The following is a 448,616-nucleotide window of genomic DNA, read 5'->3' on the forward strand; positions in this document are numbered from 1 at the left end:
GGTGCGGCAGGAACCGGCTCTCGTCGTGCTCGATGCCGCGAACGGATTCGGCCAGACGGCCGCCAATGCAGCGACCGATCGTGCCTGCTCGATCGCCGAGACGATGGGGGCGGGGACGGTGCTGATGCGCCGCTCGGGACATGTCGGACGCCTCGGCGCCTATGCCGAGCGCGCCGGGGCGAAGGGCTTCGCGACCATCATCCTCTGCAACGCGCCGCGCCCGGGCGGCGGCGTGATCGCCCCCTGGGGCGGGCGGGAGCGTCGCCTCGGCGCGAACCCGATCGCGATGGGCATGCCGCGGCCGGGAGCGCCCGCGTTCATCCTGGACTTCTCCACGAGCTACTATGCCGTGGGCAAGCTCCGCGTGGCCCGGAACAGGGGCCAACTCCTGCCGGAGCCGGCGATCATCGCGGCCGACGGAACGCCGACGCGCGACCCGAACGCCTATTTCGGCCCGCCCGAGGGCGCGATGATCCCCTTTGGCGGCCACAAGGGCTACGCGCTCAACGTGTTCACAGACCTGCTGGCCGGCCTGCTCTCGGGCGGCGGCGCCGATTATCCGCCTCCCGGAACGGACGAGCAGGGCGGCAACAACCTGCTGATCCATGCCGTCTCGGTCGAGGCCGCGGTCGGCGGCTCCGGCGCCCGGGGTCTCGCCGAGGCGATCGCGGCCTATGCCGCCTGGGTCACCTCGGCCACCCCGCTCGACCCGGCCCGGCCCGTGCTTCTGCCGGGCGAGCCGGAGGCGCGGGCACGGGCCGAGCGCGCGGCGGGGATCGCGCTCGATCCGCAAACGCTCGCCCAGATCGCCGAGGCGGCATCTCTCGTCGGGCTCGGAGACCTGGGCCTGTAGCGGGGCAGGGTCGCGCAGGCGTGACGGCACCGATGGTTGCCGTGCGGTGCCGGCCTGCTAGACTGAACCTTGTTCAGTTTCGCCGATGGCCGCCCTCACGCCTCCTCACGGGCGAAGCGCGGCACCATGACGGGGCAAGCATGCGTCGGCTGATCGTCGCCCTTGCCGCTCTCGGCCTTCTCGCCGCGGGCGGCGTGGGGCTTTGGCAGTTTCGCGAAGCCGCACGCCAGGGCGCCAACGCCGCGCGCGGGCCGGGCGGGCCGCCCGCGGGGTTCGCCATCCCGGTCGAGGCCGAGCCGGTGACGATCGCCCGCATCGCGGAGGAGATCCTCGCGGTCGGCACGCTGAAGTCGAACGAGAGCGTGCTGCTTCGCCCAGAGGTCGCCGGCCGGATCGCCGAGATCGGCTTCGCCGAGGGCACGCCGGTGAAGGCCGGAACGGTGCTCGTGCAGCTCGACGACTCGATCCCGCGCGCCGAGCTCGCCCAGGCAGAGGCGAATCTCGCCCTCGCGCGGGCCAACGCCGCGCGCGCGCAGGAGCTCTACGCCCGCGGCGCGGGTTCCGCTGCGAACCGCGACCAGGCGACGGCCGCGCTGCGCACCGCCGAAGCCGCGGTCGATCTCGCTCGCGCCCACCTCGGCAAGTATCGCCTCACCGCACCGTTCGACGGCATCGTCGGTCTCCGCCGCGCCTCGCCCGGGGAGTTCGTCAATGTCGGGCAGGAGATCGTCAACCTCGAGAGCATCGACCCGATCAAGCTCGAGTTCCGCGTCCCCGAAGTGGCCTTGCCGGCGCTGCGCGTCGGCCAGCGCATCACGGTCCGTGTCGATGCCTATCCGGATCGTTCCTTCACGGGCGAGGTCTACGCGATCGACCCGGCTGCCGATGCGGCCGGCCGCTCGATCGCGGTCCGCGCGACTCTCCCGAATCCTGAGGGGCTGCTCCGCCCCGGCCTGTTCGCCCGCGTCGTTCTCACCGTACGGGAGGAGCCCGAGGCCGTGCTCGTGCCAGAGACGGCGATCGTGCCCTTTGGCGGGCGTATCCTCGTCATGAAGGTGGTGGAGGGGAGGGCGCAGCCCGTTCCCGTCACGCTCGGGCTCCGTCGTGACGGCATGGTCCAGGTGATCTCGGGTCTCGCGGCGGGAGATGTGGTGATCACCGCCGGCCAGATGAAGGCGCAGCCGGGGGCCGCCGTCGCCGTGATCCCTCCGTCCGGTGCCGCCGGCAGCGGTCCTCCGGAGGCGCCGCGCCCGGCGGGAGGCTGAGCTGTGACGCTCTCGGAGCTCTGCATCCGGCGGCCGGTGCTCGCCACTGTGATGAGCCTGATGATCGTGCTGGTCGGCCTCGTCTCGTACGACCGGCTGACGGTGCGCGAATACCCGAACATCGACGAGCCGGTGGTCACGGTCGAGACGACCTATCGCGGCGCTTCGGCCGAGATCGTCGAGAGCCGGATCACCACCCCGCTCGAGGAGAGCCTCGCCGGGATCGAGGGGATCGAGGTCATCTCCTCGATCAGCCGCCAGGAGCGCAGCCAGATCACGCTCCGCTTCCGCGTCACGCGCGACCCGGACGGCGCCGCCAACGACGTGCGCGACCGGGTGGCGCGCGTGCGCGCCCAGTTGCCGGCCGAGATCGACGAGCCGGTTGTGCGGAAGGTGGAGGCCGATGCGCAGCCGATCATCTATCTCGCGTTTTCGTCCGACCGGCACAGTCCGCTCGAGGTTACCGACATCGCCGACCGGCTTGTTAAGACGCGGCTTCAGAACCTGCCGGGGGTGGCGAATGTGCGCATCTTCGGCGAGCGGCGCTATTCGATGCGGATCTGGCTCGACCCCGTGCGGCTCGCGGCCTACGGGCTTACGCCTGCCGACGTAGAGGATGCGCTGCGCCGGCAGAATGTCGAGATCCCGACGGGCAGGCTCGAGAGCGGGAATCGCGAGTTCAATGTCGTCGCCGAGACCGATCTGCGCAGCCCTGCCGAGTTCGAGCGGCTTCGCATCCGCGAGGTCCGCGGCTATCTCGTGCGGCTCGCCGATGTTGGCCGCGCCGAGATCGGTCCGGAAGATGAGCGCGTGGTCGCCCGCTTCAACGGCGAGGCCGCCGTCGCGCTCGGCATCATCAAGCAGGCGACGGCCAACCCGCTTGATGTCTCGGCAGCCGTGCGCGAGGCGTTTCCGGCCGTGCGCGCGCTTCTGCCAGAGGGCATGCGCGTCGAGGTCGGCTACGACAGCTCGGTCTTCATCGATCGCGCCATCCGCAACGTGTTCAGGGTGATCGGCGAGGCGATGCTGTTCGTACTCGTTGTGATCTTCCTGTTCCTGCGCTCGGTGCGCGCCACCCTGATCCCGCTCGTCACCATCCCGGTGAGCCTGATCGGCGCCTTCGCCTTCATGCTCGCGCTCGGCTTCTCCATCAACACGCTGACGCTGCTTGCCTTCGTTCTCGCCGTCGGGCTCGTGGTCGACGATGCGATCGTGATGCTCGAGAACATCGCCCGCTATATCGAGCAGGGAATGGAACCGATCGCTGCGGCCATCCGAGGGGCGCGCGAGATCGGCTTCGCCGTGGTGGCGATGACCATCACGCTTGCCGCAGTGTACGTTCCGATGGCGTTCCAGACCGGCCGCACCGGCCGCCTGTTCGTCGAGTTCGCGCTCACCCTCGCCGCCGCCGTGATCGTTTCGGGGTTCGTTGCGCTGACGCTCTCACCGATGATGTGCTCGCGGCTGCTCACGCATGAGCCGAAGCGCGGGGCACTCTACCGGTTCGGCGAACGCGCTCTCGACGCTCTTACCGCCGGCTACCGCGCGGCGCTTCGGGCCGCGCTTGGAATCCGCCCCGTCGTATTCGCGCTCGCGCTGCTGCTGGGGGGCTTCTCCTGGGTGATGCTCGGCCTGATCCGCTCCGAGCTCTCGCCGACGGAGGACCGCGGCATCATCGTCGGCATCGCGATCGCGCCTGACGGGGCGACGATCGACTACACCCAGCGGTGGCTCAGGCCGCTCGAGCGTGCGTTCGCCGAAACGCCGGAGGTGACGCGGCATTTCACCGTCGCCGGATTTCCGGTGGTCAGCCAGGGAATCATGTTCGCAGGCCTTTCCGACTGGTCGCAGCGCGAACGCTCCTCGGCGGAGATCGCGCAGTCCCTGTTCCCGCGCTTCTTCGCCACCCCCGGCGTGCTCGCCTTCCCGGTACTTCCCCCCTCGCTCGGCCAGCCGCCGATCGACAAGCCGGTGCAGTTCGTGCTGCAGACCTCCGGCCCCTACGAGGAGCTGCAGCGCGCGGCCGAGGCAATGCTCGCAGAGGCGCGGCAGATCCCGATCCTCACCGGCCTCGACAGCGACCTCAGGCTGAACAAGCCGCAGGTTCGGCTCACGATCGACCGCGACAAGGCGGCCGCACTCGGTCTCTCGGAAGAGCGGATCGCCCGCAGCCTCGAGACGCTGCTCGGCGGCCGCAAGGTCACCACCTTCAAGATGAACGGCAAGCAGTACGACGTGATCGTGCAGGTCGACCCGGCCGAACGCACGCGCCCGCAGGATGTGCTCGACATCTTTTTGCGCACGCCGTCGGGGGCGGAGGTGCAGCTTGCGAACCTCGTCCGGCTCGAGGAGACGGTCGCGCCGCGCGAGCTCAACCACTTCAACAAGCTCCGCTCGGCGACGATCAGCGCCACGCTCGCGCCGGGCGCAACGCTCGGCGAGGCACTCGCCGCGCTCGAGGCGGCGGCCGCGCGCGTTCTGCCGCCGACGGTGCAGGTCGACTATACCGGCGTCTCGCGCGAGTTCCGCAGCACCTCCGCCTCGCTCGCGCTCACCTTTCTGCTCGCGCTCGCGTTCATCTATCTCGTGCTCGCGGCGCAGTTCGAGAGCTTCGTCGATCCCCTCGTCATCATGCTCTCGGTCCCGCTCGCGGTGGGGGGCGCGCTCGCAGCCCTTTGGCTCAACGGCATCACCCTCAATGTCTATTCGCAGATCGGCCTGATCACGCTCATCGGGCTGATCACCAAGAACGGGATCCTGATCGTCGAGTTCGCGAACCAGCTCCGCGAGCAAGGGCTAGAGATGCTCGATGCGGTGGTCGAGGCCTCGGCGCTCAGGCTTCGGCCGGTGCTGATGACCACCGCCGCGACCGTGCTCGGCGCGACACCGCTCGCGCTCGCGGAAGGAGCGGGGGCCGAGAGCCGGCAGGCGATCGGCTGGGTGATCGTCGGCGGCATGACGGTTGGCACCGTGTTCACGCTGTTCGTCGTTCCTGCCGCCTACACGGTGCTCGCGCGGCGCCGGCGCGTCGCGCTCTCCGAGGCCGCTCCGGCGCCGGCGGAGTAGTGGCGGCAGGTTGCCGAGGAGCCGCGGCGGCGCGAGACTGCACGCGGTTTTCGCGCTCGACGTTCTCCGGGGAAACGCCGCATGCTGCCGTTCCTGCGCTCCTTGGCCGAGCTGATCCGGTCGCTCGCGCCGTCGGCCGGGTTCGTCATCCCGATCGGCTCGGTGGAACGCCGTCGGCCGACCGGGCTCGACGGCACTGATCGCCATCGCCTCCGCATGGCTCAGCTGGACGGGCGCGCGAGCGGCACGCCGGGGGTGCCGAGGGGCACGCACGGCCGAACGCTCCAGATGGCGGCGGTGCGCCACCCCGCTGAGTCGTGGCCATGCGTCACGGCGTGTCCGTGACCGCGATGGCGCCTTCGCCTCGGCCCTCGATCGGGCGGCTGTTCGTCACCATCTCCCTGCCGCTCTCAGCCGGCGCGGCGCTCAATCAGCTCAACCGGGCCGTCACCGCCGTCATCGCGCCAGTGCTCGCGGACGCGTTCTCGCTCACGGCCTCCGATCTCGGGCTGATGGGAGCGGTGCTGTTCGCGGCGTATGCGCTGGCGCAGCTTCCCGTCGGCGCGGCGCTCGACCGTTACGGCCCGCGTCGGGTTCAGGCATCGCTGATGCTGGTGATCGCTTCCGGAGCGCTGGTGTTCGCCGCGTCTGACGGGCTCGCGCAGCTTCTGGTCGGGCGCGCGCTTCTCGGCATCGGCATCTCGGCGGCGCTGATGGCGCAGCTGAAGGCGACGCGGCAGTGGTTCCCCGCCGGGAAGGTCGCGACCGTGGCAGGCTGGACGGTCGCGTTGTCCTCGCTGGGCGGGATCGTCGCCACCGTTCCGGCGGAATGGGCAGCGGCGCATTTGGGCTGGCGCGGCGTGTTCATCGCCGTCGCAGCCATCGCCCTTCTCGCAGCGGCCTGGATCTGGCTGCAGGTTCCTGACGTGCCGTGGCAGGGAGTCTCATCCGGCGGGCTGTCGGCGGAAGCGGCAACGCTTGCACGCATTCTCCGCCACCCGGCCTTCGTCCGCCTCGTTCCCTGCGTGATCTTTCTCTCGGCTCTGAACTTCACCTGGCAGGGGCTCTGGCTCGGGCCCTGGCTGCGCGATGTCGCAGGCCTCGACGGGCCGGGGCGGGCCGAGGTTCTGCTGTTCTACGCGCTCGGCTTCACCGCCGGATCGTTCTTCTCCGGTATCGTGCAGGCGCGGCTGGTCGCCGCCGGAGCGCACCCGATGGCGCTGATGGTTGCCTGCACGCTCGGCACGATCGCGCTGTCGCTCGCCTTCGCTCTCGGCCTCGGCCTGCCGCTCTGGCTCGGCTGGTCGCTCTGGCCGTTCCTCGCCTCCGTGGGCCCTGTCGGTTACACCCTCGTCTCGGCGCGGTTCCCCGCCTCGGAGACAGGGCGTGTCTCGACGGCGATCAACGCGGTGATGCTCGCAGTGGTGTTCGCCGAGCAGCAGGGGATCGGCGTGATCCTCGACCTCTGGCCGCGCACCGAAGCCGGTGGGTGGGACCCGCGGGGATACGCGGTGGCGCTTGCTCTGTCTGCGCTGCTTCAGGCCGGCGGGCTTGCGTGGCTGCTTCTCAGGCGGGAGGAGCGGGCGCCCTGAGGTGCCAGTCAGTCACGTTCTGGAAGGCGTGGCCAAGGCGGAACAGGGTCGGCTCGTCGAACGGGCGGCCGACGATCTGGTGCCCTGCCGGCAGGCCGTTGCGTGTGAAGCCGGAGGGAAGCGAGAGCGCGGGCAGGCCCAGATAGTTGAACAGCCGCGTGTTGCGCGGGATCGTGGCCTGCCAGCGCGCCCCGGTGGGAGCGCCGGCGTCGCTCTCGGCGATGGTCGGAACCGGGTCGAGAAGAACGGGCGCGAACAGGGCGTCGCAGCGGCTGAACACGGTGCGGCAGAAGGCCTCCGTGAGAGGTTTGCGCGCCCGAAGCGCATCGAGGTAGGTTGCGGCCGGAATGGCGAGGCCGGTCTCGAGCCGCGTGCGGACGGCTTGCGTGTAGTCGTCGGCATGGTCGCGGAGCTGGGCGGCGTGCAGGGCGGCCGACTCGGCGAGGATGATCGTGCCCACGAGCGTGCGGATCTCGGCAAGCCCGGGCGCCTCAACCTCAACCACCGTCGCTCCCGCGGCCCGCCAGGCGGCGAGCGCGTCCTCGAGGATCACGCGCACCTCCTCGTGCACGCCCTCCCACAGGAAGCCGCGCGCGACGCCGATCACGAGACCCCGCGCGCCGCCCTCGATCGTGGCGAGGAAGTCGGGCGCGGGGCGTGCGGCGCAATCGGGATCGAGCGGGTCGGCGCCCGCGATCGCCTGCGTGACCAGCGCGACATCGTGCGCCGAGACGGCGAGCGGGCCGACCGTGTCGAGGCTTGCCGAGAGCGGCATCGCGCCGTGTCGTGAGACGAGGCCCCAGGTTGGCTTCAGACCCGTGATGCCGCAGATCGCCGCCGGCAGGCGGATCGAGCCGCCCGTGTCGGAGCCGAGCGCGGCAAGGGTGGCGCGTGCGGCGACGGCAGCGCCTGATCCTGACGACGACCCGCCGGTGATGTGCGCCGGGTTCCAGGGGTTGCGGACGTGCCCCGTGTGGTCGTTGTGGCCGGTCGGGTTGAAGGCGAACTCGGCCATGTTGAGCCAGGCGACCTGGACGGCGCCCGCGGCATCGAGGCAGGCGAGGGCCGTCGAGGTCGTCGCCGGCACATGGCCACGGCGCAGCTTCGCGCCGCATTCCGAGAGCTCGCCTGCGCGGTAGAACATGTCCTTGTGCGCCATCGGCACGCCGGCGAGCGGGCCGACGGGCTCGCCGCGCGCGATCGCCGCATCGATCCGCTCGGCCGCAGCAAGCGCCGCCTCGCGCCTCGGCCGCGCGACGGCGTTGAGGTGCGGCTGCCAGCGCTCGAGGGCGGCGAGAGAGGCCTCGGCTGCGGCGACGGCGCTGATCTCGCGTTTCCGGATCGCCTCCGCGAGCCTGCCGATGCCGAGGCCCAGGATTCCCGCCGAGGTCATGCCGCCCCCGCCTGTTCGCCGCATTGCCACCGCACTATAAGGGCAGCACGTTACGACCATAAGCCAGGGAACACGACCACGATGGCGCATCTCGAAGCACGGCCTGCGGAGGGCGCGCGCGCCGGCGGCGCACGGTTGGCTGGGCGGCCGGGAGGGCGGCTGCTTGCCGACGCGCTGCGCGCCCAAGGGGTGACGCACGTGTTCCAGGTTGCCGGCGAGAGTTTCCTCGGCCTGCTCGACGGGCTTTACGAGAACCGATCGCATATCAGAACGATCACCTGCCGGTTCGAGGGTGCTGCGGTGAACATGGCCGAGGCGCACGGCAAGCTCACCGGCCGGCCGGGGGTGGCGATCGTCACGCGGGGCCCCGGTGCCTGCCACGGGTCGATCGGCATCCACATCGCGCAGCAGGACAGCACGCCGCTCGTGCTCCTCGTCGGCCAGATCCCGCGCGGCGACACCGACCGCGATGCTTTCCAGGAGATCGACTATCGCCGGTTCTTCGGCGGCATCGCGAAATGGGTGACGCAGATCGACGACGCCGCGCGCATCCCCGAGCTTATGCACCACGCCTTCCAGGTCGCCCTGTCGGGCCGGCCCGGCCCCGTCGTGGTCGCGATCCCCGAGGACATGCAGACCGACATCGCCGACGTTCCTGACCCGAGGCCGGCGGTGGCACCGCGCATTCTGCCCGACCCGGCGGCGATGGCGGAGCTGAAGCGCCTGCTTGCCCGCGCGCGGCGACCGCTCGTGATCCTCGGCCAGGGCGCGCACTGGACGGCCGAGGGCAAGGCAGACCTCGCGGCGTGGCTGATGGCGAACGAGCTTCCCGCCGCCGTCGGCTTCCGGCGCCAAGCGATCCTCGACAACACGCTCCCCGTATTTGCGGGCGATCTCGGCAATGGCGGCGACCCTGCCCTGTTCGCCAAGGCGCGCGAGGCCGATCTCGTCATCGCTGTGGGGTCGCGCTTGGGCGAGCCGGTGACGCAGGGCTACACCGTGTTCACGCCGCCAAAACTCGAGGTGCCGCTCGTGCACGTGATGCCCGATGGCGGAGAGCTCGGCCGCGTCTACCAGGCCGATCTGCCGATCCAGTCCGACCTCAACGCCTTCGCTGCAGCGGCGCGCGCGACCGTCACGGTCGAGCCCGCTTGGCGCGCCTGGACGCGCGAGATCCGCGCCAACCGGCTCAAGTGGTCGGGAGAGGTTCCCGCCTACGAGGGGCGGCTCAACCTCGGCGCGGCTATGAAACAGCTCGAGGCGATGCTTCCCCCCGATGCAATCGTGACCACCGATGCCGGCAATTTCTCCGGCTGGGGCGTGCGATTCATCAACTACGGCGCCGGACAAGTCCTGATCGGACCCTGCTGCGGCGCGATGGGATATTCGGTGCCGGCGGGGATCGCGGCGAAGCTTCTCTTCCCGGAACGGACCGTCATCAGCATGGTCGGCGATGGCGGGTTCCTGATGAACGGCCAGGAGATCGCGACCGCCTTCCACCACGGCGTCAACCCCGTGATCCTGGTGTTCAACAACCAAATGTATGGCACGATCCGGATGCATCAGGAGCGCGACTATCCCGGCCGCGTCTCCGGCACGGCGCTGACCAACCCGGATTTCGCGAAGTTCATCGAGGCCTATGGCGGCCACGGCGAAGTGGTGCAGGAGACGGCAGAGTTCGCCCCGGCGATGGAGCGTGCTCTCGCTTCCGGAAAGCCCGCGCTCGTCGAGCTCCGCATGAACCCCGACCAGATCACGACGCGCACGACGCTGACCGCCATGCGCGCCGCCGCGAAACCGCAGGCCAAGCCGGCCCGGCCCAACAAGAAACCGGCGAAGCGAGCCGCGACTGCGCGCGGCCGCGCCGCTAAGCCCGCCGCCAAGCCCAAGAAGCGCTAAAGCAGGGTCGAGACGGCACCGGCGACCGCCCCAGCGGCGAGAAGCAGAAGCGGGTGCACGGTCGTCATGGCCGAGACCACCGCGACAGAGGCGACCACGAGCAGAATGAGGCCTCCCGCCCCGAGGCTCGACGTGATCAGGACGCCCGATGAGGCGACGAGCGCAACCGAGAGGGGCAGGAGCGCGGCACGGAGCAGCGTCTGCCGCGCGGGGGGGATGCGCGCGGCCCAGGAGCAGACGGCGAGCACCGAGATCACGCTCGTCGGGCCGACGAAGGCCGCCATGGCGGCGAGCCCTCCCACCCAGCCGCCGAGCCTCCCCCCCCCATGACTTCCCAGCCGATCAGCGCCACGATCATCGCGTTCGGCCCGGGCGCGAACTGGCTGATGGCGTAGAGCTCGGCGAACCGCGCGGGCTCGAGCCAGCCGTTCGACACGACAGCGATCCGATAGATCTCGGGCACGATCGCGATCGCCCCGCCGACCGCGAGCAGCGACAGGCCCAAGGAGACGGCCATCACGTGCAGCAAGAGCAAAAATCTGGCCGGAGCCTCCCGAACGCGCCGTGCAGGGCGAGCGAGAGCGGGATGGCCGCAAGAAGCACGAGCGCAAGCAGCAGGCGAAGCAGCGCGACCGCTCCGAACACGCCGGCGAAGACGAGGAGGCCGAGCGGGCTGCTGCGGATCGGCTCTCCCATGCGCCACGCGGTTCCGAGCAGGAGCCCCGCCGCCGCTGCCGCCATGCCGAGAAGCGCACCCTGCATCGCGGGAAGATGCGTAAGCGCTCGCAAGCGTGGCGAGCAGCATCGCGATCAGCACCGGCACGACGACCATTCCGGCGACGGCGGCGGCAGCCCCGCGCGCGCCGCCATGGCGATCGCCGAAGGCGGCAGCGAGGTTGATCACGTTCGGCCCGGGCAGGATCTGCCCGAGCGCAAGCAGCTCGGCGAACTCCGGGCCGGTGAGCAGGCGCCGGCGCTCGACGAGCTCGCGCCGGGCGAAGGGGAGCGTGCCGCCGAAGCTCTGCACCGAGATGCTCAGAAAGAGAAGGAAGATCTCCCGCGGTGCAAGCGGCGCCGGCCTCTGACCGTCCAGTTCCATCTCAGCGGCCGACGGCATAGCCCTGCATGCCGCGCGGATTGGCCCCCGCCTTCAGGAGCCCGTTCTCGAGCCGCGCCGCCGAAAGCCTTCCCTCGCTCCACGGACCGCCGACCTCGACGTCATGGCCGCGGCGGGCGAGCGCCTCCGCGACCTCCGGCCCGAACCGCTCCTCGATCACCACCCGCCCTGGCCGTGCCGGCCGTGGCCAGAACGAGGACGGCCAGTGCTCGCAGTGGAAGGCGGGAGCGTCGATCGCCTGCTGGATGTCGAACCGGTGGTGGATCATCCGCAACAGGAAGGCGAGCGACCACTGGTCCTGCTGTTCGCCGCCGGGCGTGCCGTAGGCCATCCAGGCCCTCCCGTCCTTCAGCGCCATCGAGGGCGACAGCGTCGTACGCGGCCGCTTCCCAGGGGCAAGCCCGTTCGGATGATCCTCGCGGAGCCAGAACATCTGCCCGCGCGTGCCGAGCGGAACGCCGAGCTCCGGGATCACCGGGCTTGACTGCAGCCAGCCACCCGAGGGCGTGGCGGAGACCATGTTGCCGTGACGGTCGATCACGTCGACATGGCAGGTGTCACCGCCGATCGCACCGAGGCGTGCGACCGTTGGCTCGCCCGCGCCGGTGTTGGAGCCGTAGCTCGCGGCATCGCGGTGCCGCGCCGCGTGATCGACCCACGGGGTGACACGGCCGGGCACCCTGCCTGGGCGAAGCTCAAACGAGGCGGTCTCGCCGATGAGCCGCCGGCGATGGTCGTTATAGTCGTCGGAGAGCAGATGCGCGAGCGGAACATCGACGAAGTCCGGGTCGCCATACCAGGCCTCGCGGTCGGCGAAGGCGAGCTTCTGCGCCTCGATGATGCAATGGAGAAAGTGGGGGTCGAGCGGTGAGGTGGCATCGAGGTCGAAACCCTTGAGCAGGGCGAGCGTCTGGAGATAGGCGGGCCCCTGGCTCCACGGCCCGCACTTGAGCACCGTCACCCCGCGATACGTGTAGGCGAGCGGCTCCTCGTAGCGCGCCTGCCAGCGTGCGAGGTCGTCGGCGGTGAGCAGCCCGCGATGAGTTCGGCCGGAGACGTCGAGCACGTCCGTTCCGCGACAGAACCGGTCGATCGCCTCCGCCACGAAGCCGCGATACCAGGCGCGACGCGCGGCCTCGATCTGCGCCACGCGATCAGCGCCCGCCGACTCGCCCTCGCGCAGGACCCGCTCGTAGGTCTCGGCAAGCGCTGTGTTGCGGAACAGCGTGCCCGGCTCTGGCACTTCGCCGCCCGGAAGGAACACCGCGGCCGAGCTGGTCCAGGCAGCGGTGAAGAGCGGCTGCATGGTGCTGATCGTGGCGCTGATCCGCGGCACCACCGGAACGCCGTGGCGTGCGTAGGAGATCGCGGGCGCGAGCGCCTCGCGCAGGCTGATCGTTCCCCAGTCGCGCAGCATGAGCATCCACGCATCGAAGGCGCCGGGAACGACAGCGGGCAGAAGGCCGGTGCCCGGGATCAGCTCGTGGCCGAGCTCGTCGCGCAGCTTCGCGATTGTCGCGGCTGCGGGGGCAGGCCCCTGGCCGCAGATCACGCTCTGTCGGTTCTCGGCGGCGCTGTGGAGCAGGATCGGCACATCTCCGAGGGGCCCGTTGAGGTGCGGCTCCGCCACCTGAAGCACGAAGCCCGCGGCGACGGCGGCATCGAAGGCGTTGCCGCCGCGCTCGAGCACGCCCATGCCGGCGGCGGAGGCGAGCCAATGGGTGGAGGCGACGACGCCGAACGTGCCGAGGATCTCGGGGCGGGTGGTGAAGGTCGGGGACCAGCTCATCGGTGTCCTCCGTGCGCGCCCGGCCCCTATAGTGCGCGCCCTCCTCCCTGGCCAGGGGAAGGGCGGTTTGACGCCGCTCGTGCGCGCGCCTAGCGTCCGGCTGTCTTCGGGAGCGTTCCGCGGGAATGGAGACCCTCGATCTCTCGCCCGTCGTCTCGGACGAGGTGACGTGCACCACGTGCTACATGTGCGCCTGCCGCTGCGGGATACGGGTTCATCTCCGCAACGGCCAGGTCCGCTACATCGAGGGCAACCCGGACCATCCGGTCAATCGCGGCGTGCTCTGCGCGAAGGGCTCGGCCGGGATCATGAACCATCTCTCGCCGGCGCGTCTGAGGAAGCCGCTCAAGCGCGTGGGCCCGCGCGGCGAGGGCGCGTTCGAGGAGATCGGGTGGGAGGAGGCGCTCGGCCTCGCGCAGTCCTGGCTTTCCGAGGTGCGCGCGAAGGACCCGGCACGGCTTGCCTTCTTCACAGGGCGTGACCAGAGCCAGGCGCTCACCGGCTGGTGGGCGCAGGCCTTCGGCACGCCGAACTTCGCCGCGCATGGCGGGTTCTGCTCGGTGAACATGGCGGCCGCCGGCCTCTACACCCTCGGCGGCAGTTTCTGGGAGTTCGGCGAGCCGGATTTCGAGCGCACGAAGCTGTTCCTGATGTTCGGCGTCGCCGAGGACCATGACAGCAACCCGATCAAGCTGGGGCTTGCGCGGCTGAAGGCGCGCGGGGCGCGGTTCGTCTCGGTCAACCCGGTGCGCACGGGCTACTCCGCGATCGCCGACACCTGGCTTCCGATCCGCCCCGGCACCGACGGCGCGCTCGTGCTCGCCCTGATCCACGAGCTGTTCCGGACCCGCAAGATCGACCTCGCCTTCCTGCGCGCCTGGACCAATTCGCCCTGGCTCACGATCGATGCGCCGGGAACGGCCGAGCACGGCCTATTCGCGCGCGGGGAGGACGGCAGGCCGCTGGTGGCGGACGGCGACGGCCGCCTGCACGCCTGGGACGCGCCGGACGTGTCGCCCTCTCTGACCGCCTCCGTGACGCTCACCGACGGCCGCCGCGCGCGGCCCGTGTTCGTCACGATGGCGGAGCGGTACCTCGACCCCGCGCTCGCGCCTGAGCGCGCCGCGGCCGTGACGGGTATCGATGCGGGGCGGATCCGCGCGCTCGCGGCGGAGATCGCGCGCGTCGCCTTCGAGGAGGCAATTACCGTCGAGACGCCCTGGACGGACTGGCGCGGCGTCCGGCACGAGCGCTTCGTCGGAAGGCCCGTGGCGTTCCACGCGATGCGCGGCATCAGCGCGCACGCCAATGGCTTCCAGACCTGCCGCGCTCTGCATCTGTTGCAGATGCTGCTCGGCGCCGTCGATTGCCCCGGCGCCTGGCGCTACAAGTCGCCCTATCCGCGGCCCACGCCGCCGCCGATCCTGCCGGGGGGCAAGCTCGGCGAGGTCGCGCCCGGTGCGCCTCTTCCACGCCCGCCGCTCGGCTTCCCGACGGGGCCGGACGACCTCCTCGTCGACGCGACGGGGAGGCCGCTCAGGATCGACAAGGCCTATTCCTGGGAGGCGCCGCTCGCCGCGCACGGGATGATGCATCTCGTGATTCGGAACGCCTGGGCGGGCGACCCCTACCCGATCGATGTGCTGTTCCTGTACATGGCGAACATGGCCTGGAACTCGGCCATGAACAGCGCTGGAACGGTGCGGATGCTCACCGATACGAACCCGGACGGGTCATACCGCATCCCCCGCATCATCTACGCCGATGCCTATGCGTCGGAGACGGTCGCCTACGCCGATCTCGTCCTGCCTGACACCACCTATCTCGAGCGCTACGACGCGATTTCCCTCCTCGACCGGCCGATCGGCAGCGCCGAGGGGCCGGCCGATGCGATCCGCCACCCCGTCGTGGCGCCCGACCGGGACGTGCGCCCTTTCCAGGATGTGCTGCTTGACCTCGGCGCGCGTCTCGGCCTGCCCGGCATGGTGCGCGAGGACGGCACGCCGCGCTACCCGGGCGGCTACGCCGACTACATCGTCAACCACGAGCGTGCCCCGGGGATTGGCCCGCTCGCCGGCTGGCGGGGAGAGGACGGACGCAAGGAGGGGCGCGGGGAGCCGAACCCGCGCCAGCTCGAGCGCTACATCGAGAACGGCGGCTTCTGGAAGATGCGCCTTCCCGAGCAGGCGCTGTTCATGAAGTTCGCCAACCGCGCCTATCTCGAACACGCCGTGGCGATGGGGTTCCTCGCGCGGCCGGAGCCTGTCGTTCTGCAGGCCTATCTCGAGCCGCTGCAGCGGTTCCGCCTCGCCGCAATGGGCCATGGCGACCGCCAGCCGCCCGACCACCTGCGGGGGCGGATCATCGCCTGCCTCGACCCACTGCCGGTGTGGTACCCGCCCTTCGAGGGCGAGGCGGTGGAGGAGGCCGACTTCCCGCTGCGGGCGGTGACGCAGCGCCCGGCCGCGATGTACCACGCCTGGGGAAGCCAGAACGCGTGGCTGAGGCAGATCCACGGCGAGAACCGGCTCTATATGCACCGCGGCACCGCCTCCCGCCTCGGCATCGCCGACGACGACTGGGTTCACGTGACGAGCCATCACGGGCGGATCACCGTGCAGGTGCGGCTGATGGATGGGGTCGAACCCGGAACGGTCTGGACCTGGAACGCGATCGGCAAGCGCGCCGGCGCCTGGGCGCTCGACCCGCGGGCACCGGAGGCGACGCGCGGCTTCCTGCTCAACCATCTGATCAGCGAGCATCTTCCTGGCGGGGAGGGAGAGGCGCGGCTGAACGCCGACCCGGTGACCGGCCAGGCCGCGTGGTACGACCTCCGGGTGCGCGTGGAGAAGGCGGAAACAGGCCGTTCCGTGACCGAACCGGCGCTGCCGCCGCTCGCGCCCCCGCCCGGAATCGCCGCGCCGAAGGGGCCGCTCCGCTTCGGCGCCGCTTTCGGACGTTCGCCTGAGAACCGGGCCAAGGGGCGATGACGAGCCTTCCCGACACCCAGCCCGCGAAACGGCTCGGTCTTGTGATCGACCTCGACACCTGTGTGGGCTGCCATGCCTGCGCGGTGAACTGCAAAGAGTGGAACACGGGCGGCCATTCCGCTCCGCTCACCGACCTCGACCCCTACGGCGCCGATCCGAGAGGGGTGTGGTTCAACCGGGTGCACAGTTTCGAGGCGGGCGAGGGGGAACGGGGAAGAACGGTGCACTTCCCACGCTCCTGCCTGCACTGCGACGAGCCCGCCTGCGTTACCGTCTGCCCCACCGGGGCGAGCTACAAGCGCGCCGAGGACGGGATCGTGCTCGTCAACCCCGACACCTGCATCGGCTGCAAGCTCTGCTCCTGGGCCTGCCCCTATGGTGCGCGGGAGTATGACGAGGACGAGGGCGTGATGAAGAAATGCACGCTCTGCATCGACCGGATTTACAACGAGACCCTTCCGGAGGCGGAGCGCGTTCCCGCCTGCGTCTCCACCTGCCCGGCCCAGGCGCGCCACTTCGGCGACCTTGCCGACCCAGCGAGCGCCGTCTCGCGCCTCGTGGCCGAGCGCGGCGGCGTCGACCTGATGCCCGAGCTCGGCTACCGGCCGGTGAACAAGTACCTTCCGCCGCGGCCGCGCGCTGGGCTCGCTCCGGCCGGCGACGACAGGAGTCCCGAAACCACGCTTTCGGGATTTCTGGGCTGGGTGGATCGGATCCTCTCGCGGTGAAATGAACCCTGCCCCCTCCGTCATCGTCTTCACCGTCGGTTCCGGCGCGGGCTACGGGCTTCTCGCCGCGCTCGGGGTGCTCGCGGCGTTCGGGCTGCTTCCGCCCGGGCCGGGCTTCGCGGTCGCGTCGTTCGGCCTCGCGCTCGGTCTTGTCACGGCCGGGCTTGCCTCCTCGGCGCTTCATCTCGGCCACCCAGAGCGGGCGTGGCGCGCCTTCAGCCAGTGGCGCTCCTCCTGGCTCTCGCGCGAGGCGGTGCTGGCCGCAGCGACCTATCCGCCGGCGCTTCTGCTTGCCTTCCTGTCCGCCTCGGGAGGCAGCGGTGCTGCGCTCGCGGCGCTCGGCGTGCTCACCGCATGCCTCGCCGCGGCAACCGTGGTCTGCACCGGGATGATCTACCGTTCTCTCAAGCCGATCCACGCCTGGGCGAACCGGCTGACCGTTCCGGGATATCTGATCATCGGCGCCGCGACCGGGCTCACCCTCGCCTTCGCCGTGCTCGCTGCCTTTCGTGCCCCGGCGGCGTGGGGCGCGGGGGCGGCGGCGCTCGCGGCGCTGGCCGGGGGCTTCCTGCACAAGCGCGCCTATTGGCGGTTCCTCGACACAACCTCGGGGCCCGCCACGCCCGAATCGGCTACAGGGCTTGGCGGCATCGGCCGCGTGCGCCTCATCGACCCGCCGCATACGGGAAGGAACTTCGTGATGCGGGAGATGGGGTTCGTCGTCGCCCGCAAGCATGCCGAGGTCCTGCGGCGGATCGCGCTCGGCGCGGGGTTCGTCGTCCCAGCCTGGGCGGTCGCGGTCGGGCTCGGCCTCGGCGGCGACGCCGCGCCGTGGCTCGGGGCGGCCGGGGCGCTGTCTGCACTCTTTGGCGCGCTCGTCGAACGGTGGCTGTTCTTCGCCGAGGCGCGACACGCCGCGATGCTGTATTACGGCGCCGCCTCAGCCTGACCGGCACCAGACGCGACCGGGACGTCACCAGCAGCTCCGACACCAGACCCAAGGGGGCCTCATGCCGAAATTCGCCGCCAATCTCTCGATGATGTTCACCGACAGCCCGTTCCTTGACCGGTTCGCCCGCGCGGCGGCGGCCGGCTTCGATGCCGTCGAGTTCCTGTTTCCTTATGACTACACGCCCGCTGAGATCACGGGCGCGGCCCGCGCCGCGGGCGTGAAGGTCGTGCTGTTCAACACGGTGCCGGGGGACTGGGCGAAGGGGGAGCGCGGCCTTGCTGCCCTGCCCGGGCGGGAGGAGGAGTTCCTCGAGGGCGTGCGCAAGGCGATCGACTACGCGACCGCCGCCGGCTGCCCGCGCATCCACGCCATGGCGGGCCTCGTGCCAGAGGGAGCCGATCGCGCCCTCATGGGCCGGGTCTACCGCGACAATCTCGCCAAGGCGGCGGCGCTCGCTGCTGCCGCCTCGCTCGACGTGGTGATCGAGCCGATCAACACGCGCGACATCCCGGGTTTCTTCCTCAACCGGACGGAGGAGGCCGCAGCGGTGATCGCCGATGTCGGGGCGCCGAACCTGAAGATCCAGTTCGATATCTACCACCGCCAGATCATGCAGGGGGATCTCGCGCGCGCGATCGCCGATCACCTGCCGCTGATCGGCCACATGCAGCTCGCAGACAACCCGGGCCGGCACGAGCCGGGAACCGGCGAGATCAACTATCCGTTCCTGTTCGGCGAGATCGACCGGCTCGGCTTCGACGGGTTCATCGGCTGCGAGTACAAGCCGAAGGGAGAGACGGAGGCGGGGCTCGATTGGTTCGCGCCTTACCGGAGCTGAGTGGTGCAGGGCGCTGACTGCAAAGCAACTTTACTGAGGGAACACGCGGGAGAGACGACGCGATGAAGGTCGGTTTCATCGGACTTGGGATCATGGGGCGCCCGATGGCGCTCAACCTCAAGGCGAAGGGGCACGAGCTGTTCGTGCCCGAACGCAAGAGCCTCACCGACGAGCTCCGTGCGGCGGCGACCGTTCTGCCCGACGCCAAGGCCGTCGCCGCCGCGGCCGAGGTCGTGATCACGATGGTGCCCGACACGCCGGACGTCGAGCAGGTGCTGTTCGGCCCGGGCGGCGTGGCCGAGGGGTTGAGCCCCGGCAAGCTCGTGATCGACATGTCCTCGATCAGCCCCACCGCGACCAAGACCTTCGCGAGCAGGATCAACGCGCTTGGCTGCGACTACCTCGATGCGCCCGTCTCGGGGGGCGAGGTCGGGGCGAAGAACGCCACGCTCACCATCATGGTCGGCGGCCCGAAGCGTGCGTTCGACCGGGCCTTGCCGCTCTTCGAGGCGATGGGCAAGACCATCACCCTCGTCGGCGAGGAGAATGGGGCGGGCCAGACCACCAAGGTGGCGAACCAGATCATCGTCGCGCTCAACATCCAAGCCGTATCGGAAGCCCTTGTGTTCGCGGCCAAGGCGGGGGCAGATCCGGCGAAGGTTCGGCAGGCACTGATGGGCGGTTTCGCCAATTCGCGAATTCTCGAGGTGCATGCCGAGCGGATGATCAAGCGAACCTTCGCCCCGGGTTTCCGGATCCGCCTGCATCAGAAGGACCTCAACCTCGCCCTCAGCGCGGCGAGGGACCTCGGCGTGGCGCTGCCCAACACGGCGGTCGCGCAGCAGATGTTCAGCGCCGTCGCCGCCGCCGGAGGGGCCGACCTCGACCACTCGGCGATGGTTCAGGCGCTCGAGGCGCTCGCTTCCCACAAGGTCGCCGAGGGCTGATCGCGCGGCTGGACCGTCCCGCGTCCGATCCGGGGCCGCCATGCTGGTGCGTGCCGGCCCCTGTTCCGCTCGTCACCTTGTCTTTCCTCGATCGGTGAAGACGACGGCGGCGTGGTCAGGCCTCCCGAAACAGCCGCCTTGAATTCGGCTCAGCCGGAGGGTAGGTCTTACTGCACCGTGACCGTTCACGGTTTATGAGACGATTCGGGGCGTGCGAGTGCTCGCCCCGGGCGTGGAGGACCCGATGCGCTTCACCGAGATCGGCCAGCAGCTTCGGCAATACCGTCTGGAGAGCGGCCTGCGCGCTGAGGAGATCGCCGCCAGGTTGGGTGTCTCCCGAGCCGCTCTCTACCGATACGAGAAAGGTGAGGTCATCAAGCTCGACACGATCAAGCGGCTTGCCGAGCTTCTGAAGATCTCGCCGCTCAGCCTGCTCGGGATCGGGGTCGAGTACTTCTCCCGCGCCGTCGCCTATTTTGAGCGCGTGCGCGCCCTCGAGGAGACGACCGACCAGATCCTGCAGGTCGCCGGCCCGGTCAGCTATCTGATCACTTCCGATCTGTTCGACCAGGCGCTCGCCGAGATCTATGCCGAGGCGGCCGATCTCGCGGGCAGCGATCGTGCCGCCTGGCGGGCGCAGGGCGACCAGCTGCTCTCGGTGCTTGCCGCGCGCAAGCGGATGTACCAGCAGCGTCGGCCCTCGATCATCGCCATCATGACGGTTGGCTCGCTCAGGCGCTTCCTCGAGCTCGGCGTCGGCGGGGCCGTGCTGATGTCGGAGCGGATGCGTGCCCAGGCTCGGGATGTCGCGGCCTCTGAGTGCGAGACAATCGCGACCCTGATGGAGACGGAGCCGATGGGCATCCAGCTCGGTCTGATCGCCGGCGCCGAGCCCAATGGGAACTTCAAGATCCTGCGTAACCGCGAACGCGCCCATCTCGCGATCAACCCGTTCCGGCTCGAGTCCCACCCGACGGCGCAGACGGGGGTCGCGCTGATCACCGGCGCGGACGAGGCGGTCGCGATGCACCAGAAGGTCGCCGAGGGACTCTGGCGCGAGGCGCTGAAGGGAGCGACGGCGGCGGCGAAAGTGCGCGAGCTCGTCGCCGCAGTGCGCGCCTCCGAGCCGGCCTGAGGGCCCGCTCAGCGGCCCTGTCGTTCCGGTTCCGTGCCGAGATCGATCACAGCGACCATCACCTCCGGGTCGTGCCCGCTCGGCGTGACGGTGAAGCCGAGCCGGCGGACGAAGGCAAGCATCGGCCCGTTCTCGGCCAGCACCTCGCCCGTCACTCGGCGCAAGCCCGAGGCGCGCGCCCAGGCGAGACCAGCCTGCATCAGCTCCGTGCCGAGGCCGCTGCCCTTGATGTCCGAGCGCACGACAATCGCGAACTCGCCCTCCTCGCCGGAGCGGATGATCCGCACCACCCCGAGCGTCTCGGCCTGTTCGTCGCCGGCTGCGCCGGTGGTCGCGATGATCGCCATCTCGCGGTCGTAGTCGATCTGCGTCAGCCGCGCGATCTGTTCCGGCGAGAGGCTTCGGATCGGCGCGAAGAACCGGAACCGGACGTCCTCGGGCGAAAGCCGCGCGAAGAAGGCGGCATGCGCCTCCGCATCCTCGGGTCGGATCGGCCGAAGCGTCACGGCCCTGCCGTTGCGGAGCGTGACCTGCCGTTCGAGCTCGGCCGGATAGGGGGCGATGGCGAGATGGTGCGTGCCGCTTGCGGGCTCGGGCGTGATCCTGATCCACGCGTCGAGTGCCATCACGCCGCTTGCGCTTGCCGCGAGCGGGTTGACGTCGACCGCGAGCACGTCGGGGAAATCGACGGCGAGCTGGGCGAGGCGCACGAGCGTCTCGCGGAGCGCCTCGAGGTCGACTGCGGGGTGGTCGCGGAAGCCGGCGAGCAGAGGGGCGATCCGGCTGCGCGCGATCAGCGCATTGGCGAGCGCGCGGTTCAGCGGCGGAAGCTCGACCGCGACGTCGCCCGCGAGGGCGGCGGCGGTGCCGCCCTGGCCGAAGCCGATCGCGGCACCGAACAGGGGGTCGCGGCCGAGGCGCAGGAAGAGCTCCTGCCGCCCGGCGCGGGCGATCTGCCGCTGCACGAGGAACCCCTCCTGGCGCGCCCCCGGCGCGAGCCGGGCGACACGTGCTGCCATCGCCTCGGCCGCCGCCCGAACCATGTCCGGGGTCTCGAGGTCGAGCACCACACCGCCGACCTCGGTCTTGTGCGGCAGGTCCGGCGAGCGGATTTTGAGCACCACCGGGAAACCAAGCGCCCTGGCCGCCTCGGCCGCGCTCGCGGGATCGGACGCGACGCGGAAGGGAGCGGTCGGAATGCTATAGGCGTTGAGCGCCGCTCCCGCCTCGTCCTCGGTCAGGGTCAAGCGGCCTGCCTCTCTCGCCCGCGCAAGGAGGCGGCGGACGGTCTCTCGATCGGGCGCGACGGCGATGACGGTGCGCGGGGGAAGCTCGCGCGCCGCGTCGCGCGTGCGCCGCTCGTGGAGCAGAAGTCTGAGGGCCCGTCCCGCCGCCTCGAGGCTCGGGAAGGCCGCGATCCCGGCTGCGGCGAGGCGTGAGCGCAGGCCTGCGGCCTCGGCTCCGCCCGGCACGGCGGCGATCACCGGCAGGCCGCGTGCGGCCGCCTGGGCGGCGATCAGGGCCTCAATAGCGGAGGTTGCGGCTCCGCCGTCGCCGGTGGCGGCAAGCGCCGCGATCGCCGCATCGGCGGAGCCGCTCCTGGCCGCGCGGGCGAGGAGCTCGCCGATCCGCCCGGTCGGTGCTCCGGGCGGCAAAACGAGCGGGTTCGCCGCGGCCGCGCCGTCGAGCAGCGGGGCGAGCGCGTTCGAGGCCTCCTGCCAGGGCTCGGCCAAGGTAGCACCGGCGGCGCGCGCCGCAGAGGCAGCGAGCACCCCGAGCGCAGGCGAGGCGGCGGCCACGATCACCCTGTCGCCGCGCATGCGCCTCGGGCGTGCGAGGGTCGTCGCCGCGTCGAGCAGGTCCTCGAGCCCGCCGACATCGACCACCCCCGCCCGACGCAGCGCCGCGGCGAAGACGATGCCCGGAGGCAGCGAGACGTCCGCGGCCGGGTCCGGTCTCGGGGCAGGGGCGGTGCGGAGCGCGACCACGACCCTGCCGCGCGCCACCGCCCGGGCAGCCGAGAGGAAGCCGCGGCGGTCCTTCACCCGCGACACCTCAAGCAAGACCGCTCGCGTGGCTCCGTCGCGCGAGAGCCAGTCGAGGACCTCAGTGAAGCCGAGACCGTCGCACGCCCCGAGGGAGACGACGTGGCTGAGGCCGATGCCTTCGCCTGCGGCGTGGTCGAGCACGGCGGCGGCGATGCCCCGGTCCTGGCAGACGAGCGCGAGCGCTCCCGGGGCGGGTAGGCGAGGGAAGAGCGAAGCGTTCAGCCCGAGCGCGGGCGAGATCACGCCCGACGAACGGGGGCCGATGACGGGAAGCGGCGCGACGCTCGGCGAGGCGTCACCGAGCAGCACCGCCGCGCCCGCGCCGCGCGCGGCGAGGGCGGCAAGACCGGGCGCCAACGCCTCGCCGCGAAGATCGACGAGGGCGAGATCGGGCGCCTCCGGCAGGGACGCGACGTCGGGGAAGGCGGCCATGCCGTTTCCTGGCTCGGGGGCGGGCGAGACAACGGTCACGGATCCGCGGAAGCCGCCCGAGCGCAGGGCGGCGAGCACGCGGGCGGCGAGACTCTCCCCGGCGACCTCCCCGATCACCGTGACCGAGCGCGGCCGAAACAGACGCTCGACCGGGGAGGGGGGAGAGAGAGGGCTCATGGGAGGGTCTCTGCTGCGGTGCAGCATGACAGGTCGGTCGCGTCCGCCGCAAGCGGAGCGCGAACCGGTTGGGGGCGGCGGAGCGTCCCGGATCGGTGCAACGCACCTGCGGGGCGGCGGCACGGAGGTCCGCGCTTCAGCTTGACCGGTCTAAGCTCGGCCCGCTCACCAGCCGACGCGGGGAAGGCGGCCGCGCGGCATGACGTCCGAAACGCAGGTTAGCCTGAGCAAACCGGCGCCTGGATGTCGGTCGATCGGTGTGGCGGTGCGGAGATCGGGACCGGGCCGCGGTGGCTCCCCGAGCTGGGCTCGAACCAGCGACACGCGGATTAACAGTCCGCTGCTCTACCAACTGAGCTATCGGGGATCAGCCGCCCGCGAGCGGTCTAGCGCAGCGCCGCGGCGCGATCAAGCACGCCCGCGCCGGCAACGCGCTTCGCCCGGGCTTGGGAGACCCTGTCGCTACCGAAGCCGCGACGCGCCGCCTCCGCCGCCGTTGGAGGCCCGAGCCGGAATCGAACCGACGTCCGGGGATTTGCAGTCCCCTGCATGACCACTCTGCCATCGGGCCGCGCGACACCGCGTTTCGTTAGGGCCACGCCCGGTCAGGGTCAAGCGGCGGCCTTAAACCGGGCGTCTTGTTGCACCGCGACAGCAGGGCCAATATCCGGCACGCCCAGCGGAAGGGGGATCAGACAGCCGCATGGATTTCGCCAAGGCACGATTCAATATGGTCGAAGGCCAGCTCCGCCCCAACCGGGTGACGGACCCGGGCCTGCTCGACGCGATGGCGGAGGTGCCGCGCGAGTCGTTCCTGCCCGAGGCGAAGCGCCCGCTTGCCTATGTCGATGAGGACATCCCGCTCGGCGGCGGGCGCTTCCTGATGGAGCCCATGGTGTTCGCCCGCCTCGTCCAGGCGGCTGGGGTCCGGCCAGGGTGCCGCGTGCTCGTGGTCGGAGCGGGCGCGGGCTACGGCGTTGCGGTGCTGTGCCGGATGGGGGCGCGCGTGGTTGCGCTCGAGACCCCGGGAGCACTTGTGGAGTCTCTCCGCTCAAGGCTCTCCGATATCGAGGGGGCGACGGTCGTGGCCGGGCCGCTCGTGGAAGGCTGGGCCGCGGCGGCACCCTATGACGTGATCCTGATCGAAGGGGCGGTGGAGGAGATCCCCGGAGGCCTGACGGAGCAGCTCGCGGAAGGGGGGCGCCTCGTCACGGTGCGTGCCTCCTCCCGCCCGGGCGTGCTCGGCCGTGCCGTTCGTCTGCTTCGCGCCGCCGGGACGGTCACGGAGGTGGTGCTGTTCGAGGCCGGCACCCCGACCTTGCCCGAGTTCCGCCGCGCCCCGGCCTTCGTGTTCTGAGGCGCGGCGTGGCCGGCCCGTCCTTTCCCCTGCCGATCGAGATCGATGTCGCCACCCTGGATGCCTGGCGACGGGACAGCGTTCCGCATGCGGTTCTTGACGTGCGCGAGCCGTGGGAGGTCGCGATCGCGTCTCTCGCCGGCTCGCTCACGATTCCGATGGCCGAGGTGCCGGAGCGGACCACAGCGCTGCCGCGGGACGTGCCGGTCGTCGTGCTCTGTCATCATGGCGGACGGAGCCTGCGCGTCACCCTCTGGCTTCGGGCACGAGGGTTCGCCAACGCGGTCAACCTCGCCGGCGGGATCGACGCCTGGGCGGCGGAGGTGGACCCGTCGCTGCCCACCTATTGATCGGCGCACGGGGGGCGCGGCGTGGCCTGCGTCGTTCCGCCCTTGCACAGCGATGCGCAATGGCGGCAGCCTAGCAGCCTAGGTGCTGCGTCGCGGAGTTGGCGGCCAATCCGGGCCGCAGCGGCATGCACGTCGCAAGACGTTGGCGAGGAGAGCGGTGGACCGGACGATGGGTGATCAACAGCGTGGCGTGGGCGGAATGATCGGGCGTTGGGGAGGGGCGGCGGTGCTTGCGGCGTGCGTCCTCCTTCCGGCTTATGCCGCCGAGGCGCAGACGCTGCGCGAGGCGCTGGCGCTCGCCTACGCCAACAACCCGACGCTGCAGGCCGCCCGCGCGCGGCTTCGTGCCGTCGACGAGAACGTTCCGCAGGCGCTCTCCGGCTGGCGTCCGGTGGTGACGCTTCAGGGGCAATACGGCTACGCCGACGGAACGCAGACGGGAGCGCTCCAGCCCAACGGGCTGCGCACGCGCACCAATCTCGAACGCAACCCCCTCTCGGGCAGCGCGACCTTCGTCCAGCCTCTTTATCGCGGCGGCCGCACCGTCGCGGCGACGCGGCGTGCCGAGAGCCAGGTGCTCGCCGAGCGCGCCAACCTGCTCGCGACCGAGCAGAGCGTGCTCGCCGATGCGGTCAATGCCTATGTCACGGTGATCCAGAACCAGGAAGTCCTGAGGCTGACGACGAACAATGTGCGCGTGCTCGAACGGCAGCTCCAGGCGGCGCGCGACCGGTTCCGGGTCGGCGAGATCACCCGAACCGACGTCGCCCAGGCAGAGGCGCGGCTCGAGCGCGCGCGTTCGGAACGAAGCCGCGCCGACGGCGATCTGCAGACGGCGCGGTCGAACTTCGAGCGCCTGATCGGCGAGCCGCCGCGCGCGCTCACCGCACCGCCGCCGCTTCGGCCGATCGCGCGCGACGCCGAAGAGGCCGCCCGGCTGGCCGAGGCGAACAACCCGAACGTGCTGCGCGCTCGGTTCGAGGAACAGGCCGCGATCCACAACATCGACGTTGTCTTCGGCGAGCTTCTGCCCACCGCCTCGCTCCAGGGCAGCGCGTTCCGAAATGACGACAACTCCCTGCGCGACACCCGCAGCACCGGCGGGCAGCTGGTCGGGGTGCTGTCGGTGCCGCTGTACCAGGGGGGGCAGGAGCATGCGCGCGTGCGCCAGGCGAAGCAGGAGGCGCAGCGGGCGCAGGAGGTGCTGAACGAGGTTCGCCGCCAGGTGGTGGACAATGCCCGGCGCGCTTGGGAGACGCTTCAGGCGGCGCGTGCCGAGGTGAACGCACGCACGGCGCAGATCCGCGCCAACGAGATCGCCCTCGATGGCGTGCAGCGCGAGGCGCTCGTCGGCAGCCGGACGACGCTCGACGTCCTGAACGCCGAGCAGGAGCTTCTTGATGCCCGAACCGCTCTCGTGCGCGCCACGCGCGACTACCTGATCGCGACCTATGCGCTCGCCGCGGCCGCGGGCAGGCTGACAGCGCGCGACCTTCAGCTTCCGGTCCAGATCTACGATCCGCTCGAGCACTACACCTCGGTGCGGAACCGCTGGATCGGCACGGACGTGCCCCCCGCACGGCCGCTGCCTCTGACCCCGACGGCGTCGCGATGAGCGCCGAACCGCCCAAGCCCGCCGCGCCGCAATCGCCGGTCGGGCAGGACGCCTCGATGGAGGACATCCTCGCCTCGATCAGGCGGATCCTGGCCGAAGATCAGGCCGCGCCGATGCCGGCTGCGACCACGCCCGAGCCAGGTGGCGCCCCGGCCGACGACATCCTCGACCTGACCGAGCAGATGCTCGTGCCCGAGCAGAGGGCACCCGACGCCGCCGCGTCGCGGCCTTCGGGGTCGCAGGCCGAGATCGACGCTCTCCTCGCCGGCGCGCCCCAGTCCTCGGCTCCGGCGCCGATGTCGGAAGCGGAGATCGACGCGATGTTCGCCTCTTCCTCCGCCGGGGCCACTCCTGCGCCGCAGCCGGAAGCGGGCGCCGCCCCGTCCGCCGTTGCCGGTGTCGAGGAGGGGCTGATCGGCACGGCCGCCGCCACCGCCACCGCCGCCTCCTTCGCCGCGCTGCGCGCCGCGCGCGGGCAGGGGGAGATGCCGCGCCAGGCCGCGGCCGACATCGCTCTCGGCAACGGTGCGGTGACGCTCGAGCAGATCGTGCGCGAGGAGCTTCGCCCGCTTCTCAAGGCCTGGCTCGATGCGAACCTGCCCGGGCTCGTCGAGCGTCTCGTGAAGGCGGAACTCGAACGCGTCGCGCGCGGCTGAGCCTCGGTGGGGGCGCTTGACGGGGCAGTCCGCTGCCCGCCCAATCCGCGCCCGTGACGCTGCTGCACCCCCTGGCCGGAGCCATGCTGGACAAGACCTTCCCCCACGCCGACGTCGAGGCGCGCCACTACGCGCGCTGGGAGCGTTCGGGCCTGTTCGGCGCCAATCCTTCGAGCAGCGCGCGCCCCTTCTGCATCGTCATCCCGCCGCCGAACGTCACCGGCAGCCTGCACATGGGCCATGCGCTCAACAACACGCTTCAGGACATCCTGATCCGCTGGCGCCGGATGAAGGGGGACGATGTGCTTTGGCTCCCCGGAACCGACCATGCGGGGATCGCGACGCAGATGGTGGTCGACCGAATGCTCGCCGCCGAAGGCATCCGGTCGCAGGAGCTCGGCCGCGAGGCCTTCATCAGCCGCGTGTGGGAGTGGAAGGCGCAGTCGGGGGGCACGATCACGCGCCAGCTTCGACGCCTCGGCGCCTCGCTCGACTGGACGCGCGAGCGGTTCACCCTCGATGAGGGCCTCTCGCGGGCGGTGACGGAGGTGTTCGTCCGGCTCTACCGCGAGGGGCTGCTCTACCGCGCCAAGCGGCTCGTCAACTGGGACCCGAAGTTCCACTCCGCGATCTCCGACCTCGAGGTCGAGAACCGCGAGGTGAAGGGCACACTCTGGCACATCCGCTATCCGATCGCCGGCGAGGAGGGGCTCTCGATCACGGTCGCCACCACCCGGCCGGAGACGATGCTCGGGGACACGGCGGTCGCGGTTCACCCCGATGACGCGCGCTATCGCCACCTCGTCGGGCGCGAGGCGATCCTGCCGCTCTCCGGCCGGCGCATCCCGATCATCGCCGATGCCTACTCCGACCCGGAGAAGGGAACCGGTGCGGTGAAGATCACGCCCGCCCATGACTTCAACGACTTCGAGGTCGGCCGCCGGCATGGCCTGCCGCTTCTCAACATCTTCGACCCGGATGCGCGGCTTGCCGACATCCCGGAGGTCCCGGCCGCCTATCGCGGGCTCGATCGCTTCGCCGCGCGGCAGGCGATCGTGGCCGACCTCGAGGCGGCCGGCCTGCTCGCGAAGGCCGAGCCGCACACCCACATGGTTCCGCACGGCGACCGTTCCGGAGTCGTGATCGAGCCCTACCTCACGGACCAGTGGTTCGTCGATGCGAAGGCGCTTGCGGGGCCGGCGATCGAGGCCGTCTCGAGCGGGCGCACGGTGTTCGTGCCGCGCGCCTGGGAGAACACCTTCTTCGCCTGGATGCGCGAGATAGAGCCCTGGTGCGTCTCCCGCCAGCTCTGGTGGGGGCACCAGATCCCGGCGTGGTACGCGCCGGACGGCCGTATCTTCGTCGCGCATTCTGAGGAGGAGGCGAAGCGCGACGCGGCCGAGGCCTATGGCCACGAGGTCGAGCTCACGCGCGACCCCGACGTGCTCGACACCTGGTTCTCGTCCGCTCTCTGGCCGTTCTCGACGCTCGGCTGGCCGGAGCGGACCGCGGAGCTTGCGCGCTACTACCCGGGCGATGTGCTCGTCACCGGCTTCGACATCATCTTCTTCTGGGTCGCCCGGATGATGATGATGGGGATCCACTTCATGGGCGAGGTTCCCTTCCGCACCGTCTACGTGCACGGGCTTGTGCGCGACGAGCGCGGGCAGAAGATGTCGAAGTCGAAAGGCAACGTCATCGACCCGCTCGATCTGATCGAGGCCTATGGCGCCGATGCGCTCCGCTTCACGCTCGCGGCGATGGAGAGCCAAGGGCGCGACGTGAAGCTCTCGCGCGAGCGCGTCGAGGGCTACCGCAATTTCGGCACCAAGCTCTGGAACGCGGCGCGTTTCTGCCAGATGCATGCCTGCGCTCCCGTGCCGGGGTGGGACCCTGCTTCGGCGCAGATGACGCTGAACCGCTGGATCATCGGCGCGCTCGCGGAGGCCGGCTCGGGTGCAACGCGCGCGCTCGAGGAGTTCCGCTTCGACCTCTACACGGGCGGGCTCTACCAGTTCGTCTGGGGAACGTTCTGCGACTGGTATCTCGAGCTCGCCAAGCCCGCGCTGATCGGGCCCGACGGGCCGCAGAAGGAGGAGACACGGGCGACCGCCGCCTTCGTTCTCGACACGGTGCTCGCGCTGCTGCACCCGGTCCAGCCCTTCCTGACGGAGGAGCTATGGCACGCGCTCGCCGACCGGGGCCCCGGCGCCTGCGAGGGGCGGCGCACGCTGATGACCGAGCCGTGGCCGGACGCGGCGTCGCTGCCGCGCGACCCGGCCGCGGAGGCGGAAGTCGGGTGGGTGATCGCTCTCGTCTCCGAGCTCCGCGCCATCCGCTCGGAGATGGGGGTGCCGCCCGCGCGCGAGATCACCACCCACCTGAAGGATGCGCATGGCGAGACGCTTGCGCGGCTCGAACGCTGGAAAGAGCCGATCCTGAGGCTCGCGCGCCTGTCCGACATCACCCCGCTCGAGGGCGAGGTGCCCAAAGGTGCCGCCCAGGGCGTGGTCGGGGAGGCGACGGTCGTGCTGCCGCTTGCCGGGGTGATCGACCTCGCCGCCGAACGCGCCCGCCTCGGCCGCGAGATCGCGAAGCAGCGTGAGGAGATCCGCAAGCTCGACCAGAAGCTCGCCAACCCTGCCTTCGTCTCGCGTGCGGCGGAGGAGGTGGTGGAGGAGACGCGCCGCAAGCGCGCCGCGGCGGAGGCGACCGCAGCGCGGCTCGAGGCAGCGCTTGCGCGGATCGCGGTCTGACAGGATACGGAGAGGGAACGACTCGTGAGCAAGATGACCTGGGACAAGTCCCGCCTGCCGAGCAGGCATTCGACCGTCGGGCCCGACCGCGCGCCGCACCGAAGCTACTACTATGCGATGGGGCTGACGAAAGAGGAGATCGCCGCCCCGTTCGTCGGTGTGGCCACCTGCTGGAACGAGGCCGCCCCCTGCAACATCGCGCTCTCCCGCCAGGCGCAGAGCGTCAAGCGCGGCGTGGCCGAAGCCGGGGCGACACCGCGCGAGTTCACCACCATCACCGTGACCGATGGCATCGCCATGGGCCACCAGGGGATGAAGTCGTCACTCGCCTCGCGCGAGGTGATCGCCGACTCGATCGAGCTCACGGTGCGTGGCCACGGTTATGACGCGCTCGTCGGGCTTGCCGGCTGCGACAAGACGCTTCCCGGCGTGATGATGGCGATGGTGCGTCTCAACATCCCCTCCGTGTTCATGTATGGCGGATCGATCCTGCCCGGCACCTGGAGGGGCAGGGACGTGACCGTGCTCGACGTGTTCGAGGCGGTCGGCCAGCACGCGGCCGGCAATCTCACCGATGCCGAGCTCGAGGAGCTCGAGCAGGTCGCCTGCCCGGGCGCCGGCGCCTGCGGTGGCCAGTTCACCGCCAACACCATGGCCTGCGTCTCGGAGGTGATCGGCCTCGCCCTGCCGGGCTCTGCCGGCGCGCCCGCTCCCTTCGAGGAGCGCGACGCCTTCGCGGTGAAGTCGGGCATCGCGGTCGTCGAGCTCCTCAAGAACAACATCCGGCCGCGCGACATCGTCACCCGCAAGGCGCTCGAGAACGCGGCGATGATCGTCGGCGCCACCGGTGGCTCGACCAACGCCGCGCTTCACCTGCCCGCGATCGCCCACGAGGCGGGGATACGCTTCACCCTCGAGGACGTGGCGCGGATCATGCGCGCAACCCCGCACATCGCCGACCTCAAGCCAGGGGGGCGTTATGTCGCGCTCGACGTGCACCGGATCGGCGGCGTTCCGGTGATCATCAAGGCGCTGCTCGATGCCGGGCTGTTGCACGGCGACTGCCTGACCGTGACGGGCCGCACGCTTGCCGAGAACCACAAGGACGTGGTGTTCCCGACCGACCAGGACGTGGTGCGGCCGGTCTCGAACCCGATTTCGACCACGGGCGGGGTCGTCGGGCTCAAAGGCAATCTCGCCCCGGACGGGGCAATCGTGAAGATCGCCGGGATGAAGAACCTCCGCTTCGAAGGCCGCGCCCTGTGTTTCGACTGCGAGGAGGACGCCTTCGCCGCGGTGCGCGAGCGCGCCTACCAGGAGGGGGACGTGATCGTGATCCGCTATGAAGGGCCGAAGGGCGGCCCTGGCATGCGCGAGATGCTCTCGACCACCTCCGCGATCTATGGCCAGGGGATGGGCGAAAAGGTGGCGCTCATCACCGACGGGCGCTTCTCCGGCGCGACGCGCGGCTTCTGCATCGGCCACGTCTCGCCCGAGGCGGCCGTTGGCGGGCCGATCGGCCTTCTGCGCAACGGCGACCGGATCGTGATCGACGCCGCCGCCGGCACGCTCGATGTGCTGCTGACAGACGCCGAGCTCGCCGCGCGCCGGGCAGCGTGGAAGCCGCGCGAGACCATTTACCGCTCCGGCGCTCTCTGGAAATACGCCCAGCTCGTCGGCCCGGCGCATGAGGGGGCGGTGACGCACCCCGGCGCGGCGCAGGAGGGGCACGTCTACGCCGACCTCTGAGGCGGCGTCGCGCACCCGCGGCGGGCGCCCGGAGGATCGGTCCGCCGCGGCCGTGCCGGCGCGCCCGCCGAAGACGAAGGCGGCTCGCGCGGCGCTGACCTGCGCGCCGCAGCCGCGCGCCGTCAGGCGGTTCTTGCGCCCGTCTTGGAGACTTGGAGACGAGCCTCCGTGAGGGCTGCCGCCTCGCTCATGGCGCGTCGTCGAGCACGCACCAGACGGGGGTGTGGTCGGAGGGGCTGTCCCAGCCGCGCGGGGTGCGGTCTACCCCCGCTTCCGTGAGGCGCTCGGCCGCCGTGGGGCTCAAGAGCAGGGCATCGATCCGGAGGCCGTGATCCTGCTGCCAGGCGCCGCCTTGGTAGTCCCAATAGGTATAGCCCCGCGCGGGAAGAGGGTTGAGCGCCCGCCACGAATCGGTCCAGCCCTGCCAGAGCAGCCGCCGCCATGCGGCGCGGCTCTGCGGCTGGCACAGCGCATCGCCCGCCATCGCCCGCTCGTCCCACACATCCGCCTCGGTCGGGCAGATGTTCCAGTCGCCGCCGATCACCACCGGGCGCTCGGTCGCGAGCAGCGCCTCCGCATGGCGGGCGAGGCGGTCCATCCACGCCTGCTTGTAGGCGAACTTCTCGGTGCCGACCGGGTTGCCGTTCGGGCAGTAGACGCAGGCGATCACGAGCGGGCCTGCCTCAGCCTCGAGATAGCGGGCCTGGGCATCGTCGTCATCCCCGGGCAGGGAGCGCCGACGCTCCGCCAGAGGTGTGCGGGAGAGGATCGCGACACCGTTGTACGCCTTCTGGCCGTGGACAAGGGCGTGATAGCCGGCCGAGCGGACCTCCAGCAATGGGAAGCCCTGCTCCTCGACCTTCAACTCCTGCAGCAGCACGATGTCTGGGGCCTCCGGCCGGCCCAGCCAGTCGAGCAGGTGCTGCCTGCGGGCGCGCACGCTGTTGAGGTTCCAGGTGGCGATGCGCATGTCCAAACGCTTCGGCATGCTGTCCGATGTTCCGGCGCTGCCGCTGGAGAGTAGTGCGCTTTGCTCCCCGGCGGAAACCGCTCCCGCGCGCCGCTGTTGCGGTGGAGTCGGCGCCTGCCATCCTAACGGTCTGATCTTCCTGAATTCGGCTCGGGGCGGCGGCTTGACGCGCCGAGACCCGCGCTGGTAACGTCATCGCAAAGACTTACCTGCGGCAACGGTTATCCTCGGCGGGGGCGGCATGGCGGGAAGCACAGTCACACGCGCGCAGCTCGCCCAAGCGGTGTACGAGCAGGTCGGGCTTTCCCGGAACGAATCGGCGCAGCTCGTCGAGATGGTGCTCGAGATCGTCGCAAGCGCCCTGGAGGCTGGGCAGCCCGTGAAGATCTCCTCCTTCGGCACCTTCGCGGTCCGGCAGAAGGGGCGACGCATCGGCCGCAACCCCAAGACCGGGGTGGAGGTGCCGATCCTGCCGCGCAAGGTGCTGGTGTTCCGGCCGAGCCAGGTGTTGAAGGCACGGGTCAACGGGCAGGCCGCGCCGGCAGAGGACGATGCATGAGCGCGGACCCGCCGGCCTTGCGCGGGAGCGGGCGCAAGGCACCGTCCGCCTTTCGCACGATCAGCGAGGTGGCCGACGATCTTCATATTCCGCAGCATGTCCTCCGGTTCTGGGAGACGAAGTTCCCACAGCTCAAGCCGCTGAAGCGCGGCGGCGGCCGTCGCTACTACCGACCCGAGGACGTCGAGCTTCTCCGCAAGATCAGTGACCTGCTCTACATCCAGGGCTACACGATCAAGGGTGTGCAGCGCCTTCTTCGCGAAGGCGGCGAGGAGGAGCGGGCGCCGGCAGAGGACATCGGCGAGCCGCAGGCGGAGGCGGTGGAGGAGAAGCCGCAGCTCGCTCTCCCCGGCATGCCCGCGGGCAGCGCCGAGGCCGAGCGAAGCCGCAGCGTCAAGCCGGTGATCCGCGTGCGCGCCGAACGCGCGGTGGCTCCGGCCGCGGCCGAGGGCCGCGAGGCGAGGCTTCGGGCTGTGCTCGCCGAGGTTCTGGCGGAGCTGAAGGCGATCCGCGCCCTGATCGATCGGCCCGCTCAGAGCGAGTGAGCTGCGACGAAGGGCGCCTGCCGAAGCGTTGACAGGCTTGCCCCGTCGCGCCATTGCTCCCGCTGTCGGAGCGTAGCGCAGCCTGGTAGCGCATCAGTCTGGGGGACTGGGGGTCGTGGGTTCAAATCCCGCCGCTCCGACCACCTCGGGTGGCCAGCCGATTGGCGCCGTCAGTGGTCAGCCAGTCAACGGCTCAGTGCCAGCACCCGGCTCAGGCGGGACGATGGCGCCGTAACGCCCTCACGTCCCGGCACGCCAGACAGAAGACGTCAGCGTCTCGACGTCATTCTGCTGCTGCATCATCCGATACTTCACGAGATCGCGGATCGAGATGATGCCGGCTGGTTTGCCGTCCCGCATCACCGGAAGGTGCCGGAAATAGCCGCGGTCCATCATCTCCATGGCCTCGCCCACGGTCGTCTCGGGGGTCGCCACAACCGGGTTCGGCGTCATCAACTCGGCCGCCGTCAGGCTCAGCGCCTTCTCCCGGTGACGGGCGATCGCCTTGACCACGTCCCGCTCGCTGACGATGCCGAGCAGGGCGTTGTCGTCGTCCATTACCACGAGCGCGCCGATGCGCTGCGCGGCGATGATCTCGGCGGTCCTGACGCAGGGGGTGGTGGGGCCGACGGAGATGATCGATTCGCCCTTCTGCTTCAGCACCGCAGCGACGGTCATGCCTCTCTTCCCTTGCAGCCGCATGCCCTCGCGCTGGGCCGAGACACCCGCTCCGACGCCGCAGCGCAGCACGACGGCCGACCGGGTGCCTTCTCCCTGAGCATGGAACACTACTCGGCGCCTTGGCCGCGAGGCAATCATGCGGCGCTTCGGGCGCGGTGCCGCGACCGCGATCAGCGCGCCTGGGAACTGTCATCGAAGCTTCATCAGACTGCAATCTTGGTGTCTCGGAGCGGTCGATAGAGTGGCGTTGGCACTAAGGGCGGGGGCGGCATGCGACCTCCCCAAGTGAGCCACGCACACAGCAGCCGATGGAGGACCTGAGGTGAGGAGAACCCTGCTCGCGGCCGTGGCCGCAACCGTCTTCTCGACGGGCGCGATGGCCCAGGCCATCCAGATCGATCCGGAGCTGCCGGTCTACCGGCCGGTGCCCGGGATCTCCGGAAATCTGAAGTCGATCGGGTCTGATACCCTGAACAACCTGATGACCCTCTGGAGCGAGGGGTTCCAGGCGATCTACCCGAACGTTCGGATCGAGATCGAAGGCAAGGGAAGCTCGACGGCGCCGCCGGCGCTGATCGCGGGCACCGCGCAGTTCGGCCCGATGAGCCGGCCGATGAACCAGCGCGAGATCGATGCCTTCACGCAGCGCTTCGGCTATCCGCCGAGCGCGATCCGCGGCGCCGTCGACGCACTCGCCGTCTATGTCCACAAGGACAACCCGATCCAGTGCCTGACGATGCAGCAGGTCGATGCGATCTTTTCGAAGACGCGTCGCGGCGGGCACCCGACCGAGATCAACACCTGGGGGCAGCTCGGGCTCACGGGCGAGTGGGCGAACCGGCCGATCAGCCTCTATGGGCGCAACAGCGCCTCCGGCACCTACGGCTATTTCAAGGAAGCCGCGCTCTTCAACGGCGACTACCGCGACAGCGTCAAGGAACAGCCCGGGTCGTCGACGGTGGTCCAGGGCGTGGCGTCGGACCGTTTCGCGATCGGCTACTCCGGCATCGGCTACCGAACCGCCGACGTGCGCCCGGTGCCGCTCGCGGCGCGTCCCGGCGCGACCTGCTACGGCGTCGAGCCCGAGAACGTATACTCGGGTGACTATCCGCTGAGCCGCTTCCTCTACATCTATGTCAACGTGAACCCGAACCAGCCGCTCGATCCGCTGCGGCGGGAGTTCATCCGGTTCGTCTACTCCCGCCAGGGCCAGGAGGCGACCGTGAAGGACGGCTACCTGCCGGTGACGAACGCGATCGCGCAGGAGGACCTCCGCGCCAAGCGCATCATCGAGTAGTGAACGTGGCGAGGGGGCGGGCTGTCGCCCCCTCGCGACGGCCCGGTCGCGGGTTGGGTGCGGGCCCTCGGGCGCGCGCGGGGTGGTGACCGGGTCGGTCCGGATGCTGCGGGTTTGCTAGAGCGTGAGCGAGGGGTTGGATGAGCGACCAGGCGACCGTTGATGTGCCCGCCACCCGCGCGCGCCCGCCCATACGGCAGAACCGGCAGACACGACGCAGCGTCATTGTCGTCGATCGTCTCGCCGACTGGTCGATTACCGTCGGCGGGCTGTTCGTGATCTTCGCCGTCGCCGCGATCATGGTTTTCCTCGCCCAGGTGGTCGTACCCCTCTTCACCGGCGGGCGGATTGAGAGCGCGCGCAGCTTCACGGTTCCCCTCGCGCCGACCGGCGTGCTGATGGCCAATGTCGACGAGCACAAGACCGTCGCGGTCGTGCTCGCGGGCGACGGCAGCATCACCGCCTTCCATGCCCAGACCGGCGCGCCGATCGAGGCGAGGGGCTTCGACTTGGGGGGGCGCGTGCCGACCGCGTTCGGCCGCACGCTCGCGCGCGACAATCTGATCTTCGGCTTCGCCGACGGAACGATCCGCTTCGCCACGCTTCGGTTCACGACCGCGATCCTGCTGCCCGATGCCGTGCCGGCCGGGCTCAGGCAGCTTGACGAGCGCGACGGGACGAACGGATCCGCCGTGTTCTCGCGGATCCCCGGCAATCAGTTCCGCCGGGTCGAGGTCGCTGCCACGCTCGATGCGCCGCAGAAGATCTCGAATGCCGCGATCGTCGCGGCCGATTACCGCGTCGGCGGCACGGTCGAGCGGCCGACTCGCTCCTTCGTCACCGCCGATGCCGACGGCATCATCCGGCTGTCGCGCGCCGAGAGCCGGATCAACATGCTGACGCGGCAGGTGCGCACGACGGTGACCAGCGCCACGCTGCCGGAGCTCAGCCCTGGCCTCGAGATCAAGGGCATTCTGTTGACCGAGAAGGCCGACCAGGTGCTCGTCGCCACCCGGGAGGGGGTCGTCTACCGCTACGACACGCGTGACTTCAACGCGCCTCGGCTTGCCGAACGGGTTCGTGTCCTGGCCGAGGGCGAGGAGCTCACCGGCTTCTACTTCCTGATCGGCGAACAGACGCTGATCGTCACAGGCTCGCGCGGCACGGTCGATGCCTGGTTCACGCTCGAGCGTCGGGATGCCGGCACGAGCGACGGCTATGCGCTCGTTCGCGCCCATGTTCTCGAGCCGCACGGCAACGCGGTGCGCGCCCTCTCGGCCGGGCAGCGTGGCAAGAGCTTCGTGACGGCGGACGCCGACGGCGCGGTGTGGCTTCGTCACACCACCTCGAACCAGGTCCTGCTCCGCCTCGACAAGGACCGCCCCGCTGGCGGCTATGCCGCGCTGATGCTCACCCCGCGTGCCGATGGCGTTCTCGCGATCGCCGCCGACGGCAGGACGAGCTTCTGGAACGTCGACGTTCCGCACCCGGAAACGACGCTGCAGACGATCTTCGGCAAGGTCTGGTACGAGGGGTATCAGGGACCGACCTTCACCTGGCAGTCCTCCGCCGGAACCGACCAGTTCGAGCCGAAACTGAGCCTCGTGCCGCTGATCTTCGGCACCGTGAAAGCCACCGTCTATGCGCTTCTGTTCGCGCTTCCGATCGCTCTGATGGGGGCGATCTACACGAGCGAGTTCGTTGACCCGCGCGTGCGTGCCGTGGTCAAGCCGGCGATGGAGATGATGGCCTCACTTCCCTCCGTCGTGCTCGGCTTCATCGCCGCCCTGATCCTCGCGCCGATCGTCGAGCAGTGGATCGCGGCGGTGCTGATGATCTTCGTCGCGCTGCCGATCTCGCTGCTGCTCGCGGCCTATGCGTGGCAGGTCCTGCCGCGGTCGATCACGCTCCGCTTCGGGGGCCTGCCGAAATTCGTGCTCATGTTCGTCTTTCTCGCCATCGGCTTCCAGGCCTCGCTGTGGCTCGGCGATGCACTCGAGGCTCTGGTGTTCGCGGGCGACATCAAGCTGTGGCTCGACGGCACGCGCGGCGACGGCATCGGCTTCACGACGATGATCCTCACCCCGCTTGGCGTGTTCCTCGCGAGCTGGCTGACGCGGCGCTTCCTCGAGGACCGGATCGCGGCGCTGGTCGGCGCCGGAACGCGGCTGCGTGTCGGCGGCTTCGCCTTCCTGCGGTGGGTGTTGATCCTCGCCGCCGGCGTTACGCTCGCCTGGGTCGTCGCGACCCTGCTCGCCTCTTTCGGTTACGATCCTCGTGGCGGGATCGTTGGCACCTACGTGCAGCGCAACACGCTGGTCGTCGGGTTCGCAATGGGGTTCGCGGTGATCCCGATCATCTACACGATCAGCGAAGATGCGCTGAACAGCGTGCCGGAGCACCTCCGCGCCGCCTCGCTCGCCTGCGGTGCGACGGCGTGGCAGACCGCGACGCGCGTGATCCTGCCCACCGCCGCAAGTGGCGTGTTCGCCGCGGTGATGATCGGGATGGGCCGGGCGGTCGGCGAGACGATGATCGTGGTGATGGCGGCCGGCAACACGCCGATCATGGAGTGGAACATCTTCAACGGGCTACGTGCCCTCTCGGCCAACATCGCCGTCGAACTGCCGGAGGCGGTGCGTGACAGCACGCTCTACCGGATGCTGTTCCTCGCCGCCCTCGTCCTGTTCGCGATGACGTTCGTGATCAACACCATGGCCGAGGTGATACGCCAGCGCTTCCGCCGCCGCGCGGCGAGCCTCTGAACCAGGGAGGGGGAGCAAGCCCGATGGCGATGGATGCCATTGTCACGACGGCCCGAACGCAGGCGGCCGCCCGGGCGGCGGTCGCGGAAGCGCGCAAGGCAACAGCCGGAGCGACCCGCCCCATCGACCTTCAGAACCAGGGCGAACCCTCGCTCTGGTTGCTCGGCGGCGCGCTTGCCCTCGGCATCGTGATGATCCTCGCCTTCCTCGTGCTCGTCTTCTGGAACGGAATCGTGACGTTCTGGCCGAGGCCAATCGAGGTCGTTCGGCTCGCTGACGGAACCATGGTCGCGGGCGAACCGACCCGGAGCCAGGTGTTCCGCCCGGGGCCCGAGGTGCTCGACACCCTCTCGCCAAGGCAGCGCGAGATCATCGCCCAGGCGGGCGGTCTTGCGGAGCGGACGCTTCTGCGCACCGGCAATTTCGACCTCTATGGCGACGACTTCCAGTGGGTGCCGGCCTACGAGCGCGCCGAGACGAGACGTCCGCCCGAGATGATGCTCGCCGAGCGGCAGGAGTGGGGCGTCTTCGTCGGGACGATCCGCTCCTTCAGCCGCGATGGCCAGACCGTGACCGTCACCTCACCGCGCGACCCGGCGCTCGCGGAGGCGCATCGCGCTGCACGCGAGCGCTGGGCCGAGATCAGGCGGATCGAGCGCGGCGAGATCGGCACGGTGAACCACTATCTCGAGAAGGAGCGCCTCGCGCTTCGTCGGGTCCAGCTCCAGAACCCAGAGGGCGGGCCGGTGGTCGAGGCGGCGGCGCGTCGCTTCGCCGAGCGTGAGGCGGAGCTGCAGCGGCAGTACGAGGCGCTCGCCGCCCGAGCGCAGGCGCTGCGGCGCGCGCACGAGGCGGACCTGATCACCTTCGTCGAGGTGAACGGGCGGGAGAAGACGCAGCCCCTTGGCTCGGTCGTTCGCATCGTCGCCTCGAACGACCTGTCGCTTCTCGGCAAGCTCGGCGTCTATCTCTCTCGCTGGGCGGAGTTCATCACCGACGAGCCGCGCGAGGCGAATACCGAGGGCGGGATCCTGCCCGCGATCTTCGGCACGGTGGCGATGACGCTCCTGCTCGTGATCGTCGTCACGCCGTTCGGCGTGATCACCGCCCTCTATCTGCGCGAATACGCGCGCCAGGGCCGGCTCGTCTCGATCGTGCGGATCTCGGTGAACAACCTCGCCGGCGTGCCCTCGATCGTCTATGGCGTATTCGGCCTCGGCTTCTTCGCCTACATCGTCGGCGGCTCGATCGACCAGCTCTTCTATCCCGAGCGCCTGCCGAGCCCGACCTTCGGTACGGGCGGCCTGCTCTGGGCGTCGCTAACGCTCGCCCTGCTCACCGTGCCTGTGGTGATCGTCGCGACCGAGGAGGCGCTCGCCGCCGTGCCGCGAAGCATGCGCGAGGGCAGCCTCGCCTGCGGCGCCTCGAAATGGCAGACGATCCGCAACATCGTGCTTCCCCGCGCGATGCCGGGGATCATGACCGGGATCATCCTTGCGATGGCGCGCGGGGCGGGCGAGGTGGCGCCGCTGATGCTGGTTGGCGTCGTGAAGCTCGCGCCGGAACTCCCGATCGACGGGTTCTTCCCGTTCATCCATCTCGAGCGCAGCTTCATGCATCTCGGGTTCCACATCTACGATGTCGGGTTCCAGAGCCGGAACAGCGAGGCCGGCAAGCCGATGGTGTTTGTCACCACGCTGCTTCTGATCACGCTCATCTTCACGATGAACCTCACCGCGATCGTTGTGCGAAACCGGCTCAAGCGCCGGTTCGCCGGGGCGCAGTTCTGACCAAAGTGGAGGACAGTCCGCGATGCCAGACGCCGAGGTGATGGAACGGCCGCAGGGCGAGACCTTCCCCCAGACCGTGTACCATCTCAAGACGGCTGGGGGTCCACCCGCGGTCGAGATCAAGAACTTCAATCTGTGGTATGGCGGAACGGCTCAGGCGCTGTTCGACATCACCATGTCGATCGAGAAGGGCCTCGTCACCGCGCTGATCGGCCCTTCCGGCTGCGGCAAGTCGACGCTTCTGCGCTGCCTCAACCGCATGAACGACCTGATCGACGGCATCCGCATCGAGGGGCGGATCTCGATCGAGGGGAGCGACATCTATGCTCCCGGGGCGGACGTGATCGCGATCCGCAAGCGGATGGGCATGGTGTTCCAGAAGCCAAACCCGTTCCCGATGTCGATCTACGAGAATGTCGCCTACCCGCTCCGGGTCGACGGGATCCGCGACAAGGCGCTGATCGACGCGACCGTCGAACAGAGCCTGCGCGGTGCTGCCCTGTGGGAGGAGGTGAAGGACAGGCTGAACGAGAGCGCGCTCGGCCTCTCCGGGGGGCAGCAGCAGCGCCTGTGCATCGCGCGTGCGATCGCCGGCAGCCCGGAGGTTCTGCTGATGGACGAGCCCTGTTCCGCTCTCGACCCGATCGCCACCGCCAAGATCGAGGAGCTGATCGACGAGCTCCGCGGCCAGTTCACCATCGTCATCGTCACCCACAACATGCAGCAGGCCGGGCGCGTCTCCGACAACACGGCCTTCATGTATCTCGGGCGGCTGATCGAGTACGGCGAGACCGCGACAGTGTTCACGCGGCCGCTTGCGCAGCGCACGCAGGACTACATCACCGGCCGCTTCGGCTGATCGAGAGGAGCGCGACATGGCGGGCCATACCGTACGATCCTTCGACGAGGAGCTCCGGCACCTGCGCGACATCATCGCCCGCATGGGAGGCATGGTCGAGAGCCAGCTCGCGCTCGCGACCACGGCGATGGTCAAGCGTGACGTCGCGCTCGCCACGCGCGTCGTCGAGACCGACCCGCAGGTTGACGCAATGGACCGCGAGGTCTCGCACCACGTCGTCAAGCTTCTGGCGCTTCGCCAGCCTATGGCGGGCGACTTGAGGCTGATCGTGGGCTCGATGCGGATCGCCTCCGATCTCGAGCGCATCGGCGACTATGCCGCCAACGTCGCGAAACGATCGCTCGTGCTCGCGCAGAACCCCCCGTCCGTCTCCTATGGTCCGATCGAGCGGATGGGCCGGATGGTGCAGGAGATGCTCAAGGACACGCTCGATGCCTTCGCCACCGACGATGCGGCGAAGGCGATGTCGGTCTGGCGCCGCGACGAGGCGGTGGACGAGATGTATTCCTCGCTCTTCCGCACGCTGCTGACCTACATGATGGAGGACCCGCGCAACATCACCCCCTGCACGCATCTTCTCTTCATCGCCAAGAACCTCGAGCGGATCGGTGATCACGCGACCAACATCGCCGAGACGATCCATTTCGCCGTGGTGGGCGAGGAGCCGGAAGGGGAACGGCCGAAGGGTGACACCTCGTCGCTTGCGGCTGCAGACGTCGGAGGATCGAGCGATGCGTCTTGAACCTTCGCAGGCGACGGCAGCGACCATCTCGAGCATGCTGAAACCGCTGATCCTAATTGTCGAGGACGAGGCGCCGCTCGTGACGATGCTGCGTTATAACCTCGAGAAGCAGGGCTTCCGCGTCGAGGAGGCGAGCGACGGGCAGGAGGCGCTGACGAAGATCGCCGAGGCCCGGCCCGATCTCGTCCTGCTCGACTGGATGCTCCCCGCGATGTCCGGCATCGAAGTGTGCCGCCAGATACGCCGCAAGCCGGGAACGCGCGACCTGCCCATCATCATGGTGACCGCACGCGCGGAGGATGCGGATGCGGTGCGCGGCCTCAACACCGGGGCCGACGACTACATCACCAAGCCCTTCCAGATGGACATGCTGCTTGCGCGTATCCGCGCCCTGCTGCGCCGCGCGGGCGCCACACCGGCGAAGGGCACGCTCAAGTTCCATGACATCACAATGGACCTCGCGGCCCATCGCGTTCAGCGTCAGGGGCGTAGCGTCCATCTCGGCCCGACCGAGTTCCGCCTGCTCGAGTTCTTCATGCAGCATCCGGGGCGGGTGTTCTCGCGCGAGGAGCTGCTCGACGCCGTGTGGGGGCCCGACATCCATGTCGAGCCGCGGACGGTGGATGTGCACATCCGCAGGCTGCGCAAAAGCCTGAACGGGCCGGGCGAGATCGACGTCATCCGCACCGTTCGGGCGGCAGGCTACGCGCTCGACACGGAACCATCAGGTTAGCGCGCGAGCGGCGGCCCCTGGCACCCAGGCCCACCGGCCGGAGATGGCGGAACGGCTGGCGCCGTCGCGGCGCCGCTCAGGCGGAGGCGAGGCGGCGAAGGGTCGCAAGAAGCGCGGCCGGATAGGGGATCCCTTCCGCCCGGTGCTTCGCCCTCAGTGCGAGACGCCGGTCCCCGGGAAGACGAACACCCGGCTCGGCGAGAATCCGTTCCGTGATCGCCCGCACACGCTCGGCCACGGCCTGGGCCGAGGCCCCCAGGGCGCCGGGCGCGATCGCGATGAAGGCCTGGCCGATCCGTGGCGGCCCGCCCCGATCGTCGAAGAAGCTCGAGGCCTCGAAGCCGGCGTGGCTTGCGGTCAACGCCGCTGTGAGCAGTTCGACCGCGAGCACAAGCGCCGCTCCCTTCGCGCCGCCGATCGGCAGCATCGCGCCGGCAAGAGCGGCGCGCGCATCGGTCGTCGGCCTGCCCTCGGCATCGACCGCCCATCCCTCGGGGATCGGCTCGCCCTTCTCCGCCGCGACCATGATTCTCCCCCGCGCAGCGACGGACAGGGAGAGGTCGATCACCAGTGGGTCACGCCCCGGGACGGGGCAGGCGAAAGCGACCGGGTTGGTTCCGAACAGGGGCGTGCCCGAGCCGGCAGGCGCGATCGCGGCCGGAGAGTTCGTGAAGCCAAGGGCGAAGGCGCCCGCCACGCGCGCGAGGTCCTCGACGAACAACCCCATCGCGCCGGCGTGGTGACTGTTGCGCACGCCGAGCGCCACCACGCCCTGCGCCGGCAGGAGCGAGGCCATCCAGGAGAGCCCGAGCGCGATCGCCGGATAGGCGAGCCCGTCATCGGCATCGACCGCCACGGTCGCGCTCGATGGTCGCGTGACGGACGGCACGGCCTCGCCTTTCACCTTGCCGCAACGGAGCTGGGACGCATAGGCCGGAACGCGTGTGAGCCCGTGCGAGGCGATGCCGTCGAGGTCAGCGCGGGCGAGCATGCGCGCGGTGTGTCGTGCGGCCTCAGCGCCTGCGCCAGCGGCACGCAGCGCGGCAGCGGCCAGCGCCTGGGCTGCGTCAAAGGGGAGTGTCTCGGTGCTCATGCTGTCCGTTCGAGTTCGGCGGCGACACGCTCGGCGATCAGGGCCGAGACGCGCCGGTTGCTCTCCTTTGTGACGCCGGCGATGTGCGGCGTGAGGAGAAGGTTTGGCACGCCGGCGAAGCGTTGCGGCGCCTCGGGTGGCTCCTGCTCGAAGACGTCGAGCACCGCACCGGCGATCCGCCCCTCGCGCAGCGCTGTGACCAGGGCCGCCTCGTCGACGATGCCGCCGCGCGCGGTGTTGATCAGCACCGCATCGGGCCGCATCGCGGCGATCCGGCGCGAATCGATCAGCCGGCGGGTCGTGTCGTTCAGCGGCACGTGCAACGAGATGACGTCGGCCGCGGCGATCAGCGGATCAAGCGTCATCGGTTCGACGCCTGCGCGGCGAATCTCGTCTTGGCCGATCGCCGGATCGCAGGCGGCCACCCGCATCCCCTGCGCCGTCGCGCGCCGCACGATCCGGCGCGCGATGTCGCCGAAGCCGACAAGGCCGAGCAGCCGGCCCTGTGCCTCGCGGCCGGTGAGTGCCGTGCGCGGCCATTCGCCAGCGGCGATGCGTTCGGTCGCGCCGAAGGCGCCGCGCAGCAGGATCAGGAGTGCTGCGATCACATATTCCGCCACCGCATCGGCATTGGCGCCCGTCGCCGGGATCACGCGGATATCGCGCTCGGCACAAGCCGCGACGTCGATGTTGTCGAGGCCAACGCCGAGCCGGCCGACCACCCTGAGCCGCGGCGCCGCCGCGAGCAGCGCCCCGCGCACCTGGGTGCGATTGCGCACGATCAGCGCCGGCGCGTCGGCGAGCGCGTTGGCCAGACGGGCCGGGTCGTCGGGAAGCGCGGCGTCGTAGAGCACCTCGAAACGCGCGGCGAGCGCAGCGACGGCGTCCTCGTCCATGAACTCGGAGATGGCGATCCGGTCACGCCTCATGCGGCTGCCTCGCGCAGCAGCGTTTCGCCAGGCGCAACGATGTCGAAGCGCACGGCTTCGGTGGTGACGGCGAGCGCGTCCCCTGTCAGACGCACCACCGTGTAGCGGCTGGCCGCGAGGTCGCCGGTCGCGGGGAAGTCCTCGCGCCAGTGCGCACCGCGGCTGTCGGTGCGGGCCATCGCCGCCGTCGCGATCGCGCGACTGACGAGAACGAGGTTCTCGAGGTTCAGGCGGTCCTGCCAGGTGAGGTTGTAGCGGCGGTCACCGTCCGGAACGCCGCAGGCCTCGACCTCCGCCGCGAGAGCGTCGAGTGCGGCGATCGCGCGCCCGAGCCCTGCGGCATCGCGCAGGATGCCGACATCCTGCCACATGACGTCGAGCAGGCGTCTGCGCAGGCCGAACAGGTCGCCGGCCGGGCGCGCGAACGGGGCGAGTGTCTTATCGATCGCCGCCTGAAGGAGGGCAAGGTCGGGTGGTGCGAATGCGCCGTGCCGCGGCACCCAGGCGGCCATCGACTCCCCGGCGATGCCGCCGAACACGGTCGAGTTCGCGACGCCGTTGCCGCCGAGGCGGTTCGCGCCGTGCACGCCGCCCGTATCCTCGCCGGCGGCGAACAGCCCGGGCAGCTCTGTGCTGCAGTCCGCCTCGAACACGAGGCCGCCCATCATGTAGTGCGCGGTCGGGATGACCGGCACATGCCCGCCGGCAAGATCGAAACCGCAATCGGCGCAGCGCTCGACCATACCCTTGAACTGGCGCCGGACGTTTTCGGGGCCGAGATGCGCCATCGCGATCCACACCCCGCCTTCGGGAGTCGCGCGGCCCTCGCGGATCACACCCATGATCGCCCGGCTCACGACGTCGCGCGTCGCCCGTTCGCCCTTTGAGTCGTAGTCGAACATGAAGCGCCGTCCCGCGCCGTCGAGCAGATGGCCGCCGGCGCCGCGCAGGCCTTCCTCGATCACCGTGCCGGTCATGCGCGTCTCCTCGCCGGCGAGCAGGCCGGTTGGGTGGAACTGCACCATCTCCATGTCGCGCAGCGGCAGCCCCGCCCGCAGAGCCATCGCGAGCCCGTCGCAGGACTTGTCGCCCGAAGGCGTGTGGTAGCGGTACATGGTCGGTCCGCCGCCGGTCGCGAGCAGCACGGCTTTGGCCTGGACGAAGCGGAACGTTCCCTCGCGCATGTCGAGCAGAAGCACGCCTGAGAGGCGCGTTCCGTCAGCCGCGGGGATCAGCGCGAGCGCGCGATGGTCCTCGAGCCGGCGCACGTCGCGCGCGAGAACCTGTTCGGAGAGGCGGTTGATGATCTCGATCCCCGTCAGGTCGCCCTTGTGGACGGTGCGGTCGAAGGTCTGGCCGGCGAAGGCCTTCTGGTGGATCGTCCCGTCCGGGTTGCGGTCGAAGAAGCAGCCGATCTCGTTTTCGAGTTCGCGGATCCGCTTCGGTGCGGTCTCGCACAGGATCCAGGCGAGATCCTGGCGGTTGAGCCACTTGCCGCCCTCGATCGTGTCCATGAAGTGGCGCTCGACCGAATCGCCTGGGGCAAGAGCCACGTTGTAGCCCCCCTGCACCATGCGCGTGCAGCCGCACTTACCGACCAGGCCCTTCACCGCGAGGGTGACGTCGAGCGCGGGGTTGGCGCGCTTGGCGTGCAGCGCGGCGAACAGCCCCGCGCCGCCTGCGCCGACGATCAGGATGTCTGTGCGCAGCGTGTCGATGCCGCGTACGGCCATCGGCTCAGTCCTCCGCGCCGAGGGCGGCGAGGGCGGCGGCGCGTCGCGCGGCGACGCGCTCTCCCACCGTCGCGTAGAGGCTGCCGCCGTGGCTGTCCATCGCCACGAGCAGCGGCCCGAAGCGCCTGATGCGGAACTTCCACAGGCTCTCCGGATGGAGGTCGTCGAGGTCGACATCCTCGATCGCGGTGATCCAGGTCGTTTCGAGGGCGGCGGCGCCGCCGACCACCGCGAGATAGGCGCCGCCGTAGCGCCGGAACGCCTCGGCCGAGGCGGGGCCGAGCCCGCCCTTGCCGATGACCAGACGCACGCCGTGGTCGCGCATCAGCGGTTCGGTGAAGCGCTCCATGCGCATCGAGGTGGTGATGCCGATGCAGAGGGGCGCGTAGCCCGCCGGCGCTTCGGGCGAGGGCGGTACGCGCTTCACGTTCGGCGCCGTGTGGATGACGGCATGGCCGCGCAGGTCGAGCCGGATGTTCCGGCCCCTGTCGAACATCGCGATCTGGGTCGCGTCGCGGATGCCGAACAGCCAGTTCTCGAGCGTGACGGTGTCGCCGACGCGCAAGCGACGCACCGCCGCCTCGTCGCAGGGCATGGAGAGGACCTGGTGCGTCATGGCTCAGAACCCGAACGTGACGCCGCCGGGCGTGATGGTGGCGCGCGCGCGCCGCGCCGAGTGGCACTGGATGTTCACCGCGACCGGGTTCATGGTGATGTGCGTCGCTGCGGTCTCGACATGGACGGCGAAGGCGGTGGAATCGCCGCCGAGACCCTGCGGACCGATCCCCAGCATGTTCACGGCTCTGGACAGCTCGCTCTCGAGCGCCGCCCCTTCCGGGTCGGCGCAGACGGAGCCGAGCGGCCTCGTCGCGGCGATCTTGGCGAGATGCATGCAGAGATCGGAGGTGCCGCCGATGCCGACGCCGACGATGGTGGGTGGACAGACCTTGCCGCCCGCCTCGATCACGCGGTCGATCACGAAGCGCTTCACCGCCGCCACCCCGTCGGCCGGAACGAGCATGCGCAGGAACGAGCCGTTCTCGCTGCCCGAGCCCTTCGGGATCATTTCGATCTCCACCGTCTCGGGACGGTCGTCGAAGTCGATATGAAGTACCGGAACGCGGATGCCGCAGGAGGTGTGCTCGTTGCGGCGCGTGATCGGATGCACGACCGAGGACCGCAATGGGTGCTCGCGCGTCGCCCGCTCGCAGCCGCGGCGTATCGCCGCCTTGAGCGCGGCGCCGTCGAAGGAGACGCCGCGGCCGATCGTGATGTTGTAGATCGGGATCCCGGTGTCCTGGCAGAGCAGGTTGTCGTCGCGTTCGGCAACCGCGATGTTCTCGACCATCGTGGCGAGCAGGCTGCGGCCGGTCGGGTCGGTCTCGGTGCGCTGCAGCCGGACGAAGCCCTCCTTCACGTCGTCCGGCAGCAGCTTCAGAGCGCGGATGTAGAGGAGCTTGGCGATCTCCTCGATCTCTGCGAGGTCGAGTTGCATCCTGTCCTCCGTCAGAGCAAGAGGGCGGCGCCGGAGACGGCGATCATCACTGCGAGCAGGCGCTGGAATTGCCGCTCGTTCAGGCGTCCGTAGAGACGATAACCCAGCCAGCCGCCGACCAGCAGGGCCGGGAGCGTGACCGCGAGTAGGAGCGCGCTCGTCCGGTCGAAGGCGAGCCCGCCCACAAGCACCAGCGTGGCGAGATGAATCGCGAGGATGAAGGGCTGGTAGACGCCGCGCGCGCGCTCCTTCGGCCAGCCGCGCAGCTGCGCCCAGATCGTCGTCGGTACGCCTGAATAGCCGCCGAGCCCGCTCATCATGCCGCCGACCAGGCCGACTGCGGCATCGGCGCGCCGCCCGCCGGCGGTGACGTGCGGCAGCGCCGGGGCGAGCAGAGCGTAGCCGCCGTAGGCGACCATCACCGCGCCGAGCATACGGCGCACCACGAGCGGATCGACGACGGTCAGGAGGGCGACGCCGATCGGTACGCCGATCAGCCCGCCGATCAGGAAAGGCGCGAGCCGCGCGCGGTCGATCATCGCGCGCATGCGCCAGACGAGGATCGTGTGGAGAAGCCCGCCAGAGGCGACCACGAGGAGCGCGGAGCGCACAGGGTCGATCACGTGCAGCCAGATCGCCGAGGCCGTGAGGGCGAAGGCGAAGCCGGCCGCGCCGGCCGAGACCGCGCCGACGAAGGCGCCGAGCGAGACCAGCGCGATCGTGCCGGCCGAAAGCGTCAGCATCACGCGCTCAAGTTCAGCGCGAACAGCAGCGCGACCGCGACACCGATGCCGAAGCAGGCGGCGACGACCGTGCGCGTGCGGCTCTCGGGTCGTGGGAGGAACTCGAGATGCAGCACGCGCAGGCCGAGGGCGAGGTGCAGCGCGAGCGCCAGCACGAGCCCGGTCTCGGCGAGCTTGACCAGCGGGCTCGCGGTCAGATCGAGGAAGCGGTCGAGCGCGTCTGCCCCTTCAAGCGCGGTGCCAAGGGCGAGGAAGTGCAACGGCAGGAAGACCGCAAGCGCGAGGCCCGAAAGCCGGTGCAGCAGGGCGGCCCACCAGCCTGGGTGGTTGCGGTGCGCGCGGATCATGCGGCGAAGACCGCCCAGGCCGCGCGCAGCCCGAGCAGAAGCAGAAGGGCGGCGAACAGCGCCATCGCGACGTCGCAGGACCAGCCGCGCCAGCCCGCCCATTCGCGCAGGATCGCGCGCAGCCCGATCGGCGCGTGGATCGACGCCGCGACGACGAACAGCACATAGAAGGCGAGCCAGCCGAGGTTGCCGGCGGTGCGGCCGAGGATCTCGCCGGCGGTGAGCCCGCCGCGTACCGCGACCAGGATGGTGACGAGATGCACCAGAACCGCAACCGCCAGCACGGCGGCAGAGGCGCGCTGCAGCAGGAACAGACGCGCCGGGCTCACCTCAGGCCCCCCCGTGCAGGGCGGCGCGCAGCACCGCCCGCTTCAGCCCGGCGATCGAGGCGGTGGGCGAGAGCGCCTTCGGGCAGTGCCGCGTGCAGGAACCGTGGCTGTGGCACGCACGGCAGCCGGCATCCCCCGCGACTGCGGCGAGGCGCGCGTCCTGCCCACCGTCGCGCACGTCGTTGACAAGGGTCCAGGCGCGGTTCAGCGCCGCCGGGCCGAGATAGTCGGGCTCCCAGGCCACCACGTCGCAGGCGGCATAGCAGACGCCGCAGCCGATGCACTCGACGGCGGCATCGGCGGCGGCGCGGTCAGGGGAGGCAGGGGGGACGACGGCAAAGTCAGCGCCGAGATCGGCGCGCGGCGTGAACACGCCCTTCGCCTGAACCCACTTGGCGAAGAACGGGGCCATGTCGACGACCAGGTCCTTCACCACCGGCATGTTGCGGAGCGGCTCGAGCGTCAGCCGCCCGTCGGGCGCGACCGTCTCGACGCGTGTGCGGCAGGTCCAGCGCGGCCTGCCGTTCACCGTCATCGCGCAGGAGCCGCACATGCCGACCCGGCAGGCGAAGCGGTAGGCGAGCGTCGGGTCCGCCTCGCGCTGGATCCACGTCACCACGTCGAGCACCGTCTGCGCAGGACGACGCGGCACCTCGAAGCGGTCGAAGCGCACACCGCCTGTTCCGCGATGCACCGCGACCGACAGCATGTCGGTCATCGCTGCATACCCCAGCGGTTCACCGTTCGCGCCTCGATGGCGCGGAAGATCACGCTCTCGACCGTGAGCCCGATCACGATCACCACCAGCAGGCCGCCGAACACGGTCGCAGTCTCGAGCTGCGCGCGCGCCTCGAAGATATGCCAGCCGAGCCCGCCTTCGCGTGCGGACGCGCCGAACACGAGCTCGGCGGCGATCAGCGTACGCCAAGCGAAGGCCCAGCCGATCTTGAGCCCGGCGAGGATCGCCGGAAAGGCGGCCGGGATCAGCAGCAGCGCAACGTAGCGGACGCCGCTCAGACCGACGTTGCGCCCGGCCATGCGCAGCGTTTCCGGCACCGTGCGGAAGCCGGTGTGCGTGTTGAGCGCGACCGCCCAGAGCACCGAATGGATGATCACGAACACGAGCGATGGCACGCCGAGGCCGAACCAGATCAGTGCGAGCGGCAGCAGCGCGATCGCCGGCAGCGGATTGAACATCGCGGTCAGCGTCGCAAGCAGGTCCGTGCCGATCCGGCTTGACACCGCGAGCGTGGTGAACACCGCTGCGATCGCCAGTCCGGCCGCATATCCCAGCACCAGTACGTTCAGCGAGGTGAGGGTGCGCCGGACCAGGAGGCCACTCTCGAGGTCACGCACCATCGCCTCGAGCGTCTCGGTCAGCGACGGTAACAGCAGCGGATTGGCGAGCAGCCGCGCATAGGCCTCCCAGGCCAGAGCGAGCAGGACCAGAAGCACCGTGCGGCGCAGCGCCGTGCTGTTCCAGGCCCGTTCCCACAGCGGCAGCGGCCGCTCGACCGGATCCTGGTTCGAGAAATCCTCGGGGCTGCGCTCGAACTCCGGCCGCGAGGAGAGATCAATTGCGGTCACGTCGGCGTCCCCCGGTCCTCGAACAGCAGGCGGTGGATTCGCTTCGAGAGCGCGCCGAAGGCGGCCTGGTCGACGTTGCCGTGGTGGAATGCCTCCGCGTTCAGCTCGGCACGGACCTGTCCCGGATGAGGCGACAGCACAAGCATCCGGCTGCCGACCAGGATCGCCTCCTCGATCGAATGGGTGACGAACAGCATGGTGAAGCGGAGCTGATCCCACAACCCGAGCAGCTCCTCTTGCATCCTGCGGCGCGTCAACGCATCGAGCGCAGCGAAGGGCTCGTCCATCAGCAGGATATCGGGCTCCATCGCCATCGCACGCGCGATCGCGACGCGCATCTTCATCCCGCCCGAAAGCATATGCGGATAAGCGTCGGCGAACTTCGCCAGCCCGACCCGCGCGATCATGTCCCGCGCGCGCTCCATCGCCTCGCGGCCGCGGAAGCGCCCTGTGGCGCGCATCGGGAACAGGACGTTGCCGAGCACCGTCTTCCAGGGCAGGAGCTGCTCGAACTCCTGGAACACCATCATCCGATCGGGCCCTGGTTGCACGATCGGCCTCCCGTTGATGGTCAGCCGCCCCTCGGCCGGCGCGAGGAACCCGCCAACCGCCTTGAGCAGCGAGGACTTTCCGCAGCCGGAGGGGCCGAGCAGGATGAAGCGGTCGGACGGAAGGACGTCGAAATCGACGCGCCAGGTGGCGGTGACGATGTGGTGCGGCGTGCGGTATTGCAGGGTGACGCCTCGCGCCGAAAGCAGAGGCCTTGGCATCGCCTGCTGCCCCGCCGCCGCGCTCCGGGCCGCGGCGATCGCGTCCGCCTCCATCCGCTCAGGATCCCAGCAGGTGGGCGATGTCCTCGACATAGACGTCCTGCCACCGCTCCGGCCTGGCGCGAATGCTGCCGTTGCGGTGCATGAACGCCGCGAAGGCCATGATCTTCTGCGGCGTGGTCGTCCACGCGATCTCGGGGTCACGGATGATCTTCACGGCATCGTCCTTGCTGAGGCGTGAGCCCTGGTCGGCGATCCACAGTTCCGCCATGCCTTCGGGGTCGTCCTTGATCATGCCCATGGCGCGATCGAGCGCGGCGATGAAGGCGGCCATGATCTCGGGGTTGCCCGAGCGGTAGCGGCCCATCGCCCAGACGCTGTTGAAGGTGTGCGGGCCGCCCAACACGTCGTAGCTGTTGAGCACGCGGCGCACGCGCGGATCGGCGAGCTGCTGGTACTGGAACGGCGCGGAACTGAAATGCGCGGTGATCTCGCTCCGCCCTGACAGCATCGCGGCCATACCGTCCGGGTGCGACATCGACACGGTGAGATGGTCAAGCCGCGTGTGGTTGCCCGGACCGAACGCCTTCTCAGCCGCCATCTGCAGGATCACCGCCTGGATCGACACCTTCACCGCCGGCAGCGCGATCCGGTCCTTCTCGGTGAAATCCGCGATCGTCTTCACGTTCGGGTTGATCGTGTTGAGGTAGAGCGGCATCGAGTTCAGCGCCGCCACACCTTTGACGTCGAGGTTTCCGCGCGTGCGCGCCCAGATCGTCAGCAGGGGGCCCACGCCTCCGGAAGCGAAGTCGAGATTGTCGCTGATCAGCGCCTCGTTCATCGCCGTGCCGGAGGCGAAACGAACCCAGGCGGTGGTGACCTCGACCCCGCGCGCCCGGGCCTCCGCCTCGAGCAGCTTGCGCACCTTCATGATGCTGAGTGGCAGGTAGCCGATGCCGAACTGCTCGGCGAGCCGAACTTCGCGCGGCTGCGCCCGCAACGCAGGTGCGGCGAAACCGGCGGCTGCTGCACCACCGAGCCCGACGATCAGTGTCCTTCTGCGCATCCGAGTGTCCTCCCGTTGGTGATGCGGGGGGATCTTCGTGTCCCCCTCTGTTGGCGCGTCGAACAGGGTGCCGCGGCACCCAGCCGTCACACGAGGCGATCCGGTCGAGGGATGTCAGCCGGTCCTTGCGGTGCTTGCGCGCCGCGGCGCCCGTCAGGCGCGCGTCGCGGAGAAGCGGCCCGAGCGGGAGCAGGCGTTCGCCGGTTTCGTCCACGGTCATCTCGCCGCGGACAAGGCCTGAGAGGTCGAAAACGGTGCGCGGCGGCGTGTGTCGCGCAGGGCTTCGATGCGCGGCGACCGTGATCACCCGGTCGGTCGGGTTGACGGTCGCGTTGCCCCGGCTGATCGGGAACCCGTGTCTCGCACGCCCCAAGCCCCTCTGCGGCCCGACGCACTCGGCCGAAGCCGAGAAGGTGTCCATCAAGGAGAGCGCGGCCCCCGTCACCCAGTGTTCCGCAAGCGTCAGGACGTCGCCGTTGCGCCTCTTGTCGCCGGTCTTCCGGATCCAGCCGGACGCGTCCTCCTCGACCCTAGGCGGGGCGCCCGCGATCAAGCGGGCGATCGGCCGGAGACGGATCGAACGCGGTCGTCTCGACCGTCCCTCGCTGTCCATGACGCGGAGCCTCCGCTTCCACCTGGCCGAGGTGAACGCTGTCGCGGCGACCGTGACGGTTGCGGCACGACCCTCGACGAGGAGGTGCGACGCGCACAGGCATCGAGCTCACTTCCTTCCGCTGCGGTCAGTGCGGCGCTTCCCCGTTGTCATTCCCATGCCAGGCTGTCCGTGGGCGCATTGCGCTGTCACTCGATCATTCGTCATTTATAAGACCGGATGATGTCAAAGGATCTTCCGCGCGCCTGTCCGGCCGTCACGGCGCGGCCGCTCTACCAGCAGGTGCATGACTACCTGCTCGGGCGAATCGTCACCGGCGAGTGGCAACCTGGCGACTACCTGCCCTCCGAGCAGCGCCTTGCGGCAAGCCTCGGTGTCGCACTCGGCACGGTGCGTCGGGCGCTCGACGAGCTCGCCGAGGCCGGCGTAGTCGAGCGCCGCCAGGGCCGCGGCACCGCCGTGCTGCGCCACAGTTCCGATCGCGCGCGCTTCCGCTTCTTCCGCCTGGTCGGACCGGACGGAGCGCGCATCGTGCCGACAGGGCGCGTGCTCGCGGCGCGCAGACGCGCCGCGCGCGCTGGGGAGGCGCGCGCGCTCGGCCTCTCGCCTTCGGCACTGGTGCTGGGTCTCACCCGCGAGCGCCGCGTCGGTGGGCGTGCGCTCGTTCACGAGACGATCGCGCTTCCGCTGCCGCTGTTCGCGCGGCTCGACCTCCCGGTAGGGCAGGATCTCGCCGAGGAGCTCTACGTGCTCTATCAGCACGATTGCGGCGTCACGGTTGCCCGCGCCGAGGACCGGATTTCGCCCGAGGCTGCCCCTGTGGCGGTCGCGCGCAGCCTCGGCATCGCTCCCGGCACGCCGATCCTGCGCATCAGGCGGATCGCCTTCGGGCTCGACGGCGTGGCGGTGGAGCACCGTATCAGCCGTTCCGCGCGGCTCGACTACGCTGTCGCGATCGAGTAGCGGGATGGAGAGGGTGGCTCTGCGTACGGCGGCGGTGACCCGAGGTGCTGCGCGGCTTCTGGCCGCCCTCGGCCATGCGGTTCTGCGCGAGGTGCCGCTCGCCGACGGACGGCGTGCCGACCTCGTCTGCCTCGGCGCACGGGGAGAGATCACGATCGTCGAGGTGAAGTCCTGCGCGCGCGACTTCCTCGCCGATAACAAGTGGGAGGAGTACCGCGCTTGGTGCGACCGGCTCTACTTCGCCGTCGATCACGACTTCCCGCAGGGGCTCATCCCGGCTGATGCCGGGCTGATCGTGGCCGACCCCTGGGGCGGGGCGCTGCTCCGGGAGGCGTTGGAGCACAGGCTCGCCCCGGCGCGTCGTCGGGCGGTGCTGCTCCGCTTCGCCCGGCTTGCCGCCCGCCGCGCCGAGGCGGCCGCCGACCCGGACGGTGCGGCGGACACGCTGTCGCCCGACTGAGGCTGGCACGAGGCTTGCTGAACCTTGGGTGATCGGTCGCGCGACTTTGGCGCGATCGGTTGCTAAGCCTTCCTCAACCTTGCCTCGCGGGGCCTGACGAGCGGTCGGCCCCGCGTTTTTTTGCCCACGGAGTTGCATTCTGCACTGCATTCTGCGGCTTGGTCGGATCGCGTCAGGGTGCCCGACGTCCGACCCGTTCCGCAGAAAGTGTCGAAAATTTTACAGAACGCGAGGGCGTGTCAGAAAAACCGTTTTCCATCAATACGTTAAGACTTGGCATGGAGAGTGCCACGCGCTCGACCGCCGCCGGGGCCGGTCGGCAGCCGGGACGCCGGCGCCCGAGGCGACATGTCAGATGTGTGCAAGGGACTGACGACGAATGCGACTGACACCTGTTATCTCGGCCGCCACGATCGGGCTGGCGCTCGCCGGCCCGGCAACCGCGGCGCCCATCAGCTGGACCGACTGGCAGACGGCCGGCACGAACTCCGCCACCGGCCAGATCACGTCCGGCTCGACCACCATCACGGTCACCTACAGTGGGCCCTACCGCTTCGTGCAGACGGGGAGCGAAACAAACGACATGGGCCCGCCCGGGATCTTCACGAGCCCGCTTGTGCCGAACGCACCGCCGCCACGCGAGATAATCGCGCTGGACGAGGGCGGGACGAAGACGATCACCTTCTCGCAGCCGGTGGTGAACCCCGTGCTTGCCATGGTGAGCTGGAACGCCAACATCGTCGACTCCGGAACGCCGATCCAGATCCTGAAGCTCGGGCTGCGGAGCGTTCAGGTGTGGCAGTCCGACCCTGAACTCCGCCGGGACCGGGTTCAGCACGCCCGGGACCTTCAACGAGTTCCACGGCACGAGTCGTCTACCCGGAACCTTCTCGAGCATCACCTTCACCGACCAGAACGAGGGGTGGCACGGCTTCACCGTCGGCATCACGGCTCTCGCCCAGAACGACCCCGACCCGCAGCCTGTGCCGGAGCCCGGCACGCTCGCCCTCATCGGGCTCGGGCTCGCGGGCCTCGCCGGGCGCGCACGGCCTAAGAGCCAGGCGGCAGGCCACCTTCCGGACGTCACGCAGGCAGCAGCACCGTCGCCGCTGCCTGCGCGGCGATCCCTTCGCCGCGGCCGGTGAAGCCGAGGCGCTCGGTCGTCGTCGCCTTCACCGACACGGCCGAGACGGAAACATCCAACAGCACGGCAAGCCGCTCCCGCATCGCCGCGGCGTAGGGGCCGATGCGCGGACGCTCGCAGATCAGCGTCACGTCCACATGGGCGATCCTGCCGCCCCGCGCCGCCACCCGCCCGGCCGCGTGGCGCAGGAAGACGGCGCTGTCGGCATCCTTCCAGCGCGCCTCGGAAGGGGGGAAATGGGTGCCGATGTCGCCCTCAGCGAGCGCGCCATAGAGCGCATCGCACAGCGCATGGATGCCGACATCGGCATCCGAATGCCCGGCGAGGCCAACCGGCGAGGGAATGGCCACGCCGCAGAGAACGAGCGGCCGCCCAGGCACGAGCCGGTGCACATCAAACCCCGTGCCGGTTCTGGGAACGAGCGCCGCGCCGATGAGCGCGGCGGCGCGCGCGAGATCGCCCGGGAACGTCACCTTGAGGTTCTCCTCCGCACCAGGCACGAGCCGGACGGGGATGCCCGAAGCCTCGGCCACCGCGGCGTCATCGGTGAGAGACCCGCCGGCAGCAGCGCGATGCGCGGCGAGGATGGCCGGGAAGCGGAAGCCCTGCGGCGTCTGCACGCGCACGAGCCCCTCGCGCGGCACCGTCCCCGCCACGAGCCCTGACCGTTCGCGCTTGAGCGTATCGGTCACCGGCAGGGCGGGGATCACTGCCTCGGCCCCCTCGGCGAGGGCTGCGAGCACCGCGTCGATCACCGAGGCCGGCACGAGCGGCCGTGCGGCGTCGTGAATCAGGACCGCGTCCGGCGGGTCCGACGCAAGCGCCTCGAGGCCGGCGCGGGCGCTCTCCTGCCGGCTCGCCCCGCCCGGGATCGCGGGCGGAACGCCGAGCCCCGCAAGCGCCGCGGCGCAGGGCTCCGCCGGGCCGACCACACGCACCGAGGCGACGCCCGGATGGCGCAGGAAGGCAAGCGCCGCATGGCGAAGCACCGGCGCCCCCGCGAGCTCGAGGAACTGCTTCGGCATCGGCGCGCCGAGCCGCTCGCCACGCCCCGATGCGAGGATCAGCGCCACGGTTCGCATGAGCCCGGAGGCTAGGGGGGATCGGCCCTGCCTGCAAACCGACCACAAACGGTGGCGGAGTGAGCCCGAGGCGCATTGCGGAGCACCCCGGCCGTCGCTACTTTGCCCAAATCATGAGCAGCCAAGGGACCTCGCCCGACCGCCCGGCCCGAGCCTGCGCAGACGACGCGCCGGAGGAGCCGCCGCCGCGCCTATCCCGCGCCGACCGGCCGCAGCGCCCGCCCGGAGCCCTTGCGCCGATCGTGCTCGGCCCCGCCACACGGATCGACCTCCCCGTGATCCTCGCGCCGATGTCAGGGGTGACCGACCTTCCGTTCCGACGCCTCTGCCGCCGCCTCGGCGCAGGGCTCGTCGTCTCCGAGATGATCGCGTCGTGGGCGATGATCCGCGAAAACCGCCAGACGCTAAGGATGGCGGAGACCGATGTCGGCACCGAGGGCTCGCCGCAGGCGGTTCAGCTCGCCGGCTGCGACCCCGAGGCGATGGCGGAAGCCGCGCGGATGAACGAGGACCGCGGGGCTGGGCTGATCGACATCAATTTCGGCTGCCCGGTGAAGAAGGTGACGAACGGGCAGAACGCCGGCTCGGCGCTGATGAAGGACGAGCTGCACGCCGCGCGCATCCTGGAGGCGACCGTGCGCGCCGTGTCGATCCCGGTCACGCTCAAGATGCGCATGGGCTGGGATCATTCCCGCCTCAACGCCCCCTCGATCGCGCGGATCGCCGAGGAGTGCGGCATACGCATGGTCACGGTGCACGGTCGGACGCGGCAGATGTTCTACACAGGCCGAGCCGACTGGGCCTTCGTGGCGAAGGTGAAGGCGGCGACACGGCTGCCCGTGATCGTCAACGGCGACATCGTCACGCCCGAGGACGCGGCGGAGGCGCTTGCTCTCTCGGGCGCGGATGGAGTGATGATCGGCCGCGGCGCTTACGGCCGGCCCTGGCTTCTGGCCCAGGTCGCGCATTTCCTCGCCACCGGCGAGCACCTGCCGGACCCACCGCTTGCCGACCAGCTTGCGATCCTCTGCGAGCATTTCGAGGCGATCCTCGCGCACTACGGCGAAGCCCCCGGGGTGCGTCTCGCGCGCAAGCATCTCGCCTGGTACTCGAAGGGCCTGCCCGGCTCGGCCGAGTTCCGCGCCGCCGTCAACCGCGCCGAGACGCGGGCCGAGGTTCTGGCGCTCGTGGAGGGGTTCTGGCGGCCGCTGATCGAGGCAGAGGTCGAGCCGCGGCGGCTTGCGGCGTAAGTGTTCGGTCCGCTGGGGGGCGGCCGGACGGAAGCGGGGGGCAGGACATGGGCAACGCGCTCGAGGGGGAGAGGGGGCGATGAAGGCCAGTCGAGGGCGACGCGGCCTCGCCGTACTGCGCGGCATCGGCGAGGCGATGTCCGGAGGGGGGGCGGAGGCGCCGGCGCGTCTGCTTCGTGCCGTGGCGCCGCCGGCGCCCGAGCCGCAGGCGATCCTCGCCGCACTCGCCACTCCGGTGGTGGTGGTTGACCGGCTCGGCCGCTTCCGCTTCGCCAACCAGGCTGCGGAGGAGTTCTTCGCTCTCTCCGCCGCCTCGCTGCGCGCGACCCGGCTCGCCGAGCTCGTGCCAGAGGACAACCCGCTGCACCAGCTGATCGCCCAGGTGCTCGACGGCGCGGTGAGCGTCTCCGACTACGACCTCACGATCGAGAGCCCCCGCCTCTCCAAGCGCGGCATCACCGTGCACGGCGCGCCGGTGTCGGAGGCGCCCGATTGCGTGGCGCTCACCCTGATCGACGGCTCCACACCGCAGAAGCTCGAAAAGCAGATGGGGTTCCGCAACGCTGCCCGGTCCGTCACCGGCATGGCGGCGATCCTCGCCCACGAGGTGAAGAACCCGCTGTCGGGGATACGCGGCGCGGCGCAGCTCCTCGAAAGCTCGGTATCGGAGCAGGACCGGGAGCTCACCCAGCTGATCCAGGACGAGGCCGACCGGATCCGCGCCCTCGTCGACCGGATGGAGTGCTTCTCCGACCGACCGATCGAACGCGGCGAGGTGAATATCCACCAGGTGCTCGAGCATGTGCGGCGGCTCGCGCAGAGCGGCTTCGCCCGGCACGTGCGCTTCATCGAGACCTATGACCCCTCGCTGCCGCCGGTCTGGGGCAATCGCGACCAGCTCATCCAGGTGATGCTGAACCTCGTGAAGAACGCCGCCGAGGCGATTCCGGAGGCGCAGGGCAGGCCGGGCGGGGTGATCGAGCTCGCCACCGCCTATCAGCACGGGGTGAGGCTCGCGGTTCCGGGAGCGACACGGCGCCTGCACCTGCCGCTCGTTGTGTCGGTGCGGGATACGGGCTGCGGCATCCCCGAGGAACTCAAGCCGAATCTGTTCGACCCGTTCGTGACCACCAAGCGGCAGGGCAGCGGGCTCGGGCTCGCACTCGTCGCCAAGATCATCCGCGACCATGGCGGGCTCGTCGAGTGCGACAGCGTTCCCGGCCGAACCATCTTCCGCCTGCACCTGCCCGTGCATCCGGGCAGTGCCGGAACGGCACAGGAGGACGAGACAGCATGACCGCGACGATCCTGATCGCCGACGACGACCGTTCGATCCGCACCGTGCTCGGCCAGGCCTTGACCCGCTCTGGCTACCAGGTGCGCACCACCGGCACGGCCGCCACCCTGTGGCGCTGGGTGGAGGACGGGGAAGGCGACCTCGTGATCACCGACGTGGTGATGCCGGACGAGAACGGGCTCGACCTCGTGCCGCGGATACGGCGCGTCCGCCCCGATCTCCGCGTCGTGGTGATGAGCGCCCAGTCCACCCTCACCACGGCGGTGAAGGCGACCCAGCGCGGCGCCTTCGACTACCTGCCCAAGCCCTTCGACCTCAACGAGCTTCTCGCCGTGGTCGGGCGTGCCCTCGCCGCCCCGCCCGCCGCCGAGACGGTGGAGGGAGAGGCGTCGGAGGAGGAGAAGCTGCCGCTCGTCGGCCGCTCGCCTGCGATGCAGGAGATCTACCGAACCGTCGCCCGCGTCACCGCCACCGACCTCACGGTGATGATCACCGGCGAAAGCGGCACCGGCAAGGAACTGGTCGCGCGCGCTCTGCACGACTACGGCACGCGCCGCGCCGGGCCCTTCATCGCGATCAACATGGCGGCGATCCCCCGCGAGCTGATCGAGAGCGAGCTCTTCGGCCACGAGCGCGGCGCCTTCACCGGCGCAACGAGCCGCACCCAAGGGCGGTTCGAGCAGGCCAATGGCGGCACGTTGTTCCTCGACGAGATCGGCGACATGCCCCCGGAGGCGCAGACGCGGCTTTTGCGCGTGCTCCAGGAGGGCGAGTTCACCTCCGTCGGCGGCCGCGCGCCGGTTCGGGTGAATGTTCGGATCGTCGCCGCAACGCATCGCGACCTCCGCGCCCTGATCCGCCAGGGCCTGTTCCGCGAGGATCTGTTCTACCGCCTGAACGTCGTGCCGATCCGCCTGCCCCCGTTGCGCGAGCGGGCCGAGGACATCCCCGCGCTCGCGCGGCATTTCCTCGCCGCCAACCGGCAGAAGGGCCTGCCCGCGAAGACGCTGACCGAGGGCGCGATCGAGCGGCTGAAGGCCTATCGCTGGCCGGGCAATGTGCGCGAGCTCGAGAACCTGATGCGCCGGCTTGCCGCGCTCTACCCGCAGGAGACGATCGGCGAGGAGGTGATCGCCGCCGAACTCGCCGAGACCGCCTCCGCGGAGCCCGTGGCGCCGACCGGCGAGCCCGAGACGCTCGCCCAGGCCGTCGAGCGTCACCTCCGCGCCTATTTCGCCGGGCACAAGGACGGGCTGCCGAGCCCAGGCGTGCACGAACGCATCATCCAGGAGGTGGAACGGCCGCTGATCCAGCTCACCCTCGCCGCCACGCGCGGCAACCAGATCCGGGCGGCGCGCGTGCTCGGGCTCAACCGGAACACGCTGCGCAAGAAGATCCGCGAGCTCGAGATTCCGGTGATCCGAGGCCTCGGCTGAGCGCGGCGATGGCCGCGGGAGCGATGGCCGAGAAGCTCGATGCGGCCGAAGGTGCTGCCGCGCGGCGCGGCGCGCTCAGGCGCGCGCTCGACTGGGTTGTGGTCGGCCGCGCCGGGCGGTGGCTCACCCTCGGCATCGCGCTTGCGGCGATCGCGGCCGGTGTCGTCACCTTCGCCGCCGTCACCGGAACCGGCGCACTCGGCCTTCCCCCCGGCTCGATCCTCTGGCTCGTCAACGTCAACCTCGCCCTGCTCCTGATCCTCGCCGCTGTGCTTGCGGTTCGGGTCGTGCGCGTGTGGGTGGAGCGTCGCCGCGGCTCGGCGGGCTCCCGTCTGCATGTCCGGCTCGTGCTCCTGTTCGGCCTCGTCGCGGTGACGCCGACGATCATCGTCACGGTGTTCTCGGCGGCCTTCTTCAACCGCGGCCTCGAGAACTGGTTCAACCAGCGCGTCCGCACCGCTCTCGAGGAGAGCCTCGCCGCCTCCAAGGCCTATCTCGAGGAACACCAGCGCACGATCCGCGCCGATGCGCTCGCGATGGCCAATGACATCAACCGCGCCGCGCCGATGCTGCTCACCCAGGGGCCGACCGTCTTTTCGCTCCTGCTTGAGCGGCAGATCGCCTTCCGCGGCCTGACCGAGGCGGTTGTGTTCAACCCCGCGACCGGCCGGCCCGTCGCGACCGCCGGCCTGCTCGTTCCGCCGGTAGGCGACACCGTCCCCGGCTGGGCGATCGACTTCGCCCGCACCGGCGAGGTGGCACTGCTCGAACCGACCCGCCAGGACAGGGTGCGGGCGGTCGTCGCCCTCGACCTTCCGGGCCCGCTGATGCTGCTCGTCGGCCGGCCCGTCGACGCCGACGTGCTCGGCCACATGGAACGGACCGAACAGGCAGTGGCCGAGTATCGACGGCTCGAGGCGAGCCGGTCGGGGCTCCAGATCACGTTCGCGCTGATCTTCTCCGTGGTCGCTCTTCTGATCCTGTTCGCCGCGGTCCTGGTCGGGCTCGTCATCGCGGGCCAGCTCGCGCGCCCGATCTCCTCGCTCGTCTTCGCCGCCGAGCGCGTGCGCGCGGGCGACCTCGCGGTGCGCGTGCCGGAGCGCCACTCGGACGACGAGATCGGCGTTCTCGCGCGCGCTTTCAACCGAATGATCGGCCAGCTCTCGGCCAACCGCGACGAGCTGATGGACGCCTACCGCCAGATCGACGAACGCCGGCGTTTCACCGAAGGCGTGCTCGCTGGCGTCTCGGCCGGCGTGATTGGCCTCGACGGGGAGGGGAGGATCAACCTGCCCAACCGCTCCGCCTCTGAGTTGCTCGGGGTCGATCTCGTCGCCCATCTCGGCGAGCGGCTCGCCGATGTCGTGCCCGAGTTCGCGCCGGCGCTTGAACGCGCTGCCGCAAGCCCCCGCGGCACGGCCGGGATGGAGGTCAGGATCGGGCCTGCCGCGTCGCGGCGGACGCTCGTGCTCCGGATCGATGCTGAGCGGGCGGAGGACAGGATCAGGGGCTTCGTCGTCACCTTCGACGACGTCACCGCTCTGGTCGCCGCGCAGCGCCAGGCGGCATGGGCCGACGTGGCGCGCCGGATCGCGCACGAGATCAAGAACCCGCTCACGCCGATCCAGCTTTCCGCCGAGCGGCTGAAGCGGAAATACCTTCCCGAAATCCAGTCCGATCCCGAGACATTCCGTCTCTGTACCGAAACCATCGTCCGGCAGGTCGGCGACATCGGCCGGATGGTGGACGAGTTCTCCGCCTTCGCGCGCATGCCGCAGCCAGTTTTGCGGCAGGAGGATCTCGGCGAGATCGTCCGCCAAGCCGTGTTCCTGCAGCGCAACGCCCACCCCGAGCTCGCGTTCGAGCTCGCGATCGAGGAGCCGGCGCCGGTGGCGCAGTGTGACCGCCGGCTGATCGGCCAGGCGGTGACCAACCTGTTGCAGAACGCAATCGACGCGGTGGCGGCGCGGCCGGGGGCGGGGCAGATCAGGGTCGCGCTCGCCGCCCGCGACGGTTGGGCCGAGATCACGGTCGAGGATGACGGCGAAGGCCTGCCGGCGGAGGGGCGCGAGTCGCTCACCGAGCCCTATGTGACGCGGAAAACCAAGGGAACCGGGCTCGGCCTTGCGATCGTGAAGAAGATCATGGAAGACCATTTGGGCCGGCTCGAGCTGTTGGACCGGCCGGACGGCAAGCCCGGAGCGCGCGTCACCCTGTCGCTGCCGCTCGCCGTCCCGGCGGCCGAGCCCGTGCCGTCGGTCGAGGCGGGGATGCAGAAGGCGGCGCATGGCGCATGACATCCTGATCGTCGATGACGAGCCCGACATCCGGATGCTGGTGACCGGCATCCTCCGCGACGAGGGCTACGAGACGCGCGAGGCGGCCGACAGCGACTCGGCGATCGCCGCGTTCCGCGCCCGCCGCCCCTCGCTCGTGGTGCTCGATGTCTGGCTGCAGGGCTCCCGCCTCGACGGGCTCGGCATCCTCGAGGTGCTGCACCGCGAGGAGCCGCAAGTGCCGGTGGTGATGATCTCCGGCCACGGCACGATCGAGACCGCGGTGCAGGCGATCCAGCAGGGCGCCTACGACTTCATCGAGAAGCCCTTCAAGGCCGACCGGCTTCTGCTCGTCGTCCGCCGCGCGATCGAGGCAGCGCAGCTGCAGCGCGAGAACAGCGAACTGAGGCTGCGCGCCGGCGCCGAGACCGAGCTGATCGGCACGAGCCCGCAGATCCGCGAGCTCCGCTCGGCCGTGGAAAAGGTCGCGCCCACCGGCTCGCGCGTGCTCATCACCGGCCCCGCTGGAGCCGGGAAGGAGGTGGTCGCGCGCATGCTGCACATCCGCTCGCGCCGCGCGAACGGGCCGTTCATGGTGCTGAACTGCGCCACCCTTAACCCGGCCCGGCTCGAGGACGAGCTGTTCGGCGTCGAGGCAGGGGCGGATCCGCTCACGAGCCCACGTCGCGCCGGCACGCTCGAACATGCCCATGGCGGCACGCTCCTGCTCGACGAGGTGGCCGACATGCCGCTCGAGACCCAGGGCAAGATCGTGCGCGTGCTGCAGGACCAGGCCTTTGAGCGCATCGGCGGGGCGACGCGCGTCAAGGTCGACGTGCGGGTGATCGCGACCACCAACCGCGACCTCGGCGCCGAGATCCAGGCCGGCCGGTTCCGCGAGGACCTGTTCTACCGGCTCAACGTCGTGCCGCTTCGGGTGCCCGCGCTGCGCGAGCGTCGCGAGGACATCCCCGCGCTCGCGCGCCACTTCCTCGCCCGCTCCGCCGAGAGCTCCGGCCTGCCCTTGCGCGACCTCTCCGAGGACGCGCTCGCGGTCTTGCAGACCTATGACTGGCCCGGCAATGTCCGCCAGCTGCGGAACCTTATGGACTGGCTCCTGATCATGGCTCCCGGCGAGCCGCGCGAGCCGATCCGCGCCGAGCACCTGCCGCCCGACATCGGCGCCGCCGCGCCCACCGTTCTGCGCTGGGACAAGTCGGCCGAGATCATGGCCCTGCCGTTGCGCGAGGCGCGGGAGCTGTTCGAGCGGCAGTATCTGCTCGCCCAGCTCAACCGTTTCTCCGGCAATATCAGCCGCACCGCAAGCTTCGTCGGCATGGAGCGCAGCGCGCTGCACCGCAAGCTCAAGACCCTCGGCGTGCATGCCGATGACCGGGTCGCGGCAAACGGCAATGGCTGAGCCCAAGCCGCGCCCGGCCCCCGGGCCGGTGGCGTCGCCTCAGGAGGGCGGCTCGGTCGCGCGCGTGCGGGCCGCGCTCGCCGCTGCGGGGCACCCGGACACGATCCGCGCCTTCCCGGAAGGCACGCGCACCGCCGAGGATGCCGCACGGGCGGTGGGGTGTTCCGTCGCCGAGATCGCAAAAAGCCTCGTGTTCCGGCAGAAGGGGTCGGCCCGGCCCGTGCTCGTGATCGTCTCCGGCGCCGATCGCGTCGATCTCGACCGCCTCGCTGCGATCCTCGGCGCCCCGATCGAACGGGCCGAGGGGCGCTGGGTGCGCGAGGTGACGGGCTTCGCGATCGGCGGTGTGGCGCCTCTCGCACATCTCACCCCACCTCTCGTGCTGATCGACGCGCGGGTGATGGCGCTCAGCCGCGTCTGGGCGGCGGCGGGAAGCCCGGCGCATGTGTTCGAGATCACCCCCGAGCGCCTGCTCGCCCTCTCCGCCGGGCGGGTAGTCGAGGTCGCAGCGGAGCCTCGGTGACCGACGCCGCGATCCGCCCCTTCGCCGACATCGACGGCGAGGCCTTCGCCGCTCTCGCAGCGGCGGCGCGCGCGGAAGGTCACCACTTCCTCGACCGGATGCTGGCCGACTGGCATGCCGGCATCACCCGGTTCGACCGCCCCGGCGAGGTCGTGCTCGCGGCCTGGGTCGGCGACACGCTCGCGGGGCTCGTCGCGCGCGGGCGCGACCCGCATTCGAACGACCCGACGGTCGGCCGACTGCGGCACCTCTATGTGCGCCCCGAGATGCGGGGAAAGGGGATTGGGCCGATGCTAGCCCGCGCGGCGCTTGCCGGGGCGGAGGAGCAGTTCCGGCTCATCCGCGTCCGGCTTGGGCCCGATCATGCCGCGGCGGCGGCGATGTATCTCGCTCTCGGCTTCGTCCCGATCGCCGGCGACCCGTTTGCGACCCATGCGCTCGCTCTCCGGCCCGGGGCCTGATCGGAGCGGGCCCGGCTGCGCGATGCCGTGGCGGGCCGGCGGTCCGGAGAGTGAGGAGGCCCGCGGCCGGGAGCAGGTTGGGCATGGGTTCCGCCCTTACCCCCGTTTGCTTTACGCTGCCTGCCACGGGAGATCACGTGCGATGAAGGGGCTGATCGCGGCCGTCGCCGTCATCACGATTGCTTCGGTTGGCGTGGCCTCGGCGCAGATGGGCGGCGCCGGGCACGGTGCGTTCGACGGCGCGTGGGTGATCGATGTCGTGACCGACCAGGGTCCCTGCGGGCGCGGCTTCGCCGGTGACTACACCATCTCGGGCGGGCAGATCTCGGGCAGGTTCAGCGGCGCGGGGGGCATCAGGCCGGTCACGGGAAGTGTCGGCCCCGATGGCACGCTCGTGATGCGGATCGGCGGCAGCGACGGTCTCGTCCTGCGCGGCCGTCTTCAGTGGCGCGTGGGCTGGGGAGAGTGGGAAAGCCCCGCCTGCTCCGGCCGATTCATGACCAACCGGCGCTGACCCAACGTCGGTTCAGCCGACCGAGAAGGAGCTCCCGCAGCCGCAGGAGGATGTGGCGTTCGGGTTTCGCACCGTGAAGTGCGAGGCCATCAGCCCGTCCTCGTAGTCGACCTCTGCGCCGCCGAGGAGCTCGAGCGAGGTCTCGTCGACCACGAGCCGTGCGATGCCAGCGTCGAACACCCGGTCGTCCTTATGGACGGCCGTATCGAGCGAGAACCCATACTGGAACCCCGAGCAGCCACCGCCCGAGACGGTGAGGCGAAGCATCAGAGCGGGGTTGCCTTCCTGCGCGACGATCTCCGCCACGCGCCGCGCCGCGGCAGGCGAGAGACGAACCTCGCGCGCCGAGGCGGCCGGTGCGGCCGTCGCGGGGGCAGGGGCAGGAGCGGCGTGATCCATCTGCGAACCTCTCGCACCAAGATCGGCGTCCGCCGCCCTGATGTCAAACCTCGACGGTTGCGGCGGAGGGCCGCACCGGCGCACCCTGACACGGATGCCCGACTCGGCCAACTATCCGCATCCGCTCGCTGCCTATGCGGTGCCGCATGACCGCACGCGCGGCCGCCTTGTCGCTGAACCCTGCTCGGGAACACGCGGGCCGTTCCAGCGCGACCGTGACCGGATCGTGCACTCGACCGCCTTCCGGCGCCTCAAGCACAAGACGCAGGTCTTCGTCGCCGCGGAAGGCGACCACTACCGCACGCGTCTAACCCACTCGCTCGAAGTGGCCCAGATCGCGCGCAGCATCGCCCGCCTGTTGCGTCTCAACGAGGATCTCGCCGAGGCGCTCGCGCTCGCCCATGACCTCGGCCACCCCCCCTTCGGCCATGCCGGGGAGGAGGCGCTGAACGCCGCGATGCAGCCCTTCGGCGGCTTCGACCACAACGCCCAGGCGCTGCGCGTCGTCACCCTGCTCGAGCGTCGCTACGCTGCCTTCGACGGTCTCAACCTCACCTGGGAGACGCTCGAGGGGCTGGTCAAGCACAACGGGCCGGTCACCGACCCGCCGGCCTATGTCGCCGCCTTCGCCGCCCGCTTCGACCTCGACCTCGCAAGCCACGCCTCGGCCGAGGCGCAGGTGGCCGCACTTGCCGACGATCTCGCCTACGTCACCCATGACCTCGATGACGGGCTTCGCGCGGGGCTGTTCACGCTCGCCGAGGTCCGCACCCTGCCGCTCGTCGGGGAAGCGGTCGCGGCGGCGGAGGCAGATTGGCCCGGACTCGCCCCGCCGCGGCTGCACCACGAGACGATCCGCCGGCTGATCGACCGGCTGGTGCGCGACCTCGTGGCCGAGACCGCGTCGCGGCTCGAGGCGGCCGCGCCGCGCGATTCGGATGCCATCCGCCGGCTCGGCGCCCCCGTGGTCGCCTTCTCGCCATCGGGGGCGGAGGCGGTGCGCGTGATCAAGGCGTTCTTGGTCGCCCGCATGTACCGGCATTTCCGGGTCAACCGCATGACGCTGAAGGCGCGCCGCGTGGTCCGCGAGCTCTTCGCCGCCTTGGTCGCAGAACCCGCCTGCCTGCCCACCGAGTGGCAGGAGGGAGCGGGGGCCCCCGGCTCGGACCGCACCGCGCTTCAGGTCTGCGACTACATCGCCGGCATGACCGACCGCTTCGCCCTTGACGAGCATCGCCGCCTGTTCGACCTGAGCGCGACTGAGACGGCCTGAGGGCCACGCTTCCTCCGCCCGGAGTGTGCATGAACATCTTCTCGACGTTCCGCGAGGTCGTGCGCGAGGCCGTGCTCCGCCTCGCCCCGGACGTGCCGGCAGAGCTCGTCGCAGCGATCGGCGTCGAGCCGCCACGCGATGCCGCGCACGGCGACATCGCCACCAACGCCGCGCTGGTGCTCGCGAAGGCGACTCGGCAGAACCCGCGCGCCTTCGGCGAGCGCCTCGCTGCCGAGCTCGCGCAGCATCCGGCGGTGGCGTGCGCCGAGGTCGCGGGCCCAGGCTTCGTCAATCTTAGCCTCGAGCCCGGCTTCCTGCGCGCACGGCTTGCCGACATCCTGCATGCGGGCGCCGACTACGGTTCGAGCACGATCGGCGGTGGCGAGCGGGTGAATGTCGAATACGTCTCCGCCAACCCGACCGGGCCGATGCATATCGGCCATTGCCGCGGCGCCGTGGTGGGCGATGCGCTTGCCGGGCTGCTCACCAAGGCCGGCTTCGCGGTCACGCGGGAGTATTTCGTGAACGACGCCGGCGCGCAGGTCGAGGCGCTCGCCTGGGCGGCCTATTGGCGCTACCTCCAGGCGCTCGGAACCCCCCTGACCGAGGCCGAGTTCGAGGCGCTCGTCCCGGGCGGGCTCCAGTATCGCGGCGCGTATCTCGTCCCGGTCGGCGAGGGTCTCGCACGGCGCCATGGTCTCTCCCTGTGCCGCGAGGGGGCAAGGCCCGCCGAACCGTCCGTGTGGATGGAAACCGTTCGCGCGGAAGCCGTCGCAGCCATGATGGAGACGATCCGCGACGACCTCGCCGCCCTTGGCGTTCGGCATGACGTGTTCGTCTCGGAGGCCGAACTGGTCGCCTCGCGGCGGGTGCACGAGACGCTGGAACGCCTCACGGAACGCGGCCTCATCTACACGGGCGTGCTTGATCCGCCGAAGGGCCAGAAGCCGGAGGACTGGGAACCGAGGCCGCAGACCCTGTTCCGTTCGACGGCCTTCGGCGACGACATCGACCGGCCGCTGCGCAAGAGCGACGGCAGCTTTACCTACTTCGCCAACGACATCGCCAACCACGCCGACAAGCTCGCGCGCGGCTTCCGACGCATCGTCCAGGTCTGGGGCGCGGACCATGCCGGCTATGTCAAGCGCATGGAGGCGGCCGTCCGCGCCCTCGACGAGGGCGCCTCGTTCCGCGTCCTGCTCTGCCAGATCGTGCACCTGATGAAGGGCGGGGAGCCGGTGCGTATGTCGAAGCGCGCCGGAACCTTCGTGACCCTGCGCGAGCTGATCGACGAGGTTGGCCGCGACGTCGTCCGCTTCATCATGCTCACCCGTCGGTCGGACGCGCAGATGGAGTTCGACCTCGACCGAGTGCGCGAGCAGACCAAGGACAACCCGGTGTTCTACGTGCAATATGCGCATGCGCGCTGCCGGTCGGTGCTGCGGCATGCGGCAAGTCTCGGTTTTGACGTCCACCCGGCGGCGCTCGCCGCCGCACCGCTCGATCATCTCTCCGACGAGGCCGAGCTCGCGCTGATCCGCACCCTCGTCGCCTGGCCGCGGGTGGTCGAGCAGGCGGCGGTCGCGTACGAGCCGCACCGACTCGCGTTCTATCTGTATGATGTGGCTGCGGCGTTCCATGGCCTTTGGAACCGCGGGCGCGACGAGGCGGAGCTCCGCTTCATCCAGCCCGAGGCGCCGGAGCCGACGCGGGCGCGGCTCGCGCTCGTGCAGGCGACGGCGACGGTGATCGCCTCGGGCCTCGAGACGATCGGGGTGACGCCGGTCGAGGAGATGCGCTGAAACGGCCACGGTCAGGGCTATGCGGGACGGGAGCGGGGATCAGGCGTCGGCGATGGGCGGTCAGGGGCGATGAACGGCAAGCTCGACATCCCGGAGGCGGGCGGCTGGGCGAAGCCACCGGCGACGGCGGTGGCCGATCCCGCCTGGCGTCGCCGTGACCGCAGGCGCTTCCGCTGGGCGTTCTGGCTCGGCGGCCTTGCCCTCGTGTCGCTTGCGGGCGCTGTGGCGATGCAGCTTCTCGGCGGCCTGCCGCAGGACGGTGACGAGGCGCCGCTGATCTCTGCCGACCCAACGCCTGTGCGCGTCCGACCGGACGACCCGGGAGGGATGCGCGTCGCTAATCTCGACAAGGCGGTCTATGACCAGCTCTCGCGTGCCGCCGTACCGAGAAGCGGCGGGGGCGAAGGCACCGGCCAGCGCGTGGAGAGCCTCCTGCCGCCGCCCGAGGCGCCGAAGCCCGTTCCGGTCGCTCCACCCGCCTTGCCGGCCCAGCGCGCCTCCCTCGCCGAGAGCGAGACGCCCCGCGAGCAGGCGACGCCGGCCGAGCGAGCCGCCGCTCAGCCGGAGGCCGGCACGGCGCCGAGAAGCGGGCAGGCCCCGCCTCCTCCCGCCGCCTCCTCGCCCCCGGTCACGCCTCCCTCACCCCAGCCCTCGGCCCAGCCGGCAACGTCGTCCCAAGCCGCGGCGGCGCCGCCGGGTGGTACGGGCAGTATCCAGGTGCAGCTCGCCGCCGTGCCAACGGAGGCCGCGGCCCAAGCCGAGTGGGAACGGCTTCGTCGCCGCATGCCGGACCTGCTCGGCCCGCTCCGCCCCTCGATCAGCCGCGGGGAGCGCGACGGCCAGCCCTTCTTCCGGCTGCGCGCGGGCGGGTTCGCGACCAACGCGGAGGCGCGCAGCTTCTGCGACCAGGTGCGGGCCCGCGGCGGGTCCTGCTTCGTCGCCCCGGCGGGATGACCTTGTGGCAGCCGCGGCCCCTCGCGCAGCGATCATCGGCGTCTCCGGCCCCGAGCTCGGCGCGGCCGAAGAGCGCCTGTTGCGGCGCCGCCCGCCGCTCGGCCTGATCCTGTTCGGCCGGAATATCGTCGACCCCGCCCAGGTGTTCGACCTCACCGCCGCCTTCCGCCGCGCCGTGGGGCGCGAGGACGCGCCGGTGCTGATCGACCAGGAGGGAGGGAGGGTCGCCCGGCTTCGCCCGCCGCACTGGCGACATCCGCCCGCCGCCGCCGTGTTCGCCGCGCTCGCCGCGCGCGACCCCGCTGCCGCCCGGCGCGCTGCCTTCCTCAACGCGCGGCTGATCGCCGACGATCTGTTCGCGATCGGCATCACGGTCGATTGCGCTCCGGTGCTCGACCTTCCCGTGCCCGGCGCGCACGAGGTGATCGGCGATCGTGCGCATGGCAACACACCGCGCCTTGCCGCAAGCCTCGGCCGCGCAATGGCACGCGGCCTGCTCGCCGGGGGCGTGACGCCCGTGATGAAGCACATCCCCGGCCACGGACGGGCGACCGCGGACAGCCACCACGCCCTCCCCGTGGTCGAGGCGACGGAGGCCAAGCTGCTCTCACGCGATGCAAAGCCATTCGCCGCTCTCTCCGGGCTGGTTCCCTGGGCGATGACGGCCCATATCATCTATGCTGCCCTCGACGATGCACGCCCCGCCACGCTCTCGCCTGCCGTCATCCGCTTTATCCGGCGCAAGATCGGGTTTCGCGGAGTGCTCGTGACCGACGATCTCGCCATGGGCGCGCTCGGCGGCGAGCCGGGCGCCCTTGCCCGAGCGGCGATCGCCGCCGGCTGCGACCTCGCGCTCGAGTGCCCGGGCGATCTCGCGCGCACGGAGGCGGTTCTCGCCGCGGTTCCGGAGCTCTCCGCCGCCACTGCCCGCCGGCTGAAGGCGGCCGCGCGCGCCGCCCTCTCGCCGCGACGCTTCGACCGTGCCCGTGCTGAGCGGGCGCTTGCCGCCCTGCTCGCATGATCGAGGCGATCCTCTGGGGGTTCCTGGTGATCGCGCCGGGGGCGCTGGTCGCGATCGTCCTGCACGAGGTGGCGCACGGGTGGGCGGCCAATGCCCTCGGCGACCCGACCGCCCGGCTGCACGGCCGGCTCTCCCTCAACCCGGTCCGGCACGCCGACCCGGCGGGAACCGTCGCGGTGCCGCTGATCCTGTTCGCCGCCCAGATGCTGACGATCGGTCGCGTCGAGGTGATGTTCGGCTGGGCGAAGCCCGTGCCGGTCGACCCGCGCCACTTCCGCAATCCGCGCGCCGGCATGGCCTGGGTGGCCGCGGCGGGGCCGGCGATCAACCTCGTACTCGCGTTCCTGTTCGCGCTGGCGGGCCACCTTGTCGACCCCCTGCCGCGCTCGCTCGCCGAGTATGCGGTGCAGCTGATCCTGTTCGCGGTTCTGATCAACCTTCTCCTGATGCTGTTCAACCTGTTGCCGATCCCGCCGCTCGACGGCGGGCGGATCCTTGTGGGCCTGTTGCCGGAGCGGCCGGCGCGGGCGCTGGCGCGGCTCGAGCCGGTGGGCTTCCCGATCATCATCCTCGGCTTCTTTCTCGTGCCTGCCCTGTTGCGCCAGGCGGGCATCGCCTCCGACCCTCTGGGCGCGATCCTGTGGCCGCCACTCGCCTTCTTCCGGCGGCTGGTCTTCGCCGCCGCCGGGTTCTAGAGAGGCGCGATGAGCGCCGCGACGGTCCCCTTCGCAGAGGACGAGCCGCGCCGCGAGGCTGGCGGCGACACGCTTGCCGTCGCGGTCGAGGGGTTCGAGGGGCCGCTTGATCTTCTGCTCGCTCTCGCCCGCGAGCAGAAGGTCGATCTCGCGCGTATCTCCGTGCTTGCCCTTGCCGAGCAGTATCTCGCCTGGATCGCCCGCGCCCGCGCGCTTGATCTCGAGCTCGCCGCCGACCTTCTGGTGATGGCCGCCTGGCTCGCCTATCTGAAGTCGCGGCTTCTCATCCCCCCCGCCGAGCGGTCCGAGGACGAGCCGTCGCCCGAGGCGGCGGCCGAGGCCCTGGCCTTGCGGCTACGACGCCTCGAGGCGATGCGCGAGGCGGGGGCGGCGCTGATGGCGCGCGAGCGGCTTGGCGTCGACGTCTGGCCGCGCGGTGCTCCAGAGGCTCTGGTCGAACGCGTGCCGGGGGGAATACGGCTCACCCTGTCGCAGCTGATCGCGGCGTATGCGGCGGCGCGGCGGCGGTCCCTCTCGGCACGGAGCTACGCCCCGCCTCCGCTCGACCTCCTCTCCGTCGAGGAGGCCATGCAGCGGCTTGCGCGTCTGGTCGGGCGCGTGCCCGGCTGGGCGGTTCTGTCGAGTTTCCTGCCCGAGGGGCTCGCGCGCGGCCTGCCCCTGCGGGCGGCGATGGCCTCGATGCTCGTCGCCGGGCTCGAACTCGCCAAGGCAGGCACCGTGGCGCTGCGGCAGGACCAGCCCTTCGGACCCATCTATGTGAAGCCAGCACGGGCAGAGCCCGATGGCGCGGCCGCTGAGGAGGCATGAGCACGCCGAGCGAACACGAGAACGGTTGCGCCGACGAGCTTCCGCTGTCGGCGCCCGCGGTCGGCGCCGATCACGTCCGGCTTGCCGAGGCGCTCCTTTTCGCCGCGGCCGAACCGGTGACGGAAGAGGCGCTCGCCTCGCTCCTTCCCGCGGGCGTTCCCGCCGCCGCCGTGATCGCCGCTCTCGCCGAGAGTCTCGCGGGGAGAGGGGTCGAGGTGGTGGCGGTGGCGGGGGGGTGGCAGATGCGCACCGCGCCCGACCTCGCGCCGCTCCTGCGCCGACGCTTCGAGGTGCCACGGAGGCTCTCGCGCGCAGCCGTTGAGGCGCTCGCCATCATCGCCTACCACCAGCCGATCACACGGGCCGAGATCGAGGACATCCGCGGTGTGGGGTTGAGCCAGGGAACGCTCGATTCGCTCCTCGAGGCGGGCTTGATCGAGCCGAAGGGGCGACGGGAGACCCCAGGCCGCCCGGCGACCTGGGGCACCACCGCGACGTTCCTTGCGCATTTCGGCCTCGCCTCGCTCAAGGATCTGCCGAAGCTCGAGGAGCTGAAGGCCGCCGGCCTTCTTGACCCGCTGCCGCCCGCCTCGCCTGAACGCTCGCCCGAGGAGCCGCTTTCGCCCGGGGGCGGGGAGGTCGAGGAGGAGAGGCCGCCGCCGCTTGACCCGAACGGCGGCGAGACTGCATGGAAGGTGCGCGGCTGATGACGCTCAGGCTCGAGGATATCCACCACCGCTTCGGCGCGACGGAGGTGCTCAAGGGGATCTCCCTCCACGTCGCACCGGGCGAGATCGTCTGCCTGCTCGGGCCGTCAGGGGACGGCAAGACGACGCTGCTTCGGATCGCCGCCGGCCTCACCCCGCTGCAACACGGCCGGGTGCTGGTCGGCGGGCGGGTCGTCGCGGAGCCGGGGCGTGAGGTGCCCCCCGAGGAGCGTGGCGTCGGCCTCCTGTTCCAGGACTTCGCTCTGTTTCCCCATCTTTCGGTGCTCGAGAACGTCGCCTTCGGCTTGCGGCGGCTTCGCTCAGCGGAGCGTCGCGCCCGGGCGATGGAGATGCTCGCGCGCGTGCAGATGGAGCAGTTCGCAGACGCGATGCCCCACACCCTTTCTGGCGGGCAGCAGCAGCGTGTGGCGCTTGCCCGCGCGCTCGCGCCACGGCCGAAGGTGCTTCTGCTCGACGAGCCGTTCTCCGGGCTCGATGCGCGTCTGCGTGACCGGGTGCGCGACGATAACCTGCATGTGCTGCAAGAGGAGGGGATCGCCGTGCTGATGGTCACCCACGATGCGGAAGAGGCCATGTTCATGGCCGACCGCATGGCCATCCTGCACCGCGGCGTGATCGAGCAGGAAGGGCCACCCGCCGAGATCTATCTCCACCCCGCCACCCCCTTCATCGCAACTTTCCTCGGCGAGGTGATCCGACTCTCGGGACAGGTGCGGCTCGGCATGGTGGCAACACCGTTTGGCCCCGTTCCAGCGCTCGGCCGGCGTGAGGGCGAGCGCGTCGAGGTCCTGATCCGCCCCGAGGCGATCCGCCTTCTGCCGCTTGCCGAGGGAGAGGCCTGCCACGCTCGCGCGCGTGTGGAGGCGGCACGGCTCTTGGGCCGAACCTCGATGGTGCATCTGTCGGTTCGCGAGGGCGGGTCCGAGGTTCATGTCCATGCGCGAATCCCTGGCGAATACCTGCCAGCGCGGGACTCCGAGGTGGCGGTGGCGCTCGACCCGACGCGCGCCTATGTCTTCGGCGCTGGGGAAGCGGCGTGAGGGCCTCGTTGCCGCGAACGGGACGCTCTGGCAATCTGGCGGGCTGTGCCCGACGGCAGAGGTGAGGGCGGCAAGAATGCCGGGGCAAGGTGGGGGAACGAGATGAGCATCGGCATCTGGCAGATCGTCTTGGTCGCCCTCGTGCTGCTCCTGCTGTTCGGAAGCCGCAAGCTGCCCGCTCTCGGCGCTGAGCTCGGGCGCGGCTTGCGCGACCTGCGCGGCCATCTCGCCGCAAATCGCACCGCGGCGGCTGAGGACGCGCCCTTCGACGAGCCCTCGCCCGGCGAGCGGGGCGGGCTCCGGCACTAGGGGCTTGCCACCGCGCGCGCGGCGGCCGAGAGAAAGGCATGTTCGATCTCGCCTGGTCGGAAATCGCGCTGATCCTGCTCGTCGCCCTGGTAGTGATCGGGCCGAAGGACCTTCCGCACGCCATCCGCGGGGTTGCCGACTTCATCCGCAAGGCGCGGCGGATGGCGGGCGAGTTCCAGGTTCACGTCGACGAGATGATGCGCGAGAGCAAGCTCGACGAGGTGAAGCGCCAGATCGACGAGGTGCGCACCGGCATCTACGACATGAAGCGCGACGTCGAGCGGCAGATCGACGAGCAGGGTCTGAGGGACGCGTTCAAGGACCCGTTCGCCGATGCCGCAGGATCCTCCTACGGAACGGCAAGCTGGAGCGCGACGCCGGCGCCCGCTGAGGCCCCTCCGCCAGCCGCGTCGGCCGCGTCCGCCGACTCCACGTCGACGACACCTCCGCCAGCCGCTTCTCCCTTGGTCGCCGAAGGGCCTCCCCCGTTCGTTCCGCCCGGGACGCTCCCTCCCGCCTCCCTTGCCGCTCCTGCCCAGGCGCGCGACCCGGTCTGAGCACGGCCCATGCGCCCGGAAGAGGACACAATCGACGACAAGCCGATGCCGCTGCTCGACCACCTGCTCGAGCTCCGGCAGCGCATCCTCCTCTCGCTCGGCGGCTTCGTGCTCGCCTTCATCCTCTGTTATGTCTTCTCGAAAGAGATCTATGGCTTCCTCGCCGCCCCGCTCGCCACGATCCTGCAGGAGACCACGGGGGCGGAGCGGCGGATGATCTTCACCGCCCTCTACGAGGCGTTCTTCACCTATCTCAAGGTCGCTCTCTGGGGAGGCTTGATGATCAGCTTCCCCTGGTGGGCGACGCAGCTATGGCTGTTCGTCGCGCCCGGGCTCTACCGGAGCGAGAAGCGCGCTGTCGCCCCGTTCCTGATCGCCACCCCGTTCTTCTTCACCGCCGGTGCGGCCTTCTGCTACTACTTCGTCATTCCGGCAGCGTGGCGTTTCTTCCTCTCCTTCGAGAGCCCGGCGGGCCCTGGCGAGTTGCCGATCCAGCTCGAGGCGAAGGTCAACGAATACCTCTCTCTCGTGATGCGGCTCATCTTCGCCTTCGGCTTCGCCTTCCTGATGCCGGTTGGCCTCGTGCTGCTTGCGCGCGTCGGCATCATCACGCCCGAGGCGATGGCCTCGAAGCGTCGCTACGCCATCGTTGGCATGTTCGTGCTCGCCGCCATCATCACCCCGCCTGACGTGATCAGCCAGGTCGGGCTCGCGCTGCCGCTGATCCTGCTCTACGAAGGCTCGATCCTCGCGGCGAAGCTTCTGCGCAAACGCGACCAGCAGGCGGCCGCCACCTGACCGGACCGTTCCGACATGCATAACATCCGCAGGATCCGCGAGGATGCCGCAGGCTTCGATGCCGCGCTCGCGCGCCGTGGCCTCTCCCCTGTCTCGGCCGGGCTGCTCGCGCTCGACCAGCGCCGGCGCGCGAGCCTTGCCGCCTTCGAGCAGATGCAGGCGGCGCGCAACGCGCTCTCGAAGCGTATCGGCGAGGCCAAGGCGAGGGGCGAGGATGCCGCCCCGCTGCTCGCGGAAGCCGCCGCCATGGGCGAGGCGATCGCGCGCGAGGAGGAAGAGGCGCAGCGTCTCGGCGCCGAGCTCGACGCCGCTCTCGCCGCACTTCCCAACCTGCCCGACCCCGAGGTTCCGGACGGGTCGGGGGAGGCGGACAATGTCGAGCTCCGGCGCTGGGGCACGCCGCGCGCCTTCTCCTGGACACCGTTGCAGCATTTCGAGCTCGGCGAGCGGCTCGGCCTGATGGATTTCGAGACGGCGGGGCGGATCGCGGGCGCGCGCTTCACGGTTCTCAAGGGCCCGCTCGCGAGGCTTGAGCGCGCGCTCGGCCAGTTCATGCTCGACCTGCAGACGGGGCAGGGCGGCTACATCGAGGTCTCGCCGCCTCTGCTCGTCCGCGAGGCCGCCGTCTTCGGCACCAATCAGCTGCCGAAATTCGCCGACGACCTGTTCCGAACCACCGATGGCCGCTGGCTGATCCCTACGGCAGAGGTGCCGTTGACCAATCTCGTGCGCGAAAGCGTGCTCGACGAGGCCGAGCTTCCCCTGCGCGTCACCGCGCTCACGCCGTGTTTCCGCTCGGAGGCGGGGGCGGCGGGGCGCGACACGCGCGGGATGCTGCGCCAGCACCAGTTCATGAAGGTCGAGCTCGTCTCGATCACCCGGCCCGAGGACAGCGAGGCGGAACATGCGCGCATGACCGCCTGCGCCGAAGCGGTGCTTCAGGCCCTCGGCATTCCCTATCGCGTGGTCGATCTCTGCGCGGGCGACCTCGGCTTCGGCGCTGCGCGCACCTTCGACATCGAGGCCTGGCTGCCCGGGCAGGGCGCATGGCGCGAGATCTCCTCCTGCTCAAACTGCCGCGACTTCCAGGCACGGCGCATGGACGCGCGCTGCCGCGCCGCCGGGCGCAAGGGCACGCGCTTCGTACACACGCTGAATGGCTCCGGCATCGCGGTGGGGCGCGCGCTGATCGCGGTGATGGAGAACTACCAGGAGGAGGACGGGTCGATCACGATCCCCGACGTGCTCCGGCCCTACATGGGCGGGATGTCGCGAATCGGCCCGGCATGACCGCTCTCGGCCCGGTCGCCGATCTCGCGTCCGCCCGCATCCTCGTCACGAATGACGACGGGATCGGTGCTGCGGGCCTGCGTGTGCTCGAGCGGATCGCACGCGGGCTTGCGCGCGAGGTCTGGACGGTCGCCCCTGAGACGCAACAATCGGCCGTCAGCCACGCGCTCACGATACGCCGGCCGCTGCGGCTCACCCGGATTGCGCCGCGTCGCTTCTCTGTCGACGGCACGCCGACCGACTGCGTTCTCCTCGGCGTGCACGAGGTGCTGGGCGGGCGGGGGCCGGATCTCGTGCTCTCCGGCATCAACATGGGCGCCAATCTCGGCGAGGACATCGGCTATTCCGGCACGGTCGCCGCGGCGATGGAGGCCTGCCTGCTCGGGCACCGAGCGGTCGCGATCAGCCTTGATCTGCCACGAAACGGGACAGTGGCGAGGGCTCCGCGCTGGGAGACCTGCGTGCGCTGGCTGCCGGGCATCCTGCGCACCCTCGCCGGGTTCTCCTGGCCGGAGGCGACGCTCATCAACGTCAACATCCCGGACCTGCCGCACGGGGCGGTGAGCGGGATCCGCGTGGCTCATCAGGGGCGGCGGAAGGAGGGGCTGAGGCTCGAGAAGCGGCTCGACCCGGAGGGCCGCCCCTATTGGTGGATCCTCGACTACTCGAAGGAGGAGAGGCAGACGCGCGGCTCGGACCTCTCGGCGATCAACCAGGGCGCGATCGCGATCACGCCGGTGACGATCGACGTCACCGCGCGCGCCGCCCTGCCCGAGCTCCGCGCGGCCTTCGCCTGAGAGGGGAGGGCGGGCGATGCCGACCGACGCCAACCGCATCCGCCTCGTGCTCGCCTTGCGCTCGGCCGGCATCACCGATGCGGCCGTCCTTGGCGCGATCGAGAGCGTGCCGCGCGAGCGGTTCGTGCCCGAGACGTTCCGCGACCAGGCGTGGGAGGACATCGCGCTCCCGATCGGTCTCGGGCAGACGATCAGCCAGCCGCGGGTGGTGGCGATGATGACCGAGGCGCTGCGCGTCTCGAAGCGGCACCGCGTGCTCGAGATCGGCACCGGCTCGGGCTACCAGGCGGCTGTGCTCGCGCGGCTCTGCCGGCGCCTCTACACGATCGAGCGCCACCCGGCCCTGCTTGCCCGCGCCGAGTCGATCCTCAAGGAGCTCGGCTTCACCAACATCGTCTTCCGCGCGGGCGATGGCATGCAGGGCTGGCCCGAGCTCGCGCCGTTCGACCGGATCATCGTCACCGCCGCGCCGGCGGAGGCGCCCAAAGCCCTGCTCGACCAGCTCTCGCCCGAGAGCGGGATCATGGTCATCCCGATGGGGAAGACGGCCGACAGCCAGCATCTGTGGCGGATCACCCGGCAGGGTGACCGCTACGACCGCGAGCAGCTCGCCGCCGTGCGCTTCGTTCCGCTTCTGCCCGGTGTCGCCGATGACAGCGGCGAGGAGTCGAGGCTGCCGCGCCTCTGACGCGCCCGCCTGCGACCGCTGGTCACGCCTGCGGCACGGATGCAACACCGAAGACGCTGGGAAACCCGCCCGACGACGACGAGATTGCGTCGCGATGTGAGAGCACGCTAAGGCTGCGTGGGATGAAGACGCCACGTCGCCCGGGCCCGTGCGCCTTCCCAGGACGAAGCGGAGCGTGGCTCCTCGCGCTCGGGCTGGTCGCCGCCTGCGCGAGCGAGCCTCCACCCAACCTGCCGACACGGGCGCCGGAGCCGGTCACCATCGTGGTCCGGAGGGGGGACACGCTGCTCGGCATCGCGCGTGCCCAAGGTGTCACGCTCCAGGCCCTCGCGTCCGCCAACGGCCTCGCCCCACCCTACCGGATCCACCCCGGCCAAGTGCTGCAGGTGCCGCGTTCCCTGCCGCCCCCGGTGCCGGTCGCGCCGTCCCTTTCCCCGGTGGCACGCGCCCAGCCGGCCGGCAGCTTGCCGCCGCCGGTGCTGCCGCACGGTATCGACGAGAGGGCGCCTGACGTCCCGTCCGCCCGCGCAGTGATCGCCGAGCCCCTGCCGCCGCCGGATGCGGCGCCGCCCGAAGGCGCTGGCGGCGCGACGCCTGGGCAGCAGGCCTCGCTCCCCTTGCCGCCCCCGCCACCGCCATCGTCTCCAGTTTCTTCCCCCGACCATGCGTCGGGGGGACCCTCCCTCCGTTCCGCCGCCGCCCCGACCCCTCGGCGCCTTCCGCCCGGGCGCTTCGTCTGGCCGGTGCGCGGTCAGGTGATCTCTACCTTCGGCACGAAGGGGGGTGGCCTCGTCAATGACGGGATCAACATCGCCGCGCCGCGTGGCGCGCCGGTGCGCGCCGCTGCCGACGGGACGGTGATCTATGCCGGCAACGAGGTGCGCGGCTTCGGCAATCTCGTGTTGATCCGCCACGAGGGAGGCTGGGTCACGGCTTATGGCCATGCCGAGCGCGTGCTGGTTCGCCAGGGCCAGGCGGTGCGGGCGGGCGAGCAGATCGCCGTGGTCGGCTCCTCCGGGGCGGTCTCGACGCCGCAGCTCCACTTCCAGGTTCGGCGCGACGGCAGGCCCGTCGACCCGGTGGCGCATCTCGACCGGGCGATCGCGAACCGCTCGCCCTGAGCAGGCGCGACAGGATCACGCGGGGAGGGTCACGCCGAGCCGCCCGGCAAGGTCCTGCACGAACTGCCACGCCACGCGGCCCGAGCGCGACCCGCGCGTGACCGACCATTCCGCTGCCTGGCGGCGCAGCTCCTCGGGCGGGACGGCAAGCCCGTAGGCCGCGGCATAGGCCTCCACCATGGCGAAATAGGTCGACTGGTCGCAGTGGTGGAAGCCGAGCCAGAGCCCGAAACGATCCGACAGCGACACCTTCTCCTCGACCGCCTCTCCCGGGTTGATCGCCGAGGCGCGCTCGTTGTCGATCATGTCGCGCGGCAGGAGGTGGCGGCGGTTCGAGGTGGCGTAGAACAGCACGGTCGGCGGCCTTCCCTCCACACCGCCCTCGAGCACGGCCTTGAGGCTCTTGTAGTCGGTCTCGCCCGGATCGAAGGAGAGGTCGTCGCAGAACAGCAGCGCCCGGCGCGGCAGGCCGCGCAGGAGCCTCAGCAGGGCGGGAAGGGTGCGGATGTCCTCGCGATGAATCTCGATCAGCGCAAGCCCGCCCAACTCGCGGGTCTCGGCGTTCACCGCGACATGCACCGCCTTCACGAGCGAGGACTTGCCCATGCCACGCGCGCCCCACAGCAGCGCGTTGTTGGCGGGAAGCCCGCGCGCGAAACGCCGCGTGTTCTCGAGCAGTGTGTCGCGCTGGCGCTCGATCCCCTGCAGGAGCGAAAGCGGCACGGCGTTGACCGCCGGCACGGGCGTGAGCGTGCCGCGGTCGGCGTGGTGCGGGTCGGCCTGCCAGACGAAGGCGTCCGAGCCGCTGAGGTCGGGCGGGGGAGGGGGCGGCGGCGCGAGGCGGTCGAGCGCATCGGCGATCCGCGCGAGCAGGCGGGGGAGGTCGTGTGGTGAGTCGTTCATGGCGGCGTGCGTGTAGCCCGCCGGATCGAGGCCGTCACCCCGCCATCGCGAACCGGCGCAGCCGCGACGGACGACCCGGAAGCAACAGGGCGATCGGCGCCGGGATCGCCGCCCGCCGCCGTCGCGCCATACCGCCCCTTTCCTCGCGCGCCAGGGCCGCGTAGGAAGCCCCGTACCGGGGGCGGGCGGTTTCGCGGCCCGCCACTCCGCCGAGACGACAGACGACGAACCGGAGCGCGACGATGCTGATTTCCCCCGCCTATGCCCAGGCCGGAGGCGACCCGACAGGCGGGCTGATGAGCCTTCTGCCGCTCGTCCTGATCTTCGTGGTGTTCTACTTCATCCTGATCAGGCCGCAGCAGAAGAAGGCGAAGGAGCACAGGGCGATGCTCGCCGACCTCAAGCGCGGCGACCGGATCGTCACTGGCGGAGGCATCGTCGCGACCGTGATCCGGGTCACTCCCGATAGCGACGAGGTGATCGCCGAGATCGCGCGCGACGTGCGGGTGAAGCTGGTCAAGGGAACGATCCAGACCGTGCTGCGCGAGCCGGGCGAGGAGGTGCCGAAGCCCCAGGCGCAGGACAACGAGCCGCGGCAGAAGGGGGAGGCCCGGGGCAGGGGGGCGAAGCCGGAGGCCGCAGAGCCTGCGGAGTCCAAACCCACCACCGATGGCTCGCAAGGGGAGGCAGCGCCCCCGAAGCAGGGCTGAGCCCGCGATCGCGGAGCAGGACACGCGAGCGCCGGCGATGCGAAAGGGGCGGGATCGCGCGACCCCGCCCCGTTCCCGCTCGGCCCGGATCACCACACCCGCCCGGCGCCGCGCGCCCGGCGGCGACGCCGCTCAGGCCTTCGCGAGCAGGCTGTCGACATACTCCCAGTTCACGAGCCGCTCGAGGAAGTTCGTGAGGTAATCGGGGCGGCGGTTGCGGAAGTCGAGATAGTAGCTGTGCTCCCAGACATCGACGCCGAGGATCGGCGTGCCCGTGCCTTCCGCCAGCGGGTTGGAGCCGTTCGCCGTCTTGGTCGTGGCAAGCTTCCCGTCGCGGCCGACGACGAGCCACGCCCAGCCCGAGCCGAACTGGGTGACCCCGGCCTGCTTGAACGCCTCCTTGAAGGCGTCGACCGAGCCGAAATCGGAGACGATCTTCGCCTCGAGCCGGGGCGGCATCGCGCCGCCGCCATTCGGCTTCATGCAGGGCCAGAAGAGGTTGTGGTTCCAGTGCTGGCCGGCGTTGTTGAACACGCCCGCCATCTCCGGCTTGCCGTATGACATCCGCACGATCTCGTCGAGCGTCTTGCCCTGAAGAGAGGGGTCCTTCTCGACGAAGCCGTTGAGCGCCGTGACATAGGCCTGGTGGTGCTTGCCGTGGTGCAGCTCGAGCGTCTCCTGGCACATGCCGAAGGCGGCGAGCGCATCGTGGGAGTAGGGGAGGGAGGGAAGAGTGAAGGCCATGAGGGCTCTCTCCGGTGTTTGTTGTCACGTCGGCGAGTGGCCCTGACCTAGGCGGGGGCGGACGCGACGTCAACCACGCCCTTGGCGCCTGCGCTCCGCTCTGCCCATCTGGTGTCGGGTGAGCGACCTCTCCCCTCTCATCGCCTCCCTGCGCGAGGCGGATCCGGATCGTTTCCTCTGCGTGCTCGCTTCGCCCGCGCCGGCGCGCGAGACGCTCGCCGTCCTCTACGCCTTCAACGCCGAGCTCGCGCGCATTGCCTTCTCGGTCACCCAGCCTGGGCTTGGCATGCTGCGGCTGCAGTGGTGGCGCGAGGTGGTCGAGGAGGGCGCACGCGGGCGAACGCGTCGGCATCCGGTTGCCGAGCCGCTCGCGCGTCTTGTCGCCGCGCGCGGGCTTGATCCGTCGCTGTTCGACGCGGTGATCACCGCGCGCGAGCTCGAACTCGACGAAGCCGGCGTGCCCGACCCGCTCGCGCTCGAGGCCTATGCCGCCGCCTCGGCGGGGGGGCTGATGCGAATCGCGCTCGATGCGCTCTGCGTCACCGACGCGGCGAGCCGAACGGCGGCGAAGCACGCGGGAACGGCGGCGGCGCTTGTGGGCAGCCTGCGCAATGCCCGCGCTCTCGCCCTGCGCGGGCGGACGATGCTGCCGCGCGCGCTTCTGCAAGATGCAGGCGCAAGGGTGGCTGATTTCGCGCGCTCGCCTCTGCCCGAACCGGCGCGACGTGTCGCGAGCGCGATCGCGGAGATGGCGGCGGACCACGTGAGGCTGATGCGGCAGGCGCGGCCGGCTCGGGCGGCCCTGCCCGTGCTTCTGCCGGCCGTGCTTGCCGCGCGGGTTCTGGGGCGCCTCGCACGGTTCGACAACGATCTGGCCGACCCGCGGGTCGAGGGGCCGCGTCTCGGGGCGCAGTGGGCGGTGTTCCGCGCCGCGTTCACCGGGAGGATCTGATCGGGTCGGTCGAAGCCCGGCGTCTCTCCGCCGCGTCCGTTCGCGGGTCAGGCCGCCTCGCGCGGCGCGGGCAGCACGTGCGGCCGCCCCGCCCAGGCATCGGCGGCGGCGAGCGCACGCTCGCAATAGGCGCGCTTCCGCTCCCGTCCTTTCGGTCCGTCCGGCAATGGCGGAAAGAGGCCGAAGTTGATGTTCATGGGCTGGAACGTTTCGGCGTCCGCGCCCCCGGTGATGTGGGCAAGCAGCGCGCCCATCGCCGTCTCGGGCGGCGGGGGGATGGGCGCCTCGCCCTTCGCCTCGGCGGCGGCGAAGCGGCCGGCGAGCAGGCCGATCGCCGCACTCTCGACATAGCCCTCCACGCCGGTGATCTGCCCGGCGAAACGAAGCCACGGCGCGGCCTTAAGCCTCAGCAGCCGGTCGAGCACGCGGGGGGAGTTGAGGAAGGTGTTGCGGTGCATGCCGCCCAGCCGCGCGAACTCCGCGCGTTGCAGGCCGGGAATGGTTCGGAAGACGCGCACCTGCTCGGCATGTTTCAGCTTGGTCTGGAAGCCGACCATGTTCCACAGCGTGCCGAGCGCATTGTCCTGCCTGAGCTGCACCACGGCCCACGGCCGGCGGCCGGTGCGCGGGTTGCGCAACCCGACCGGCTTCATCGGCCCCCAGCGCAGCGTCTCGAGCCCCCGTTCGGCCATCACCTCGATCGGCAGGCAGCCGTCGAAATAGGGGGTGGTGCGCTCCCACTCCTTGAAGCTCGTCTTCTCGGCGGCGAGCAGGGCGGCGACGAAGGCTTCGTACTCGTCGCGCTCCATCGGGCAGTTGATGTAGTCGGCCCCCCCACCCTTGTCGTAGCGGGACTGCATCCAGGCGATGTCAAGGTCGATGCTGTCGCGGTGCACGATCGGGGCGATCGCGTCGAAGAAGGCGAGGCTCTCCTCGCCGGTGCGGGCGCGGATCGCCTCCGCCAGAGCGGGAGCGGTGAGCGGGCCGGTGGCGACGATGACGCTGCCCCAGCTTTCGGGCGGCAGGCCCGTGATCTCCTCCCGCACCACGGTCACGAGAGGGTGGGAGGCGAGAGCGTCGGTGACGGCCGAGGCGAACCCCTCGCGATCGACCGCGAGCGCCCCGCCGGCCGGAAGCCGGTTCGCGTCCGCCGCACGCAGGATCAGGCTCCCCAGCCGGCGCATCTCCTCGTGCAAGAGGCCGACGGCGTTGTGCAGAGGATCATCGGCGCGGAACGAGTTCGAGCAGACGAGCTCGGCGAAGCGGTCGGTCGTGTGCGCCTCCGTCATCCGGACGGGGCGCATCTCGTGCAGCACGACCGGCACGCTCGCGGTGACGAGCTGCCACGCGGCCTCCGAGCCGGCGAGGCCTCCGCCGACGATGTGCACGGGAGCTGTCATGCCTTTGACATAGGCCGCCGCAGCCGGCGGCGCTACCCCGCCGCGCGGCGTCGCTTCACCGGGGGGGCGTCACGCGCGAGAACCGGGGCGAGGAAGCGCCCGGTGTGGCTCTCCGGAACGGACGCGACCTCCTCCGGCGTGCCTTCGGCGACGATCCGCCCGCCCCCTTCGCCGCCCTCGGGGCCGAGATCGATGATCCAGTCGGCGGTCTTGATCACCTCGAGATTGTGCTCGATCACGATTACGGTGTTGCCGGCATCGACCAGCGCGTGCAGCACCTCAAGGAGACGCCGCACGTCCTCGAAATGCAGCCCCGTGGTCGGCTCGTCGAGGATGTAGAGGGTGCGCCCAGTGGCGCGGCGCGAGAGCTCCTTCGCGAGCTTGACGCGCTGCGCCTCGCCACCCGAGAGCGTGGTCGCCGGCTGGCCGAGCGTGACGTAGGAGAGTCCGACCTCGGCAAGGGTGCGCAGCTTGTCGCGGATCGCCGGCACGGCGGAGAAGAAGGCGAGCGCGTCCTCGACCGTCATCTCGAGCACGTCGGCGATCGACTTGCCACGATACTGGATCTCGAGCGTCTCGCGGTTGTAGCGCCTGCCTTTGCAGGCATCGCAGGTGACGTAGACATCGGGCAGGAAGTGCATCTCGATCCGCGTCACCCCATCACCCTGGCACACCTCGCAGCGCCCGCCCTTGACGTTGAAGCTGAAGCGGCCCGGCCGGTAGCCGCGTTGGCGTGCTTCCGGCAGTTCCGCGAACCAGTCGCGGATCGGGGCGAAGGCCCCCGTGTAGGTGGCCGGGTTCGACCGCGGCGTGCGCCCGATCGGCGACTGGTCGATGTCGATCACCTTGTCGAGGTGCTCGAGCCCGTCGATCCGCTCGTGCGGGGCGGGCGCCTCGCGCGTTCCCATCAGCCGGCGCGACACGGCGCGGTAGAGCGTGTCGATCACGAGCGTCGACTTGCCGCCGCCCGAGACGCCGGTCACGCAGGTGAAGGTGCCGAGCGGGAAGCGTGCGGTGACGTTCTTGAGATTGTTGCCGCAGGCGCCGACGACGGTCAGCAGGCGCGAGCGGTCGATCGGCCGGCGGCGCTCGGGCAGCGGAATGCGACGCCGTCCCGTCATGTAGTCGGCGGTGAGACTGTTCCGGTTCTCAAACACCTCCGCCGGCGGCCCCATCGCCACAACCTCGCCGCCATGGGCGCCGGCGCCCGGGCCCATGTCGACGAGCCAGTCGGCGGCACGGATCGCGTCCTCGTCATGCTCGACGACGATCACGGTGTTGCCGAGGTCGCGCAGCCGCTTGAGGGTGGCGAGCAGGCGTTCGTTGTCGCGCTGATGGAGGCCGATCGAGGGCTCGTCGAGAACGTAGAGAACGCCCGTCAGCCCCGAGCCGATCTGGCTTGCGAGCCGGATCCGCTGGCTCTCGCCGCCCGAGAGCGTGGCCGAGCCGCGCGCAAGCGTGAGGTAGTCGAGGCCGACATCGTTGAGGAAGCCGAGCCGTTCGTCGATCTCGCGCAGGATTCGGCGCGCGATCTCCATCCGCTTCGGGGGGAGGTGGTTCGGCAGGTCCTTGAACCAGCGGGCCGCCTCGCGGATCGAGAAGGTGCACACCTCGCCGATGTGCAGGCCGCGGATCTTCACCGCGAGCGCCTCCGGCTTGAGGCGATGGCCGCCGCAGGCGGAGCACGGCACCTCGTTCTGGTAGCGTGCGAGCTCCTCGCGCACCCAGGCGCTGTCAGTCTCGCGGAAGCGCCGCGCGAGGTTGGCGAGCACGCCCTCGAAAGGCTTGCGCGTCTCGTAGGCGCGAAGCCCGTCCTCGTAGCGCATCGTGACCGGCGTCTCGCCCGTGCCGTGCAGGATCGCGTCACGGGCCGCCTTGGGCAGGTCCTTCCACGGCGTCTTCATCGACACCTTGAGGTGCCGGCAGAGGCTTTCGAGCGTCTGACGGTAATAGGGTGAGGAGGTGCCCTCCCAGGGCGCGATCGCGCCTTCGGCGAGGGACAGGCGGTCGTCCGGAACCACGAGCTCTGGGTCGAAGAAGGTGGTCACGCCGAGGCCGTCGCAGGCCGGGCAGGCGCCGGCCGGAGCGTTGAAGGAAAACAGCCTCGGCTCGATCTCGGGGATGGTGAACCCCGAGACGGGGCAGGCGAAGCGGGCGCTGAAGATCGTCCGTTCGGGCGGCGAAGCGGGCTTGGCATCAGCGTTTTCGACGATCGCGATCCCGTCGGCAAGCGCAAGCGCGGTCTCGAAACTGTCGGCGAGCCTCGGCGCGATCGTAGGGCGGACGACCAGGCGATCGACCACGACCTCGATGTCGTGCTTGCGCTTTCGGTCCATCGCCGGAACGGCGTCGATCTCGTAGAGCGTGCCGTCGATCTTCACCCGCTGGAAGCCGCGCTTCTGCAGCTCCGCGAGCTCCTTGCGGTACTCGCCCTTGCGTCCGCGCACGATCGGCGCGAGCAGGTAGAGCCGCGTTCCCTCTGGCATGGCGAGCACGCGGTCGACCATCTGGCTCACCGTCTGCGCCTCGATCGGCAGCCCGGTGGCGGGGGAGTGGGGAACGCCGACACGCGCCCAGAGGAGCCGCATGTAGTCGTAGATCTCGGTGACGGTGCCGACGGTCGAGCGCGGGTTGCGCGAGGTGGTCTTCTGGTCGATCGAGATCGCGGGCGAAAGGCCCTCGATGCTGTCGACGTCCGGCTTCTGCATCAGCTCGAGGAACTGCCGCGCATAAGCCGAGAGGCTCTCGACATAGCGCCGCTGCCCCTCGGCGTAGATGGTGTCGAAGGCGAGCGAGGACTTGCCCGAACCGGAAAGCCCGGTGATCACGGTGAGGCTGTGGCGGGGGATCTCGACATCCACCCCCTTGAGGTTGTGTTCGCGCGCGCCGCGGACGCGGATGGGCGAGGTCATCGCAGGACCACCATGGGGCACCTCGTCGGGGGAACAGGCGGCGAACAGAACCGAAATGGGGGCAGGCGCGCAAGCCGCCAGAGGGGCGGAGCCGTGCCGCCGGAGGGGAGGGGGCGGTGGCGGCATCGAGGAGCCCGTCCTACACTCGCACCCGGTTCAAAGACTCGACACCGGGAGGGCCGACCATGGCCGGAAGCGTGAACAAGGTGATCCTCGTCGGCAATCTGGGCCGCGACCCGGAGGTGCGCAGCATGCAATCGGGCGGGCGGACCGTGTCGTTCTCTGTCGCGACCTCCGAGACCTGGAACGACCGCACCACCGGCGAGCGGAAGGAGAAGACGCAGTGGCACCGTGTGGTGATCTTCAACGAGAAGCTCGGCGAGATCGCCGAGAAGTACTTGCGCAAGGGCTCGAAGGTCTATGTCGAGGGGCAGCTCGAAACACGCAAGTACACCGACAAGGACGGCAACGAGCGTGACATCACTGAGGTGGTGATCGGCCGCTTCAAGGGTGATCTGACGCTGCTCGACAGCCGTGGCGGCGGAACAGCAGAGTTCGAGGACGAGGGGCCCGCAGTCCAGCGTGGAAGTGCTGCCCGGACGGCGCCCGCCCGCCAGGGCGGCGGCTGGGACTCGAGGCGCGAGCTTGACGATGACATCCCATTCTGAGGAGTGGGTGGCGCGGCGTCGCGCCTTGGCCTCCGCGGCGACGCACGGGGCTCGTCATAGGGGCTGCGCGTGGTGGGCTGGACGTCGAGCGCGAGCGAGCCGCCGCGGATGAGCGGACCGGCACCGCCTGGCCTTCGCCCCTGGCGGCCTGCGATCACTGCGGCGGTTCTTGTCCTTGCGTTCTCGGGCTGCCGAAGCGTCGTCGTGTCGCCGGACGGGGAGGCCCTTGGAGGCGGCCCGCCGCTCGGCCAGGCGCCCTGGCTCGCCCTGCCCGGTCCCGGCTGGGTGCTGGTCGTGCCGGAGTCGGGCAATGCCACGGTGATGCTGTTCGAACCCTCGCTCGCGGCCGAGCGGAGCGCACGCAGCGCCCTCATTCTGATCAACCACATCCGGCCGGTGCAGCGCTTCGGCGGCCGGCCGGTGCGCAGCGAGCTCGCGCGGATCGAGGCCGATTGCGACGAGGCGAGCTATCGCCTGGTCGAACGCAGGCTTCACCAGAACCACGGCGGCACCGGCGAGCCGCTCGGCGCCGTGTTGGCCGATCCCCTCGCTCCCCTGCGCCCGGTCCAGCCCGGAACCCTGGCCGAGGACGTGCTCGCCGCCCTCTGCCGGCCGAACACCGAGCCGTCGACCCCCGGGGCCTGAGCGGGGGGCTTCCGGCCGGCGCGGCGCGCGCTACCATCCGGGGTCGCCGGAGGGGACGCGCAGATGGCCGAGACAATCCACTGCTTCTACACGCTCTCGAGCCCGTGGATGTATCTCGGCGGCCCAGCGCTTGCCGACATCGTCCGACGACACCGCGCGACCCTTCTCCTCAAGCCGTATGATTTCCTTGCGGTCGTTCCTGACAACGGCGGGGTGCCGCTGCGGACACGGCCGCGCGCGCGTCAGGACTACCACGCTCTCGAGCTCGACCGCTGGCGACGCTTCCTCGGCCTGCCGCTCAACCTCCGCCCCCGTTTCTATCCGCCCGAGGACCAGCGGCCGGCAGGGCGGATGGTGATCGCCGCCCAGACGCAGGGCCTCGATGCGATGCGTCTGTCGCACGCGATCCTGCGCGCGCTCTGGGTCGAGGAGCGCGACATCGCCGACCCTGCCGTTCGCGCCGCGATCGCCGAGGAGAACGGCATGGATGGGGCGGCTCTGGTGGCGGCCGAGGAGGCCCCGCAAACGCTCGCCGCCTGGGAGGCGAACAACGCCGAGGCGCGCGCCCGCGGCGTGTTCGGCAGCCCGACGATCTTTTGCGGCGAGCTCTGGATCTGGGGCCAGGACAGGCTGTTCTTCCTCGACCAGCATCTCGCCCGGAAAGGGGAAAGACCATGCTCTCGGTTGCGGTGATCGGCGCCGGCGCGGTCGGCGCGGCGACCGCTTTGATGCTCGCCCGCGAGGGCCACCGCGTGACGCTGATCGAGCCCGGGGAGCCCGGGGGAGAGCAGGCCGCGTCCTACGGCAATGCCTGCTGGATCAGCCCCGAGAGCGTGGTGCCGATGAGCCTTCCCGGCGTGTGGCGCAAGGTGCCGGGCTGGCTTGCCGATCCGCTCGGGCCCTTGACCATACGCTGGCGGCACCTGCCGGCGCTCGCGCCGTGGTTGATCCGCTTCCTGCGCGCCGGGGCAAGCCCCGAGCGGGTGGAACGGACGGCGCGGGCGCTGCGCGCGCTTCTCCACGACGCGGTGGAGCGGCACGAGGCGCTCGCCGCCGCTGCCAGCGTGCCGGAGCTGGTGGTCCGCCGTGGCCATCTCTATGTCTGGCGTGACCGTGACGCCTTCGAGGCGGAGGGGTTCGCCTGGGCGTTGCGTCGTGACGCGGGCGTGCGCTGGCTCGAGCTTTCGGCCGAGGAGCTCCATCAGCGCGAGCCGGCGCTCTCGCGCGACTTCGGCTTTGCCGTCCTGGTCGAGGACGGGGCGCATGTCACCGACCCCGGCGCCTATGTCGCGGCGCTCGCCTCCGCTGCCATCGCTCGCGGTGCGATCCATCGCCGCACGCGCGCGACCGGGTTCGACATCCGGGGCGGCAGGCTCCAGGCGGTGCTCACAGCCGAGGGGAGGATCGCGGCCGACCGGGCAGTGATCGCCGCCGGAGCGCATGCGCGGCCGCTCGCCGCGGCGGTGGGAGACCGCGTGCCGCTCGAGAGCGAGCGCGGCTATCACATCGTGATCGAGGCGCCCGAGGCCTCGGTGCGCACGCCGATCATGGTGGGCGAGGCGAAGGCCCCGCTCACGCCGACCGCCCATGGCCTTCGTGTGGCCGGGCAGGTGGAGCTTGCCTCGCTCGAGGCCGAGCCGGACTGGCGCCGCGCCGAAGTGCTGCTTTCGCTCGCACGGCGGGTGCTCCCTGACCTACCAGCCGAGATCGACCCGGGCCGGGTTCGCCGCTGGATGGGCCACCGGCCCTCGATCGCCGACGGGCTTCCGGTGATCGGCCCGGCGAGCGGCTGCGCCGATGTGGTGCATGCCTTCGGCCACGGCCATGTCGGCCTCGCGGCGTCGGCCAAGACGGCCGCCCTCGTCGCCGACCTCGTGCTCGGCCGCCCGCCGGTGATCGACCCCGCCCCTTACGACGCCGCGCGCTTCCGCTGAGGGCCGGAGCGGCGCGGCGGCCGGCGTCAGCGCGTCAGCCGGACTTGATCTCGATCCGCGAGGACGGCTTCGGCGCTTCGGGCGGGCGCGGCAGGGTGATGGTCAGCACACCCTTGGAGAAGGTCGCCTGGACCGCATCCGCCTTCGGCGCGAAGGGAAGCTGCAGCGACCGGGCGAAGCTGCCGTAGCTCCGCTCCTGGATGTGCACGCCCTTCTCCTCGCGGGTCGTCTCGGCCTTCTTCTCTCCCTTGATCGTCAGCACGTCATCCTCGAGCGAGAGCTCGACGTCCTGTTCCGTGAGCCCGGGCAGCTCGGCGGTGACGGTGAGCCCCTCCGCCGTCTCCTTGACGTCGATCGCCGGACGCCAGTCGGCCTTGAAGACGGGGGTGGGGAGGCCGGAACCGATCGCCTGCTCGAACTGCTGCTGCAGTCTGCGGAGGTCGTCGAACATCCGGTCGAGCACGGACTGATTGCCGAACAGGCTTGGCAGGAGCGCCATGATGTCCCTCCTCGTTGTGTGCTTTCTGATCTGTTGCCGGGGCGGGCGTCGTCGCACCGCACGCGAAGGAGGATAGAGAGGCGTGCCGTTGAGGCGATGACGCAGATCAAGCCCCACGCATTAGATAGTGCCACACCGAGGCGGGGGGAAGGTTGAGCGGCGTCCAGGCGAGGCGCCGTCCCTCGAGGCCGAGGGCGTTGCGGTCGAGCGGCGAGGTGATGCAATAGGTGTAGTGCAGGAAGCCGCGCCCCGGGGCCGCCACGGCGCCGATGCACTCGATCAGCGCCTGCTGCCGCGGCTTCGGCAGAAGGACGAGCGGGATTCCGCACACGACGGCGCCTATCCGGCCGAGCAGGTCGGGGCAGATCAGCTCGGACAGGTTCCAGGCATCGCCGCAGATCACGGTTACGCCCGGAAAGGTGGCGGCCAGCACTTCTGCCATCTCCGGCACGATCTCGACGACGGTCAACCGCGCCGGGGGGATGCCCGCCTCGAGCAGGGCGCTCGTGATCGCGCCTGTTCCGGCACCGAGCTCGACGACCGGCCCGCCGGCGGCGATCCGCCGTGCCGCCGCCGCGACGAGACGCCCGAGCGCCGGAGAGGAGGGAACGATCGAGCCCATGGCGAGCGGGTCGGCGGCCCAGCGGCGAAGGAACAGGAGCGTGCGGGAAAGCGGGGAGGAGGAGGGCGAGCTGGAGGTGTGCGCGTCGGCGTGCAGCATGGAGGTGACCAGTCCGGGGTCGAAGGGGAAGAAGGGGTAGGCTCTCCCTCGAAGCCTGGAAACGATGACGCGTCCATCTCGGTTCGATGACGGTTTCGGGTCCTGGTTGCCGATGGCGCGGGTTTTCGGGTGCGGCATGGGCACGATCCGTTATTCTTCTGCTCGGATCATCCCCTCATGAGTGCCCGAATCCTGGTCGTCGACGACGTGGCGGCGAACCTCCTTCTCCTGGAGGCCAAGCTCACCGCCGAATACTACGAGGTGCTGGCTGTGCAGGACGGCCAGCGCGCGCTCGAGGCTGCCCGCGCGTGGGGCCCCGATGTGATCCTCCTCGACGTCATGATGCCCGGGATCGACGGCTACGAGGTGTGCCGGCGCCTGAAGGCGGAACGCGAGACCGAGCACATTCCGGTGGTGATGGTCACGGCGCTTTCGGAGATCGCCGAGCGCGTTCGCGGCCTCGAGGCGGGGGCGGACGACTTCCTGACCAAGCCGGTCGATGACGAGACGCTGATCGCGCGCGTCCGTTCGCTCGTGCGGCTCAAGCGCTTGCTCGACGAGTGGCGGCTGCGGGCGGAGACGACGCACCAGCTCGGTGTCGGCTCGGGCGCGCTGCCACCCTCCGTGCGCGGGGCGCGCGGCCTCGTGATCGCCGATGACGACGACCTCGTGGCCCGGATCGCCGAGGCTCTCGCGGCAGAGGGGATCGAGACGTCGGCGGCACGGGAGGTCTCCGGCGGCTGGGATTGGCTGGTCCGCAGCCCTGCCGATCTCGTGATCGTGAGCCTACTCGGCGGCGGCGATGACCCGCTTCGCTTCGCCTCGCGGCTCCGCGCCGACACCGCGACGCGCGAGGTGCCGCTTCTCCTCGTCGCTGAGGAGCAGCATCGAACCCTTCTTCACCGGGCCTTCGAGCTCGGCGCGAACGACTACATCCTCGCCCCGATCGACCCGAACGAGCTCCGCGTGCGCGCGCGCAACCAGATACGCCGCAAGCTCTACCAGGACAGGCTGCGCGCCGACCTTGCCTACTCGATCTCGCTCGCCCTGACCGATCCGCTGACCGGCCTGCACAACCAGCGTTATCTGCGCGGCCACCTCCGCTCGCTGGTCGCCTCCGTGCGCTCGGCGGGCGGCGCGGTCTCGGTACTGATGATCGACCTCGACCACTTCAAGCGGATCAACGACCAGTTCGGGCATCCGGCGGGCGACGCCGCGCTCAGGCTCGTCGCCGGGTGCATCCGCAGCAATGTGCGGCTGTTCGACACGGTCGCGCGCTACGGCGGCGAGGAGTTCGTCGTGATCATGCCGGGCGCGAGCCAGGCGGACGCGTTGGTGGCGGCCGAGCGGCTGCGTCGGGCCATCGCCTCGGTGTCCTTCCGCCCAGGAGCAGACCAGGCGCTCCTGCCGCTCACCGCCTCGATCGGGGTGGCGACGCTCGCGACGCCGACGGATTTCGCCGGGGATGCCCCGGATGAGCACCTGCTTCAGCTGGCCGATGCCGCCCTCTATGAAGCCAAGCGGGGTGGCAGGAACCGGGTCGTGGCCCTCCCGGGCGAGGGAGAGGCGGCCGAGGCGTGAGCGCGAGCGTCGCCTGACCGGCCTCTCGCTCGTGATGGCGAGACGTCGTCGCCTCCCCGAACACCCCCGGCGTCTCCGGCCCGCCCGAAACGACGGGTGTCGCCATGGCGCTTGGTCAGACCCGCTTTGGGTCGACGAGGGTCGAGCAAAGCCGAACGTCAGGCGGGGCGGGCAAGGCGGCGACTGCAGCGCGAAACTCCTTCTCGCTGTTCAAGACGCTGCCGCGTCACCCGGCCAAGGGCCGAACGCCGGGCGCACAGCTCATGACGGAGCTCGCTCCGACTGACGACCGGGCGATGGTGCGACTGTGCGGTGGGCGGCCGGCCCGTCCTCCGCACGCGCTCCTTATTTGATCTTCGCCTCGCGGAAGACGACGTGCTTGCGCGCGACCGGGTCGTATTTCTTGAGTTCGAGCTTTCCGGTGCTCGAGCGTGCGTTCTTCTTGGTCACGTAATAGTAGCCGGTATCGGCGGTGCTCACGAGCTTGATCAGCACGGTATTCGACTTCGCCATCGTCAGATCCTTCCGACCCAGTGCGCCGCCGGTGCGCGGGCGTTACGCGTGCCCGACGTCGCGTTCGGCACCTCGCTCCGATCCAGGCCCGGCAAGGCCGAACAGGATCAGCGCAGGTGGCTGTCGCCGGCCTCCAACGCCGCCGCCGCGCGTGGCCGCAACAGCCACAGAGCGGCATGGATGTCAAGCGCGCTGCCCACCGCCGGCGGGCAGGACTCGCGATCGCCCAACGCCTCCGCAAGGGCCGAGAAGGGCGCCCTGTCCGGTCCGGTCGCGGCGAGAAGACGTGACGCCGCCGCGCGCGCGAGCCCGTCGCCGCGGCTCGTGCAGAGGTGGGGCACCACACCGCGATCCTGAAGCGGCTGCCCGTCCCGACGCAACAGCCGCGACCAGCTGATGTGGAGTTCGCTGCCATCGGGCAGAGGGTGGACGAGCTGGATCAGCCCCTTGCCCCGCGTCGCGGAACCGACGATCCAGGCCCGACCGAGATCCTGAAGCGACGCCGCGACAGCCTCGGCCGCCGAGGCGGTGCCGCCATCGACGAGCACGACGACCTGCATCCCTTCCGCGAGATCGGCACCGCCAGCGAGCCAGGTGCGCGAGGCCTCCGGATGGCGGCCGCGCTGGTGAACCACCTCGCCTCCGGCGAGGAACACATCGGCCACGCCCACCGCCTGCGGCAACAGCCCGCCGCGATTGCCCCTCAAATCGAGGATCAGCGCCTGCGGCCTCGGCGTGCGCGCGGCGAGCCCCGACACAAGCCGCGCCACTGCCTGATCGGTGTCGCGGCTGAAGGCGGTGACGGCGATCACCGGCACCTCCGCCGTCCAGGCGAGCCGCGCCGTCTGGGCGACGGTGGCGGCACGGACGATGACGAGACGCCGCGGCGCCCCGCCATGCCGTGACACCGAGAGGACGACCGGCGTTCCCGGTTCGCCCGCCAGCGCTTTTGCCAGCGCCTCCGGATCGAGGCCACGGGTCGTGACGCCGTCGATCTCGACCACTCGGTCACCGAGGGCGAGTCCGGCACGCCAGGCGGGCCCTTCCGGCTCCAGCCGCGCGACGCGGGCGCCGCCCGCCTCGGGCTGCAGCGTGAGGCCAAGGCTGCCCGTGCCTATGCGCGCGGCGCGCAAGGCCTCCGCTTCGCGAGCGGGAACGTGGCGGGTATAGGGGTCGAGGCCGGCGGCCAGTTCCGCGAGCACGAGGCCGCGCCGACGCTCGGGATCGAGAGCGCCGAGCCGCTGCGACGCCGCGGTGGCCGCCGCAACGGCCTGGGCGCCTGCCCGGCCCCAGGACGTGGCGTCGGCGTCCGGCGAGAGCGTGAGCGCGAACGGAGCGCCGGACCCGATCCTGACCTCGAGCCGTCCGCGCGAGGCCGTCACCTCGAGCGCTGGGTCGGCGGAACGCAGTCCACGCAGCCCCGCAACCATGCGCTCGCCCGGGCGCTGAGGCTCGATGTGGCGCGATTGGAGTGCGGCGAGCGCGGCGGCGAACACCGCCGCGTCGGTCGCCGCGTTCCCGTTCGCCGCGGCCGGAACCGCCAAGGCCTCGGCGGCCGCGAAGAGCGCGGCGGCGAGACTGGTCGCGAAAGGTGCGGTGATGGCCACGGCGACTCGCGAAGGCATGTCCTGCCGCTCAGTGTGGTGCAGCGCTCTTGCGGTTTCGAGGCCGGACCGAAGGCGCCGGCGCCCCCGTTGCGTCCCGGCTGCCGACGTTCACCCCGCCGTGGCGCGGCGCGCCGGCCGGCGACCCGCCGGCTTCGCGGCCGCGGGCCTGGCCGACGTCGCCTTGCTGCGCCCGCCGCCCCCTGCGAGCGGCTTGCCTTTCTCGGCGAGCAGAGACACGGCTTCGTCGAGCCCGACCTCCTCGATCGCCATCCCTTTCGGAAGGTTCGCCACCAGCGTCCCGTGTTGGACATAGGGGCCGAAGCGGCCGCGGCGAAGCGTCACCTCGCCGCCCTTCGGATGGGTGCCGAGCAGCTTCACGCTGTCGAGCTTCTTCGCGAGCAGCACGACCGCGCGATTGAGCCCAATGCTGAGCACGTCATCGTCACGCTCGAGACTGGCGTAGACGGGACCGAGCCTGACATAGGGCCCGAACTGGCCGATCCCGGCATAGATCGGCTCCTGCCGTTCGGGGTGGATGCCCACGAGCCGCGGCAGGGACAACAGGCCGAGCGCCGTCTCGAGCGTCACCGAGGCAGGGTCCATCCCCTTCGGCAGCGAGGCGCGCTTCGGCTTCGGCCCACCCTTGCCCTTCGCCCCCTTCTTCGCGCCCCTCCGCCCTTCCGATGCGTAAGCCTCGGCGGGCGGGGCCTCGCCGAGCTGGACATAGGGGCCGTATGGCCCCGGCCGGAGCGTCACAAGCTCCCCCGTCTCCGGATCGCGGCCGAGCACCCGAACATCGTCTGCCCCCGCGGCCGGGTTGCCGCCGACGTTCCGGGTGTAGCGGCACTCGGGATAGTTCGAGCAGCCGATGAACGCCCCGGTCGCGCCGCCGATCCGCAGCCCGAGACGACCGGTGCCGCAGCGCGGGCAGGCACGCGGGTCGGACCCGTCGGGCCGGTCGGGGAAGAGATGCGGGCCGAGTTCGCGGTCGAGCGCCTCGGCGACGTCGGAGATCCTGAGCTCCTTGGTGCTCTCGACGGCCTTGACGAAGTCGCGCCAGAACGCGCCGAGGACCTCTCGCCAGGCAGCGCGGCCGCCAGAGATGTCATCGAGCTGCTCCTCGAGGGCGGCGGTGAAGTCATAGGCCACATAGTGCTCGAAGAAGCCGACGAGGAAGGCGGTGACGAGCCGTCCGCGATCCTCCGGCACGAAGCGTCGCGCCTCGAGCCGGACATACTGGCGATCCTGCAGCACCTGCAGGATCGACGCGTAGGTGGACGGCCGGCCGATTCCGAGCTCCTCGAGCTTCTTCACGAGCGACGCCTCGGTGTAGCGCGGCGGCGGCTGGGTGAAGTGCTGCAGAGGCGTGACCGACTTCAGCTGCGACCGTTCTCTCTCCGCCATGGGCGGCAAGAGGCGCCCGTCCTCGTCCTCGGACTCGGGCCCCGGCGCTTCGTCACGGTCCTCCCGGTAGAGCTTGAGAAACCCATCGAAGACGATGACGGAGCCGGTTGCGCGAAAACCGATCCGACCATCCTCGGAGGCGATGTCCACCGCCGTCTGGTCGAGCTCGGCCGAGGCCATCTGGCTCGCCACGGCCCGCTTCCAGATCAGCTCATAGAGCCGCCGCTGGTCGTCGGTGAGAGCGTGGGCCACCGCCTCGGGCGTTCGGGTGACGTCGGTCGGGCGAATGGCCTCATGGGCTTCCTGGGCATTCTTCGCACGGGAGGTATAGAGCCGCGGGGTGTCGGGGAGGTAATCACGGCCCGAGGTAGCGGCGACATGGGCGCGGATCGCGGCCACCGCTTCAGCCGCCATCTGAACCCCATCGGTTCGCATATATGTAATGAGACCAACGGTTTCTCGCTCGATCTCGACGCCTTCGTAGAGTTGCTGTGCGGTCCGCATCGTGCGGGTGGCGGAGAAGCCGAGCTTGCGGGCGGCCTCCTGCTGCAGTGTCGAGGTGGTGAAGGGCGGGGGCGGGTTGCGCCGGACCCGTTTCGTCTCGACCTTGGCGATGCGCCAGCGCGCCGCCTCGACCCGCGACACGATCGCCCGCGCGGCGGCCTCGTCGGGAATGTCGAACTGGCCGAGCTTCCGACCGTCGAGGGAGGCGAGGCGCGCTGTGAACGGAGCCGCGCGCTCGGTAAGGAAGGCGCCCTCGATCGTCCAGTACTCGCGCGGGCGGAAGGCCTCGATCTCCGCCTCCCGCTCGCAGATCAGCCTGAGCGCGACCGACTGGACGCGGCCCGCGCTCCGGCTTCCGGGAAGCTTGCGCCAGAGCACCGGCGAGAGGGTGAAGCCGAAGAGATAGTCGAGCGCCCGGCGGGCGAGGTAGGCGTCGATCAGGTCGGCATCGAGATCGCGCGGATGCTCGAGCGCCGCCTTCACCGCCTTGCGCGTGATCTCGTTGAAGGTGATCCGCCGCACCTCGATGCCTTTCAGCGCACGGCGTGCGGCGAGCATCTCGCGCACATGCCAGGAGATCGCCTCCCCCTCCCGGTCGGGGTCGGTGGCGAGGTAGAGGCGTTTGGCTCCTTTCAACGCGGCTGCGATGGCGCGAAGCTGTTTCTCGCCCCGCTCGTCCGCCTCCCAGTCCATCGCGAACCCCTCCTCGGGGCGGACCGAGCCGTCCCGTGCGGGGAGGTCGCGGACATGGCCGTAGGAGGCGACAACGGTGAAGTCGCGACCAAGATAAGTGTTGATCGTCTTGGCCTTGGCCGGTGATTCGACGACGACGACGTCCATCCTTCTCACCCTAGCGCCCTGCCGGGGCGGCACGTAGCCGGGGCGCGAGGTCAGGCGCGCTTGAGCGCCACGCGGTTTCCCGGCAGGCGGTCGAGGCGCCCCTCGAGGTCGAGATCGGAGAGGGCGGCATTGACCGCAGCGGCGCTACATGGGCAGCGGCGGAGCACTTCGTCAACCGAGACGGGAGCGGGAGAGAGCAGGGTGACGAGATGGCGCCGCGCCAGGGCGACCTCGTCATCGGTCTCCACGTCGAGCTCCTCGGGGTCGATCCCCGCCGGCTCCTGCTCCTCTAGGAAGCCGGGCAAGGGCGCGGCGTGGCGAGAAGGCGGCGGGGCGATCGGCCCCGAGGGCAGGGCGGCCAGCACGTCCTCCGCCGTCTCGACCAGGGTCGCTCCCTGGCGGAGGAGGTCGTTCGAGCCGCGCGCGCGCGGGTCGAGCGGCGAGCCGGGAACGGCGAACAGCTCGCGGCCGGCCTCGACCGCAAGCCTCGCGGTGATCAGGCTGCCCGACTTCAGCGCCGCCTCGACGACCACCACACCGCGGGCGAGGCCGGCGACGATCCGGTTTCGGCGCGGGAACAGCTTGGCCATCGCCGCGGTGCCCAGCGGCGCTTCGGCCACCACCGCACCGGTTTCGGCGATCCGCGCCTGGAGCGCGGCGTTCTGCGACGGGTAGGGACGGTCGAGCCCGCCTGCGACAGCGGCGATCGTCACCCCGCCTGCCGCGAGCGCCCCCTCGTGCGCCGCCGTGTCCACACCGCGCGCGAGGCCGGAGACGATCGCAAGCCCGCTCTCGACAAGCTCACGCGCAAGCCGCTCGGCAATCACCCGCGCCCCGGCGGAGGCGTTGCGCGCGCCGACGATCGCGACCGACCGGCGCGACAGGAGCGCCGGATCGCCGGCGACGGCAAGAGCAAGCGGCGCGTCGGGAAGGGCGGCAAGGGTCTCGGGGTAGAGAGGGTCGGTGTCGAGGAGGAACGCAGCGCCGAACCGGGCGAGCGACTCCTCCTCGCGCCGGATCGCCTCCTCGGCCGGCAGGGCGACCGGACGGCCGCCGGCAAGGCGGGGCAGGTCGGCGATCGCGGCTTCGGCGCTGCCGGCGCGGGCGATGAGGGCGCGCACCGCCGCCGGCCCGATCCCTTCCGCCCGGGCGAGACGAAGGCGTGCGAGACGCTCCGCCTCGTTCATGCGTCGCTCCCGCTGCTTCGTCGTCCGATCCTCGGCTCGGTTCCGTCGAGCAGGCGCCGGATGTTGCCCTGGTGACGCCAGATCACGAGGGCGGAGATCACGAGCAGCGCAAGCGCGGGCGTGGTGCCGCCGAAGCCCCAGGCCAGGGCGGGCGCAAGCAGGAAGGCGGCGAGAGCCGAGGCCGAGGAGATCCGCGTCACCGCCGCTGTGGCGAGCCAGACCGCGCAGGCGCCAAGGCCGGCCGGAAAGGCGAGCGCGAGCAGGGTGCCGAGCCCCGTCGCCACCCCCTTGCCTCCCTGGAAGCCCAGCCACGGGGTAAAGAGGTGGCCCAAAACCGCGCCGACCCCGGCTGCTGCGGCAGCGGCCGGGTTCCACAGCACGCCCGCGAGCAGCACCGCCGCCGCCCCCTTTCCGGCATCGAGCACGAGCGTGGCGGCGGCGAGGTCCTTCCGCCCGGTGCGCAGGACGTTGGTCGCCCCGATGTTCCCCGAGCCGATCGTGCGGATGTCACCGAGCCCTGCCGCACGGGTGAGGATGAGGCCGAACGGGATCGAGCCGAGCAGCGCCCCGAGCAGGGCAGCGAGAGCGAGGCTCACCATCCCCCCTCAGCCGAACACCCGCACGCCCGCCTTCCAGGTGCCGAGCACCCTGCCCTGCATCGGGCGGCCGTCGAAGGGGGAGTTGCGGGCACCGACGAGCGACTCCTCGCGCACCTGCCAGGCGCGGTCGGGGTCGAACAGGACGAGATCCGCCGGCGCCCCTGGGCTGAGCCGGCCGACGGGAAGGCCGAGAAGATCGGCGGGGCGGCAGGTGAGAAGCGCGAGCGCCGCGGGCAGAGTCAGTGCGCCCCCGTGCACCAGCCCAAGCGTGACGGAAAGCAGCGTCTCGAGCCCCGCCCCCCCGGGCTCGGCCTGAGCGAAGGGGAGGCGCTTGGCGTCCGTGTCCTGCGGCTGGTGGTCGGAGGCGATCGCGTCGATCGTGCCGTCGGCAAGTGCCGCGACGACCGCCTGGCGGTCCTCCTCCGCCCGCAGCGGCGGCGAGAGCTTGGCATAGGTGCGCCAGCCGCCGACCGCCGTCTCGTTCAGATCGAAATAGGGCGGGGCGGTGTCGCAGCTAACGCGCACGCCGCGCGCCTTCGCCTGCCGGATCAGCCCGATCGCCTCTGCCGTGGAGACGTGGCCGAAATGAATGTGCCCCCCCGTCAGCTCGGCGAGGCGGAGGTCGCGCGCGACCATCAGCGCCTCCGCCGCGGCAGGGATGCCGGGAAGGCCAAGGCGGGTCGCGAGCTCTCCCTCGTTCATCGCACCCCCCGAGGCGAGCGAGGGCTCCTCCGGGTGCTGGACGATCATCGCCCCGAAGCCGCGGGCATAGGCAAGCGCGAGCCGCATGGTCCGCGCCTCGGCGATCGCGCGGCGCCCATCCCCGAAGGCGACCGCTCCCGCCTCCTTGAGCAGCCCCATCTCGGCGAGCTCGCGCCCCGCGCAGCCCTTGGTTGCGGCGGCGCAGGGCAGGACCGTGACCGAGCCGAAGGCGGCGGCGCGCCGGGCGACGAACTGCACGAGAGCGGGTTCGTCGAGCGGCGGGTCAGTGTCGGGGAGGGCCATCAGCGTGGTGACGCCGCCGGCAGCGGCCGAGGCGGCGAGGCCGGCGAGGCTCTCCTTGTGCTCCTCGCCTGGTTCGCGCAAGCCCACGCGGATGTCGACAAGGCCAGGGGCAAGCACCGCACCATCGCACGCGATTCGCTCGGCCCCGGAGGGGACATCGGATCGTATGCCCTCGATCACCCCGTCGCGGACGACGAGAACGCCCGGCCCGTCATGACCTGAGGCGGGGTCGACGATCCGGGCGCCGGTGAAGGCGAGGGTGGTCATGCGCCGCCCGTCACGCGTTTCCTCTCGCCTCGCGCGTGAGAAGGTCGAGCACCGCCATGCGCACCGCCACCCCCATCTCCACCTGCTCCTGGATCACGCTGTGCTGGAGGTCGTCGGCCACGGCCGAGGCGATCTCGACGCCGCGGTTCATCGGCCCCGGGTGCATCACGAGCGCATCCGGCTTGGCGCGCGCGAGCTTCGCCGCATCGAGCCCGTAGAAGCGGAAATACTCCCGCGCCGAGGGCACGAAGGCGCGCCCCATGCGCTCCTTCTGCAACCTGAGCATCATCACGATGTCCGCCCCCTCGAGGCCGGCATCCATGTCGGTGAACACCTCCACGCCCAGCGCCGCCACGCCAGCAGGGATCAGGGTGGGGGGGGCGATGATCCGAACGCGCGAGCCCATGGTGGTGAGCAGGAGGATGTTGGAGCGTGCGACTCGCGAGTGCAGCACGTCGCCGCAGATCGCCACGGTGAGGTTCTCGAGCGTTCCCTTGTGGCGCCGGATCGTGACGGCATCGAGCAGAGCCTGGGTCGGGTGCTCGTGGGTGCCGTCTCCGGCATTGATCACCGCCGCGTCGAGCTTCTGCGCGAGAAGCGCCGCCGCCCCCGACTGGTCATGACGCACCACGAGAACGTCGATGTGCATCGCATTCAGCGTCATCGCCGTATCGAGCAGCGTCTCCCCCTTCGCGACCGAGGAGCCTGAGGTGGACATGTTGACGATGTCCGCCCCGAGCCGCTTGCCGGCGAGTTCGAAGCTCGTGCGCGTGCGCGTGGAGTTCTCGAAGAACAGGTTGACGAGGGTTCTGCCGCGCAGGACGTCGCGCGGGCCCCCCTTGCGGTTGAGAGAGATGTAGGTCTCAGCGAGGTCGAGAGCGGCGCGTATCTGGGCGGGGTCGAGCCCAGCGATGCCGAGGAGGTGTCGCCGCCTGCCGGCCATCTGCCCGAATCCGTTCAAGGCGCCCTCCCTGAGCTCCGCAGCGGGTGAGGAGGGAACGCGCGCGCGTCAGCTCCGTCAAGCGCTCCGGAGCCGCGCCAACCGCGCTGCCGATCTCGCCTCCTCCCGCCTGCCGCTGCGCGAGCCGGTGAGGTGCTCACGGGCCGGCTCATCTCCGCGTCGCGTCGAGCGCCGCCTGGAGCATCCAGGCCGCCGCCGCCTTGTGCACGACGCGGGCGCGGCGGGCGCGCGTGAGGTCCGCCTCGCCGATCAGCATCCGGTTCACCGCCGCCGTGGAGAGCCGCTCGTCCCAGAGAGCGACCGGCAGCCCCGTCGCGCGCGCGAGCGCCATCGCCCAGTCGCGCGTCCCTTGGGCGGCAGGTCCTGCCACGCCGTCCATCGACAGCGGATGGCCGACGACGACCCCGCCCGCTCCCTCCTTCGCCGCGATCGCCGCCACTTCGGCCGCATTCCGCGCGAGCTTGTCGCGCCTCAACGTGCCGTAGGGGCTTGCCACCATCAGAGACACGTCGGACAGCGCAACCCCGATCGTGCGCGCGCCGAGGTCGAGCCCGATCAGCCGGCTTCCCCGCGGCAGGGACGCGCGCAAGGCGGCCAGATTGGCAAGCGTCATCGGCCGATGCTACCACCCTCGCACCCGCGCGCACCCCCGAAGCCACCGAGGAGTTCCCGGCGCATGTCGCTCGACGCCGACACGATCCGACGCATCGCAAGCCTCGCCCGGATACGCCTCTCCGATGAGGAGGCGGCGACGCTTGAGGGAGAGCTCAACGGCATCCTCGCCTGGATCGATCAGCTCAACGAGGTCGACACCGAGGGTGTGGCCCCGCTCTCGGGTGTGGGGCGGATGACGCTCCGGATGCGCGAGGACGTGGTCGACGACGGCAATATCCGCGAAAAGATCCTCGCCAATGCGCCAGAGCGCATCGGCCCCGATGGAGCGTTCTTCGCCGTGCCGAAGGTGGTCGAGTGATGGCCTCGCTGACCGACCTCACGCTCGCCGAGGCCGCGGAGGCGCTCGCGGCGCGGAAGATCTCCGCCACCGAACTTGCGCGGGCGCATCTCGAGGCGATCGAGCGCCTAGCCTCTCTCAACGCCTTCATCCTCACGACGCCCGAGCGCGCCTTGGCGGATGCGAGGCGTTCGGACGAGCGCCTGGCGCGTGGGGAGGCACGCCCGCTCGAGGGCATTCCGGTCGCGATCAAGGATCTCTTCTGTACCGCAGGCATCCAAACCACGGCGGCGAGCCGAATTCTCGGCCGCTTCGTTCCGCCCTACGAGAGCACCGTGACGGCCAATCTCTGGCGCGATGGGGCGGTCTGCCTCGGCAAGACCAATCTCGACGAATTCGCGATGGGCTCGTCCAACACCACCTCGGCCTATGGGCATGTGATCAACCCCTGGAGGCGGCGCGGCGATAACCGCGATCTCGTGCCGGGCGGCTCCTCGGGCGGATCGGCGGCGGCGGTGGCAGCGCGGCTCTGCCTTGGCGCTACCGCGACGGACACGGGAGGCTCGATACGCCAGCCGGCGGCTTTCACGGGAACGGTCGGCATCAAGCCGACCTATGGGCGCTGCTCGCGCTGGGGGATCGTCGCCTTCGCCTCCTCGCTTGACCAGGCGGGGCCGATGGCGCGAACGGTGAAGGACTGCGCGATCCTTCTGCGCTCGATGGCGGGGTTCGACCCGAAGGACAGCACCTCGGCCGACGTTCCGGTGCCCGACTTCGCCGCCGCGGTGGGCCAAAGCGTGAGGGGGCTCAGGATCGGCGTGCCGAAGGAGTATCGCCTCGATGGCCTCGCCCCAGAGATCATCGCGCTCTGGGACCAGGGCATCGCTTGGCTCAGGGAGGCAGGCTGTTCGATCCACGAGCTCTCCCTGCCGCACACGAAATACGCTCTTCCGGCCTATTACATCATCGCGCCTGCGGAGGCGTCGTCGAACCTCGCGCGGTATGACGGGGTGCGGTTCGGGCTGCGCGTGCCTGCCGATAGCCTCGACGAGCTCTACGAGGCGACGCGCGGCGCGGGCTTCGGCGCCGAGGTGCGGCGGCGGATCATGATCGGCACCTACGTGCTCTCCGCCGGATACTACGACGCCTACTACCTCAAGGCGCAGAAGGTGAGGGCGCTGATCGCGCGCGACTTCGACGCGGCGTGGCAGGAGGTGGATGCGATCCTGACACCGGCCACCCCGACCTCCGCCTTCGCGATCGGCGAGAAGCAGGACGACCCGGTGACGATGTATCTTAACGACGTGTTCACCGTGACCGCGAATCTCGCCGGGCTTCCCGCGATCTCGGTGCCGGCGGGGCTCGATTCGGAGGGGCTGCCCTTGGGGCTTCAGGTGATCGGGCGGGCGTTCGACGAGGAGACGGTGTTCCGTGTGGCCGCCGCTCTCGAGGACGCCGCCGGGTTCGATGCGGTGCCGCCGATCAGGGCGGGGGCGTGAGCATGGGGTACACCATCCAGGGGGCGACGGGCGCGTGGGAGGTCGTGGTCGGCCTCGAAGTGCACGCGCAGGTGATCTCGAAGGCGAAACTGTTCTCGGGGGCGGCCACCGCCTTCGGCGCCGAGCCGAACTCGCAGGTGAGCTTCGTTGACGCTGCTTTCCCGGGCATGCTCCCGGTTCTCAACCGCGAATGCGTCGCCCAGGCCGTGCGCACGGGCCTCGGCCTCAATGCGACGATCAATCTCGAGAGCCGGTTCGACCGGAAGAACTATTTCTACGCCGACCTTCCCGCAGGCTACCAGATCAGCCAGTACGAAAAGCCGATCGTCGGCCGAGGCACGATCATGATCGACCTCCCCGACGGCAGCACGAAGCCGATCGGCATCACCCGGCTTCATCTCGAACAGGACGCCGGCAAGTCGCTGCACGACCAGCACCCGACGAAGAGCTGGATCGACCTCAACCGCGCTGGCGTGGCGCTGATGGAGATCGTCTCGGAGCCGGACATACGCTCGCCTGAAGAAGCCGGCGCCTATCTCACGAAGCTGCGCCAGATCCTCCGCTACTTGGGCACCTGCGACGGCAACATGGAGGAGGGCTCGCTCCGGGCGGACGTGAACGTCTCCGTCCGGCGCCCGGGCGAAGGCTTCCGCACGCGCTGCGAGGTCAAGAACGTCAACTCGATCCGCTTCGTGATGCAGGCGGTCGAGGCGGAGGCGCGACGCCAGATCGCCATCTGGGAGGAGGGGGGAACGGTCGAGCAGGAGACGCGCCTCTTCGACAGCGCCCGCGGCGTCACCCGGCCGATGCGGTCGAAGGAGCATGCGCACGACTACCGCTACTTCCCCGACCCCGACCTGCTGCCGCTCGTTCTCGACCCGGGCTGGGTGGAGAGCCTCAAGGCGAGCCTGCCCGAACTCCCTGACGCGAAGGCGGCGCGGTTCATCAGGGAGTACGGCCTTTCCGCCTACGAGGCGCGTGTGCTCGTCGCCGAACGGGCCACGGCCGACTACTACGAGGCGGTCGCCAAGGGGCGGGACGGCAAGCTCGCCGCCAACTGGGTGATGGGGGACCTCTTCGCCGCGCTGAACCGAACCGGCTGCACGATCGAGACGAGCCCCGTCTCCGCCGAGGCGCTGGGGCGTCTCCTCGATCTGATCGCCGATTCGACGATCAACGGCCGGATCGCCAAGGAAGTGTTCGAGGCGATGGTCGAGACGGGAGAGGACCCGGTCGCCATCGTCGACGCGAGGGGGCTCAGGCAGGTGACCGACCCTGGCGCGATCGAGGCTGCGGTGGCGGAGGTGCTCGCGCGCAACCAGGACAAGGTGGCCGAGTATCGCGCAGGGAAAGAGAAGCTGTTCGGCTATTTCGTCGGCCAGGTGATGAAGGTGATGCAGGGCAAGGGCAATCCCGCCCTGGTCAACGAGGTGCTCAAGAAGAGTCTCGGCTAGGCGGCCGAAGTATTCGCGAATGACAAGATGCCATCTCACGATGGCGTGAGGTGGGTCGTACGTCGCCCAAGTTTGGGCTAGACCTCGCGCATGTCGGGTGTCGTTCCGGTTCCGCCACGCGGGATTGCGCGGCGGATCGCCGTGTTTCTCGATTTCGACGGCACACTTGTCGAGATCGCGCCTCGCCCTGACGCGATCGTCGTGCCGCTTGGGCTGTCGCGACTGCTCGGCGATCTCGCGCAGGCGACAGGCGGGGCGACGGCGCTCCTCTCGGGGCGGCCGATCTCTGATCTCGATCGCTGGCTCGCGCCGCTTCGCCTGGCCGCTGCCGGCTGCCACGGAGCCGAACTCCGCCGCCGGCCCGATGGCCCGGCCGAGCCCGCCGCCGCTCCGTGCTGCCCCGACCGCTGGCTCGAGCTGGCGACGAGGCTCGCCGCGCGCCATCCGGGCGCTCTGGTCGAGCGCAAGCCCTTCGGCTTCGCCCTGCACGCCCGCGCCTGCCCGGGCGCCCTGCCAGAGTTGCGCGACGCCCTCGCCGCCCTTGTGGCCGAGGACCGGCGCTTCCGCCTTCTGCACGCGCACATGGCGGTCGAGGTCCTTCCCCGAGGGGTGCACAAGGGGGCGGCGCTCGCGGCGCTGCTTGACCAACCGCCCTTCGCCGGGCGCGTCCCGATCGCGATCGGCGACGATGTGACGGACGAGGACGCGCTGGCGGAAGCGCGCGCCCGCGGCGGCCATGGCTACCGGGTCGGCGAGAGCTTCCGTGATCCCGGCGCCGTGCGTGCCTGGCTTGCTGCCGTGGCGAGGGAGGCGGGCCATGCCCCAGCCGCTTGATCTCGCGGTCGCCGGCAATGGCACGGTCGCCGCTCTGATCGAGCCTACGGGCCGGGTCGTCTGGATGTGCTGGCCACGGCTCGATGCTGACCCGATCTTCTGCGCCCTCCTCGACGGCACGAACCCCGAGGCCGGGCTCATGGAGGTGGCGCTCGAGGGGCGCGTCACGGCGCATCAGCGGTACCGGCGCAACACCGCCGTGGTCGAGACCGAGCTCGCCGACGGGGCAGGCAACGCGCTCAGGATTACCGACACGGTGCCGCGCTTTCCCCGCTTCGGCCGGATGTTCCGCCCGCAGATGCTCGTGCGCCGGATCGAGCCGATCGCCGGCCGGCCGCGCATCCGGCTGCGCATACGCCCGCGCTTTGCCTGGGGAGCCGAGGCACCGACGCTGCGCACCGGCTCGAACCATCTGCGCTGGCTCGGTCCGGGGGAAGCGCTGCGCTGCACCACCGATGCGCCGGTCGGCTTCATCGCCCACGAAACCGCCTTCGCGCTCGACCGCCCCCTCGCGCTCATCCTCGGCGCCGACGAGCCCGAGCCCGAGCCGCCGGCGCGGATCGCGCGTCAGTTCGAGGAGGAGACGACGGCCTACTGGCAGGAGTGGGTCAGGCTGCTCTCGGTGCCGTTCGACTGGCAGGAGGCGGTGATCCGCGCCGCGATCACGCTGAAGATGTGCGCCCATGACGACACGGGCGGCATCGTCGCGGCCCTGACCACCTCGATCCCCGAAGCCCCGGGCACGGCACGCACCTGGGACTATCGCTTCTGCTGGCTGCGCGATGCCTGGTTCACCGTCCAGGCGCTCAACCGCCTCGGCGCGACGCGCACCATGGAGCAGTTCATCCGCTATCTCACCGTCGCGGTGATGGACGAGACGCCTGAGCGGCTTCGCCCCGTCTATCCGCTCGTGCCGAACGTGCCGATGACGGAGGAGGAGGCGCCGGCACTCGCCGGGTTCCTGCACCACCGGCCGGTCCGGATCGGCAACGCCGCGGCCGACCAGCGCCAGAACGATGCCTGGGGAAGCGTTGTGCTCGCCGCGGCGCAGATGTTCTTCGATGAGCGCCTGCCCAATCCGGGGGACGCTGGGTTGTTCCGCCAGCTCCTGCCGCTTGCCGACGTCGCGGCGCGCGAGGCGCTGACGCCGGATGCGGGGATCTGGGAGTATCGGGGCCGGGTGAGGGTGCACACCTTCTCCGCGGCGATGTGCTGGGCGGCCGTCTATCGCCTCGCGCGAGTCGCTCAGCGCCTCGGCGAGCACCGCGAGGCGGACCGGCTGCGCGGTCTCGCCGCACCGATCCGCGATGCGATCCTCGCACGTGCCTGGAGCGAGAGCCGCAAGAGCTTCGTCGAGAGCCTCGACGGTGACGGTCTCGACGCTGCCCTGCTGCTGTTGCCGGAGCTCGGCCTTCTGCCGCCGACCGACCCGCGCTTCGTCGCCACCGTCGAGGCGATCGAACGCGAGCTTGCGCGGGACGGGCTCCTGCTCCGCTACGCCGCTCCGGATGATTTCGGCGTGCCCGAGACCGCCTTCCTCGCCTGCAGCTTCTGGCTCATCGATGCGCTCGCCGCGATCGGCCGCAGCGAGCAGGCGAGGGCGCTGTTCGAGCGGATCCTCGCCTTGCGCAACCATGTCGGCCTTCTGTCGGAGGACGTCGATCCGCGGACCGGGCGGCTCTGGGGCAACTTCCCGCAGACCTACAGCCAGGTCGGGCTGATCCTGTCTGCGATGCGTCTGTCGCGGAGCTGGGAGGAGGGATTTTGGCGCGCCTGGTGATCGTGTCGAACCGCGTGCCCCTGCCGCGGCCACGCGGCGGGACGCAGCCGGGCGGCCTCGCGGTGGCGCTCGCCGAGGCGTTGCCTGGGCAGGAGGTGTTATGGTTCGGCTGGTCCGGCGAGACGGCGCCCGAGCCCTCGCCGCCCTCCTTCGTCACCCACGGCAGCACGAGCTACGCCACCGTGCACCTGACGGAGGCCGAGAGGCGCGGCTATTATGCCAGTTTCGCCAACGCAACGCTCTGGCCGCTGTTGCACTGGCGCATGGGGCTTGCCGAGTTCCGCCGTGACGACCACGAGACCTGGCGCGCCGTCAACGCGCGCTTCGCCTCCCTGCTCGCGCCGCTGTTGCGGCCCGACGATCGCGTCTGGGTGCACGATTTCCACCTCTTCCCCTTCGCCGCTGCGCTGCGGGCCGCCGGCTGCCGCCAGCGGATCGGCTTCTTCCTGCACGTGCCGTTCCCGCCGCCCTCGCTGTTCGAGGCGCTGCCGCAGGCCGGGCGTCTGCTCGCCGACCTCGGCGCCTACGATCTCATCGGCACGCAGACCCGGGCGGATGCCGAACATCTCGCCGCGTCTCTCGCTGGCATCGGCGCGTCGGTTCCGGTCGCCGCCTTCCCCGTCGGCGTGGATGCGGCGTCCTTCGCGCGCGAGGCGGCCCGGGCCGTCGGCTCGCCCGAGGCGCGCCGGCTTGCCGCGAGCCTCGGCGGGCGGGCGCTGATCCTCGGGGTGGACCGCCTCGACTACTCCAAAGGCCTGCCGCAGCGCTTCCGCGGCTACGCGGCGCTGTTGCGGCGCTTTCCGGAGCATCGACGCCGCGTGACCTTCCTCCAGGTGGCGCCGGTGAGCCGGAACGAGGTGGCGCTGTACCGCGCCCTGCGGCGGGAGCTCGACGAGCTTGCTGGCCGGATCAACGGCGAATGGGGCGAGATCGACTGGATCCCGATCCGCTGGATGACGCGCGCGGTGCCGCGCGCCACGCTCGCAGGCTTCCACCGGCTCGCCCGCGTCGGCCTCGTCACGCCGCTGCGCGACGGCATGAACCTCGTCGCCAAGGAATATGTCGCAGCGCAGAACCCGGAGGACCCGGGCGTGCTCGTGCTGTCGCGCTTCGCCGGAGCAGCCGAGGAGCTTCGGGGCGCGATCCAGGTCAATCCGCACGACCCGGACGAGATCGCCGAGGGGCTCGATGCCGCTCTGCGGATGGATCTTCCGGAGCGTCGCGCCCGCTGGGCCGCCGACCATGCCGTGATCGCGACCAACAGCGCCGCCGACTGGGCGCGGCGCTTCCTCGCCGCTCTCGAGGCCCTCGCACCGGCCGAGCGGGCGGCCTGAGGCGGTTTCCCCGCCGCGTGCGTTCCTCTAGCGTCCGCCCTGCAGCCATGCGGCGAGAACCATGATCGACCTCTACAGCTTCGACACGCCGAACGGGCGCGAGATCAGCGTCGCGCTCGAGGAGATGGGCCTGCCCTACCGCGTGCACGTGGTGGACATCACGAAGGGCGAACAGTTCCATCCCAACTTCCTGAAGATCAGCCCGAACAACAAGATCCCGGCGATCGTCGACCCCGAGGGCCCGAACGGGCGGCCCGTCAGCGTGTTCGAGAGCGGCGCGATCCTGCTCTACCTCGCCGAGAAGACCGGGCGCTTCCTGCCGCGCGATCTTGAGGCGCGTATCCCCGTCTGGGAATGGCTGATGTGGCAGGTAGGCGGCTTCGGCCCGATTCCGGGCCAGGTGCATGCCTATCTCCTTGTCCAGGACGAGGCGGCGCGCGCCCACCCGCTCGAGCGTTTCCAGAAGGAGACGAACCGGCTCTACGGCGTGCTCGACCGGCGCCTTGAGGGGCGCGAGTTCGTCGCCACCGAAGGCGAGCCCTCGATCGCCGACTTCGCGATCCTCGGCTGGGCCTGGCGGCATGAGCGGCATCGGGTCGATCTTGCAACGGTGCCGAACGTCAAGGCGTGGTACGAGAGGATGATGGCGCGGCCTACCGTGACGCGCGGCTTCGCCGTGCCGATGCGCCACCCCGTTGCGGCCTGAGCGCGCGAGCCGGGCAAGGCGCCGAGGAGCGGGGCGTCGATGCGCGCACGCTCGGCGCTGAGGGGGCGTCGCCGTCGCCCTGATCGGCGCGCTTGCCGTTGCCTGCGCGCTGATCCTCGAGCCGTTCATCACCCCGATCCTGCTTGCCGGCGTGCTCGTGCGCGCGACGTGGTTCGGCCAGGCGTGGCTCGCCCCTCGGCTCGGCCGCGCCTGGGCCGCGGCGGCGATGGTGACCCTTGCGGCGCTCGTCCTCGTCTCGTCCTCGTGGTGCCGCTCGCGCTCGTGGTGCACGGGCTTGCCGCCAACCTCGCAGCGGCAGGCGATGTCGGGCGACGGATCGCCGCCTCTCTCCCTGCCGAGCCGCCTGAGTGGCTCGCGGGCCTGCCGTTCGTCGGCGGCGTGATCGACGGGATCTGGGCGGAGGTCGCGCCGGCTGTGGCGGAAGGAGGGGAGGCGCTGCGTGCGCTCATCGAGCCTTACGCCTGAACGCTCGGGCGGCTCGCGCTCGCCTTCGCCGTCTCGGTCGGCGAGGGGTTGTTGCAGCTCCTGTTCGCGCTGCTCGTTGCGTTCTTCCTCTATCGTGACGGCGAGGCGCTGATCGAACGCCTGAGGCGCGTGGCGGAGCGTGTCGGCAGCGACCGTGCCCTCGAGCTTCTCGACCTCACCGGCGATACGGTGCGGGGCGTGGTGTGGGGGCTGATCGGCACCGGGATCCTGCAGGGCGTGCTCGCCTGGAGAGGGTTCATGATCGCGGGGGTTCCGGGCGCCGCGGTGCCCGGGTTCATGACCGTCCTGCTCTCGATCGTTCAGATCGGTGCGCCGATCCTCTGGGCCTCGGCCGCTGCCTGGCTGTTCGCGGAAGGCGAGCCGGGCTGGGGCCTGCTCATGCTGATCTGGGGCGGTGTCGCGGTGAGCTCGACCGACAATGTGGTCCGCCCGTGGTTGATCAGCCGCGGCGCGAAGCTGCCGTTCCTGCTGATCGTTCTCGGCGTGATCGGCGGTCTTCTCGCGTTCGGGTTCCTTGGGCTGTTCCTCGGCCCTGTGCTTCTTGCGGTCGCGTGGCGGCTCGTCGAGCGATGGACGCAGCGCACCGCGGCCGGCGAAGGCGTCGCGGGTGGGGGTTCGTTGACGTGAGGGGGGTGGGCGGCTAGAAGCGCCCTCGCATATGCCGTGTATGCACCGCTCTGGGCGGAGGGGTGGCCGAGCGGCTTAAGGCGGCAGTTTGCTAAACTGTTGTACGGGGTTAACCCGTACCGTGGGTTCGAATCCCATCCCCTCCGCCAAGTCTTAACAAGGACTTAGCAGATCCAGGGCCTCCGGGCCGCCGATCCAGCGGCGGGCGGGAATGGCGCACCTGAGTGCGACACCTCGCCCCCGCCAAGCGCGAGGGCGCGGGCATGGGCGGCCGGGTTCATCTATTGGCAAGGCTGGGGCGGTTCTATTGGCGGGCGCGCCTGCCGCTGGCGCTAGCGAGCCGGATCGGTCGCAGCCACTTCGGGATCGCCCTGAGGACGAGCGACCGGGCGCTCGCGCGGCGCCTTGCGACGCGCGCGACCGCCGCCATGGAGAGCCTTGCCGAGGCCGTTGCGATGACCGCCCAGGAGCCACAGCAGCCCACAGACGCCGAACTGATGGAGATCCTGCGCGAGATGTTCGTCGGGATCATCGCGAGGAGCGAGCGCGCGCACCTGCACCGCGCCGAGGACTTCGACCCCGACGCCATCCGCGACGACGACACCGACGAGGAGGCGCAGGCGAAGGCCGAGGCCGACCCGATGGAGAAGGCGACCTACTGGCGCGGCGCCATCACGCGCAACGCGCTGGAAGAGATCCGGCCCTTCACCCAGGCAGCTCTGCGACGCCGCAACCGCGCCGCACCTGAGCCGGAGGAGCGGCACCGCGCGTTCCTCCGGATGGCGCTGGGCGTCGCCGCCGAGGCGCACGAAATCGGCGGCGCGCGGCGCGTCGGGCATACGCGGCCCGCCGTCTTCCCCTTCGAGGGCTGGCCCGGCCCCAGCGCGATCGCAGACGCCGAGCATGCAGGCCCAGCGCGCCCGAGCGTCTCGGCGCTGTTCGCGGATCACGCCGAGCGGAAGCGGTGGAGCCCGGCGAACCGGCAGAAGGCCGCCGTAGCGGTGCGGCTGTTCTCAGGCCTCGTTGGAGACCGAGCCGTTTCGGTCATTCGCAAGACCGACGCCGCCGACTTCAAGCGACAGTTGGAGAAGATGCCCGCCGCCTGGGCGCAGGCGGCGATCTACCGCGACGCCGCCGCAGCGGGCGATCTCCGCGCCGTGATGGAGACCGTCAAGAAGCTGCGCGACACTCTGGCGGCGACGAAGGATCCCACGATCACGCTGCCCGATGGCTCGACCGTGCCGCGCGAGCGCGCCGAGGTCTTGGCGGCGCCCATGCATCCCAAGACCATCAACATCCACCTGGAGTTCTTCTTCTCCGCGTTCCGCCGCTTCATCGCCGAGGGCGAGTTCGTCGGCGAGAATCCCTTCGCCGCGCTGCGCTTCGACAAGCGCGAGCTGCGCCACAGCGCCGACGACGACAACGGGCGCGACGCCTGGCCGCGTGCGCAGCTACAGACGCTCTTCGATTCGCCGCTCTGGACCGGCTGCAAGGGCGCCACGCGCCGCAAGGAGGCGGGCCCGGTGGTGATTGAGGACGGATGGTTCTGGGCGCCGCTCATTGCCCTCTATGCCGGCCTCCGGATGGAGGAGGTGCTCCAGCTCCGCACCGCCGACATCGCGAGCATGGACGGCCTGCCCGTGATCCGCGTCGCGTGGTCGAACGAGCAGCGCAAGAAGTCGCGCTCCGCGCGGCGCGTCGTGCCGATCCATTCTCACCTCATCCGCGTTGGCCTGCTCGACTTCGCCGAGGAGGCACGCACGCGCGGCGTGCGCCTGCTGTTCCCCGAGCTGCCGAAGACGCAGCCGCGCAATACGCTACAGGCCTATTTCTCGCGGCGCTTCGTGGTGCTGCGACGCGAGCTCGGCATCCCCGACCGGCACGACTTCCACGCGCTGCGAACGACCTTCGACACGGCCCTCGAACGGCAGCCGACGACCAACACGACGCTGGTTCGAATGGCGATGGGCCACAGCCTCGGGCGCGATATGGCGAGCCACTACGCCAAGATCACGCCGCCCGACTTCGCGCCGCTGATCCAGTCCCTCGACTTCGGCCTCGACCTCACGGCGCTGATCGCCTCACGCGGGCGCCGCCAGCGCCCCTTCGAGATCCACCCGACCCGCGAGGAGGACCAGGCGAAGCCCGACGCCGACCAGTAGCGGCCCCCGCCCGGCGGTCCCGTCCGGGGTCCCATCGCGGCACGCCGCGATGAGTGCCCCGGAAGGCCAAGCCGCCTCCGGCGGGGCACCCGTGCGGGCACCGCCTTAACCGGCCCGGCGAGAGGCGGCGAGGGCCCGGGGTGCGCGCCGCGCAGCGGCACGCCCGAGGCGGGCCACCTCACACGGTTCGCCTTGCGCGACCGCTCATCGGCCCGGTACCGTATTTCAACCGTTGGGGCCGAGTCGTGATCGCCGGGATCCTGCTGACCAAGTTCTCCGCGAGGGGCTGCGCGAGACGCCGGAATGGCAGGCGCTGGACCCCGCCAACCCCTGCACATTCTTGCTCTCTTTTCAATGTCCTGTTATTATAATCTACGTAACGACACCATGACAAACATACGGATAATGCAGAGATGAACTTACCAGCCAAAATGATGGGAGCTTTTGTCGGCTTCTTTGCTGGATCATTAGTACTACTCCTGCTTTTTTACTTTATTCAGTTTACAATGGAGCTTTTTGAAATTAGAAGAGCTAGAATTGCGGTTCCAGTCAAGCTTTTTGTCCTCCCATTGATAACAGCTTTTGTCGGCTTTAAGGTCGGACCCACTTTGTCTGTTGTCGTCCAGGACTATCTTGGGGACTCAGGTCCATTGACGCGTTTTTTGTTTGCAGCGCCGATTTTTTGGGCAGTTGTAGTTTTAGGTTATGTTCAAGTTTTTGAGCCGTTTGGCCGCTGGATATCAGAAGACGAGTGGATTTTAGTGGCAAAAATCATTTTGTTTCCGATTGGCGTCTTATGGGCTGGGGCGCTCTTCTTTATGAAGTTCGTTTTTCGTGAGTAAGACCTTGTTTCTTGTGTTCTGAGTAGCGGTGGTAGAGCAGTATTGGTGACAGGCGACGCCGAGAGCCGGATCGCGGCGTAGGATCCATACTCCTGTCCGCGCGGCGCGCGCGCAACACCTCGGACGCCCGCGCCAACGCCTTGCCGCGCAAGCGTTCCGCGCCGTGTGCGCAATGTTGCGCGACAGATTCGCCGTGGCGGATTTCGCGCCCTATGTGACGTCCAGACGCTACACAGGGAGAGCGACCATGCAGAAGTCCGCCACCGCCAAGAACACCAGACAGAAGCCCGCGCGCAAGCCGACGCCGAAGCAGCGTGCACAGCCGCGCGCCCCGCTGACGCCCGACCAGCTGGCCGCGCTCGACGTCCTGTTCGACGCCGCCACAGAAGGCGGCCCGCCCCGTGCTGATCTTGATCTTGTGCGCCGCCTCGCGGTTCAGGCGATGGATAAGGTTCCGCGCGAAGGTGAAGGCCTGGCCGCGCGGCGCCGCCTGCCAGCAAGCGCCGGTCCATCGCAACCACTGCCCGGTGTCCTCGACGTGGCGCAACGTGTCGGCGTGCTGCGCCTCGAACATTCTGGCGACGCCATCCTCGGAAAGCTCAAGGTCGAGCGGCGCGGACGGCGCGGCGGAAAGTGTCTGCGGCGCGGACACTTTCGCGGCACGGCGCTGGATGGCTGGCTTCCACCCGTTCTGTCGCGCCTCCCAGAACAGCGTGCCGACCGTCACCTCCGGCGGCGAGGTCCGGAAGCTCTCCCACTTGCGTCGCGTCTCCGCCGGATCGTGCTTCGGCGACTGCGCGGACCAGGCGTAGAACAGCTCGGCGCCGTCGTCGCCCAGCGCATCCCAGATGGCCGCGCCGATACGGAACCAGCCGTGCCAGTCATGCGTGTTCGGGACGTGGCGAAGCGCGTCTTCTACCGCAGCCCGCGTGGGAGGCGGCCAGCCGCCCGGCGGCGGGGCGCTGGGACGTGGCGGCGGCGTCGCGGGTGCCGAGGATGCGGCCGAGCCCGTGGCGGCCTGTGCGGGCTTCCCACGGCCGCCCGTGAGGCGCCCGGCGGCGGCCAGTATCGCCTCGGCCGATGCCAGGAATTCGACCAGCGCCGCGGGCGCGGCGAGCGGCAAGTCGGCAAGCGGCACCACGTCGAGCCCGCCGCCATGCCATTCGTAGTCGCGGCCGGCGTCCGGATGCACGCCGTAGGCTACGAACTGTTGCCCGGAGCCGAGGATTTCCACTTGCGCCTTGCTGCCATCGGCGAGTGTGTATTCGCCGGTCAGCAGCTTCTTACCGGCCTCGGCGGCGCGGTAGGGGATCAGCAGCTTCGGCGGCCTGCCGATGCGGCGCAGCGGGTTGGCGCCGATGACCCGCTCGGCCTCGGCGGCCAGGTGCTCGGCGAGCGCGGCGTCGAGCACGTCGATATCAACGGCCCGCACCTCGTCGGTCCTGACGCCGGTGTTGTCGGCATCGCGGAGACGCTGCCAGGCGGCGATGCGCTCCGCCGTGACGGGAAGAGATTGCCACCCGTCGAGAACCGGGCGCTTGCCGCGGACCGGAATCGGGCAGTAACCGTTGTTGAAGAGGACCAGTCGCAGCGCGGTGACGGCGGCGTGGTGCGGGGTGCCGGAGGCGTCAGGCATGGTCCGCCTCCCCGGCGAGACGGGCGCGAACAAGGCGATGGAGCCGGAACAGCTGCGCCGCCTGCTGCCAGGTGATCCGCTCGTATCCCCGGCACGCCATATGTTGAAGCCAATGCCAGCGGGCTTCGTCGTTGATGGTGTTGGAGTGCTCGGCGGCGAGGTCGCAGGCGCACTCCCAGGCGCGCCGCTGGATCGTCTGCGGCGGCGGGATCAGGGCGGTGAGCGGTGCCGAAACTTGCCGTTCCGGCTCATACTCTGGTAGAACGCGATCAGCACGCATCGTCTGCGTTTCCTTGCTGACCGCGTGCTAGGTTTTGCGTGAGCGCGCCGCCCTATGCTGCTGGAAAGGCTTGGCTTCTACAGCCTTGCCAAGGTTGGGGTCGAGGGTTCGAATCCCTTCGCCGGCTCCAATTGCCGCGTATCCAACCCTTCTCCCGACCGGTGACCGGCGCCGAAAGCCGCAGGTTTCCCGCGCCGTTGCGCGCGGACCTTGAGACTGCGCAGGCGGAACGAGGGCCGTTTTCGCTCTCCGGACGGCGGATTCTCTCAGAACCTTGATACTGGGCCGATTTAGTCTACAAGCTTAACGCTTTGATCTGACAATGTATTCCGTTGGGGTTACGACACCGAAGTTCGCATTTCGACCGCCCGAGCGGTCGCAGCGCGGTGCCGAAAGGTGGGCGACTCGCCCCCGAGCTCATCGCCCTATCCCGCTTCCGCGTGGCCCCTGGACCCTCCGCTCGTGCGCAGCGCTTCCCACAGCGCGCCGGGACCAAGCAGCATCGAGATCAAGCCCGCCTGAATCGCCTCCGAGTTCAGCGCCTGGCGGCTCATGCTGCCGTGTGCCTCCATCGTGGCGATGATCGCGTTCAGCAGCTCCTCCCGCAGATTCGGCGAGTTGCCGAACTGCTCGCGCGTGTTCGCCGCAGCCTGGGCACGCAGCGTGGCGCCCTCCATCATCTTGGACCGCAAGCTCTCAGCGAAGGCGACCCGGTCGCCATCCGTCAACTCCCCCTCGAAGAGGTCGTTCAGCGCGCGGATGATCTCGCCAAGCCGCTGCTTCTGCCGATCCTGCACCTGGCCCGAGCCGACCTCGGTCGGCGGCTTCAGCCCCTCGGCGGGCTCGCCGCCGGCAAGCTTTAGCCGCTGCTGGCCGAGGTCGCGCATGCGGTGATGCGTCAGCCGCAGCGCCGAAAGATCCACCCCCTCCCGCTCCCGCCCATAGTCCAACAACGGCAGCAGCATCTTGCTGAACAGGTAGAGCTTCTCGAAGTCGGTGTTCCCGTAGTCGAACATCTGCCCGAGGAACTCGTACAGCCGCACATAGCTGCCGAGGTCGCGCTTGAAGAGCAGCAGCACCTCCATCTCGGCCTTGGCCGCCTCGCGCGCTTTCGTCCCGTCCGCCCCGGCCCTCGAGGCCTGCTGTGCCTGCCGGAAGCGGGTCAGCAGCCGGTTGCTCACCGGCCCGATGGCGGCGTCCAGATCCGCCGGCGTCGCCTTCGGCTTCACCGCCACCTTGGCCACGCGCTCGACCTCGAAGCGGTCGTAGAGGCCCATCGCATCGAGCTTCTTGCGGAGATCCAGCACCACATTGGGGTCGCTGACATCGGCGAGCTCGGCAGTGCCATGGTACTGCCTGAAGGCGGCCAGGATCTCCTCGGGCTCGTTGACGAAGTCGACGATGTAGGTGGTGTCCTTCCCCGGATGGGCGCGGTTGAGGCGCGAGAGCGTCTGCACTGCCTGGATGCCGGCAAGGCGCTTGTCGACATACATGGCGCAGAGCAGCGGCTGGTCGAAGCCGGTCTGGAACTTATTTGCCACGAGCAGCAGGCTGAACTCCGGCGTAGCGAAGGCCTCGCGGATGTCGCGCCCGCGCAAGCCAGGGTTCATGTTGGCCTCGGTGAAGGACTCGGAGCCCATTTCCGGGTCACTGACCTCGCCGGAGAAGGCGACTAGCACTCCGATCGGGTAGCGCCGCTCGCGGATATAGGCCTCCATCGCCGTCTTCCAGCGCACGGCCTCCTTGCGGCTCGCCGTGACCACCATCGCCTTCGCCCGGCCGCCGAGCAGATGCGCGACATTCTGTCGGAAGTGCTCGACGACGATCCGCACCCTTGCCGCGATGTTGTAGGGATGCAGCCGCACCCAGCCCAGGATGCCCTTCTTCGCTTCGCTCGCATCCACCTCCCGCTCGTCGAGCTCGCGCCCCTCATGCGTCAGGCGGAAGGCCATGCGGTAGGAGGTGTAGTTGCGCAGCACATCGAGGATGAACCCCTCCTCGATCGCCTGGCGCATGGAATAGACGTGGAAGGGCGCGGGCAGGTTCTCCCTGCCCGCGGGGCGCGAGGGGTCGGGGCGGCGGCCGAACAGCTCGAGCGTCTTCGCCTTCGGGGTCGCGGTGAAGGCGACATAGCTGATGCCGGCATCCTGCGCCGCGCGGGCCTTCATCTCCGCCGCCAGCAGGTCTTCCATATCCACCTCGCCGCCATCCTCAAGCGCGGCGATCTCCTCGGCCGAAAGCGTCGCCTTGAGCTTCGCCGCCGCCTGGCCTGTCTGGGAGGAATGCGCCTCATCCGCGATCACCGCGAAGCGCTTGCCCTGGGTGGCCGCGAGCCGCCGCACCTCAGCCAGCGCGAAGGGGAAGGTCTGGATGGTGCAGACGACGATCTTCTTGCCCTTGGCCAGCGCCTCAGCGAGTTCGCGGCTCTTGGAGGCACCCTCGCCGGTGATGGTCGCGACCACGCCTTGCGTGCGCTCGAAACCTTCCACCGCCTCCCGCAACTGCCGATCCAAAACGTTGCGATCGGAGACCACGAGCACCGTGTCGAACAGCTTGCGGTCCGCCGAATCGTGCAGGTCGGCGAGGAAATGCGCCGTCCAGGCGATGGAGTTGGTCTTGCCCGACCCTGCCGAGTGCTGGATCAGGTAGCGCCCGCCTGGGCCTTCCTGCAGCACCGCCGCGAGCAGCTTCCGGGTGGCATCCAGCTGGTGGAAGCGCGGGAAGATCCAGCCCTGAAGGCGCTTCTTCTCGTCCTTCACCGGCACGAGATAGCGGCCGAGGATGTCGAGCCAGGAATGGCGCTCCCACACCTCCTCCCACAGATAGGCGGTGGGGGCGCCGTTGGGGTTCGGCGGGTTGCCCGCACCCCCCTCATGGCCGCGGTTGAAGGGGAGGAAGCGGCTGTCCGCGCCTTCAAGGCACGTGCACATCCGCACCTCGCTGTTGGAGACGGCGAAATGCACCAGCGCGCCGCCGGGAAAGGCGAGGATCGGCTCCGGCGTGTTCCGCCCCGGCAGCCTCGGCAGGCGGTCGAAGCGGTACTGATCCACCGCATCCTCGACGCGTTGGGTGTAGTCCGACTTGAGCTCGGCGGTGGCGACGGGGATACCGTTGAGGAACAGCACGAGGTCGAGGCTGTTCTCGTGATGCGGCGAGTAGCGAAGCTGGCGCACCACGCGCAGGCGGTTGGCGGCGTAGCGGGCGGCCAGCGCCTCGTTCATCGCCAGCGCCGGGCGGAACTGGGCGAGCTGGATCGGCCGGCGCAGCCCCACGACATCCAGGCCGTGGCGCAGCACCTCCAGCGTGCCCTGCTTGTCGAGTGCCGCACGCAGCCGGTCAGCGAGCATGGTCGCCGCCGCCGGGCCGTGCGTCTTGGTGAGCGCCTGCCAAGCCTCGGGCTGGGTTTCCTGCACCCAGGCGGTCAGGTCCTCCGTGAACAGGCCGCGGGCGCGGTCGTGGCAGGCGGCGGCGCCGGGGTCATACAGCCAGCCATGGGCAGAGAGGTGGGCGCAGATTGCCTCTTCCAGCCGGGCTTCGCGGTGGAGGTCGGTCATGGCAGGGCCGCGATGCGCTGGCGAAGCGCGGCATCGAGGCGGATCATGGCGTCGACCAGGCGTTGATGGATGGCCGGCCACTCCGCCTCGGGCGAGCGATAGCCGCCTTCGATCTCCTGGTAGATCCGGCATTGGCGGACGCCTTCCTTCTCTTCCCAGACGAGAGGGGCACCGAACTCGGCCTCGATCGCGGCGCGATCCTGCGACAGCTGGCGAAGCAAGTCCTTGCCATCGTCACGCTGGAACAGAACTTCAACCCGGGACTGAAGCCGCCCGACCACATAATTGATGCTCGCCCCGGCCTTGCCGATGGCACGAGAGAGCACGCCAAGAGCGACATACGGAGTGCGCTCGGCATGAAGCGGCGTGCGTGTTCGCGCGCTATCCATGAGCCCGGCGAAGAAGCGCTCCAGCAGCCGGCTGCGTTCGCCGCGCTCCTTCCTCTCCGCCGCCTGCTTGGCGCCGATCTGCGTCTGGAACTCCGCTGCTTCCGGCAGCGGGATCAGGGGCTGGATGTCGAGCAACAGCCGCCCATCGGGCATGCGGTGCGGCCTCAAGCGGATGCAGCGGATGTCGAGGCCGTAGCCCTCGCGCAGCCAGAGGACGGTGGTGGTGATCTCCTTCCCGAAATCCACGGCGGCGAGGATGATGCGCGTCTCCTGCGCGAAGGCTTCCTCGTCCGGTTCCGTCCAGCCGAGATGGGCGAGGATGGCGGCCTTGGCTGCGGCGGGATCGGGAGCGGCCGGGTTGCGGTAACGGGCAAGGGCCTGCGCCGCTTGCTCGAAGGTCATGGCCGAGACCATGGCGGCGTAGCGCAGCGCCTGCAGTTCCATGTGGCCGCCGCTCTCGTCGCGCTTGAGTTCGACGACGACGAGATTGGCGCTGCTGTCGAGGCAGAGGAGGTCGATGCGCCGGGAGCTGTCGGCCCAGTCGCCGAACTCCTCGGCGAGGACGAGCAGGCCGTCTTCCAGCGCCTCGATGTGGTGGGCGAGGAGGCGCTGCAGGTCGGCCCTCTCCTTCATCCCGAGGGTGGCGAAGCTGGTGGCGGGGATCGGCGTCAGCGTGCCGGCGGAGGCGTCATAGATCGGCATGGCGGGAGCTTGGCGTGCGACGGGGTGGGCGGGGGGTCATGCAGCGGCGGCCTCCTCGGCGGGGACGAGGCCGCGGACGTCGATCTTGCCGGTGACAGCGGCGGAGATCAGCGCGGCGCGGCGTTCCTTGAGCAGGGCGATGGCGCGTTCGGATTCAGAGATGAGGGTATCGATCTTAGCGCATTCGCGGTCGAGGAAGGCGGCGATGGCGCGCTGTTCGGCGGGGGGTGGGAGGGGGATCGGGAGGTTGCGGATGAACTCCCAGCTCGCGCGCGGCATCTTCACGCCATAGGTCGAGCCGTCGATGAGCAAGATCACCTCGGAGGACAACAAAAGGCGCTGAAAGAACTCGGGCCGATTTGGTGCCGGGACCCGGATCACATGGAAGTCGCCGACCGCCTCGCCGGGCCGGTCGGCAAGCCACGCCTTCGCCAGATAGGGGCGCAGCTTGCCGAACAGGATGTCACCCGCGCGGAACGAAATGCCCTCCCCTTCGAAGTCGGCCTCAGTCTCGATGAGTCTGCCCGACCAACTTTCCACGTGTTCCAAGCCAACCGCAAACGACCGATCCGCGGCGCGTTCCGTGACGAGCCGTGCAACCCGCTTGAACGGCAGCACTGCCCACCCCGCCGGCACCTGGCCGATCCAGGCCACGCCGGAGTCCTTCATCGGCGCGGAGGGGTCGAGGCCCTTGGTGACGGCGTGGGAGATGACGGCCTGGCGCTTCTCCTTCAGCAGCGCGATCAGCCGCTCCTGCTCGGCCACCAGCGCATCGATCTTGCCGCATTCGCGGTCGAGGAAGGCCGCGATGGCGCGCTGCTCGGCGGGGGGTGGGACCGCCACGACGAAATTGCGCACGAACTCATCGGGCACGCGCTTCTGGCCGCCCGCGCCATACATCGCGGCCGTCCCCGCGTTGCGGAAGTCGGGTCCCACGAACAGCCACTGCAGATACGCTGCGACCGCTCGGCCGGGCAGCGGGCGCACCACGATCAACTCCGTCGTGCCGAAGCCGATGCCGCCAAGCAGCCCCGCCGCTAGCGCGCCCTTTCCGTTCTCGAAGCAGGGCGTAATCTTCGCGATCAGCAGGTCGCCATCGCGGAAATAGGTGTAGCCTTGCTCCACCGCGCTCAGCGGGCGCGTTGCATCGAGCCGCAGTGATCCGTCGTCCCCGATGGCGTCCATCGGCAGGAAGCTGACCTCGGTCTCCGGCGGCAGGCTTCCGATCTCAGACTTGGAAGGGTTAAAGTGCGCTATGAAGCGAAGTCGTGTCAGGTTCCAATGCGCCGGCACGCGCCCGAGCCACGGCACGCCGCTCTCCCGATAGGCCGGATAGGCAGGCAGGCTCATGCCGCCAGCCCCTCCAGCATCGCCTTGATGCGCGCCGTCACCTCCCTCAGTTCCGCATCGATCGCCTCCAGCGGTCGCGGCGGCTCGAAGACGTAGAAGAAGCGGTTGAACGGGATCTCGTAGCCGATCCTCGTCTTCTCCTCGTCCACCCAGGCATCGGGGGCGTGCGGCAGCACCTCGCGCGCCATGTAGTCGGCGATGTCCTGATCGAGCGGCACGCTCTCCGTGTCGCGCAAGGCAGGGTCGGGCAGCGGCTTGCCCTTCTGCTTTCCCTTCTGGCCCAGCACGATGCGCCCCGCCTCGTCGCGCAAGGGCCGCTCGACGGTGATCTGCCGATAGCCGAACACCTCGTTGCGCAGCAGGCGCGAGAGCGGGGCGACCTTGACGCGCCCGCCTTCCGGCGCGGCCGGCGGCGCCTCGCCCGCGCGCAGGATGACTCGGCTCGTCTTGCCTGCGGCGTCTGTGATCGTGGCGAGGTCAGCCTCCGCCGCATCCCCGAACAGGCGGGTGACGGCGGCGATGTCCTCCTCGCCCATCTCCTTGCGCTTCGAGCCGAGGCTCCGGCGCATCTTCTGCCAGAAGGCCGAGGCGTCGATGAGCTGCACCAGACCGCGCCGTTGGGGCGGCTTGCGGTTGGTCAGGATCCAGACATAGGTCGCGATGCCGGTGTTGAAGAACATGTCGGTCGGCAGCGCGACGATCGCCTCCAACAGGTCGTTTTCCAGCACATGGCGGCGGATTTCGCTCTCGCCCGAACCGGCGCCGCCGGTGAACAACGGCGAGCCGTTGAGCACGATGCCGATGCGGCTGCCGCCCTCCTGCGCCGGGCGCATTTTCGAGAGCAGATGCAGAAGGAACAGCAGCGAGCCGTCCGAGATGCGCGGCAGGCCGGGGCCGAAGCGCCCCGCGAAACCCTTTTGCTCGTGCTCGCGCCGGACCTCCTTCTCGACCTTCTTCCACTCCACGCCGAAGGGCGGGTTGGAGAGCATGTAGTCGAACTTCTGCGTCGGGTGCCCATCCTCCGAGAGCGTGTTGCCGGGGACGATGTTGCGCACGTCCTGGCCCTTGATGAGCATGTCTGCCTTGCAGATGGCGTAGCTTTCGTCGTTCAGCTCCTGGCCGAACATGGTCAGCCGCGCAGCGGGGTTGTGCGCGAGCAGATGTTCGGCCGCGACCGAGAGCATGCCGCCGGTACCGGCGGTCGGGTCGTAGATGGTGCGCACCGCCGGGGTGCCGGGGGTAAGGATGTCGCTGTCCTCGATGAACAGCAGGTTCACCATCAGCTTGATCACGTCGCGCGGCGTGAAGTGCTCGCCGGCGGTCTCGTTGGAGATTTCCGCGAATTTGCGGATCAGCTCCTCGAAGACGAGGCCCATGTCATGGTTGCTGACGGCGGCGGGGCTGAGGTCGAAGCCGATGAAGCGTTCCGTGACCTGGTAGAGCAGGCCGGCCTTCTACAGCCGGTCGGTCTGCTCGGCGAAGCGGAGGCGTTCGAAGATGTCGCGAACGCGGGCGGAGAAGCCCTGGACATAGGCGGCGAGATTCGGCCCGATATGGTCCTGGTCTCCCATCAGGCGGGCGAGGTCGAGCGAGCAGGTGTTGGCGAAAGGCACGCCGGTGATGCGAGCAAGAAAGGGCTCGGGATTGAGACCCTGCTTCTGGCACTCGGCGACCTTGGCCAGCACCTGCGCCTTGGTGGGCGCGAGCACGCAGTCGAGCCGCCGCAGCACGGTGAAGGGCAGAATGACGCGGCCGTACTCGGAGGGCTTGTAGTCGCCGCGGAGCAGATCGGCGACGGACCAGATCAGGGAGGAGAGGGACGCGTGACTCATGCAGCGGGCTCGATGTGGATCCTGGGGGCGCGCTGGCGGACGCAGGGGCGATTCAGCGAGCCGTGACTGTGCCCGGACATCTCGGGCCTGTCATCCGCGATGCGCGGGCGGGCGGAGAGTCGGCGCGTGGTCGCGAGACCCAGCCAGCACGGCCCGCTGCACCACCCACGCCACCGCAAACGGCTCCATGAGCCTCGGCAGCGTCATCCCCTCCGTCTTTTTCCCCTCGACGATCGCCTCGACGAGATCCGGCGCGAGCAGGGTGAGTTGCAGCAGCCGTCCGAGGTAGCCGCGGTCGAGCCTCTCCCCGGCCGCCATCTCGCTGATCGAGGCGTAGCGCCCCTCGTCGAGCATGCGCTGGTAGCGGAAGGCGCGGGCGAGCGCCTTGAGCAGCGCCGGATCGGCGCGCGTCGTGGTGTGCGTTGGCAGCCCGTAGACCACCGGCGTGACGACCGTCCTGCGCCCCGGCCGCCGACGGATCCTGAGCGGCACGCGGACGGTGATGTGCGTGGGCGCGGTCACGCCGCGACTCTCTCTGTACCGACCAGCCCGAGGTCGCGCACCAGGCTGGCGAGCCCCTCGACGCGGAGGCGGATCTCGGCGCCATCCAGCCCGACCGTGACGCGCTCGACCAGCGAGCGGACGATGCGCTGCTGCTCTGCGGGGAACAGCTCGTCCCACAGCGGCTCGAGCCGATCGAGCGCCTCGCGCACGTCAGCTTCTGTCAGGTCCGGATCCTCCGCCTTCGCCGCCACCCACGTCCCGACCACGACCTCCGGCTGCCGCAGCAGGGCGCGCAGCTGCGTCATCACCGCCGCCTTGATCTCCCCGGCGGAGACGCGCCGGACGATGCCGTCGTCGGCCTCACCCTTCAGCGCCCGCTGGGCCACGTAGTAGCGGTAGAGCCGCCCGCGCTTCCGGCTGTGCGTCGGCGAGAGCGCGCGTCCGTCGGTGCCGAAGATCAGCCCCTTCAGCAGCGCCGGGCTCTGCGGCCGATTTGCCTTCGCGCGTGCGCGCGGACTCACCTGCTGGAGCGCGTGCACGCGCTCCCACAGCGCGCGCGATACGATCGCCGCGTGCTCGCCGGGGTAGACGTGGCCCCGGTGCGCGACCTCGCCGACATAGGTGCGCAGGTTGAGGATCTTGTACACGTCGCCCTTGTCGATCGGGCGCCCTCTCCGAGTGGTGATCCCCTCCGCGCGACACCGGCGCACGGTCTCAACGCCGGAGCCGGTCTCGGCGAACACCTCGAACACCCGGCGCATCCGCGCGGCCTCGCGCTGATCGACGATCAGCTTTCGGTTCTCGACCCGATACCCGAGCGGCACCTTGCCGCCCATCCACATCCCCCTGGCCTTCGAGGCGGCGACCTTGTCGCGGATGCGCTCGCCGATCACCTCGCGCTCGAACTGGGCGAAGGACAGCAGGATGTTTAGCGTCAGCCGGCCCATGCTGGTGGTCGTGTTGAACGACTGTGTCACTGAGACGAAGGTGACCTCGTGGGCGTCGAACACCTCGACCAGCTTGGCGAAGTCCATCAGCGAGCGGGAGAGGCGGTCGATCTTGTAGACCACCACCACGTCGACGAGATCGCGCTCGATATCGGCGAGCAGGCGCCTGAGCGCGGGGCGGTCCAGGCTCCCTCCCGAGAAGCCGCCGTCGTCGTAGCGGTCGGCGACCAGGGTCCAGCCCTCGGCGCGCTGGGAGGCGACGTACGCCTCGCAGGCTTCGCGCTGGGCGTCGAGGGTGTTGAACTCGCGGTCGAGGCCTTCCTCGGTGCTCTTTCGGGTGTAGACCGCGCAGCGCTTGCGGATGACGGAAGCCGGCAGGTCGGGGAGCTTGCGCCGGCTCACGGTGCACCCCGTGGATTGCGAATGCCAAAAAATTGCCAGCCGTTCCAGCGCGTGCCGGTGATGTGGCGGGCGATTGCGGACAGGGAACGGTATGGCCGGCCTTCGTACTCGAAGTCATCCGGCCGCACGGTCACCACATGCTCGACGCCCCGCCACTCGCGCAGCAGCCGCGTACCGGGGAGTGGTCGGCTGTCCGCACGGATGCGGCGCAACACCACGTTGCCGCCGTCGAGCTGCTCGCCCAGCGCCTCGAGCCGAGCCCGCGTCTCCGGCTTCAGCCCGCCATAGGCGAGTTTCTGGATCCGGTAGGCGAGCCGGCCGACCAGATAGGGTCGGTTAAAGGGCGGCGGCTCCTTGCCGAACAGTGCGCGCCACTGCTGCTTCAGCTCCGCCGTGGTCGCGGTCTGCAAGGCCGCGAGCCGCGGCAGCACCTGCGCCGGCGGGATGGTGGGGAACGTGGGCGCCGGCTGCGGTGGGCAGGTGGGGGTGTGGAGTTGCCCCTATCAAACCGGACAGCCGGCATGGGTTGGTGACTGTTGTGAGACGAAATCAGGTGGCGAGCGCATTTGCAAGCCGCTGTGAGGATGGATGGTGTTGTAGTCCTCGAACCATTTGGGCAGGCGCTGGAGGACGGACATGGCGTCTGGCCTTGGGTTCACGCGGACGTAGTCGCGCTTGAAGGTCTTCACGAAGGCCTCGCAGACGCCGTTGCTCTCGGGGCTGCGGACGGGCGTGAAGCACGGGATGAGGTTCAGGGCGGTGGCGAAGTCGATGGTTTCGCCGGCGGTGTAAGGGGAGCCGTTATCGGCGAGCCACTGGACAGGTTGCGGGGCGCGCAGGGCATTGAAGCGCCGTTCGACGCAGTCGAGCATCATGTCACGGATCATCTCGCCGCTGATGCCGCCGGCGGAGGTGCCGGCCCAGGCCATGACCTCGCGGTCGTGGGTATCGAGGGCGAAGGGTGAGGCCAGAGCGCCACCGGTCCGAGCGAACGGCCGAACCGGACGACCTCGCCGTTCCAGCAGGGGATTTCGAAGCCGTCGGAGGCCCAGCGATGGTTGGAGGCGGGTGCGACGACAGTGCCCTCGTGGGCGCGGATGGCGCGCCGGCCAGTTTGTGGCTGCAGGAGCAGGGAAGAGAGGAGCATGAGGCGAAAGACGCGCTTGTGGTTGAGTGGTAGCTTGCCCGAGCTGCGCCGCGCGCGGTTGAGCAGCGCCGTGACGCGGCGGTAGCCGTAGGTTGGGCGTGCGTCGGTGATGGCGCGGATCTCGGCCAGGATGGTTTCGTCTTCGGTGCGGTAGGGGCCGCGCCGGGGCCGGTCTGGCTGACTGGTGGCGGGGAAGGCAGGGTGGGAGGCGAGTTGCTCGACCAGGTTGGACCTGGCGACGCCGAGGGTGTCGGCCACGGTCTTCACCGGGAACCTGCCGGTGGCGGCGAGGGCAAGTGCAAGGCGGGTTTTTTTGGGCGTGCCTGCGCGAGGGCCTCGCGCAGGATCTCGGTTTCCATGGTCTTGCGGCCGAGCAGGCGCTCGAGTTCGCGGACGCGGTTTTCGAGTTCCCGCACGCGGCTGATGGGGACGACCTCTTCGTCGGCCCTGATTGCCTCCTGGCCACCCTCTGTCATGCGCCGCCTCCACTGGAACAGCAGGCTGGGCGAGACACCGTGCAGCCGGGCGACGGCGGAGACCGTCATGCCGGGCTGCATGGTCTGCTCGACCAGCCGGACCTTTTCCTGGGCAGTGTAGCGTCTCCGGCGCTCGCGGCCGCTGATGATTTCGACGCGTTCGATGGGCTTCGACATAGGCGTACGCCTAGGCTTGCGCCTAGGCCCTCTGGGCTACGCCGAGTGTCCGGTCGAATTGGGGGCCAATCCAGGGTGGAACGACTCGTCATGCGTCCTCCGTGTCTCGAGGGTTCGCATGACGGCGCTGGTGGGGAGTCGAGTGTAGCGAACTCTCTCCGCACTCCCGAGCTTCCGGGTCGATCGCGGTGAGCTGGCCCTTTTTTCCTTGGACATCCATTTGTCGAAGGACGCCCGAGGATGGCTGCTTCCGAGATGCCGAGACGAGAGACCCCGGAGCGGGGTGATGGGGCTGAGCGGCGCGCCGGCGGCGGGGCCGCTCGCTCCGGGGCAGCGCTGGAGCGTGGCGCGCAAGCGCGCGGTGGTGCTGCGCCTGATCGCGGGCGAGCCGGTGGAGCTTGTGTCGCGCGAGATCGGCGTGCCGGTGTTCAAGCTCGAGCGCTGGCGCGAGCGAGCCGAGGCCGCGCTGGAAGGGGCGCTCAAGGAGCGCGAGGCCGACGGCGAGGGCCCCGAGCTGGCCGCCGCGCTGCGTCGGATCGGCGAGCTCAGCATGGAGGTCGACCTCCTGCGCGCGAAGATGGGCCAGTCCCCCGGCCCTTTGGCCCGGAAGCGGTGGCGGTGATGGCCGGGTCGGTCTCTCCTGCCACCGGCCGCGCCTACGGCGTGGCGCGGGTGTGCGCGGTCTGGGGCGTGCCGCGATCATCGTTCTACCTGGCCCGGCAGGCGGCGCAGGGCTTGGCCCCCGCGCGGCCGACCGGCCGCCGCGGGCCGAAGCCCGCGGTTCCGGACACCGCCCTGCGGGCGGCGATCCGGGCCGACCTCGCCCGCTCGCCCTGGTCGGGCGAGGGCCATCGCAAGGTCTGGGCGCGGCTGCGCGTCCGGGATGGGCTTGCGCATCGCGCGCAAGCGGGTGCTGCGGCTGATGCGCGAGAACGCCCTCCTGTCGCCACACCGCGCCCGCCCACGCCCCGCCGACGACCATGACCGGAAGATCATCACCGACGCGCCGAACGTGATGTGGGCCATCGACGGCACGCAGGTCGCCACGGTGCGCAACAGCAAGGTCTGGCTCTTCGCCACGGTGGAACACTGGAACGCGGAGGCGCTCGGCTGGCACGTCAGCAAGCGCGGCACGCGCCGCGAGGCGCTGCAGGCCATGGGCATGGCCGTGCGCCAGCAGTTCGGCCATCTCGGCCGCGACGCCGCCCGCGGCGTCCAGCTGCGCCATGATCACGGCAGCTGCTTCATGGCCGAGGACTTCCAGAACCAGACACGAGCCTAGGGCATGACCCCGAGCTTTGCCTTCGTAGGCAGCCCCAGACCAACGGCGTCGTCGAGCGGTTCTTCCGCACACTCAAGGAGCAGGTCGTCCACGGCCGCGTCTTCGAGACCCTCGAAGACCTCCGCGACGCCGTCCGAGCCTTCATCGCCCGCTACAACGCCCAATGGCTGATCGAGAAAAACGGCCACCTCAGCCCACACGCACGACGCCGCCAACACGAGCTTGCGGCCATGCCCATGGCCGCGTAACCCAACCGAGTGTCCAAGGAACCGGGTCCGGTTCAACCGCTGCTCCGGGTCGATTACTCGTGCCGGCGGATAATCACGCCGTGAGGGTCAACACGACCACTTCGGATTCGGAGCGACCTGTTGTGAACCGCTGACGCTGCGAGGGCTGCAGGGACGGTTCGTCTCTGCTCGGGGATCCGCTCATGCCAGCTTGCTTGGCAGGACTTACTCAAAAAAAATGAATTCGTAGTCCCCCGTGTAGCCGGCTTTGGAGAAGATCCACTCCCACTCGTCCGGAGTATGGAAGGCGCGGCAAGTGAGCTGCCAGTACATGAGGTTTACCTTTTCGCGCTCGGTACGATACGCCTCGACGACCACAAACTTTTCCGCCTTCGAGACCCGCTCGATCTCGGCAAGGGCAGCAAAAAGATCGTAGATGTATAGGTTGTGCAACGTATTAATCGAGACAACCAAGTCGAAATGGTTGTCTGGCCAGTCGAGCTTTGCTGCCGTGCCGTGGCGGATCTTCCCCTTAACGCTCTCCATCGCATGCTCGATCGCGTAGGAGGAGATGTCGATCCCCTCTACTTCCAGGCCGGGCACGCTCTCGGCGAGGTCGTGCATCAGGAAGCCCTTGCCGGCACCGACATCGAGCACGCGCATGCCCGGCCTGAGCCCATAGGTGTCACGCATCGCGTCCGCAACCTTGCGCCAGCGCCCGTCATATCGGTAGCCGCCATATCCCGTATCTCGGCTGCCGTCCCAGTAATCGTAGCCGTATTGGACGGCGAGTTCCGCTGCCTTCGCCTTGTCGCACCGCGTGACGCGTGCGAGGTAATCGCGCTTGGTCGATTTGTGGATCAGGCTGACGAATTCGCGGTATGCCATCCTGGACACTCCTTTCAGGTGGTTTGAAGGCGGTCGAGCGCGGCGGCCGCCTTGGCAAGCTGGGCGGCACAGCGCGACGCGCGGTCTGCTCCTTCTGCGAAATGGCGTCGGGCTGCGTCGGCCACAATGAACTCATTCAACATGATGCACACCCACTTGATGCCATAAGCCGGCAAGAGGGCATCGCAGCGGGCGCTATGTGTAATGGTACCAAGCCCAAGGGCTCCCAGAACCGCGTCTCTGAAGGCAGGATAAAGCGAAGGTGGGGCAGGGAGGTCGGGCTGGCAGAAGAAGTCGCAGATCAATTTCGCCGGATCGTCGCGACCGGCGTATTCGAAGTCGAGGAAAGTCAGGCGTCCGTCCGCTTCGAGCGCATTGTGGAAGCCGAAATCCGATGGCGAGATGCACCATGGCAGCGGCGTCGAGTCGGGGGTGAGGTTGCGCACAAAACGCCGCCAGGCCGGCACGAGGCGGCTGCGGACCAGTGCTGCGGCGGTCTCGAAATAGGGGGCAGAGGGATCAAGCCGTGCCTCCAGTCGTGCGACGCGCCGGGCAATCGCCTCGAGGTGGGCTGCAAGCGAGAAGCAGGCCTCTGAGGCAGGTGGCAGCGCCTCGGCTGCGCTCCGTGCCACCCTGGTGTTCAGCGCAGCGATGAACCGCGCTGCCGCCTCCACATGTCGCGGTTCGACGGCGGCAATCCGCGCGCCCGGGACGAAGGCGTAGAGCGCCGTGTGGCTCGCTGGATCGGCCGCAAGCGGCGCGGGCACCGTTCGCAGGCCGCATGTGTGCCAAGCGTAGTGTAGGAATGCCCACTCCGCTCCGAGCCGATCGCGCGGATCGCGCGGATCGTGGTGGTAGCACTTGATGACAAGGGGAGGGCCGTCGCGCTCGATCCGAAACACCCGATTGTTGCGCCCCCCTGGAAGACGCGTCAGCGCATGTGGCGAATCCGTTAGCCCGGCTTTGCGCATCAACCGCGACGCGGCCTCGATCGGCGTGACCTCGGCGATCACGCTCACGCCGCGGTGCGGCCGAACAGCGCGGCCGTGATGCTGTCCCAGGCGCCGTAACGTTCGAACCTTCGTCCCTGCCAAGTGCCTTCGGGATAGTTCGCCTCAGGATCGAACAGGATCGCGCGGCAGCAAGCGGGAAACGCGGCCTCTGCAAGCACCTCCGGCAGGTCGTCGACGAAGGCGTCGAGCCCGAGAGCGGCGATGCGCGCGAGCTTAGCGGCGATCGTCACCTCGAAAAGGACGCGCTCGGGGGGAATGCCACCATGCGCGGGATCGGTAAGACGGTGTGCGGCCAGGAACGCGCGCGCAGCCTCGTGCAGGTCGTAAGGGGGCCCGCGATAGGGCACCCGCGTCCGGTGGCTGACGATGAACACGTCGTGACCGGCGTGTTGAGCGGCGGCGATGAAGGTGGCCACACCCGGATAGGGTCGGACCAAATCCATCCGCGCGCCATAGACATAGCCCTGGAGCTCGGTCCAGTCGTTCTCTCGTCCGATCGCGCGCAGGTGGTTGCGCACGCTCGTTTTGTCCCTCGGCAGATCGGTTGGAATAAGGCCCCGCTCCACCGCTGCCGCATGAAACACGCCTTCATAGCATGCGATGGTATTGTCGAAGTCGATGCCGATTCGCATCGGTCTAGGCGAGCCGCATGTCGATCAGCGGCCGGCCAACCCTTCCCTCCGCGAGGTCGTCGAGTGCTTGGTTCGTCTCATCGAGGCGGTAGGGTTTGGAAAGCAGTCGTCGCACATCGAAGCGCGCCGCACCGAGGAGACGCGCGAAGCGCGGATGGTCACGGTCAGGGACCACGTCGCCGCCCCACGTGCCGAGCAGGCTCTTGCCCTGGTTGAACAGGCCGGGATCGAGCGTAAGCGTCGCGCCATGGCGCGCATTGCCAATCACCACGGCTCGGCCGCCCTGAGGACGCACAGCCTTCAGCGCCTGTTCCATCACCGCGGGCTGGCCGCTCGCCTCGACCGCTGCGTCCACGCCGTGCGGCACGAGGGCGCGGATGACCGCGACCGGATCGTCGACGCCGGGGTCGATCGTGTGTGTCGCACCGTACGACTCGGCAAGCGCGCGCCGATGCGGGTTGGGATCGACACCGATCACCGGCACCGCACCGGCGAGTGCCGCCGCCATGCAGGCGTTCAGGCCGATGCCGCCGGTGCCGAACACCGCGACGCTCTCGCCAGGCAGCACGCGCAGAACGTTCACCACACTGCCGATGCCGGTGGGCGCGGCGCAGCCGAGCAGCACGGCGACGTCCATCGGAAGGCCGGCGGGAAGCAGCGTGAGGCGGTTCTCGCTGACCACGGCGTGGCGTTGGAATGTGGTGACGCCGCCTGCATTCACCCGGCGCCCGTTCCAGTCGTAGATCGTACCGCCGGCCTCGATCCCGCTGCCGCGGATCCAGGACAGCACGACTTGGTCCCCCGGCTTGACCTTGGAAACTCCCGCACCCGTCTCGAGCACCGTGCCGCTTCCTTCGTGGCCGAGACAGTGCGGCACCCATTTATCGTGGCCCTTGAGGCCGCGCTGTTCCATCACCTGCGTGCCGCAGGCCCCGGAATAGGCGATCTCCACCAGCACCTGGCCGGGCTTGAGCGCCGGGATCGCGATTTCCGCCATCTCCAGCGGCCGGCCCGTCTGGACCAGCAGCATCGCTTCCGTCTTCATCCCGCGGCCTTCCCGTGCAGCGCCACCTCCACGCGCTCGGCGATCTGATGGCCGGCGAGGCCGAGCTGCTCGCGCGCGAAGTCCTGCTCGCCCGACTGGCGGAAGAAGGCGTCGCCGGTATGGAAGCGGAGAAACCCGCCGCGCGGCACGGGCGTGCCGGAGTCCGCCATCCACTCCGCGACGGCCGCACCCATCCCGCCGATCGGCGAATGCTCCTCTGCCGTCGCCACCACGCGGCAGGTCCGGAACGCATCGGCGAGGGCCAGGGTATCCAGCGGCTTCACCGTGTGCATCGAGAGCACGCGCACGGAATGGCCATGCCTCGCGAGTTCGTCCGCGGCGTGCAGGACCTCCGGAAGGATGTTGCCTGTAGAGATCAGACAGACTTCGTCGCCCTCGCGCATCGTGATGGCGCGGCCGAAGGCGAATGCCGCGGGGATGCCGGGATGGATGATCGGCTCGCCCTTCTTGCCCATTCGGATGTAGACGGGACGGTCCTGCTGCAGCGCCGCCCGAAGTGCGGCGCGCACTTCCCAGGCATCGCCTGGGCAACACACCACCATGCCCGGGAGGGACCGCAGGAAGGCGATATCCTCGCAGGCATGATGCGTTGGCCCAAGGGCAGCATAGGCCAGACCGGCGCCTACTGCGACGATGATGACCGGTGCCTCGTGATAGCAGACATCGACGCGGATCTGCTCCAGGCAACGCGTGGTGACAAAGGGCGTGATCGTATAGGCGACCGGCCGCAGACCGCTGAGGGCCATTCCAGCCGCGACGCCCATCATGTTCTGCTCCGCCACGCCGCAATTGAAGAACCGCGACGGATGCCTCGCGCGGAAGGTGTCGAACAGGCGATTGCCGATATCGCCCGACAGCATCACGAGCCGCGGGTCCGTGTCCGCAAGCCTGGTCAGCTCATCCGCGAATTCATTCCTCATGCGAGGCCGAGCTCTTCATGCGCCTTACGGACCTCGTCGGCCGTCGGGGCGCGATAGTGCCAGTTGTTGTCGTCCTCCATGAAGGACACGCCCTTGCCCTTCACGGTGTGCGCGATCAGGGCGACGGGTCGGCCCTCGCCGCATGCGGGAATCGCGGCGAGGCTCTGCGCGAGTGCGCCGACGTCATGGCCATCGATCTCGTGCGCGTTCCAGCCGAAGGCGGCCCACTTGTCCCGCAACGGCGCGAGCGCGAGTGTCTCGTTCGAGCGCGCGGTCGCCTGCCACTTGTTGTAGTCGACCACCACGCAGAGATTGGCGAGGCGCTGCGCCGCGGCGAACATCGCCGCCTCCCAGACAGAGCCTTCGTTGCACTCGCCGTCCGACAGCACTGCGAAGACGCGGTAGGCTTGGGAGTTGATGCGCGCGGCGAGCGCCATCCCGGCGCCCATCGGCAAGCCATGGCCGAGCGAGCCGGTCGCCGCCTCGACGCCGGGCAGGCCGTGAGCGGGTGGGTGCTCGGCGAGCCTGCCGCCGTTCCGGCAGTAGGTGTCGAGCTCCGCCGGGTCGAAGAAGCCGCGGAACGCGAGGGCGGCATAGAGCGCGGTCGCGGCATGGCCCTTTGAGAGAATGAAGCGGTCGCGCAGCGGATCGTCGGGCCGCTTGGGATCGATCCTGAGCGCGTACCAATAGGCCGCCGCGAGAATGTCGCAGCAGGAGAGGGCGGAGGCGAGGTGCGCGGCCTGGGCGGCATGGGCCATCTCGATCACGCGCCCGCGCAGCTTCGCGGCGATCGTGCGGAGCGCAGCCTCGTCCGGGGCGCGGCTAGAGGTCGTGAGAACCGTCACGGCTTGTGCTCGTAATCCCAGCTCTTCATAGAGAGAAGATGGTCGCGGAACCGTTCCGCCCAGGCAATGCACTCGGCGATCCCATCCTCGAGGCAGACCATGTCGCGCCAGCCGAGTTCGGTCCTGAGCTTCGTCGAGTCCAGCATGTAGGCTTGGTCCTTGCCGGGCCGTTCCGGCACGATCGCCACGCAGTCGTCGAAATCCTTGCCGAGCCGCTCCAGGATCATCGCCACGAGTTCGCGGATCGACAGCGTCCGCAGGGTCGAGATGTGGTAAGTATGCCCTACCTGCCCGGCGAGGGCGATCCGCAGCGTCGCCTCGCTGACGTCGCGCATGTGGATGAAGGAACGGATCGACCGGCCGCCGCCGTGCAGTTCAAGCTTGCGCCCCGCGAGCGCCGAGAGGATCGTGCGCGGAATGATGCGATAGGTCTGTTGGCCCGGCCCGTACACGTTCGCCGCCCGGGTCGACACCGCGGGAAAACCGTACTGCGCCACCACGACGCGGAGCTGCATATCGCCCGCGGCGCGCGAGACGGCATAGGGCGTCGTCGGGTTGAACGGCGCATCCTCGCGCACCCATCCCTCGGTGCTGCCATACACCTCGGGCGTGGTGACATGGACGTAGCGCTCGAGCCAATCGAGCCGTCGCAGGCGCTCGAACAGCAGGGTCGTGGCGACCACGTTTGTCATCATCCAGTGCTCTGGGTGACGCCACGACTCCCCTACCATACTCTGCGCAGCGAAGTTCACCACATGGCTCGGCCGCTCGGCGCGCAGGAGCGCATCGAGCGCGTCAAGATCGCGGTTTATGTCGAGTTGCACGAAGCGCACGCGGTTGCCGCGCCAGCGATAGGGCACGAAGGCCTCGTGCGGCTCGGGCGAGCGCGAGGCCGCGATCACTTCGTACCCGGCCGAGACGAGGTGGTCACAGAAGGTCGCGCCCGAGAAGGAGTTCGAGCCGAGAACGAGGAAACGCGTCATTCCGACGCTGCCTGCACCGAGTCGCGCTGGGTGTGCAACCACTGCATGATCATGTGCCCGATCGCCATTTGCAGATCCTCGGCCACTTGCATGTCGTCGATCGCGACATGGATCGGCACGTCTGCCAGCGCCTTGGCCTTGCCGCCCGAGTAGCCGAGCACCGCGAACGAGGTCATGCCGATGCGTCTCGCTTCCTCGAGCGCGCGCAGGATGTTGGGCGAGTTGCCGCTGCCGGAGAAGGCGATCAGCACATCGCCCGGCCGCGCCATCACCGCGAGCTGGATCGCGTAGATCCACTCGTAGCCTTCGTCATTGGCGAGGCAGGTGACGACGGACGGGTTGGCGGAAAGCCCATGCGCGCGAATGCCCGAACCGGGCCGCTTCGAGAGCGCGTAGATGTAGTCATTGGCGAGATGCATCGCATTGCCAGCGCTGCCGCCGTTGCCGATCAGGAACACCTGCCGTCCAGTCGTCCAGCAGCTCTTCAGCGCTTGCGCGAGGGTTTCCACCGCATCCAGGTCGAGCAGCTTCAAGGCACCCGCCAGCCGATCGACATAGGCCGCGAACATCGTCTTCGGGTCGGCCGCGCTGCTGACAATCCCACTCACGACAAAACCTTCGCTTTCATCCATTTCAGATTGTACCAGCGATCCTCATCTTGGAGAGCGCCCTGGCGGTACATCCCGACGAGCTCCTTGATCGCATCCTCGACCGTGTGCATCGGTCGAAACCCTGTGGCGAGCAGCTTGTCGGAGTTGACGCGGTAGGAGCGTGGATCGTTCGAGGGCGAGACCACCACCTCTGACGGCACGTGCTGCTGGACCATCCGCGCGATCTCGAGGATCGAGAGATTCTCGAACCCGGCATTGTAGATCCCCGCGTGCTGGGGATTGTCGAGGAGAAACAGGTAGAGGTCAGTGATGTCCTGAATATGGATGTTGGGCCGGGTCTGGTTGCCGCCGAACACGGTGATGCGCCCCTTGGTGAGCGCCTGCATGGTCAGCATGTTGACCGACACGTCGAGGCGCATGCGCGGCGAGAAGCCGCACACGGTCGCGGGGCGGACGATCTGCACCACCATGTCGTCCGCGTAAGAGAGCAGGATGCGCTCGGCGCACATCTTTGTTTTATTGTATTCCGAGATCGGCACGAGCTCGAGATCCTCGGTTACCTGCTCCTCCTCCTTCACGCCATAGACGCTGCCGGAGGACGCATAGAGGAAACGCCTGATTCCGCGCCGCGCGCAGGCGTCCGCAAGCTGCATCGTGGCAAGGCAGGACACCTCCCATGTCAGCTTCGGGTCGAGATCGCCACAGGGGTCGTTCGCGATCGAGGCGAGGTGGATCACCGCATCCACGCCGTCGAGATCGATTTGCCTGGGGTCGCGCACGTCGCCCTTGACGACGGTCAACGCCGGATGCGGCCGGAGGCAGTTGCCGAACCACTGGATGTCGAACGCCACCACTTCGTGGGCCTTCGCCAGCAGCTTGGGCACCAGCACGCTGCCCTTGTAGCCGCAAGCGCCTGTCACCAAGACCCTCATCCGCGATCTGTCCTCGTGTCAGTGGATCCTGTCCGCATCACGCCGCGCGCCCTCATTCGGGTGCCACTCGGCCTCCGCCAGGGCGAGCGCCTCGGGCGAGCCGATATCACGATGGTAGCCCTGCGTCTCCACGGCCAGGATGCGGCCGGTAAAGCGCGGGATCACCTCGGTCGAGAGATCGACCACGGACCTGCCGAGCGATGCGGCCAAGTCGATCACCTCTGGTTCGAACAGATAGACGGCGGCATTGGCGAGGTCACCCGGCGGGTTCTCCACCTTCTCGTGGAACGCCTGAACGATGCCGCGGGCGTCGATCTCTAGGATGCCGCAGCTCTGCGGCGAATCGGTGCGGAAGGCGAGCATGGTGATCGCGCAGCCGGCGGGGCGCTCGCGATGCGCTGCGATCAACCGGCTGACGTCGAGATCGGTCAGGTTGTCCGCATGCGCGACCAGCACCGTCCTGTTGCCTATCCAGGCGCGGTTCGCGAGCAGTGTGCCGCCTGTGCCGAGCAGTTCCGGCTCGTGCGCAAGATCGACGCGCGCCGCCCAGGGCGACGCAGTGACGAAGCGTTCCACCTGGCCGGGAAGCCAGTGCGTGTTGACGAGCGCCCGCTCGATCGCGCCCGACCGGAACAAGAGGTCGAACCAGATGCCGAGCAGCGGCCGCCCGTGTACCGGGACGAGGCATTTCGGCACGCGTTCGGTCAGCGGCCGAAGCCGCGTGCCGAGCCCCGCCGCCAGCAGCACCGCCCGAATCACGCCGTGTCCGCGTCGATCTCGGCCTCGATGTCGGCAGCCGTGACCGGCAGGTTGCCGACGCGGCCGACCTGGCAGGCGGCGGCGAGCGCGCCGATATAGGAGGCGCGCCAGATATCCGCGCCCGCAGCGAGCGCCAGGGCGGTCGCGGTGAACAGGCTGTCGCCGGCGCCGGCGGGGTCTTTGGGGGCGGTATTGAACGCGGGCAGCCGATCGTCCATCAGCGCGCCGTCTGATCCGTTTGGCGCATGCACCAGCATCCCATCGGCGCCGAGCGTCACCACCACGTTGCGGGCCCCGCACGCTGCGCGCAGCCGGTTGGCCAGCACCGTTAGCCCGCTCTCGAAGTCACGCAGCGCGAGCCGTGCCTCGCGCTCGGTCGGGGTGATCAGCGTCATGCCTCGGAAGCGCGAGATGTCCGAGAGCTGCGAGGAGGCTTGGCTGTCGGCAGCCATCATGATGCCGCGCTCGGACGCCAGCTCCACCACGGCATCGACCAGCGGTTGCGGCAAGCACCCGTAGTTGAAGTCCGAGAACAGCAGCAGGTCAGTGTGTGGCAGGGCCTGCTCGATCCGGTCAAGCACCTGCGACCTGATGTCTGCGTCGATCGCGTGTTGACGCAGGTGGTTCACGCGCAGGAGCGTCTTGCCCGCGGCACGGTAGCGCTGCTTGTGTGTGGTCGGGCGGGTCTCGTCAACCAGAAACTCAGTCGCCACGCCATGCCGGGCGAGAGCTGAGCGTGCGAAGCCGGCCTGATCATCCCGTCCCGCCACCGTGATGTAACGCACCTCGGCGCCAAGCCCGCGTGCGTGTGCCGCCACGATCGCTGCGCCGCCAACGAAGGTCTTGTGGTCGATGGGCGTGACGACGATCGTCGGATCCTCCTGTGACATGCCGAGCGCGTCGCAGTCGATGTAGGTATCAACGATGAGGTCGCCGACGACCAGCACGCGGATCCCGCGCATGTGGGGAAGCACGGCCTTCAGACCCTCGATTGTGAAGCCGTGGCGGCGTGGGAAATCCTTCGGCTTGATCAACGTCCAGAACGGCCCGCTTGTATACTCGCGCTGGAGGAGGTCGAGCGAGGCGAAGCGCACCTCGCCCGAACTGAACAGCAGCCGACCGCCGTAGGCCTCAACTGCGGCGAGCTCCGGATTGTGGCGCTCGGCATGCTCGCGCCCTTTCACGACGATGTCGGGCTTGAGCTCGGCGATGAAGCACTCCGGCGGCTCCCTCAGCGCGAAGGCGTAATCGACGATGCCGAGCGACTGGATGCCTTCAAGACGCAGCGCCAGCGGCACCGCGACTCCGGGTGTGGAGTCCGGGTTGACGCCGACAACCAGGAACTCGCCGGCCTCAGCCGCGAATTTCAGAAGCCGGAGATGGCCAGGGTGAACGACATTGAAATTGCCAGACACGAACGCCACGCGTCTGCCCGCCGCCAACCGCCGAATCTCGGCAGCCACGCATTCTGATCGGGCCACCGGATCGGCGCTCGATGCCCTCATCAGGGCCCCCTTTTCCGCGAACGCGCCTTCTGAACAACCCGCCCGTGAGCGTACTCTCTCCCAGATGTTTACGGCCTATAGGCGGGATCGACTTCCGGCGCAACACGATCGCGCAGCCGCTCTGGCGGGTGGGACCGGCCGCTCCTGCCCAGCAGGTGGCGCCGACGCAGCACCGCCTGCTGTTTGTCTCACCTCGGGCCTCTGCTAAAATAATGGGATGCAGTGTTTTGTTGCGGGATCGAGAGAAATCGAGGATCGAGCGCGGTTCATGGACAAGCCGGAAACCAAAGAAAAGCAATACGATTTACTCTTCGAGGTTAAGGAGAAGCACGGGATCGCGCGCTTCGGGCTGATGGCGAATGAGTCCTGGAACCAGGATCCGCGGCGTACCGTCTTCACCCTCGCGCGGTATAAATTTGTGTCGAAAATGCTGGCGGGGCGCAAGAAGGTGCTGGAGATCGGCTGCGCCGACGCCTTCGGCACGCGCATCGTGCAGCAGAGCGTCGGCCACGTAACGGCGGTGGATTTCGACCCCGTCTTTGTCGCCGACGCGCTGGAGCGGATGAATCCGCACTGGCCGTTCGAGGTCTTCGTGCATGACCTCCTTGCCGGTCCCGTGCCCGGCCGCTACGATGCCCTGTATGCGCTCGACGTGCTGGAGCACATCGCTCCTGATCGCGAAGATCTATTCCTCCGCAACGCCGTTGCCGCGCTCGAGCCGACGGGGGTCGCGATCTTCGGCATGCCGTCGCTCGAGTCCCAGGCGTATGCCTCCCCGCAAAGCAAGGCCGGCCACGTCAACTGCAAGACCGGCGAGGCGCTGAAGGAGACGCTGGAAAAGTATTTCCACACCGTCTTCGTCTTCTCGATGAATGACGAGGTCGTTCACACTGGCTACTTCCGGATGGCGCATTACCTCATTGGCGTGTGCAGCCATCTCAGATCGGCGTGACGAAGGCTCTCGTCCTCGGCGGGTCTGGATTCGTCGGACGCGCGCTGTTGACCGCTCTTGGGTCCGACGCCGTCGGCGCGCATCACTCGCGTCCCTGGCCCGGCTCGATCCCTTTTGACGCCACGCGCGATGACCTGGCCGCGCTGCTCGACCGCGCCGGCGAGGGCATCAGCCGGCTTTACCTGTTGCATGGCGCAGCCAACCCAGAGATCTGCGCCCAGGATCCGGTCGGCACCGCCGCCATAAACGTCGTCAGCGTCAAGCGTATGGTTGCCGATGCTGTGGCCCGCGGTATCTTGCCAATATTCGTCTCAAGCGACTATGTCCATGACGGGACGCGCGGCGGCCGCACGGAAGTTGAGCCACTCACACCGATTACCGAATACGGGCGGCAGAAGGCCGAGGTCGAAGAATGGATGGCAAGCCTCGACCGGCCCTGGCTCGTCGCCCGGCTGTCGAAGGTCGTGAGCGAGGCGGAGTGTGCGCACAGCGTGCTCGGACAGCTCGTCCCGCAGATCCGCGGCGGTGCCACGCTGCGTATGGCGACCGACCAGATCTTCTCCCCCGCTCATGTCGACGACGTGGCCCGCGCGCTGGCGGAACTGCCGCTGCGCGGTGCGCGCGGCGTGGTGAACGTGGCTGGCCCCGTGGCCTGGAGCCGGTACGACCTCACCGCCTGCCTGCTCGCCGCGATCCGCCGCCGCGATCCGACCGTGACGGCGACCCTTGTGCCCTGCAGCCTACGTGACATTCCCTTCCGCGAGCAGCGGCCGCTCAACACCTCGCTCGATACCACGAAGCTGCATTCGCTGCTGCCCTGGCGCTTCCGGCCGATGGAGGAGGTGTGCGAGCGCATCGCCGAAGCCGCCTTCGGTCCGACCCGCGAGTAGCAGCGACGATGGCGACCGTCGGTGTGGTCCTGCCGAATTACAACCACGCGGCCCTGTTGCCGGAAGCGATCGCCGCGCTCCAAGCGCAAACGAGGCCCTTCGACGAGTTCGTCGTTGTGGATGACGGCTCCACCGACGACAGCGTCGCCGTCATCGAACGGCTGGCAGCGGCCGATCCGCGCATCCGGCTGATCCGGCACGAACGCAATCGGGGCGCGGTCGCCGCCATGAACACCGGCGTCGCGGCCGCGACGGCCGATTACGTGCATTTCGCGGCCGCCGATGACCGCTTTTCGCGCGAGCTTGTGGCGACGCTGCTGCCCCGTCTCGAGGCGCACCCTGGGGCGGCCTTCGCCTGCGCCGAGGTGACGCTGACCGATCGCACCACCGGCCGCCCGATCGGGCTGCGCCCGGCGGTCCGCCCCGCCCATCGCGCACGGTACTTCACGCCGGCAGAGAGTGCCGCGCTGCTTACGCGGATGGACAATTTCGTCGTCACGCCGGCCGCGCTGTTCCGGCGCGCGCTGATTGCCACGATGGGCGGCTTCGATGCGCGGCTCGGGCCGTTCACTGATGGACATCTGGTCCGCCGCCTCGCGCTGCATCACGGGTTCTGCTTCGCGCCGCGCGTGCTCGTAGAATGGCGCGTGGACGATCGCGGCTATTCCCGCGCTGTCGCGCGCGATCCCGGCCGCGCACTCGATCTCTTGCGTCGAGTCCTCGAGGCCTTCGCCGAGGACCCGGTGTTTCCATCCTGGTATCCGCCGCTGTTCGAGCGCCGCTACCGGTTCGCCGTCGCGCGGCTTGCCGTGCAGGCGGAGCCCGTCGATTTCCCGACCCTGGAGAGGATCCTGGAGCCGGGCGGTGTCTGGCTTGGGCCGGTGCGGCGCCTGCCCGCGCCGCTCCTGCGCCCCGCGTTGCTCACCGCGCTGACGCTGCTCTTCCGCCCCACCTCGCTCCGCGGCCTGCTGGGCACCGCTCTCGCGCGCCGCTTCGGCCATCCCGCCACGGAGCCCGCTGGATGACCCCGATGACCTGCCATGTCTGCGGCGCTGCGCGCCTCGCACCGCTGCCCACCTATGCGTCGATGCCGCGGGTCAGTTCGGATTGCCGGCTCCTCCCCCCGGGTGGCGCGCTGCACGCCTGCACGGCCTGCGGCACTGCGCAGAAGCTCGCGACCCCCGAGTTCCTGGCCGATCTCAGCGCGATCTATGCCGCCTACGACGTGTACTACCAGGGCGGCGGCGCGGAGCAGATCGTGTTCGACGCGGCGGCCGGCGAGAGCGTGCGTCGCTCCATGCTGCTCAGCGGGCGCATCCTTGCCACTGGTTTGCTGCCCCCACGCGGCAGCGTCATAGATATCGGCTGCGGCAACGGGGCCTTCCTCCGGGCGTTCGGCCAGCGCCTGCCGGAATGGGATCTCTACGGGCTCGAGCTCGACGACCGGAACCTCTCGGTGATGCGTGACATCCCTCGCTTCGCCGGCCTCAAGATCGGCGACGCAACGAAGCTCGAAGGACACTACACGCTGATCACGATGATCCACGCCCTCGAACACTTCACCGACCCCTTTTCCGCTCTCGTCGCGTTGCGCGGCAATCTCAGCGCAGATGGCATCGTCTTCATCGAGGTGCCGAACCTCGCCGAGAACCCTTTCGACCTCACGATCGCTGACCACGCCACGCATTTCACCCCGGCGACGCTGGAAGCCCTGCTGATTCGCGCGGGGCTGGAGCCGCTGCACTTCGAGACCGGCTGGGTGAAGAAGGAGATGTCGGTCCTTGCGCGTGCCGCGCGCGGCCCTGTCGCCACACGGCAGAAGGCCGATCCGCCGGGCCTCGTCGCCACGCAGCTCGCCTGGCTCGACGCCACACTCGCAGCGACGCGGGAAGCCGCCTCGCGCGGCGCGAGCTTTGGGATCTTCGGCACCTCGATCGCCGCCACCTGGCTCGCCGGCGCGCTCGGCGATCGAATTGCCTTCCATGTGGACGAGGATGCGAACCGCCAGGGCCGCACCTTCTTCGGCAAGCCGGTGCTTGCGCCCGAGGCAGTGCCTGCCGGGGCCGTGGTCTTCCTCGCCGTCGCGCCCGTGGTCGCCGAGGCGATCGCGCCGCGGCTGCGCCGTCTCGGGCTCGATCCCGTGCTGCCGCCGCCTCTCGCCACCTGAACCCCGGAGGTTGCCATGCTCGGCCTGCTGAAGAAGAAGCTGCGTGAGGCGGTGGACCGCCGCGTTATGCATCTCATGACTCAGCATGTGGACCGTCTGGTGGGCCGTCTGGTGCGGCAGCAGATGGCAGACGAGCTGGAAAGCCTTCGCGGTGGCCTCGCGGTCGATGATCCGCGCTATGTCGGCTCGCAGGGCTGGACGGGGTACGGCGACCCCTTCGCCTTTCATACTGCCGCCGCCGCCTCCGCCCTCGCGGAGGGAGTCGCCGCCTGCTACGGCTTCGACGTGGATGGCCACATCGCCGAATTCGGCACGATGACGGGTGCGACTGCCCGCGGCCTCGCCCGCGCGATGGCCTCCTGCGACACGCACCTCGCCCATGCCGTGCAGGTCTATGGCAGCCCGCGACGGGAGCTGCACCTGTTCGACAGTTTCGAGGGCTTGCCCGCCGCCGACAATCCCGTGGATGCCGCGAGCCCGCATGTCCAAGACGGCATCTGGCCGCCCGGCTCCTGCCGCGGCCTCACGCCCGAGCAGCTTTTCGCCGTCGTGACCGAGTATCTCGCCGAGGACCGCGTGCGCATCTTCCCGGGCTGGTTCGCCGACACGGTTCCCGCTCTGCCGGCGGAGACCCGATACGCGCTGATCCACGTCGATGCCGATCTGTACGTCTCGGCCATGGATGTTCTGGGCAATCTGTTTGCGCGGGGCATGGTCACCAAAGGTGCCTACATCTATTTCGACGACTGGTCCTGCAATCGCGCCGACCCTGCGTTCGGTGAGCGCCGGGCCTGGCGAGAGTGTGTGGAACGATTCAGGATCGAGTATTCCGACCAGGGACCCTACGCCCTGTTCTGCCGCCGCTTTACCGTGCACGACTACCAACCGGAGACTGCGACGGGATGATCTGGAACCCCAGGAAACGCTGGCGCGCGGAGCTGGGGCGCCTCCGGGCAGAGGCGGCACGCCTCCAGGCCGAGCGCGATGGCTTCGAGCGCGCCTACCTCGCCGTCTCCGCCGAGCGCGATGCGGCGCGCGCCTAGGCGGCGACCCTGCGCGCCGAGAGGGATCAGGCACTGGCAGCGGGCCAGCAGGTGCCCGCCCCTCTGCCAGACATGCGTGGCGCGACGATCCTTTACGGCCACGCGTCGCATTTGGAGGAGATCTCGGCTCTGGCCCGCGCTTCCGGCCATCGCCTCATCTACGCATCGGCCCCGCACCACTCGGACCGGCCCCCAGCCGCCATGCCGGTTATGCCGCTGGAGAGGGTGGCGTGGGGCGCGGCCGCGACGGTGATCGCGCTCGACGCTCCGGAACGAGGTGAGGATGGCGGCTTTGTGGCGAATCTCGCGCGGCTCGCTCCGCTCGTGCCGGAACGCGTTCCGATCCTGCATCCGGCAGCGCTCGCCTTCGCTCCGGGAACCTTGGCACGGGACCATTGGGCCCTTACTGGTTTTCCCGGTTCTCGCAACATCCTCGTCCAGGCCGTGCTGCGCGCCTTGCACGGCGATGATGATGAGCCGGCGGGTCTTGCCAGGCATCTCGGCGACGCGCAGGCGCTTTCGTTGCGCCGAGTGGTGGAGAGGACCTTCGGTGCGCTGCCGGGCTTCTCCTACCACATATGGCCAGGCTTGGCGGCGCCGCATCGCGCCTGGGTCGTAGTGTTCTCGGATCATGGCTGGTTCGTGCTCGACGGTCTGCCCTATGCGGGATTTCTGGAGAGGGCGGAGGGCACGCATGCAGATTGGACACCGGCCAACCAAGCGTTTCTGGAAGCGCTCGGCTATCGCTGCTTCTGCGTGGTGCGCCATCCGCTCAATGCCATTCGGTTAGTGCTTGCAAAGCTCGGCCGCAGCGGGCAGGCCGGGCTGGCCGGCGGGCAGATATTGGAGCGCGCCGCCTCGCGCCACCGCTCCGCGATTGAGGCGGCGCTGCGGCCCGATGCGGGGCTCGAGCTGATCCGCTTCGAGACGGCGCTCGCCGATCCTGTCGCGGAGATTGTCCGGCTTGGTGCGCTTCTCGGCCAGAGGGTGTCGTCCGGGCGGGCCGCGGTGCTGCGCGACGCCCTGCAGTTCCGCGACCTAGTCGGGGGGCCGGCGCCGCATCTGCGCGATCCGCTCCTCGACATGGGGCGCGGGTTTAGCGATGCCGCCCTTGCCGTGCTGGAACGCTGCGGCACGCGCGCGCTCCCGGACCGGCTTGGCTATGCGTGGCCGGCAGGTGCCGCAGCGCCGGCGCTCGATTTGCCAGAGTTGCACGGCGCGGCGCTGCTACATGCGCCGCTCGACCTTCTGGCGGAGGCCGTACGGCAGCCGCCGGAACTGCCCGGCGTCACAGTGTTTGCCGCTACGAAAGCTATGCTCGATATGGGGCTTGCGATCGCCGCCGTCTCACTGCTGCCGCGGTTCTGTCGCTCGCTAGGACCCGTGCGGGGGCCGGATGGCGCTCCCGTCAGCGGAAGCGCGCCAGCGCTCGGCTGACCATCCGTGTCGCGCGGTTGCGCAGCGACAGCTTCAGCCGCGCGATGCTCCGCTTCGACCCGCGCAGTAGCTGCCGCCGGTCAATCGCGTCGCGCAGCAAGGCCGAGGCCGGCAGGTCCTGATAGCTCGCGCGCGGCAGATACCGCCGTGTGTTCACATAGTCCAGGAACTGGGCGATGACGTGGTTCACCCGCGCTTCGGCAGCTGCGATCAGCGCCTCCGGCGTCGCTTGGTCCGACAGCAGCCGCACAGGATGGGCGAGCTGCGCCAAGTGATACTCCAGCGCCCAGCGGTTGTTCACCCAGTCCTTGAGGTTGGAGAGATGACGCGCGACGCCGCTGCCGCGCCGATACGGCTCGCCTTGGTGGTAGCTGAGCGGCGTGGTGCTCACCGTGAGACCATCGTCGATGCTGTCCAGAACCGCGACGTCGGCCCAGCCAGCGATGTGCAGCGCGCCGTAGTTCCAATCCACGGTGTTGGCGATCCTTGCCAACGGATTGGCGATGCGGATGGCGAGCGGGTGCATCACTGTCCAGCGACCGACATAGCCTCCCGGCACGCGCGCCAGCACTTGAGCGGGCTGCGGGTGGGTCCTGTTGCTGTCGTTGTCGATGCAGAAGGCTTCGGTCAGCGGATGCTCATGCCGCAGCGCCAACTGCAGCAACTTGCGCCCCGAAAGCTTCCAGTCCTGCCTCATCATCAGCTCCGCTTGGAAGCTCTCCTCGACCACGCGCAGGGACGGCACGAGAACGACGCGCTGCGTCTTGAGCCGCTCCAGGCAGCAGGCGAAGACCTCGCAGGAGAAGAAGCAGTCTGACGTCAGGAAGAAGTAGATGTCTTCCGGCACCGCATCAGCAAGCGCCAAATTATAGTTTCGGGTTAGCAAGTGATATGAATTCGTGTGCGGCGGCGTGGGGGCTACCAGCACCCGCACCGGCAGGATCGCCGAGAGTTTCTTTTTCATCGCTGAGGCGTTCGACCGCTCGGCCCCGTCGGGATCCGTCACGATCACGAACTCGGAGCTATCTCGCGGCGCGGTGTCCAGCACGCCACTCTCGATCAACCCGCGCAGGCCGAAGGTCAGGAAGGCATCCATGAAGTTCTTGCCCCAGACAGGCAGGATGAAGCGGACCCGCGGCTCGCGCCTCTCTTCAGACGTCAACGGATTCAACGTCGGGCCGGCGGAGAGCGGAAAGCGGTTCTCCTCAACGCGCGCGTGGCTGCCGAAATCGGTTCGCGGCACGAAGGCGCCGTCGCGTTCCTCCATGTAGTAGCGACCGTCAAAGGGAATGATGAATGGCCGGTCCACCGTCTTGCGCAGCACCGCGAAGATGGCCAAAAAGTCTGTGGCCATGATGCCGCGCTCGGCCAGCACAGAGTCAGTGTAGGGAATCAGCTCTTCGCCAAGATTGTAATGCAGGCCAAGCACGTCGTAATCGTTAGCTCTGGCGAGATCGAGGAAGAAGGACGGGTGGTAGTTGAAGAACGCATGATTGTGGTAACCCTGGGAGGGTAGGGCGTGCAACATGAGACCGCCCGTCCGCGTCAGCTTGTGGATGTTCTCGAAGCAGTGGAACTGGTCGAAGGCGTGCTCGGTGGTGCCGTGGTTCGTGACGAGGTCGAACGTTTCCCGGAACTGGTAGGTCTCATCGAGCGGCAAGTTCAGGTTGTAGCGAAGCGCGCCGTCATGTCCGTCGAGGTCAATCGAGACATATTTGGTCATCCCGAGCGCGCGGTAGAAATCGCGCGGCGTCGAGATCGAATCGGACGGGATCTCGGGGAAGAGTTCGCGGATAGCCTCGCGCGCACGGTGCGTATCGGGCGCGAAGGTCTGGCTGCCGAGCTCGAGAACCGACTTCCGGCCGGCGAGAAAACCCTGTAGCTGCATCTGTCGCATCAGACGCAGAGCCTGGACCCCAATGCCCATCGAGGTGACCACCACTGCCGCTGCGCGTGCCGTCGGGTGACGCACGCTTCTGGCGGACCGTAGAGCCGGAGCGCGTGGCCAGGCAATCCCGCTTGCCCGCTCGAAACCATCCTTGCCGCGGACTCGAACGCACGGGTCATGCTCAACGGCCCCGGCCCACGCCAAGTGGCCGTGCGCCCAGGGGCGCGATATAGAAGCGCCATGCTGGCTCGGACCGCACCGTCATCGGCGTTCTACCATTGCGATTCCGCGCATCCCCAGAGGCTGCAACGCGCGCTGGCCGACCTTGCAAAGGGCTTTGCGCGCTGGCGGCTTGCGCTGTCGCTCGCAAGGCTCGACATCCGCAACCGCTATCGCGGCTCGGTGCTCGGCCCGTTTTGGCTGACGCTGTCCACCGCGATCATGGTGTGCGGCATCGGGCTGCTCTACTCCCAGCTTTTCCAGATGCCACTCTCGGCCTATCTGCCTTTCCTGACGGTCAGCCTGCTCATCTGGAACATGATCGCGCAGACCGTGTCGGACGCCTGCACCAGCCTGGTTTCGGCCGAGGCCATCATTCGGCAAATGCCACTGCCGTATACAGTGCATGTGCTGCGTTTCCTTCTGCGCAACGCGCTCATCGCCGCGCACAACCTGCCGCTCATTCTGATCGTCTTCCTGCTGTTCGGCGTGCTGCCGGGTTGGACCGCGCTGATGGCTCTGGTGGGGCTCGGGCTGATCGCGGTCAACGCGTTTGCCATCGGTATGTTCCTCGGCATGATCTGCGCACGCTTCCGCGACGTGCAGCAGATCGTGGCGAGCGTGATGCAGCTCGCCTTCTTCCTCTCGCCGGTGCTGTGGAAGCCGGAGCTGCTGAACGAGTTGCAGGTGCTGCTTCCGCTCAACCCCTTCTACGTGCTGATGCAGACTGTGCGGGGGCCGTTGCTGGAGAACGGCGCGCCGCCGCTGATCTGGGCGTGTGCGGTGCTCTACACCATCCTCACTTCGGCGATCGCCTTCGGCTTTTTCGCCCGGTTCCGGGCCCGAATCGCTTTCTGGGTGTGAGCCGTGCCGCATATCGAGGCCCAGGGCCTCAGCATCAACTTCCCGCTCTATCATCTCGGCGCCAGGTCGCTGAAAAAGCGGCTGATGGCTGCCGCCTCGATCCGCTTGCGCGAGGATGACAGCCACCGGATCGTCGTCGTCGCCCTGCGCGATCTTTCCTTTCGGATCAATGCCGGCGAGCGGGTCGCGCTTGTCGGCAGCAACGGGGCGGGCAAGACGACGCTGCTGCGCACGCTGGCCGGCACCTACGAACCGGTCGCCGGCAGGCTCGAGGTCGAAGGCACGATCGGCGCGTTGCTTGATCCTTCAGCAGGAATGGATCCGGACGCGACGGGCCGCGAAAACATCGTGCTTCGCGGGCTGTTCCTTGGCCTGTCGGATGCCGAGTGCAAGGCGCTGGTGGAGGAGGCTGGCCGGTTCAGCGGGCTCAACGAGTTCCTCGACGTGCCAATCCGCACCTATTCCGCCGGCATGAGCATCCGCCTCTCCTTCGCGGTGGCCACGCTCATGTCGCCTCAGATCCTGCTGATGGACGAGTGGTTCCTGGCAGGGGACGCGGACTTCATGGCGCGTGCCTCGGAGCGACTGGAGAAGCTTGTGGTCGGAGCGGACATCCTGGTGCTCGCGACGCATGACATGGCCATCGTCCGCCGATGGTGTACGCGGGTAATCAGACTCGCCAGCGGGCGGATCGAGGCGGACGGGACGGTCGAGGAGGTCCTGGGTCCGGCGTAAAAGAACGCTGGTGTGGAAGGGCTCCCGCCTTGCCTAATGGGTCGAAGGCACGTTCGGCCTCGTTGCACGGCGCCACAGGGCTCCGGAGCGAGGCCGGAACCCGATGCTCAGCGCGTCTCAAGGGCCACCGACGCCAGGACTCAACAGCAGGAGCGGCCGGGTGAAGCGGAAGGGGCCCCGGATCGCGGAGCACGCCGCCGACGGCTGCCATAACACGACAGGCCTTTCTAGCCTCCTGCGCCTTGGCAGCCCTCGCCGCGGACGTGCTGCTCGTCTCGCGGGTCATTGACAGAATTGGTCATCCTCGATCCGGTCTCTCCAGGGCGCCGTGGCGCCGCCCCTCGCGGTCGGTACGCGGGTAGGGGAGCCGTAGCGACGACAGGTTCAACGGGAAAATGATGCCTATCGACGAACCCATGCCTTCGGTTCCCACTCCCTCCGCCAGCTCTTGACAAACGCTGTGGCGCATCCCGGGCCTCCGGGCGGCCGATCCGGCGGGAGGGGCGAGGGGCGCACGCCTCCGTCGCATCCTCGAACTAGGTCAACGGTCCCGGTGTCCCGCCCGCCGGGCCCGCCGAGTGAGGCATCGCCCCTGGCGATCCGGTCCTCGTGAGGATGGCCATGCTCGACCGGGTGCACGATGCGCACTCCGCCACCACCAGCGGCACCTGACCAATCCCGCCTGAAACGATCAAACGGTCGCCGTGACCTTCCGTCGCGCGCCATCCTGCCGACAAGGGGCCCCGGCATCCCGAGGCATGCCCCCTTGAGCGCACCGCGCTGCCGAAAGCGCCGCGGTGGCCTCAGGACCAGGTGTCCCTTTCGGCCACGGCGGCTTGCCCGCTACATCAGCCGCGGCAGGGCGAGGCTGAGCGAGGGAATGTACAGGATCACGCCCAAGCGCAGGATGTCGGCAAGCCAGAACGGGGTTACGCCGCGATAGATCGTGCGGAGCGAGACGTCAGGCAGAAGGCCGCGCAACACGAAGACGTTCATGCCGACCGGCGGCGTGAGCAGGCTGATCTCGGTCGCGACGACGACGACGATGCCGAACCAGATCAGCACCGAATCGGGATCGAGGCCGAACTCGAGCACCTGAACGAGCGGATAGAACACGGGCACAGTGAGCAGGATCATGCTCAGGCTCTCGAGCGCGCAGCCGAGCACAAGGTAGATCGCGGCAATCACCGTCACCACCGACCACGGCCCGAGTCCAGACCGTTCGACGATCTCTCGCAAAAGATCGGGAAAGCCGGCGACATTGACGAGGTTGCCGAAGACGAGCGCGCCGATGATGACGGTGAACAGCATCGCGGTGGTGCGCCCGCTCTCGACCAGAGCCTCCAGGAGCTCCCGGGCCCGAAGCGCGCGACGCGCGAGCGCCATCCCGAGCGCGACCATGGCACCGATGCCGGCCGCCTCGGTGGGCGTGAACACGCCGAGATAGATTCCGCCCAGGATCACTGCGAACAGTCCGAGCGTGGGGGCAACACCGCGCAATGCGCGTAGTCTCTCCTTCAGCGGATGTCGTTCCCCCGGCGGCCCGAGCGATCGACTGATCGCGGTCGCGACCGCAGCCGCTCCGACATACATCGCAATGCCGAGAAGCCCCGGCAGAATGCCGGCAATGAACAGCTTGCCGATGTCCGACTGGGTCAGCAGGCCGTAGATCACCATGATCACGCTCGGGGGGATCAGGATCCCGAGCGTGCCACCCGCGGCGACCGCGCCGGCGGCGAAGCCGGGAGCGTAGCCGTAGCGTCGCATCTCCGGCATCGCCACCTTGGCCATGGTGGCGGCCGTGGCGAGAGACGATCCGGAAACCGCGGAAAATCCGCCTGCGGCGAGGATCGTCGCCATCGCAAGCCCGCCGCGGCGATGGCCAAGCACGGCATAGGCAGCGCCAAAGAGTTCGCGGGAGACGCCGGCGCGCGTCAGCAGATTGCCCATCACGATGAACAGCGGCAGCACGGAGAGGGTGTAGGAGCGCGCTGCCTCGAACACAGTTGTGCCCAGCATTGCAAACGCCGCCCGCCAGCTCACAAGCTCGGCGAAGCCGACGAGGCCGACCGCGAGCATGGCGCAGCCGATCGGCATGCGCAGGAAGATCAGGGCGAACAGAACCCCGAAGGCGGTCCACATCTCGCCGATCACGCCGACGCCTCAGCCGGTCCGTACGCTGGAGCGTTCCCGTAACGAAACCCCTGCCAGGATCACCATCGCGGCCGCAGCGAGAGCCGTGAAGGCGGCCATCAGGAACGCTACCGGCGCGAGCGGGATGGCGAGAAGGTTGGTCGTGGCATGCTCAAGAGCGAGGCGTTCGCCCCGAAGCCAGAGCTGCCAGGCGAGCACGGCAAGCACGGCCCCCGCCGCTGCCTCGGTGACGGCGCGCTGCAGCGCAACGAGCCGCGGCGGCAGCAGATGATCCAGCACATCCACCACGACATGCTCCCGCCCGAGTGTGGCGAGCGGCAGGGCGGCGAAGACCGTGATGGCGAGCAGAAGCCCGACCAGCTCGTAGGAGCCTGGCAGCGGCGCGTTGAGCAGATACCGCCCGATCACGTCGAGCGCCGTCACCACGGCCATGGCGGCGAGCGCGAGAGCGACGAGAAGCCCCGCTGCCAAGCGGCCAGGTCCCACCACGCGCTCGGCGGAGGAACGAGCCGTCACGCTGGCGGGCGCACACCGGTCGCGGCGCGGATCTCGGCAAGCAGCGCCGCGCCGTCGACTCCGCGCCCGCGCGCAGCTTCGACCCAGCGTGATTCGAGCGCGGCGGAGGCCCGTCTGACCGCGCGCACAAGCGCCTCGCTTCCTTCGACGATGGTGATCCCGGCGGCCCGCATCTGCTCGATCGCTGCCCGGTCCGCGGCGTTCCACGCCTTGCCGATCAGCCGAGCGAAGGCTTCGCCGGAGACGGTACTGATCGCCTCGCGATCGCGCGGCGCGATGGCATTCCACTTCGCCTCGTTGATCACGAAGAACCAGGATGTGTTGTAGATCCCGCCCGGCAGAGTGGTGGTGAAGCGCACGTGTTCGGTGAGACGGAACGAGGTGATCGCCTCGTAGGTGATGGTCACGCCATCGACCACGCCGCGGCTCAGCATCTCGAAGATCTGGCCGGCCGGAGCCTGGACCGGGACCCCGCCGAGCGCCTGAATGAGGTCGGACGCGTGCCCGCCCGGAACACGGAACCTGAGACCGGTGAGATCACCGGGCTGCATGACCGGCCGTGGTTTCGTGTGGATGTTGCCGGGCCCATGGGTGAAGAGGCCGAGAACGTGCACGCCGCGATGCTCGTCGGCCTTACGCAGTGTCCTTTCGAAGGCGTTCCAGTACGCCACCGAAAGCGTCTCGGCATCGTCGCCCAGGAAGCTGAACTCGAAGGCGCGCTGCAACAGGAAGCGATCGCCTGGGATGAAGCTATGGAGGCTGTAGCCGAGATCCGCGACGCCATCGCGCACAAGGTCGAAATGCGCGGGCGGGCCACCGAGCGGCTGGGCAAGAAGCCGCACCGTGACGCGCCCGTCCGTGACCTGGCGGACCTGCTCCATCCAGGGGCGGAAGGCATTCTCGACGATCGGGTGGCGCGGCGGAAGCCAAGAGGAGAAGGAGAGGGTGACGCCCTGTGCTGCGAGAGGGCGGGCGATCGAGAACAGCGGCAGGGCGCCGATCGCGCCGAGGAGCATGCGGCGAGGGGTGCGGCCTTGCATGGACATCCTCCCTTCTGTGGTTACAAATGAAAATGTCAGTCCGGCACCGCCCGGTCAAGCCTCGCCGTGTCCAGGGCCTCCGCGCGCGCCGCGATCCGCCCGAGCATCGCGCTGAGCGCGGCGCGGTCAGCCGGCCCGAGCACCGCCATCAGGTCGGCCTCCAGGCGCCGGGCAAAGGGCACGATCTGCTCGTAGACACGCCGCCCTTTGGCGGTGAAGGCGAGCAGCCCGAGGCGGCGATCGGCCGGGTGCGGGCCGCGACGCACCAAGTCCTTCGCGAGCAGCGACGCGACGGCGCGGCTGACCTTGACCTTGTCCATCGCCGTCCGCTCCGCGATCGCAGTCGCCGCGACCGGGGCATAGCGGCCGATCACCGCGAGGCAGCGCCATTCCGGGATCGAAAGGCCGAACCTCTCCGCATAGAAGTGGGCGAACAGGCGGCTGACCTTGTTCGCCGTCACGGAGAGCTCATAGGGAAGGAAACGCTCGAGCAGGAATGGGGCGGTCTCGTCGCCCGCCTGCCCGGCGTCCTCCGGCTCGCGTCTTGACAACCGTTGCATCTGAAACAGTATGTTGGAAACGCGAACGTGACGCAAGGCGGCCGGGCGAAAGCGGGCATGGCAGGCCGGTCGCAGGGAGGGTTGCGATGAAGCACTACATCCGGTTTCCCCGCATGGAGGGGCAGACGAGCCGCCAGGCGCATGCCGATCTCCCGGCGGGCACGTTCGAGCGCGAGCTCGGCAAGGAGGGGTTCTTCGGCCCGGCGACGCACATGTACCACCGCCATCCGCCGACCGGCTGGTCGTCCTGGGAGGGGCCGCTGCGCCCCCGTGCGTTCGACCTCGCCCGGCTGAACGCTCAGCATGCCTCGCCGTTCGAGGCCGCCGAGATCCTGTTCAACCAGCATGTCCGGCTGCGCTTCTGGCGTGCCCCGCAGGCGATGGACCATCTCGCCCGGAACGCCGATGGCGATGAGCTGATCTTCGTCCATCAGGGGTCCGGCGATCTCTTCTGCGACTACGGACACCTGACCTACAGAGCCGGCGACTACATCGTTCTCCCGCGCTCGACGATGTGGCGCATCGAGAGCCGCGAGCCGACCGTCTGCCTGCTGATCGAGGCGACGAACTCGACCTATATGCTTCCTGACAAGGGCATGCTCGGGGCGCATGCGATCTTCGACCCCGCGGTGCTCGAGACGCCGCAGATCGACGAGGCCTTCCGCGCGCAGCAGGGCGAGGCGGAGACACGCGTCGTCATCAAGCGTCGCAACGCGCTATCGGTCTGCACCTATCCGTTCAACCCGCTCGATGCGGTGGGCTGGCATGGCGATCTCGCGCCGGTGAAGCTGAACATCGAGCAGATCCGCCCCCTTGCATCGCACCGCTACCATCTGCCGCCGTCGGCGCACACGACCTTCGTGGCGAACCGGTTCGTGATCTGCACCTTCACGCCGAGACCCTTCGAGACCGACCCGGGCGCGCTGAAGGTGCCGTTCTTCCACAACAACGACGACTATGACGAGGTCCTGTTCTACCACGCAGGCGACTTCTTTTCGCGCGACAACATCCATGCCGGGATGATGACGCTGCACCCCTGCGGGTTCACCCATGGGCCGCACCCGAAAGCGCTCGAGCGTGCCTTCGTCCAGCCCAAGCCCGCCACCGACGAGTATGCGGTGATGCTCGATGCCCGCGACGCGCTCGAGATCGGCGCAGCGGCGCACGGCGTGGAGGTCGCGGGCTACGCCGACAGCTGGAAGGTCAAGCGCGCCGCGGAGTGACAGCTTGAAGCTCGCCACCCTGTCCGAAGGCGGGCGCGACGGCCGGCTAATCCTGGTGACGCGCGATCTCGAGCGCGCCGTGCGTTCCCGCACGGCGCCGACGCTCCAGGCCGCGCTCGATGACTGGGCACGCGTGGCACCGAGGCTCGAGGAGGAGGCCGCGGGACTCGAGGCAGGCGTTGTGGAAGGCGCGTTCCCTTTCGATCCGCGCGCCTGCAGGGCCCCGCTGCCGCGCGCCTATCAATGGGCGGACGGCTCCGCCTACCTCAACCATGTCGAGCTTGTCCGCCGCGCCCGCGGCGCCGAACTGCCGCCCGCTCTTCGCGACGACCCCCTGATGTATCAAGGCGGATCGGACGGCTTCCTGGGCCCGACCGACGACATCCCGCTCGGCGACGAGGCCTGGGGCCTCGACTTCGAGGCCGAGATCGCGGCGATCCTCGATGACGTTCCACAAGGCCCCACGGAAGAGGAGGCGCGCGCCTCGATCAGGCTGTTCGTCCTCGTGAACGACATCTCCCTGCGCAACCTGATCCCGGCTGAGCTCGCCAAGGGATTCGGCTTCTTCCAGTCGAAGCCCGCCTCGGCGTTGTCGCCGGTGGCGGTGACGCCGGACGAGCTCGGCCCGGCCTGGGATGGCGACCGCGTGCATGGCGCGGTTTTGTGCACGTTGAATGGGACCCTTTTCGGCCGACCTGACGCCGGCGTCGACATGGCCTTCGGATTCCCCCGCCTGATCGCGCACGCGGCGCGCACGCGAAGCCTCGGTGCCGGAACGATCCTCGGCGGCGGCACGGTCTCGAACCGCCAAGGCGGGCTCCATGGCGCAACCGTCGCGAACGGCGGGCGCGGCTTCGCCTGCATCGCCGAGCTGCGCATGTACGAACAGATCGAGACGGGAGCGGCACGAACGCCGTTCCTGCGCGCGGGCGACAGGATTCGAATCGAGATGGTCGATAAGAGTGGCCGAAGCGTCTTCGGTGCGATCGACCAGCGCGTGGTTCCGTTCCGGCGGTGGGTTGGATGAGCAAAGGCTTCGCAAGCACGGCTGATCTTGCCGAAAAGCGCGTGAGCTTCGACGAGATCGGCCCCGGTCTTTATGCCTACACGGCAGAGGGCGACCCGAACTCGGGCGTGATCATCGGCGATGATGCGGTGATGGTGGTCGACGCCCAGGCGACGCCCGCAATGGCCGCCGACGTGATCGCCCGGATCCGTACCGTCACCGACAAGCCGATCCGCTGGCTGGTGCTGAGCCATTACCATGCCGTTCGGGTGCTCGGCGCGAGCGCCTACCGCGCCGATCACATCGTCGCCTCCGCCCCGACGCGCGGGCTCATCGTCGAGCGCGGAGCGGCCGACATGGAGAGCGAGATCGGCCGCTTTCCGCGGCTGTTCCGGGGGCGGGAGACGATCCCCGGCCTGACTTGGCCGACGCTGACCTTCGCACGCGAGATCACGCTCTGGCTCGGCCGCCGTGAAGTGCGGATCCTTCATGTCGGGCGGGCGCATACGGCCGGCGACACGGTCGTCTGGCTGCCGCGGGAGCGTGTTCTGTTCGCTGGCGACACGGTCGAGTTCGGCGCCACCCCTTATTGCGGCGATGCGCATTTCGGCGACTGGCCGGGAACGCTTTCGGCGCTGCGCGCGCTCGATCCGGCAGCGATGGTGCCAGGGCGCGGTTCCGCCCTGACGACACGGGAGGACTGCGCCTTGGCCATCGAGGGAACGGAGGCGTTCACCACGCGGCTCTATGCCCTCGTGCGTGCCTATGCGGAACGCGGCGCGCCCCTGAAGGAGGCCTACGACGCGGCGATCACGGCGATGCGACCGGAGTTTGGCCACTGGGTGATCTTCGATCACTGCATGCCGTTCAACGTCAGCCGCGCCTATGACGAGGCGCTCGGGATCGATCGCCCGCGCGTCTGGACCGCGGCGCGAGACCGCGCCCTGTGGAACGCGCTCGAGGGCGATGGGCAGGCCAAGGCGTGACCGCCATGCTGAGCCGCTGGACCCCGCCCCGCTATCCGTTCCGCCCGCCGCGCGAGCTCGAGGCCGAGGCCCAAGGGACGGCGCCCGTGCATCATCCGGTCGTGATCGTCGGCGCCGGGATGGTCGGGCTTACGGTAGCGCTTGATCTCGCTCGGCACGGCATCGCAACGGTGGTGATCGACGACGACGACACCGTCAGCATCGGCAGCCGCGCGATCTGCCTCGCCAAACGCACGCTCGAGATCTACGACCGGCTCGGGCTCGGCCAGCGCGTGCTCGACAAGGGTGTGACCTGGAAGGTCGGCAAGGTGTTCCACGGCTCGGCGCTCGCCTATGCCTTCGACCTTCTGCCCGAAGCGGGGCACCGCATGCCCGCCTTCGTCAACCTGCAGCAGTATTATCTCGAGGCGTGGCTGGTCGAGGCCTGTGTCGAGAGCGGGCTCGTTGATCTCCGCTGGAAATCCCGTCTCGTGTCGCTCTCCCGCGAGGAGGACCATGTCCGGCTCGCGGTCGAGACGCCGGCGGGGATGTACACCATGACGGCCGACTGGCTGCTCGCCTGCGACGGGGCGAGGAGCACAGTTCGCGCCGCGCTTGATCTGCCGTTCGTCGGGAAGGTCTTCCGCGACCGGTTCCTGATTGCCGATGTGGTGCTCAAGGGCGAGGTGCCGTTCCCCTCAGAGCGCTGGTTCTGGTTCGACCCGCCGTTCCATCCCGGACAGTCGGTGCTTTTGCACAAGCAGCCGGATGACATGTGGCGGATCGATTTCCAGCTCGGCTGGGAGGCGGACCCGGAGGAGGAGAAGCGGCCCGAGCGCGTGATCCCCCGGATCCGGGCGATGCTGGGCGAGGGAATCGAGTTCGATCTCGAATGGGTGAGCGTCTACACTTTCCGCTGCCGGCGGCTTGAGCGGTTCGTGCACGATCGGGTGATCTTCCTCGGCGATTCAGCGCACCAGGTGAGCCCGTTCGGCGCGCGCGGCGGCAATGGCGGCGTTCAGGATGCCGACAATCTCGCCTGGAAGCTCGCGGCCGTGCTGCGCGGCACCGCGCCGCCCTCGCTTCTTGGGACCTATGACGCGGAACGGATCCCGGCCGCCGACGAGAACATCCTAAACTCGACCCGCGCGACCGACTTCATCACACCGAAGACGGAAGCCGTGCGCGCCTATCGGGACGCGGTTCTGCAGCTTGCGCGCGACCACGCGTTCGCCCGCCGCATGGTGAATTCCGGTCGTCTCTCGAGCCCGCATTGTTACGCCGCGACACCGCTCTCCACGCCCGACGTCGAGGCATGGGCGGCGGGGCCCCCTCCTGGCGCGCCGGCGATCGACGCGCCGGTCGCTGACGGGTGGCTACTCGAACGCCTCGGCGGGCGGCCCGTGCTCGTGCTGTTCGGCGCCGTGCCTGACCCGGCGCTTCCGGGCCTTGCGACACTGCGCCTGCCCGCGGACGGCGTTGCCGCCGAACGCTATGGAGCGCTCGCGGGCGGAGCCTATCTCTTTCGGCCTGACCAGCATGTCGCGGCGCGTTTCGCCGCACCGACGCCAGAGGCCGTTGCTTCGGCGCTCGCGCGCCTGTGGGGTCGCGTCCCGGCGGAAGGACGGATCACGGCGGCGTGATGCGTAAGCTCGACACAGCCCCGCGTCTGAGCGACCCGGATGCGGTGTTCGCCGCGCTCGCTGAGGCGCATCGCGGCCTCTCTCCGGAGGAGAGCCGCCGCCTCGATGCGGCGCTCGTGTTGGTGCTCGCCAACCACATCGGCGATGCCGAGGTGCTTCACGGGGCGATCGCCGTCGCCCGCGCCGCGATCCACGCACCCGCCGCGTGGGGCGACACGGCGGGCACTGTTCCATGACGCTGCGCCTCTTTACCTACTGGCGCTCCTCGGCGTCCTATCGCGCGCGGATTGCGCTGAACCTCAAAGGGCTTGCCTATCACTCGGTGCCGGTGAACCTCGTCCGCGATGGCGGGGAACAGAACCGGCCAGACTATCTGTCGAGGAACCCGCAGGCGCTCGTGCCCACCCTCGAGGTGGATGGCATGCCGCTGACGCAGTCGCTTGCGATCATGGAATGGCTCGAGGAGACGTATCCGCAGCCGCCGCTTCTGCCGCGCGAGCCTCGAGAGCGCGCACGGGTGCGCGCCTTCGCGCTCGCGATCGCCTGCGAGATCGCCCCGCTCTCCAATCTCGCAGTGCGGCGCTATCTCAACGATCCGCTCGGCATAACGGAGGCAGCGCAAGCGGCCTGGCACCAGCATTGGCTCGCGCGCGGGCTGTCCGCCTGCGAGGCGATGATCGCGAGCGGGGAGGGGCCGTTCTGTTTCGGTACGTCACCGACCATGGCGGACTGCACCCTCGTTCCGCAGCTCTACAACGCTCGCCGGTTCGGACACGACCTCGCCCCCTATCCCACGCTCCTGCGCGCGGAAGCCGCGATGCTCGCCTTGCCTGCTGTGCAGGCTGCCGCACCGGAGGCGCAGGCCGACGCAGCCTGAAGGGAGGGAACCGGGCGCGCGCCCCTCGCCCGATCAGATCCCGAGATAGGCTTCCCGAACCCGCGGGTCATCAAGCAGGGCCCGGCCCGTTCCGGCATGGGCGATCCGCCCTGTCTCGAGCACATAGGCGCGATCGGCGATCGCGAGCGCGGCGGAGGCGTTCTGTTCCACGAGCAGCACGGTCATCCCCCGTGCCCTGAGCCGCACCACCGCCTCGAGGATCTGATCGACGAGAAGCGGCGCAAGTCCCATCGAGGGCTCATCAAGCAACAGGAGCCGTGGTCGCGCCATCATCGCGCGCCCGACCGCGAGCATCTGTTGTTGCCCGCCCGAGAGCCGCCCGGCGGGCTCGTGGCGCTTCGCGGCGAGCACCGGGAAGAGGGCATAGACCTCGCCAAGGGTCGTTTCGGTCTCGGCGCGGCCGCGGCGGAAGGCGCCGAGCCGGAGATTGTCCTCGACCGTGAGCGGGGCGAAGACTTGGCGGCCCTCCGGCACCTGGACGATGCCGAGGGCAACCCGCGCATGCGCCGCAAGCTCCTCGATTGGCGCGCCCTCGAACAGGATCCGTCCGGCGGTCACCGGCTGCACGCCGGAGATCGCGCGCAGGAGCGTCTTCTTGCCGGCACCGTTGGCGCCGATCAGGGCGACGATCTCGCCCGAGGAGACCTCGAGATCGACGCCCTTCACCGCCTCGATTCGGCCGTAACCGCTGCGCAAGGCCTCAACCCGAAGCATGCGCTGCCTCCGCGCCATGCCTGCCGAGATAGGCAGCAATCACCTCGGGATTGCCGCGAACCTCGGCTGGGCTGCCAAGCGCCAGCATCCGGCCGTGGTTGAGCACGAGGATCCGGTTTGAGATCCGCATCACGAGCTTCATGTCGTGTTCAACGAGGACGACTGTCGTGCCGCGCGCGGCGATGGCTGCGATCAGCCGGTCGATCTCCTCGGTCTCGACCGGGTTGCAGCCGGCGGCGGGTTCGTCGAGCAGAAGCACGCGCGGCTCGGCTGCGAGCGCCCGGGCGATCTCGAGACGCTTGAGCGCACCATAGGGCAGGCTGCCTGCGGGGTCACGCGCACGGTCGGCGAGGCCGACGAAGGCGAGAAGCTCGCGCGCGCGCTCGCGGGTCGCGCGGTTCTGCCGCGCCACCCATGGAAGGTGCAGCAGCGACCCGATCACCCCCTGCCGCTCGCGCAGGTGGCGCCCCACCATCACGTTCTCCTCTGCCGTCATGCGGAAGAAGACCTGCAGGTTCTGGAACGTGCGCGAGAGCCCCCGCGCGGCGAGGCGATGGGGCGGCAGGCCGGTGACGTCCTCGCCCGCGAGAAGCACCTTCCCCTCTCGCGTCCGATACACACCCGAGATGATGTTGAAGAGCGTTGTTTTGCCCGCACCGTTCGGGCCGATGATCGAAAATACCTCCCCGGGCTCGGCGCTGAAGGAGACGCCGTCGAGCGCGCGCAGCCCGCCGAAGGAGATCCCAATCTCTTGGGCCGCGATCGCGCTCATGCCGGCCGCTTCGCAAGCAGCACCGCGAGGCCCGGCACGATCCCCTGGCGGAGGAAGATCATGAACAGGATGATCATCAGCCCGAGTACTGCATGCTCGTAGTCGTGGAAGACGGTCAGGGCCTGCGGGAGGATGGTCAACACTGCCGCACCGACGACTGCTCCGAGGCAGGACCCCATGCCGCCGATCACCACCATGGTGACGAGCTCGATCGAATGCAGGAAATCGGCCGCCTGCGGCGTGACGAACCGGTTGAACAGAGCAAGCAAAGCGCCGGCGAGGGCGGCATAGACGGCAGCGATCACGAACACAGCGAGCTTGGCGCGGGCGACGTCGATCCCGGCGACGGCGGCGGCGACCTCGCTGTCGTGCAGCGCGCGCAAAGCCCGCCCTATCGGGCTGTCCTCCAGATTGAGCGCGACGAGCACGCCCGCAAGCAGCGTCAGCCCGTTGATCCAGTACCAAGTCGCGGCCCCGGCGACGCGCCAGCCGAACAGAACGAGCCGCGGCACCTGGATCCCGTCCCGCCCGCCGGTGATCGCCACCTCGCTGTTGAGCACGAGCCAGATCAGGATCCCCAAGCCAAGCGTCGCGACCGCGAGATAGTGCCCGCGCAGGCGCAGGATCGGCCGGCCGACGAGAAAGGCGAGCAGCCCGGCGCAGAGCAGCCCGAGCCCGAGCGAGGGCAGGGGATCGAGCCCGAGATGGCGCGGCCCGAGCGCCACCGCATAGGCGCCGATGCCGACGAACCCCGCTTGCCCGAGGCTCACCTGGCCCGCAAGCCCCATCAGCAGGTTGAGGCCGACGGCGGCAAGCGCGTTGATCCAGACGAGAGTCGCGATGCGCAGAAAGAAACCGGACGGGAAGACGAGCCAGAGCAGAAACAGAAGCACCGCGAGCCCTGCCACCGTGGCGAGACGGGGACTGAGACGCCCCGACGGCATCAGACCCGCTCCACCCCGCGCCGGCCGAGCAGCCCCTGCGGCAGCACGAACAGCACGGCGAGAATGACGAGGAAGGCGACCGCGTCCTTGTAGGTCGAGGAGATGAAGCCGGCAGCGAGCGACTCGAGAAGCCCGAGCGCGAGCCCGCCGACCACTGCGCCGACCGGGTTGCCCATGCCCCCCAGCATCGCCGCGGCGAACCCCTTGAGCGCGAGCAATGTGCCAACCGTCACGCTCGTCAGCGTGATCGGGGTGATCAGGATTCCCGCCATGGCGCCGATCGCACCCGAGATGCCGAAGGCGAAGGCGAGCACGAGTGTGGTGTCGATGCCGACGAGGCGTGCGGCGAGGCGGTTCGCCGCTGTCGCCCGAACCGCCTTGCCGAGCAGGGTGCGCTCCATCACGAGCCACAGCACCGCGACGATTGCTGCCGCGCCACCGAGCACCCAGAGGCTCTGCGGCAGGATCGAGGCGCCGAGCACGCGGATCGGCTCCTCGCCAGAGAAGGCCGGGAGCGAGTGGAACTGCCGGTCGAACACGATCTGCGCCAGACCGCGGATCAGGATCGAGGCGCCGATGGTGATGATGATCAGCGTCACAGCGGAGGCACCGCGGGCAGGCTCGATCGCGAAACGATGCAGCAAAAGCCCGGTCACGACCGCGACGGCGATCGCAAGCAGCGCCGCAAGCGGCAGCGGCACGCCGGCGGCAAAGGCGAACACCGTCACCATGCCGCCAAGCATGACGAACTCTTCTTGGGCGAAATTGATCACGTCCGAGGCGTTGTAGATCAGCGTGAAGCCGAGCGCGACGAGGGCGTACACTGCGCGCACGGTCAGGCCAGAAAAGACGAACTGCAGGAGCTGGTCCATGGCGGGCGAACGGGGAGCGGGGCGCCAGTGGCGCCCCGCCGGGGATCAATCGAGCAGGCGCCAGGTGCCGTTGCGGATCTCGATCATTCGGAACGCCGAAAGATCGAGGCCCATGTGGTCGGTCTCGCTCATGTTGACGACGCCGCCCGTCCCGATGAAGCCGCGCGTCTGGCGGATCGCATCGCGGATGCGCGCGCCGTCGGTGCTGCCGGCACGCTTGATCGCCTCGACCAGGATCATCAGCCCGTCGAAGGCATGGCCCCCGAAGGTGCTCACCGGCTGGTTCTGCGTGCTCTCGTAGAGCTGCTTGTAGGCCATGACGACCGGCTTCTGCGGGTCGTTGTCGGGCAGCTGTTCGGCGACGAGCAGGGCCGCGGCGGGGAGCCGCAAGCCCTCCGCGGCGGGGCCCGCGAGCTCGATGAAGCTGCGCGAGGCGACGCCATGGCTTTGATAGAGCGGCACGCCCATGCCGAGCTGGGCGAAGTTTCGTGTCACGATCGCCGGGCCCTGGCCGAAATCGGCATTGACCACCGCCTGCACGCCGCCCTGAACGTTGCGGATTCGTGTCAGCTGCGGCGTCATGTCGGTGTCGCCCGGGCCGTAGCGCTCGTCTGCGGCGATGGTGATGCCGAAGGCGGGGGCGACGCGGAGGCACTGGGTGCGCATCGAGGCGCCGAAGCCGCCGGTGCCGCTGATCAGCCCGACGCGCGTCAGCCCGCGCTTGCGCAGGTCATCGAAGATTTTCTCGCACGCCATCTTGTCGGTGTGCGGCGTCTTGAAGGTGAAGGGCTTCACCGGCTCGATGATCTCGATGCCGCCGGCGAGGCTGATGAAGGGCAGGCGCGCCTCCTCGAACACCGGGATCATCGCGAGGCTCGTGCCAGTCGTCGTGCCGCCGACGATGGCGACCACGCGGTCATCCTCGACGAGGCGGGTGGCGAAGGTGCGGGCGCGGTTGGCATCGCCACCGTCGTCGTAGAGAACGAGCTCGAGCCGGCGCCCGAGCACGCCGCCCGACTGGTTGATCCGGTCGATATAGAGGCGTAACGTGCGCGCCTCCGGATCGCCGAGGAAGGAAGCGGGCCCGGTTACGGAGAGTACCGAGCCGATCCGGATCGGCGCCTGGGCGGCGGCAGGGGGCAGGCCGAGGCTGAGGGCGGCGGCGCCGATCAGCATGGCCGAGAACAGTCTCCTGGACATCGTTTGTCTCCCTCGGTTGTGCGTGTTGTTCATGCCGCGATCGGCCGCCGGACGGCGACGACGCGGAAGCGGTTGGCGACGAAGGCGCTGTCGGTCAGGCAGGCATTGCCTGCCGGGTTAAGGCCGGTGACGTGGAAGTCGCTGAACGCAGCCGACTGGTTCACGTAGATGCCCCCGGTGAGATTGACGGAGAGTGGCACGCCGGCGCGGGCGAAGGCCTCCGCGGCGCGGGCGATGAACGCCTCGTCGGTGGCGTAGAGACCCGCGGTGATGGCGCCCTTCGCTCGCGCCGAAGCAGCCGCGCGGGCGAGCGCCTCTTCGGCGTTCCGGCAGCGGATCAGGAAGGCGATCGGACCGAACCGCTCTTCTAGATAGGCCCTGTCGTCCTCGGCCTCGACCGCGACCAGAAGCGGGGTTGCCGTACGCGCCTGCCCGGCATTGGGCAGCGGCGTGCTGTCGCGGACGATCCGCCCCAAGCGCCGCGCCGCCGCGATGCGCTCGAGCGTGGCGGGGCTTGCGATTGCGCCGAGGATCGCAGCGGCACGGGCAGGATCGGCGAGCAGGGAATCGATCGCCTCGCCGATACCGGACGCGACGGCCTCGAAGCTCAGCGTTCCCTGGTCGGTCTCGACTCCCTCTGCCGGAATGAACAGGTTCTGCGGCGCGGTGCACATCTGCCCCGAATAGAGGGAGAGCGAGAAGGCGAGATTGGCGCACATGCCGCGGAGATCCGGCGCACCCGCGATCACCACTGGGTTGATCCCCGCCTCCTCGGTGAACAGAACGGCGTCGCGCACATGTTCGCGAAGCCAGCGCCCGAAGGCCGGGCCGCCTGTGTAATCGACGATGCCGATCGCCGGATGGGTAGCGAGCTCCGCGGCGATCGGCGCCTCCGGGCTATCGGGCGCGAGCTGGACCACGTCCGGGTCGAACCCGGCCTCGCCCAGGACAGCGCGCGCGGTGCGGACAGTCAGCGCAAGCGGCAGGATCGCATTCGGATGCGGCTTGACGATCACGGCGTTGCCGGTGACGAGGGAGGCGAACAGAGCCGGATAGCCGTTCCATGTCGGGAACGTGGAACAGCCGATCACAAGGCCGATACCGCGCGGCACGATGCGCCAAGTCTTGGCGAGGAGGAGCGGGGGGCCCTTTCCCTGCGGCTTCTCCCAGCGCGCGGTCGCGGGGATACGCGTCATCTCGTCGACGGCATAAGCCACCGCCTCAAGGCCGCGATCCTGCGCATGCGGCCCGCCCGCCTGGAAGGCCATGACGAAGGCCTGGCCGGTGGTGTGTTCGATGGCGTGCGCCATCAGGAAGGAGTCGCGGTTGAGGCGGGCGAGGATTTCGAGTGCGAGGCCCGCACGCGCCTCGACCGACGCTGCCGCCCAGGCGATGCCCGCGCGTTGCGCCGCGCCGATCAGGGCTGCGACCGATCGCTTCGGATAGGTGATGCCGAGCGGGAAGCCATAGGGCGACACTTCCGCGCCGACTGGCTCTGCGTCGCCGTCCTGGTCGAGCGGAAACGGCTTGCCAAGCAGCGCTTTGAAGGCGGTTTCAGCGGCGGGGCGCGCGTCCTCGCCGTAGAAGCGGGCCGACGGCGTCTCGGGATAGGCGCTCCAGTAGCCGCGCGCGCGGCAGGCAGCGATCGCCTGCTCTAAGATGACGCGATGGGCCGCGAAGAACTCCGCCATAGACGCCCCTCCCGCCGGGCGGTGTTGACGCCAGCCTCGGCGATTGAATAATTGAACGGTCGGCCGGTGAAATGCAAGAGGCCGCCGCAGGCAAGGCCGACACGAAGAACCACGCGAGGAAACGCCGCATGACCGAGACCGTGCTCGTCGAGCAGCATCCGGGCTGGCGCCGTCTGGTGCTCAATCGCCCGGAGCGGCTCAACGCCTTCGATCGCGCCATGCAGGAGGCGCTGCACCGAGCCCTCGACGATGCGGAGGCGGACCGATCCTGCCGCGCTGTGGTTCTTGCGGGCTCGGGGCGCGCCTTCAGCGCCGGCCAAGACCTCGAGTCGGTGCGCAGCGAGGCGGATCTCGGCCGCGTGCTCGAGGATGGGTGGAACCCTCTGATCCTGCGCCTCGGCCGGCTCGGCGTGCCGACGGTTGCCGCCGTGCATGGCATCGCCGCCGGCGCCGGTGTCGCGCTTGCGCTTGCCTGTGACATCGTGCTCGCCGCGCGATCAGCGCGGTTCCACATGGCCTTCGCCAGGATCGGACTGATCCCGGACAGCGGCGCGACCTGGCAGCTGCCGCGGCTGATCGGGCCTGCGCGCGCGCGCGCGATCTCGATGCTGGCCGAACCGGTCACGGCCGAGCAGGCCGAGGCTTGGGGCATGATCTGGCGGGCGGTCGAGGACGAGGTGTTCGGCGCGGAGGCGGCCAAGCTCGCTGAACGTCTCGCCGCCGGCCCGACCGCGGCGCTGGTCGCGACACGCGGCGCGTTTGCGGCCGCCGGCACGGCGACGCTCGAGGCGCAGCTCGAGCGCGAGCGCGATCTGCAGCGGGCGGCAGGACAGCATCCCGACTACGCCGAGGGGGTGGCTGCCTTTCTCGAGAAGCGCGCCCCGCGCTTCGGAGCGCGCGCATGAGCGCCGCCGCCGTCGCCGCGGCGATGTGGGCGGAGGATCACGCCTCGCGCGGCCTCGGCATGTCGCTCGATCATGTCGACGAAGGCCGTGCCGTGCTCTCGATGCGGGTGACGGAGGCGATGGTGAACGGCCATGGGATCTGTCACGGCGGCTTCATCTTCGCCCTCGCCGACAGCGCCTTCGCCTTCGCCTGCAACTGGACGGACGAGCGGACCGTCGCGGCGCACTGCGCAATCACCTATCTGCGCCCCGCGCGCCTCGGCATGCGCCTGGTCGCCGAAGCCGTCGAGCAGACCCGCGTGGGCCGCTCGGGTGTGACGGACGTGACGGTGCGCGATCAGAATGGTGAGCTGATCGCGCTGTTCCGCGGCCACTCGCGCACCATTGGCGGCCGGATCACCAAAAGCGACGACAATCGCATGACGGCAAGGGGAGGAAACGGATGACCGCAGCTGCGAGCAAGCGCATCAGCCGTGTGCCGCGGCCCGACGAGCTCGATCCGATCGAAACCGCAAGCCGGGACGAGATCGCCGCCCTGCAGCTCGAGCGGCTGCGCTGGTCCGTGCGCCACGCCTACGAGAACGTGCCGACCTATCGCGCCCGTTTCGATGCCGCCGGTGTGCACCCCGACGATCTGCGCACGCTCGAGGATCTTGCGAGGTTCCCGTTCACGACCAAGGACGATCTGCGCGCGGCCTATCCGTTCGGCCTGTTCGCTGTCCCGCGCGAACGAATCGCGCGGATCCATGCCTCCTCCGGCACCACCGGCAAGCCGACCATCGTCGGCTATACGTCGCGCGACCTCGAGACCTGGGCCGAGGTCGTGGCGCGCTCGATCCGCGCCGCCGGCGGACGGCCGGGCATGATCGTGCACGTCGCCTATGGCTACGGGCTGTTTACCGGGGGGCTCGGCGCGCACTACGGCGCCGAGCGCCTCGGCTGCACCGTCGTGCCTGTCTCCGGCGGCATGACCGAACGGCAGGTGACGCTGATCGAGGATCTGCGCCCCGACATCATCATGGTCACGCCGTCCTACATGCTCGCGATCCTCGACGAGTTCCGCCGCCAGGGGCTCGACCCGCGCGCGAGTTCCTTGGCGATCGGCATCTTCGGCGCCGAGCCCTGGACCAATGCCATGCGCGCTGAAATCGAGGAGGCGTTCGACATGCACGCGGTCGACATCTACGGGCTGTCCGAGATCATCGGCCCCGGTGTTGCCAACGAGTGCGTCGAGACCAAGGACGGGCTTCATCTTTGGGAGGATCATTTCTATCCGGAGATCATCGACCCGGAGACGGGGCGGGTGCTTGCCGACGGCGAGCGCGGCGAGCTCGTGCTGACGACGCTGACCAAGGAGGCGATGCCCGTCATCCGCTATCGCACGCGCGACCTGACACGCCTCCTGCCCGGCACGGCGCGGACGATGCGTCGGATCGAGAAGATCACCGGCCGCTCCGACGACATGATCATCCTGCGCGGCGTCAACGTTTTCCCGTCCCAGGTCGAGGAGCAAATCCTCCGCGTCGGGGGGCTCGCGCCGCACTACCAGCTCGTGCTCACACGCGACGGCAGGCTCGACGCGATGACGGTTCGGGTCGAGGCGGAGCCTGGAGTGGCAGGCGCGGAGCAGCGCGCCGCCCTCGCCCAGGAGCTCGCCCAGCACGTCAAGGGCGTGATCGGCGTCTCGGTAGGTGTCGAGGTGGTGGACCCGGGCGCGATCGAGCGATCGACCGGCAAGGCGCGGCGCGTGGTCGATCTGCGCGCGAAAGGGTGAGGTGATGGCGCGTCGGCGCGCTGCGGACTACGAAGCCAAGCGCACGCATCTCTTGCGCACCGCGGCTCCGCTCTTCGCACGCCACGGCTATGACCGCACCTCGCTCTCGATGATCGCGGTCGCCGCTGGCGTCTCGAAGGGGCTCGTCTACCATTACTACGCGGACAAGGATGCGGTGCTCGCGGACATCATCCGCCGCCATCTCGCCGAGCTGATCGAGGTGGTGACGGCGGCCGCCGCCAAGGACGATCGCCCGCCGGAACGACGCCTCGCTGACATGGCGGTCGCTCTGCTCGCCGCCTACCGCGATGCCGATGCCGAACACCAGGTGCAGGTCGCGCATCTTCGCCTTCTGCCCGAGCCGGTGCAGGAGGAGCTGAAGGACATGGAGCGCGTTCTCGTGACGCTGTTCGCCGACGCGCTCGCCGCCGTCGCCCCGCCGCTTGCGGGCGACCGACGTCTGCTCAAGCCGCTGACCATGAGCCTGTTCAGCATGCTGAACTGGGCGTTCTTCTGGTTCCGCGAGAACGGGCCGATGACACGCCGCGACTATGCGGAACTCGCCGCGCGGATGGTGGTGCTCGGCGCGCGCGATCTCGCCGGTATGCCCCCGATAGCCACCAGCCGAACCGCGCGCGCGGCCACGAACCGCGCCCGGGTTCAGACCGCGTCGTAGTCGACGGCGAGCTCCCGCGTCTTCGGCCGGCTCTGGCAGGTCAGCACATAGCCGGCCTCGAGTTCCCAGGGCTGTAGCGAGTAATTCTGGTCCATCTCGACCTCGCCGTCGGTGAGGCGCGCGCGGCAGGTGCAGCACATGCCGCCGCGGCAGGACCACGGCGCATCGATCCCCGCCCGCAGCGCCGCGTCGAGCACCGTTTCGCCCGCGGCCATCGGCACCTCGCGGGTGACACCATCGAGGGTGACGCGAAGCCGGGCGGTTGCCGGCGCTTCGGCCTCGACCGGAACGGGCGGGCGACGCGGCGCGCCCTCGCCGGGGGTAAAGCGCTCGATGTGGATCAACGACTTGGGAACGCCCAGGGCACCGAGTGCCGAGGCCGCCGCCTCGGAAAGGCCGGCCGGCCCGCAGAGATAGGCGGCCGAGATGGCGCCCGGCGCGACCAGGCCGGGCAGGAGCTCACGCACCCGCGCCTCGTCGAGACGCCCGTGCAGAACCGGCAGATCCGAGGCCTCGCGCGAGAGAACATGCAGAACGCTGAACCGGGCGAGATACCGATCCTTGAGATCCTCGAGCGCGCCGCGGAACATCACCTCGCCGGTGCTTCGGTTGCCGTAGAGCAGCACGAAGCGGCTGTTCGGTTCGCGGGCAAGCAGCGTGCGCGCGATCGAGAGGATCGGGGTGATCCCCGATCCTGCGGCAATCCCGACGACGGTGCGCGCCGCCGACGGATCGGGGCGGAAGACGAACGTCCCCTGCGGCGGCATCGCCTCGATCACATGCCCGGGCGCGAGCGCGCTTGTCGCCCAGGTCGAGAAACAGCCGCCCGGGACGCGTTTGATTCCGATCGCCAGCGCGCCGCCATCCAGCCCCGCGCAGATCGAGTAGCTTCGCCGCACCTCCTCGCCGTCGATCACGCGTCGAAGCGTGAGATATTGGCCAGGCAGGAAGCGGAACAGGAAGGCGCGTTCTGGGGGCGGCTCGAGCGTGATCGAGACGGCGGAGTCGGTGAGCCGTTCCACGGCCGTGACGGTCAGCGGATGGAAGCGGGTGGCGACGGGCGCGTTCATGCTGCCCTTCTCCTCAGTGGCACTTGAAGTAGTCGAAGGGCTCGCGACAGGCCCGGCAGCGCCAGAGCGCCTTGCAGGCGGTCGAGCCGAACTCGGAGAGCTTCTCGGTGTCGGTCGCGCCGCAGCGCGGGCAGGGGACGAGCTCGTCGGCGCCGAACAGGGCGCGCCGGCCCGCTCCCGGCGTCGGCGGCGCGATCCCTGCCCGGCGCAGGGCCTCGCGGCCGGCGGGCGTGATCCAGTCGGTCGTCCAGGCCGGCGTCAGAACAAGCGAGACGCGCGGCCGGCCGAGCCCGGCTGCCTCGATCGCCGCCTCGATGTCGAGCGCGATCGCGCGCATCGCCGGACAGCCGGAGTAGGTCGGCGTGATATCCACCTCGATCACCCCGTCTGCGCCGAGGCGGACGTCGCGCAGCACGCCGAGATCGGCGATCGAGAGGGTAGGAATCTCGGGATCGACCACCCGCGCACAGGCGGCACGCGCAGCGGCAAGGGTGCGGTCGCGGTCGCTCAGGCTCACCATGTCGCGTCCGGATAGGCGCGCGGGAGGTGCTGCATCACCGCGAGGAGGTGGCCGAGATGCTCGGTGTGGCGCCCCCAGCGTCCGCCCGACTGCATCCAGCCCTCGGCGGGGCGGTCGAGCCCGGCTTCGGCGAAGACGCGGTCGATCGTTGCATCCCAGGGGGCGCGCACCACGGCCGGATCGGGCAGGATGCCATCGGCGATCACGGCGCGGTCCGCGTCATCGACCTCGAACAGCTCGCCGGTATAGGGCCAGAGGGTGTCGAGCGCTTCGAGCATCCGCCGTCGGCTTTCCCCCGTTCCGTCGCCGAGCCGGATCACCCACTCGCCACAGTGGCGAACGTGGTACGCGGCCTCCTTCTCGGCCTTGGCGGCGATCGCGGCGAGCGTGGCGTCACGGCTCCCGGCCGTCGCCTGCCAGAAAGGCAGGGCGTGCGCGGCGAGCAGGAAGCCGCGCAGGATGGTGAAGGCGAAATCGCCGCGCGGGAGTTCCGCCATCAAGACGTTCCGGAACTGCGGCGCGTCGCGCCGATAGGCAAGGTCGTCCTCCGTTCGGCCAGCCCCCTCGACTGCGGCGGCGTGGGTGTACAGCGCGCGTGCCTGGCCGAGCAGGTCGAGGGCGATGTTGGCGAGCGCGAGGTCCTCCTCGAGCATCGGTGCGTGCCCGCACCATTCCGAGAGCCTGTGGGAATGCACGAGCGCCGTGTCGGCAAGCCGCAGGAGCCCGAGGGTGAGCGGTGTTTCGGCGACCGCGATCGTCGTCATGGTCTGCTCCGGCCGGCTGCTTGGCGCTGCGCGATCATCGGGCCCCGGTCACATGTGCCCGACCTCTTCGGGGACGGTGTAGAAGGTCGGATGGCGATAGGGCTTCGAGGCGGTCGGCTCGAACAGCATGTCCTTGTCCGCCGGGTCGGAGGCGGTGATGGCCGCCGCGGGAACGACCCAGATCGACAGCCCCTCGCCGCGGCGCGTGTAGGTATCGCGTGCGGCCTGAAGCGCCATCTCGGCATCGGCGGCATGGACGCTGCCCACATGCCGGTGCGCGAGCCCGGTGCGGGCGCGGATGAACACTTCCCAGAGCGGCATGGGGGTTTCGCTCATGGCCGTCACTCCGCAGCGATCCTCTGTGCCGCGTACGCGGTGCGTTGCCGGCGCTTCGCGGCATTGGCGAGCGCCGCCTCGCGCACCCAGGCGCCCTCGGCGTGGGCGCGGCGGCGCGCCTCGAGTCGCTCGCGATTGCAGGGGCCGTGGCCCGCGAGCACGCGGCGGAACTCCTCCCAGTCGATCGCGCCGAAGCGCCAGTGGCCCGTCTCCGGGTCGAACCGGAGGTCCGGGTCGGGGAAGGTGAGGCCGAGATAGAGCCCCTGCGGCACGGTGGCATCGACGAACTTCTGGCGCAGCTCGTCGTTGGTGAAGCGCTTGATCTTCCAGCGCATCGATTGCGCCGTGTGCTGGCTCTCCGAATCCGGCGGGCCGAACATCATCAGCGCCGGCCACCACCAGCGGTTCAGCGCGTCCTGCGCCATCGCCTTCTGCTCGGGCGTGCCGCGGCAGAGCGTCAGCATAATCTCGTAGCCCTGGCGCTGGTGGAAGCTCTCTTCCTTGCAGATCCGGATCATCGCCCGCGCGTAGGGGCCGTAGGAGGTGCGGCAGAGCGGGATCTGGTTCATGATTGCAGCACCATCCACAAGCCAGCCGATCGCGCCGATATCGGCCCAGGTCAGCGTCGGGTAGTTGAAGATCGAGCTGTATTTCGCGGCGCCCGAGAGCAGCTGGTCGACCAGCTCCTCGCGCGTCACGCCGAGGGTCTCGGCGGCGGCGTAGAGATAGAGCCCGTGCCCGCCCTCGTCCTGGACCTTCGCGAGCAGCGCCGCCTTGCGACGGAGCGACGGCGCGCGGGTGATCCAGTTCCCCTCCGGCAGCATGCCCACGATCTCGGAATGGGCGTGCTGGCTGATCTGCCGGATCAGCGTGCGCCGATAAGCTGCCGGCATCCAGTCATTCGGCTCGATCCGCTCCTCGGCGTCGATCCGTTCCTGGAACCGGGCGAGCCGCCCCGGCTCCTCCGTGGCAACGGTCTCTGGCTCTGCCTGGTTAAGCGCCTGGGTGTACATCCGCCGCCTCCTCTCTGCGCCGATGTATAACAGAAATTCGGCTACGGCGGCAAGTTCTGTAACGTATCAGCTGTGGTCCTCGACAAGGTCGGCGAAGCGGGCGCGGAGTCCCGGATCGGGCGACGGCAAGGGGCCGCTCTCTGCCCTGGCATGGGCATCGAGCCAGGCTTCTGAGGGATCGAGCAGGCGGCGCCACAGACGCGCGCACAGGGCGCGCGCCGCCGGCTGCGGCCAGCCGGCCGGCAGGAGGGCGGACGGAAGCAGGGGGTCGCGCAGCACCACACGGCGGTAGTCATGGATCAAGAGCACGCGGGCGACGAGGGCGGTCAGCGCCTCGGGCGCCGGGGCCGACGCCGCCGCGTCCCAGGTGGCGAGGAACTGCCGGTAGCGATCCGCCACCTCCTCGAGCGGCCAGGCGAGAGCGGCAAGCGCAGCGGCATCGCCGGGGTGTGGGGTTGCTCGCAGCCGCAGCGCGCCGGGCAGCAGCGGCGGTTGCGCGCCGGAAGGGGCGACGAACACGCCCGGGGCAAGGCTGCCGAATCCCGCCGCCGCGAGGGCCTCCCGGGCGGTGTCACGGGCGCTGTCGCGGCCGAGCACGACGAGCTCGAGGGCGGGGTCGTGGCGCTCGGGTTGCGGGCCGTAGATCCGCTCGGTGGCGGCGGTGAAGGTCTCCGCTCCCTTGGTGGCGAGACGGTAAAAGCCAGAGCGGCCGATGCGCCGACGTTCGAGCCAGCCTTCGGCGGCGAGGCGTGAGACGGCGGTGCGAACCACGCCGCCACCAATTCCAAAGGCGGCCATGATGTTCAGGAGCGAGGCGAGGGCGAGCGAGCCGCCGCGCGGCGCGATCGCATCGCCGTAGAGCGTGATGATGAGGGAGCCGGTGCGGTGCGGGCCGGCGTGGAGGGCGGCGAGGCGGGGGGCGAGCCAGCGTGGCGGGTCGATCACGAGGGTGGCGGATGCCACGAGGCGTGGGGCGAGGGAAGGGTGCTCACAGGGCGAGGCGCGGGCCGCGCGGCCTCCCGTCGTCCTACCGTTGAAGCGCCAAGGCTTCTCTGGCACCGCGCAGCTGGACGGCCTCGCTCCCTCCCGTGGCTGGAGCACAGACGGCCCGGAAGCGTAGGGCGGTTTGCGGATTGCCTCCCGCCGTTCCACCGGGGCCGTCCCGCTGCCGATCCGTCGACGCCGTCAGGCGCGACGTCTCGGCGCTCGCGTCAGGGTCGAACTCTCGACGCCCGGGCGGCGAACGCCACGCTCAGTCTGGTTGGCCGCCCGGGCACCCCGCAGACGCCGGCCCACGACGCTGCGCCCTGCGCCCCGCGCGCGGCCGCTCCTTCTGTGTCCAAGGAGGGCGGTCCTTCCGCGCGCGCTGCCGCCAATGGCCTCTCCCGGCGCTCAGGCGGCCTTCACCGTGCCGATGAACGAGGCCACCTCCCGGCGGAGCCGCTCGGCATTGGCGGAGAGCTCCGACGCCGCCTTGCGCATCTCGCCGGTCGACCGGCCGGTATCGTCGGCCACGCGCTGCACGGCGCCGATGCTCGAGGAGACAACGCTCGTTCCCTGCGCCGCCTGCTGCACGTTGCGCGCGATCTCGGCGGTCGCCGCGCCCTGCTCCTCGACGGCGGCCGCGATCGAGGCGGCGACCGCGCTCATCCGCTCGATCGCCGCACCTATCGCGCGGATCGCCTCGACCGAGCGTGACGTCTCCAGCTGCACCGAGCCGATCTGGGCGGCGATCTCGTCGGTCGCCTTCGCCGTCTGGGCGGCGAGGTTCTTCACCTCGGAGGCGACCACGGCGAAGCCCTTCCCGGCCTCTCCGGCGCGCGCCGCCTCGATCGTCGCGTTGAGCGCGAGCAGGTTCGTCTGGCCGGCGATGTCGTTGATCAGCCGCACCACCTCGCCGATCTTCTGCGCCGATGCGGCGAGCGCTTCCACCGTTGCGTTGGTGCGCGCCGCTTCGGCCGACGCTTCTTGCGCCACGCGCGTGCTCTCCGTTGCCTGGCGGGTGATCTCGCCGATCGAGGCGGCGAGTTCCTCTGCGGCGGCCGCGACCGTCTGCACATTGGCCGATGCCTGCTCGGCCGCGGCCGCGACGGCGGTGGTCTGCCGGAGGGTATCATCGACCCCCGTGGCAAGGCTGGTCGCGGTCGCCTCCATCTCGGTGGCGGCCGAAGCCACGGCCTCGATAACCGTGCCGGCCTCGGCCTCGAACCGTGCGACGGCTTCGGCGATGCGCGCCGCCCGCGCCGCCTTGGCCTCGGCTTCGGCACGCTCGCGCGCCTCCGCCTCGCGCGTGCGGACGATCAGGTCGCGGAACGTTTCGATCGCGCGGGCGAGATCGCCGATCTCGTCCTTGCGGTCGAGGCCCTGGATCGGCGCGGCCGTGTCGCCGTCCATCAAGGCGCGCAGCCGCGCGATCGCGCTGCTGAGCGGGCTTGCGAGCCCGCGCAGGCCGATCAGCCACACGAGGAGCGCGGCGAGCCCGAGCGTGGCGGCGACAAAGACGAGCGTGACGAGGTGCGTCGTGGCGGCATCCGCGCGTGCCTCCTCCGCCATCTCGTCAACCAGGCGCGAGGCCACTGCGTCGAGCTCGTCGGTGAGGCGATCAACCGCCTCGAACGCGGGCAGGTTCTGGGCCAGAGCGGCGAGGGCCGCGACACCGTCTCCGCGCTGGGCAGCGGCAAGCGTCCTCTCCACCGCGCCGAGATAGGCCTCCGCCGCTGGCATCAGGCGCTCGAGCACCGCGCGGCGCTGTTCGTCCGCAACGGCCGCCACGGCCTGGTAGGAGGCGCGGAACTTCTGCACCTCCTCGGCGATGCGGCGGCGTGCCTCGGCCACGACCTCGGGGCGTGGGTCGGCGGCCACCTGGTTCTCCCGACGCCGGATCTGGACCATGTTGGCGTTCATACGGGCCGCGCGCTCCGCACTATGCCCGGCGTCTTTGACGGCTTCTATCGATGCGGTCAGCGACGAGACGGCCCACAGGGTCGAGAGACCGAAGGCCATCAGCACGATGGCGAACGCGCCGCCGAGCAGAGCCATCTTGGTCACGATCTTCACATTCTTGAACAGTGTGTACATGTCAGCCTCCGCTCAACCGGCCAATGCCGGCCCCTGTTCCCTAAGACTGACGCGGGTGAAGCAACCGTTACGTTCAGCGGAAAATCTGGCCCCAGCGGAGGCTCCGGCTCGACCCAACCACCGGAGGGGGACACGAGCCGCTGGCGGTAAACGCGCTCCGGCGAACGTGAGCGAGGCTCGCGGGCGACGGATGTCGCTCTCCGCCCCCGGTCGGGCGGCACTTCCCGCTCGCGTTCGACGTCTTAATCTTTCGAAGTGGTCGGCCGGGCTGGATGGAGCGGGCGAAGGGATTCGAACCCTCGACCCCAACCTTGGCAAGGTTGTGCTCTACCCCTGAGCTACGCCCGCGCTCCGATGTCGAGGTGCAAACGTTCCCTCAAGAGGCCCGCGACTATACGCACGGTCGCGGCGTTTGCAACCCACCGCCCCTTGCCGGCGCGAGGCCGCCCCGCCGCCCCCGCTCTTGCCGGCAAGCCGGTCGGCACCTAGCGTGCAGGGCAATCGCGGCAGCACGCAGGCCAGCCACCGCTCCGCCACGGGAGAGACGACGCCATGTACACCACCCTCGAGATGCTGATCGACGGCAGGTTCGGCCGCTTCGGCAGCACGGTCGCCGAACCGGTTCTCAACCCCGCAACGGAGCAGCCGCTCGCCGAGCTCCCCCACGCCTCGCGTGACGACCTCGAGGCGGCCGTGGCCGCCGCGGAGCGCGGCTTCGCCGTCTGGAAGGCGACCTCGGCCTACGAGCGCTGCCGCATCATGCGCAAGGCGGCCGATCTGATGCGCTCGCGGCTCGAGGCGATCGCGACCGTGCTGACGCTCGAGCAGGGCAAGGTGATCGCCGAGGCGAGGGCGGAGGTCGCGACCTCGATCGACATTCTCGAGTGGTATGCGGAGGAAGGGCGACGCGCCTATGGGCGGATCGTTCCGGGCCGCGTCGCCGGGGTCAGGCAGATGGTGCTCAAGGAGCCGGTGGGAATCGTCGCCGCCTTCACGCCCTGGAACTTCCCGGCGCTGACGCCGATGCGGAAGATCGCCGGTGCGCTCGGCGCCGGGTGTTCGATCATTCTCAAGGCCTCGGAGGAGACGCCTGGCACGGCCGTCGAGATCGCGCGCTGCCTGCAGGAGGCGGGGCTCCCGCCAGGGGTGCTGAACCTGGTCTTCGGCGTTCCGGCCGAGGTGTCCGCCCATCTCATCTCCCACCCGAAGGTCCGAAAGGTCTCCTTCACCGGCTCAACGGCCGTGGGCAAGCAGCTTGCGAAGATGGCGGCTGAGACGATGAAGCGCACGACCATGGAGCTCGGCGGTCATGCTCCGGTGATCGTGTTCGACGACGTGGATGTCGAGGCGGTCGCGAAGGTCGCGGCCGCCGGCAAGTACCGAAACGCCGGCCAGGTCTGCATCTCGCCCACGCGGTTCTTCGTGCACGAGAGCCGCTATGGGGCGTTCCTCAAGTGCTTCACCGAGATCGCCTCAAGCCTCAAGCTCGGAGACGGGCTCGACCCCACGACGCAGATGGGGCCGATGGCGAACGCCCGCCGGCTCGAGGCGATGGACATGTTCGTCGCCGACGCGAAGGCGAGGGGGGCGACGGTCACGACCGGGGGCGAACGACCGGCCAACCAGGGGTTCTTCTACAAACCCACGGTGCTCGCCGATGTGCCGCCTGAGGCGAAGGTGATGCACGAGGAGCCGTTCGGGCCGATCGCGCCGATCGTTCCCTTCAGGAACTTCGACGAGGTTGTCGAGCGCGCCAACGGCGTGGCCTACGGGCTTGCGGCCTATGCCTTCACCAACGACGAGAAGCGCGCAACCGCGATCGCCGATGCCCTGCAGTGGGGCATGGTGGGGATCAACAGCCTCGCCGTGTCGACGCCCGAGACGCCGTTCGGCGGGATCAAGGACAGCGGCCACGGGAGCGAAGGCGGAATCGAGGGGCTCGAGGCCTATCTCAACGTGAAGTTCGTCTCCCAGGCCTGAGGGAACCGGGCGGGCGCGGCGCGCCGCGCCCGATCCGGCCGCAAGCCCACGCTCCGCTCCCCGGGGAGGTGCGGTCAGGCTGCCGCCTGGGCTGTGTTGTGCACGCGGTAGCGGCTCGGGTCGGTGATGCGCACGCCCTCGGGATTGTCGGGCGAGAACTCGAACACCGGCCCCTCCCAGGCGTCGAAATCGATCACCCCATTCGGGTCATAGCGTTGCATGTCGCGCGCGGCGATCACGCGCGTGCCGCTGTGCAGCGCGAGCTCGCCGACGAAGCGCCGCCCGTCGCCCCAGGTGCCGCGGTTGTAGGAGGCCGTGTCGGCCGGCGCGCAGGCGAACAGCACGATCAGATCGACGAGGCCCCTCCAGGCACGGGTCAGGCCGACGTTGAACAGGTTGAGGCCCTCTCGCCCAAGCTGAAGCCCGAACCCTCCGTGTGCGACGGGCATGCACATCTGGTCGGAGAAGTTTCAGGTCGCCTCGAAGCCGTGGCAGAGGATGTGGAGCCGATTGAGACGCCGCCTCTCGCGCGCCCGCCGCGCGACGACGTCAATGATCTCGCGGATCGGACGATTGGCGCCGACCTGGAGAACGACGGTGTCGTAGAGCGGTATGCCACCCGTGAGCCGCCGATCATGAACCACCATCGATGCCATGGCAGGGCATTCCCCGGCAGCGATCGTTGCGATCTATCGCGAGATCGAGGGTAAACGATCCCGCAACGGACGGGCAAGCGGGCGGAGCGCTCGCTCCGCGGCGGCTCCGCCCCGGCCAGCCCGGCGCCATGCCCGCCGTTCCGGGGCAAGACGGGTCTCCTTGCGGCCACGCACCGATGCCGACTGCCCTGCCGACGCCGGAGCTGCGGTTCCGCCTCAGCGCCGCCCGCACCGTCACAAGCCGCGGCAAGCGGCAGGAGGTGGCGATCGGCCTGGATCGGGTAGAGTCGGCTCATGGACAGAGCACGGCCCGCGCGTCGTGTTGCCGCCGTGATGCTCGCCGACCTCGCGGGCTACAGCCGCATGGTCGTGGAGGACGAGGTGGGAACGCTCGCACGGGTGGCGGCGGTGATGGCCTCCATCGCACGCCCCGCCATCGCCCGCCACGGGGGGCGCATGGTGAGGGGAACCGGCGACGGGTTCCTCGCCGAGTTTCCCTCAGCGGTCGAGGCGGTGGCCTGTGCCGCGGCGATCCAGGAGACGATGGCGGCAGAGGCGGCCCGAACCCCTCCCGGCCGGAAGCTTCTGTTCCGGAACGGCGTCAATCGCGGTGACATCATCGCCGGCGAGGACGGAGAGATCTTCGGCGACGGCGTCAATCTCGCCGCAAGGCTCGAGCCGCTCGCCGAACCGGGCGGCATCGCCATCAGCGCGAAGGTGCATGCCGAGGTGAAGGGCAGGCAGCCGCTTGCGTGGATCGACGCCGGCGAGCGCGTGCTCAAGAACATTCCCGAGCCGGTTCGGGTGTTCTTCGCTCGGGGTGCGGGGGTGGCCGAGGCCGAACCGGCACCGAGGCCGCGCGCGCGGCTCGCGGTCCTGCCGTTTGCCGGTGCGAACGTTCTTGCTCCGGGCCTTTCCTGGCTCACGGCTGCGGCCGTCGCCCGGGCGCGCCGGCTCGCCGTCACCTCGACGGCCGAAGCGGAGGCCTTCGCGCGCGACCCGTCCTCGCTGCGCAGGCAGGCCGCCGCCGCCGGGCTGCGCGCCGTGCTCGAGGGCGAGGTTGTACGCACGGGCGATGCCGTCACCCTCTCCGCCCTGCTCGTCGATCCGCGCACGGGCAACCACCTCGCGGCCTTCCGCGAGACCTCGGACGCCGCCTCTCTCGCCGAGCTGCCGGGCCGGCTCGCCGCTGCGATCGCTGAGCGCGCAAACGAGGCCGACCCGCTTGCAAGCACCGTCCCGACCCGGAACCCGTTCGCCTTCGCGTCGCTTCTGCGCGCCCTCGGCTCGCGCGACCCAGAGGCCGCGATGGAGGCGCTCGAGGCGGCCATCGGCGAGGATCCCGGCTGCGCTCTCGCCCTTGCCCTACTCGCACATGCCCACGCCCTGCGCGCTGAGGTCGATCCCGTCAGCCTGCGCGACGCGGAAGCGCTCGCGACCCGCGCCCTGTCGCTCGACACCGTGAACGCGCGCACGCTGGCATGCGCTGCCGCCGCCCTTGCACGCGCCGGAAGCGATCGGGCGCAGCATGCCGCGGCGCTTGCCGCTTCGGTTGCGCAAGGGGACGGGGAGGCTCAGGCCGTGCTTCGTGCCGCAGGGCTTTTGGGCGGACAGGCCCAGGGACCAGGGGTCGCGGCTGCTCCCGACGATGTCGGCAATGCCTGACCGGGTGTGGGTGGTCGGATGTGCTGTCGCTTCGGGACCAGGGCCGATCGGTTTCGCGCGCGCGCCGGCGGTGCTGCCGCCGCAACGCATCGTCGCCTGCGCTGCTGTCGTTTCAGGCTCGACACGGACGGTTTCGCCGCGGTCGCTTTACGCCTCGCAGTTCCACTGAATAGCATCGGACCCGAGAGTCGCGGCCACGCTTCTGTGCCGGCTGCACCCCAAGCTCCTGGTTGCGTCTCCGCAGATCGCAGAGGAACACGCTTCCCTGACGCTTCGAGCGAAGGATTGACCGTGCAAAGCGAGGCTGTCGCTTCGCATTCGGGGCGCCTCACCGACTGGATCGACCCACCATGAAGAGTGATCCGGTCATCTCGTCCGATGCGTCCAGGGCGGCGGAGGCGTTGGCTGCCTTGTTGCGCGTGGCCGTCGATGCGAGCCCGGTCTGCATCACGATCTCCGACCTGAGGCGCGATGATGCGCCGCTCATCTTCGTGAACGACCAATTCTGCCGCACGACCGGGCACACGAGGGAGCAGGTGATCGGCAGGAATTGCCGGTTCCTCCAGGGCGAGGGGACCGACAGGAGCGTTGTTGCCCGAATGCGCGAGGCGATCGCACGGCGCGAACCGGTCTCGATCGAGCTGATCAGCTACAAGAGAACGGGGGAGCCGTTCCTCAATCGCCTGGATCTGGCCCCGGTCCGCGATTCTCGCCTTGAGATCGACGCTTATGTCGGCGTGCAGAGGGATATCACCGCCTTCCGCGCTGCCGAAGCGACCCGGCGTGAGCGCGAGAAGATGGAGGCGCTTGGCCGCCTTGCCTCGGGGTTCTCGCACGAGTTGAACAACCTCCTCCAGCCGATCATCACCTATAGCGGGATGCTCGCGGCCCGCCCCGAGATGGCAGAGGCCGAGTACGCGGAGCAGATCAACGCGATCGTCGATTGCGCCTCGGCGGCCCGGGACATCACCGCCCAGGTCCTGCATTTTGCGAGGTCCGGCGTCGCCTTGTCGGAGGCGGAGCCCCTTTCCCGGCGACCTGGCGAAGCGATCAGGATGGCGAGCCGGCTTCTGCCGCCGGGCGTTTCGCTCTCGATCGAGGGGGTCGAAGACCTGTCGGCCGCCTGCGCGATCGACACCGCCGAACTGCTTCAGGTCCTTGGCAATGTGTTCCGCAACGCCGCCGATGCGATGGACGGGAAAGGCTCTGTCCGGCTCGCGGCGGTGATGGAGGACACGACGCTCGTTCTGTCGGTGAGCGACACCGGGCCAGGCGTGCCGCCTGAGCTCTGGTCGCGGATCTTCGAACCGTTCTTCTCGACGAAGCCGCCCGGGCAGGGAACCGGGCTTGGGCTTGCCACCGCCTGGGGGATCGTCCGCGGCTGGGGAGGCACCCTGACCGTTCGGAACCGGGAGGGCGGAGGTGCGGAGTTCATCATCCATATCCCGCTCGACCGGCGGTCAACAGATTGGGGAACGAACAACAATGGCGCGCATTCTTCTGATCGATGACATGCTGGCGGTGCGCAAGGCGATCGCAAGCCTGCTCAAGAGTGGCGGCCACGTCGTGACCGAGGCCGGCGATGGCGAAGCTGGGCTCGAGGCGGCACGCGCCGGCGGGTTCGATCTCGTGATCACCGACATGTTGATGCCGAAACGTGATGGCACTTCGGTGCTGATGGAGCTCGCACGAACGCCGAACCGGCCGAAGCTGCTCGCCATCTCGGGCGGCTCGGGTGCCCTGTCCGAAATGGACGCGCTTCGTCTTGCGTCGCTGACGGCGGATGCAACGCTCGCCAAGCCGTTCGACAACGCAACGCTGCTGCAGGCGGTCGATCGCCTGACGGGCGCGCAGGCGACGGGAGGCTGAGATGCGCCGCTTCAAGGACTGGCCGATCGGGGTTCGCATCGCGGTCGGCGCGGCGATACCCGTCGTCGTCGCCCTGTTCGTCGGCATCAAGGGTGTGGTGACGCTCGACACGATCGGCCGGGATCAGGCTCGGACGGCGGACGCGTTGCGCGTCAGCATGGCCGCGGCGCGCGCGCAGAGCGGGTATCTCGAGCTGAAGGTCACCGTCCGGGAATACCTTGCCCGCAACAGCCAGCAACGCTTCGAGCGCGTCGAACAGGCCTATCGGGTCGCGCTCGAGTCGGCGGAACATCCCGAAGACCGCGCAGCCATCGAGGCCTACTGGACCGGATTCCCGGAGATCGCGACCCTCAGGACGGAACAGAACCGGCTTCGCGACGAAGCGATTCGGCGTGACGGGACCGCGATGCGGCTTGCACTCGAAGGCCCGCTCGCCGCATGGCCGACCGCGAGGGAGGCGCTGCAGTCGCTTCTTCTCATGCGTGTCTATGGCGAGCGCTATCTCGACACCGCCGCCGCCGCCGACCTCGAGAGGGTGCAGCGCGAGGGGGCGAGGCTTGCCGCGCTGGTCGCGGATGCTCCCGGCCACGAAGCCCAATCCTTCCGTGATCGGCTCACGGCCTTCCGCGAGGGACTGACCCGCTGGCGGGAGCTTGCGAACAGGATCGCGGAGCTCGACCGCAGCGTTCTTGACGAGCGCGGCACGGCGTTGATGGCACGCCTTGGAGAACGCGAGCGCGACCAGACACGAATCGCCGAACAGGCGACCGCCGAAACGAGCGAGGCGATCACGGGAGCGATCTGGACCACGACGCTCGCTTTTGGCCTGGGGGCGCTGTTCGCTCTCGTCGGGGCGACGGCTGCCGTGTTCTCGGTCACACGGCCGCTGCGGGTTGGCACGGAGGCGATGCGGGAGATTGCCGCGGACAGGCTCGAGGTCGACATCCCCGGGGTGGAGCGCAAGGACGAGCTCGGCAAGCTCGCAAGAGCGCTCGAGGTCTTCAAGCAGAACGCGCTTGCGCGCCGGCGCCTCGAGACAGAAACGGAATTGATGCGGGTTGCAGCGAAGCGTCGCCAGGAGGAGATTGACCAGCTTGCCGGCCTGTTCGGCAAGTCGATCGGCGGGGTGTTCTCCCGTGTGTCGGAAGCCTGTGACGCGATGCGGCAAACGGCCGATGGGATGGTCGGTGATGCTGCCGCGACCGCAAGCGACGCGCGGGCGATCGGGCTTTCGGCGGAACAGACCATGTCATCGGTCCAGACCCTCTCGGCTGCGGTCGAGGAACTGGCCGCCTCGGTTCGGGAGATCGCGGCGCAGGCAACTCACGCTGCGGAAACAGCTCGGGCCGGTGCCGACGATGCGCGCGGGGCGAGCGGTGCCGCGCAGGAATTGTCGGAGGCGGCAGCGCGCGTTTCTGGGATCCTTCGGATGATCGCGGATATCGCCGAGAAGACCAATCTGCTTGTGCTCAACGCCACGATCGAGGCTGCGCGCGCCGGCGAGGCGGGCAAGGGCTTCGCGGTCGTCGCATCCGAGGTGAAGTCGCTCGCCACCCAGACCGCGAGGGCGACCGACGAGATCTCGACCCAGATCGAGACGATGCGCCGCGTCGTCGGCACGACGGTCGCCGTCGTCGAGCGCCTGGGCGCGCGCATCTCCGAGATCTCGGAGGGGGCCGCTGCGGTCGCTGCAGCGGTCGAGGAGCAAGGCGCCGCGACCCGCGAGATCGCCCGCACGACCGACCAGGTCGTGTCCGCTATGGGGCAGGTGACACGCGCCGTCGCCGCTCTGCAGGAGGCGGCGAACACGGACGGTGGCGCACGCGCGGTGGTCGGCAGCGCATCGGCGCTGACCCGGGAGACGGACGTCGTCGCGCGCGAAGTCACCGAGTTCCTCTCTGCCCTGAGCGAGACAAAATCGGGCGAGAGGTTCCGACGCCATGACACAGACCTCGCAGCGGAGCTGACCGTCGGCGGCACCACGCGGGCGACCAGAGTGCGTTCGCTGAGCGGCGGCTCAGCGTTCAACCTTTCAGGCGTCGACCTTCGCCCGGGCGACCCGGTCAGGATCGCCGTCGCCGGCTTCGCCCGGCCAATCGAGGCGCGCTCCGTCTGTCGCGAAGGGGAGGGCGCGTCGGTGCAGTTCCCGATGAACCTCGAGCATGTCGATTGGGTCGAGAGCGAGATCGCACGCCTCGCCCTCAAGCGCGCCGCGTGAGGCTGGGTGACGCCTGACGGCAGGGCGAGGCTCTGCGGTTGCGCATGTTGCCGGCGAGCGGGACGGCTGCGCACTTGCGCAGGGGTCTAACGGGCACCGGGAACCGCGCCGACGTGAGGCCGGGCGCAGGGTCGCATGGAACGTTCTTTCGAGAACGCACCGCCTATCCCGGGCGCGCCGACGCCCTGCGGCTCGCTGACGCCTGCGCACCGCAGCGCGCGGCGTGCCCCGTCCAGCCGGACGGGGGCGGTCAACGCGGTGCGAGTCGGCGTGGGCGCGCGTCGCGGCCGGAGGTCTTCGCCTGTCCTGCCGCTGGTGGCCTCGGCTCGGGCGCGTGCTTGTGGAGGCGACGCCACAGAGTCACGTCACGGCCGTAGAAGTCCGGGCGGATCTCGAGCCTGCCGTCTTTCGCGGTGAAGGCGGTGTGGTAGAGCACGAACACGGGAACGGGCTCACGAAGTGGCTTCCGCACGGTTTCCCCCGTCGCCACCCGTTCGTGGATCGCCTCGAGCGGTTCGCCCATCAGCAGGGCGGCGAGGTGAAGCGGCTTCTCGACCCGGATGCAGCCATTGCTGAGGCGGCGGTTCTCCCGGTCGAAGGCCGTCTTGTCGGGCGTGTCGTGCAGGTAGACGTCGAACCGGTTCGGCATGTCGAACATGATCACGCCGAGACCAGCGAGGGGGCCCGGCGCCTGTTCCGCCTCGCCGTTCGGCCGCAGCGCGATCCCGTTTCGGGCGAGGAACTCCGGGTCCTCTTCGAGCTTCGGCAGGATCTCGGCGGCGACGATGTCGGCAGGGATGATCCAGGGCGGGTTGAGGAAGGCGCCTTCGATCACCGCTTGGAACTCCGGGCTCTGCTTTCGCTCGGTCTCCTCGCCGACGATCACGCGAGTCGTGAACACCGGGCGGTCGTCGCGATAGACGACCAGCCTCTGATCGGCGACGTTGACCCAGACACGATCGGCGGGCAGGCGGCGTGGCAGCCAGCGCTGGCGTTCGAGGTTCGCGGCGATGAGCGGCCGCGGGTCGGCCGCGCCGGGCGCTGCGGCTGCGCCGGAACGATGCCGCCGCAGGGCCTCGCGCAACGCGCTGTAGGTTTCCGTCGCGGGCGCGAGCGACTCGATCACGCCAACTGGATCGGCGCTCTCCAGCGCCCGATCGAGGACCGCGGCGACGTCGACGGGCTCGGGCAAGAGGTCCTCGCGCGGAAGACGTCGGCCGGCGGGCACACCGCCAGCCGACAGCGCCTCCGCGTAGGCGAGCACGGCGTGCGAGAGCAGAAGCTCGCGGCGGAGCGGCGGGAACATCGCCGCACGCCACAGAAGCGAGGCGTGGAAGAGGTCGGGGTCGAGGCCGTGGTCCGCAGAACGCAACACAGACTCCGCGAACCGGGCCGCAAGAGCCGGACGCGTGGTCCAGACCGGCTCGAAACCGCGCCTGGCGTAGAAGCGGCGCAGCAGGGTGCCGTCGAGCACTTCGCCGGCAACGATCGGGTCGCCTCCCCTGCGCAGATGGGCGAGGTCGTCCAAAGGCTCCGGGTCGGGCGGCGTGGTCAGCGGGGCTTCAGGGGACGCGCAGCCGGACAGCGTCGACAGCGCGACGGCAGCCGCACCGGCGGCCAGCACCGAGCGCCGGGAGAGGGCGGGCCGAGAGGGGCAGCGTTCCGCCGTGCGGCGGAGCGCACCTGCCGCGGGTTTGGGTTCGCAATCGGTGGCGCCCATTGCAAGTTACCGTTTGACAGACCGCAGGCGATGCCTGTTCCCTAAGTCTCGCAGGTGTCAAAACCATAGGAAGTTCCGAAATGACAGCCAACGAGCTGACGACCGACGTGAGGAAGGGACGCGCCTTCTGCCTGCTCCGCAAGGCGGCGATCGCCGCATTCCTCGCCCCTGCGGCGCTACTCGCTGCCTGTGCGCAGGAGCCGCCGCCACCCCCGCCTGCCCAGACGCCCCCGCCGGCCGCGGCTCCGGCACCCGCCCCGGTTCCGCCGGCACGAGGCTAGGCCGAACGAGGTCATGCCGGCGAGGGCGATCGCGCTCGCCGGACAGGCTGCTCGGAAAGGCGCGCCACGCGCCTTTTCTCCGTCCCGCCGTGCTCCCCTGGTGGTCGCCCCTTCGACGGCGCGGCGATGCTCCGGTGAGGAGCGATCGCCGGTCGCTCGTTGGGGTTCCCGGTCGGGGGAGGGGAGGCGACGGCGCGTCGTGACGACGGGCGCCAGCCGTTCTCGATTGTGGGCGAATGGGTGCCGCTGGCGGAGGGAGTGGGATTTGCTACCACAAATCCACCCCTAAGCCATTCAACGGGTTAGGTTCTCTGCCGGCGGCAGTGTGATACGGCGAAGGTCATCGCGTCCAGCCCTCAGCGCACCCGCTGATGCGGCTGCGGCGGTCCTCCCGAGGCGGCCTCGTCGATCACGGCGGCAAGCGTGTCGTCCAGCGCGCGCCGCCACGCCCGAACCTCCGCATTGAGCGCCTGGCGCGTGGCGTTGCGGAGCGCCGCCGCCACGGGCACGCCCTGCCGCGCCAGGGCGGCGCGGGCCGGGCCGAGGTGCTCGCCCCCGAGCATGAAGGGGATGCGCTTCTCCCGCGCCTGCGCCGCATATGAGCGGGGGTCGAGGTCGGCGGCCACGCCGATCTCCGCCAGCGCCGCGCGCGCCCGCTTCGCCCATTCCGCGCGCCACGCCCGGAGGTGTCGGCTCCCTGCCTTGCGGTCGTCGAGTTCGCGCGTCTTCTCGGTGAGGCGCGCTCCCTCGCTGCGGCGGGTCGTCAGCAGGATGTGGCCGTGCAGGTTGCGGCGGTCGCCCTCTCGTCCCGGCAGGTGAAGCGACCAGTCCGCGGCGCAGCCGTGGCGCCGCGCGATCCATTCGGCCCAATCGCGCAGCAGCGCGGCGGCGCGCCCGGGCGGCAGCTCGTGCGGGATGGCGATCACCACCTCCCTCGCTACGGTGGCGTCGCGCCGCCGCTCGGCCTTCTCCGCCGCCGCCCAGAGCTCGCCGCGCGTGCCCTTCCAGCCCGCGAGGCCGCTCGCCGCCACGCCACGCTTCCGCGTAAAGTCGTGGCGCTCGCCCGTGCGGGGGTCGTCGAGCGCGACGGCTGCGCGGTAGGCCGCCGCAGCGACGGCGGTGCGGCCTGCTGAGCGCCTTATGGTGCTGGTTCGCATGTAGAGGATCGCCACCCCGATTTCCTCCCTTCCCCGGCGTTCGGCGCAGCCGAATGCATCCTTGCGCCCTTCACCTTTGCCTGACCTGGTTCCCTCGGGGTGGCGGTCCAGTCCCTTTGTCCTCTTGGCTTCGTGGCCCTACTTCCCCGGCAAGACCATCGGAGGGAGGACGGCATGGGTCGGAGACCGGCAAGCGAGCGGCTGCGCGCCCTCGAACAGGAACGGCAGGCGCTCGAAGCACGCATTGCCCGAGCACGGGCGCAGGCGCGCTCGGTCGAGCCGCAGCGGCTCTCTCGCCAGCGCTTCGTGCTGGGGGCCGTCCTCCTGCCCCTGCTGGGCGAGGAAAGCGCGGATGGCGAGGCGCTGCGGCGTCTCGTGCGTCAGCGCGCCTCGTCGCCCGCGGATCGCCGCCTGCTCGGGCTCGATGGCGACGAGGACGACGCGCCGGTTGCCATGATCGAGGACGACTGAGCGCGCCGCCGCGCTCGTCCTGTCGCTCCACCGGATGGGCCGCCCCGTGGGCCGCTGGGGCGCGGCAACGTGTAGCCCTTCGGGATCCAGCCGAGCACGATCACCGCATAGGCGAGCAGGCGCGGGAGCAGGTGGATCGTCGGCCTCGCCGGGTCGGCATGGAGGTCGGTGCGGTCAAGCGACTCCCGCAGATAGCGAATCGGCGTCGCCTGGAACTCTGCCGGCACCTTCGTCAGGAAGATCAGCAGATCGGGAAGATGCCGGTCGAGGTCGCCCGCGAGTTCCACCTGTCGCGCGAGCGCGCGCCGCGCCGCCATCAGGTCGTTCCAGAGATCCGCCCGCGCCGCGCTCATGGACGCCTCCACTCCTGCTGCCCGATCCGGACCTAGCGCCGCGCCGCGTCGCGACAAGCGCCCCGCGTGCCGGAGGCAGCAGAGGGCGGCGCCGCATCCGCTGGATGATTGGCGCCTCGTCCGGGTCGGAGAGCGGCGGATCCTGTCCGAGTTCGCAGTAGTGGAAGGCATTGCCACGGAACAGCACGCGCCGGCTGATCCGCAGCCCTGCCGGCTGGCCCTCCCTCGTGGTTCCCGGTCGCAGGATGCCGAGCGCGCGCATCCGCGCCACGGCCCGGCTGACCGCAGAAGGCGTGAGAGCGAGCCGCGCCGCGATGTCGGAAACGCGAAGCGGACTGGGCGTATCACCGAACTTCTGCACGAGGGTGAGAAGCGCGAATACGCGCAGCTCCCGATGCGTCAGATGCTCGATGGCGAAGACGAGGCCCTCGGGGAAGACGGTGAGGAAGGACGCGCCGAACGACGCCCGACGACGCTCGCGGCGACCGTTGATCACCAAGCCCGGCACCCCGGGAACGCCCAAGCTTAGAACCGCGCCGCTCTCGATTGCCTCGGCCACCACTTCAGCCGACGCGCCCGCGTCGATCAGGTAGGGGCCGCCGGGTGCGTGGGCGTCGTTCTCGCTCGCCATCGTGGTCCTCCCAGTGTTGTTGCTGCTGACAACACTGGTTCCCACGATGGCGGCATCAAGCCGGGGGGCGGATCGCGAGCAAACCCCTGGGCGCGTTGGCGCTTTTCCCTTCGCGCCGGTCCGCGCGCCTCGCGCCTCTCCTGATCCTCCTTCCTGCTCTCGCCCTAAGCCGCCGCTGACTGGCCCCGTCGCAGCAGGAAGGCGAGTTCCTTCACGAGCGTCTGCGGGTTGCGGCAGACGTGGAAGTCCCAGCGGCCCAGCTTGCCCCAGGCATTGACGGCGCGCGCCCAACGCTTCGCGCCGTCGTGCTTCGCCGCGGTCTGGTTGTCCTCGCGCCCCTTGATTTCGAGGATGAGCGTCAGGTCGGGCTCGCCCTCCGGCGTCGCCATGCGAACGAGGAAATCCGGCTCGTAGGCATGATCCACGCCGAAGAACTCATAGGGAATCGTCAAGCCGAGGCCCTCGTTGCGCGCGTAGAAGCGGACGATTCCCTGCCTCACCGCCTCTTCAAGCCGGAAGGTCGCGCTCTGCTCCCATTGCTGCGTGTCGGCGACGACGTGGCTGATGTGGCTGCTCTGCGTCGCGAAGACCGGGCGCTTGGTGCGGAACTCCACATCCGCCGTGCTGCCGATCTCGCGCGTCCGGTTCAAGAGCGGCAGAAGCGGCGGCTCGCCCGCGCTGTCGTCTGGCTGAATCGCATCCCTCACCCGCTCAACCAGCTGCCGAAGATACTTCTCAAGCCCAAGCTCCTGCGGCGGAGCACCGTTGAAATCAACCTTCCGCCGGACATACTCCTCCACCACCCGGAACACCTGCGGAAAGAGCGCGTGGCGTGATTGCAGCGCGAACACGCGCCGCTTCTGCCCCGCATGCTGCGCGGTGCCGGCTGTCGTCAGTTCATCCACGATCCGCTGCGCCGCCTGAAACAGGATGGTCTGCGGATGGACCGAGGCATAGAACGCCGCGCGGTCCTGCTCGTGGTAGCCGAAGGGCGACGGCTCCTCGGCCAGCCCGCCGCTCACCTTCACGCCCACCTGCGGGCGAACGAAGGTGCCGGTCGGCTCCTCGCTCGGCTCGATCCGCAGCCGCTCCATTGCGCCGATATCGCAGCGGATAAGGTTCCGCCTCAACGCGAAAGCGTAGCCCTCGACGACGGGGAAACGCATCTCCATCGCCGCGCGCTCGGGCAGCGCCTTGATAAGGTTCGGCGGCGCGTCGTCAGGCTCGGGCCGATCCACAGGGCGACCACGGAACGGAATGACCGAGAACGGCACGCCATAGACATCGCAGTATTCCTCGGCCAGCAGCCCCGTCGCCGGGTCGGGCCTATAGTCCATCCGGCGCAGCCCGCGACCGACCACCTGCTCGCACAGCAACTGGCTCGTGAAGGCGCGCAAGCCCAGGATCTGAGTCACATTGTTGGCGTCCCATCCCTCCGTCAGCATCGAGACGGAGACGACGCAGCGCACATGCTCGCCCGGCTCACCGGCCTTGCCGACGGTCGCGACGACGCGGCGCAGCGCCTCCGCCGCGTCGGCCTTCTTCTTCGTGCCCTCGCCGGCTTCGGCCTGCGCGAGCAACTTGCTGTCGATGCGGATCGTGAATTTCCGCTCAGGCGTGTTGGCGAACAACTCGGGGAACACCTCGCCGTGGCCATAGGCAATGCGCGGCGTCGGCGTCTTGCCCTTCCGCTTCGGCGCCGCCTCGGCCTCCTCCTCCTTGTCATCCTCGCCGAGCACCTCCTCGACCTCGGCCTCGGTCGTTGTCTCGACGACGCGCTCACCGCTGATGCGGCGGTAGAACTCCTCGGCAATGTCGGTGTTGTCGCAGACGATGATGAGGCAGGGCGGCGTGCGGTCGGCGCCGGGCTGCGCGGCCTGGATCAGCTCGAAGCGCTCCTTCCACTGCCCCATGATCTGCACCAGCGCGCCCTGCGCCTCGCGCCAGACCACCTCGGGCTTCGGCTTGCCCTGCCGCCCCGGTAGTTTCTCGCCCGGCTGAAGGCCGTCGCGGATGGCTTCCCAGAGGCGGAAATAGCGCGGGTCGGGGCGGCCCGTGGTGTCCTGCACGGGCAGGCGCGGAATCTTCGTGATGCCGCTCTCGATGGCATCCACGAGGCCGAAGTCAGAGACGATCCACGGGAAGGGCTGGCCCTCCGGGTAGCCGCTGCCCTTGATGCGGAATGGCGTGGCGGAGAGATCGACCACGAAGGCGATGCCCGGCTTCTCGCCGCCGGCGGCAATGAGGCGGTCGAGGCCATCGACCCAGACCGTCGCCTCCTTCGCCTCCTCCTCGAACGCGCTCCTCTCCTCGCCGGTCAGGCCCGCGCCTGCCTTGGTGCCGGGCGCGGGGCGCCAGCAATGGTGCCCCTCGTCATTGATGACGAGGATCGGCAGGCGGTCAGCCTTGTCGCGCAGGATGCGGCGCAGGAAGTCCTGCGGCGTCTCCTCGCCCTTATCGACCACGGCATGGTTCCTGTCGCCCTCCTTGTGCTGGCTCTCGGGCGCGAAGCGGTGCCAGTTCTCGATGATGACGGTGCCGCGCGCCAGCAGCGGGCGCCACTTCGACGGCACCAGGTCGAAGGCGTCGTAGTAGTTGCTCGCCGCGTCGGGGCGCAGCACCGCGAGCCGCTCCTTGACCGTGAGGTTCGGCGCGCAGACGAGTACGACATCGGGATACTCGCGGCTCTCGGGGCTGATGCCGCGATTGACGAAAGCCCACGCGATCAGCATGGCGGCGACCAGCGTCTTGCCGCTGCCGGTCGCGAGCTTGGCGGACATCCGCCGCAGCGGCAGCAGGGAGGGGGCCGCGGGCTTGTCGATCAGGCTCGGCCAGAAGGTGGCGTCAGCGGGCAGGCCGAAGGCGGGCCCAGGGCGCTCGCCGCGCAAGAGGCGGCCAAGGTCCTCCTCGCTCACCTTCGGCGTGAAGCGCAGCCGGCTCGTGCGCGCGTTGAAGCGGATCTCGGCGAGGTAGATCAGCGTCTCCACCGCCTCGCGCTGGCAGAAGAACAACCGCCGTTCGCGGTCCTCGCGCGACCAATGCCGCAAGAGTTCCTTCGTCGCAGGCGTGGCCCCGCGATAGTCGGCCTCGCGCCAGCGCTTCACGTCCTCGCGCAGCAGGTTCGGAAGCGGAAGATCATCCTGCTGCTCCTGCGCCAGCAGGGAGAGCTGCGCGCTGCCGGTGCGCTCGGTCTTGTACCAGTAGGAGGCCGGGCGCCGGCCCGGCTCCTTCCGCGCCGCGCCGGTCTGCGTGTCGTATTTCCAGTGCTGATCCGGCTCGGCGTAGGGCGAGCAGAGGATGGGCCGCTCGACGGGCTGGATCGGGATCTCGGTCTGCTGTGCGCCTGAGCCGCCGTTGCCGCGTGCCATCGCCTCAGCTCTCCAGCCGATGCACGCGCATCACCTCGTTGCCGCGCGGGTCGATCACCTTCACGGCCACGGTGGCGTGCTCACCCTTCGGGAAGGGAAGGCTCTCGGTGCCGGAGAGCGCCTCGAAGGCCTCTGCCGGGATGATGCCTTTCAGCGCCTTCTCGAGCTTCTCCCAGGCCTCGCGGTCGGGGAAGAAGGCCTGGGTGATGCAGAAGGTGCGCCCGCCATAGTCGCTGTCGATGAACCAGGCTGCCACCTTGTCCTGCCGGGTCGGGATCACCGTGCCGGTGAGCGGGTCGTAGATGTCCACCCCCTCCAGCACCACGCGCCATTCGCCATCGCCCGCGGGTTCGACGCGCGAGCGCGGCAGGCCGAACACGGTGAAGAGCTGGGCCCGCGGCGTGTCCTTGAGCAGGCCTTGCATGCCTGGATTCACGTCGGGGCGGATGTGCGCCATATGCACGCGCAGGTTCGGGTTGTTCGGGTCCTGCAGGATCGCCTGGGCGGCTCCGTCGAAGGCGAAGCCAGCCATGACGAGATCGTCATAGCCGCGGCGCGCGGCTGCGCGGATCAGCTGCTCCACCTGTTTCGCGGTGACGGGGCCGTATTGCGGGCCGAAGGCGACGGCGACGGTCGCGCGGCCCTCCGGGTCGTCATCCACGCCGCCCTCCGGCATCCACCGCCCTTCGGCATGGATGCCGCTGGCCGTGCTGCCGAGCAGGTCGAGGCGCGAGAAGCGGCTGACCTTATTGTCCGGGAAGCGCACGCCGTCGAGCCGCAAGAGGCGGATCATCTGGTCGAGATAGGCAGCGGCGTTTTGCGGCTCCGCCGCGGCGGCGCCTGTCGGCGCGCCGGTCTCAAAAGTCTCGTCCAGCGCCTCGGGCGCACCCTCGATGGGGCTCGCTTCGGCGATTTCGTCTAGGCTTGTTTCGGCGGGCTGCACCGCCTCTACGGTGAAGGGGCCGGAGACGCGCGTGATGCCGCGCACCACCTCGGGCTGATCGACCAGCTCCTCCTGCTCGGCATGGGCGGCGATGCAGGCGTCCACCTCGTCCTGCTTGGCGCGCCAAGCGGCGCGATAGGCGGTGATGGCGGCGGCGAGGTCGGGCGGGTGGTCTGGGTCAGTGTCGAAGGGCACGGTCCAGTGCTGGAAGCCTTCCTCGGGCTTCGGCAGCAGCCAGCGGCGGCGGTCACCGTCGGTGATGGCGCGCTTGCCCTCGCGCTTCTGTTTGTCGAGCAGTTTGCCGGCGAGGTGCGCGCGGGTGGTGTCGCTGACGGTCTTGAGCGCGGCGTTGAGCTCGGCGAGGCGTGCGTCGAGGATGGGCTCGTGCTTGGCGAAAATGGGGTCGAGCGCGGTGTTGTTGGCGATGGAGCCAAGGGTGATATGCGGCACGGTCTTGCAGACGAAGCCGCCCGCGACGCCCTTGGCTTCGTCCTTCAGGCGGTAGTGGTCGAACTTCGCGGTCATCAGCCGCTGCCGGGCGATGGCAATGGCGACTCGCGAGGTGTCGATGGTGATCCAGCGACGGCCCCATTGCTCTGCAACGATGGCTGTCGTTCCTGAGCCGCAGGTCGGATCGAGAACGAGGTCTCCTGGATCAGTCGTCATCAGAATGCAGCGCTTCACGATCTCGCTGTTGGTTTGCACCGCGTAGCGCTTGTCATCGGCTCCGACCGTATCGTTCCAGGGAACTGTGAGGTCGCCCATTGCCTTGTCATCGGCGTGCAGGACGTATCGCAGCAGGTTGCCGGCTGGGAGCACCCTGTTTGCTTCGTAGAGCCGCTTTAGGCCAGTGGGATCGACAGCATAGCCATTTTTAGGATGGTCGAACGCCTTTCCGAAAAGCTCTGGTCGGAACTTCCCGGTTTCTCTGGGTCCAGATGGTTCTAGCGACTTGCTTGTCGCAAGGATGCCTTTGCGCTCGCTGCCGCCGCCTGCGTCAGCGATCTCGCCATTCGGCTGGACGAGAAGCCGAAATCCGTTCTCGGGTCCGTAGCCCATCTCTCTGTATAGCCGGCGGAATTTGAAGCCAAGGCGGTCTTTGTCTTTACAATACCACAGTAAAAAGTCTGACATCTGCTCGATGAACCGCGTCCCGAACGGCATTGTTTTCTTTCGGAACGGAATCACGCTGACGAGATTTCTGCCCCCAAACACTTCATCGAGCAGCGCTGCGATGCGATGGACGTTGTCCTCGCCGATCTGCACGAACACGCTGCCTGTGTCAGCGAGCAGCGTGCGCGCGACGATCAGGCGGTCGCGCAGATAGGCGAGATAGGAATGCACCCCGAGGCGCCAGGTGTCGCGATAGGCGCGCACCATCTCGGGCTCACGCGTCAGGTCGGCCTCCTTGTCCGACACGGTGCGCTTGCCCGTCTCCGGCTGAAAATTGCTGCCGAAGCGGATGCCATAGGGCGGGTCGATGTAGATCATCTGCACCTTGCCCGCGAGGCCCTCGCGCTGCGCGAGCGAGGCCATCACCTGCAGGCTGTCGCCCAGGATCAGCCGGTTCGCCCAATCCACATCGTGCTGGTAGAAGCGCACGGCTTGCGCGTAGCCGAGCTTCGGGTCGGCGAAGAGGTCGCGCGTGATGTCCTGCCGCGCTGCGGCGCGCAGAATGGCCTGGGTGCTCACGCGCTCATGGATGTGCAGCGCGACAGGATCCACCGCGAAGCCCGGCAACTCCCGCTTGCCCGCCCATTCGAGCCAGGGCTCGTGCCGCCGCAGCGCCTCGGCCAGCAACGCGGCTTCCTCGCGCGTCAGCGGCTCGCGCGTTGCCTTCTCGAGCAGCGGCGGCAGCGCATCGGCCTTGCCGCTCGCGTCGAAGCGAAGCACGGGGTCGAGCCGCGGCGAATAGGCGTAGGTCAGTTTCGGGGCCGGCGGCGTGCGCCCCTCGGCGGCGATCGCGGCGGGCGGGTTGTTGGGGCGCTTCGCCCCCTCGTGGCGATAGTCCTCCACCGGCAGGCTGGCCTGCCCCGCTGCCTCGCCCCGCCTCCTCCTCGCCATCAACCACCCCCCGGCTGCTCGAATCACCTGCCGGCAGGGTGACGGAAGCGGCATACACTTCGCAACCCGCCGTTGAAGGCCGCCAGCGCTTATTCGGCTGCCTCGCCCTCCTGCTCGGCCCGGCGGGAGGGGTGGATCTGGAAGGGCCGGATCCGCTTCTGCCGGCTGGCGTAAAGGTGCGAGAGGTCGATGCCAAAATCCACGGAGTCGACCAACGCGCGCGTGTGCTGCGGGCCGAGCTTCGCGTAGTGCGCCGCCATCTCGCGCCGCGGCTTGTGGCCGACCGTGGAATCCACGAGCGTCGTGTTCGTCGTCGGCAGGCCCTCGACGGTGGTGATGAAGGTCGTGCGGAAGGCGTGGAAGTCGCAGGCGTCGGGCAGGCCGAGGCGGCGGCGCAGGTCGGTGAAGCGGCGGGAGTAGTAGGCCGAGAGGCTGTCGCGCGCCTTGCCGCGCGGCATCTCGGGGAACAAGAGGCGGCTTCCCTTGGCGCGCGCCGCGGCGGCGAAGTCGAGCAGGCCGAGGCGGATCAGCTCGGCGTGGATCGGCACCATGCGCCGCGCCGAGGCGGTCTTCCTTCGCGCGTCCTCGTGCCAGGCCACGCGGATGACGGGCACGCCCCGCGCCTCCGCGATGTCGTCGCTGCGGAGCTGAAGCGCCTCCTCGGCGCGCAAGCCCGCGAAGAGCGCAAGGAAGGGCACCCACCACCCGTCCTCGATCACCATCCGCCCCGGCATGTGGCGCCGCTCGGGCGAGCGGCAGCCGGTCCAGAGCGGCGAGGCGAAGAGGCGCGCGAGGTATTCCGGCTCCCACGGGCTGCGGTTCTTCCGCGCCCCGCCGAAGCGGTCGATCTCGGCGCTCCGGTAGCGGAAGCCGAGGAACGGGTTCGGCCCGAGATGCGTGCCCTCCTGAATGAGGCGGTTCATCAGCCCGGCGAAGAAATCCATGTGGTTGTTGATCGTCTTCGGATGGAGCCGCATGGCGAGGCGCTCGGCGTGCTTGCGCGCCAGGCGCCGGCCCTCGAACACGATCACGCCGCTCGTCGCCGGGGCCGCCGCAATGGCTTCGGCCAGCCGGTCGGCCTTCTCGATGGCGTCGCGCAGGCTGAGGCCGCGATAGAGGCTGGCCTTCGCCCAATCCACGGGCACGCGGTCGAGCCGGTCGCGGAACTGGGCGGCATGGCTTCGCACGACCTGCGGCGCCGGGATGAGCCTTTCGGAGCCGTCCCAACAATGCATGAGGCCGTGCCAGAGTCGGAAGGCGACCTTCGCTTTACCCTGCGACGCCTTGCCCCACCCGCCGCGCTCCTTCTTGCGCTTGGCGTGCGCGGCGAAGGCGTCTTCGAGCGTCGCAAGCGCGATGTCATCGACGGCCATTGCCGCCACGCGCGTCGGCGTGTGGCTCTCAGGGATGGGGAAGGCGCCAAGGTCGCTGTCGCCGTCGCTTTCGCTCACCTTCTTTGCCCGCACCACGACGCGCAGCGCCATGCGGAGCAGGGTGCGGTAGAGGTGGAAATGGTCGGGCGGGGCAAGCCCCCGTTCGGCGAGGCGCTGGACCACAAGCGGCTGGACGCGGCGAATGTCGTTCTCCCGAAGCGACCGCTCCCACGCTTCCGCCGACTGCTCGTCGTGGTCACGGGTGAGGATGTCGATCTCCTCCGGGGTGAGCGGTTCCGTGGCAAGGCCCTCCTCGGCCATCTCGGCGGGTGAGAGGACAGCGGCGCGGATGGATTCCTTGCCGAGAACGATGTCGTCGTAGATCGAGCGCAGCACCTCCATCATCTCGGCGTCTGTCGGCTGGCGGAGGGGCGGCACGCGGTCGAGCATGGCGGCGAAGGTCTCGAAGGCTGCGGTTGCGCGCGCTGCCCGCCGGCGCGCTTCCCGGGGCTCGCGGGTGCCGAGCGACCACGCGATCACCGCCCGGCCAAGCCGGGGCGCGAGGCGGCGGGGCAGCCGCACGCGCCAGAAATACCGGCCATCCCTTTCCCACACATGAACGCGCCTGAGCGCCATCGCCGCCCCCTGCGGCGCGCGTGGTGCTACAGCGAAGTGCTACACCGCCGCGAACCGCCCTTCGTTGCGGCAGAGCCAACCGATTGAGTTTTCTCGGAAATCCGAGGAGAATCTGGCGGAGGGGGTGGGATTCGAACCCACGGTACCGTTGCCGGTACTCCGGTTTTCAAGACCGGTGCATTCGACCGCTCTGCCACCCCTCCTCGGCGCAGCTCCTGATGCCACGCGGCGGCGCCCGAGTCACGACCGGGAGGCCGTGTACGGCCGAGCCGCAGACGCAACGGCCTGCCCGTTGCCGCCATGCTGATGTCACGGTGTCTTGCTGGCAAAGGCAGCCCGCTTTTCGCTAAGGCCGCTGGTGCACGCAACGCAGCGGAGAGCCCCCATGCGCCTCACGCGCCGAACCCTTCTCGCCGCCGCACCTGTCCTTGCCGCTCCCGCGCTGGTGCGCGCCGAGGCGCCGCTTCGCCTCACCGTCCTGCACACCAACGACGTCCACAGCCGGCACGAGCCGGTGAACCGCTTCGGCGCCGCCTGCCGCGCCGAGGACCAGGCCTCTGGCGCCTGTTCGGGCGGTAGCGCACGGCTCGCCGCTGCGGTTCTGCGCGAGCGCGCCGATGCCGAAGCCGCTGGCCGCCGCGTCCTGTTGCTCGATGCGGGCGACCAGTTCATGGGCAGCCTCTTCTACACGCACTGGCGCGGCGAGGCCGAGCGTCGCGTTATGGCCGCGATCGGCTATGACGCCATGGCCTTGGGCAACCACGAGTTCGACCACGGGCCGGAGACGATCGCGCGCTTCGTCCGCACCGCCCCGTTCCCGGTTCTCGGCGCCAATCTCGACACGCGGGAGGAGCCGGCGCTCGCCGGCCTCGTGCGGCCCTGGGTGATGCTCGCCGGGGGAATCGCTGTGGTCGGCGCCGTGACGGCCGAGACGCCCCGCATCTCCTCGCCCGGGCCCCGGCTTCGTTTCGGCGAGGAGAGTGCGGCGGTCGCCGCCGCCGCGGCCGAGGCACGGGCGGCAGGAGCGCGCGCGGTGATCGCTCTCACCCATGTCGGCTTCGCGCGTGACCGGGCGATCGCCGCCGCTGTGCCCGGGCTTGCCGCTGTGGTCGGGGGCCACAGCCACACCCTGCTCTCGAACTCGGACCCCTCCGCCCTCGCACGCTACCCCCAGCCGGTTCCGGGGCCGGACGGACGCGCGGTTCCGGTCGTCCAAGCAGGAGCGAACAACCGCTTCCTAGGCCGGCTCGACCTCGATCTCGATACCGAGGGAAGGGTGGTGGAGGCGCGCGGGGATGCGCTGCCTCTTGCGTTCGCTGGCCCGCGCGATCTCGCCGTCGAGGCGCTGGTGGCGGAGCTTGCGCTGCCGCTTGCGGCGCTGCGCGCGCGGGTGATCGGCGCCGCTGCGGCACCGCTGCCGAACGACGCCTGCCGGCGGGAGGAATGCGCCCTCGGCAACATGGTGGCCGAGGCGATGCTTGCCGCCGCGCGGCCATCGGGGGCCGAGATCGCGCTGCAGAACGGCGGCGGCTTGCGCTCCGGCCTCGCCGCCGGGCCGATCACCTGGGGCGACCTTCTCACCGTCCTTCCGTTCTCGAACACGCTCGCCACCCTCACGCTCGCCGGCGCCGATCTGCGCGCCGCGCTCGAGAACGGCTTCTCGGCGGTCGAGAGCGGGGCCGGGCGGTTCCCGCAGCTCGCCGGACTGCGCGTCGTCTGGGACCCTGGGGCTCCCCCTGGTCGGCGGCTCGTCTCCGCGTCGGTCGTCGGCCCCGACGGCAGCACGCGGCCGCTCGAGGACGGCCGGCTCTATACCATCGTCACCAACAACTTCCTCCGCCAGGGAGGAGATGGCTATCTGAGCCTGCGCGACCGGGCCGTCGCCGCCTATGACGGCGGTCCGAACATCGAGGACGTGGTCGAAGCCTGGATCGCCGCACGGAGCCCCGTCCTTCCGGTCACGGATGGGCGGATCACCAGACGCTAGGCGTTTACGCTTCGGCAAGCCTGGCAGGCGATGGTTGAGAGTGGAGGGCCTGCCCCTGATGCCGATCGCCAACACCGACCCCGCCTACTACCGCGCTCAGAAGCGCCTGCTCGACGAGGTCGAGCACGGCGTGCGGGAAGCCAACCGCGCCGTCATCGGCCAGCGCCTTCCCGAGATCACGCGTGACGGGTTCCTCCGACTCGCCACCGTCGTCGCGCGGCTCAGGGCCGAGTATCTCGCCTGTGCGCTCGGACTGGGGCGGGAGACGCGCGGCGAGGTGACGCGCGAGGAGATCGACCGGCTCGCTCGCCTCCGCACCGCCTATGACGAGGCGAGGCTCGCCTTCGAAGCGCTGGAGCGCTGCGTCCAGCGCGGCTATGTCGAGATCGCCGACCCGCGCCCCGTCCGCACCCCGTTCTGAAGACAGGCGCGGCCCAAGCCGTGGCGCTTGACGCGACGCGATGGGGCGGACTATTCGGGTTCCGGTTTTGTTCCGAGTCGCGCGGCGTTGGGGTCGCAGGGAAGAGGGTGGCGTCATGCCGAGGCACAAGCGAGCCGAGCTGCGGGTGGTTCCAGGCCGCGGTGCCACCACGCGGGTGCCGTCATGCTGACGCGAAAGCAGCACGAGCTGCTTCTCTTCATCCTCGACCACTGCAACACCACCGGCACCTCGCCCTCGTTCGAGGAGATGAAGGAGGCGCTGAAGCTCCGCTCGAAGTCAGGCATCCACCGTCTCGTTACTGCCCTCGAGGAGCGAGGCTTCATACGGCGCCACCCGCACCGTGCCCGCGCACTCGAGGTCATCCGCGTCCCGGACTATCTCGCCGGCAACGGCAGGCGCGCGCGACGCGAGCCGGTGCTCGCGGCCGAGAATGGCAGCACCGTCGCCGCCTTCGCCCGCCGGGCCGAGCCGCCGCCTCCCCAACGTCACGCCTCCGTGCCGATCCTCGGCCGCATCGCCGCCGGCCAGCCGATCGAGGCGATCGACAGCCACGACGCCGAGCTGCCGATCGCTCCCGAGTATCTCGGCGCGGGCGACCATTTCGCCCTCGTGGTCACCGGCGACTCGATGATCGGCGACGGCATCCACGACGGCGACATCGTGCTGATCCGTGCGGCTCAGGACGCGCCGAACGGGGCGATCGTGGTGGCGCTGATCGACGGGTTCGAGGTGACGCTCAAGCGCCTGCGGCGCCGCAAGGACGCGGTCGCGCTCGAAAGCTCCAACCCTGCCTATCAGCCGCGGATCATCCCGGCCGACCGGGTGCGCATCCAGGGGCGCGTCGTCGGCCTGTTCCGGCGCTTCGAGGCGAACGGCTGACGCTCACTCTCCGGCGAGACGGACGGCGCTCACCGGCCCGGCGAGACGTGCGAGCTCCGTCACATCCGGCAGTGCCTCGAGCGAGAGGATGGCCTCGGCGAGGGCGGCCGCCTTCGGCGGCGTCAGGATCGCGTCCGCAAGCCCGTGGAACTTGGCGGCGAGTTCCGCTTCCGTGAGGAAATTTCCGGGCTCCCCCTTGGGCACGACGACCTTGGCGCTGAAGCTGCCGCGCCCCGTCTCCACCGTGGTGCGGCCGGCCATGTTGGCGGGGAACTCGGCCTCGATCTCCGGGTCCTCGACGCAGCGGATGCGCCGCGCCAGCGCGCGCACCACAGGGTCGTCGAGCAGCGCATAGCTCTCCCAGCCCATCGCCCCGGTCGCGAGCGCGGCGGCGACGACGAACGGGCCGGAGAACTGCGCATCCACGACATTCCGCGGCTCGGCCTTCTTCTCGGCCGGGGCGCCGATCAGCAGCATGCCCTTCGCGGGCAGGTGCACGGTGACGGCGGTGATCTCCTCTGGCCTCAGCCCGTGCTCGGCCCGGAGCGCGAGGGCCGCGTCGATCGCCGCGTGGCCGTAGCGGCACGAGGGATAGGGCTTCACTGCCGTCGCCATCAGCTCGAACACCTCGCCGAGGCCTTCGAGCACGCGCTCCGGCCGCGGCGCCGGGGCATAGGCGCGGAGGAAGCCGTGGCGGCCCTCGATCGCCTCCGACGCACCGCGGAAGCCCTCGCGCGCCAAGCTCGCCGCCGCAAGCCCCGCCATCGCCGACCAGCCGACCTGGAACCGCTTGGTCCAGGCGCCGTTGGCGAGGAACTGAAGGCTGCCCGCGGCCTGGGACAGCGCGATTCCGAGTGCATCCGCCATGCCCCGGGCGTCGAGGCCGAACACCCGTGCGGCGGCGACCGCGCCGCCGAAGGCGCCGCAGGTGGCGGTGGGGTGGAAGCCGCGGTCGTAGTGGTCTCCGGCCGGGAGGGCGAGCGCGAGACGGATCGTCGCCTCGTAGCCGGCGACGATGCCGGCGACGAGGCGCGCCCCGCTCGCCCGCACGAGCTCGGCGGCGGCGAGAGCGGCCGGGATCACCGGCGCGCCGGGGTGGAGGCTTCCCGCGGCATGGGTGTCGTCGAAATCAAGCGAATGGGCGAGCGCCCCGTTTACCAGCGCTGCGCCTGCCGGGGTGTAGCGTGCGGCGTCCCCGAACACGGTGGCCGTGCCGCCACAGAGGCCGAGCGAGCGGGCGGCGGCAAGCAGGGCAGGGGTGCTCTCCGCGTCATGGCGGGCGCGGACGATGTTGCCGACGAGGTCGAGCACGAGCGCCTTGGCGCGTGCGACCACCGGGGCGGGCAGCGAGGACGCGTCGATCCCTGCGGCCCAGGCGGCGAACTCCTCCGTGATCGGGCGCATGGCGCTCTCCCTCACCGTTTCCATCCCTCGCCGCCCTTCTAGCCGAGCCGCTCCAGGCAGGCCAGGAGGAGGCTCCCGACACGGGGCGCGCAGCCGAAGCACGCGTTGAGAACCGCACGCACAAGTGGCATTGAGGAAGACATGGGTGCGACTCGACGCGTGGTCCTCGGGGCTCTCCCGGCCGTGGCGGCCGCGGCCGGGGCGCGCGCGGCGTCACAGCCCTTTGAGCGTTGGCTCTCCGAGCTGCGCGCCGAAGCACGCGCGCAGGGGATCTCCGCCGCGACGATCCAGGGGGCTCTTTCTGGAATCGCGCCGATCCAGCGCGTGATCGAGCTCGATCGCCGCCAGCCGGAGGTGACGCTCAGCTGGGCCCAGTACCGTGACCGCGTGGTCGCGGAACCGCGGATCGGTAACGGGCGCAAGGCCTTCGCCGAGAACCGCGCGCTGCTCGCTGCCGTCGAGCAACGCTTCGGCGTCGCCGCCCGCACCGTCACCGCGATCTGGGGGGTGGAGACGAACTACGGCGCCACTATGGGCGGGTTCCCCGTGGTCCAGGCGCTGGCCACGCTCGCCTATGACGGCCGCAGGAGCGCGTATTTCCGCGGCGAGCTCCTCAACGCGCTCAGGATCCTCGACCAGGGGCACATCCGCAAGGAGCGGATGCTCGGAAGCTGGGCCGGAGCAATGGGCCAGCCGCAGTTCATGCCCGGCTCCTTCCTCGCCTATGCGGTCGATTTCGACGGGGACGGCCGCCGCGACATCTGGGACAGCCGGGCGGACGCGCTCGGCTCGATCGGCAACTACCTTCGCCGCGCCGGCGCCTGGCGGCCGGGCGGGCCCTGGGGCTTTGAGGTGACGCTGCCGCCGCGCTTCCCGATCGGGGAGGCGGATGGGCGGACGATGCGGCCGCTCTCGTCCTGGGCGTCGGCCGGCGTCCGCCCGGCCGATGGCGGGCGTATGCCGGCGGGCGACATGCCGGCGGCGATCGCCGCCCCCGATGGCGCCGCGGGCCAGGCCTTCGTGCTGTTCCCCAACGCCCAGGCCGTGCGGCGCTACAACAACAGCACCTATTACGTTCTCGCCGTTGGCCTGTTGTCGGATCGGGTCGGCGGATGACGCGCCCGGCCCTAGCCGCCATCGCCGCCGCCGCGCTGATGCTCGCAGGCTGCGCAGAGACGGGCTTCGTCGCCCAGCTCGGGAAACGGCTCACGGGGAGCGCGTCGCGCGACCCGGGCGAGGGCAGCTTCGTCGTCGGCGAGACCTACCGGAGGGGAGGGGTCTGGTTCTCTCCGCGCGAGGACTACGACCTCGACGAGACCGGCCTCGCCACGGTCATCCGGCAGCGTGCCGGGAGCCGGACAGCGAACGGGGAGGTCTTCGACCCGGCGAAGCTCACCGCCCAGCACCCGACGCTGCAGCTTCCCGCGATCGTCCGCGTGACCAACCTCGAGAACGGCCGGTCGGTGCTGGTTCGGGTGAACGATCGCGGCCCTGTCGATGTCGGGCGTATCATCGGGCTGTCCGAGGCGTCGGCCCGCGTGCTCGGCCTGCCCGCCGACGGGGTGGCGCAGGTGCGGGTGCAGGTGGTCCCCGAGGAGAGTCGCCTCGTGGCGGCGGAGGCGCGCGCGCGGACGCCCGTTCCGGAGAGCGAACGGATCGTCGTCGCCTCCGCGCCGCGCATTCCGGTTGAGGCCGAGACGCTGCCCCCGCCGCCCGGCGCCCGCGCGGCGACGATGGTTCGCGTCGCGGCACCTCTGCCCGCCCCGCCGCCTGCTCCGCCGCCACTGCTGGCCGTGCCGCTGCGCACCGACGCCCTGCCGCGGACGCTGCGCCAGCAGCCCCCGGCGCCGGGAAGGCTCTGGGTTCAAGCCGGCGTCTTCGGCAGCGCTCGGAACGCCGAAGCCCTGCGTACGCGTCTCGCCGCCGCCGGCCCGGCGCACACGAGCCGCGTGACGGCGAACGGGCGCACGCTCTATAGGGTTCGGCTCGGGCCGGCGCGAACGGTGGCGGAGGCCGACCACCTCCTCGCCGCCACCCTGCGTGCAGGCGCGAGCGACGCCCGGATCGTCGTCGACTGACCGACGCGGAACCGAGGGAACCGGGACCAGATGACCGACACCATCTCCTCCACGCGCCGCCGCCTGTTCGGCGCCGCGGCGCTCGCCCTCGCCGCGCCCTCGCTCGCGCGCGCGCAGCAGCAGCGGCCGACGCAGCGTCCGCCGCAGCGCACTGGCCAGCCGCAGCCGCGCCAGCCGCAGCCGCCACGGCCGCAGGGCAGCCCGGCGAACACCCCGCTCGGGCCGGTCGATACGCTCGCGCGGCATGCGCTGATCGTCGATTTCGAGACCGGGGCGACACTGCTCGAGAAGGAGGCGGACGTGCCGATGCCGCCCGCCTCGATGTCGAAGCTGATGACGGCTTATGTGGTGTTCGAGCACCTCCGCGCCGGCCGGCTTCGCCTCGACACCGAGCTTCCCGTCAGCGAGCGCGCTTGGCGCATGGGCGGGTCGAAGATGTTCGTTGAGGTCGGGCAGAGGGTGAAGGTCGAGGATCTGCTGCGCGGCGTGATCGTGCAGTCGGGCAACGACGCCTGCATCGTTCTCGCCGAGGCCATCAGCGGCTCGGAGGAGGCCTTCGCTGACCTCCTGACCGAGCGCGCCCGCGCCCTTGGGCTGAGGCAGACGACGTTGCGCAACTCGACCGGGTGGCCCGACCCGAACCACCGCATGTCGTGCCGCGACCTCGCGCTCCTCGCCGCACGGATCATCCAGGACTTCCCCGACTACTACCGCTACTACAGCGAACGCTCGTTCCGATTTGCCAACATCACCCAGGAGAACCGCAACCCGTTGCTTTACCGCAACATCGGCGCCGACGGGCTGAAGACCGGCCATACCGAGGAGAGCGGCTACGGCCTCACGGCCTCGGCGGTTCAGGGGGGGCGGCGCGTGATCCTCGTGGTCAACGGTCTTCCCTCGATGCGCATCCGCGCCGAGGAGAGCGAGCGGCTGATGCTGTGGGCGTTCCGCGAGTTCGAGAATGTGCGCCTGTTCGGCGCCGCCGAGACGGTGGAGAACGTCCCGGTGCATCTTGGCGAGCGCGACACCGTCCCGCTTGTCGCCGGGCGCGACCTCGTGATGACGGTGCCGCGCAGCTGGCGGCAGGAGGCGCGGATCGCGGTGCACTACACCGCGCCTGTCAAGGCCCCGGTCGCGCGCGGGACGGAGCTCGGCAGGCTCGAGGTGTCGGGCAGGGGCGTGCCGCAGATGTCCGTGCCGCTCTATGCCGGGGCGGACGTGCCGCGGCTCGGCTTCGTGCCGCGGATCGGCGCAAGCCTCCGGCACCTCGTGTTTGGAAGCTGAGGCGGCAGCGCGCCTCGGCATGGGCGGTCGGTTCATCACGCTCGAGGGCGGGGAGGGGGCGGGCAAGACCACGCAGGCGCGGCTGCTCGCGGAGGCGATCCGCGCAGCCGGGCTCGAGGCGGTCGAGACGCGCGAGCCCGGCGGCGAGGCGGGGGCCGAGGCCATACGCGGGCTGCTGGTCACCGGCGCGCCGGGGCGCTGGGAGCCGCTCGCCGAGACGCTTCTGCACTATGCCGCTCGTGTGCAGCACGTTGCGCGGGTGATCCGGCCGGCGCTCGAACGCGGCGCCTGGGTCGTCTCCGACCGGTTCGCCGACAGCACCGCCGTGTACCAGGGCGACGGGCAGGGGGTCGAGGCGGCGGCGATCGCGGCGATCCATCGCGCCACGCTCGGCGACGTCGCCCCGGACCTCACGCTCATCCTCGACCTTCCCGTCGAGCAGGGGCTCGCCCGCGCGGCCGCACGGTCGGCGAGAAACCGCTACGAGCGCTTCGACCATGCCTTCCATGCCAGGATCCGCGAAGGGTTCCTGCGACGTGCGGCGTCGGAGCCGAAGCGCTGCGTGGTGATCGACGCTGCGCGCCCGGCCGAGGCGGTGGCGGCAGCGATCCGCGCGGCCGTCGCGGAACGTCTCGGGCTCGTTCTGCCGGCCGCCGCATGAGCCAGGGCGAGCTCGTCGGCCACAGGGCGGCGGCGGAGGCCTTCGCCGAGGCCGCCGCCGCCGGGCGGCTGCACCACGCCTGGGTGATCGGCGGCCCGCCGGGCATCGGCAAGGCCACCTTCGCCCGTGCCGCGGCCACCTGGGTGCTCGCCGGCTTTCCCCAAGCGGCCTCGCCGCTCGCCGTGCCGGCGGGACATCCTGCCGCGCGCAAGGTCGCTTCCGGCAGCCATCCCGACCTTCGCCTCGTCGCACGCACGGAAAACCCGCGGACGGGGCGGCTGCGCACCGAGATCGCGATCGATGACGTGCGCGGCATGATCGGCTTCCTCCGACTCACCGGTGCCGAGAGCCCCTGGCGCGTGGCGATCGTCGATCCGGCTGACGACCTCTCTGCCGAGGCGGCCAACGCGCTTCTCAAGATCCTCGAGGAACCGCCGCCGAAGGCGCTGATCCTGCTCGTCTGCCACGCCCCGGCGCGTCTTCTGCCGACGATCCGCAGCCGCTGCCGCAGGCTCTCGCTCGCGCCGCTTGCCGCGAGCGAGGTCGCTCTCCTGCTCGCCCAGCACGCGCCTGACCTCCCGCCCGCGGAGGCCGAGGCCGCCGTCGCGCTTGCCGGCGGGTCGATCGGGCGTGCGCTCGCTCTCGCCGAGGGCGGGGCGGCCGAGCTCTCCGCTGCTCTCGCGCGCGTGTTCCAGGGCCTTCCGGCGCTCGACCTCACGGCGGCCCATGCGCTCGCCGACCGGCTCGCGCGACCGGGCGCGGAGGAGGGGTTCGCGCTGTTCATGGGCCTGTTGCGTGACCGGCTTGCCGCGCTTGCGAAGGCGTCGGCCGTCGGGCAGGCCGATGCGGTGGCGCGGCTGCGGCCGCTTGAAGAGTGGGGGGGCTTGTGGGAGAAGGTCGGGCAGCTCGCGCGACAGACCGACGCGCTCAACCTCGACCGCAAGCAGGCCGTGCTCTCGGCGCTCCTCGCGCTCCGGCCGGGGGGCGCGCTCGACACACCCTGACGGCTCGATGCCGGGCGGACGCACGGACAAGACGATGCAACGACGCCGCTTCTACGTCACGACCCCAATCTACTACGTCAACGACGTGCCGCATATCGGGCACGCCTACACCACGCTCGCGGCCGATGTGCTCGCCCGCTTCATGCGGCTCGACGGGCGGGAGGTGTTCTTCCTCACCGGCACGGACGAGCACGGCCAGAAGGTGGAGAAGGCGGCGGCCGCGCGGGGAATGGCGCCGAAGCCGTTCACCGACGAGGTGAGCGCCAATTTCCGCGCGCTCGCCGCCGCGATGGGCTTCTCGAACGACGACTTCATCCGCACCACCGAGCCGCGCCACTACCGCGCCTGCGAGGAGCTCTGGCGGCGGATCCACGCCGCCGGAGACCTCTATCTCGGCGACTACGGCGGCTGGTACGCCGTTCGCGACGAGGCCTTCTATCGCGAAAGCGAGACGGTGGTGGGCGAGGACGGGGTGCGCCGTGCCCCCACCGGCGCTCCGGTCGAGTGGGTGAAGGAGCCCTCCTGGTTCTTCCGCCTCTCTGCCTGGCAAGAGCGGCTGCTCGCCTTCTACGACGCCAATCCGGACTTCATCGCCCCGGAGGCGCGCCGGAACGAGGTCGTCTCTTTCGTCCGTTCGGGGCTCGAGGACCTCTCCGTCAGCCGCACGAGTTTCAGCTGGGGCGTGCCGGTGCCGGACAGCCCGGGCCACGTGATGTATGTGTGGCTCGATGCCTTGACCAACTACGTCACCGCCACAGGCTGGCCGGACGAGACGTCCGAGCGGGCCGGGTTCTGGCCCGCCGATCTCCATCTCGTCGGCAAGGACATCCTGCGCTTTCACGCGGTCTATTGGCCTGCCTTCCTGATGAGCGCCGGCCTTGCCCCGCCGCGTCGGGTGTTCGCCCACGGCTGGTGGACGGTCGAAGGGCAGAAGATGTCGAAGTCGCTCGGCAACGTGGTCGACCCCTTCGCCGAGATCGAGCGTGTCGGGCTTGATCCGTTCCGCTTCTTCCTCTTGCGCGAGGTGCCCTTCGGCGCCGATGGAGACTACACGGAGGAGGGGCTGAGGCGCCGCCTCAATGTCGACCTCGCCAACGAGTTCGGCAATCTCGCGCAGCGCACGCTCGGCTTCATCGCCCGGAACTGCGGCGGGGTTCTTCCCATGCCGGGCGAGCTCGCGTCGGCCGACCGGGCCTTGCTCGAGGCCGCCGCGTCGCTTCTGCCAAGGATGCGCGAGGAGATGGCCCGCCAGGCGTTCCACGCCGCTCTCGAGGCGGCCTGGGCGGTGATCCGCGAGGCGAATGCCTATATCGACCGCGAGGCGCCGTGGGCGCTGCGCAGGACCGACCCGGGCCGGATGGGCACGGTTCTCTGGACGCTCGCCGAGACGCTGCGTCGCCTCGCCATCCTGCTTCAGCCGGTGATGCCGGGGACGATGTCCCGGCTGCTCGACCAGCTCGCCGTTACCGAGCGCGGCTTCGACGCGCTCGAGCGGCCGATAGCGGGCGGCGTGGCGCTTCCCGAACCGAGGCCGCTGTTCCGCAAACTCGAGGAGAGGCCGGGGAAGGGGGGCTGAGACGGTGCTGATCGACAGCCACTGCCATCTCGACCACTGGTCGGCCGAGGAGCGCCCGGGGCTGATCGCGCGCGCCCGCGAGGCGGGGGTGGAGGCGGTGATCACGATCGGCGTCAGGCTGCGCCAGGCCGCCACCGTCAAGGCGATCGCCGAGGCGTTCCCGGAGGTGTGGTGCACCGTCGGCATCCACCCGCACAACGCCGCCGAGGAGCCGCTGCCGGAAGTGGCCCAGCTCGTGGCGCTCGCCGACCACCCGCGCGTCGTCGGCATCGGCGAGAGCGGGCTCGACTATCACTACGAGAAGGCCCCGCGAAAGATTGCCGCGGAAAGCTTTCGCCGGCACATCCGGGCCGCGCGTGAAACGGGCTTGCCGCTCGTCGTCCATGCCCGCGACGCCGACGCTGACATCGCCCTGATCCTGAAGGATGAACGGGAGCGGGGAGGCGCCTTCCCCTTCGTCATGCACTGCTTCAGCTCATCGCGACAACTCGCTGAAACTGCAGTTGAACTTGGCGGCCTCATCAGCTTCTCGGGGATCCTCACCTTCCGGCGATCGGAGGAGCTGCGCGCTCTCGCCCGTGACCTGCCGGTTGACCGGCTTTTGGTCGAGACCGACGCTCCCTACCTCGCCCCAGAACCGTTCCGGGGCAAGCGCTGCGAGCCGGGGATGGTCGCCCACACCGCCCGGACGCTGGCCCAAGTCCGCGGCCTTGGCCTTTCGGCTCTCGCCGAATTCACCACCGCGAACACGCTCCGGCTGTTTCGCCGGCTCAGGCTGCCGGCAGCGGCGTGAAGGTCACGGTCCTCGGCTGCGGCGGCTCGGGTGGGGTGCCGCTGATCGGCGGGCGCTGGGGCGCCTGCGACCCCGAAGAGCCGCGCAACCGCCGCACGCGGGCCTCGATCCTGGTCGAGACCGAGGCCGCCACGCTGCTTGTCGACACGGCGCCGGATCTGCGCTTTCAGCTTCTCTCGGCCGGCAAGTGGCGGATCGACGCGGTGCTCTACACCCACAGCCACGCCGACCATGTGATGGGGCTCGACGACCTGCGCGGCGTTAACAAGCTGATCGGCCGGCCGATCCCGGTGCATGCCGATGGCCGGACACTCGCTAATCTGCAGAAGCGGTTCGACTACGCCTTCCAGCCGCTGAAGGCACCGGGGGCGTTCTTCCGCCCGGTGCTCGAGCCCAACGAGATCACCCCAGGCGTGGCGTTCGAGGCGGCCGGGGTGAGAGTCCTGCCGATCCTGCAGGACCATGGGTTCATGCCGAGCCTCGGGTTCCGGATCGGCGACTTCGCCTATTCGACCGACGTGCTCGACCTTGACGAGACGGCGCTCGCGGCGCTCGGCGGGGTGCGCGTCTGGATCGTCGGCTGCTTCCAGGCCGCGCCGCACAAAACGCACGCGCATCTCGATCGCGTGCTCGGCTGGGTCGATCGGCTTAAGCCCGAGCGGACGGTGCTCACGCACATGGGCGAGAGCTTCGACTACCGGGCGCTCGCCGCTGCGCTGCCCGAGGGGGTCGAGCCCGGCTTCGACGGCCTCGAGCTGGTCGTCTGACCATGCGCGTGTTTTCCATAATCATGATTATCGGACTTTTGGTCTGACCATCGGGAGGCACCGCTTGACCAACGACACGCCGGAAGCCGCCGAGGAACTCCGCCGCCTCCTCCGCGTCATGGCCGCCCTGCGTGACCCCGAACGCGGCTGCCCCTGGGACCGCGAGCAGGACTTCGACACGATCGCCCCCTACACGATCGAAGAGGCCTACGAGGTCGCCGATGCGATCGCACGGCGCGACTGGGCAGCACTTGCCGACGAGCTCGGCGATCTCCTGTTTCAGGTCGTCTACCACGCGCAGATGGCAGCCGAAGCCGGCCGCTTCGACTTCGCCGCCGTTGCGCGCGGGATTACCGAGAAGATGATCCGGCGCCACCCGCACGTGTTCGGAGAGGCGCGCCGCGAGAACGCGGCGGAGCAAACCGAGGCCTGGGAGGCGCAGAAGGCGGCCGAACGCGCCGCCCGCGCCGAGACGGGCGTGCTTGCCGGCCTCCCCCTCGCCCTGCCCGCACTGACCCGCGCGGCGAAGCTCACCCGACGCGCGGCCCGGGTCGGCTTCGACTGGCCGGATGCCGCGGCCGTTCTCGACAAGCTCGCCGAGGAGACGGAGGAGCTCCGCGCTGAGCTCGCCCAGGCAGAGCGCGATCCGGCGCGGCTCGCCGACGAGGTCGGCGACATGCTGTTCGTGCTTGCGAACCTCGCGCGCAAGCTCGAGCTCGACCCCGAGGCCTGCCTGCGCGGCGCGAACGCCAAGTTCGAGCGCCGCTTCCGCGCCGTCGAGGCGGCGCTTGCCGCCGCCAGCCGGCGCCCGGAAGAGGCGAGCCTTGCCGAGATGGAGGCGCACTGGCAGGCGGCCAAGGCGGCGGAGCGGGAATGACAGCGCGTCCGCGCCTCGCGTCGTGAGCGCCCCCGGCGTCTGGCCCACGCTGCTCATCGTCTCGGCGGGCTGGGGAACGACGCTCCTCTGGCTACGCCTTGCCGGGGAGACCCTCGCTCCCTTCACCCTCACCTTCTGGCGCGGCATCGCCGCTCTCGCCGTGCTCTGCCTCGTGGCGCTCTGGCGCCGCCGCGTCCCGAGGATGCGTCTTCTCGACGTGCTCGTCGTCGGCACCACCAATGGCTGGCTTTCGAGCGCGCTGATGGCCTTCGCGGTGGGGCGCATCGACACCGCCCCGGCAGCTCTCGTCGCCGCCTCGATGCCGCTCATCCTCTCGATCCTCGCGCATCTCTTCCTGCCGGGCGAGCGGATCACCCGACACGGGCTCGCAGGGGTGGCGATCGGCTTCTGCGGCGTCGCGCTCGTGCTCGGCCCGGGCGTGCTCGCCGCCTCCTCCGCCTCGCTCGAGGGGTTCGCGGCCATGCTCCTGGTCGCGACCTCCTATGCCGCCGGGGCGACCTATGGCCGCCGGGTGCGACCACCCGACGCGGCCGGGACGGCGATCGGCCAGCAGATCGTCTCGATCGCCGCCTCCGCCCTGCTCGCTCTCGCGACCGACCAGGGGATCGCCCCGCCGCCCGACCTCGGCACGGCTCTCTCGATCGCCGCTCTCGGCTCGGTCGCGACCGCCCTGCCGATGGCTCTCTACTGGCGCCTGCTCGCCCGCGCGCCGGCGGCGACGGCCGGCTTCGTCGACTACCTGATCCCGCTCTGGACGACGGCGCTCGCCGTGACCGTGCTCAACGAGCGGCCGCAGCCGACGGCGCTCGCGGGCGGCGCGCTGGTGCTTGCCGGGATCGCGGTCGCAAGCGGCAGGCTTGTTCGCAGCAGGCCCGGGCCGCAGCGGGGATGAGCCGACGGACGAGGCGGCCACCGGCGCGTCTCGGCTGTTCCGCCGTCAGCCCAGCCCCTCAGGGCGCGAGCAGCGCCTCGCGCACAGCCTCCCACGAGTCACGATCTGGCGCGGCGATCATCCCCCCCGACAGCACCGAGGCGTGATAGGGCCGGCCATCGATCAGGGCGGCGTGGCCGCCCGCCTCGCGGTGGATCAGCACGCCGGGAGCATGGTCCCAGGGCATCAGCCGCCAGTAGAACAGGGCGTGGATCGGCCCTGAGGCGGCAAGGCGCCACTCGTGCGCGGCGCAGCGAAGCTCCCAGCCCGCGCCGAACAGGCCGAGCCGGGGGCGAACCCGGCCGGCGAGCTCGGGCGGCAGGTAGCGGTGGCTCACGGCGGCGCGCATCGCACCAAGCGGCACGGGCTCGGCCACGCGGAGGTCATGACGACGCCCATGCCGGTCCTCGACCCACGCCCCCTCGCCCGCGAGCGCGATCGCGGTGTCGTGCAGGATCGGGTCGTGCATCCAGGCAGCGACCGGTTCGCCCTGGTGCAGAAGCGCGAGCATCGTTCCGAACAGCGGCAGGCCGGCGGCGAAATTCGCGGTGCCATCCACCGGGTCGAGCACGAAACACCACTCGGCCGAGGCGGCGCGGGCGAGCATGGACGGGTCGGCCGCGGCGCTCTCCTCGCCGACCACGGGGATGCCCGGCGCGATCCGCTCGAGTGCGGCGACCACTGCCCGCTCGCAGGCCTCGTCCGCCGCCGTGACGAGGTCCTGCGGCCCCGATTTGGCGCGCACCTCGCCGGCGGCGAGGTTCCGGAAGCGTGGCATCACCTCGGTAACGGCGGCCTCCGCAAGCACGGCGGCAACCGACGCTGCCGCCTCGGCCGATCGGATCGGGTTCAGGCCCGATCCTCCGGGGACAAGCGCGCGGCAGTCACTCTGCGATCCCGAGGACGTCGGCCTCCTTCATGATCACGAAGTCCTTGCCGTCGAGCTTCACTTCGGTGCCGGTCCATTTCCCGTAGAGAACGATATCGCCGACCTTGACGTCGAGCTTGAGGAGCCGCCCGTCCTCAGCCCGCGCCCCGGGGCCGACGGCGACCACCTTGCCGCGCGTCGGCTTCTCGATGGCCGTGTCGGGGATGATGATCCCGCCCTTGGTTTTCGTCTCCGAGGCGATCGGCTCGACGAGGATGCGGTCGCCGAGCGGGCGGAACGTCGACGGCATGGATGGGCACTCCTGCGCGGCTGAGAGCGTCAGGCCCATCGCAGCAAGAAGCGGATGGGCCGTCAACCGCGCCGGTGCGCGGCCCGGGGGCGACGCGGCGGCGCGCCGCCCCTCAGGCCTTGGATACGAGGCCTCCCGCCTCTTTCGCCGCCTGCGCACGCCGGTTCTCGAAGCGGGCGCGGTCCTCGTCCGAAAGCCGCACGGCCAGATGGATCGCCTCTGCCGCGTCGCGGCGGTCGACCACCTCGCCATGCGCATAGAGCCAGGCGAGTGCGGCCCCCTCCGCCGGCCCAAGCGTGATCCGGTGCACGCCGAGGCCGGCGGAAAGGCAGGCGTCGATCGCCGCCTTGAGCGCGCCGAGGCCCGCGCCGGTGAGCGCCGAGACGAGCACCGTCCCAGGCTTGGCTTCAAGCGCGACGCGCGCCTCCTCGGCGAGCAGGTCGGACTTGTTCAGCACCTCGATCACCCTGTCCTGCCAAGCAGGGTCGAGCGCGCCGTCCTTCACCATTCCGTCGAGAACGCCGAGCACGTCCGCCCGCTGCGCGGCGCTGTCGGGGTGGGCGACGTCGCGCACGTGCAGGATGATGTCGGCTTCCGCCACCTCCTCGAGGGTGGCGCGGAACGCCGCGACGAGCTCGTGCGGCAGGTCGGAGATGAACCCGACCGTGTCGGAGAGGATCACCGTCCGGCCGGAGGGAAGCTTCAGCGCCCGCATCGTCGGGTCGAGGGTGGCGAAGAGCTGGTCCTTCGCGAGCACCGACGCACCGGTGAGCGCGTTGAACAGCGTGGACTTGCCGGCGTTGGTGTAGCCGACGAGGGCGACCACCGGATAGGGAACCCGCCGGCGGGCGCCGCGATGCAGGCCGCGGGTTCGGCGCACCTCCTCGAGCTCGCGCCTGAGCTTCGCGATCCGGTCGCCGATCAGCCGGCGGTCGATCTCGATCTGGCTCTCGCCCGGGCCGCCGAGGAAGCCGAAGCCGCCGCGCTGCCGCTCGAGATGGGTCCAGGACCGGACGAGTCGGGTGCGCTGGTACTCGAGATGCGCGAGCTCGACCTGAAGCGCTCCCTCTCGGGTGCGGGCCCGGGCGCCGAAGATCTCGAGGATAAGCCCGGTTCGGTCGATCACCTTGCAGCCCCAGGCCTTCTCAAGGTTGCGCTGTTGCACCGGGCTCAGCTGCGAATCGACAACCGCCACCGCTACCCGGTTCAGCCGCACGGCGTTGGCAACGTTCTCCACCTGGCCCGCGCCGAGCAGCGTGGCCGGTCGGCGGCCGCGCAGGGGCAGCACCCCCGTCCAGATGACGGAAAGCCCGATCGAGCGGGTTAGCGACACCGCCTCCTCGAGCCGAGCCTCGGCTGGGCGAAGCAGACCGGGGGGCAGGTCGGACCCGTCTGCGGCGGCGCGGACGGAATCCGATCGCTCCCAGGGCAGGATGACGGCGGCGGTGTTCGGCTGCGGCGGGAGCGGCTCCGCGCCGGCGCCTCTCGCGTCAGTCTCCCGCCGGGGCCGACGCAGGGGCGCTCTCCTTCGGCGAGACAGTCAAGGTGTTCGGGCCGGGGGCGGAGGCCTGCTGTTCCGGCGCGGCGCGGGAGGCATCGAACAGCATGATCGGTGCGCCCGGCATCACGGTGGAAATCGCGTGCTTGTAGACGAGCTGCGTGTGGCCGTCGCGGCGCAAGAGGACGGAGAAGTTGTCGAACCAGGTGATGATGCCTTGAAGCTTGACGCCGTTGACGAGAAAGATCGTCACGGGCGTCTTGTTCTTCCGCACATGGTTCAGGAATACGTCCTGCACATTCTGAGCCTTTTCCGTCGCCATGGCCCAACCTTTCTTCTGTCGTGTTCTTTCTTCTGTCGCGTTGCCGTCTTGCGGGTCTTGCGGGGCTGACGAGACGGCCATGCCGAGGCGGCCATTTCGCAATCGCGAGATATAGCACGCGCGCGAGCGGAACAAGAAGAGTGCGCGCACGCCACGCTGCACGTCTCTGCGAGCGAGAGGTCAGGCCGCCACACGGGTCGCGAGCAGGGACTGCAGGCTCGCATGGTCGGGGGCATGCCAGTCATGCAAGGAGGCGGAGGGGCCGCCGTCATGCGCGGCATCGCCGAAAAGGATGCCGGTGAGCCCGGCGTTCCGAGCCGCGAGCATGTCGAGAGCCGTGTCCCCGACATACCAGACCGAGCTGCCCGCGCTTTGGCCAAGCGCGCCGAGCGCCAGCCGGAACGGCGCTGGGTCGGGCTTGTCGGCCTCGGCATCGCCGGCGCCGACCAGGATCGCGAACGCGCCCGACCAGCCGAGCGCCTCGGCTTCCCGGCGCAGGAAGCGGCCTGTCTTGTTCGACACCACCGCGAGGGGAAGGCCGAGGGCGCGCGCCTGGGCAAGAGTCTCGCCAGCGCCCGGAAGCGGCGTCAGCTGCGTCAGATGCGTCGCCTCGAGCGCCTCGTAGAATACCTCCCGCGCCTCCTCCCAGCCGCGGCCGAACAGCGAGGGGAACGTGTCGCGCAGCGACTTGCGCACCCGCGCCCGAACCTCATCCAGCGTCCAGGCCGGGTGGCCGAAGCGGGTGAGAGCGGTATTCAGCGCATGCGCGATCCCAGGCCAGGCATCGACAAGGGTGTTGTCCCAGTCGAACAGGACCGCTTCGGGCTGCGGCGGCCTCATGCCGCAGCTCTCGGCGGCTCGTTGCGCTGCCCGCGCACATGGCGCGAGAAGATGTCGAACAGACGCCGCGTCACCGGCCCTGGCGTGCCGTCGCCGACCGCCACCCCGTCGATCGCAAGGATCGGCTTCACGAACGAGGTGGCGGATGTGATGAAGGCCTCTCGCGCCGTGCGGAGCTCCTGTTCCGTGAACGGCCCTTCGACGAATGGGATGCCGTTCTCGCGCAGAAGCTCGATCAGGACACGCCGGGTGCAGCCGGGCAGGATGTTCGCTTCGAGGTCGCGTGTGCGAAGCCGCCCTTCCTGATCGACGATCCAGACGGTGGTGGCGGCGCCCTCGGTGACCGTCCCGTCGGGGGCGATCAGGATCGCCTCCGAGGCCCCTTTCTCCTTCGCTGCCTGGCGGGCGAGCACGTTCGGCAGAAGCCCGACGGTCTTGATGTCGCAGCGGGCCCAGCGCAGGTCGGGATGGGTGATCGCCGTCGTGCCCCAGCCATCGATCGAGGCGGGATAGGGCTTGATGCGCTTGACCGTGACGACGAGAACGGGCGGCACCGGCTTTGCCGGAAAGGCATGGTCGCGCCGGGCGACCCCGCGGCTGACCTGAAGGTAGAGAAGACCCTCGTCGATCCGGTTCCGGCGCACCACCTCGGCGAGCACGCGGCGAAGCGCGGCGCGCGACATCGGCATCGGGATCCGGATCTCGCGCAAGGACCGCTCGAGCCGGTCGAGATGCGGGCCGTCATCGACGAACCGGCCGTCGTGGACGTGCACCACCTCGTACACGGCATCGGCGAACTGGTAGCCGCGGTCCTCGATATGCGTCGAGGCCTCCCGGTGCGGCAGGTAGCGGCCGTTGACATAAGCGATCCTGGACATGCGGGTGCTCCTGTTCGGGCGCTGCGAGTGAAGCCGAAGCCGGCGGCGTTTGCCAGGGCGCAGGGACGCCAGGGTCAGGTTCCGCCCTGGACGACGGCGGTCCCGGCGTTCGCCCGTTGACCGGAGCCTCCCGCGACGCCGTCCACCCTGGGTTTCCCGGCATCGTCGCCGCGACGGATCCATTCTGCCGCTGACGCCTCCCCCCTAGAGGCGCACGAGCGCCGCGCCCCAGGTCAGACCGCCACCGATCGCCTCCATCAGAACGAGATCGCCCCGCTTGAGCCGACCGTCACGGTAGGCATCGGCAAGCGCGAGCGGGATCGAAGCGGCGGAGGTGTTGGCATGGCGATCGACCGTCACCACCACGCGCTCGGGCGGCAGGCCGAGCTTGCGGCCCATCGCCTCGATGATCCGGAGGTTCGCCTGGTGCGGGACGAGCCAGTCGACATCCCCTTGGCCGAGACCGTTCGCCGCGAGCGCCTCGTCCACGACCGCCGCGAGCTTGGCCACCGCATGGCGGAACACCTCCCGCCCCTGCATCCGCACATGGCCGACCGTGCCGGTGCTGCCTGGGCCGCCATCGACATGGAGGATCCCCTCGTACCGGCCGTCGGCATGGAGGTGCGTCGAGAGGATGCCGGGCGCGCCGGGCCCGTCCTCCTGGGTGTGGGCGACCAGGACCACGGCCCCCGCACCGTCACCGAACAGCACCGCCGTGCTCCGGTCCGACCAGTCGAGAATCCGGCTGTTCACCTCCGCCCCGATCACGAGCAGCGTGCGTGCCGCCCCGGCGCGGATCATCGAGTCCGCCACGGCCAGGGCGTAGATGAAGCCGGTGCAGACGGCGGCGATGTCGAAGGCAAAGCCGCGCGTGAGCCCGAGCTTCGCCTGGACCGAGACGGCGGTGGCGGGATAGGTCCGGTCCGGCGTCGAGGTCGCGAGGATGATCCCGTCCACCGCCTCGGCCTCGACCGACGCATCGGCGAGCGCGGCACGGGCCGCCCGGGCTGCGAGATCGGAGGTCAACTCGCCCGGGGCGGCGATCCGGCGCTCGCGGATTCCCGTCCGCTCGACGATCCAGGCGTCGGAGGTGTCGAGCGTGGCGGCAAGCTCGTCATTCGTGACCACGCGCTCGGGCAGCGCGCCGCCGAAGCCGGCGATCCGGGACCGGACGCAGGCGGACGCCGGCCGCTGGGCGGAGGCGCAGAGCGCCGGAGAAGAGGGAGCGCTGTCCATGCTCACCCGGCCAGCGCCGTGGCCGCTCCCTGCTCGGGCCCTTCGCCGGCCGAGCTCTCCCCCCGAAGCTTGAGCAGCTCGGCGCTGATCTGCGCGTTAAAGCCGTGGGTGACCATGTCCATCGCGAGGTCGATCGCGTGCGCGAAGCCGAGCGCATCGGTGCCGCCGTGGCTTTTCACCACCACGCCGTTGAGGCCGAGCAGAACCGCGCCGTTGTAGCGACGCGGGTCGAGCCATTCGCGCAGCCGCTCAAGCGCCGGCCGGGCGAGCATGTAGCCAAGCTTCGCCGCGAGCGTGGAGGAGAACACCTCGCGCAACAGGTCGCGTACCAGCTTGAGCGTCCCCTCCCCGGTCTTGAGTGCGACATTGCCTGTGAACCCGTCGGTCACCACCACGTCGACGGTGCCGCCGGCGATGTCGTGCCCCTCGATGAAGCCGTGGAAGAGCGGCGCGACATGGCTCGCGCGCAGGACCTCGGCCGCCTGGCGGACCCTCTCGTCGCCCTTGAGCTCCTCGGCGCCGACATTGAGCAGGCCGATCGAGGGCGAGCGGAGACCGAGCACGGTCCGCGCGAACACCTCGCCCATCAGCGCGAACTCGACGAGGTTGCGCGCGTCGCACTGCACGTTCGCGCCGAGGTCCAGCACCACGAAGTCGCCCCGCGCCGAAGGGCCGATCCCTGCCATCGCAGGCCGGTCGATCCCCCGCAGCGTCTTGAGAACGATCTTGGCGAGCGCCATCAGCGCACCGGTATTGCCGGCGCTGACCACGCCCTCCGCCTCGCCCGCCGCCACGGCGTCGATCGCAAGGCGCATCGAGGAGGCGCGGAGGCGCAGCGCCGCCGTCGGCTTCATGTCGTTCGGCACAAGCTCGGGCGCGTGCCGAAGAACGCAGGCAGCGGCAAGAGCAGGGTGGCGGCCGAGCATCGGCCCGACGGCGGCCTCATCGCCGAACACGAGGAAGCGTGCGCCCGGATGACGCTCGAGGGCGACGCGAAGACCCTCGATCACCATCGACGGCGCCCGGTCGCCGCCCATGGCATCGATCGCCAGTGGAAAGGGGGCGCCGTTCACGATCGCTCTGTCAGGGCGGCCAGGAGTCTGCCACGGCGAGGCGGCGATCCCCGCTGGGCAAGGTTGCCGCCATACGCCCTCCGTGCGGCCGCTCAGATGCGGACGACAGCCTTCAGCTTGTCACCGGCCGGCGCAACCTCGCGACCGTCATAGTAGCCGCAGGAGCCGCACACGTGGTGGGGCCGCTTGAGTTCGCCGCAGTTCGGGCATTCCACATACGCCTCGGCGCGCAAGGCTTCATGTGACCGGCGCATGTTGCGCCGGGAAGGGGACGTCTTCCGCTTGGGGACCGCCATGGTGGCTCAGCCTTGCTCTGTCACGAAAAGGAAACCGACGAGCCCGGGTGCTTAGCAGAGCCCCCCCGGCGCGTAAAGTTACATGTCGGAAGGGTCTCACCTCTCCTCTGCGCTCTTCGGCAGCTCAGCTCGCTTCCTCTTCGCCGAGCCTCGCTCCTGGACGCTTCGGCCAGGGGTCAAGCGCGAGTGCCATCGTCTGGGCCACGACCTCGCCCGCGTCGATCACCCCGCCGGAAAGCGGCTCCTCGTCCTCCTCGAGCTCGACATCCAGTGTCACCTCCCGGGCTGCAGCCCCCTCAGGCCGGAACAGCACGGAGAGGGGTCCCTCGATCCGCTCGGTCATCGGCTCGAGGGTGACGACGCAGGCGCGGTCGACCACCGCCCGCATCGTTCCCCGGAGCGAGACAGCGCCGGAGGGCTTCGCGACCAGCTCGAGCCTCGCCGAGAGCGACCGCACGCCCTCGAGCCCGAACCGGCGGGCGAGAGCGTCGCACTCGGCGGCGGTCGCCTCAATGACGAGCTGCCTCGACCCCTGCCGAAGCGAGGCGAGGGTGACGGGGCGGGAGAATTCCGGCGCCTCTGCCGCCCTGCTCATTCCTGGCCGAGGGCCCTCTCTGCGCCGAGGAACGAAACCCGCCCGGCGGCAAGCGCTTTGAAATCCTGGCGGCCGAGGTGCTCGGCCTCGCGGCGAACCGCCTTGGCCAGACGATGCGCCGCCTCGGGCACTGCCTCGGTGCGCCAGACATTGCGTGCCAGAGCCTCTGCGAGCGCCCCCCGGTCGGGGCTCTCGATCGCCGCGGCATAGGCGCGGGCGCGGCCGTTGAAGGCCTCCCACATCGTCTTCACCTTCTTGCCGACCGAGAGGTCACCCACCCCGAGCTCGCGCAGGTTCTGGTCCATGTCGGCGAACATTGCATCGAACAGGGCCTGGGCGAGGTCGGAGCCGCGCGGGTCGGGGTCTGTCCTCGCCCTGTCGATGAGCAGAAACACGAAGACGGAGATCATGTCGAACCGGCCGTCGAGCGTGTCTGGAACGCCGAGCCGCGCATACCAGGCGGGGTCGCGCGCGGCGGCGACGGCGGCGCCGTACAGGCGGAAGGCTTCGGCCTCGAACGGGCGGCGGCGGAACAGCGAGGCGAGCGGCATGGCGGCGGACGGTCCATCCGGGGCCGGGCGTTGACAAGGCGCGCGCGGCCGTGACAGGCCATCACATGGCGCGCGCCGCCGTCGCGTCAATCGCCGCCCGCGCCGGAGGGACCATGCCGACCAGACGCCTTCCCCTGATTGCGCTGGCCACGTCGCTTCTCGCCGCAGGCCTTCTCCCGGGCTGCGGCATCATCGACGCCACGCGTGAACCGCGCGGGCACAAAGTGGACGGGGAGCTTTTGGCGCAACTCGCTCCCGGCGTGCAGACGCGCGCCGATGTGCTCGCCCTGCTCGGCTCCCCCTCGGCCACCGCCGTCTTCGGCGAGGAGACCTGGTTCTATATCAGCGGCGTGACGGAGAACCGGGTCGGCCGGATGGATGCGCTGATCGAGCAGGAGGTCGTCGCCGTCCACTTCGACCGCACGGGCACGCTCGCGCGCGTCGAGGTGATCGACAAGAGCCAGGCGAAGGAGATCGCGCCGGTGGCGCGCGTGACGCCCACGCCCGGGACCGAGAGGAGTTTCGTCGGTCTGATCCTCGGCAATATCGGCCGGTTCGCCCCCGGTGGCGCCGGCCGCACCCCCGGCCCGGGCCCCGGCGTTCCCTGAGGCGCACGGGGGCGCGCCGCGGCGAACTCCGCGGGCTTTGAGCCGCCATCCGGTTTCACTGTAAGGCACCACGGGCAGCCACCGGTCGGGAGCCGGCGGGACCATCAGGTCCCCGATCGCTTGGCCGCTCGTCCGGCCGCCGCCTCGCCGTGTGACCCGGCGTCACGCCTCCCGCCACGCATTGGCGCGCGTTGTCGGGGGGCAGGCGCCCCCTCGCCCGGCCCCCCGCCGCACTCAGCCGACGCCGCTCGCCGCGCTCAGCCGATCAGCTTGGCGAGGATCGCAAGCAACAGGATTGCGACGATGTTGGTGATCTTGATCATCGGGTTCACCGCCGGCCCGGCCGTGTCCTTATAAGGATCGCCGACCGTGTCGCCGGTGACCGCCGCCTTGTGCGCCTCCGAGCCCTTGCCGCCGTGGAGCCCGGTCTCGATCAGCTTCTTGGCGTTGTCCCAGGCGCCGCCGCCGGCCGTCATCGAGATCGCGACGAACAGCCCGGTGATGATGGTGCCGAGCAGCATCGCGCCGAGCGCGGCGAAGGCGGCCGCCTTTCCGGCGATGATCGCGATCACGATCCACAGGAGCACCGGCGCGAACACGGGCAGCATCGATGGAGCGACCATCTCTTTGATCGCCGCCCGGGTGAGCATGTCGACGGCCCGCCCATAGTCCGGCTTGCCGGAGCCTTCCATGATGCCGGGGATCTCGCGGAACTGCCGCCGCACCTCGATCACCACGCTGCCGGCGGCGCGGCCCACCGCCGTCATCCCCATCGCGCCGAACAGGTAGGGCAAGAGGCCGCCCATGAAGAGGCCGATCACGACATAGGGGTCGGAGAGGCTGAACTGGACCTCGACCGACGGGAAGTAGTGCTTGAGGTCCTCGAGATAGGCGGCGAACAGCACCACAGCCGCAAGCCCCGCCGAGCCGATCGCATAGCCCTTCGTCACCGCCTTGGTGGTGTTACCCACCGCGTCGAGCGCGTCGGTGGTCACACGCACGTCCTTCGCCAGTTCCGCCATCTCGGCGATGCCGCCGGCATTGTCCGTCACCGGGCCGTAGGCATCGAGAGCGACGATGATCCCGGCGAGCGCAAGCATGGTGGTGGCGGAGATCGCGATGCCGTAGACGCCCGCCATCAGGTAGGAGACGAGGATGCCGAGGCAGATGATCACCACCGGTGCGGCCGTCGCCTCCATGCTCATCGCAAGGCCCTGGATCACGTTGGTGCCGTGTCCAGTGGTCGAGGCCTCGGCGATCGACTTCACCGGGCGATAGTCGGTCCCCGTGTAGTATTCCGTCACCCACACGATCGCCGCGGTCACGCCGAGGCCGACGAGCGCGCAGACCCAGAGAGCGAAGCCGGAGAACGGAGCGCCCGCGCTCTTGCCGAGGCCGACGTAGAACAGGATCACGAGGAAGATCAGCACCGCCGAGATCGCGCCCGTGGCGATCAGGCCGCGGTAGAGCGCCTTCATGATCGCGCCCGAGGAATCGAGCTTGACGAAGAAGGTGCCGGCCACGGAGGCGGCGATGCACACCGCGCCGATCAGAAGCGGCAGCGTCATCAGCGTCGTCGCGGTCGCCCCGGTGAAGAAGATGGCGCCCAGAAGCATGGTCGCGACGATCGTCACCGCATAGGTCTCGAACAGGTCAGCGGCCATCCCGGCGCAGTCGCCCACGTTGTCGCCCACGTTGTCGGCGATCACGGCAGGGTTGCGCGGGTCATCCTCTGGAATGCCGGCCTCGACCTTGCCCACGAGGTCAGCGCCCACATCCGCGCCCTTGGTGAAGATGCCGCCCCCCAGCCGGGCGAAGATCGAGATCAGGCTCGCGCCGAAGGAGAGAGCGACCAGCGCCTCGAGCACGGTGCGCTCGGGAACGCCCGCGCCGCGCAGCCACGCCCAGTAGCCCGCGACCCCGAGCAGCCCGAGGCCAACGACCAGCAGGCCGGTGATCGCACCCGCCTTGAAGCTCACGTCGAGCGCCGGCTGCAGGCCTTGGCGCGCGGCTTCCGCCGTCCGCACATTGGCGCGCACCGAGACGTTCATGCCGATATAGCCGGCCGCACCCGAGAGCACGGCGCCGATCACAAAGCCGATCGCCGACCAGAGCGACAGCAACAGGGCGAGCAGGACGCAGACGACGGCACCGACGATCGCGATCGTCGTGTACTGCCGGTTCAGATAGGCCTGCGCCCCCTGCTGCACGGCGGTGGCGATCTCCTGCATCCGCGCGCTTCCGGCAGGCTTGGCGAGCACCTCGCGCCCCGTATAGGCGCCATAGGCGACCGCGAGGAGGCCGCAGAGGATCGCGAAGGTCAGGCTCATGGACTGTCCCGTGTGCTGGTGGTTGTCATTGCGGGCGTGCGTCGGGGAGGGACGCGTCGTCCGGCACGGCAGGCGCTGACCTGCCGTTCACGGCGACGCGAGGCCCTATGCCAGAGCACGCGACGGCACGCAATGTCACGCGCCGAGGGCGGCACGCTCTCTCCGCGCAAGCCATGCCACCGCGAGAAGCGCCACCGCCACAGGCGGCAGGATCGCCGCGTTCAGCACCATCCAGCCGGCGAGGTGGTGGATCACGCCCGCGCCCACGGCCGTCAGAGTCACCGTGCCGAAGACGATGGTGTCGTTCGCGGCCTGGGCGCGCACACGCTCCTCCGGGGCGACGGAGGCCGTCAGAAGCGTGGTGGCGCCGACAAACATGAAATTCCACCCCACCCCGAGCAGGATCAGCGCCACGAGGAAATGCGCGAACGTCTCACCCTGAAGCGCCACCGCGGCGCAGGCGGCTGTGAGCACCGCTCCGGTGGCGATCACCCTTCCCGCGCCGAACCGGGCGATCAGGCTGCCGGTGACGAAGGACGGGGCGAACATCGCCGCGGCATGCCACTGGATCACAGTGGCGCTGTCATTCACGGCGAAGCCGCAGAGCATCATCTCGAGCGGGGTCGCCGCCATCACGAGGTTCATCGTGTCCCAGGCGACCACGGCGGAGAGGATCGCGACCGCCACGGCCGGCCGGCGGAGGATCGCGCCGAGCCGCGCCGAACCGGGCGTCCGCGGCGGCCGCTTCGGCAGTCGGGTGAAGGCGAGAGCGACCAGGATGGCCGCAGGGATCAGGGCGAAGGCGGCATAGGTGCCGGCGAACAGGACCGGCGCGAACCAGTCCTTGGTCCACTTCACCACCTCTGGGCCGGCGAAGGCGCCGATCACCCCGCCTGCCATCACGAGGCTGATCGCCTTCGGCCGCCAGTCCGGCGAGGCCGCGTCGGCTGCCGCGAAGCGGTAGTGCATCGCCACCCCGAAGGCGAGGCCGCCGAACACGGTGGAGAGGAGGAACAGAGGAAACTCCGCCTGCCACAGCGCGAGGAACGCGATCGCCGCCGACACGAGGTGGGAGAGCGCGCCGGCCGCGAAGCCCGTGCGCCGGCCGAAGCGGGTGAACAGCAACGCCGCCGGGGTGGAGGCGAGCATGGTCGAGGCCATCTGCACCGACATCGGCAGGGTCGCGAGCGCCTTGTTCGCGGCGAGCGAATGGCCGATCAGCGCTGCCATCGCCACCTGGCCGCTCATCGCCGCCTGGTTGAGCGACTGGCAGAGGAACAGGAGCGCGACGTTCCGCCGCTGGTCCGGGACGGAGGCGGTGCTCATCAGAGGTGGCTCCAGCCGCCGCGGGTGATCGGCATGGGCGTTCCATCCTCAGCGATCACGCGAACGCTGCTCCCGGGCGCGAACCGCCCGATCCGGGTGACGGCGACACCGGCCGCGGCGGCTGCGGCGCGCACAGCCGCCTCCGCTCCGGGAGGCGCGGCGAAGGCGAGCTCGTAGTCGTCTCCCCCCGTCAGGCAGCGTTCGAGGAGGCCGGGCGAGGCGGCGACCGCCTCCCGCGCCGCCTCGGAGAGCGGCACGCTCGCGGCCTCGATCACAGCAGCAAGGCCTGCGCCGCGCGCGAGATGGCCGACGTCCTGCACGAGGCCGTCCGAGACATCTATGCAGGCGGTCGCGACACCTGCGAGCGCCGCGCCGAGGCCGAGCCTCGGTTCGGGCAGGCGGTAGCGTTGGGCGAGAGTTTCGCGCGCCGGCGGAGCAAGGTGCAGGAGCTTTCCCGTCAGCGCATCGAGCCCGAGCGCCCCGTCGCCGATCGTGCCCGAGACCCACAGGGTATCCCCCGCCCGGGCGCCGTCGCGACGCAGCGCTCGGCCCGGAGAGACGGCACCGATGATGGTGAGCGAGAGGGTCACTGGCCCGGGGCTTGCGACCGTGTCACCGCCGAACAGCACGACGCCGAAGCGCGCCTGGTCCTCGGCGAGGCCGCGGGTGAACGCCTCGAGCCAGGCCTCGTCCGTGGCAGGGGAGAGCGCGATCGTCATCAGGTAGCCGACCGGCTCGGCCCCCATGGCGGCGAGGTCGGAGAGGTTCACGCGTAAGAGCTTGCGGCCGATCGTCTCGGGCGGATCGTCAGGCAGGAAATGCACGCCCGCGACCATCGCATCGGCGGCGAGCACGAGGGTTCGCCCAGCAGGAGGGTCGAGCAGGGCGGCGTCGTCAGCGAGGGCGAGCGCGCTCGGGGCGGCGGCGAGCGGGCGGAAATGCCGCGCGATCAGGCGGAACTCGCCGGGAAGCGAGTCGTCGTCCGCAGGCTCGGCCACCGCTCAGCCCGACTCGGGCGCGAACTCGTCCGCACGCAGCGTGCGGGCGATCCGGTCCAGCACGCCGTTGGCGAAGCGAGGCTCCTCGCCGCCGAAGAAGCCGTGCGCGACGTCGAGATACTCGTTGATCACCGCCCTTGCGGGCGCGCCGTCGGGGTCATAGAGCTCGGCGGCCGCGGCGCGCAGGAGCGCGCGCAGAACCGGGTCGAGCCGGGCAAGCGGCCAGTCCTCGGCGAGAGCAGCCGAGACCACACGGTCGAGCGTCTCGGCGTTGCCGGCCCAGCCGCGCAGGATCCGCGCGAGCAGCGTCACATCCGCCCCCGGCGCCGCGCCGTCCTCGAGGGCTCCCGGCGAGAGCGGACGTCCCGCGACCGCCCCGATCCGGTGGCGCACGAACTCGTCGAGCACGGCTTCGGCCGGGGCTTGGGCCTGCTCGGCCTGGTAGAGGGCCTGCACGGCGGCAAGCCGTGCGGCGGTGCGCGGCCGAGCGGGGGGGGACTTCCCTCCCCTGCCCTTCGCTCGCCGCGCCGTCTTCGCCTCGGCGTTCACGGCCCCACGCCCCAGCGACGCGCGAGCGCGATCTGGGCAAGCACGGCCCGGGCCGCCTCCGCCCCCTTGTTCATCTCGTCGTCGCGCGCGCGCGCCTCTGCCTGCGCCTCCGTGTCCACCGTGAGCACGCCGAAGGCCACCGGCACGCCGAACTGGACCGAGAGGTCCATCAGCCCACGTGCCGTTTCGCGGCAGATATGGTCGTAGTGGTCGGTCTCGCCGCGCACGACGCAGCCGAGAGCGATGAACCCGTCCCAGCGCGGCCCGCCCGGGCGCGCCATCGCCCGAAGCGCGAGCCGAACGGCGCCGGGAAGTTCGAAGGCCCCGGCCACCTGAACCACCTCGTGCGTCGCGCCCGCGGCCTCGAGCACGCGGCGCGCTCCGGCGAGCTGCCCGGCCGCGATCTCGCGGTAATAGGGTGCCTCGATGACGAGGATGTGCGGCGGGCGATCCGTCATGCGACGCCGTGCCGGATCGGGCGGTGGGCGACGATCGCAAGCCCATAGCCCTCGAGGCCGACCACAGCGCGCGGATGGTTGGTGAGCAGCACCATCTCGCGAACGCCGAGATCGGCGAGGATCTGGGCGCCGACGCCGTAGTCGCGCAGAGCCGGCGGCATGCCCTCCTCGCGCCGCGCCACACGCTCCGACAGCGCCGTCGGCCGCGGCTCGCGGATCAGGACGACGACGCCGCGGCCCTCGTTGCCGATCATCCGCATCGCCGCGTGCAGGTCGCTCTCCCCGCCCGGCGGCACCCCGTCGCCGAGGACATCGGTGAGCACGTTGACGGCGTGTACGCGCACGAGCACCGGCCCTCCCGAGCCGGCCTCGCCCTTGATCAGAGCGACATGCTCGGCGTACTCGACCGTGTTGGCATAGACGATCATGCGGAACGTTCCGCCCCACGCGCTCTCGATCGTCGTCTCGGCGATGCGTCGGACGAGCCGCTCCGTGCGGCGGCGGTAGGCGATCAGGTCGGCGATCGTGCCGATCTTGAGGCCGTGGCGACGGGCGAAGGCGACGAGATCGGGCAGCCGTGCCATCGTGCCGTCATCGTTCATCACCTCGCAGATCACGCCTGCAGGGATGAGGCCGGCGAGCCGAGCGATGTCCACCGCCGCCTCGGTGTGGCCAGCGCGGACGAGCGTTCCGCCCTCGCGTGCCATCAGCGGGAACACATGGCCTGGCGTGACGATGTCCGCCCTCCCCTTGGTCGGGTCGATCGCGACAGCGATGGTGCGCGCGCGATCGGCCGCCGAGATGCCTGTGGTGACCCCCTCACGCGCCTCGATCGAGACGGTGAACGCCGTCTGGTGGCGCGTGCCGTTGGCCTGGGCCATCAGCGGCAGGCCGAGCGCCTCGATGCGCTCGCGCGTCATCGCAAGACAGATCAGCCCGCGCGCGTGCTTGGCCATGAAGTTGATCGCCTCGGCATCGGCGAACTGGGCCGCGATGACGACATCGCCCTCGTTCTCGCGGTCCTCGTCGTCGACGAGCACGAACATCCGCCCTGCCCGCGCCTCGGCGATGATCTCCTCAATGGGCGCGATGGCGTCGCTGAACGCCTCCGCGACCGGCTTCGGATCCGGCATCAGCGCGCGCCCCCGCCTCCGGCCCCAAGGATGCGCGCGACATAGCGGGCCAGCATGTCCACCTCGATGTTCACGGGGTCGCCGGGGCGGAGCAGGCCGAAACTCGTCACCGCCGCCGTGTGCGGGATGATGTTGACCCCGAACCCGTCCGCGTCAACGTCGTTGACGGTCAGACTCACCCCGTCGATCGCAATGCTGCCCTTCGGGGCGATGTAGGGCATCAGGTCGGGCGGCGGGCGGAAGCGCCAGCGGGTGGAGCCTCCCTCTGCTTCGGCAGAGACGGCGAGGCCAACACCGTCGACATGGCCGGAGACGAGGTGGCCGCCGAGCTCGTCGCCGAGCTTCAGCGAGCGTTCGAGGTTGACGCGCGTGCCCGGCCGCCAGCGTCCGAGGGTGGTCTTCGCGAGCGTCTCGGCGGAGGCGGTGAAGGCGAGCCACCCCTCCCCTTTCGCGATCACGGTCAGGCAGCAGCCGGAGCAGGCGACCGAGGCGCCGGGCGCGATCTCCCGCGTGTCCCAGGCGGTCGCGATCTCGAGGCGGAGATCGGTGCCGGCGCCTGCCGGAATCACCGCGCGCACCGTGCCGAGATCGGTGATGAGCCCCGTGAACATCGCTCTTACTCCGCGCGCGTGAAGGTCAGAAGCAGGTCCTCGCCGACGGGGGTGATGCCGGTACGTCGGAAGCGCGGCATGGCGTCGAGCCCGGCGAGGGCGAGCGCACCGACCGCCGGAGCGCCGTCGCTTCCGATCAGCCCGGGTGCTGCGAACCAGGCGAGCCGGTCAACGAGCCCCGCACCAAGGAGCGCGGCCGCGAGCGTCCCGCCTCCCTCAGCGAGGACCCGCGTGATGCCCCGGCTGCCGAGGGCGCGCAAGCCCTCGGCGAGGTCGGGCTGGCCGGTCGCGTCGGCGCGCACCTCCATCACCGTGCAGCCCGCGTCGGCGAACGCGCCGATCCGCGCCCGGTCGTTCCCGGGCAAGGTCAGAATCCAGGTAGGGGTCTGCCACGCGGTCGCAACCAGTACGGAGGTGAGCGGCAGCCTCAGCCGACCGTCGGCGACGACACGCACAGGCCCCGGCCGCGCGGCGGGAACCACGCCGGGCAGCCGGACGGTGAGAGCGGGATCGTCGGTGGCCGCCGTTCCCGCGCCGACCAGCACGGCATCATGGCTCGCGCGAAGGAGGTGCGCGGCGCGGCGTGCCGCCTCGCCGGTGATCCAGCGGCTCTCCCCGGAAGCGGTGGCGATCCTGCCATCCAGCGTGGCGGCAAGCTTGAGCGTGACGAGGGGACGGCCGGAGCGTATGCGGGCGATGAAGCCCGCGTTCAGCTCCGCGGCCTCCGCTTCCGCCACCCCCTCGGTCACCGCGATGCCGGCGGCGCGAAGCCGCGCCACCCCCTCGCCGTTCACGCGCGGGTCGGGGTCGCGGGTCGCGATCACGGCGCGGGCGATTCCGGCGGCGATCAGCGCATCGGTGCAGGGGGGCGTGCGGCCCCAGTGGCAGCAGGGCTCGAGCGAGACATAGGCCGTCGCCCCGCGCGCTGCCGCCCCGGCGCGGGCGAGCGCCTCGGTCTCGGCATGCGGGCGGCCGCCAGGCTGCGTCCAGCCGCGCCCGACCGCGACCCCGTCGCGGACGATCACGCAGCCGACGGCAGGATTGGGCCAGACATTGCCGAGCCCGCGCTGGGCGAGCGCGAGCGCCGCCCGCATCCAGGCGAGGTCCTCGCCAGGGTCCATCGGCCGGCTCAGCCCTTGCCGCGGGAGCGGTCGGAGAGCGACTCGACGAAGGTCTCGAAGTCCTTGGCCTCGCGGAAGTTGCGATAGACGGAAGCGAAGCGGACATAGGCCACCGGGTCGACCTCGCGCAGCGTGTCCATCACCATCTCGCCGATCGCCTTGGAGGGGATCTCGCTCTCGCCCGAGCTCTCAAGCTGGCGCTGCAAGCCGTTCATGATCCGCTCGATGCGGTCCTCGTCCACGGGGCGCTTGCGCAGCGCGATTCGGATCGAACGGGCGAGCTTGTCGCGGTCGAACGCGACTCGTCGCCCGTCCGACTTCACCACCGTGAGCTCGCGCAGCTGCACCCGCTCGACGGTGGTGAAGCGCTGCCCGCAGGAGGGGCAGAAGCGTCGTCGGCGTATCGCCGTCCCGTCCTCGGTCGGACGGCTGTCCTTCACCTGGGTGTCCTCGTGGCCGCAGAATGGGCAGCGCATGGCGCTCGCGCAGGCTTACCGTCAGTCGCGATAGATCGGAAAGCGCGCGCAGAGCGCCTTCACCCGCGCGCCCACCGCCGCCTCGACGGCCGAGTTGTCGCCGTCATTGCTGCGCGCAAGCCCGTCCAGAACCTCGCCGATCATCCGGCCGACCTCGCGAAACTCGGCCACGCCGAAGCCGCGCGTGGTCGCCGCCGGAGAGCCAAGCCGTATGCCGGAGGTGACCATCGGCTTCTGCGGGTCGAACGGGATCGCGTTCTTGTTGCAGGTGATGTGGGCGCGCTCGAGCGACGCCTCCGCCGCCTTGCCGGTGAGGTTCTTCGGGCGGAGATCGACGAGAACGAGGTGGCAGTCCGTCCCCCCCGTGACGACGCCGAAGCCCTGGGTGAGTAGCTCGTCGGCGAGCACCTTGGCGTTCTCGACCACCGCCTTGGCATAGGCGCGGAAGGCGGGGGTGAGCGCCTCGCCGAACGCCACCGCCTTGGCGGCGATCACGTGCATCAACGGCCCCCCCTGAAGCCCGGGGAAGACGGCGGCATTGATCCGCCTCGCGAGCGCCTCGTCGTTGGTGAGGATCAGCCCCCCGCGCGGCCCGCGCAGGGTCTTGTGCGTGGTGGTGGTCACCACGTGCGCGTGCGGGATGGGCGACGGATAGACGCCTGCCGCGACCAGCCCGGCATAGTGCGCCATGTCGACGAGAAGGTAGGCGCCCACCTCGTCGGCGATCGCCCGGAATGCCGCAAAATCAAGCGCGCGGGGAATGGCGCTGCCACCGGCGATGATCAGCCTCGGCCGGTGCTCGCGGGCGAGCCGTGCCACCGCCTCCATGTCGATGAGGCTGTCCTCGCGGCGCACGCCGTAGGTCACCGGCCTGAACCACTTGCCCGAGAGGTTCACCGGGGCGCCATGGGTCAGGTGCCCGCCGGCGGCGAGGTCCATGCCGAGGATTGTGTCGCCCGGGTTGAGGAGGGCCAGGAACACCGCCTGATTGGCCTGCGCCCCCGAGTGCGGCTGGACGTTGGCGAAGGAGCAGCCGAACAGGCGGCAGGCGCGGTCGATCGCAAGCGCCTCCGCCTTGTCCACTTCGCCGCAGCCGCCGTAGTAGCGCCGGCCCGGATAGCCTTCTGCGTATTTGTTGGTCATCACCGAGCCCTGGGCCTCGAGCACCGCCCGGGAGACGATGTTCTCGGAGGCGATCAGCTCGATCCCGTCCTGCTCGCGCGCGCGCTCGCCGGCGATCGCAGCGGCGATCTCCGGGTCGGTCTCGACGAGCGGGGCGTTGAAGAACCGCTCGAGCGCCCGGGTTGGCGTTTCGACGTTCATCCTGCCGTCTCCGTAACGGGGGAAAGCTTGGCGACGCGGCGCGCGTGCCGGCCGCCCTCGAAGGGCGTGGCGAGGAAGGTGCGGAGCGCGTCGAGGGCGGGTTCGAGCCCTGTGAGGCGCGCGCCGAGGGCGAGCACGTTGGCGTCGTTGTGCGCGCGGGTGAGGCGGGCGCCGGTCGCGTCATGCACGAGCGCGCAGCGGATCGCGGGGTGGCGGTTCGCCGCGATCGACATGCCGATGCCCGTGCCGCAGACGAGCACGCCGAAGCGGGCGCGGCCCGCCGCCACCTCGGCGCAGACGCGGGCGGCGATGTCGGGGTAGTCCACGCTCTCCGGCCCGTTGGTGCCGAGGTCCTCGACCGCATGGCCGAGCGCGCGCGCCTCGGCCACGAGCGCGTCCTTGAGGGCGAAACCGGCATGGTCCGCGCCGAAGGCGATGGTGATGCTCACGTCAGGCCCGCCCGTTTGCGCCGGCCGCTCCGGCGCGGGGCGAGGCATACCACGGGCTGGGGCGATCGCGGAAGCCGACCCCAACGGGCTGGGGCCCGTCGTCCGACCGGCACCGCCCACGCGAGCGGGAGCCTATGCGTGTCGCCGGTTAAGCCGCCCCTTCCGCGCCTGCCCGAACCGGCCGGTTCCCCGTCGAAACCCCACCTGCCCCGAGGTCCTCCCCAGGCCGAAGATCACACGCTCAACCGCGACCTTCAGCGGGCGGAGAGCATCCGGCGGAGCTTGGCGAGCGCAAGCCGCTCGACCAGTGCGGGCGCATCCGCAGGGCCCGTGGCGACCGCCTCGAGCCCCGTCGTGGTATCGACCGCAGCGACGCGCAACCAAGCACCGAGCCGCCTGTGTTCGAGGATCACCTCGTCCGCCCCAGCGCCGCGAGGCTCACGCTGAGCGCCGGGGGCATGGTGAGGGAGGCGATCGTGTGCCATCGTCCGCTCCGCAAGCCCCGGGAAGGGAGACACGCCAATGTCGGACGGGAAGATGACCAATCCGCAAACGCCGAAGGTGGAGACGCTGGTTCTGCACGCCGGGTACCGGCGCGATCCAGCCACCAACTCGGTCGCGGTGCCGATCTACCAGACCACCTCCTACCAGTTCGACAGCACCGAGCACGCGGCGAACCTGTTCGCGCTGAAGGAGCTCGGCAACATCTACACGCGGATCATGAACCCCACGGTGGATGTGCTCGAGAAGCGCGTCGCCGCCCTCGAGGGAGGGGTTGCCGCGCTCGCCGTCGCCTCGGGCCAGGCGGCCAGCACCTTCGCGGTGATGAACCTCTGCCAGGCGGGTGACAACATCGTCTCCTCGACCGACCTCTACGGCGGAACCTGGAACCTGTTCGCCAACACGCTCAAGCAGTTCGGTGTCGAGTGCCGGTTCGTCGACCCGGCCGACCCGGAGGCCTTCGCCCGCGCCACCGACGACCGGACCCGCGCCTACTACGCCGAGACGCTGCCGAACCCGAAGCTCCAGGTGTTCCCGATCGCCGAGGTCGCAGCGATCGGCCGGCGCCTCGGCGTGCCGCTGATCATGGACAACACCGCCGCACCGGTTCTCTGCCGGCCGATCGAGCACGGGGCTGCAGTGGTGATGCACTCGACCACGAAGTTCATCGGCGGCCACGGCACCTCGATCGGCGGGGTGATCGTCGACGGCGGCAATTTCGACTGGGCGGCACATGCGCACCGCTTCCCGCTGCTCACCGAGCCAGACCCCTCCTATCACGGCGCGATCTGGACCGAGGCCGCGAAACCGCTGGGGCCGATCGCCTACATTCTTCGCGCGCGCGTGATCCTGCAGCGCGACCTCGGCGCGGCGATGAGCCCGTTCAACGCCTTCCTGTTCCTTCAGGGACTCGAGACCCTGCCGCTGCGCATGGAGCGTCACTGCGCCAATGCGCTGAAGGTCGCCGCCTTCCTCTCGAGCCACCCGGCGGTCACACGGGTGATCCACCCCTCGGTGCAGCAGGGTGAGGCGAAGCGTCGGGCAGACGCTTATCTCCGCGGCGGCTACGGGGCGCTTCTCGGCTTCGAGCTCGCTGGCGGAATGGAGGCGGGGCGTCGGTTCATCGACGCCCTAAAGATGATCTACCACGTCGCCAATATCGGCGACGCGCGCACGCTTGCGATCCACCCCGCTTCGACCACGCACAGCCAGCTCGACGCCGAGGAGCAGGCGGCGACAGGCGTGACGCCGGGTTATGTGCGCCTCTCGATCGGCATCGAGCATATCGATGACATCCTCGCCGACCTCTCCCAGGCGCTCGAGGCGGCCACGGGCGTGCGGCGCAAGGCGGCGGAGTGAGCCGTGATGTTCGGCGCCTATCCTGCGGTTCGCCTCAGGCGCAACCGCTTCGATTCCTGGACGCGACGGCTCGTCGCCGAGAACGCGCTCACCGTCGATGACCTGATCTGGCCGATCTTCGTGCGCGAGGGGTCGGGCGTGCGCGAGCCGGTCGCCTCCATGCCGGGGGTGGAACGGCTGTCGATCGACCTCGCTGTTGCCGCGGCAGAGGAGGCGCGGGCGCTCGGCATCCCGGCGATCGCGCTCTTTCCCGTCACGCCGCCCGAACGCAAGGACGAGGAGGGAACCGAAAGCACCAACCCCGAGAACCTGATGTGCCGGGCGGCCCGCGCCATCAAGACGGCGGTGCCGGAGATCGGCCTCGTCGGCGACGTCGCTCTCGACCCCTACACGAGCCACGGCCATGACGGGGTGATCCGCAACGGCTATGTGGCGAACGACGAGACGGTGGCGGTGCTCTGCCGCCAGGCTGTGGTCCAGGCCGAAGCGGGCATCGACGTGATCGCGCCCTCCGACATGATGGACGGGCGCGTCGGTGCGATCCGCGCCGCTCTCGACGCGGCGGGCTTCATCCACACGCGGATCATGGCTTATGCGGCGAAATACGCCTCTGCCTTCTACGGGCCGTTCCGCGAGGCGGTTGGGTCAGGCAGCGCGCTCAAGGGCGACAAGAAGACCTACCAGATGGACCCGGCGAACACCGACGAGGCGCTGCGCGAGGTGGCGCTCGATCTCGCCGAGGGTGCGGACATGGTGATGGTCAAGCCCGGGATGCCTTATCTCGACATCCTGAGGCGTGTGCGCGAGACCTTCCATGTGCCCACCTTCGCCTACCAGGTGTCGGGCGAGTACGCGATGATCGCAGGCGCAGCGGAGCGCGGCTGGCTCGACGGCGAGCGGGCGATGATGGAGAGCCTCTTGGCGTTCAAGCGCGCCGGGGCGAACGGGGTGCTGACCTATTTCGCACCTGCGGCGGCGCGGCTGCTGCGGCGGGGCTGAGCGGGCGGGCGAGGCGGGTGGCCGCTCGGGCGCGCGGCCCCGAGGCGCTCAGCCGCCACCTGGGCGTGGGGGTTCCCTCCGCCCCCGGCATTGCGATCGCCGCGGTCGGATGGACCGGGCGGGAGGTCGTGCGTGGGCACCCGCTGCCGGCGGGAACGCTGGCCGGTCCGACAGCCGATGCGCGACCGTCATGGAAGCGTGTCGGAAAACTTTACACCCCCAGTTTGGCCCTTTCCGAGATTTGGGTGATTCAAAGGCTTAAATACTGGCATAGCGATTGCTTTAAAGGTCTTTGTGTGGCCCTGCACGGTTGAAACGGGAGCGGGAGTCACGAAACGGGAGCGGGAGTCACAAAGCCTGAAGAAGGGAAACATGCGTCTTCGAACAACCATCGTGGCAGCGGCCTTGGCCCTCGCCACCGCTCTGCCCAATGCCCAGGCGAGCACGATCGTCATGGGCTTCAACGCCAACACGCTGCCGCCGAATGACGACGGCTCGACCGGCCTCGTCAGCCTCGGCTTCAGCTTCAACTTTTTCGGCACGACCTATACCCAGCTCTACGTCAACAACAACGGCAACGTCACGTTCGATTCCCCACTCTTCACCTACACGCCGTTCCCGCTTCTGACGACGAGCCGGGTGATCATCGCGCCGTTCTTCGCCGACGTTGACACGCGTGGGTCCGGGTCGCAGCCCGTCACCTACGGCACCGGGACGTTCGGCGGCCGCGATGCCTTCGGCGTGAACTGGATCAACGTGGGTTACTATAATCAGGGAACAGACAAGCTGAACAGTTTCCAGCTGCTGCTCGTTGACCGGAGCGACATCGCCGCAGGCGACGCCGACATCTATTTCAACTATGGCAGCATCCAGTGGGAGACGGGCAGCGCCTCCGGGGGCAGTGGTGGGCTCGGCGGCTCCAGCGCCCGCGCCGGCTACTCGAACGGCGTCAATGCCGCCTTCGAGCTTCCTGGCTCGGCGGTCAACGGCGCGTTCCTCGATGGCGGGCCGAACGCGCTCAACACCAGCAGCAACATCAACGTGCCCGGGCGCTGGCTGTTCCAGGTCCGAAACGGGGCGGTGGTCAACCCCGACCCCACACCGGTTCCCGAGCCCGCGTCGCTCGCCCTCCTCGGCCTGGGGCTTGCCGGCCTCGCTCTCGCCCGGCGCCGTCGCGTCTGACGCTGCTTGACCAACCCGAGGCACGGGGGATGCCACGGGCGTGAGGGGCCGGCGCCGCTCGGCGTCGCCCCTTCTCTTTTTCAGCCCTGCACGAGCATGAACCGCTCGAACGCCGCGCGCGCCTCAGGCGGCGTCGCTTTCGGCCGGCCGGTCGCAGGGTCCACGTGCACGTGCACGAAATGCCCCTCCGCCGACGCCCTCTCCTCCTCCTCCCGGAAGATCCCGATTCCATAGCGCACCGACGAGGTGCCGAGCCGCTCCACCCGCAACCCGACGGTCACCGGATCGGGAAAGGCGATCGGCTTGTGGTAGCGGCACTGCGTCTCGACCACATAGCCCCGGAGCCCCGGCGCGTGCGGCAGCACCTCGGCGATCAGGAAGCGCGCCACCGCCGTGTCGAACCACGAATAGTAGATGACGTTGTTGACGTGGCCGTAGGCGTCATTGTCCATCCAACGCGTGGTGATGGGGGTGAACCACAGATAGTCGGCACGCCGGCCGGTCGCCTTGGTCATGCTGCGGTCCTTTCGGCGTCCAGATGGTGTGAGAGGAAGGCGCAGATCGCACGGTCGGCCCAGGAGCCGTCCCGGCCGCGATCATGGAAGCCGACATGGCCGCCGCCCGAAGCGACCAGCGGTCGAACCTGCGGGTTCACGTCCCAGTCGATCGCACGGTAGGTGTCGGCGGGGATCCACGGGTCATCTTCCGCGGTGAGGCACAGTGTCGGCACCGTGATGCGAGGAAGTCGGGGGGGAAGCGAACAGCGCGTGTAGTAGTCCTCCGCGCCCGCAAAGCCCGCGAGCGGGGCGACGTAGCGCTCGTCGAAGTCGCGCACAGTGCGTGCGGCGAGCGCGCCCGCGAGCAGCGCGGGCGGAACATGTGCCCCGAGAGCGCGCGCCTCCGCCTTCATCCGGCGCAGGATCCAGGCGTGATAGAGCGCGTTTCGCGGCGCCATCATCCGCGCCGATACCGGCGCGAGCAGCACGGGAGCACAGATCGTTGCGGCAGCGACGATCGGAAGCGAGGGCGTCTCACCTTCCCTCGCAAGCGCATCGAGCACCTGCGTGCCGCCGAGCGACACCCCGATCAGCACAAGGCCGGGAGCGCGCACCGCCTCGGGCAGCGCACGCAGGGCGGCGACGATGTCCGCCCCCGCTCCGGCATGATAGGGCCTGCGCGAGCGCGGCAGCGAGGGGCGGGAGCCGCGCAGATTGAGCCGTACGACGCCATGGCCGCGCGCACGCCAGAACGCAGCCGAGCGGCGTATGTGAACCCCGTCCTCGCAGCCCGTGAGCCCGTGCACGAGCACCACCGTCTCGCGCCCCCTCCCCGCATGCCAGGCGGCGGCGAGCGCATCCCCGTCGCCGAGCTCGAGCCACAGACGCGCAAAGGGCCCAGGGTCGGGCGGGTCACGCCGAAGCGTGTCGCGGACGGTCTGGAGGTCCCCGGTCAGCCAGGGGAAACGCGGCCGAAACGGTTCAGGCGTCCAGGAAGGCGGCGACACGGCCGATCTGGTCGTCATCGACGAGAGCAGGGACATGCCCGACCCCGGGCACGGTATGCAGCGCGACACCCGGCCGCGCGGCCATGCGTTCGGCCGTCTCGGGCAGGAGCAGATCCGACAGTTCCCCACGCAGAACGAGAATGGGGATCGAGATCCCCTCCCACATCGCCCAGAGGTCGATGTCCTGCGCGACCTCAGGCATGGGCGCGGCGATGGCCGGATCATAATGAAGTCGGATCGTTCCGTCCGGCACCCGACGCGCCGAGGTGGCGGCGAGATGTCGCCAATCCTCCTCCGTCATCGGGCCGAAGCCCGCATGCACCCGGCGCAGATGCGCCTCGAGCGCTGTCTCGTCCGCGAAGGCCGGGTCGGCGCCGACGTAAGCCCTGATCCGCGCAAGCGCCGGCGCTGGCAGGAACGGCCCGACATCGTTGAGGACGAGGCGCCGGATCGGCTGGCCGGGAAGCGCCGCGATCGCAAGGCCGATCAGCCCGCCCATCGAGGTGCCGACCCAGTCGACCGTCTCCGCCCCGAGCGCGGCGAGAAGATGCGAACACGCCGCGATGTAGGTCGGCACCCCGTAGAGCATCGGGTTCGCGAGCCACTCGCTCCGCCCGCGCCCCGGCATGTCGGGGCAGACGACGAAGCGGCCGCGCGCGGCGAGCGCCGCGGCGAGCCGGTCGAAGTCTCTCCCCGTCCGGGTGAGCCCATGGAGGCAAATGATCGGCGGGCGCGGCCCGGGCGCGCCCCATGCGACATAGGCAAGCGAGTGGAAACCGTCGGCGGCGAGCCAGCGGACTGACGCCTCGCGCGGGTTCACACCACGCCCTTGGCACGAAGCGAGCCGATCTCCTCCGCCGTCAGCCCCGCCTCGAGCAGAATCTCCTCGGTGTGCGCGCCGAGCACGGGCGGAGGGGTGCGATAGTCGGGTGGCGTGGCGGAGAGTTTCACCGGGTTCGCGATCAGCTTCACCGGAACGCCGCCAGTCGCGGCATGCGGCATCTCGATCACCATCCCCCGCGCCTGGACGTGCGGGTCGGCGAACACGTCCTTGAGCGTGTTGATCGGCCCGCAGCCGATCGAGAGCGCCTCAAGCTCCCTGATCCACTCGGCCGTGGTTCGGCTCTTCATTACCGGGGTCAGCGTGTCGGTCACGAGCGCGCGGTTGGCGACGCGCGCGGCATTGGTGGCGAAGCGGTCGTCGGCGAGCAGGTGCCCAAGCCCGAAGGCCTTGCAGAAGCGCTCGAAGGTCGCGTCATTGCCGATCGAGAGCATGATCGCGCCGTCGGCGGTCGCGAACACCTGGTAGGGAACGATGTTCGGGTGCTGGTTTCCGAGGCGCGGCGGGTTCTCCCCCGTCGCGAGATAGTTCATGCCCTGGTTGGCGAGCCAGGCGACATGGGTGTCGAGCATGCCGATGTCGATGTGCTGCCCCTGCCCTGTCGCCTCCCTGTGGCGCAGGGCGGCGAGGATGCCGATCGTGGCATAGAGCCCGGCGAACAGGTCGGCGACCGGGATGCCAACCTTCTGCGGCAGCCCGTCGGGTTCGCCCGTGAGGCTCATCACCCCGCCCATCGCCTGAATAAGGCTGTCATAGCCTGGCCGCGGGGCGTAGGGGCCGGTCTGGCCGAAGCCGGTGATCGAGCAGTAGATCAGCCCGGGGAACTCGCCGCTGAGGCTCGCGTAGTCGAGCCCGTATTTCGCAAGCCCGCGGGGCTTGAAGTTCTCGACCAGGATGTCGCAGCGGGCGATCAGGCGCTTCGCGAGCGCCGCGCCCTCGGGCTTGGCGATGTCGAGCGTGAGGCTGCGCTTGTTACGGTTCACCCCGGCGAAATAGGCGCTCTCCTTCGTCGGGCCGTCGGCACCGGGCAGGAAGGGGGGAGCGAAGCCGCGCGTGTCGTCGCCGCGCGTGGGGTGCTCGATCTTGATCACGTCCGCGCCAAGGTCACCCAGCATCTGCGTGCAGGTCGGCCCCGCAAGCACGCGCGTGAGGTCGAACACGCGCAGGCCCTTGAGCGGCCCCGTCGGCTCCCTGCCCGTCTGATCTGCGGCCATCGCGTCCTTTCCCGAGAGGCCCCCCGGCTTGAAGGCCGCAGGGGGCGGGTGCATGGTCGGCGCGCTTATGGAACCCGAGCCGGGGAGGATCAAGCCCATGCCGGACACCCTCGTCGCAGGCCGCGTGCCCGCCGCGCCGACGCTCGATGAGCGCGCCCTCGCCCGCTCCCTTTCCGGGGTGCATCTGATCGATGGCGCACTCGTGCCTGCCCTCTCGGGCAGGACCTTCCCAGTGGTGAACCCGGCGACCGGCGAGGAGGTGGCGACCGCCGCGGAGGGCGACGCGGCGGATGTCGACCGTGCGGTCGCGGCCGCCGCCGTCGCGCAGAAGGCCTGGGCGAAGGTCCCCGCCCGCAAGCGCGGCGAGCTCGTTGGCGCCTGCGCGCGCGCGCTTCTTGACCATGTCGAGGAGCTCGGGCGTCTGATCGCTCTCGAGACCGGCAAGGCGTTGCGCACCGAGAGCCGGGTCGAGGCGCAGGTTCTTGCCGACATCTTCGCCTTCTACGGCGGGCTCGGGTCGGAGCTGAAGGGCGAGACGGTTCCATTCCACCCCGACGTTCTGTTGCTGACGATCCGCGAGCCGCTCGGGGTGGTCGGCGCGATCATTCCCTGGAATGTGCCGATGCTTCTGATGGCACTGAAGGTCGCGCCCGCCCTCGTCGCCGGCAATGCGGTGGTGGTGAAATCGGCCGAGGAGGCGCCGCTTGCGGTTCTGCGCGTGTGCGAGATCCTCAACCGGCTGTTGCCCCCTGGCCTCGTCAACATCCTCTCCGGCTTCGGCCCCGAGTGCGGCGCGCCGCTCGTCGAGCACCCGAAGGTGCGGAAGGTGACGTTCACCGGCTCGGTCGAGGTCGGGCGGGTCGTCGGCCAGGCGGCGGCGCGGAAGATCATTCCGGTCACGCTCGAGCTCGGCGGCAAAAGCCCGATGATCGTGTTCGACGACGCCGACCTCGAGCGGACGGTTGCCGGCGCGATCACCTCGATGCGCTTTACCCGGCAGGGGCAGAGCTGCACGGCGGCGAGCCGGATCTACGTGCACGAGCGGATCTTCGACGCCTTCGCCGCGGCGCTTGCCGCGAAGGTGGACGCTATGGTGATGGGGGACCCGCTGGACGAGCGCACCGACATCGGAACGATCATCAGCAGAGCCCAGTTCGAGAAGGTGAAGGCCTTTATCGACGAGGGGCTCGCCACGCCGGGGGCGACGGCGCGCGCCTGCTCGGCCCTGCCGACCGACCCGGCACTCGCCAAGGGCCTGTTCATCCGGCCGCACATCTTCTTCGGCCTGCCGCGGACGAGCCGGCTCGTGCGCGAGGAGATCTTCGGCCCCGTCACGGTCCTGTTCCCGTTCCGCGACTGGGAGGCGGTGCTCGAGGAGGCGAATGACAGTGACTACGGCCTCGCCGCCTCGGTGTGGACCAACAACCTGAAGATCGGCCTCAGGATGGCGCACGCGCTCGAGGCGGGGCTTGTGCAGATCAACCAGAACCTCGTGGTTCAGGCGAACCTGAGCTATGGCGGCATCAAGAGCTCTGGGCTCGGCAAGGAGGCCTCGCTCGAGGCGATGCTCGAGCACTTCATGCACAAGAAGACGATCATGGTGAACATGGCCTGAGCCCCGCCGACAGCCAGAGGCCGGCTCGACGGCCGCTGTATGCCGCGCCGCGACGGCTGGCGGACGCGGAAAGTGGCGCTGCGCGGTGCCCCGGCTGGGTCGGACCGGCTCTAGCCGCTGCGACGGCGGCGCAAAAGCGCGAGCGCCGCGACGGCGACCCCTAGGAGGCCCAAGCCCGCCGGCTCAGGCACCGGCGTTCCGCCCCCGCCGCCTGGCCCATCGCCTGACCCTCCTCCGGGACCGCCGCCAGGGCCACCGCCTCCCGTCTCGCCGCCCCCGGGCGACAGACCGCCTCCCCCGCCGTCGGAGAACACCAGGGGAGCACCAGCCAAGGGGAACAGAAGGCCCGGTGTTGGAGCGGAGGCAATTACCGGCGGCGGCGCCACCGCCGGTTCTCGCAGAGCGGCAGCGATCAGAGGCGGAACGCCGGTGGCGACACAGACGAGGGTTAGAACGGCGGCAGCGCGTGGCCTGACCGCAGCCGTGGTGGCGATCGCAGTACGCCGGACGGGGCGCACCGGTCGCGACACTGTTGCAGCCGCCGGCACCCATGATGACGCCCTGCGCGGCCTGAGCACCCAGAAACAGCGGATCGGCATGACCTGCCCCGGTGCGTTAAACCCTTGGTAGCATCTCTATACCGACAGTGTGTAGCTTTTTCTATGCATCTTTTTCATCTCTGCACAGCTCAAAAAGTGTACACTTGGCGCCATCGGCCCGCGCCTCGCTTGGGCCGAGCCAGAACCGGCACGCGAGGGTCCTTTCGCATCCAGCTTCGTCGTTCCCGCTCCGTCGGGCTTGCCCGCTCTCGCCTTGGCACGACATCTTCAGACACCATCCGAGGAGACCATGGACGCACCCCCTGGAACCGATGCCGCGCTCGGACTCGCCGCACTCGAGGCGCGCGTCAGACGCGACCTCGCCCTGATCGCCTATCCCGAGCCGGAATGGGTGCCGCCCCGCGTCACCGCGACGGGCGAGCGCATGCTCGATGTGCTCGTGGTCGGAGCGGGCCAGGGCGGGCTCGTCACCCTCTTCGCCCTGAAGCGCGACCGCGTCACCAACATCCTCGCGATCGACCGCAAGCCGGCCGGGGCGGAAGGCCCCTGGCGCGACTACGCCCGCATGATCACGCTGCGGTCGTGGAAGACCGTGACCGGGCCTGACCTGGACATCCCCTCGCTCACCTTCCAGTCCTGGTTCGAGGCACAGTGGGGGGAGTCGGCCTTCGCGGCCCTGAACAAGATCCCGAAGGAGATGTGGGCGGACTACCTCGCGTGGTATCGCCGCGTGTTGTCGCTTCCGGTGCGGAACGGCGTTGAGCTGCTCGCCCTTGATCCCTGCGCGGACGGCCTTGCCGCGCGCGTGCGCGACGATGCGGAGGAGCGCACCCTCATCGCACGAAAGGTCGTGCTCGCCACGGGGATCGAGACGCCGGGGCGCTGGTGGATGCCGGACTTCATCGCCGCCCTGCCCCCCCATCTCCGGGCCCACACTGCAGACGCGATCGATTTCGCAGCGCTCAGGGGCAAGCACGTCGCGGTCTTGGGCGCCGGCGCCTCGGCCTTCGACAATGCCGCGACCGCGCTCGAACACGGCGCGCGCGTCACCCTCTGCTGCCGGCGGCCGGTGCTGCAGCGCCTCCAGCCCTACAAGCAGATCTCCTATGCCGGCTTCTTCCGCGGCTTCCCCCAGCTCCCCGATGCCGAGCGGTGGCGGTGGATGAACCACCTCCTGACGCTGCGCGAGGCCTTCCCCCGCGAGACCTGGGAGCGCGCCTCGCGCCACGCGGGCTTCACCCTGCGCACGGGAACGCCCTGGCTCGGCGCGCGCGCGATCGGCGACGGCCGAGACCAGCAGGTCGAGATCGACACGCCCTCGGGCCCGCTCCGGGCCGATTTCGTCATCTGCGGCACGGGCTTCGAGATGGACCTCGCCGCCCTCCCCGCTCTTGCCCCGCACGCGCCGCTGATCGCCACCTGGGGTGACCGCTACCGCCCGCCCGAGGCGGAGGCGAACCCGCGGCTTGCCCGCTTCCCCTATCTCAGCCCGGGCTTCGCCTTGACCGAGCGCACCCCCGGCACCGCCCCCTGGCTCAAGGACGTGCACCTCTTCAGCTTCGCGGCGACAGTCAGCTTCGGGCCTTCCGGAAGCTCGATCAACGCGATGAAGTTCGCCGCCCCCCGCCTCGCCCAGGCGATCGTCTCCGACCTGTTCGCGGCCGATGCCGAGGCGCACTATCAGGCCCTGGTCGCGTACGACACGCCGGAGTTCACCCTGCCCGGCGAGGCCTGACACTTGGCACGCCGCGTGCACCCCCTGACGTGACCCTCATGAGCACTCCGGAGAGACAGCGCATGTACCGCAGAACCCTCCTCGCCTCCGCCCTCGCCGCCCCTGCCGTGCTGCCCAGCACGAGGGCATCTGCCCAGACCTTCACGTTCCGGCTGCACTCCTTCAGCTCGCCGACCGCTCTCGACCACACGATGCACCTCGACCGCTGGGCCGAGACGGTCGGGCGCGAAAGCGGTGGCCGGATCAAGGTCGAGGTCTATCCGGCTCTGCAGCTCGGCGGCCAGGCGCGCGACCTCGTGCAGCAGGCGGAGGATGGGGTCGTCGACATCATCTGGACGGTCGCGGGCTTCAGCCCCGGCCGGTTCCCCGGCACCGAGGGGCTCGAGCTTCCGTTCGTGAACACCGGCACCTCGGCGACGATGAGCCCGGCGGCGATGGAGTTCGCCGAGAAGCACCTCGCCGACACCGAATACCGCGCCTTCAAGATCATCTGCATCCATTCGACCGACCGCTCGGTGGTGCACACCACCCGCCGCCCCATCCGCACGCTCGAGGACTTCCGCGGCCTCAGGATCCGGGTCGCGGGGCGGTTCATCGGCGAGACGGTCAGCGCCTTCGGCGCGACCCCGGTCGGGATCCCGCTCCCTGGCGTCTACGAGGCGCTCGCGCGCGGCCAAGTCGACGGCATGATGATCAACTGGGCCATCACGCTTCCGTATCGTTTCTTCGAGGTCGCCAAGTATCACACCGACACGGCGGTGTTCCAGGGCATGCTTCTGACCCTGATGAACCGGCGCTCTTACGAGCGCCTGCCCCCCGACCTTCGCGCCGTGATCGATGCCAACAGCGGGATCAACTACGCGAAGAAGATGGGCGAGATCTGGGACAGCCAGACCGCCCCGGCGATCGCCGCCAACCGCGACGCCCCTGGCAACGAGATCATCACCATCTCGCCACAGGAGCGCGCGCGCTGGGTGGCCGCGGCGCAGCCCGTCTACCAGACCTGGATCCGCGAAATGAACCGCCTCGGTCGTCCGGGCCAGCAGATGTTCGACGACCTGATGGCCATCACTGCCAAGTATGGGCGGGCCTGAGGCGGCGGGCGTCGGGCTTCTCGACCGGGCGGCACGGGCGCTCGCGATCGCGGGCGGCGTGCTGCTCGTCGCCGCCATGGCGGTGACGGTCGCCTCCGTCGGCCGCGCCGCCTTCGGTCGCGCGATCCTCGGCGATACGGAGCTCGTTGAGCTTCTGGTTGGCGTCGCCATCGCCTGGTTCATGCCCTGGTGTCAGGCCCGCCGCGCCCATGTCCGGCTCGAGGTGTTCACTGCGCGTGCCCCGGAGCCGGTGCGCCGTGCGCTCGACCGGGCGGCGGGGCTCATGGTTGCGCTCGTCGTCGCCCTGCTCGCCTGGCGGCTCATCCAGGGTGGGCTCGATGCGCATGAGCGTGGGCGGCAGACGATGTTCCTCGAGCTCCCCCTCTGGTGGGGCTACGCCGCGGCGGCGATCGGCATGGTTCTGTGGACCATGATCGCGCTCGCGCAGTCGGTCGCCCGGCTCGATCCTGCACCGTCGACACCCCGCCCGTGAGCCCGCTCGAGGTCGGCATCGCGATGTTCGCGGCCATCGCGCTGCTTCTTCTGGCGCGCGTGCCGGTCGGTGTCGCGATGCTGCTTGCGGGCGGTGCGGGCTATGCCGCGATCAGCGGGCTGTGGCCGCTTCTGAACACGCTCAAGACGCTGCCGTTCTCGCGCTTCTCCTCCTATACGCTCTCGGTCATCCCGCTCTTTCTGCTGATGGGCGAGTTCGCCACCAAGGGGGGGATGAACGCCGCCCTGTTCCGCGCCGCGCGCGCCTGGTTCGGGCACTGGCGCGGCGGGCTCGCGGTCGCGACCATCGGCGGCTGCGCCGCCTTCGGGGCGATTTGCGGCTCCTCGCTCGCGACCGCCGCGACGATGAGCCAGGTGGCGGGCCCCGAGATGCGGCGTGCCGGCTACTCGCCGGCGCTCGCGACCGGAACGCTCGCCGCTGGTGGCACGCTCGGCATCCTGATCCCGCCCTCGGTGATCCTCGTCATCTACGCGATCTACACCGAGCAATCGATCGGCAACCTGTTCATCGCTGCGGTGATCCCGGGCCTGCTTGCGACCGCGGGCTACATGCTGGTCGTGAACCTCTACGCCCGACTCGCGCCCGACGCCGCGCCGCCCTCGCCGCGCCTTCCGCTTGCCACGCGCTTCGCCGAAAGCCGCGAGGTCTGGCCCGCGGCGTCGGTGTTCCTGCTGGTCGTCCTCGGCATCTACGCAGGCTGGTTCTCGCCGACGGAGGGAGCGGCGGTCGGCGCCGCAGCGGTGGGGCTGCTGGCGGTCCTGGTCGGCGGCATGCGGGGGCGGCAGTTCGTCGAAAGCCTGCTCGCGACGGCCGAGACCACGGCGCTGATGTTCCTCATCCTGCTTGGCGCCGAGCTGTTCTCGGCCGCGCTCGCCCTCTCACGCCTGCCGGCCTTCGTCTCGTCCTGGGTGGTCTCGCTCGGCCTCGCTCCGGTGACGGTGCTTGCCATCATCCTCGTGCTCTACCTCGTGCTCGGCTGCGCGATGGAGAGCCTCGCGATGGTGCTGCTGACGCTTCCCGTGTTCGTTCCGGTGATGCTCGCGCTCGATTTCGGGCTCAGCCACGCGCAGGTTCTCGTCTGGTTCGGGATCCTCGTCCTGGTCGCGGTCGAAGTCGGGATGATCTCGCCTCCGTTCGGCCTAAACCTGTTCGTGATCAACGCGCTCTCGAAGGACGTGCCGATCACCGAGACGTGGCGCGGCGTGCTCGGCTTCTGCGCCTCCGATGTCGTCCGTCTCGTGCTTCTTGTCGCCTTCCCGGGCCTCTCGCTCTGGCTTCCCGGTCTCAGCTGACGCCGGCGGGGAGCGTGTCACCCGCCCGCGGAGCGGGCGCGTCAGCGCGTCGCGTTCGAGGCCTCGAACAGGGCGCGCGTCCGCTCGGCGTCGTACGGCCTCTCGCGCAGCGTCTCGGCGTCCCACTCGCTCCGGCCCGGGCGGAAGAAATCCCCGCCATAGACGTGCAGCGCCCCGGTGAGGCGGGGGATCGGGTTGAGAACGGAATGGATGATGTCCTTGCCGAGCGGCACGGCCTCTCCGGCCGAGAGCGCGTTCGCCCCCGCCGCCTCGACACGCGAGGCCCCGTCCTCCTCGATCCGACGCCAGAAGATGTTGTCCTCGCGGCCCGTATAGAGGCCGATCACCGCCCACATCCCGTGGTTGTGCGGCGGCAGCGTCATGTAGGGGCCCCAGACGAGGTTCAGGATCGTCAGCCTCTCGGAGCGGTAGAGGGTGTTCAGCCCGGCACGCTTCGGCTCGCCGAGCCCACGCAGCACCGCGCCCGGCTCCGACACCGCGCGGGCAACGAGCTCGCGCACCGCGCGCTGGCCGTCGCCGCCGCGCACGGCCTCCTCACACTCGGCGATGAAGCGGTCGAGATCGAACATCGGCTCCTCCCTCGTCGTGTTGCGCCCAGTCTAGACGGGCCGAGGCAGGACGTCGCGCGCCGCTGTTGCGGAACGGGCACGCCGGACAGTCGGAACGGGACGAAGCGGGCCGCCGCAGACGGGCGTCCCGAGGCCGTGTCAGATCAGCCCGAGCTCGGCGAGCTCCTGCCGCATCCGCGCGGACATCGCCGCAAGCCCCTTCGCCGACGCCCTCGCCCCGCGCGCGACGTCGGGCGGCGCCTCGGAGGCCTCGAGATAGCGCCAGCCCTGGAACGGTTTCACCGGCCTCGGCTCGACCGGAACGAGGACCGGGTCCAGGTGGAGCGCGCAACACGGAGAGCCGTCGTCCCACAGGTCGGGGCCGATCGCCGTGATCCTCTGCCGAACCTGGACGAAGCCGCCGATCACCCAAAAGATCGAGCCTCGGCCTGCGATCTCCTCCGCCCGGCGGGGGAAGCTGCGCGTGTGGTGTCGAAGCGGCGGGTCTGCCTTCGCCCGGGCCGTCTGCCGGTCGGCGAGGTCTTCGACCGTGGCGCAGCCGGCCGCGAGCTTGAGAAGATGGAGCATGCGTTGAGCATGGCCCCGCGGCGGGGATTCGCAAGCCGCGCGCGAGCGCGCATCGGCCAGGGCTTGGCCGCCCTGCGCCCCTGACGGTTCCCGCAGGCAAGCGTGGCGATCAGCGCCCGCGTCGGCGCTCAGGCAGAGCGCGCGCCTCGCGCCGTCATGGTTGCCCTCTGGCTCGCGTCGCCGGCACCCTGCTCGGCCGCGGGCAGCGGGTGCGGGTCGAGGCTCGGGCGGACAGGGTCACGCATGCTTCCCCCTTCCCCCGACGTGCCGCTTCCGGCCGCGAGCCAAGCACCGAGCAACGCCGTCCAGAGCCGCATCGCGTTCTCCCCCTCCGGCGACCACGCTTGGGGACGGATGTGTCAGGCCTGTGGCATGCCGCTGTCGGCGATGTGCCGATGACGCGCACGTGACCCGCCGCACGGCGAGGCGACGCCGAGCCCCCCTTACCTTGCGGCTCTCCTGTGGCATCTCGTCGGCATGCCGAAGCTGGTTCGCCTCGCCCGCCGCCTCCTTCTCGCCCTGCTCGCCCTCGCCGTCGCTCTCCCGGTTCTCGCGCTCGCTGCCGGGTGGGTGGTGCTTCGCGTCACCCTTCCCCCGCAGCGCGCCGAAGCCGAGATCCCGGGCCTCTCCGCCCCGGTCGAGGTGACGCTCGACCGGCACGGGATCCCGTACGTCCGCGCCGGATCGGAGGCCGATGCCTGGGCGGCGATCGGCTGGCTGCACGCGCGCGACCGGATGTTCCAGATGGAGCTGATGCGGCGCAGCGCCTCGGGGCGGCTTTCGGAGCTGATCGGCGCGCCGGGGCTGAGACTCGACCGCTACGTCCGGCTGCTCGGCCTCGAGCAGGCGGCACGCGAGGATTTCGCGGGTCTACCCGAGGAGACGCGCGCCGCACTCGCGGCGTATGCGCGCGGGGTGAACGCGTGGATCGCGCGCAAGGGGCGCTGGTCGGCCCCCGAATTCGTGATCATCGGCCACACGCCCGAGCCGTGGCGCGAAACCGACAGCCTTCTCTGGGGCAAGATGATGGCCGTGTTCCTCTCGGGGAACGCACGCACGGAACTCGCCCGGCTGAGGCTCGCGACGATGCTTCCACGCGAGCGGATCGACGAGCTGTGGCCGCGCGACCGGAGCGAGGGCAACCCGGTCGCCTCCCTTCCCGACCTCGGCGCGCATCTGTCGCGCCTTCTCGCCGCCCTGCCGGCGTTCGGCGAGGACGCTCCGGTTCCGCCGTCGGCCTCCAATGTCTGGGCGGTGACCGGAGAGCGTTCGGCCACCTCCCTGCCGCTGCTTGCCAATGACCCGCATCTGGCCTTCGCCCAGCCGATCCAGTGGCACCTCGCGCGCGTCGAGGCGCCGGGGCTCACGCTCGCGGGCGCGTTCGCTCCCGGCGTGCCGTTCCTCGTGCTCGGCCGGAACCACGCGATCGCCTGGGGTATGACGACCACGCACAGCGACACGCAGGACGTGTTCATCGAGCGTCTCGACGGCCCCGACCGCTACGTCACGCCGGACGGGCCCCGCCCCTTCACGGTTCGGGAGGAGCGCGTCCGCGTCCGCTTCGGCAAAGAGGTGACGCTTCGCGTGCGTGCGACGCGCCACGGCCCGGTTCTCTCCGACCTCGACCCGACCCCTGGGACGCCCGAGGGCCATGTGCTCGCGGTGGCGATGACGGCCCTCTTTCCAGGCGATCAGGCCGCCGCGGCGCTGCACCGTCTGAACCGAGCCTCGAGTTTCGCCGAGGCCGAGACGGCGGTCGCGAGCATCGGCGCGCCGCAGCAGAACATCGTGATCGCCGACCGCGCTGGGCGCATGGGCATGATCCTGCCCGCGCGCGTGCCGGTCCGCCGGGCCGGCGACGGCGCCTTCCCCGCCCCCGGTTGGGACGGAAGCCATGACTGGCTCGGCTTTGCTCCCTACGAGGCGCTGCCGCGCTTCGTCGACCCTCCCTCGGGGCGGATCGTCAACGCCAACAACCGCGTGGTGCCGGACGACTTCCCTGTCTTCCTCGGCCGGGACTGGTGGGGCGACTGGCGCTTCCGCCGGATCCTCGAGCGGCTCGAGGCCGAGCCGGCGCAGACCGCTGAGACGATGGCGGCGATCCAGATGGACGAGGTGAGCCTCGCCGCCCGCGCTCTCTTGCCGTTGATGACCACGATCGACCCGCCGTCGGACCCGCGCGCCGCGTCCGCTCTCGCCCGTCTGAGGGCCTGGGACGGGACGATGGCCGCCGACCGGCCCGAGCCGCTGATCTATTCAGCGTGGGTGCGGCAGATCGGGCGGCGGATCGCTGCAGGGGCCCTCGGCCCCGACCAGGAGGCGTTCCGGGAAAGCTCAGCAGAGTTCCTGCTCTTCGTGCTGCGCGACGGCAGGCACTGGTGCGGCGAGGGCGGATGCCATCGTCTTCTCTCCTCCGCCTTGACCGCTGCTCTCGCCGAGCTCACCGAGGCCCACGGGGCGGAGATCGAGCGCTGGCGCTGGGGGGCGGTGCACATGGTCCGGTTCCAGCACCCGCTGATGCGGTTCGTCCCCGTCATCGGCCCGTGGTTCGGAACGGTGCTCGAGACCGGCGGCGACAGCCACACGGTGATGCGTGCTGGCATTCGCCTCTCCGGCTCCGCCCCTTACGAGAACATCCACGGGGCGGGCTATCGCGGCGTCTACGACCTTGCCGATCTCGACCGCTCGCGCTTCATCATCGCCACCGGCCAGTCGGGGCACCCGTTGAGCCCGCACTATCGTGACCTCACCCCGCTCTGGGGCTCGGGTGCCACCTTGCGCCTGACCGCGACCCCCGACGGCGAGACGGGGCGGATCCTGCTCCGGCCGGGAAGATGAGACGGAGAGGTGACGGGGCGACGGCGCGATTGACCGACGCCGCGCGGTTCCGGAACACTAGGCGACTGATGTTGCAGAAGACGTTCCGCCGCCCGCAATTCTTCTACACCACCGCGCCGCTTCCCTGCCCCTATCTCGAGAACAGGCTGGAGCGGAAGCTCGTCACCGAGCTCACCGGCGCCGACGCCGAGGCGCTGCACGACCGGCTCTCGCGCGCCGGATTTCGGCGCAGCCACAACATCGCCTACGCCCCCGTCTGCCCCGGCTGCCAGGCCTGCATCCCTATCCGGATCGACGCGCGCGGCTTCACACCCTCGCGCACCCAGCGGCGAATCGCCGCCGCCAACGCGGCGGTCGAAGGCTTCGAGGTGCCGCCGCGCGCCACCACCGAGCAGTTCGCCCTATTCCAGCGCTACCAGGCGGCGCGCCACGCCGAGGGCGACATGGCGGCGATGGGCTTCTACGACTTCCGCGCGATGGTCGAGGACACGCCGATCGAGACCTGCGTCGTCGAGTTCCGCGACCCCGACGACACGCTGGTCGCCGCCTGCCTTACCGACCGGCTGTCGGACGGGCTCTCGGCCGTCTATTCCTTCTTCGACCCGAGACACGCCGCACGCTCGCTCGGCACCTTCATGATCCTCTGGCTCGTCCGCCGCACGCTCGCGCTCGACCTGCCGCATGTCTATCTCGGCTACTGGGTGCCCCAGAGCCGGAAGATGGCCTACAAGGCGAGGTTCAGGCCGGTCGAGATCCTCTGGGGCGGGCAGTGGCGCCGCCTCGCCGAGGACGAGGTGGCGCACGGCCCGGCGCCGCCCCCGGCATTTTCCGAACGCCTCACGGCAGGCTGACGCTGCCGCCCGCCCGACGCGGGGTGGCGCTTCAGGCGAACCGGTTGCGGCCGTTGCAGTGTCGGCTCCCGCCCGGCTGTCGACGGCGTCGGAACCGCGGACCGTCTCGCCGCGGAACCGTCGGCGCCGGCGCCGATCTCGCCGATCCGCTCAGCCAAAGCGCCCGGAGGACGGGAACCCCCTCCACGGCAGCCGCCCCGCTCCGGCCCGATGGCCGAGCCATTCGGCGAGCTCCCCCTTCGTGCGCACGCTCACGCGGCTCTCGCCGAGCCGCACCGCAAGCCCCTCGCCGAGAGCGAAGGGCTTCGCGTCGGCAAGCCCTCCTTGCTTGAACTTCTGCAGCGCAACGCCGCGCCCCTTGGCCAGAACGGGAAGCTCATCGAGCGGGAAGATGAGGAGTTTGCGGTTCTCGCCGATCGTCGCGACATGGTCGGCGCCCTCCGGCACGGGCGCGCACACCACCGCCTCTTCGCCCAGATCGAGCGCGAGCACCTGCTTTCCCGCCTTCGTTGCGGCGACGAGCTCTTCCGCCGGGACAATGAAGCCGCGCCCCTTCGCTCCCGCGACAAGGAAACGCCCTTCCGCCGGCTGAACCCTGAGCCCGATGAGGGTGGCGTCATTCGGCAGGTCGATCAGTAACCGTATCGGCACCCCGTCGCCACGCCCGCCGGGCAGGCGGTCCACCGCGATCGTGTAGGCACGGCCGTTCGTTCCGAAGGCAAGAAGACGATCGGTGGTCCAGGCGGGCACAGCGGCGAACAGACGGTCGCCCTCTTTGAACTTCAGCCCCGCGATGTCAGCGAGGTGCCCCTTCAGCGCGCGGATCCAGCCCTTTTCGGAGCAGACCACGGTGACGGGCTCGCGCACCGCGAGCGCCGCCTCGACCGCCTCCGCAGCGGGCGGCGGGGCCTCGGCAAGGCGGGTGCGTCGCGCCCCGAGCGGGCCTGAGGCGAAGCGTGTGCGCATTGCCTCGATCTCGGCAGCGATCGCGGCCCAACGCTCCTTCTCCGACCCAAGCAGGGAGCGCAGGCGCTTCCGTTCGGCCGCGAGCGCCTTGTGCTCCTTGCGGATCTCCATCTCCTCAAGCCGGCGCAGGCTGCGCAGCCGCATGTTGAGGATCGCCTCCGCCTGCACCTCGGAGAGCGAGAAGCGGGCCATCAGAACGGGCTTCGGCTCTTCTTCGGTGCGGATGATGCGGATCACCTCGTCGAGGTTGAGATAGACCGCGAGCTGGCCCTCGAGCACCTCGATCCGGCGCTCGGCGGCGGCAAGCCGGTGGCGCGAGACGCGCTCGAGCACGGCATGGCGATGGTCGAGCCAGGCGCGCAGCGCCTCCTTCAGCGACATAACCCGCGGCGTGCGCGTCGCATCGAGAACGTTGAGGTTCAAGGAGATGCGGCTTTCGAGAGCGGTCGCCCGGAACAGGCTCTCCATCAGCACCCCGGGGTCGACCGTCTTCGACCGCGGCTCGAGCACGAGCCGAACCGCATCGGTGCTCTCGTCGCGCAGGTCGCCGAGCAGAGGCAGTTTCCTCTCCTCCATCGCCTGCGCGATCTGCTCCACAAGGCGTGCCTTTTGCACGAGCCACGGGATCTCGGTCACGACCACGCGCCAGGTGCCGTACTTGCCCTCCTCGACGTGCCATTTCGCACGCAGCCGGAACGAACCGCGGCCCGTCTCGTAGGCGGCGAGCATGGCCTCGCGCGGCTCGACGAGCACGCCGCCCGTGGGAAAATCGGGGCCTTTGACGTGCCGCATCAGCTCTTCGGTGGTGGCGTCAGGCTTCTCGATAAGCAGGAGAGCCGCAGCGCAGAGCTCGCCCGTATTGTGCGGCGGGATCGAGGTCGCCATCCCGACCGCGATCCCCTGCGCGCCGTTGGCGAGCAGGTTCGGGAAGGCGGCCGGAAGCACGACGGGCTCCTTCTCCTCGCCGTCATAGGTGGCGCGGAAATCGACCGCATCCTCCTCGATGCCGGCGAGCAGGGCCTGCGCGACCTCGGTCAGGCGCGCTTCGGTGTAGCGCATGGCCGCGGCGTTATCGCCGTCGATGTTGCCGAAGTTCCCCTGCCCCTCGATCAGCGGATAGCGCTGCGCGAAGCCTTGCGCGAGCCGCACCAGCGCCTCGTAGACGGCGGCATCGCCGTGCGGGTGGAACTTGCCGATCACGTCGCCGACCACGCGGGCGCATTTCTTGAAGCCCGAGGACGGGTCGAGCCGGAGCTGATGCATGGCCCACAGCAGCCGGCGGTGCACGGGCTTGAGACCATCGCGCACATCGGGCAGCGACCGCGACATGATCGTCGAGAGCGCATAGGCGAGGTAGCGCTCCGCGAGCGCGTCGGCGAGCGGGGTGTCGAGGATCTCTCCTCCCGCGAGGTCGATCGGCATGGCGCGACTCGGTCTCCTGAGGCGTCCGCGCGAGCTAGCCGAAGCGGTCAGCCAGCCGCAACCGCGCAGGCGGCAGCGGGAGGTGGCGCAGCCCGAACACGTCGCGCGCGAGGAAATGCGCAGTGAGCCTCAGCCCTGCGGCGATGTCGCCCTCCCGAACGGCGGCATTGCCGAGCAGGAACGGGGGAAGCGGCAGGAGCCGGTCCTGCCAGGGACGCGCGGCCTCGCGCGACACGGCTCGGCCAGTGCGCGGCGAGACAAAGGCGAGGTCCTCGACCACGCCGGTGACGGCGCAGGCCGAGAGGTCGAGCCCGTAGCCGAGCTCTGCCAGCAGCGCCACTTCCCAGCGCACATAGTCGGGAGCGAGTGCCTCGCCCTCGCCGATGCGCTCGAGCAGCGCGGCGAGGCCAGCGAAGGCGAGCGGATGAGGCTCGCGCTCCGGCAGCGCGCCTTCCGCCACCGCACAGGCCGAGGCGAGAAGAGCGAGAGCGGCGGGCTCGCCGAGCGCCCGGCCGGCGGCGGCATCGACGAGTTCTCCCGCGAACTGGCCGAGCTGGTCGGACAGTCTTGCGGTCCAACGCAGAGCGAGCCGATTGCCCGGCTGCCAGATGGCCCGGCCCGAGCGCGACGCACCGCCGCGCACATGCCCGCGCCAGTGCCCGTGCGCGCGCGTGAGCACGTCTGCGAGCGCGTGCCCCTCGCCATGCGGGCGCGCGGCGAGAACGATCGCCTCGTCCTCCCACGACTCCATCGTCTCAGTCAGGCTCCAGGCCGAGAGCGCGAAGCCGCTCCTTCTCCTCGTCCCAGCGAGGCCTGTGCAGAACGGTGAGAAAGAGATGGACGGGCCGGCCGAGCTCCCGCGCGAGCTCCGCCCGCGCGGCGGCGCCGATCGCCTTCAGGCGCTGCCCGCCGCGGCCTATGATGATCGCCTTCTGCCCCTTCCGCGCCACCACGACCGCAAGCCGCACCACCACCGACCCGTCGGGTTTCTCCTCCCACGCCTCCGTCTCCACCGTGGTGTCGTAGGGAACCTCCTCATGCGTCTGGCGGAAGATCTGCTCGCGCACGATCTCGGCGGCGAGCTGGCGGTCGGTCTGGTCGGTGAGCTGGTCCTCCGGGTAGAGGAATGGGCCTTCCGGCATCGCCTGAGCGAGCCGGTCGAGGAGCCGGTCGATCCCGTCGCCGGTCTGGGCCGAGATCATGAAGGTCTCGGCGAAGGGCGTGATCACGTTCAGGCCGGCGGCGAGCGGCAGGAGAGAGGGAGGCTCGACGAGATCGATTTTGTTGAGCACGAGCCAGACGGGCTTGCCGAGCTTGCGCAGCCGCTCGGCGATCTGCCGGACATCGTCGGCGAGGCCGCGTTTGGCGTCGACGAGGAACAGCGCGAGATCGGCATCGCCAGCGCCGGCCCAGGCGGCGCGCACCATCGCCCGGTCGAGCAGGCGCTTCGGGGCGAAGATCCCCGGCGTGTCGACGAGAACGATCTGCGCCCTCCCCCAGGTGCCCTCGCGCGGCACGATGCCGAGCACGCGGAACCGGGTCGTCTGCGGCTTGGGCGAGACGATCGCGAGCTTCTGCCCGGCGAGACGGTTGAGCAGGGTCGACTTGCCGGCGTTCGGGGCGCCGACGATGGCGGCGAAGCCCGCGCGCGTCGCGGCACTCATGCGTCCCCCTGCAGGGCCGCGAGCAGGGCCGCGGCGGCGGCCTTCTCCGCCGCCTGCTTGGCTCCCGCTTCGGCTTCTGCCGTTCTGCCGGCGCAGGTGACGGAGACGCGGAAGGTCGGCGCGTGCGAGGGCCCTGTCACGCCGAGGAGGCGATACTCGGGAAGGCCGAGGCCGCGCCCGAGCGTCCATTCCTGCAGCGCCGATTTCGGGTCGCGCGGCGCCTCGGCGGGAAGCGCCTCGGCGAAGGCGCGTCGGATGAAGGCCCGCGCCGGCTCGAGACCACCGTCGAGATAGAGCGCGCCGAGGGCTGCCTCGAGCGCATCGGCGAGCACGGCGGGGCGGTCGCGCACGCCGGCGCGGTCGTCCGCTGGGGCGACGACGAGCAGCTTGCCGAGTCCGATGCGCGCAGCGACCGCGGCGAGCGTCGGTTCGGCGACGATATGGCCGAGCCTGCGCCCGAGCGCCCCTTCGCGCTCGTCCGGAAAGCGCTCGATCAGCCACTCGGCGACCAGGAGGCCGAGCACGCGGTCGCCCACGAACTCGAGCCGCTCGTTCGAGGCGAGGCCGCGGTCACGCCCTTGGGTCACGCCGCTGTGGGAGAGGGCCTGGGCGAGCAGGGAACGGTCACGGAAGCGGTGGCCGAGGGCCTGCTCGGCGGCGTCAAGCACCCCCTCGCCCGGGGCGGGCGGCGGCGATGGCCTCTGCCGTCGCCCTCTCACCGCACCCTGTCGAAGAACCGGCTCAGGCGCCAGTTCAGCGGGTTGAACGCCGTGCCCTCATGGCTGAAGAACAGGATTTCCGCCCGTCCGATCAGATTCTCGATCGGGATGTAGCCGACGCCTGCGGCGGAGAAGTCACGGCTGTCGGAGGAGTTGTCGCGGTTGTCGCCCATCGCGAACACATGTCCCGGCGGCACGCGGAACTCCTCGGTGTTGTCGAACCGCTCGGTGTCTGAGAACTCGCAGATGTAGTGCTGCCGCCCGCCTGCCGATGGGGGCAGCGTCTCGAGCCAGCGTCGGGAGCGGATACGCACGCCGGTGCCGTCCTCCTCGCACAGGCCGGCGGGCTCGCGCCGCACCGCCTCGCCGTTGATGTAGAGGATGCCACCGATGACCTGGATCCGGTCACCCGGCAGGCCGACGATGCGCTTGATGTAGTCGGTGCTGTTGTCGCGCGGCCAGCGGAACACCGCCACATCACCGCGCTCCGGCATGGACATGAAGATCCGCCCCTCGAACAGAGGCGGCGCGAACGGCAACGAGTAGCGCGAGTAGCCGTAGCTGAACTTCGACACGAACAGGTAGTCGCCGACGAGCAGCGTCGGCACCATCGAGGACGACGGGATGTTGAACGGCTCGAACGCGAAGGTGCGGATGGCGATCGCGATCAGACCGGCGTAGACGACCGTCTTGACCGTCTCGAGCCAGCCGCCGCCCTTGCGCTTGGCCATGGAGCTTCCGTCTGCGGGTGGTGGGGAACGGCGCGGCGGAACCCGCGCCCGCGCGCCTTTGCCCGCGGCCCCGCCAGATGTCAAGCAAGCGGCGGAAGCGCCGGGGCCTCGGCCGCGACGGGCGCGAGGCTGATCACCACCACGGCCTGGGCATAGGGATATTCGTCGGTCATCGTCAGACTGATGCTCGCAGCCATGCCGGCGGGGGTCAGCCGAGCAAGCCGGGCCGCCGCGCCGCCCGCAAGGCGCAGGGTCGGCTGGCCGGAGGCGAGGTTGACCACCTCCATGTCGCGCCAGAACACGCCGTTCCTGAGCCCCGTCCCGAGCGCCTTGGCGCAGGCCTCCTTGGCGGCGAAGCGCTTGGCGTAGGTCGCTGCCGCACCGGGCCGGCGTTCGGCGCGGGCGCGTTCGGTCTCGGTGAAGATGCGACGCGTGAACCGCTCGCCGTAACGCGCGAGGGTCGCCTCGATACGGCGTATGTCGCAGATGTCGCTGCCGAGGCCGAGGATCATGGCGCGCTCACGCGGCCGCGCTCGCGCGTGCGGCGTCGATCAGCCGGCGCATCTGCCGCACCGCCTCGGCAAGGCCGAGGAACACCGCCTCGCCGATCAGGAAATGCCCGATATTGAGTTCCGCGAGTTGGGGGATCGCCGCGACCGGCCCGACGGTCGCGAAGCCGAGCCCATGCCCGGCATGCACCTCGAGCCCGATCGAGGCGCCGTGCCGCGCCGCCGCCGCGAGACGATCAAGCTCCCGACGACGCGCCTCGCCCTCGGCCTCGCAATAGGTGCCGGTGTGGAGTTCGACCACCGGAGCGCCGGCGGCGACGGCGGCGTCGAGCTGGCGCGGATCGGGCTCGACGAACAGGCTCACCCGGATGCCCGCTGCCGTGAGCGCAGCGACGACGTCGCAGAGCGCCGGCAGGTTGCCCGCGACATCGAGGCCGCCTTCTGTGGTGCGCTCCTCGCGACGCTCCGGCACGAGGCAGGCGGCGTGCGGGCGAAGCCGTGTCGCGATCGCCACCATCTCCGCGGTTGCCGCCATCTCGAAGTTCAGCGGCACCCTGAGCTCCGCCTTGAGCCGCTCCATGTCGGCATCGCGGATGTGGCGCCGGTCCTCGCGCAGATGCGCGGTGATCCCGTCCGCCCCCGCCGCGACAGCGAGCTGGGCCGCGCGCATCGGGTCTGGGTGCGCGCCCCCGCGGGCGTTCCGGAGCGTCGCCACGTGGTCGATGTTGACGCCGAGCCTCAGCCTGTCGGCCATTCCACCCTCCCTCAGGCCCGCGCCCGTTCCACCGAGGCGATCTGGGAGCAGGCGCGCAGCGCGGCGATGATGTCGCCGAGATGGCGAAGGTCGCGCACCTCGATGTCGACCAGCATCTCTAAGAACTCGGGGGTGCGGTTGACGATCTTGAGGTTGACGATGTTGCCCTCGCGCTTGGCGATCACGTTGGTGAGTGTGGCGAGCGCCCCGGTCTCGTTCGCCGTCACCACCGCGAGCCGGCCGGTGTGCCGCTGGGCGGGGGTGCCGTCGGTGTCCCAGGCGACGTCGAGGAAACGCTCCGGCGTGGCGGCGAAGCTCTCGAGGGTGGGGCAGTCATGCGTGTGGATGGTCACCCCCTTGCCCGTCGTCACGATGCCGACGATCCGGTCGCCCGGAAGGGGGTGGCAGCAGCCGGCGAAATGGATCGACATGCCGGCGACGAGGCCCGAGATCGGTATCGCCGCGCGGCCGTCGCGCCCCGGCTCACGGCCGGGCTGCGGAGGGACGGCGGGCTTCGGCCGCGCGCGCGAAAGCGGCATCACATGCGAGGCCGGCCGCGGTGTGGGGCGAAGCTCAGGGTAGGCCGCGAGCACCACCTCGCGCGCGCCGATCTGGCCTGCGCCGACCGCCGCCTGGAGGTCCTCCACCGAGGCCTGCTTGAACGTCTTGAGCACGCCCTCGAGCACGGCCGCACCGCCCTCCACCCCCTCCTGCCGGAAGGCCTTCACGAGCGCCGTCCTGCCCGCCTCGATGTTCTGCGCCCGCATCTGCGCATGTACGAAGCGGCGTATCCGCGCCCTCGCCTTGCCGGTGACGACGAACCGCTCCCAGGCCGGGTTCGGCGTGTGGCCGCGCGCGGTGACGATCTCGACCTGGTCGCCATTGGCGAGTTCGGTCCGAAGCGGAACGATCCGCCCGTTCACCTTCGCGCCGACACAACTGTCGCCGACCTCGGAGTGCACGGCATAGGCGAAGTTGACCGGGGTGGCGCCGCGCGGCAGGGTGATCAGGTCACCCTTCGGCGTGAAGCAGAACACCTGGTCCTGGAACATCTCGAGCTTGGTGTGCTCGAGAAACTCCTCTGGCCCCGAGGCCTGCTCGAGGATCTCGAGCAGCGAGCGCAGCCAGCGATACTGCTTCGGCGCCTCCGCGCTCGGCTGGATTCCCTCCTTGTAGGACCAGTGCGCGGCCACACCGCACTCGGCGACCTCGTGCATCTCGCGGGTGCGGATCTGCACCTCGATCTTCTGGCTGCTGTCGGGCAGGATCACGCCGGTGTGCAGCGAGCGGTAGCCGTTCGGCTTCGGCGTCGAGATGTAGTCCTTGAACCGCCCGGGCACGACGCGGTAGGCCGCATGCACCACGCCGAGGGCGCGGTAGCATTCGTCGACGGTGCCGACGACGACGCGGAACGCCATGATGTCGGAGAGCTGCTCGAAGGCGACGTTCCGCCGGTGCATTTTCAGCCAGATCGAGTAGGGGCTCTTCTCCCGCCCCGTCACCTCGGCCGGGATCCCGTGCTCGTCGAGCAGGCGCTTGAGGTCCTCGATCACGCGGTCGATCACGTCCGCCCCCTCGCCGCGCAGGAAGGCGATCCGCGCGAGGATGGAGGCGCAGGCATCAGGCTGGAGCTCGCGGAAGGCGAGGTTCTCGAGCTCGGTCTTGACCGCGTCCATGCCGATCCGCTCGGCGAGCGGAGCGTAGATCTCGAGCGTTTCGGCGGCGATCCGACGGCGCTTCTGCTCGTCCCGCACGAAGCGGAGCGTGCGCATATTGTGCAGCCGGTCGGCGAGCTTCACGAGCAGCACCCGAATGTCCTCGCTCATTGCGAGCACGAGCTTGCGGAAGTTCTCCGCCTGCTTGGTGCGGTCCGACTGCAGCTCGAGCCGGGTGAGCTTGGTGACGCCGTCGACGAGACGGGCGACGTCGCGCCCGAACCTTTTCTCGACATCGGCGAGCGTGACGGAGGTGTCCTCGACGACGTCGTGCAGGAGGGCAGTGACGATCGAGTTCGTGTCGACGCGATAGCCGGTGAGGATCTGCGCGACCTCGACCGGGTGGGTGAAATAGGGGTCGCCATTGTCGCGCGTCTGGCTCGCATGCGCGTGGGCGGCGAACTCGTAGGCGCGAGAGATCGCTTCGGCGTCGGCCTTCGGGTCATAGGCGCGAACCCGGGCGACCAGCTCCGCCCCGGGAAGCGCCGGCGCGGCCGCCCCGTCAGGCATCGCTCACGGCCCGCGCGAGGGCGAGACGCGCTCCGCCGCCCGCCCGCGCCACGCTGCGACCGGCCTCAGCCGCCGCCGAGTTCGCGGGCGATCGCAGCCTCGATGTCTTCCTCGGTGCCGGCATCGCCGGCAGCCTCCTCCGCCGCGATCTCCTCGGGCGAGATGTCCATGCCCGCGAAGATTTGGCTCTCGGTCGGCAGCAGGTCGACCACCTCCTCCGTGGTCGGCTCGGGTTCGGGCACGCGCTGCAGGCTCTTGATCAGGTCCGCCCTCAGGCTCTCGAGCGGGATCGTGCCTGCGGCGATCTCGCGCAGCGCCACCACCGGGTTCTTGTCGTTGTCGCGGTCGACCGTGAGCGCCTCGCCGCGGCTGATGTTGCGCGCGCGCTGGGCGGCGAGCATCACGAGCTCGAAGCGGTTCGGAACCTTCTCCACGCAGTCTTCCACGGTGACGCGCGCCATGCGCTCGACCCTCCGAAAGCAGACCCCATGGGCGGGTCACTCTAGGTAGCGCGCCGCGGCCTCTCAGGCAAGTCTCGGCTGCGGCTCGAGCGGCCGGCAGGCCGCCCGCTCGGGCTCAGGAAGGGCGGCAAGCAGCGCCTCGACGCTCAGGCCGCTCGCGGGGTGTCGCCAGCCGGGAGCGACCTCGGCGAGCGGGGCGAGCACGAAGGCGCGCAGATGCATCCGCGGATGCGGCAGGACCGGCGGTTGGTCGCGCACGAGGCCGTCGAGGTCGAGCAGGTCGAGATCGAGCGTCCGCGCCGCGTTCGGTGCCGACCGCACCCGGCCGAACCGCGACTCGAGCGCCTGCAGGGCGGAAAGCAGTGCCTCCGGCTCGGCCCTGCCTTCGAGCCGAAGCACGGCGTTGACGTAGCGCGGCTGGTCGGACGGCGGGACAGGCGCGCTGTCCCACAGCCGCGACAGGGCCGCCCCGCGCATGCCCGGCAGGTCGGCGAGCTCGGCGGCGGCACGCAGAACCGTCACTGCCGGCGGCGTACCGTCGGCCATGCGCAGGTTCGCTCCGAGACCGACGAGGATCACTCTTCATCTTTCCGTCACGATGCGCTTATGTGCATGCGTCAAGCTCTGACGGAAATTGCGCGGGCGGTGGGGTGACGCTCGCAGGTCGGGACAGCTGCCGCCCTGAGAGGAGTGTGTTCATGGTGTTCCACGAGAACGAGCGCGTGGCCGTCTTCATCGACGGCGCCAACCTCTATTCGGCGTCGCGTACGCTCGGTTTCGACGTCGACTACAAGTCGCTGCATGCCTTCTTCCGAAGCAAGGCCTATGTGGTGCGCATGTTCTACTACACCGCGGTGCTGGAGACGGAAGAGTACACCCCGCTCAAGCCGCTGGTCGATTGGCTCGGCTACAACGGCTACACGGTGGTGACGAAGCCCGCCAAGGAGTTCACCGACTCGACCGGCCGGCGCCGCGTGAAGGGCAACATGGACATCGAGCTTGCGATCGACATGCTCGAGATGGCGCCGCACGTGAACCACATCGTTCTGTTCTCCGGCGATGGCGATTTCCGCCGCCTGATCGAGGCGGTGCAGCGCAAGGGCGTGCGCGTCACCGTGATCTCGACGATCAAGACGCAGCCGGTTCTGATCGCCGACGAGCTCCGCCGCCAGGCCGACCAGTTCATCGATCTCGCCGACATCATCGGCGAGTTCACCCGCCGGATCGTGCCGCCGCGCGAGCGCGATGCGCCGCGCGACGCCCCGCGCGATGCAGGGCCGTCGCTCGGCCGCGAGCGCGGCGAGGGTGTCTCCGCCTCAGGCCGACCCTTCACCGTCGAGACCGTTGGCCCCGCGAGGCCCACGCCCGAGGCGCCGTGGCGCGGCCTGCCCGATTCGGGCAACACATAAGAGCGTTTGCTCGCGCCCGAGCCAGATTGCCGGCTCTGCCCGAGGCTCGCGTCCTTCCGCGACGCGAACCGCCTGCGCTTCGCCGCAAGCGACGACGGGCCGTGGCACAACGCGCCGGTGCCCTCGTTCGGGCCGCTCGAGGCGCGTCTTCTCGTCGTCGGCCTCGCTCCGGGGCTGAGGGGAGCGAATCGGACTGGACGCCCCTTCACCGGCGACTGGGCGGGTGATCTGCTCTATGCCGCGTTGCTACGGTTCGGCTTTGCCGAGGGCGCGTATGGCGAGCGGGCCGGTGACGGGCTGGTGCTGACGGAGGCGCGGATCTGCAACGCCGTGCGCTGCGTGCCGCCTGAGAATCGGCCGACGCCCGCGGAGGTCGCCACCTGCAACCGCTTCCTCGCCGCCGAGCTTGCGGCGATGCCGCGGCTCCGCGTGGTGCTCGCCCTCGGCGCGGTCGCGCACCTGGCGGTGCTGCGGGCGCTTGGGCTACGCCAGGCATCCTTCCGCTTCGCCCACGGGGCGATCCACGCCCTCGCCGATGGCCGGCTCCTTGCCGACAGCTATCACTGCAGCCGCTACAATACAAACACGGGGCGTCTGACCGAAGCCATGTTCTTCCGCGTATTCGAGATGATCCTTCCCACGCTGCATGAGAAGCCCTGAGGAAGCGCATGCGCCCGCGCCGCCGCCCATCTGGCTTCTCGCTGGGCTGATCTCGCTCGGCCCGCTCTCGACCGACCTCTACCTTCCTGCCCTGCCGGCGATCGCCGATGCCTTCGGCACCGGTGCCCTCGGCGCGCAATGGACGCTCTCGGGCTTCCTGCTCGCTTTCGCGCCGAGCCAGCTCGTCTACGGCCCGCTCGCCGACCGGTTCGGGCGCCGTCCGGCGATGCTGTGGGGGCTTCTCGTATTCCTCGCCGGCACCGCCGTCTGCGCGGCCGCGACCAGCCTCGGCATGCTCGTCGCCGCGCGTGTGGTCCAGGCGGTGGGCGCCTGCGCCGGCCCAGTGGTGGCCCGGGCGGTGGTGCGCGACACGGTGCCGCCCGAGCGGGCGCCGGCCGTGTTCGCGACCATGGCCGGGCTGATGTCCCTCGCCCCAGCCATCGGCCCCGTGCTGGGCGGCGTTGTCACCGCTCTCTCGGGCTGGCGCGCGACCTTCCTGCTGCTTGGCCTTGCCGCGGTCGCGGTGCTGCTCGCGAGCCTCAGACGGCTCGGCGAGACGGCCCCCGTGCTCGACCGCCGCGCGCTCGACCCTGCCGTGCTTGTCCGAACCTATGGCGGGCTGCTCGCGCATCGGTGGTTCCTCGGCCATGCTGCGGTGGCGACCGCGAGCTACACCGGCCTGTTCTGTTTCATCTCCGGGTCCTCGCACGTGATCCAGAAGGGTCTCGGCCTTGCCCCGGAGCTCTACGGCCCCGTGTTCGCTTCCGCCGTGGCCGGCTATCTCGCGGGAAGCATGATCGTGCGGCGGATCAGCGGGCAGGTGGCAGGGCGAACGATGATGCGCGCGGGCTCGCTCTGGTGCCTCGCCTGCGGCTGGGCGGGGCCCGTGTCGCTCGCGCTCACCGGCCCGAGCCTCGCCACGGTCGCCCTGCCGCTGATCCTCTACATGATCGGCTTCGCGGTGGTTCAGCCTAACGCCCAGGCCGGAGCGATCGCCCCCTTTCCGGCGATGGCGGGACGCGCCTCGGCGCTCCTTGGCTTCCTGCAGTGGAGCATCGCCGCGCTTGCCGGTCTCTTCCTCGGCCTCGTGCTCGACGCGGCGGGCTGGGCGATGGGCCTCGGCATCGCGCTGTCGGGAACGGCGGCAGCCGTGGCGGTCGCGCTCCTGCCGCGCGAGCCGGCCTCAGGCGGCGGGTGAAGTTAGGGCGCGTTCGATCGCCGACGTGATGGCGCGGCTTTCGGGGGCTGTGGTTGCTCCCCAGGAGCCGGCGATCCGCCCGTCGCGGCCGACCAGATATTTGTGGAAATTCCAGCGCGGCGGCGAGGCCTGGCTTGCCGCCCAGCGGTAGAACGGATGTGCCTCGCGGCCCGTCACCCGGGTGATGGCGGCGAGCGGGAAGTCGATCCCGAACTCGACCTCGCAGAACTGCTTCACCGCGGCGTTGCTGTCCTTCTCCTGGCGGAAGTCGCCTGACGGCACGCCGATCACCACAAGACCCTGCGGCCCGTAGCGTTCGTGAAGCGCGCGCAAGCCCGCATACTGGTTGGTGAAGCCGCAGAACGAGGCGGTGTTGACCACAAGCAGCACCTTGCCGCGGAACTTGGAGAGCGGAATCGGGTCACCCTCGATCCCGTCGAAGGTGAAGTCCCAGGCGAGCTGCGACGCCGCGGCCGGATCGGGGCGGAAAGGAGCGAGCGCGGCGCCGAGCGCCGCCAGCATGCCGAAGGTTCGTCTCACCTGGTCCACCATTGCCGAGTCTCCTTGACGCCCCCGATAAATCGGGCATTCCGCCGCGGCGACAAGTCCAGGCGGCGATCGACCCGGTGACGACCCGTCCGCCGAAGGCGGCGCTCGACGGCGGGGCCTGCGGCCCCCTCTAGCCGCGCGCGCGCAGGAGCCGCGCCTTCTCGCGCTGCCAGTCCCGCTCCCTGATCGCGGCGCGCTTGTCGGCCTTCTTCCGGCCTTCGGCGAGGCCGAGGAGAACCTTCGCCCGGCCGCGCTCATTGAAGTGGATCTGCAGCGGCACGAGGGTTGCGCCCTCGCGCGTCACCGCGCCGATCAGCTGCCGAAGCTGTTTGCGATGGAGCAGGAGCTTGCGCGGCGCCCGCGGCTCGAAGCGCGACAGAACCCCGCCCTGATACTCGGGAATGTAGGCGTTGAAGAGCCAGAGCTCGCCGTCGCGTTCGCCGGCCCAGGCCTCGCTCAGCGTCGCCCGCCCGTGGCGGAGGCTTTTGACCTCGGGCCCCTTGAGCACGAGCCCCGCCTCGACGGTCTCGCGGATCGTATAGTCGTGCCGCGCCTTGCGGTTCTGCGCCACCACCCCGTGCGCGATCAGCCCCTGCTTGCGCGGCTCGGCCACCGGAGACCCATCAGTTCAACAGTCCCGCCTCGACCAAGGCGGCGCGCACCCTCGCCTTGTTCGCCTCCGACACCGGAGCGAGCGGCAGGCGGCAGGTCTCCTCGCAATGGCCGAGCAGATGGGCGGCGTATTTCACCGGCCCGGGCGAAGTCTCGCAGAACATCGCATCATGCACTGGCAGGAGCCGATCCTGGATCGCCATCGCGGTCGCGGTCTCACCGCGCTGCCACGCCTCCTGCATCTCGGCGCAAAGCCTCGGCGCGACGTTCGCCGTGACCGAGATGCACCCCACCCCTCCGGCGGCGAGGAAGGCCACGGCCGTGTGGTCCTCCCCCGAGAGCTGGATGAAGTCCGGCCCGCAGGCGCGCCTCTGCTGGAGCGGTCGGGCGAGATTGGCAGTGGCATCCTTCACCCCGACGATGGTCGGCAGCTTGGCGAGCCGCGCCATCGTCTCGACCGTCATGTCCACGGCCGACCGGCCGGGAATGTTGTAGATAATGATTGGAAGATCAGTCGCTTCCGCAATGGCCTTGAAGTGGAGGTAGAGCCCCTCCTGGGTCGGGCGGTTGTAGTAGGGGGTCACCACCAGGGCCGCGTCGGCGCCGGCCTGCTTGGCATGGCGCGTGAGGTCGATCGCCTCCTCGGTGGAGTTCGAGCCGGTTCCCGCGACCACCGGCACGCGCCGCCCCGCCGCCTCGACGCAGAGCTCCACCACGCGCTTGTGCTCTGCGTGGCTCAGAGTGGGGCTTTCGCCGGTGGTGCCGACAGGCACGAGCCCATGCGTTCCTTCCTGCACCTGCCAGTCGACAAACTCCTGGAAGGCCTTCTCGTCTATCGAACCGTCACGGCGCATCGGCGTGATGAGAGCAACGAGCGAACCCTTGAGCATCGGCCTCTCCCTCGTGCGGCGTCCGGCCGCATCGTCCCTCCCTCGCACCTCGCGCCCGCCGTGACAAGTGCCGCCCTCGCACCCTACAACCGCGGCATGGGTCTGCGGCGTGTTGCGAGTCTCGCGCTTCTGTGGCTTGCCCTCGCTCCGGCGGGGGCTGCCGCCCAGGCGCTCGATTCTGCCTGCCGCGCCGCCGTGATCGCCGCCGCGGCGGGGCGCTGGTCGGAAGCGACCCGGTGCAACCAGAAGGTGCCAGCCAAGGTGATCCTCTGGCTTCGCCTCGTCTCCGGCCCGGCGAGCGCGGGCGAGCTTGCTGCCTTCCTCGCCGAGAATCCGGACTGGCCGCTTGCCACCGCGCTCGCCCGCCGCGCCGAGGCCGCGCATGCGGAGCTTCTCGACGACGACGCCGTTCGTCGCTTCTTCGCCCGCCGCCCGCCGGTCACGGAGGCCGGGATGCTCCGCCTCGCCGAGGCGCTCGAGACGACGAACCCGTCCGAGGCCGCGCGTCTGCGTCGTGCCGCCTGGGTGGAGATGCGTGCCGACGCTGCGGCCGAGCGCGCCTTCCTCGGCCGCCATGGCGGCGTGCTCCGGGCGGAAGACCACTGGGCGCGGTTCGACCGGCTCACCTGGGCCCGCGAGACCGCGGCGGCGCTGCGTCTCCTCGACATGATCCCGCCGGGTCGGCAGGTGGCGGCGCGCGCCCGGCTCGAGGCGCTCGCAGGCAACGAGGGTGACCTTGTGCAGATGCAGGAGGCGCAGCGTGACCCGCTCGTGTTCCTCGAGCGCGCGCGCAGCCTCCGCCGCCAGGACCGTGACGACGAGGCGCTGCGGCACTGGATGAGCCTCGGCGCGGCGGCACAGTCGGCCGCCGACGTGGACAAGCTGCCGCAGTTCTGGGCGGAACGGCAGATCCTGATCCGCCGGCTCCTGCGTCGGGGCGAGGACGCGCGCGCGCGTGACCTCGCCGCCGCGCATGGCCTGCCGCCGCGGCCCACCGAGGCCTATCTCGAGGCGGAGTTCCTCGCGGGATGGATCAGCCTGCGCAGGCTGGGCGAGCCCGCCCGCGCGCTCGGGCATTTCACCGCGATCGAGCGCGCTGCCGTCGCGCCGATCAGTATCGCCCGTGGCGGCTACTGGCGCGGGCGTGCGCTTGCCGCGCTCGGGCGCACGGAGGAGGCTCGCGCCGCGTGGCGCGCTGCCGCCGAGCATCCCTTCACCTTCTATGGCCAGCTCGCTGCCCTCGCCGCCGGGGAGAGCGAGGCGGAGCTCGCGCTGAAGATCGCGGCCACCGCACCGCCCGCCGCCGAGCCTGCGCATGTCGCCGCCTTCGCGGGCCGCGAACTCGCCGAAGCCGCCAGGATCTTCGCAGCGATCGGCGACCGGCGTCGCGCCCGGCAGGTGCTCCTGCGCATGGCCGAGATCGCGCCTGACCCGGTCGATCGCGGCCTCGTCGGGTCGCTCGCTGTCGCGCTGGGGCAGGCCGAGACGGGGGTGTGGATCGCCCGGCGCGTGGCCGCCACCACCGGCACCATTCTGCCCGACGCGGGCTGGCCGACACCGGTCGATCCTCCCCCTGGGATCGAGCGCGCCCTCGCCTTCGCCTTGATGCGCCAGGAGAGCAATTTCGAGGCCGATGCCATCAGCCCCGCCGGCGCACGCGGCCTGATGCAGCTGATGCCCGCCACCGCCCGGGCGATAGCGCGAGAGCTCGGCGAGCCCTCGCTCGCCGATCGCCTCACCGATCCGCAGGCGAACATGCGCCTCGGCACCGCCTATCTCGCCAAGCGCCTTGACGAGTTCGACGGCGCGCTCCCGCTCGCTCTTGCCGCCTACAACGCGGGCGCGCACCGGGTTCGCCAGTGGCTCGACCAGAACGGCGATCCGCGCACGGGAGGGATCGATCCGATCGACTGGATCGAGCTGATCCCGTTCGCCGAGACCCGGAACTACGTGATGCGCGTGATCGAGAGCATGCTCGTCTACCGCGCCCGCGCCGGCGGGGCGGAGGCGTCGGCGCGCCACCCGCTGCGCGCGCTTGCCTCGGCGCGGCTATGAGCGTGTCGTTCGGCGGCGTGCGCGCCATCGTTCTGTCCGGCCACGGCACCGTGTTCGACAGCGCCGCCGCCGTCCGCTCGGCGGCGGACGCGCTCGGCGAGCGCACCGAGGCGCTGGCCGCCCTGTGGGCCGCGAAGCGGTTCGAGTATGCCTGGATCGCCACCGCAACGGGCCGGCGGACCGAACTGTGGCAGATCACCGGCGAGGCGCTGGACCATGCGATGGCGGCCCTCGGCCTCGGGCAGAACCGGCTGCTCCGCGCGCGTCTGATGCAGGGCCTGCTGCAGGCCCCTCCGTTCCCCGACGCGCGCCCCGCGCTCGCCGCGCTTGCCGGCAACCGCCACCGCCCGCTCGCGCTTCTGACTAACGCCTCGACGATGATGGCGACCGCGACCGCGAAGGCAGGCGAGGTCTTCGCCCTGTTCGACGCCCTCCTCTCGGCCGAGCCGACCGGCGTGTTCAAGCCAAGCCCCGTCGTCTACCAGCTCGCTCCGGCCCGGTTCGGGCTCGCACCAGGCGAGATCGCCTATGTCTCGGCGCACCCTTGGGACATCGCCGGCGCGACGCTTGCCGGGCTGCGCACCATCTGGCTGAACCGAACAGGAGCCGTTGCGGAGTTTTCCTGGGCCCCGCCGGCGGCGGTGATCGCGAGCCTCGCCGAGCTGCCTGGGCTGGTCGAGGCCGGACAGAAGGTGGCGTGACGTCGGAGGCGCCTGACCTCCGAGGGGCGGCTCTCCGCTTCGTGCGCGTCCGTGGGGGGCTTCGTGTCGGCGTGTACACCTGGGGTGAGGCGACCACACGAACGCCTCTTCTCTGCCTGCCTGGCCTCGTGCGGACGGGCGGCGATTTCGCCCTTCTTGCCGAGCGGCACGCGCCGAGGCGTCTCGTCGTCTCGCTCGACTATCCCGGCCGCGGCCTGTCAGACCGGGCGCTTCTGTGGCGCCGCTACCTTCCGGAACGCACGCTGAAGGACGTGATCGATGTCTGCGCGGCGCTCGGGCTCCGGCGCGTCGTCACGGTCGGCACCTCGCTCGGGGCAGTGCTCGCGATGGCGCTCGCCACCGTCCGGCCGAGACTCGTCACCGCCGCGGTGCTCAATGACGCAGGGCCGGTGCTCGATGGAAGCGGCCTTGCGTTCGTGCGCGGCTTCGTCGGGCATGACCATCCGCAGCCGAGCCTCAAGGCAGCCATCGCCTTCCTGCAGAGGTGCCTGCCGTGGCTCTCGCTCCGCACCGAGCACGAATGGCGGCAGATGGCGCTGTTGACGTTCCGCAAGCATGACGATGGCACGTGGCGCGCGGCCTGGGACACGCGGATCGCCCGCGTGCTCGAACGACCGGCGAGCGGGGACCTCTGGGAGCTGTTCGCGCCGCTTCAGCGCATTCCCGCCCTTCTCGTGCGCGGCGGGGCGAGCGACGTTCTCTCGGCGGAGACGGCGGCGGCGATGCGCGCGCGCTTCCCCTCCCTCCGCTATGTCGAGCTGCCCGGTGTCGGGCATGCACCTACCCTCTCGGAGCCCGGACTCGCCGAGGAGGTCGATGCGTTTCTCGAGGCGCAGCCGTGAGCGGGCTTGCATCTCTTTGGGGCGTGGGACGGCTCCGCCCCGCTCCGGGAACCTGGGGAAGCCTCGTCGCGCTCGCCCCGGGAGCCGCTCTGCTCGCGCTCGGCGGCCCCGGCCTTGTGGCTCTGGCCGCGCTCGCTCTTGCCTGGGCAGGCTGGCGCGCGGTCTCCGCCCTGCCCCCCGACGAGCAGGCGAACGACGCGGGCTGGATCGTGGTCGACGAGGCGGCAGGCCAATGGCTTGCCCTTGCCGGGCTTGCGACCGTCACGCCTGCCGGCCTCGTCGCCGCGTTCCTGCTGTTCCGCGCCTTCGACGTTCTCAAGCCCTGGCCCGTCTCCTGGGCCGACCGGCGCAAGGACGCGCTCGGCATCATGCTCGATGATCTCGTGGCGGGCGCGCTCGCTGCCGCTATCCTCCTCGCGGTGAGGCTTGTCGTTCCGGAGGCGCTGCCGTGACCCCTGCCCTGCTCGCCGAGGCCGAGGCGCTGCTCGCGCTCCTGCGGGAGCGCGGCTTGAGGCTTGCGACCGCCGAGAGCTGCACGGGCGGGCTGATCGCGGCGACGCTGACGGCGATCGCCGGCTCCTCCGATGTGGTCGAGCGCGGCTTCGTCACCTACTCGAACGAGGCGAAGCAGGAGCTGCTGGGCGTGGGCGCCGTGACACTCGCGGCCAAGGGGGCGGTGAGCGAGGAGGTCGCACGAGCCATGGCCGAAGGGGCGCTTGCCCGCTCCCCTGCCGAGCTCGCGCTGTCCGTCACCGGGATCGCGGGCCCCGGCGGGGCGACAGAGACGAAGCCGGTCGGCCTCGTGTTCCTCGGCGGTGCGAGACGCGGCCGCGCCACCTTCGTCGAACGGCACGTGTTCGCCGGAGACCGTTCAGAGGTGCGGCTTGCCTCGGTTGCGGCCGCGTTTCGCATCGCCCGATCGCTGGCCGACTGAGCGACGGCCCGCGCCCGCGTTCCGCCACGGATCGCGCCTTGCCGGCAGCCCGAGCCCCCCTCCCCGTCGGGCAGAAATCGCCCCGCGCTGGGCCGGCCGCGACAGCCTCGCTCGGCCGACCGAGCACTCCCCCGGCGATTTCGGCGGCGGACGATCAGCCGGTGATTCGTCGCCGGCGACAGGCCGCGCGAGTCAGCCCGCGGCGGCGACCGCCCGCTTGGCCATCACCCCGATCAGGTGGGCGCGATACTCCTTCGAGCCGTGGATGTCGCCGTTGAGCCCGTCCACAGGCGTCGTGATTCCGTCGAGCGCGGCGGGCGACCAGTTCGCGGCGAGAGCCGCCTCCATCGCCGCGTGGCGGAACACGCCGTTCGCGCCCGCCCCGGTGACCGCGACGCGCACCCCCGCCGGCCCCTTGGCGACGAACACGCCAACCATCGCATAGCGCGAGGCCGGGTTGGGGAACTTCATGTAGGCCGCCTTCTCCGGGATCGGGAAGGAGACCGCGGTGACGATCTCGCCAGGCTCGAGGGCGGTCGAGAACATTCCGGTGAAGAAGTCATCGGCCGCGATCGCGCGGGCGTTCGTGTGCACCGTCGCCCCGAGCGCCAGAACCGCTGCCGGATAGTCGGCCGCCGGGTCGTTGTTCGCGACCGAGCCGCCGATCGTCCCGCGGTTCCGCACCTGGTTGTCACCGATATGGGCGGCGAGCTTCGCAAGCGCAGGGATCGCCCGCATCACCTCGGCCGAGGAGGCGACGGCGGCGTGCGTCGTCATGCCGCCGATCCGCACCGTTCTCCCCGAGACGGTGATCCCCTTGAGGTCGGGGATCGCGGCGAGGTCGACGATCGCCGTGGGGCGGGCGAGGCGCTGCTTGAGGGTGGGGATCAGCGTCTGCCCGCCCGACATCGGCCGTGCCTCCGGATCTGCGGCGAGCAGAGCCACCGCGTCGGCGAGGCTGGTCGGGCGGTGATAGGCGAAATCGTACATGGTCGGTCCCTTCCTTCGCTCGGGCTGCCTTGGGCTTCGGTGCCGCTACTCGGCCGCCATGCGCGGGCGGTTGGCGTTGATGATGCTCCACACCTTCTGCGGTGTCGCGGGCATGTCGATGTGGCGCACGCCATACTCCTTCAGCGCGTCGACGACCGCCCCGATCACCGCAGGCGGAGCGCCGATCGCGCCGACCTCGCCGCACCCTTTCACCCCGAGCGGGTTGTGGGTGCAGAGCGTGATCGAGTGCCCGACGGTGATGTTCGGCACGTCATCGGCCCGCGGCATCGTGTAGTCCATCATGCTGCCAGAAAGGAGCTGGCCGTCTTCGTCATAGACGCATGTCTCGAGCAGCGCCTGGCCGATTCCCTGAACCACCCCGCCCTGTACCTGCCCCTCGACGATCATCGGGTTGATGACGCGTCCGACATCGTCCACCGCCGTGAAGTTCACCACCTGTGTCGCGCCCGTCTCGGGGTCGATCTCCACCTCGGCGATGTGGCAGCCGCCCGGGAAGGTGAAGTTCTTCGGGTCGTAGAACGCCGTCTCTTCGAGGCCGGGTTCGAGCTCGTCAATCGGGTAGTTGTGCGGCACGTAGGCCGCGAGGCTGATCTCGGCGAGCGTCTTCGCGCGATCCGTTCCCGCGACCTGGAACTTCCCGTCCTTGAACTCGATGTCGGCGACGTCCGCCTCGAGCAGGTGGGCGGCGATCCGCTTGCCCTTGGCGATGATCTTGTCGGCCGCCTTGATCATCGCCGAGCCGCCGACGGCGAGCGAACGGCTGCCATAGGTGCCCATGCCGAAGGGGATCTTCGCCGTGTCGCCGTGCACGATCTCCACCTGGCTCATCGGCACGCCGAACCGGTCGGCGATCAGCTGCGCGAAAGTGGTCTCGTGGCCCTGGCCGTGGCTGTGGGTGCCGGTGAAGACCGTGATCGAGCCGGTCGGGTTGACGCGGATGTTGGCAACCTCATAGAGGCCCGCGCGCGCGCCGAGTGAGCCGACCACGGCCGAAGGAGCGATGCCGCAGGCCTCGATGTAGGTCGAGATGCCGATGCCGCGCAGCTTGCCGCGCGCCTTCGCTGCCGCCCGCCGAGCCTCGAACTCCGCCCAATCGGCCGCCTTAAGGGCGGCGTCAAGCGAGGCGTGATAGTCGCCGCTGTCGTATTGCAGCGCGACCGGCGTCTGGTAGGGGAAGGCGGACGCGGGGATGAAGTTGCGCCGGCGTATCTCGACCCGGTCCATCCCCATCTCGAGGGCGCAGATGTCGACGAGCCGCTCGAGCAGGAAGGTCGCCTCCGGCCGCCCGGCGCCGCGATAGGCATCGACCGGCACGGAGTTCGTGAACACCGCCTTCACCTCGGCGTAGATCGCGGGCGTGGTGTACACGCCGGCGAGCAGCGTGGCGTAGAGATAGGTTGGCACGCAGGGAGCGAAGGTGGACAGATAGGCCCCCATGTTCGCGACCGTGCGCACGCGCAAGCCGAGGAACTTGCCGTCGGGGTCGAGCGCCATCTCGGCCACCGTCACGTGGTCGCGCCCGTGCGCGTCCGACACGAAGCTCTCGCTCCGCTCGGCCGTCCACTTCACCGGGCGTCCGACCTTCGCCGAGGCCCAGGTGACGATCGCCTCCTCGGCGTAGTGGTAGATCTTCGAGCCGAACCCGCCGCCGACATCTGGGGCGACGACGCGCAGCCGGTGCTCGGGGATATTGAGCACGAAGGCGCCCATCAGCAGGCGGATCACGTGCGGGTTCTGGCTCGTCGTGTAGAGCGTGTACTCGCCCGACATCGGGTCGTATTCGGCGACGGCAGCGCGCGGCTCCATCGCGTTCGGGATCAGCCGGTTGTTGACAAGCTCGAGCCGCGCGACCTTGTGGGCGCGGGCGAAGGCGGCCTCCGTTGCCTCCCTGTCGCCAAGATGCCAGTCGTAGCAGATGTTGCCCGCGACCTCGTCGTGCACGAGCGGCGCGCCCGGCTTCAGCGCCGACTCGACCGTCGGCGCGGCCTTCAGAACCTCGTAATCGACGGTGATCTTCTCCGCCGCGTCGCGCGCCTGCGCTTTCGTGTCGGCGATCACCACCGCCACCGGGTCGCCCACATGCCGCACCTTGCCGATCGCAAGAACGGGGTGCGGCGGCTCGGCCATCGGCGAACCGTCCTTGTTCTTCACCTGCCAGCCGCAGGGAAGGCCGCCAACCTTGTCGGCCGCGAGGTCTTCGCCGGTGAACACGGCGTGCACGCCGGGTGCGGCCTTCGCCGCCGCCGTGTCGATGCCCCTGATCCGCGCATGCGGGTGGGGGCTGCGCAGGATCACGGCGTAGACTTGGCCGGGGCGGTTGATGTCGTCAGTGTAGTTGCCTCGACCGGAGAGGAACCTCAGATCCTCGCGCCGCTTCACCGCGGCGCCGATGCCTTCGAAACCCATGGTCGTCTCCTCGCTTTTCGGGCGCCTTCCCTGGCCTTCGATATTCTTGTTGGCGAGTCAGATCATTCCGCTGCCCGCGGCAGTTCCTTGACGCGCCCGTGCATCACCTGCTGCGCGGCGTCGATCGCCTTGACGATGTTGTGGTAGCCGGTGCAGCGGCAGAGATTGCCCTCGAGCCCCTCGCGGATCTCCCGCTCGGAGAGGCCTTGGGGGTTCTTCTTCACGAGGTCGATCGCGCTCATCACCATCCCCGGCGTGCAGAAGCCGCACTGCAACGCGTGGTACTCGCGGAACGCCTCCTGCATCGGGTGCAGCGTGCCGTCCGGGGCCGCGAGCCCCTCGATTGTCACCACCTCCGCGCCTTCCGCCTGAAGCGCGAGCATGGTGCAGGACTTCACGCTGTCGCCGTTGACGTGCACCACACAGGCGCCGCATTGGCTCGTGTCGCAGCCGACATGCGTTCCCGTCAGGCGAAGCGTCTCGCGCAGGAGCTCGACGAGCAGGGTCCGGCCCTCGACCTCCGCCGTCACAGGCTTGCCGTTCACGCTCAACGAGACCCGAGGCATGCGCTCTCTCCCCTCTTTGCCGTCAGCGCCGCGTCTTGGCGGCCGGTCCGTTCCGGGCGGGAGTGTCGGGGGAGGCAAGCCGTCGCGTCAAGCGCCGCAACGTGTCTTGCCTGCCTTTGGCGGCTCCGTCTCAGGCCGCTGCGGTCGCCGCCCGTGGCGCACCACCGTCATGCAGGTGGCAGGCGGCGAGATGGCCGGGAGCGATCGCCTTGAGCGGCGGTTCCTCCACGCGGCAGCGGTCGAAGGCGTGTGGGCAGCGGGTGTGGAACCGGCAGCCGGAGGGGGGCCGGATCGGGCTTGGAACATCGCCCGTGAGGATGATTCGCTCGCGCTTCGCCGTCGGGTCGGGCAGCGGCACGGCGGACAAGAGCGCCTCTGTGTAGGGGTGCTTGGGGGCGGAGAACAGCGTGCGCTTCTCCGCCACCTCGACGATCTTGCCCAAGTACATCACCGCCACGCGATGGGTGATGTGCTCGACGATCGCAAGGTCATGGCTGATGAAGAGAAGCGACAGACCGAGCTCGTCCTGAAGGTCGGACAGCAGGTTGACGATCTGCGCCTTGACCGAGACGTCGAGCGCGGAGACCGCCTCGTCGCAGATGATGAGGTCGGCGCCGGGGGCGAGAGCGCGGGCGATGCCGATCCGCTGCCTCTGGCCGCCCGAGAACTCGTGCGGGAAGCGGTTCATCGCGTCGCGCGGCAGGCGCACCTTGTCGAGCAGCTCCGCCACCCTGTCCTCGACCTCCTTCGCCGAGGCCGCAAGCCCGAAATTGGTGATCGGCTCGGCGAGGATCTCCTTCACCTTGAGCCGCGGGTTGAGCGAGGAGAACGGGTCCTGAAACACCACCTGCATCCGACGCCTGAGCGGGCGGAGAGAGCGGGCGGGAAGATCGTCGATCCTCTGGCCGTCGAGCACGACCTGGCCCGCCGTCGGCTCGATCAGGCGCAGCACCGTCCGCCCCACGGTGCTCTTGCCGCAGCCTGATTCGCCAACGAGCGACAGCGTCTCGCCGCGGTCGATCGAGAACGAGACGCCATCGACCGCGTAGACATAGCCAGTGACGCCGGAGAGGAAGCCGGCGCGGATCGGGAAGTGCTTCTTGAGGTCGAACACCTCGAGCAGCGGCCGCTTTGGCGCGGCCGCGCCACGCGCCTCCGCTCGCGCCCCGGTCTGCATCGCCGCATCGCTCATGCCGCGACCGCCTCGCGCGCGGCGTGATGGCAGGCGACGTAATGGCCAGGCGCCTTGAGCTCGACCGCCGGTGCGACCGCCCGGCAGAGATCGGTGACGGCGGGGCAGCGACTTGCGAAGGCGCAACCGATGATGGGCTTCTTCAGGTTCGGCACGATCCCTGGGATCTCCGACAGCCGCGAACGACCCGAGGCGGCGAGAGAGGAACCGAGCTTCGGCACCGCCCCGAGCAGGCCCTGGGTGTAGGGGTGGCGCGGCCGCGCGAACAGGTCCTTCGCCGACGCCTCCTCGACCTTGCGCCCGGCATACATCACGACGATCCGCTCGGCCATCTCCGCGACGACGCCGAGGTCATGGGTGATCAGCAGGATCGCCGAGCCGAGCTTCGATTTGAGCTCCCGCATCAGGTCGAGGATCTGCGCCTGGATCGTCACGTCGAGGGCGGTCGTCGGCTCGTCGGCGATCAGGAGTTTGGGGTTGCAGGCGAGCGCCATCGCGATCATCACGCGCTGGCGCATTCCCCCCGAGAGCTGGTGCGGATATTCGCGCACCCGACGCCTCGCCTCCGGAATGTGTACGAGCTCGAGCATCTCGATCGCCCGCGCCTCCGCCGCCCGCTCGTCCAGGCCCTGATGCAGCCGCAGTGTCTCGCCGATCTGCCGCCCGACGGTGAGAACCGGGTTGAGGCTCGTCATCGGCTCCTGGAAGATCATTGAGATCGCGTTGCCGCGGATCTCGCGCATCTGCCGCTCCGAGAGGGTCAGAAGGTCGGTGCCCTCGAACACGATACGCCCCGTGATCTTCCCGGGCGGCTCCTGGATCAGGCGCAGGATCGACATCGAGGTAACGGACTTGCCGCAGCCGCTCTCGCCCACCACGGCGAGCGTCTCGCCGGCCGCGATGTGGAACGACACGCCGTCGACCGCGCGCACCGTTCCGTCGACGGTGCGGAAATGCGTCCGCAGGTCCTCGACCTGAAGGAGCGGCCTGCCGTGCCCTGCTGCTGTGGCCGCGGCCTCGGTCCGGTTCGCAACGGTCTCGCCCATGGTCACGGCCCTCCCCTCAGATCCGCTTCGCAAGCCGCGGGTCGAGGGCGTCCCGCAGGCCGTCGCCGAGTAGGTTCACGGCAAGCACGGTCACGGAGAGGAACACGGCCGGAAAGAACACGATGTAGGGCGCGACCTGCCACAGTGCCCGACCCTCGGCCATGACGTTGCCCCACGAGGGGATGGTGGGCGGCGTGCCGGCGCCGATGAAGGAGAGGATCGCTTCCGTGATCATCGCTGAAGCGGCGATGTAGGTCGCCTGCACGGTCAGCGGCGCGAGCGTGTTGGGCAGGATGTGGCGCCAGATAATCCGCGGCGTGGTGGTGCCTGCGGCGATCGCCGCCTCGACGAAGGGCTGCTCGCGCAACGACAGAACCACGCCGCGCACGAGGCGCGAGACGCGCGGGATCTCGGCGATGGTGATGGCGATGATCACGTTCTGCACCGACCCGCGCGTCAGCGCCATGAGCGCGATCGCAAGCAGGATGGGCGGGATCGACATCAGCCCGTCCATGATCCGCATCATCACGCCGTCGAGCACCCGGAGGAAGCCGGAGAAGAGGCCGATCAGGAGCCCCGCGGCAGAGGAGAGAAACGCGACCGAGAGACCGACGATGAGCGAGATCCGCGCCCCGTAGATCACCCGCGAATACACGTCACGCCCGAGCATGTCGGTGCCGAACCAGTGGAGCTCCGAGGGCGGGCGAACGCGCCGCGCGGGCGCAAGCGCCTGCGGGTCGGTGGTGCCGAGCCACGGCGCGAAGACGGCGATGAAGGCCATCACGGCGAGCAACAGCCCGCCCAGAGCCACAGTCGGGTGGCGTCGGATGAAGGTGCGGATCCGTCCGCGCCTCACCTCGGCAGGGAAGAGCTCGGCGGACGCAGGAGCGGCGGCGACGGCGGTGTCGGGGCTCAATAGCGTATCCTCGGGTCGAACACGGTGTAGAGCAGGTCGATGGCGAGGTTGACGAGCACGTAGACGAAGCTGAACAGAAGCACGACGCCCTGGATCACCGGATAGTCGCGCCTGAGGATCGCATCGACGGTGAGCCGACCGAGGCCAGGGATCGCGAACACGCTCTCCGTCACCACCGCGCCGCCGATCAGAAGCGCGATGCCGATGCCGATCACCGTCGAGATCGGCACGGCGGCGTTCTTCAGCGCATGCAGGAACAGGATGCCACGGCTGCCGAGGCCCTTCGCCTTGGCGGTGCGGATGTAGTCCTGCGCGAGCACCTCGAGCATCGTCGCACGCGTGATCCGCGCGATCAGCGCGATGTAGACCGACCCGAGCGCGAGCGCGGGCAGGATCAGGTTCTCGAGGAACGGCCAGAACCCCTGCGAAAGCGGCGTGTAGCCCTGGACGGGGAGCCAGTCGAGCTCGAGCGCGAACACGTAGGCGAGCAGGTAGCCGGTGACGAAGACCGGAACTGAGAAGCCGAACACCGCGAACGCCATCACGGCACGGTCGATCCAGCTTCCTGCCTTCCAGGCGGCGACGACGCCGAGCGGCACGGCGACGGCGATCGCAAGCGTGATCGTGATGATCATCAGCGCCGTCGTCGGCTCGATCCGCTGCGCGATCATGTGGCTGACCGGCAGGTTGGTGAAGATCGAGACGCCGAGATCACCCTGCAGGATCCGCCAGAGCCATTCTCCGAAGCGGATCAGGAACGGACGGTCGAGCCCGAGCGAGGCGCGGATGCGCTCGACATCCTGCGGTGTCGCCTGGTCGCCGGCGATCACGGCGGCCGGGTCGCCCGGCGCGAGGTAGAGAAGCGAGAACACGAAGAACGCGACAACCAGCATCACCGGAATGGTCGCGAGCACGCGTCGGACGACATAGGCGAGCATGCTGCGCTACCGCCCCCTTCGCGCCTTTGCCGAAGCGATCATCGTCATGCCGCTCCCCTTACGCCTTGCTGACGCCCCAGAAGAAAGGCATCGGCCCCTTGCCGATGCCGGCCACGTTCCGACGCCACGCCTGATACGATAGGAAGAGCCCCGTCGGAACCCAGGTCATGAACGCCATCGAGGCCTCGTTCAGCCGCGCCACGGCGGCGCGTTCGGTGGCAATGTCCTCAGCCGCGAACCACTCGGCCACGGCGCGTTCGATCGCCTCGTCCCGAGGCCAGCCGAACCAGGCGTCCTCCCCGTTCGCTCGGATCGCGCTGTAGGCCGCCGGCGTGGCGCAGTCTGCCCCGGCATGCCAGGTGTGGAACAGGTTCCAGCCGCCTTGCGAGGGCGGGTCCTTGCGTGCGCGACGCTCGGCCACCTCGCCCCAGCTCATCGCCGCCACCTCGACCCGGAAGCCGAGCGCGGCAAGCAGCGTCTCGCTGACCTCGGCCATCGCCTTGAGCGGGGCGAGATCAGTTGCCTTGAGCAACACGACCTCGCTTCCCTGCCGCCCCGCCTCGGCAATCAGACGGCGCGCGCCTTCGGGGTCGCGCGGCCCGCTCAGGATCTCGCCGCCGGTCTCAGCATAGAGCGGGGTGTCGGGGGTGAAGAAGGAGGGGATGCGGCGCCACAGAACGTCGTCCGCGCCGATCACCGCGCGCATGTAGTCCTGCTGGTCGAGCGCCATCGCCACCGCGCGGCGCACGCGCACGTCATCGAACGGCGGATGGAGGTGGTTGAACCGAAGCGACCCGATCGACCCCATCGGGTCGGCGATCCCGACCGAGACCGAGCGGTTGCGCTTGAGCCCCGGGGCGAGGTCCGGAAGCACCGCTTCGAGCCAGTCGACCTCGCCGGAGGCGACCGCGGCCGCGGCGGCGTCAGGGTCGGGCATCGCCTGCCACTCGATCGTTTCAACCTCGATTCGCTTTCCCCCGGCGAGCCAGTCCGCCGGCTCGGGCCGGGGCTGGTAGCGCGGGAATCGCTCGAACACGGCGCGGCGGCCGGGCTCCCACAGATCTGCGCGGAACCGCATCGGCCCACTGCCGACCGCCTCGGCGATCGGCGTGAACGGATCGGTGCGCGCGAGCCGCTCGGGCATGATGAACGCGCACGGCGCGGACTGCTTGCCGAGCGCATGCAACAGCTTCGGGTAGGGGGCAGACAGCGCGAGCCGGATCGTCCGGTCGTCCGGCGCGGCGAGGTCCTGCCTCAGCGCGCGCACCATCTGCCCCATCGGGTCGCGCACCATCCAGCGCTCGAGGCTTGCCACGACGTCCTCGCCGCGCACGGGCTCGCCATCGTGGAATCTGAGGCCCTCGCGCAGCCGGATCGTCCAGACGCGCCCGTCATCGGACACCATGTGCCCTTCCGCCATCTGCGGCTGCGGGCGGAACCGGCTGTCCACCCCGTAGAGCATGTCCCACACGAGTGCTGCGGCGTTGCGCACCACGTATTGCGTGCCCCAGATCGGGTCGAGGCTCGCAAGCCCTGCCTGCGGAACGAATCGCAGCGTCCGGGCGGCGGAGCTTTGAGCGTGCACCGCAGGCGCCGCGAGGCCGAGCCCGGCGGCGGCGACGGCGGTGATCAGGGCACGGCGGCGCACGCCCCGCGCCTCCTCAGGCCGCCTTGCCCATGTTGTAGAACAGCACGACGGGGCTCTTAATCACGCCGGTGACGTTGGCTCGCCAGGCCGAGGGCGAAAGGAAGTGGCCGAGCGGCACGTGCGGAACAACCTGGAACGCCTCGATCTGGATCTCGCGGGCGATCCGCTTCCGCTCCTCGAGGTTCGGCGCGTCGAACCACTGCTCGCGCAAGGCCTCCATCTTCTCGCTTGTCGGCCAGCCGAACCATGATCCGGGGCCGGTGCCGACAGCGCGCATGCCGATCGCCGCCGCCGGGTCCCACCAATCGGGCCCGGCCCAGGTGGTGTGGAAGATGCTCCACCCACCGCGCTCGACCGGCTCTCGGCTCGCCCGGCGCTGCACCACCGTGCCCCAGTCGGTCGCGACGAACTCCAGGTTGACGCCGAGGCGTCGCAGAAGGTCGGCCGTGACTTGGCTCTGCGCCCCGATGGTCGGGAAATCGGAGGCGTGCAGCTGGACCACCTTCTGGTTGGTGTAGCCCGCCGCCCGAAGCGCCTCGCGGGCGCGCTCGAGGCTCCGCACCTTGAGCGCGTCCGAACCAGCTTCGGTGTGCATCGGGCTGCCGAGGGACCAATAGGAGAAGCTCGTCTTGTACATCGACCGGTCATCGCCGACGACGGCGCGGAGATAGTCCTCCTGGTTGATGGCAAAGAGAAGCGCGCGCCGCATCGCGGGGGTGTCGAAGGGCGGGTGGAGGTGGTTGAAGCGGAGCATGCCGATCGTGCCGATCGTGTCGCGGGTTTCGACGACGATCTGGCGGTTGCGCCGGAACAGCGGCAACAGGTCGTGCAGCGGCAGCTCGATGAAGTCGACCTCGCCGTTCATCAGCGCGTTCCCGGCCGTGGCCGGGTCGGTGATGATGTGCCACTCCATCCGCTCGGCATTCGCCCGCTTGCCGCCCGCCGTCCAGGACGGCGGCTCGTTCCTCGGCACGTAGGCCTCGTTGCGCATGTAGACGACGCGGGAGCCGGGCACCCACTCGTCGCGGATGAAGCGGTAGGGGCCGGAGCCAATCGAGGAGGTGATCTGCGTGTTCGGGTCGGTCGCCGCCACGCTCTCGGGCATGATGAAGCAGGGGCTCGCATTGGGCTTCGCGATCGCGTTGAGCAGAAGCGGGAACGGCTTCTGCAGCCTGATCCGGAAGCGCCGGTCGTCGAGCGCCTCGATCCGGTCGAGGCGCTTGGCGATCTCCTGGCCGAACCCGTCACGCGCCCACCAGCGCTTGATGGAGGCGACGCAGTCCTGCGCGCGCACAGGCTCGCCGTTGTGGAATTTCTGCCCCTCGCGGAGGGTGAAGACGTAGGTTCGCCCGTCATCCTCGATCTGCCAGCCCTCCGCTGCCTGGGGCCGAACCGCCAGCGTCTCGTCGACCGCGAGGATCGTGTCGTAGACGAGATAGGAATGGGTGCGGGTGATGGTCGCCGTCGTCCACACCGGGTCGAGGCTTGTCAGGTTCGCCTGAGGAACGATCCGCAGCGTGCGCGCGGCGGCTCCTTGGGCGACCGCCGGCGCCCCGAGTGAGGCTCCTGCGAGGGTAGCAGCGGCTCCTGCCAAGACATCACGACGACGCATCAGCTCCCCTCCTTTCCGATCCTCGGCCCGAGCCGCATCGCTTCTGAGGCAGGACGGCAGGGCGGAACGGCCCCTCGACCGCCCCGCCTCCGCCCCGGCCGCGCCGCGCATGTCAGCTCTTGGTCACGCCCCAGAAGAACGGCAACGGGCCTTTGGTGATGCCCGAGACGTTCCGACGCCACGCCTGGTATCCGAGGAAGAAGCCGGTCGGCACATAGACGACGTGCTCCATCGCGGCGCGGTTGATGCCCTCGAACGCCGCCTTCTCCTCGGCCGGTGTCGCGGCATTGAGCCATTTCGCGATCGCGGCTTCGACCTCGGGGCTGTTCGGCCAGCCGAACCAGGCGCCGTCGCCATTGGCGCGGATCGCGTTGTAGGAGGCGGGTGCGATGCAGTCCGCCCCCGCATGCCAGGTGTGGAAGATGTGCCACCCGCCCTGCCGCGGCGGCGTCTTCAGGGCGCGCCTCTGGCCGACGGTTCCCCAGTCGGTCGCGACGAAATCGACCTGCATGCCAAGGCTGCGCAACAGCGCGTTCGTGACCTCTCCCATCGCCTTCAGAGGCGCCTGGTCCTGCGCCACGAGAACGGTGATGGGCTCGCCGCTGTAGCCCGCTTCCGCAAGCAGCCTGCGCGCGGCGGCGAGATCGCGCGGCCCCTTTAGCACCTCTCCGCCGGCCTCCGTGTAGGCCGGGGTTCCGGGCGTGAAGAACGACGGCAGCGTCTTCCACAGCGCCTCGTCGTTGCCCACCACGGCGCGCATGTAGTCCTCCTGGCTCAGCGCGAGCTGGATGGCGCGGCGCGCGCGCACGTCGCTGAAGGGCGGATGCAGGTGGTTCATCCGGAAGCTGCCGATGTTGCCGAGCGGGTCGGCGATATCGACCATGATGTTCCGGTTCCGACGCAGAACCGGAACGAGGTCAGGGATCGGCGTCTCCCACCAGTCGACCTCCCCGTTCTGGAGCGCCCCGGCGGCGGTGCCGGGGTCAGGGATGATGTGCCACTCGATCCGGTCGAAGCTGATCCGCTTGCCGCCCGCGAGCCAGTCGGGCGCCTCGGCGCGGGGAACGTAGTCGGCGAAGCGCTCGAACACAGCGCGCGAGCCGGGCACCCACTCGTCGCGCTTGAAGCGCATCGGGCCGGAGCCGATCAGGTCCTCCGGCTTGATCTGCTGGAAGCTGTCCGTCTTCGCCACCGCCTCGGGCATGATGAAGGCCATCGGCGTGTTGTTCTTGCCGAGCGCGAACAGCATCTTCGTGAACGGCGCGTTGAGCCGGAAGCGGAACGTCCGGTCGTCGATCGCCTCGAGCGCGTCGAGCCTCGCCCGGATCAGCTGGCCGAGCGGGTCACGCGGCATCCAGCGGATCAGGCTTTGCACGACGTCCTTCGACAGCACAGGCTCGCCATTGTGGAACTTGAGCCCGGGTCGGAGGCGGAACGTCCAGACCTTGAAGTCGGCCGAGTGCTCTTCGCTCTCGACCATCTGCCGCTGCGGCTCGAGCCTGCTGTTGACGCCGTAGAGCGTGTCCCAGATCAGCGCCGAGGCATTGCGCACGACGTATTGCGTGCCCCAAATCGGGTCGAGATTGGCAAGATTCGCCTGCGGCACGAAGCGCAACACGCGCGCGCTCGACGCCTGGCCCTGCACGGCAGGTGCCCCAAGCCCCGACGCGGCGATTGCCGCACCAGCAGCAAGAAACTCACGACGCTTCATCTCGTTCAGCCCCCATTGCCACCTCAGGCCTGAGGACCGGCGCCCCCGCACGCAAGGACTGCGGCTGTTCCGCCGCTTCTCCCCGACGTGTCTGGAGCCCGCGCCGCGGGCCCCAAGCCATCCCTTCCGTCACTCTAGAGGTCGGGGCCGAGGACGCAAGCGCCGATCGCGGCCCTGTGCTGCCCTCGCCCCGGCCGGGGCGCCTCAGGTCTTGCGAACGTTCCAGAACACCGGGATGCCCTTGAGCACGCCTTCGAGGTTCCGACGATAGGCCGTGAACTGCTTGTAGTGGCCGAGCGGCGCGCCTGGGGCCGCCTCGAGCGCCGCCACCTGGAGCTCGGCGGCAAGCCGCTTCTGGGTCGCAAGGTCGGTGGCGGCGAGCCACTGGTTGCGCAGCTCCTCGAGCTTCGGGATGTCCGGCCAGCCGAACCACGCCTGGGCGCCGTTGCCCCTGATCTGGCTGTGCACCAGAGGGTCGAGGAAGTCGTAGCCGGCGAAGGAGGTGCAGAGAACGCTCCAACCGCCTTGGGCTGGCGGCTCCTTCTTGGCGCGTCGCTGCAGCACCGTGCCCCAGTCCATCGCCTGGTAGTCGACGTCGAAGCCGATCTGCTTCAGCACATCGGCCATCACCTCCGAGGCAGCCTTCGGCGCGAGGATGTCGGTGGGCCCGAGGAACACCACCTTCTCGCCGCGATAGCCTGACGCGCGCAGCGCCTCGCGCCCGGCCGCGATCGAGGCCTTGAACACCTCGAGCCCGGCCGTCGTCGCCATCGGCGTGCCGGGCGTGAACCAGCCCACACCGGTCGTGTAGCCCGCGGGGTCGTTGCCGTTGATCGCGACCACCACGTCCTGTTGCCTGATCGCGGGGATCACCGCGCGTCGGACGGCGGGGTTGTCAAAGGGCGGGTGAAGCGTGTTGAAGCGTATGCAGGAGATCAGCCCGATCGGGTCCTGCACATCGACGACGATGTTCCGGTTGCGGCGCAACAGCGGCTGGATGTCGACCTGCGGCTGCTCCCACCAGTCGATCTCGCCCGCCTGCAGGGCGGCCGCGGCGGTGGCCGGGTCGGGCAGGACACGCCACTCGATCCGGTCGAGATGCATCACCTTCGGCCCCGCGGTGAGGCTGAGCGGCCCGCCCGGCGCCGGCACATAGGCCGGGTGGCGCTCGTAGACGAGGATCTGGCCAGTGATCCATTCCTCGCGCTTGAAGCGCATCGGGCCGGAGCCCGTGTAGTCGGTGATCTGCTGGAACGGGTCGGTCCGCGCCACTCGCTCGGGCATGATGTAGCAGCCGTTCGAGGGCTTCGCGAGGGTCGGGATCAGGCGCGGATAGGGCGCCTTGAGGCGGAAACGGAGACGCCGGTCGTCGAGCGCCGCGAGCTCGTCGGTCGCGGCGGCCAGGGCTTGGCCCATCGCGTCACGACGCCACCAGCGCGTGATCGAGGCCACACAGTCCGCCGCGCGGACCGGTTCGCCATCATGGAACTTCAGCCCCTCGCGCAAGGTGATGATGACCGTCCGCCCGCCATCCTCCTCGACGTGGCCTGCCGCCATCTGCGGATGAACGTTGAGCTGCGCGTCGGAGCCGTAGAGCGTGTCATAGACGAGCATGCCGTGGTTTCGGGTGACGTAGGCGGTGGTCCAGACGGGGTCGAGGCTGCCCGGGTTAGATTGCGGCACGAAACGAAGCACGCGGGTGTTCGCAACACCCTGCGACACCGCAGGCGCGGCGAGCCCCGCTGCGGCGGCGAAGGCCGCTCCCCCTTTCAGCAACGCGCGTCGCTTCATCCTCACCTCCCTCGGCTCAGGTTATCTCCACGTTCCAGAAGCGCGGGATGCCGCCCAGCTGGGCCACACCGCGCAGGCTGCGCCGATACGCCATCGGCTGGAAGAATTGTCCCAGCGGAACATAGGGGACGTCGATCATCGCCCGTTCCTGCATTGCGCGCGCGATCGCCTGCTGCGATGCGAGATCGGGCGCCTCGAACCAGGCATCCCGCAGCCGCTCGAGCTCGGGGCTGTCCGGCCAGCCGACGAAACCCTGTGCGCCGTTGCCGCGGAGAACGAGATGGCCCGCCGGGTCGATGTGGTCGAGCCCGGCCCAGTTCGAGAAATAGGCGCTCCAGCCGCCGCGCGAGGGCGGCTCGCGCGAACCGAGGCGCCGCACCACGCTGCCCCAGTCCATCGCCTGTTCCTCGACGACAAGCCCGATCTTCCGCAGCATGTCGATGCCGACAGCGGAGAGGGCGGCGATCGCAGGCACATCGGTCGCGACCAGAACGACCACAGGTTCGCCGCGGTAGCCGCTCGCGGCAACGGCGCGGCGTGCCCGCTCGAGATCGAAGCGCATTGCCTCGAGCCCGGCTTCGGAGGCGAGCGGCGTTCCGGGCGTGAACACGCCCACCCCCGTCCGCCACAGCGACCGGTCGGTCCCCATCACCGCCTGCATGAAGTCGGCCTGGTTCACCGCGGGAAGGAGGGCGCGTCGGAGTGCGGGGTTGTCGAAGGGGGGCTGCAGGTGGTTGACGCGAAGCGTCGAGATGAACCCGAGCGGGTCGGGGATCTCCACCGCAACGGCCGCCTCGCGCCGCAGCGCGGGAAGGAGGTCGGGCGTCACCCTCTCCCACCAGTGGACCTCGCCCGAGCGCAGCGCGGCCGCGGCCGTCGCGGGATCGGGGATGATGGTCCACTCGACGCGGGAGATGCGCGCGCGCTTGCCGCCGGCGAGGAAGGAGGGGGGCTCCTCGCGCGGCACGTAGCCCTCGAAACGTTCGTAGACGACGCGCGCTCCGGGGACGAGCTCGTCGGCGCGGAACCGGAACGGTCCGGAGCCGATCACCTCGCCGGGCCCGAAGGGCTGGAACGGGTCGCGCGCCGCGATGCGCGCGGGCATGATGAAGGGGGCGAGGCTGCCCGGCTTGCCGAGCGCTGCCCGCATGTGCGCGAAGGGGCGCTTGAGCCGGATCGCGAAGCGCCGGTCGTCGAGCGCCGCCATCTCCTCGGCAAGAGCGGCGAGGCGCGAGCCGAAGGCATCGCGCTTGGCCCAGCGGGCGAGCGAGACGATCACGTCCTCCGCCCGGACCGGCTCGCCGTCGTGAAACCTGAGGCCCTCGCGCAGCGTGAAGGTCCAGCGCCGCCCCTCGTCCTCCACGCTCTCCCCCGCGACCATCTGCGGCCGCGGCGTGTAGCCCTCGTCGAGGGCGTAGAGCGTATCCCAGACGAGGAAGCCGTGGTTGCGGGTGATGTAGGCCGTCGAGGCGACAGGGTCGACCACGGAAAGGTTCGCATGCGGCACGAAGCGGAGCGGCCGAGCGGCCTGCGAGTGGGCGATCCGCGGGGCGGCGAGCGCCGCCGCCGCGACCCCGAGCAGCGACCGGCGGCGCATCAGACGCGCCTGACGTTGAGCGGAAGCACCATCCCCTTGAGCACGCCTGTGATGCTCCGCCGCCACGCCGAGGAGACGAAATACTGGCCGAGCGGCCAATAGGGAACGTCCTGCCAGAACTGCGCCTGAATACGCCGCGCGAGCGCCGCCTGCGCCTCCGCGGTCGGGGCGTCGAACCACTCGTCGCGCAGCGCCTCGAGCGCGGGGCTTGTGGGCCAGCCGAACCAGGCGCCCTCGCCGTTGCCGCGCAGCAGCAGATGCGCTCCGGGGTTCATCAGGTCAGCGCCGGCGAACAGCGCGACGACCGCGTTCCACCCGCCCTGGTCGGGCGGTTCCTTCTTCGCACGTCGCGCGAGCACTGTGCCCCAGTCCGACACCGCCGGCTCGACCACGAGCCCCGCCTTGCGCATCATGTCGATCGCGACCAGCGTGAGCGCGTTGTTGTTCGGCACGTCGGTCGGGTGAAGGAACACGACCTTCTCGCCTCGGTAGCCCGCTGCGGCCAGGGCCGCCTTCGCCGCGTCTACGCTTCGGGGGCCGGTCACGGCCTCGATGCCCTCGTCGTTGGCCATCGGCGAGGCGACCGGGAAGCAGCCCACGCCCTCACGCCACAGGCTCCTGTCCTGGCCCATGATCGAGGCCATGAAGTCGGACTGAACGATCGCAGGAAGAAGCGCGCGGCGACGCTCCGCCGTGTCGAAGGGGGGGTGCAGGTGGTTCGGCCTGAGCATCGCCTTGATGCCGGACCTGTCCACCACCTCGACAACGACCTCGCGGTGCCGCTGCAGCACGGGGCGGAGATCGGCCGTCACCTGCTCCCACCAATCCACCTCGCCTGCCTGGAGGGCGGCGGCGGCTGTGCCCGGGTCGGTGATGATGCGCCACTCCATCCGCTCGAAATGCGCAAGCTTCGGCCCGGCCGTCATCGAGGGCGTGCCTGCGCGCGGCACGTAGCGGGCGTAGCGCTCGTACACGACGAGCGCGCCGGGGACGCGCTCATCCGCCTTGAACCGGTACGGCCCCGAACCGATGATCTCGGTGATGGCGGTGGTGGGCGGCGTGCGCGCGAGCCGCTCGGGCATCACGAAGCACGGGTAGGACGAGGCCTTGCCGAGCGCTTCGAGCATCGGGCCGAAGGGCCGCGTCAGCCTGATCTCGAAGCGTCGATCATCGAGAACCGTCATCTCGGCGATGCGCCGCGCGAGCGTCTGGCCGTGCGTGTCGCGCGTCATCCAGCGGCGTATCGAGGCGACCGCATCCGCCGCGCGCACCTTCTCTCCGTCGTGGAAGGTCGGTCCCTCGCGCAGGGTGAAGGTCCAGCGCCGTCCCTCGTCCTCCACCACGTGCCCTTCGGCGAGCTGCGGGTGGGGGCGGAAGTTCTCGTCGAGGCCGTAGAGCGTGTCCCACACCATGTGGGCGTGGTTCCGCGTGATGTACCCGGTGGTGACCATCGGGTCGAGGATGGTCACGTCGGCCTGCGGAACGAAGCGCAGCACGCGTGCCGAGGCCGGCTGCGCGAGCGAAGGCGCCGCAAGCGGGGCGGCCGCAAGCGCCGCTCCCGCCTTCAGGACGTCACGCCGGCGCATCAGGCCGACCGACGCACGTTCCAGAACACCGGCACGCCGCCTGCCGCGATTGGGCCCGTGATCGCGCGGCGATAGGCGATCGGCTGGAAATACTGCCCGAGCGGGACGTAGGGCACGTCGATGAAGAGCTGGCGCTGCAGCTCGGCCGCGAGCGCCTTCTGCGCCTCGAGTGTGGGCGCCTCGAACCAGGCATCGCGGAGCTCCTCGAGCCGCGCGGAGGTCGGCCAGCCGATGAAGCCCGCCTCCCCCTGGCCGCGCAGCATGTGGTGCGAGGCGGGGTTCAGGTGGTCGAGCCCGGCCCAGAAGGTGAAGAACACGCTCCAGCCGCCGCGCTCGAGCGGCTCCTTCGAGGCGCGGCGCTGCACCACCGTGCCCCAGTCCATCGCCTGCTGGTCGAGGTTGAGGCCAAGCTCGCGGAACATCGCGCCCCCGACCTGCGAGAGAGCAACGAGGCTCGGCAGATCGGTGGTCGAGAGAAGAACCACGCGCTCGTTGTTGTAGCCCGACTCGCGGATCATCTGCCGCGCGAGTGCCGTGTCCTCCTTGAACACCTCGGCGATGCCCACATCGGTCGCGAGCGGGGTGCCAGGCGTGAAGGCGCCCACGCCCGTGCGGTACAGCCGCGGGTCGGTGCCGATCACCGCCTGCATGAAGTCCGCCTGCTTGACGGCGCGGATCAGCGCCTGGCGGAACTTCTGGTTGTTCATCGGCGGGTGGAGATGGTTCGGCCGCAACACGGCGATCAGGCCGAGCTGGTCCTGCACCTCGACGACGATGTTTCGGTTGCGCTCGAGCAGGCCGAGATAGTCGCCCGTCGGCTGTTCCCACCAGTCGATCTCTCCTGCCTGAAGGGCGGCGGCGGCGGTGGCCGCATCGGGGATCACCCGCCACTCGATGCGGTCGAAATGCACGACCTTCGGCCCGGCCGTAAAGGACGGCTCGCCGCCCTCGCGCGGGCGGTAGGCCGGGTTGCGCTCGTAGACGACGAGGCTGCCCGGGTTGAACTCGTCGCGCTTGAACCGGAACGGCCCCGAACCGATCATCTGCTCAGGCCGAAGCTGGGTGAACGGGTCGGTCGCCGCCACACGCTCGGGCATGATGAAGGGAACGTTCGAGGTGGGCTTCGCAAGCGCATCGAGCATCAGCGGGAAGGGCTTCGAGAGCCTGATCTCGAAGTTGCGGTCGCTGCGGGCGACATACTCGGTCACCACCGAGGCGAGCTTGGCGCCGAAGGCGTCGCGTGCGGTCCAGCGCTTGAGCGAGGCGATCACGTCGGCCGACCGCACCGGCTCGCCATCGTGGAAGGCGAGCCCCTCGCGCAGGGTGAAGACCCACGTCTTGCCGTCGTTCTCCACGCTGTGGCCCTCGACCATCTGCGGCTGCGGCCGGTACTGCGCATCGAGGCCGTAGAGCGTGTCCCACACGAGGAACCCGTGGTTTCGGGTGACATAGGCGGTGGTCCAGATCGGGTCCATCACCGTGAGGTTGGCGTGCGGCACGAAGCGGAGGGTGCGCGCCGCCGCGGGCTGGGCGATGGCGGGAGCGGCGAGGCCGGCGGTGGCAGCGGCACTGGCGGCGAGGAAGTGGCGTCGCTTCATGGTGATCCCCCAAGCGTCTCTGGTCGTGGCCTGGGGCGTAGCATGCTGCCTCAGGCGCGCCCCGTCCACTCCGCTTCGGGGTTCGGCGTGAGCAGCGGGGCGGCTCAGCCTGTCGCGGGCGGGCGGTGGCCAAAGACGGACGGCGGGTCGGCCGCGGTCTCGACCCAGACCGCCTTGGTGCGGGTGTAGGCGGCGAGCGCCTCCCTGCCCGAGGAACGGCCGATGCCGGAGGCGCCGAAGCCGCCAAAGGGCACGCTCACGTGGATGGTCCGGTAGCCGTTGACCCAGACAGTGCCGGCCTTGAGCCCCGCCGCGACCCGATGCGCGCGGCCGACATCCCGCGTCCACACCGCCCCGGCGAGGCCGAAGCGCGTGCCGTTGGCGAGGGCGACCGCCTCCTCCTCCGTCTCGAAGGGAAGGACGGCGAGCACCGGCCCGAACACCTCTTCTTGCGCGATCCGCATCACGGGAGCGACATCCGTCAGGATCGTCGGCGCGAGCCAGAACCCCCCCTCCGGCAGGCCGGAGGGCGCCGCCCCACCACAAGCGAGCCGCGCCCCCTCGGCAAGCCCGTCCGCGAGCATCGCCGTCACCTTCGCGTGCTGCCGGGCGTTCGCGATCGGCCCCATCTCCGTCGCCTCGTCGAGCGGAGGCCCGAGCCGGATCAGAGACGCCCCGGAAGCGACCGCCTCGAGGAACCGCTCCGCGATGCTCCGCTCGACGAGCAGGCGCGAGCCGGCGACACAGCTCTGGCCGCAGCCGGCGAAGATCGCTGCCTGGGCGCCGACCGCGGCGCGGTCGAGATCGGCGTCGGCGAAGACGATGTTGGCGCTCTTGCCGCCAAGCTCGAGCAGGGCGGGGATGCCGCGCGCCGCCGCAGCCGCCCCGACCGACGCCCCGGCTTCGGGGCTGCCGACGAACACGACCTGTGCAACCTCGCGGGCAGCGAGGAGTGCGGCGCCCGTGGTCGTGCCGAAACCGGGAACGACGGTCACGACCCCCTCCGGAACCCCCGCCTCAAGCGCGAGCTTCGCGAAGGCGAGCGAGGTCAGAGGCGAGAGCTCGGACGGCTTGAGGAGGCAGGCATTGCCGGCGGCAAGGATCGGGGCGACGTTCCAGCCGGCCGTGAACAGGGGTGCGTTCCAGGGGGTGATCGCGAGGATCACACCATAGGGCTCGTGGCGGACCGTGACGTGATGCGTCGTCGGCACCGGAACGACCCGGCCCTCCCACTTGTCCGCCCAGCCCGCCCAGTAGCGAAGCATGTCGGCCACAGCCGAGACCTCACGCCGCGTGTCGCGCAGGGGCTTGCCGGAGGCGGCGGCCTCGAGCCGGGCGAGCGGCTCGGCAGCGACCGCGACGCGCTCACCCCAGGCCCACAGCGCGCGGCCGCGCGCGGCGGGCGTGAGTGCGGCCCAGGCCAGGAACCCCCTGGCCGCGACCGCCGCCGCGCGCGCCGCGACCGCCCCCCCCGCATCGGCATAGGCGAGGATCGGCGCCCCGGTTGCGGGGTCGACGAGCGTGATCTCATCGCCCTCGCCCGGAACGATCCGGTCGCCGATCCAGGAGCCGGCCCTCGCCCCCTCGCCGAGGAGCGCGCCGAGGCAGCGGATCGCTTCGGCGCGCGACTCGAACGCCGCCATGCCGTCAGCCATCGCGCCACACCGTCTCGGCCACGTGGTTGAAGTCGGCCGCCTCCGGCACAGGGCTGTCCGCCCAAGCTCGGAACACCAACTCGGAGAGCGGTCCCGCCCCGCCTGTCGCGTCCGCAAGCGCTGCGGCGAGCCGGAGATCCTTGCGCATCAGCCCGGCCGTGAAGCCAGAGTCGAAGCTCCCGGAGAGGATCCAGCGCGGGAAGTTCACCTCTGTCGCCGCCGACCGCCCCGAGCCGCCGTTCACGGCCGCGAGGAGAGCGTCCGCCTCGACGCCCGCGCGCCTGCCAAGCCGGAGCGCCTCGGCAGCGGCAAGAAGGTGTGTGGCGACGAGCAGGTTGTTCACGATCTTCGCGACCGCTCCTGCCCCTGGGCCCCCGACATGCACGATCTTCGAGGCGATCGCTTCGAGCACCGGCCGGGCGCGGTCGAGCACGCCGGGGCTTCCGCCCGCCATCACCGTGAGCGTTCCCGCCGCCGCGCCTGCGGGGCCGCCGGAGACAGGCGCATCGACCCAGGCAAGCCCTGCTTCGGCGAAGCGCGGTGCGAGCCGTCGGGGCGTCTCGGGCGAGACGGTCGAGCAGTCCACCACCACCGCCCCGGGGGCGGGTCCAGCAGCGAGGACGGCCTCGGCTGCGGCGAGCACCGCCGTGTCGTGAGGCAGGCTGAGCAGCACCGCCTCGGCTCCGCGCGCGGCATCCTCGGCGAGAGCAAGCCCCTGGGCGGCGTCACGACGGTCGGGCGAGAGGTCCCACCCGGCCACCGCATGCCCCGCGCCCTGAAGCCGCCGCGCCATAGGCAGGCCCATCGCGCCGAGGCCGATCACCGCCACACGCATCAGATCACGAGCCCCCCACTGACATGGAGCACCTGTCCGGTGATGTACGACGCGTCCTCAGAAAGCAGGAAGGCGATCGCGGCGGCGACCTCTTCCGGCTCGCCGATCCGCCCGAGCGGGATCTCGGCCGCGACCGCGGCGAGGCGTTCGGGCGTCATCTGGCTGTGCCTGCCCGGGTCCTTGCGGATGAAGCCCGGGGCGACCGCGTTCACCGTCACGCCGCGCGGGGCGAGCTCGAGGGCGAGCGACCGGACCATCGCCTCGATCGCTGCCTTGGCGGCGGCCGAGGCCGGAAAGGCCTGGACACGGGGCCGGAACACATGCGCGACGAAGGAGGACACCGCCACGACCCTACCGCCGTGGCGAAGCGCCGGGAGCGCGGCACGGACAAGCCGGAAGAACCCCATCGCCATCGCCTCGATCGACGCCGCCATGGCGGCATCGTCGAGCGCGTCCCACGCCGTGCGGTCGGCGAAGCCGGCGTTCGCGACCAGCGAATCGAGCCGCCCGAACGCGTCGAGCGCGGCCTTGACGAGCGCTTCGCCCGAACCGGCGGCGGAGAGGTCGGCAAGCGCCGTCGACACCTCGGCGCCGGCGGAGCGGCAGGCCGAGGCGACCGCCTCGAGCCCCGCGGCATTGCCCCGCGTCGCGAGCAGGAGCGCAACGCCTGGGCCGGCGAGCCGCCGTGCGGTGGCCGCGCCGATGCCGCTCGCCGCTCCCGTCACCAGGACCGCCCGCGCCATCCTTGCCCCCTGCCCCGACGCCTCTGTCACCACAACGTCATGGTCACCACAACGTCATGGTCGCCCCCCACGCGGCCGGGCGATCGATCGGCTACAACAACCACGAACTCCATCGCCGGGCCAGAGCCGTGTTCACCGTCCTGCAGGTCTCAGACACCCACCTCTCGGCGCGAATCCCGCGCTTCAACGCCAACTGGGCGGTGGCGGCGCGGGTGCTCGCGATGGAAGCCGATTGCCTGATCGTCCATACGGGCGACGCCGCCCTCGACGGGCCGGACCACGAGGAGGACCTCGCCTTCGCCGCGCGTCTCCTGCGGTCTGGCCTCGGCCCCCAGGGGCAGCGTCTGCGCTGCACCCCTGGCAACCACGATGTCGGTGATCCACCCTCCCTGAAGCCGCGCCAGCCGGCGACGGACCGGCGCGTGGCCGCCCATGCCGCTGCTCTCGGTCCCGCCTCCTGGGTCGAGGATGTCTCGGGCTGGCGGCTGATCGGCCTCAACAGCCAGGTGCTCGGCAGCGGCACCGCAGCCGAGGCGGCGCAGCAGGCAATGCTCGCCGAGGCTCTCCTTACTCTCGGCGCGCGGCGGCTTGCGGTGTTCCTTCACAAGCCGCCCTTCCTCGATGATCCGCAGGAGCCCGTCTCCGGCTATTGGACCGTTCCGCCAGAGGAGAGGGCCGCGCTATCCCCCCTCTTCGATCACCCGAGCCTGAGGCTCGTCGCCAGCGGCCACCTCCACCTCGCGCGCATCATCCGCCGCGGCGATGTGGTGCACGCTTGGTGCCCGGCGACCAGTTTCCTGGTCGGCCCGGCGTTGCTGGCCGATCCCCATAGCGGGGCACGCACCCTCGGCTTGATGCGCCATCGTTTCCTCGAGGACGAGGTGGAGAGCGAGCTCGTGCCGCTCCCCGACGCCGAGCCGATCCTGTTCGACCCGATCGCCCACGAGATCTATCCGCCCGCTCCGGCCTGATCCCTGGCCGGCGTTGATCGCCCCTGCCCCGCATGCCACAAGCGCGCAGCGTGACGAGCGAGAGCAACACCAGCCCTGTGCCAGAGCGCCCACCGCCGCTCGAGGGCGGGGTCTTGTCCGCTGGGCTGCGCCGGCTGGTGGGCCAGGCGCTGCGCTTCGGAACGGTCGGGGCGATCGGCTTCGCGGTCGATACCGCGACGGTCTATGCGGCCCATTTCTTCGTCGGAGCCGACCTTCTCACCGCCGGAGCCATCGCCTATGTCGTCGCCGCGACGACCACCTGGGCGCTGAACCGGGTCTGGACCTTTGCTGACGCGCCGCGTGAGCGGCCCGCACAGCAATGGGCCCTGTTCCTCGCCGTTCAGCTCCTTGGCTTCGCCCTCAACCGCGGCACCTATGCCGCGCTGATCCTGTGGGTTCCCGTGGCCGCGTCCCATCCGGTGATCGCGGTCGCGGCAGGCTCGCTGGCCGGGATGGTGGTCAACTTCGTCACCGCCCGGGCGATCGTGTTCCGGTGACGTGATGTCGGCGGGGGCGACGACCGCGGAGGATCCTGCCCACGGCCTCGCCGTCGCCGTGCTCGTGCCGTGCCACAACGAGGAGGTGGCGATCGCGTCCGTTGTGGCGGGCTTCCGCGCCGCCCTGCCGCGCGCCACGATCTACGTCTACGACAACAACAGCCGCGACAACACCGCCGCCGCCGCCCGCGCCGCAGGGGCCGTGGTGCGAACCGAGCCGCTTCAGGGCAAGGGAAACGTGGTGCGGCGCATGTTCGCCGACATCGAGGCCGACATCTACGTTCTCGTCGATGGCGATGACACCTACGACCCCGCGGCCGCCCCGGCGATGGTTCGGCTGCTCGTCGAGAACCAGCTCGACATGGTCACCGGGGCGCGCGTGACCGAGATCGAGGCCGCCTATCGCCCTGGCCATCGCTTCGGCAACCGCGTGCTCACCGGGATCGTCGGCTGGATCTTCGGCAAGCGGGTGAGCGACATGCTCTCGGGCTACCGCGTGTTCTCCCGTCGCTTCGTCAAGAGCTTCCCCGCGCTTGCCGGCGGGTTCGAGACCGAGACCGAATTCACCGTGCATGCCCTCGAGCTGAGGATGCCGATCGGCGAGCTCCCGACGGCCTACAAGGAGCGTCCGCCCGGGAGCGTGAGCAAGCTGCGCACTTGGCAGGACGGCTTGCGGATCCTCCGAACCATCCTGGTCCTGGTGAAGGAGGAGCGTCCTCTCCCCTTCTTCTCGCTCGCCGGGGCGGTTCTGCTCGCGGCAGGGGTTGGCCTGTTCGTGCCGGTTCTCTTGGAATATCTCGCTACCGGGCTCGTTCCCCGGCTGCCGACGGCCGTTCTGTCCACGGGGCTTGTTCTCCTCTCCTTCCTCTCTTTCGCCTGCGGGCTGATCCTCGACACGGTCACGCATGGCCGGCGGGAGGCGAAGCGCATGGCCTATCTCGCGATCCCCGCGCCCGCTCCGCGATCGGGCCAGTCGACGCCCACGCCGGCGGGGCGTTGACCCGCCATGCCGTGCAGGGGGTGATCAGCACCCAGGCCGCCGAGGGCGCGGGCGCGACGAGCATCCCCTCGCCAGGACGCCACGAAGGAGACCACACGATGACCGACCGCCTGCCCGTCACCTTCTGCGATGGCATCCTCGAGGCGAACGTGCTGAACGGCGTGGTGCGGATCACGCTCGGCGAGGCGCGGGCGGACGGCAAGCCCGTCCCGTGTGGGCTGCTCGTCCTGCCGCTTGCGCAGCTTCCGGGGGTTGCGAACGCGCTCGCCCAGCTCGTCACGCAAGTGCAGGAGAAGCTGCGCGACGCCGCCTCCCGGCCTGCCGCCGCACCCCCGGCTGGCGGCGGCGTGACCTCGGCCGGTGCGCGGCCGGCGGCCTCCGCCGCGTCCTGAACGACCCTGCGGGCGGGGCCCTCCCTCAGCGATAGCCGTGCGGGTTCCGCTGCCGCCAGGCCCAGGCATGGGCGATGATCGTCTCGAGCGCCGGGAAGCGTGGCCGCCAGCCGAGCTCACGCCTGATCCGGTCGCTCGCGGCGATCAGGACGGCAGGGTCACCCTCCCGGCGCGGCCCGATCGTGTGCGGAACGGAACGCCCGGTCACCGCCTCGGCGGCGGCGATCACCTCCCGCACCGAGTGGCCCGTTCCGGTGCCGAGATTGTAGCGCACGCTGCGTGTTCGCAGCGGTTCGAGCACGGCGAGATGGGCCGTCGCGAGATCGGCGACGTGGATGTAGTCGCGGATGCAGGTGCCATCCGGCGTGGGGTAGTCGTCGCCGAACACGATGAGCGGCGGCCTTCGCCCGGCGGCGGCATCGAGCACGAGCGGGATCAGGTGCGTCTCCGGCCGGTGGTCCTCTCCCGCCTCGCCGTCTGGGTCTGCTCCGGCGGCGTTGAAGTAGCGCAGGCAGGCTGACCGAAGCCCGTGGATGCGGTCGGCCCAGAAAAGAAGCCGCTCGAGCATCGCCTTGCTCTCGCCGTAGGGAGAGCCCGGGATGATCGCCTCGTCCTCGTCGATCGGGATTTTCGCCGGCTCGGAGAACAGGTTGGCGGTTGAGGACAGGACGAGCCGCGCCACGCGGTGGCGGATGCAGGCCTCGACCAGAGCGGCGCCGCCGGCGACGTTCGCGGCGATATAGCGCACCGGCTCGCGCATCGACTCGCCGACAAGGGTGAGCGAGGCGAAGTGGAACACCGCCTCGAACGGCCCTTCGGCGAAGGCGCGGCCGAGAGCGTCGGGGTCAGCGACCGAGCCGTGGACGAGCCGGGCCCCTTTCGGCACGGCGGCCTCATGACCGGTCGAGAGGTCGTCGAGCACGGTGACGGAGGCGCCGCCGCGCAGAAGCGCGAGGACGAGATGGCTACCGACGAAGCCCGCGCCTCCCGTCACGAGGTATCGCTGCGACATGCGTCCGCTCCTTATCACAGTCAGTCCGGAGGGTCGCGCCGCCCTCGCCGACTCTGCGGGAAGACGGCACGAAGTGAGGGCGGCGGGGCCGCCGAGAGTGAAGCGACGCCCTGCGCCCGGCAACGTCCTGCCCAGAGAGTCGGCGCGCTGCCTCGCGCGCAGGCAGGGCTTTTCGCCGACCATGGTGCCGTGACGGCTGCTGCGCTGGCGCGTCGCTTGCTACACAGTGATGCAGTGACGGCCGAAGCGCATCCTCGTGGGCAAGAGCCCTGGCCGCAGCAACCGCCATTCGGGAGAGAACGGATGAAGACACGCTATGTGATCGACCGCCGGAGGCTTGGGCGACGCGCTATCCTTGGGGTCGCCGCCGGCTCGGCGCTCGTTGCCGTGCCGGGCGCACGCGGCATCCGCGCCCAGACGCTCGATCGTGTGACTTTCCAGACCAACTGGCGCGCCCAGGCCGAACACGGCGGCTACTACCAAGCGGTCGCCGCAGGGATCTACCGTCGCTATGGCATCGAGTGCGATCTCAGGATGGGAGGGCCGCAGCAGAACCCCGCCCAGCTGCTCGTCGCCGGGCGGGTGGACATGATCATGTCCAACGGCTTCCAGGCGCTGAACTACGTGCGCGAGAACATCCCCTTCCTCACCATTGCCGCGATCTTCCAGAAGGATCCGCAGATCCTGATGACGCACGAGGGCAACGGAATCGAACGCTTCGAGGACATGCGCGGGCGGCCGATCCTGGTCGGCGCCGCCGGGCGCGTCACCTACTGGCCGTTCCTGCGCGCGCGCTTCGGCTTCACCGACGAGCAGATCCGCCCCTACACCTTCAACCTCGGCCCCTTCCTGCAGGACAGGATGGCGATCCAGCAGGGGTTCCTGTCCTCCGAGCCCTTCGCCGCGCGCGAGGCCGGCGCCAACCCGCGCGTGTTTCTGATTGCCGATGCCGGCTACGAGAACTACCAGACGACGATCGACATCTCGCGCCGGATGATGACGGAACGGCGCGACCTCGTGCAGCGCTTCGTCAACGCGACGATCGAGGGCTGGGCACAGTACATCCGGAGGCAGGACATCGGCGCCGCCAACGCCCTGATCATGCGCGACAACCCGGAGATGACCCAGGCCAAAATCGACTATGCGATCGAGTCGATGAACCGAAACGGCATCGTCCTCTCCGGCGATGCCGAGCGCCTCGGTATCGGCGCGATGACGGAAGAGCGCTGGAACCGCTTCTACGACACGATGGTCGCAGCCGGCGTCTATCCCCCGGGGCTCGCGTGGCGCAACGCCTTCAGCCTCGATTTCGTCAACAAGCGGGTCGGCCTCTGATGGACGGGGGCAGCGGGGAGCGCGCCGCTCCGCTGCTTTCCCGACCGCTTGTCTCGCTGCGCGGTGTCGCGAAGCGCTACGACAGCGGAACGGTTGCGCTCCAGGGCGTCGACCTTGACATCGGCCGGGGAGATTTCCTCGCCCTCCTCGGCCCCTCGGGCTGCGGAAAGTCGACGCTGCTTCGGATCATCGCAGGCCTTGCGTCGCCTTCTTCCGGCACGCTCGCCTGGCCGGCCGCGGCGCAGGATCAGCGCGGGCCGACGCTGCCGCGGCTCGGCTTCGTGTTCCAGGAGCCGACGCTGATGCCCTGGGCGACCGCGCTCGCCAACGCCGCTCTTCCGCTCCGCCTCGAAGGGGTCGCGCGATCGGAGCGCGAGGCGCGCGCGGCGGAGGCGCTCAAGCGCGTCGGTCTCGCCGGCTTCGAACGCGCCTACCCGCGCGCTCTGTCGGGCGGGATGAAGATGCGCGTCTCGATCGCGCGCGCCCTCGTCACCCGGCCCGACATCCTGCTGATGGACGAGCCCTTCGCCGCGCTCGACGAGATCACCCGCTTCCGCCTCAACAATGACCTGTTGGAGATCTGGCAGGAGGCCGGCTTCACCGTGGTGTTCGTCACCCACTCCGTGTTCGAGAGCGTCTATCTCTCCCGGCGGATCGCGGTGATGGCGTCGCGGCCGGGGCGGATCGAAACCGAGATCACCGTCCCGGCCCCCTATCCGCGCGGCGACGGCTTCCGCACCTCGTCCGACTACGCCGCGATCTGCCGAACCGTCAGCCTCGCGCTTGCCGGGGCGATCGCCGCCTGAGACAGCGATGACCCTTGCCCCTGACGAAGCCCCACGCCCCGTCGCCGCCCGACGCGTGTTCTTCCTCCCCGCCGGGACTTGGCCGCGGATCCTGATGCCGCTTTTCATCGGCGCCCTGTCGCTCGGCGCCTGGGAGTGGGCGGTGCGCGCCTACGAGGTGCCCCACTACATCCTGCCCTCGCCCTCGCTGATCTGGGCCACACTGCTTCGCGACTGGGGCTCGCTCTCCGTCTCGCTCTGGATCACGCTTCGGATCACCTTCGCCGCGCTCGCCGTCGCGGCCGCGCTCGGGCTTCTGCTCGCCGTCCTTTTCGCGCAGTCGAAATGGATCGAGCTGTCGCTCTTTCCCTATGCGGTGATCCTGCAGGTCACCCCGATCGTCGCGATCGCGCCCTTGATCATCATCTGGGTCGAGGACATCCGGATCGCGCTCCTGATCTGCGCCTGGATCGTCGCCTTCTTCCCGATCCTCTCCAACACCACACTCGGGCTCAACAGCGTTGACCACAACCTCGCCGACCTGTTCCGGCTCTATCGCGCGAGTCGGCTTCAGGCGCTTCTTCTCCTCAGGTTGCCGGCGGCGATGCCGTTCTTCCTTGGGGGCCTCAGGATCTCGGGAGGGCTCGCCCTGATCGGCGCGATCGTCGCCGAGTTCGTCGCCGGAACGGGAGGGCGCGCCTCCGGCCTCGCCTATCGAATCCTCGAGGCGGGGTATCAGCTTCAGATCCCGCGCATGTTCGCCGCTCTGGTCCTGATCTGCATCACCGGAATCGCGATCTTTCTCTCGCTCGGGCTGGTCCAGCACCTGATGCTCCGCCACTGGCACGAGAGCGCGATGCGCCGGGAGGGGTGATTCGATGTGGGCCGCGATCCCTGACCTGCCCGATTTCTGGCTGCGCAACGCCACGCTCGCCGACGGCAGAGGGGCCGATCTGCGAATCACCCACGGAACAATCGTTGCCCTCGCTCCCCGGGGCACGGCGCCCGAGGGGGTCGATCTCCGCGGCGGCATGGTGCTTCCCTGCTTCACGGATGTGCACACCCATCTCGACAAGGGGCATATCTGGCCGCGCTGCCCGAACCCCGACGGAACCTTTCTTGGCGCCATCACCGCGGTGATGGGAGATCGCGAGCGGCATTGGTCGGCCGACGACATGGAGGATCGGTTCCGCTTCGGGCTCCGCTGTTCCTATGCCCATGGAACGTCCGCGATCCGCACCCATCTCGATACCTATCTTCCACACGCCCACGAGGCTTGGGCTGTGTTCGCGCGGCTGCGGAACGAGTGGTCGGGTCGGATCGCGCTCCAGGCTGTCTCGATCTGCCCGATCGACCGTTTCGCCGGCGATGAGGGAAGGGAGATCGCCGACCTCGTCGCCCGTCACGGCGGCATCCTCGGCTTCGTGACACGCTTCACCGGAGAGGGCCATGGCGCGATCCCGGCCGGATTCCAGGACCTGCTCGACCACTGCTTCGCGCTGGCGGAGGCGCGCGGGCTCGACCTCGACCTGCACGTCGACGAGAGCGGCGAGACGGAAGCCGCCACCCTGCCGATCATCGCGCGGACTGCCCTGCGCCGGCGGTTCAAGGGGCAGATCCAGGTCGGCCACATCTGCTCGCTCTCGCTGCAGCGGGAGGAGGCGATCGCCGAGACGATACGCCTCGTGCGGGAGGCAGGCATACGGGTGGTGTCACTGCCGATGTGTAACATGTACCTGCAAGGCAGGGCGCGCGGCGCCACGCCGCGCTGGCGCGGCATCACGCTCCTGCACGAGCTCGCCGCCGCCGGTGTGCCCGTCTCCGTCGCCTCCGACAACTGCCGTGACCCGTTCTATCCGTTCGGGGATCACGACATGCTCGAGGTATTCCGCGAGGCGGTGCGCATCGCCCATCTCGACCACCCGGTGGAGCCGTGGTTCGCCGCCGTGAGCGCCACGCCTGCCGCCGCGATGGGGCGCGAGGCGTCGATCCGCGAAGGGGCGGCGGCCGATCTCGTGCTTCTGCGCGCGCGGGCCTGGCACGAGGCACTGTCGCGCCACCAGGCGGACCGCGTCGTGCTCCGGCGGGGGCGCGTGATCGACACCACGCTCCCTGACTATGCCGAGCTCGACGCTCTCGTCACCGGACCCAGGAGCTGAAATGCGCCGCGACGCGCGACCGGAACGCCTCGAGCGCGGCCTGAGGCCTCTGGTCCATCCGCGTCAGCGACAGCCAATCGAGCGTGCAGCCGCGGGCGCACAGGCGCCTGAGCCCGCGGCCAAGGAGCTTCCGGTCGGGCCGGCCGATCAGCCACAGGAGCCAGGACGGCGAGCCATAGGTGGTCACCACCGCGAGGCGTCGGATGTTGGTCAGAAGCGGCTCGATCGCGCCCGGGCCGAGCCGGAACGCGACGCCGGGCACCCACACCCGGTCGAACCAGCCCTTGAGCATCGCGGGCATGCCGTACCACCAGGTGGGATAGACGAGCACGAGCGCCTCCGCCGCACGAAGCAGCGCCACATGCCGCTCCACACCCGCGAGGTTCTCGCCTTCCGCGTGATACCGCGCCCGTTCCTCGGCATCGAGCGCGGGGCGGAAGCCCTCGGCATAGAGATCGACGAGATCGACCGCGTGTCCCGCCTTGCCGAGGCCGTTCACCACCGCGTCGCGCAGAGCGGCGTTGAAGCTGTCGCCGCGCGGATGGCAATAGACCACGAGCACCCTCATCGGAGAGGCCCATGATCGTCGCACGCACCGCCGCTGACCTTCGCGGCTACAAGATCAGCGAGACGGACACGAACTGGTTCGCCTGCCTGCTCGACCCCTCGGACGGCGTCTCCTTCACCCTGGTGGTGGAGATCTTCGCCCCCGGCGGTGCGACGCCGCCGAACAGCCACGCGGCAGCGTCCGAGGCCTTCGTGGTCCTGCGCGGCGAGGGCGAGGCGCAGGTGGGTGGAAGGACGATCCCGCTTCGCGCCGGAAGCGTGCTCGCCGTGCCGCCCGGCACCGAGCATGTCGTCGCCAACACGGGCTCCGGCCGCCTCTACTGTCTGACGCTGATGGTGCCGGACGAGAACTTCGCCGCCCTGATCCGGAACGGCGTACCGCACCCGCTCGACGAGGAGGACCTCGCGGTGCTCACGGGGCGCAGCTGAGCGACGCATGGCTCAGCCCGCCGCCTCGAACAGGTGCACGCCGTCGCGTGGCGTCCAGTCCGGGTTCTCCCAGGCGAGCATCTTGCCGGGGTTGAGAAGCCCGTGCGGATCGGCCTCGCGCTTGAACGCGAGCTGCAGCGTGTCGACCTTCTTCATCCCCCCCTCCTCGAGCGTGAAGGCGTGCGGGTTGAAGATCGGGCAGCCCGCGGCCTCGTGCGCGGCAATGATCTCGGCAAGACGCGCCTCGGTGGTGAAGCGCACGAGCTGAAGGCCGAAGCAGCACACCTCGCCGCCGAACTTCACGAACTCGAGGTGCATCGGCACCTCGTCGCCGAACCGCTCAGCCATCTCGGCGACCTTGGCGAGGTGGCTGGGGGGCGGGAACAGCGTCTGGAGGTAGGTGATGCTTCGGTCGGTCTTCAGCGCCTGCAAGGTCGTGTGGTTCCAGGAATATTCGTAGAGCGGAACGTCCGCGGCCTCCGTTTCGCGGCGGTAGAGTTCCGTGCCGCCATAAGCGGCAAGCAGGCCCGGAACGAGATCGAGGAACGGCTCGGCGACCATCAGCAGCACAACGGCCACGCCGTCCGGGATCACCCCCTCGAAGGCCTTGAAGTAGCGCTGCGGCACCGGCGCATCGATCACCGAGACGAGCTTCTTGACGATCCCGTCCTGGCGCGTGAAGCCGTCGGCGAAGCGCGCTGCCGCCTCGAGGGTCGGAAAGCCCGCGATCAGGTCCACCCAGGTCCAGGCGGGAGCGAGCGGCATCTCCACCTCGGTGATGATGCCGTTCGTTCCGTAGGCGTGGTTCGCCTTCTGGATGTCGGGGCCGCGGAGTTCGAGCACGCGCGGGCTCTCCTCCATCGTCATCAGCCTGAGCCCGAGGATGTTCCCGGGCTCGCGCAGGATTCCCCAGGTGCAGGACCCGATGCCTGAGGAGCCGCCGGCGATGAAGCCGCCGATCGTCGCGGTGCGGCGTGTGGAGGGGTGGAAGCGAAGCTCACCGCCAACGGAGGCGCGGGTCACCGCGTCGATCTCGCCGAGTTTCGCGCCGCACTGGGCGCGCACCACGCCGGGCTTCGCCCAGAGCACGCGGTCAAGCCCGGAGAGATCAAGCACGATGCCGCCGCAGAGCGGCATGGCCTGGCCGTAGTTCCCGGTTCCTGCCCCGCGCGGGGTGACAGGGGTGCGGTGGCGGACGCAGGCCGCGAGCACGCGCGCAAGCTCATCCTCCGAGCGCGGGCTCACCACCGCCTCCGCCGTCAGCTTGTCGAGCTGCCGCTTCAGCACCGGCGAATACCAGAAGAAGTCGCGGCTCTTCTGCCGCACAAGAGCCCGGTCGGTCTCGGCGGGGATGTCCTGAAGCTCCGAAAGCAACGCTTCGATGCCGCTCATTCCGCCGCCTCCTGCCCGGAAAGTGGCCTGAAACTCGACATCTTGCCCGGGTTGAGCAGGCCGAAGGGATCGACCTCGCGCTTGAAGGCAAGACGGTCAGCGGCCACAAGCTTCCACCGCGCACCTTCCTCGAGCGTGCACACATGCGGGTTCGCGACCGCAACCCCCTCCGCCTCGCACGCGGCGATGATCTCGGCGAGGCGCTCGGGCGTGGTCCAGCGCAGGAGCGGCAGCCCGCTCATCGTCACCTGCCCGCCGAAGCGCGCGACCTCGGTGTGCATCATGAGTTCGTCTGCGAAACGCTCGCGGAGGCGAGCGAGCGTCTCGAGCGTCCGGCCGACCGGGAAGAGGCATTGGAGGTAGGTGACGCCCTTGTCGCGCTTGAGCACGTGCAGCGTTGTGTGGTTCCAGGTGTATTCGTAGAAGGGCGTGAGTTCGGGGGAGGCTTCGGCGGCGGCGAAATCCTGCTCCGCCTCGATTTCGCCGGCATGCTCGGCGGCGAGCTCCGCCACCGCTCCCATCGCGCCTGCGCCGACCATCGCGAGAACGATCGGCCGGCCTTGGGGGAGGAGCTCGGCAAGCCCGGTGAAGAACGACGGCAGCGGCCAGTCGATCACCGCGCACATCTTCTTCGGAATGCCGTCGGCGAGGCCGAGCGCGAGGCCGAAGGCGGCCGCCGCGGGGAAGTCGGGGAAGCTCACGGCGATGTCGCGCCAAGCCATTGCGGGGGCGAGCGGAAGCCGAACCCGCGTGATCACGCCGGTCGTCCCGAAGGCGTGGTTGGCGGGTGCCGCCTTGCCCCAGGAGAGATCGATCAGCCTCGGCTTCGGCTCCATCGTCGCGATCGTGACGCCAGCGAGATTGCCCCGTTCACGTAAGGTTCCGTGCGTGATCCCACCCACCCCTGCGCCGCCGCCGGCGACGAACCCGCCCACCGTCGCCGTGCGCTTGGTCGAAGGCCACAGCCGAAGCTCCCATCCCTGCTGCCGCGCCCAGGCATCGACCTGCAGAAGCGTCGCCCCCGCCTGCACCTCGGCCACCCCGTCCGCGAAGGACAGGATCCGGTCCATACCCGTCATGTCGAGAATGGCGCCGCCCGCAAGTGGAACGGCTTGGCCGTAGTTCCCCGTCCCTCCCCCTCGCGGCACCACGGGGATCCGGTGCCGCACGCAGGCGGCGAGCACGGCGAGCACCTCCGCCTCGTCGCTCGGGCGGATCACCACCTCGCCACGCTTGCCCTCGAGCAGCGTCTTGAGCACCGGGCTCTACCAGAAAAAGTCCCGGCTCTTGAGCCTGACGATCGCTGGGTCTGTCTCCGCCTCGATGCCGGGAAGCTCCGCGAGCAGGGCGGCGATGCGTCGCGAGGGCGGCTCAGGCATCGGCCGTCTCCTTGAACCACGCCTGGAGGTCGAGGGCGGAGATCTCGCCGAGGAGGTCGGCGAGCGCCCGGCTCGCGCGGTCGAGCACGGCTTCACCGAGCTCTGGCGTCGCCGCGGCGGCGTTGCCGACGGCACCTGCGGGGTTCAGATCCTGCGCCTGCCAGCCGAAGGCGACGGCGCCGCCCGCGCGCAGCCCCGTGTGGGCGTCCCAGGCTTCCGTCCTGTTGCGGAACTCACGCGCGGCGTCGGGGCGGACGCGATCGGGCGCGAGCGCGAGCATCAGCGCCGTCTCCACCTGGCCGGCATGAATGCCGAACCGGAGCTCGTTGGCCGGAACGAGTCCGGAAGGCGGCGCGAGACGGTTCCAGAGGCAGGTGGCGGCGAAGATCCGGTGGCGGATGCGCAGGCGCCGGCAGACGATCTCCGCCGCCTGCGGCTGCCCGCCATGGGCGTTCAGGAGAAGGAGCTTGCGCACGCCTGAGGCGGCGACGGAGGCGCCGATCTCCGTCCAGGCCGTGATCGCCGTTTCCGGCGAAAGCGAGAGCGTCCCAGAATACCGGTCATGCTCGACCGAGACGCCGATCGCCTGGGTGGGCAGAACAAGCACCGGAAGCTCGTCCGGAAGAAGCGCGAGCGCGCGGGCGAGAACGCCTTCGCAGATCGTCGTGTCGACCGAGACGGCGAGATGCGGCCCGTGCTGCTCGGTCGCGCCGAGCGGCAGCACGGCCACGGTGCGGTCACGGTCGAGCGTGCGGAACTCGGGGGAGGTGAGCTCGGTCCAGAACCGTTTCGGCTGCGCCATGGCTCAGCTTCCCGTCGCGTAGGCCGCCTCGACCGAGCGCGTCGCCCAGAAGGTCATACGCCTCTCGAGGATCGCGAACAGGGAGTACATGGCGATCCCCATCGCCGCGACGACGAGAAGGGCGGCGAAGACGAGCGGGATCTGGAACCGGGAGGAGGCCTGGATCATCAGATACCCCACGCCCTCGTTGGAGCCGACCGTCTCGGAGATGATCGAGCCGACGAAGGCAAGCGTGATCGCGACCTTGAGCGAGGCGAAGAAGTAGGGGGCGGCGCGCGGCAGACCGACCTTGCGCAGGATCTCGACTCGGCTCGCGCCGAGGCTGCGCAGAACGTCTCGAAGTTCGGGCTCGAGGGTGGCGATCCCGGTCGCGACATTCACCGTGATCGGGAAGAAGCTGATCAGGAAGGCGGTGAGCACGGCCGGGACGGCACCGATGCCGAACCAGATGATCAGCACCGGAACGATCGCCACCTTCGGTACCGAGTTGAACCCGATCAGAACCGGCAGAAGCGCGCGGTAGGCGACAGCCGAGGAGCCCACCGCGACGCCGAGAGCGACGCCGCCAACCACAGAGAGCGCGAACCCCGCAAGCGTGGTGGCCAGCGTGTGCAGGGCGTGATGCGCAATCGGCCCCGAGAACTCGGCAAGCGAGGCGAACACGGCCGAGGGAGCAGGAAGGACGAAGGGAGGAAGGCGCGCGGCGAGGACGAGGACCTCCCAGGCGATGAACAGCCCCGCCACCACGAGCCAGGGCATCACCGCCGCCTGAAGGCGCGGGCTCATCACGTCGCCGTCCTCGCCGCGGCGATGCGCTCGCGCAACGCATGCACGATGTCGACGAAGGCCGGCGTGAAGGATGCCTCGAGGTCGCGCGGCCGCGGCAGAGGCACGGCGCGGGTCTCAATGATCCGCCCCGGCCGGGCGCTCATCACATGCACCGTGTCAGCGAGATAGACGGCCTCGCGCAGATCATGCGTGACGAGGATGCAGGTGAAGCGTCGCTCGAGCCAGAGGTCCTGCAGAACCGCCCAAAGCTCCTCCCGGGTGAAGGCGTCGAGCGCCGCGAAGGGCTCATCGAGCATCAGGAGCTCGGGCTCGTGGATCAGAGCGCGGCAGAGGCTCGCCCGCTGCTGCATCCCGCCCGAGAGCTGCCACGGATACTTGTCCTCGAAGCCGGCGAGGCCGACCGTCGCAAGCAGGGCGCGCGCGCGCGCGACGTGCCGCTCACGGTCGCGTCGGAAGGTGGCCTTGTAGGGGGAGACGATCTCGAGGGGGAGGAGCACGTTCTCGAGCGTGGTGCGCCAGGGCAGAAGGGTCGGGTTCTGGAACGCCATGCCGACGATCTTGAGCGGGCCGGATACCTCCCGCCCGCCCACGATCACAGCGCCTTCCGAGGCCGGAGCGAGCCCGGTGACGAGCTTCATCAGCGTCGACTTGCCGCAGCCCGAGGGCCCGACGACGGCGGCGAACTCGCCGCGCCGGATGGCGAGATCGAGCCCTGAGACGGCGAGCGTCCCGCCCGCCCCGCCATAGCGTAGCGCCACCCTTTCGAGGCTGACGAACCGCGCCGCGGCATCAACCACGGGGGGAAACCCGTGCACGACGCCTCACTGTGCCACGGCGAGCGCCGCCGCCTCGGGCAGGAAGCGCGGGTCGTAGATCTCCGAGGCGGCGAGCGGGCGGGCGATGTTGAACGCCTCGCGCACGATGTCGATCGACCGCTGCAGCCGGGCCATGTCGATCCTGCCGAAGCCGTTGGCGACCACGTGCGGGGTGAAGGTGAGCTCGCGGAAGCCGAGCTCCATCCGCTCGCGCTCCACCGCCTCGTTGATCAGCGGGTCGCGCCGCTTCAGCGCCGCGATCGCAGCTGCCGGGTCACGCCGCGCCTCGTTCTGGCCGCGCACGATCGCGGTGATCAGGCCCGTGACCGCGCGCGGGTTCGCCTCAGCCCAGCGCCGCGTCATGAGCAGCGATGTCGAATAGAGGTCGACGCCGTAGTCGCCGTACCTGAACGTCACGATGTCATCCGCCGGAACACCGGCGGCGCGAAGCGACAGGATCCCCGACGTGATGAAGCCGGTGATGGCGTTCGCCTGGCCCTGGACGAGCATCGTCTCGCGCAGCTGGGGCGAGACCGTCTGCCAGCGCACCGAGTTGAGGTCGAGGCCGACGGCGCGGGCGAAGGCGGGGAAGAGCTGGCGGCCCGAATCGGTCTCCGGTGCGGCGAGGATCTTGCCGGCGAGGTCCTGCGGCCGGCGGATGTTCTGGCCCTTGAGAGTCATCACCGCGAGCGGGCTTGCCTCGTAGATGATGAAGGGGGTGAACAGTGTGCTGTCAGGGTTCTCGAGGCGCAGGCGGATCGTCGGGTTGATGTCGGCGATGCCGACGTCATAGGTGCCGGCGGCGATCTTGATCGGAACGTCGCCCGAACCGAAGCCGCGGTCCATCGTCACGTTCAGCCCCTGGTCGCGGAAGTAGCCGCGCTCAAGAGCGAGCAGGAAGGGCGCCTGCGGGCCCTGGAAGGCCCAGTCGAGGCTGAACTTCACGTCGGTCGCGGCCGCGGGCAGGGAAGCGGCGGCAAGCGCAAGCCCGAAGGCGGCAGTGCGAACAACCCCCATAGTGAGCTCCCTTTTCTCACGTCGCGGGGCGTTCGATCGCCCCCCCAGTCGTCCAAAGTTAAGCAACCGGCGTGCCGGGCGCACCATCGCAGCGCCCCGGTCTGCGCCCCGATCGACTCGGCCTGCCCTGCCCTTGCCGCGGCAGCCTGCCCAAGCCGTGGGCACCACGGCAACGGTCACGCGGCGACGGCGCCCGTATCCTCGACGATCCGTCCATCGACAAGCCGAACCTGACGCCGCGCCCGCGCGGCGAGCGCCGGATCATGTGTCACGACGACGATGCTCCGTCCGTGCTCGGCGACCAGGGTCTCAAACAAGTCGAACATCGAGGCGGCGTTGCGGCTGTCGAGATTGCCCGTGGGCTCGTCGGCGAGCACGAGAGCGGGGTCGTTGGCGAGCGCCCGCGCCACGGCCACGCGCTGGCGCATGCCGCCCGAGAGTTCCTCGGGCAGTTTCGCCATCGCGTCCGCAAGCCCGAGCCGTTCGAGCAGCGCCTCGGCACGCGCCCGAAGCGCTGCCTCCTCGCCGCCTAGGCGGCGCATCGGCAGAAGCACGTTCTCGAGCGAGGTGAATTCCGGCAACAGGAAGTGGAACTGGAACACGAAGCCGAGCCGCTGCCTGCGCAGCCGCGCGAGCGCCCCTGCAGAGAGGCGGGCGGTGTCCTCGCCGTCGATCAGGACATGGCCTTCCGTCGGCCGGTCGAGCAGGCCGAGGAGGTAGAGAAGCGAGGACTTGCCCGAACCGGACGGGCCGGTGACCGCGACGAACTCGCCCCGTCCGATCGCGAGATCGATCCCCCGAACGAGGGTGACGGGCACCGGGCCCGGAAGCGTCCGCGTCACGCCGCGCGCCTCAAGCAGCGGGCTCATGCCGCCCCCCGCACGATCTCGACCGGGTTGAGAGAGGCCGCACGCCGCGCAGGAACGAGGGCGGCGACCGCGGCGGCAAGGAGAGCGAAGCCCCCGCCCGCGAGATAGGGCCAGAGTTCGCGGGCGAGGATGAACCCTCCCGTGCCGCGGATCACCCCTCCCGCCTCCTCGAACCGAACCTGGGACAGGCCGAAGATCAGCCCCTCGCCCACGAGAGCGCCCAGCACAGCGCCGGCCGCGCCGACGAGCACGCCCTCGATGGTGAAGATCCGCAGGATGTCGCCTTCGGTGAAGCCGAGGCTCTTGAGTATGGCGATGTCGCGCGCCTTTTCGTGCACCACGGTCGAGATGATCGAGTAGATGCCGAACGCGGCCACCAGCAGGATCGCGCCGACGACGCTGAACATGATCGCGTTTTGGATCACGAACAGCGACAGCACGTTCCGGTTCGCCTCCTCCCAGCTCTCCGTTCGCCAGCCATGCGCCGCCTCGATCCGACGCGCGAGCGGCTCCGCACCGCGAACGTCGTCGAGCCTGAGGCGGATCGCATTGATCACGTTGGGGCGGTTCTGAAGCACCTGGGCGAGCTTGAGCAGCACATAGGCCTCGCCGTTGTCGATCGCGGTGATCCCGGTCGCGACGAGGCCGACGACCTTGAACGCGCGCGCCGTGCCGGAGGCGGCGACCGCGGTGATGGTGTCGCCGATCCCGGCGCCGAGGCGCTCGGCAAGCCCAATGCCGAGGATGATGCCGTTGGCGGTCGCGCGCAGGTCCTCGAGCCGCCCGGCGATCATGTCCTTCTCGATGTTGCCGACGCGCCGCTCCCGCGGCGGATCGATGCCGGCGATGGTGGCGGTGACGTCGCGCGAGCCGTAGCGCAACAGCGCCGCGCCCCGCAGCCCCGGCGCGACCGCGACACCGGGGATCGTTTCGAGCTCGGCGATCAGCCCGCGCGCGTTGCGTATCCCGCGCAGCTCCTCGCGTGGCTTCACCCCGCGCACCGAGACCGCCCCGTCAGGATGCGCGAGCACGGCGGGCTGGAGCCTCGGGGCACGGTGCTCGTCCTTGATGGTGATGTGGGGGGCGACGTCGATCACCTGCGCGACGAAGTAGGTCTGGAAGCCGCGCATGAGCGAGGTGACGGCGATGAAGAACCCCACACCGAGGGCAACCCCGAGCACCGAGACGAGCGTCTGCCGACGCCTCCGTCCGAGATGCCGAAGCGCGATTGTCGCGGCCAGCATGGCCGGCCCTCAGCGTGCGGCTGCACCGCTCGGCAGCCGCACGCGGCCGCCGTCGACGAGCCTCGGAGAAGGGTCGAGAACCACGCGCTCGCCCGGGCTGAGGCCGTCGCGGATCTCGACGCGGCGCGCCCCGCGCACCCCGACCACCACCGGAACCCGGCGCACCACCTCGCCCTCGAGCACCCACACCGCCCCGCCGGCGACGGCCGCGTCCGGAACGAGCACGGCGGAGGCGGTCTCGCGGACGATGATGTTGGCCTCGACCGTCATGCCGATTCGGAGCTTCGTGTCCTCGGGCAGGGCGATCCGCACCCGGTAGACCTTCAGTCTTGGGTCGCCCGCCGGCGTGATCTCCGCGACCTCCCCCGCCATCACCTCGCCCTCGAAGGCATCGGCGCGGATCAGCACGCGCTGGCCCGGGTGAACGCGCGGGATGTCCTCCTCGTCCACCTCGGCAGTGACGCGAAGCGGCCTTGGTTCGCCGACGATGAACACGGTCGCGGTGGTGTCGACCACCTCGCCGATCTCGCCGTCGCGACGCAGCACCACCCCTGCCATCGGAGCGCGCAGAACCGTATCGGCAAGGCGATGGCGGAAGGTCTCGACCACGGCCTCCGCCGCGCGCGCCTCGCTTTCGGCGCGGTCGAGCGCCGCGCGGGCGATGATCTCGCGTGCGGCAAGCGTGCGCAGACGCAGCGCTTCCTCGCGCAGGAAGGTCGCGCGCGCTTCCGCCTCGCGGAGCTGCGCCTCGAGCACCGTCGCATCCAGCCGGGCAAGCACCGCGCCGGCTTCGACGCGCTGCCCCTCTTCGGCGAGGATCGCGACGAGACGGCCCTTCACGGCCGGGCCGATCCTTGCCCAGGACACCGGCTCGACGGTTCCGGTCGCGTAGACCGCCTCGAGTGCCGGGCCGGTGACGGCGACGGCGGTCGCGCCGACTCGAGGCGGCAGGCTCAGGGACCACCAGCCCGCCGCTGCCGCCGCGGCGAGCACGGCGAGAAGCGCAAGCCGCGTCAGGAGTTTCCGCATCGCCGCAAGCCTAGCACGGGCATCCGCGCGCGCCTTGTCCTCGGTCAATCACCACGGGGCTTCGCCGCCGCAGGCGTGCCGCGGTCGCCGCGTGACCGCCGCTTCTGCGCCGTGGAAGGGCCAAAGGCGCGAGCGTATCGTGGCGCACATGAGAGCTCGACCGGGGACAGCCATGGCCGCGCCGCGCCTGCTTGCCAAGACCGACCTCGCGGCCTTCACCCCCGTTCTCGAGGGTGGCCGTCCCGCGATCGAGCAGCATGCGCGTCTTGTCGCCCTGCTCGCCGCACGGGGGCTGCCGACCGGCCTGTTCGCCGAGCCGGTTATCACCCGCGGGCCGGATGGCGCTCCCGCCTCCGTCTCCTGGTATGGCGAAGCTGATGCCGACCCGGTTCCGCTGTCTTCGCTCTCCCCGGCGCGGCGTGCGGAGGTAGAGCGCTCCCTCAGCTTGACGCTCGCCGCGCTGCGTCCGGCGCTCGACGACCGTGATGCCGGCGGCCTGCTCCGTCGCGCTCTCCTGATCGCGGAGCCGGATTCGATCCTCGCCGTCGATGGCGGGGTGGTGCTCGCTGGCTGGGGGCTCGTGGCGAAGGGAACCGGAGAGCAGCCGGAGGCGCTGGCCGGGCGGCTTCGGGAAGGGCTCGGCCGGTACCACCCCGCTCTCGCCTCCGCAGGCCCCGGCTTCTTCACGGGCGCCCCGCTCGCCGCTCCGCCCTCTCCCGCCGCCCCGCCTGCGCCGGCGGCCGCGCCCGCGGTGCCGCGACTCGAGACCGCCACAACGGCGTCGGCTCCCCCGCCCTCTCCGCCTCACGCCGGCGCCCGCGGCGGCGGGGGCCGGCCGGCGTGGTGGTGGATGCTTCCCGCCGCGCTCGCGATCGCGCTCCTGTTCCTGCTGCTCGGCGTCTGGCTCGGCTTGCGGATGTGCACCGCCGAATTCGCCGGGCGTGAGCTCCGCGCCGGGGTGGTGGACGAGGCGGAGGCGCGGGCGATGATCGCCCGCCAGCGCGAGGCCAACGCGCGGCTCGAGCGCGAGATCGCCGCCGCGCGCGCCGCCCTGCAGGGCGAGATCTGCCGCCCCGCGGGGCCGCTCGCGCCACTCGCACCGCGCGAGGAGGGAGGGGCATCGGAGAAGGGAACGGCGCCCAAGCCCCTGCCGATGCAGGGCGGCGCGGCCGGGGCCGAGGGGGCGGAGAAGGCGCCCGAGGAGCCCGCCCCCGCGCCGGCCCCGCGCTGAGTCGGCCGGACCATGGCTGAGACGAGCCTGATCGCGACGACGGCGGCCGAGGGGCTTCGACCCCTCGCCGTCGGCGGGCAGACAGCGATCGGCGCAGTGTGGCAGATCACGGCCCATCTCCGGCGCGCGCGCGGGGCCGATCACGCCGCCCTGTTCGCCGAACCGTCGCCAGACGCCGCGCGCGGCACGATCGACTGGTACGCCCCGGGCGTCGGCGAGGCAGTGCCGCTCGCCTCGCTTCCGCCCGAGACGCGCGCCTCGGCCGAGGCAAGGCTTGCCGCGCTCTTTGCCGACATCGCCGCCGAGGCAGCCGCGCTCAAGGCATCGGCCAGGGAAGGGGACAGGCTGTTTGGCGAGCTGCTCTCGCTTGCCGTGCGCGTGCCCGACCCGTCCTTCATCCGCGTGCGCGGCACCATGCCGGTGCTCGTCGCCTGGGGGCACGAACGAGGGGGCCGCTCGGTCGGACCCGAGCTCCTCGAGAAGCCGACCGACCTCCCGCCCATCCGGCGGCCGATCATGATGCCGCCGGCACGCACGCTGCCCGCCCGCACGGCCTGGCCGTGGCTTCTGCTCGCGTCTCTGCTCGCCCTGCTGCTCCTCGCCCTGCTCCTCTTGCTCTGGCGAAACCCGTTCGGCTGGTTCGTCCTCGCCCCTCCCGCCTGCACTCTCGAACGGTCAGGCGTTGCCCTGCTCGAGCAGCAGCGCCAGGAGACCGACCGGTTCATCCACCTGCAAGAGGACCTTGCGGCGGCGCGTCGGGCACTCGGCGAGGCGCGGCTCGCCTGCCCGCCGGTCCGGCGCGAGGCCGCCCCCGCGCCAACGCCGCCGACGCCCCAGCGGAACGAGGACGCGGAGCGGGCGCGCGCTCAAGGCGGGCGCGAGGGCCACGTGCAGGTGATCCTCGCCTGGGATGATCCAAACGACCTCGACCTCGCCGTCATCTGCCCGGACGGGCAGAGGATCTATTTCGAAAATCGAAGGGCGTGTGGAGCGGAGCTTGACGTCGACATGAACGTCGAGGGAGGCCCGCGCGGGATCTCCACCCGGCCGGTCGAGAACATCACCTGGCCCGCCCAGCCCGCTCCGGGGCGATACCGGATCGAGGTCACGCACTACAGCCGAAACCCGGGCGGGCCGGTCTCATCCCCCTTCCGGGTTACGATCCGACGCCCAGGTCAGCCGGACCAGGTCCTGCGCGGAACGGTGTCGCCTGGGCAGACCGTGCGGATCGGCGAGTTCACCGTGCCGTGAAACGCCATCTGATCCATCGCGACCGGCGCGCGGCGTTCACGCCCCTCCTTCCGCCAGGCTGGGACGAGGCGCGCGCCCGCGCCGAGCTCTCGGCGCTCGCCTCGCGCACGCTCGGGCCAGCCTGGGCAGGGATGTTCCCTGCCGCCGAAGTGGAGGGCGAGATGATCGCCTGGACCGCCGAGGGCGAGAGCGTCGTCCGCTACACCGAGCTTCCGGCGGAGGAGCGGGAGCGGCTCCGCGCCTCGCTCGGGGCGGCGTTCTCGGAACTCCGCCGCGCCGCGGAGCGGGAGGGAGGCGAGTTTCCGGCTCTCGTGCGGGCCGCGCGCGAGATCCCGGCCTGGGATTTTGCCGCCGTGGTCGATGGCCTGCCGGTGGTCGCGGCATGGGGCCATGCGGCGGCGGGGGCAACGCCGCGTGGGCTGATCGCCGCGCTCGATGACGGGGTCCCCGCCACGCCGCCCTCGACCTTCCCCACCGTGCCGGTTTTGGCGACTGTGGCAGCGCTCGCCTTCCTCGGCCTCCTCGCGTGGCTCACCCTCCCCTGGTGGGGCTGGATCGCGACACCGCCGATGCCTGCCTGCCGCGCCGACCCGGCAGGCCTTGCCGCGCTGCGCGGCCTGCTCGCCGAAGAAGGCCGGGAGGCGGAGCTTGCGGCCGAGCTCGCACGGCTCCAGGGCGAGCTCGGCCTGCGCCAGGCGGAGTGCCCGATCCCCGAACTCCCACCCGAGCCGCCGCCGCAGCGCGCCGAGCGGCCGCCTCCCCCGCCTCGGCCGGAACCGCGGCCCGTGCGCCCGCCAGACGCTGAGCCCTGCGATGTCGAGACGCGCTCGGGCGGGCGTGGCGTGACGCGAACACGTCACTATCTGGGCAATCGGCCGGGGCAGGTGACGCTCACCTACAACACACGCATCGAACCCGACCAGATCGACGTCTATTATCGTGGCCGCCTGGTGAGCAGCACCTATCGGCCGGTGAGCGGGCGGGGGCAGATCAGCTTCCCCTACCAGCCGACCGGAGGCGGGCCGGAGGCGAACGTGGTTGAGGTCGTGGTGACGGGCTTCGGGCTCACGACCCTTTGGAGCTACTCGATTGGCTGCCCGCGCTGAGGCGGGCACGGAGCGGTCGCCGCTCCGACACGGCCGCGCCATCATGGTGTGGCAAGGATGACGGGATGAGGAACGACCGGATGGCTCTCGGCTCTTTCGCTCTCGTGGCGATGATCGCGGCGGCGACCGGAGAGGCGCGCGCGCAAGCTGCGCGAGCCGAGCCGGCGGAGGAGAGCGCTGTCGCCGCCGTGCTGCGCCGCGCCGGCGTGGCGCCGACCAGGGCCGCCGTCGAGGGGCGTGACCCGAAGGCACGGGCGGAGGCGCTCGATGCGCTCGAACGCTCCTATCCCCTGCCGAGAACCGTGCTCGACCTCGAGAACCGCCTGCCACCCGACCCGAACCGGGTGATGGACCAGCTCGGCCTCGTCCGCCGGCTAGGCGCACCGGTCACCGACCTCTCCGGGTCCATCCCCACAGCGAGGCAGATCACTGATGCGCTTGCGCCCCGCTGATCCCCGCCGCCGCGCGCTCCTGATCGGCGCGCCCGCCCTGCTCGCCGCCTGCCAGGCGCCGAACGAACAGGCCGCCCGGATCGCGCAGATGACGACCCGCGGCGTGGTGCTGACGGTGAACTTCGACCTCAACTCCTACGCCATACGCCCCGATGCGGCCGAGGCGCTCGAGCCGCTCGCCGAGGCGCTGCGCGACCCGGTGCTCGAGGGGTTCACCTTCGACATCAACGGCCATACCGATGCGACCGGACGGCTCGGCCGGAACATGGCGCTGTCGGAGCTTCGCGCGGCGTCGGTGGTGGATTTCCTCGCCGCCCGCGGCGTGCCGCGCACGCGGATGCGCGCGCAAGGCTTCGGGCCGCTGCAGCCGCTGACACCGGCCAACCCGCGCGCGGCGATCAACCGCCGCGTCGAGGTGTTCGCCGTCCCTCCCGGAGGATGACGATCGATGCTGATCCGTATTGTCCGCACCCGAAGCCTCGCGGCCACGGCCGCCGCGCTGATGCTGCTCTCCGCCTGCGCCACGACCGGGCCGGGCGGCGAGCCGCTCACACCCGCGCAGCAGCAGCTCCGCGCCCAGAACCAGCGGTTCAACGACACGGTCGCGACGGGAGTGGTGGCTGGCGCGCTCGCTCTCGGGCTGCTCGGCGCGCTGCTCGCGGGGCCGCGCAGCCGCGGCGAGGGTGCCGCTCTCGGTGCGCTTGCCGGCGCCGCCGTCGGAGGAGCGGCGGGCACCTACATCGCCGCGCGGAATGAGCGCTATGCGACGCGCGAGCAGGCGGCGCAGGCGCGCATCGCGGCGGCCAACCAGGAGGCGGCGGAGCTTGAGCGCACCGCGCTCGCGGCCGAACAGGTGGCGAAGGAGAACCGCGAACGCCTCGCCGCGCTCCAGGCCCGCGTCAAGGCCGGGCAGGCGACCGCCGCCCAGCTCAGCGCTCAGGTCGCGACGGCGCGAGAGGACCTCGCCCTGATGAACGAGGCGATCGCGCATTCGCGCAAGGTCGAAGGGGCGATGCGTGCCGACGGCGTTCCCCAGGCCGCCTCGGTGCAGGAAAGCCGCCGGCGCATGGAGGAGGCGGCGCGCGAGCTCGAAGGCGCGCTTGCCCAGCTTCCGGCGGCGTGACCGTGGCGCTGCCAAGCCCTCTCCTTCTCGCCACGCTGCTCCTGGTCGCTGCCTGCGGCGCCGAGCGGCCGGCGGCGGAGCGCGGCTTCTTCGGCGGAATCGGCGCCGCGATCACGGGCGAGGACGAGCGCCAGGCACGCGCTCGCGAGGCGGAGGCCACCGCCGCCGAGACGCGCGCGCTCCAGGCACGCGCGGCCGCGATCGAGGCCGAGCGCCGCCAGGCCGCCTCCGCCGCCGCGCTGCGCGATGCTGAACGCCGCTTGGCCGCACTTGAAGGCGAGATCGCGCGGCTCAAGCGCGCCCTCGCCGAAGCCCGGGCGGGCCGGCCGAACGATCCTCAGGGGGCGGTGCTGCAAGACCGGCTCGAGAGGCTCGACCGCGAGCGCGCCGCCGCCGCCCGGCGCCCGGACCCGGCGACAGCCGACCGGCTCGAGCGCCAGAGCCGAGAGCTCAACCGCGCCCTCGAGGCCTATGGCCGCCTCTGACCCCCTGGCGACGCCGGCTGCGCGGGGGGAGTGATGGAGGCTGCGGCGAGGATCTCGCGTTCGGCCGTCTCCGGTGTGGGCAGACGGCCGAGCTTCACCGCGCGCATCTGCCGCCCCGCCAGGGCGGCGAGTTCCGGCATCAGGGAGAGGCGCCGCGCCCGCATCTCCTCGACCACCACGCGCTCCTGCGCGGCGATCACGGAGGCAGGCGCTTCGGCCCCCTCGCGGATGATCCGCAGGTAGGCGTCGAGCACTTGGCCGATCGCACCCGGCGTGTCCTCGATCCGACGCGCGAGCGCGGCCGAGGCGTTCGCCACCGGCGGACGTGCCTCGGCCGGCAGGAGTGGACCCATCCCGTCGAGCAGGCCGCGGATCGCCCCGAACACCGCCAGGTTGCCGCGCGCCAGAGCGACTGTCCGGGCGAGCGTGGCGGCCGCCTCGATCTGCGCCTTCAGAGCCGCCGCCTCCTGCTCGGCGCGAGCGCGGCTCTCCTCGGCTAGCGCGGTCTCCACTCGCGTGATCCCGCGCCTGAGCGCCTCGTCGGCGGTCTCGCGCTTGAGCGCGGCGAGAAGGCTGGCGGGGTTCTCGGCCGCTCTCTCCCGCCCCCTCGCCTCCGCCTCGACGGCACGCGCGAGCGCCTCGGGCGTGGTGTCATTCACCATCACGACGGCCCCGAGCGCCACCCTCAAGCCGATGGTGCGAAGCGCAAGCGGCGCACCCGTGCGCGGGTTGAACGGGGGATACTCCTCGCGCAGGGAGGAGCGAAGCTGCGCCTCCTCCGTCAGGATGTGCCCGCCGCGCGCCACCACCCCGCCCGCCTGGCCGTGCGGGCGGCCGACAACGGTCAGACGGTAGGGCTCGAGCACCCATTCGGCGACGTTGCCGAGCATGTCATGCAGCCCGAGCGGCCCCGGCTTGAGGCTGCCCACCGCGCGCACCCGCCCGGCGGCGGAGGCAGGCCCGGCGAACCAGGCATGCGCCGCGAGGCCCTCGGCGAAGGGCGGGGTGCGCGCAGAGAACTCCCCCTCGCCGACGGAGGTGCCGCCGCGGGCGGCGTATTCCCACTCTTCCTCCGTCGGCAGGCGCGCGAAGGCGAGTGCCTCGCCGCGCCGCGGCAGGGACTCGCGCGCATGGCCGAGCCACCAGGCCGAAAGCCGCGCTGTGAAGGCGACGGCGTCGAACCACGAGACCTCAGCTTTCGCCACTCGCCCCGCCTCGGACGGAGTGGGGCAGGAGGCATCCATCACGGCTGCGTACTGGTCGCGCGTGACCTCGTACTTGCCAAGCCAGTAGAGACGCTTCCCGCCTTGCTCGAACGGCCCGGCGATATGGGCACGGCGCGGGAACTCGGCATAGTCGGCTCCGGTCTCGGCTTGGCCGAGCGTAACCGCACGGTCGGCGAGCGGCCCCTCCCCCATCGGCGTCTCGACGGGACGGAACGCCATGCGCCCGCCGCAGGGCAGGGGCAGAACGAGATCGTCGTGCAAGGGAGCCGGGTTCCAGAACGCCTCCGGCCAGGGTGGCTGTGCGGCGGCAGGCGGAGGCAGAAGCAGAAGCAGAAGCAAGAGAAGGGAGATGAGGGCCTTAGGCATCGCGGACCCCCTCCCCTGGCGCGATCCGCGCCGCGCGGCGCGCCGCGACGCCGGCGGCGGCGAGCCCTCCCGCGAGCGTGGCCGCGGCGGCAAGCGCGAGGTCGCGCGCGCTGATCACGGAAACGGGCCTGCCCTCGGCGACGGCAAGATCGAGACGGTTGACGAACCCCTCGAGCCCGAGCGCGACGAGCGCGGCAAGCGCCGAGCCGGCGAGAGCGAACAGCGCGGCTTGGGCCGCGGGAAAGGCAACGAGCCCGCGCGCCGACAGCCCCATCAGGCGCAACAGCGCAAGCTCGCGACGCTTGCGCTCGACATTCGCATACAGCCCGACCCCGAGCCCGACGAGATAGCCCGCACCCCCGAGCGCGGCGATGGCCGCAAACAGGACGGCGAGGTTCCGGTCGAGCGCGAGCAGGGCGGCGACGTCCTCCGCCCGTGTCGCGACGTCGATCCCCTGGCGTCGCAGGTCGCGGTCGATCGCGACCACGTCCTCGAGCGTTCGGGCATAGAGGCGAAAACCCGCGTAGAGGCGCGCCGGGTCCGGCTCTGCCTCCGCTGGCGGCGGCTCCGGCCCGATCAAGCCGTCCTGGAAATCCTCAACGAGCAACAGAAGCGGCAGCGGCAGGAACGCCGCCTCGCGGCCGAAGGAGGCGGGCGGCGCGACGGCGGCGACGGTGACGGAGAGGGCGAGGGTCTCGCGTGCGCCGCCCATGATCCGGTCAACGCGAAGCCGGATCGTTTCGCCAGCTGAGACACCGAGCCGGTCGGCGAGCGCCCGCGACAGCACCGCCTGGCGCCCCGACGGCGTGGGGAGACCCGCGAGCAGCGGGTCGCCCGGGGCGGTCGCAAGAAGCTCCCCCCGAACCGGGGCGTCGGGCGCGTCGAGACGCGCCAAGCCGCCGATCGCGGCAAGCGTTCGGGTTCGGGGGATGACGAAGGCGACATCTGGCCGCGCCCGAAGCGCGGCTAAGAACTCCTGGTCAAAGCTGCGGTTGGCGATGTTCACCACCTCGCGCGCGCGCGGGCTCGCCGTCAGCCCCTCGCGGATCGCCGAGACGATTCCCGCCTTCAGCCCCGCGAGCACGATCAGCGGGGCGAGGACGGCGGCGATGCCGATCACGGTCGCGAGCGACAGCCGCATCTCGTGCCGCGCATCGGCGACCGCGAGCGCGACCGCGAGCCGGGCCTCAGCCATGGCAGAGCCTCGAGCGGCTCTGGCCATGCACGGGCGTGATCGGCACCACCGGAAGGCCGAAGCGCAGGGCACGGTCGGGGTCGTGGGTCGCGAGCAGGAGCGCCGCCCCGCTCGCCGCCGTCTCGCGCACGAGGAGGTCGAGCACTGTATCGGCCATCTCGGGGTGCAGCGCGGCCGTCGGCTCGTCGGCGAGAACGAGTGCGGGGCGGTGGCTCAGCGCGCGGGCGATCGCCGCACGCTGCCGCTGCCCGACCGAGAGCGTGCCCGGCATACGCCCGAGCAGATCGGCGATCCCAAGCGTGGCGGCGAGCGCCGCGACCCTGCCCCCGTCTTCGCGTCCGGCAAGGCGTTGCGGCAGCGCGATGTTCGCCCGCACCGTGACGAAGGGGAGCAAAGCACCGCTCTGCAGCACATAGCCGATGCCGCGCGCGCGCAGACGCGCAAGTGCCTCCCCGTCGCCTGCGCGCCAGAGCGGAGCGGCATCCTCACCCGCGATCGCAAGCCGGCCCGCACGGTCGGGCTGCACGGCGAGAGCGGCGAGATCGAGGAAGGTGCTCTTACCGGAGCCCGAAGCGCCGGCGACCGCGATCGCCTCGCCGGCGCGCAGCACGAAGCGATCGACCTCGAGCGCGAAGGCGCCGGCGCCCGAGCCGTTGGTGCGCACGAGGCCCTCGATCTCGAGCGCAGGCGCGCTCACGGCAGGGCGGAAAGCGGCACGGGATACATCGCCTCGTTCGGGCTTCGCGCCCGATCGAGATTCACCCAGAGCTCCGGTTGCCGGGCGAACTCCTCGTAGAGCCTGAGCTTCGCGGCGAGCGCGTTGATGATCTCCCGCCGCGCGCCCGCTCCCATCGTCACCCACTCGTCCTGGGTGATGTCCATGATCGCGGAGCGGTAGGGGAGGCCGTCGAGATAGTCCCCGAACACACCGGCCACGCGCTGCAGCTCGGCGATCCGCCTCGGGTCGCGCGAGAGCGCGGCGGCGAGGCCGCGGAGCCGCTCGAAGAACGTCTCGGGCGCGAGCCGCCCGGCCGTGCCGGCCTCGATGATGCCGCGAAGCGTGCTTGCGAGATCGGAGAGCTGGTTTCGCGTCAGAAGCACGCGCACCTCGAGCGGGCGGCGCACGGGCGACGGATCGGTCCAGTCCTCGTCCACGGTGAAGGCGCGGATGAGCTCCGGTGCTGTCGCACCGGTCGCGCGGCCGAGCCAGGAGAGCCGCATCGCATGCGCGACGACCGCCGTCTCCTCGGCGATCCGCCTCTGGGTCGCGTTGCGTGCGGGCGCGAGCCCGCCGATCGGCCTGCCGACCGTGTCGGCGACCTGCTGCAGGATCGCGTCCGTCAGCGTATCGACCACCTCCCCGAAGAGATCGAGCCTTCCTTCCGGAACCGGATAGTAGAGCGAGCCCACGCCTGGGAACTCCGTCAGTCGGCGCCATTGACGTTCGGCGCGGGCATGGTTGTGCCGCCCCTCCGGCGTGCGGAGATGGATCGCGTAGATCGCCACCTGCTTCGCCTCCGAACGGGCGAGAGCACGCAGTCCCTCGACCGTGAGCCCGGTGGAGGAGCGCGGGTCGGGCGCCTCGTGGGTTCCAGCATCGGTGATCAGGATGATGTAGCGGCCGCCGAACTCGCTCCACTTGATCTCGTCGAGAGCGGTCTTGAGCCCGGCGAGAGCGTCCTCGTCGAACCCGTCGGTCGAGACCGTCGCCTCGCGGATGTCGGCGATGCGCCCGAGCAGCGCATCGGGCGCTTCGCGGAAATCGGGGAGCGCGACGAGGCGTGAGGTGTATTCGAGCGCCGGCCGGCCTTGCATGGAATCGCGGTACACCACCATGCCGAAGCGGAAATTGTCGCGCACGGCCGTATCGCCGATCCGCTTCACCACGCGCGCGATCGCCTCGCGGGTTCGGGCGATGTAGGGCTCCATCGAGATCGTGGTGTCGACCACGAACACCACCGCGCCGCGGAAGTCGCGCAGAGCCTCGGGGCTTGTGCGCGCTGCGGCCTCGCGGGCGGGGGCGCTGATCACCTCGAGCAGGCGCGCCGAGGGGCCGCGCTCCGGCTCCATCAGACGCGCCGAGACGATGGGCAGCAGGTAGAACTGGCGGGTGATGTCGACGAAGCTCTCGGGCTCGAGCGCGATGACGGGGCCGGAGGGCGGCGTGGCTGCGGCGGCGGCGCGCCAGGCGGCGGCGCGCGCGGCGCGATCGGGCGCCGTCCAGGCCTCGCGCACCGTCTCGGCGTCGCGGAAGAACATCGCCCGGTCGCGGCCTGCCGGGTTGGTGAAGGCGGCGATCATGGTGTGCCGCCACTCGATCGCCGCCGAGGCACGGAGGAAGCCCGCCGTTCGCCCCTCCGCCCCCTCTCCCACCTCGAGCCAGGCCCCCTCCCCCTCCCCGCCGCGTGCGTAGACGTAAAACACGCTGAAGCCGGGGATGGGGCGGCCAGGAGCGTCGGGGCGCGGAGCGAGAGTCGCTCCGGGGCGGGTGATCACGCGCTGGTAGAGCGTCGTCGTGCCTTCGACGAGCAGCGGCCGGCGCGCTTGCGCCTCCGCCTCCGGCGCGACCACGACGGCCTGCCACAGCAGGGCGACGCATAGCACCACGCGCGCGAGAAGCGTCATCGGCTGCACCTCCTTAGGGCCAGAACTCGGCAAGCGCCTCCGCCGCGGTGGCGTTGCCGGCAGCGGCGGCCGCTTTAAGATACGTCCGCAAAGCCTCGCGCAGGGGCAACACCTGCGTGTCCCCTGCCTCCGCGGCGCGTCGGTAGTAGAGGGCCGCCTGGCGTAGGTCGGGCGCGGTGAAGGGCCGGCCGGGCTGGAAGCCGTTCGGGTCGTAGAGCCGGCCGAGAGCCGTGTAGGCAGCGGCGACGCCGCGATCGGCCGCCTCCTCGAACAGGACCAGCGCGTCGTCATGCCGCCCCGCCGCCTGGCGTCGCAGTGCGACAGCGAGGATTCCCTCCGCGCTCGGGGCTCGCGCGACCACCTCCGGCAGGGAAAGCCCATCGGTTCCCTCCGGCCAGGGGGGAGGAGGTGGTGGGGTGGGCGTTGCCGCCGGAAGCGAGGCGAGCGGCGCCGGCTCGTCGCCGGAAAGCCACCACAAGGCCGCCCCGGCAGCGCCGGCCACCACCACGGCGGCGAGCGCGGCCGGAACGAGCGGGACGCGCCGCCGGCGCGCCGGGGGCTGGACGGGCGGCGGAGGTGGAAGGCTTGAGGGCATGACCGTCGCGTCGTCGCCGCCCGGGGGTGGGGCCGTCGCGGCGGGACCTCGCGCTGTGTCCGCCGCGCTGCGCCCGGCCACGGCGAGCGCACGCGTGTCGTCGCCCGCGTCATAGACGGGGATGTCGGCAGGCCAGAACAGCGGCAGGTCGCGCCCGAGCGCCGGCAGCCTCAGGGTGAGCGGCCCAGGCTCGATGTGCCGCACGAGAGCGGGCCCGAGGATGATCACCGGCGCCCCGCCTTCGCTCTCCACCGCCGCCGGCTCGAGCACCGCCTCGCCGAGCTGCCAGCCGCGCGGGCCGAGATGGGCCGCCGGATAGCCCTCGCGCATCAGCCCAAAGCGCAGATCTGCCCCCTCCGCAACGCCGCGAAGCACGATCCGCGCGTGCCCGAGCGGGCGTGACGGGTCTGCCTCGGCACGAAGCGGTGGCGGCATGGCGTCTCAGGCGGCGGCGCGCAGCGTGCCGAGGATGCGCCCGAGGCGCGCGTTCGCCTCCGCGTTCACCTGGCCGCCGAAGGCGTGATCGACGTTGAGGTCGATCAGCTTCGCGAAGGCGGTGATCCAGTCCACGGTGAACGTGGCCTCGAAGGGAAGCGGGGTGGGGCCGAGGGCGGGGATGTCCTCGGCCGCCTCGCGGGCGGCGAACACCGCCCGCCCGTCGCGCGGAACCTTCGGCCGCTCCGCCTCTGGCACGCGGTCGAAACCGAGGAAGGCGACATGGTCGTTGATCATGCGCTCGGCCACCATCACCGGCCGGATCAGGCTGTCGGAGAGCCGCTCGTGGAAGCCCGCCAGCGAGCGCACGCGGCGCGCGATCTCCTCGCGCAGGCCGCGCGTCGAGGCTCCGGCCTCGATCTGTGTGGCGATGAACACCGCCGCATCGCGCGGCAGGCGCAGGAACCCTAGCGTCGCCTCGTCGGCAGCGAAGGCGGCGAGCCGCTCGCCCCAGGTCTCGAGCGCCGCCTCGGCCAGGCGGTCGGCCATGTCGGTGGCGCGCGCGGCCGGTGCGGGGGTCGCGTCCTCACCAAACAGGCTCGCGAGCTCTGAGGCGAGAGCGTCTTCGGCGACGGCGGCGCCGACAATCGCGGGTTTCGCCGCCTCCTCCGGCGCGGCAAGAAGCAGGCGCCTGAACGCCGCCTCGAGCGCCTCCGCCTCCACCATCATCGCCTTCAGCATCAGGCCGAAGCGCTGTGCGGCCGCTGCGGCGGCCATCGCGCGGGCGGCCTGTGCGCCTTCTGCGCGGCGCTTCTTCCGTTCCGCCTCGCGATCGTCACTGACGTGGAACGGATCGAGCCTTTGTGCCATCGTGCGGGCGAGCGCGGCAAGGCGCGCCGCCACCTGGCCGCGCTTGAGCGCAGGGTTGCACACGGGCGCGAGCCGCTCAGCAAGGTAGCTCACGCCGCCGTCGTTCAGCCGCATCGCCTCGTCCCAGGCGCGGGCCGGGTCGGCGAAGTGCCGCTTCACCGCCTCGGTGTTGACGAACTCCTCGCGCAGCCGCGCCACGCGATCGGGTTCGCGCACGCCGATCTCTCGCCGGGCGGCGTCGTAGTCGAGCAGGCCCTTGTTGATGAAGTTCGGGTTGCGCAGCCAGAACGTGTTGTCGAACGGGCGCCCGGGCGTCCATTCGAGCGGCCATTGATGGTCGAGCGCGAGGTAGCGGGTGATGCTCGCCTGGATCCGCGCCGTCCAGCGGTTCATCCCCTCGCCCGTGCCGACGTCCGACTTGCCCTGCGCCTCCTCGAACTCGGCGTCGAACTTGGTCAGAACGAGAAACAGGGCGGTCGGCTGCCGGGCCCGCTCCTCTGCCGTGGCGCCGTGCGTGGCATCGACCCACTCGCGCACCATGTTCGGCAGCGTGCGCACGTCCTGGTTGGAGGGCCCGATGCAGAGCAGCATCGCGGTGAGCTCCTGGTCGGCGACGTAGCGCTGGTAGAGATAGGCGACCTTGCCGCGCAGATAGAGGGGGGCGAGCTTCGCCGGGTCCCTCAGGTAGCCCTCCGGATCGCTCAGCACTTCGCGTGAGCGGGCGCCCGGGAAGTCGAGCAGGTCGGTCGAGGCCATGAAATCCCACGGGAGTTCGGCGAGCGTCAGCCGCAGCTCGGCGATCAGCGCGGTGACGACGGCGCGCGGCAGCGTCGCCGTCCGTCCCGAACGGGTGGTGACGGGAAGCGGGTTGCCGGGATCGGGGGCGGCGAGTGTGTCCAGCGTATCGACGTTGATCACGCTGATCTCGCGCGGCAGGAGTGCGGCGAGCGGCAAGAAGGCCTCGTCGGGGTCGCCCAAGCACTCGAGCGCCTCGGTCAGGCGCCGAGCGGTGGCGGTGAAGGCGGGAAGCAGGTTCCACAAAGGCGCGAACAGCTCCGCCCGGTCGGCCACCGACAAGAGCGGCGCAAGCTCAGCCGCCTCGCGCCAATAGGCGCCACCGAGGGTGAGGATCACCGGGTGGCCCCGGAAATAGCGCTCGAAATACTCCTGAAGATCGTAGACGAGGTCCTCGTCGAGGCCCTTCGCCGGGGCGGAGCGCGCGCGCGCGGCGAGCCCCGAGAGGTGCTTCGCCAGAGCCTCGGGCGCGAGCGGGGTGATGGAGTCGCGGTTGAAGTCCTCGAGGAAGGAATTGCCGAGGATCTTCACCACGTCCGTCTGCGTCAGCATCCGCACCGTGACCGGGGCGCCGGGAAGCCCGGGCGTGGGGCGCATGGTGAACCGGGTCACGAGGCCGGTCGCCTCCTTGCCGCCTTCCGGGTTGATCCTGCGCACGAAGTCGACCGTCTCGGCCCCGAACACGGCGGTGACCGGGTTGGTGCCCTTCCGCGCCAGAGCCGAGATCAGGTAGCTCTTCCCGGCCTGGGAGGGGCCGAACACCGAGACGCACATCGGCCGCTGCGCGGCGGCGGCGAGCTTGCGCGCGGCAAGCCCGAAGCGTCGGAAGTCGCGCGCAAGCGCCGGCGCCGCTTCGCGGACCACCGCGCCGTTCTCGGCGATCCAGCCGAGCGCCTCGGCGGCCGCCTCGGCGACGGAGGCGCAGCGCGCGGCAAGCGTCGCGTCCTCTGGTGCGAGGCCCGCTGCGATGCCGGCGGCGGTGTCCGTCCCTGGGCTCATTGTCTCCCGTTCATGGCACGGTCAGTGCCCCGGTGTCGCGCCAGTAGCCGGCCTCCTCCTCGAGAGTCTGAAGCCTCAGCGTCACCTCGCTCGTGCGCAGGTTGTCACCCTCCGCATCGACCACCTCGGTGACGCGGAACTCCTCACGCCTGAGTTCGGCGTCCGGTGCGTCGGGGTCGATGTCCGACCGCTCGATCGTGACGGTGAGCGGAAGCGCGAGGCGGCGGACGGAAGCGGGGTTGGCGAACTCGATCCGGTAGAGGCGGGTCGCTGTCCATCGCTCAAGGTCGAGCTGGCGGAAGCCGAGGAAGGCCGGCGCGGCGAAGGGGATCCTGAACGACACCCCCTGCCCCTGCGGCCGCGCGGCGAGGTCGGGCTCGCGCAAGAGCACGTTCGCGTCGCGGATCTGTCCAGTCTGGTCCATCAGCCCGAAGAAGCGCGCGGTCGAGGCCATGGCAAGGCGCGAGGAGCGGAGCAGGAAGCCCTCGAGCCGCCCTTCGGCGGTGGCCGAGATCATCGCCCCGACCGCCGCGGTCGTCTTCGGGTCGGAGATGTGGCCCGAGGGGTCACGGAACGGGTACCACTGCTCGACCGCGTAGGCGTCCATCGCGACGATGCGGTGGGGCGGCACAGGCAGCCTCGAGGTGACCACGTCCTTCACCGCTCGCAGGCGCGACGGGCGGCCGGAGAGCAGAAGCACGTCGACGTCGAAGGCGTGCACGACCTCGGTGAGCTCGGCGAGAACCGGGCCGAGTGCGGCGACGACGACCGAATCGATCTGCGCCGCGGTGGCGGAGAACACGACCTCGCCGAAGCGGAACCCCGTCGCACCCCGTGCGGCGGCGAGGTCCTCGAGATGCGCGATTGCGCGCTCCCCGGCCGGAAGCCCGGCAAGCAGTTCGGCGGCCGGCGCACGCAGCACCTCCCCCCCCTCCCGCCCGCGCAAGCCCTCATAGGCGCGCAAGGAGGCGATGCCGATCGGCTCGAGAACGAGCGCCACGAACTGGCGGGCGAGGTGGCGCTCCTGCTCGCTCTGCCCGGCACGCGCTCCGGCCAGAAGCTCGCGCAGCATCGCCTTCGGCCCTCTCGTTCCTGCGGCGGCAAGAGCCGCCTCGAGCTGCGGCAGAAGGATGGTCTGGATGACCGCCTGCAGCACCTCATCGCCGGCGATCCGGAACCCCTCACGGAAGTTCTGCTTCGGCGTGATCGCCTGGCCCTCGCCCGCGGTGTAGGTCGCGACCATCAGGTCCGTCGTTCCGCCGCCGATGTCGATCGAGGCGATCCGCAACGATGGCCCCGGGCCGTAGCGGGGGCGGACGCGGCCCTTGAGCTCGAACAGGAGTCTCGGGTCGGAGCGGAGCTTCCAGCGGCATTCGTTGTAGAGCCAGACGAGCTGTGTTGCCGTCGCCTCGTCGAGGCTTGCGATGATCTCCGGCTTCGACGCGGGCCGCGGCAGGGCCGGATCCGCCCGTTCCTCGCTCCAGCCCATCAGCTTCCAGGCGAGATCGACGGCGGCGCGGGCACGGTCCTTGAGGATCCTTTGCTCGGCGAGCGGCATCGCCGGCGGCAGGGTGAGCACGAGGCGCCGCAGCCGCCGCGGCACATGCACCGAGCCTCGGGCGGCGCGGATGTCGGGGGCGTTCATCTGCACCGCCGCCTGCATCAGGATCTCGGCGAGCATGAAGGTGGTGAGCGAGGAGCGCGAGAAGCGCGCCCGGGAGGCGGCGGGAAGGCGGTGCCCTATCGTCTCGAGAACCTCACCCTCCTCGCTCACATGCTCCATGAACGGCCCGCTCACCGGCGGCTCGGTGGTCGTGCCGTCGGCGCCTCGGCCGTTGAAGCGCCAGACGAGAGCGGTCGGCCGTGTGTCCCACAGATAGCGCTTCGGGGAGGAGAGCCCCGTCGCACCCTCGTTGCCGCGCGCATCGGCCGAGAGCCGGACCGCCTCGGGCCCTACGCGAACCGGGCTTGCCCAGTGGAACGCGTTGGCGCGGCCGGAGCGTCGGCTCAGCGCATCTCGGCCGAAGCTTGCGCGCGCGAACTCAACCCTGCTCTCGAAGGGCTGTTCGTAGACGCGCTCGGGCGCGGAGAGGTCGCGCAGGCGCAGCACATAGCCGTTGTTGAAGTCGAGCGGACGGTCGGGGTGGTCCTCGACCACGATGCCGCAGGTTCGGGCATTGCCGATGTCGAGCACGAGATCGACATCGATCGGCCGGTAGGTGGGGACGAGCCCGGAGGAGGCCATCACCTTCACCCGGGGCATGCTGCCCCACTCGTCGAGGATGGCAAGCAGGGTGAGCATGCGCGCCCAGTGCTCGGCCCGCCACGTCAGGTCCTCGGGCCTGAGCGGGCGGCCGCCGCGCGCCGCCTGGCGTGCCTCGCGGAAGTTCGCCTCGAGCCACTGGTCGACCCAGAGCTCCTTGAGGAACCAGGCGTTCTGGGCTCCCTCGACGGCCAGCGCATACTCCGTCTCCTCCGCCGTCGGCGCGAGCGCGACATAGGGCGTGCCACGCGGCAGGAGGCCGGTGTCGAAGGCGAGTGTGATCGCATGCGTGTTGCCGGCCCGGTCCGGCTCGGGCAGCGGGGCGATCCGAAGCCGTGCCCAGTTGGTCGGCCCCTCGTCGAGCGCGAGCCCGCCATCGGGGCGCGGGCCCTTGACCTGGAAATAGGGAAGCGGCGTCCAGGTGCCGAGCGCCGGCTCAAGCGCCTGGGCGCGGCCGATCTGGTAGATCCGGTCCTCTGGCGGTCGCGCCCCGGTCACCGGGTCGAACAGCGTGCCGTCGCGGTCGGCCTCGAGCATGCGCAGGATGATCCGCGGCCGCCCGTCCGGCCCGGGCTCCTCGCGCAGCTCCTCCTCCCAGAATGACCGTGTGAGCCGCGGCAGCGCGGCGAGGTCGCAGCGCAGATCGACGATCTGGATGCCGCTCTGCGGCACCAGGCTGACAAGGGGGCGGCTGCGGGAAGGGGGCTCTGGGACGGGCACGGCTCTGGTCCGGGGCGCAAGGCGGCTGCTGCGGCGCGGCGCCGCCGGTTCATCGCAGAAGATGATGGCGGAAGCGTGCGCCTCAGCCAAGCACAGGCGCAGGACGCAGCGCGCGCCCTAGCGCCGTGGCTGCCGCTCCGGCCAGGATCGTGGCGATGAGCGAGGCCGAGATCGTCCGTCTCGGGGCCGACCCGAGAGAGGAGCGCCGCGCCTCCCGCAGGCAGGCGATACGCGTGGTCGCCCCGATCGGCGCCGCGCTTCTGCTCGTGCTCTCGGTGATCGGCCTTCTTGTTTGCCGCCCACGAGAGCAACCACCGCGGCGCTCTCGCCCTCTCGGATGAGCTGCTCGAAGGGCCCGAGCGGCGGATCGTGTCGCGCGTCGCCAAGTGGCTCGACCCTGCCGAACGGGCGCTGACGCTCCTGCACACGATTCATGCCGATGAGCGGCTCGGGCCCGTCATGCGCGACGATGCCGAGCGGCTCTCGTTGAGCCTGTTGCGCACGGTGCCCTCGATCGCGCTCGTGTCGCTCGCTTCCCCGAACGGGAATTATCTGTTGCCGCGCCGCAACGCCGAGGGCGGGTTCGACACCAAGACGATCGAGGAGCATCCCGGGCCGCGGCGTGTCACCTGGGTGCGGCGTGACCGAAACGACGCCGTCCTCGCCGTCGAGGAGGACCCGTCCGACACGTTCGATCCGCGCACCCGGCCATGGTATCTCGCGGCGGTCGCAAACCCCGGCGTGGTCTGGACCGAGCCCTACATCTTCTTCACCGATCGCGCGCCGGGGGTGACGGCCGCGGTCGCCTTCCGCCGCGACGGCGAGGTGCGCGGCGTGTTCGGCGTCGACATCCGGCTCGACGACCTCTCCACCTTCCTCGCGCGGCTCGAGATCGGCCGGACCGGCCGTGCCGTGCTCGTCGACCGGGAGGGCAGGATCGTCGCCCATTCGGATGCGTCGCGCACGGTGCGCGAGCAGGAGGGCGCGCTGGTCCGCCCGCGGCTTGACGAGCTTGGCGACGCGGTGCTCGCGCGAGCCTTCGACCTCTGGCGCGTCAACGGCCACGGCCGCTTCACCTTCTCCGTTGCCGGCACCGAGCATATCGCCATCTGGGGGCGGCTCGACGGCGTGGGCGGCGGCGGCTGGTCGATGCTGATCACCGTTCCCCAAGCGGAGCTCGTCGGCTTCGTCGGGTCGGCGAGCCGGCTCGCCTCCGCCGTCGGCGGCGGCGTCATCCTGCTCGCCCTCGGGCTTGCCGTCGTGCTCGTCCGGCAGGGTCTACGGGCGGATAGGCTCGAGCGCGCGCTCGAGCTCCGGGCGCGGGCGATGGCGGCGCAGGCCCAGGCGCTCGCGCGGCTGGGGCGCACGCCTGCGGTGCATGACCCGAGCCGGGACGAGGGGCTCGAGCTTCTCACCGCCACGCTCTGCGACACCTTGGGTGCGCGGCGCGCGAGCCTGTGGCGTGCTGCAGGACAGGGTGAGTCCCTGATCTGCGAGGACATCTATGATTCGGCGACCGCGACCCATGCGCGCGGCCAGAGGCTCAGGCGCGAGGACCACCCGGGCTTCTTCGCCGCTCTCGGCCGCGGTGACGGGTTCGAGGTGGCGGATGCCGCGGCTGACCCGCGCACCGCCGAGCTGCGCCCGAGCCTCCTCGACGACACCGGGGCGAAGGCGGTGCTCGTCGTCCCCGCGATGCGCGGCACCAGCCTCGTGGGCGCCCTTGTCGTCGAGGACCGTGCCTCGGGAACCGTTCCGCTCCCCCACGCCGTCTCCTTCGCGCTTGCGATCGCAGGGATCGCGGTCGCGCGGATGACGGCGGCCGAGGCGCGGCGGCTCGGCGCGCAGGGCCTCGCCTCCGGTGGCGATCGTCGTGTCGCCGCGAGCGGGGAGACAGAGCGGCCAGCGCTTGCCACCCTGCCGCCCCCCGCGCGCGGCTTGCGCGGGCTGCCCGAACCGATGGCGGAACGGCTCTCGCCTGAGCTTGCCGCCCGCGCCGGCGCCCGGCAGGGCCTTGCCGCCGAGCTCTTTCCCGATGTCACCGTGATGGTTCTGCGTCTGACCGATCCGGTCGGGCTTGCCGAACCGGCAGCGCGTTCGGGCGGCCCGGCCGTGCTCGACGCGATCGTGCGTCTGGTGCAGCAGGCCGCCGAGGAGGCAAACCTCGCCTATCTCCGCATCATGGGCGATTTGGTGATCGCCGCCGACGGGTTCGGCGACCGGTCCGAGGCGGCGGCGTCGGCGATCCCGCGTTTCGCGCTCGAGGTGACGGAACGCTGTGCGGGGCTCTTCGCCGCGCTTGATCGGGGCAACGCGTTCCAGATCGGGATCGATCTCGGAACGGTGAGCGGCAGCGGCGTCGGCGTCGGGAGGGGCGGCCGCGTGTTCAACATCTGGGGCGAGGCGGTGCGTGGTGCCGAGACGATGGCCGCCTCCGCGCCTGCCGGCGGGGTGCAGGTGACGGAGGCGGTTCAGGCCCGGCTTGGCTCGTCCTTCGTGTTCCGTCCGCGCGGGCGCTTCTGGGTGCCCGGCGCCGGGGAGCGGGCAACCTTTCTTCTGATCGGCGAGGCATGACCGCGGCGGCACAGCCCCGCCCCGCGGGGTCGACGCTCCGCGGCGTGCTTGCCGCGGTCGGCGCGCCGACGGTCGCCGCGGCACGCTGGGTCGCCTTCGTCTCGGGCCTCGGCGCGGCCGTCCTGGCCGCCGCGCTCCGCCCCCGAAGCTGGCGTCGGCCGGTGCGCACGGCATTCCATCGCGCCCTGCACGAGGCGGCGGTCCTGCCGCTCGGTGCGGTGATGGTCGCCGCCGTGCTGATCGGGGTTAGGATGGTGTTCCAGGCGCTCTACTGGCTCGGCTCGGTCGACCAGGAGTCGCTCGCCGGAACGGTGCTGACGACGGTGCTTGGGCGCGAGGTCGCGCCCGTGGTCGTCGGCCTGCTCGTGATCGGCCGGTTCGGCGTGCGGACGCTGATCGTGCTCGGCGAGCACGCCCGGGGCGGCAGGATCGCGGCGCTCGATGCGCAGGGAATCGACCCGGTGCTCTATCTCGCCCTGCCGCGTGTGCTCGCCTCGGCTCTCGCCACGCTCTGCCTGACCATCCTGTTCACCACCGCGGCGCTTGCCGCCGGCTGGGCCTTCGCTCTGCTTCTGAGCCCGACGGCATTCGGCCTGTTCGAGTTCCTCGCCGATGTGCTGCGCGCGATGGGGGCGTCCAACTTCGTGCTTCTGCCGCTCAAGGCGCTCTCGATCGGCCTCGTCGTGGCGCTCGTTGCGGTCGCCATCGTGCTCGGCGCCCCGGCGCTCGCCGCCGAGCCGGCACGGCTCGCCCCGGCGGGGTTCGGCATGATGGTGCTCGCGACACTCGCCGTCTCAGGCATCATCAGCATGGTGCTCTGACGTCATGGAGACGGGGCTCCCGGTGCTCGCCTTCGAGGAGTCACGTCTGCGGCTCGACCCGGACGAGGCGCCCACCGCGCCGCTGACCCTCGCCGTGCCGCCCGGCGCCCTCGTCACGGCGGATCTGCGCGGACCGCACCGGCGCCGACGCTTCGCCGACGCGGCGTCGGGTCTGTCGCCACCCGTCGCGGGCAACCTGCTGTTCCAGGGGCGCGACTGGCGCGAGGTGCCCCCAGAACACGCCGCGGCGATGCGCGGGCGGATCGGGCGCCTGTTCGCGGGCGATGCCTGGCTTCCCGAACTCGGCACGGACGAGAACATCCTGCTTGGGCCGTGCTTCCACACCACCCGGCCGATCGCGGCACTGCGCGAGGAGGCGGCACGACTTGCGGCGCTCTTCGGCCTGCCGGGGCTGCCGACCGTTCCCCCCGAAGACCTGCCGCCTGAGGATCTTCACCGCGCCGGCCTCGTCCGCGCCTTCCTGAATTCGCTCGCGCTCGTGATCCTCGAGGAACCGCTCGAGATTGACGGAAGCCGTCTTCTGCCGGCGCTGATGACGGCGGTCCGTGACGTGCGCGATCGCGGCGGCGCGGTGCTGTGGCTGACGCGCGGCCTCCCCGGCGCGGTCGATCGCACCCTGCCCGCCACCGCACGCTATCGCCTCTCGCAGGGAGCGCTCCTGCCCGTCGCGGAGCAGGCGGCATGAGCGGCCCAGCACGCCTTCGGCAGGTGAACGAGTGGGTCGGCGGCGTCGTGCTCCTCGCGCTCGCTCTCTTCGTCGCTGCCGTGCTTCAGGCAGGCGTTCTCGGGCCGCTGCTCACCCCCGCTCTGACGCTGCGCGTGATCCTGCCCGAGGAAGGAACGGGCGGCCTCTCCGCCGGGGCGTCGGTCGAGGTCCTCGGCACACGTGCCGGCGAGGTTCGTCGGATCGTGATCGACCCTCGGCAGCAGCTCCATGCCGAGGTACGGCTCGCGACCGGCATGGACACCTTCGTCCGGCGCGACAGCAAGGTGTTCATCCGACGCCAGTTCGGCGTCGCTGGGGCAGCTTATCTCGAGATCACCCGCGGCACGGGCGAGATGCTCGACTGGGACTATGCGGTGCTCGAGGTGACGCGCGAACAGGGGACGGGCGAGAACCTCGGACAGCTCATCGAGGAACTGCGCGCCAAGCTCGTGCCGATGATCGACGATGTCGGGCGAATCACCCGGGCGACCGCAAACACGGTGGAGCGGATCGCGGAGGGCCAGGGCACGGTCGGCCGCCTGCTTGCCGACGACACGCTTGCCCGCGAGCTCGAGACGGCGGCCGCACAACTCGACCGAACGCTTGCCGAGGCGACGCTGATCGTCTCCGAGGTGCGCCGTGCCGCTGCCTCGGCCGGCGCCGCCGCGGAAGGGCTGCCCAGGCTTGTGCAGCTCGCCGAGGCGTCGCTCGCCAATGCACGAAGCCTCACCGCCGACCTCGCCCGTGCCTCGCCGCGCACGCGCGAGATCGCCCGCGATGTGGCGCAAGCCACCGCCGCCCTGCCCGGGCTGATCACGCAGGTGCAGCAGGCCTCGCTCGAGCTCGAGCGCCTGCTCGCAGCACTGCGCGCCAACCCGCTTCTCGGTGGCGGGCGCGGAGCGCCGGAGCCCGAGCGCGTTCCGCCCTCGGAGGTTCGGCCATGAGGCGCGCGGCTCTCGTGCTCGCGCTTGTTCTCGCCGGCTGCGGCAGCAGCGTGCCGCCCGACCCCCCCGACCCCACCCTTGAGCGGACCTCCCGCGCCGCGCTTCTCGCCTGGCGACAGGACCGGCCGGAGCAGGCGGCCGAGCTGTTCCGCCAGGCTCTCGCGCGTGCCTATGCGCGTGACGAGCCGGGGCCGATCGCCGACAACGCCACCGGCCTCGCCGCCGCCGAGCTCCGCCTTGGGCGAAACGCCGCGGCGCGCGATGTCGCCGCCCAGGCACGGGCCGACTTCTCCCGTCGCGCTGCGGCGATCCCCCAGGCGCTGACGCTCGCCGAGGCCGCCGCGGAGTGGCGGCTCGGCAACCCGTCCGCCGCGCTGGCTCTCGCCCGCACGATCACCGCCGGCGAGGGAGCGCCGCGCGCCCGCTTCCTCGAGGGCCTGGTCGCGGCGGATGCGCGCGACCTCGTCGCACTGGATGCGGCGATCGCGGCGATCCCGCCCTCCGGCACGCCCGACCTCGTGGCCGACCTGGCGGAGCTCGAGGGAAGGCGCGCGCTGATCGCGAACGACCCGACCCGAGCCCGCACGCTGCTCGCCGCCGCCGCCGCCGCGCGGCGCGAGGTGCGCGACTATCCCGGCATGGCCAGAGCGCTCGCGCTCGAGGCGGAGGCGGCACGACGCGGCGGCGACACGCGCTTTGCCGGCGATCTGTGGCTGCGTGCGGCCCGGAGTGCGGCGGCGATGGGCAACGACCGTGACGCGCGCGCCTGGTTCACCGCCGCCGAGGCTGCCGGCCGGCCGGCAGCGGATACGTCACTCGTGCGCGGTGCGCGCGAGGGCCTCGCTGCGCTTGCCGAAGACGCCTCGCCCAGGCGCTGAACGCCGCGGGCGAACTCAGGGCGAGAACGCGACGATCTTCCCCGGGTTCATGATCCCCTCCGGGTCGAGGGCGCGCTTGACCGCGCGCATCACCTCGACCGCCTCGCCATGCTCGGCGGCGAGGAACGGCATCTTGCCGTAGCCGACGCCATGCTCGCCCGAACAGGTGCCGTCCAGCGCGAGCGCCCGCATCACGAGCCGGTCGTTCGCCGCTGCCGCGCGGGCGAGCTCGTCTGGGTCGTCGGGGTCGACGAGGAACACGAGATGGAAGTTTCCGTCGCCGACATGGCCGACGAGCGGGGCGAGCAGGCCGTTCGCCTCGAGGTCGCGTTTCGTCTCGAGGATGCACTCGGCGAGCCGCGAGATCGGCACGCACACATCCGTGGGCCATCCCTTGGCGCCGGGGCGAAGCGCAAGCGCCGCGTAATAGGCCTCGTGGCGCGCCTGCCACAGCCGCGACCGCTCCTCCGCCGCGTGCGCGAAGGCGAAGGAGCCGCCGCCATGCTGCGCCGCGATCGCCTCGACGCTCGCGATCTGCTCCTCCACGCTTGTATCGGTGCCGTGGAACTCGAGGAAGAGCGTCGGTGCCACCGGATAAGAGAGCTTCGAGTAGCGGTTGCAGGCCTCCATCTGCACCTCGTCGAGAAGCTCGATCCTGGCGAGCGGGATCTGGGCCTGGATCGTCTCGATCACGGTTGCGACCGCCGACGCGAGATCGGGGAAGGACACCACTGCAGAGGCGATCCGCTCGGGGATGCCCCACAGCCTGAGCGTGACCGAGACGATCACCCCGAGCGTGCCTTCCGAGCCGACGAACAGACGTGTGAGGTCGTAGCCCGCGGCGGACTTGCGGGCACGACGCGCGGTGCGGATCAGCCGCCCGTCGGCGAGTACCACCTCGAGGCCGAGCACGGCCTCGCGCATCGTGCCGTAGCGCACCGCGTTGGTTCCGGAGGCGCGCGTCGCCGCCATGCCGCCGATCGAGGCGTCGGCGCCCGGGTCGATCGGGAAGAACAGGCCCAGGTCGCGCAGATGCGCATTGAGCTGCCGGCGCGTCACCCCGGGCTCGACCGTCACGTCCATGTCCTCCGGCGAGAGCCGGAGGATTCGGTTCATGCGCGAGACGTCGAGGCACACCCCTCCCCGCAACGCGGCGATGTGGCCCTCGAGGCTCGTTCCGGTTCCGAACGGGATGATCGGCACGCGCTCCTGCGCGCAGGCACGCACCACCGCCTGCACCTCCTCGACACTCTCGGCAAACACCACCGCATCGGGCGGGGCGGGAGCGTGCCAGCTCTCGTCGCGTCCGTGCTGGTCGCGCACGGCCTGCGCGGTCGAAAGGCGGTCGCCGAAGCGCGGCCGCAACGCAGCGATCACGGCATCGCGTCGCGCAGGGTCGAGGGGGAGAATGGGGGCGGAAGCGTCCATCTGGCACCGATCTGGGCTCGCGGGCGGTCGATGCTACTGGTTTGATCGAGGTTGATGATTCCTTTGTTGGCCCAGACGTGGGAGTCTGGGCGGATGAGGGAAGGCGTTGAGGTCCGGCTCCGGCCGGGCGACCGGGAGCGGCTTGAAGGCGTGGTCTGCGACCGCAAGAGCCCGCGGCACCACGTCTGGCGGGCTCGGATCGTGCTGATGACCGCGGACGGCGCGGGCACGATGGCGATCCGCGCGGCGACCGGCAAAGGCAAACCCACGATCTGGCGCTGGCAGGCGCGCTCCATGCACGATGGTGCCGAGGGCTTGTTCCGCGACGCCCCGCGAGGCCGCGCCTTCGCTTCCACCTCGCCCGAGCAGATCGCCGCGGTGGTCGAACGCACGCTGCACGACGACCCGCCAGCGGCGACGCACTGGACGTTGCGCTCGATGGGGAAGGCGAGCGGCCTGGCGCCGTCCACCATCCACCGCATCTGGCGCGAGCACGGCCTGAAGCCGCACCGGGTGGAGACCTTCAAGCTCTCCAACGACCCGAAGTTCGTCGAGAAGGTCCGCGGGCCGCAGGCAACGCCCGAAGGACGGTACATCGTTGGCCTCTACGTCAACCCGCCCGAGCACGCCCTGGTGCTGTCGGTGGACGAGAAGAGCCAGATCCAGGCGCTCGACCGCACCCAGCCGGGACTGCCGATGAAGCGTGGCCGGGGTGCCACCATGACGCACGACTACAAGCGGCACGGCACGACAACGCTGTTCGCCGCGCTCGACGTGACGGCGGGCACGGTGATCAGCCAGTGCATGCTCCGCCACCGCGCGGCCGAGTTCATCCGCTTCCTGCGGCTGATCGACAAGCAGACCCCTGCCGAACTCGACCTGCACCTGATCCTCGACAACTACGCCGCCCACAAGACCGAGGCCGTGAAGCGCTGGTTGGCCCGGCATCCCCGCTTCCACCTCCACTTCACGCCGACCTCGGCCTCCTGGATCAACGCCGTCGAGGGCTTGTTCGCCACGCTGACAAAGCGTCGCCTGAACCGCGGCATCTTCCGCTCCGTCATCGAGCTGAACCAGGCCATCCGCGCCTATCTCAATGCCCACAACGCCGACCCGAAGCCCTTCCGCCGGACCGCGCCCGCCAACACCATCATCGGCACGCACCAGCGCGGGAAACCTTCGCTGGTGTCACTCCACTAGACTTTCACCCGATTAATCAGGTCTTCGGCAAGCTGCAGGGCCTGGCTCCCCGCCGCCGCCCACGGAACTCTGGGCGGCCTCTGCAACACCGAGCTGGCCTCGCTGGCGGCGAATGGCCTGCGGCACGACGACCTTTTTTCAGAGCGTGGCTGGATGAGTGGACCCGATCGGCGGGGCCAATAGAACTCGATCGTCGACCGTGTCGTCCTACCGGAGAGGCCCCGGCAGCCATCCCAGGGGAAGCTGGCGGAGCCGGCACGCGACGCCGGGCGGATGGCGAAGCGAAAAGGAAGGCAATCCCGTCATGGAGGAAGTTGATCAGCGCTGCTGTCGGCCGGTTCCGGGATCTACATCCAGGGCGCTGTCGACCTTGCCGATCGCGACCGCCCCGAGGCTGTCCATGCTCGCCGTCGCGGTCCGCTGTTCCAGCCCGCGCTGTTGACGCAACGCATGGCAAGCCGGGCGGCTGAGAACGGTACCAGGTAGACAGAGGAAGCGAGCCCCCAATCCGACGTCACGTCCTGACGCAGCAGCATGCGATATCGAGCTGCAGTGGAGAACGATCCCGCACTCGGACTGCGGCTCGGCCGCCGCGAGGTGCTCGCGTTCGGCTTTGCCGCCGCTCTCGCGGCCGTCGGCACCTGCCGGCTGCCGACGCCGCAGCTCGCGCCCATGCGCTTCGCGATCGCCGGCGGTTTCTATCATGGCCTGCGTCGCGTGCGCGCTCTCCTCACGCCAGGCACGCAGCTCGAGCTTCGCGCCGAGCCCTCCACTCCTTACGACGCGAACGCGGTCGCCGTGCTGATGCCAGCCGCCGGCCCCCATGCCGGGCTCAAGCTCGGCTACCTGCCGCGTCGCGGCAACCGCGAGGCAGCGCTGTGGCTCGCGCGCGGCGCTGTGCTAAGGGCGGAGGTGGTCGGCACGCTCGGCCTCAGGCGTGGCGAGACGATCCCCGACGATCTCGTCTTCACCTCCTATTCCTATGGCGATCCGCTGCTGCGGCTCGTTGAGGTGCTCCCGGCGTCGGTCCGCGGCAGCATGCCAGCGGGCGCTGACGCGGCCGTCTTGGGGACCGCCCGCCGCCTTGCTGGCCGCGGCCGCGTCGACGCCAGCCCGGAGAGGCGACAACGATGATCGCTCCGCCCCCGACGCACGCCCCACCGCGCGCGGCCCCTGCTTGCAGCCGGAGCATCGGGCAACACACCCCCTTGTCACTCTTGCGAAGAGAAGGTGGCGGAGGGTGCGAGTACGTCACGACACGATGCCGAACCGGCGTCGGGAGAGGGGAGGGCGTTCTTGCCGGGCGGCCGGCAGTCGAGCACGCTCCTGACGCAAAGTCTTCTGGGGGGATCCTTTCGATGAACCAACTCGCGTCCGAAGCGTTCCTGTTTCTGACCGACTTCGAGCCGATGCTCTGGCAGAAGCGGCTTCTCGAGATGTTTCTCCGCGGCGAGATCCCGGCCGCGCTCGACCTCCCCACCGGGCTCGGCAAGACCTCCGTCATGACGCTGTGGCTGATTGCCCGCGCTCTCGGCTCCCCGCTGCCGCGGCGTCTCGTCTACGTCGTCGATCGCCGTGTCGTCGTCGACCAGGCCTCGGCAGAGGCGAGGAAACTCCGCGACAGGCTCGCGGGCCCTGCGGCGGAGGGCGTCGCGGCGCGTCTGCGAGAGGGGCTCGGGCTCGACGGGTCGGGCTCGCTGGTCGTCTCGACGCTTCGCGGCGGCCTTGCCGACGATCCCGCCTGGCGCGTCGACCCCGCAGCTGTTGCGATCATCGTCGGCACCGTCGACATGATCGGCTCGCGGCTTCTGTTCGAAGGCTACGGCGTCAGTCGCCGGATGCGGCCGCTGCAGGCCGGGCTCGTCGGCTGCGACACCCTCGTCGTGCTCGACGAGGCGCATCTCGTGCCGCCCTTCGCCGCGCTCGTTCGGGCCGTCGCGGAAGACGCAACGCTTCACGCCACCGCGGCCGACCTGCCCGTCCCAAGGCTCCGGCTGATGACGCTGTCTGCGACCGGACGCGACGGGGCGGACGCGCAGGTGTTCCGTCTCACCGAGAAGGAGGAGGCGGAGCCCTTGGTCGAAAAGCGCCTGAACGCGGCGAAACGGCTGCACATCATGACCGATCCGGTGCCGGCGCAGGATTTGCCCGAGCGGCTGGCGCAAGAGGCCGCACGGCTCGCCGGATCGAGCGCGTGTCCCGCACGCGTCGTCGTGTTCTGCGACAGCCGCAAGCAGGCGCAGGAGGTCGCCGAAACGTTGCGCGCAAAACATAAGCTCGCTTGCCACCTGCTCGTCGGCGAACGCCGCGGGCATGAACGGGCCGATGCGGCCGATCGCCTCGCCGAGGATGGCTTTCTCGCCGGGTCGGCCCGGCCCAAGCAGCCCGCCGTTCTGGTCGCCACCGCCGCAGGCGAGGTCGGCGCGGATCTCGATGCCGATCACATGGTCGCCGATGTCGTCGCCTTCGAGCGCATGGTGCAGCGGCTCGGGCGGGTGAACCGTCGCGGCGAGGCCCCTGCCCCGGCCGAGGTGGTGCTCGTGCCGGCGCAGCCGAATGCGAAAGCGGGGCAGAAGACCGCAGAGGCCACCCGGCGCGCCGAGGCGACCGTGACCCTGCTCCGACATCTGCCTCCCGCCGGGACCGGACGCGACGCGAGCCCCGCCGCGCTCGCGAAGCTCCAGCGGGCTCCCGACCTCGCCGATCTGCGCAGGGCGGCGACAACGCCCGAGCCGCTGCGCCCGGCCCTGACCCCGGCGCTCATCGAGGCCTGGTCGCTGACGGGTCTTGCCGACCATCCCGGCCGGCCGGAGATCGCGCCCTGGCTTCGCGGCTGGACCGAGGACGAGCCCCAGGTCCGCCTGTTCTGGCGGCGCTTCCTGCCCTGGCGCGCGGGCGAGACGCCGCACAGCGCCGAGGTGACGGAGTTCTTCGAGCACGCGCTGCCTTCGCCGGCGGAGCTCCTCGAGGCGCCCAAGCGGCGGGCGATCGAGGTGCTCAAGGAGAGGGCCAAGGAGATGCCTGCGGCGCCGCGATCGGAAGAGACGCCAGCTTTGATCGTGCTCGATCCGTCGCTCCGCTTCGAGCGCGCTCTGACGGTGGGCGAGCTCGCGAAGCTTAAGGACGATGACGCCGGCTTCGCCGATCGCTTCCTTTGCGTATCCGCCGCGCTCGGCGGGCTCTCGGAGGAGGGGCTGCTCGACGACAAGGCGGAAGGGATCTCAGCCGACGCTCCCTCCGCCTGGCGCGGCATCGGCTGCACCGCCGATGCGCCCCAGGGCATGCCCGGCGTGCCGTGGCGTTGCGCGGCAGGTCCGGCAGAGGCGGAGGACCCGCCGGACGAGGGCTTCGTCGAGGCGCACGCCTTCGTTCTCGAGCGCGACGACGAGGGCGCGCCGCTGCGCGTCCTGCGGCTGTGGACCGAAGAGCGCGAGAAGGCGGACCAGGCCCTGGCGCGGAGGGCGCAGACGCTCGTTGACCATGCGTCGGCCGTGGAGGCGGAGGTCGCGTCGATCGCCGAACGCCTCGAGCTGCCGGCCAAGTATCGAAGGATGCTCCGCCTCGCGGCCCGGCTTCACGATTGCGGCAAGGCGTCCGAGCGCTGGCAGGAGGCCTTCGGCGCGCCGAGGGACGGCAGGCCTTATGCGAAGACGGCGGCGCGGCGGGTCGACCAGGCGCTCCTCGACGGATACCGGCACGAGTTCGGTTCGCTCGCCGCTGCGGTGGAGTATCCGGCGCTAGCGGCCCTGCCGCCCGATCTCCGCGATCTCGCGCTGCATCTGATCGCCGCGCATCACGGCCGCGCCCGCCCGACGCTCGAGACGCGCAGCGCCGACCTCCTGCCGAGCCTTGCCGAGGCGCTTGCGCGGGAGGCGGCGCTCCGCTTCGCGCGGCTCGAGCGCCGCTGGGGCGCGTGGGGCCTCGCCTGGTGGGAGGCGCTGTTGCGCTGCGCCGATGCGGCGGCCTCGGCGAAGCTGGAGCAGGGCTGATGGCGGAGGCGTCGATCCCGGTCGATCTGTTCAACCCCGGGCAGGTGTTCGCCTGTCTCGGCTTGCTCGAGGCGTCGGAGGTGCTGGTCGGCGACACCGAGGGCGGGTTCGACTGGTCCGACCCCGGAAGGGTGGTGTTCCGCCTGCGCGCCGCGGGAGAGGAGAACCCGGTGCGGGAGGTGCTCGCGTTCCTTGCGGAGGCGGACGTGACGGCCTGGCTTGCGGACGCGGAGGCCTTCGACATCGCGAGATGGGGGAAGCCCGCGAGGAAGGACAAGCCGGCAGAGGCGTTCTCGATCTCGGGCTGGGAGGCGAAATGGAACGCCCGGATCAGGCAGGTTCCGGGCCCGGTCTTTCCTTTCCCGTTCCCGGACGGCACCGATGTCCTGCCCGCCCTGCTTGAGGCGCGGGGCCGGCGGCTCGTCGTCGACCACTGGGGTGACGCGACGCGGCGCGACCCGTTCAAGCTCTGGGCCGGGGCCGGCGGCATGCCCGGTGTTGCTATTCTCACGCGCGCGCTCGAGCTCGTGCGCCCGAAGCTGCGGGACGATCTCGAGGCGATCGCGGACGATCCCTTCGGGCTCGCGGAGCGGCTCCCGAGCGGCTTCCGCCTCGACTGGCGGCGCGACTACGTCGCGCTCGACATCGGCTTCTCCCCCAACGACCACAGCGCGATCACGATGCTGGGCTTTCCGCTCGTCGAGGTCCTGGCGGTGATCGGCTTGCAGAACGCGCGGCCGCAGCGGCTGCGCCACCTCGAGTACCGCTACGCCGTCGCCGCCGGCCTCCTGCCGCCCACGCTGCTACGCGCCGCGCTCGGCGCGGCAGACCTGCCGCTTGCGATGCGCCGTTTCCGCATGCGCCTTGGCTGGCCCGGGCAGGAAGGACAAGCCCGCTGCATCCTGGAAGCCTTCGAGGAGAGAGCACCATGACCGAGCCGATTGCTGTCACGCGCGAGATGATCGAGGCCTGGGCCGACGACGCCTCCGGCCCGGTCGCACTGCACCTGCGCCAGAAGCTCCTGCCCGTGGAGGGCGAGGACGGGGTGATCTTCCCACCCACCTACGCCGACATCGGCTACAACATCGACACGCTCTCGGACGGAACGAAGGTCGCCACCATCGACTCGGTCGGCTCCCAGGCCAACCGAATCGAGCCGCTGTTCAAGCGCCCGGAGCTTGCGCCGCTCGTGCCGCAGATCACGATCCGCTTCGGCAACGAGAAATCGGTCTCGCTGCTCGACATCGGCCACCGCCTCGCGGATGCCGCCGTCCGCAATTCCACCCTTGCGGATGAGGTCAGGAGCGCCTTCGAGGCCTTGCAGCTGCGCGGCGATGCCGAGCCGATCGCCCGCCTTGCGCCCACCTCGCTCGTGTTCGGCGTCTGGGACTCGCGCGGCGGAGGGTCGAAGGTGCCCAGGCTGATCAACTCCGTGATCCGGGCCTGGCAGGTCGAGGAGCTCACGCGCTCGGCGGTCTACATCCCGCCCGTCGACTATGCCGCGCTTGAGGTCTTCTCCGAAGAGGATCGCGAGACGGCGGAAGGGAACACCAAGAGCCCGCTGGCTCAGAAGGGGTTCGTCCACGTTCCCGCGGGAAGGGCGCCGGGGGGCATCCTCGCGCGCGGCGGCATCTTCCGCGACGTCACCGTCAACCTGGTCGCGCTGCGTCGCCTCAACGAGGGCCTACCGAATGGGCCGACCCTTCGACGCTACGTGCTCGGGCTCACGCTCGTCGCTGCTGTCACCCCCCAGGACGGTTTCCTGCGCCAGGGCTGCCTTCTGGCGCCTGATCCGGCAGCTCCCGCCGCCTGGGTCAGCGTCGGGCGTGACGGGGCGCGCACGCCTGTCGCGCTGCCGGAACAGCTCGTTCTCGCGTTCGCCGAGAGCGCTGCCAAGGGCTTCGGCGTCGCCCCACCACGCACCGTCGAGTTCAGCAGCGACCGCGCTCGCCGTGACGTGGCTGACCAGAAGGCAGGTACAACGACAGGCAGGGGCGGACGGAAGGGCGCGAGCAGGAAGTCCGCAGCTTCCGAAGGCGACGACGGCGACGAGGGCTGACCGTGCCGCGCGTCCTGCTCCTCGCCATCCGGTTCCACGACGGGCGCTACCACGGCGCTGGGGACTGGCCCCCCTCCCCCTTCCGTCTCTTTCAGGCCCTGGTCGCCGCATCCGCGCGCGGCGGGACCCTCCGCGCCGAGGACGAGGCGGCGCTGCGCCTCATGGAGAGCTGGCCTGCTCCTGTGATCGCTTCGCCGCCGTCCCGGCGCGGCCAAGCAGTCTCGCTCTACGTGCCGAACAACGACCTCGATGCGGTGAAGGGTGACCTTGCCCGCATCGACAAGATCCGCACCGCGAAAACGGTCAGCCCCTGGCTGTTCGACCCGGCGATTCCGCTTCTCTACGCCTGGACCCCGCCTGACCCGCCCCCCGACCCGCAACGCTTTCCCGCTCTCGCCGAACGCCTGCACCAGCTCGGCCGCGGCATCGACATGGCCTTTGCTACAGCGGAATGGCTCGACGCCGAAACGGCAGCGGCGCGTCTTGCCGCCCACCCAGGCCCGGTCCACCGCCCGGACGAAAGCGCGCCCCGCGGCACCCTGCTCCGCTGCCCCACCGCGGGCTCGCTCGGCTCCCTCCTCGCCCGCCACGGGGCACAGGCCCGGCGCTTCCAACGCCCCGGTTCCGGTAAGGAGACCCTCTTCGTCCAGCCACCGAGGGCGCTCTCCCGCCAGGTCCCCTACGACTGCCCGCCGACGCACCTCGTCTACGTTCTGCGCCACACCTCCGGCTTCCGCCTGTGGCCGCTTAAGGAGGTCGTCGCTCTCGTCGAGGCGGCGCGCGATGCCGCCGCCACGCGTCTCATCAAAAACGGCCATCCCCAGCCGGAGACCATCGAGCGCCTGCTGGTCGGCCGCGGCGCCGGCCCGGCCGACATCCCCTGCCGGCCGCGCCTGATCCCGCTTCCCTCGATTGGCGCGACCTACGCCGATCACGCCGTCCGGCGCCTCCTGCTCGAGATCCCGCCGCAATGCCCGATCCGCGCCGACGATCTCGACTGGGCCTTCTCGAGCCTCCCGGTCGGGAACGCACGCCTTGTGCGCGCCGAAGCCGCTGACCGGATGCTCCGCCACTACGTCCCCGAAACGGGGGCGCGGCTGTGGCGCAGCGTGACCCCGGTCGCGTTGCCGGCCGTCGAACGACGTGGCCGCACGGGCAGCGAGCGACGCGCGCGCGAGGCCTCACTCGCCGCCTCCCTGCGCCAGGCCCTGCGTCACGCCGGCCTCAGCGACCATCCGGTCGCGATCCGGCTGCAGCGCGAGCCTTTCTCAGGGCGCGGCGCGCGCGCCGAGGCCTTCGCCCGCCCGCCGCGCTTCCCCGCCGGGCGCCTCATTCACGCCGAGCTCCGCTTCGCCACGCCGCAACGAGGCCCCCTTGTGCTCGGGGACGGGCGCTGGCTCGGCCTCGGCCTGTTCCGGCCGATCCGCGAGGTGCCGGGCCTTCTTGCCTTCGCGATCGTCGACGGGCTAGCCAAAACGGCCGATCCCGAGACGCTCGCCCGCGCGCTGCGACGCGCCGCCATGGCGCGCGTGCAGGAGACGCTCGGCCGCGAGACGCTGCCGGGTTTCTTCTCCGGTCATGGCGAGGACGGCGCCCCCTTGCGCGACGGCACCCACCGGCATCTCGCTTTCGCCGTGGATCCGCCCCGGCGGCGGCTTCTGGTCATTGCTCCGCACGTGCTCGAGCGACGGGAGGCAACCGCCGAGGAGAGGGCCCATCTCGAGCGGCTCGACGCGGCAATGGCCGATCTTGCCGAGCTGCGCGCCGGCCCAGCAGGCCTGCTTCGGCTTGCCGCGTCGCCCATCGAGGAGGGTGACCCCCTGCTCGGCCCCTCCCGTGTCTGGGCAAGCCTCACGAGCTACAGCCCCACACGCCATGCCAAGCGCCTCTCCCCCGCCGAGGCGCTCGCCGAGGACTGCCGCGCCGAGTGCCGGCGCCGCGGCTGGCCCGAGCCCGAGGTGGAGGTGCTTCGCGCCTCCGAAGGGCCGCGCGGCGGGCTGAGGGCGGAGCTGCGGCTCACCTTCCCGGTCGCGCGCGAGGGCCCTCTCCTGCTCGGGCGTCTCGCCCATCGCGGCGGGGGGCTGTTCGCCGCCGCGCCGTGAACGAGCCCCTGCCGCAGCCCGAACTGCCGCTCGCCGTGCCGGAGGCCGCCGCGGCCGGTCTGCCGCTCCTGCCCGCGCGTATGCTCAACGAGTTCGTCTACTGCCCCCGGCTCGCCTATCTCGAATGGGTGCAGGGCGAGTGGGCGGAAAACGCCGACACAGTGGAGGGGCGTTTCGCCCATCGCGCTCTCGCCCGCCCGGGCGGGGACCTGCCCGAGGCGGACGGCATCGACGACGAAGCCCGCATCCACGCCCGCTCCGTCACCCTCTCCTCCGAACGCCTCGGCGTGATCGCGACCCTCGATCTCGTCGAGGGCGAGGGCGGAACGGTTCGTCCGGTCGACTACAAGCGCGGCCGCCGCCCGCACGTCGCGACTTCGGCCCATCTGCCCGAGCGCGTGCAGCTCGGCGTCCAGATCCTGCTTCTGCGCGAGCATGGCTATGCCTGCGACGAAGGCATCCTCTACTTCGTCGAGAGCCGCGAGCGCGTCACGGTGCGACTGAACGAGGAGCTCGCGGCGGCGGTCGCGTCCGCCGTCAACGGCCTGCGCCTGATGGCCGCCTCCGCGCGTATCCCGCCGCCGCTCGAGGACAGCCCGAAATGTCCGCGCTGCTCGCTCGTCGGAATCTGCATGCCCGACGAGGTCGCCTGGCTGCGCCAAGGTCGGGTCGAGCCGCGGCCGCTCGCCGTCGCCCGCTCTGAGGCTTTGCCGCTGATCGTGCAGGACAACCGCGCCCGCATCGCCAAGGACGGAGAGACGCTGACGATCTCGGTCGAGGGCGAAACGATCGCCCGCGCGCGCCTCGCCGAGGTGTCGCAGCTCGTCATCCTCGGCCAAGCCGCCCTGACGACGCCCGCCCTGCACGAACTGATGCGACGCGAGATCCCGGTGAGCTGGCACAGCACGGGCGGCTGGTTCCTCGGCCACACCGTCGGGGTGGGTCATCGCAACGTCGAACTGCGCCTGCACCAGTGGCGGCGAAGCTTCGATGACGAATTCTGCCTCCGATTCGCACGGGGGCTCGTGGCTGCGAAGATCCGCAACGCCCGCACCCTGATCCGTCGCAACTGGCGCGGCGAGGAGCCGCCCGATGCCGTGCTCGCCCAGCTCGACCGCGATCGCGAACAGGCCGAGCGGGCGGGCGATCTGTCCGCGCTTCTCGGCATCGAGGGCCTTGCGGCGCGACGCTATTTCGCGGCCTTCGCGCGGTGTCTCTCGGCTGGCGTTCCGGGCCGCGAGCGGTTTGATGCCGAGGGGCGGAACCGCAGGCCGCCCGCCGACCCGGTGAATGCGCTCCTCTCCTTCGCCTACGCGATGCTGGCGCGCGCCTGGACGGTGCAGCTCTCCGCCGTCGGGCTCGACACGTACCGAGGCTTCTATCACCAGCCGCGCTACGGGCGGCCGGCGCTTGCGCTCGACATGATGGAGCCGTTCCGGCCCCTCGTGGCCGACTCAGCGGTGCTTCTCGCCTGCAACAACGGCGAGATTGGGCCGGGCGACTTCCTCGAGCGCGCCGGCGCGGTGGCGCTGACGCCCGCAGGCCGCAAGGCGATCATTGCGGCTTTCGAACGACGTCTCGAGCAGGAGATTACCCACCCTGTGTTCGGCTACCGGGTTTCGTACCGGAGGCTGTTCGAGGTCCAGGCACGACTGTTGGGCCGCTACCTCGCTGGCGAGATCCCCGACCTGCCGCATGTGACGCCGCGCTGAGCCCCGGGATGCGGAGCACCGACCATCTCTTCGTCATCGCCTACGACGTGCGTGACCCGCGCCGGTGGCGCCGGCTCTTTCGGGTGATGAACGGTCGCGGCGAGTGGCTTCAGCTTTCGGTGTTCCAGGCGCGGCTGTCACGGCGCGGGCTTGTCGAGCTGAAGGCGGCGGTGAGCGCTGTGATCAGGCACGACGAGGATCATGTGCTGATCCTAGACCTTGGGCCTGCCGACGATGTGAAGCCGCGGGTGGTGAGCCTTGGCAAGGCGTTCGTTCCGGTTGCCCGGGCACCGATCATCGTGTGAGGTGGGCCAAGGGGTGCTGATCATCAGTGCGCCGAGGCGCTGCGAGCGCTCGGGTGGCGCCTTGGGTCGCGGCAGTACTCGCGGAGTTCTTTGACATGCTGGATCAGAGGGTTATTTTGTGTTCGGGTGACTATGTATGCTCGCTGTTTGGTGGGGATGGGCTGGAGGTTGGGAGCGCTCGCGGGCTGGTCTGGAACCCGTTGGCGTGGTTTGCAAAGGTGGCGGCGGCCTCTTCCCCGGCATTCGTGCCGGGGCCTCATTGAAGGTCGGAACCTGCAGCGTCGCCCGTCTACGTCTACGGTTCTCTTCCCCGGCATTCGTGCCGGGGCCTCATTGAAGGCACCACCAACCCAGCCGATGCGAGCACAGCGCCCACGCGCTCTTCCCCGGCATTCGTGCCGGGGCCTCATTGAAGGCTGTAAAGCCAGTACTAAGCTCGGCCGCTCCCCACACCTCTTCCCCGGCATTCGTGCCGGGGCCTCATTGAAGGATAACCGTTGCGCACGCATGCGACAGCCGCAACAAGCCTCTTCCCCGGCATTCGTGCCGGGGCCTCATTGAAGGGACAACTGGTGCTAAGCAGGTAGTGGATAACCACAAGCTCTTCCCCGGCATTCGTGCCGGGGCCTCATTGAAGTCCGGCATGCACGAAGCGCAAGCAAAGGAACGATCAAATCTCTTCCCCGGCATTCGTGCCGGGGCCTCATTGAAGTTGCGTCGCACGCGGCGCTCTCCGCCCAACGCTTCCACCTCTTCCCCGGCATTCGTGCCGGGGCCTCATTGAAGTCTCCGGTGGCGCGAAACCGAAGCGAAGGAACGCATCTCTTCCCCGGCATTCGTGCCGGGGCCTCATTGAAGTGCGTCGACCAGTGGCGACGGCCACCAATCCGCCAGCAACTCTTCCCCGGCATTCGTGCCGGGGCCTCATTGAAGTATGTCTGTTACGCGGTCGAGCGATATCGCTCGAACGCCTCTTCCCCGGCATTCGTGCCGGGGCCTCATTGAAGTCGCCGAAGTGCGTCGGCACCTGGAAGAAATCGCGCCTCTTCCCCGGCATTCGTGCCGGGGCCTCATTGAAGTTTGAAACGATCCGCCGCTGATCGCGCCCTCGACTAACTCTTCCCCGGCATTCGTGGCGGGGCCTCATTGAAGTGTCGTCTGCGCGATCCGCGCATCGCGCCAACCAAAGGCTCTTCCCCGGCATTCGTGCCGGGGCCTCATTGAAGTATTTCCTGCTTCGCGCATTCCTTCGCGACCAATGACTCTTCCCCGGCATTCGTGCCGGGGCCTCATTGAAGTCCGGAGCAAGGTAGGTGACCACTATTGGCAACCGCGCGGCTCTTCCCCGGCATTCGTGCCGGGGCCTCATTGAAGTCAGCGGATCAATCATCTCATGCGCGGGCGGAACATGCCTCTTCCCCGGCATTCGTGCCGGGGCCTCATTGAAGTTTCGCGAACAGAATCGGGGTCTTGCGTCGCATCATACTCTTCCCCGGCATTCGTGCCGGGGCCTCATTGAAGTGCCTGACGCTAGCGAAATGGCGCGCGTTTGCGTCCCCTCTTCCCCGGCATTCGTGCCGGGGCCTCATTGAAGTGACGCCTCCGGGCCAAGCGACACAGCGCGTGTTCATCCTCTTCCCCGGCATTCGTGCCGGGGCCTCATTGAAGTGATGGCGAAAAAAAATCTGCATCTACCCCTCTTGCGGGCTCTTCCCCGGCATTCGTGCCGGGGCCTCATTGAAGTGCTCGGCGGACTGTTGGTCCGAGCCGACGAACGATGGCCCTCTTCCCCGGCATTCGTGCCGGGGCCTCATTGAAGTTTGGTTGTCACGCTGCTGTCGCCAACAACGGGGCAGGCCTCTTCCCCGGCATTCGTGCCGGGGCCTCATTGAAGTTGGCACTTTGCTGGGGGCAGGTTTGGGCGCGGCAGGCGTCTCTTCCCCGGCATTCGTGCCGGGGCCTCATTGAAGTCGTCAAGCGGCGGATATCCGCAGATGCCTGCATTCCTCTTCCCCGGCATTCGTGCCGGGGCCTCATTGAAGTCGCATGGGCAACACTAACAACGTCGCTCGTCGGACCTCTTCCCCGGCATTCGTGCCGGGGCCTCATTGAAGTTGGCACGGCGATGCAGCAAAGTCGGCGAGTGCTGTCTCTTCCCCGGCATTCGTGCCGGGGCCTCATTGAAGTTATGATTTTTGTGACTGTATCGCAGCCATGCCGATCACTCTTCCCCGGCATTCGTGCCGGGGCCTCATTGAAGTCGGCGAAAGCAGCGCCGCCACACCAGAAAGCGTCAGCCTCCTCTTCCCCGGCATTCGTGCCGGGGCCTCATTGAAGTGAAGCAGCCCAAACGGGGGTGGAGCTGGTTCAGTTCCCTCTTCCCCGGCATTCGTGCCGGGGCCTCATTGAAGTTTTTTTTCGATCGCAAGACGTTGCGCCTCAACCTTCCTCTTCCCCGGCATTCGTGCCGGGGCCTCATTGAAGTCAAGAAATCCATTTGCGCGGTAAAGCGTAACATTCGCCCTCTTCCCCGGCATTCGTGCCGGGGCCTCATTGAAGTATCGTGCCCTTCTCCTCTTGGTGGCCTCACTCTCCTCTCTTCCCCGGCATTCGTGCCGGGGCCTCATTGAAGTGGCGGCAATCACCCCAGAAACACGCGACGGCCAGTTCTCTTCCCCGGCATTCGTGCCGGGGCCTCATTGAAGTGTTTTCTCCACCGCCGCCACCGCCAGCGTCCCACACCTCTTCCCCGGCATTCGTGCCGGGGCCTCATTGAAGTCTGGCTGCGCAGGGTGGACAGCACGGTGATGCCGGCCTCTTCCCCGGCATTCGTGCCGGGGCCTCATTGAAGTCGGTGCGCGCAGGATTTCTGCATAGTGGCGTCACCATCTCTTCCCCGGCATTCGTGCCGGGGCCTCATTGAAGTACAGTGTTCGCCAGTCACTGGCAGCTCACTCGCTGCCTGCTCTTCCCCGGCATTCGTGCCGGGGCCTCATTGAAGTTGCTGATAATCCTCAGCTGCCGGATCGAGGTTCCGGACTCTTCCCCGGCATTCGTGCCGGGGCCTCATTGAAGTTCGCAGCGCGCGCGGCGGCTTTTGCCGCCCATTCTTCCACGATCTCTTCCCCGGCATTCGTGCCGGGGCCTCATTGAAGTGGAATAAACCTTCTGAAGTCGAAGTGAGCGCAAACAGTGCTCTTCCCCGGCATTCGTGCCGGGGCCTCATTGAAGTTCCACAAACAGCTGGAAAGGGCAAGCGCCGCGCGTTCCCTCTTCCCCGGCATTCGTGCCGGGGCCTCATTGAAGTGAACATAAAGACCCGGTTTGCCGCGTTGCCGGAATCGTACTCTTCCCCGGCATTCGTGCCGGGGCCTCATTGAAGTTCGAACAGGTTGGCCGCACGCACGAATACCGCTTGGCTCTTCCCCGGCATTCGTGCCGGGGCCTCATTGAAGTTCGGTTCGTCCTGCCCCCGGATGCTGAGTTCTACATTCCTCTTCCCCGGCATTCGTGCCGGGGCCTCATTGAAGTGCGCCGTACGCTCGCGGCGTTACGGTGGGAATGCGGCACTCTTCCCCGGCATTCGTGCCGGGGCCTCATTGAAGTCAGGCGAACCACGCTCCCACCGCAACCGCTCAAAACGTCTCTTCCCCGGCATTCGTGCCGGGGCCTCATTGAAGTCATTCGCGCGAGGTGGTATCGTTACGACGCCGACCATCCTCTTCCCCGGCATTCGTGCTTGGGCCTCATTGAAGTCGCTCGATGCGCCAGATATCGGGCTCTAGGTGCGCATTCTCTTCCCCGGCATTCGTGCCGGGGCCTCATTGAAGTGATTACGCACCGCAACAAGCCGCCTTTCCGTGTCGCGGCTCTTCCCCGGCATTCGTGCCGGGGCCTCATTGAAGTCCCAACCGGTTGCGGCCGCTGGCATTCAAGCGCCGCACCTCTTCCCCGGCATTCGTGCCGGGGCCTCATTGAAGTGGCATCGTCGGCCACGGTTTCGATTGCCTCATCCACTCTCTTCCCCGGCATTCGTGCCGGGGCCTCATTGAAGTGGCTCCTACTCGTGTTACGCGGGCGTGTGCCCACCGTCCTCTTCCCCGGCATTCGTGCCGGGGCCTCATTGAAGTACTCCGTTGCCCAGTTTATTGCCGCCGCCCGCTCGGCTCTTCCCCGGCATTCGTGCCGGGGCCTCATTGAAGTCGCGTGGCCGCTATGAGCGGCCCGGGCTTGGCGCGCGCTCTTCCCCGGCATTCGTGCCGGGGCCTCATTGAAGTACGCCAAGCTTGAATAGCCTGCGTCATGTCGCCATCGCACTCTTCCCCGGCATTCGTGCCGGGGCCTCATTGAAGTACGCCAAGCTTGAATAGCCTGCGTCATGTCGCCATCGCACTCTTCCCCGGCATTCGTGCCGGGGCCTCATTGAAGTCAGATCGGCGGCCCTTCGCTGCCCTCGACTCCCCAGGCACTCTTCCCCGGCATTCGTGCCGGGGCCTCATTGAAGTTTGTGATCAGTGCTAGTGGCGCGAGAATCTTCAACTTGCTCTTCCCCGGCATTCGTGCCGGGGCCTCATTGAAGTGCGCGCCTACCCGAACGGCATTACTTACACCGACGGCCCTCTTCCCCGGCATTCGTGCCGGGGCCTCATTGAAGAAGAGACATCACTGTATCGGTCGGTGGCAACTGGGAGGGTGACCTCTTCCCCGGCATTCGTGCCGGGGCCTCATTGAAGACCCAGGCCGCAAAGCACGAAGAGCCATACAACCCCAGGCTCTTCCCCGGCATTCGTGCCGGGGCCTCATTGAAGACTGCATGGCGGGCGGTTTGGGTTGGTGGCGGGGGCGCTTCTCTTCCCCGGCATTCGTGCCGGGGCCTCATTGAAGAGAGGACAGGACGAGACGTGCCAGGCGCGGTCTTGTCGCTCTTCCCCGGCATTCGTGCCGGGGCCTCATTGAAGATGCATAAACCCACGGTGGCGGTTCGTCGTATGGTGGTCTCTTCCCCGGCATTCGTGCCGGGGCCTCATTGAAGACGGTGGTCGCGTTGCAGCAGCGACGACCACCACTGTGACCTCTTCCCCGGCATTCGTGCCGGGGCCTCATTGAAGATGCGTAGCGCGTTACCACACGCGCGCCCACTACAGTGCTCTTCCCCGGCATTCGTGCCGGGGCCTCATTGAAGACTTGCCCGCCGGGTCTTTCTGTGCATCAAGCCCTGCGGCTCTTCCCCGGCATTCGTGCCGGGGCCTCATTGAAGAGCACTGCTTGGGGGCTGCGCGGCTCCGGCGGCTGATTGGGCTCTTCCCCGGCATTCGTGCCGGGGCCTCATTGAAGACGCGCCCAAATGCGAAAACCCAACGAAAAACTATGCCTCTTCCCCGGCATTCGTGCCGGGGCCTCATTGAAGGATGGTCGGGAACATCATCTCGGCGTTTTCCTTGGCGCTCTTCCCCGGCATTCGTGCCGGGGCCTCATTGAAGGACGCCAAAAGATTCGGCAGAGGCAACGTCCGGCACGCTCTTCCCCGGCATTCGTGCCGGGGCCTCATTGAAGCTTCCTATAAGACGTTGCGCTATAAACCGATTCATTCACTTCCCCGGCATTCGTGCCGGGGCCTCATTGAAGCCTGCTGACGCCATCGACGCGGTGCGCCAGACTGCTATCCTCTTCCCCGGCATTCGTGCCGGGGCCTCATTGAAGCATCACCGAAGAGCTCGACATGTCGCCCAATGCAGTGCCTCTTCCCCGGCATTCGTGCCGGGGCCTCATTGAAGGGGCCTCGATGACGTTGACCACGCGCCCAGCATCGATCTCTTCCCCGGCATTCGTGCCGGGGCCTCATTGAAGCCGTCCGATCCGAAACCGTGTCTCGGCTAGAGGAGCTACTCTTCCCCGGCATTCGTGCCGGGGCCTCATTGAAGTCGCACCACGTCCGCCAAGTCCTGCAGCGCGGCTTCTGCTCTTCCCCGGCATTCGTGCCGGGGCCTCATTGAAGCGATTGGATGAGGCATGATTCAAACCGTCGGGGATGGTCTCTTCCCCTACATTCGTGCCGGGGCCTCATTGAAGCCCACGGCGCAGGGAGCCGGCAGTCTCGAGCGAGACCTCCTCTTCCCCGGCATTCGTGCCGGGGCCTCATTGAAGCTCCTCGCTGGGCTCGGTCTCGTCGAGGATGACGGGCCCTCTTCCCCGGCATTCGTGCCGGGGCCTCATTGAAGCTTTCCTTGGGACGTGGCGGTGCACGACCATAGCGCCAGAAATCGTAAATTCCGGAGAGCTGAAGTGGGAGATGCTCGATCGCCCAGCAGACGGGGCGGTTTTACAGCGTCTCCAGGAGACCGTAATCGCGCGGCGCCTGCCTCCAGGGGCAGACAGAGCGCAGCACGTGCACGATCCCGCTGATCACACGCCGGTCGTCCACACGGGTAAGCGGAAACTCCGCCTCGCGTAGCCAACACACATCGCCTATTCTTTTGCCCTAGACAGCACACGAACCCCATCCTGCCCCCCGGCAAATAGACTGATCTCACCCAGGGACTCCGCTTGGCAGCAATGCCCCGGTCTCCGCGGCCCTCACCGTGGCGCGGCGCTGCCGCGCAGCTCGGTCTCTGCGCGCAGCTCGGCTTCGATACGAGCAAGGTCCCCGCGAACGTGCTGCTGGCCGAGCCGGAGGGCCGCGCGAAAATCCTCCGCCGCCTGACGAAGTTCGCCGCGGTGGTCGTGGACCCGCGCACGGCCGTAGAACGCGACGCCGTTCTGCGGGTTGAGGCGGATCGCGTCGTTGAAGTCTGCCATTGCTGCGTCGAGATCGCCGCGTTCCTGGTTGAGCAGGCCGCGCAGAGCGAGCGCCGTGTCGTTGCGCGGGTTGAGGCGTATCGCCGCCTCGAGATCGGCCTTTGCCTCGTCGACCCTGCCGGTGTTGAGCAGGATGAGGCCGCGATTGGTCAGGGCCCAGTCATCGCGTGGATCGAGGCGGAGTGCTTCGGTGAAATCGGCCAACGCTGCCGCCTCCTGCCCGCGCAGGAGGTTAGCGAAGCCACGTCGGCTGAAGGCGATCGCGCGCCTCGCCGCGGTCTCGCCCGAGCGGTTGAGAACGGCCGTGCAGCCGCGGATCTGCCGATCGAGAGCCTGATCCTGGAGGCAGTCGTCCCAGTCAGGGTCGCGCTGCTGCGCCGTTGCCACCGAGAGGCCCGAGGGGCTCACGAGCAGCAGGCCGAGCACGATCAAACGCCTTAGCATCTCGCTCTTCCTGGTCACCGCCACCCATCCGGCCACGACGAACGGAGCGAGGACCACACGGCGCTGACAGCATGGGCGCTGTGCGTGGGGGACATGGTCGCGCGTCCTCGCGGTCGGACGGGCAGGCGCCCAGACTATGCAGTGTCTCGCTTGGCTCCGTCACAGTTCCCTCCGTCAAATCCGCTCGTCCGCTGAACGTGCACTGAGGAAACGCTTCTCTTTCAGCTTTGTTCCCCCCTGGGCGATCACGGCTTCGGGCTTGAGGAGCACGCGACCTCGAACCTTGTTTGGGCGGAGGGGAGGAAGATCGCTGACCGTTCGCACTCGGTCATGTCGATCGTCGGAAGGCACATTCGGCTCCATGCGAAACGGTCCCGGAAACTCAGAGCGGAATAGCCGCGGACAGATCCAGCAGCTTAGGGGCAAAGCGGGCGTTCTCAAAAGCTCGGAGTGCCTACGAACGACCCGCGGAAGCAGATCGGAGCTGGAGCGCTGGAACTTTGGGACACGGTCGTGTGGTCCAACTTCGGACCTCGCAACATACGGGCGCGTTAGCCGCGAAGGTGGGACCTGTTGGACCGGCATTGGGACCGCGCCTCGGCCAGCGCTAGACCCGCCCGCGCCACGGCTGCGCCGGGGCGCGGCCAGATGATCCAGAACGCGACGGACGTCATCGCCGCGTCTGCGGGGGCGGGGCCCGATGCCTCAGCGGCGCCGGTGATCAAGCCGGTGGGGCGTACTCCCCAACCCGGCCGCGTCTTTCACGGGCGAGGTGCCGGTGTCGGAGGTGAGCTGGATCGAGCCGATCGAGCCGCCCGACTGCCGGCCGGTCACCCGCAAGCGTGTGCAGGGTGTGGGGGACAGTGTGGGGGCGGCCAGCGCGCTCGGAGCGAAACCTGTGTGAAATCAACGGGCCAAGCGACCAAAATGGCGTCCTCGGCGGGATTCGAACCCACGGCCCCAGGATTAGGAATCCTGTGCTCTATCCAGCTGAGCTACGAGGACGCACGGGGTCCATATCACGCTCGAGGTCTATTGGCACCTCCGGCCCGAGCCCCGTCACCCCGGAGGCTCTTCGAGCACTGGCCGGATCCGTTCCACAGCCGCGAGCAGGGCCGAGCGTATTCCGGGTTCGAGCGCGGAGTGGCCGGCATCGGGAACAATGGTCAGCCGGGCGCGCGGCCAGGCCTCGGCGAGCGCGAAGGCGCTTTCGGGCGGGCAGATCATGTCATACCGCCCCTGGATGATCTCGGCGGGAAGATGGGCGATCCGCTCCATGTGGCCGAGCAGCCCAGGTTCCGGCAGGAACAGTTTGTTGGCGAAATAGTGCGCCTCGATCCGGGCGAGGCCGAGAGCGGTGCGGTCCTCCGCGAAGGAGGCGACGGTGTCGGGGCTTGGCACGAGCGTGCTGCACGACCCCTCATAGACGCTCCATGCGCGCGCGGCGGGAAGATGCACCCTCGGGTCAGGGTGCTCGAGAAGCCGGCGATAGGCCGCGAGAAGCTCCTCAGCCCGGGTCGCACCGGCGTGCTGCGCGAACGGCTTCCAGACGTCCGGAAAGAAGCGTGCGAGCCCCTCGAGGAACCAGGTGATCTCGCGCTCCCGCCCCAGGAAGATGCCGCGCAGGACGAAGCCCGAGACGCGCTCCGGATGGGCCTGCCCATACGCCAGGGCGAGGGTGGATCCCCAGCTTCCGCCGAACAGCATCCAGCGCCGAACGCCGAGGTGACGCCGGAGCCGCTCGATGTCCTCGACGAGCCTTGGCGTGTCGTTGGCCACAAGGCTGCCGAGGGGCCGTGATCGCCCCGCCCCGCGCTGGTCGAAGATCACTACCCGGAACCGGTCGGGATCGAAGAAGCGGCGATGCACCGCCCCCGCTCCCGCTCCCGGCCCGCCATGCAGGAACAGAACCGGCACCCCGGACGCGCTGCCCACCTGTTCCCAGTACATGGTGTGGCCGTGATCGAGCGGCAGATAGCCGCTGTCGAACGGCGCGATGTCCGGATAGAGGTCGCTGCGGGGCATGGCCTCACCTTGGCAGGGCGCGGACGGCCGTCCGCCCGGCCCTGGCCGGACCCATTTTTATCGGATCGGCGGCGCCCAGCACACCCTCCGCCCGCCTCGCCGCCCGCTTTGCAGCAGTGCGCGACTTCGTTACCTTCGCTCTATGGGGTCGATCGAGATCGCCACCGTCCGCTGCGCGGTGTGCGGACGGGAGAGCCGGCAGAAACTGCTTCGGGGGGTGAGGCAGAGCGGTCCCCCCGACCTCGACCTGCGGCCCGCCGAGATGGCGCGGAGCACGATGCAGCACTGGCTACAGCAGTGCCCCGCCTGCGGCTACGCGGCACCACGGATCGACGAGGCCGAGCCTCAGGCGGCCGAGATCGTCGCGGCCGGCCCCTATCGCGCCCTGCTCGCCGAAGCGAGCTTCCCGCCGCTCGCACGGCGCTTCCTCTGTCGCGCGATGCTGCTCGAGGAGATGGGGGACCTCCACGGCGCGGCTGAGGCGACGCTCCACGCCGCCTGGGTGGCGGATGATTGGCGCAAGCCAGATCTCGCCCGCGCCTGGCGGCTCGATGCGGTGGCCCTGTTCCGGCAGGGGCCGCCGCCCCCGCTCGAGCAGCGGGTGCGGATCGTCGACATCCTCCGACGTGCGGGCGATTTCGTCGGCGCCGCTGCCCAGGCGGGGGAGCTCGAGCGCTCGAGCTTGCCTGAGCCGGTCGATCGCGTCGTGGCCTTCGAGCGGCGCCTGATCGCTGCGGGAGACGTGCGCGCCTACACGGTCGCCTCCGCCCTGCCGCCTCCGGCGGCGCGCCCGCATGTCTCGCACCGGGCCGGGCGCCCCGTGCGCCAGCCTCGGGGCGGCCTGTTCGCGGCACTCCGGCGCCTGCTCGGGCGAGGCTGATCGACGCGTCGACGGCGACGGGGACGCGCCCTCGCCAAGCCGTGTGCCGGTGGCCGGGGCAGCGCCTAAGCGGTGCGATGACCCCGGGTTTGACCTCGCGGCCTGGGCGGCGGACGGTCCATCACCTGCTTGACCGTGCCCGTCACGACGTACCACACCGGCAGCGTGGAGACCCCCGCCCATTCGGCCCGTGCCCGGCTTGATGCCCTGCTTCACGGGCTGCGCGTTCCCCTCCGCCGCGAGGACATCGCTGCCGGTCTCGCCGCCCTCGCCGCCGACCCGAGCCTCGACGACATCGCCCTTGTCTCGGTGCTCGCCGAAGCCATCCGCGGGCGGCTGCGCCGCGCGGCCCAAAAGGGCGACCTCGCGCCGGCCGCGCGCGCGAGCGCAGAGGCGCGGCTCGAGGCGTGGCGGCGTGAGCGCCTTGCGCATCTGCATGTCCGGGCACGGCACCGGCACGAGCAGGAGGTCGTCGGCGCGCTCACGCTCGGCCGCTGGGTCGCGTCCTTCACCGCGGCGCGGTCGATCCGGCGTCGGCTCCTCGCGCTGCTCGGGCCGACCAACAGCGGCAAGAGCCACGCCGCCTTCGACATGCTCGCCGCCGCTCCCTCCGGCGCCTATCTCGCCCCACTTCGCCTGCTCGCCTGGGAGGGAACGGAGCAGCTCGCCGAGCGCGGCGTGAGCGCGAGCCTGCTGACCGGCGAGGAGCGGCGCAGCGTCCCCGGGGCGCGGCATCTCTGCGCGACCGTCGAGATGGCCGACATGGACACGCCGATCGACCTCGCGGTGATCGACGAGATCCAGATGCTCGCCGATGAGGACCGCGGCTGGGCCTGGACGCAGGCGGTGGTCGGGCTGCCTGCGCGCACCCTGGTGCTTGCCGGCGCTCCGGAGTCGGAGCCGATGATCCGGCGCCTCGCGGCGGTGACCGGAGAGGCCGTCGAGGTGCGCCGGTTCCACCGCATGGTTCCGCTGACGCTGCTCGAGCGCCCCGTGCCGTTGCGCGAGGTGCAGCCTGGGGATGCGATCGTCTGCTTCTCGCGGCGCGATGCGTTCGCGCTCCGCGAGGCGCTGATCGCCCGGAACCGCCCCCCGGCGATGATCTACGGCGCACTCGGCCCAGATGTGCGCCGCGCGGAAGCCGAGCGGTTCCGCACCGGTGCCGCGCCCGTGCTCGTCGCGACCGACGCGATCGGCATGGGCCTCAATCTTCCGATCCGCCGCGTGCTGTTCGCTGCGACGACGAAGTACGGGGGCCTGGGGCCGCAGCTGATCCGCCAGATCGCAGGACGCGCGGGCCGGTACGGGCAGTACGATGAAGGGTTCGTCGGCGTGCTCGAGGGGGAGGACCTCGAGCCGGTCCGATCCGCGATCGAGCAGGCTCCAACCCCACTCGACGCGCCGCTTCGCGTGCTTCCGCGCGAGGGACAGCTGCTCGAGATCGGGCGGCGACTCGGTGCCCCGAGCCTGATCCGGGTCCTCAGCGCCGTCGCCGAGCGGTTCCGCTGGCCGGCGAGCGGCTTCGAGCTCAGCCGGCTCGACGATGCGATGGCGATGGCGGAGGTGACCGCCGCCGCGCGCCTGCCGCTTAAGGACGCGCTCGGCTATCTCGGCTGCCCGGCCGATCTGCGCGATCGTCGGGCGGCGGCGCAGCTCCTTGCCTGGATGCGACGGCACGCGCACGGGCTCGCGGTCGATCCGCCGCCGTCGCCGCCTCGCCGGCTCGAGCGAGGTGTGGCCGGAGACCCGTCCGACCTTGCGGAGGCGGAACGGGCGGCGCGTCTTCTCACCGCCTATCTCTGGCTCGCCCAGAAATGGCCCGCGATCTACAGCGGCGAGACAGAAGCGCGTGCGGCTCAAGCCCGCCTGAACGATCACATCGAACGCAGCTTGCGGATGGGCGCAAGCGCCCGCCTTCGCAAGCGCTGGCAGGGAGGGAGCGACGGCGCCGCGTGAGCTTTTCGGCCGCGACGCCTCGCCTCAGGGCAGGAAAATTTCGGCCGGCGCGTCCCGCTTCAGGCTCCGCCCGAGTTCCGCGCCGATCCACGCCGCATCCGACGCCGCCCCCGTCATCACTCGGCGCAACAGGAAGTGTCCGTCCTCGCTCGCAACAAGGCCGGTCAGCCTCAGCATGCCGCCGGGCAGAAGCTCGGCATGGCTGCCGATCGGCGTCCGGCAAGAGCCATCGAGCGTATCAAGAAGTGCCCGCTCGGCGGTCGCGACGATCCGCGCCTCCTGGTCCTCGATCGCGGCGAGAAGCTCGCAGAGCTCCTCGTCTTCTTCGCGGACGGTGATGCCGATGATCCCCTGCCCCGCTGCCGGAACCATCACCTGCGGGGACAGCGGGATGTCTGCGAGGTGCTCGAGCCCGAGGCGACGCAGCCCCGCAAGGGCAAGCAGCGTGGCATCGACTGTGCCGTCATGCACCTTCGCAAGCCGCGTCTGGACGTTGCCGCGAAGCAGAACAACCTTGAGGTCGGGCCGCGCGGCGAGAAGCTGCGCTTGCCGCCGCACCGACGAGGTGCCGACCGTCGCGCCATAGGGGAGCGCGGCGAAGGGATCGTCAGCGTCGGGCGCGCCGCAGCGCGGGCCGAGCACGAGCGCATCCCGCTCGTCCTCGCGCGGCAGGCAGCAGGCGAGGACGATGCCTGGAGGCAGCCTCGTCTCGAGATCCTTTAGGCTGTGGACGGCGAAATCGACCCGGCCATCGGCGAGAGCCTCGTGGATCTCCTTCGCGAACAGGCCCTTGCCGCCGATCTCGGCGAGGCGCCGGTCCTGCACAAGATCGCCGGAGGTCGTGATCGCGTGCTCCTCGAACGCCTTGGCGGCATTCAGGACCGGACAGAAGCCGGTGACCATGCGGAGGAACATGCGCGTTTGGTGAAGAGCGAGCGGGCTGCCGCGCGTGCCGACGCGAAGCGGCAGGCTGCGCGCGTGCGACCGCACCCGCCGCCCGCCCATCGGCAGCGTCGTGATGAGGCCCTCTCCGGCGCTGCCGCCGCGGCCGATCCGGCCATCGGAGAGTGTGCTCATGGCCGTGCCCTCACCGTCACGTGTTGCGTCCCATCCATCGTCTGACCTGGCCTCACGCCGGAACGATCCCTGTCAGGTGCGCGAGGTTCTTGAAGAAGATCCGCACATGCGCGAGCGGGCGCGCCTTGACGAGCTCCTTGTTCATGTAGGCGTCCCAGGTCAGAGTCTGGACGTCGCGGTCGCGGCAGATGCTCACGAAGCGCTCGCGGCGCTCGTCGCTGCCGTACCAGTAGCGCTGCATGATCCCGAGGATCCAGAACACCGGCCCGTGGAGGCGCATGAAGCGGCGCCGCGCCGTCGCGAGAGCCCGCGAATCACCGGTGCGGCAGAACTCCTCCACGGCATCGGCAGCGAACCGGCCACCGAGCATCGCATAGTAGATCCCCTCGCCGGAGGCGGGGGCGACGACGCCCGCAGCGTCTCCAGCGAGCAGAACCGAACGCCCGTCATCCCACCGCTTCAGCGGCTTGAGCGGGATCGGCGCGCCTTCGCGGCGGATCGTCTCCGTGCCGTCGAGCCCGGTGAGCGCGCGGAGCTCCTGCACCGCGCCCTTCAGCGGAAACCCTTTCCGTGCCGTGCCGGTGCCCACGCTCATGGTCGGCCCGTGCGGGAAGATCCATGAATAGAAGTCGGGCGAGAGCGCGCCGTTGTAGTAGACATCGCAGCGCAGGGGGTCGTAGCTCGCGCTTCCCGCGGCCGGCGTGCGGATGATCTCGTGATAGGCGAACACGAACGGCACGCGCTCCGCCCCCGGAACGCACTGCCTTGCGACCGCCGAGTTTGCGCCATCCGCCCCGATGACCGCGCGCGCGCGCACCGTTCGCGACGGCGCGTCCGGCGTCGATCCCTTCGCCCGGTAGTGGATCGTCGCGAGCCCGTCCTCGCCGTGCTCGAGCCGCTCAAAGGTTCCGCTGACGCGCTCTGCGCCGTTCGCGGCGGCGCGCGCACGCAGCCACTCATCGAACACGTCGCGATCGACCATCCCGACATATCCGCCGTCGATCGGCATGTCGACCGAACGATTTTTTGGCGAGACGATCCGCGCGCCTCGGATCCTCGCGCACAAGAGATGGTCCGGGATGCCGAAATCGTCGACGAGCTTCGGCGGAATGGCGCCGCCGCACGGCTTGATCCGTCCCGCCTTGTCGAGCAGCAGCACCGAAAGCCCCCGCCGCGCAAGGTCGTTGGCGGCAGTGGCACCCGCAGGACCGCCGCCGATCACTGCCACATCGAATGCCTCGCCCTGATGCATCCCCATCCCTCCCCGTCTCACCCGCCGACCGCCGATCGTGCCGGCGGGAACGCCGCATGGCCGCTCGCCCGCGCCTTCGGGCTCGCGCCGATCCCGAGCGCGAGCCACGCAGCGGCGATGAAGAGCAGCGCGTCGCCGACGAACACCGCGCTGTAGGCGGCAACCGGGTGGCTGAACACAGCGCGGGCGGCATCGAGCGCGACCGCACCGGCGAGGCTACCCGTGCCGAAGGCGATCGCCTGCGCCGCGCCCCACAGGCCCATGCGTATCCCCTCGCGCCGTTCGCGGCCGCGGCTGACCATCTGCATCATCGAGGCGATCGCGGCTGCGGCGAAGACGCCGTTCGCAAGCCCGAGCAGGAAATAGGACAGACGCAGCGGATACCCCTCGCCGACGCGCCCTGCCACCGTCAGCATCAGGACGGCGACGGCTGCGGCGAGGCAGCCTCCCACCGTCCAGGCGCGCATGCTGCCCAAGCGCGTGCCGGAGGCGAAACTGCCGACGAGCGCGATCACGATCATGCCGGCGAGCACGCCCCCGTGCTGGAGCGAGGCGAGCCGGGTCGTCTCGCCGAGCGTCATGCCGAAGACCTGGCCTGCGAACGGCTCGAGGATCAGGTCCTGGGCGCTGTAGGCGAGCATCGAGAGGAAGACGAACACGGTGAAGCGCCGGGCGTCCCGCTCGGCCCAGACTTCGGCGAGCGCCTGCCGGAACGGCGTGCGCGGCCCCTCCTCCGCCACTGCAGCGCGCGCCGCAGCCGGCAGGGCATGGCGACGCTCGATGCCCCAGACGGCCACGAGTGCAAGCGCGAGGGCGACACAGGAGACGCCGGCGGAGACGGTGATGAGCCGCACCCCCGAATAGGGATCGAGCAGCCTTCCCGTGATCGCGGTGGTGAGCACGAACCCGGCGATCATCATGATCCAGACGAGCGAGGCGGCAGCCGGCCGACGACGCTCGGCGACGACAGCGGCGAGCAGGACGAGAAGCGACGTCCCCGCGGCGCCGACGCCGAGACCGATGAGGAGGAAAGCTAGGAGCGACAGGGCAAGGCCTGCGGCCTCTGCATGCTCCATCAGGGCGGTGGCGCAAGCCGCAAGCACGCCGCCCGCAGCGAGCACTGCCATGCCGCCGATAATCCAGGGGGTGCGCCGCCCGCCGATGTCGCTGCCATAGCCCATGCGGGGACGCAGCATCTGCACCGCGTAGTGGACCGCGACCAGAACGCCAGGAAGCGTCGCCGGCAGTGCGAGTTCGACGACCATGACGCGGTTGATGGCCGAGGTCGTCAGCACGACGATCGCGCCGAGCGCGGTCTGGACGAGCCCGAGTCGAAGGATCCCGAACCACCCGAGCCCCGGCGTGCCCCCGCCTCCCCCCATACCGGCTTCTCCCTTCATGTCACGTCCCGGATGGCGAAGGCGGTCACAAGCATCCCGAGCACGTAAAGGGTCGTTCCGGTCGCGTTGTACCAGGGTGCGAGCCGGCGCGGGTCGGTCAGCAACCTGTGCATCAGCGCGGCCTGAACCGCGAGCAGGGCGGCGACCGTCGCAGCATGGACCGGCCTGTCCCAGCCCGCGAGCAGCCATACGACCACCGCCTGCGGCAGGGCCATCACCATGCAGGCGAGCCGCGCCGCGGGCACGACACCGAGCCGAACCGGCAGCGACCGGATGCCGAAGCGCCGATCCCCTTCGACCGCCTTGAAGTCGTTCAGCGTCATGATCCCGTGCGCGCCGATGCTGTAGAGCGCCGCGGCGGCGAGCACGGCGGGCGACGGCGCGCCACCGCACATCACCGCCGCGCCGGTGATCCATGGCAGCCCCTCGTAGCAGGCACCGCAGGCGGCGGCCGACCACCAGCCGTTTCGTTTGAGCCGGATGGGCGGGGCGCTGTAGGCCCAGGCGAGCACAAGCCCGACCACCGTGGCCCAGAACCCCCACGGCCCAAGCCCGGCAGCAACCAGGAGCGACAGGACGGTCATGCCGATCGCGATGCACAGACCCAAACGCCCCGGAATGCGCCCCGAGGGGATCGGGCGCCCGGGCTCGTTGATCGCGTCGACATGGCGGTCGAACCAGTCGTTGACGGCCTGGCTCGTTCCGCACACGAGCGGACCGGCGAGCAGCAGCCCGAGCAGGAGGAGATCGAACCGCTCCGACGGCGCCACACCCGAGGAGACCACGCCGCAACCGAACGCCCACATCGGCGCGAACCAGGTGATCGGCTTGAGCAGCTCGATCGCAGCGAGCGGCGAGAACCCCGAGCGGCCCGGGAGGGCGACGGGCACACCGCCCGCCGTGATTTCGCGCTCGTCGCTCATGTCGAACCCTGCCCCGAGGCGAGGTCGCCGAGCCCATAGCGCCGCAGCTTCACATAGAGGCTCTGCCGCGACAGGCCGAGCATCTCCGCGGCCGAGGCGCGGTTGTCGTTGGTGAGCTCGAGCGCCGCCTCGATGCAGAGCCGCTCGATCACATCGGTCGCCTCGCGCACGAGGTCTTTGAGCGGCACGCGGCCGATCAGCTCCGACAGCTGCTGAACCGAGCGCGGCATCTCGCTGCGCGCGCCCTGGCTTGGCGCGAAGCGCGGCCCGACATCACGGATCGCGAAGCCGAAGCAAGGCGTGCTGCCGTCCATCATCGCCACCGCCGAGATCTCGACCTCGGCCTGGGCGCCGTACTCGCCACGCAACGTGCTCGGGAAGAGGCGAACCGGGCCCCGCTCGCGAAGATTGGCGAGCAGCACTTCGAGATCGACACCCGGCCTGCCGAGCCACCGGTCCAGAGGTTCGCCGCGGGCCTGGTCCTCGGTCGCAAGCTGCGTCATCTCGAGGAACGCATTGTTCGCGGTGATGATCCGGCCGTCGGGTCCGGTCACCACGAAGCCGTCGGGGGCGCTCTCCATCAGCTTGAGGAGCTTGAACTTCTGCTTCGCGACGGTCACCGCCGTCTCGTCGCCGGTCGCGACAGCGAGCAGGCGGACGAGGAAGAACACGGTGTTTTCCTGCCGGAACAGCGAGGCGGAGACATCGACCGCGCGCGAATCGAAGGCGAGCGTGGCGCGCACCTCATCGCCCCTGCCGGCTGTGCGAACTCCGGCGAGGAGGAGCTCGACCGCACGCCGGCCTTCAGCCGAAAAGAGCGAGAGGAACTCCTGGCCGACCTCCGGGCGATGGGAGGATCCGAAGATGCGCTCGGTTGCCGGGTTCACCTCGACGATCCGCCCCGACTCGGCATCGACCACAAGGACGGGATCGGACGACATCTGGAACAGGAGGCGGTAGCGCGTCTCGGCGTAGCGGAGGCGTGCGTAGTCGCGCTCGAGCGAGGACTGGGCATCGACCAGTCGCTGCTGCAACGATGCGATCGGCCTGAGGTCACGACCGAAGGCGACGGATCGCCCGGCGTTTCCGACCCTGACCGCGCAGAACAGAACCGGCAGCGTGCCGCCCGCCGGGGTGATCAGGTTGAGATGGCGCCAAGCCGAGGGCTGGCCCGCCTCGGCTGCGCGGAGCATCTCCTCGGTCTTCGCCTTGCTGTCGAGGGCGACGATCTCCGCCCAGGGCCTGCCGCACCAGGACCTCGCATCGCCGACCTCGCGGGCGATCTCATCGGTGTTGCAGGCGACGTCGAGCACGGTCCCGTCGGAATCGAGCACGAGCGCGATATCGGCTGCGGCCGAGACCAGTGCGGCCACCGCCTCGGCATCCAGATCGCCGAGTGCTGTCCTTGGGGCCGTGAAACGCATTCCGTCCCGCCTCATCCTCCTCGCCGGCGTCAGACTCGCCGGAACACCGCCACTTCCCAACCATTCCGCCGCACGCGGCTGTCTGCTTAGGCCTTCGCCTCAGCCGTCGCGCCGCAACAATGCGAACAACGCATCCGCCTGGGTAACCGCATGGCGCGCATCGGTCGCGGTCGCGTCAGCACCGACCCTGATCGCGAGCTCGGGATCGGCGCAGAACGCCGGCCCGCCGACCATGACGCGCAGCCTCCGGTTCTGCGAGGCGCGCCGCGCCCGATGGATCACCCCGGCGATGACTTCCGGCTCGAGGCCGCAGCTGTCGGAGAGCCCGAGCACCGCAAACCAGCCGTCATGGAGGGCGAGGCAAAGCTCGGTCTCCTCGCGCGGGGTGAGCGTCACGACCTCCCAGCCGGCACGGCGCAGGAAGGCGCCAATGACATCGACGGCGAGGCTGTGCGGCTCGCCCGGCATCGAAGACAGCAGCGCCCGCCGCGCAGGGTCGCGATGGACCGCATCGGCGCAGAAGCAGAACGCATGGTCGAGCGCATGCAGAAGGCGCTGCAGGGCGAGCACGCCGATCGTGACATCGGCGAAGGTGATTGCATCCTCGTGCCAGAGCCTGTCGAGATGGCGTGCCGCAGGGCAGATCAGGTCGAGATAGATCGCCTCGAGCGAATGGCCGCGCGCATGCAGCTCTCCGACCAGCGCTTCGGCCGCGACCACATTGCTTGCCGCTGCGAGTCGCGCGAGTGTGGGCACGAACTCGGCCAGCGCTGCATCCGGCGGCGAAGCCGTTCCGGCATGCGCCTCGCTTCTGCAGCGATGGGCCAGAACGAGGAGAGGGACGACCTCTTCGGCGATCGTGTTCGCGAGCGAGACGGATTCCTTGTGCCGGAGCCGATGGCTTCGCGCCCCTCGAGCTTCGAGGGCGGGCGGGGCGAGCCAGCCCGCCCCGTCGGGGGCGCCATCCATTGCGGCTCTCTCGGCATCCTCCGGTGGCATATCCGCCGGCATCAGGAGTGGCGGCGACGCTGCCGGGGACCCTTGGGTCATCGCTTCCATGGCTCTCGTGCTCATCACCCACTCCTCCCGAATTCTATCCCGCCGCGGGACGCCGGGTGTCAAGTTCGATTTACGTCAATCTCCCTTGACACCTGATCGACGCGGCCACTAGCCTTCCCCTCGCGCGCCGAAAGGCCCGTAATGAGGCGGAAAGTCGGCCGGAAAGCCCGGAACTGCATCGGAGCAACTCCTGCCGGTCGACGCCTCGGACGATGGTCCCACGAGGCCAGGTCGGCGCGGCGTGAACCGTGACGACAGCGGACCTTTTCGGGAGGGGGCTTGTCAAGCGATGCTTACATACCGGGCCGTCCAGAAACTGCTTGACTCGGTCGACTGCAGCCCATGGGGAACCGCCTGCGGCCGCACGATGCTGCACGGCCGGACAGCACCGGGAGAGCGCCGCGAACCGCTCTACACGCCGGAGCAGCGCGCACGCCGCGACGCGTCGAAGTGGACACTGGTCCAGGGAATCCTCGCACCGCTTCAGTTCGCGGTGTTCCTGGTGAGCCTCGGCCTCGTGCTGAACTATCTCGCCACCGGCCATGGCTTCGCGGCGGCGACCGCCTCGATCGTGATCAAGACCCTCCTGCTCTACACGATCATGGTCACCGGCTCACTCTGGGAGCATGACGTCTTCGGCAAGTACCTGTTCGCACGTCCGTTCTTCTGGGAAGACGTGTTCAGCATGCTCGTGCTCGCGCTGCACACGCTCTACCTCGTCATGGCAGCCGCAGGGATCGGCTCGCCGCGCAGCCAGATGCTGGTGGCGCTCGCGGCCTATGCGGCCTACGTGGTCAATGCCGCGCAGTTCGTCCTGAAGCTCCGTTCGGCCCGACGCGACAGTCGGGATCTCTCCTCCGCCGCGGCGGAGGGGCGCGGCCGGCCGGGCTACGCGCAGTGAACGACGTCGCGCTTCCGACGCGGCATGCGGATGACCGCCTCGGGCCTGGCGGTTGCGCCTCGGTCCCGGTCGTCCATGAGCGCGGGCAGCGCGAGGTCTTCTGCGGGCTCACCGCGATCGTCTGGCTGCACCGCAAGATCCAGGACGCGTTCTTCCTGATCGTCGGCTCGCGCACCTGCGCGCATCTGATGCAGTCGGCCGCCGGCGTGATGATCTTCGCCGAACCGCGCTTCGCGACCGCGATCATCGACGAGCGTGACCTCGCGGGCCTCGCCGACGCGAACGAGGAGCTCGATCGCCTCGTCGCGCGGCTCGTCTCCCGAAGGCCCGACATCAAGCTCCTCTTCCTTGTCGGGTCCTGCCCGTCGGAGGTGATCAAGCTCGACCTCGGGCGCGCCGCACAGCGGCTCGACCGGCGCCTCGCGCCGTCCGTCCGGGTTCTGCACTATTCCGGAAGCGGTATCGAAACGACGTTCACGCAAGGCGAGGACGCCTGCCTCGCCGCGCTCGTTCCGGAGCTTCCGCGCGCGGAGCGCGGCGAGCGCTCGCTGCTCGTGGTCGGCGCGCTCGCAGAGGCGGTCGAGGACCAGTTCCAGCGCCTGTTCGCGGAGATGGGACTGCGCGAGGTGGCGTTCCTGCCGCCGCGGCGCGCCGGCGCACTTCCGGCGGTCGGCCCTCGCACGCGGTTTTTGCTCGCGCAGCCCTACCTGGCCGAGACCGCGCGCCGCCTCGAGGAACGGGGCGCGTCGCGGCTCGATGCTCCTTTCCCGCTTGGGGTTGAGGGGACAGTCGGCTGGCTCCACGCCGCCGCGGCGGCATGCAACGTCGCGCCCGAGGCACTGGAGCGGGCGATCGCCGCGCCGCGCCGTCGCGCCGAGGTCGCCCTCGCGCCGCATCGTGCGCGGCTCGCCGGAAAGCGGATCTTCTTCTTTCCCGACAGCCAGCTCGAGGTGCCGCTTGCACGCTTCTGCGCGAACGAGCTCGGCATGGTCCCGATCGAGATCGGCACGCCCTATCTGCACCGGGAGCATCTCGCGGCCGACCTCGCGCTCCTGCCGCCCGGTGTCCGGATCACGGAGGGCCAGCATGTCGAGCGGCAGCTCGATCGTTGCCGTGCGGCGCGCCCCGACCTCACTGTCTGCGGCCTCGGTCTCGCCAATCCGCTCGAAGCCGAGGGGCTCACCACGAAGTGGTCGATCGAGCTCGTGTTCACGCCGATCCAGGGCTTCGACCAGGCCGGCGACCTCGCAGGCCTGTTCGCTCGCCCCTTCGCGCGCCGCGAGGCGCTCGCGGTGTAGGGCCATGCACCTCGCCGTCTGGACATATGAAGGGCCGCCCCATGTGGGGGCGATGCGCATCGCGGCGGCGATGCGTGGCGTGCACTATGTGCTGCACGCGCCGCAGGGAGACACCTACGCCGATCTGCTCTTCACCATGATCGAGCGGTCGAAGACGCGCCCGCCGGTGACCTACACGACGTTCCAGGCGCGCGATCTCGGCAGCGACACGGCCGACCTCTTCCGCGCGGCTCTCCGCGATGCCTACGACCGCTTCCGGCCCGAGGCGATCCTGGTGGGCGCCTCCTGCACGGCGGAGCTGATCCAGGATGATCCCGGCGGCCTCGCCTCCGGCATGGGGCTCCCCGTTCCAGTGGTGCCCCTCGAGCTTCCCGCCTATCAGCGAAAGGAGAACTGGGGCGCCTCGGAGACATTCTACCGCCTCGTCCGCACCTTCGCCGGGCGGAACGCGTCGCCGCCCGGCTCGGCCCGCCCCGCTCGCCACCCGACCGACAGGCCCCGCTGCAACATCCTCGGGCCCACCGCGCTCGGCTTCCGCCACCGCGACGACGTCAAGGAGGTGACAGGTCTTCTCGAACGGCTCGGCGTCGAGGTCAACGTCGTCGCCCCGCTCGGCGCGAGCCCCGCCGACCTCGAGCGGCTCGGCGAGGCGGAGATGAACATCGTCCTCTATCCGGAGATCGCTGCGCAGGCGGCCTCCTGGCTCGCGCGGACCTTCGGCCAGAAGACGATCCGAACCGTGCCGATCGGCGTGGGCGCGACGCGCGCGTTCATCGCCGAGGTCGTCGAGGCCGCGGGGCTCGATGCCACCCACCTCCTCAACGCCGAGGAGAGCCGGCTCCCCTGGTACTCGCGCTCGGTGGACAGCACCTATCTCACCGGCAAGCGTGTTTTCATTTTCGGCGACGCAACGCACGCGATCGCCGCCGCACGGGTCGCTTCGACGGAGCTCGGTTTCGCAGTCGTCGGCTTGGGCACCTATTCGCGCGAGTTCGCGCGCGATGTGCGCGAGGCAGCGGCGCAGTACGGCGCCGAGCCCCTGATCACCGATGACTATCTAGAAGTCGAGGCGAAGGTCGCCGAGCTGCAGCCGGAACTCGTGCTCGGAACCCAGATGGAACGGCACATCGCCAAGCGCCTCGGCATCCCCTGCGCCGTGATCTCCGCACCCGTTCACGTCCAGGACTTCCCGGCGCGCTACTCGCCGCAGATGGGCTTCGAGGGAGCGAACGTCCTGTTTGACACCTGGGTGCACCCGCTGATGATGGGGCTCGAGGAACACCTCCTAGGAATGTTCCGGGAAGACTTCGAGTTCCATGACGCCGCCGCGCCGTCGCATCTCGGACATGCGCCGAAGCCGCGCGAGACCGCGGCTGGGGCGCGTCAGGCGCCCGCGCCATCGCCCGCACCCGTGGCGGCGGAAACCGGCTGGACGGCCGAAGCCGAACGCGAGCTCGCCAAGATCCCCTTCTTCGTGCGCGGCAAGGCGCGCCGCAACACCGAACGCTTCGCCGCCGAGCGGGGCATCACCCGCATCACCATCGAGACGCTCTATGACGCGAAGGCGCACTTCTCCCGCTGACGCGCCGGCCGTGCGCGTCGCCATCGTCACGATGGACAGCCATTTCGGCGGTGCGGTCGCCGTCGCACGCGAGAGGCTGCGGCGTGAGATCCCGGGCCTCGACCTCGTGCTCCACGCGGCCGACGAGTTCGCCTCTGACGCGGCGAAGCTCACTGCCTGCCTCGAGGACATCGCGCGCGCCGACATCCTCGTCGTCGGCATGCTGTTTCTCGAGGACCATATCCGCCTCGTCGAGCCTGCGCTTCGGGCGCGTCGCGAGCACTGCGATGCCATCGCTTGCTGCCTCTCCGCGCCTGAGATCGTGAAGCTCACCCGACTTGGCCGGTTCGACATGTCGGCCCAGGCATCCAGCATCGTCGGCCTGCTCAGGCGATTGCGTGGCCGGACGAAGCCGGGGGAGGCGCCCGCAAGCGGCAAGGGGCAGATGAAAATGCTGCGGGAGCTGCCGCGGCTTCTCCGTTTCATTCCCGGCACGGCACAGGACGTTCGGGCGTATTTCCTGACGCTTCAGTACTGGCTCGCGGGCTCGGCGGAGAATCTCGCGGGCATGGTTGCGATGCTCGTCAACCGGTATGCGAATGGCCCGCGCAAGGGACTCGCAGGCACCCTCAGCGTTCCGGCCCCGGTCCATTACCCTGATGTCGGCCTGTATCACCCGCGGGCGGAGGGGCGGGTGACGGAGCGGCTCGAGGCGCTGCCGCGGCAGGGAAGGCGCGGCACCGTTGGCGTCCTCGTTCTGCGCTCCTACGTTCTTGCGAGCAACGCGCGCCACTATGACGGCGTGATCGCCGCGCTCGAGGCCGAGGGGTTGACCGTGATCCCCGCCTTCGCCGCCGGCCTCGATGCGCGCCCTGCGATCGAGCGCTTCTTCATGCGCGACGGCCGCGCGGCGGTGGACGCGGTCGTGTCGCTGACCGGCTTCTCGCTGGTGGGTGGCCCCGCCTATAACGACTCGCGCGCCGCGGAGGAGCTTCTCGCACGGCTCGACGTGCCCTACGTCACGGCCCACCCGCTCGAGTTCCAGACCATGCGCGACTGGAGCGCCGACCGGCGCGGCCTCCTGCCGGTCGAGGCGACGATGATGGTCGCGATCCCGGAGCTCGATGGCGGAATCTGGCCGATGACCTTCGGGGGCCGTTGCGGCGGCGCGCGAGAGGGCACCCCGTGCCCCGGCTGCGACGGCGTCTCCTGCGCGCGCGACATGATGCCGCATCCGGAACGCTCGGTGACGCTCGCGCGGCGGGTCGCGCGGCTCGTGGACCTGCGCAAGCGGCCCGCCGCCGAGAAGAAGGTCGCGATCGTGCTCTTCAACTTCCCGCCCAACGCGGGCACGACCGGCACGGCCGCCTATCTCGGCGTCTTCGCCTCCCTGTTCAACACGCTCGTCGCGATGCGCGACGCAGGCTATGCGGTCGACCTGCCGCCGACGGTGGACGCGCTCCGCGAGGCGATCCTCAGCGGCAATCGCGAGCGTTTCGGGACGGTGGCGAACGTCGCGGCGCGGATCACGGTCGACGACCACGTGCGACGCACACCGTGGCTTGCCGAGATCGAGAAGCAGTGGGGGCCTGCGCCGGGGCGCCACAACACCGACGGGCGTGACCTGTTCATCCTCGGCGCGCGGTTCGGCAACGTCTTCGTCGGGGTTCAGCCGGGCTTCGGCTACGAGGGCGATCCGATGCGGCTCCTGTTCGAGCACGGCTTCGCTCCGACGCATGCGTTCAGTGCCTTCTACCGCTGGCTGCGCGAGGATTTTGGCGCCGATGCGGTGCTTCATTTCGGCACCCATGGCGCGCTCGAGTTCATGCCCGGCAAGCAGGTCGGCGTCTCGGCGGAGTGCTGGCCGGACAGGCTGATCGCCGATCTTCCCAACATCTACCTCTACGCCTCGAACAACCCTTCCGAGGGGCTGCTCGCGAAGCGACGGGCTGGGGCGACGCTGGTGAGCTATCTCACGCCGCCGGTGACACATGCCGGCCTCTACCGCGGCCTGCTTGACCTCAAAGCCTCGCTCGATCGCTGGCGCGCGCTCGAGCCGGATGCCGATGCCGGCCAGCGCGCGGCTCTCGCCGGGATGATCCAGGCGCAGGCGGCGGCGGTCGACCTCGCGGCGACCGAACCCGTGTGGAGGGAAGAGGCGGCGGAACGGATCGCGGCGCTCGGCGCCGCCCTTCTCGAGCTCGAATACACGCTGATCCCGCACGGGCTGCATGTCGTGGGGGAGCCGCCTGACGCGGCGCAGCGCGCCGAGCTCCTCGACGCGGCCGGCATCAGCGACCGCGAGATGCGCGCGCGCCTCGATTCGCTGCTCGCTACCGACCACGAGATCCCTGCCCTCTTGCGCGCGCTCGAGGGCCGTTACATCCGACCCGCCCCAGGGGGCGATCTGCTGCGCAGCATGGACGTGCTGCCGACGGGGCGGAACATCCACGGCTTCGATCCGTTCAAGCTTCCGTCCGCGTTCGCGGTGGAGGATGGCAAGCGCCAGGCGCAGCGGCTGCTCGAGCGTCACCTCGCCGAAGGCAACCCGCTCCCCGAAACCGTGGCGATGGTGCTCTGGGGAACCGACAACCTGAAGACGGAGGGCGGGCCAATCGCTCAGGCGCTTGCGCTGATGGGTGCTGTGCCGCGGCTTGACAGCTACGGCCGCGTCACTGGCGCGGCACTGGTTCCGCTCGAGACGCTCGGCCGTCCTCGGATCGATGTGGTCATCACCACCTCCGGGATCTTCCGTGACCTCCTGCCCCTGCAGATGAAGCTTCTCGCCGAGGCTGCCCTGCTCGCGGCCAAAGCCGACGAGCCCGAGGAAATGAACTTCATCCGCCGCCACGCTCTCGCCCATGTGGCGAAGCACGGCGGAACGCTTGAGGAGGCAGCGCTCCGCGTCTTCAGCAACGCGGACGGCACCTATGGCGCCAACGTCAACCAGCTGGTCGGCGAAGGCGCCTGGAACGACGAGGACGAGCTCGCCGAGGCGTTCGTGAAACGGAAGGGCTTCGCCTTCGGCATCGACGGCAAGCCTGCGCGCAACGACACGGTGCTCGCAGAGATCCTCGCCACCGTCGACGTCACCTACCAGAACCTCGACAGCGTCGAGGTCGGCGTCACCACGATCGACCACTATTTCGACACGCTCGGCGGCATCAGCCGTGCTGTGCGGCGCGCCCGCGGCGGCCTGCCCTCGGCGGTCTATATCGGCGACCAGACGCGCGGCGAGGGGAAGATCCGAACGATCGCGGAACAGGTTGCGCTCGAGACGCGCACACGGATGCTGAACCCGAAATGGTACGAGGGCCTCCTCAAGCACGGGTTCGAGGGGGTGCGCGAGATCGAGGCGCATGTCACCAACACGCTGGGCTGGTCGGCGACGACGGGCGAGGTCGCCCCGTGGGTCTACCACCACCTCGCCCAGACCTACATGCTCGACCCCGAGATGCGCGAGCGGCTCGCGAAGCTGAACCCGACCGCCTCGGCGCGGATCGCCAACCGGCTGATCGAGGCGCATGAGCGCCGCTACTGGAGCCCCGATCCAGAGATGCTCGAGGCGCTCCGCCGCGCCGGCGAGGACCTCGAGGACCGCCTCGAAGGCATCACCCAGGGAGTTCCCGCATGACCGTCATCACCCCCCCCCGCCCCGCAGCGCCGGCGCTCTCCCGCACCGCAGCACGCGCGCGCGGTGATGGCGAGGGCAGCGTCCAGGTCCATCCCGACACGATCTATCGGATCGAGGGAGCGAAGGTGTTCGCCGTCTACGGCAAGGGCGGTATCGGCAAGAGCACGACCTCCTCCAACCTCTCCGTCGCCTTCTCGAAGCTCGGCCGCCGCGTGCTGCAGATCGGCTGCGACCCGAAGCACGACAGCACCTTCACCCTGACCAAGCGGCTGATCCCGACGGTGATCGACGTGCTCGAACAGGTGCAGTTCCACGCCGAGGAGCTGCGGCCCGAGGACTTCGTCGTCGAGGGCTATAACGGCGTGCTCTGCGTCGAAGCCGGCGGGCCGCCGGCTGGCACAGGCTGCGGCGGCTACGTCGTCGGCCAGACGGTGAAGCTTCTCAAGGAGCATCACCTCCTCGAGGAGACCGACGTCGTCATCTTCGACGTGCTCGGCGACGTGGTCTGCGGCGGTTTCGCGGCTCCCCTCCTGCATGCCGATCGCGGCCTCATCGTTGCCGCCAACGACTTCGACAGCATCTTCGCGATGAACCGGATCGTCGCGGCGATCTCGGCCAAGGCACGGAACTACACGGTCCGGATCGGGGGCGTGATCGCCAACCGCTCGGAGAGCACCGACCAGATCGAGCGCTACAACCAGGCAACGGGCCTGCGCACCCTCGCGCACTTCCCCGCACTCGATGTGATCCGACGCTCGCGGCTGAAGAAAGTCACCTTGTTCGAGATGGAGGACAGTCCCGAACTCAAGGCGGTGCAGGAGGAGTATCTCAGGCTCGCCGAGACGCTCTGGGCCGGCGTCGAGCCGATCGAGGCGGAGCCTCTGAAGGACCGCGAGATCTTCGACCTGTTGGGGTTCGACTGATGGCTGCAGCGACCTATCACGAGCGGCGCGGAGAGCTTCTCACCTATTTCGACCGGACAGCGGTCGAGGCCTGGAAGAGGCTGACCTCCGATGCGCCCGTGAGCGGCATCAGGGCGACCGTTCGTGCCGGTCGCGAGATGATGCGCGCCACCCTCCTCTCCTGGCTGCCTGAGGACCTCTCGGGCCTGCGCATCCTCGATGCCGGGTGCGGAACGGGTTCCCTTGCCGTCGCTGCGGCGGCGCGCGGCGCCGATGTCGTGGCGGTTGATCTCTCGCCGACCTTGATCGGGCTCGCGCGAGAGCGGGCCGAGGCGCAGCACCTGCGCGGCAGGGTGACGTTCCATGCAGGCGACATGCTCGATCCCTGCTTTGGCACCTTCGACCATGTCGTGGCGATGGACAGCCTGATCCACTATCGGGCGGCTGACGCGGTGGAGGCGATTGCGGGGCTCGCCGCGCGCACGCGGCTGAGCATCCTCTTCACCTTCGCGCCGCGAACGCCCGCGCTTGCCCTGATGCACGCGGTCGGGCGGCTCTTTCCGCGCGGCGATCGTGCGCCGGCGATCGAACCCGTCGGCCCGAGGCGGCTCGGGCGACTGATCGCAAGCGAAGAGGCCCTCTCGGGCTGGCGCCTCGGCCGCACCCGGCGCGTGTCGCGGGGCTTCTACACGTCGCAGGCGCAGGAGCTCGTCCGGCAATGGTGAGGACCGGATGAAGGGGCTGAACGAGAGGCTCGCGCGACGCTGGCGGCGCATCGCGCCGAGGTTCCTGCCGTTCGCCGATGTGGCCACGCCTGACCTGCCGCTCGGCCGGCTGCTTCGGCTCGCTTTGTTCCAGGTCTCGGTCGGCATGTGTGCGGTGCTGCTGATCGGCACGCTCAACAGGGTGATGATCGTCGAGCTCGGCGTCCACGCCTCGGTGGTCGGGGTGATGATCGCTCTGCCGATCGCCTTCGCTCCGTTCCGGGCGCTGATCGGCTTCCGGTCCGACACGCACCGGTCGCATCTCGGCTGGCGTCGCGTTCCCTACATCTGGTTCGGCACGCTGCTGCAGTTCGGCGGGCTCGCGATCATGCCCTTCGCGCTCCTGCTGCTCTCCGGCGACACGACCTGGCCCGCGATCTACGGCCAGCTCGCCGCAGCGCTCGCCTTCCTTCTGGCCGGGGCGGGGCTGCACACGGTTCAGACGGTCGGGCTCGCGCTTGCGACCGATCTCGCCCGCGAGGAGAGCCAGCCGCGGGTGGTGGCGCTGATGTCGGTGATGCTGCTCGTCGGCATGATCGTCTCCGCCCTCGCCTTCGGCGTCCTGCTCGCCGAGTTCAGCCAGCTGCGGCTGATCCAGGTGATCCAGGGTGCCGCGGTGCTGACCATGGTGCTGAACGGCATTGCTCTGTGGAAGCAGGAGCCGCGCGACCCCGCCCGGACGGCGCACAGCGCGCCGCGCCCGAGCTTCGGCGAGGCCTGGGCCGAGCTGCGGGCGGGCGGGCGCTGGAGCAGGCGTCTGATCGCCGTCGGCCTCGGCTCGGCGGCATTCGGCATGCAGGACGTGCTGCTCGAACCCTATGGCGGGCAGGTACTCGCGATCCCGGTGTCCGGAACAACGCTTCTGACCGCGCTTCTCGCAGGCGGCGGCATCGCGGGCTTCGTCGCCGCCGCGCGCGCGATCCGCGGAGGCACCGACGAGCACAGGGCGGCGGCGCACGGCGCGCTCGTCGGCGCCTTCGCCTTCGCCGCCCTCTCGCTCTCCGCCCCGCTCGGCTCGGCCGTGCTGCTTGCTGTGGCGACTGCGCTGATCGGCCTCGGCAGCGGCATGTTCTTCCACGGCTCGCTCACTGCCTGCATGCGCTTCGCCAAGCCCGGCCGGATTGGGCTTGCGCTCGGCGCCTGGGGAGCGGTTCAGGCGACCGCCTCGGGCGCGGCGATCGCGGCCGGGAGCGTGATCCGCGATCTCGTCTCGGGCTCAGCCGCCTCGGGCGCGCTCGGCGAGGCGCTGAACGATGCCGCCACCGGCTATCTCGCCGTCTATGCGCTCGAGATCGCGCTGCTCTTCCTGACGCTGGCCGTCATCGGCCCGCTCGTGCGCCACGCGGGGGCGCCGCTTCCCGCAACAACGCTCGCCCAGCCGCCGCGCTCCGCTGGCGAGCCAACACCCAGCCTGGCGAGGTGACCCATGCCGTCCACGACCATCACCGAGCACTTCGACATCGCCTTCATCAGCCTCTACGTGTTCTGGCTGTTCTTCGCCGCCCTCGTGTTCTGGCTCCATCGCGAGAGCAAGCGGGAGGGCTATCCGCTGGTGACCGACCGGAAAGGGCGCGTGCGCGTGGTCGGCTTCCCCGACATGCCGCCGCCCAAGACCTTCATCACGCATGACGGCCACAGCATCACCGTCCCGCGCACGAACGAGGTGGAGCCGCCGGTGGTAGGCGCCGTACCGGCCGCGAGCTTCTTCGGTGCGCCACTTGTTCCCACCGGGAACCCGATGGTGGATGGGGTCGGGCCGGCGGCTTATGCGCAGCGCGCCGACGTGCCGGACCTCACCTTCGATGATGGCGTGCCGAAGATCGTTCCGCTCCGCACCGCTCCCGGCTGGACCCTCGCCGCTGAGGACCCGGACCCGCGCGGCATGCCCGTTGTCGGTGCGGACGGCAAGGTCGCCGGAACCTGCACCGACGCCTGGATCGACATCTCCGAGGTGCTCGTGCGGTATCTCGAGGTCGATATCGGCACACGCCGGGTGCTCGTGCCGATGACGCTCGCGCGCGTCGATGGGAAGAAGAAGCAGATCCGGGTGGTCTCGGTGCTCGCGAGCCAGTTCGCCGACGCGCCGGGACTTGCGAATCCGAACCAGGTGACGCTGCGCGAGGAGGACCGGATCTGCGCCTACTTCGCCTCCGGACACCTCTACGCGACACGGGCGCGACAGGAGCCGCTCATCTGAGTGCGTATGCCAAGCCAGAGGAGAGCCGCCGTGCGGGAACATGACCACGAACCTATCCCTGGGCTGCCCGAGGTTCTGCCCGCCGGCGAGACCATCCTCTGGCAGGGCGCTCCGGATCGGGGGGCGCTCGCGCGGCGCGCGCTGCACGTGCGCACGATCGGATGGTATTTCGCCGCGCTCGCCGCGTGGCGCGGGCTCTCGCTCGCATCTGACGGTGCCGCCGCCGGTGACATTGCCGCCGGAGCAGGCCTGCTCCTGATCCTCGGCGCGGCGGCGATCATTCCGCTCGCTCTCTATGCCTGGGCCGCGGCGCGCAGCACGCTCTACACGATCACCGATCGCCGCGTGGTGATCCGCGCCGGTGTGGCGCTGCCGATGTCGTTCAACATCCCGTTCGCGGCGATCGAGGCGGCCGGGCTGAAGCTGCATGGCGGGGGCGTCGGCGACATCGCGCTGCGCTTGGTTCCGAACCAGAAGATCGCCTATGTTCTCCTGTGGCCGCATGCGCGGCCGTGGCGTTTCGCGAGGCCAGAGCCGATGCTGCGATGCATTCCGGAGGCCGAACGGGTCGCGCAGCTCCTCAGCCGCGCCCTTGCCGCCGCGACGGAAGCGCCCGTACAGCCGCTCGAGCTGCCGGCGGATCAGCCGATCGGGGCTGAGCGGCCCGCAGCGGCGATGGTGTGAGCGCCGGGAGGACAGGATGGACACCGAGCCGACCACGCCAAGCCCGCGCCCAAGCTTCCCGCGCGCGCCGCTGATCCTTGCGGCGGCGGCCATCGCGATCACGATCGTCGGTGTGGCGGTCGTCCGCAGCATGGGCGTGGAACCGTCGCGGCCCGCCGGCACGCCGCAGATCAGCCGCGAGCTTCGCTTCGAGGACACGTCCTACGGAGCGATCCGAATCTCTGATGCGCAGACGGGCGAGCTCGTGAGGGAGTTCGCGCCGGGCACGGGCGGCTTTGTGCGCGCCACGCTGCGCGGGCTTGCACGCGAACGGAAGCGCAGCGCAGCGCCCGGGCCGGAGAGCCCCTTCAGGCTCACCGCCTGGAGCAGCGGGCAGCTGACGCTCGAGGACCCGGAGACGGGCCGCTTCGTCGATCTCGGCGCCTTCGGGCCAACCCAGGTCGAGACCTTCACCGCGATCCTGCTCGGCCCCGGCGGCAGCGCGCAGCGATCTGCGGCGCAGGCCGTGGCCGTGCACGCGCCCTTTGCACCGGGAGGAACACCGCGATGATCGACTGGCTCCTTGGCCGCCGCACGGAAGAGATCCTGGTCGATCTCGATCTCGAGCAGACCAGCGACAGCCTGCACGCCTACTCGATCCCCGTCGGGGTCGAGGTGAGGCCCGGAGACGAGATCGTGATGCACGGCGCGCCCGCCGGCATTCCCTTCGGCGAGCGGAAGACGATGCAGGTCAGGGCGACCCTCCGTCGCGGCGGGTGGTTCGATCGCGCGCTGGTTCACATCGCCGGCTTCTTCACTTTCGCCGAGCTGTTCAACGTCGGCTTCGAGGACATCGAGCTTCCGCAGGAGGCAGCATGAACGCCGTCACCCCGCTCAAGGCGACGAACGAGACCACGCGGCTCGCGCTGCAGGACACGATCCTGACGCCGCGCTTCTACACCACCGACTTCGACGCGATGGACCGCCTCGACGTCAGCCCCATCCGCGAGGACTGGGATAGGCTGATGCAGGAGTTCCGGGCCGACCCGAACAAGGGCCATTTCGTGCGCACGCCCGAGTTCGACCAGTTTCGGCTCGAGGATCTGTCGCCGCAGCTGCGCAAGGAGTTCATGGAGTTCCTGGTCAGCTCCGTCACGGCGGAGTTCTCGGGCTGCGTGCTCTACGCCGAGATCAAGAAGCGCATCAAGAATCCTGACGTTCAGGAGCTCTTCGCAGTGATGGCGCGCGACGAGTCGCGTCACGCCGGCTTCATCAACGAGACGCTGAAGGGCCTCGGCGTCGGCGTTGATCTCGGCTTCCTGACGAAGGCCAAGAAGTACACCTACTTCAAGCCGAAGTTCATCTTCTACGCCACCTACCTCTCGGAGAAGATCGGCTACGCCCGCTACATCACCATCTATCGCCAACTCGAGCGCAACCCGGAGCGGCGCTTCCACCCGATCTTCCAGTGGTTCGAGAAGTGGTGCAACGACGAGTTCCGCCACGGCGAGGCGTTCGCGCTCCTGATGCGCGCCAACCCCGAGCTCCTGCGGGGCCTGAATAAGCTCTGGGTGAAGTTCTTCCAGCTCGCCGTCTATGCGACGATGTATGTGCGCGACCACATGCGGCCCGAGTTCCACAAGGCGCTCGGGATGGACGCGACGAGCTACGACATGCAGGTGTTCCGCATCACCGCCGAGATCAGCAAGCAGGTCTTCCCTGTGACTCTTGATCTCGACAACCCCGCCTTCCTGCGCGGGCTCGACAAGCTGTTCCGGATCAACCAGGCGCTCGGCGAGGCGAAGTCGCAGCGAGGCATCGGCGGCAGGCTGCGCCGGCTTGGCCTCCAGGCCAACGCAGTCGCGACCTTCCTCCGCCTCTTCCTGCTTCCCGGCAAGCACGCCGCACTGCCCGAGCGCGTGCGCCTCGCGCCGGCCTGGTAGCGGTGGCGGCGGCGACCGGAGGCGAGGCGCGCGCAGGATGACCGAGCTCCTCCTCCCGGCGGTCTTCACGGTGTTCGCCTGGTGGTTTTCCACCGGCGTGATCCTCTGGCTGGATCGGCTTGATCCGCGAACCTTCCGCGCAAGCCTCGGCATCGCCACCGCGCTTGCCGCCCTCGCTCTCTGGGGCCTCGGCGAGACAGCGTTCGACACCTCGCTCGCCGGCGCCTATCTGGCCTTCCTCTGCGGCCTGATGATCTGGGCATGGCAGGAGATGGCGTTCCTGATGGGGCTCCTCACCGGCCCGCGCCGGATGCCGGCCGATATCGACGCCACGCCGCTTCGGCGCTTCGGCCAGGCGGTGGGCGCGATCCTCTATCACGAGCTCGCCATCCTCGCCGGCGCGGTGCTGATCGTTGCGTTCACCTGGGGCGGGGAGAACCTCGTCGGCCTCTGGACCTATCTGCTTCTGTGGGTGATGCGGCTGAGCGCCAAGCTCAACCTGTTTCTCGGCGTGCCGAACCTCGCCGAGGAGTTCCTCCCCGATCACCTCGCCTATCTGCAGACTTATTTCCGGCGGCGGCCGATGAACCTCCTGTTCCCGCTGTCCATCACGGGCGGAACGATCGGCTCGCTGCTGCTGTTCCAGGGCGCGACCGCCGAAGGGGTGAGCGCGTCGGCGGCAGCGGGCCAGATCTTTCTCGGCACCATGTTTGCGCTTGCGGTGCTCGAGCACTGGTTCCTGGTGCTGCCCATTCCATCCGTCCTGCTCTGGGCGTGGAGTCTGCGCGCGGAGGCACGCGGCCGGGCACGCAGCGCCTGGACAGCCTCCCTTCCGGGCCCATGTGACCCGGTGACGCTGAAGCGCGTGCTCGACGACGCGTCGCGCGGCGCCTATGGCGAGGTCGAGACCTTGAGCGGCAGCGTGCGTGCCGGGTCAGGCTGGGTCGAGTTCTACGCCACACCGCGCGGCGCGACGATCAGCGAATGCGCCGCGCCGGCATCCGCCGAGGCGCGCGTCACGGCAGTCGGCCGAGGTGTGGATCTCGCGCGGCTCCAGGCGGCGATCGCCGCGTGCGCGGCCGCCGAGCCCGTGCCGGAGGCGACATGACGACGTTCGACACGACCGGGATGACGCCGCACGCTCCCGGACGACAGGACGACGGCGTGCGGCAGAGCCGCTTCGCGGAGGCACCATGAACTACGAGGCCTTTTTCCGCCAGCATCTCGACGGTCTCCGCCGGGAGGGACGGTACCGGGTGTTTGCCGACATCGAGCGGATCGCCGGCGCATTCCCCCGCGCGATCCTGCACACGGCGCAGGGCCGTCGGGAGGTGATCGTCTGGTGCAGCAACGACTATCTCGGCATGGGGCAGCACCCGGATGTGCTTGCCGCGATGCACGAGGCGCTCGACCGTTGCGGCGCCGGCGCCGGCGGCACGCGCAACATCGGCGGAACGAACCACTATCACGTCCGGCTCGAGGCCACGCTCGCCGAGCTGCACGGCAAGGAGGCGGCGCTCATCTTCAACTCGGGCTACATGTCGAACTGGGCGAGCCTCGCCACCCTCGCCGCACGTATTCCCGACTGCGTCGTCTTCTCCGACGAGGGCAACCACGCCTCGATGATCGAGGGGATACGGCACAGCCGCGCCGAGCGCCGGATCTTCGCCCATAACGACCCCGACGATCTCCGACGCAAGCTCGCCGAGTTCCCCCGCGAGCGCCCGAAGCTCGTCGCCTTCGAGAGCGTCTACTCGATGGACGGCGACATCGCGCCGATCGCCGCGATCTGCGACGCGGCGGAGGAGTTCGGCGCGATGACCTATCTCGACGAGGTGCACGCCGTCGGGCTCTACGGCCCGCGCGGCGGCGGCGTGGCCGAACGCGAAGGCCTCTCCGACAGGATCACGGTGATCGAGGGAACGCTCGGCAAGGCGTTCGGCGTGCTCGGCGGCTACATCGCGGCCTCCGCCGCGCTGTGCGACTTCGTCCGCTCCAACGCCTCTGGCTTCATCTTCACCACCGCGATCCCGCCCCATGTCGCGGCAGGTGCCATCGCCTCGATCACGCATCTCAGGAACAGCGGCACGGAACGGGCGCTCATGCACGAGCGGGTCGCGCTGCTCCGCCGTCGCCTCGACGCCGCCGGCGTGCCGCACCTCGCCAACCCAAGCCACATCGTTCCGGTGATGGTCGGAGACCCGGTCGCCTGCAAGCGGATCAGCGACATCCTGCTCGACGCCTACGGGATCTATGTCCAGCCGATCAACTATCCGACCGTCCCGCGTGGCACCGAGCGGCTTCGCCTCACGCCCTCGCCGCTGCATACCGAAGCCGACATCGAGCATCTCGTCGGCGCGCTGTCGGAGATCTGGTCGGAGTTGAGCCTGCGCCGTGCGGCATGAGGCGGCGCTTGCCGCAAAGCGGGGTGCGGGTCATGCTCGCGGCGTGACGCCGCGGCCCCTGTTCCCCTTCTCGGCCATCGTCGGCCAGGACGAGATGAAGCTCGCGCTTCTGATCGCTGCGGTCGACCAAACGATCGGCGGGGTTCTCGTGTTCGGTGACCGCGGCACGGGCAAATCCACCGCCGTGCGCGCGCTCGCCGCCCTGCTTCCGCCGATGCGCGTGATCGCAGGCTGCCCCTACGCCTGCGCCCCGGAGAAGCCTGCGGGGCTGTGCGACGTCTGCCGCGGCGGCGGGAAGCGGCACCGCGCGGCGCTCGTGCCGGTGCCGGTGGTCGATCTCCCGCTCGGTGCGACGGAGGACCGTGTGGTCGGCGCCCTCGACATCGAGCGCGCCCTCGCCCAAGGCGTAAAGGCCTTCGAGCCCGGCCTGCTCGCGCGCGCACACCGCGGCTTCCTCTACATCGACGAGGTAAATCTTCTCGAGGACCACATCGTCGACCTCCTGCTCGACGTCGCCGCATCTGGAGAGAACGTGGTGGAACGGGAGGGTCTCTCGATCCGCCATCCCGCACGCTTCGTGCTCGTCGGCAGCGGCAACCCGGAGGAAGGAGAACTCCGCCCGCAGCTTCTCGACCGCTTCGGGCTCTCGGTGGAGGTTGCGACCCCGACCGATCTCCCCACCCGGGTGGAGGTGGTGCGGCGTCGTGACGCCTTCGAGCGCGACCCTGCCGGTTTCGCCGCCGCCTGGGCGCCGGAGGAGGCGAAACTGCGGCGCCGGATCGTCGCCGCGAGGCGCCGGCTCGACGACACTACTGTGCCCGATGCTGTGATCGAGCAGGCCGCACGCCTCTGCCTCTCGCTCGGCACCGATGGGCTGAGGGGCGAGCTCACCCTCGTGCGTGCGGCCCGGGCGTTCGCCGCCTTCGAGGGCGAGCGCGTGGTTGCCGCTCCCCATCTTCGCCGTGTGGCGCCGCCCGCCCTGCGCCACCGGCTTCGCCGCAACGTGCTCGACGAGACTGTCGCCACCACGCGCGTGGAGCGGGCGATCGCCGAGGTGTTCGGCGCGTGACCGGGCCAGCGGCTTGGGCGGACGCCACGCTCGCCGCCATCCTTCTTGCCGTCGACCCCGACCGTCTCCGCGGCATCGTCCTCCGCGCCCGGCCAGGACCGGTGCGCGACCGCTGGCTCGCTTGGTTCCGCACCCTGTTTCCCGAATCCGTTCCCTTTCGCCGCCTGCCACCCGGGGTGGGCGACGAGCGCCTGCTCGGCGGGCTCGATCTCGCCGCGACGCTTCGGGCAGGACGGCCGGTCGCCGAGCGGGGGGTCCTTGCCGAGGCCGATGGCGGCGTACTGATCGTTCCCATGGCGGAGCGGATTCCGCCGCCCCTCGCGGCTCGCCTCGCCGCCGTGCTCGACCGCGGTGAGGTCGTCGCCGAACGCGACGGGCTCGCGCTCCGGCACGCGGCGCGGATCGCTCTCGTGCTGATCGACGAAAGCGCGGGCGAGGACGAACGCTGCCCTGCTGCCCTGAGCGAGCGGCTCGCGCTCTTGGCCGACCTCACCTCGGTGCCGCTCGGCGAGGCCGCTCTGCCCGATGTGAACGCCGACACCATCGCGCGGGCGCAGCAACGCCTCCGCGCCGTCACCGTCACCGACGCGGCGGTCGAGGCGCTGTGCCAGACCGCGCTCGCCTTGGGCATCGGCTCGCTGCGCGCACCGTCGCTCGCCCTTTCAGCCGCCCGGGCCGCCGCGGCCCTGCATGGCCGCGAGGAGATCGGCGAGGAGGACCTGATCGCCGCCGGCCGGCTCGTGCTTGCGCCGCGCGCCACCGTGCTTCCCGCCCCGACCGAGGAGGCGGAGGCGCCGCCGGACCGCGAGCCGGAGGACGCGGCAGCTCCCGACCGCCCCCCCGAGGGAGATGACACCGAGGGCCTCGATCCGAAGGCGCTCGCCGAGGTCGTTCTCACCGCCGCGGCGGCGGCGGTTCCGCCCGACCTCCTTTCGGCGCTTGCGGGCGCAGGACCGCGACGCGCTCTTGGCGGGGGAAAGGCAGGGGCGGCGAAGGTCTCGAAGCTGCGCGGGGCGCCGCTCGCCGCGCGGCCGGGCCTGCCGCGCGGCGGAGCGCGCCTCGCACTTCTCGACACGCTGCGCGCCGCGGCGCCGTGGCAGCGTCTGCGGCAGCCCGCCGAGGCAGGGGGCACGCGGCCGCACATTGCCGTCAGGCGCGAGGATTTCCGCATCCGGCGCTATCGCGAGCGGAGCGAAACCACGACGATCTTCGTCGTCGACGCGTCCGGCTCCGCCGCTCTCGCGCGCCTCGCCGAAGCGAAGGGCGCGGTCGAGCTTCTGCTCGCAAATTGCTACGTGCGGCGTGACCGGGTTGCACTGATCGCGTTCCGCGGCCGCGGCGCCGAACTCCTTCTGCCGCCGACGGGCTCGCTGGTGCGTGCGCGGCGCTTGCTTGCCGCCCTGCCCGGTGGCGGCGGCACGCCGCTCGCGGCCGGCCTCGAGGCGGCGGAGGCGCTCGCCGAGGCGGTGCTGCGCCGGGGCGGCACGCCGGTTCTGGTGCTGCTCACCGACGGGCGGGCCAATGTGACCTTGGCTGGCACCGGGGGGCGCGAGGCGGCGGAGGCCGAGGCGCTCGCGGCGGCGCGTCGGCTCGCGGCGCGTCGGCTCGCCGCCGTGCTCATCGACACGTCGACGCGGCCTCAGGCCCAGGCCGAGCGGGTCGCGCGCGCGATGGGGGCGCGCTACCTGCCGCTGCCCTATGCCGATGCCGCCGCCCTGTCGCGCGCCGTGAAGGCCGTTCAGCCGGGCCAGACCCCGGCGCGCGCCGCCTGAGCGTCAAAGGCGGTCATGTCGGGCCGCCCGGCTTGGGAGCACGAGGGCCGTCACTGGCCGAACCGGGAGGCAAGCCGCTTCCTCCGCGCCGGCGGGTTCCGCTGGCATGTCCAGGTCGCCGGAACGGGCCCGGCCCTCTTGCTGCTTCACGGGACCGGAGCGGCGACCCATTCCTGGCGCGGGCTTCTGCCGCTGCTCGCCCGGGCCTTCACCGTGGTCGCTCCCGACCTGCCCGGCCATGGCTTCACCGACACGCCGCCGGCGCACGCCCTGTCGCTTCCCGGCATGGCAAGGTCGGTTGCGGCGCTGGTCACAGCGCTCGATTTTGAGCCCGCGGTGATCGTCGGCCACTCCGCTGGCGCCGCGGTCGCCGCGGCGATGTCGCTCGACGGGCTCGCGCGCCCGCGCGCGATCGTGTCGCTGAACGGAGCGCTTCTGCCACTCCGCGGCGGCCCTGGGGATCTCTTCATCTTCTCCGCCCTTGCCCGCATGCTCGTCTCACTGCCGATCGTGCCGTGGCTGATCTCCCGTCGGGCAGCGGATCGCTCCGCCGTCGAGCGTCTGTTGCGCGGAACCGGCTCGACCCTCGATCCGGCGGGCATCGACCTCTATGCCGCGCTGATGCGGCACCCAAGCCATGTCGCCGCTGCACTCGGGATGATGGCGGCGTGGGATCTCAATGCTCTCGCCCGCGCCCTGCCGCGGCTCGCTCCGCCGCTCACCCTGGTCGTCGGCGAGAACGACCGCACGATTCCACCCTCTGACGCGCTTCGGGTGAGGGCGATCCTTCCCTCGGCGCGGATCGTCACCCTGCCGGGCCTCGGCCATCTCGCGCATGAGGAGAAACCGGAGGAGATCGCCGCCATCATCCTCGAGGCGGGGAGCGGGGCCGAGGCGAGAGACGCCCCCGAGCCGACGGCGACCGAGCCGCCTGCCGGCTGACATCGTCCTAGGCAGGCCCTGGCTCTCCCGACCGGCGGCGTCCGACGGGTGGCGACCCCGGCGTGACTCGAACACGCAACACCCTGCTTAGAAGGCAGGTGCTCTATCCGGTTGAGCTACGGGGCCGCGGGGCTTGGCTACACGGTTCGGCGGCGGCACGGCAACCGGGAACGCAAGCCGCGACCCGACACCTCGACCCGCCCATCTTGCGGCGTCGCCGCCTCGCTCAGTGCGTCCAGTTCTCGATCCGGCCATAGCGGAAATTGTCCGCGTAGGCCTTCGGCTTCAGGGTCGGCGCCTGCACCGGCTCGACCTCGTACGTAATGCCATGCGCCTTCGCATAGGCCTCGGCCGCCTCGAGCGTAGGAAAGCGGAGCCGGACCTGGCTCGCCACCGTGTCGCCCGAACTGGTCCAACCCATCAGCGGGTCGGGGCGACGCGGCTCGGAGGGCTCGAACACGAGGATCCAGTCGCGCGTCACGGCGCGGCCGGACTGGGTTGCCGGTTTCGGTGGCCTCAGGATCCTCGCCCGCATCGTGCCCCGTCGCTCCCTCGCACCCGAGCGTGCCGCAACTGGTCGGGGCGGCCGGATTCGAACCGACGACCTTCTGCGCCCAAGGCAGACGCGCTACCAGGCTGCGCTACGCCCCGATACAGCCCGTGTGACGCGCGGCACCCTAAGGACCGGCTCAGGCGGACGCAAGCACGCGCGGTCATCGCGGCGAGAGCTGGTCGCGCGCGAGCGCCTCGCGCAGGGCGCGGAGGCCGCGCACGGCCTGGGGCGGCACGACGAGCCGCGACAGTGCAGCGCGCGGCACCTCGGGGGGACCGCGGAACACCGGGGCGGAGAACGCGGCACGCGAAGCCGCCTCGTCACCGCGGCGCAGCGCCTCCGTCACCGACCAGAGCGCGTCGATGACACGCTGCGGCTCCGCCTCGCCGATCAGGCCCGCAGCGGCTCGGAGATGGGGCCTTCCTTCGCGCATCAGCCGCCCCGGGTTCTGGTCGTGCAGCCGGCCGTTGCCCGCCTCGGCCGCGGCATACTCGTAGAGCATCACGGCGAACGCCGCCTCGGCTGGCTTACCCTCGAGGTTCTGAGGCCGCATCGCCAACGCAAAGGATGCGATCTCGGCCGCCTGCCAGAGCGGATCGGCCGTGCCGCGAAGCGCGGCGACGGGAAGCGAGACAGGCTCCACCTTGGGCCCTTCGTCGCAGGCGGCGAGCGCGAGCGCGCCGAGGAGGGCGCCGCGCCGTGTCACTCCGCCGCGCCGCGCAGGGCGGCGCTGCGCAGAGCGGCGTACTCTGAACGATACTGGGCGCCGAGAGCGGCATAGTGCGGAGCGGTCTCGGCGAGGAAACGGTCCTTCTCGCCGAGGGGGCGCATGAACGTCGCGGGCGACCCCGCCCAGAGCTCGCCCGGGCCGATCACCTTGTTCGGCGTCAGCACCGCACCGGCGGCGAGCATGCCGCCCTCCTCGATCACCGCTCCGTCGAGAACGATCGCGCCCATGCCGACGAAGCCGCGGTTCTTGACCGTGCAGGCATGCACGAGCGCCATGTGCCCGATCGTGACGTCGTTGCCGATGATGCACGGATGGGTGGCACGGTTGACGTGCAGGATCGAGCCGTCCTGGATGTTGGTGCGCGCGCCAATCCGCACATGGTTCACGTCGCCGCGGATCACGACGTGGAACCAGATGCTCGCCCCCTCGCCGATCTCGACATCGCCGATGATCGCCGCCGTGGGCGCGATCCAGGCCGTGGGGTGGACCTTCGGCATTTTGCCTTGGAAGGGGTAGAGAGGGCCGTCCATCCGAAGAGCTCCATTCGCGCGAGCCACGCTGCTCAGGCGGCGAGCGCCGCCTCATCCTGTTCGAGGCCGAGCATCAAGGCGAGGTTCTGCACCGCCGCCCCGGAAGCGCCCTTGCCGAGATTGTCGAGCCGCGCGACCAGCACCGCCTGGCGCTTCAACTCGTGGCCGAACACGCGAAGCTCGAGCAGGTTCGTCCCGTTCAGAGCTTCCGGCTCAAGCCGCGTCTCGCCTGCGGTGGGGACCACCCGGACACAAGCGCTGCCGCCGTAGCGAGCCGCAAGCGCTGCCTCGAGATCGGCGGGCTTAGGCGCCCCGGGGAGCGCGTCGAGATGCAGCGGGATCGAGACGAGCATGCCCTGGCGGAAATTGCCGACGGAGGGGACGAAGATTGGCGCCCGCGTGAGCCCGGCATAGGTGACGATCTCGGGCAGGTGCTTGTGCTCGAGCCCCAGAGCGTAGAGCTCGAAGGCGGGTGCGGTGCCAGCCTCGTAGCTCGCGATCATGCTCTTCCCGCCGCCCGAGTAGCCCGAGACAGCGTTGATCGTGAGCGGGTGGTCGGGCGGGATCAGCCCAGAATCGACGAGGGGGCGGAGGAGCGCGATGGCCCCGGTCGGGTAGCAGCCCGGGTTGGCAACACGGCGGGCGTGTCGCACCGCCGCCTCCTGCTCGGCCGAGAGTTCGGGGAAGCCGTAGACCCAGCCCGGGGCGACGCGATGGGCCGTCGAGGCGTCGAGCAAGCGCGGGCCGCCTCCGGGCAGCGTGTCGGCGAGCGCGACCGCCTCGCGCGCGGCATCGTCAGGCAGGCAGAGCACGGCGAGGTCGGCCGACGCGAGCGCCTCGGCGCGTGCCGCGGGGTCCTTCCGCCGCTCCGGCGCAAGGGTGACAAGCGAGATGTCGCGTCGGCGCTCGAGCCGTTGGCGGATGAGAAGGCCCGTGGTTCCGGCCTCTCCGTCGATGAACACCGTGCGCTGTGCCATCCCACCCTCCTCGACCCTCAGCGGCGGGGCGGGAGGCACTTTCCCAGTGCGGCGCCGGCGATGGCAAGGGGGCGGAGCCAACCGGCCCCGCCCCCCGATACAAGGCTGCCCCGCGTGCGCCGCGAGGCGAGCAGCCCCCGCTCAGCGCTTCGAGAACTGGAAGCTGCGGCGCGCCTTCGCGCGACCATACTTCTTGCGTTCGACCACACGCGCATCGCGCGTGAGGAATCCGGCCGCCTTGAGGATCCGGCGCAGTTCGGGGTCGTAGTTCACGAGCGCGCGCGACAGCCCATGCCGAACCGCTCCGGCCTGGCCCGAGAGGCCACCGCCGCTCACCGTGCAGAACACGTCGAACTGGTTGTAGCGGTCAGTCACAAGGAAGGGCTGCGCGATCAGCATCCGCAGCACAGGGCGGGCGAAATACTGCTCCGCCGGCTTGCCGTTGACCTCGATCTTCCCCTTGCCGGGCTTGACCCAGACGCGGGCGACGGCGTTCTTGCGCCGCCCCGTGGCATAGGCGCGCCCGAGCGCGTCGCGCTTCGGCTCGCGCTTCGGCGCCTCCTGGGCCGTGCCGGCGGCGCCGGCGATCGACTTGAGGTCGGCAAGCGAGGTCAGGGTTTCGGCTGCCATCTCAGCCCACCTTGTTCTTGCGGTTCATCGCGGCGACGTCGAGCGGCTTCGGGGCCTGTCCCTGGTGCGGATGGGAAGGCCCGGCGTAAACATGCAGGTTGCGCATCTGCCGCCGCCCTAGCGGACCGCGCGTGATCATACGCTCGACGGCCTTCTCGATCACACGCTCCGGATGCCGGGACTGGAGCCTTTGCCGAATGGTTCGGCCCTTCACGCCACCGGGGTAGCCGGTGTGCCAGTAGAAAACCGACTGGTCAGCCTTGTTGCCGGTCACCCTCACCTTCTCGGCATTGATGATCACGACATGGTCGCCGCAGTCCACATGCGGCGTGAAGGTGGGCTTGTGCTTGCCGCGCAGGCGGCTTGCGACCAGTGAGGCAAGACGGCCGAGCACCAGCCCGTCAGCGTCGATAAGCCACCAGTCCTTCTTCACCTCGGCCGGTTTGATCGAGACGGTCTTCATCGCATTCCGATCCATCGAGGCCGGGACGGCCCCGGCGCAACGCGTTCGGGTCACTAGGGGGGATGACGCCGGAGGTCAAGGAGAATCAGACGTCTCCTGGATGTGGTATCCGGATACCGCAACCCTTCCCCGGATCGTGCGAGAGCCCTACCGTGGCGTGCAGTAGCGAGGAGCGGAGCCATGGGCGAGGATCGAGCAGAGGGGCCGGGCGGGCTTGCGCGCAACGCCGCGACCTATGGCGACCGCGATTTCGCCCTCTATCTCCGGCGCTCCTTCATGTTGTCGATGGGCTGGTCGCGCGAGGCGCTTGGGCGCCCGACCGTTGGCATCTGCGACACGAGCTCGGGGCTGAACAACTGTCACCGACATTTCCCCGAGCTCGTCCGAGCCGCCGAGCGGGGAATCCTCGCCTCGGGCGGGCTTCCCCTTCCCTTCCCGACGATCAGCGTCTGCGAGCCCTCGCTCTCCCCCTGCTCGATGTATTACCGCAACCTCGCGGCGATCGACACGGAGGAGATGCTGCGCGCCCAGCCGCTCGATTCGGTCGTTCTGCTGGGCGGCTGCGACAAGACGGTGCCCGCTCAGCTGATGGCCGCTGTCTCGGCCAACATCCCCTGCGTTCTCGTCGTCGCAGGCCCGATGCTCGCCACGCGGTTCGAGGGCGAGCGCCTCTCCGCCTGCACCGATTGCCGGCGCTTCTGGGCGCGCTTCCGCGCGGGCGAGATAGACGCCGGTCGGATCGAGCGGATCGAGGGCAAGCTTGCGACCACCGCCGGAACCTGCGGCGTGATGGGAACCGCCTCCACCATGGCAGCGATCGCCGAGACGCTTGGCTTCACCCTCCCGGGCACGGCGGCGATCCCGGCCGTGCACGCAGACCGGATGCGAGCGGCGGAAGCCTCCGGCGCGCTCGCGGTCAGGCTCGCGACGGAACGGCGCGCGGTGCGCCCGCGCGATCTCGTGACGCCCGAGAGTTTGGAGAACGCCCTGCGCGTTCTGCTCGCGCTTGGCGGCTCGACGAACGCGATCATTCACCTCACGGCGATCGCCGGCCGCGCCGGCATCAGGCTCGATCTCGCCCGTCTCAACCGGCTCTCCGACGAAACTCCCGTCCTTGTCGACCTCAAGCCGACGGGCGAAGGCTACATGGAGGATTTCCACACCGCCGGAGCGATGGGGGCGGTGCTGCGCGCGTTGCGGCCGCTCCTCCATCTCGACGTGCCGACGGTCACCGGCGAGACGTTGCGTGAGCGGCTCGACCGCGAGGAGGGAAGCTTCTCCGACCCAGCGGTGATCCGGCCCGTCTCCGACCCGGTCTCGCCGGTGGGGGGGCTCGTCGCCCTGTTCGGCTCGCTCGCGCCGCGCGGGGCGATCCTCAAGCGCTCAGCCGCCGATCCGTCCTTGTTCGAGAAGGAGGCGCGGGCGGTGGTATTCGCCTCGCTGCCCGACCTTGCCGAGCGGATCGACCGCGACGATTTGGACGTGACGCCCGAAGACATGCTCGTGCTCCAGAACGCGGGCCCCAAAGGCGGGTATGGCATGCCCGAGGCGGGCTACCTTCCGATCCCCAGAAAGCTCGCCCGCGCCGGCGTGAAGGACATGGTGCGGATCTCCGATGCGCGGATGTCCGGCACCGCCTTCGGAACGATCGTGCTGCACGTCACGCCTGAGGCGGCGGAGGGCGGCGCGCTTGCTCTCGTGCGCACAGGCGATCGGATCCGCCTCTCGGTGCGCGAGCGGCGGATCGACCTGCTCGTGGCCGAAGACGAGCTCGCCCGCCGCCGCGCCGCCTGGACGCCGCCGCCCGCCGCCCTGCGCGGCTGGGACAAGCTCTGGCAGCGCGAGGTGCTCCAGGCCGACGAGGGGGTGGATTTCGCCTTCCTGCGGCCGCGAGGAGAATGACCCGCCTCGGGACGCGCCCGGGGCTGTCACGCGCGCCGTTGCCGATCGCGTAGGAAGCGGCGCATCGTCCAGCCTGCCTCTGCGTGAACCGCGGCCGGGTGGTGCGAGGCCGGCAGCGGAGGCGGGTCGGCACGAGGGGGCAGAGGCCTTGATCGATGACGGGGAATGCCGAGGGGATGGGCGGCGGGGAGCGTGATCGCGGAACGGAGGGAGAGGCGGTCGGTGGCGGGCAGTCGGCACCGCGAACCGTGGCCGTGCTCGCCGCCGGGGGGAAGAACGGCGCCATAGTCGCGCGTGCGTTGCTCGCGAGAGGCTTCGGGGTGCGCGCGATCGTCCGCAGCGCCGACCGTGCCGGCGGCGTTCCCGCGGGCGCCGACCTCGTCGTCGCACCCGACCCCGCCGGCCAGGCGGAGGGCTGCGCCGGCGCCGACAGCGTCGTCTCCTGCGCCCCAGCTGACGCCTCCATCGCCCTACTCGACGCTCTTCGCCCACCCTATCCGCATCTCGTTCTCTTGGGCTCGACGCGGCGCTACACGCGCTTCCCCGACCAACGGGCGCGGGGCGTGCTCGCGCTCGAGGAGCGATTCGGGGCGCTTGGCTCCCCTGGCGTCCTCCTCTACCCCACGATGATCTACGGCGCCGAGGGGGAGAACAACGTGCAGCGGATCGCCCGCCTCGCCCGGCTTGGTGTGGTGCCCCTTCCCGCAGGCGGGCGTAGCCTTATCCAGCCGGTGCATACGACCGATCTCGCCGCGGCCATCGTCGCCGCCGTCGAGCGGCGCGTGAGCTCGCCACACCCGATCGTGATCGCTGGCCCCGAGCCCGTGCCTTATGCGTCGTTCGTGAAGGCCGTCGCGCGAGCCGTCGGTCGGAGCGTCAGGATCATCCCGGTGCCGCTTGCGGTCGCCCAAGCGCTCGGTGCGATCCTGTCCGCCGTGCCAGGGCTGCCGCGCGTGCGACAGGCCGAGATCAGGCGCCTTGTCGAGGACAAGGCGTTCGACATCGGCCCTGCGCGCGCCCTGCTCGGCTTTTCCCCGATGCGCCTCGAGGAAGGCCTCGCCCTCACCTTCCCTCGCTCGAGCGCTACCTGACGAACGGAGACACTGATGCCCGTGCACAACCGGATCGCCGCCTTCCACGACGAGATGATCGCCTGGCGGCGCGACTTCCACGCCCATCCCGAGCTCGCCTTCGAGGAGGTGCGCACCGCGGCAGTGGTGGCCGAGAAGCTCAAGGCGTTCGGCGTGGACGAGGTCCATACCGGGCTTGCGCGGACAGGCGTCGTCGGCGTGATCCGAGGGGCGGAGCCGGGCCCTGGTGCGATCGGGCTGCGCGCCGACATGGATGCGCTGCCAATCCAGGAGGAGACGGGCGCTCCTTACGCTTCGACGCGGCCCGGGGTGATGCATGCCTGCGGCCATGACGGGCACACCACGATGCTGCTCGGGGCGGCACGCTATCTCGCCGAGACGCGGAACTTCGCCGGCACCGTCTATCTCTTCTTCCAGCCGGCCGAGGAGATGGGCGGCGGCGCGGAGGTGATGATCCGCGAGGGCCTGTTCGACCGCTTTCCGGCCGATCGCGTGTTCGCCCTGCACAACTGGCCCAAGGCGCCGGCCGGAATGTTCCTGTGGCGCACCGGCCCGGTCATGGCAGCCGTCGCGGCAATCGACATCACCGTCACCGGCAAGGGCGCGCACGGGGCGATGCCCAATCTCGGCATCGACCCGGTGCTCGTCGGCGCCCACATCATCACCGCGCTCCAGGGCGTGGTCGCGCGCAACCTAGACCCCGTCGAGAGCGGCGTGCTCTCGATCACCTGGCTCGAGGGAGGATTCGCGCACAACGTGATCCCCGAGACCGTCCGGCTTCGCGGCACGGCGCGCTGGCTGACGCCGGAGACGGGGGCGCTGCTCGAGCAGAGGACCATCGAGACGGCCGAGAACATCGCCCGCGCCTTCGGAGCGACCGCAAAGGCCGAGTTCCAACGCGCCTATCCGGCGACCGTGAACGAGGCGGAGAGCACGGCTCTCGCGCGGGACGCGGCGATCGCCGTCCAGGGCGAGGCACAAGTTGCGGAGATGCCGCGGCCGACCATGGGCGGGGAGGACTTCGCCTTCATGCTCGAGCACAAGCCCGGCGCCTATCTGATGCTCGGCGGCGGCAGGGGCGAGGACGACGCCGCCGTGCACCACCCCCGCTACGACTTCAATGACGACATCCTGCCGATCGGCGCGTCGTGGTTCGCAACACTCGCGGAACGGCTTCTGCCGCGGAGGGCGGCCGGCTGACGCGCGGCTTCGAGCCAGCCCCGGGCGCGGTCAGGGGAGGATCGCGCGCACGCCATCGAGGGTGATCTGCGCGGCAAGCGCGGCGACGACCAGCCCGAGCACGCGGCCGATCACGTTCGTCCCCGTCTCGCCGAGCAGGCGCATGAGCCGCTTCGCCGCAAGCAGCGACACAAGCGTGACGATAAGCGCGACCGCGAGCGCTGCGCCGAGGGCCGCAAGCAGCCATGGATCGTCTCCCGCACGGCCGCGAAGCAGGACCATCGTCGTCATCGCCCCAGGGCCCGCGATGAGTGGGATCGCGAGCGGAAAGACGGCGATGTCGGTCTCGCGCTCGGCTTCCGCTGTCTCGCGCTCCGTGGTCCGCCGCAGGCCGCTGTCGCGCACCATCACCATGTCGGTCGCAAGAAGGAAGAGAAGGATTCCGCCCGCCACCTGGAAGGCAGGAAGCGTCACCCCCATCGCGCGCATCAGCCACTCCCCGCCGAGCGCGAAGCCCGCGAGCACCGCGAAGGAGATTCCGACCGCGCGCACAGCCTGCTCTCGGCGCTTGGCGTCGCTGTCGCGCGGGGTGATGGCGATGAAGATCGCCGCCGTTCCGGGCGGATCGAAGATCACGAGCAGGGCGACGAAAGCGTAGAGGAAGGTCTCAACCATGCCTCAGCGTGGCACGGGCGCGGCCGGGCGACCATGCTTGACGGGCGCCCGTCACGCTGCCACCTGCCGCCATGCCCGGGGTTCGGGCCCCTCTGGCAGGACCGTCCTGCGATGTCGGACCCTCGCTGGCTGTCTCCGGAGGGGTGAATGGATCTCGTGTGGCTTCTCGCGGGCTTGGGCCTTCTCGTTCTCGGCGCCGAAGGCCTCGTGCGCGGCGGCGTGGGGCTCGCGCGGCGTCTCGGCGTCTCGCCGCTTCTCGTTGGCGTCACGATCGTCGCCTGGGGCACCTCGACGCCCGAGCTCGTCGTCTCGGTGGAGGCGGCGCTGAAGGGCTTGGGCGGGATCGCCGTCGGCAATGTCGTCGGCTCGAACATCGCCAATGTGCTGCTGATCCTTGCCGTCGCCGCTCTCATCTGGCCGATCTCGGTCAGGCCAGAGGCGATCCGGCGCGATGGGCTGTTCGTGCTCGGCGCGACGGTGGTGTTCCTCGCCATCGCACTCTCGACCGACAGGCTGCTCTGGTGGCACGGCGTGCTCTGCCTCTGCCTGCTCGCCGGAGCGACCGTGCTCACCTACCTGCAGGAGCGTGGCGGCGGCACGGCCTCGGGTGCGCTGCACGCCGCCGAGGCGGAGGAGGTGCAGAAGGTTCCACGCACCCCGCTGCTGTCGGCCTTGATGGTCGCGGCCGGCATCGGCCTGCTCGTGCTGGGCGGCGAGCTGATGATCGGGGCGGCGGTTGCCATCGCCCGTGCCATCGGCGTGTCGGAAGTGGTGATCGGGCTCACCCTGGTCGCGGTCGGCACCTCCCTGCCGGAGCTTGTGACCTCGATCGTCGCCGCGTTGCGGCGCCATTCCGACATCGCGCTCGGCAACATCCTCGGCTCGAACATCTACAACATCCTCGCCATTCTCGGCGTGGCGTCGGTGATCGCGCCGACCGCGATCCCGCCCGAGATCGCGCGCACGGAGATGTGGGTGATGGCCGCGGCAAGCCTGCTTCTTTTGCCCGCGATGATCTCCGGGCGCGTCGGGCGCGCGCTCGGCGCCGTGATGCTCGCGGGCTACGGGCTCTATGTGGGGCGGCTGATCCTCGGCGCTTGAGGCTACGTCCCGACCTTCAGCGTCGCGGTCAGCCCCCTCAGGCAGGCGAGCAGGGACAGTGGGGTGATCTTGCCGGTGCGGGGGTTCTCCTCCGACGGAACGTTCTCGATCGTCATCGTCAGCCGCACCGTGTCCGCCTCCACCGTCACCGTGTGGGTGTTGCGCGTGACGGTCGGATCGGCCCAGATCTCGAGCCGCGTGCGATCCGGCTCGATGCCTGCGAGCGCGAGCGCGGCTGCGACATTGACGTTCGCCGGGAACCCGATCGCTCCCTCGCGGGCACTGCCTGCGAACACCCTCGTCGGCGTCGTGATCGTTGTCACATCGATGCCGTGCTGTTCGAGATAGGGAGCGCCGGCAAGCCCGCGGGGCGGCTTACGCGTCACGAGCGTCACACTCTCGACCTTTCCCTCGGCAGCGGCGCGGACGGCATCGAGGCCGAGGAGAGCGCCGGTCGGCACGATGATCCGCGCGCCGGTCTCCCTGGCCCGCTCGACGAGCTGCATGCGCGGCAAGAGCGCGCCGACGGAGGACACCACCGCGATTCGCCCCGCCTCGATGGCGGGCGAGACGATCGCCTCGAAGGCGGCGGCGGGAGCGGCCTCCACGACCACGTCGGCGAGCCCTGCGAGATCGGCGACGTCGGTCACCACGGGCGGGGAGGCGAAGCCCGCCACCGCCGCCCTCGCCTTGTCCCTGTCGCGTGCGGCGACCGCAACGAGGCGCAAGCCCTCCACACCGGCATCGAGCGCCTTGGCAAGCGTGAGACCGATCGCCCCGAGCCCTGCGATTCCAACCGTGAGCATCTGCCATACCTTTCTGAGAGGACCGACACTTCGGGAGCCGCGGACGGGCCGGCACGGCCCGCCATCGCGCCACGCGGCCCGCGTCACCGCGTGACGGCGCCGCTCGCTCCCGTCAAGTGAGATGGCGAGGCGGAGCGATACCGGAGAGCTCCGGCCGACCAGCGCGCAGAGGCTCCTTGCGACGGAGGAGTAGGGGGCGAAGACGGTCTGTGCGACAGCGTCGATGCTCGCCTCGACCTCGGCGCACGACGAGGCGCTGATGTATCGGCGCGATTGTGCCGCTGCCGACGGCGCGTTTGACAGGGCGCCCTCGACCTCCACTGGTGCGCGAGCACGACTCGCACGAACAAAACGGAGGCCGCGAACCGCCCTGTCGCCCGGACAGACCTGAGTGGACGGATCAGCTGTGCGTGATGATCAGTCGGGCCGGACAATCGGTCCGGGGCAGCGCTGGGGCGACCTACGGGACTCGAACCCGTGACATCCAGGACCACAACCTGGCGCTCTACCAACTGAGCTAAGGCCGCCGCACGGCGGCGCCAATACGCCTCCTCGCCTCATGCCGTCAACGCCCTCGGCGCACCCTGGGGCGTGCGCGCGGACAACGCCGCCTCAAGCCGCGCGAGCGCGAGGTCGAGCGTCGAGTTATGCTTGCAGAAGGCGAACCGGACATAGTGCCGCGGCGCCGTCGCCGCATCGGCATAGAAGGCTGAGACCGGGATCGCCGCGACTTTGGCCGTCTCGGTCAGCCACCGGCAGAAGGCGACGTCGTCGCCCGCGAAGCCCAAGGGACGGAAATCGGCCGAGACGAAGTAGCTGCCGCGCGTCTCGAGCACGCCGAAGCCCAGGCGCGCAAGCCCGGCAGAGAGCCGGTCGCGCTTGCCTTGGAGCTCGGCGGCGAGCTCCGCGAAATACGCATCCGGCTTGGCAAGGCCAAGAGCGACCGCGCGCTGCAGGTTCGGCGGCGTTGTGAAGGTGAGAAGCTGGTGCGCCTTGGCGACGACGCCAGCAAGGCGCGCCGGCGCCGTCACGTAGCCGACCTTCCAGCCGGTCAGAGAGAAGGTTTTGCCTGCCGAGCCGATGCGCATGCAGCGCTCGCGCATGCCAGGAAGGCTCATCAGCGGGATGTGGCGCCAGCCATCGAAGGTGAGATGCTCGTACACCTCGTCGCAGATCGCATAGGCGTCATGCTTCTGCAGGAGGTCGGCGAGGAAGGCGAGCTCGGCGGCGGTGAACACCTTCGCGCAGGGGTTCTGCGGTGAGTTCATCAGGAGCGCCTTGGTGCGCGGCCCGAAGGCGGCGGCAAGCGCGGCACGCGGCAGCTCCCACTTCGGCGGCTCGAGGCGGACGAGTTTCGGCACCGCCCCGAGCATCCGCACCACAGGCAGGTAGGTGTCGTAGAGCGGCTCGATCAACACCACTTCGTCGCCCGGGTCGAGCACAGCCATCAGGCAGGCGGTGATCGCCTCCGTCGCCCCTGAGGTGACGACCACCTCGGTCGCCGGGTCGGCCTCGATGCCCCAGAAGCGTCGATTGGCAGCAGCCACCGCGGCGCGAAGCTCAGGCACTCCGGTCAGCGGCGGGTACTGGTTCCGCCCGTCGAGCAGGGCATCGGCCGCTGCCCGCACCACATCGGCAGGGCCGTCGGCGTCGGGGAAGCCCTGGCCCAGATTGACTGCGCCGTGCTCGACGGCGAGCGCGCTCATCACGGTGAAGATCGTCGTGCCGGTATTGGCAAGCAGCGTGTTCGGCGCCTTCATCGCTCGCGCAGCCCCCATCGTTGACCGAGGCATCCCCCGCCGGACTATGGGCGTGGCGCCGCTGCGGCGCAACGCCGACATGGCGCTCTGCCGCAAAAACAGGCAGATGCTCAGAGCCGATGCCGGCCGCCATCGCCCCGACATCCCCACGCTTCGACGGCACGGGCTTGATGGCGTGGCACATCCCGTGCAAGGTCGGCGCGCCGTGAGGACCGGGGGGCCGCGCCGCGGCGTTCTTGGCACGTCGGCGGTAGTGGGGATCATCCCGGAACAAGCGTCATGAAAAAGATCGAGGCCATCATCAAACCGTTCAAGCTCGACGAGGTGAAGGAGGCGCTGCACGAGGTGGGGCTTCAAGGGATCACCGTCGTCGAGGCGAAAGGGTTCGGGCGCCAGAAGGGCCACACGGAGCTCTATCGCGGCGCTGAGTACGTCGTCGATTTCCTGCCGAAGGTGAAGATCGAGGTCGTCTGCGAGGATTCGCTCGTCGATCGCGCGGTGGAGGCGATCATGTCGGCCGCGCGCACCGGCCGCATCGGTGACGGCAAGATCTTCATCACCTCGGTCGAGGAGGCGATCCGAATCCGCACCGGCGAGCGCGGGGAGGACGCGATCTAGCGCCTCAGAGGCAGAGACAGTCTTCAGCTCTCCCGTCCGCCGCGGCAGAAGCGCGAAGGGCGGGCCGCGCGGCCGGCGGCAGTCCCACAGGCCGATCCTCCGCCGTGCCCGGAGCGGGCGCGGCTCCAACCTGACCGGAACCACGCAAGGAAGGGGAACCATGGCTCCGAAGCCCGAAGTGAAGAAGGTGCTCGACATGCTCAAGGAGCACTCCGTCGAGTACGTCGATCTCCGCTTCACCGACCCGCGCGGGAAGTGGCAGCACACCGCCCAGCACGTCTCGACGATCGACGAGGACGTGTTCACTGACGGGATCATGTTCGACGGGTCCTCGATCGCCGGCTGGAAGGCGATCAACGAGAGCGACATGATCCTGATGCCCGATCCGGCGTCGGCGGTGATGGACCCCTTCGCAGCGAAGCCCTCGCTGATCCTCTTCTGCGACATCATCGAGCCGTCGACGGGCCAGGCCTACACGCGCGACCCGCGCTCGACCGCCAAGAAGGCGGAGGCCTATCTCGCCGCGACCGGCATCGGCGACACCGCCTATTTCGGCCCCGAGGCTGAGTTCTTCGTGTTCGACAGCGTGAAGTTCGGCACGGGCGGCAACTACGGGATCTACCAGCTCGACAGCATGGAAGGGCCGCAGGCGAGCCTGAAGGACTATCCCGAGGGCAACATGGGGCACCGCCCGGCCGTGAAGGGCGGCTACTTCCCGGTCCCGCCGGTCGACAGCGAGAGCGACCTGCGCGCCGAGATGCTCTCGACCATGGGCGAGATGGGCGTGGTGATCGAGAAGCACCACCACGAGGTCGCCCAGAGCCAACACGAGCTCGGGATGAAGTTCAGCACGCTGCTCCGCATGGCGGACCAGATGCAGATCTACAAGTACGTGATCCACAACGTCGCGCACAGCTACGGCAAGACCGCGACCTTCATGCCGAAGCCGATCTACGGCGACAACGGCTCAGGGATGCACGTGCACCAGTCGATCTGGAAGAAGGGCAAGCCGCTCTTCGCCGGCAACGGCTATGCTGACCTCTCCGAGACGGCGCTCTACTACATCGGCGGGATCATCAAGCACGCGAAGGCGCTCAACGCCTTCACCAATCCGACGACGAACTCCTACAAGCGGCTTATCCCGGGCTTTGAGGCGCCGGTTCTGCTCGCCTACTCGGCGCGCAACCGCTCTGCCTCCTGCCGCATCCCTTACGCGACGAGCCCGAAGGCGAAGCGCGTCGAGGTGCGCTTCCCCGACCCGTCGGCCAACCCCTATCTCGCCTTCTCGGCGATGCTGATGGCCGGGCTCGACGGCATCCAGAACCGGATCCATCCCGGCGAGGCGATGGACAAGGACCTCTATGACCTGCCGCCCGAGGAGCTGAAGGGGATCCCGACCGTCTGCGGCAGCCTGCGCGAGGCGCTCGGCGCGCTCGAGGCGGACCACGAGTTCCTGCTGAAGGGGGATGTGTTCAACCTCGACCAGATCCAGTCCTACATCGAACTGAAGTGGAACGAGGTGTACCGCTTCGAGCACACGCCGCACCCGGTCGAGTTCGAGATGTACTACTCGGTCTGAGCAGCGTCGCTGCCCCGGGGAGAACGCCGGTCCGCACCCTAGCGGGCCGGCATTCTCCTGGGAACTCCGAAGGGAAACTGAGGGAGCCCGCCGCACGGCGGGCTCCGCTTTTTGCCTCCCCGCCGGTCGGCGATCAGGCGAGTTCGCGCACCCGTTCCTCGCGTCGCTCGGGCGCAGGCAGCGCGAGCGGGCGGGGGATCAGGCAGTCGGGCAGAGGCTTGCGCGGCATCTCCTTGCGGTCATCGCCGCGCGGCGTCGGTGGCGGGGCGGCCCTCTCCTCGCGTCCGGGAGGCTTGGGGTAGAAGCGCAACGACCAGAGCTGGTAGAGCGCGATCGCGAGGATCGGCCCCTTGACCAGCAGAAGGTTCAGAACCGCGAACGTCGCCCCGTCCATACGCCCCTCCGTGCACGCGAGGGAGCGAGCCTAGAGCACAGGGGGCGCGCGAGGGAATGGGGCGCCGTTCAGCTCCCCTTCAAGAGCGGCATGCCGATGGTCGAGGAGAGCGGGGTCGGGTTGCTCGAGAGGCACCGCATCCCGAGCATCGAGGAGAGCGGCGTCGCCCCTCTGGCGAGAAGCGGCAGGCCGAGCGCCGAGGAGAACGGGGCGGGATTGGCCTTGCCGAAACCCAAGCCCCCGGTGGCGAACCAGCCAGGACGGGTGAGTGACGGGATGCCGAAGGTGCTCTCGAAGGGAAGCTTCGTCTTCGCGAGCACGGAAAGCCCGAGAGCGGTCGAGAGCGGCGTGGCGTCCTGACGCATCGGAGCCGAGGGTGCGGGCGCAGCCACTGCCTCGCCGACCGGCTCGTGCCGGTCGAGGATCGTGGTCGCGAGCCGGGCCTTGCCGAAGGGCGCGAACACGATCACGAGCTCGTTGCCCGCGGCCATCCGGTCGGCGAAGGTTTCGGCCATCGCGCGCGTGATCCCGATCGCGCGCAGGGCCGCGATCTCGCCCTCCCGGTCAGGGGCCGTCTCCCCCTCCGCCGCGCCGAAGCGGTGGACGTCGCGGAAGCCTGCGTTGCGGAGCTCGCCCGCCGCCGCCTCGGCCCGCCGACGGCTCGCATAGAACCGGCTGATCATCGTTGTCATGGACCGTCCACCCTCAGCGTGAGACAGAGATGTTTCGGGGATAGCCGTGCGCGGGCGCCGCGGCACCCGCGCGCGAAAGCAATGGCAGCATCGTCGCGAGCGCCGCAAGCAGAAGCGCGATCTCGAGCGCGAAGACGAGCGTGTATCCAGCGGCGGGGCCGAGCGCGGCGACGAGGTTTTGGCTCGCCTGGGCGAGGTCGCGAATCGGTGCGCCGAGCGCCACGCCGACGCCTGCGGCCGTCGCCTGCACCGCACCCCAAGCACCGAGGGCGAGGCCCACCTGGTCCTTCGGCGCAAGGTTCATGGTCGCGGTGAGCGTGCCGAGGCCGAACAGCCCGCCGCCGAAGCCGACCGCCAGAACGCCTACGACGAACAGCGCCGCCGACCCTAGCGGGGCAGCTGCAAGCACGGCGGCGAAGCCGGCCACGCCCGCGATACCGCCGCCGAGCGCCATGCGGAACGGATCGGCGCCGCGGCTGAGCACGCGTGAGGCGAGGGCGAAGCCGGCGAGGCTGCCTCCCGCGAGGCTCGCCGTGAGACGTGTCGTCTCCGAAACCGTCATGCCGAGCACCTCGCCGCCATAGGGCTCGAGCAGGACGTCCTGCATGCCGAAGGCCATCGTTCCGAGGCCGATCGCAACCAGTCGCGCCACCGCCCGGTTCGCGGAGAGATAGAGAGCGATCGCCTCGGCGAAACCGGGATCGTCGGACGGCTGCGCATCGAGGCCGCGACGGCGCGGCTCCTGTTTCCAGAGCGCGATGCCGTTGAGCGCGAGCGTGACCACGGCTGAGCCCTGGATCACCTGGATCAGTCGGCCCGGGCTGAACGGCTCGAGCGCGAGGCCGAAGACGAGCGCGCTTCCGATCATGCCGACGAGCAGCATCGCGTACATCAGCCCGACCATGTTGGGACGCTGCTCCGGCCGGCAGAGATCGGTCGCGAGCGCAAGCTCCACTGTCTGGGTGGTGTGCAGGCCGCCGCCGACGAGGAGGAAGGCGATCGCCGCGGAGACCTGGCCGATCCAGGCGGGGGCGCGCGCCGCCTGCCCCTCTCCCGCAAGCACGAGGAGAGCGAAGGGCATGATGGCAAGGCCGCCGAACTGCAGCATCGCGCCGTGGAACAGGAACGGCACGCGACGCCAGCCGAGCACGCAACGATAGGTGTCGGACCGGTATCCGATCAGCGCCCGGAACGGAGCGAACAGAACCGGCAAAGCGATCATACTCGCGACGATCGAGGCGGCGAGGCCGAGCTCGGCGATCATCACCCGGTTCAGCGTGCCGACGAGCAGCACGAGCGAGATGCCAACCGAGACCTGAACGAGCGAGAGGCGCAACAGCCGCGGGAGCGGCAGTTCGGGCGAGGCGGCATCGGCGAAGGGCAGGAAACGCGGCCCTGCCTCGACCCAAAGCCGCATGGCCTTCTGGCTGATCCGGTTCATCGCCTCGACCCTGCCGCGACAGGTGCCATCACCAGCACGGCGTCCGGTCCGGACCGGCGCTCGGTACGGGCAGCAGACCGAGCCCAGCCCCTGCGCCGGGTGGATGGTCCGGGCGACGGCAAGCCGGCCCCGCCCGGGTCGGGCAGGGCGGCCCCGCCGGCCGTGCCTCGCGCGCTATTGCGTCGGCGCTGCCGCCGGCGCCTCGCCGGGCGGTGCCTGGGGCCGGTGCAGCAGCGTCACGCTCTGCGGCGTGCCGCCCCGTGGCGTGATCGTCACAACGAAGGCAGCCGCGTCAGCCGGCATGCCGGAGACCGGCATGACGGTGACCACATGGGCTGGTCCGCCGTGCTTTGGGCGACGTTGACCGAAGGGGTCTGGACCTCGGCCCGGCGCGGCTTGTTGCCCTGCCAGTAGTCCGCCATCCAGGTGGTGTTGGTCATCACGGCGGCATGGACCGTGAGCGCGATCACCGCCACCCCGCCGAGGAAAAGCGGCAGGCCGACGGTTGGCTTCACCACGCACCAGATACGTCCGTTGTTCATGGTGCTGCTCCCTCTACTTCAGCCAGGGGGAGTAGATGTAGGCCAGCATGTGGGCGAACAGCGCGATCACAAAGAACACGCGGGACCCATCGATCACATACTTGTGGAGCGCTTCCGACTCCTTGATCGTCAGCCCGGTAGGCCAGACTTTGTTCGGATCGTCGAGATCGTCCATCGTTTCGGTTCTCTTTCCTTCTCTAACGCACGAACCTTTGCCAGCCTGACCATCTGTCCCCGTGAGGCAGGATGGAGGGAGGCGTTCGCGAACGCGGCCCCGAGGTGCGACCGGGGGCTGGCGCCTTTTGTCCGGGCGGCAGCCCCGGCCGCGGACCGATCTGTCATCTTCACTTGACAGATAGTGTTGTCATTGCAAGTTGACAGTCGTCTGTCAATCGTTCCTGACCCGGCACGGCCAGGCGCCTCGGCCCGGGCGAGGCAGCGCGGCGCACAGTCGCCCACGCCTGGTCCGGAGGCGCCCCCGGATCGTCGCTACGGCCCAGGCCATGGCGGGTGTGGCGCCCGGCGCAGGCCATGCGCATGATGGCCCCGTGCCCGACGACTCCGCCGCCGCCTCGTCTTCCGCCTTCGCCCCGCTCCGAAACCCGATCTTCCGAGTGGTCTGGATCGGCAATGCGGTGGCGGGCCTCGGCACCTGGCTGCAGAACACCGGCGCCGGCTGGCTGATGACGGATCTCGCGCCGGAGCCGGCGATGGTCGCGGCCGTCCAGGCGGCGACCACGCTGCCGATCTTCCTGCTCGCCCTGCCCGCGGGAGCGCTCGCCGACATCATCGACCGGCGCCTGTTCCTGATCGTTTCGCTTGCGGTGCAGGGCGCCGCCGCCTTGGCGCTCGCTGCGCTTACGCTCGCCGGGCTGACCGGCGCCTGGACGCTCCTTCTCTTCACCTTCCTGATCGGCGCCGGCAACGCGATGACCATGCCCGCCTGGGCCGCCGTCACGCCGGAGCTCGTCCGGCGCGAGGAGGTGCCGCAAGCGGTGGCGCTGCATGGGATGGCCTTCAACGGCTCGCGCGCGATCGGCCCGGCGATCGGCGGCGTGGTGCTCGCCACCGTCGGCGCCTGGGCCTGCTTCGCGGCGAATGCCGTGAGCTACCTGCCGCTGATCGGCGCTTTCGCGTCCTGGAAACCAGAGGCGGGCAACGCGCCGTCGCGCGAGCGCTTCCTCTCCGCCATCAAGGCGGGGCTCCGCTACGTCGGATCGACGCCAGGGTTCCAGCGGCTGATGCTCCGCACCGCGCTCTTGTTCGCCTTCGCCTCGGCGCCCTGGGCCTTCCTGCCCCTGATCGTGCGCGAGAAGCTCCTCCGCGGGCCGGAGACCTTCGGGCTGCTGCTCGGGGCGATGGGTGCGGGCGCCGTTCTCGGCGGGCTCGCGATGCCTCGGCTGCGCAAGCTGCTCCCGCCCGACCGGCTGGTCGCCCTCGGCGGCGTGCTCGCCTCCGCCGCGATCCTGGCGCTCGGGCTCGGCGCACACCCCCTGATCGCCGCAGCCGGCATGTTCACCTTCGGGATCGTGTGGATCACGACCATCGCCACGCTCCAGGTCGCCGCGCAGCTGTCGCTGCCGGCCTGGGTTCGCGCGCGGGCGCTGTCGCTCTACCAGATGGCGTTCTTCGGCTCCCTCACCGGTGGCACGCTTTTGTGGGGTTGGGCGGGGGAGGTCTGGGGGATCGTTCCGGCGATGACGGCCGCGGCCGTCGGCGGCGTGGCGGCCGCCGGGCTCGGCCTGCGCGTGCGGCTGCCCACGCCCGACCCCTCCGCCGCCCTCCCCGCCGGCCCGGCGCTCGCCGTTCCGCTGCCGCAGGCGTCGCACCCCGCCGCGCCCGAGCGCGGCCCGGTGGTGGTGACGATCCGCTACCTCGTGCCGAAGGAAAAGACGCGATCATTCCTGACCCTGATGGAGGAGGTGGCACGCTGCCGACGGCGCGACGGCGCCTTCGCCTGGCGCATCCTCGAGGACATGCAGGCCGATGGCGCCTGGCTCGAGATGTTCGGCCTCGAGCGCTGGGGAGACTATCCGCGCCACGCCGCGCGGATCACCGCCGCCGAGGCGACGCTGCTCGCCCGCGTCGCCTCACTGCATCAGGGAGACGGGCCGCCGGAGACACACCTCTATCTCGCGCCCACCGAATGGCGCGGGTGAGGGTCAGGCGGGTTCGCCGCGCGGCGTTTCGAGGACGGCCCAGAGCTCCGCGGTGACGATGCCGTCGGGCGTGAGCCCCGCTTGCGCCTGCACGGCGGCAACCGCGACTTCCGTTGCGGGGCCGAAGTCCCCGTCGATGGCGAGCATCAAGCCGCGATCGCGCAACTGCCGCTGCAGCCGCGCCACATCCTCGCCGCGCGAGCCGCGCCGCAGCACGGGCCGGCCGGGTGCCTCCGCGATCCCCGACCGCATCAGCGCCTCAAGCCGCGCCACAGCAGCCTTGGCCTTGGATGTGTACTGACGCCGATCGTCAAGCCCGTTGAGCCCGCCATTGATCTTGCGCGTGACAGCGATGACGTCGTCATTGTCGCAGTCCGCGTTGATGCCGCGGCGCTTCCAATACTCGCAGGCGATCTTGAGCGACAGCACCGGGTCCGCCGCCGCCTCGGGATTGTTCTCGAGGTCGACGCCGAGCGCTTCGCCGAAGTCGCGGTAGTTCGCGCGGCCGGTGAGCTGCAGAAGCCCCCGCCCCTTGTAGCGCGGGCCGTGGCCGCGACGGGTGTTGCCGAGATCGAGGCGCCCCTCGTAGGCGTCACCGGAGGCGAACTCCTCGGTCGTCCTGAAGCCTGCGGATTCGTGGCAGGTCTGGGCGAGGAAATGCGCGATCCTGAGCCGCGTGTCGATGCCGTAAGCCTCGAGTGTCGGCGCGAGCACCTCGCCCACCGCGGTGACGATCTCGCGCTGGCGTTCGGCGCGCGCGCCTGGGAAGCGCGGCGCGATCTCGAGCATCGTCTGCGCATCGACCGGAATCATCGCCCCGCCTCGCGTCTGCCTGCCTCGGACACAGGTGTCGCAACGCTACGCCATGGCTCGACGAAACGGAAACGATCCGGGCCGCGCCCGCACCTGCACGCATGCCGCCACGATGGACCGGCCTGGCATCCGCGACGCACGCGCCCACGCGTGCCCGACACATGCGCCCTCACGCGACGTCGAGAACCGCCGCAGCGATGCCCAGATACACGAGCACGCCGACGACATCCGCCATCGAGGTGACGAGGGGGGCGGAGGAGGTTGCCGGGTCGCCACCGAAACGGGACAGGATGAAGGGCAACGGCATGCCGATCAGGCTGCCGATCACCACGATCGCGACCATCGCCGCGGCAACGACGAGCGCGATCTCCGGCCCTGCGCGCAGAAGCCCGATGAGCGAGACAGCGACCGCCATCGTCGCGCCGAGCATGGCCGCCACAACCGCCTCGCGGCCGATCAGGCGCGCATAGTCGCGCAGCGTGACGTCGCCGGTCGCAAGCGCCCGCACCATCAGCGTCGAGGCCTGCGAACCCGCGTTGCCACCCGAGGCGATCAGGAGCGGCAGGAAGAACACGAGCGCGACATTGGCCGCGATCATGTCCTCGAAAGCGGCGATGCCAAAACCCGAGAGGATGTTGCCGAACACGAGCAGGACGAGCCAGACGATGCGCAGCCGCCAGAGCGTCGTGATCCTCGCCTCGAGAACGTTGACCACCACCGGCCCGCCGCGGTCGCGCCGGCCGAAGGCGAGTGCGGCCTGCTTCTGGAACGTGTCCGTGGTCTTCTGCTCGATCACGTCGATCGCATCGTCGGCGGTGACGACGCCGACGAGCTTCCCGCCGCCATTGATGACCGGCAGGCCGATCAGGTCGTACTGCTCGATCAGCGTCGCGGCCTCGTCGCGCGGCGCATCCGCCGAGACGGTAACGACCTCGCGCCGCATCACGTCCTCGATCCGTGCGCCCGGCGGGGCGAGCAGGAGGTCGCGCAGCGACACCACGCCGATGACACGACGGTCCTCGTCGATGACGTAGGCGTCGTAGATCGTTTCCCGATCGGGTTGCCTCGCGCCGGAGATGGGCGAACACCGCCTCGACCGACATCTCCGGCCGGACGGTCACGTAGTCGGAGGTCATCACCGCGCCGACAGTGTTCTCGGGGTAGGACGCGAGCTTGCGGATGTCCTCCCGCTCGGCCTGGGCGAGGCCCGGCAGGATCGCTTCGCGCTCGTCCTCGGGCAGCCGCTTGTAGAGGTCGGCCCGCTCGTCCGGCTCCATCGCGGCGAACACCTGGCCGAGCTCGGGGCGCTTCAGCGTTCGGGCAAGGGCGAGCTGATCCTCGGGCGAGAGATAGCCGAAGACCTGCGCCTGCTGCTTCACCGGCAGGGCGCGAAGCACGGCCGCCCGCATCGCGGGGGCGAGAGCCGAGAGCGCGTCGGCGATGTCGAACGGATGCCAAGCGGAGAGCTCGCGGCGCACGCCATCGGCGCCGCGGTCCGCGAGAAGGGCGGCGATCCGGGTGGCCTCGGCAAGGTCGGTCACAGCTGCGTCTCCTCTGGCGTCTGGGCGGCGGCCGGACGGGAGACGCAGGAGGTCTCAGCCTCGCCTCGCCTCCCGCCGGCGCGCGGATCGGGCGTCGTATGCGGGCCGTCGGCTCTCGCCGGCGGCCGGGCGACTACTGCCGTCGTCCATCCGTCGCTCCTTGGTCGGGTTGGGGGATGCCCCGGCGGGCCGGAGCACGCGGTACATGGGAGATGCCGGTGCGCTGTCAACCGTTGCGCCGTCGCATGGGCCGGTCATCGCGGCGGCGGATGCGCGGCATCGCCGCTCGCGGTTTGAACGCGCCTGTCCCCTTCCCACCTCCTGGTTGGCGGAGCAGGCCAAGTCCCGCCACGGAGACAGATCATGACCTCACCCCCGACGGCGCTCGGACGGCTGCACCACATCACCGCCATCGCCGCCGACCCCGGCGCCAACCTCGCCTTCTACCGCGACGTGCTTGGCCTGCGGCTCGTCAAGCGCACGGTGAACTTCGACGATCCCGGCACCTACCACCTCTACTATGGAGACGAGGTGGGCAGCCCCGGAACGATCCTGACCTTCTTTCCCTATGTCTGGGTCGCAAGGAGGCGGCACGGCACGGGCCAGGCGGAGGAGATCGCCTTCGCCATCCCCCCGGGCTCGCTCGGCTTCTGGATCGAGCGTCTGGCCGCGAAAGGTTTAGCCTGCGAGCCGCCCGCAAGGCGCTTCGGCGAGACCGTCCTCGCGTTGCGCGACCCCGACGGGCTCCTGCTCGAACTCGTGACCGACGAGGCGGCGGCGTCGCGTGCCGGTTTCGCGGTCGGCGACGTCCCGGCCGAGCACGCGATCCGAGGCTTCTTCGGCATCACGCTCTGGCTCGACGACATCGCCGCCACCGCGTCGGTGCTAACGGGGGTCCTCGGCTACGCGGCGGGGCCGGTCTGGGGGGGCCCGCGCCACCGCTTCGTCCACCCTGCCGACGGCCCCGGGCGGATCATCGACCTGCGGGCGGCACAGGGCGTCTCCCGCGGCGCGCAGGGGGCGGGAACCGTCCATCACGTCGCCTTCCGCGCCGCCGACGACGCCGCTCAGGCCGGCGCAACCGCGGCGCTCGTGCCGCTCGATCTTCGCCTGACGCCGCAGCAGGACCGGATATACGTCCGCTCCACCTATTTCCGCGAGCCAGGAGGCGTTCTGTTCGAGATCGCGACGGACGATCCCGGCTTCGCGATCGACGAACCGGTCGATCGTCTCGGGCAGGCGCTGATGCTTCCGGAACGTTACGAGCCGTATCGCGCCAGGATCGAGGCGGTTCTGCCACGCCTCGAGCCGGAATCGTGATGCACCGCTCGCGCGCGCCGGGCGGCCATGAGATCCGCCGGCGACGGCGATCGCCGATCTCCGAGATCGGCTCTTCGGGTTGACGAAACCCGGGCCGAGGCCACACCTATCGAACGTGATTGCGGGAGATCAGGCATGCGCAGGACGCGCAACGACATCGCCGAGAACGCCCGCGCGGGAGTGATCTCGATCCCGTCTGCGCGGCTCGCCGACGTGATCGATCGTGAGCCCGCGTTCAGGGGGAATGTCCGGAACGTTCCGGGCATTCCCTTGGTCACGCTGCACGCGATGTTCGACGCGCCTCAGCCGAGGCCTGCGGAGCACATCGACGATCTCGCCGAGCGGATCACTGCTCTCGGCGGAACAGCCATGGGCAGCGCCCAGGCCGTCAGCACCGCGACCTCGCTCGCCCCCTTCCCGACCGATCTGGTCGACGGGCTGCGGCTCGTCGAGGCGCTGGCCGACCGGACCGCCGCGCTCACCAGATCGGTGCGCCAGGGGATCGACGAGACCGCCGAGATCGGCGATGCCGGCTCGGCCGAGCTGCTGACGGGCCACCCCCGCGAGCTCGACAAGATCCTCTGGTTGCTCGAGGTGCATCTTGAGCGGCGCTGAGCCGCGCCATGTATCACACGATCCCTGAACTCGGTTTCACGCCCGGTGCCGGCACGCCAGGAAATGGCGGGTGCGTGTTCGCCATCTACTACGATGATTGAGGCCGGGCCGGTGCGGACCGCGCCTTCGAGCCCGCCGCCGACACCTTCCTCCGCCAGGCAGCGCGCTGGTTCCCGGCCGCAGTGCAGCTGCGCCTCGCCGCGAGGTCGGTCGCCGGCCTCCTGCGCGCCTGGGACAGCGTGGCGGCAGAGGTGAACGGCGCGGCCGGCACCATCTTGTGCGGCGGCCTGTTCACGCACGCGACCAAAGGCGGGCCCTATCCCGGAGGCCTCCAGGGAGGACTCGAGTTCTCGAGGCGCGACGAGGAGATCCGGCTCTGCACGACCGAAATCACGGTCGAGACTGCGCGGATCGGGCGGATGACGCAGCTCCCCTGGGCACCCTCAGCGTTCCTTGTCCTCGGCGGTTGCAAGATCGCCATCGCCTCCGCTCCCGGGCACTCTCCCGTCGCGCAGACCTTCGCCCTACGCCAGGGCGTGCGCACGATCCGCCAGCAGGGCGTCGCCTATTTCTCGACGCGCTGGAACGACTACCGCCGGAGCACGCCGGCGGACAACGAGATCTCCCTCTGGGCCTATGCGCGCGGCCGCAACGTCTTCCCTCTCTTCGCCTCCGACCAGCGCTTGACCGGGATCGTGTTCCGCTGAGCGGACGCCGCGTCGGGGACGGGAACCGGCTGCGAGACACCCCGTCATCGCAACCGATCCCAACCTCCCCGCGCGCGGGCTATGGCGCGAGAGGGGACGGAGGCACCCTGCCCTGTCATCTGCCGCTCCGCGACAACGCGCAGGGCGATCGGCCGTAGCTTCCGAGTTCGTGCCAGCCGCCACAAGAGCTTGTAGGCGTGACGGCCAATGGCCTACTTTGCCTGCCTGGAAGAGGAACACAGCATGAACGACCTGTTCGGCGGCACGGCAGGCAAGGCGGAAGCCGGTTACACCGCCAAGGACATCGAGGTTCTCGAGGGGCTCGAACCGGTCCGGCGCCGGCCAGGAATGTATATCGGCGGCACGGACGAGAACGCCCTGCACCATCTCGTCGCCGAGATCCTCGACAACGCGATGGACGAGGCGGTTGCCGGCCATGCGACCTTCATCGAGCTCACGCTCGGCAAGGACGACTGGGTGACGGTGCGCGACAACGGGCGGGGCATCCCCGTCGACCCGCACCCGAAATTCAAGGACAAGTCGGCGCTCGAGGTGATCCTCACCACACTTCACTCGGGCGGAAAGTTCGGCGGCAAGGCCTACGACACCTCCGGCGGGCTGCATGGCGTCGGCGCCTCGGTGGTGAACGCGCTGTCTGAGACGCTCGAGGTCGAGGTCGCGCGTGACCGCACGCTCTACGCGATGAGCTTCGCGCGCGGCAAGCCGACCTCAAAGCTTCTCACCAAGGGCACGGTGAACAACCGTCGCGGCACGGAGGTTCGGTTCCGGCCCGACCGCACGATCTTCAAGGACTGCCATTTCCGCCCCAACCGCCTGTTCCGGATGGCCCGGTCGAAGGCCTATCTGTTTCGCGGCGTCGAGATACGCTGGCGCTGCGACCCGTCCCTGATCGCGAAGGATGATCCCACCCCGGTAGAGGCGACGCTTCACTTCCCCGGCGGCCTCGCCGACTTCCTCGCCGCCGCGACCGAGGGAAAGGAGCAACTCACGCCGAGACATTTTGAGGGCGAAGCGGCGCTCGAGGGCGGCGGCAGGGTGGAATGGGCGGTCACCTGGCTGATCTCAAGCGAGGGGTTCCTGAACGCCTATTGCAACACCGTTCCCACGCCCTTGGGCGGCACGCACGAGCAGGGATTCCGCTCGGCCCTTCTCAAGGGCCTGCGCGCCTATGCGGAGCTCGTCGGCAACAAGCGCGGGGCGCAGGTGACGGGAGAGGACCTGATGGGCGGGGCGGCGGCCATGCTTTCCGTGTTCATCCGCGAGCCGCAGTTCCAGGGCCAGACGAAGGACAAGCTCACCACGCCTGAGGCGGCGCGCTGGGTCGAGAACGCAATCCGTGACCGCTTCGACCATTGGCTCACCGGCGACCCTGAGACGGCGGCGAACCTGCTCGCCTTCGCGATCTCCCGCGCCGAGGAGCGGCTCGCCCGCCGCGAGCAGGCGACCACCGCGCGCAAGACCGCAACGCGCAAGCTTAGGCTTCCCGGCAAGCTCGCCGACTGCTCGCGCGAGGAACGTGATGGCAGCGAACTCTTCATCGTCGAAGGCGACAGCGCCGGCGGCTCGGCCAAGCAGGCGCGCGACCGCGAGACGCAGGCCGTGCTGCCGCTTCGGGGCAAGATCCTGAATGTCGCCTCGGCCACAGCCGAAAAAATGCGCGCGAACCAGGAATTGAAGGACCTGATCGAGGCGCTCGGCTGCGGCACGGGAAACGCCTTCTCGCTCGAGCGGCTCCGCTACGGCCGGATCATCATCATGACCGATGCCGATGTCGACGGCGCCCACATTGCGGCGCTGCTGATGACCTTCTTCTGGCGCGAGCTTCCCGAGCTTGTGCGGAAGGGGCACCTGTTCCTCGCCCGCCCGCCGCTCTTCCGGCTGAGCGGCGCTGGCCTCACCGTCTACGCCCAGGACGAGGCGGCGCTCGAGCGCGAGCGCAAGCGGTTCAAGCCAGGAACGAAGGTCGAGGTGAGCCGGTTCAAGGGGCTTGGCGAGATGCCGCCCGCCACACTGCGTGAGACGACGATGGACCCGAAACGTCGGACGCTGTTGCGCGTGACGATGCCGCCCGAACAGTTCGCCCGGACGCAGGACATCGTCGAGGCCTTGATGGGCCGCAGACCCGAGCTCCGCTTCGCGTTCATCCAGGAGAACGCCGCGACGCTCGACGCCGAGGCGGTGGACGTCTGACGCCGCTGCGCCGGCTCGTCCCGGCGGTGGGGAGGAGCGGCGGCGGATGCGCGGGATCCGAGGCCGCGGCCCCGCGCGGGGGTGTGCCAGCGGCCGGTGTTGCGGCTGCTGCCTCCCTTCTCGTGCTGTTCTGGCTTTGGGGCCCGCTTGCCTCACCGAGGCGTCGGCGGCGCTTCGGCTGTTTTGCGTGCAGCACGACCGGACGTGCCGGTCACTCGATCTCGAGATCGAGGAGCGCCCAGATCGCTGCCTTCTGCCAATGCATCCCGGCCCGCAGCGAGGCGTACACGCCCCCCGGAAGCGCTCCGGCGACGACGAATTTCAGCGCGAGAAGCCCCGGGCACTCGTAGCGGATGACGGTGCCCGGACAGACGCCCTCGAGCGCCCGCTGCGCCACCTCGGCGGTGATCGCCCGGGCCAGACGCGCATAGGCCGCCTCGTCCCGCGCCACGAGGGTCAAGTCGAGCACCGACCCCTTATCGCCCGATCGCCCGACGGCGAGCGCGCCAACCCTCACGGCACGGTCTCCCAGACGAGGGAAGGGGTGACGCGCGCGCGGTCGATCAGCCCATCCACCACGTCAAGGCGCGGGCGACGCTCGCTCCTGAGCCCTGCCCCTCCCGCGGGGCCGGAGAGCGTGAGAGCATAGACCTCGTCCTCGATCGCCTGCGCCGCCTCCGCATCGGGGCATCGGGCAGAGACGTGGACGCGGCATTCGGCAAGCCCCGCATTGCCGGCGTTGCGCCCGGCGAGAATCGAATCGATCCCGACCAGATCGATCCTGACATCCTCTTCCGGGAGGTCGGCGAGCCGATGCCGAAGCACATCGGCGGCAAGCCGCGCGCGCGCCTCTGCCCCCGTGCCGGCGAAGCCGATCTCGACATCGGCGATCATGCCCGGCCGCTCGACGAAGCCGGACACCTTTAGCGCCTCCGGCCGGCCCTGGGCAGCCGCGCCCGAGACGCGCACGCGGTTTCGGCCCGTCTCCTCGATCCGGATGCTGGTGAAGTCGAGGATCAGATCGGGCGTGATGTAGCGTGCCGGATCATGCACCTCGTAGAGGAGCTGCAACGTCGCGGTGAGGCGATCGAGTCGACCGGGCGCTCCCTCGAGCAGGAAGAGCTCCGCACTCCCGTCCGGCCTCACGGTCGCAAGCGGATAGCCGAGCGATGCGAGCGCCGCCGCCGAGAGTCTCTCCCCGTCCGGCCCCTCGAAGTTCCCGCCGCTGACCTGGCCGCCGCATTCGAGAAGATGGCCGACGGTCAGCGCCCCCGCGAGTGCGGTCTCTCTTCCATCCAGGATCGGAACGATCTCGGCGGCGAACAGGGCGCTGTCCGCAGTCCGGCCCGTGACGATGACGTCGGCGCCGGCCTCGATCGCGGGCGCGAGCGCATCCGCCCCGAGATAGGCGTGCGCGCCGAGGAGCGTCCCCTCGATCTTCTCGGTCCAGGCGATCTCCCCGGCAAGCGGCAGCACATCATCGCCGACCACGGCGGCGACACGCAGCCCCGAAAGCCCCAGCTCCCGCGCCAGCGCCACGATCGCCCGCGCCGCGGCGGCGGGGTTCGCAGCACCCAGATTGCTGATGATCCGGCTGCCTGACCGTCGCGCGGGGCCGAGCAGCGGGGTGAGCCGGCGCCGAAGGCGGGGGTCCGCCCCGGCGTTCGGGTCGGCGCGGCGCGCGCGAAGCGCCGCGACGAGCGTCCGCTCCGCGAGGCATTCGAGCACCACCGCGTCGCAGAGCCCTGACGTCGCGAGCGCCACGGCCGGATCGATCCGATCCCCGGCGAAGCCTGCGCCGGCGCCGACCGTCCGCATGGCAGCGTATCGCTGTCGTTCCGCCGATCCGCCGCTCGCCGTCATCTCCTGGTGCTGTTCGTTCCCGCTGTCACGTGCGGATCCTCGCGCGTTACCCAAGTCTCCTCAAGCACGAACATCCACGCGGGCGCCTCCCGGCCACCGATGCGGGAGCGTCAGGTCAGGTCACGCGTGGAGGAGGGGTGGGCGGCACAGCTGCGAAACCCCTCGGTCAGCCAGGAGAGCGCGAGGCGATGGAACCACGCCGGGTTCCATCGCCTCGGAGGTGCACCGGCCTACCGCGGCATCAGCGCTGCCGACCGCGGCGTCGTCGGAGAGAGGCTCACCTCGTTGAGCGCCGGATAGTCGCGCAGCATCGGCGCGCCAAGCAGAGGCCTGTAGGCGCCCTGGTGGCAGGTCATGCAGTTCGTCTTGAGCGCGTCCCCGTGCGGCCCAAGGCGCGCGAGACGTGCGGCGTCACCCGCCTCCGGTGGCCCGGCCGGGTTGGCACGCCACAGGGGCGTCAGCGGCGTGATGAAGTCGTTGTTGATCTCACGCACCATTCGGATTCCGTACCAGGCGCTGACGCGCGAGGGGGGTGCGTCGTACCACGAACCGAAGTTCCGGCTGTTGTGGCAAAAAGTGCAGTTCTGCCCCGTCGCCTGGGAGAAATGCATCATCAGCGCGTAAGTCCACTCGGCCTGCTTGATCGAGGAGCGGTTGTTCGGCCCGTGCGGCGTTGTGCCGTTCACACGGATCGGGAGCGCATCCTGGAAGAAAGCGGTGAAGGGCTCGTAGGGAAGCGACGACAGCCCCGCAGCAGACGAAACGACGTTCTGCCCGCCCGAGCCCGCGAGCATGCCTGAGGTCCTGCCCGGTTCGGTGTACCAGACATAGGCCGGAACGGGCTGGCCCCTGTGGCACGTGTAGCAGGTGACGCCCGTGTCCTTCACATGCGTCTGCCAGTTGGCGTTGATCGCCTTGGTCATCTGCAGCATCCGCCGGGTCACGGTCTTCGTATAGACCTCGTCGGACGCCATGTTCTCGACGTTGTGGCAGTAGTTGCACCCCTGGTCGGGCGAGACCCAGGCGGTGATGGCGATCATCAGGCGGTTGAACTCAGCCGCGTCGAGATCTCCGAGCACCTGCACATTCTCATAGACCTCGCTTGCCTTCTGCCCCGCAGGCTCGACCTTCTCCGTCGGCTCGGGCGGGATGTTCCGCGCTGCGATCGCCTGCAGCGCCCGCGGCGTGTGCACGAGCTCCATGCCCGTGCCCCGGAAGCCACGCTGCACGGTCTCGACCGGCGGCCGCTCGAAGGTGAGGAGGACGATCGCCGCGCCGGCCGCCGCGGCGAGGCCGAGGGCCGATTGTGCGAGGATGTTCATCGCAGCGCTCCTGGCAGGGTCGCAGGATCGACCGAGGGTGGGAACCACGCCGGATACTCCGGCGCGAAGCCATGCTGGACGGCCCAGAGATACCAGTTGTCCACCACGGTTCCGGTGAGCAGGATGCCGATGCCTCCCGTCAGCGGGCAGAGCACCGCGAACCACCAGGCCCAGCGATGGATCGACTCGTAGGTGGCGTTGAACCCCATGGTCCAGCGCCAGAAGATCGCCGCGCGCTCGGCCGCTGTTCCGCGATCTAGAGTCTGCTCGATCTCGCGCTCGCCGCCGAAACGGCTGACGGCAAGGATCGTCGCGCCGTGCATCGCGAAGAGGAGAACGGAGCCGTAGAGGAAGACGATCGAGAGAGCGTGGAACGGATTGTAGAAGAGGTTGCCGTAGCGGATCGAGAACGCCGCCGTCCAGTCGAGATGCGGGAAGATGCCGAACGGCACGCCCTCGCCCCAGCTTCCCATCAGGAGGGGACGGATGAAGCCAAGCACGAGGTACAGCCAGATCGCCGCGGCGAAGGCCCAGGCCACGTGCGTTCCCATCCCGAGCTGGCGCGCCCGGCGGTAGACGCGGCACCACCAGAGGATGATCGAGGTGGTGAGGAAGAAGCCGGCGATCAGCCACCAGCCGCCCTCCGCGAGCGGCGGGAAGGAGAGGCCGTAATGGGGCGGTGGCGGCTCGAGCGCGAGCCAGAAGAACTGCCGCACGAACTGCACCGGGTTCCAGTTGACCGAGGCCAACATGTTGAGCCCGATGATGACGATCGCGATCGCGCCCGTGGCGAGCGACAGAACGCCGAGCCAGCCGAGATAGATCGGCCCGAGCTGCGCATCGCCAAAGCGCCCGAGCAGGTGCACGAAGCGCGGCACCCCGGTGCGTTTCTCGTCGCTCGGCGGGAGCGGCACCCCCGGATAGGCAGGCCCGCGGACCTGCACTCGGGTGAAGATGTTGAGATACTCGGCCATGGCGCTCTCCCTAGCTCCAGATCGGCAGGTTGAGCCACCAGCCCCACCACTCCGGCCAGCCCCGCGTCCAGAACGGACCGCTGATCACGATGCAGACCGCGCTCCAGAACCCTGCCGACAGGGCGAGGAACAGGCCCAGCCGGTGAATGCCAAGCGTGCCGATCGAATAGCCGATCGTGTCCCGGAAGAACGTGTTCTCGTGCTCGGCCGTCTTCACCGGCTGCCCCTTCGGCGGGTTGATCGCCGACAGAACGAGCGCCCCGTGCAGCGACAACGCAAGCGTCGTGGTGAAGAAGAACGTCACCGCGATCATGTGCGCGGGGTTGTAGTGGAAGTGCAGGTACTGGTAGCCGACGTTCGAGACCCAGTCGAGATGGCTGAAGATGCCGTAGGGGAAGCCATGGCCCCAGGCACCCATCAGCACCGGGCGGATGACGACGAGGGTGAAGTAGGCGAAGATCGCCATTCCGAAAGCGAACGGAATGTGCAAGCCCATCCCGAGCTTGCGGGCGATCTCCGCCTGGCGCAGCGCCCAGGAGACGAAGGCGCCGAGGGCGCAGACGGTGATGAGCTGCCACAGCCCCCCCTCCTTCAGAGGGGCGAAGCCGAGCCCATAGGAGAGATCCGGCGGCGGGATGTTGATCTTCCAGATGTTCCACGTGCCGCCGATCGCCGCTCCATAAAGGATCAGCGCCGTGCCGAGCACGGTGAAGAAGATCGTCGTGACGCCGAAGAATCCGACATAGAAGGGCCCGATCCAGAAGTCGAACAGATCGCCCCCGACCAGGGTCCCTCCCCGGACTCTGTACTTCTTCTCGAAACTGAGCATCGACATGGTCGAAACTCCAGGGTGTCGAGGTCGAGGTTGGTCGGCCTCTTCGTTGCGGGTGCCAGCAGCCGAGTGACGCTGAGGGACGCCCCTCGCCCCTCGGCTGCCGGCCTTGGCTCGCTACCGCGACGGCGGCATCGGCGACGCCTGCTGCGTCACCGCTGCCGGGCGCGGACCCTCGATCCAGTTGTACCTGTCGGTTCCGAGCAGGATGAAGTGGATCAGGAGCGCGAGGATCAGCAGGAAGGTGGCGAGTCCGACGAGGACACGCCTGGGATCGAAGATCAGCCAGATGCGCCACATGGTCTCCCCCTCCTACACCAGGTACGAGACGGCCGTGGTCGCGGTATCGAGCAGCTGCTGCGCGTAGCCGCGGGGCCCCGGGAACCAGGGGCGCCACATCCACACGAGGAAGTGCGCGATGATCGCGATCACAGTGTAGACGACGAAGGATTGCACGAAGATCGCGTGGAACTCCCTCGCCTCGTTCTCCGTCAGCCCAGACAGCGAAGTGTCTTGCCTGTCAGCCATGTCGTCTCCTTTTGGCTGGCGGTGTTACCGCGCACGTCCCGCGCGGCGGGGATCGCCGTGACCACCACGGACGAGAGGTGACCCGGGACTTCCGGGTGCAATCGGTCCGGCCGTTGCGAGCGTGTTCCGTCGCGCTCATGCAACCACGGCCTCAGGTGCCTCGCCGAGCACGGCGCGAACGTCGCTCGCCCGCACGCGCTCTTCGCCGGCCGCCCGCGCGTAGGCCTCGACGCGCTCGCGCAGACGCTTCGCCGCAGAGATCCGCACGAGGAACGGCTCCGCCTCGAGATGCCGCTGCAGGAGCGCGGCTGCCTCCTCGTCCCACTGCGCGGCGGCGTGCTCGCGCGCCCGCATCGGCGTCGGCTCAACGCGGTCGAGGTCGGTCCCGAGCGGCAGGATGTGGAACAGAGCGTCGAACAGCGCGTTGCAGAATTCCTGCACGATGTAGGTCGCGCCCGCGTAGCCCATGAACGGCGTGCCGGTGGCGCGACGGATGATCGCGCCGGGAAAGGAGGCGGGGATGTACATCGACCGGCCGCCGAGCTCGGCCGCATACATCCGCTCGTTGTAGGAGCCGAACAGAACGAGCGGCGGCGAGGCGCGCATCGCCGCCCGCACGGCCGCATTGTCCGGCTTCTCGCCCGGCCTTCGCGCGAAGGAGAAGGCGCACGGGACGCCCATCTCCTCCTCGAGAAAGCGTCTGAGGCCACGCGCGTAGGTCTCGGTCGCGACCACGGCGAAGGAGGCGGAACCGAAGAAGTCCTGCGTCACGCTCCGCCAGAGGTCCCAGATCGGCTTGATCGTCGTGTGCTTCTCGCGTTCGATGAAGGGCTCCGGGTCGAGGCCCACGAGCTCGCCGAGCGTGCGCAGGAAGTTGGTGGTGGCGAACAGCCCGATCGGGGCGCGCAGCCACGGCCGCTCGAGCGTCTCGCACAGACGTGAGCCGAATTCTCGGTACATGCAGATGTTGACGTCGGCCTCGGCGAGCTTCGGGATGTCGTCGATGTGGCTGCCGAGCGGGAACACCATGTTGATCTCGCAGCCGATGCCCTCGACGAGCCGGCGGATCTCGGCGAGATCGGACGGCATGTTGAAGGTCCCGTAGATCGGCCCGATGATGTTGACGCGCGGCTTCTCTCCGGGCTTGCGCTCCTTGCGCGGTCGTATCCTCGTCCGCCGCGCGCCGAACTCCGTCCACAGCCAGTTGATCGCGCGATCGGCCGCCTGCCACTGGTCCTCGTCGATCGTGCGCGGAATGAAACGCTGCAGGTTCGACCCCTCGGGCGTCACGCCGCCGCCGATCATCTCGGCGATCGAGCCGGTGACGACGACGGCGGGAAGATCGGGGTCCTGCGTTCCTGCCGCGCGCTTGAGCGCGCCTTCGGTGCCGTTCTGCGACAGGCTCTCCTCGTCGAGCCCAGTGACCACGACCGGAAGCTCGTGGGGAGGCAGCGCATCAGTGTAGTGGAGCACTGCCGTCACCGGCAGGTTTTCGCAGCCGACCGGGCCGTCGATCACCACGCGCAATCCGCGCACCGCAGAAAAAGCGTAGACAGCACCCCAGTAGCCGCCTGCCCTGTCGTGGTCGAGAACGAGCATCGCTCAGCTCCCCACCGCCTCTTCGGCCTTCGCCCGCGCCGCGCGGAGCTTCCTCTGGCGCTCGCGGAAGCCTGGCGGGTCGACCGGACGATCGGTGAAGCCGTAGCCTGCACCCTCTGGCGTTCCCACGCCCTCGAAGAAGCCGACCATGCGACGGAAGCGCTCGCTGCCGCGTGTCTGCGCCGCAACAATCGCGGCGAGCGCCCCTGCCCCCGCCGGTCCGAACAGGGGCCGGGCCGAGACCATGTTGGTGAAGTAGAGTGCGGGGATGCCGCGCTCCTTCGCCTTCTGCACGAGCGGCGTGGTGCCGACGGCGAGGTCGGGGCGGGCATCGAGCATCGCCGCGACATCCTGCTCGAGCGAGGCGCGATACTGCACATGCACGCCGCGCGCCTCGAGCCATTCCCGATCCGGGTCGGACCATTCCGTCCGCGGACAGGCCGTGCCGACATAGGGAACCTCGGCGCCGGCCTCGACGAGGAGGCGCGCGACCAGGAGCTCCGACCCCTCGTAGCCGGAGACGGTGATCCGCGCGCGGATCGGGTTGGCGGCGAGCGCAGCCTTGATAGCAGGAAGTGCGCGCGCCTTCGCCGCGTCGAGCGCGGCCGCCTCGATCCCGGCCGCGTCGGCCACCGCTTCGAGCCAGGCGGCGGTGCCCTCGACGCCGACCGGCGCCGAGCCGACGACCGGCCGCCCCGCCGCACGGAACTCGCGGACAGCAGCGGTGTAGAAGGGGTGGACCGCGGCAGCCACGGCGCAGTCGAGCGCCGCGTAGAGGTCGCGCCACTCGCGCGCTGGCGTCTGCGGCGCGAGCGCAAGCCCCATCGGCGCGAGCAGCGCCGCCACACCGGGCGGGTCACCGGGGAAGAGCTCGCCGATCAGAGCGACCGTGCGCGCGCCCTCGACAAGGTTGCGCGGCCGCGCAACCGGGCCGGCCTCGGCTTCGGCGCGCGCATAGCGCAGCATCGCGCCCGCAAGAACGTCCTTCGCCTCGGCATGCGTCGGCACCCCGAAGCCGGGAACATCGATGCCGATGATCCGCACGCCGTTGATCTCCTTGGGCAGGAGATCGAGCGGCACGCCGGAGGCCGTCGGCACGCAGAGATTGATTACCACGACCGCGTCGTAGTCCTCCGGCTTCGCCGTCTGGTGCACCGCCTCGCGGATGTCCTCGAACAGCTTGCCGGTCACGAGCGTCTCGGAGTTGAACGGCACGTAGCCGACGGTGCGGCGCGCGCCGTAGAAGTGGCTCGTGAAGGTGAGGCCGTAGACGCAGCAGGCACTGCCCGAAAGGATGGTCGCCGTCCGACGCATCCTGAGGCCAACGCGCAGCGACCCGAAGGCGGGGCACATCGACTGCGGCTGATCGTGCGGACCCTGCGGATAGTCCTTCTGCAGACGCTCGAGCGCCTCGGATTTGCCGGCGGCGCGCGCCGCCTCGCGCATCGTCTCCCGCCCACCATGGCAGCCGGCGCCCGATAGGGCTGTCCCGGCCGCGGTCACGTGCTCAGGTTTTGGCGGCGTGACGGCGTTCATCTCACGCGCCCTCGTAGACCACTTCGAGCGAGGGTTTCGTGACCGTCTCGCCGGCGCACATGTCCTCCATTGTCGCAGGATCAAGCACGACGTCGCGGCCAACCGTCTCGCCCTTGAACAGGCCGAGCAGAGCGTCCTGGCTCAGCGGGGTCGGCCGGACGGGCGGCGACTCAGCGACCCTTTGCGCGAGCGATTCGAACAGCGGCGCCCAGGGGGAACCTGGCCTGCCGATGATCTCGTAGGCCGCGCTCTTGCGGCGTATGTCCTCGTGCGCCGGGATGGAGGCGAGGACGGGAACGCCCGCCTTCTCCGCAAAAGCCTGCGCCTCGCCCGTGCCGTCATCCTTGTTGATGACCATTCCGGCGACGCCGACATTGCCGCCGAGCTTGCGGAAGTACTCGACCGCGGAGCAGACATTGTTGGCGACGTAGAGCGACTGCAGGTCATTCGAGGCGACGACGATCACCTTCTGGCACATGTCGCGCGCGATCGGCAGGCCGAAACCGCCGCACACGACATCGCCGAGGAAGTCGAGCAGGACGTAGTCGAAGTCCCAGTTGTGGAAGCCGAGCTTCTCGAGCAGCTCGAAGCCGTGGATGATTCCCCTGCCGCCGCAGCCGCGCCCGACCTCGGGGCCGCCGAGCTCCATCGCGAACACGCCGTCGCGCTTGAAGCACACGTCGCCGATCGCGACCGCCTCCCCGGCCGCCTTCTTGCGCAAGGAGGTCTCGATGATGGTGGGGCAGGAGCGGCCGCCGAAGAGCAGCGAGGTCGTGTCGCTCTTCGGGTCGCAGCCGATGAGCAGGACGCGTCTGCCCTGCTGCGCCATCATGTAGCTGAGATTGGCAAGGGTGAACGACTTGCCGATTCCCCCCTTGCCGTAGATCGCAATGATCTGCGTCTTCTTAGTGGGCGCGGCGGTCGAGGGCAGGTCCGGCTCGATCGCGGCCTCCGCGCGGAGCGCCGCCGCTTGGCTCAGCTGCGCGGGCGCGACAGGCGTGGCGGGAAGCGCTGCGTTCATGCACAAGCCCTCCAGTCGAGCACCATCTTCAAGCAGGCCGGGTCGCCGAACGCGGTGCGGTAGGCCTCGGCGGCGGCGGTCGCCGGCTGGTGGTGGGTGATCAGCCCATCGAGCGAGAGCCTGCCCGCCTCGATCAGCGCCACCACCGCGTCGAGATCGGCCTCGCGCCACTCCGCAGCGATCCGCAGCCGCGCCTCGCGCATGAAGGCGGGGGGAAAGGCGAAGGAGAGACGGTCGGCATAGAAGCCGGCGAGGACGATCTCGCCGCCAGGGGCGAGCCGCGCGACCAGCGCATCGAGGATGGTCGCATCGCCGCTGACATCATGGATCGCCGTATAGTCGCGACGCTCGTCGTTGATCGGGTCGATGACGGAATAGCCTTTCGCCCCGCTCGCACGGGCGGGGTTGGTTTCCCACACGGTCGGCGGTGCGCCGCCTAAGGCAAGGACGAGGCGCGCGATCAAACGCCCGAGCACACCATGGCCGACGATGAGATCGGGCAGGGCCGCTCCGGGTGCGGCAACGGCATGGTGCGCGGTGGCAGCAAGAGCGAGCAGCACGCCGCGCTCGCCCATCGCTTCGCCAATCGGCCTTGCTTTGGCTCCGGGGACGACGAGACGCGAGGCGGCCCCGCCGAACAGCCCCCGCACCTCACCGAAGCAGCGGGCGCCGGGGACGAACACGCGGGCGCCGACGGGGCGGTCGGCGCGCGGACCGGCAGCGACGATCCGGCCCACCGATTCGTAGCCGGGCACGAGCGGGTAGCCCATGCCGGGGAAGGGCGGCATGCGGCCCGTGTAGAGCAGTCGCTCCGTCCCGGTGCTGATGCCGCTCCACTCGACCTCGACGACGACATCCGCCTCGCCCGGCTCGGCGAGCGGCAGCCGGCTCAGGGCCAGCGTTTCCGGCGCTTTCAATAGGACAGCGAGTGCGTCCATGAACCGCCTCTCCCGATTCGGCCGGCGCCGGGGGCTCGCTCCTCCGTCGCATCGGTCCGCCCGACCGACCATTCAGTGTCAGTCTAGCTTGACGCTTTTTCTGGTCAAGCAAGATTGACAGTCGCTCACGACCGATTGCCCGCACGCGCAGTCAGAAGCCCCGTCAGCAACGGCGTGTCGGTGCGATGCTGACGCACGTCGCGGAAGCCGGCGCGCGCGAGGAGTTCCGAGAGCCGCGCCACGCTGCGCGCCTGGCCACGCCCCATCGCTAAGAGGTAGAAGCCGAAATACGCGGCGCCGATCGGCTCCGCGCCCGGGGTGTCGGCAAGCGGCTCGGCGACGAGAAGCGTCCCGCCGGGAGGGAGGGCGCGCCGCACCGCGGCAAGAATGCGCCCGACCCGCTCGTCGTCATGGTCATGCAGGACGCGGACGAGCGAGACGATGTCGGCGCCCTCGGGGAGCGGATCGGTCAGGAAATCCCCGCCGATGCAGCGCGAGCGGCCAGCGAGCCCCGCACCGGCGAGCCGCGCTTCGGCACGGGACGCGACGGCGGGAAGGTCGAACAGGAGCAGCGACAGGTGGCCGTGGCGCCGCCCGACGGCGGCAAGGAAACTTCCGTCGCCGCCGCCGACATCGAGCAGGCAGCGGTGCCCGGAGAAGTCGTAGGCCCCAAGCACCTCAGTAGAGACGAGCGGCTGTGTGGCCGCCATCAGCGCGGTGTAGGGGGCGACCTCGGCGTCCCCGAGCCCGGCGTGGCTCCCCTCGGCGGCATAGGGCCAGTAGCGGGCGAGCGCCCGCTCTGTCACCTCGCCGCGCAGGAGCGACACCGGGTCGGCGAGGTCGCGATAGACGAGGGCGTGATGCTCGACCATCGCCGCGAGCCCGGCATTGCCGACCATGGCCGCCCCGAGCGGGCCGAGCGTGACCCTGCCATCCGCCGTCCGACGCAGGAGCCGAAGCGACACGGCCGCCTCGATGAGCCGCGTGGCGGACGCGACAGAGAGGCCCATCCGCGCCGCGATTGCCGGGTCGGCAAGCGGCTGCTTGGCGACAAGATCGAACAGACCAAGCCGAACGCAGGCGAGCAGAACCTGCGAGTAGACGAACCCGGCGCAGAGGTCGAACAGCGCCCGCGCCTCGCGCCTAGCACGCCAGCGTGTGAGGGGGAACCGGGCGGCCCAGGCGCGGAAGCGCGGGTCGGCGATCCGGCTGTCGCGCCAGGCAAGCACCCGGTCGACCACGGACCGCAGAGCCCCGGGCGATGCGCGCGCCTCCGCCTTGCCGTCGACCGCCGCCATGGCTCAGGCGGTGGTGAGCGCGAGCTTCTCCGGCAGAAGGCGCCGGGCCTCGCTGCGGATCAGGGCCTTGAGCTGCGCCGCCCCGTCGCAGGCCGGCACGGCCGCCACGGCCTCCTCCGTCAGAGCCTCGAGCCGGCGCACCGCCCCCGCAAGGCCGAGGCTGCGCACGGCCGAGGGACGGTCATGCGCGACATCCTGGCCGCAGGTCTTGCCGCTCTCGCGTTCCTCGCAGACGGCATCGGCCAGATCGTCGGCGACCTGGTAGGCCTCGCCGAGGCGCTCGCCGAAGAGCCGCCAGGGATCGGCCGGCGCTCCGGCCGCGAGCGCCCCGGCCATGGCGGCGGCGGCGAACAGGGCCCCGGTCTTCTGTCGCTGATACGCTGCGAGATCGACCTCCGCCTCGCATTCCCACGCCTGCCCCGCGACGATTCCGAACGGCACCCCCACGCCATCGCCGAGCGCGACCAGGATGGCGGCAGCGCGTGCAGGCGAAAGCGGCGCCGCGCGCGCGACCGTCTGGAAGGCGAGCACGATCAGCGCATCGCCGGCGAGAACGGCGAGCGGTTCGCCGAAGGCTCGGTGAAGCGCGGGCTTGCCGCGGCGCAGGGCGGCATCGTCGAAGCACGGCAGGTCGTCGTGCACCAGCGAGGCACAGTGAAGAAGCTCGATCGCGGCCGCCGCGGCGTCGGAAAGCTCGGGGAGGTCGTCGCCGCAGGCGGAGGCAACGGCAAGGCAGAGCCTCGGGCGGACGCGGGCGCCGCGCGGAAAGACGGCGTAGCGCATGGCTTCGCCGAGCCGTGGCGGCGCCCCTGGGCGTTCGGTCAGGGCGAGAGATCCGGCGAGAGCGCGTTCGATCCGCGTGATGGCATCCATGAAAGGTACCTCCCGCAGGGAAGGACGTTTGGCCGATGCGTCAAGCGCCCTTGTCGCGCTACACTGTCAGTCTGACTTGACAGTCGCGTCAATCACTTTTTCCGGAACGGTCTCGAGAAGGAACGGAGGCGGATGCGAGAGAGCCACGTGGTGGTCATCGGGGCTGGAGCCGGCGGGCTCGCCGCCGCGCTCGATCTCGCCGCGCGGGGCGTTGCCGTCACCGTCTGCGAACGCGCCGCCGCGCCGGGCGGGAAGATGCGCGCGGTCGAGGTCGCGGGGCGGGCGATCGATTCCGGGCCGACCGTTCTGACGATGCGCTGGGTGCTCGAGCAGCTCTTCGCCGATGCCGGGCTTGCCCTCGAGGATTATGTCCAGACGCGTCGCCTCGACGTGCTCGCCCGCCATCACTGGCAGGATGGCTCGGTGCTCGACCTGTTCGCCGACCGCGAGGCGAGCGCCGAGGCGATTGGCGCCTTCGCTGGGCCTGCCGAGGCGCGCGGCTACCGCGCGTTCATCGCCCGCGCGGGCCGGATCTTCCGCACGCTCGAGGCGAGTTTCATGCAGGCCGAGCGCCCGTCCCCGCTCGGTCTCGCCTGGCGCGCGGGCCTGCGCGGCCTGCCGGCGCTCGCCCGCGTCGCCCCCTTCGCCACCCTCTGGTCGGAGCTCGGGCGGCACTTCAAAGACGCGCGGCTGCGCCAGCTCTTCGGGCGCTATGCGACCTATTGCGGCGCCTCCCCCTTCGCCGCGCCGGCGACGCTGATGCTGATCGCGCATGCCGAGCAGGAGGGGGTGTGGATCGTCGAGGGCGGCATGCATCGTCTCGCCCGCGCGTTTGCGGAGGCCGCTGCACGGCGCGGGGCGGTGTTCCGGTATCGTGCCGAGGTCGCCGCCGTGCTCGCGGAGACCGGCCGCGCGCACGGCGTCCGGCTTGCGACCGGGGAGGAGATCGAGGCCGATGCGGTGATCGCCACGGCCGACCATGCGGCGCTGCGCACCGGCCTGTTCGGGCCCGCGGCCGCCGCGGCCACCGCCGGGTCCGCGCCGCCACGTTCCCTCTCCGCCGTCACCTGGAGCCTCGCGGCACGCGCCTCGGGCTTCCCACTGCTCCGCCACAACGTGTTCTTCTCGCGCGACTATCCGGAGGAGTTCGAAACGATCCTCGGCCGCCGGCGCCTGCCCGACGACCCCACGGTCTATCTCTGCGCCCAGGACCGCGGCGACCCCAACGACGCGGAGCCCGAGGGCACCGAGCGCCTGTTCTGCCTCGTCAACGCGCCGGCGGATGGCGACACGCGCCCCCCGACGGCCTCGGAGATCGCACGATGCGAAGAGAGACTGTTCGATCGGCTGCGCCAAGCGGGCCTGACCTTGAGCGAGCGCCAGGCGGTGGTGACGGGGCCGGAGCAGTTCGCGGCCCTGTTCCCGGCGACCGGGGGAGCGCTCTATGGCCGGGCGCTGCACGGCTGGTCGGCCGCGTTCCGGCGGCCGGGAGCACGGACGCGCCTGCCGGGCCTTCTGCTTGCGGGGGGGAGCGTTCATCCGGGAGCCGGGGTGCCGATGGCGATCCTCTCGGGCCGCCTTGCAGCGGCAGCGGCGGTGGAACATCTCAGCCGTCGCTCCGTTTCGATACGCCGGTTCGCCCCGGCGGCTATCTCTGGTGGTATCTCGACGGCTTGAGCGACGACGGGCGCCACGGCTTCACTGTCATCGCCTTCGTCGGTTCGGTGTTCTCTCCGTACTACGCTCTCGCGCGGGCACGCGGCGGCGGCGTGGCGGAGCCGGAGAACCATGTCGCGGTCAACATCGCTCTCTACGGGCCGAGGCGCCGCTGGGCGATGACCGAACGGGGAGCGTGGTCGCTCCAGCGGAGCGTCGATCGTTTCGTTGTTGGACCAAGCGAGCTCGCCTGGGACGGCACCGCGCTCACGGTTGTCTTCGCCGAGCGTTCCGCTCCCCTGCCCTTCCGGCTCCGCGGAACGATCAGGCTCCTGCCCGCCGCTTTCGGCGCCGAGGCCTTTCCTCTCGATGCCAGGGGGCTGCACCGCTGGGCGCCGCTCGCCCCGGCTGCACGGGTCGAGGTCGCGCTCACGGAGCCCGCTCTCTCCTGGTCCGGGCATGGCTATCTCGACAGCAACATGGGCGACGAGCCGCTCGAGCGCGGCTTCGCACGGTGGACCTGGACGCGCGCCCACGCCGGCGGCGAGGCGGTGATCCTCTACGACGCCACGCGACGCGACGGATCACGCCTTGCGCTCGCGCTTCGCCCACGCGGCGACGGCACGTTGGAGCGTCTTCCGCTGCCCGAGGTGTTCGGCCTGCCGAGGACGCCGATCTGGCGTATCCGTCGGTCCGCCCATGGCCAGGGGGAGGGCCCGCGCGTGATCGACACCCTCGAGGACACGCCGTTCTACGCCCGGTCGACGATCCGCACGCGCCTGTTCGGCCGCGTGGCAACGGCGGTTCATGAGAGCCTCGATCTCGACCGCTTCGCTCGCCTTTGGGTCAAGGCGCTTTTGCCGTTCCGGATGCCGCGTCGGGCCTCACGCGAACCGGTCAGCGCCCGCTCTTCTCCTGCCGCTCCGGCGCCTCTTGCGTCTCGCGCGCCTCGCGGATCTCGCGCTTCGTCCGATTGAGCTCCCACAGCAGTAGGCCGAGCGGGATCAGAAGCATGATCACCCACTCGTAGCGCGCTAGTTCGGCAAGGGTCATGGCCGGATCTCGCCACAGGCGCTGCCGGTGGTGCGACCGAAGCGGCCCACCCGGCGCGGACGTCCGCGATGTGGTTCTCTCGGCAGGATGGACAAGACTGCGCCGAGCCTGCCTCTGCCCGCCCGGTTGCGCCTTAGCGGGCGGACGGCAACCGAAGGCTAGAGCGGTTTCCAGATGAGTGGAAACCGCTCTGGCCTTATCTTGCGAGCATCTTCATGCATACGGCTGTTTCCAGCCGTATGCGATCTGCTCTAGCGCCAGGAGAGGGCGAAGGCGCACGCCCCTGTCGCCTCGGTGGCGCGCCGCAGTGCCGCCACCGAGGTGTTCGGATGCACAAGCGCACGGAACAGCGCCTGGAAGGTCGCGGCGTAATAGGCGGCCACACACGCTGCGGCAGGGCCTGCAGCGCGCAGCGGCCCGCCCGTGATGGTCACGACAACCCTCTCCCCCTGCTCCACCGCGAAGCTGCCGCTGCCGCAAAAGGTCCAGGCGTGGCGGGCGATCGCGCGCAACAGAAGCCGCGCCGAGGGCGCCGCGGGCAGAAGCCGCAGCAGCACCCGAACAGGAGCCGGGATGCGCTTCGCGAGAAGATAGTCCGCGGTCCGACGCCCCGCAGCGGCGGCGACCGCCCGCGCCTCGGGCTCGCCGAGCTCGGCGAGCAAGGCCCGGTGAAGAGCCGCAACATCCGCCTCCGGCACCATCGCTGCCGGCGGATGGTCGAGCCAGCCCGACAGCCCGGCGCGGGCGAACACGCCGCGCGCGAGGTCGGGGCCGTGACGCTCCGCCAGCGCCTCGGCGACGCGATTGACGGCGTCCGGCCCGACGCGCGGGCATGCCCTCTCCTCGACGACAGCAAGAACGCCGATCGCGCCAGCCTCAGCCATGGGTGGTGCGCTCTTCGCCCTCGGCGAGCTGCTCGGTGCTGCCGCCGCAGGCCTTCACGAGCTCAGGCGAGCGTTCCGTTCCCCCGCCTTGCTTGCGCCTGTGCATCGTCTTCCAGATCGCGTTCGCCGGCGCGGCAGAGGCGGGCGCATCGAGACGGCGTGACGTATCGAAGCCGAAATCGACCTTGCGCTTTGACTGCGGTCCCCAGTAGCCGACCTTGCCGAGATCATAGAACGTTCGCTGGAACCCCGATTTCGCGAAGGCCTTCAGGCAGCCGAGCATGTAGCGTCGCCTGGTGCGGTCCTTCAGCCACGGATAGTGGAACAGGGCCTTGTTGAGGTAGAAGCGGCGGTATTTGTGCATCACGCGGTCAAGCAGGGTTGCGCGATCCATCGCGTCCGGCTTGATGATCGGCGTCACGAAATTGTACTTCTCGAAATCGAACACCTCGACCTTGTCGCCGATTTCTGGAAGAGGTCCGAGAATGGCCAGGGCGTGTACATCGCCCAGTTCGCCATGTCGGGGTTCCAGTCGCGGGCCATGCGGTAGGTCTCCTCGAGCGTCTCCTCCGTCTCGTTCTCGAGGCCAACGATGAACTGGGCTTCGGCAACGATCCCGTTGGCGCGCAGGAGCTCGATGGCGCGCCGGTTCTGGGCGATCGTCGTCTCCTTGTTGAAGCGGTCGAGCTTGAGCTGTGCTGCCGCTTCCGTTCCCAGCGAGACATGGATCAAGCCGGCCTTGCGGTAGAGCGGCAGGAGCTTCTCGTCACGCAGAATGTCGGTTACGCGCGTGTTGATGCCCCACAGAACGGGGAGCTTGCGCGCGATCAGCTCCTCGCAGAAGGCAACGAACTTCTTCTTGTGGATGGTCGGCTCCTCGTCGGCGAGGATGAAGAAGCCCACCTCGTGGTCCCTCACCAATGCCTCGATCTCGTCCACCACCTTCTTCGGGTCGCGCACCCTGTAGTCGCGCCAGAACTTCCACTGCGAACAGAACGAACAGGTGAAGGGGCAACCGCGCGCGAAATTGGGGATCGCCACGCGCACGCCCATCGGGATGTAGATATACTTGCCCCAGTCGAGGATGCCCCAGTCGGGCGCGATCCGGTCGAGGTCGGCGATCGGCGGCTCGGCGGGCGTGGCCACCACCTTGCCGTCCTCGGCATAGGCGATCCCCCGGATCGCCGGGCGGGCCTCAGGCCAGCGCCCCTCGGCCACGGCGGTGACGAGATTGAGGAACACCTGCTCGCCCTCGCCGCGCACCACCGCGTCGATCCACGGCGCTTCGTGCAGCACCTGGGGATACATGAAAGTATCGTGAATTCCCCCCAACACTGTGACGATCCTCGGATCGACCTCCTTGGCGATGGCAAGCAGGCGCTCGGCCTTATAGATCGCGGGCGTGATCGCGGTGGCGCCGACGACGTCAGGCTTCAGCGCCGTGATCTCCGCGCGCACCTGATCGTCGGTCAGGTGGTTTGTCATCGCGTCGACGAAATGGATATCGGAGAAGCCCGCGGCCTTGAGATATCCCGCGAGGTAGGCGACCCAGGCGGGCGGCCAGTTTCCCGCGATCTCCGCCCCGCCCGAGTGGTAGTTCGGATGGATCAGGACGATGCGCATGGGATCCTCCGGGCGCTTCTCGCCAGCCGTGGCCGACGCAGATCCCGTAACGGATCGGTGGCGATGCGTCCTTGAGGTGTGTCAATCCCGTCTGACACCCGGGGTCGCCGCGGCCATCGCGGCGCCGTTAGCGCCGGAGCGGCACCTCCCTGTAGCGGGATCGGACCACGACGGAGGTACCGTAACCCGCGAGCAGGAACAGCACGCCCGCGAGATCGAACAGCGAAAGATACGTCGCCGCATCGGTGATCGCGAACGCGATCGCGATCTTCGCCCCGATGATGATGAGGGCGAGCACGATGATGGGCGGCATGGCATCGCCCAGGATCTGCAGCGACGGATGGAGCGCAGGCGCCGAGAGCGGGCCGGCGGCGAGCACGCGCCGCTTTCGCGCATGCGCCGACCACATCAGCCACGCGCCGCCCACGAAGCACAGGAGACCGACAAAGTACCGCATCATTCCCTCCCTTCCCGAACCGCGGCCGGGCAGGGTCAGGCCCTGCTTCGCCCGAGCCTGTCCGCCCGCTGGAGCCGTTCGAACAATGCAATGGTCCAGGTGATCCGCGCCGCGAGCCCGTCAAGCCGGGCCGGCTGCGGCGCGGCTGCCACCGCGGCCTGGACGAGGAAGCGCGTCTGTGGCAGCGGGGGCGCGGCCAGGACGTCACCCGCGGCCGCGAATGGTGCGGCGGCGAGGCTGCGCGCGAGCAGAGCGAGCTTGCGCCGCCCCGGAACGATCGCCCGTGTGGAGACGCTGTCGAGCCCACGCCGCTCCAGCTCGCGGCCGATCTCGGCATAGATCAGACGCGCTGCGGCGATTCCCGGCCGGCAGGCGAGCGGCAGGGCCGCGATGCCGTGCTCAGCGCGCGCGTAGAGCGTCTCGGCGGCGGCCAGCAGCCGCGCGACCGCGGCGCCGAGCGCCGGGCTGAAGGCGGGGCGAGCGAGCCAGCGTTCCGGATCGATGCCTGCCTCCTCGAGCCACTCGGTCGGGAGGTAGAGCCGGCCCATGCGGGCATCCTCGCCGACATCGCGGGCGATGTTGGTCAGTTGCATCGCCACGCCGAGATCGCAGGCGCGCGCGAGCGGCCCCGGCTCGCGCACGCCCATCAGCACCGCCATCATCGCGCCGACGGCCCCAGCGACACGCGCGGCATAGGCGTTGAGCGCGGAGAGGTCGCGATAGCGTCGCCCCTCGGCATCCCAGGCGAGCCCCTCGAGCAGCGCCTCCGGTAGGGCGCGCGGCAGGCCGTGGGTGGCGACAACGGCAGCGAGCACGCGGTCGCACGGGTGGTTGTCGGGCCTTCCCTCGTAGATCCGGGCAAGCCGCGCGGAGAGGCGGGCGAGCGCGGCGGGGCTCCTCCTCTTCCCGTCGACCGCGTCGTCGGCGAGACGGCAGAAGGCATAGAGGGCGGTTGCCGGGCGACGCACCGAGGGGGGAAGCAACAGCGCCGCGGCATGAAAGCTCCTGGAGCCGCGGCGCAGGAGGTTGCTGCAGGCGGCGAGGTCAGCGTCACGCACGGGCGAAGGCCTCGGCCGGGGGAACGACTTGATCGAGCACCTTGGCCGAGGAGATCACCCCGGGCAGCCCAGCGCCCGGATGGGTGCCGGCACCGACGAGATAGAGGCCATCCACCTCCTCGCTCCTGTTGTTGGGGCGGAACCAGGCGCTCTGCAGCAGCACCGGCTCGAGCCCGAAAGCGGCGCCGTGCACCGAGAGAAGCCGGTCGCGGAAATCGAGCGGCGTCATCAGCCGCGAGGTCATAACGGCCTCGGACAGGCCGGGAAGCAGTGTCGCCTCGAGGAAGGATTCGATCGACCGTCGATAGGGCTCGGCCGCGCTCGTCCAGTCCGTGTTGCCGAGGAGGTTCGGCACCGGAGAGAGAACATAGAAACTGTCGCAGCCGGGCGGGGCGAGGGAGGGGTCGGTCGCGGTTGGGCGGTGCAGGTAGAGGCTGAAATCCTCGGCGAGCACCTTGCGGCTGAAGATGTCCGAAAGCAGCGCGCGGTAGCGTCGCCCGAGCAGGATCGTGTGGTGGCCGACCTCGTCGTAGCGCCGGCGCGTGCCGAAGTACCAGACGAACAGGCTCATCGCGTAGCGCGCGCGGGCGAGCCTCCGGTCGGTCCAGCGGCGGCGCGTGTGTCGGGCAAGCAGCGTGCCGTAGGTGTAGGCGGCATCGGCGTTGGAGACGACGATGTCGGAAGCCACCGTCTCGCCGCCGGCGAGGCGAACGCCGCGCACCCTGCCGCCGGAGACGAGGATCTCCTCGACTTCGGCGCAGAGGCGGACCTCGCCGCCGAGCCCCTCGATGAGCGACACGAGGCCAGAGACGATCGCGCCCGTTCCCCCCATCGCCGAATGGACGCCCCAGCGCTGCTCGAGCGCGGCGATCAGGCAATAGACCGAGGGGGCGGCAAACGGGTTGCCGCCGATCAGGAGCGGGTGGAAGGAGAAGACGATCCGCAGACGCTCGTCCGAGAAATGCTCGGAAACGATCGCGTAGACGCTCTTCCAGGCACGGAGGCGGATCAGATCGGGCGCGACACGCAGCATGTCGAGCGGCGAGCCGAAGGGGACATGGCCGAGCCCCTCGAAGCCAATCCGGCAGGTTTCGGCCGAGAGGCGCATGAACCGCTCCCACCCCGCGACATCGGCCGGGCAGAAGCGCGCGACCTCGGCGCGCATGGCCTCCGCGTTGCCAGAGTAGGTGAACACCGCGCCATCGTGGAAACGGATCCGATAGAACGGGTCCATCGGCACGAGCGTCACGTCGTCGGCGAGGCGCCGCCCGGCGAGCGCCCAGAGTTCCTCGAGCAGGAACGGTGCCGTGATGATCGTCGGGCCGGCATCGAAGGTGAAGCCGTTCTCGCGGAACACCGAGGCGCGCCCGCCAGGCTGGTCGAGCCGCTCGAGGACCGTGACGCGGAACCCGCGGGCCGCGAGCCGCACGGCGGCGGCAAGCCCGCCGAAGCCGCTGCCGATGATCACGGCATGCGGGCGGCGGTCGCGGCGCGCCACGGCGGGTGCTGCGAGCGATGCGGCATCCATGCCGCACGACTGTAAGGTAAAGTTGACAGATGCCGCCAGAGCAATTCAACGTCCGGCGCGCGATGGCGCGTCACCGCCAGCGCTGGGCAAGGTCGGCGATGTGGGCGGCGAGGGCGGCGGCGAGGGCGAGCCCGACCCACCCCCACCACGCCCCGGCAACGGAGAGGCGCCAGGCGCACAGGATCAGCCCCCCGGCAAGGAGTGTTGCGAGCAGGGACCGGGCAGGGATGCCGCGGCGGCTCCTCTGGGCCAGAGCCAGAAGGACGGCCGCTTCGAGAACCAGCCCTGCCAAGAGGACGTCGAGCAGAGCCCCGGACCCGATGAGGCCCGCGAGGTCAGGCAAAGGGGGCGTTCAGCCGGACCACGGCGAGGTTGAGCACCGCGGCGAAGCCGACCCAGGCGAGATAGGGCAGAAGGAGAAGCGCGGCCGTGCGGCTGTAGCGTCTCAGGACGAGGATCAGCAGGAGCACCGACAGCCAGAGGAACACCACCTCGACGAGCGCCCAGTCAGGACGACGAAGCCGAAAGAACAACGCACTCCAGAGGATGTTGAGCACGCCATTGACAGCGAACAGACCGACCATCCACTCCCGGCTCGGCTGGTCCGGCGCGTCGCGCCAGGCGGTGACGGCGGAGAGGGCGGCGAGCGAGAAGATCACGGTCCAGGCCGGCCCGAACAGCCAGTCGGGTGGCTGCCAGGACGGCTTGGCGAGCCCCTGATACCACGGCCCGATATCGGTCATGGTGGCGCCAACGGCGGCGACGAGGATCGCCGCGCCGGCAGCGACGAGCATCGGCACAAGCCGGCTCGAAGGTCGCGCGTTCATCGGGGAGACCTAGGCGGCGGTTTCGGAAGCGCCAGCCATGCGGTCCCAGAAACGCTCGACATAGGTTCTGAACCATGCGCTGTAGCGTTCTGGGTTTCTTGCAATGTCCTCGCGGAGTTCGGCCGCGTCGAACCAGGCATAGTCGGCCACCTCCGCCGGGTCGGGATGGACGGGACCGTCCCAGACCGTGCCGAAGACATGGACGAACTCGTGCTCGGTGAGCCCGTCCCCGACCGAGGCGCAGTAGATGGTGGTGAACAGGGGGTCGAGACGATCGACCTCTATCCCCATCTCCTCGCGGAGCCGCCGCACGGCAGCGTCGGCGGGGTCCTCCCCGGGGCGGGGGTGGCTGCAGCAGGTGTTGGTCCATCTGCCGCCCGAGTGATACTTGCACGCCGCCCGACGCTGTAGAAGCAGCCGGCGCCCGTCGGCGGAGCGCAGCACGACCGAGAGCGCCCGGTGCAGCCGCCCCTCGCGATGAGCGGCAAGCTTCTCCATGGTCCCGACGGGCCGGTCCTGCCGGTCGACGAGAACGACCTCCTCCTGCATGCCTGTCAACTTAAGCTGACAAGCGGGGCATGCCAAGCCTTAGGGTGCCGTGCCGACCGATCGTCGCGAGCACGCCTCGGGCGGGCGGCGAGACCGCACTCTCGCCGAGGAGGGAGCGTGCGCTTCAGGCGCCCGCCCGAAAGCGTGTCAGCGCGCTGCGAGCCGGCGTGGGTGAGAGCGAACCAGACATGCGCGCGGATCGCCTTCGCCTGCTCCTCGGCCGAGGAGAGCTTGGCAGCGACGACAGTGTGCCGCGATGGTTCAGGCGGCCGACCAGCACATTGGTCAGCACATCGAGCCGCTGCACCAGGTTGAACTGCTGGAACACCATCGCGCAGCGGCCGCGCCAGTCGCAAAGCCGCCGGCCGCGGAGAGCGGTCACATCAACGCCTTCGAACAGGATCCTCCCCTCGCTCGGCTCGACGAGCCGGTTGATCATCCGCAAGAGCGTTGACGTGCCGGCACCGGAGCGGCCGATCACGCCGAGCATCTGGCCGTTCGGGATCGCGAGGGTGACGGAGTCGACGGCCGTGACGGCGCCGAACCGTCGCGTGACTCCATCGAGTTCGAGCATTCGCCCCCCGTCGCATCGCCTGCCACCGTTGCGGATAGCCGAAGCGGCGCGAAAGATGCGTGACCCTTCGATGACACGCCCCGCCGTGGCCGCGGCTTCCCGTCCGCTGCACCACGTCAGCGGAGGCGCGCTGCCGCCTCGGGCGTGAGATGGGCAAGCCTGCCGGCCGCGATCGTCGCGACCACCCTCGGACCTCCGGGCGCGGCGGGCTCGACGAGGACGAGATCGGCCCGAAGCCCTTCGGCGATCCGGCCGCGATCGGAGAGGCCTGCGGCGCGGGCAGGGTTGCGTGAGACGAGCGCCCAGGCCTCAGCCAAGGGAAGCGCGCCGCGCGCAGCAAGCGCAAAGGCGGCATTGATCATCGCCGGGTAGAAATAGTCCGATGCGAGAACGTCGCAGGCGCCGGCGCGCACCAACGCCTCGGCGCTGTGCCAGCCAAGATGGCTCCCCCCGCGCATCACGTTCGGAGAGCCCATGATCACGCTCTCACCTTCCGCGCGTGCGGCAAGCCCGGTCTCAGCGTTCATCGGGAACTCGCAGATCGTGCAGCCGAGCGAGCGCCAGCGGGCGCGGCTCTCGGGCGAGGCGTCGTCGTGGCTGGCCATGAGAAGGCCGTGCGCCCGCGCAAGCCGCGCCGCCTCGGCGACGAAGGCCTCGACCTCGCTGCTCCGGGCGAGCATCGCGCCCGCCAGCGCCGCAAGTTCGGCGGCTTTTACCTTGGCACGGTCGGCGTACCGCGCGGCGCGGGCAGAGTCCTCGGCACGTCGCGCGATCTCGGCCGTGTGGTCGTTGAACGCGAGGAGATGAACGCGACCGGCAGCGATGGCCGCGGCCGCGTCCGGCCACTGGTCCATCGCGAAGGTCTCGAGGCGGAGATGGATTCGGTTGTCGGCGCCGAGCGCGCCCTCGAGCGCGGCAAAGGCAGCGAGCAGGGCGCGGAAGGTCTCGAGGCTGCGCAGCCCCGGCTCCCAGGAGAGCGTGATGGCGTGAAAGGCGGTGGTGATCCCGTTGGCGAGGAGCTGCCGGTCGGTGTCGATCAGCGCCGCGATGGCGGGGAAATCCACGCCAGGTCTCGGCTGCAGCTGTCGCTCGAAGGCGTCACCATGCAGGTCGACAAGGCCCGGCAGCAGCCAGAGCCCCGTGCCGTCGATCACGAGCGCCTCCGGGCACGGCGCCGCCGAGCGATGCGATCCGCCCGTCCTCGACAAGGCAGCCTGTTTCGTGCTCACCGTCCTCGGCCAGCACGCGCGCCCCCGTGATCGCGATCGACCGCACCGCGCTGGCGCGTCAGAACTCGAAGACGAGCTGCACCCGGCCCGCCGGGTAGAGCACGACACAATACTCGACGGGCACGCGGTCCTGATCGACGTTGACGTTCTCGCAGACCATCACGGCACGGTTCCGCGGCTGCCGCAGATGCTCGGCCTCGCGCGGCGTCGGCAGCCGGGCGGTGACGCGCGTGGTCGCGCGCGCATAGTCGGCGAGGCCGCAGGCGGCGAGCGCACGCGTCAGCGTGCCGCCGCGGGCCAGAGCCTCGGCGAGACCGGGAAACCGCGCCCTCGGGAAGTGGTGCAGCGCATAGGCGACCGGAACGCCATCGGCAAGGCCGAGGCGTTCGACGCACCAGAGCCGCCGGCCACGGCGAAGCTTGAGCGCGGCAGCGGCAGCGTCGGACGCCTGAACCTCCGCGATCGAGAGGATTCGCCCCGAGGGCGCGCGGTTGTTTCGCGCAATGACTTCGGAGAAGCGCGTGCGCGGGCCGATCCGGTAGTCGATCACGTCCTCGGCCACGAAACTGCCACGCCCCTGCTCGATCCGAACCAGGCCGCGCCGCTCGAGCTCCTCCATCGCTCTGCGGACGGTGTGGCGGTTGACGCCGAACCGGCAGGCAAGCTCCGCCTCTGTCGGCAGGCGGCTGCCCGAGACGGCCCTGCCGCCGACGATGTCGGCCTCGATGCTCTGCTCGATCTGCCGCCAGAGCGTGATGCCGGAGCGCCGTTCGATCACCGGCCCCTGCGGGGCGTTCGGCGCAGGGTCAATCCGCGCCATTCCGCTCCCGTCGTCGCTTGCCGCTGGTGCAGCCATCACGTTCGCAAAACGTCATCGATCGATCATACGCTCCGCCGTTGCCCGGTTTCCGGGGCTGATGGTATGAATAAACATCTAGACGATACGTCAGGGAATGAACGACGCGCAACCCTTCCCGACAGCACCGGCCGGCGCAGCCCTAGAGGAGGCGCGTCGCCATCGCATGGCGGTGCTGGCGCGCGCCCCCCTCGCTGAGCTCGAGCATGCCCTCGCCGCGGCCGGCCCTCTGCCCGCTTGGGAGAGGCTGCGCGGCCCCGAGACAGGCATGGTGATGGTGCGCGGGCGGATGGACGGCAAGGGTCAGGCATTCAATCTCGGCGAGATGACGGTGACGCGCTGCGCCGTCCGGCTCGCCGACGGGCGCGTCGGCCATGTCTATCTTGCCGGCCGTGACGCGCGGCGCGCCGAGCTTGCCGCAGTGCTCGACGCCGCGCTGCTTGATCCCACGCTTGCCCAGGCGCTGGCGCCGAAAATCGAGGCGATGGCCCACGCGCAGGAGGAGGCTCGCCTTGACCGTTCCCGCCGCGCCGCGGCGACGCAGGTTTCCTTCTACGGCCTCGTGAGGATGGGATGACCGGGCTTGCGGCTGGCTTTGCCTCGCCGGTGCGCGATGCGCAGCGCGCCTTCCGCAGCTTGCTCGAGGCGCTGGCGCGGCCCGGGTCGATCGTCGTCCCCTGCGCGCCGCCGACGCCGCCCGCTCCGCTTCCGCCGGCCATGGCTGCGGTGGCACTGACGCTGCTCGACGGGGACACGCCGCTCTGGCTCGACGACGGGGGCGCAGAGGCTCGTGCGTGGCTTCGCTTCCACTGCGGCTGTCGCCTCGTCGACGACCCGGGCGAGGCGTCATTTGTGTTCGTGACGGCAGCGTCACGGACGCCGCCCCATGCGCGGCTGCGCGCGGGCAGTGACGAGTATCCCGACCGGTCGGCAACCCTCGTGCTCGCAGTCCAAGCGCTCGGGGAGGGCGAGGCGTTCGCCCTCTCCGGCCCGGGCATCGACGGCACGCGCGAGCTTCGTGCTGCGGGCGTGCCTGCTCGTTTCGTTGCCGATCGCGCCGAGAACCATCGCCTGTTCCCGCGCGGCGTCGACACACTCCTCGTCGCGGGAGCACGGCTCGTCGCCCTGCCCCGCAGCACGTCGTTGAGCCCTCTGGAGCGCTGAACCATGTATGTCGCGGTGAAGGGAGGCGAGCGGGCGATCGAGAACAGCGATAGGGTGCTCGACGAGGTCAGGCGTGGCGACCCGGCCGTGCCGGAGCTCTCGCCGGAGCAGATCGCCGGGCAGCTCGGGCTTGCGGTCGATCGCGTGATGGCCGAGGGCTCGCTCTACGACCGCGACCTTGCGGCGCTTGCGATCAAGCAGGCGCAGGGCGATCTCGTCGAGGCTGCCTTCCTCGTGCGCGCCTATCGCACCACCCTGCCGCGATTTTGCGCAAGCCTTCCCATCGACACGGGCAGGATGGCAGTCGAACGCCGGATCAGCGCCACCTACAAGGACCTTCCCGGCGGCCAGGTGCTCGGTCCGACCTACGACTACACGCACCGTCTGCTCGACTTCTCCCTCGTCGAGACGCGGCAGCGTCCCGCTGCTCCGCGCGCCGATGCCCCGCTCGCGACAGCCATGCCGCATGTCTCGTCGCTGCTCGAGGCGGAAGGGCTGTTGCGCCCCGAGACGGCCGAAGATGCCGCCGACCCTCCCGACATCACACGCGACCCGCCGCGTTTCCCGGCGAACCGCGCCGTAAGACTGCAAATGCTTGCGCGCGGCGACGAGGGGTTCGTTCTTGCGCTCGGCTATTCGACCCAGCGCGGCTATGGCGGGACGCACCCGTTCGTCGGCGAGCTGCGCTACGGCTCGGTCGCGGTCGAGATCGTTCCGGAGGAGCTCGGCTTTGCCATCGATATCGGTGACATCTTCGTCACTGAGTGCGAAATGGTGAACCAGTTCACCGGCAGCCGCACGGAACCGCCGCAGTTCACTCGCGGCTACGGTCTCGTCTTCGGCCATTGCGAGCGCAAGGCGATGGGCATGGCGCTCGTCGATCGGGCCTTGATGGCGGCCGAGCTCGGCGAGGAGGTCTCACACCCCGCGCAGGATCAGGAATTCGTCCTAAGCCACTGCGACAATGTTGAAAGCTCGGGCTTCGTGCAGCACCTCAAGCTGCCGCACTATGTCGATTTCCAGTCCGAACTGCAGCTGATCCGCAGGCTGCGCGCCGAAGCCGCCGAGCGTCGCGGCGGCGGGCCCGGTGAGCTCAAGGAGGCAGCGGAATGACCGCTCCCCCGCGCGGGCCTGATCCGGCCTACAACGAGGCCTATCTGGACGAGCAGACGAAGCGGATGATCCGCCGGGCGCTGCTCAAGGCCATTGCCATCCCCGGCTACCAGGTGCCCTTCGCGAGCCGTGAGATGCCGCTCGCCTACGGCTGGGGGACCGGCGGGATGCAGGTCACCGCCGCCATCATCGGCCGCGACGACGTGCTCAAGGTGATCGACCAGGGAGCCGACGACACGACCAACGCCGTCTCCATCCGACGCTTCTTCGCCCGCGTCAGCGGCGTGCGCACGACCGAGCGGACGTCGGAGGCGACCATCATCCAGACGCGGCATCGCATCCCGGAGGAGCCGCTGCGTGCTGGACAGATCATCGTCTACCAGGTGCCGCAGCCGGAGCCGCTTAGGAAGCTCGAGCCGCGCGAGGTCGAAACGCGCCGGATACATGCGCTTGCCGATTACGGGCTCATGTATGTCAAGCTTTACGAGGACATCGCCCGGCACGGGCGGATCACGCTCTCCTACGACTACCCCGTGCTGGTCGGCGGACGCTACGTGATGGCGCCCTCGCCGATCCCGAGCTTCGACAACCCGAAGATGAACCGCTCGCCGGCGCTTCAGCTCTTCGGCGCGGGGCGCGAGAAGCGGATCTATGCCGTGCCGCCCTACACTTCCGTCGAAAGCCTCGCGTTCGAGGACCACCCGTTCCACCCCTGGCGCGCCGACCAAGCCTGCGATCTCTGCGGCTCCACCACGTCCTATCTCGACGAGGTAGTGGTGGACGATCGCGGGGGAAGGATGTTCGTGTGCAGCGACACCGACTGGTGCGCGACGCGACGCGCGGCCGGCCACCGCGGCGCGCAAGCCGGGCACCCCATCGCCGCAGACGGTGGCGCATGACACCCGAAGCGCCCTTGCTCGAAGCGGAAGGGGTGACCGTGCGCTTCGGCCGCATCGAGGCGGTCTCGGGCGTGTCCTTCTCGCTCTGGCCCGGCGAGGTGCTCGCGATCGTCGGCGAGAGCGGCAGCGGCAAGACCACGCTTCTGCGAACGCTGCACGGCGATCTCGCGCCCTGTTCCGGCCGCGTGCTCTACCGCAGGCGATCGGGCGAGACGGTTGACGTGCACGCGCTGCCCGAGCCCGCACGCCGCCTGCTCGCGCGCACGGAATGGGGCTTCGTGCACCAGAACCCGCGCGACGGCCTGCGCATGGCCGTCTCCGCCGGCGGCAATGTCGGCGAGCGTCTGATGGCCGCGGGCGCGCGGCACTGGGGCAGGATCCGCGCCGAGGCCGCCGCCTGGCTCGCGCGCGTCGAGATCGACGCCGGCCGGATCGATGACCCGCCGCGCATCTTCTCGGGCGGCATGCAGCAGCGGCTTCAGATCGCGCGCGTTCTCGTCACCAACCCGCGGCTCGTGCTGATGGACGAGCCGACGGGAGGGCTCGACGTCTCGGTTCAGGCGCGGCTGCTCGACCTGATCCGTAGCCTGGTGCGCGAGCTCGGCCTCGCCGCAGTGATCGTGACGCACGACCTCGCAGTCGCACGCCTTCTTGCCGACCGGATGCTCGTGATGCAGCGTGGGCGCGTCGTCGAGGCAGGCCTGACCGACCAGGTGCTAGACGATCCGCAGCATCCCTACGCCCAGCTCCTCGTCTCCTCCGTGCTCCAGGCATGACCGACGTCCCCGTCCTCGCGGTCGAAGGCCTCTCCAAGACCTTCACGCTGCATCTGCAAGGCGCGCGTCGCCTTTCCGTTCTTGACGGCGTGAGCTTCGTGCTCCACCGCGGCGAGTGTCTTGCCCTCGTCGGGCCCTCGGGTGCAGGAAAGAGCACGCTCATGCGCGCCCTCTATGGCAACTATCTTGCCGGCGCCGGCCGGATCCTCGTGCGTGACGGCGACGAGGTGGTCGACCTCGCCGCCGCAACACCGCAGCGCGTGCTCGACCTGCGCCGACGCACGATCGGCTATGTCTCGCAGTTTTTGCGCGTCATCCCGCGCGTGCCGACGCTCGCGATCGTCGCCGAACCAGCGCGCCGCGCGGGCCTCTCCGATGGGGAGGCGATCGCGCGCGCCCGCTCCCTGCTCGCACGTCTGAACCTGCCCGAGCGGCTTTGGGACCTCCCGCCTGCGACCTTCTCGGGAGGCGAGCAGCAGCGTGTGAACCTCGCTCGCGGCTTCGCTGTGCCCTACCCCCTTCTGTTGCTCGACGAACCGACGGCGAGCCTTGACCCACCGAACCGACGGGTCGTGATCGGGCTGATCGAGGAGGCAAAGGCGCGCGGTGCGGCGATCATCGGCATCTTCCACGACGCCGAGGTACGCGAAGCGGTCGCCACGCGCACCCTCTCCGTTCTGCCGCTCGCAGCGGAGGCGGCATGAGCGGGGAGGTCGTGCTCACCAACGCGCGGATCGTCGCGCCCGATGAAGTGTTCGACGGCACGGTCGTGCTGCGCGCGGGCAGGATCGCGCACATCGACCAAGGCCGGTCGCAGCTCCCCACCGCGCAGGACCTCGAGGGTGACCTGCTCCTGCCCGGCCTCGTGGATGTGCACACCGACAATCTCGAGAAGCACATGATGCCGCGCCCGGGCGTGCGCTGGTCCTCGCGCGCCGCTCTGCTCGCGCACGACGCGCAGGTCGCGGCCGCCGGCATCACGACCGTGCTCGACGCGCTCTGCGTGGGCGAGGTTGAGCATGCCGACCAACGCGACCAGATGTTCCGCGAAGGGGTGGCGGAACTGCGTGCTCTTGCCCCGCGCGGGCTTCTGCGGGCGGAACATCTGTTGCATATCCGTTGCGAGATCAGCGTCGAGGGCATGCAGGAGAGCTTCGCCCTCGTCGCCGACGATCCGCTCGTGCGCATGGTGTCGCTGATGGACCACACACCGGGGGTGGGCCAGTTCGCCGACATCGAGAAGTTCAAGCGTAAGAACGCCAAAAGCCTCGGCATGAGCGAGGCGGAGGCGGAGGCCTACATCGCCCGGCGCTGGGCGATGCGCGCGCGCGTGCGCGACGCCAACCGCGCCGCGATCCTCGAGGCTGTCGCGGGCCGTGGCATCCCGCTCGCAAGCCACGACGACCGGACGGCCGAGGAAGTGGAGGAGTGGGCCTCCGCCGGAATCGGCATCAGCGAGTTCCCAGTCACTGCCGAGGCGGCACACGCTGCCCGGGCGCTCGGGATGGGCATCGTCGCCGGAGCGCCAAACGTCGTCCGCGGCGGCAGTCACAGCGGCAATGTGCGGGCAGCTGACCTGATCCGCGAGGATCTCGTCGACGTGCTCGCCTCCGACTACGTTCCGGCAGCGATGCTCAATGCCGCCTTCCTCCTTCACGATCGCCTGCACCTCCCGCTTCCCCAGGCCGTCGCGACGGTGACGCGCAAGCCGGCCCTGATGGTCGGCCTCGACGATCGCGGCGCGATCGCGCCGGATCTGAGGGCCGATCTCGTCCAGGTGCATCTCGCCGACGGCCACCCGCTGGTGCGTCAGGTCTGGCGCGAGGGGCGGCGGATCGCCTGAGCCGCCGGGCGCTCGTGCACCGCTACGCCATCTACTTCGCTCCCTGCCGTTCCCACCCGCTCTGGAACGCCGGCTGCCGCCTGCTCGGGCGCGACCCAGAGACCGGCGAGGACCTCCCGCAGCCGGTGCTCGCGGGTCTCGCTCCGGAGCGCCTCTCCGCCATCACCGCCGAGCCGCGACGCTATGGCTGGCATGCCACGCTCAAGCCCCCCTTCGCGCTCGCCCCCGGAACCGATCGCCCGGCGCTCGAGAAGGCGCTCGACGCCTTCGCCGCCTCGCGGCAGGCCTTCGCCATGCCGCCGCTCATGGTCGCTTCGCTCTCTGGGTTCCTCGCGCTCCTCCCTGCCTGCCCCTCGCCCGCTCTCGACGCCTTGGCGGCCGACTGCGTGCGGCGCTTCGACCGGTTCCGCAGCCCGCCCGCACCGGAGGAGCTCGCGCGCCGGCGGAGCCGTCCGCTCGATCCGGTCGAGGAACGCAATCTCGCGCTCTGGGGCTACCCCTACGTGATGGACCGATTCCGGTTCCACATGACCCTGACGGCGCGCCTCGAGGCCGACGAGCGCCACACGGTGGGCGCCCTGCTCGCCCGGCACCTCGCCGACGCCCTCGCCGTGCCCCTTGTCGCCGATGCGATCGCCCTGTTTGGCGAGCCTGCGCCCGGTGCGCCCTTCGCCCTGCTGCGCCGCTTCCCGCTCGCCGGGTGAGCCTCTGCCCGTCACTGCGGATCGTACTTGCGGCAGAATGCCTCGGCGCTCAGCGAGCGGAAGTCGCCGAGACGCTCGGCCCGGAGCCGTAACAGGGTCCACCCGACAGGGCCGGCGCTGTTCGGCAGGCCGGCGGCGAGGCGCGCGGGATCGACCTCGCCGACGAGCGCGGAGGCGACCAGGGCAGAGCAGATCGGTGAACGCACGAGGCGTTGCGGCGACAGCGCCCGCCGACGCGCAGTCCCCTCATTTCCCCTTGTGCGACCCGCACTCCATACTCAACGCCGAGATGGCATGAGATAAGAGGCGCATGACGCGGATCCGCGAGATTCGGCTCACCCCGCTCCGCCACACCTTGGCCGAGCCCTACGGCATGGCACGAGGCCTCTCGAAGGCACGCCAATGCTGCCTCGTCGAGCTCGAGACCGATGACGGGATCGTCGGCATCGGCGAGGCCTGGGGGCCGCCTGCGGCCGTTCGGGGCTATCTCGATGCGGTGCAGGACGCCTGGATCGGCCGCGACCTGTTCGCGCATGCCCAGGCGCTCAAGCTCGTGCTCGGGCGGAACTACCATTTCGGTATCGAGAACCAAATGCTGGCGCTCGCCTCGGGCATTGACATCGCCGCCCATGACGCGATCGGCAAACGCCTCGGCGTTCCGGTGCACGCCCTTCTCGGCGGCAAGGTGGCGGACTGCGTGGCCGTCTACGCCTCCGGCGGATACATGACGGCCGAGCCGCAGGCGAGCCTCGATGCGATGCTGGAACGCTTCCTCGGCCGCGGCTTCTTCGCCGCGAAGATGAAGATCGGCCATTCCGTGGCGGAGGATCGGGCGCGTGTGGCGCGCGCCCGCGAAACGCTCGGCGAGGCCTTCACGCTGATGGTCGACATCAACGGCAACTGCACGGCCGACCAGGCGCTCGCCACGATCCGCGCGATCGAAGGATTCAACATCCACTGGGTGGAGGAGCCGCTCGCGCCGCTCGACTGGGCGGGCTATCGCTGGCTGCGCGACCGTTCTCCGGTTCCAATCGCAACCGGCGAGGCGCTTTACACCGCG

415 protein-coding genes, 10 tRNA genes, 7 pseudogenes and 1 CRISPR repeat array (2 of these 433 cut by a window edge) are annotated in these 448,616 nt (G+C 70.1%); of the genes and pseudogenes, 203 read left to right on the forward strand and 229 right to left on the reverse strand.

The genetic code is table 11. The annotated features are described in order from the left end of the window. The 5 genes from KO353_RS01085 to KO353_RS01105 form a co-directional block, all read left to right on the forward strand. On the forward strand, positions 1-853 hold the 3' portion of the coding sequence (locus tag KO353_RS01085) for an Ldh family oxidoreductase (RefSeq protein ID WP_218285954.1). Its footprint begins 221 nt before the window's first position; 853 of the gene's 1,074 nt are visible here — the last part of the coding sequence; its start codon lies beyond the left edge, outside the window; it ends in the stop codon at positions 851-853. 140 nt (positions 854-993) lie between these two features. After that, positions 994-2,118 (forward strand): efflux RND transporter periplasmic adaptor subunit, encoded by a 1,125-nt coding sequence (locus KO353_RS01090; RefSeq protein WP_218285955.1) that lies wholly within the window; start codon positions 994-996, stop codon positions 2,116-2,118. Between the two features lie 3 nt (positions 2,119-2,121). Continuing rightward, positions 2,122-5,184 carry an efflux RND transporter permease subunit gene (locus tag KO353_RS01095; RefSeq protein WP_218285956.1) on the forward strand — a complete coding sequence of 1,021 codons (3,063 nt, stop codon included), beginning with the start codon at positions 2,122-2,124 and terminating at the stop codon, positions 5,182-5,184. Positions 5,185-5,265: 81 nt separating this feature from the next. Next, positions 5,266-5,529 carry a hypothetical protein gene (locus KO353_RS01100; protein ID WP_218285957.1) on the forward strand — a complete coding sequence of 88 codons (264 nt, stop codon included), beginning with the start codon at positions 5,266-5,268 and terminating at the stop codon, positions 5,527-5,529. After that, on the forward strand, positions 5,520-6,776 hold the full coding sequence (locus tag KO353_RS01105; protein WP_218285958.1) for an MFS transporter: 1,257 nt from the start codon (positions 5,520-5,522) through the stop codon (positions 6,774-6,776). Before KO353_RS01100 ends, KO353_RS01105 begins: the two co-directional genes overlap by 10 nt. Here KO353_RS01105 and KO353_RS01110 read toward each other — a convergent pair. Then, complete coding sequence (locus tag KO353_RS01110; RefSeq protein WP_218285959.1) at positions 6,751-8,169, reverse strand: amidase; 1,419 nt, start codon at positions 8,167-8,169, stop codon at positions 6,751-6,753. The two genes, KO353_RS01105 and KO353_RS01110, sit on opposite strands and share 26 nt — an antisense overlap. Positions 8,170-8,250: 81 nt before the next feature. On the opposite strand from KO353_RS01110, the gene KO353_RS01115 reads away from it, so the two are divergent. After that, complete coding sequence (locus KO353_RS01115) at positions 8,251-10,068, forward strand: thiamine pyrophosphate-dependent enzyme (RefSeq protein WP_218285960.1); 1,818 nt, start codon at positions 8,251-8,253, stop codon at positions 10,066-10,068. Here KO353_RS01115 and KO353_RS01120 read toward each other — a convergent pair. The 5 genes and pseudogenes from KO353_RS01120 to KO353_RS01130 all read right to left on the reverse strand — a co-directional run bounded on the left by KO353_RS01120 (position 10,065) and on the right by KO353_RS01130 (position 12,974). Further along, positions 10,065-10,352, reverse strand: a complete 288-nt coding sequence (locus KO353_RS01120; RefSeq protein WP_218285961.1) for a hypothetical protein — start codon at positions 10,350-10,352, stop codon at positions 10,065-10,067. The genes KO353_RS01115 and KO353_RS01120 overlap by 4 nt on opposite strands. Further along, a complete protein-coding gene (locus KO353_RS16205) occupies positions 10,322-10,588 on the reverse strand; it encodes a chromate transporter (RefSeq protein ID WP_235692078.1) in 267 nt (88 codons plus the stop codon). The genes KO353_RS01120 and KO353_RS16205 overlap by 31 nt, the downstream gene beginning before the upstream one ends. Then, a complete protein-coding gene (locus KO353_RS16210) occupies positions 10,585-10,830 on the reverse strand; it encodes a hypothetical protein (RefSeq protein WP_235691966.1) in 246 nt (81 codons plus the stop codon). The genes KO353_RS16205 and KO353_RS16210 overlap by 4 nt, the downstream gene beginning before the upstream one ends. Positions 10,831-10,852: 22 nt before the next feature. Beyond that, positions 10,853-11,185, reverse strand: a pseudogene (locus KO353_RS16960) (chromate transporter); the annotation flags it as partial. Next, on the reverse strand, positions 11,169-12,974 hold the full coding sequence (locus tag KO353_RS01130; protein ID WP_218285963.1) for a gamma-glutamyltransferase family protein: 1,806 nt from the start codon (positions 12,972-12,974) through the stop codon (positions 11,169-11,171). The gene KO353_RS01130 and the pseudogene KO353_RS16960, both read right to left, overlap by 17 nt. Before the next feature lie 125 nt (positions 12,975-13,099). On the opposite strand from KO353_RS01130, the gene KO353_RS01135 reads away from it, so the two are divergent. From KO353_RS01135 to KO353_RS01160, 6 genes are all read left to right on the forward strand, one after another. Continuing rightward, positions 13,100-15,964: a molybdopterin oxidoreductase family protein gene (locus tag KO353_RS01135; protein ID WP_218285964.1), complete on the forward strand. Its 2,865-nt coding sequence runs from the start codon at positions 13,100-13,102 to the stop codon at positions 15,962-15,964. Then, complete coding sequence (locus KO353_RS01140) at positions 15,961-16,692, forward strand: 4Fe-4S dicluster domain-containing protein (protein ID WP_218285965.1); 732 nt, start codon at positions 15,961-15,963, stop codon at positions 16,690-16,692. The genes KO353_RS01135 and KO353_RS01140 overlap by 4 nt, the downstream gene beginning before the upstream one ends. Before the next feature lies 1 nt (position 16,693). After that, a complete protein-coding gene (locus KO353_RS01145) occupies positions 16,694-17,641 on the forward strand; it encodes a dimethyl sulfoxide reductase anchor subunit family protein (RefSeq protein ID WP_218285966.1) in 948 nt (315 codons plus the stop codon). A gap of 61 nt (positions 17,642-17,702) precedes the next feature. Beyond that, positions 17,703-18,482, forward strand: a complete 780-nt coding sequence (otnI, locus tag KO353_RS01150; protein WP_218285967.1) for a 2-oxo-tetronate isomerase — start codon at positions 17,703-17,705, stop codon at positions 18,480-18,482. A 62-nt stretch (positions 18,483-18,544) separates the two neighbouring features. Next, a complete protein-coding gene (locus KO353_RS01155) occupies positions 18,545-19,429 on the forward strand; it encodes a 2-hydroxy-3-oxopropionate reductase (protein WP_218285968.1) in 885 nt (294 codons plus the stop codon). A 244-nt stretch (positions 19,430-19,673) separates the two neighbouring features. Further along, positions 19,674-20,564 (forward strand): helix-turn-helix domain-containing protein, encoded by an 891-nt coding sequence (locus KO353_RS01160; RefSeq protein WP_218287205.1) that lies wholly within the window; start codon positions 19,674-19,676, stop codon positions 20,562-20,564. 8 nt (positions 20,565-20,572) lie between these two features. Here KO353_RS01160 and KO353_RS01165 read toward each other — a convergent pair whose 3' ends face one another. From KO353_RS01165 to KO353_RS01175, 3 genes are all read right to left on the reverse strand, one after another. Further along, positions 20,573-23,221: a bifunctional acetate--CoA ligase family protein/GNAT family N-acetyltransferase gene (locus KO353_RS01165; RefSeq protein ID WP_218285969.1), complete on the reverse strand. Its 2,649-nt coding sequence runs from the start codon at positions 23,219-23,221 to the stop codon at positions 20,573-20,575. A gap of 291 nt (positions 23,222-23,512) precedes the next feature. Then, positions 23,513-23,588 (reverse strand) — tRNA-Asn (locus KO353_RS01170). Between the two features lie 130 nt (positions 23,589-23,718). Beyond that, positions 23,719-23,792, reverse strand: a tRNA-Cys gene (locus tag KO353_RS01175). Positions 23,793-23,924: 132 nt separating this feature from the next. Between KO353_RS01175 and KO353_RS01180 the strand changes: the two genes are divergently transcribed. From KO353_RS01180 to ilvD, 6 genes are all read left to right on the forward strand, one after another. Continuing rightward, entirely contained in the window at positions 23,925-24,578 is a 654-nt protein-coding gene (locus KO353_RS01180) for a protein-L-isoaspartate O-methyltransferase family protein (RefSeq protein WP_218285970.1), read from the forward strand. Between the two features lie 8 nt (positions 24,579-24,586). Continuing rightward, positions 24,587-24,928 carry a rhodanese-like domain-containing protein gene (locus KO353_RS01185; RefSeq protein WP_235691967.1) on the forward strand — a complete coding sequence of 114 codons (342 nt, stop codon included), beginning with the start codon at positions 24,587-24,589 and terminating at the stop codon, positions 24,926-24,928. A 169-nt stretch (positions 24,929-25,097) separates the two neighbouring features. Beyond that, the gene (locus KO353_RS01190) at positions 25,098-26,543 is read left to right on the forward strand and encodes a TolC family outer membrane protein (RefSeq protein WP_235691968.1); all 1,446 of its coding nucleotides are present in this window, start codon (positions 25,098-25,100) and stop codon (positions 26,541-26,543) included. Next, a complete protein-coding gene (locus KO353_RS01195; protein ID WP_218285971.1) occupies positions 26,540-27,199 on the forward strand; it encodes a DUF2497 domain-containing protein in 660 nt (219 codons plus the stop codon). The genes KO353_RS01190 and KO353_RS01195 overlap by 4 nt, the downstream gene beginning before the upstream one ends. A gap of 83 nt (positions 27,200-27,282) precedes the next feature. Next, positions 27,283-29,955 (forward strand): valine--tRNA ligase, encoded by a 2,673-nt coding sequence (locus KO353_RS01200; RefSeq protein ID WP_218285972.1) that lies wholly within the window; start codon positions 27,283-27,285, stop codon positions 29,953-29,955. Between the two features lie 33 nt (positions 29,956-29,988). Further along, positions 29,989-31,704, forward strand: a complete 1,716-nt coding sequence (ilvD, locus tag KO353_RS01205; protein ID WP_218287208.1) for a dihydroxy-acid dehydratase — start codon at positions 29,989-29,991, stop codon at positions 31,702-31,704. Positions 31,705-31,891: 187 nt separating this feature from the next. Here ilvD and KO353_RS01210 read toward each other — a convergent pair whose 3' ends face one another. Next, a complete protein-coding gene (locus tag KO353_RS01210; protein ID WP_235691969.1) occupies positions 31,892-32,692 on the reverse strand; it encodes an exodeoxyribonuclease III in 801 nt (266 codons plus the stop codon). Between the two features lie 223 nt (positions 32,693-32,915). On the opposite strand from KO353_RS01210, the gene KO353_RS01215 reads away from it, so the two are divergent. From KO353_RS01215 to KO353_RS01225, 3 genes are all read left to right on the forward strand, one after another. Continuing rightward, entirely contained in the window at positions 32,916-33,233 is a 318-nt protein-coding gene (locus KO353_RS01215) for an integration host factor subunit alpha (protein ID WP_218285973.1), read from the forward strand. Between the two features lie 68 nt (positions 33,234-33,301). Continuing rightward, complete coding sequence (locus tag KO353_RS01220; protein ID WP_328774488.1) at positions 33,302-33,778, forward strand: MerR family transcriptional regulator; 477 nt, start codon at positions 33,302-33,304, stop codon at positions 33,776-33,778. Positions 33,779-33,844: 66 nt separating this feature from the next. Next, positions 33,845-33,921: transfer RNA gene (locus KO353_RS01225), tRNA-Pro, on the forward strand. Between the two features lie 97 nt (positions 33,922-34,018). Here the strand turns inward: KO353_RS01225 and KO353_RS01230 are convergent. Continuing rightward, positions 34,019-34,456: a CBS domain-containing protein gene (locus KO353_RS01230; RefSeq protein ID WP_218285975.1), complete on the reverse strand. Its 438-nt coding sequence runs from the start codon at positions 34,454-34,456 to the stop codon at positions 34,019-34,021. A gap of 325 nt (positions 34,457-34,781) precedes the next feature. On the opposite strand from KO353_RS01230, the gene KO353_RS01235 reads away from it, so the two are divergent. The 6 genes from KO353_RS01235 (at position 34,782) to phoB (ending at position 42,645) form a co-directional block, all read left to right on the forward strand. Continuing rightward, entirely contained in the window at positions 34,782-35,756 is a 975-nt protein-coding gene (locus KO353_RS01235; protein ID WP_235691970.1) for a PstS family phosphate ABC transporter substrate-binding protein, read from the forward strand. Between the two features lie 140 nt (positions 35,757-35,896). Then, a complete protein-coding gene (locus KO353_RS01240) occupies positions 35,897-38,521 on the forward strand; it encodes an ABC transporter permease subunit (protein WP_218285976.1) in 2,625 nt (874 codons plus the stop codon). Between the two features lie 23 nt (positions 38,522-38,544). After that, positions 38,545-40,311, forward strand: a complete 1,767-nt coding sequence (gene pstA / locus KO353_RS01245) for a phosphate ABC transporter permease PstA (RefSeq protein ID WP_235691971.1) — start codon at positions 38,545-38,547, stop codon at positions 40,309-40,311. A gap of 22 nt (positions 40,312-40,333) precedes the next feature. Then, the gene (pstB, locus tag KO353_RS01250) at positions 40,334-41,170 is read left to right on the forward strand and encodes a phosphate ABC transporter ATP-binding protein PstB (RefSeq protein ID WP_235691972.1); all 837 of its coding nucleotides are present in this window, start codon (positions 40,334-40,336) and stop codon (positions 41,168-41,170) included. 16 nt (positions 41,171-41,186) lie between these two features. After that, positions 41,187-41,912: a phosphate signaling complex protein PhoU gene (gene phoU, locus KO353_RS01255; RefSeq protein ID WP_218285977.1), complete on the forward strand. Its 726-nt coding sequence runs from the start codon at positions 41,187-41,189 to the stop codon at positions 41,910-41,912. Then, entirely contained in the window at positions 41,902-42,645 is a 744-nt protein-coding gene (phoB, locus tag KO353_RS01260; protein ID WP_235691973.1) for a phosphate regulon transcriptional regulator PhoB, read from the forward strand. Before phoU ends, phoB begins: the two co-directional genes overlap by 11 nt. Positions 42,646-42,721: 76 nt before the next feature. Here phoB and KO353_RS01265 read toward each other — a convergent pair whose 3' ends face one another. The 13 genes and pseudogenes from KO353_RS01265 to KO353_RS16965 all read right to left on the reverse strand — a co-directional run. Continuing rightward, positions 42,722-43,738, reverse strand: a complete 1,017-nt coding sequence (locus tag KO353_RS01265; RefSeq protein WP_218285978.1) for an Ldh family oxidoreductase — start codon at positions 43,736-43,738, stop codon at positions 42,722-42,724. Continuing rightward, positions 43,735-44,667 (reverse strand): hydroxyacid dehydrogenase, encoded by a 933-nt coding sequence (locus tag KO353_RS01270; RefSeq protein WP_218285979.1) that lies wholly within the window; start codon positions 44,665-44,667, stop codon positions 43,735-43,737. The genes KO353_RS01265 and KO353_RS01270 overlap by 4 nt, the downstream gene beginning before the upstream one ends. Further along, positions 44,664-46,400 carry an L-aspartate oxidase gene (locus tag KO353_RS01275; protein WP_218285980.1) on the reverse strand — a complete coding sequence of 579 codons (1,737 nt, stop codon included), beginning with the start codon at positions 46,398-46,400 and terminating at the stop codon, positions 44,664-44,666. Before KO353_RS01275 ends, KO353_RS01270 begins: the two co-directional genes overlap by 4 nt. A 4-nt stretch (positions 46,401-46,404) precedes the next feature. Next, complete coding sequence (locus KO353_RS01280) at positions 46,405-47,016, reverse strand: fumarate hydratase C-terminal domain-containing protein (RefSeq protein WP_218285981.1); 612 nt, start codon at positions 47,014-47,016, stop codon at positions 46,405-46,407. Positions 47,017-47,019: 3 nt separating this feature from the next. Next, positions 47,020-47,895 carry a fumarate hydratase gene (locus KO353_RS01285; protein ID WP_218285982.1) on the reverse strand — a complete coding sequence of 292 codons (876 nt, stop codon included), beginning with the start codon at positions 47,893-47,895 and terminating at the stop codon, positions 47,020-47,022. Between the two features lie 11 nt (positions 47,896-47,906). Then, the gene (locus KO353_RS01290) at positions 47,907-48,638 is read right to left on the reverse strand and encodes a sulfite exporter TauE/SafE family protein (RefSeq protein ID WP_218285983.1); all 732 of its coding nucleotides are present in this window, start codon (positions 48,636-48,638) and stop codon (positions 47,907-47,909) included. Then, complete coding sequence (gene sdhC, locus KO353_RS01295) at positions 48,638-48,985, reverse strand: succinate dehydrogenase, cytochrome b556 subunit (protein ID WP_235691974.1); 348 nt, start codon at positions 48,983-48,985, stop codon at positions 48,638-48,640. Before sdhC ends, KO353_RS01290 begins: the two co-directional genes overlap by 1 nt. Then, complete coding sequence (locus KO353_RS01300; RefSeq protein ID WP_218285984.1) at positions 48,982-49,314, reverse strand: succinate dehydrogenase; 333 nt, start codon at positions 49,312-49,314, stop codon at positions 48,982-48,984. Before KO353_RS01300 ends, sdhC begins: the two co-directional genes overlap by 4 nt. Before the next feature lies 1 nt (position 49,315). Further along, positions 49,316-50,032 (reverse strand): succinate dehydrogenase/fumarate reductase iron-sulfur subunit, encoded by a 717-nt coding sequence (locus KO353_RS01305; RefSeq protein ID WP_218285985.1) that lies wholly within the window; start codon positions 50,030-50,032, stop codon positions 49,316-49,318. Further along, the gene (locus KO353_RS01310) at positions 50,029-50,901 is read right to left on the reverse strand and encodes an ABC transporter permease (protein WP_218285986.1); all 873 of its coding nucleotides are present in this window, start codon (positions 50,899-50,901) and stop codon (positions 50,029-50,031) included. The genes KO353_RS01305 and KO353_RS01310 overlap by 4 nt, the downstream gene beginning before the upstream one ends. Then, positions 50,898-51,725, reverse strand: coding sequence for an ABC transporter ATP-binding protein (locus KO353_RS01315; protein ID WP_218285987.1), 828 nt, complete (start codon positions 51,723-51,725; stop codon positions 50,898-50,900). Before KO353_RS01315 ends, KO353_RS01310 begins: the two co-directional genes overlap by 4 nt. Positions 51,726-51,729: 4 nt before the next feature. Then, positions 51,730-52,737, reverse strand: a complete 1,008-nt coding sequence (locus KO353_RS01320) for an ABC transporter substrate-binding protein (protein WP_218285988.1) — start codon at positions 52,735-52,737, stop codon at positions 51,730-51,732. Between the two features lie 196 nt (positions 52,738-52,933). Then, positions 52,934-53,350 (reverse strand): annotated as a pseudogene (locus KO353_RS16965) (hypothetical protein); the annotation flags it as partial. A 222-nt stretch (positions 53,351-53,572) separates the two neighbouring features. Here KO353_RS16965 and KO353_RS01330 point away from each other — a divergent pair. After that, entirely contained in the window at positions 53,573-54,313 is a 741-nt protein-coding gene (locus tag KO353_RS01330; protein ID WP_218285989.1) for a GntR family transcriptional regulator, read from the forward strand. Between the two features lie 4 nt (positions 54,314-54,317). Then, a complete protein-coding gene (locus KO353_RS01335) occupies positions 54,318-54,773 on the forward strand; it encodes an MmcB family DNA repair protein (protein ID WP_218285990.1) in 456 nt (151 codons plus the stop codon). Between the two features lie 351 nt (positions 54,774-55,124). Here the strand turns inward: KO353_RS01335 and KO353_RS01340 are convergent, their stop codons facing one another. After that, a complete protein-coding gene (locus KO353_RS01340; protein WP_218285991.1) occupies positions 55,125-55,298 on the reverse strand; it encodes a hypothetical protein in 174 nt (57 codons plus the stop codon). A gap of 458 nt (positions 55,299-55,756) precedes the next feature. On the opposite strand from KO353_RS01340, the gene KO353_RS16970 reads away from it, so the two are divergent. After that, entirely contained in the window at positions 55,757-55,918 is a 162-nt protein-coding gene (locus KO353_RS16970; RefSeq protein WP_235691975.1) for a PEP-CTERM sorting domain-containing protein, read from the forward strand. Here KO353_RS16970 and KO353_RS01350 read toward each other — a convergent pair. Further along, positions 55,857-56,999 (reverse strand): bifunctional 2-C-methyl-D-erythritol 4-phosphate cytidylyltransferase/2-C-methyl-D-erythritol 2,4-cyclodiphosphate synthase, encoded by a 1,143-nt coding sequence (locus KO353_RS01350; RefSeq protein ID WP_218285992.1) that lies wholly within the window; start codon positions 56,997-56,999, stop codon positions 55,857-55,859. The genes KO353_RS16970 and KO353_RS01350 overlap by 62 nt on opposite strands. Positions 57,000-57,289: 290 nt before the next feature. On the opposite strand from KO353_RS01350, the gene dusB reads away from it, so the two are divergent. From dusB to KO353_RS01390, 8 genes are all read left to right on the forward strand, one after another. After that, positions 57,290-58,249 carry a tRNA dihydrouridine synthase DusB gene (gene dusB / locus KO353_RS01355; RefSeq protein ID WP_235692079.1) on the forward strand — a complete coding sequence of 320 codons (960 nt, stop codon included), beginning with the start codon at positions 57,290-57,292 and terminating at the stop codon, positions 58,247-58,249. 79 nt (positions 58,250-58,328) lie between these two features. After that, positions 58,329-59,546 carry a two-component system sensor histidine kinase NtrB gene (locus tag KO353_RS01360; RefSeq protein ID WP_218285994.1) on the forward strand — a complete coding sequence of 406 codons (1,218 nt, stop codon included), beginning with the start codon at positions 58,329-58,331 and terminating at the stop codon, positions 59,544-59,546. Continuing rightward, positions 59,543-60,982 carry a nitrogen regulation protein NR(I) gene (gene ntrC, locus KO353_RS01365; RefSeq protein ID WP_218285995.1) on the forward strand — a complete coding sequence of 480 codons (1,440 nt, stop codon included), beginning with the start codon at positions 59,543-59,545 and terminating at the stop codon, positions 60,980-60,982. Before KO353_RS01360 ends, ntrC begins: the two co-directional genes overlap by 4 nt. 8 nt (positions 60,983-60,990) lie before the next feature. Next, positions 60,991-63,279: a sensor histidine kinase NtrY-like gene (locus tag KO353_RS01370; protein WP_235691976.1), complete on the forward strand. Its 2,289-nt coding sequence runs from the start codon at positions 60,991-60,993 to the stop codon at positions 63,277-63,279. Further along, complete coding sequence (ntrX, locus tag KO353_RS01375; RefSeq protein ID WP_218285996.1) at positions 63,269-64,678, forward strand: nitrogen assimilation response regulator NtrX; 1,410 nt, start codon at positions 63,269-63,271, stop codon at positions 64,676-64,678. The genes KO353_RS01370 and ntrX overlap by 11 nt, the downstream gene beginning before the upstream one ends. After that, on the forward strand, positions 64,671-65,201 hold the full coding sequence (locus KO353_RS01380; RefSeq protein ID WP_218285997.1) for a YbaK/EbsC family protein: 531 nt from the start codon (positions 64,671-64,673) through the stop codon (positions 65,199-65,201). The genes ntrX and KO353_RS01380 overlap by 8 nt, the downstream gene beginning before the upstream one ends. Further along, entirely contained in the window at positions 65,198-65,662 is a 465-nt protein-coding gene (locus KO353_RS01385) for a GNAT family N-acetyltransferase (RefSeq protein WP_218285998.1), read from the forward strand. Before KO353_RS01380 ends, KO353_RS01385 begins: the two co-directional genes overlap by 4 nt. Positions 65,663-65,804: 142 nt before the next feature. Further along, the gene (locus KO353_RS01390; RefSeq protein WP_218285999.1) at positions 65,805-66,176 is read left to right on the forward strand and encodes a hypothetical protein; all 372 of its coding nucleotides are present in this window, start codon (positions 65,805-65,807) and stop codon (positions 66,174-66,176) included. A 12-nt stretch (positions 66,177-66,188) separates the two neighbouring features. Here KO353_RS01390 and erpA read toward each other — a convergent pair whose 3' ends face one another. Then, on the reverse strand, positions 66,189-66,575 hold the full coding sequence (erpA, locus tag KO353_RS01395) for an iron-sulfur cluster insertion protein ErpA (RefSeq protein WP_218286000.1): 387 nt from the start codon (positions 66,573-66,575) through the stop codon (positions 66,189-66,191). A gap of 94 nt (positions 66,576-66,669) precedes the next feature. Here erpA and KO353_RS01400 point away from each other — a divergent pair, with 94 nt between their 5' ends. From KO353_RS01400 to KO353_RS01470, 15 genes are all read left to right on the forward strand, one after another. Next, positions 66,670-67,848: a deoxyguanosinetriphosphate triphosphohydrolase gene (locus KO353_RS01400; protein WP_218286001.1), complete on the forward strand. Its 1,179-nt coding sequence runs from the start codon at positions 66,670-66,672 to the stop codon at positions 67,846-67,848. A 29-nt stretch (positions 67,849-67,877) separates the two neighbouring features. Beyond that, the gene (argS, locus tag KO353_RS01405) at positions 67,878-69,650 is read left to right on the forward strand and encodes an arginine--tRNA ligase (RefSeq protein ID WP_218286002.1); all 1,773 of its coding nucleotides are present in this window, start codon (positions 67,878-67,880) and stop codon (positions 69,648-69,650) included. A gap of 69 nt (positions 69,651-69,719) precedes the next feature. Next, positions 69,720-70,604, forward strand: a complete 885-nt coding sequence (locus KO353_RS01410) for an SPOR domain-containing protein (protein WP_218286003.1) — start codon at positions 69,720-69,722, stop codon at positions 70,602-70,604. Between the two features lie 4 nt (positions 70,605-70,608). Further along, positions 70,609-71,625, forward strand: coding sequence for a beta-N-acetylhexosaminidase (gene nagZ, locus KO353_RS01415; protein ID WP_218286004.1), 1,017 nt, complete (start codon positions 70,609-70,611; stop codon positions 71,623-71,625). Continuing rightward, complete coding sequence (locus KO353_RS01420; RefSeq protein ID WP_218286005.1) at positions 71,622-72,320, forward strand: site-2 protease family protein; 699 nt, start codon at positions 71,622-71,624, stop codon at positions 72,318-72,320. Before nagZ ends, KO353_RS01420 begins: the two co-directional genes overlap by 4 nt. 9 nt (positions 72,321-72,329) lie before the next feature. Next, complete coding sequence (locus KO353_RS01425; protein ID WP_218286006.1) at positions 72,330-73,148, forward strand: segregation and condensation protein A; 819 nt, start codon at positions 72,330-72,332, stop codon at positions 73,146-73,148. Further along, complete coding sequence (gene scpB, locus KO353_RS01430; RefSeq protein WP_218286007.1) at positions 73,145-73,855, forward strand: SMC-Scp complex subunit ScpB; 711 nt, start codon at positions 73,145-73,147, stop codon at positions 73,853-73,855. Before KO353_RS01425 ends, scpB begins: the two co-directional genes overlap by 4 nt. Then, the gene (locus KO353_RS01435) at positions 73,837-74,916 is read left to right on the forward strand and encodes an ABC transporter ATP-binding protein (RefSeq protein ID WP_235691977.1); all 1,080 of its coding nucleotides are present in this window, start codon (positions 73,837-73,839) and stop codon (positions 74,914-74,916) included. The genes scpB and KO353_RS01435 overlap by 19 nt, the downstream gene beginning before the upstream one ends. 102 nt (positions 74,917-75,018) lie before the next feature. Then, positions 75,019-75,225: a twin-arginine translocase TatA/TatE family subunit gene (locus KO353_RS01440; RefSeq protein ID WP_218286008.1), complete on the forward strand. Its 207-nt coding sequence runs from the start codon at positions 75,019-75,021 to the stop codon at positions 75,223-75,225. 38 nt (positions 75,226-75,263) lie between these two features. After that, positions 75,264-75,782, forward strand: a complete 519-nt coding sequence (gene tatB / locus KO353_RS01445; protein WP_218286009.1) for a Sec-independent protein translocase protein TatB — start codon at positions 75,264-75,266, stop codon at positions 75,780-75,782. 9 nt (positions 75,783-75,791) lie between these two features. Continuing rightward, entirely contained in the window at positions 75,792-76,580 is a 789-nt protein-coding gene (tatC, locus tag KO353_RS01450; protein WP_218286010.1) for a twin-arginine translocase subunit TatC, read from the forward strand. Between the two features lie 15 nt (positions 76,581-76,595). Continuing rightward, entirely contained in the window at positions 76,596-77,870 is a 1,275-nt protein-coding gene (serS, locus tag KO353_RS01455; RefSeq protein WP_218286011.1) for a serine--tRNA ligase, read from the forward strand. Then, positions 77,867-78,667 carry a 5'/3'-nucleotidase SurE gene (gene surE, locus KO353_RS01460; protein ID WP_218286012.1) on the forward strand — a complete coding sequence of 267 codons (801 nt, stop codon included), beginning with the start codon at positions 77,867-77,869 and terminating at the stop codon, positions 78,665-78,667. Before serS ends, surE begins: the two co-directional genes overlap by 4 nt. Positions 78,668-78,683: 16 nt before the next feature. After that, the gene (locus tag KO353_RS01465) at positions 78,684-79,355 is read left to right on the forward strand and encodes a protein-L-isoaspartate(D-aspartate) O-methyltransferase (RefSeq protein WP_218286013.1); all 672 of its coding nucleotides are present in this window, start codon (positions 78,684-78,686) and stop codon (positions 79,353-79,355) included. Positions 79,356-79,477: 122 nt separating this feature from the next. Then, positions 79,478-80,476, forward strand: coding sequence for a M23 family metallopeptidase (locus tag KO353_RS01470; RefSeq protein ID WP_218286014.1), 999 nt, complete (start codon positions 79,478-79,480; stop codon positions 80,474-80,476). Between the two features lie 15 nt (positions 80,477-80,491). Here KO353_RS01470 and KO353_RS01475 read toward each other — a convergent pair whose 3' ends face one another. Continuing rightward, positions 80,492-81,379, reverse strand: coding sequence for an ATP-binding protein (locus KO353_RS01475; RefSeq protein WP_218286015.1), 888 nt, complete (start codon positions 81,377-81,379; stop codon positions 80,492-80,494). A 242-nt stretch (positions 81,380-81,621) separates the two neighbouring features. Between KO353_RS01475 and yajC the strand changes: the two genes are divergently transcribed. Then, positions 81,622-82,089, forward strand: coding sequence for a preprotein translocase subunit YajC (gene yajC / locus KO353_RS01480; RefSeq protein ID WP_218286016.1), 468 nt, complete (start codon positions 81,622-81,624; stop codon positions 82,087-82,089). Between the two features lie 132 nt (positions 82,090-82,221). Here the strand turns inward: yajC and KO353_RS01485 are convergent, their stop codons facing one another. Next, entirely contained in the window at positions 82,222-82,833 is a 612-nt protein-coding gene (locus KO353_RS01485; RefSeq protein ID WP_218286017.1) for a superoxide dismutase, read from the reverse strand. A 118-nt stretch (positions 82,834-82,951) separates the two neighbouring features. Between KO353_RS01485 and KO353_RS01490 the strand changes: the two genes are divergently transcribed. Continuing rightward, complete coding sequence (locus KO353_RS01490; RefSeq protein WP_218286018.1) at positions 82,952-83,785, forward strand: phytoene/squalene synthase family protein; 834 nt, start codon at positions 82,952-82,954, stop codon at positions 83,783-83,785. 47 nt (positions 83,786-83,832) lie between these two features. On the opposite strand, the gene trmFO is transcribed toward KO353_RS01490, so the two are convergent. Beyond that, positions 83,833-85,185 carry a methylenetetrahydrofolate--tRNA-(uracil(54)-C(5))-methyltransferase (FADH(2)-oxidizing) TrmFO gene (gene trmFO, locus KO353_RS01495; protein ID WP_218286019.1) on the reverse strand — a complete coding sequence of 451 codons (1,353 nt, stop codon included), beginning with the start codon at positions 85,183-85,185 and terminating at the stop codon, positions 83,833-83,835. 32 nt (positions 85,186-85,217) lie between these two features. Next, positions 85,218-88,097, reverse strand: a complete 2,880-nt coding sequence (gene uvrA / locus KO353_RS01500; RefSeq protein ID WP_218286020.1) for an excinuclease ABC subunit UvrA — start codon at positions 88,095-88,097, stop codon at positions 85,218-85,220. A 185-nt stretch (positions 88,098-88,282) separates the two neighbouring features. Between uvrA and ssb the strand changes: the two genes are divergently transcribed. The 4 genes from ssb to KO353_RS01520 all read left to right on the forward strand — a co-directional run bounded on the left by ssb (position 88,283) and on the right by KO353_RS01520 (position 91,344). Continuing rightward, positions 88,283-88,765, forward strand: a complete 483-nt coding sequence (gene ssb / locus KO353_RS01505; RefSeq protein ID WP_218286021.1) for a single-stranded DNA-binding protein — start codon at positions 88,283-88,285, stop codon at positions 88,763-88,765. A 108-nt stretch (positions 88,766-88,873) separates the two neighbouring features. Continuing rightward, positions 88,874-89,410 carry a surface-adhesin E family protein gene (locus KO353_RS01510; RefSeq protein ID WP_218286022.1) on the forward strand — a complete coding sequence of 179 codons (537 nt, stop codon included), beginning with the start codon at positions 88,874-88,876 and terminating at the stop codon, positions 89,408-89,410. Positions 89,411-89,473: 63 nt separating this feature from the next. Then, entirely contained in the window at positions 89,474-90,103 is a 630-nt protein-coding gene (locus KO353_RS01515) for a 2-hydroxychromene-2-carboxylate isomerase (RefSeq protein WP_218286023.1), read from the forward strand. After that, positions 90,085-91,344 carry an NAD(P)/FAD-dependent oxidoreductase gene (locus tag KO353_RS01520; protein ID WP_218286024.1) on the forward strand — a complete coding sequence of 420 codons (1,260 nt, stop codon included), beginning with the start codon at positions 90,085-90,087 and terminating at the stop codon, positions 91,342-91,344. Before KO353_RS01515 ends, KO353_RS01520 begins: the two co-directional genes overlap by 19 nt. A gap of 34 nt (positions 91,345-91,378) precedes the next feature. Here the strand turns inward: KO353_RS01520 and KO353_RS01525 are convergent, their stop codons facing one another. Continuing rightward, positions 91,379-91,843 (reverse strand): Hsp20/alpha crystallin family protein, encoded by a 465-nt coding sequence (locus KO353_RS01525; protein WP_218286025.1) that lies wholly within the window; start codon positions 91,841-91,843, stop codon positions 91,379-91,381. Positions 91,844-91,949: 106 nt separating this feature from the next. Next, the gene (locus KO353_RS01530) at positions 91,950-92,564 is read right to left on the reverse strand and encodes a class I SAM-dependent methyltransferase (RefSeq protein ID WP_218286026.1); all 615 of its coding nucleotides are present in this window, start codon (positions 92,562-92,564) and stop codon (positions 91,950-91,952) included. Between the two features lie 177 nt (positions 92,565-92,741). Between KO353_RS01530 and KO353_RS01535 the strand changes: the two genes are divergently transcribed. Beyond that, the gene (locus KO353_RS01535) at positions 92,742-94,145 is read left to right on the forward strand and encodes a PleD family two-component system response regulator (protein WP_218286027.1); all 1,404 of its coding nucleotides are present in this window, start codon (positions 92,742-92,744) and stop codon (positions 94,143-94,145) included. A 345-nt stretch (positions 94,146-94,490) separates the two neighbouring features. Here KO353_RS01535 and rpmG read toward each other — a convergent pair whose 3' ends face one another. From rpmG to ruvX, 8 genes are all read right to left on the reverse strand, one after another. Further along, entirely contained in the window at positions 94,491-94,658 is a 168-nt protein-coding gene (gene rpmG / locus KO353_RS01540) for a 50S ribosomal protein L33 (RefSeq protein WP_218286028.1), read from the reverse strand. A gap of 107 nt (positions 94,659-94,765) precedes the next feature. Next, positions 94,766-96,283 (reverse strand): S41 family peptidase, encoded by a 1,518-nt coding sequence (locus KO353_RS01545; protein ID WP_218286029.1) that lies wholly within the window; start codon positions 96,281-96,283, stop codon positions 94,766-94,768. Positions 96,284-96,373: 90 nt separating this feature from the next. Next, positions 96,374-99,013, reverse strand: a complete 2,640-nt coding sequence (gene topA, locus KO353_RS01550) for a type I DNA topoisomerase (protein WP_218286030.1) — start codon at positions 99,011-99,013, stop codon at positions 96,374-96,376. Positions 99,014-99,063: 50 nt separating this feature from the next. Further along, positions 99,064-100,200: a DNA-processing protein DprA gene (dprA, locus tag KO353_RS01555; protein ID WP_218286031.1), complete on the reverse strand. Its 1,137-nt coding sequence runs from the start codon at positions 100,198-100,200 to the stop codon at positions 99,064-99,066. Beyond that, entirely contained in the window at positions 100,197-100,799 is a 603-nt protein-coding gene (gene plsY / locus KO353_RS01560; protein ID WP_218286032.1) for a glycerol-3-phosphate 1-O-acyltransferase PlsY, read from the reverse strand. Before plsY ends, dprA begins: the two co-directional genes overlap by 4 nt. A gap of 6 nt (positions 100,800-100,805) precedes the next feature. After that, positions 100,806-102,071, reverse strand: coding sequence for a dihydroorotase (gene pyrC / locus KO353_RS01565; protein ID WP_218286033.1), 1,266 nt, complete (start codon positions 102,069-102,071; stop codon positions 100,806-100,808). Between the two features lie 10 nt (positions 102,072-102,081). Then, positions 102,082-103,014 (reverse strand): aspartate carbamoyltransferase catalytic subunit, encoded by a 933-nt coding sequence (locus KO353_RS01570; protein WP_218287218.1) that lies wholly within the window; start codon positions 103,012-103,014, stop codon positions 102,082-102,084. A 166-nt stretch (positions 103,015-103,180) separates the two neighbouring features. Beyond that, positions 103,181-103,645 carry a Holliday junction resolvase RuvX gene (ruvX, locus tag KO353_RS01575; RefSeq protein WP_218286034.1) on the reverse strand — a complete coding sequence of 155 codons (465 nt, stop codon included), beginning with the start codon at positions 103,643-103,645 and terminating at the stop codon, positions 103,181-103,183. 63 nt (positions 103,646-103,708) lie between these two features. On the opposite strand from ruvX, the gene gatC reads away from it, so the two are divergent. From gatC to KO353_RS01635, 12 genes and pseudogenes are all read left to right on the forward strand, one after another. Then, a complete protein-coding gene (gene gatC, locus KO353_RS01580; protein WP_218286035.1) occupies positions 103,709-104,005 on the forward strand; it encodes an Asp-tRNA(Asn)/Glu-tRNA(Gln) amidotransferase subunit GatC in 297 nt (98 codons plus the stop codon). Then, positions 104,005-105,483 carry an Asp-tRNA(Asn)/Glu-tRNA(Gln) amidotransferase subunit GatA gene (gatA, locus tag KO353_RS01585; protein ID WP_218286036.1) on the forward strand — a complete coding sequence of 493 codons (1,479 nt, stop codon included), beginning with the start codon at positions 104,005-104,007 and terminating at the stop codon, positions 105,481-105,483. The genes gatC and gatA overlap by 1 nt, the downstream gene beginning before the upstream one ends. Before the next feature lie 2 nt (positions 105,484-105,485). Continuing rightward, on the forward strand, positions 105,486-106,937 hold the full coding sequence (gene gatB, locus KO353_RS01590; protein ID WP_218287219.1) for an Asp-tRNA(Asn)/Glu-tRNA(Gln) amidotransferase subunit GatB: 1,452 nt from the start codon (positions 105,486-105,488) through the stop codon (positions 106,935-106,937). Positions 106,938-107,027: 90 nt separating this feature from the next. After that, entirely contained in the window at positions 107,028-107,771 is a 744-nt protein-coding gene (gene otsB / locus KO353_RS01595) for a trehalose-phosphatase (protein ID WP_218286037.1), read from the forward strand. Next, complete coding sequence (locus KO353_RS01600) at positions 107,755-109,551, forward strand: glycoside hydrolase family 15 protein (protein WP_218286038.1); 1,797 nt, start codon at positions 107,755-107,757, stop codon at positions 109,549-109,551. Before otsB ends, KO353_RS01600 begins: the two co-directional genes overlap by 17 nt. Continuing rightward, complete coding sequence (locus KO353_RS01605) at positions 109,536-110,885, forward strand: alpha,alpha-trehalose-phosphate synthase (UDP-forming) (RefSeq protein WP_218286039.1); 1,350 nt, start codon at positions 109,536-109,538, stop codon at positions 110,883-110,885. Before KO353_RS01600 ends, KO353_RS01605 begins: the two co-directional genes overlap by 16 nt. A gap of 61 nt (positions 110,886-110,946) precedes the next feature. Continuing rightward, positions 110,947-111,591: a glutathione S-transferase family protein gene (locus tag KO353_RS01610; protein ID WP_218286040.1), complete on the forward strand. Its 645-nt coding sequence runs from the start codon at positions 110,947-110,949 to the stop codon at positions 111,589-111,591. A gap of 267 nt (positions 111,592-111,858) precedes the next feature. Next, positions 111,859-112,077, forward strand: coding sequence for a hypothetical protein (locus tag KO353_RS01615; RefSeq protein ID WP_218286041.1), 219 nt, complete (start codon positions 111,859-111,861; stop codon positions 112,075-112,077). 30 nt (positions 112,078-112,107) lie between these two features. Continuing rightward, positions 112,108-112,725 (forward strand): annotated as a pseudogene (locus KO353_RS01620) (AI-2E family transporter); the annotation flags it as partial. 56 nt (positions 112,726-112,781) lie between these two features. After that, a tRNA-Ser gene (locus KO353_RS01625) sits at positions 112,782-112,874 on the forward strand. A 75-nt stretch (positions 112,875-112,949) separates the two neighbouring features. Further along, positions 112,950-114,887 carry a DUF6538 domain-containing protein gene (locus KO353_RS01630; protein ID WP_218286043.1) on the forward strand — a complete coding sequence of 646 codons (1,938 nt, stop codon included), beginning with the start codon at positions 112,950-112,952 and terminating at the stop codon, positions 114,885-114,887. Positions 114,888-115,300: 413 nt separating this feature from the next. Then, the gene (locus KO353_RS01635; protein WP_218286044.1) at positions 115,301-115,729 is read left to right on the forward strand and encodes a hypothetical protein; all 429 of its coding nucleotides are present in this window, start codon (positions 115,301-115,303) and stop codon (positions 115,727-115,729) included. Here KO353_RS01635 and KO353_RS01640 read toward each other — a convergent pair. From KO353_RS01640 to KO353_RS01685, 11 genes and pseudogenes are all read right to left on the reverse strand, one after another. Beyond that, a complete protein-coding gene (locus tag KO353_RS01640; protein WP_218286045.1) occupies positions 115,704-117,365 on the reverse strand; it encodes a PriCT-2 domain-containing protein in 1,662 nt (553 codons plus the stop codon). The two genes, KO353_RS01635 and KO353_RS01640, sit on opposite strands and share 26 nt — an antisense overlap. Further along, positions 117,358-117,645 carry a hypothetical protein gene (locus KO353_RS01645; protein WP_218286046.1) on the reverse strand — a complete coding sequence of 96 codons (288 nt, stop codon included), beginning with the start codon at positions 117,643-117,645 and terminating at the stop codon, positions 117,358-117,360. Before KO353_RS01645 ends, KO353_RS01640 begins: the two co-directional genes overlap by 8 nt. 425 nt (positions 117,646-118,070) lie before the next feature. After that, positions 118,071-121,199, reverse strand: coding sequence for a type I restriction endonuclease subunit R (locus tag KO353_RS01650; RefSeq protein ID WP_218286047.1), 3,129 nt, complete (start codon positions 121,197-121,199; stop codon positions 118,071-118,073). Continuing rightward, positions 121,196-122,290, reverse strand: coding sequence for a DUF4268 domain-containing protein (locus KO353_RS01655; protein ID WP_218286048.1), 1,095 nt, complete (start codon positions 122,288-122,290; stop codon positions 121,196-121,198). The genes KO353_RS01650 and KO353_RS01655 overlap by 4 nt, the downstream gene beginning before the upstream one ends. 36 nt (positions 122,291-122,326) lie before the next feature. After that, entirely contained in the window at positions 122,327-123,640 is a 1,314-nt protein-coding gene (locus tag KO353_RS01660) for a restriction endonuclease subunit S (RefSeq protein WP_218286049.1), read from the reverse strand. Then, positions 123,637-125,016, reverse strand: coding sequence for an HsdM family class I SAM-dependent methyltransferase (locus KO353_RS01665; RefSeq protein ID WP_235691978.1), 1,380 nt, complete (start codon positions 125,014-125,016; stop codon positions 123,637-123,639). The genes KO353_RS01660 and KO353_RS01665 overlap by 4 nt, the downstream gene beginning before the upstream one ends. Before the next feature lie 78 nt (positions 125,017-125,094). After that, the gene (locus KO353_RS17125) at positions 125,095-125,472 is read right to left on the reverse strand and encodes a type I restriction-modification system subunit M N-terminal domain-containing protein (RefSeq protein WP_235691979.1); all 378 of its coding nucleotides are present in this window, start codon (positions 125,470-125,472) and stop codon (positions 125,095-125,097) included. A 90-nt stretch (positions 125,473-125,562) separates the two neighbouring features. Continuing rightward, positions 125,563-125,994, reverse strand: coding sequence for a hypothetical protein (locus tag KO353_RS01670; RefSeq protein WP_235691980.1), 432 nt, complete (start codon positions 125,992-125,994; stop codon positions 125,563-125,565). Continuing rightward, positions 125,991-127,325: a recombinase family protein gene (locus tag KO353_RS01675; RefSeq protein ID WP_218286050.1), complete on the reverse strand. Its 1,335-nt coding sequence runs from the start codon at positions 127,323-127,325 to the stop codon at positions 125,991-125,993. Before KO353_RS01675 ends, KO353_RS01670 begins: the two co-directional genes overlap by 4 nt. Further along, on the reverse strand, positions 127,322-127,756 hold the full coding sequence (locus KO353_RS01680; RefSeq protein WP_235691981.1) for a DUF2924 domain-containing protein: 435 nt from the start codon (positions 127,754-127,756) through the stop codon (positions 127,322-127,324). The genes KO353_RS01675 and KO353_RS01680 overlap by 4 nt, the downstream gene beginning before the upstream one ends. 72 nt (positions 127,757-127,828) lie before the next feature. After that, positions 127,829-129,125, reverse strand: a pseudogene (locus tag KO353_RS01685) (IS3 family transposase). Between the two features lie 286 nt (positions 129,126-129,411). Between KO353_RS01685 and KO353_RS01690 the strand changes: the two are divergent. The 3 genes from KO353_RS01690 (at position 129,412) to KO353_RS01700 (ending at position 130,655) form a co-directional block, all read left to right on the forward strand. Next, a complete protein-coding gene (locus tag KO353_RS01690) occupies positions 129,412-129,747 on the forward strand; it encodes a transposase (protein ID WP_218284934.1) in 336 nt (111 codons plus the stop codon). 261 nt (positions 129,748-130,008) lie between these two features. Beyond that, positions 130,009-130,407: a DDE-type integrase/transposase/recombinase gene (locus KO353_RS01695; protein ID WP_218286051.1), complete on the forward strand. Its 399-nt coding sequence runs from the start codon at positions 130,009-130,011 to the stop codon at positions 130,405-130,407. Further along, positions 130,365-130,655, forward strand: a complete 291-nt coding sequence (locus KO353_RS01700) for an integrase core domain-containing protein (RefSeq protein WP_218287221.1) — start codon at positions 130,365-130,367, stop codon at positions 130,653-130,655. Before KO353_RS01695 ends, KO353_RS01700 begins: the two co-directional genes overlap by 43 nt. A 204-nt stretch (positions 130,656-130,859) precedes the next feature. Here the strand turns inward: KO353_RS01700 and KO353_RS01705 are convergent, their stop codons facing one another. From KO353_RS01705 to KO353_RS01755, 11 genes are read right to left on the reverse strand one after another with little or no spacing between them, the layout of a single operon-like run. Then, on the reverse strand, positions 130,860-131,522 hold the full coding sequence (locus tag KO353_RS01705; protein ID WP_218286052.1) for a class I SAM-dependent methyltransferase: 663 nt from the start codon (positions 131,520-131,522) through the stop codon (positions 130,860-130,862). 14 nt (positions 131,523-131,536) lie between these two features. Further along, complete coding sequence (locus KO353_RS01710; RefSeq protein ID WP_218286053.1) at positions 131,537-132,541, reverse strand: protein kinase family protein; 1,005 nt, start codon at positions 132,539-132,541, stop codon at positions 131,537-131,539. Further along, complete coding sequence (locus tag KO353_RS01715) at positions 132,538-133,167, reverse strand: hypothetical protein (RefSeq protein ID WP_218286054.1); 630 nt, start codon at positions 133,165-133,167, stop codon at positions 132,538-132,540. Before KO353_RS01715 ends, KO353_RS01710 begins: the two co-directional genes overlap by 4 nt. A 4-nt stretch (positions 133,168-133,171) precedes the next feature. Further along, entirely contained in the window at positions 133,172-134,212 is a 1,041-nt protein-coding gene (locus tag KO353_RS01720) for a zinc-binding dehydrogenase (RefSeq protein ID WP_218286055.1), read from the reverse strand. Then, on the reverse strand, positions 134,209-135,153 hold the full coding sequence (locus KO353_RS01725) for a transketolase family protein (RefSeq protein ID WP_218286056.1): 945 nt from the start codon (positions 135,151-135,153) through the stop codon (positions 134,209-134,211). The genes KO353_RS01720 and KO353_RS01725 overlap by 4 nt, the downstream gene beginning before the upstream one ends. After that, complete coding sequence (locus tag KO353_RS01730; RefSeq protein ID WP_218286057.1) at positions 135,150-135,998, reverse strand: transketolase; 849 nt, start codon at positions 135,996-135,998, stop codon at positions 135,150-135,152. Before KO353_RS01730 ends, KO353_RS01725 begins: the two co-directional genes overlap by 4 nt. Further along, positions 135,995-136,981: a GDP-mannose 4,6-dehydratase gene (locus KO353_RS01735; protein WP_218286058.1), complete on the reverse strand. Its 987-nt coding sequence runs from the start codon at positions 136,979-136,981 to the stop codon at positions 135,995-135,997. The genes KO353_RS01730 and KO353_RS01735 overlap by 4 nt, the downstream gene beginning before the upstream one ends. After that, positions 136,978-137,613, reverse strand: coding sequence for an SIS domain-containing protein (locus KO353_RS01740; RefSeq protein WP_218286059.1), 636 nt, complete (start codon positions 137,611-137,613; stop codon positions 136,978-136,980). The genes KO353_RS01735 and KO353_RS01740 overlap by 4 nt, the downstream gene beginning before the upstream one ends. Further along, complete coding sequence (locus KO353_RS01745) at positions 137,586-138,524, reverse strand: NAD-dependent epimerase/dehydratase family protein (protein ID WP_218286060.1); 939 nt, start codon at positions 138,522-138,524, stop codon at positions 137,586-137,588. Before KO353_RS01745 ends, KO353_RS01740 begins: the two co-directional genes overlap by 28 nt. 18 nt (positions 138,525-138,542) lie before the next feature. Next, complete coding sequence (locus KO353_RS01750) at positions 138,543-139,271, reverse strand: nucleotidyltransferase family protein (protein WP_218286061.1); 729 nt, start codon at positions 139,269-139,271, stop codon at positions 138,543-138,545. An 8-nt stretch (positions 139,272-139,279) separates the two neighbouring features. Continuing rightward, positions 139,280-140,788, reverse strand: coding sequence for a PfkB family carbohydrate kinase (locus KO353_RS01755; RefSeq protein WP_235691982.1), 1,509 nt, complete (start codon positions 140,786-140,788; stop codon positions 139,280-139,282). A gap of 268 nt (positions 140,789-141,056) precedes the next feature. Between KO353_RS01755 and KO353_RS01760 the strand changes: the two genes are divergently transcribed. The 7 genes from KO353_RS01760 (at position 141,057) to KO353_RS01790 (ending at position 147,277) form a co-directional block, all read left to right on the forward strand. Further along, positions 141,057-141,740 carry a class I SAM-dependent methyltransferase gene (locus KO353_RS01760; RefSeq protein ID WP_218286063.1) on the forward strand — a complete coding sequence of 228 codons (684 nt, stop codon included), beginning with the start codon at positions 141,057-141,059 and terminating at the stop codon, positions 141,738-141,740. Further along, on the forward strand, positions 141,737-142,630 hold the full coding sequence (locus KO353_RS01765; protein WP_218286064.1) for an SDR family oxidoreductase: 894 nt from the start codon (positions 141,737-141,739) through the stop codon (positions 142,628-142,630). The genes KO353_RS01760 and KO353_RS01765 overlap by 4 nt, the downstream gene beginning before the upstream one ends. An 8-nt stretch (positions 142,631-142,638) precedes the next feature. Then, complete coding sequence (locus KO353_RS01770; RefSeq protein ID WP_218286065.1) at positions 142,639-143,655, forward strand: glycosyltransferase family 2 protein; 1,017 nt, start codon at positions 142,639-142,641, stop codon at positions 143,653-143,655. Then, the gene (locus KO353_RS01775; protein WP_218286066.1) at positions 143,652-144,797 is read left to right on the forward strand and encodes a class I SAM-dependent methyltransferase; all 1,146 of its coding nucleotides are present in this window, start codon (positions 143,652-143,654) and stop codon (positions 144,795-144,797) included. Before KO353_RS01770 ends, KO353_RS01775 begins: the two co-directional genes overlap by 4 nt. Before the next feature lie 15 nt (positions 144,798-144,812). Then, positions 144,813-145,703: a TylF/MycF/NovP-related O-methyltransferase gene (locus KO353_RS01780; protein WP_218286067.1), complete on the forward strand. Its 891-nt coding sequence runs from the start codon at positions 144,813-144,815 to the stop codon at positions 145,701-145,703. Further along, positions 145,700-145,840, forward strand: coding sequence for a hypothetical protein (locus tag KO353_RS01785; RefSeq protein WP_218286068.1), 141 nt, complete (start codon positions 145,700-145,702; stop codon positions 145,838-145,840). The genes KO353_RS01780 and KO353_RS01785 overlap by 4 nt, the downstream gene beginning before the upstream one ends. Before the next feature lie 72 nt (positions 145,841-145,912). After that, on the forward strand, positions 145,913-147,277 hold the full coding sequence (locus KO353_RS01790) for a hypothetical protein (protein WP_218286069.1): 1,365 nt from the start codon (positions 145,913-145,915) through the stop codon (positions 147,275-147,277). Here the strand turns inward: KO353_RS01790 and KO353_RS01795 are convergent. Next, complete coding sequence (locus tag KO353_RS01795; RefSeq protein ID WP_218286070.1) at positions 147,249-149,174, reverse strand: methyltransferase domain-containing protein; 1,926 nt, start codon at positions 149,172-149,174, stop codon at positions 147,249-147,251. The genes KO353_RS01790 and KO353_RS01795 overlap by 29 nt on opposite strands. A 231-nt stretch (positions 149,175-149,405) precedes the next feature. On the opposite strand from KO353_RS01795, the gene KO353_RS01800 reads away from it, so the two are divergent. Both KO353_RS01800 and KO353_RS01805 read left to right on the forward strand, forming a co-directional pair. Beyond that, the gene (locus KO353_RS01800; protein ID WP_218286071.1) at positions 149,406-150,248 is read left to right on the forward strand and encodes an ABC transporter permease; all 843 of its coding nucleotides are present in this window, start codon (positions 149,406-149,408) and stop codon (positions 150,246-150,248) included. Between the two features lie 3 nt (positions 150,249-150,251). Further along, a complete protein-coding gene (locus KO353_RS01805; RefSeq protein ID WP_218286072.1) occupies positions 150,252-150,983 on the forward strand; it encodes an ABC transporter ATP-binding protein in 732 nt (243 codons plus the stop codon). 843 nt (positions 150,984-151,826) lie between these two features. Here the strand turns inward: KO353_RS01805 and KO353_RS01810 are convergent. The 4 genes from KO353_RS01810 to KO353_RS01825 are packed head-to-tail and all read right to left on the reverse strand — an operon-like array spanning position 151,827 to position 155,253. After that, on the reverse strand, positions 151,827-153,137 hold the full coding sequence (locus tag KO353_RS01810) for a TRAP transporter large permease (RefSeq protein WP_235691983.1): 1,311 nt from the start codon (positions 153,135-153,137) through the stop codon (positions 151,827-151,829). 9 nt (positions 153,138-153,146) lie between these two features. Beyond that, the gene (locus KO353_RS01815; RefSeq protein ID WP_218286073.1) at positions 153,147-153,653 is read right to left on the reverse strand and encodes a TRAP transporter small permease; all 507 of its coding nucleotides are present in this window, start codon (positions 153,651-153,653) and stop codon (positions 153,147-153,149) included. Beyond that, the gene (locus KO353_RS01820; RefSeq protein ID WP_218286074.1) at positions 153,650-154,693 is read right to left on the reverse strand and encodes a TRAP transporter substrate-binding protein; all 1,044 of its coding nucleotides are present in this window, start codon (positions 154,691-154,693) and stop codon (positions 153,650-153,652) included. The genes KO353_RS01815 and KO353_RS01820 overlap by 4 nt, the downstream gene beginning before the upstream one ends. 35 nt (positions 154,694-154,728) lie before the next feature. Further along, the gene (locus tag KO353_RS01825) at positions 154,729-155,253 is read right to left on the reverse strand and encodes a MarR family winged helix-turn-helix transcriptional regulator (protein WP_218286075.1); all 525 of its coding nucleotides are present in this window, start codon (positions 155,251-155,253) and stop codon (positions 154,729-154,731) included. 86 nt (positions 155,254-155,339) lie between these two features. Between KO353_RS01825 and KO353_RS01830 the strand changes: the two genes are divergently transcribed. The 6 genes from KO353_RS01830 to maiA are packed head-to-tail and all read left to right on the forward strand — an operon-like array spanning position 155,340 to position 160,967. Further along, positions 155,340-156,476 (forward strand): homogentisate 1,2-dioxygenase, encoded by a 1,137-nt coding sequence (locus tag KO353_RS01830; RefSeq protein ID WP_218286076.1) that lies wholly within the window; start codon positions 155,340-155,342, stop codon positions 156,474-156,476. 4 nt (positions 156,477-156,480) lie between these two features. Next, positions 156,481-157,503, forward strand: a complete 1,023-nt coding sequence (locus KO353_RS01835) for a fumarylacetoacetate hydrolase family protein (RefSeq protein WP_218286077.1) — start codon at positions 156,481-156,483, stop codon at positions 157,501-157,503. Continuing rightward, positions 157,500-158,468 (forward strand): MBL fold metallo-hydrolase, encoded by a 969-nt coding sequence (locus KO353_RS01840; RefSeq protein ID WP_218286078.1) that lies wholly within the window; start codon positions 157,500-157,502, stop codon positions 158,466-158,468. The genes KO353_RS01835 and KO353_RS01840 overlap by 4 nt, the downstream gene beginning before the upstream one ends. A gap of 5 nt (positions 158,469-158,473) precedes the next feature. Continuing rightward, positions 158,474-160,090, forward strand: a complete 1,617-nt coding sequence (locus KO353_RS01845; RefSeq protein ID WP_218286079.1) for an FAD-dependent oxidoreductase — start codon at positions 158,474-158,476, stop codon at positions 160,088-160,090. Further along, on the forward strand, positions 160,090-160,326 hold the full coding sequence (locus KO353_RS01850; protein WP_218286080.1) for a DUF2783 domain-containing protein: 237 nt from the start codon (positions 160,090-160,092) through the stop codon (positions 160,324-160,326). The genes KO353_RS01845 and KO353_RS01850 overlap by 1 nt, the downstream gene beginning before the upstream one ends. Then, complete coding sequence (maiA, locus tag KO353_RS01855) at positions 160,323-160,967, forward strand: maleylacetoacetate isomerase (protein ID WP_328774490.1); 645 nt, start codon at positions 160,323-160,325, stop codon at positions 160,965-160,967. The genes KO353_RS01850 and maiA overlap by 4 nt, the downstream gene beginning before the upstream one ends. A gap of 33 nt (positions 160,968-161,000) precedes the next feature. Here maiA and KO353_RS01860 read toward each other — a convergent pair whose 3' ends face one another. Genes KO353_RS01860 through paaN form a run of 6 tightly spaced genes read right to left on the reverse strand, consistent with a single transcriptional unit; the run spans position 161,001 to position 167,181 of the window. Then, positions 161,001-161,702 (reverse strand): ABC transporter ATP-binding protein, encoded by a 702-nt coding sequence (locus KO353_RS01860; RefSeq protein ID WP_235691984.1) that lies wholly within the window; start codon positions 161,700-161,702, stop codon positions 161,001-161,003. Beyond that, positions 161,689-162,474, reverse strand: a complete 786-nt coding sequence (locus KO353_RS01865) for an ABC transporter ATP-binding protein (RefSeq protein ID WP_218286082.1) — start codon at positions 162,472-162,474, stop codon at positions 161,689-161,691. Before KO353_RS01865 ends, KO353_RS01860 begins: the two co-directional genes overlap by 14 nt. Then, on the reverse strand, positions 162,471-163,418 hold the full coding sequence (locus KO353_RS01870; RefSeq protein ID WP_218286083.1) for a branched-chain amino acid ABC transporter permease: 948 nt from the start codon (positions 163,416-163,418) through the stop codon (positions 162,471-162,473). The genes KO353_RS01865 and KO353_RS01870 overlap by 4 nt, the downstream gene beginning before the upstream one ends. Continuing rightward, positions 163,418-164,290 carry a branched-chain amino acid ABC transporter permease gene (locus tag KO353_RS01875; RefSeq protein WP_218286084.1) on the reverse strand — a complete coding sequence of 291 codons (873 nt, stop codon included), beginning with the start codon at positions 164,288-164,290 and terminating at the stop codon, positions 163,418-163,420. Before KO353_RS01875 ends, KO353_RS01870 begins: the two co-directional genes overlap by 1 nt. Before the next feature lie 45 nt (positions 164,291-164,335). Next, a complete protein-coding gene (locus KO353_RS01880) occupies positions 164,336-165,490 on the reverse strand; it encodes an ABC transporter substrate-binding protein (protein WP_218286085.1) in 1,155 nt (384 codons plus the stop codon). Positions 165,491-165,519: 29 nt separating this feature from the next. Next, entirely contained in the window at positions 165,520-167,181 is a 1,662-nt protein-coding gene (paaN, locus tag KO353_RS01885; protein ID WP_218286086.1) for a phenylacetic acid degradation protein PaaN, read from the reverse strand. A gap of 128 nt (positions 167,182-167,309) precedes the next feature. On the opposite strand from paaN, the gene KO353_RS01890 reads away from it, so the two are divergent. The 4 genes from KO353_RS01890 to KO353_RS01905 are packed head-to-tail and all read left to right on the forward strand — an operon-like array spanning position 167,310 to position 170,536. Next, positions 167,310-168,086 (forward strand): enoyl-CoA hydratase-related protein, encoded by a 777-nt coding sequence (locus KO353_RS01890; protein ID WP_218286087.1) that lies wholly within the window; start codon positions 167,310-167,312, stop codon positions 168,084-168,086. Then, on the forward strand, positions 168,083-168,532 hold the full coding sequence (gene paaI / locus KO353_RS01895) for a hydroxyphenylacetyl-CoA thioesterase PaaI (protein ID WP_218286088.1): 450 nt from the start codon (positions 168,083-168,085) through the stop codon (positions 168,530-168,532). The genes KO353_RS01890 and paaI overlap by 4 nt, the downstream gene beginning before the upstream one ends. Further along, a complete protein-coding gene (paaK, locus tag KO353_RS01900; protein WP_218286089.1) occupies positions 168,529-169,860 on the forward strand; it encodes a phenylacetate--CoA ligase PaaK in 1,332 nt (443 codons plus the stop codon). The genes paaI and paaK overlap by 4 nt, the downstream gene beginning before the upstream one ends. Positions 169,861-169,864: 4 nt before the next feature. Next, positions 169,865-170,536 carry a TetR/AcrR family transcriptional regulator gene (locus tag KO353_RS01905; RefSeq protein WP_218286090.1) on the forward strand — a complete coding sequence of 224 codons (672 nt, stop codon included), beginning with the start codon at positions 169,865-169,867 and terminating at the stop codon, positions 170,534-170,536. Here KO353_RS01905 and paaE read toward each other — a convergent pair. The 8 genes from paaE to KO353_RS01945 form a co-directional block, all read right to left on the reverse strand. After that, positions 170,521-171,606, reverse strand: coding sequence for a 1,2-phenylacetyl-CoA epoxidase subunit PaaE (paaE, locus tag KO353_RS01910; protein ID WP_218286091.1), 1,086 nt, complete (start codon positions 171,604-171,606; stop codon positions 170,521-170,523). The genes KO353_RS01905 and paaE overlap by 16 nt on opposite strands. A 13-nt stretch (positions 171,607-171,619) precedes the next feature. Next, complete coding sequence (gene paaD / locus KO353_RS01915; RefSeq protein ID WP_218286092.1) at positions 171,620-172,126, reverse strand: 1,2-phenylacetyl-CoA epoxidase subunit PaaD; 507 nt, start codon at positions 172,124-172,126, stop codon at positions 171,620-171,622. Further along, complete coding sequence (gene paaC / locus KO353_RS01920) at positions 172,120-172,890, reverse strand: 1,2-phenylacetyl-CoA epoxidase subunit PaaC (protein ID WP_218286093.1); 771 nt, start codon at positions 172,888-172,890, stop codon at positions 172,120-172,122. Before paaC ends, paaD begins: the two co-directional genes overlap by 7 nt. A gap of 48 nt (positions 172,891-172,938) precedes the next feature. After that, a complete protein-coding gene (gene paaB / locus KO353_RS01925; protein WP_218286094.1) occupies positions 172,939-173,226 on the reverse strand; it encodes a 1,2-phenylacetyl-CoA epoxidase subunit PaaB in 288 nt (95 codons plus the stop codon). 5 nt (positions 173,227-173,231) lie between these two features. Continuing rightward, positions 173,232-174,239 carry a 1,2-phenylacetyl-CoA epoxidase subunit PaaA gene (gene paaA / locus KO353_RS01930; RefSeq protein WP_218286095.1) on the reverse strand — a complete coding sequence of 336 codons (1,008 nt, stop codon included), beginning with the start codon at positions 174,237-174,239 and terminating at the stop codon, positions 173,232-173,234. A gap of 66 nt (positions 174,240-174,305) precedes the next feature. Next, entirely contained in the window at positions 174,306-175,202 is an 897-nt protein-coding gene (locus KO353_RS01935; RefSeq protein ID WP_235691985.1) for a PaaX family transcriptional regulator C-terminal domain-containing protein, read from the reverse strand. Positions 175,203-175,631: 429 nt separating this feature from the next. Then, a complete protein-coding gene (locus KO353_RS01940; RefSeq protein WP_218286096.1) occupies positions 175,632-177,317 on the reverse strand; it encodes a methyl-accepting chemotaxis protein in 1,686 nt (561 codons plus the stop codon). 273 nt (positions 177,318-177,590) lie between these two features. Next, positions 177,591-177,665: transfer RNA gene (locus KO353_RS01945), tRNA-Gly, on the reverse strand. Positions 177,666-177,869: 204 nt separating this feature from the next. Here KO353_RS01945 and KO353_RS01950 point away from each other — a divergent pair. Beyond that, on the forward strand, positions 177,870-179,297 hold the full coding sequence (locus KO353_RS01950; protein ID WP_218286097.1) for an NAD-dependent succinate-semialdehyde dehydrogenase: 1,428 nt from the start codon (positions 177,870-177,872) through the stop codon (positions 179,295-179,297). Positions 179,298-179,371: 74 nt separating this feature from the next. On the opposite strand, the gene KO353_RS01955 is transcribed toward KO353_RS01950, so the two are convergent. Continuing rightward, entirely contained in the window at positions 179,372-179,746 is a 375-nt protein-coding gene (locus KO353_RS01955; RefSeq protein ID WP_218286098.1) for a hypothetical protein, read from the reverse strand. Positions 179,747-179,767: 21 nt separating this feature from the next. After that, a complete protein-coding gene (locus KO353_RS01960; protein ID WP_218286099.1) occupies positions 179,768-179,953 on the reverse strand; it encodes a hypothetical protein in 186 nt (61 codons plus the stop codon). 294 nt (positions 179,954-180,247) lie between these two features. On the opposite strand from KO353_RS01960, the gene KO353_RS01965 reads away from it, so the two are divergent. The 4 genes from KO353_RS01965 to KO353_RS01980 all read left to right on the forward strand — a co-directional run bounded on the left by KO353_RS01965 (position 180,248) and on the right by KO353_RS01980 (position 185,705). After that, entirely contained in the window at positions 180,248-181,618 is a 1,371-nt protein-coding gene (locus KO353_RS01965; RefSeq protein WP_218286100.1) for an adenylate/guanylate cyclase domain-containing protein, read from the forward strand. Positions 181,619-181,968: 350 nt separating this feature from the next. Further along, positions 181,969-183,129, forward strand: a complete 1,161-nt coding sequence (locus tag KO353_RS01970; protein ID WP_218286101.1) for an ATP-binding protein — start codon at positions 181,969-181,971, stop codon at positions 183,127-183,129. Continuing rightward, positions 183,104-183,487: a response regulator transcription factor gene (locus tag KO353_RS01975; protein ID WP_218286102.1), complete on the forward strand. Its 384-nt coding sequence runs from the start codon at positions 183,104-183,106 to the stop codon at positions 183,485-183,487. Before KO353_RS01970 ends, KO353_RS01975 begins: the two co-directional genes overlap by 26 nt. Before the next feature lies 1 nt (position 183,488). Continuing rightward, positions 183,489-185,705 carry a methyl-accepting chemotaxis protein gene (locus KO353_RS01980; protein ID WP_218286103.1) on the forward strand — a complete coding sequence of 739 codons (2,217 nt, stop codon included), beginning with the start codon at positions 183,489-183,491 and terminating at the stop codon, positions 185,703-185,705. 250 nt (positions 185,706-185,955) lie between these two features. On the opposite strand, the gene KO353_RS01985 is transcribed toward KO353_RS01980, so the two are convergent. Next, the gene (locus tag KO353_RS01985; protein ID WP_218286104.1) at positions 185,956-187,425 is read right to left on the reverse strand and encodes a L,D-transpeptidase scaffold domain-containing protein; all 1,470 of its coding nucleotides are present in this window, start codon (positions 187,423-187,425) and stop codon (positions 185,956-185,958) included. A gap of 637 nt (positions 187,426-188,062) precedes the next feature. Beyond that, entirely contained in the window at positions 188,063-188,878 is an 816-nt protein-coding gene (locus KO353_RS01990) for a MobA/MobL family protein (protein ID WP_218286105.1), read from the reverse strand. Positions 188,879-189,037: 159 nt separating this feature from the next. On the opposite strand from KO353_RS01990, the gene KO353_RS01995 reads away from it, so the two are divergent. Next, positions 189,038-189,334: a hypothetical protein gene (locus KO353_RS01995; protein ID WP_218286106.1), complete on the forward strand. Its 297-nt coding sequence runs from the start codon at positions 189,038-189,040 to the stop codon at positions 189,332-189,334. A gap of 174 nt (positions 189,335-189,508) precedes the next feature. Here the strand turns inward: KO353_RS01995 and KO353_RS02000 are convergent, their stop codons facing one another. The 5 genes from KO353_RS02000 to KO353_RS02020 all read right to left on the reverse strand — a co-directional run bounded on the left by KO353_RS02000 (position 189,509) and on the right by KO353_RS02020 (position 198,905). Beyond that, a complete protein-coding gene (locus KO353_RS02000) occupies positions 189,509-190,318 on the reverse strand; it encodes a helix-turn-helix domain-containing protein (protein ID WP_218286107.1) in 810 nt (269 codons plus the stop codon). 164 nt (positions 190,319-190,482) lie between these two features. After that, positions 190,483-193,686 (reverse strand): DEAD/DEAH box helicase, encoded by a 3,204-nt coding sequence (locus KO353_RS02005; RefSeq protein WP_218286108.1) that lies wholly within the window; start codon positions 193,684-193,686, stop codon positions 190,483-190,485. A gap of 4 nt (positions 193,687-193,690) precedes the next feature. Beyond that, positions 193,691-196,429 (reverse strand): site-specific DNA-methyltransferase, encoded by a 2,739-nt coding sequence (locus KO353_RS02010; protein WP_218286109.1) that lies wholly within the window; start codon positions 196,427-196,429, stop codon positions 193,691-193,693. 353 nt (positions 196,430-196,782) lie between these two features. Then, the gene (locus KO353_RS02015) at positions 196,783-198,702 is read right to left on the reverse strand and encodes a site-specific integrase (RefSeq protein WP_218286110.1); all 1,920 of its coding nucleotides are present in this window, start codon (positions 198,700-198,702) and stop codon (positions 196,783-196,785) included. Positions 198,703-198,815: 113 nt separating this feature from the next. Further along, a tRNA-Ser gene (locus KO353_RS02020) sits at positions 198,816-198,905 on the reverse strand. 182 nt (positions 198,906-199,087) lie between these two features. Here KO353_RS02020 and KO353_RS02025 point away from each other — a divergent pair. The 3 genes from KO353_RS02025 to lexA all read left to right on the forward strand — a co-directional run bounded on the left by KO353_RS02025 (position 199,088) and on the right by lexA (position 202,010). Then, the gene (locus tag KO353_RS02025) at positions 199,088-200,689 is read left to right on the forward strand and encodes a bifunctional metallophosphatase/5'-nucleotidase (RefSeq protein WP_218286111.1); all 1,602 of its coding nucleotides are present in this window, start codon (positions 199,088-199,090) and stop codon (positions 200,687-200,689) included. 40 nt (positions 200,690-200,729) lie between these two features. Beyond that, complete coding sequence (locus KO353_RS02030) at positions 200,730-201,110, forward strand: hypothetical protein (RefSeq protein WP_218286112.1); 381 nt, start codon at positions 200,730-200,732, stop codon at positions 201,108-201,110. A gap of 183 nt (positions 201,111-201,293) precedes the next feature. Continuing rightward, positions 201,294-202,010, forward strand: a complete 717-nt coding sequence (gene lexA, locus KO353_RS02035; protein ID WP_218286113.1) for a transcriptional repressor LexA — start codon at positions 201,294-201,296, stop codon at positions 202,008-202,010. A 3-nt stretch (positions 202,011-202,013) separates the two neighbouring features. On the opposite strand, the gene KO353_RS02040 is transcribed toward lexA, so the two are convergent. Then, entirely contained in the window at positions 202,014-203,414 is a 1,401-nt protein-coding gene (locus KO353_RS02040; RefSeq protein WP_218286114.1) for an MmgE/PrpD family protein, read from the reverse strand. A 141-nt stretch (positions 203,415-203,555) separates the two neighbouring features. On the opposite strand from KO353_RS02040, the gene KO353_RS02045 reads away from it, so the two are divergent. From KO353_RS02045 to KO353_RS02090, 10 genes are all read left to right on the forward strand, one after another. Then, complete coding sequence (locus KO353_RS02045; RefSeq protein WP_218286115.1) at positions 203,556-204,530, forward strand: lytic murein transglycosylase; 975 nt, start codon at positions 203,556-203,558, stop codon at positions 204,528-204,530. Then, complete coding sequence (locus tag KO353_RS02050) at positions 204,527-205,492, forward strand: septal ring lytic transglycosylase RlpA family protein (RefSeq protein ID WP_218286116.1); 966 nt, start codon at positions 204,527-204,529, stop codon at positions 205,490-205,492. Before KO353_RS02045 ends, KO353_RS02050 begins: the two co-directional genes overlap by 4 nt. A 30-nt stretch (positions 205,493-205,522) precedes the next feature. Beyond that, the gene (locus KO353_RS02055; RefSeq protein ID WP_218286117.1) at positions 205,523-206,776 is read left to right on the forward strand and encodes a D-alanyl-D-alanine carboxypeptidase family protein; all 1,254 of its coding nucleotides are present in this window, start codon (positions 205,523-205,525) and stop codon (positions 206,774-206,776) included. Positions 206,777-206,795: 19 nt separating this feature from the next. Next, positions 206,796-207,437 carry a dTMP kinase gene (gene tmk, locus KO353_RS02060; RefSeq protein WP_218286118.1) on the forward strand — a complete coding sequence of 214 codons (642 nt, stop codon included), beginning with the start codon at positions 206,796-206,798 and terminating at the stop codon, positions 207,435-207,437. After that, positions 207,434-208,441 carry a DNA polymerase III subunit delta' gene (locus KO353_RS02065; protein WP_218286119.1) on the forward strand — a complete coding sequence of 336 codons (1,008 nt, stop codon included), beginning with the start codon at positions 207,434-207,436 and terminating at the stop codon, positions 208,439-208,441. Before tmk ends, KO353_RS02065 begins: the two co-directional genes overlap by 4 nt. A gap of 34 nt (positions 208,442-208,475) precedes the next feature. Beyond that, positions 208,476-210,017 (forward strand): methionine--tRNA ligase, encoded by a 1,542-nt coding sequence (metG, locus tag KO353_RS02070; RefSeq protein WP_218286120.1) that lies wholly within the window; start codon positions 208,476-208,478, stop codon positions 210,015-210,017. A gap of 4 nt (positions 210,018-210,021) precedes the next feature. Beyond that, complete coding sequence (locus tag KO353_RS02075; RefSeq protein WP_218286121.1) at positions 210,022-210,810, forward strand: TatD family hydrolase; 789 nt, start codon at positions 210,022-210,024, stop codon at positions 210,808-210,810. Continuing rightward, positions 210,807-211,577, forward strand: coding sequence for an MBL fold metallo-hydrolase (locus KO353_RS02080; protein ID WP_218286122.1), 771 nt, complete (start codon positions 210,807-210,809; stop codon positions 211,575-211,577). Before KO353_RS02075 ends, KO353_RS02080 begins: the two co-directional genes overlap by 4 nt. Before the next feature lie 64 nt (positions 211,578-211,641). Continuing rightward, entirely contained in the window at positions 211,642-212,454 is an 813-nt protein-coding gene (gene mazG / locus KO353_RS02085; protein ID WP_218286123.1) for a nucleoside triphosphate pyrophosphohydrolase, read from the forward strand. Between the two features lie 22 nt (positions 212,455-212,476). Then, a complete protein-coding gene (locus KO353_RS02090; protein ID WP_218286124.1) occupies positions 212,477-213,367 on the forward strand; it encodes a DMT family transporter in 891 nt (296 codons plus the stop codon). A 58-nt stretch (positions 213,368-213,425) separates the two neighbouring features. On the opposite strand, the gene KO353_RS02095 is transcribed toward KO353_RS02090, so the two are convergent. From KO353_RS02095 to KO353_RS02145, 11 genes are all read right to left on the reverse strand, one after another. Then, the gene (locus tag KO353_RS02095) at positions 213,426-214,214 is read right to left on the reverse strand and encodes an inositol monophosphatase family protein (RefSeq protein ID WP_235691986.1); all 789 of its coding nucleotides are present in this window, start codon (positions 214,212-214,214) and stop codon (positions 213,426-213,428) included. Between the two features lie 76 nt (positions 214,215-214,290). Next, on the reverse strand, positions 214,291-214,584 hold the full coding sequence (locus KO353_RS02100; RefSeq protein ID WP_218286125.1) for a co-chaperone GroES: 294 nt from the start codon (positions 214,582-214,584) through the stop codon (positions 214,291-214,293). Positions 214,585-214,696: 112 nt separating this feature from the next. After that, entirely contained in the window at positions 214,697-216,019 is a 1,323-nt protein-coding gene (hflX, locus tag KO353_RS02105) for a GTPase HflX (RefSeq protein WP_407928221.1), read from the reverse strand. 55 nt (positions 216,020-216,074) lie between these two features. Then, the gene (gene hfq, locus KO353_RS02110; RefSeq protein WP_218287226.1) at positions 216,075-216,404 is read right to left on the reverse strand and encodes an RNA chaperone Hfq; all 330 of its coding nucleotides are present in this window, start codon (positions 216,402-216,404) and stop codon (positions 216,075-216,077) included. Positions 216,405-216,584: 180 nt separating this feature from the next. After that, a complete protein-coding gene (locus KO353_RS02115) occupies positions 216,585-217,244 on the reverse strand; it encodes an HAD family hydrolase (protein WP_218286126.1) in 660 nt (219 codons plus the stop codon). Then, the gene (locus KO353_RS02120; RefSeq protein ID WP_218286127.1) at positions 217,241-218,122 is read right to left on the reverse strand and encodes a D-amino-acid transaminase; all 882 of its coding nucleotides are present in this window, start codon (positions 218,120-218,122) and stop codon (positions 217,241-217,243) included. The genes KO353_RS02115 and KO353_RS02120 overlap by 4 nt, the downstream gene beginning before the upstream one ends. Before the next feature lie 204 nt (positions 218,123-218,326). After that, a complete protein-coding gene (locus KO353_RS02125; protein WP_218286128.1) occupies positions 218,327-219,358 on the reverse strand; it encodes a beta-ketoacyl-ACP synthase III in 1,032 nt (343 codons plus the stop codon). Between the two features lie 2 nt (positions 219,359-219,360). Beyond that, positions 219,361-220,395: a phosphate acyltransferase PlsX gene (plsX, locus tag KO353_RS02130; protein WP_218287228.1), complete on the reverse strand. Its 1,035-nt coding sequence runs from the start codon at positions 220,393-220,395 to the stop codon at positions 219,361-219,363. 128 nt (positions 220,396-220,523) lie between these two features. Beyond that, positions 220,524-220,727 carry a 50S ribosomal protein L32 gene (gene rpmF / locus KO353_RS02135; RefSeq protein ID WP_218286129.1) on the reverse strand — a complete coding sequence of 68 codons (204 nt, stop codon included), beginning with the start codon at positions 220,725-220,727 and terminating at the stop codon, positions 220,524-220,526. A gap of 124 nt (positions 220,728-220,851) precedes the next feature. After that, complete coding sequence (locus KO353_RS02140) at positions 220,852-221,322, reverse strand: YceD family protein (protein ID WP_218286130.1); 471 nt, start codon at positions 221,320-221,322, stop codon at positions 220,852-220,854. Continuing rightward, positions 221,319-221,873, reverse strand: coding sequence for a ubiquinol-cytochrome C chaperone family protein (locus KO353_RS02145; protein ID WP_218286131.1), 555 nt, complete (start codon positions 221,871-221,873; stop codon positions 221,319-221,321). The genes KO353_RS02140 and KO353_RS02145 overlap by 4 nt, the downstream gene beginning before the upstream one ends. Before the next feature lie 113 nt (positions 221,874-221,986). On the opposite strand from KO353_RS02145, the gene KO353_RS02150 reads away from it, so the two are divergent. After that, entirely contained in the window at positions 221,987-222,481 is a 495-nt protein-coding gene (locus tag KO353_RS02150) for an outer membrane protein assembly factor BamE (RefSeq protein ID WP_218286132.1), read from the forward strand. 257 nt (positions 222,482-222,738) lie between these two features. On the opposite strand, the gene KO353_RS02155 is transcribed toward KO353_RS02150, so the two are convergent. The 12 genes from KO353_RS02155 to KO353_RS02210 all read right to left on the reverse strand — a co-directional run bounded on the left by KO353_RS02155 (position 222,739) and on the right by KO353_RS02210 (position 233,668). Further along, the gene (locus tag KO353_RS02155; RefSeq protein ID WP_218286133.1) at positions 222,739-224,811 is read right to left on the reverse strand and encodes a sodium-translocating pyrophosphatase; all 2,073 of its coding nucleotides are present in this window, start codon (positions 224,809-224,811) and stop codon (positions 222,739-222,741) included. Between the two features lie 135 nt (positions 224,812-224,946). Next, positions 224,947-226,137: an MFS transporter gene (locus KO353_RS02160; RefSeq protein ID WP_218286134.1), complete on the reverse strand. Its 1,191-nt coding sequence runs from the start codon at positions 226,135-226,137 to the stop codon at positions 224,947-224,949. Continuing rightward, positions 226,137-227,135: a thiamine-phosphate kinase gene (gene thiL / locus KO353_RS02165; RefSeq protein ID WP_218286135.1), complete on the reverse strand. Its 999-nt coding sequence runs from the start codon at positions 227,133-227,135 to the stop codon at positions 226,137-226,139. Before thiL ends, KO353_RS02160 begins: the two co-directional genes overlap by 1 nt. 3 nt (positions 227,136-227,138) lie before the next feature. Continuing rightward, complete coding sequence (gene nusB / locus KO353_RS02170) at positions 227,139-227,684, reverse strand: transcription antitermination factor NusB (protein WP_218286136.1); 546 nt, start codon at positions 227,682-227,684, stop codon at positions 227,139-227,141. Further along, a complete protein-coding gene (gene ribH, locus KO353_RS02175; protein WP_218286137.1) occupies positions 227,681-228,142 on the reverse strand; it encodes a 6,7-dimethyl-8-ribityllumazine synthase in 462 nt (153 codons plus the stop codon). The genes nusB and ribH overlap by 4 nt, the downstream gene beginning before the upstream one ends. Further along, entirely contained in the window at positions 228,139-229,275 is a 1,137-nt protein-coding gene (gene ribB / locus KO353_RS02180; protein ID WP_218286138.1) for a 3,4-dihydroxy-2-butanone-4-phosphate synthase, read from the reverse strand. The genes ribH and ribB overlap by 4 nt, the downstream gene beginning before the upstream one ends. Beyond that, positions 229,275-229,886, reverse strand: coding sequence for a riboflavin synthase (locus tag KO353_RS02185; RefSeq protein ID WP_218286139.1), 612 nt, complete (start codon positions 229,884-229,886; stop codon positions 229,275-229,277). The genes ribB and KO353_RS02185 overlap by 1 nt, the downstream gene beginning before the upstream one ends. Before the next feature lie 5 nt (positions 229,887-229,891). Further along, complete coding sequence (gene ribD, locus KO353_RS02190; RefSeq protein WP_218286140.1) at positions 229,892-231,007, reverse strand: bifunctional diaminohydroxyphosphoribosylaminopyrimidine deaminase/5-amino-6-(5-phosphoribosylamino)uracil reductase RibD; 1,116 nt, start codon at positions 231,005-231,007, stop codon at positions 229,892-229,894. Positions 231,008-231,015: 8 nt separating this feature from the next. Beyond that, positions 231,016-231,483, reverse strand: coding sequence for a transcriptional regulator NrdR (gene nrdR, locus KO353_RS02195; protein WP_218286141.1), 468 nt, complete (start codon positions 231,481-231,483; stop codon positions 231,016-231,018). A gap of 21 nt (positions 231,484-231,504) precedes the next feature. After that, positions 231,505-232,806 carry a serine hydroxymethyltransferase gene (gene glyA, locus KO353_RS02200; RefSeq protein WP_218286142.1) on the reverse strand — a complete coding sequence of 434 codons (1,302 nt, stop codon included), beginning with the start codon at positions 232,804-232,806 and terminating at the stop codon, positions 231,505-231,507. Then, positions 232,803-233,249, reverse strand: a complete 447-nt coding sequence (gene rpiB, locus KO353_RS02205; protein WP_456236931.1) for a ribose 5-phosphate isomerase B — start codon at positions 233,247-233,249, stop codon at positions 232,803-232,805. Before rpiB ends, glyA begins: the two co-directional genes overlap by 4 nt. Positions 233,250-233,509: 260 nt before the next feature. Further along, entirely contained in the window at positions 233,510-233,668 is a 159-nt protein-coding gene (locus KO353_RS02210) for a DUF6898 family protein (protein WP_218286144.1), read from the reverse strand. A 124-nt stretch (positions 233,669-233,792) separates the two neighbouring features. On the opposite strand from KO353_RS02210, the gene KO353_RS02215 reads away from it, so the two are divergent. From KO353_RS02215 to KO353_RS16225, 3 genes are all read left to right on the forward strand, one after another. Beyond that, positions 233,793-235,115: an O-acetylhomoserine aminocarboxypropyltransferase/cysteine synthase family protein gene (locus KO353_RS02215; protein WP_218286145.1), complete on the forward strand. Its 1,323-nt coding sequence runs from the start codon at positions 233,793-233,795 to the stop codon at positions 235,113-235,115. Between the two features lie 6 nt (positions 235,116-235,121). Continuing rightward, complete coding sequence (gene hemB / locus KO353_RS02220) at positions 235,122-236,114, forward strand: porphobilinogen synthase (RefSeq protein ID WP_218286146.1); 993 nt, start codon at positions 235,122-235,124, stop codon at positions 236,112-236,114. A gap of 372 nt (positions 236,115-236,486) precedes the next feature. Continuing rightward, positions 236,487-237,296 (forward strand): nidogen-like domain-containing protein, encoded by an 810-nt coding sequence (locus KO353_RS16225; RefSeq protein WP_235691988.1) that lies wholly within the window; start codon positions 236,487-236,489, stop codon positions 237,294-237,296. A gap of 80 nt (positions 237,297-237,376) precedes the next feature. On the opposite strand, the gene KO353_RS02230 is transcribed toward KO353_RS16225, so the two are convergent. The 4 genes from KO353_RS02230 to KO353_RS02245 are packed head-to-tail and all read right to left on the reverse strand — an operon-like array spanning position 237,377 to position 240,855. Beyond that, positions 237,377-237,811 (reverse strand): acyl-CoA thioesterase, encoded by a 435-nt coding sequence (locus KO353_RS02230; protein ID WP_218286147.1) that lies wholly within the window; start codon positions 237,809-237,811, stop codon positions 237,377-237,379. Next, positions 237,808-238,818 (reverse strand): YheT family hydrolase, encoded by a 1,011-nt coding sequence (locus KO353_RS02235; protein ID WP_218286148.1) that lies wholly within the window; start codon positions 238,816-238,818, stop codon positions 237,808-237,810. Before KO353_RS02235 ends, KO353_RS02230 begins: the two co-directional genes overlap by 4 nt. Next, the gene (locus KO353_RS02240) at positions 238,775-239,620 is read right to left on the reverse strand and encodes an alpha/beta fold hydrolase (RefSeq protein WP_218286149.1); all 846 of its coding nucleotides are present in this window, start codon (positions 239,618-239,620) and stop codon (positions 238,775-238,777) included. The genes KO353_RS02235 and KO353_RS02240 overlap by 44 nt, the downstream gene beginning before the upstream one ends. Further along, positions 239,617-240,855: a CaiB/BaiF CoA transferase family protein gene (locus tag KO353_RS02245; protein WP_218286150.1), complete on the reverse strand. Its 1,239-nt coding sequence runs from the start codon at positions 240,853-240,855 to the stop codon at positions 239,617-239,619. Before KO353_RS02245 ends, KO353_RS02240 begins: the two co-directional genes overlap by 4 nt. Before the next feature lie 97 nt (positions 240,856-240,952). Here KO353_RS02245 and KO353_RS02250 point away from each other — a divergent pair, with 97 nt between their 5' ends. Continuing rightward, positions 240,953-242,470, forward strand: a complete 1,518-nt coding sequence (locus KO353_RS02250) for an aldehyde dehydrogenase family protein (RefSeq protein WP_218286151.1) — start codon at positions 240,953-240,955, stop codon at positions 242,468-242,470. A gap of 110 nt (positions 242,471-242,580) precedes the next feature. Here KO353_RS02250 and KO353_RS16975 read toward each other — a convergent pair whose 3' ends face one another. Continuing rightward, entirely contained in the window at positions 242,581-243,069 is a 489-nt protein-coding gene (locus KO353_RS16975; RefSeq protein ID WP_407928207.1) for a PEP-CTERM sorting domain-containing protein, read from the reverse strand. Positions 243,070-243,319: 250 nt separating this feature from the next. Between KO353_RS16975 and KO353_RS02260 the strand changes: the two genes are divergently transcribed. The 4 genes from KO353_RS02260 to KO353_RS02275 all read left to right on the forward strand — a co-directional run bounded on the left by KO353_RS02260 (position 243,320) and on the right by KO353_RS02275 (position 247,665). Then, entirely contained in the window at positions 243,320-244,765 is a 1,446-nt protein-coding gene (locus KO353_RS02260) for an NAD(P)-binding domain-containing protein (protein WP_218286153.1), read from the forward strand. Between the two features lie 62 nt (positions 244,766-244,827). Next, a complete protein-coding gene (locus KO353_RS02265) occupies positions 244,828-245,859 on the forward strand; it encodes a TRAP transporter substrate-binding protein (RefSeq protein WP_218286154.1) in 1,032 nt (343 codons plus the stop codon). Further along, entirely contained in the window at positions 245,846-246,352 is a 507-nt protein-coding gene (locus tag KO353_RS02270; protein ID WP_218286155.1) for a TRAP transporter small permease, read from the forward strand. Before KO353_RS02265 ends, KO353_RS02270 begins: the two co-directional genes overlap by 14 nt. Continuing rightward, positions 246,349-247,665 carry a TRAP transporter large permease gene (locus tag KO353_RS02275; RefSeq protein ID WP_235691989.1) on the forward strand — a complete coding sequence of 439 codons (1,317 nt, stop codon included), beginning with the start codon at positions 246,349-246,351 and terminating at the stop codon, positions 247,663-247,665. The genes KO353_RS02270 and KO353_RS02275 overlap by 4 nt, the downstream gene beginning before the upstream one ends. A gap of 41 nt (positions 247,666-247,706) precedes the next feature. Here the strand turns inward: KO353_RS02275 and KO353_RS02280 are convergent, their stop codons facing one another. From KO353_RS02280 to KO353_RS02290, 3 genes are all read right to left on the reverse strand, one after another. Beyond that, positions 247,707-248,255 carry a cysteine dioxygenase family protein gene (locus KO353_RS02280; RefSeq protein ID WP_218286156.1) on the reverse strand — a complete coding sequence of 183 codons (549 nt, stop codon included), beginning with the start codon at positions 248,253-248,255 and terminating at the stop codon, positions 247,707-247,709. 138 nt (positions 248,256-248,393) lie between these two features. Continuing rightward, complete coding sequence (locus KO353_RS02285; protein WP_218286157.1) at positions 248,394-248,822, reverse strand: DUF1489 family protein; 429 nt, start codon at positions 248,820-248,822, stop codon at positions 248,394-248,396. 128 nt (positions 248,823-248,950) lie between these two features. Next, positions 248,951-249,139: a hypothetical protein gene (locus KO353_RS02290; RefSeq protein WP_218286158.1), complete on the reverse strand. Its 189-nt coding sequence runs from the start codon at positions 249,137-249,139 to the stop codon at positions 248,951-248,953. Positions 249,140-249,299: 160 nt separating this feature from the next. On the opposite strand from KO353_RS02290, the gene KO353_RS02295 reads away from it, so the two are divergent. Then, entirely contained in the window at positions 249,300-251,660 is a 2,361-nt protein-coding gene (locus KO353_RS02295) for a penicillin acylase family protein (protein WP_218286159.1), read from the forward strand. Between the two features lie 68 nt (positions 251,661-251,728). Beyond that, complete coding sequence (locus KO353_RS02300) at positions 251,729-252,511, forward strand: arginyltransferase (RefSeq protein WP_218286160.1); 783 nt, start codon at positions 251,729-251,731, stop codon at positions 252,509-252,511. Between the two features lie 150 nt (positions 252,512-252,661). Here KO353_RS02300 and parC read toward each other — a convergent pair whose 3' ends face one another. The 10 genes from parC to folK all read right to left on the reverse strand — a co-directional run bounded on the left by parC (position 252,662) and on the right by folK (position 262,541). After that, on the reverse strand, positions 252,662-254,899 hold the full coding sequence (parC, locus tag KO353_RS02305) for a DNA topoisomerase IV subunit A (protein WP_218286161.1): 2,238 nt from the start codon (positions 254,897-254,899) through the stop codon (positions 252,662-252,664). A 34-nt stretch (positions 254,900-254,933) separates the two neighbouring features. Then, complete coding sequence (recO, locus tag KO353_RS02310; protein WP_218286162.1) at positions 254,934-255,650, reverse strand: DNA repair protein RecO; 717 nt, start codon at positions 255,648-255,650, stop codon at positions 254,934-254,936. Between the two features lie 4 nt (positions 255,651-255,654). After that, positions 255,655-256,563, reverse strand: a complete 909-nt coding sequence (era, locus tag KO353_RS02315) for a GTPase Era (RefSeq protein WP_218286163.1) — start codon at positions 256,561-256,563, stop codon at positions 255,655-255,657. Beyond that, on the reverse strand, positions 256,560-257,231 hold the full coding sequence (rnc, locus tag KO353_RS02320) for a ribonuclease III (protein WP_218286164.1): 672 nt from the start codon (positions 257,229-257,231) through the stop codon (positions 256,560-256,562). The genes era and rnc overlap by 4 nt, the downstream gene beginning before the upstream one ends. A gap of 47 nt (positions 257,232-257,278) precedes the next feature. Next, positions 257,279-258,013 carry a signal peptidase I gene (gene lepB / locus KO353_RS02325; RefSeq protein ID WP_218286165.1) on the reverse strand — a complete coding sequence of 245 codons (735 nt, stop codon included), beginning with the start codon at positions 258,011-258,013 and terminating at the stop codon, positions 257,279-257,281. A gap of 80 nt (positions 258,014-258,093) precedes the next feature. Beyond that, entirely contained in the window at positions 258,094-258,525 is a 432-nt protein-coding gene (gene acpS / locus KO353_RS02330; RefSeq protein ID WP_218286166.1) for a holo-ACP synthase, read from the reverse strand. 7 nt (positions 258,526-258,532) lie between these two features. Continuing rightward, the gene (locus tag KO353_RS02335; RefSeq protein WP_218286167.1) at positions 258,533-259,276 is read right to left on the reverse strand and encodes a pyridoxine 5'-phosphate synthase; all 744 of its coding nucleotides are present in this window, start codon (positions 259,274-259,276) and stop codon (positions 258,533-258,535) included. Positions 259,277-259,287: 11 nt separating this feature from the next. Then, positions 259,288-261,501 (reverse strand): RelA/SpoT family protein, encoded by a 2,214-nt coding sequence (locus KO353_RS02340; protein ID WP_218286168.1) that lies wholly within the window; start codon positions 261,499-261,501, stop codon positions 259,288-259,290. Between the two features lie 65 nt (positions 261,502-261,566). After that, the gene (rpoZ, locus tag KO353_RS02345) at positions 261,567-261,962 is read right to left on the reverse strand and encodes a DNA-directed RNA polymerase subunit omega (RefSeq protein ID WP_218286169.1); all 396 of its coding nucleotides are present in this window, start codon (positions 261,960-261,962) and stop codon (positions 261,567-261,569) included. A 63-nt stretch (positions 261,963-262,025) separates the two neighbouring features. Continuing rightward, positions 262,026-262,541, reverse strand: a complete 516-nt coding sequence (gene folK / locus KO353_RS02350; RefSeq protein WP_218286170.1) for a 2-amino-4-hydroxy-6-hydroxymethyldihydropteridine diphosphokinase — start codon at positions 262,539-262,541, stop codon at positions 262,026-262,028. 119 nt (positions 262,542-262,660) lie between these two features. On the opposite strand from folK, the gene KO353_RS02355 reads away from it, so the two are divergent. From KO353_RS02355 to KO353_RS02365, 3 genes are read left to right on the forward strand one after another with little or no spacing between them, the layout of a single operon-like run. Beyond that, on the forward strand, positions 262,661-263,371 hold the full coding sequence (locus tag KO353_RS02355; RefSeq protein WP_218286171.1) for a LabA-like NYN domain-containing protein: 711 nt from the start codon (positions 262,661-262,663) through the stop codon (positions 263,369-263,371). Between the two features lie 6 nt (positions 263,372-263,377). Then, positions 263,378-264,031 (forward strand): uracil-DNA glycosylase, encoded by a 654-nt coding sequence (locus KO353_RS02360; protein ID WP_218286172.1) that lies wholly within the window; start codon positions 263,378-263,380, stop codon positions 264,029-264,031. Beyond that, a complete protein-coding gene (locus tag KO353_RS02365; protein WP_218286173.1) occupies positions 264,018-265,229 on the forward strand; it encodes a multidrug effflux MFS transporter in 1,212 nt (403 codons plus the stop codon). The genes KO353_RS02360 and KO353_RS02365 overlap by 14 nt, the downstream gene beginning before the upstream one ends. Here the strand turns inward: KO353_RS02365 and KO353_RS02370 are convergent. From KO353_RS02370 to dapA, 3 genes are all read right to left on the reverse strand, one after another. Beyond that, positions 265,215-265,781: a glutathione peroxidase gene (locus KO353_RS02370; protein ID WP_235691990.1), complete on the reverse strand. Its 567-nt coding sequence runs from the start codon at positions 265,779-265,781 to the stop codon at positions 265,215-265,217. The genes KO353_RS02365 and KO353_RS02370 overlap by 15 nt on opposite strands. 127 nt (positions 265,782-265,908) lie before the next feature. Then, on the reverse strand, positions 265,909-266,391 hold the full coding sequence (smpB, locus tag KO353_RS02375) for an SsrA-binding protein SmpB (protein WP_218286174.1): 483 nt from the start codon (positions 266,389-266,391) through the stop codon (positions 265,909-265,911). Positions 266,392-266,401: 10 nt separating this feature from the next. Then, positions 266,402-267,280, reverse strand: coding sequence for a 4-hydroxy-tetrahydrodipicolinate synthase (dapA, locus tag KO353_RS02380; protein WP_218286175.1), 879 nt, complete (start codon positions 267,278-267,280; stop codon positions 266,402-266,404). Positions 267,281-267,340: 60 nt separating this feature from the next. Between dapA and KO353_RS02385 the strand changes: the two genes are divergently transcribed. From KO353_RS02385 to KO353_RS02405, 5 genes are read left to right on the forward strand one after another with little or no spacing between them, the layout of a single operon-like run. Continuing rightward, positions 267,341-269,335 carry a lytic transglycosylase domain-containing protein gene (locus KO353_RS02385; protein WP_218286176.1) on the forward strand — a complete coding sequence of 665 codons (1,995 nt, stop codon included), beginning with the start codon at positions 267,341-267,343 and terminating at the stop codon, positions 269,333-269,335. Further along, complete coding sequence (locus tag KO353_RS02390; protein ID WP_218286177.1) at positions 269,332-270,036, forward strand: haloacid dehalogenase type II; 705 nt, start codon at positions 269,332-269,334, stop codon at positions 270,034-270,036. Before KO353_RS02385 ends, KO353_RS02390 begins: the two co-directional genes overlap by 4 nt. After that, positions 270,033-270,899 carry an alpha/beta fold hydrolase gene (locus tag KO353_RS02395; protein ID WP_218286178.1) on the forward strand — a complete coding sequence of 289 codons (867 nt, stop codon included), beginning with the start codon at positions 270,033-270,035 and terminating at the stop codon, positions 270,897-270,899. The genes KO353_RS02390 and KO353_RS02395 overlap by 4 nt, the downstream gene beginning before the upstream one ends. Then, a complete protein-coding gene (locus KO353_RS02400) occupies positions 270,896-271,351 on the forward strand; it encodes a phosphatidylglycerophosphatase A family protein (protein WP_218286179.1) in 456 nt (151 codons plus the stop codon). The genes KO353_RS02395 and KO353_RS02400 overlap by 4 nt, the downstream gene beginning before the upstream one ends. Beyond that, positions 271,348-271,833: a CinA family protein gene (locus KO353_RS02405; RefSeq protein WP_218286180.1), complete on the forward strand. Its 486-nt coding sequence runs from the start codon at positions 271,348-271,350 to the stop codon at positions 271,831-271,833. Before KO353_RS02400 ends, KO353_RS02405 begins: the two co-directional genes overlap by 4 nt. A gap of 192 nt (positions 271,834-272,025) precedes the next feature. Here KO353_RS02405 and KO353_RS02410 read toward each other — a convergent pair whose 3' ends face one another. The 17 genes from KO353_RS02410 to KO353_RS02490 form a co-directional block, all read right to left on the reverse strand. Continuing rightward, positions 272,026-272,823, reverse strand: a complete 798-nt coding sequence (locus tag KO353_RS02410) for an FAD binding domain-containing protein (protein ID WP_218286181.1) — start codon at positions 272,821-272,823, stop codon at positions 272,026-272,028. 45 nt (positions 272,824-272,868) lie between these two features. After that, positions 272,869-275,250 carry a xanthine dehydrogenase family protein molybdopterin-binding subunit gene (locus KO353_RS02415; RefSeq protein WP_218286182.1) on the reverse strand — a complete coding sequence of 794 codons (2,382 nt, stop codon included), beginning with the start codon at positions 275,248-275,250 and terminating at the stop codon, positions 272,869-272,871. Between the two features lie 62 nt (positions 275,251-275,312). Continuing rightward, on the reverse strand, positions 275,313-275,816 hold the full coding sequence (locus KO353_RS02420) for a (2Fe-2S)-binding protein (protein ID WP_218286183.1): 504 nt from the start codon (positions 275,814-275,816) through the stop codon (positions 275,313-275,315). A 130-nt stretch (positions 275,817-275,946) separates the two neighbouring features. Next, positions 275,947-276,993: an ABC transporter ATP-binding protein gene (locus KO353_RS02425; protein WP_218287231.1), complete on the reverse strand. Its 1,047-nt coding sequence runs from the start codon at positions 276,991-276,993 to the stop codon at positions 275,947-275,949. An 11-nt stretch (positions 276,994-277,004) separates the two neighbouring features. Then, positions 277,005-278,054: an ABC transporter ATP-binding protein gene (locus KO353_RS02430; protein ID WP_218286184.1), complete on the reverse strand. Its 1,050-nt coding sequence runs from the start codon at positions 278,052-278,054 to the stop codon at positions 277,005-277,007. Positions 278,055-278,070: 16 nt separating this feature from the next. After that, positions 278,071-278,970, reverse strand: coding sequence for an ABC transporter permease (locus KO353_RS02435; RefSeq protein ID WP_218286185.1), 900 nt, complete (start codon positions 278,968-278,970; stop codon positions 278,071-278,073). Continuing rightward, positions 278,967-279,908, reverse strand: a complete 942-nt coding sequence (locus KO353_RS02440; RefSeq protein WP_218286186.1) for an ABC transporter permease — start codon at positions 279,906-279,908, stop codon at positions 278,967-278,969. The genes KO353_RS02435 and KO353_RS02440 overlap by 4 nt, the downstream gene beginning before the upstream one ends. 58 nt (positions 279,909-279,966) lie before the next feature. Then, the gene (locus KO353_RS02445; RefSeq protein WP_218286187.1) at positions 279,967-281,556 is read right to left on the reverse strand and encodes an ABC transporter substrate-binding protein; all 1,590 of its coding nucleotides are present in this window, start codon (positions 281,554-281,556) and stop codon (positions 279,967-279,969) included. A gap of 13 nt (positions 281,557-281,569) precedes the next feature. Then, entirely contained in the window at positions 281,570-283,168 is a 1,599-nt protein-coding gene (locus KO353_RS02450; RefSeq protein ID WP_218286188.1) for an ABC transporter substrate-binding protein, read from the reverse strand. A gap of 112 nt (positions 283,169-283,280) precedes the next feature. After that, positions 283,281-284,879 carry an ABC transporter substrate-binding protein gene (locus KO353_RS02455; protein ID WP_218286189.1) on the reverse strand — a complete coding sequence of 533 codons (1,599 nt, stop codon included), beginning with the start codon at positions 284,877-284,879 and terminating at the stop codon, positions 283,281-283,283. 204 nt (positions 284,880-285,083) lie between these two features. Further along, positions 285,084-286,670, reverse strand: coding sequence for an ABC transporter substrate-binding protein (locus KO353_RS02460; RefSeq protein ID WP_218286190.1), 1,587 nt, complete (start codon positions 286,668-286,670; stop codon positions 285,084-285,086). 16 nt (positions 286,671-286,686) lie between these two features. Next, entirely contained in the window at positions 286,687-288,267 is a 1,581-nt protein-coding gene (locus tag KO353_RS02465) for an ABC transporter substrate-binding protein (protein WP_218286191.1), read from the reverse strand. Next, positions 288,267-289,853: an ABC transporter substrate-binding protein gene (locus KO353_RS02470; protein WP_218286192.1), complete on the reverse strand. Its 1,587-nt coding sequence runs from the start codon at positions 289,851-289,853 to the stop codon at positions 288,267-288,269. The genes KO353_RS02465 and KO353_RS02470 overlap by 1 nt, the downstream gene beginning before the upstream one ends. Then, the gene (locus KO353_RS02475) at positions 289,853-291,451 is read right to left on the reverse strand and encodes an ABC transporter substrate-binding protein (RefSeq protein WP_218286193.1); all 1,599 of its coding nucleotides are present in this window, start codon (positions 291,449-291,451) and stop codon (positions 289,853-289,855) included. Before KO353_RS02475 ends, KO353_RS02470 begins: the two co-directional genes overlap by 1 nt. A 104-nt stretch (positions 291,452-291,555) precedes the next feature. Then, positions 291,556-293,094, reverse strand: coding sequence for an aldehyde dehydrogenase family protein (locus KO353_RS02480; protein WP_218286194.1), 1,539 nt, complete (start codon positions 293,092-293,094; stop codon positions 291,556-291,558). 4 nt (positions 293,095-293,098) lie between these two features. Further along, positions 293,099-293,941: an NAD(P)-dependent oxidoreductase gene (locus KO353_RS02485; RefSeq protein ID WP_218286195.1), complete on the reverse strand. Its 843-nt coding sequence runs from the start codon at positions 293,939-293,941 to the stop codon at positions 293,099-293,101. Then, positions 293,941-294,684 carry an SDR family NAD(P)-dependent oxidoreductase gene (locus KO353_RS02490; protein ID WP_218286196.1) on the reverse strand — a complete coding sequence of 248 codons (744 nt, stop codon included), beginning with the start codon at positions 294,682-294,684 and terminating at the stop codon, positions 293,941-293,943. The genes KO353_RS02485 and KO353_RS02490 overlap by 1 nt, the downstream gene beginning before the upstream one ends. Before the next feature lie 56 nt (positions 294,685-294,740). Between KO353_RS02490 and KO353_RS02495 the strand changes: the two genes are divergently transcribed. From KO353_RS02495 to KO353_RS02510, 4 genes are all read left to right on the forward strand, one after another. Next, positions 294,741-295,655, forward strand: a complete 915-nt coding sequence (locus KO353_RS02495) for a metallophosphoesterase family protein (protein WP_218286197.1) — start codon at positions 294,741-294,743, stop codon at positions 295,653-295,655. 50 nt (positions 295,656-295,705) lie between these two features. Beyond that, entirely contained in the window at positions 295,706-296,173 is a 468-nt protein-coding gene (locus tag KO353_RS02500; RefSeq protein WP_235691991.1) for a GtrA family protein, read from the forward strand. Between the two features lie 4 nt (positions 296,174-296,177). Beyond that, positions 296,178-297,173, forward strand: coding sequence for a glycosyltransferase family 2 protein (locus tag KO353_RS02505; protein ID WP_218286199.1), 996 nt, complete (start codon positions 296,178-296,180; stop codon positions 297,171-297,173). A gap of 98 nt (positions 297,174-297,271) precedes the next feature. Next, entirely contained in the window at positions 297,272-297,565 is a 294-nt protein-coding gene (locus KO353_RS02510) for a hypothetical protein (RefSeq protein WP_218286200.1), read from the forward strand. 25 nt (positions 297,566-297,590) lie between these two features. Here the strand turns inward: KO353_RS02510 and galE are convergent, their stop codons facing one another. Next, the gene (galE, locus tag KO353_RS02515; RefSeq protein WP_218286201.1) at positions 297,591-298,577 is read right to left on the reverse strand and encodes a UDP-glucose 4-epimerase GalE; all 987 of its coding nucleotides are present in this window, start codon (positions 298,575-298,577) and stop codon (positions 297,591-297,593) included. Between the two features lie 303 nt (positions 298,578-298,880). On the opposite strand from galE, the gene KO353_RS02520 reads away from it, so the two are divergent. Genes KO353_RS02520 through KO353_RS02535 form a run of 4 tightly spaced genes read left to right on the forward strand, consistent with a single transcriptional unit; the run spans position 298,881 to position 302,856 of the window. After that, the gene (locus KO353_RS02520) at positions 298,881-299,912 is read left to right on the forward strand and encodes an ABC transporter substrate-binding protein (protein WP_218286202.1); all 1,032 of its coding nucleotides are present in this window, start codon (positions 298,881-298,883) and stop codon (positions 299,910-299,912) included. Further along, positions 299,912-300,718 (forward strand): ABC transporter ATP-binding protein, encoded by an 807-nt coding sequence (locus tag KO353_RS02525; protein WP_218286203.1) that lies wholly within the window; start codon positions 299,912-299,914, stop codon positions 300,716-300,718. The genes KO353_RS02520 and KO353_RS02525 overlap by 1 nt, the downstream gene beginning before the upstream one ends. Before the next feature lie 7 nt (positions 300,719-300,725). Beyond that, complete coding sequence (locus KO353_RS02530; protein ID WP_218286204.1) at positions 300,726-301,571, forward strand: ABC transporter permease; 846 nt, start codon at positions 300,726-300,728, stop codon at positions 301,569-301,571. A 4-nt stretch (positions 301,572-301,575) separates the two neighbouring features. Next, positions 301,576-302,856 carry a cytosine deaminase gene (locus KO353_RS02535; protein WP_218286205.1) on the forward strand — a complete coding sequence of 427 codons (1,281 nt, stop codon included), beginning with the start codon at positions 301,576-301,578 and terminating at the stop codon, positions 302,854-302,856. Here KO353_RS02535 and KO353_RS02540 read toward each other — a convergent pair. Continuing rightward, positions 302,837-303,424 (reverse strand): NAD(P)H-dependent oxidoreductase, encoded by a 588-nt coding sequence (locus tag KO353_RS02540; RefSeq protein WP_218286206.1) that lies wholly within the window; start codon positions 303,422-303,424, stop codon positions 302,837-302,839. The two genes, KO353_RS02535 and KO353_RS02540, sit on opposite strands and share 20 nt — an antisense overlap. 11 nt (positions 303,425-303,435) lie before the next feature. On the opposite strand from KO353_RS02540, the gene KO353_RS02545 reads away from it, so the two are divergent. Further along, entirely contained in the window at positions 303,436-303,852 is a 417-nt protein-coding gene (locus tag KO353_RS02545; RefSeq protein WP_218286207.1) for a cupin domain-containing protein, read from the forward strand. Positions 303,853-303,864: 12 nt separating this feature from the next. Here the strand turns inward: KO353_RS02545 and KO353_RS02550 are convergent, their stop codons facing one another. From KO353_RS02550 to KO353_RS02590, 9 genes are all read right to left on the reverse strand, one after another. Beyond that, positions 303,865-305,244, reverse strand: coding sequence for an FAD-binding oxidoreductase (locus KO353_RS02550; RefSeq protein ID WP_218286208.1), 1,380 nt, complete (start codon positions 305,242-305,244; stop codon positions 303,865-303,867). After that, the gene (locus KO353_RS02555; RefSeq protein WP_218286209.1) at positions 305,241-306,503 is read right to left on the reverse strand and encodes an FAD-binding oxidoreductase; all 1,263 of its coding nucleotides are present in this window, start codon (positions 306,501-306,503) and stop codon (positions 305,241-305,243) included. The genes KO353_RS02550 and KO353_RS02555 overlap by 4 nt, the downstream gene beginning before the upstream one ends. Before the next feature lie 112 nt (positions 306,504-306,615). Beyond that, positions 306,616-307,425 carry a creatininase family protein gene (locus tag KO353_RS02560; protein ID WP_218286210.1) on the reverse strand — a complete coding sequence of 270 codons (810 nt, stop codon included), beginning with the start codon at positions 307,423-307,425 and terminating at the stop codon, positions 306,616-306,618. A 3-nt stretch (positions 307,426-307,428) separates the two neighbouring features. Next, positions 307,429-308,211: an ABC transporter permease gene (locus KO353_RS02565; protein ID WP_218286211.1), complete on the reverse strand. Its 783-nt coding sequence runs from the start codon at positions 308,209-308,211 to the stop codon at positions 307,429-307,431. Next, on the reverse strand, positions 308,211-309,029 hold the full coding sequence (locus KO353_RS02570; RefSeq protein WP_235691992.1) for an ABC transporter ATP-binding protein: 819 nt from the start codon (positions 309,027-309,029) through the stop codon (positions 308,211-308,213). Before KO353_RS02570 ends, KO353_RS02565 begins: the two co-directional genes overlap by 1 nt. Before the next feature lie 6 nt (positions 309,030-309,035). Next, entirely contained in the window at positions 309,036-310,046 is a 1,011-nt protein-coding gene (locus tag KO353_RS02575) for an ABC transporter substrate-binding protein (RefSeq protein WP_218286212.1), read from the reverse strand. Between the two features lie 176 nt (positions 310,047-310,222). Continuing rightward, on the reverse strand, positions 310,223-310,915 hold the full coding sequence (locus tag KO353_RS02580) for an ABC transporter ATP-binding protein (RefSeq protein WP_218286213.1): 693 nt from the start codon (positions 310,913-310,915) through the stop codon (positions 310,223-310,225). Continuing rightward, the gene (locus tag KO353_RS02585; protein WP_218286214.1) at positions 310,912-312,159 is read right to left on the reverse strand and encodes an ABC transporter permease; all 1,248 of its coding nucleotides are present in this window, start codon (positions 312,157-312,159) and stop codon (positions 310,912-310,914) included. The genes KO353_RS02580 and KO353_RS02585 overlap by 4 nt, the downstream gene beginning before the upstream one ends. Before the next feature lie 9 nt (positions 312,160-312,168). Continuing rightward, positions 312,169-313,188, reverse strand: a complete 1,020-nt coding sequence (locus tag KO353_RS02590; RefSeq protein WP_218286215.1) for an efflux RND transporter periplasmic adaptor subunit — start codon at positions 313,186-313,188, stop codon at positions 312,169-312,171. A gap of 172 nt (positions 313,189-313,360) precedes the next feature. Between KO353_RS02590 and KO353_RS02595 the strand changes: the two genes are divergently transcribed. The 7 genes from KO353_RS02595 (at position 313,361) to KO353_RS02625 (ending at position 318,836) form a co-directional block, all read left to right on the forward strand. Then, on the forward strand, positions 313,361-314,419 hold the full coding sequence (locus KO353_RS02595; protein WP_218286216.1) for a hypothetical protein: 1,059 nt from the start codon (positions 313,361-313,363) through the stop codon (positions 314,417-314,419). 12 nt (positions 314,420-314,431) lie between these two features. Further along, on the forward strand, positions 314,432-315,670 hold the full coding sequence (locus tag KO353_RS02600) for a hypothetical protein (protein ID WP_218286217.1): 1,239 nt from the start codon (positions 314,432-314,434) through the stop codon (positions 315,668-315,670). Further along, on the forward strand, positions 315,667-316,776 hold the full coding sequence (locus KO353_RS02605) for a hypothetical protein (protein ID WP_218286218.1): 1,110 nt from the start codon (positions 315,667-315,669) through the stop codon (positions 316,774-316,776). The genes KO353_RS02600 and KO353_RS02605 overlap by 4 nt, the downstream gene beginning before the upstream one ends. Positions 316,777-316,856: 80 nt before the next feature. Continuing rightward, positions 316,857-317,228: a hypothetical protein gene (locus KO353_RS02610; protein ID WP_218286219.1), complete on the forward strand. Its 372-nt coding sequence runs from the start codon at positions 316,857-316,859 to the stop codon at positions 317,226-317,228. Then, on the forward strand, positions 317,209-317,670 hold the full coding sequence (locus tag KO353_RS02615) for an OmpA family protein (RefSeq protein WP_218286220.1): 462 nt from the start codon (positions 317,209-317,211) through the stop codon (positions 317,668-317,670). Before KO353_RS02610 ends, KO353_RS02615 begins: the two co-directional genes overlap by 20 nt. 6 nt (positions 317,671-317,676) lie before the next feature. Further along, positions 317,677-318,351, forward strand: a complete 675-nt coding sequence (locus KO353_RS02620) for a glycine zipper 2TM domain-containing protein (protein WP_218286221.1) — start codon at positions 317,677-317,679, stop codon at positions 318,349-318,351. Then, the gene (locus KO353_RS02625) at positions 318,348-318,836 is read left to right on the forward strand and encodes a hypothetical protein (protein WP_218286222.1); all 489 of its coding nucleotides are present in this window, start codon (positions 318,348-318,350) and stop codon (positions 318,834-318,836) included. Before KO353_RS02620 ends, KO353_RS02625 begins: the two co-directional genes overlap by 4 nt. Here the strand turns inward: KO353_RS02625 and KO353_RS02630 are convergent. Genes KO353_RS02630 through KO353_RS02655 form a run of 7 tightly spaced genes read right to left on the reverse strand, consistent with a single transcriptional unit; the run spans position 318,821 to position 330,877 of the window. Next, positions 318,821-320,428: an SUMF1/EgtB/PvdO family nonheme iron enzyme gene (locus KO353_RS02630; RefSeq protein ID WP_218286223.1), complete on the reverse strand. Its 1,608-nt coding sequence runs from the start codon at positions 320,426-320,428 to the stop codon at positions 318,821-318,823. The genes KO353_RS02625 and KO353_RS02630 overlap by 16 nt on opposite strands. After that, a complete protein-coding gene (locus KO353_RS02635) occupies positions 320,421-321,623 on the reverse strand; it encodes an ABC transporter permease (RefSeq protein WP_218286224.1) in 1,203 nt (400 codons plus the stop codon). The genes KO353_RS02630 and KO353_RS02635 overlap by 8 nt, the downstream gene beginning before the upstream one ends. Continuing rightward, positions 321,616-322,320, reverse strand: coding sequence for an ABC transporter ATP-binding protein (locus KO353_RS16230; protein WP_235691993.1), 705 nt, complete (start codon positions 322,318-322,320; stop codon positions 321,616-321,618). The genes KO353_RS02635 and KO353_RS16230 overlap by 8 nt, the downstream gene beginning before the upstream one ends. Next, entirely contained in the window at positions 322,317-324,248 is a 1,932-nt protein-coding gene (locus KO353_RS16235; protein WP_235691994.1) for a vWA domain-containing protein, read from the reverse strand. Before KO353_RS16235 ends, KO353_RS16230 begins: the two co-directional genes overlap by 4 nt. A 13-nt stretch (positions 324,249-324,261) precedes the next feature. Further along, complete coding sequence (locus KO353_RS16635) at positions 324,262-325,278, reverse strand: SEL1-like repeat protein (protein WP_218286225.1); 1,017 nt, start codon at positions 325,276-325,278, stop codon at positions 324,262-324,264. A gap of 6 nt (positions 325,279-325,284) precedes the next feature. Continuing rightward, positions 325,285-327,942: a virulence factor SrfC family protein gene (locus KO353_RS02650; RefSeq protein ID WP_218286226.1), complete on the reverse strand. Its 2,658-nt coding sequence runs from the start codon at positions 327,940-327,942 to the stop codon at positions 325,285-325,287. A 10-nt stretch (positions 327,943-327,952) separates the two neighbouring features. After that, a complete protein-coding gene (locus KO353_RS02655; protein WP_218286227.1) occupies positions 327,953-330,877 on the reverse strand; it encodes a virulence factor SrfB in 2,925 nt (974 codons plus the stop codon). 336 nt (positions 330,878-331,213) lie between these two features. Here KO353_RS02655 and KO353_RS02660 point away from each other — a divergent pair, with 336 nt between their 5' ends. Genes KO353_RS02660 through KO353_RS02680 form a run of 5 tightly spaced genes read left to right on the forward strand, consistent with a single transcriptional unit; the run spans position 331,214 to position 336,869 of the window. After that, a complete protein-coding gene (locus tag KO353_RS02660) occupies positions 331,214-333,499 on the forward strand; it encodes a cache domain-containing protein (protein ID WP_218286228.1) in 2,286 nt (761 codons plus the stop codon). After that, the gene (locus KO353_RS02665; RefSeq protein ID WP_218286229.1) at positions 333,496-334,320 is read left to right on the forward strand and encodes an ABC transporter permease; all 825 of its coding nucleotides are present in this window, start codon (positions 333,496-333,498) and stop codon (positions 334,318-334,320) included. The genes KO353_RS02660 and KO353_RS02665 overlap by 4 nt, the downstream gene beginning before the upstream one ends. A gap of 4 nt (positions 334,321-334,324) precedes the next feature. Then, on the forward strand, positions 334,325-335,026 hold the full coding sequence (locus KO353_RS02670) for a P-loop NTPase family protein (RefSeq protein WP_218286230.1): 702 nt from the start codon (positions 334,325-334,327) through the stop codon (positions 335,024-335,026). Then, entirely contained in the window at positions 335,023-335,991 is a 969-nt protein-coding gene (locus tag KO353_RS02675) for an MlaD family protein (RefSeq protein WP_218286231.1), read from the forward strand. Before KO353_RS02670 ends, KO353_RS02675 begins: the two co-directional genes overlap by 4 nt. Then, the gene (locus KO353_RS02680; protein ID WP_218286232.1) at positions 335,988-336,869 is read left to right on the forward strand and encodes a hypothetical protein; all 882 of its coding nucleotides are present in this window, start codon (positions 335,988-335,990) and stop codon (positions 336,867-336,869) included. Before KO353_RS02675 ends, KO353_RS02680 begins: the two co-directional genes overlap by 4 nt. A gap of 15 nt (positions 336,870-336,884) precedes the next feature. On the opposite strand, the gene KO353_RS02685 is transcribed toward KO353_RS02680, so the two are convergent. Further along, the gene (locus KO353_RS02685; RefSeq protein WP_218286233.1) at positions 336,885-338,297 is read right to left on the reverse strand and encodes an FAD-binding oxidoreductase; all 1,413 of its coding nucleotides are present in this window, start codon (positions 338,295-338,297) and stop codon (positions 336,885-336,887) included. Between the two features lie 93 nt (positions 338,298-338,390). On the opposite strand from KO353_RS02685, the gene KO353_RS02690 reads away from it, so the two are divergent. The 8 genes from KO353_RS02690 to cas2 all read left to right on the forward strand — a co-directional run bounded on the left by KO353_RS02690 (position 338,391) and on the right by cas2 (position 349,664). After that, the gene (locus KO353_RS02690; protein ID WP_218286234.1) at positions 338,391-339,497 is read left to right on the forward strand and encodes an IS630 family transposase; all 1,107 of its coding nucleotides are present in this window, start codon (positions 338,391-338,393) and stop codon (positions 339,495-339,497) included. 534 nt (positions 339,498-340,031) lie between these two features. Beyond that, positions 340,032-340,631: an HIRAN domain-containing protein gene (locus KO353_RS02695; RefSeq protein ID WP_218286235.1), complete on the forward strand. Its 600-nt coding sequence runs from the start codon at positions 340,032-340,034 to the stop codon at positions 340,629-340,631. A gap of 224 nt (positions 340,632-340,855) precedes the next feature. Then, a complete protein-coding gene (gene cas3g, locus KO353_RS02700) occupies positions 340,856-343,486 on the forward strand; it encodes a type I-G CRISPR-associated helicase/endonuclease Cas3g (protein WP_218286236.1) in 2,631 nt (876 codons plus the stop codon). After that, positions 343,486-344,418, forward strand: a complete 933-nt coding sequence (cas8g2, locus tag KO353_RS02705; RefSeq protein WP_218286237.1) for a type I-G CRISPR-associated protein Cas8g2 — start codon at positions 343,486-343,488, stop codon at positions 344,416-344,418. The genes cas3g and cas8g2 overlap by 1 nt, the downstream gene beginning before the upstream one ends. After that, complete coding sequence (gene cas7g, locus KO353_RS02710; protein ID WP_218286238.1) at positions 344,415-345,545, forward strand: type I-G CRISPR-associated RAMP protein Csb1/Cas7g; 1,131 nt, start codon at positions 344,415-344,417, stop codon at positions 345,543-345,545. Before cas8g2 ends, cas7g begins: the two co-directional genes overlap by 4 nt. Before the next feature lie 2 nt (positions 345,546-345,547). Beyond that, positions 345,548-347,647 carry a type I-G CRISPR-associated protein Csb2 gene (csb2, locus tag KO353_RS02715; protein WP_218286239.1) on the forward strand — a complete coding sequence of 700 codons (2,100 nt, stop codon included), beginning with the start codon at positions 345,548-345,550 and terminating at the stop codon, positions 347,645-347,647. Next, a complete protein-coding gene (cas4g/cas1g, locus tag KO353_RS02720) occupies positions 347,644-349,359 on the forward strand; it encodes a CRISPR-associated endonuclease Cas4g/Cas1g (RefSeq protein WP_235691995.1) in 1,716 nt (571 codons plus the stop codon). Before csb2 ends, cas4g/cas1g begins: the two co-directional genes overlap by 4 nt. An 8-nt stretch (positions 349,360-349,367) precedes the next feature. Then, positions 349,368-349,664, forward strand: a complete 297-nt coding sequence (gene cas2, locus KO353_RS02725; protein WP_218286240.1) for a CRISPR-associated endonuclease Cas2 — start codon at positions 349,368-349,370, stop codon at positions 349,662-349,664. 229 nt (positions 349,665-349,893) lie between these two features. Then, a CRISPR array of direct repeats spans positions 349,894-355,883; the repeat unit is 37 nt; unit sequence CTCTTCCCCGGCATTCGTGCCGGGGCCTCATTGAAGT. 103 nt (positions 355,884-355,986) lie between these two features. Here the strand turns inward: cas2 and KO353_RS02730 are convergent. Together KO353_RS02730 and KO353_RS02735 are read right to left on the reverse strand one after the other, a co-directional pair. Beyond that, a pseudogene (locus KO353_RS02730) lies at positions 355,987-356,088 on the reverse strand (IS5/IS1182 family transposase); the annotation flags it as partial. A 149-nt stretch (positions 356,089-356,237) separates the two neighbouring features. After that, positions 356,238-356,903, reverse strand: a complete 666-nt coding sequence (locus KO353_RS02735) for a tetratricopeptide repeat protein (RefSeq protein WP_218286241.1) — start codon at positions 356,901-356,903, stop codon at positions 356,238-356,240. A 778-nt stretch (positions 356,904-357,681) separates the two neighbouring features. Here KO353_RS02735 and KO353_RS16640 point away from each other — a divergent pair. Further along, positions 357,682-357,807, forward strand: a complete 126-nt coding sequence (locus KO353_RS16640; protein WP_268906205.1) for a hypothetical protein — start codon at positions 357,682-357,684, stop codon at positions 357,805-357,807. 24 nt (positions 357,808-357,831) lie between these two features. On the opposite strand, the gene KO353_RS02740 is transcribed toward KO353_RS16640, so the two are convergent. Continuing rightward, positions 357,832-357,908: transfer RNA gene (locus tag KO353_RS02740), tRNA-Arg, on the reverse strand. Between the two features lie 54 nt (positions 357,909-357,962). Beyond that, positions 357,963-358,928: a prolyl aminopeptidase gene (gene pip, locus KO353_RS02745; protein ID WP_218286242.1), complete on the reverse strand. Its 966-nt coding sequence runs from the start codon at positions 358,926-358,928 to the stop codon at positions 357,963-357,965. Between the two features lie 142 nt (positions 358,929-359,070). Between pip and KO353_RS02750 the strand changes: the two genes are divergently transcribed. Further along, positions 359,071-359,808 carry a hypothetical protein gene (locus tag KO353_RS02750; RefSeq protein ID WP_218286243.1) on the forward strand — a complete coding sequence of 246 codons (738 nt, stop codon included), beginning with the start codon at positions 359,071-359,073 and terminating at the stop codon, positions 359,806-359,808. A 135-nt stretch (positions 359,809-359,943) separates the two neighbouring features. Next, entirely contained in the window at positions 359,944-361,764 is a 1,821-nt protein-coding gene (locus KO353_RS02755; RefSeq protein ID WP_218286244.1) for a helicase-related protein, read from the forward strand. Between the two features lie 24 nt (positions 361,765-361,788). On the opposite strand, the gene hemC is transcribed toward KO353_RS02755, so the two are convergent. The 6 genes from hemC to KO353_RS02785 all read right to left on the reverse strand — a co-directional run bounded on the left by hemC (position 361,789) and on the right by KO353_RS02785 (position 368,914). Then, complete coding sequence (gene hemC / locus KO353_RS02760) at positions 361,789-362,769, reverse strand: hydroxymethylbilane synthase (protein ID WP_235692082.1); 981 nt, start codon at positions 362,767-362,769, stop codon at positions 361,789-361,791. 124 nt (positions 362,770-362,893) lie between these two features. Further along, positions 362,894-364,093 (reverse strand): geranylgeranyl diphosphate reductase, encoded by a 1,200-nt coding sequence (locus tag KO353_RS02765; RefSeq protein ID WP_218286246.1) that lies wholly within the window; start codon positions 364,091-364,093, stop codon positions 362,894-362,896. Between the two features lie 17 nt (positions 364,094-364,110). Then, positions 364,111-365,475: a BCD family MFS transporter gene (locus KO353_RS02770; protein WP_218286247.1), complete on the reverse strand. Its 1,365-nt coding sequence runs from the start codon at positions 365,473-365,475 to the stop codon at positions 364,111-364,113. 14 nt (positions 365,476-365,489) lie between these two features. Next, positions 365,490-366,416 (reverse strand): chlorophyll synthase ChlG, encoded by a 927-nt coding sequence (chlG, locus tag KO353_RS02775; RefSeq protein WP_218286248.1) that lies wholly within the window; start codon positions 366,414-366,416, stop codon positions 365,490-365,492. After that, positions 366,413-367,840: a transcriptional regulator PpsR gene (gene ppsR / locus KO353_RS02780; protein ID WP_218286249.1), complete on the reverse strand. Its 1,428-nt coding sequence runs from the start codon at positions 367,838-367,840 to the stop codon at positions 366,413-366,415. The genes chlG and ppsR overlap by 4 nt, the downstream gene beginning before the upstream one ends. Positions 367,841-367,939: 99 nt before the next feature. Further along, the gene (locus KO353_RS02785) at positions 367,940-368,914 is read right to left on the reverse strand and encodes a cobalamin B12-binding domain-containing protein (RefSeq protein ID WP_218286250.1); all 975 of its coding nucleotides are present in this window, start codon (positions 368,912-368,914) and stop codon (positions 367,940-367,942) included. Positions 368,915-369,188: 274 nt separating this feature from the next. Here KO353_RS02785 and bchF point away from each other — a divergent pair, with 274 nt between their 5' ends. The 17 genes from bchF (at position 369,189) to bchO (ending at position 388,950) form a co-directional block, all read left to right on the forward strand. Further along, a complete protein-coding gene (gene bchF / locus KO353_RS02790; RefSeq protein WP_218286251.1) occupies positions 369,189-369,800 on the forward strand; it encodes a 2-vinyl bacteriochlorophyllide hydratase in 612 nt (203 codons plus the stop codon). Then, entirely contained in the window at positions 369,797-371,098 is a 1,302-nt protein-coding gene (locus tag KO353_RS02795; RefSeq protein WP_218286252.1) for a ferredoxin:protochlorophyllide reductase (ATP-dependent) subunit N, read from the forward strand. Before bchF ends, KO353_RS02795 begins: the two co-directional genes overlap by 4 nt. Before the next feature lie 52 nt (positions 371,099-371,150). Next, complete coding sequence (gene bchB / locus KO353_RS02800) at positions 371,151-372,680, forward strand: ferredoxin:protochlorophyllide reductase (ATP-dependent) subunit B (protein ID WP_456236922.1); 1,530 nt, start codon at positions 371,151-371,153, stop codon at positions 372,678-372,680. Positions 372,681-372,690: 10 nt separating this feature from the next. Beyond that, positions 372,691-376,293, forward strand: a complete 3,603-nt coding sequence (locus tag KO353_RS02805) for a magnesium chelatase subunit H (RefSeq protein WP_456236923.1) — start codon at positions 372,691-372,693, stop codon at positions 376,291-376,293. Further along, a complete protein-coding gene (gene bchL, locus KO353_RS02810) occupies positions 376,290-377,216 on the forward strand; it encodes a ferredoxin:protochlorophyllide reductase (ATP-dependent) iron-sulfur ATP-binding protein (protein ID WP_218286255.1) in 927 nt (308 codons plus the stop codon). Before KO353_RS02805 ends, bchL begins: the two co-directional genes overlap by 4 nt. Next, positions 377,216-377,920: a magnesium protoporphyrin IX methyltransferase gene (bchM, locus tag KO353_RS02815; protein ID WP_218286256.1), complete on the forward strand. Its 705-nt coding sequence runs from the start codon at positions 377,216-377,218 to the stop codon at positions 377,918-377,920. The genes bchL and bchM overlap by 1 nt, the downstream gene beginning before the upstream one ends. A gap of 7 nt (positions 377,921-377,927) precedes the next feature. Continuing rightward, the gene (locus KO353_RS02820) at positions 377,928-379,382 is read left to right on the forward strand and encodes a BCD family MFS transporter (protein WP_218286257.1); all 1,455 of its coding nucleotides are present in this window, start codon (positions 377,928-377,930) and stop codon (positions 379,380-379,382) included. Between the two features lie 3 nt (positions 379,383-379,385). After that, complete coding sequence (puhA, locus tag KO353_RS02825) at positions 379,386-380,156, forward strand: photosynthetic reaction center subunit H (protein WP_218286258.1); 771 nt, start codon at positions 379,386-379,388, stop codon at positions 380,154-380,156. 30 nt (positions 380,157-380,186) lie between these two features. Beyond that, the gene (puhB, locus tag KO353_RS02830) at positions 380,187-380,840 is read left to right on the forward strand and encodes a photosynthetic complex putative assembly protein PuhB (RefSeq protein ID WP_235691996.1); all 654 of its coding nucleotides are present in this window, start codon (positions 380,187-380,189) and stop codon (positions 380,838-380,840) included. A 16-nt stretch (positions 380,841-380,856) separates the two neighbouring features. Next, complete coding sequence (gene puhC, locus KO353_RS02835; RefSeq protein WP_218286260.1) at positions 380,857-381,390, forward strand: photosynthetic complex assembly protein PuhC; 534 nt, start codon at positions 380,857-380,859, stop codon at positions 381,388-381,390. Continuing rightward, positions 381,387-381,698, forward strand: coding sequence for a hypothetical protein (locus tag KO353_RS02840; RefSeq protein WP_218286261.1), 312 nt, complete (start codon positions 381,387-381,389; stop codon positions 381,696-381,698). Before puhC ends, KO353_RS02840 begins: the two co-directional genes overlap by 4 nt. After that, positions 381,695-382,762, forward strand: a complete 1,068-nt coding sequence (gene acsF / locus KO353_RS02845; RefSeq protein ID WP_218286262.1) for a magnesium-protoporphyrin IX monomethyl ester (oxidative) cyclase — start codon at positions 381,695-381,697, stop codon at positions 382,760-382,762. The genes KO353_RS02840 and acsF overlap by 4 nt, the downstream gene beginning before the upstream one ends. 37 nt (positions 382,763-382,799) lie before the next feature. Further along, the gene (puhE, locus tag KO353_RS02850) at positions 382,800-383,870 is read left to right on the forward strand and encodes a putative photosynthetic complex assembly protein PuhE (RefSeq protein WP_218286263.1); all 1,071 of its coding nucleotides are present in this window, start codon (positions 382,800-382,802) and stop codon (positions 383,868-383,870) included. Between the two features lie 85 nt (positions 383,871-383,955). Further along, complete coding sequence (gene hemA, locus KO353_RS02855; RefSeq protein ID WP_218286264.1) at positions 383,956-385,167, forward strand: 5-aminolevulinate synthase; 1,212 nt, start codon at positions 383,956-383,958, stop codon at positions 385,165-385,167. 43 nt (positions 385,168-385,210) lie between these two features. Further along, on the forward strand, positions 385,211-386,236 hold the full coding sequence (bchI, locus tag KO353_RS02860) for a magnesium chelatase ATPase subunit I (RefSeq protein ID WP_268906206.1): 1,026 nt from the start codon (positions 385,211-385,213) through the stop codon (positions 386,234-386,236). Beyond that, positions 386,233-388,008, forward strand: a complete 1,776-nt coding sequence (locus KO353_RS02865) for a magnesium chelatase subunit D (protein ID WP_218286265.1) — start codon at positions 386,233-386,235, stop codon at positions 388,006-388,008. Before bchI ends, KO353_RS02865 begins: the two co-directional genes overlap by 4 nt. Positions 388,009-388,023: 15 nt before the next feature. Next, the gene (bchO, locus tag KO353_RS02870; RefSeq protein WP_218286266.1) at positions 388,024-388,950 is read left to right on the forward strand and encodes an alpha/beta fold hydrolase BchO; all 927 of its coding nucleotides are present in this window, start codon (positions 388,024-388,026) and stop codon (positions 388,948-388,950) included. 49 nt (positions 388,951-388,999) lie between these two features. Here bchO and KO353_RS02875 read toward each other — a convergent pair. The 8 genes from KO353_RS02875 to rplM all read right to left on the reverse strand — a co-directional run bounded on the left by KO353_RS02875 (position 389,000) and on the right by rplM (position 392,833). Further along, positions 389,000-389,076 (reverse strand) — tRNA-Arg (locus KO353_RS02875). Positions 389,077-389,176: 100 nt separating this feature from the next. Then, complete coding sequence (locus KO353_RS02880; RefSeq protein WP_218286267.1) at positions 389,177-389,485, reverse strand: ETC complex I subunit; 309 nt, start codon at positions 389,483-389,485, stop codon at positions 389,177-389,179. 39 nt (positions 389,486-389,524) lie between these two features. Beyond that, positions 389,525-389,601 (reverse strand) — tRNA-Pro (locus tag KO353_RS02885). A gap of 62 nt (positions 389,602-389,663) precedes the next feature. Beyond that, entirely contained in the window at positions 389,664-390,209 is a 546-nt protein-coding gene (locus KO353_RS02890; protein WP_218286268.1) for a hypothetical protein, read from the reverse strand. After that, positions 390,206-390,763: a gamma carbonic anhydrase family protein gene (locus KO353_RS02895; protein ID WP_218286269.1), complete on the reverse strand. Its 558-nt coding sequence runs from the start codon at positions 390,761-390,763 to the stop codon at positions 390,206-390,208. The genes KO353_RS02890 and KO353_RS02895 overlap by 4 nt, the downstream gene beginning before the upstream one ends. A gap of 32 nt (positions 390,764-390,795) precedes the next feature. After that, positions 390,796-391,740, reverse strand: coding sequence for an N-acetyl-gamma-glutamyl-phosphate reductase (argC, locus tag KO353_RS02900; protein WP_218286270.1), 945 nt, complete (start codon positions 391,738-391,740; stop codon positions 390,796-390,798). Positions 391,741-391,881: 141 nt separating this feature from the next. Next, positions 391,882-392,370 (reverse strand): 30S ribosomal protein S9, encoded by a 489-nt coding sequence (rpsI, locus tag KO353_RS02905; protein WP_218286271.1) that lies wholly within the window; start codon positions 392,368-392,370, stop codon positions 391,882-391,884. 1 nt (position 392,371) lies between these two features. Then, entirely contained in the window at positions 392,372-392,833 is a 462-nt protein-coding gene (gene rplM, locus KO353_RS02910; RefSeq protein WP_218286272.1) for a 50S ribosomal protein L13, read from the reverse strand. 180 nt (positions 392,834-393,013) lie between these two features. Here rplM and KO353_RS02915 point away from each other — a divergent pair, with 180 nt between their 5' ends. The 3 genes from KO353_RS02915 to KO353_RS02925 all read left to right on the forward strand — a co-directional run bounded on the left by KO353_RS02915 (position 393,014) and on the right by KO353_RS02925 (position 397,026). After that, entirely contained in the window at positions 393,014-394,735 is a 1,722-nt protein-coding gene (locus KO353_RS02915; protein ID WP_218286273.1) for a dihydroxy-acid dehydratase, read from the forward strand. Positions 394,736-394,890: 155 nt separating this feature from the next. Continuing rightward, on the forward strand, positions 394,891-395,826 hold the full coding sequence (locus KO353_RS02920) for an NAD(P)H-binding protein (protein ID WP_235691997.1): 936 nt from the start codon (positions 394,891-394,893) through the stop codon (positions 395,824-395,826). Positions 395,827-395,841: 15 nt separating this feature from the next. After that, positions 395,842-397,026: a M20 aminoacylase family protein gene (locus KO353_RS02925; RefSeq protein WP_218286274.1), complete on the forward strand. Its 1,185-nt coding sequence runs from the start codon at positions 395,842-395,844 to the stop codon at positions 397,024-397,026. 30 nt (positions 397,027-397,056) lie between these two features. Here KO353_RS02925 and KO353_RS02930 read toward each other — a convergent pair whose 3' ends face one another. Then, positions 397,057-397,680, reverse strand: a complete 624-nt coding sequence (locus tag KO353_RS02930) for a MarC family protein (RefSeq protein ID WP_218286275.1) — start codon at positions 397,678-397,680, stop codon at positions 397,057-397,059. A gap of 147 nt (positions 397,681-397,827) precedes the next feature. On the opposite strand from KO353_RS02930, the gene KO353_RS02935 reads away from it, so the two are divergent. Next, positions 397,828-398,781, forward strand: coding sequence for a calcium/sodium antiporter (locus tag KO353_RS02935; protein WP_218286276.1), 954 nt, complete (start codon positions 397,828-397,830; stop codon positions 398,779-398,781). Between the two features lie 2 nt (positions 398,782-398,783). On the opposite strand, the gene KO353_RS02940 is transcribed toward KO353_RS02935, so the two are convergent. The 3 genes from KO353_RS02940 to KO353_RS02950 all read right to left on the reverse strand — a co-directional run bounded on the left by KO353_RS02940 (position 398,784) and on the right by KO353_RS02950 (position 401,347). Beyond that, positions 398,784-399,587 (reverse strand): aspartate dehydrogenase, encoded by an 804-nt coding sequence (locus KO353_RS02940; RefSeq protein ID WP_218286277.1) that lies wholly within the window; start codon positions 399,585-399,587, stop codon positions 398,784-398,786. A 451-nt stretch (positions 399,588-400,038) separates the two neighbouring features. Further along, positions 400,039-400,114, reverse strand: a tRNA-His gene (locus tag KO353_RS02945). A gap of 30 nt (positions 400,115-400,144) precedes the next feature. Next, positions 400,145-401,347, reverse strand: a complete 1,203-nt coding sequence (locus KO353_RS02950; protein ID WP_218286278.1) for an aminotransferase — start codon at positions 401,345-401,347, stop codon at positions 400,145-400,147. A gap of 279 nt (positions 401,348-401,626) precedes the next feature. Between KO353_RS02950 and KO353_RS02955 the strand changes: the two genes are divergently transcribed. Both KO353_RS02955 and glnA read left to right on the forward strand, forming a co-directional pair. Beyond that, positions 401,627-401,965, forward strand: a complete 339-nt coding sequence (locus KO353_RS02955) for a P-II family nitrogen regulator (RefSeq protein WP_218286279.1) — start codon at positions 401,627-401,629, stop codon at positions 401,963-401,965. A gap of 160 nt (positions 401,966-402,125) precedes the next feature. After that, positions 402,126-403,544: a type I glutamate--ammonia ligase gene (gene glnA / locus KO353_RS02960; protein WP_218286280.1), complete on the forward strand. Its 1,419-nt coding sequence runs from the start codon at positions 402,126-402,128 to the stop codon at positions 403,542-403,544. A gap of 133 nt (positions 403,545-403,677) precedes the next feature. On the opposite strand, the gene KO353_RS02965 is transcribed toward glnA, so the two are convergent. The 5 genes from KO353_RS02965 to pufB (KO353_RS02985) all read right to left on the reverse strand — a co-directional run bounded on the left by KO353_RS02965 (position 403,678) and on the right by pufB (KO353_RS02985) (position 406,788). After that, the gene (locus KO353_RS02965) at positions 403,678-403,938 is read right to left on the reverse strand and encodes a hypothetical protein (protein ID WP_218286281.1); all 261 of its coding nucleotides are present in this window, start codon (positions 403,936-403,938) and stop codon (positions 403,678-403,680) included. A 68-nt stretch (positions 403,939-404,006) separates the two neighbouring features. Continuing rightward, entirely contained in the window at positions 404,007-404,630 is a 624-nt protein-coding gene (locus KO353_RS02970; protein ID WP_218286282.1) for a hypothetical protein, read from the reverse strand. A gap of 13 nt (positions 404,631-404,643) precedes the next feature. Next, positions 404,644-406,071 carry an MFS transporter gene (locus KO353_RS02975; protein ID WP_218286283.1) on the reverse strand — a complete coding sequence of 476 codons (1,428 nt, stop codon included), beginning with the start codon at positions 406,069-406,071 and terminating at the stop codon, positions 404,644-404,646. Between the two features lie 272 nt (positions 406,072-406,343). Beyond that, positions 406,344-406,613 (reverse strand): light-harvesting protein, encoded by a 270-nt coding sequence (locus KO353_RS16645; RefSeq protein ID WP_218286284.1) that lies wholly within the window; start codon positions 406,611-406,613, stop codon positions 406,344-406,346. A 13-nt stretch (positions 406,614-406,626) separates the two neighbouring features. After that, positions 406,627-406,788 (reverse strand): light-harvesting antenna LH1, beta subunit, encoded by a 162-nt coding sequence (gene pufB / locus KO353_RS02985; protein WP_218286285.1) that lies wholly within the window; start codon positions 406,786-406,788, stop codon positions 406,627-406,629. A gap of 373 nt (positions 406,789-407,161) precedes the next feature. Here pufB (KO353_RS02985) and KO353_RS02990 point away from each other — a divergent pair, with 373 nt between their 5' ends. Further along, on the forward strand, positions 407,162-408,772 hold the full coding sequence (locus tag KO353_RS02990; protein ID WP_218286286.1) for an MFS transporter: 1,611 nt from the start codon (positions 407,162-407,164) through the stop codon (positions 408,770-408,772). A 3-nt stretch (positions 408,773-408,775) separates the two neighbouring features. Here the strand turns inward: KO353_RS02990 and KO353_RS02995 are convergent, their stop codons facing one another. The 4 genes and pseudogenes from KO353_RS02995 to KO353_RS16985 form a co-directional block, all read right to left on the reverse strand. Continuing rightward, entirely contained in the window at positions 408,776-409,585 is an 810-nt protein-coding gene (locus KO353_RS02995; protein WP_218286287.1) for a peptidoglycan-binding protein, read from the reverse strand. Positions 409,586-409,754: 169 nt separating this feature from the next. Next, a complete protein-coding gene (locus KO353_RS03000) occupies positions 409,755-410,585 on the reverse strand; it encodes a magnesium transporter (RefSeq protein WP_235691998.1) in 831 nt (276 codons plus the stop codon). Between the two features lie 3 nt (positions 410,586-410,588). Next, a pseudogene (locus KO353_RS16980) lies at positions 410,589-410,663 on the reverse strand (hypothetical protein); the annotation flags it as partial. A 133-nt stretch (positions 410,664-410,796) separates the two neighbouring features. Further along, positions 410,797-410,994, reverse strand: a pseudogene (locus tag KO353_RS16985) (magnesium transporter MgtE N-terminal domain-containing protein); the annotation flags it as partial. A gap of 495 nt (positions 410,995-411,489) precedes the next feature. Between KO353_RS16985 and KO353_RS03010 the strand changes: the two are divergent. The 4 genes from KO353_RS03010 (at position 411,490) to parE (ending at position 415,979) form a co-directional block, all read left to right on the forward strand. Continuing rightward, positions 411,490-412,446, forward strand: a complete 957-nt coding sequence (locus tag KO353_RS03010; RefSeq protein ID WP_218286288.1) for a VOC family protein — start codon at positions 411,490-411,492, stop codon at positions 412,444-412,446. A gap of 135 nt (positions 412,447-412,581) precedes the next feature. Next, positions 412,582-413,061: a DNA starvation/stationary phase protection protein Dps gene (gene dps / locus KO353_RS03015; protein WP_218286289.1), complete on the forward strand. Its 480-nt coding sequence runs from the start codon at positions 412,582-412,584 to the stop codon at positions 413,059-413,061. Positions 413,062-413,243: 182 nt separating this feature from the next. Next, the gene (locus KO353_RS03020) at positions 413,244-413,768 is read left to right on the forward strand and encodes a hypothetical protein (protein WP_218286290.1); all 525 of its coding nucleotides are present in this window, start codon (positions 413,244-413,246) and stop codon (positions 413,766-413,768) included. Between the two features lie 243 nt (positions 413,769-414,011). After that, positions 414,012-415,979, forward strand: a complete 1,968-nt coding sequence (gene parE / locus KO353_RS03025; RefSeq protein WP_218286291.1) for a DNA topoisomerase IV subunit B — start codon at positions 414,012-414,014, stop codon at positions 415,977-415,979. 211 nt (positions 415,980-416,190) lie between these two features. Here the strand turns inward: parE and KO353_RS03030 are convergent, their stop codons facing one another. The 13 genes from KO353_RS03030 to KO353_RS03090 form a co-directional block, all read right to left on the reverse strand. Then, positions 416,191-416,496, reverse strand: a complete 306-nt coding sequence (locus tag KO353_RS03030; protein ID WP_218286292.1) for an AtuA-related protein — start codon at positions 416,494-416,496, stop codon at positions 416,191-416,193. Then, positions 416,493-417,797: an acyclic terpene utilization AtuA family protein gene (locus tag KO353_RS03035; RefSeq protein WP_218286293.1), complete on the reverse strand. Its 1,305-nt coding sequence runs from the start codon at positions 417,795-417,797 to the stop codon at positions 416,493-416,495. Before KO353_RS03035 ends, KO353_RS03030 begins: the two co-directional genes overlap by 4 nt. A 275-nt stretch (positions 417,798-418,072) precedes the next feature. After that, positions 418,073-419,164 carry a photosynthetic reaction center cytochrome PufC gene (gene pufC / locus KO353_RS03040; protein ID WP_218286294.1) on the reverse strand — a complete coding sequence of 364 codons (1,092 nt, stop codon included), beginning with the start codon at positions 419,162-419,164 and terminating at the stop codon, positions 418,073-418,075. Next, the gene (pufM, locus tag KO353_RS03045) at positions 419,161-420,138 is read right to left on the reverse strand and encodes a photosynthetic reaction center subunit M (protein WP_218286295.1); all 978 of its coding nucleotides are present in this window, start codon (positions 420,136-420,138) and stop codon (positions 419,161-419,163) included. Before pufM ends, pufC begins: the two co-directional genes overlap by 4 nt. A gap of 10 nt (positions 420,139-420,148) precedes the next feature. Beyond that, positions 420,149-420,973, reverse strand: coding sequence for a photosynthetic reaction center subunit L (pufL, locus tag KO353_RS03050; protein WP_218286296.1), 825 nt, complete (start codon positions 420,971-420,973; stop codon positions 420,149-420,151). Between the two features lie 114 nt (positions 420,974-421,087). Beyond that, positions 421,088-421,270: a light-harvesting antenna LH1, alpha subunit gene (pufA, locus tag KO353_RS03055; RefSeq protein ID WP_218286297.1), complete on the reverse strand. Its 183-nt coding sequence runs from the start codon at positions 421,268-421,270 to the stop codon at positions 421,088-421,090. Between the two features lie 12 nt (positions 421,271-421,282). After that, complete coding sequence (gene pufB / locus KO353_RS03060; protein ID WP_218286298.1) at positions 421,283-421,498, reverse strand: light-harvesting antenna LH1, beta subunit; 216 nt, start codon at positions 421,496-421,498, stop codon at positions 421,283-421,285. 135 nt (positions 421,499-421,633) lie between these two features. Then, positions 421,634-423,097: a chlorophyllide a reductase subunit Z gene (gene bchZ / locus KO353_RS03065; RefSeq protein WP_218286299.1), complete on the reverse strand. Its 1,464-nt coding sequence runs from the start codon at positions 423,095-423,097 to the stop codon at positions 421,634-421,636. A 3-nt stretch (positions 423,098-423,100) separates the two neighbouring features. Beyond that, positions 423,101-424,543 carry a chlorophyllide a reductase subunit Y gene (gene bchY, locus KO353_RS03070; protein WP_235691999.1) on the reverse strand — a complete coding sequence of 481 codons (1,443 nt, stop codon included), beginning with the start codon at positions 424,541-424,543 and terminating at the stop codon, positions 423,101-423,103. A gap of 91 nt (positions 424,544-424,634) precedes the next feature. Then, positions 424,635-425,654, reverse strand: a complete 1,020-nt coding sequence (locus KO353_RS03075) for a chlorophyllide a reductase iron protein subunit X (protein ID WP_218286301.1) — start codon at positions 425,652-425,654, stop codon at positions 424,635-424,637. Then, positions 425,651-426,592 (reverse strand): chlorophyll synthesis pathway protein BchC, encoded by a 942-nt coding sequence (gene bchC / locus KO353_RS03080; RefSeq protein ID WP_218286302.1) that lies wholly within the window; start codon positions 426,590-426,592, stop codon positions 425,651-425,653. Before bchC ends, KO353_RS03075 begins: the two co-directional genes overlap by 4 nt. Positions 426,593-426,717: 125 nt before the next feature. Further along, positions 426,718-427,890, reverse strand: coding sequence for a methyltransferase (locus KO353_RS03085; RefSeq protein ID WP_218286303.1), 1,173 nt, complete (start codon positions 427,888-427,890; stop codon positions 426,718-426,720). 3 nt (positions 427,891-427,893) lie between these two features. After that, positions 427,894-428,763, reverse strand: coding sequence for a polyprenyl synthetase family protein (locus KO353_RS03090; RefSeq protein ID WP_218286304.1), 870 nt, complete (start codon positions 428,761-428,763; stop codon positions 427,894-427,896). 132 nt (positions 428,764-428,895) lie between these two features. On the opposite strand from KO353_RS03090, the gene crtD reads away from it, so the two are divergent. Together crtD and KO353_RS03100 are read left to right on the forward strand one after the other, a co-directional pair. Then, entirely contained in the window at positions 428,896-430,440 is a 1,545-nt protein-coding gene (gene crtD / locus KO353_RS03095; protein ID WP_218286305.1) for a 1-hydroxycarotenoid 3,4-desaturase CrtD, read from the forward strand. Further along, complete coding sequence (locus tag KO353_RS03100; RefSeq protein ID WP_218286306.1) at positions 430,437-431,396, forward strand: carotenoid 1,2-hydratase; 960 nt, start codon at positions 430,437-430,439, stop codon at positions 431,394-431,396. The genes crtD and KO353_RS03100 overlap by 4 nt, the downstream gene beginning before the upstream one ends. A gap of 327 nt (positions 431,397-431,723) precedes the next feature. Here the strand turns inward: KO353_RS03100 and bchJ are convergent, their stop codons facing one another. From bchJ to phnF, 12 genes are all read right to left on the reverse strand, one after another. Beyond that, entirely contained in the window at positions 431,724-432,356 is a 633-nt protein-coding gene (gene bchJ, locus KO353_RS03105; RefSeq protein WP_218286307.1) for a bacteriochlorophyll 4-vinyl reductase, read from the reverse strand. Further along, positions 432,349-432,804, reverse strand: coding sequence for a hypothetical protein (locus KO353_RS16250; protein WP_235692000.1), 456 nt, complete (start codon positions 432,802-432,804; stop codon positions 432,349-432,351). Before KO353_RS16250 ends, bchJ begins: the two co-directional genes overlap by 8 nt. Next, positions 432,774-433,979, reverse strand: a complete 1,206-nt coding sequence (bchE, locus tag KO353_RS03110; RefSeq protein WP_235692001.1) for a magnesium-protoporphyrin IX monomethyl ester anaerobic oxidative cyclase — start codon at positions 433,977-433,979, stop codon at positions 432,774-432,776. The genes KO353_RS16250 and bchE overlap by 31 nt, the downstream gene beginning before the upstream one ends. Before the next feature lie 127 nt (positions 433,980-434,106). Then, on the reverse strand, positions 434,107-434,436 hold the full coding sequence (locus KO353_RS03115) for a hypothetical protein (RefSeq protein ID WP_218286308.1): 330 nt from the start codon (positions 434,434-434,436) through the stop codon (positions 434,107-434,109). Positions 434,437-434,471: 35 nt separating this feature from the next. Beyond that, positions 434,472-435,494 (reverse strand): phytoene/squalene synthase family protein, encoded by a 1,023-nt coding sequence (locus KO353_RS03120; RefSeq protein ID WP_218286309.1) that lies wholly within the window; start codon positions 435,492-435,494, stop codon positions 434,472-434,474. Continuing rightward, positions 435,487-436,992 (reverse strand): phytoene desaturase, encoded by a 1,506-nt coding sequence (locus tag KO353_RS03125; RefSeq protein WP_456236924.1) that lies wholly within the window; start codon positions 436,990-436,992, stop codon positions 435,487-435,489. The genes KO353_RS03120 and KO353_RS03125 overlap by 8 nt, the downstream gene beginning before the upstream one ends. Positions 436,993-437,092: 100 nt before the next feature. Then, complete coding sequence (locus tag KO353_RS03130; RefSeq protein WP_218286311.1) at positions 437,093-437,365, reverse strand: hypothetical protein; 273 nt, start codon at positions 437,363-437,365, stop codon at positions 437,093-437,095. Next, the gene (locus KO353_RS03135) at positions 437,358-437,849 is read right to left on the reverse strand and encodes a TspO/MBR family protein (RefSeq protein WP_218286312.1); all 492 of its coding nucleotides are present in this window, start codon (positions 437,847-437,849) and stop codon (positions 437,358-437,360) included. The genes KO353_RS03130 and KO353_RS03135 overlap by 8 nt, the downstream gene beginning before the upstream one ends. Before the next feature lie 9 nt (positions 437,850-437,858). Beyond that, a complete protein-coding gene (gene idi / locus KO353_RS03140) occupies positions 437,859-438,398 on the reverse strand; it encodes an isopentenyl-diphosphate Delta-isomerase (protein WP_218286313.1) in 540 nt (179 codons plus the stop codon). A gap of 124 nt (positions 438,399-438,522) precedes the next feature. Continuing rightward, entirely contained in the window at positions 438,523-438,888 is a 366-nt protein-coding gene (locus KO353_RS16255; protein ID WP_235692002.1) for an ATP-binding cassette domain-containing protein, read from the reverse strand. A 200-nt stretch (positions 438,889-439,088) separates the two neighbouring features. Continuing rightward, positions 439,089-440,309, reverse strand: a complete 1,221-nt coding sequence (locus KO353_RS03150) for an alpha-D-ribose 1-methylphosphonate 5-triphosphate diphosphatase (protein ID WP_328774495.1) — start codon at positions 440,307-440,309, stop codon at positions 439,089-439,091. Further along, positions 440,260-441,057: a phosphonate metabolism transcriptional regulator PhnF gene (phnF, locus tag KO353_RS03155; protein WP_235692003.1), complete on the reverse strand. Its 798-nt coding sequence runs from the start codon at positions 441,055-441,057 to the stop codon at positions 440,260-440,262. Before phnF ends, KO353_RS03150 begins: the two co-directional genes overlap by 50 nt. Before the next feature lie 97 nt (positions 441,058-441,154). Here phnF and phnG point away from each other — a divergent pair, with 97 nt between their 5' ends. Genes phnG through KO353_RS03195 form a run of 8 tightly spaced genes read left to right on the forward strand, consistent with a single transcriptional unit; the run spans position 441,155 to position 447,556 of the window. Continuing rightward, entirely contained in the window at positions 441,155-441,634 is a 480-nt protein-coding gene (gene phnG, locus KO353_RS03160) for a phosphonate C-P lyase system protein PhnG (protein ID WP_218286315.1), read from the forward strand. After that, on the forward strand, positions 441,631-442,221 hold the full coding sequence (gene phnH, locus KO353_RS03165) for a phosphonate C-P lyase system protein PhnH (RefSeq protein ID WP_218286316.1): 591 nt from the start codon (positions 441,631-441,633) through the stop codon (positions 442,219-442,221). Before phnG ends, phnH begins: the two co-directional genes overlap by 4 nt. A gap of 3 nt (positions 442,222-442,224) precedes the next feature. Next, the gene (locus KO353_RS03170) at positions 442,225-443,334 is read left to right on the forward strand and encodes a carbon-phosphorus lyase complex subunit PhnI (RefSeq protein ID WP_218286317.1); all 1,110 of its coding nucleotides are present in this window, start codon (positions 442,225-442,227) and stop codon (positions 443,332-443,334) included. Then, positions 443,331-444,233 (forward strand): alpha-D-ribose 1-methylphosphonate 5-phosphate C-P-lyase PhnJ, encoded by a 903-nt coding sequence (locus KO353_RS03175; protein WP_218286318.1) that lies wholly within the window; start codon positions 443,331-443,333, stop codon positions 444,231-444,233. Before KO353_RS03170 ends, KO353_RS03175 begins: the two co-directional genes overlap by 4 nt. Then, positions 444,230-445,009, forward strand: a complete 780-nt coding sequence (gene phnK, locus KO353_RS03180; RefSeq protein ID WP_218286319.1) for a phosphonate C-P lyase system protein PhnK — start codon at positions 444,230-444,232, stop codon at positions 445,007-445,009. Before KO353_RS03175 ends, phnK begins: the two co-directional genes overlap by 4 nt. Then, positions 445,006-445,713 (forward strand): phosphonate C-P lyase system protein PhnL, encoded by a 708-nt coding sequence (phnL, locus tag KO353_RS03185; RefSeq protein ID WP_218286320.1) that lies wholly within the window; start codon positions 445,006-445,008, stop codon positions 445,711-445,713. Before phnK ends, phnL begins: the two co-directional genes overlap by 4 nt. Next, on the forward strand, positions 445,710-446,852 hold the full coding sequence (locus KO353_RS03190; protein WP_218286321.1) for an alpha-D-ribose 1-methylphosphonate 5-triphosphate diphosphatase: 1,143 nt from the start codon (positions 445,710-445,712) through the stop codon (positions 446,850-446,852). Before phnL ends, KO353_RS03190 begins: the two co-directional genes overlap by 4 nt. A 14-nt stretch (positions 446,853-446,866) precedes the next feature. Further along, entirely contained in the window at positions 446,867-447,556 is a 690-nt protein-coding gene (locus KO353_RS03195) for a DUF1045 domain-containing protein (protein WP_218286322.1), read from the forward strand. A gap of 11 nt (positions 447,557-447,567) precedes the next feature. On the opposite strand, the gene KO353_RS03200 is transcribed toward KO353_RS03195, so the two are convergent. Continuing rightward, entirely contained in the window at positions 447,568-447,762 is a 195-nt protein-coding gene (locus tag KO353_RS03200; protein ID WP_218286323.1) for a hypothetical protein, read from the reverse strand. Between the two features lie 104 nt (positions 447,763-447,866). Between KO353_RS03200 and KO353_RS03205 the strand changes: the two genes are divergently transcribed. Further along, on the forward strand, positions 447,867-448,616 hold the 5' portion of the coding sequence (locus KO353_RS03205) for a mandelate racemase/muconate lactonizing enzyme family protein (protein WP_218286324.1). The gene runs 384 nt beyond the window's last position; the window shows 750 of its 1,134 coding nt (coding positions 1-750); its start codon is at positions 447,867-447,869; the stop codon falls past the right edge of the window.

Source organism: Elioraea tepida, from assembly GCF_019203965.1.
Taxonomy (GTDB): domain Bacteria; phylum Pseudomonadota; class Alphaproteobacteria; order Acetobacterales; family Acetobacteraceae; genus Elioraea_A; species Elioraea_A tepida.

What these genes read in the sequence shown, in the direction of transcription:
- KO353_RS02460 (WP_218286190.1), bottom strand. Translation starts at nt 286,670, where the DNA reads ATGAAGCGACGCGCGTTGCTGAAAGGGGGAGCGGCCTTCGCCGCCGCA.
- phnH (WP_218286316.1), top strand. Translation starts at nt 441,631, where the DNA reads ATGACCGGGCTTGCGGCTGGCTTTGCCTCGCCGGTGCGCGATGCGCAG.
- KO353_RS02260 (WP_218286153.1), top strand. Translation starts at nt 243,320, where the DNA reads ATGGACGCACCCCCTGGAACCGATGCCGCGCTCGGACTCGCCGCACTC.
- KO353_RS01435 (WP_235691977.1), top strand. Translation starts at nt 73,837, where the DNA reads ATGGAAGGTGCGCGGCTGATGACGCTCAGGCTCGAGGATATCCACCAC.
- KO353_RS02895 (WP_218286269.1), bottom strand. Translation starts at nt 390,763, where the DNA reads ATGGACGGCCCTCTCTACCCCTTCCAAGGCAAAATGCCGAAGGTCCAC.
- ruvX (WP_218286034.1), bottom strand. Translation starts at nt 103,645, where the DNA reads ATGACGCTTGCCAATCTGGCCGCCTTGCGCGCGTCCCTGCCGCGGGGA.
- KO353_RS01370 (WP_235691976.1), top strand. Translation starts at nt 60,991, where the DNA reads ATGGCCGCGGGAGCGATGGCCGAGAAGCTCGATGCGGCCGAAGGTGCT.
- tatC (WP_218286010.1), top strand. Translation starts at nt 75,792, where the DNA reads ATGCGCCCGGAAGAGGACACAATCGACGACAAGCCGATGCCGCTGCTC.
- KO353_RS02055 (WP_218286117.1), top strand. Translation starts at nt 205,523, where the DNA reads ATGACCGACACCATCTCCTCCACGCGCCGCCGCCTGTTCGGCGCCGCG.
- pip (WP_218286242.1), bottom strand. Translation starts at nt 358,928, where the DNA reads ATGCCCCGCAGCGACCTCTATCCGGACATCGCGCCGTTCGACAGCGGC.
- KO353_RS16645 (WP_218286284.1), bottom strand. Translation starts at nt 406,613, where the DNA reads ATGAACAACGGACGTATCTGGTGCGTGGTGAAGCCAACCGTCGGCCTG.
- KO353_RS01230 (WP_218285975.1), bottom strand. Translation starts at nt 34,456, where the DNA reads ATGACCGTCGCTGCGGTGCTGAAGCAGAAGGGCGAATCGATCATCTCC.
- rpmG (WP_218286028.1), bottom strand. Translation starts at nt 94,658, where the DNA reads ATGGCGAAGTCGAATACCGTGCTGATCAAGCTCGTGAGCACCGCCGAT.
- KO353_RS02665 (WP_218286229.1), top strand. Translation starts at nt 333,496, where the DNA reads ATGACCGCGGCGGCACAGCCCCGCCCCGCGGGGTCGACGCTCCGCGGC.
- ssb (WP_218286021.1), top strand. Translation starts at nt 88,283, where the DNA reads ATGGCCGGAAGCGTGAACAAGGTGATCCTCGTCGGCAATCTGGGCCGC.
- parE (WP_218286291.1), top strand. Translation starts at nt 414,012, where the DNA reads ATGAACGACCTGTTCGGCGGCACGGCAGGCAAGGCGGAAGCCGGTTAC.
- KO353_RS01970 (WP_218286101.1), top strand. Translation starts at nt 181,969, where the DNA reads ATGAAGAGTGATCCGGTCATCTCGTCCGATGCGTCCAGGGCGGCGGAG.
- KO353_RS02045 (WP_218286115.1), top strand. Translation starts at nt 203,556, where the DNA reads ATGGGTGCGACTCGACGCGTGGTCCTCGGGGCTCTCCCGGCCGTGGCG.
- KO353_RS02880 (WP_218286267.1), bottom strand. Translation starts at nt 389,485, where the DNA reads ATGCGGGCGAGGATCCTGAGGCCACCGAAACCGGCAACCCAGTCCGGC.
- paaI (WP_218286088.1), top strand. Translation starts at nt 168,083, where the DNA reads ATGAGCGCCGCCGCCGTCGCCGCGGCGATGTGGGCGGAGGATCACGCC.
- trmFO (WP_218286019.1), bottom strand. Translation starts at nt 85,185, where the DNA reads ATGACAGCTCCCGTGCACATCGTCGGCGGAGGCCTCGCCGGCTCGGAG.
- pufB (WP_218286298.1), bottom strand. Translation starts at nt 421,498, where the DNA reads ATGGCTGACAGGCAAGACACTTCGCTGTCTGGGCTGACGGAGAACGAG.
- KO353_RS03010 (WP_218286288.1), top strand. Translation starts at nt 411,490, where the DNA reads ATGACCTCACCCCCGACGGCGCTCGGACGGCTGCACCACATCACCGCC.
- KO353_RS02950 (WP_218286278.1), bottom strand. Translation starts at nt 401,347, where the DNA reads ATGAAGGCGCCGAACACGCTGCTTGCCAATACCGGCACGACGATCTTC.
- KO353_RS01720 (WP_218286055.1), bottom strand. Translation starts at nt 134,212, where the DNA reads ATGAAGACGGAAGCGATGCTGCTGGTCCAGACGGGCCGGCCGCTGGAG.
- dusB (WP_235692079.1), top strand. Translation starts at nt 57,290, where the DNA reads ATGTCAGGGGTGACCGACCTTCCGTTCCGACGCCTCTGCCGCCGCCTC.
- acpS (WP_218286166.1), bottom strand. Translation starts at nt 258,525, where the DNA reads ATGATCCTCGGCCTCGGCAGCGACATCTGCGACATACGCCGTATCGAG.
- KO353_RS01485 (WP_218286017.1), bottom strand. Translation starts at nt 82,833, where the DNA reads ATGGCCTTCACTCTTCCCTCCCTCCCCTACTCCCACGATGCGCTCGCC.
- pufB (WP_218286285.1), bottom strand. Translation starts at nt 406,788, where the DNA reads ATGGACGATCTCGACGATCCGAACAAAGTCTGGCCTACCGGGCTGACG.
- KO353_RS01950 (WP_218286097.1), top strand. Translation starts at nt 177,870, where the DNA reads ATGTACACCACCCTCGAGATGCTGATCGACGGCAGGTTCGGCCGCTTC.
- topA (WP_218286030.1), bottom strand. Translation starts at nt 99,013, where the DNA reads ATGGACGTCGTCGTCGTCGAATCACCGGCCAAGGCCAAGACGATCAAC.
- lexA (WP_218286113.1), top strand. Translation starts at nt 201,294, where the DNA reads ATGCTGACGCGAAAGCAGCACGAGCTGCTTCTCTTCATCCTCGACCAC.
- KO353_RS02230 (WP_218286147.1), bottom strand. Translation starts at nt 237,811, where the DNA reads ATGACCAAGGCGACCGGCCGGCGTGCCGACTATCTGTGGTTCACCCCC.
- KO353_RS02685 (WP_218286233.1), bottom strand. Translation starts at nt 338,297, where the DNA reads ATGGACGCTTCCGCCCCCATTCTCCCCCTCGACCCTGCGCGACGCGAT.
- uvrA (WP_218286020.1), bottom strand. Translation starts at nt 88,097, where the DNA reads ATGACCTCGCCCATCCGCGTCCGCGGCGCGCGCGAACACAACCTCAAG.
- KO353_RS02530 (WP_218286204.1), top strand. Translation starts at nt 300,726, where the DNA reads ATGACCCTTGCCCCTGACGAAGCCCCACGCCCCGTCGCCGCCCGACGC.
- KO353_RS03075 (WP_218286301.1), bottom strand. Translation starts at nt 425,654, where the DNA reads ATGAACGCAGCGCTTCCCGCCACGCCTGTCGCGCCCGCGCAGCTGAGC.
- KO353_RS01860 (WP_235691984.1), bottom strand. Translation starts at nt 161,702, where the DNA reads ATGCTTCGGGTTGAGGCCTTGCGCAGCGGTTACGGCCGAATCGAGGCG.
- KO353_RS01390 (WP_218285999.1), top strand. Translation starts at nt 65,805, where the DNA reads ATGAAGGGGCTGATCGCGGCCGTCGCCGTCATCACGATTGCTTCGGTT.
- idi (WP_218286313.1), bottom strand. Translation starts at nt 438,398, where the DNA reads ATGCAGGAGGAGGTCGTTCTCGTCGACCGGCAGGACCGGCCCGTCGGG.
- KO353_RS02590 (WP_218286215.1), bottom strand. Translation starts at nt 313,188, where the DNA reads ATGCGGAAACTCCTGACGCGGCTTGCGCTTCTCGCCGTGCTCGCCGCG.
- KO353_RS02690 (WP_218286234.1), top strand. Translation starts at nt 338,391, where the DNA reads ATGAGGGAAGGCGTTGAGGTCCGGCTCCGGCCGGGCGACCGGGAGCGG.
- KO353_RS01350 (WP_218285992.1), bottom strand. Translation starts at nt 56,999, where the DNA reads ATGCGAACCGTGGCGCTGATCCTCGCATCGGGGCGTGGCGAGCGGCTC.
- KO353_RS01985 (WP_218286104.1), bottom strand. Translation starts at nt 187,425, where the DNA reads ATGGGCGCCACCGATTGCGAACCCAAACCCGCGGCAGGTGCGCTCCGC.
- phnF (WP_235692003.1), bottom strand. Translation starts at nt 441,057, where the DNA reads ATGGCTGCACCAGCGGCAAGCGACGACGGGAGCGGAATGGCGCGGATT.
- bchZ (WP_218286299.1), bottom strand. Translation starts at nt 423,097, where the DNA reads ATGCTCGTTCTCGACCACGACAGGGCAGGCGGCTACTGGGGTGCTGTC.
- KO353_RS02670 (WP_218286230.1), top strand. Translation starts at nt 334,325, where the DNA reads ATGGAGACGGGGCTCCCGGTGCTCGCCTTCGAGGAGTCACGTCTGCGG.
- hfq (WP_218287226.1), bottom strand. Translation starts at nt 216,404, where the DNA reads ATGGCGACGGAAAAGGCTCAGAATGTGCAGGACGTATTCCTGAACCAT.
- KO353_RS03175 (WP_218286318.1), top strand. Translation starts at nt 443,331, where the DNA reads ATGACCGCTCCCCCGCGCGGGCCTGATCCGGCCTACAACGAGGCCTAT.
- KO353_RS01535 (WP_218286027.1), top strand. Translation starts at nt 92,742, where the DNA reads ATGAGTGCCCGAATCCTGGTCGTCGACGACGTGGCGGCGAACCTCCTT.
- KO353_RS16210 (WP_235691966.1), bottom strand. Translation starts at nt 10,830, where the DNA reads ATGCAGGGTGCGCTTCTCGGCATGGCGGCAGCGGCGGCGGGGCTCCTG.
- KO353_RS01755 (WP_235691982.1), bottom strand. Translation starts at nt 140,788, where the DNA reads ATGAGGGCATCGAGCGCCGATCCGGTGGCCCGATCAGAATGCGTGGCT.
- KO353_RS01695 (WP_218286051.1), top strand. Translation starts at nt 130,009, where the DNA reads ATGGGCTTGCGCATCGCGCGCAAGCGGGTGCTGCGGCTGATGCGCGAG.
- KO353_RS01995 (WP_218286106.1), top strand. Translation starts at nt 189,038, where the DNA reads ATGGGTCGGAGACCGGCAAGCGAGCGGCTGCGCGCCCTCGAACAGGAA.
- KO353_RS02675 (WP_218286231.1), top strand. Translation starts at nt 335,023, where the DNA reads ATGAGCGGCCCAGCACGCCTTCGGCAGGTGAACGAGTGGGTCGGCGGC.
- KO353_RS01600 (WP_218286038.1), top strand. Translation starts at nt 107,755, where the DNA reads ATGCCCCAGCCGCTTGATCTCGCGGTCGCCGGCAATGGCACGGTCGCC.
- KO353_RS01115 (WP_218285960.1), top strand. Translation starts at nt 8,251, where the DNA reads ATGGCGCATCTCGAAGCACGGCCTGCGGAGGGCGCGCGCGCCGGCGGC.
- argS (WP_218286002.1), top strand. Translation starts at nt 67,878, where the DNA reads ATGAACATCTTCTCGACGTTCCGCGAGGTCGTGCGCGAGGCCGTGCTC.
- otnI (WP_218285967.1), top strand. Translation starts at nt 17,703, where the DNA reads ATGCCGAAATTCGCCGCCAATCTCTCGATGATGTTCACCGACAGCCCG.
- acsF (WP_218286262.1), top strand. Translation starts at nt 381,695, where the DNA reads ATGAACGCCGTCACCCCGCTCAAGGCGACGAACGAGACCACGCGGCTC.
- bchY (WP_235691999.1), bottom strand. Translation starts at nt 424,543, where the DNA reads ATGCGCGAGGCGGCGCGCGCCGCCGGCAAATCCGAGGCGCTCGAGCGT.
- KO353_RS02970 (WP_218286282.1), bottom strand. Translation starts at nt 404,630, where the DNA reads ATGACAACGATGATCAGCCGGTTCTATGCGAGCCGTCGGCGGGCCGAG.
- KO353_RS01785 (WP_218286068.1), top strand. Translation starts at nt 145,700, where the DNA reads ATGATCTGGAACCCCAGGAAACGCTGGCGCGCGGAGCTGGGGCGCCTC.
- KO353_RS02510 (WP_218286200.1), top strand. Translation starts at nt 297,272, where the DNA reads ATGACCGACCGCCTGCCCGTCACCTTCTGCGATGGCATCCTCGAGGCG.
- KO353_RS01665 (WP_235691978.1), bottom strand. Translation starts at nt 125,016, where the DNA reads ATGGGCCTCGTCTTCGAGGAGCTGATCCGCAAATTCGCGGAAATCTCC.
- KO353_RS02975 (WP_218286283.1), bottom strand. Translation starts at nt 406,071, where the DNA reads ATGAACCGGATCAGCCAGAAGGCCATGCGGCTTTGGGTCGAGGCAGGG.
- serS (WP_218286011.1), top strand. Translation starts at nt 76,596, where the DNA reads ATGCATAACATCCGCAGGATCCGCGAGGATGCCGCAGGCTTCGATGCC.
- KO353_RS01440 (WP_218286008.1), top strand. Translation starts at nt 75,019, where the DNA reads ATGAGCATCGGCATCTGGCAGATCGTCTTGGTCGCCCTCGTGCTGCTC.
- paaB (WP_218286094.1), bottom strand. Translation starts at nt 173,226, where the DNA reads ATGAGCGAAACCCCCATGCCGCTCTGGGAAGTGTTCATCCGCGCCCGC.
- KO353_RS02050 (WP_218286116.1), top strand. Translation starts at nt 204,527, where the DNA reads ATGACGCGCCCGGCCCTAGCCGCCATCGCCGCCGCCGCGCTGATGCTC.
- KO353_RS01790 (WP_218286069.1), top strand. Translation starts at nt 145,913, where the DNA reads ATGCGTGGCGCGACGATCCTTTACGGCCACGCGTCGCATTTGGAGGAG.
- KO353_RS02285 (WP_218286157.1), bottom strand. Translation starts at nt 248,822, where the DNA reads ATGCTCCATCTTCTCAAGCTCGCGGCCGGCTGCGCCACGGTCGAAGAC.
- KO353_RS01840 (WP_218286078.1), top strand. Translation starts at nt 157,500, where the DNA reads ATGAGCAAAGGCTTCGCAAGCACGGCTGATCTTGCCGAAAAGCGCGTG.
- KO353_RS02595 (WP_218286216.1), top strand. Translation starts at nt 313,361, where the DNA reads ATGGCCGCGCCGCGCCTGCTTGCCAAGACCGACCTCGCGGCCTTCACC.
- KO353_RS01570 (WP_218287218.1), bottom strand. Translation starts at nt 103,014, where the DNA reads ATGGCCGGCAGGCGGCGACACCTCCTCGGCATCGCTGGGCTCGACCCC.
- KO353_RS02025 (WP_218286111.1), top strand. Translation starts at nt 199,088, where the DNA reads ATGCGCCTCACGCGCCGAACCCTTCTCGCCGCCGCACCTGTCCTTGCC.
- KO353_RS02335 (WP_218286167.1), bottom strand. Translation starts at nt 259,276, where the DNA reads ATGGCCGACAGGCTGAGGCTCGGCGTCAACATCGACCACGTGGCGACG.
- KO353_RS01200 (WP_218285972.1), top strand. Translation starts at nt 27,283, where the DNA reads ATGCTGGACAAGACCTTCCCCCACGCCGACGTCGAGGCGCGCCACTAC.
- KO353_RS01475 (WP_218286015.1), bottom strand. Translation starts at nt 81,379, where the DNA reads ATGAACGACTCACCACACGACCTCCCCCGCCTGCTCGCGCGGATCGCC.
- KO353_RS01160 (WP_218287205.1), top strand. Translation starts at nt 19,674, where the DNA reads ATGCGCTTCACCGAGATCGGCCAGCAGCTTCGGCAATACCGTCTGGAG.
- nrdR (WP_218286141.1), bottom strand. Translation starts at nt 231,483, where the DNA reads ATGCGCTGCCCATTCTGCGGCCACGAGGACACCCAGGTGAAGGACAGC.
- KO353_RS01545 (WP_218286029.1), bottom strand. Translation starts at nt 96,283, where the DNA reads ATGCCTTCGCGAGTCGCCGTGGCCATCACCGCACCTTTCGCGACCAGT.
- KO353_RS02695 (WP_218286235.1), top strand. Translation starts at nt 340,032, where the DNA reads ATGCGATATCGAGCTGCAGTGGAGAACGATCCCGCACTCGGACTGCGG.
- KO353_RS02465 (WP_218286191.1), bottom strand. Translation starts at nt 288,267, where the DNA reads ATGCGCCGCCGGTCGCTGCTCGGGGTCGCGGCGGCGGCGCTCGCCGCC.
- KO353_RS01305 (WP_218285985.1), bottom strand. Translation starts at nt 50,032, where the DNA reads ATGACCGACATGCTGTCGGTCGCGGTGCATCGCGGAACAGGCGGTGTG.
- KO353_RS16635 (WP_218286225.1), bottom strand. Translation starts at nt 325,278, where the DNA reads ATGCCGCCACCGCTTCGTGCCGAGGCAGACCCGTCACGCCCGCTCGGG.
- KO353_RS01795 (WP_218286070.1), bottom strand. Translation starts at nt 149,174, where the DNA reads ATGCGACAGATGCAGCTACAGGGTTTTCTCGCCGGCCGGAAGTCGGTT.
- KO353_RS01270 (WP_218285979.1), bottom strand. Translation starts at nt 44,667, where the DNA reads ATGAGGCGTGACCGGATCGCCATCTCCGAGTTCATGGACGAGGACGCC.
- KO353_RS01195 (WP_218285971.1), top strand. Translation starts at nt 26,540, where the DNA reads ATGAGCGCCGAACCGCCCAAGCCCGCCGCGCCGCAATCGCCGGTCGGG.
- KO353_RS01515 (WP_218286023.1), top strand. Translation starts at nt 89,474, where the DNA reads ATGGCCGAGACAATCCACTGCTTCTACACGCTCTCGAGCCCGTGGATG.
- KO353_RS02840 (WP_218286261.1), top strand. Translation starts at nt 381,387, where the DNA reads ATGATCGACTGGCTCCTTGGCCGCCGCACGGAAGAGATCCTGGTCGAT.
- rpmF (WP_218286129.1), bottom strand. Translation starts at nt 220,727, where the DNA reads ATGGCGGTCCCCAAGCGGAAGACGTCCCCTTCCCGGCGCAACATGCGC.
- KO353_RS02915 (WP_218286273.1), top strand. Translation starts at nt 393,014, where the DNA reads ATGGGCGAGGATCGAGCAGAGGGGCCGGGCGGGCTTGCGCGCAACGCC.
- paaC (WP_218286093.1), bottom strand. Translation starts at nt 172,890, where the DNA reads ATGACGACGATCGCGGTCGCCGAAACACCGCTCACCCTCGGGCTCCTG.
- KO353_RS01155 (WP_218285968.1), top strand. Translation starts at nt 18,545, where the DNA reads ATGAAGGTCGGTTTCATCGGACTTGGGATCATGGGGCGCCCGATGGCG.
- KO353_RS02430 (WP_218286184.1), bottom strand. Translation starts at nt 278,054, where the DNA reads ATGGGCGAGACCGTTGCGAACCGGACCGAGGCCGCGGCCACAGCAGCA.
- KO353_RS01635 (WP_218286044.1), top strand. Translation starts at nt 115,301, where the DNA reads ATGAACTTACCAGCCAAAATGATGGGAGCTTTTGTCGGCTTCTTTGCT.
- KO353_RS02750 (WP_218286243.1), top strand. Translation starts at nt 359,071, where the DNA reads ATGGGGTCGATCGAGATCGCCACCGTCCGCTGCGCGGTGTGCGGACGG.
- KO353_RS01650 (WP_218286047.1), bottom strand. Translation starts at nt 121,199, where the DNA reads ATGACCGACCTCCACCGCGAAGCCCGGCTGGAAGAGGCAATCTGCGCC.
- puhC (WP_218286260.1), top strand. Translation starts at nt 380,857, where the DNA reads ATGGACACCGAGCCGACCACGCCAAGCCCGCGCCCAAGCTTCCCGCGC.
- KO353_RS02270 (WP_218286155.1), top strand. Translation starts at nt 245,846, where the DNA reads ATGGGCGGGCCTGAGGCGGCGGGCGTCGGGCTTCTCGACCGGGCGGCA.
- KO353_RS02355 (WP_218286171.1), top strand. Translation starts at nt 262,661, where the DNA reads ATGGTGTTCCACGAGAACGAGCGCGTGGCCGTCTTCATCGACGGCGCC.
- gatC (WP_218286035.1), top strand. Translation starts at nt 103,709, where the DNA reads ATGTCGCTCGACGCCGACACGATCCGACGCATCGCAAGCCTCGCCCGG.
- puhA (WP_218286258.1), top strand. Translation starts at nt 379,386, where the DNA reads ATGCCGTCCACGACCATCACCGAGCACTTCGACATCGCCTTCATCAGC.
- KO353_RS02545 (WP_218286207.1), top strand. Translation starts at nt 303,436, where the DNA reads ATGATCGTCGCACGCACCGCCGCTGACCTTCGCGGCTACAAGATCAGC.
- KO353_RS01725 (WP_218286056.1), bottom strand. Translation starts at nt 135,153, where the DNA reads ATGAGGAATGAATTCGCGGATGAGCTGACCAGGCTTGCGGACACGGAC.
- bchM (WP_218286256.1), top strand. Translation starts at nt 377,216, where the DNA reads ATGGCTGCAGCGACCTATCACGAGCGGCGCGGAGAGCTTCTCACCTAT.
- KO353_RS01320 (WP_218285988.1), bottom strand. Translation starts at nt 52,737, where the DNA reads ATGCGCAGAAGGACACTGATCGTCGGGCTCGGTGGTGCAGCAGCCGCC.
- KO353_RS02425 (WP_218287231.1), bottom strand. Translation starts at nt 276,993, where the DNA reads ATGCAGACCGGGGCGCGAGCGGAGGCGCGTGGCGCGGCCGCGCCAAAG.
- KO353_RS02420 (WP_218286183.1), bottom strand. Translation starts at nt 275,816, where the DNA reads ATGCCTCGGGTCTCGTTGAGCGTGAACGGCAAGCCTGTGACGGCGGAG.
- KO353_RS02155 (WP_218286133.1), bottom strand. Translation starts at nt 224,811, where the DNA reads ATGAGCCTGACCTTCGCGATCCTCTGCGGCCTCCTCGCGGTCGCCTAT.
- KO353_RS01820 (WP_218286074.1), bottom strand. Translation starts at nt 154,693, where the DNA reads ATGCAAGGCCGCACCCCTCGCCGCATGCTCCTCGGCGCGATCGGCGCC.
- KO353_RS01180 (WP_218285970.1), top strand. Translation starts at nt 23,925, where the DNA reads ATGGATTTCGCCAAGGCACGATTCAATATGGTCGAAGGCCAGCTCCGC.
- KO353_RS03035 (WP_218286293.1), bottom strand. Translation starts at nt 417,797, where the DNA reads ATGCGGACGGTCGGCGCCGGCGCAGGCTTCGCCGGGGATCGGATCGAT.
- KO353_RS16235 (WP_235691994.1), bottom strand. Translation starts at nt 324,248, where the DNA reads ATGACGCTTCTCGCGCGCGTGGTGCTATGCGTCGCCCTGCTGTGGCAG.
- KO353_RS02630 (WP_218286223.1), bottom strand. Translation starts at nt 320,428, where the DNA reads ATGCCTAAGGCCCTCATCTCCCTTCTCTTGCTTCTGCTTCTGCTTCTG.
- KO353_RS03190 (WP_218286321.1), top strand. Translation starts at nt 445,710, where the DNA reads ATGAGCGGGGAGGTCGTGCTCACCAACGCGCGGATCGTCGCGCCCGAT.
- pufA (WP_218286297.1), bottom strand. Translation starts at nt 421,270, where the DNA reads ATGTGGCGCATCTGGCTGATCTTCGATCCCAGGCGTGTCCTCGTCGGA.
- KO353_RS02280 (WP_218286156.1), bottom strand. Translation starts at nt 248,255, where the DNA reads ATGTTCGATCTCGACCGCTTCATCGCCGAGTGTGAGGAGGCCGTGCGC.
- KO353_RS01090 (WP_218285955.1), top strand. Translation starts at nt 994, where the DNA reads ATGCGTCGGCTGATCGTCGCCCTTGCCGCTCTCGGCCTTCTCGCCGCG.
- KO353_RS02585 (WP_218286214.1), bottom strand. Translation starts at nt 312,159, where the DNA reads ATGCTGGCCGCGACAATCGCGCTTCGGCATCTCGGACGGAGGCGTCGG.
- KO353_RS01825 (WP_218286075.1), bottom strand. Translation starts at nt 155,253, where the DNA reads ATGCAACGGTTGTCAAGACGCGAGCCGGAGGACGCCGGGCAGGCGGGC.
- KO353_RS01140 (WP_218285965.1), top strand. Translation starts at nt 15,961, where the DNA reads ATGACGAGCCTTCCCGACACCCAGCCCGCGAAACGGCTCGGTCTTGTG.
- KO353_RS02450 (WP_218286188.1), bottom strand. Translation starts at nt 283,168, where the DNA reads ATGCGTCGTCGTGATGTCTTGGCAGGAGCCGCTGCTACCCTCGCAGGA.
- argC (WP_218286270.1), bottom strand. Translation starts at nt 391,740, where the DNA reads ATGGCACAGCGCACGGTGTTCATCGACGGAGAGGCCGGAACCACGGGC.
- KO353_RS02560 (WP_218286210.1), bottom strand. Translation starts at nt 307,425, where the DNA reads ATGGCGCAGCCGAAACGGTTCTGGACCGAGCTCACCTCCCCCGAGTTC.
- KO353_RS16975 (WP_407928207.1), bottom strand. Translation starts at nt 243,069, where the DNA reads ATGCCGATCCGCTGTTTCTGGGTGCTCAGGCCGCGCAGGGCGTCATCA.
- cas2 (WP_218286240.1), top strand. Translation starts at nt 349,368, where the DNA reads ATGCGGAGCACCGACCATCTCTTCGTCATCGCCTACGACGTGCGTGAC.
- galE (WP_218286201.1), bottom strand. Translation starts at nt 298,577, where the DNA reads ATGTCGCAGCGATACCTCGTGACGGGAGGCGCGGGCTTCGTCGGTAGC.
- KO353_RS01655 (WP_218286048.1), bottom strand. Translation starts at nt 122,290, where the DNA reads ATGCCGATCTATGACGCCTCCGCCGGCACGCTGACGCCGATCCCCGCC.
- glyA (WP_218286142.1), bottom strand. Translation starts at nt 232,806, where the DNA reads ATGAACGTCGAAACGCCAACCCGGGCGCTCGAGCGGTTCTTCAACGCC.
- KO353_RS01290 (WP_218285983.1), bottom strand. Translation starts at nt 48,638, where the DNA reads ATGCTGACGCTTTCGGCCGGCACGATCGCGCTGGTCTCGCTCGGCGCC.
- ntrC (WP_218285995.1), top strand. Translation starts at nt 59,543, where the DNA reads ATGACCGCGACGATCCTGATCGCCGACGACGACCGTTCGATCCGCACC.
- KO353_RS02145 (WP_218286131.1), bottom strand. Translation starts at nt 221,873, where the DNA reads ATGCCGCTCGCCTCGCTGTTCCGCCGCCGCCCGTTCGAGGCCGAAGCC.
- KO353_RS01980 (WP_218286103.1), top strand. Translation starts at nt 183,489, where the DNA reads ATGCGCCGCTTCAAGGACTGGCCGATCGGGGTTCGCATCGCGGTCGGC.
- KO353_RS02525 (WP_218286203.1), top strand. Translation starts at nt 299,912, where the DNA reads ATGGACGGGGGCAGCGGGGAGCGCGCCGCTCCGCTGCTTTCCCGACCG.
- KO353_RS02235 (WP_218286148.1), bottom strand. Translation starts at nt 238,818, where the DNA reads ATGACGACCAGATCGGCCGTGTCGCCGCCTTCCTGGACGCCTGAACCG.
- paaN (WP_218286086.1), bottom strand. Translation starts at nt 167,181, where the DNA reads ATGGCGGAGTTCTTCGCGGCCCATCGCGTCATCTTAGAGCAGGCGATC.
- KO353_RS01420 (WP_218286005.1), top strand. Translation starts at nt 71,622, where the DNA reads ATGATCGAGGCGATCCTCTGGGGGTTCCTGGTGATCGCGCCGGGGGCG.
- tatB (WP_218286009.1), top strand. Translation starts at nt 75,264, where the DNA reads ATGTTCGATCTCGCCTGGTCGGAAATCGCGCTGATCCTGCTCGTCGCC.
- KO353_RS02475 (WP_218286193.1), bottom strand. Translation starts at nt 291,451, where the DNA reads ATGAAGCGACGCCACTTCCTCGCCGCCAGTGCCGCTGCCACCGCCGGC.
- crtD (WP_218286305.1), top strand. Translation starts at nt 428,896, where the DNA reads ATGCGAGAGAGCCACGTGGTGGTCATCGGGGCTGGAGCCGGCGGGCTC.
- yajC (WP_218286016.1), top strand. Translation starts at nt 81,622, where the DNA reads ATGCTGATTTCCCCCGCCTATGCCCAGGCCGGAGGCGACCCGACAGGC.
- KO353_RS02940 (WP_218286277.1), bottom strand. Translation starts at nt 399,587, where the DNA reads ATGCTCACGGTTGGAATCGCAGGGCTCGGGGCGATCGGTCTCACGCTT.
- KO353_RS02265 (WP_218286154.1), top strand. Translation starts at nt 244,828, where the DNA reads ATGTACCGCAGAACCCTCCTCGCCTCCGCCCTCGCCGCCCCTGCCGTG.
- KO353_RS02455 (WP_218286189.1), bottom strand. Translation starts at nt 284,879, where the DNA reads ATGAAGCGTCGTGAGTTTCTTGCTGCTGGTGCGGCAATCGCCGCGTCG.
- pufL (WP_218286296.1), bottom strand. Translation starts at nt 420,973, where the DNA reads ATGTCGATGCTCAGTTTCGAGAAGAAGTACAGAGTCCGGGGAGGGACC.
- KO353_RS02215 (WP_218286145.1), top strand. Translation starts at nt 233,793, where the DNA reads ATGACCAATCCGCAAACGCCGAAGGTGGAGACGCTGGTTCTGCACGCC.
- KO353_RS02150 (WP_218286132.1), top strand. Translation starts at nt 221,987, where the DNA reads ATGCCGACCAGACGCCTTCCCCTGATTGCGCTGGCCACGTCGCTTCTC.
- KO353_RS01240 (WP_218285976.1), top strand. Translation starts at nt 35,897, where the DNA reads ATGAGCGACCAGGCGACCGTTGATGTGCCCGCCACCCGCGCGCGCCCG.
- KO353_RS03135 (WP_218286312.1), bottom strand. Translation starts at nt 437,849, where the DNA reads ATGAACGCGCGACCTTCGAGCCGGCTTGTGCCGATGCTCGTCGCTGCC.
- KO353_RS01845 (WP_218286079.1), top strand. Translation starts at nt 158,474, where the DNA reads ATGCTGAGCCGCTGGACCCCGCCCCGCTATCCGTTCCGCCCGCCGCGC.
- KO353_RS01285 (WP_218285982.1), bottom strand. Translation starts at nt 47,895, where the DNA reads ATGCAACTCGACCTCGCAGAGATCGAGGAGATCGCCAAGCTCCTCTAC.
- KO353_RS01880 (WP_218286085.1), bottom strand. Translation starts at nt 165,490, where the DNA reads ATGTCCAGGAGACTGTTCTCGGCCATGCTGATCGGCGCCGCCGCCCTC.
- phnL (WP_218286320.1), top strand. Translation starts at nt 445,006, where the DNA reads ATGACCGACGTCCCCGTCCTCGCGGTCGAAGGCCTCTCCAAGACCTTC.
- phoB (WP_235691973.1), top strand. Translation starts at nt 41,902, where the DNA reads ATGCGTCTTGAACCTTCGCAGGCGACGGCAGCGACCATCTCGAGCATG.
- KO353_RS02955 (WP_218286279.1), top strand. Translation starts at nt 401,627, where the DNA reads ATGAAAAAGATCGAGGCCATCATCAAACCGTTCAAGCTCGACGAGGTG.
- KO353_RS01660 (WP_218286049.1), bottom strand. Translation starts at nt 123,640, where the DNA reads ATGAGCCTGCCTGCCTATCCGGCCTATCGGGAGAGCGGCGTGCCGTGG.
- KO353_RS03090 (WP_218286304.1), bottom strand. Translation starts at nt 428,763, where the DNA reads ATGGATGCCATCACGCGGATCGAACGCGCTCTCGCCGGATCTCTCGCC.
- KO353_RS02295 (WP_218286159.1), top strand. Translation starts at nt 249,300, where the DNA reads ATGCCGAAGCTGGTTCGCCTCGCCCGCCGCCTCCTTCTCGCCCTGCTC.
- dprA (WP_218286031.1), bottom strand. Translation starts at nt 100,200, where the DNA reads ATGAACGAGGCGGAGCGTCTCGCACGCCTTCGTCTCGCCCGGGCGGAA.
- ilvD (WP_218287208.1), top strand. Translation starts at nt 29,989, where the DNA reads ATGACCTGGGACAAGTCCCGCCTGCCGAGCAGGCATTCGACCGTCGGG.
- pufM (WP_218286295.1), bottom strand. Translation starts at nt 420,138, where the DNA reads ATGGCCGAGTATCTCAACATCTTCACCCGAGTGCAGGTCCGCGGGCCT.
- KO353_RS02470 (WP_218286192.1), bottom strand. Translation starts at nt 289,853, where the DNA reads ATGCGCCGGCGTGACGTCCTGAAGGCGGGAGCGGCGCTTGCGGCCGCC.
- paaD (WP_218286092.1), bottom strand. Translation starts at nt 172,126, where the DNA reads ATGGTGAGCCTGAGCGACCGCGACCGCACCCTTGCCGCTGCGCGTGCC.
- bchO (WP_218286266.1), top strand. Translation starts at nt 388,024, where the DNA reads ATGTCGGGCCGCCCGGCTTGGGAGCACGAGGGCCGTCACTGGCCGAAC.
- KO353_RS01110 (WP_218285959.1), bottom strand. Translation starts at nt 8,169, where the DNA reads ATGACCTCGGCGGGAATCCTGGGCCTCGGCATCGGCAGGCTCGCGGAG.
- KO353_RS01770 (WP_218286065.1), top strand. Translation starts at nt 142,639, where the DNA reads ATGGCGACCGTCGGTGTGGTCCTGCCGAATTACAACCACGCGGCCCTG.
- KO353_RS01705 (WP_218286052.1), bottom strand. Translation starts at nt 131,522, where the DNA reads ATGGCATACCGCGAATTCGTCAGCCTGATCCACAAATCGACCAAGCGC.
- KO353_RS02160 (WP_218286134.1), bottom strand. Translation starts at nt 226,137, where the DNA reads ATGAGCACCGCCTCCGTCCCGGACCAGCGGCGGAACGTCGCGCTCCTG.
- KO353_RS01470 (WP_218286014.1), top strand. Translation starts at nt 79,478, where the DNA reads ATGAAGACGCCACGTCGCCCGGGCCCGTGCGCCTTCCCAGGACGAAGC.
- KO353_RS02440 (WP_218286186.1), bottom strand. Translation starts at nt 279,908, where the DNA reads ATGCTCGCCTATGTCGTCCGACGCGTGCTCGCGACCATTCCGGTGATG.
- KO353_RS01315 (WP_218285987.1), bottom strand. Translation starts at nt 51,725, where the DNA reads ATGGAGGCGGACGCGATCGCCGCGGCCCGGAGCGCGGCGGCGGGGCAG.
- KO353_RS02580 (WP_218286213.1), bottom strand. Translation starts at nt 310,915, where the DNA reads ATGAGCCCGCTGCTTGAGGCGCGCGGCGTGACGCGGACGCTTCCGGGC.
- KO353_RS01965 (WP_218286100.1), top strand. Translation starts at nt 180,248, where the DNA reads ATGGACAGAGCACGGCCCGCGCGTCGTGTTGCCGCCGTGATGCTCGCC.
- gatA (WP_218286036.1), top strand. Translation starts at nt 104,005, where the DNA reads ATGGCCTCGCTGACCGACCTCACGCTCGCCGAGGCCGCGGAGGCGCTC.
- KO353_RS02615 (WP_218286220.1), top strand. Translation starts at nt 317,209, where the DNA reads ATGCGCTTGCGCCCCGCTGATCCCCGCCGCCGCGCGCTCCTGATCGGC.
- hemC (WP_235692082.1), bottom strand. Translation starts at nt 362,769, where the DNA reads ATGGGCGGGCGGCGGGTGCGGTCGCACGCGCGCAGCCTGCCGCTTCGC.
- ribH (WP_218286137.1), bottom strand. Translation starts at nt 228,142, where the DNA reads ATGACGGATCGCCCGCCGCACATCCTCGTCATCGAGGCACCCTATTAC.
- KO353_RS03170 (WP_218286317.1), top strand. Translation starts at nt 442,225, where the DNA reads ATGTATGTCGCGGTGAAGGGAGGCGAGCGGGCGATCGAGAACAGCGAT.
- KO353_RS02000 (WP_218286107.1), bottom strand. Translation starts at nt 190,318, where the DNA reads ATGGCGAGCGAGAACGACGCCCACGCACCCGGCGGCCCCTACCTGATC.
- tmk (WP_218286118.1), top strand. Translation starts at nt 206,796, where the DNA reads ATGGGCGGTCGGTTCATCACGCTCGAGGGCGGGGAGGGGGCGGGCAAG.
- KO353_RS02185 (WP_218286139.1), bottom strand. Translation starts at nt 229,886, where the DNA reads ATGTTCACGGGGCTCATCACCGATCTCGGCACGGTGCGCGCGGTGATT.
- KO353_RS02415 (WP_218286182.1), bottom strand. Translation starts at nt 275,250, where the DNA reads ATGGGTTTCGAAGGCATCGGCGCCGCGGTGAAGCGGCGCGAGGATCTG.
- KO353_RS02540 (WP_218286206.1), bottom strand. Translation starts at nt 303,424, where the DNA reads ATGAGGGTGCTCGTGGTCTATTGCCATCCGCGCGGCGACAGCTTCAAC.
- KO353_RS01130 (WP_218285963.1), bottom strand. Translation starts at nt 12,974, where the DNA reads ATGAGCTGGTCCCCGACCTTCACCACCCGCCCCGAGATCCTCGGCACG.
- sdhC (WP_235691974.1), bottom strand. Translation starts at nt 48,985, where the DNA reads ATGATCCGCGCGCACCGCAACCACCCAGGCTGGTGGGCCGCCCTGCTG.
- pstB (WP_235691972.1), top strand. Translation starts at nt 40,334, where the DNA reads ATGCCAGACGCCGAGGTGATGGAACGGCCGCAGGGCGAGACCTTCCCC.
- KO353_RS01775 (WP_218286066.1), top strand. Translation starts at nt 143,652, where the DNA reads ATGACCCCGATGACCTGCCATGTCTGCGGCGCTGCGCGCCTCGCACCG.
- KO353_RS02935 (WP_218286276.1), top strand. Translation starts at nt 397,828, where the DNA reads ATGGATCTCGTGTGGCTTCTCGCGGGCTTGGGCCTTCTCGTTCTCGGC.
- KO353_RS02920 (WP_235691997.1), top strand. Translation starts at nt 394,891, where the DNA reads ATGACGGGGAATGCCGAGGGGATGGGCGGCGGGGAGCGTGATCGCGGA.
- KO353_RS02115 (WP_218286126.1), bottom strand. Translation starts at nt 217,244, where the DNA reads ATGAGGCCGCCGCAGCCCGAAGCGGTCCTGTTCGACTGGGACAACACC.
- KO353_RS03085 (WP_218286303.1), bottom strand. Translation starts at nt 427,890, where the DNA reads ATGGCGGCGGTCGACGGCAAGGCGGAGGCGCGCGCATCGCCCGGGGCT.
- chlG (WP_218286248.1), bottom strand. Translation starts at nt 366,416, where the DNA reads ATGAGCGACGAGCGCGAAATCACGGCGGGCGGTGTGCCCGTCGCCCTC.
- KO353_RS02600 (WP_218286217.1), top strand. Translation starts at nt 314,432, where the DNA reads ATGGCTGAGACGAGCCTGATCGCGACGACGGCGGCCGAGGGGCTTCGA.
- rplM (WP_218286272.1), bottom strand. Translation starts at nt 392,833, where the DNA reads ATGAAGACCGTCTCGATCAAACCGGCCGAGGTGAAGAAGGACTGGTGG.
- KO353_RS16225 (WP_235691988.1), top strand. Translation starts at nt 236,487, where the DNA reads ATGCGTCTTCGAACAACCATCGTGGCAGCGGCCTTGGCCCTCGCCACC.
- ribD (WP_218286140.1), bottom strand. Translation starts at nt 231,007, where the DNA reads ATGGACCCTGGCGAGGACCTCGCCTGGATGCGGGCGGCGCTCGCGCTC.
- KO353_RS01780 (WP_218286067.1), top strand. Translation starts at nt 144,813, where the DNA reads ATGCTCGGCCTGCTGAAGAAGAAGCTGCGTGAGGCGGTGGACCGCCGC.
- KO353_RS01465 (WP_218286013.1), top strand. Translation starts at nt 78,684, where the DNA reads ATGCCGACCGACGCCAACCGCATCCGCCTCGTGCTCGCCTTGCGCTCG.
- KO353_RS01955 (WP_218286098.1), bottom strand. Translation starts at nt 179,746, where the DNA reads ATGCCCGTCGCACACGGAGGGTTCGGGCTTCAGCTTGGGCGAGAGGGC.
- KO353_RS02735 (WP_218286241.1), bottom strand. Translation starts at nt 356,903, where the DNA reads ATGCTAAGGCGTTTGATCGTGCTCGGCCTGCTGCTCGTGAGCCCCTCG.
- phoU (WP_218285977.1), top strand. Translation starts at nt 41,187, where the DNA reads ATGGCGGGCCATACCGTACGATCCTTCGACGAGGAGCTCCGGCACCTG.
- KO353_RS01735 (WP_218286058.1), bottom strand. Translation starts at nt 136,981, where the DNA reads ATGACGCGTTTCCTCGTTCTCGGCTCGAACTCCTTCTCGGGCGCGACC.
- surE (WP_218286012.1), top strand. Translation starts at nt 77,867, where the DNA reads ATGACCGCTCTCGGCCCGGTCGCCGATCTCGCGTCCGCCCGCATCCTC.
- KO353_RS02015 (WP_218286110.1), bottom strand. Translation starts at nt 198,702, where the DNA reads ATGGCGCTCAGGCGCGTTCATGTGTGGGAAAGGGATGGCCGGTATTTC.
- phnG (WP_218286315.1), top strand. Translation starts at nt 441,155, where the DNA reads ATGAACGACGCGCAACCCTTCCCGACAGCACCGGCCGGCGCAGCCCTA.
- ppsR (WP_218286249.1), bottom strand. Translation starts at nt 367,840, where the DNA reads ATGCGTTTCACGGCCCCAAGGACAGCACTCGGCGATCTGGATGCCGAG.
- KO353_RS01975 (WP_218286102.1), top strand. Translation starts at nt 183,104, where the DNA reads ATGGCGCGCATTCTTCTGATCGATGACATGCTGGCGGTGCGCAAGGCG.
- KO353_RS01265 (WP_218285978.1), bottom strand. Translation starts at nt 43,738, where the DNA reads ATGAGCACCGAGACACTCCCCTTTGACGCAGCCCAGGCGCTGGCCGCT.
- cas8g2 (WP_218286237.1), top strand. Translation starts at nt 343,486, where the DNA reads ATGGCGGAGGCGTCGATCCCGGTCGATCTGTTCAACCCCGGGCAGGTG.
- KO353_RS02365 (WP_218286173.1), top strand. Translation starts at nt 264,018, where the DNA reads ATGAGAAGCCCTGAGGAAGCGCATGCGCCCGCGCCGCCGCCCATCTGG.
- KO353_RS01410 (WP_218286003.1), top strand. Translation starts at nt 69,720, where the DNA reads ATGAACGGCAAGCTCGACATCCCGGAGGCGGGCGGCTGGGCGAAGCCA.
- KO353_RS01510 (WP_218286022.1), top strand. Translation starts at nt 88,874, where the DNA reads ATGAGCGGACCGGCACCGCCTGGCCTTCGCCCCTGGCGGCCTGCGATC.
- hemA (WP_218286264.1), top strand. Translation starts at nt 383,956, where the DNA reads ATGAACTACGAGGCCTTTTTCCGCCAGCATCTCGACGGTCTCCGCCGG.
- KO353_RS02520 (WP_218286202.1), top strand. Translation starts at nt 298,881, where the DNA reads ATGAAGACACGCTATGTGATCGACCGCCGGAGGCTTGGGCGACGCGCT.
- plsX (WP_218287228.1), bottom strand. Translation starts at nt 220,395, where the DNA reads ATGGGCGGCGACCGGGCGCCGTCGATGGTGATCGAGGGTCTTCGCGTC.
- lepB (WP_218286165.1), bottom strand. Translation starts at nt 258,013, where the DNA reads ATGGCCAAGCGCAAGGGCGGCGGCTGGCTCGAGACGGTCAAGACGGTC.
- KO353_RS01830 (WP_218286076.1), top strand. Translation starts at nt 155,340, where the DNA reads ATGAAGCACTACATCCGGTTTCCCCGCATGGAGGGGCAGACGAGCCGC.
- KO353_RS02785 (WP_218286250.1), bottom strand. Translation starts at nt 368,914, where the DNA reads ATGAGCACGAGAGCCATGGAAGCGATGACCCAAGGGTCCCCGGCAGCG.
- KO353_RS16255 (WP_235692002.1), bottom strand. Translation starts at nt 438,888, where the DNA reads ATGCTCGGCGTGATCGGCCGCTCCGGTGCCGGCACGTCAACGCTCTTG.
- KO353_RS02480 (WP_218286194.1), bottom strand. Translation starts at nt 293,094, where the DNA reads ATGGCGGCGTTCGAGTCGCGCGCCGAAGCGATCCGCTGCCTCGGCGCG.
- rpsI (WP_218286271.1), bottom strand. Translation starts at nt 392,370, where the DNA reads ATGGCAGCCGAAACCCTGACCTCGCTTGCCGACCTCAAGTCGATCGCC.
- recO (WP_218286162.1), bottom strand. Translation starts at nt 255,650, where the DNA reads ATGGAGTCGTGGGAGGACGAGGCGATCGTTCTCGCCGCGCGCCCGCAT.
- KO353_RS01525 (WP_218286025.1), bottom strand. Translation starts at nt 91,843, where the DNA reads ATGGCGCTCCTGCCAAGCCTGTTCGGCAATCAGTCCGTGCTCGACCGG.
- KO353_RS02245 (WP_218286150.1), bottom strand. Translation starts at nt 240,855, where the DNA reads ATGGCCGCAGATCAGACGGGCAGGGAGCCGACGGGGCCGCTCAAGGGC.
- pyrC (WP_218286033.1), bottom strand. Translation starts at nt 102,071, where the DNA reads ATGACCACCCTCGCCTTCACCGGCGCCCGGATCGTCGACCCCGCCTCA.
- glnA (WP_218286280.1), top strand. Translation starts at nt 402,126, where the DNA reads ATGGCTCCGAAGCCCGAAGTGAAGAAGGTGCTCGACATGCTCAAGGAG.
- KO353_RS01145 (WP_218285966.1), top strand. Translation starts at nt 16,694, where the DNA reads ATGAACCCTGCCCCCTCCGTCATCGTCTTCACCGTCGGTTCCGGCGCG.
- puhE (WP_218286263.1), top strand. Translation starts at nt 382,800, where the DNA reads ATGACCGAGCTCCTCCTCCCGGCGGTCTTCACGGTGTTCGCCTGGTGG.
- KO353_RS02065 (WP_218286119.1), top strand. Translation starts at nt 207,434, where the DNA reads ATGAGCCAGGGCGAGCTCGTCGGCCACAGGGCGGCGGCGGAGGCCTTC.
- KO353_RS01135 (WP_218285964.1), top strand. Translation starts at nt 13,100, where the DNA reads ATGGAGACCCTCGATCTCTCGCCCGTCGTCTCGGACGAGGTGACGTGC.
- hemB (WP_218286146.1), top strand. Translation starts at nt 235,122, where the DNA reads ATGTTCGGCGCCTATCCTGCGGTTCGCCTCAGGCGCAACCGCTTCGAT.
- rpoZ (WP_218286169.1), bottom strand. Translation starts at nt 261,962, where the DNA reads ATGGCGCGCGTCACCGTGGAAGACTGCGTGGAGAAGGTTCCGAACCGC.
- KO353_RS02250 (WP_218286151.1), top strand. Translation starts at nt 240,953, where the DNA reads ATGCCGGACACCCTCGTCGCAGGCCGCGTGCCCGCCGCGCCGACGCTC.
- KO353_RS01645 (WP_218286046.1), bottom strand. Translation starts at nt 117,645, where the DNA reads ATGCGTGCTGATCGCGTTCTACCAGAGTATGAGCCGGAACGGCAAGTT.
- KO353_RS02930 (WP_218286275.1), bottom strand. Translation starts at nt 397,680, where the DNA reads ATGGTTGAGACCTTCCTCTACGCTTTCGTCGCCCTGCTCGTGATCTTC.
- KO353_RS01850 (WP_218286080.1), top strand. Translation starts at nt 160,090, where the DNA reads ATGCGTAAGCTCGACACAGCCCCGCGTCTGAGCGACCCGGATGCGGTG.
- KO353_RS01520 (WP_218286024.1), top strand. Translation starts at nt 90,085, where the DNA reads ATGCTCTCGGTTGCGGTGATCGGCGCCGGCGCGGTCGGCGCGGCGACC.
- paaE (WP_218286091.1), bottom strand. Translation starts at nt 171,606, where the DNA reads ATGAACGCGCCCGTCGCCACCCGCTTCCATCCGCTGACCGTCACGGCC.
- bchB (WP_456236922.1), top strand. Translation starts at nt 371,151, where the DNA reads ATGCGCATCGCGGCGGCGATGCGTGGCGTGCACTATGTGCTGCACGCG.
- KO353_RS02610 (WP_218286219.1), top strand. Translation starts at nt 316,857, where the DNA reads ATGGCTCTCGGCTCTTTCGCTCTCGTGGCGATGATCGCGGCGGCGACC.
- KO353_RS01215 (WP_218285973.1), top strand. Translation starts at nt 32,916, where the DNA reads ATGGCGGGAAGCACAGTCACACGCGCGCAGCTCGCCCAAGCGGTGTAC.
- KO353_RS02550 (WP_218286208.1), bottom strand. Translation starts at nt 305,244, where the DNA reads ATGAGCGGCATCGAAGCGTTGCTTTCGGAGCTTCAGGACATCCCCGCC.
- KO353_RS01940 (WP_218286096.1), bottom strand. Translation starts at nt 177,317, where the DNA reads ATGTACACACTGTTCAAGAATGTGAAGATCGTGACCAAGATGGCTCTG.
- KO353_RS02620 (WP_218286221.1), top strand. Translation starts at nt 317,677, where the DNA reads ATGCTGATCCGTATTGTCCGCACCCGAAGCCTCGCGGCCACGGCCGCC.
- era (WP_218286163.1), bottom strand. Translation starts at nt 256,563, where the DNA reads ATGAGTGCCGCGACGCGCGCGGGCTTCGCCGCCATCGTCGGCGCCCCG.
- KO353_RS01745 (WP_218286060.1), bottom strand. Translation starts at nt 138,524, where the DNA reads ATGAGGGTCTTGGTGACAGGCGCTTGCGGCTACAAGGGCAGCGTGCTG.
- bchF (WP_218286251.1), top strand. Translation starts at nt 369,189, where the DNA reads ATGCTTACATACCGGGCCGTCCAGAAACTGCTTGACTCGGTCGACTGC.
- KO353_RS02995 (WP_218286287.1), bottom strand. Translation starts at nt 409,585, where the DNA reads ATGATTCCGGTCGATGCGCAGACGATGCTCGAGATCGCGCCGCGCTTC.
- KO353_RS01865 (WP_218286082.1), bottom strand. Translation starts at nt 162,474, where the DNA reads ATGAGCGCGATCGCGGCCCAAGAGATTGGGATCTCCTTCGGCGGGCTG.
- cas3g (WP_218286236.1), top strand. Translation starts at nt 340,856, where the DNA reads ATGAACCAACTCGCGTCCGAAGCGTTCCTGTTTCTGACCGACTTCGAG.
- bchJ (WP_218286307.1), bottom strand. Translation starts at nt 432,356, where the DNA reads ATGGCTGAGGCTGGCGCGATCGGCGTTCTTGCTGTCGTCGAGGAGAGG.
- KO353_RS01870 (WP_218286083.1), bottom strand. Translation starts at nt 163,418, where the DNA reads ATGCCGTCGGGGCGTCTCAGTCCCCGTCTCGCCACGGTGGCAGGGCTC.
- pufC (WP_218286294.1), bottom strand. Translation starts at nt 419,164, where the DNA reads ATGAACATCCTCGCACAATCGGCCCTCGGCCTCGCCGCGGCGGCCGGC.
- KO353_RS01210 (WP_235691969.1), bottom strand. Translation starts at nt 32,692, where the DNA reads ATGCCGAAGCGTTTGGACATGCGCATCGCCACCTGGAACCTCAACAGC.
- erpA (WP_218286000.1), bottom strand. Translation starts at nt 66,575, where the DNA reads ATGGATCACGCCGCTCCTGCCCCTGCCCCCGCGACGGCCGCACCGGCC.
- KO353_RS02100 (WP_218286125.1), bottom strand. Translation starts at nt 214,584, where the DNA reads ATGCCGTCGACGTTCCGCCCGCTCGGCGACCGCATCCTCGTCGAGCCG.
- KO353_RS01530 (WP_218286026.1), bottom strand. Translation starts at nt 92,564, where the DNA reads ATGCTGCACGCCGACGCGCACACCTCCAGCTCGCCCTCCTCCTCCCCG.
- KO353_RS02765 (WP_218286246.1), bottom strand. Translation starts at nt 364,093, where the DNA reads ATGCATCAGGGCGAGGCATTCGATGTGGCAGTGATCGGCGGCGGTCCT.
- KO353_RS02680 (WP_218286232.1), top strand. Translation starts at nt 335,988, where the DNA reads ATGAGGCGCGCGGCTCTCGTGCTCGCGCTTGTTCTCGCCGGCTGCGGC.
- KO353_RS02925 (WP_218286274.1), top strand. Translation starts at nt 395,842, where the DNA reads ATGCCCGTGCACAACCGGATCGCCGCCTTCCACGACGAGATGATCGCC.
- KO353_RS01120 (WP_218285961.1), bottom strand. Translation starts at nt 10,352, where the DNA reads ATGGCGGCCTTCGTCGGCCCGACGAGCGTGATCTCGGTGCTCGCCGTC.
- KO353_RS02005 (WP_218286108.1), bottom strand. Translation starts at nt 193,686, where the DNA reads ATGGCACGCGGCAACGGCGGCTCAGGCGCACAGCAGACCGAGATCCCG.
- KO353_RS01380 (WP_218285997.1), top strand. Translation starts at nt 64,671, where the DNA reads ATGGCTGAGCCCAAGCCGCGCCCGGCCCCCGGGCCGGTGGCGTCGCCT.
- bchE (WP_235692001.1), bottom strand. Translation starts at nt 433,979, where the DNA reads ATGCGCATCGTCCTGATCCATCCGAACTACCACTCGGGCGGGGCGGAG.
- KO353_RS02410 (WP_218286181.1), bottom strand. Translation starts at nt 272,823, where the DNA reads ATGTACGATTTCGCCTATCACCGCCCGACCAGCCTCGCCGACGCGGTG.
- maiA (WP_328774490.1), top strand. Translation starts at nt 160,323, where the DNA reads ATGACGCTGCGCCTCTTTACCTACTGGCGCTCCTCGGCGTCCTATCGC.
- KO353_RS02390 (WP_218286177.1), top strand. Translation starts at nt 269,332, where the DNA reads ATGAGCGTGTCGTTCGGCGGCGTGCGCGCCATCGTTCTGTCCGGCCAC.
- KO353_RS01800 (WP_218286071.1), top strand. Translation starts at nt 149,406, where the DNA reads ATGCTGGCTCGGACCGCACCGTCATCGGCGTTCTACCATTGCGATTCC.
- ntrX (WP_218285996.1), top strand. Translation starts at nt 63,269, where the DNA reads ATGGCGCATGACATCCTGATCGTCGATGACGAGCCCGACATCCGGATG.
- KO353_RS17125 (WP_235691979.1), bottom strand. Translation starts at nt 125,472, where the DNA reads ATGAGTCACGCGTCCCTCTCCTCCCTGATCTGGTCCGTCGCCGATCTG.
- KO353_RS02820 (WP_218286257.1), top strand. Translation starts at nt 377,928, where the DNA reads ATGAAGGGGCTGAACGAGAGGCTCGCGCGACGCTGGCGGCGCATCGCG.
- phnK (WP_218286319.1), top strand. Translation starts at nt 444,230, where the DNA reads ATGACACCCGAAGCGCCCTTGCTCGAAGCGGAAGGGGTGACCGTGCGC.
- KO353_RS02505 (WP_218286199.1), top strand. Translation starts at nt 296,178, where the DNA reads ATGTCGGCGGGGGCGACGACCGCGGAGGATCCTGCCCACGGCCTCGCC.
- KO353_RS02040 (WP_218286114.1), bottom strand. Translation starts at nt 203,414, where the DNA reads ATGCGCCCGATCACGGAGGAGTTCGCCGCCTGGGCCGCAGGGATCGAC.
- KO353_RS02575 (WP_218286212.1), bottom strand. Translation starts at nt 310,046, where the DNA reads ATGGGGGTTGTTCGCACTGCCGCCTTCGGGCTTGCGCTTGCCGCCGCT.
- KO353_RS01275 (WP_218285980.1), bottom strand. Translation starts at nt 46,400, where the DNA reads ATGGCCGTACGCGGCATCGACACGCTGCGCACAGACATCCTGATCGTC.
- KO353_RS02300 (WP_218286160.1), top strand. Translation starts at nt 251,729, where the DNA reads ATGTTGCAGAAGACGTTCCGCCGCCCGCAATTCTTCTACACCACCGCG.
- KO353_RS02340 (WP_218286168.1), bottom strand. Translation starts at nt 261,501, where the DNA reads ATGCCTGACGGGGCGGCCGCGCCGGCGCTTCCCGGGGCGGAGCTGGTC.
- bchC (WP_218286302.1), bottom strand. Translation starts at nt 426,592, where the DNA reads ATGGACGCACTCGCTGTCCTATTGAAAGCGCCGGAAACGCTGGCCCTG.
- gatB (WP_218287219.1), top strand. Translation starts at nt 105,486, where the DNA reads ATGGGGTACACCATCCAGGGGGCGACGGGCGCGTGGGAGGTCGTGGTC.
- KO353_RS01190 (WP_235691968.1), top strand. Translation starts at nt 25,098, where the DNA reads ATGGGTGATCAACAGCGTGGCGTGGGCGGAATGATCGGGCGTTGGGGA.
- KO353_RS01715 (WP_218286054.1), bottom strand. Translation starts at nt 133,167, where the DNA reads ATGCGAATCGGCATCGACTTCGACAATACCATCGCATGCTATGAAGGC.
- KO353_RS02495 (WP_218286197.1), top strand. Translation starts at nt 294,741, where the DNA reads ATGGTCGCCCCCCACGCGGCCGGGCGATCGATCGGCTACAACAACCAC.
- metG (WP_218286120.1), top strand. Translation starts at nt 208,476, where the DNA reads ATGCAACGACGCCGCTTCTACGTCACGACCCCAATCTACTACGTCAAC.
- KO353_RS01760 (WP_218286063.1), top strand. Translation starts at nt 141,057, where the DNA reads ATGGACAAGCCGGAAACCAAAGAAAAGCAATACGATTTACTCTTCGAG.
- KO353_RS01610 (WP_218286040.1), top strand. Translation starts at nt 110,947, where the DNA reads ATGATCGACCTCTACAGCTTCGACACGCCGAACGGGCGCGAGATCAGC.
- KO353_RS02965 (WP_218286281.1), bottom strand. Translation starts at nt 403,938, where the DNA reads ATGGACGGGGCGACGTTCGCGGTTCTGAACCTTCTGCTGGTCAAGGGG.
- dps (WP_218286289.1), top strand. Translation starts at nt 412,582, where the DNA reads ATGCGCAGGACGCGCAACGACATCGCCGAGAACGCCCGCGCGGGAGTG.
- otsB (WP_218286037.1), top strand. Translation starts at nt 107,028, where the DNA reads ATGTCGGGTGTCGTTCCGGTTCCGCCACGCGGGATTGCGCGGCGGATC.
- KO353_RS01335 (WP_218285990.1), top strand. Translation starts at nt 54,318, where the DNA reads ATGGAGAGGGTGGCTCTGCGTACGGCGGCGGTGACCCGAGGTGCTGCG.
- KO353_RS02140 (WP_218286130.1), bottom strand. Translation starts at nt 221,322, where the DNA reads ATGAGCAGGGCGGCAGAGGCGCCGGAATTCTCCCGCCCCGTCACCCTC.
- KO353_RS01425 (WP_218286006.1), top strand. Translation starts at nt 72,330, where the DNA reads ATGAGCGCCGCGACGGTCCCCTTCGCAGAGGACGAGCCGCGCCGCGAG.
- KO353_RS02290 (WP_218286158.1), bottom strand. Translation starts at nt 249,139, where the DNA reads ATGCGGCTCTGGACGGCGTTGCTCGGTGCTTGGCTCGCGGCCGGAAGC.
- KO353_RS01165 (WP_218285969.1), bottom strand. Translation starts at nt 23,221, where the DNA reads ATGAGCCCTCTCTCTCCCCCCTCCCCGGTCGAGCGTCTGTTTCGGCCG.
- KO353_RS01100 (WP_218285957.1), top strand. Translation starts at nt 5,266, where the DNA reads ATGCTGCCGTTCCTGCGCTCCTTGGCCGAGCTGATCCGGTCGCTCGCG.
- scpB (WP_218286007.1), top strand. Translation starts at nt 73,145, where the DNA reads ATGAGCACGCCGAGCGAACACGAGAACGGTTGCGCCGACGAGCTTCCG.
- KO353_RS02535 (WP_218286205.1), top strand. Translation starts at nt 301,576, where the DNA reads ATGTGGGCCGCGATCCCTGACCTGCCCGATTTCTGGCTGCGCAACGCC.
- KO353_RS01690 (WP_218284934.1), top strand. Translation starts at nt 129,412, where the DNA reads ATGGGGCTGAGCGGCGCGCCGGCGGCGGGGCCGCTCGCTCCGGGGCAG.
- KO353_RS02650 (WP_218286226.1), bottom strand. Translation starts at nt 327,942, where the DNA reads ATGAGCCCAGGGACGGACACCGCCGCCGGCATCGCAGCGGGCCTCGCA.
- KO353_RS01960 (WP_218286099.1), bottom strand. Translation starts at nt 179,953, where the DNA reads ATGGCATCGATGGTGGTTCATGATCGGCGGCTCACGGGTGGCATACCG.
- bchL (WP_218286255.1), top strand. Translation starts at nt 376,290, where the DNA reads ATGACCGTCATCACCCCCCCCCGCCCCGCAGCGCCGGCGCTCTCCCGC.
- KO353_RS02565 (WP_218286211.1), bottom strand. Translation starts at nt 308,211, where the DNA reads ATGAGCCCGCGCCTTCAGGCGGCGGTGATGCCCTGGCTCGTGGTGGCG.
- KO353_RS01280 (WP_218285981.1), bottom strand. Translation starts at nt 47,016, where the DNA reads ATGACGCACCAGGTCCTCTCCATGCCCTGCGACGAGGCGGCGGTGCGT.
- KO353_RS01360 (WP_218285994.1), top strand. Translation starts at nt 58,329, where the DNA reads ATGAAGGCCAGTCGAGGGCGACGCGGCCTCGCCGTACTGCGCGGCATC.
- KO353_RS02125 (WP_218286128.1), bottom strand. Translation starts at nt 219,358, where the DNA reads ATGGACAGCGCTCCCTCTTCTCCGGCGCTCTGCGCCTCCGCCCAGCGG.
- KO353_RS01740 (WP_218286059.1), bottom strand. Translation starts at nt 137,613, where the DNA reads ATGGATGAAAGCGAAGGTTTTGTCGTGAGTGGGATTGTCAGCAGCGCG.
- KO353_RS02485 (WP_218286195.1), bottom strand. Translation starts at nt 293,941, where the DNA reads ATGCGTGTGGCGGTGATCGGCCTCGGCGCGATGGGCCTGCCTATGGCG.
- KO353_RS01640 (WP_218286045.1), bottom strand. Translation starts at nt 117,365, where the DNA reads ATGCCTGACGCCTCCGGCACCCCGCACCACGCCGCCGTCACCGCGCTG.
- KO353_RS03115 (WP_218286308.1), bottom strand. Translation starts at nt 434,436, where the DNA reads ATGCGGTACTTTGTCGGTCTCCTGTGCTTCGTGGGCGGCGCGTGGCTG.
- KO353_RS01400 (WP_218286001.1), top strand. Translation starts at nt 66,670, where the DNA reads ATGCCCGACTCGGCCAACTATCCGCATCCGCTCGCTGCCTATGCGGTG.
- pstA (WP_235691971.1), top strand. Translation starts at nt 38,545, where the DNA reads ATGGCGATGGATGCCATTGTCACGACGGCCCGAACGCAGGCGGCCGCC.
- parC (WP_218286161.1), bottom strand. Translation starts at nt 254,899, where the DNA reads ATGCCGATCGACCTCGCGGGAGGAGAGATCCTCGACACCCCGCTCGCC.
- KO353_RS02370 (WP_235691990.1), bottom strand. Translation starts at nt 265,781, where the DNA reads ATGGTGGACCAGGTGAGACGAACCTTCGGCATGCTGGCGGCGCTCGGC.
- KO353_RS01875 (WP_218286084.1), bottom strand. Translation starts at nt 164,290, where the DNA reads ATGGACCAGCTCCTGCAGTTCGTCTTTTCTGGCCTGACCGTGCGCGCA.
- paaA (WP_218286095.1), bottom strand. Translation starts at nt 174,239, where the DNA reads ATGTACACCCAGGCGCTTAACCAGGCAGAGCCAGAGACCGTTGCCACG.
- plsY (WP_218286032.1), bottom strand. Translation starts at nt 100,799, where the DNA reads ATGGTGAGCCTCGCTCTCGCTGCCCTGCTCGGGGCGCTGCTCGGCTCG.
- KO353_RS01340 (WP_218285991.1), bottom strand. Translation starts at nt 55,298, where the DNA reads ATGGTGGTCGAGCCGGACGTGATCTGGCCGGTGGCGGAGTTCGTGCCG.
- ribB (WP_218286138.1), bottom strand. Translation starts at nt 229,275, where the DNA reads ATGCCGGATCCGAAGCCGGTCGCGGAGGCGTTCAGCGACGCCATCGCG.
- KO353_RS01330 (WP_218285989.1), top strand. Translation starts at nt 53,573, where the DNA reads ATGTCAAAGGATCTTCCGCGCGCCTGTCCGGCCGTCACGGCGCGGCCG.
- KO353_RS02635 (WP_218286224.1), bottom strand. Translation starts at nt 321,623, where the DNA reads ATGGCTGAGGCCCGGCTCGCGGTCGCGCTCGCGGTCGCCGATGCGCGG.
- KO353_RS02770 (WP_218286247.1), bottom strand. Translation starts at nt 365,475, where the DNA reads ATGGGGGGAGGCGGGGGCACGCCGGGGCTCGGGTGGTTCGGGATCCTT.
- cas7g (WP_218286238.1), top strand. Translation starts at nt 344,415, where the DNA reads ATGACCGAGCCGATTGCTGTCACGCGCGAGATGATCGAGGCCTGGGCC.
- KO353_RS01890 (WP_218286087.1), top strand. Translation starts at nt 167,310, where the DNA reads ATGACCGAGACCGTGCTCGTCGAGCAGCATCCGGGCTGGCGCCGTCTG.
- KO353_RS02490 (WP_218286196.1), bottom strand. Translation starts at nt 294,684, where the DNA reads ATGGCGCGGGCGGTCCTGGTGACGGGAGCGGCGAGCGGCATCGGCGCG.
- paaK (WP_218286089.1), top strand. Translation starts at nt 168,529, where the DNA reads ATGACCGCAGCTGCGAGCAAGCGCATCAGCCGTGTGCCGCGGCCCGAC.
- KO353_RS01905 (WP_218286090.1), top strand. Translation starts at nt 169,865, where the DNA reads ATGGCGCGTCGGCGCGCTGCGGACTACGAAGCCAAGCGCACGCATCTC.
- dapA (WP_218286175.1), bottom strand. Translation starts at nt 267,280, where the DNA reads ATGCTCAAGGGTTCGCTCGTTGCTCTCATCACGCCGATGCGCCGTGAC.
- KO353_RS02120 (WP_218286127.1), bottom strand. Translation starts at nt 218,122, where the DNA reads ATGTCCAGGATCGCTTATGTCAACGGCCGCTACCTGCCGCACCGGGAG.